This window comes from Pseudomonas sp. W2Oct36, assembly GCF_041060465.1.
GTDB lineage: Bacteria > Pseudomonadota > Gammaproteobacteria > Pseudomonadales > Pseudomonadaceae > Aquipseudomonas > Aquipseudomonas graminis_B.
The window spans coordinates 57672-519044 of sequence record NZ_JAUERW010000001.1 but is presented as its reverse complement, the minus strand read 5'-3'; the positions used below and the strand labels follow the sequence as shown (position 1 = coordinate 519044).

Sequence of the window (461373 nt, the reverse complement as noted above, 5' to 3'; positions counted from 1 at the left end):
GTGCATAACCAAATAAGGAAATTTGCCATGATGTCCACACTTGAACTCTGCCATATCGTCGAATCAGGCTTTCTGCCTGCCAAATGTAAATGCACCATCGATGCCCAGGATCAAATAATGGTGCAAATCTTTGATCGGGAAAGGGGCCACGCAGATTTGCTCGCGGCGGGTATCCCGGTCAGTTCGCTCAACTCCAGCCGTGCCATTGCCAACCTGATTGCCAGGTTGAAGGATGACTTGAAACTGCATTCGGCCGGCCGCCGCGCAACCGCCTATCAGGAACGCGCTTAGCTATTCGATTTCCTTTCTATCCTCCGATTCGGGGTGCAGGCCATCAGCACTGCAACGGTGATCGGAGGAGCGGGGCCATACCGGCCCATCCCTAGATTCCCTTGCTTTGCAGAGTTGACAAAATCCTAAACGATTCCCATAGTTTCGCTCACGCAAACGTTTGCGATTCCGTCGATCCTTCCCTTGACGCGTAAACGCTGCCGATAACAACAATCATAATGTCGGAGTGATTCCATGAAGCTGCCATTCGCTGCACGCCTTCTTGCTGTTGCCATGCTTACTGCTTGCGCTGCAACCCTGCCTCTCTCTTCCGCCTTTGCCGAAGACGCGAAAAAGCCCACCGTCGCGCTGGTGATGAAATCCCTCGCCAACGAATTCTTCCTGACCATGGAAGACGGCGCCAAGGTCTATCAGAAAGAGCATTCCGCTGACTTCGACCTGATTTCCAACGGGATCAAGAACGAGTCCGACACGGCGGCGCAGATCGACATCGTCAACCAGATGATCGTCAAGAAAGTCGACGCGCTGGTCATCGCCCCGGCCGATTCCAAGGCTTTGGCGTCGGTCCTGAAAAAGGCCATGGATGCGGGCATCAAAGTCGTCAACATCGACAACCAGCTCGACGCTGATGTGCTGAAAAGCAAGGGCATGGAAGTGCCTTTCGTAGGCCCGAACAACCGCAAGGGCGCCAAGCTGGTGGGTGACTACCTGGCCAAGCAGCTGGCAGCGGGTGATGAAGTCGGCATCATCGAAGGCGTGCCGACCACCACCAATGCGCAGCAACGCACCGCGGGCTTCAAGGACGCGATGGACGCTGCGCAGATGAAGATCGTCTCCACGCAGTCCGGTAACTGGGAAATCGACAAGGGCAACGCCGTCGCGTCCGCCATGCTCAACGAATACCCGAATCTGAAAGCGCTGCTGGCCGGTAACGACAGCATGGCGCTGGGCGCTGTCTCCGCCGTTCGTGCGGCAGGCAAGGCGGGCAAGGTTCAAGTCGTCGGCTACGACAACATCAACGCCATCAAGCCGATGCTGAAGGACGGCCGCATTCTGGCCACCGCTGACCAGTTCGCTGCGCGTCAGGCCGTGTTCGGTATCGATACCGCCCTGAAGATGGTCAAGGGCGAGAAGCTCGAGATCACCAACGGCGTGATCGAAACCCCGGTCGAGCTGGTCACCAAGCCGCAATAAGCCGCTCTGGTTTTCACCCGGCACTGTTCACCTCAGCAGTTTTCCAAATATGTACCGCCTGCCCGTGAGGGCAGGCGCGTGGAGATCGTTATGTCAGCGTCTGCTCAGGCCGCTGTTCTATCTGTCAGTGGTATTGGCAAAACCTACGCCCAACCCGTACTCGGCGACATCGACCTGACGCTGATGCGCGGGGAAGTGCTGGCTTTGACCGGCGAAAACGGCGCCGGCAAAAGCACCCTGTCGAAAATCATCGGCGGTCTGGTCACCCCGACCACCGGCCAGATGCAATTTCAGGGGCAGCCCTACCAGCCTGCCAGTCGCACCCAGGCCGAAAAGCTTGGCGTGCGCATGGTCATGCAAGAACTCAATCTGTTGCCGACGCTGTCGGTGGCGGAAAACCTGTTTCTCGACAATCTGCCTAGCCGCGCAGGATTCATCAATCGCCGCAAGCTGCGGGAGGACGCGATCAAGGCCATGGCCCAGGTCGGCCTCGAGGCCATCGACCCGGACACACTGGTCAGCGAACTGGGGATCGGCCATCAGCAGATGGTCGAAATCGCCCGCAACCTGATCGGCGACTGCCACGTGCTGATCCTCGACGAGCCGACGGCGATGCTCACGGCCCGCGAGGTGGAAATGCTCTTCGAGCAGATCACCCGCCTGCAGGACCGTGGCGTTTCCATCATCTACATCTCCCACCGCCTGGAAGAACTGGCCCGCGTCGCCCAGCGCATCGCTGTGCTGCGTGACGGCAAGCTGGTGTGCGTCGATGCCATGGCCAATTACAACAGCGAGCAGTTGGTCACGCTGATGGTCGGCCGCGAACTGGGCGAGCACATTGACCTGGGCGAGCGAAAAATCGGCGCGGTGGCGCTGTCGGTCAAAGGCTTGAATCGCTCCGACAAGGTCCGCGACGTGTCCTTTGATGTCCGGGCTGGGGAGATCTTCGGGATCTCCGGTCTGATCGGCGCCGGGCGTACCGAGTTGCTGCGGCTGATTTATGGCGCCGACGTGGCGGACAGCGGCAGCATCGAGGTCGGCAGTCCGTTGCGCAGTGTGCAGATCAAATCGCCGGTGGATGCCGTGGGTCATGGCATTGCCTTGATCACCGAAGACCGCAAAGGCGAGGGCCTGCTGCTGTCGCAATCGATCAGCGCCAACATCGCGCTGGGCAACATGGACGCCATTTCCAGTGCCGGCGTGGTCAACGGTAATTCGGAGATCGCTCTGGCTCAGCGCCAGGTGGGAGCCATGCGCATCCGCAGTTCCAGCCCCACGCAACTGGTGTCGGAGTTGTCGGGGGGCAATCAGCAGAAGGTGGTGATCGGCCGCTGGCTGGAGCGTAACTGCCAGGTGATGTTATTCGACGAGCCCACCCGCGGCATCGACGTCGGCGCCAAATTCGACATCTACGCGCTGCTGGGTGAACTGACCCGTCAGGGCAGGGCGCTGGTAGTGGTTTCCAGTGATCTGCGCGAGCTGATGCTGATCTGCGACCGCATCGGCGTGCTGTCCGCCGGGCGCCTGATCGACACCTTCGAGCGCGACACCTGGACCCAGGACGAACTGCTTGCCGCTGCCTTCGCGGGCTATCAAAAACGTGATGCGCTGCTGTCTGAAGCCGCGCCCAGGATCGACTGATGAAAACTTCTACTACTCCTGCCGCGCTGCCGTCTCCGGGCAAGCGCAGCGGCAACTACTTCGGCCTGGGCACTTACCTGGGGCTGGCAGGCGCCTTGCTGGCGATGATCGTGTTGTTCTCGTTGCTCAGCGATCATTTCCTGTCGTACGAAACCTTCAGCACCCTGGCCAACCAGATTCCCGACCTGATGGTGCTGGCAGTCGGCATGACGTTCATCCTGATCATCGGCGGCATCGACCTGTCGGTGGGTTCGGTGCTGGCGCTGGCGGCGTCGGCGGTCAGTGTCGCCATGCTCGGCTGGGGCTGGGGCGTGTTCCCATCGGCGTTGCTGGGCATCGCCTGCGCAACGGCGGCCGGTACGCTGACCGGCTCGATCACCGTGGCGTGGCGCATTCCCTCCTTCATCGTTTCCCTCGGCGTGCTGGAAATGGCACGGGGCGTCGCGTATCAGCTGACCGATTCACGCACTGCGTACATCGGTGATTCATTTGCATGGCTCTCCAACCCGTTCGCCTTCGGCATTTCGCCGTCGTTCGTCATCGCGCTGATCGTCATCTTCGCGGCCCAGGCGGTGCTGACGCGCACCGTGTTCGGCCGCTACCTGATCGGCATCGGCACCAACGAAGAAGCGGTGCGTCTCGCGGGCATCAACCCCAAGCCATACAAGATCCTGGTGTTCTCGCTGATGGGGCTGCTGGCGGGCGTCGCCGCGCTGTTCCAGATTTCACGCCTGGAAGCCGCCGATCCCAACGCCGGCTCAGGCCTTGAGCTGCAAGTGATTGCGGCGGTGGTCATCGGCGGTACCAGCCTGATGGGTGGGCGCGGCTCGGTGATCAGCACCTTCTTCGGCGTGCTGATCATTTCGGTACTGGCGGCAGGGCTGGCGCAGATCGGCGCGACCGAGCCAACCAAACGCATCATCACCGGCGCGGTCATCGTCGTCGCCGTGGTCCTCGACACCTACCGCAGCAATCGCGCGCGGCGGCGCGGCTGACATGGCAACCATCAAGGACGTAGCGGCGATTGCCGGGATTTCCTACACCACGGTGTCCCATGTCCTTAACCGCACCCGACCGGTCAGCGAAGCCGTGCGCAAGAAGGTCGAGGCCGCCATCGTGCAGCTCGACTACGTGCCCAGCGCCGTTGCGCGGTCGCTGAAGGCCAAGGCCACGGCGACCATCGGTCTGTTGATTCCCAACGGCATCAACCCGTATTTCGCCGAGCTGGCTCGGGGCATCGAGGATTACTGCGAGCGTAACGGCTTCTGCGTGATCCTCTGCAATTCCGATGACAACCCCGACAAGCAGCGCAGCTACCTGCGCGTGCTCCTGGAGAAACGTGTCGACGGCCTGATCGTGTCGTCGGTGGGCGGCGGTGACAGCGTCCTTGAGGGTTTGGCGGCGGTGCGCACACCGCTGGTCATCGTCGACCGCGACCTGGACGGCGTCACGGCTGATCTGGTGCGCATCGATCACGAGCTCGGCGCTTATCTGGCGACGTCCCATTTGCTGTCCCTCGGCCACCGGCACATCGCCTGTATTTGCGGCCCGGTCCAGACCAGCGTGGCGAAGATGCGGCTGGCGGGGTATTACCGTGCAATGCAGGAAGCCGCGGTCGACGTCCCGGAAAGCTGGGTGGTGGAAAGCGATTTCACTGGCCACAGTGGCTATTGCGCAGCGGTCAAACTGCTGGAGCAGGATCCGCCGACGGCGATTTTTGCGGCCAACGACATGGTCGGCATCGGTGTGTTGCGCGCCGCTGCCGAACGTAACGTACGGGTCCCGGTGGATCTGTCGGTCATTGGCTTCGACGACATCCAGATGAGCCAATACGTTTACCCGGCCCTGACCACCGTCGGCCAATCCATTCTGCAACTGGGCGAGCGCGCGGCCGAAGTGCTGCTGCGGCGGATCTCGGCGCGGGGCGAAACCCCTGTCGAACACCTGATCGTTGCACCGAGCATTGTGCTGCGCGAATCCACCGCGCCTCCACCTCGGGCATTCACCCAGCTTCGTTGAGCCGGGCGCGTTGCCCGGTCCAAAACAGTGTTCTGAAAGCGTTCTGAAGAGTAAACGTCATGCAAGCAAAAGTAGTGATAGTGGGCAGCCTGAACATGGACCTGGTGACGCGCGCGCCGCGTTTGCCGCGCGCCGGAGAAACCCTGGCGGGGCAGTCGTTCGTCACCGTGCCGGGCGGCAAGGGTGCCAATCAGGCCGTTGCGGCGGCGCGACTGGGCGCCAGTGTCGCCATGGTCGGCTGCGTCGGCGATGACGCTTACGGCGAACAACTTCGCTCCGCGCTGCTGGCCGAAGGCATCGACTGTCAGGCAGTGACCCGCATCGCCGGAGAGTCCACCGGCGTCGCGTTGATCGTCGTCGATGACAGCAGCCAGAATGCCATCGTCATCGTTGCCGGTGGCAATGGCCACGTCACCGCCTCCGTGGTGGACAGCTTCGATGCCTTGCTGTCCCAGGCCGAAGTCATCATCTGCCAGCTTGAAGTGCCGCTGGACACCGTCGGCCACGTCCTCAAGCGCGGCCACGAACTGGGCAAGACCGTCATCCTCAACCCCGCACCGGCCACGGGTCCGCTGCCGGCCGAATGGTTCGCCTGGATCGACTACCTGATCCCCAATGAAAGCGAAGCCAGCGCATTGACCGGTCTGCCCGTGGACAGCACCGCCAGCGCAGACGCCGCCGCCTCGGCGTTGCTCGCGGCGGGCGTCAGCAAAGTCATCGTCACGCTGGGCGAGCAGGGCGCCTTGTTTGCCGGCAAATCGCGCTCCGAGCACTTCCCGGCGCCCAAGGTCCAGCCCGTTGACACCACGGCGGCAGGCGATACCTTTGTCGGCGGTTTTGCAGCGGCGTTGGCCGATGGCAAGTCTGAATCTGAAGCCATTCGCTTCGGTCAGGTCGCGGCGGCGCTGTCTGTGACCCGGTCCGGCGCGCAGCCTTCCATTCCTACGTTTGCCGAGGTTCAGGCCTCTGCAGCACAAGGGCATTCATCATGAAAAAAACGCCACTGCTTAACATCGCCTTGTCCCGCGCCATCGCGTCCCTCGGGCACGGCGACATTCTGATGATCGTCGATGCGGGGATGCCTGTGCCCGCGGGCGTCGAACTCATTGATCTGGCGCTGACCCACGGTGTGCCTGACTTCGTCAGCGTGCTGAACGTGGTGCTGACTGAAATGCAGGTCGAGAGTCATGTCCTTGCCGAAGAGATGCTGTCGAAACAGCCGCCCGCCTTGGCCACCGTTACTGCATTGCACGCCTCGGGCGACCTGGGCGAGCAACGCCTGATGAGTCATGACGCGCTGAAACACCTCAGCCGTGGCGCCCGGGCTATCATCCGCACCGGCGAATGCCAGCCGTACACCAACATTGCGCTGGTAGCGGGTGTGGTTTTTTAACGCTCATCTTTCCGATTGAGCAGTCAGGAACAAGGAGTTCCCATGAAGACGCATCATCATTTTTTCACCGGACTGATCAGGAGTGCCGCGCTGTTGGCCATTTTATCCGCCACATCGGTGCATGCCGCCGAAAAGCGCGACGTGATCATCGACACTGACCCGGGCGCTGACGACGTTGTCGCCTTGCTGCTCGCGCTGGCGTCGCCGCAAGAACTCAATGTCATGGCGATCACCACAGTGGCGGGCAACGTGCGTATCGACAAGACCTCGCGCAATGCCCGGCTGGCACGGGAATGGGCCGGTCGCGAAGAGGTGCCGGTGTACGCCGGTGCAGGCCGGCCGCTGGTGCGCACGCCGATCTACGCCGAGAACATCCACGGCAAGGAAGGCCTGCCGGGCGTAGAAGTGCATGAGCCGAAGCAGCCGCTGGCTGAAGGCAATGCCGTGCAATACCTCGTCGACACCCTGAAGAAAGCTGCGCCCCACAGCATCACCATCGCCATGCTCGGGCCACAGACCAACCTGGCGCTCGCGCTGATTCAGGCGCCGGAGATCACCCAGGGCATCAAGGAAGTCGTGGTCATGGGCGGCGCCCATTTCAACGGCGGCAACATCACCCCGGTGGCCGAGTTCAATATCTACGCCGACCCCGATGCGGCGAAAGTGGTGCTGGCCAGCGGTGTGAAGCTGACTTACGTACCGCTGGACGTCACCCACAAGATCCTTACCAGCGAAACGCGGCTTAAGCAGATCGATGGCCTGAACAATAAGGCCGGCAAGCTGGTCAGCGACATTCTCAACGAGTACGTCAAGGCTGACATGGTCCATTACGGCCTGCCCGGCGGGCCGGTACATGATGCGAGCGTGATCGCCTGGCTGATCAAGCCGGAGCTGTTCAGCGGCCGGCAAGTCAATCTGGTGATCGACAACCGTGAAGGCGTCACCCACGGCCAGACCATTGCCGACTGGTACGACACCCTCGCGCAGAACAAAAATGTGTTCTGGGTGGAAAATGGCGATGCCCAGGGCTTTTTTGACCTGCTGACCCAGCGCCTCGGCCTTTTGAAGTAAATCAGCCGTGCTGCGCCCCGTGGCATCCCGCTACGTGGCGCAGAGCAACCAGAGTGCACACCGTGTCTATCGATCTCAATAACCCCGTTTCCTTTACCCACGACGCGGTCCGGCAAATGATCGCGGCGGCGCGGGATGGCGTGCACAATCAGTTGCGCGTCAGTCGCGACGGCCATGCCTGGATCTCCAGCGACGCGGTGGGCGGCGTGGACATCGGCGGACTGCTGTTTCGCCTGGAAACCTGGGCTGCCGGGTCAGGGTGCGTCGGCCCGGTAGCGGCCAGCGATGCGGTCTGGGTGACGCAGATCTACAACGCCCTTCGCGATAACTGGGCCAACCCCACCACGGACTACGTCGACGTCTATTGAGTCGCGCTCGTCCTGTGCAGCGCGTCCTGCGGGCACGGCTTTAACGTTTTGTCACGATTGATTGCGCCCGGCAGACGATGCCTGGGGCAGACTCCTGCGCTGCCTGCGACGGGGCGCGCTTGCGTGGCCTGGCCCGGACGCGGCGAAACGAAGCCGCTCGACCGCTGTCGCAGAGGTTCAGCTTTGAATAAATGTTAGGAGGTTGTATGCCCTGGAAATACGCATCATCGGGTCTGGTGCTCGCTGCAGCGCTGCTGGCCGGTTGCAGCAGCACGTCGGAGTCTTCGAGCCAGCCTGAGGACAGCGGCGCTGCCAGTTCCCCTGTCAGTTCCGCTGGTGGCTATGCCCGTTGTGATGCGGCAGCGGTGCAGTTCGCCGTCGGCAAGCCAGCTTCAGCGGCATTGCTGGATCAGGCGAAGGCCAAGGCTGGCGCGCAGACAGCCAGAGTGCTCGGGCCCAACGACATCGTGACACTGGAATACCGCTCGGACCGTCTGAACCTGAACACCGATGATTCCGGGAAGGTCAACCGCGTCAATTGCGGGTAACGTCACCGCAAGATGAAATCGCAGGCATAAAAAAACCCCGTCAGTGACGGGGTTTTTTCAGATCGCTGGGATTACTCCGCGCGAACCTGAGCAGCTTGCATGCCCTTTTGGCCTTTCTCAGCCACGAAGGAAACAGTCTGGCCTTCTTTCAAGCTTTTGAAACCGTCGGATTCAATGGCTTTGAAATGTACGAAAAGGTCGTCGCCGCCACCCTGTGGGGTGATGAAGCCGAAGCCTTTTTCATCGTTGAACCATTTTACGGTGCCGGATTGGCGATTAGACATGGTGTATCTCCAGGAACATAATTTTCAGTAGTGCTGTGTTGCTCAGGCCAACTGGGCACACGAGCGCTATCATAGTCGAATTGTGTGAATGCTGGACTTTTTCAATTAGAACTTTGCGTCAACATCTTCGATATAACGCCCCAAATGGGCACTTCGGGCCTTTTCAACCCCATTGGCACGTGTGGCCGTCAACCCTTCCATTGGCCCTGAAACCCGCTGAATTCGCGGTCTTCAGGGCATCGCCCCATGGGCATTCCTTTACGCCCCGGTCGGGGGCATCAAGGAAATGTAAATTTTTTATTTTTTGCCGCTCAGGCAGTTTTTACTCACTGCAGCCTGCAGGCGAGAGGTCATATCGGTACTGGGAGGCGTCGTTTTGTCATTCAGCGACGCGATCTCTTTGTCCGAGAAGTTCTGGTTGATCTGCTGAGCGCCGCACTCGCAGTGCGCTTTGACTGCACTGGCGTCCATGGACGGATTGCTCTGGGTGGCTGCGGTGGTGCATTCATTCATGTAGCTGGTCTTGGTCTTCGCGTCCATCGCGGCGTGAGCGCTGAGGGGCAGGGTCAGGGCCAGCGGGGCGAGGAGGGCGGCAACGCGTAGAAGCTTCATGGTGGATTCCTTTATGTCGGTTTTGTCGTTGGGCCGTTGAGGTTTCAGGCCTTGAACGTGTACTACCGATAATCTGAGGCCTTCAATGCGCACCAGTTCCGTGGACCTGGCAACGCCCGATGCGGTTGCCGTCAGGCATAAGCCGCCCTCTACCGTTTAGCTGACCCTGCCGTCACCCTGTGATAGCATGCGCGCCTGCAGATTAGCTCGCGTCTCGCGGGGCCCGGTTGCCCTGCTGCAAGTCTGTCGATTTCGTAAGTTCCAGTCACTCTGGTTCGGTCTTCAGGTTGGCCTTCGGGCTCCTGCCACTGTGAGGCAGGCATACCACCGAATCGCGTACTGGCTCTATCCCACCCACGTGACCTTTGGTAGGGGTCACCACTAGGAGAGGAGGCGCCATGCCAACTATTACTCTTCCCGACGGCAGTCAACGTTCTTTCGATCACCCGGTATCCGTTGCCGAGGTCGCAGCCTCCATTGGCGCAGGCCTGGCCAAAGCCACCGTGGCCGGCAAGGTCAATGGTCAACTGGTTGATGCCAGCGACATCATCGATACCGATGCGAGCCTGCAAATCATCACCCCCAAAGATCAGGAAGGCCTGGAGATCATTCGTCACTCCTGCGCGCACTTGGTGGGCCATGCCGTCAAGCAGCTCTATCCGACTGCCAGGATGGTCATCGGCCCGGTCATCGATGATGGCTTCTATTACGACATTGCCTACGAGCGTCCTTTCACCCCGGACGACATGGCGGCGATCGAGCAGCGCATGCAGCAGCTCATCGAAAAGGATTACGACGTCATCAAGAAGGTCACGCCGCGCGCGGAAGTGATCGAGGTGTTCACGTCCCGCGGCGAAGACTACAAGCTGCGTCTGGTCGAAGACATGCCGAACGAGCAGGCGATGGGCCTGTACTACCACGAAGAATACGTCGACATGTGCCGTGGTCCGCACGTGCCGAATACGCGTTTTCTGAAGTCGTTCAAGTTGACCAAGTTGTCCGGCGCCTACTGGCGTGGCGATGCCAAGAACGAGCAGCTGCAGCGCGTTTACGGCACGGCGTGGGCCGACAAGAAGCAGCTGGCTGCTTACATCCAGCGCATCGAAGAAGCCGAGAAACGCGATCACCGCAAGATCGGCAAGCGTTTGGGCCTGTTCCATACCCAGGAAGAAGCGCCGGGCATGGTCTTCTGGCACCCGAACGGCTGGACGCTTTACCAGGTTCTCGAGCAGTACATGCGCAAGACCCAGCGCGAGAACGGCTACCTCGAGATCAAGACGCCTCAGGTTGTCGACCGCTCGCTGTGGGAGAAGTCCGGCCACTGGGCCAACTACGCCGAGAACATGTTCACCACCGAGTCGGAAAACCGCGACTACGCCATCAAGCCGATGAACTGCCCGTGCCACGTACAGGTATTCAATCAGGGCCTGAAAAGCTACCGCGAGTTGCCGCTGCGTCTGGCCGAATTCGGCGCTTGCCACCGCAACGAGCCCTCGGGTGCGCTGCACGGCATCATGCGCGTGCGGGCGTTCACTCAGGACGACGCGCACATCTTCTGCACCGAAGAGCAGATGCAGGCTGAATCCGCTGCGTTCATCAAGCTGACCATGGCCGTTTATGCCGATTTCGGTTTCAAAGACATCGAAATGAAGCTCTCGACCCGTCCGGAGAAGCGTGTCGGTTCCGATGAATTGTGGGATCGCGCCGAGTCCGCACTGGCTGCAGCCCTTGACAGCGCTGGTCTGCCGTACGATCTGCAGCCGGGCGAGGGCGCGTTCTACGGTCCGAAGATTGAATTTTCTCTCAAGGATTGCTTGGGTCGCGTCTGGCAATGCGGTACTCTGCAGCTCGATTTCAACCTGCCGATCCGTCTGGGCGCCGAATTCGTGTCGGAAGACAACGGTCGCAAGCACCCGGTCATGTTGCACCGCGCAATCCTTGGATCCTTCGAGCGCTTCATCGGAATCCTGATCGAGCATTACGAAGGCGCTTTCCCGGCGTGGCTTGCTCCAACTCAAGCAGTGATCATGAATATCACTGATAGACAGGCTGATTTTGCCCTTGAGGTGGAAAAAACATTGGCGCAAAGCGGATTCCGTGCCAAGTCCGACTTGAGAAATGAAAAGATCGGCTTTAAAATCCGCGAGCATACGTTGCTCAAAATCCCGTATCTCCTGGTGATTGGGGATCGGGAGGTTGAAACACAAACTGTCGCTGTGCGTACACGTGAAGGCGCAGACCTTGGCTCGATGCCGGTCGCCCAGTTCTCGGAGTTCCTTGCACAAGCGGTTTCCCGGCGTGGTCGCCAAGATTCGGAGTAATTATTATTAAGCGTGAAATGAGACAAGATAAACGAGCTGCACCGAAAGCCCCGATCAACGAGAATATCTCGGCACGTGAGGTTCGTTTAATTGGGGCTGAGGGTGAGCAGCTTGGGATTGTGTCAATTGAAGACGCGCTTCTTAAGGCTGAAGAGGCCAAGCTGGATCTGGTGGAAATTTCCGCCGATGCAGTACCCCCTGTTTGCAAACTGATGGACTACGGCAAATCGATCTTCGAGAAGAAGAAGCAGGTTGCTGCCGCCAAGAAGAATCAGAAGCAGATCCAGGTTAAAGAAATCAAGTTTCGTCCAGGGACGGAGGAAGGGGATTACCAGGTAAAACTACGCAACCTGGTACGTTTCCTGAGTGACGGGGACAGGGCCAAGATTTCCTTGAGATTTCGCGGTCGTGAGATGGCCCACCAGGAGCTGGGGATGGAGCTGTTGAAGCGGGTTGAAGCTGACCTGCTCGAATACGGCTCGGTCGAACAGCATCCTAAGATGGAAGGACGCCAGCTGATCATGGTCATCGCCCCGAAAAAGAAGAAATAACCACCAGGGCACGGCAGGCCTTGCGGTTATGTTTATCAACTGAATGCGGAGTATCCGAACATGCCAAAGATGAAGACTAAAAGTGGTGCAGCTAAACGGTTTTTGAAAACCGCGAATGGCATCAAGCACAAGCACGCTTTCAAGAGCCACATCCTGACCAAAATGTCGACAAAGCGTAAGCGTCAATTGCGTGGAAGCAGCTTGCTGCATCCGTCCGACGTGGCAAAAGTCAAGCGCATGCTGCGCCTTTGCTAATTTTGATCAAGAATAGAGGAATTAACTCATGGCTCGTGTAAAGCGTGGCGTCATTGCCCGTAAGCGTCACAAAAAAATTCTGAAACTTGCTAAAGGCTACTACGGCGCGCGTTCACGCGTATTCCGTGTTGCCAAGCAAGCGGTAATCAAGGCTGGCCAATACGCCTACCGTGACCGTCGTCAGAAAAAACGTCAGTTCCGCGCTCTGTGGATCGCTCGTATCAACGCTGGTGCGCGTATCAACGGTCTGTCCTACAGCCGTTTCATCGCTGGCCTGAAAAAAGCGTCGATCGAGATCGACCGCAAGGTTCTGGCTGATCTGGCAGTGAACGAAAAAGCGGCGTTTGCTGCGATTGTCGAGAAAGCTAAAGCCACTTTGGCCTAAGTCCCCGGCAATCACCGGACCCCGTTCGGGGTCCGGTGTTAAACGTCATAAATAGGGGAAGAGCCTTGTAAGCTCTTCCCCTATTTTGTATCTGGAGTCTGTACATGGAAAACCTGGACGCGCTGGTCTCTCAAGCACTTGAGGCCGTGCAAAGCGCTGAAGATATCAATGCCCTGGAGCAAATCCGGGTTCTGTACCTTGGCAAGAAGGGCGAATTGACTCAGGTGATGAAGACCCTGGGGAATCTGCCTGCTGATGAGCGTCCAAAAGTCGGCGCGCTGATCAACGAAGCCAAAGAGCGTGTCACAGAGGTTCTCAATGCGCGCAAGGCGTCGTTCGAGGAGGCTGATCTTGCGGCCAAGCTCGCGGCCGAATCCATTGACGTGACCCTGCCTGGCCGTGGCCAGACCACTGGCGGTCTGCATCCGGTTACCCGCACTCTGGAACGAATCGAGCAGTTCTTCACCCACATTGGCTACGGCATTGCCGAAGGCCCTGAGGTCGAAGACGATTATCACAACTTCGAAGCGCTCAACATCCCAGGCCATCACCCGGCCCGGTCGATGCACGACACCTTCTATTTCAATGCGAACATGCTGCTGCGCACCCATACCTCGCCGGTTCAGGTCCGCACCATGGAATCGCAGAAGCCTCCGATCCGCATCGTCTGCCCCGGCCGTGTGTATCGCAGTGACTCCGATATCACCCATTCCCCGATGTTCCATCAGGTCGAAGGCCTGCTGGTCGACCGCGATATCAACTTCGCCGACCTGAAAGGCACCATCGAGGAATTCCTGCGCGTGTTCTTTGAAAAAGAGCTGGCAGTGCGTTTCCGTCCCTCGTATTTCCCGTTCACCGAGCCTTCGGCTGAAGTCGACATGGAATGCGTGATGTGCAGCGGCAAAGGCTGCCGCGTCTGCAAACAGACCGGCTGGCTTGAAGTCATGGGCTGCGGCATGGTCCACCCGAACGTGCTGCGCATGTCGGGCATCGATCCGGAAGAATTCCAGGGCTTCGCCTTCGGCATGGGCGTAGAGCGTCTGGCGATGCTGCGTTATGGCGTCAACGACTTGCGCCTGTTCTTCGACAACGACTTGCGGTTCCTCGCGCAATTTCGCTAGGTCGCCCGTAACGAATTCTTTAGGAGAGCAGGATGAAATTCAGTGAACAATGGCTGCGCGGCTGGGTTAGCCCGCAAGTATCCCGCGACGAGCTGGTTGCTCGTCTGTCCATGGCCGGCCTTGAAGTAGACAGCGTCACCCCGGCAGCGGGCGTTTTCAGCGGTGTTGTGGTGGGCGAGGTGCTGAGTACCGAGCAGCACCCGGACGCGGACAAGCTGCGCGTTTGCCAGGTGAGCAATGGTGCCGAGACTTTTCAGGTTGTGTGTGGCGCGCCAAACGTGCGCCCCGGTCTGAAGATCCCGTTTGCCATGATCGGCGCCGCATTGCCGGGCGACTTCAAAATCAAGAAAGCCAAGCTGCGGGGTGTCGAGTCCAACGGCATGTTGTGCTCACAAGCCGAGTTGCAGGTGGGCGAGGGCAATGACGGCCTCATGGAGCTGCCGGCCGATGCGCCGGTGGGCCAGGATGTGCGCGTTTATCTGGAGCTGGACGACGCGAGCATCGAAGTCGATCTGACGCCCAACCGTGGCGACTGCCTGTCGGTCGCGGGTCTGGCCCGTGAAGTGGGTGCGCTCTACGACGCAGTCGTCACGCGTCCGCAGGTTGCAGTGGTTCCCGCCGTGCACGATGAAGTGCGTCCGGTGGACGTGATCGCGTCTGCGGCATGCCCACGTTACCTGGGCCGTGTGATTCGTAATGTCGACCTGTCACGGCCTACGCCGTTGTGGATGGTTGAGCGCCTGCGTCGCTCGGATGTCCGCAGCATCGACGCAGTAGTCGACATCACCAACTATGTGATGCTTGAGCTGGGCCAGCCACTGCATGCGTTCGACCTTGCCGAAATCAATGGCGGCATTCGCGTGCGCATGGCGGAGGAGGGCGAGAAGCTCGTGCTTCTGGATGGTCAGGAAGTCAGCCTGCGCGCTGATACCCTGGTCATTGCCGACCACCAGCGTGCCCTGGCTATCGCCGGTGTCATGGGTGGCGAGCACAGCGGCGTGTCGGCGACGACCCGCGATATCTTCCTTGAAAGCGCCTTTTTCGATCAGATTGCCGTTGCCGGCAAGGCGCGTTCGTATGGTCTGCACACCGACGCGTCCCATCGCTATGAACGCGGCGTTGACTGGCAACTGGCCCGCGAAGCCATGGAGCGTGCCACTGGCCTGCTCCTGGAAATCACCGGTGGTGAAGCCGGTCCGGCCATCGAGACCGTCAGTGACCAGCACTTGCCTTCGGTTGAGCCGATCATTCTGCGTGCCGAGCGTATCGAGCAGATGCTGGGCATGAAGATGGACGCCGCGGAAATCGAGCGGCTGCTGACCGCGCTCGGTCTCACCGTCGCGCCTCACGCCAGCGAGCAATGGCGCGTCGAAGTGCCAAGTCATCGCTTTGATATCACCCTCGAAGTCGATCTGATCGAGGAACTGGCCCGCCTTCACGGTTACAACCGTCTGCCGGTTCGTTACCCGCAGGCGCGTCTGGCCCCGCAACCGCGTGCCGAAGCTCAGAGTGATCTGCCGGCCTTGCGTCGTCTGCTGGTCGCGCGTGGTTATCAGGAAGCAATTACTTACAGCTTCATCGATCAGAAATGGTTCGAGCTGTTCAGCCCGGGTGTTGAGCCGCTGCTGCTGGCCAATCCGATCTCGGCTGATATGTCGGCGATGCGTTCGTCCCTATGGCCGGGTCTGGTGAAGTCGCTGCAGCACAACCTCAATCGCCAGCAGGATCGCGTGCGCTTGTTCGAGAGCGGGCTGCGTTTCGTCGGTCAACTGGAAGGCCTGAAGCAAGAGCCCATGCTGGCCGGGGTGATCTGTGGCAGCCGTCTTCCGGAAGGCTGGGCGCAGGGCCGCGATGTCGTCGACTTCTTCGACGTCAAGGCTGACGTCGAGGCAGTGCTGGGCTTCGCCGGTGCGCAGGATGATTTCCGTTTCGTACCCGGAAGCCATCCCGCGTTGCACCCGGGTCAGACCGCGCGTATCGAGCGTGACGGGCGAGAAGTCGGCTACATCGGCGCGCTGCACCCGGAACTGTCGAAGACCCTGGGGCTTGATCGTCCGGTGTTCGTTTTCGAACTGGTGCTGGCTGAGGTTGCCGTTGGCCGCCTGCCAAAATTCCACGAGCTTTCACGCTTCCCGGAAGTGCGTCGCGACCTGGCGCTGCTGGCCGCCCGCGAAGTTTCGGCGACCGCCGTGCTGGACGTTATTCGTGAAAATGCAGGGGAATGGCTCACAGACCTCAGGCTGTTTGATGTTTACCAGGGTAAAGGCATTGATCCGCTTAGAAAAAGCCTTGCAGTCGGCTTGACCTGGCAACATCCATCGCGCACTCTTACCGACGATGAGGTAAACGCTTCGACGCAGCAAATTCTCACCTCGCTAGAGGCAAGGTTAAACGCCACGTTAAGGATGTAGCGTATGGGGGCTCTGACGAAAGCTGAGATGGCCGAACGTCTGTACGAAGAGCTAGGCCTGAACAAACGAGAAGCCAAGGAACTGGTCGAGCTGTTCTTTGAGGAAATCAGGCACGCTCTGGAAGATAACGAGCAGGTCAAGTTGTCCGGATTCGGCAATTTTGATCTGCGCGATAAACGCCAGCGACCGGGCCGGAACCCCAAGACAGGGGAAGAAATCCCGATTACCGCTCGCCGTGTGGTCACCTTTCGCCCAGGGCAGAAACTGAAGGCCCGAGTTGAGGCTTATGCTGGAACCAAGTCATAACGACGAGCTACCGCCTATCCCCGGCAAACGCTACTTCACCATTGGTGAAGTCAGCGAGCTCTGCGCGGTCAAACCGCACGTTCTGCGTTATTGGGAGCAGGAGTTTCCTCAACTCAACCCGGTCAAGCGCCGCGGAAACCGACGGTATTATCAGCGACAGGACGTGCTGATGATCCGTCAGATCCGTGCGTTGCTTTACGATCAGGGCTTCACCATTGGCGGCGCGCGTTTGCGCATGTCCAGCGATGAGGTCAAGGATGATTCGCTGCAGTACAAGCAGCTGATCAAACAGATGATTGTGGAGCTGGAGGATGTCTTGGTCGTGCTGCGTTAGCAATTTCGCGCGGTGAGCCGAAATACTTCCATCATTCAAAAGCTTAGGGTATATTCCTCGACGCTTTCGCAAGAACCCGCAACACAGAAGTAGCAGTGAGTAACGCCTAGTCGGGGCGTAGCGCAGTCCGGTAGCGCACTAGCATGGGGTGCTAGGGGTCGAGTGTTCGAATCACTCCGTCCCGACCATATTTTGTAAAGGGAATCAGCCACTTACCGGTTTGATTCCCTTTTTCATTTCTGGCTTGCGCAAAACACGCGCAAAACCGGCGCAAAACTATCCGGCGATTTCGCTGATATCGAGGTCTGGAATGGCCTCCGACCAGATCACCTCGGCGTGCTCCTTCTGGTAGTTTTTGGTCATCTCCTCGCTGGCGTGACCGACCATCGTCTGCCCATCCTCCATGGCTTTCTTGTACAAGTGCAGTGACAGCCACTGGTCAACAAACGGATTTGAGGTGATTGATGTTCGAGCGTTACGGTGAACAGGCTAGGGATCGAAAGTTTTCGGCGTTGGGCGCATTGTTTGCTTTAGTGCTCTGCGTCGGCTCTGTCTTCTATGGGGCCTGGTGGATTGGTTCCGTATTTGGGATTTTCGCGCTGGTCTTCGGCGTTCCTCCATTCGTCTTCGGGAAGGAGCGGTTTGCGACAACCATGCATGTTCTGAGCTGGATTGGCACTTTCGGTTGGCTTGGATAATTGAGCCAACCAATAGTGTTCGAGCATGGCGATACTCCGGTGACCCAATCAGGCGCCGTCCCAACCGCATGTCATTGGATGCAGTCCGATTTGCTGACCTGCACGTTGACTATCAGCGAGTTGCTTGATTCCTTGAATATATAGACCAGGACCAGCCCGGACTTCACAAAAAGTCCCAGACCTTCTCTTGCGCAGGATTGCTCGACCGCTACAGCTTTTGCTCGGGTCGTAAAATCTGCAACGTCAATATCGCCCATTGCTAGCTGTGTGAGTGTGTAGGACACCCGCATCGTGCCGTCTTTGTAGGTGACGGAGTTGAGACGACTCGTGTCATCAACCATCTTTGGCGTGCCGAGACCCATGATGAAGGCGATGCCTTCAAGCTTTCGCTCTCGTTCCTTCTTTTCCTCTTCCGGCGCAACCCTCGCATGCCAGACCTGAATCAGGATGAAGACTGCCGTGACTGCAGTGAAAAATATGATGATTCCGCGGTACTGCGGCACAATACGCCAAATTTTTGGGGGGGCACGGAGTTGACGATGTTAGCCAAGGATGCAGGTGTCCCGTCGTCTGACGACATCGTTTCAAAGAACCTGATACTGATCGTATGCCTTTCGCTGGCGATAGCCGTGCTCACAGTTATCGTGTGGTTTTTCGCCAATGGGTTGATAACGCTGCCGACGCCTGACCAGGTCCTGGTTCATGACCGACTTGGGAATCCCTATGTTGTCGCGCCTGAGCCTGTGGAACGCACCGTCTTCGTGACGCTGGCAGCGCTGGCGCCGATCATGCTGGTAGGTTGGTTCTGGGTCTGCGGCATGGGCCGCGTGAACAGGTCTGCACCGCGAAGAGTGCCATTGGCGATTGATGTGGTCCTGCCCTTTGTGGCTGCTTCCTTTCTTTGTCTGTTGTTCTGGTATTCGGATTTCCTCGACATATTTTTCTTTTCAACATCGTGGATGAAAAGCCACAAACGCGAGTTGATAGGTGCCGCTTTATGTCTGTCGCTCATCATCATGGTGTGGGAGAGGCCGTTGCCCGCTTCGTATGGTCGCTGGACGGGCGCAGGGTGGTGGCTGCTCGCGGCCAGCGCAATCGCGTTGCAGATCCTGCCTTACCGAATCGCGTCGGTTAATGCTGTTACTGTCTCCCCCGTATGGTCAGTCCATCTCGATGCGGTGATGTATCCCATCAACCAGGTTGTTCATGGCGCCACATTGATTGCTGACCTGCCGTCGCAATATGGATTTTATCCCGAGATCATTTCGCCGATATTCAAGCTTGTCGGCGTCTCCGTACTTTCGGTGACGGTTTTCTTCGCCATCCTGCATGCGATGGCACTGTTCGCCGTTGCAGCGATCGTCACGAAATACGTGAGATCCCGGCTGATAGCGCTGATGGCGTTTCTCACAATACTTATCGCAACCAGCCTGTTCATGTACCTGAACGGTATCGTTGAAGATATTTACGTTCAGTACTATCCGATCAGATTTTTCTGGCCAGCAGTGGCACTGCTGCTCTTCGCTTCCTATTCAGCGAATCCCGGCAGGGCTAAGTTGTGCGCACTGGGCGTCGTCGCAGGCTTGTCGATATTCTGGAACATCGACACCGGTATTCCCGTGATGATTTCCATCGGCGCCACTTTTTTTGTAAAGCCAATTATTGCGAGACGAGCGTTTGTGCAAGGCACACTCACGGCGGCCTTGTTCAGTGTCGTGGCCGTGTGCACTGTCCTTGCGTGTTTCGTGGTCATGCGTATCAAGGCAGGGGGCCCACTGGATCTCGGCGATGTGCTTGCCTATCAGAAAATCTTCTACATGACGGGCTTCGGCATGATACCGATGCCGCTCGTGCCCGATCCGTGGCAAGCGGTGTTGGCCATATACATAGCGGGGGTAGTGACAGCGCTTTCTGGATGGGCGCGAGGTCATGACCGCAGTGTTAATGATGTCCTGTTCTGTTCAGCGCTGCTTGGGCTTGGCCTGTTCACGTACTTCCAGGGCAGGTCGCACGTGTTTTGCCTGGTGCTGGTTGCATGGCCGGCTATCTTGATCAGCGCCATCCTGGCGGACCAGACGTTGCGCGCGGTATCGAAGCGCACCACCCGACTGTCTTCCGCAATATTGACGCTGCCGTTTCTGATGTTTTTCTCGCTGGGGACCCTTACATTCATTTCCGCGAGCCAGGGTCTATTCGCTTCATCCGAGCGAAATCTTTCCTCTTTGAAGACGGCGAAAGACGCGACGGTTGTTGATGAGCTGAGCTTCATGCGCAGTACTTATCGTGGCCGAAATTGCCTTATCCTTTCCCAGCGTCAGGCGATTTATTCTGCCGAGCTGGGTATACCTTCCCCGCTGAAAGGACCGGGGCTCGTCGAGACGATACTGCAGCAATACCTCGACAAGCTCGTCGACAGAGCGCTGCATGACACGGTGGAATGCGTTTACCTTGGGGTGAAGGAAGGCACCATCACCTACATCGACGTCGGTGACGCATTGTTGAAGGCTCGATTCCCGGTCATCTCGACGAACCCGCTTGGCACCATGATGCTGCTCGAACCGGCGCTTGGCACTCCGGACCAATCGTTTCCGAGCGGGCACTGACCCAAGGGGATCCAGCGCGGAGCTTCTACGTCTGGCCCTTCGCACTAAGTCCTGCTTGCGGGTGGGCCTGTGGCGGGACTGTTTACTTTGGGCCCCGCCGTGTGGGGCCAAGGAGAAAGAAGTGAAACGGGTTTTTTTCGCGGTGCTGCTCGCCCTGGCAGCGTTTGTTGCGGCAACTTCTCCAGTCGTCAAACGATGGGCAAGCAGCGCGCTGGCGCCTCCCAGTACCGCCAGGTCAGTCGCATCCGACGTTTCATCCACCACAACGGTTCAACTTGCCACCTTCAAGTGCGACGGCCGCAAGTATTGCTCCCAGATGACGTCTTGTGCCGAAGCCAACAGCTTTCTGCAAAATTGCCCGAATACTGAAATGGACGGTGACAGCGACGGCATTCCCTGCGAATCCCAATGGTGTCGGTGAGGCCGAGTCCTCCAACTGACCGCCATCATGGATGTCGCAGATAACGGCATAAGGAAGGTCTGAGCCGCGCTTGGAATTAGTTATGAGCGCTGCTCAGACGTACATCGGGGACGTGTGCCTTCAATAACATCCTGGCTGATTCGGCGGTGTGCCGTTGCAAGGAATGGTTCCGGCTCTGTGTATGCCCCGATAATCGCCCTGGCTAAAGTGGTTACACCCCGACAGCGTAGCGACTGCAATGACCAGTAAAGCCAGCATCCCAGATTTCATCGTGTTCTCCCTATAGGTGTAAGTTTGACTTGCATTTGCAACCCCTGATTCCTCACATTTCCCACTTCCGTCACACTTCGAACCCAGCGAACTGTTCCGCCGGCGTGCCGCACATCGTCATACCCTCAACACGAGCCGCCGGCGCAACGTCGTAAGCTTGAGCAGCCAAAACTCGTGTCCATTAACGACCAACTGCTCTGGCGCAAGCTCCTCGGGGTAGTGATCCATCATCTCGTCAATCGAGTAGCGTCCGCGCCTGCGGTCACCCGTCGAAATTCCCTGCGCAGAACATTGACCTCCGGCGGGCTAAAACGTTAACTGTATATACATACAGTTTTTCACGGCAAGGCTTGCATCATGAGCATCACTGTTCTCGGCCCACTCTCGGCCTGCGGCGAAAAGCTGCGTTTCAACGCCTATCACGTACCGGCCGAGCGGGTGATCTGGGCCGTGGCGAAATACAGCGTTCGCGATCATGACCAAGCCTGAGCCCGTCTTTGCGTTGATCGACTGCAACAGCTTTTATGCCAGTTGCGAGCGTGTCTTTCGGCCTGACCTCGCCAAAACGCCCATCGTGGTGCTATCGAATAACGACGGCTGCGTGATTGCCCGAAGTTATGACGCGAAGCCCTTCGTGAAAATGGGTGCGCCTTACTTTCAGATCAAGGACCAGTTGCGCCGAGACGGTGTGATCGCGTTCAGCAGCAATTACGCGCTGTATGGCGACATGAGCGAGCGGGTCATGAGCATCATCGAATCGATGGTCCCCGCGCTGGAGGTGTACAGCATCGACGAGGCCTTCGCTGACCTGTCTGGCATCCCCGGCGACCTGACGGCGTTCGGCAGGCAGATTCGGGCGACGATCTACAAGCGTACCGGCATTCCGGTGGGCGTGGGCATAGCCCGCACCAAAACACTGGCAAAGCTCGCCAATCACACGGCAAAACGCTTGCTGGCGAAGACCGGCGGGGTGGTCGATATCTGCGATCCGTTCAACCGTGACTGGACGTTGCGTAACACGGACGTCGGCGAGGTGTGGGGCGTGGGCAAGCGTATGAAGGCCCATCTTGACGTCATGGGAATCAAGACCGCGATGGATCTGGCGAAGGCCGATCTCTGGACGCTGCGGCAGAAATTCAGCGTTGTGTTCGAGAAGACTGCGCGCGAGTTGTCCGGCACTCCATGCCTGGAGTTGGGTGAGGCCGATCCGCCGAAGCAGGAGATCTGCTGCAGCCGAATGTTTGGCAGCCGTTTGACAACGATTGAGCCCATCAGAGAAGCCGTCGCCACCTACACCCAGCGCGCTGCGGAAAAGCTCCGGGCACAGAACTCGCTGTGCAAGAGAATCCGGGTCAGCATTCGTACGGGGATGTTCAATCCTGAGGAGGCCAAATACGCCAACGGGGCCATGGTCGAATTGCCGTATCCCACCAACGACGTGCGCTTGATGACGAAAGCGGCAACGGAAGCGGTCAACCGGCTATTCCGGGCAGGCTTCAAATACAGCAAGGCCGAAGTCCTTTTGATGGATCTGCGCAAGCCCGGCGAATTTACCGACGACCTGTTTGCCCATTCGCAGCCCGTGGAAGCCGAGAAGGTGATGAACGTGCTGGACGAGATCAATGCCAAGTGGGGGCGGGGAACGTTACGCGCGGCAAGTGTGCCATCTGCCCCTGAGTGGGCCATGCGGCGGGATCTGATGAGTCAGAGCTTCACGACGAAAATCGGCCAGCTGTGGATCGTGAGGTGCAATTAGGATCTACGCGGCCGAAGTCTGTCGCAACCGCAGACTTGCGTTGAATATATGGATATCCGTATATTCGGTTACTTGCATACGACAGTGTCCACGATGATCACTCCACCCGACGTATTTAAAAGCCTGGCCGATGAGACACGCGCCCGCGCCACCCTCCTGATCGCCAGCCAAGGCGAACTCTGCGTGTGCGAACTCATGTTCGCTCTTGAAGACAGCCAGCCGAAGATCAGCCGGCACCTTGCCCAGCTGCGCAGCAGCGGAGTATTGCTGGATCGCCGCCAAGGGCAGTGGGTTTATTACCGCCTGAATCCGCACCTTCCCGCGTGGGTGAGAGAGATGTTGCTGATAACACTGAATGCCAACACCGAGTGGCTGCGCCACAGCGCGCACCGCTTGCTGAGCATGGAGGAGCGGCCCATTCGGGATGTTTCCTGCTGCTGACGTTTCGCCGTTCACCCTCGGTGCCTGGGCATTACGCCGGCATCGGTTTATCGCTAACGCCGGAGGAAAAAATCCATGCGAGTACTCTTCATGTGCACGGCTAATAGCTGCCGTAGCATCCTCTCGGAAGCCATGTTCAATCACTTTGCGCCGCCAGGCTTTGAGGCAGTTAGTTCCGGAAGCTTTCCGAAAGGGCAGGTGTTGCCGCGCAGCCTCACCACGCTTCAGCAAGCTGGTATTGCCATAGACGGCTTGAGCAGCAAGGGCAACGAAGCCTTCGCGGACAACCTGCCAGATATCGTCATTACCGTCTGTGACAAAGCGGCGAACGAGAGCTGCCCGGTGTATTTTGGTCCGGCGCTCAAGTCCCACTGGGGCCTGGAAGATCCATCCGACGTGAAGGGGGATGACGCGACAGTTGAGGCGGCTTTCCGCGCAACGCTCGCCCGGATCGAGGAACGCTGCAGAGCGTTTATCACGCTTCCTTTCAGCACCCTCAGTCGCGATGAGCTCAAGCGCGAGCTTGATCGTATCGGCGGTCTTTGACAGGAGGACATATGCAAGAGCAAGTCCCCAACCTCGACCGCTCACTCTTCGACGGCATGCAGGCCGCGTCCCGCCTGAGTGATGACAAACCACGCATCCTCCTGCTTTACGGGTCGACCCGGGAGCGCTCGTTCAGCCGTCTGTTGACCGAGGAAGCTGCTCGTCTGCTGGAGTATCTCGGTGCAGAGACGCGCTTGTTCAATCCCTCTGGATTGCCTCTGCCGGATGACGCTACGGTGGATCATCCCAAGGTCGAGGAACTGCGCGAACTGGTGCTGTGGTCTGAGGGCCAGGTCTGGTGTTCACCCGAGCGGCACGGTGCGATGTCGGCTGTGTTCAAGGCTCAGATCGACTGGATTCCACTCGAACTCGGAGCCGTTCGCCCCACGCAGGGTAAAACCCTGGCGGTCATGCAGGTGTGTGGCGGCTCACAGTCCTTCAATGTGGTTAATCAGCTGCGCGTACTGGGGCGCTGGATGCGGATGTTCACCATCCCCAATCAGTCCTCGGTGCCGAAGGCCTACATGGAGTTCGACGAGGCCGGCCGGATGAAGCCTTCCGCGTATTACGACCGTGTCGTTGACGTGATGGAAGAGCTGGTCAAGTTCACCGTCCTTTTGCGTGACCGCCAGGTTGAGCTGGTGGACCGCTATTCTGAACGCAAGGAAACGGCGGAACAGCTCATGGCTCGCGTGAATCAGCGCTCGATTTGAGGTCCTGATGACGATTGAAACTGAAATTGAAATCCGAACGGCGCGACGGGAAGATGCGGCATCGATCCAGGCTATCTATGCACCGGTGGTAGCCGGGACTGCGATCTCGTTCGAAGATACGCCGCCCGGCGTCGAAGAGATGCAGCTGCGCATGGCCGCAACGTTGCAAACCTACCCCTATCTGGTTGCGGTTCGGGATGGCCGCGTGGTCGGGTACGCCTATGCCAGCCAGCACAGGGCCCGCGCAGCTTATCGTTGGGCGGTCGATGTTACGGTCTACATCGGCGAGCGCGAACGTAGAACCGGCGTGGGCCGTGCGCTGTATGAAGCGTTGCTGCCGATTCTGGCCCGCCAGGGCTTCCGTTCCGCCTATGCCGGCATATCTCAGCCTAATCCCGGCAGCGTTGCGCTGCATGAACTGCTCGGTTTCCGGCACATCGGCACTTACCCGAATGTCGGTTATAAACTCGGTCGATGGCACGACGTTGGCTATTGGCACCGTGAGCTGAGCACGAGCCCATCCCCGCCAGGCGAGATCAGCCCGTACCCTGAACTGAAGATCTGCTTGTCCGCTATGGGTCGCACCTGGATCGATAGATAAATTCGAACTCAATCATCAGTTTTAACGATGATCCTTTTGATTAACTTTTCAACTAAGGAGTCGATAACAGAGCATTACGAAAAAATCAAAGGTTAAAGGCGATGAAATCCAACTGGTTGGATAATTTGAAAGTAGGCAAGAAGCTCGGCTTGGGCTTCGGTGCCATTCTGCTGGGCGTTCTGGTGGTGACCGGGATTGGTTATGGCAGCGCGGACCTGCTGATCAAGCGACTGGAGAAAGCAGCCAGGGTCGCTGAAGTGAAAGCCGATATGCTCGACGTTAAAGTGGCGTCGCAAGCTTATGCCGCCAGCCCCAGTGCCAGCGCTGCAGAGGCTTATAGCGCAGCCCTTGCGTCATTGAACGGCACCATCGATAAAGGCTTGCAGATCCTGACCGTCGCCAAAAACGTGGAGATGCTCAAGGCGATCGATAATCAGGCAGCAGAACTCAAGAAAACCTTCGATCAGTTGGTCAGTAACAACCAGAAGATCGATGAGGCGATGAAGCCGTTGATCAAGGTCTCCGATGAAGTGAGCGCGACCTTCGAGAGCTTGCTGCAGAAGACGCTGGACGATGCTTCGAACTCGCCAGACCAGGCCGGTATCGACCATGTGAAAATTGCAGGCGACCTGCGCAATGGTATGACCAACTTCCGCCTGGTATTCCGTCGTTACTTGAGCATTCCTACCCCAGACAATCGCCAGGCCACTTTCGCGACAGCCGACGCGCTGCTTAGCCAGGTGGCTGCGGCCCGAAGCCAGCTCCCCGCGCAGTCAAATGCAGCAGTCGATACCTCGCTTGTTGCGCTTCGCCAGTACAAAGAGAACATGGCGACCATCTCGCAGATGCTGCAACAAAATGACCAGATACGCGACGCGTTACAAAAGCTGACAACCGACACCCTTAAGAGGGTCGATGACTTGATGGCCTCCCAGGTGGTTGCAGCAAACAATGAAAAGAGCAATGCGATCATCCAGTTGTTCAGTGTCGCGTTAGTGGTGCTGTTACTGGGTGTTCTCGCCGCGGCGCTGATCACTCGTCAGATCACTCGTCCACTGAATGACAGCGTCATCGCTGCCCGTCGCATCGCCGATGGCGACCTGACCTACGACATTGGCACAGACCGTAAGGACGAACTGGGCCTGCTGCAAAACACCATGCAGCACATGACGTCTTCCTTGCGTGAACTGATTGGCGGTATCGGAAAGGGTGTTACCCAGATCGCAACCGCTGCCGAAGAATTGTCGGCCGCGACCGAACAGACCAGCGCTGGCGTCACCCAGCAGAAACTGGAAGTGGATCAGGTGGCAACGGCCATGAATGAAATGGCTTCAACCGTGCAGGAGGTTGCGCAAAACACCGAGGACGCTTCGCGTGCAGCCCGGCAAGCCACCGAGCGCGCGGTCCATGGCAGCACCGTCGTGCAGCATGCAACGAGGGAAATCAGTCAGCTGTCTGGAGAAGTCGGGCAGTTGGGCGTGGCGATGCAGCGCTTGACCCATGACAGCGACAAGATCGGCAGTGTCATCGATGTGATCAAAGCCGTTGCCGAGCAGACCAATCTGCTCGCACTCAACGCCGCCATCGAAGCTGCACGTGCCGGCGAACAGGGTCGCGGTTTTGCGGTGGTGGCCGACGAGGTCCGGTCACTGGCCCAGCGCACACAAAGCTCGACCACTGAAATCGAAGCGCTGATCCAGGCCCTCCAGCACGGCACCGTGGAGGCGTCGAGCTTGATGGACGCCAGCATGCGGCGGACAGAGGGCACCGTCGAGCTGGCGCGTCAGGCCGAGCAAGCGCTCGTAGAGATTACGCATTCCATTGGCACGATTGAGCAGATGAGCCAGCAAATCTCGGCCGCGGCTGAGGAGCAGAGCGCGGTGACCGACGAAATCAATCGCAGCGTCATCAGTGTGCGTGACGTCGCCGACCAGTCCGCCACCGCGACGGAGCAGAGCGCTGCCTCGACATTGGAACTGGCACGCCTGGGCAACACCCTGCAGAACATGGTGGCTCGCTTCAAGGTCTGACACCACCGGTGTCGGCTGTACAAAAGAAACCGCTTCGGCGGTTTTTTTGTGCGCAGCATTCAGTGCATCGCTCAGTGTTCACGCGCCATTCATCTTCCACCGGGCACTAATCCTTCCTGATGCACCTCTGTCCTGTAAGCGCAGATTTCCTGCGACTCGTACTGGAGGTCATCATGGGTATCGAAGACAACGGGCCGGATAACGCGTATCAGGGTCCTGCCGAGCCGGGCAGCGAAGAAGAGATTTATCCCGACACCCACGCGGATACCGAGTCAGCCCGGCAGGGTGAAGACGCGGCAACCGAAGCCCGAAACAAGGGGCTGGATGACATGGAGATTCCTGACAATCCTCCCGTCGATGAAGACGAGGCGTCCTCTTCGGGCAACCGCTAAACCTGCCCGGTTTCATCAGACCCCACCATTGTGTGGGGTTTTTCTTACAGCTCGAACGGTTTATTACACAAAATAGCCACTCGTCGGAACGCGCGCACTATCAAGGGGTTGGGCACTCCATTCATTAATCAAAAAATAAGGTGCCCCGGATGAGACCTCAGATCCACGACATTCCCAACGCACTCGACCTGATCAGCGAGCTGGATCAGGCGACCGAGCAGATGATGTCTATCCCCGTCGAGCACATCGGCGGCGTGCAATGGGAAGAGGCTTTCGTCCGGCAGCAGAGCGCCTTTAGAAAATGGCGCGATTATTTGTACTGCAAAGCCGATGAACGCCCGGCGGTTCGGCTGTTGAACATCGCCTGATCTGTGAACACTTGATCTGCGAACAGTACCGCCCGCATCAGGCTCAGCATGGGCGCGCACCTCTGCACGCTGCGCTAACGACGCCCCGCAATTCGTTCCACCGCGGCCAGCACCCTGGGCCGCTGCGCCTGCCACTCACGTTTGGTGATACCCAGCAGCACCGCGCCGATCCGCTTGCCATCGCGCACGATGTGCTCCCGCCTTACTCCCTCAACCACGAAGCCGAATTTCTGATGCATCTTGATCACCGCCGGGTTGATCTCGAGCACTTCGCAGTTGAGTTTCTCCAGCCCTGCGGCACCGAACGCGTAATCGAGTAGCCATAACTCCACCTGACTGCCAAGGCCTTTGCCCTGCAGCGTGGTGTCGAGGTAGAAGGCCCACTCTGCCGTGCCGTGGGTACGGTTGATGGCACTCAGCGACACAACCCCCACCGGTGCGGCTTCAAGCACAACGACAAAGACCTGCTGCCGGGAGCTTGAGCGCAGTGCCTCAAGCCAGTTCAGGTGCTCGGCTTCGCTGATTTCATGGTCCGTGTACATGAACTTGCGCACGTCGGGCTGATTGCGCAGTTGCCGCACACGGGCTTGCTGCTCGACGGGCAGCTCAAGGATCGGCACTACTTTCATGGATTCCCTTTTGAACGCGTCATACGGCTGTTGAGTCCCTGTCCGGTCTGCGCGGCCAGCAGTGCTTGATCACGTGCCGCGCCGCATGGAGGGGTTTTTTCAAACTGTCTGGAACGAATCGATTGGCGTTTCAGTCAACCTTTCTCACACCCAGGAGGCAAAATATTATGGCAAGCGATATCACTGAAAAACTGCGTGACGATCTTTATCAGAAAACCCGTTCCGAGCTGAACACTTTTCTCGACGAGACCAATGCCTTGCTGGCGGCAGGGGATGCCTTGAATGAGGACCGCACTACTCAGGCCCGTGAGCGGCTGAAGGATTTTCTGGCCCGCGGCAACAGTGCGGTGACCGAGATCGAAATGGACGCCCAACCTGCGCTGACCCGTGCGGTGGGTAACGCGAAATCCTACGTCACCACCCATCCGTGGGCGGCCGTCGGTGTTGCAGCGGGCCTGGGCCTGGTGGCCAGCCTGTTGCTCAAACGCAACAGGGATTGAGGGGCCATCGTGGTTCGCCGTCGATTTCCGGTGGATCCGTTAAGTCCGACCAGCGGCCGGCTTGCGTTCGCCGGCGCGTGCACGCCCGTCATTTACCCTCGTTATCGGCTGGTACTGTTCATGGCGGGTACCGTAGCTGACGATGGATTCGGCACCGCTCTGGCGCCGGCCAATGTCTTGCGAAAGCATAAATGGGGGATACGCATGAATGTCGACGAAGAAACTGTTCGTCAGTTGGCCCAGTTGATCTGGGAGACCGAAGGCAAGCCTGAAGGGCAGGAGTCCCGTCATTGGGAAATGGCCACACGCCTGGCGGAGTCCGCTGCCATGGCCCCGGTCCGCACTTCAAGCAAGCACAAGGTCGATACGTTGTTTCCGTCGCCCGATGAGGCTGACCCCAACGCGTGACAGGTCGAGAGCTCGCCCAGGCGCAGTGCCGGGGCGAAGCTCGGATCAACCTCGTCTCAAACAGCTACCCGCTTCAGACCGAGCCTGAGGCTTGCCGTGCAAAACGGCGATCCGCCTGCCGCGCATCCATCAGCGCCCAATACCACATGCCCAGACCGCCCAGCGTCAATGCCGCTGCGGCATAGCCCGTGGCCGGCAGACCGTAGCCCGCCGCAATGACCACGCCGCCCACCAACGGGCCGATGGCGTTGGCGACGTTGAACGCGCTTTGCACCAGCGCACCCGCCAGGGATTGCGCATGGGGCGCAACGTCCATCAGGCGTGTTTGCAGGATCGCCGCCAGGCCGACGCCGCAACCAATGAAAAACACCAGCGGAATGAGCAGCCAGAGGTTGTCGGTCGCCGACGGGTACAACGCCAGCACCAGCGCAGTGAAGCCCAGCGAGACGCCAGCGGCGAGCATCGTGGCGCGGTCGGCGGCCCAGCCACAAACCAGGTTGCCCACCGTCGTGCCCAGACCGAACACCGCCATCACCACCGGAATCATGAAAGCCGAAGCGTGGGTGACCTCGATCAGCGTGGCCGCCAGATAGGTGTACACGCAGAAGATCCCGCCGAAGCCGATGCCGGCGATGCCCAGTGTCAGCCACACCTGCCGCGAGCGCAGTGCGTTAAGTTCACGCAACGGGCTGGCGTCGGTATCCGCAGGGGAAGCGGGCGCAAGGCAGCGAATCAGCACCGCGGTGATCGCGGCGAGGCCGGCGACGATGGCCATGCCCCAGCGCCAGCCGATGGTCTGGCCGATCCAGGTGGCGAACGGCACGCCGATGATGGTGGCGATGGTCAGCCCCATGAACACGCGGGAGACCGCTTGAGCACGGCGATTCTTCGGCACCAGGGACGCGGCCAGCAGCATGGCCACGCCAAAGTAGGCGCCATGGGGGAAACCGCTGAGAAAGCGGAAAAACACCAGCCATGGCAGCGAAGGGGCGACGGCGCTCAACGCGTTGGCGATTCCGATGAAAGCGGCGAGGGCCACCAGCAAGGCCCGGCGGGGCAGTCTGACGCCCAGGACCATGATCACTGGCGAGCCGATGACCACGCCCAGGGCGTAAGCACTGATGGCATGCCCGGCCAGCGGCTGGGTGACCTGAAAGTCACCGGCAATGAACGGCAGCAGGGTCATTGAGGCGAATTCGGTCGTGCCGATGGCGAAGGCGCCCATGGCGAGGGCGAACAGCAGCCAGCCCATGTTGAAATCATGCGGGGTGTGGGAGGTATTCATGGGGGATCGAGAAGGGTTTCCGGGAAGAAGCATGCTGTGATACTTGAAACCGATTTCAGTTCAACCCGGGAATGACTCAACCCTGAAGTGACGCCGGCTGACGCGGGTGGCGCATCAGTCGGCGGTTCAGTTCGATCAGTATTTGGGTTTGGTGTCGGGCAGGGCGGCGCCCTTGGGCCACAGCATCCAGATCTGGCCTTGCTGTTTCATGTTGCCGGCCAGTTCGCCCGCCGCGTCACCGGTACCCCAGAACATGTCGGCGCGGACTTCACCGGCAATGGCGCCGCCGGTGTCCTGCGCCGCCACCGGGCGCACCAGCGGCGTGCCGTCGGGACGGGTCGAGGACAGCCACAACAGGCTGCCGAGGGGGATCACCTTGCGATCGATCGCCACGCTGTAGCCGGCGGTCAGCGGCACATTCAGCGAGCCGCGCGGGCCTTCGGTGCTGTCCGGGCGCAGGGTGAAGAACACGTAGCTCGGGTTGCTGCCCAGCAGTTCATTGACGCGTTCGGGGTGCGCAATCGCCCAGTCGCGGATGCGGCCCATGGACACTTCGTCCTTGGTCAACTGGCCTTGCTCCACCAGCCAGCGGCCGATCGGCTTGTACGGGTAGCCGTTCTGATCGGCGTAGGCGATGCGCAGCTGGCGGCCGCTTTCCAGCTGAACCCGACCCGATCCCTGGATCTGCAGGAACTGCAGGTCGATGGGGTTTTCCAGCCATGCCAGCACGGGGGCACTGGCGCCTTTGGTGCCAATGGTGGCGGCGTCGTCATAGGGACGCAGCACTCGGCCATCCAGGCGCCCGCGCAGGCGCTTGCCCTTGAGCTCGGGATAGATGCTGTCGAGGTTGACGATGATCAGGTCATCGGGCACGCCATACACCGCCACCGGGTGCGCGTCATTGCGCTGCTCGCTGCCTTTATAGATCGGCTCGTAATAGCCGGTGATCAGGCCGTTGGCGCCATGCTCGGAGGAGCGCAGGCTGTAGACCTGCAGCTGATTCTTGAGAAAGTCGCGCACCGCCGCAGGATTCTGCGGCACTTGGGCGGCGAGGGCGCATGTGCCACCCCAGACCGGGTCCTTGGCCAGGCGTTTGCACGCCGAAAACCAACTGTTGTAACCCGCCATCAGGTCGGTGTCGTTCACCGCCGGCAGTTTGTCCCACTCGACGCTGACGTAGGTCGTCGCTTCGGAGGGCTTGGTCTTCGGCGCGCCGCCGTCGCAGGCAGCGAGCAGGGCGATCAGTGGGGCGAGGCAGAATACGAAACGGCGCCAGTGCAGGCTTGTGGTCATCACGCGGGGTGTTTCCTGAAAATCATGCGAAGGCGGCTAGCTTGGTGAAAGCGAAGGGCTGCGTCAAATGGATGAGGGAATCATTTGCATGAAAGCTCACATGGCGGCCCAATCGCCCTGGACGCGCTGCGAATTTGCCGCCGATATTGCACTTTTTCGCCGTGGGCCGTTCTGACCATGGCCAGGACGCGGCGATAGACGCGGCGTCCCGTTCGTTAAAGCTTGGGATTGATGCTCGCCGTGTTTTCTGTTTTATCCGTTTGCCGACGCCTGCGCCCGCTGTTTGCCCTGTGCATGCTTGGGCTCGGCGCTGCCGGGTGTACGCGCCAGGACGGCCAGGATGTCGCCACGCAGTTCAGCGAGACGCGGCCCCAGGAGTTCTTCCAGACCAGCGTAGACCGCATGGCGACGCTGGCGATGGCCGACAACCTCGACAGCCTCTACCTGCTGATGAACAAACTCTACCTGCGCAACCCTGGGGAGTGGCGCAAGTCCGGCTTCGTCGATGCCGCGGCGGCCGAACGCAACGTGCGGCAGGCCATCGAGCAGAAGAAGCCGTTGCCGCAGTTGGGCACGCGACGTGACCTGGCAGCGCTGAGCTACGCCCTGAGCCCTGAATTCCTTGGCGATCGCGTCGGCGCGTTCATTTATGCCATCGGCAGCATGCTGGTCACGGCCCACGGCGGGCGCCTCGAATTCTTCATGACCGACCAGATCAACCCGACGTTCGTCAACAATGCTGCGCGCAATATCGAGAAGGCCACCTGGCTGCTGAGCCAGCGGCAGAACGCCAATGGCGAGTTGCTGCTGTTCTCCAACGAGATTTCGGAGGAGGGCAGCAACCTCAGTTTTGCCACCGAGTTCGGCAAGATCGTGGCGCGCCTGGACCTGCTCACCCAGATGCTCGACGAGCGATATAGACGCATCGGTTTGAATTACGCCCAGAGCCTGCTGTTCCTGAATTTCCTTCCGGTGCAATGACAGCCCCGCTGTGCCGGAAAAAACCTTTGCGCTATCCCTCATCCTTGTCGGCTTGCGGTCGATAGCTCCTCAGGAGTCCGCAAAAAACAACTATAAAATTCATGGCATGGGGTCGACGATGTTCAAAACAGTGCAGGCGCGCTATACGGTCATATTTGTGACCTTGATTGTGGTCATCGCAGTGATCACCGAGCAGGGCATCGTGCATTTCGTCACGCCCAAGGTGCGAGAGACCCAGGAAAAAGTGGTGCTGAGCCAGGTGGACCAGATCGGCACGCGAATTCTGTCGGACCTGGCGCGCGTAGAGGCTCAGTCCCGGGCGATCACCCAGGCGGTTCCGCTGCTGGACAGCGAGGGCATCGACACTGTGCTGCCAGGCCTGGTCGATCAGTACGGCGATCAGAAAGTCTTCGGCGGCGGCGTCTGGCCGATGCCGGACAAGCGCACCCCGGGGCGCAACAAACACAGCTCGTTTTTCCACCGTGACGGCAGTGGCCAGTTGGTGGTGAGCACGTTCTGGAACTCCGACCCTGCGCCCAACTACTGGGAACAGCCATGGCACCGCGCCGGGCAGAACGCACCCAAGGGCAAATGCGCCTGGGCGGCGGCCTATCAGGACGAAGCCAGCCCGCAACCGCGCACCAACTGCGCGATGGGCATCTACAAAGATGGCGCGCTCTACGGCGTTTCGACCATCGACGTCACCCTGGGCTTCTTCAACGGCCTGATCCAGGACAAGGAAAAAGACATTCAGGGTCAGGTGATGATCGTCGAGCGCGACGGCAAGATCCTGACCAACCAGAGCCGCATTCCCGGCGAAATCATCCTCAAGAACGTCGCAGGCTTCAGCGGCCAGTCGATGTTCGCCAAGGCCATTCAGGACGGTCTGGGCAAGGTCTCTGGCGACGCTGTGTATTCACGGGAATACATCGACCCGCAACTGGGTGACCTGACCTTCTTCCTGCGCCCTGTGGTGGGCACGCCGTGGATGATCGCCACCTCGTTGCCAACCGCCATGCTCACCGCCAGCAGCACCGAAGTGCTGAAGACCCTGGGCTGGTTGCAGATTCCCCTGGTCATTCTGTTGCTGGTGGTGCTGGGCTTTGCCTTCCATCGCTTGCTGGCACGGCTGACCGTTCTGCGCACCAACATCGACGCGCTGTCTTCGGGTGAGGCCGACCTGACCCGTCGCATTCCGATCAAGGGCGAGGATGAACTGGACGCTGTCGGCCACTCGGTCAACAAGTTCATCGCCTTCCAGCAAGCGATGATTGTCGAGGTGCGCAGCGGCACCGAGCAGATCTCTGCCGGGCTGGTGCAATTGCAGGATCAGTCGCGCAACATCAACCAGATCCTCAACCGCCACGCCTCGGAAACCGATCAGGCGGTGACCGCGATCAACGAGATGAGCGCCACCGCCGACAGCGTCGCCGAGAACGCTACGCAGACGGCGAGCTTTACTCAATCGGCCAACGATGCCGCGCAGCGCTCCCGGGACGTCGTCGACGAAGCGTCGGTCAGCGTGCGGGCGCTGGTGGCCGAGGTCGAAGAAGCGACGAAGTACGTTCAGGAAATGCAGGTCGATGCCAAACGCATCACCGATGTGCTCGGTGTCATCGGCGGCATCGCCCAGCAAACCAACCTGCTGGCGCTGAACGCGGCCATCGAAGCGGCGCGGGCGGGTGAGCAGGGCCGAGGCTTTGCGGTGGTGGCCGACGAAGTGCGGGCGCTGGCCGGTCGTACCCAGCAGAGCACATCGGAGATCAACGAGATGCTCGCGCGGCTGGAACAGGGCGTGAGCACTGCGGTGGGCGCGATGGAGAAAACCAAGGTCAGTTGCCAGTCGACGGCCGACCGTACGTCCCGCGTCAACGAAGGCCTGGACGGGATGGCCGGTTCGGTGCTGCGCATCCATGACCTGAGCGCGCACATTGCAACGGCGGCAGAGGAGCAGAGCGCGGTCACCGAGGAGATCAACCAGAACATGATCGCCATTCGGCACATGGTCGGTGAACTGGTGGGCTGTGGTCAGCAGACCGACACCAGCGTCGAGGCGCTGATGGCGTCCAACGAGCGGCTGGTGGCGATGATCGATCGCTTCAAGGTTCGCTAACCGGCGATCCATTCACTCGCGTAAAGCAAAGCCGGAGCCCAAAAAGCGCCGGCTTTTTTGTGGGGCGCAGAAGGTGTCTGGGCTCAGTAACTTTCGCCGCGAATGTATTCCTGCATTTTCTCGATCAGCCTGGCCTGTTCGGCAATGGCCGCCTTGACCAGGTCGCCGATGGACAGCAAACCGATCAGTCGGCCTTCGTCCACCACTGGTAAATGGCGCAGCCGGCGGTCGGTCATGATGTTCATGCAGTGCTCGACCGTGTGCTGCGAGCCCACGGTCTGTACGTCGTGGGTCATGATGTCGCTGACCGGGGTTCCGGCCGAAGCACGGCCCTTGAGCTCCATCTTGCGGGCGTAATCCCGCTCGCTGACGATGCCGACCACCTTGCCATCGCGCACCACCGGGACAGCACCGATGTTCTTTTCGGACATCAGCTTGATCGCCTCGAGGACCATCTCCCCGGGCCCGACGGTGTGGACGTCAGCGTGGTGCGGGTCTTTCAACTTCAGTAGTTCGGCTACGGTCGTCATGCTGGCCTCTCCGGCGCGTTTCTTGTGAGCACGGCCCATCCGGCCGTGCATAGAGAATCGTCGAGAGATGGCATTCCGGCAAGTTTGAAAGCGCCATGCCCGGCCCTGAAAGCGTCACCGCCCCGATTTCCCGTGGCCGCGTCGGTGGGCTGGCGCGAGCTTAGCCGATCCGCCGCGACAGGCCGCCCTGTCCCTGCCCATGCATCGGTGCTTTTGCCGGCGATGCCGCGCGCTGCTGCAGCAGACCGGCAACGTCACGGGTCTGCAGCACGAACCCTTGCACCCAGTCCACGAAGGTCATCTCGTCCAGTGCCTTGAGCGGCAGTTGCGTGCACAGGCGAACCGCCTGTTGCTCATCCAGGGCCAGCCAGCAGCCACTCATGGCGCCGCTGTCGAAGTTGAGCCGCATCAGCCGCTCATACAGGCTCGGGTCGGGGCGCAGCGACAGTTTGCAATGCAGAATCGCGACGTCGCCCGCCGTCGGTACCTCGATGATTACCACTTCGCGGCCCTCATCGAACAGCGCGCACACGCCGTTTTCGAGTTGCAAGGCGGTGCCCAGTCGTTTGCCCAGTGCCTGAATGCAGGCGTCTGCGTGTGTCGTTGTGTTCATCATTTGCGGTGTCCTGTCCGGGGTTTCGATTCGATCAATAGAGGAGCGGGCGCGGCGGCCTAGCGCGGCCGGAAAGCGCCATTGCCGGCCTGGCCCAGCTCGTGGGCGGGCTGCGAGTCGCCACGGTCGGCGATGGCGCCGTCGGCGGTGGCCTTTTTCGGGTTCCTCTGGTCAGGGCCGTAGTCGAAGGTGACTTCGCCCATGAGGCGTTCGATGCTCAGCGCGCTGCCGCTCTTGAAGCTGACAAAGGGGAACGGCGTGCCGAACGCGTCTTCTTTCGCGGCGGTCCTGAAGACCGCGATGCTCTTGATGCGCAGATTGTTCTTGTCGCCGAGTATGTCCTTGAGCATCGCGTCGGTCAGCCGTCCACTCAATGCGCCATCCTCGATGCGTTCTTTGACGTCGTCACGGACCTCAAGCTTGATTTCGGCGCGAGTGGTGCCCTTGCTGTCCTTCATCGCATCGAGCAGGCCTTTGAGCTGCGGGTCGGCGCTCATCATTTCGTGAATCCGCTCGGCGTTGCCCGGGTTGCAGTCACGGCCGAGCATCTGTTTGACGCGGTCGATCTGCCGCTTGGAGGAGGCGGCCTGATCCAGCCGGTTGACGTTGTTGTGTTTGACCACCATGTCCATCAGCGACATCAGGCTGGAGCCCTGGCTGGCAGCGGTGTTCTGCCGGTCGAGCTGGCGCAGGCTCTGGCGCGCGGCGTATTGCGCGTCGTTCTCGTCTGACGTGGCCTTCAGGTATTTGTCCTTGAGGTCCTGCAGCACCTTCTCAGGAGCCTTGCCGGCGGGCGACGGATTCTTGCTCATGCCGGGGAAGGCCTTCTCCAGTGTGTCACCCAGGGTTTTGACGTCGGCGGTTAGCAGCGGGAGGGCGTTCTTGAAGCGCACGTCGTAGCTCTTGCCGGTCTTGTTGTCGAACGCCAGTGTCGCGCTGACCCCCAAGGGGGCGCCGCCGGCCACGAACAGGTTGTTGGGGCGCGACGTAAAGACGGTGCTGAACATCCGCGCGTAACCGGTCACCGAGCCTTTTTCGAGGAACCGCGCGCGGTTGCTGCTATAGACGTCGGCGTGCAGGCCGTCGCTGCCGTGGCCCTCGGTGCGTTCCCGTTCGGCGCTGAGCAATGACACGGTTCCCAGCAGGCCGGCGCCGAAGCGCATGAAGCCGGCAACGGGTTCGGCATCGGTGCGGCCCTTGTTGGTCCGGGATTCAAGGTTGACCCCGGCATCCAGGTCGAACGCGTGCTTGCCCGTGGTGCGCACTTCCTTCTCGACGCCGCGATCCATCAACGCCATGGGTTTGAGGCCTCCCTGCGCCGGGCGCTTGCTGCTGGCCAGTTGCGTCTGCATCAGGTCAATCATGAAATCATCGATTTCGTCGTCGCGAATGAAAAAGCTCAGCGCCGTGCTGTTGGCATACTTGTACTTGGCGTCCAGGCTGCCGCCGAACCAGCCGCCGTTGGTCTGGAGGTTGGCGTGGCTGTCGCCGGGCGTGGTTTTGGTGTCACTTTTGCCGCCACCAAAACCGAAGCTTCCTGTGCCGCTGATTGCGCCTTCGCGACTCATCGACACCTTCAGGCCGCGGTCGAATCGGGTGAAGGTCAGGCCGTAGGTCCGCTCTGGATCGATATTGCCGCGAAAACCCAGGAACGCCGGCTCGGCCGGCCCCGCGACGCCACCGGTTACGCCGCCGCCGTAATTGCGGTTCAGCTTGAGGCTTTCTCGAGGCTCCAGATTCTGGAGCGCCTCGGTCAGGGCGAGCATGACAGCGGCGTTATTCGGGCCGGCAGGGGTCTGCAGCCCTTGCAGTACGTTGCGCTTGAGCGGGTGGTTGTCCTTGCGCAAGTGCTTGAGCAGGTTCTTGGTGGCGTCGTAACTGGCTTCGAGAGAGGCATGGTCACGGAAGCCGGCATCGGTGTAGCGCTTCACCGGGCTGCCTTCGTAGGCTTCGTTGTGCAAGGTGGCCAGCGCTGTGGCGATGGTGTCGAAATCCTTCGCCCCCGGTTTCTTCACTTCATTGGCGAACCCGTCGAGGGCGGCGCTGATGTCGTTGAGCACCTTGACGTCCAGCGCCAGGCGAGCGCGCAGCAGGGCCTGGTTATCGCCTTGGGTGCGAGAGCCATCCAGCGGCGATTGGGTGTTGCGCCGCTCCAGCGTGAAATGCGCGGTCTTCAGCTTGGTGAGCAGTTGCCCCAGTTCGTGAGCGTCGTCGATGCCGCTGTCACGAAGGACGCTGGCCACTTGCGGCAGCATGTCATTGTTGCGCGGCTTGCCCTGGAAGGCCGGATTGATCGCGCCATTTTTCAGCAACGCGCCTTCGTCCTGGGCCAGTTCGCGCAGCGTCTTCTGCAGGTCTTCGGTGACGCTGGTCTGGAACCAGTTGAACAGCTCCGCCAGCTCGCTCGATTCAGGTGAAAGGCGAGGCGCCAGCTCATTGATACGCGCAGCCATGGGTCGCGGCGGTGTGCCGGTCGCCGCGCCAGTCGCCGCAGCCGCGCGGGTGCTCAGCTCGCGCAGCAGCGCGGTTTCTTCGGTGTAGATCGGCTTCAGACCTTCGCGGCCTTTCCAGGCGTGCTGGAGGCTGTCGGCAGGCACTTTTACCGCGCCGGTCAGCGAAAGATGGGAGGTAAGGTAATTCTGCCGGAGGGAGGCAGGGGCGTACTGTTTGGCCTTCATGCTCTCGATGTTGTTACTGCCCATCACGTTGACGGTGACCTTGGCCGAGCCTCTGCGCAGGGTTTCCGGCTCGGCCGCCGCCAGCCGATTGAAGGCCGCGTGATCATTGCTCGGGCGCGCCGGTGCGGGTGTGGCGGCTTCCCACCCGGTCGCGGTCTTGACGAATTCTCCGGCGCTGGTGGTGGCCAGCAAACGTCCGTCGTGATTGGGGCGCAGGTCCTGAAGAACGGTCCCCGGTGGGGTGGTCGGGCCCTGAACCGCTTGCCAGGTCCGCTGAGGATTGAGCCTTCGAGCGTTGGCCTCGTCGCCGCTCAGCTGGAACACTGCGCCGCCGCGCAGGGCGAACCAGTGCTTGCCGCCGGTGCTGATCGCCTGGATATCGCCCGTGCCGGGCGGCTGTGGCAGCACCGCGCGTTCACCGTTCTGGTCGTGGAGGCGCAGTTTGCCGCCGCTGAGGGTCATGAAATTCTGATCGTTCTGCACGGCCAGTTTGTCGGCGACCACACCCTCGGCGCCGCGCAGGGCGGTGCCCTTGGCTTCAGTCCCGCGACCTTGCAGGGCCAGGTCGGCGCCGCGCCCCATTTCATGGGCGGCGGCCTGGGGCGCCACTTTCAGCTGTTTGAGCTTGCCATCCTTGTCGATGAGGTAAGCGAAGCCGTCCTGGCCAGCCTGCAGCGCTTTGATGTCCTTTTCGCTGGTCTTCTTCCATTCGTCGGTGCGCGGGTCTTGCACCAACAGCGTCTTTTCGATGGTTTCTTTCAATTCTTCAACGGGCGGGTTGTGCACTAACCGCTTGTCGAGAGGACGGACGTATTCGCCGCGCGGTGCCTGGACCCGCGATGAGCGCTTCTGCTCGTAGAGGGCGATTTTGCCGCGCGGCAGCTGAATCTGCGTGGCGGCGTCAGGGGTCAGGACGGGCAAGCCGTGCTGACGATCCATGACCAGCGGCGCCATGACCCAGCCAGGCACGAAGTCCTGTTTTGCCTGATCCCACGATGCGCTGTGCTCTACGCCTCGCTGGTCCTTGACGGTGGCGTGCAGCACGTTTTTTTCGTCATGAAAAAAGCCGCTGACGGTGTGGTGCCCAAAGGCCGTCTGCAGGGCGGGCGAGGGGCGCACTTTCTGCAGTGTGAGCTCATTCACGAGGAGGTTGTTTTGTTGCGCTTCAGCGGTCGGCAAATGCGCCTCCAGGAGTTCGCCCGAGGCTGTCGTCGCCAGCAGACGATCACCGATGAGCGCCACGGATTTGGCTTTCATGGCCGCGTCGTTATCCGTGCCGGTGGGGGTAATGAGCGGGAACGCATCATGGCGGTCGGCGCCAAGCCCGTTGCGCAGTTGGAGTAACTGGTTGCCTGAGGCGTTTTCGCTGAGCGCCATCAGTGCACCGGCGGTGGAGCGTCCGAGGGCCGTGACCTTTTCTGTGAAATCCAGCGACTTGGTCAGATCACTCAGCTCGTACACCTTGCCTTCGTCGTTGAGCCCCAACAGGTTGCCGCCGCCAATGTTGTGCAAGGTTTTCAGCGTTGCTCCCTGGGTGTTCTCCTGCCATTGGCCCCCATGCAACGCGTACAACTTATTTTCGTGAATACGCCAGGCGGTGTTGTTCGCGTCCTTGTGCACGCCGGTGATCTGCGCGCGATGGGCATCGGTGGGCATCGCCATTTTCTTGCCGTCGCTGGCGGAGGCGACGCGGTTCTCACTGCTCTTGAACAGTGAAATGGCGATATCGCTGGCATGGGCGTGGAGCAGCCGGTTCTGGCTGTCGACCATCAGGTATTCGGCTTTCTGCGCGTCCTGATTGAGCGGCGCAAGGTCCTGATAACGCTGATCGTGTTTGCTCAGAATGCCTTCGAGCAACCGCTCGGTGGGGTTGGGCTGGTCGGTGCCGCCAAAGGTCAGTCGTTGATTGTGCAGCGCCATGCTCAGCCGGGGTGTCAGGGCGTTGGCTGGTGGCTGGGCTGCCGTCGGAGCGCTGGGTGTCGGGCCGGTTGGCGGCACGGGCGCGTTCGCTTGTGGCGTGGCTGATGCAGCTGCCGTTGTTGAAGCCGGCGCCGCATGGGGGGCGAGCCCGGTCTGCGGGGTGTTTGCAGCGGCCGTGCTGCGGGGAATTGACGAGGCATCCCCCGGTCGGGCCTTGAACAGACCGCCTGCGAAGTGGCGGCTTTTCTGCAGCGTTGACCGGCTGGCAGTGGCCATGCGCGCCAGCACGTTTTTGCGCTGCGTGGGGCCGGTTCCGGGTGCTGCAGCTGGGTTCAGGTGGGTGGTGCCGACACTGGTGGTATGACCACGGAACACTGGAGGTAAAGCCATGCTGACGCCGTCCATGCAAGTGAGTGCTTGGCGGGGTGAGTGGCGTCAGGGTGGAGGGTGGTTCCCGATTTTCTGAAAAGATCAGGCGGGCCCGTCAGAAGGCTTGCGCCGTGGGCGGGAGATGACCGATTCGATGTTCTTGCGGCCGATCAGCAACGGGCTCTTGGCTTTGCGCGAGGCCGGCATGTCGGCCAGCCATTTGTACATCACCAGGCAGTCCACCAGCCCGAGTCGGGCATGGCGGTAAGCGCGAGGCAGACGGCCGACGGTCTCAAACCCGAGTTTCTGCCAGAGCGCAACGGCGACTTCATTGGTGGCCACCACGGAGTTGAACTGCATGGCCGAGAAGCCGCTGTCCAGCGCCAGTTGCTGGGAGTGCTCGCACATCAGGCGCGCGACGCCACGACCCCGCGCGGCCGGGGTGACCATGTAGCCGCAGTTGCTGACATGGCTGCCGGGGCCTGCCGCGTTGGCCTTGAGGTAATAGCTGCCGAGCAGCACGCCGTCTTCTTCGGCGATCAGCGTGTGCATCGGGTATTCCAGCCACAGGTGCCGGGCCTGCTCGCAGGTCAGGTCGGGGGCGTAGGCGTAGGTTTCCTGGGCCCGGACCACGGCCTGAAAGGTGGGCCAGAAGACCTCGAAATCATCGGTGGTCATGGGGCGGATGTGGATCATGGGTCGGTTCCGGAATTCGGGGAGGGGCAGGTTTTGCGCGTGATGACTTACCTGTGGGAGGGACCGGGGTGGCGCTCCACCTTGCTCACGAAGAGGCCCGTTCGGCCTGCGCATCTCTGGCCGCAGTGATGCCGCCTTCGCGAGCAAGCTCGCTCCCACAATTGGGCTCCCACAAGGGTGATGCAGTGTCATGCCTGAAGGGTGGCCTCAGGCCAAGCTCCGTTAAGACACAACCCGATAACACGGCACATACGCCGCGCCGCCTGGCAGCTTCATCCGGTGCTGCTCGACGAAGGCCTGCAACAGCTTGTCCAGCGGCTGCATCACCTCGGCGTCACCGTGGATTTCATACGGGCCGTGTTCTTCGATCAGGCGAATGCCCTTGTCCTTGACGTTGCCCGCCACGATCCCGGAGAACGCCCGGCGCAGGTTCGCGGCCAGTTCGTGGGGCGGCAGGTCGCGGCGCAGCTGCAGGCTGGCCATGTTGGCGTGGGTCGGGTCGAATGGACGCTGGAAGCTCTCTTCGATCTTCAGCAGCCAGTTGAAGTGGAACGCGTCGGCACGGTCGCGGCGGAACTGGCGCACGGAAGCCAGGCCAAGGGTCATCTGCCGTGCCACTTCCGACGGGTTGTCGATGATGATCTGGTAATGCTTGTGCGCTTCTTCGCCCAGGGTGGCGCTGACGAACGCGTGCAGCTGCTCCAGGTACGGCGCGGTGCTTTTCGGGCCGGTCAGGATGACCGGGAACGGCAGGTCCTGGTTGTCCGGGTGCATGAGGATGCCGAGCAGGTAGAGGAATTCCTCCGCCGTGCCTGCGCCCCCCGGGAAAATGATGATGCCGTGACCAACCCGCACGAAGGCTTCCAGGCGCTTCTCGATGTCCGGCAGGATCACCAGCTCATTGACGATCGGGTTCGGCGCTTCGGCCGCGATAATGCCCGGTTCGGTCAGGCCCAGGTAACGGCCGCCGGTGATGCGCTGCTTGGCGTGGGCAATGGTCGCGCCTTTCATCGGGCCTTTCATCACGCCAGGGCCGCAACCGGTGCAGATGTCCAGTTTGCGCAGGCCCAGCTCGTGGCCGACTTTCTTGGTGTATTTGTATTCTTCTGTGTTGATCGAGTGGCCGCCCCAGCACACCACCATCTTCGGTTCGACGCCGGGGCGCAGGGTGCGGGCATTGCGCAGCAGGTGGAATACGTAATCGGTGATGCCCTGGGAGCTGCTCAGGTCGATGCGCTGGCTGTCGAGCTCGCTCTCGGTGTAGACGATGTCGCGCAGGGCGCTGAAGAGCATTTCCCGGGTGCTGGCAATCATCTCGCCGTCGACGAAGGCGTCGGCCGGGGCGTTCAGCAGTTCGAGGCGCACGCCACGGTCTTGCTGGTGGATGCGCACTTCGAAGTCCTGGTAAGCCTCCAGGATGGTCTTGGCGTTATCGACATGGGCGCCGGTGTTGAGGATGGCCAGGGCGCACTGGCGGAACAGGGTGTAAATGCTGCCGGAGCCTGCGGCGCTGAGCTGCTGGACTTCACGTTGGGACAGTGTTTCCAGGCTGCCCTTGGGGCTGACCGAAGCGTTGATGACGTGTCTTGGAGCCATTCTTGATTCCTTGAGAGCGGTGCCGGCCGCCGCGAGGGGGCAGGGCACGAATACAGTAAGCGTTCGAGACGCTCACCCATGGGGCCATTTTTTACATCGGTTGGTCAGGAAAGCAAACGTTGTGAGCGCGAATCTGGAAATTTCCCGTGACCCCGGTATGCTGCTCCTCGACGCCCAGACCCATCGGCCCTCCCGACGCTATGATCTTCAACTTCATCATTTTTCTCCTGACCCTTGTCGCCATGGAAGGGGTCGGCTTCCTCGCCCACAAGTACGTGATGCACGGCTGGGGCTGGTTCCTGCACAAGTCCCACCACGAAGAACAGCTCGGCGCGTTCGAAACCAACGACCTCTATCTGCTGGCCCTGGCCCTGGTGGCGATCGCGCTGATCGTTGCCGGCAACAGCGGCCATGACCCGCTGCAATGGGTGGGCGCCGGCGTCGCGGCGTTCGGTCTGCTCTACGTGTTTATTCACGATGGCATGGTCCATCGTCATTGGCCTGCGCGACCACGGCCGCGCAGCCGCTACCTCAAACGCCTCTACCACGCGCATCTCATGCATCACGCGGTGAAAGGCCGACGCAACAGCGTGTCCTTCGGCTTCCTTTATGCGCCCTCGGCGGCGACGCTGAAACACCAGCTGCGCGATCATCGTTCTGCCCCCCGTGACGAGCGTTGTCGAGACAGCGCCGGCGCGGCCATGGGCACGGATCTGCAGAACGGCTGAACGGACTCCACGCCGGACCGGTCATTAGTTTCACGTGCGTCACGCTGTTGCGCGTCGTGTTGCTGTCGTAGCACTGACGGTCAGTCGTCTCACGCTGTTAATCAACGCGAATTCCTTCTCCGGAGAACCCCATGACTCAAGCATCGACACAGGCAACGGGCAAGACCGTCACCTTCAAACGCCCCGACGGCAAAGAGTTGAGTGGCTACCTGGCCAGCCCGGCCAAGACCGACAGCGCACCGGCCGTGGTGGTGATTCAGGAATGGTGGGGCCTGAACGACCAGATCCGTGGCGTGGCCGATCGGCTTGCCGCCTCGGGCTATCTGGCGCTGGTGCCTGATCTGTACCGTGGCGAAATGACGGTCGAGGAAGAAGAAGCCCATCACCTGATGGACAAACTCGACTTCGCCGACGCCGCCACCCAGGACATCCGCGGCGCCGTGCAATACCTCAAGGGCCACAGCCAGAAAGTCGGCGTCACCGGCTTTTGCATGGGCGGCGCGCTGACCCTGTTGGCGCTGAACTTCATCCCCGAACTGTCTGCCGGCGTGGTGTTCTACGGCATGCCGCCGCTGGAATTCCTCGACCCTGCGGCGATCAAGGTGCCGGTACTGGCGCATTGGGGCACCCAGGATGAGTTCTTCCCGGCGGACGGCGTCGATCAGCTCGAAGCCAAACTCAGCGAAGGCGGCGTGGACCTGGAATTCCACCGCTACCTGGCCCACCACGCCTTTGCCAACGAAGAAGCCGTCGGCCCTGGCCGGATTCCGGGCACGCAATACGACCCGGTGTGGGCGCAGCTGGCCATGGACCGCACGCTGACGTTCTTCGGCCGCACGCTGTGGGGTTGAAGAGAGCGGCGCTTGAGTAGCTGCTAGCGTTACTGCACCCCGAACAGCGCCGTCCAGTAAATACCGGCGTCGCTTTTCGGGTCGGTGGCGTAGGCAGCGCCCAGGTCATGAAACTGCGGGTTCATGAGGTTGGCGCAATGGCCGGGGCTGGCAAGCCAGCCTTCGACCACCTTGCGCGCGTTGTCCTGGCCGGCGGCAATGTTCTCGCCGATCTGCTGGCCGATGTACCCGGCCAGCTCAGCACGGTCCCCCGGCGTCCCGCCATTGCGACCCTTGTGATCAAAATAATTGTTGTTGGCCATGGAACGCGAGTGGCTCTCGGCTGCGCTCATCAGAGTGTCGTTCCACACCAGCGGCGCGGCCGCAGGAAACGACTGGGCGCCACATTGCTGCGGCTGCTTGCGCGCTTCATTGATCAGCCCCAGCAGTTTCTGGCCCTCGGCCTGCGCATTTCCCAACCCGCCCGCCAGCAGCGGACGTGCCAGCACGATGCGCCAGTCGCGGTCGTTGCGGCTGACGCCGATGTCGACGAACTGCGGATTGAGCACCACCTGACAAAAACTTTCCTGAATGGCGGCCATCGCCGCTTGCGCGTCGCGCGGGCCCGAAAGCGTGATCGCCTGGACGCTGACCATCGGATACGACGCCCGGGCCAGCATCGGCTGCAGGTCCACCGTGCCACTGGCCGGCAGGTTCAGGCGCGGGTCGCTGTTGAGTGGCGGCAGCTCGGTCGACGCCACATTGGCGCAAGGCTGGGCCTGGCTGCGGTAGGTATTGATTGACTGGATCAGCTGCGTTTCTTCGCCGGCCACGGCCGTCCCTGCCATCAGCAGCGCCAGGGGCACAACAGCGAGACACTGGATGAATGATCTGAAACGCATGGAAATCTCCCTCGAACTGACGCGCCCACGGTGCGCGATTTTACCTGTCGCGATTAGTCTGAGCTGCACAAACCGTGGAGGTTGCAGCGATGAGCAGGGTTTTTGCAATAGCCGGCGTGAAAACCCGGTGTTTCGCCGCATGCTGCACGCCGATGCGTGACTGAACGGGCGCGAAGGAAGAGGGCGTTTGTTTATTCCGGGCCCGGGCGGTAGTCGTCACACCGGCTGAGCCACATAATCAGCGCTCGACCCTGCGGTGCGACCTCGATGACCACGACCATTCAGCGACTGACCCCGGAATATGCCTCGGCGTATCGAGCAATGATGCTTGAAGCGTACGCCCTCCATCCTGATGCGTTTACCTCCGACGTCGCCGAGCGCGAAGCCTTGCCGATCAGTTGGTGGGAAAAGCGGCTTGTGGTCGGGCCTGACGCGAAAGAGGTGGTGTTTGGCGCCGTTGAATCAGGCAGTTTGCTGGGGGTTGCCGGCCTGTCCCTGGAAACCAGAAGGAAAGCCCGCCACAAATCCACGCTGTTCGGGATGTACGTTCCCCACGCCCATCGCGGCAAAGGCATTGGCCACGACCTGATCAGCAGCGTGTTGGCCTACGCCCGTAGCCAGCCACCGCTGTTGCTGGTCCAGTTGACCGTCACCGACGGCAACCGCGGCGCGCAGGGCCTATACGAACGGATGGGCTTTGTCCCGTTTGGGGTGGAGCCGTATGCGGTGGCGGTGGGAGAGCAGTATGTGTCGAAGGTGCACATGTGGTGCGACTTGCGGCGTTCCGGGTCTGAGATCGGCTGAAGCCGGTCCTACTGTTGGATCGCGGTCGGTTAGTGGGACTGGCTTTAGCCGGGAAGAGGCCAGTGTGCATACCCACAATTTTGCAGTGCGCCTACCGACGCTTTCCCGGCTGAAGCTGGTCCCACTATTGGATCGCGGTCGGTTAGTGGGACTGGCTTTAGCCGGGAAGAGGCCAGTGTGTGCGCCACCATATTCGCGGTATGGCCTACCGACGCTTTCCCGGCTGAAGCCGGTCCCACTGTTGGATCGCGGTCGGTTAGTGGGACTGGCTTTAGCCGGGAATGGGCCAGTGCGTGCGACATCCAATTTGCGGTATGGCCTCCGACGTCTTCCCGGCTGAAGCCGGTCCCACTGTTGGATCGCGGTCGGTTAGTGGGACCGGCTACAGCCGGGAAGAGGCCGGTGTGCATACCCACAATTTTGCAGTGCGCCTACCGACGTCTTCCCGGCTGAAGCCGGTCCCTTTGTTGGATCGCGGTCGGTTAGTGGGACTTGCTTTAGCCGGGAAGAGGCCAGTGTGTGCGCCATCCAATTTGTGGCGTGGCCTCCGACGTCTTCCCGGCTGAAGCCGGTCCCACTGTTGGATCGCGGTCTGTCAGTAGGACTGGCTTTAGCCGGGAAGAGGCCAGTGCGTACGCCATCCAATTTGCGGCGCGGCCTCCGACGCCGTCCCGGCTGAAGCCGGTCCCACTGTTGGATCGCGGTTGATTAGTGGGACCGGCTTTAGCCGGGAATGGGCCAGTGTGTGCGCCATCCAGTTTGCGGTATGGCCTCCGACGCCTTCCCGGCTGAAGCCGGTCCCACTGTTGGATCGCGGTCTGTCAGTGGGACTGGCTTTAGCCGGGAAAAGGCCGGTGTGCATACCCACAAATTTTGCAGTGTGCCTACCGACGCTTTCCCGGCTGAAGCCGGTCCCACTGTTGGATCGCGGTCGGTGAGGGACTGGCTTTAGCCGGGAAGAGGCCAGTGCGTACGCCATCCAATTTGCGGTGTGGCCTCCGACGCTTTCCCGGCTGAAGCCGGTCCTACTGTTGGATCGCGGTCGGTTAGTGGGACTGGCTTTAGCCGGGAAGAGGCCAGTGTGTGCGCCACCCAATATGCGATATAGCCTCCAACGCTTTCACGGCTGAAACCGGTCCCACTGTTGGATCGCGGTCGATTAGCGGGACCGGCTTTAGCCGGGAAGAGGCCAGTGTGTGCGCCATCCATTTTGCGGTATGGCCTACCGACGCTTTCCCGGCTAAAGCCGGTCCTACATATGCATCGCGGTCCTGCTTTAACCACCTAGCGCTCGATCGTGCGGCTCCAGCGGGCGTTCCATTCCGGGCGGACCTGGTTGACCTGATCCCAGTCGATGGTCACGGCGGTTTCCAGGTATTTGTTCATGGCTTCGACCTGGCCACGGGTCTTGTCGGTGGTCGGGGTTTTCGGGTTGGACGGGATCTGGTCGCCCATTTCCAGGGCCGGCGCCTGGGCTTCCGGGGTCAGCAGGAAAGCCGCGAGTTTCTGCGCCAGTTCCGGCTGGTCGTTGTTGGCGATGGTGCATTCGGCCACGTTCAACACCACACCGCCTTCCTTCGGCGGCGCGTAATCCACCGGCACGCCCTTGAGCTTGAGCGCGGTGACCTGGGTCGGCGTCAGCGGGAACAGCGCCGCTTCCCCGGTCTGCACCATCTCCGAAATCTTCGCGGAACTGGCGATGTACTCCAGCACGTTCGGCCCCACCGTCTTCGGCCACGCCTTGAAACCCGGCTCGACGTTGGTTTCGTTGCCGCCCTGCAACCGGTTGAACATCAGAAACCCGTGCAGCCCAAAGGTGGAGGAGGCCAGCGACTGGAACACCAGCTTCTCTTTATATTTAGGGTCCGCCATGTCGGCCCAGGACGTCGGCGCGCTCCAGCCATTGTCCTTGAACATCTTGGTGTTGTACGCCAGCCCCGTGACACCGAGGCTGACGGCCACCGCTTCTTCCTTGATCTTGCCCTTGGCCGGGATGTCCGCCAGGCTCGCGCTCGGATTCAGCTTGCCGCACAGACCCATGGAGATGGCGCGGTACATGATCCCGTCGTCGAGGAACATCACGTGCATCTGCGGATTGTCCTTGCTGGCCTGAACCTTGGCGAGGATGTCCGAGGACGTGCCCGGCACGATCACCACCTTGACGTTGTTGGCCTTCTCGAACGCCGGCAGCACATGGTCGGCGTACAAGCGCTCCATGGTGCCGCCGTTCATGCCCAGGTACAGCGTCGGTTCGGCCTGTACGGGCATCGAAGCAACAAACACGGCAAACGGCAGGCAAGACAAGCCAGTCAGGGCAACACGTTTCATATGAGTCATGGGTTCGACCTTCCTCTGAGCAATGGAATGACGTGATCGGTGCCGGACGGCACGACGATGGCAGGCGATGAAATGTGCGGTTGCGATTGAAAGCGTGTGATCGAGAACGGCGTCAGGTCGATGTTCGACGCCCCGGCACAGACCATTTGCGCCAGCGCCTCGCCCGCCGCCGGACCGATCTGAAAGCCCGATCCCGCAAAGCCGAAGCCGTGCAGTAAACCGGGTTGCGTGGAACTGGCACCCAGGACCGGTTCGCGGTCGGGCAGATAACCTTCGGTGCCGCTCCAGGTGCGAATGGCCTGGGCACCGGCCAGCGGCGGGTACAGTTCAACGGCGTTGCGCAGGATCTCCAGAATCGCTGCCTGACCGGGGCGCGCGGTGGCCGGGTCCAGCGGGAAACCCTGACCGCCGCCCAGCACGCAATTGCCCCGCGCCACCTGACGGGCATAAATCCCGCCGCCCTCGACGCCGGTGCTGACGTCCATGAACATCGGCAGCGGTTCGGTCACCAGCATCGCCGGGTGGCCTGCACGCATCGGCACCGGTTCGCCGAACTGCTGGGCCAGTTGAGCCGCCCATGCGCCGGCGCAATTGAGCAGCCAAGGTCCACGAAAGCACTGATCATCGGCGGTCCGCACGACAAACGCCTGACCGTCATGGCTGACCTCGCTGACGTGGGCCTGCTCCAACGTCTGCGCACCGGCGCGGCGCGCAGCGAAGGCAAACGCCGGAGAAACGAGGCGCGGATTGGCATGGCCGTCCTCGGCACACAGCGAGGCGCCCACCGCCACGTCCCCGGCCCAGGGAAAGCGGGCGCGCAACTGGGCGTGATCGAGCAACTGCAGCTGCATCCCGAATCCCCGGGACGCCTCTTCATAGGCGACCAGCGCGGCCATGTCCTTGTCACTGCGGGCCAGCTTGAGATGGCCCGAGCGTACGTATTCGCCGTCGGTGCCGATGAACGCGCGCAGGTCACCCCAGATTTCATGGGCGCGCCGGGACAGCGGCAGTTGCGACAGCGGACGGCCCTGACGGCGCACGCCGCCGTAGTTCACACCGCTTGAGTGAGAGCCGAAAAAGTCCCTTTCCAGCAGCGCCACGCGTTTGCCGCTCAGCGCGAGAAACAGCGCCGCCGACGCCCCGACAATCCCTCCTCCAATCACCACCGCATCCACCTCGACGGGCTGGGTCATTGTTCTGCCTCCACGCCAAACGGCAGCGGTTTGATCGGTGCCTGCCCACGCAATCGACCAACGCAGGCAACCTCGCGGCCCGACGCATGAGCGACGATTTCCGCCGCGGCCAGTCCACACATGCGCCCCTGACAGCGGCCCATGCCGACCCGGCACATGGCCTTGACCCGGTTGATTTCCCAGTGACCCTCGGCCACGGTCTGGCGGATCTCGCCGGCGCTGACTTCCTCGCAACGGCAAACGATCAGGCTGTCCGGCGCCTTGGCCGCCCAGTCTTCGGGGAACGGGAACGCGGTTTCCAGCCCCTGGCGAAACCGCTGGATGGCTGCCAGTTGGCGCTGTAATTCGATGCTGCGGGCGCGGTCGATGCGGTAGCCGAGGTCGCCGAGCAAGGTCAGGGCCGCCAGTTCGCCGGCCATTTCTGCGGCGTCGGCACCCATGATGCCCGCGCCATCACCGGCCAGATAAACCCCCTCGACGCTGCTGCGTCCGGCGGCGTCGCGGGTCGGCAGCCAGGCACGGTTCAACGCGCTCCAGGCGAATTCGCAGCCGAGCAGATCGGCCAGCTGGGTTTCGCTGCGCAGGGCATGGGCGAACGCGACCGCATCACAGGCCAGGTCCTTGAGCTGCTTGCCCTGCTGCCAGCTGACCCCGCTGACCCGTCGCTCGCCCTGAATGTCATGCAGATGAACGCCTTGGTGCACCGGGACACCGTGGGCCGTCAGCCAGGCGCGGTAATAAAGCCCTTTGGCCAGCGTCGACGGTTGCCCGAGCAGCGCGGGCAGGGCGCGGGTCTGGGCGGAGAAGGGCGAGCTGTCGAGCACCGCCGCCACCGTCGCACCGGCCTTGGCGTATTGATACGCCACCAGATACAACAGCGGCCCGCTGCCGGCAAAGACCACGCGCTGACCGATGGCGCAGCCCTGAAACTTCAGCGCGATCTGCGCCGCCCCGAGGCTGTAGACGCCGGGCAATGTCCAGCCCGGTACCGGCAGGATGCGGTCAGTGGCCCCGGTGGCCACGATCAGATGCTTGAACGGCACCTGCGCCGCGCGGCCATTGTGCAGGGTATCGAGGGTGCGCGATTCGGCGTTCCACACCAACGTCTCGGGACGGTAGTCGATCTCAGCCTGCAACTGATCGATGGTGGTGTGAACCGACTCGGCCTTGCCCGCTTCGAAACCGTACAGCGCCTTCGCCGACCTTTTGAAATGCTCCGGCTGGCGTCGATAGACCTGACCGCCGCCGCGCAGACTTTCATCCAGCAGGCAAGGGCGCAGACCGTGGGCAAGCAGCGTCTGCGCCGCGCGAATTCCCGCCGGGCCGGCGCCGACGATGACCGTGCTCGCACCCGAGGTCGCTGGCGCGTTGACGGCTCCATTTTTCGCCTCGTTCATAGGCTGCGCCCCGGCTCGCGGGTCACGCCGACATTGGCTTCGAGCAGCGTTGAGCAGGCCCGCACCCGGCGGCCGTCGCCCAGTTTCACCCAGCAGTCCTGGCACGCGCCCATCAGGCAGAAACCGGCCCGGGGTTCGCCGCTGAAGTCGCTGCCGCGCAATGAGTCTTCTGCCGTCAGCACCGCCGTGAGCAAGGTATCGCCCTGCAAGCCGCTGGCCGGCTGACCGTCGAGGGTGAAGGGCAGCACGGCGCGGTCGCGTTCGGCCAGTCGTTTCAGCAAGGCCATGGCGTGCGCTCCATCGGGCAAAGGTGGGTAAACCGAACAGTCATCAATGCCTCCCTACCAGCACACGGTCCAGCCCATACACCCGGTCGAGAATGATCATGGTCGCCGCCGTCAGGGCGATCACCAGCGCAGACACCGCCGCCATCATCGGATCGATGGATTCGGTGGCGTACACGTACATGCGCACCGGCAGGGTCTGGGTCGAGGGCGAGGTGACGAAGATCGACAGCGTCACTTCGTCGAAGCTGTTGATGAACGCCAGCAGCCAGCCACCGGCCACGCCGGGCAGGATCATCGGCAGGGTGATCAGGCGGAACAGCGTGAAGCGGCTGGCACCCAGGGATTCAGCCGCCTGCTCAGCGCTGCGGTCCATGCCGATGGAGGCGGCAATCACCAGGCGCAGCACGTACGGCGTGATCACCACCACGTGGGCGAACATCAGCCAGACGAAACTGCCGTTCACGCCCATCAGCGCGAACAGGCGCAGCATCGCCACCCCCAGCACCAGATGGGGAATGATGATCGGCGACAGGAACAGGCCGTTGAGAAAACCCCGGCCAGGAAAGCGGTAGCGGGTGATCGCCAGTGCCGCCGGCACGGCGATAAACGTCGCCAGGGTGGCCGCGACCACCGCCAGGATCAGGCTGTTGTAGAAGGACTGAATGAAGTCGGCGCGCTCGAACACCGCCCTGAACCAGCGCAGGGAAAACCCGTGCCACGGCAGGCTCAATGTGTTTTCCGGGGTGAAGGCCACCAGGCACACCACCACCAGCGGCGCCAGCATGAACACCACCACCAGGGCATGAAACGACAGGGCCAGAGGACCGTTCTTGGACATCGCTCATTCCCCCAGGGATTTTTTATAGCGGCCTTCGACCAGCCGGTTCCACGACAGCATGACCAACAGGTTGATCAGCAGCAGTGCCACGGCGATCGCTGCACCCATCGGCCAGTTGAGTTCCGAGAGGTATTGGTCGTAGACGACAGTGGCGACCATCTTCAGCCGGCGGCCGCCGAGCAATCCGGGGATCGCGAAAGAACTGGCGGACAGGCCGAAGACGATCAACGTGCCTGACAGCACGCCCGGCATCACCTGGGGCAACACCACCATCCGCATGACGTGTGTCTGGGTGGCACCGAGGGACAGCGCGGCCTGTTCGGCGGAGGCGTCGAGTTTCTGCAGCGAGGTCCACACCGGGATGATCATGAACGGCAGCATCACGTGGACCAGCGCCAGAATCACCGCGAACGGCGTGTACAGTATTTTGATCGGACGCCCGCCGAGGGCCTGGATCGCCTGATTGATCAGACCGTCGGCGCCCAGCAGCAGGCTCCAGCCAAACGCCCGCACCACCACCGAAATCAGCAGCGGCGTGAGGATCAGGATCAGGAAAATCGACCGCCACGGGGTGCCCATGCGGCTGAGGATGTAGGCCTCGGGCACGCCGATCACCACGCACAGCAGGGTCACCAGCGCGCTGATCCAGAAGGTGCGCAGGAAGATCTCGTAGAAGTACGAATCGGTGAGCAGATTGGTGTACTGGGCCAGCGTCCACTCACCGCCCTTGACCCCGACTTCGTAGTCGAACACGTTGAACGACAGCACCAGCGTCAGCAGCAACGGCAGCACCAGCAGGCCGAAGAACAGCGCCAGTGCCGGCGCCGACAGCAGGTACCCGCGTCCGGTGTCGCGCAGCACACTCATGCCGGCACCTCGTCGACGCTCAACACCCGCAGCAGGTCCGACGGCCAGTCCAGGCCCACCGCGAAGCCTTCGTTCATCGGCGCGTCGCCATCGTTGCGGCGCACCACAGTGATTTCGCCGATGGGCGTTTCGATGCGGTACAGCCACTGGCTGCCGAGGAAGTAGCGCATGACCACACGGCCTTGCAGGCGACCGCTCCCCGCAGGCACCGGGTCGATCTTCTCCGGGCGCAGGCTCAGCACCAGCTCGCCGTCGCCAGGCTCATGGCGCACCTGGGCCGCGCCGCTGGCATCGCGATCGCCGCGCAGCAGATTGGCCTTGCCGACGAAGCCGGAGATGAAACGCGTACGGGGGTGTTCGTAGAGGTGGTAGGGCTCGTCGATCTGGGTGATGCGCCCGGCCTGCATCACCACGACGCGATCGCTGATGGACAGCGCTTCGGCCTGGTCGTGGGTGACCATCAGGGTGGTGATGCCGACTTCGCGCTGGATGCGGCGGATCTCGAACTGCATCTCTTCGCGCAGGTTGGCGTCGAGGTTGGACAGCGGTTCGTCCAGCAGCAACACCGGCGGCTCGATCACCAGCGCCCGGGCCAAAGCCACCCGCTGACGCTGGCCGCCGGACAGCTCGCGAGGGTAACGCTCGGCATGGGGCGTGAGGCGCACCAGTTCCAGCACCCGGGAGACGCGGCGCTCGATGTCGGCGGCGGAGACTTTGCGCATTTTCAGGCCGAAGGCGACGTTGTCGCGCACGGTCATGTGCGGGAACAGCGCATAGGACTGAAACACCACGCCCAGCCCGCGACTGGCCGGCTTGGCGTGGGTGATGTCGCGGCCGTCCAGCAGGATGCGGCCGGCGCTCACATCAACGAAGCCGGCGATCATTTGCAGGGTGGTGGTTTTGCCGCAGCCGGAGGGGCCGAGCAGGGAGACGAATTCGCCTTGCTCCACGGAAAGGTCAGTGGCCACGACGGCATCGATGGGGCCGTAGCGCTTGCACAGTGCCTGGAGTTGAAGAAAAGCCATGGCTGCGTTCCACCTTTTTTCGTGCACACCGAAGGCGTGCGTTTTTTATGGGCAGATGCGAAGAGAAGTGCTGCGTGTGGCCGTGGACGCTGGCGCTCGATCGGTGTCGGCTGCCGCTGTTATTCAAATCGCCCTGTGGACCGATCCTAGGCCCAAGACTAGGATGCGCTCAACGAGCAATTTCATTGAGTGAGTAGTTTTTGCGGATTCATTCATTCAGCGAGTAGAAATGAGGATCGTGGCGTAATGGATTCCACTGAGCGGAAGAGCGCTGAGAAAGAAAAAGGGGTTGGAGCGGTCTCTCGCCTGTTTGCCGTGCTGCGGGCGCTGGGCAATTGTCCCGATGGCAGTGAACGGGTCACACAACTGGCGCAGCAGGTGGGTCTGTCTCAACCGACCACCCACCGTTTGCTGCGCAGCCTGATGGACGAGGGCATGGTCGAGCAGGACCTGCGCAGCAAGCGTTACCGCCTGAGCCTGGAATTTTTCGCCCTTGCCGCGCGCGCCGGGCAGTCCGGCAACCTGCGCGACGTGGTGCGGCCGAGTTTGCTGCGCCTGTCGGCCTCGTTGGGGGACTCGTTGTTTCTGCTGGCCCGCAGTGGTTTCGATGCGGTGTGTCTGGACCGCAGCGAAGGGCCGTACCCGATCCGCACCTTCACCGGCGACATCGGCGGTCGGGTGGCACTGGGCGTGGGGCAGGGCAGTCTGGCGAGCTGGCGTTTCTGCCGGAAGAAGAACGCGAGACCGTCATCCGCTACAACTTGCCGCGCCTGCGGGATTTCCACCTCTACGACGAAGTGATGCTGCGCTCGGAAATCGACACAGTGCGGCGGACCGGCTACGCCGCGCGCAACACCGGCGTGCTGGAAGGCATGGCGGGTCTGGCGGTGCCGATTCTCGATCGTGATGGCCGGGCCGTTGCCGCTTTGAGCGTTGCGACCCTCAGCGACCGCCTCAGTGCAGACCGCATGCCCACGGTGGTGGACATGCTCAAGCGCGAGGCAACGGCGATCAGCCAGAAGATCAATCCCTTCGATCCGGTGCTGCGCCGCCCCTCTCAGGTGTTCGGTCAGCGAGAATGACTGCCGCTGCCGACACACTCATCTGAATGCCTTTCAGTACATTTAGATAACCGTTTGATTGGGCTGCAGGCCTTGCTCTTGGGGCTTCTCAGCCGTTCGTCGGATCTGCCGGGCCGGCCTTCAAGAAGCCCTGCGCAGGGTCGAAGCACTCTGTGCAGGCGCCTCGTTTTCGGACCGCTCCGACGCGATGGCACAGGGATGTGGCAAGCCGCAAAAACTCCGGGTGATCCTCGGAGCAGGTTGTCCTCCCTTTTGAGATCCTCCTATGTCGAAATCCCTGAGATTGCAGATCCTCGCGCTGCTCAGCGGCAGCCTCGTGCTGGTCGTGCTGATTGCCCTGGCGTGTTTCCAGTTCCTGTCCAGCAACGTCCACGCCTATCGCGGTCTGCTTGAGGGGCCGTTGCACGCCTCGCAACTGGTCGATCAGGCCAACCTGCAGTTCAAGGTTCAGGTGCAGGAATGGAAGAACGTGCTGCTGCGCGGCAAACAGCCGGCCGACCGCGACAAGTTCTGGGCGCAGTTCGAAGACCAGGAACGCCAGGTGCAGGACACCCTCGGCAGCCTGAGTGCAATGGACGGGCTGGACCCCGCGACCAAAACCCAGGTCGACGCGCTGCGCAACGAGCACCGCAACCTCGGCGTGGCCTACCGCAAAGGCCGTGACGCTTACATTGCCTCCGGTGGCGATCCGGTTGCCGGTGACATGGCCGTCAAAGGCGTTGACCGTGCCGCCAGTGAGCAGATGACCGGCCTGGTGGTTGGCCTGCGCAAGCAAAGTGACCAGCAGTCGACGATCCTCAGCAGCACCGCCGACCGCACCATCCTTATCGGCACGCTGGTCATGCTCGCCTCGGCGTTGCTGGTCGGCGTGCTCACCCTGTGGATGGTCAACCGCAACATCGTCGGCCCGATCCGCATGTTGATCGAATACGTCGCGCAACTGAGTCAGGGCAAGTTCAGCGACCGCGTCAGCATCACCCGTCAGGATGAGCTGGGACGTCTGGCCGTTGCGGCGAACACGCTGCGGGATTTCCTTGCCGACACATTTACCCGCCTCAAGCGCAGCACCACCGACCTGGACAGTGCCGGCGGCGAGCTGAAAGCCATTGCCGCGCTGATGGCCCAGGGCACCCACGAGCAGTTCGAGCGCACCGATCAGGTCGCGACGGCGATGACCGAAATGTCCGCCACCGCCCAGGAAGTCGCCCGCCACGCGGCTCAAGCCGCCCAGGCCGCTGACGAAGCGGATCGCAGTTCCCAGGAAGGCAGCAAGGTGATGGGCGCGACCATCACAGCGATCACCCAGATGCGCACCGAGATCAGCAACACCGCCAACGTCATTCGCCGTCTGGAAACCGACAGCGGGCGCATCGGCAAGGTGCTGGAAGTGATTCGCGGCATCGCCGAGCAGACCAACCTGCTGGCGCTCAACGCGGCCATCGAAGCGGCCCGTGCCGGCGATGCCGGGCGTGGTTTTGCGGTGGTTGCCGACGAAGTGCGCACGCTGGCCCAGCGCACCGCGGCCTCGACGGCGGAAATCAACCAGATCATCAGCTCGGTGCAGACCGGCGCCGTCGATGCTGCCCAGGCCATTGAAAGCGGGCAGGCCCGCAGCCAGGAAAGCGTCGATCAGGTAGCGCTGGCAGGCTCCTCGCTGGAACGCATTACCAGTGCCGTGGAAGCCATCCGTGACATGAACCGCCAGATTGCGACGGCTGCGGAAGAGCAGACGTCCGTGGCCGAAGACATCTCCCGCAACCTGACGGAAATCACCGCGATTGCCACCACCAACCAGGACAACGTCCAGCGCACGCAAACCGCGAGTCAGGATCTGCATGTGTTGTCGGTGGGGTTGAATGACGTGATCTCGCGGTTGAGTGCCTAGAACTCGGATGTTCATAAGCCGGTCCCACTGACGCACTGCGATCACTCAGTGATGATCGTTCCCACGCTCCGCGTGGGCATGCAGACCTAGACGCTCCGCGTCCTTGTCGGACCGGCTTTAGCCGGGAAGGCGTCGGGCGTCACATCGCAGAATTGGTGGTGTACAAACGGGCCTCTTCCCGGCTGAAGCCGGTCCCACTGACACAGCGCGGTCACTTGGTAGGACCGGCTTAAGCCGGGAAGACGTCTGAAGCCACACCGCAGATTGATGACGTACTCAAGGGCCCATTCCCGGCTAAAGCCGGTCCTACTGACGCACTGCGATCACTTAGTGGGACCGGCTTTAGCCGGGAAGGCGCCGGAAGCCACACCGCAGAATTGATGGTGTACTTAAGGGCCTCTTCCTGGCTGAAGCCAGCCCTACTGACGCACTGCAACCACTTAGTGGGACCGGCTTCAGCCGGGAATGCGTCGGGCGTCACATCGCAGAATTGATGGCGTACAAACGGGCCTCTTCCCGGCTGAAGCCAGTCCCACTAACACAGCGCGGTCACCCGGTAGGACCGGCTTTAGCCGGGAATGCGTCGGGCGTCACACCGCAGAATTGATGTCGCACTCAAGGGCCCATTTCCGGCTAAAGCCTGTCCTACCAAGCCGCGCGCGTTGCGGTTAGCCTTGGCGAAACACCAACGCTTTCAACCCACCCCCTTCCTCGGCATCGGCGAATTCAGGCGGGTTTTCCAACCGCTCGACAAACCGCAACCCCGGCGCTTCCCGGGTCACGCCTTCGATGAGAAAGTCCGCGCCCAGCAGCGGGTCGTTCATGCACGCCAGCACCGTGCCGTCCGGGGTCAACAGTTCCGGCAGTTTGCGCAGCACCCGCTGATAATCCTTGGTCAGCAAAAAGCTGCCTTTCTGAAACGACGGCGGGTCGATGATCACCAGATCATAGGGCCCCGTGCTTTTTACCTTGCCCCAGGACTTGAACAGCTCGTGGCCGAGAAAAGTGACCTTGCTCAGGTCATGGCCATTCAAGCGATGGTTGTCGCGGCCGCGACTCAGCGCAGCCCGGGACATGTCCAGATTGACCACACACTCCGCGCCACCCTCGATCGCTGCCACCGAAAACCCGCAGGTGTAGGCAAACAGATTCAGCACCCGCTTGCCCGCTGCATTGGCCCGCACCCAGTCGCGGCCGTAGCGCATGTCGAGGAACAGCCCGGTGTTCTGTTTTTTGCCGAAATCCACGAGATAACGCAGGCCGCCCTCGGTCAGCGTCCATTCCTCCAGCACCTCGCCCAACAGCGCCTCGGTGTGGCTGTCCGGCAGATAGCGGTGCTGCAACAACAGCGTATGGGCGCTGGATTGCTGCCACGTCGGTGACTCGATCAGCCTGGACAGCCGCTGCTTCAGGGCTTCCAGCTCATCGGCGCCTGGCGCCTTGAACAGCGACACCAGCACCACGCCCTGCATACAGTCGACGGTCAGTTGCTCGAGCCCCGGCCAGCGTCGGCCACGGCCGTGAAACAGGCGGCGAGTCTCGGCGGGCGGGGCGGCGAGGGCGGTCTGGAGGTGGGAGTCGAGCAGGTCGAGGGCGTCGGCATTCATCGGTGGGCGGCAGGTCGGAAGTGGGAAAGGGGCGGCATTCTAAACCCATTTCCCGGCGAACGACGGCGCCATGCCGTCGAACGTCGTTCCCCCGACCTTCAACTCCGTGGATCAGGTAGCCGGCGCGCCCTCCGGTTGATCATGAACCACGGCTTCGCCGGTTTCCGGCACCGCCAGCCACAGCAGCACGAACGCCACGGCCGCAATCGCCGCCAATGTCAGAAACGCCGCGCTGTAGCCCGCCTCGCGGACGACCAGCCCGGCCAGGCCGTTGCTCAGCGCCGCGCCCAGGCCAAACACTGTCGAGATCGCCCCCAGGCTGACGTTGAAGCGCCCGGTGCCGCGTGTCAGGTCCTTGACCACCAGCGGCAGCAGCGCGCCAAACGCCCCGGCGCCGATGCCGTCGAGCAACTGCACACCCACCAGCCAGTACGGGTTGTCCGACATCACATACAACACGCCCCGCAGCGGCAGAAAAATGAAGCCGGCAAGCAACAAGGGTTTGCGCCCCCAGACGTCGGCTTTCGCCCCCACCAGCCAGGCCACTGGCACCATCACCAACTGCGCGGCGACGATGCAGGCGGAGGTCAGCGGCGTGGCGAGGTTGACGTCGATCTGCGAAAGCTTCTGACTCACCAGCGGCAGCATCGCCGCATTGGCCAGGTGAAACAGCCCGCAGCAGATGGCGAACACCAGCAACGGTCGGTTGTGCAGCAATACCGCCCAGCCGCTGGGCTGGTCCTTACCCTGATCATGGTTGGGGTCAAAGCCGCGGGCGACGTCGTGGTCAATCGCCGAGGCATCGACAAATGAGACGGCGACGATGCTCGCCAGCGCCATGAACGCCATCAGGTAAAACACCGCAATCGGCCCGAACATCCATGAAAAAATGCCGGCCAGCAGGGCGGCGCAGGCGTTGCCGGCATGGTTCCAGGTTTCGTTGCGTCCGGTCCGGCGGGTGAAGGCTTTCGGCCCGGTGATGCCCAGGGAGATGGCGGCGATGGCGGGGGCGAACACCGAGCCTGCGATGGCGCTGATGCTCTGGGTGATCGCCACCCAAGTGAAGGAGTGAATGAACGGCAGCACCAGACACCCGGCGGTCACCAGCAAGGCCGCCACGATCACCACCATCCGCTTGCTGCGGGTGCGGTCAATCAGCGCACCCGCCGGGGTTTGTGTGACCAGCGCGGCGATGCCGGCGAGGGTCATGACCAGTCCGATACTTGCCGGATCCCACTTGTGCACGGCCAGCAGGTAGATCGCGAGGTAGGGCCCGAGCCCGTCGCGCACATCCGCCAGAAAGAAGTTAATACCGTCCAGAGAACGGTTGTTGCGCTGATCGGAAGGGTTGCTCAAGGTCGGCCTCATTCTGGCGATGCGCAGGCGGAACGGCTGCGGCATTGCTAAATGACCTGCCGCCGTTGCGTTGGTTCTCCACGCCGTTTCTGCACGCTGTTTCTGAACACTGTTGCGGCCGACGTAACGGACTTTCTTGTCACGGCGTTTGAATCAAAGGCGGCGCAGGCATAAGCTTCGCGCCATTGAAAGTGCCGGACCTTTCGGGCCCGGCAATCTTCCGGATATTTTTAGCTCAGGAACCGCCATGTCCAGTCTGTTTCCCGCTGCCCGTCCACGCCGTCTGCGCAGCAACGAAAGCTTCCGCTCGCTGTTTCAGGAGAACGAATTCACTCTGAACGATCTGGTGCTGCCGATCTTCGTCGAAGAAGAAATCGACGACTTCGTGCCGATCAACAGCATGCCTGGGGTGCAGCGCATTCCCGAGTCGAAGCTGGCGCAGGAAGTCGAGCGATACGCCCGTGCGGGCATCAAGTCGGTGATGACCTTCGGCGTGTCCCACCACCTGGACGCCACCGGCAGCGACACCTGGCAGGAAAACGGCCTGGTCTCGCGGATCTCGCGGACGATCAAGGCCGCCGTGCCGGAAATGATCGTGATGTCCGACACTTGCTTCTGCGAGTACACCGACCACGGCCACTGCGGCGTGATGCATGGCGGCCATGTCGATAACGACGCGACCATTGAAAACCTCGGCAAGCAAGCCGTCATGGCGGCGCGTGCCGGTGCTGACGTGATTGCCCCCTCGGCGGCCATGGACGGCCAGGTGAAAGCGATTCGTGCCGCCCTCGACGCCGCCGGTTTCACCCAGACGCCGATCATGGCGTACTCGACCAAGTTCGCCTCGGCGCTGTACGGCCCGTTCCGCGAAGCCGGCGGCTCGGCGCTCAAGGGCGACCGCAAAACCTATCAGATGAACCCGATGAACCGTCGTGAAGCCCTGCGCGAATCGCTGCTGGACGAGGCCGAAGGCGCCGATGCGCTGATGGTCAAGCCGGCCGGCGCGTACCTGGACATCATCCGCGACATCCGCGAAGCCTCGAACCTGCCCCTTGCGGCGTACCAGGTCAGCGGCGAGTACGCGATGATCAAGTTCGGCGCCCAGGCCGGCGCCATCGACGAACACCGCGTCGTGCGCGAAACCCTCGGCGCCATCAAGCGCGCGGGTGCGGATCTGATCTTCACGTACTTCGCGATGGACCTGGCGCTCAGCGGGATCTGATTTCCACTCACTTGAGGTTTTGGGGGCGCAGACCGCGGTTTCAAAAACATGCCGCAGACCTGTGGCAGTGGCCGGGGTGGCGCTCCACCTTACTCACGAAGTCGGACTGTCATTCCCCAGAGAAAGTGGCCGGCAGTCTTGGCCTCTTCGTGAGCAAGCTCACGCCCACAAGTCCCACGAACCGGCCGAAACCCGGGGCGATCCACGATTTTGTGGGCGTGAGCTTGTTCGCGAATGCCTACTGTTGTTTCAACGCCGATTGTCGTTGGGCGACGGCGTTTCATAGGCCGTGTCGATGGCAGCGATTGGCAGCGGTGATTTCAGTTAACAGGGCGTGCTCTCTAGAATCGACCCCTCAGCAATCAACAGACCTTAGGGAGCAACTCATGGCTATTGAAATCGGAATCAACGAGCAAGACCGTGCAGAGATCGTTGAAGGACTGTCCCGGCTGCTCTCCGACACCTACGTGCTGTACCTGAAAACCCACAACTTCCACTGGAACGTCACCGGCCCGATGTTCCGCACGCTGCACCTGCTGTTCGAGGAGCAGTACACCGAACTGGCGACCGCAGTGGACTCCATTGCCGAACGCATCAGAGCCTTGGGCTTCCCGGCACCGGGCACCTATTCCACCTACGCACGGCTGTCGTCGATCAAGGAAGAACCGGGCGTGCCCGCTGCGACCGACATGATCCAGCAACTGGTTGAAGGGCAGGAAGCGGTGGTACGCACCGCCCGCGACCTGTTCCCGTTGCTGGAGAAGGTCAGCGACGAACCCACTGCCGACCTGCTGACCCAGCGCATGCAGGTTCACGAAAAAGCCGCCTGGATGCTGCGCTCGCTGCTGGAAGGTGACGGTTTCGTTGCCTGACACCTTCATCTCGGCGTGAGACCTATTCCCGGCTAAAGCCGGTCCCACTAAGGCATCGCGGTCACTTGTAGGACCGGCTTCAGCCGGGAAGCTGTTGATTCATTCTTTTGATCTTCCTGCGCAGCAAGTCCAGCCACCGCCAATCGTGACTGGGGTGCAGGCGTGACCGGACGAACCCCGAGAAACGAGGGGCCACGCCAGGCGCAAGCAGATCATCATCGCCGGTAGGGTGACTGATGTTTGCGGCGCTCACCCTCCCGAAACAGCGGCAATCGTGACAAGATTGCTCGCGGTTACCGCTTATTTAGAGAGGGCGCGGTCCCGCCACGCGATCCAGCGCTGGCTGACCGGCCGCTGCCCGCATTTCTGGAGAACATCATGGCTCAAGCATCTGCATCCATTCGCATCCCGGTGTCGGCCGAAAAGGTCTGGGCACTCACCGGTGGCTTCCACTCGCTGCACGAGTGGCTGCCGTTCATCAAGAGCAGCGAAGCAAAGGAGGGCGGACGCGTCCGTCACCTGACCACCGACGATGGTGCTGAAATCACCGAGCGCCTGCAGACCTACGACAATTCGGCTCGCACGTACAGCTACTCCATCGACAAAGGACCGTTTCCGATCAAGGACTATCTGGCGACGTTCAAAGTCAAAGAGGATGGCGATGAGGGGGCGTGGGTGGAATGGTCAGGCGTGTTCACCGCCGACGGTGTGACCGATGCGGACGTCGAGGAATTATTCAAGGGGATTTACGTGGGTGGGCTTGAAGCGCTGCAGGCTAATTTCTAAGTCATTGAACAGGTCTGCCGCCGATAATCGCGGGACCGCCAGGCCATTGCGGCCTGGCATTTCGGTGCCTTGCTTGAATCGTCGTGCGTCGGGCTGTCAGGCCCTCAGTGATGCTCTGACACCGTCGCTGCATTGATCAGGTCGTACAAGGCGAACGCGCGGTTGACCAGGAAAACGGTCACGGCGGTGAGGGCAAGGGCATTGATGATGTGCAGGGTCATGGTGGCAAGTCCGTGTCGGGTCTGGGATGACGCGATGTTACGCGAGCCCTGCCGAAGCTGAAGACAATAGCCTTCATGGTCTACATCACCGGCAATGATGGGCAGCAGGTTGTGAAGGCCAGGTCGAGTGACGGGGTGAACTATTGCCGCGGGATCCGGGTCGGCTCTACACACTTATCAGCCTGGAGCCTGCCATGCAGCCTTATGTCATTTGCCACATGATGTCCTCCCTCGACGGCCACGCCCTCACCGATGGCTGGGATCGCACGTTCAAGAAAGACGCCGGAGATTTATACGAAAAGCTCGCCCAGACGTTCGAGTTTGACGCCTGGATCTGCGGGCGCGTGACGATGCAGGAAATCGCCCACGACGAGGGCTATCCAAAGGGCCTCGCCAAAGGCCCCATCGAGCGCAGTCATTACTTCGCTAATCGCAGCGCCAAGGCCTATGCCGTGTCCATCGACCCCCAGGGCAAGGTGGGCTGGAAGAAGAATCAGGCGCTGGATTCCCATGTCGTCGAAGTCCTGACCGAAGGGGTGTCGGATGACTACCTGGCGTACCTGCAGTCGATTCAGGTCTCTTACATTTTTGCCGGGAAGACCGAGATCGACCTGCAGCAGGTGGTGCAGATCCTGTCGAGCGAGCTGGGCTGCAAGCGCCTGATTGTCGAGGGCGGCCCCCATGTCAGTGGCTCGTTCGTCAACGCCGGGCTGGTCGATGAAGTCAGTGTGCTGATTCTGCCGCTGATCGACGGGCGAGGCGAGCATCCGGCGTCGTTCGAGGTGCCGACCGAGGCGTGGAAACAACCAACGCATTTGAAGTTGACGTCGGCGGATGTGCAGGACGGCGGCGCGGTGTGGCTGCGCTACACCAAGGCCTGACGATAAGGGCGCAGCGGGGCTGATGCAGTCCCGCTTCAGGCTGGGAGCGCCCGGGAAAAGCGATCGGAAACGAAAAAGGCCAGCTAAGCGCTGGCCTTTTCGTTTGCTTCTGTCTGGCTCCACGACCTGGACTCGAACCAGGGACCCAGTGATTAACAGTCACTTGCTCTACCAACTGAGCTATCGCGGAATGCGCGCTATCTTACTGATTGGAAAAGGGAAGTCAAGCGACCGTGATAAAAAATTTCGGGTTGGTCAGTACCGCCACGTCAACGATGCCGTCAGGTTGCGCGGCGCGCCGTAGTTGCTCGCCGTGCCGCTGTACAGCGAGGTCAGGTATTTGCGGTCGGTGACGTTGTTGAAGTTCAGCGCCGTGCTCCAGTTGCTGTCGATGTCGTAGCTGGTCATCAGGTCGACCAGCGCGTACGCGTTCTGGCGGATGACGCTGTAGTGGTCGTTCTGAATCCCGCTCTGCCAGCTCACCCGAGTGCCGATCCTGGCTTGGGGCAGGCTTGGCAACCGGTAGCTGGCCATGCCGCGAAAAGCATGGGTCGGCACATAACGGCGGGCCTTGTCGCCGTCATCGTTTTCGATGTGCACGTAGGTGTAACCCGCCAGCAGGTCGAGGCCCGGCAGCGCTTCACCCGACGCTTCCAGCTCGATGCCGTGGCTCTTGTAATCGTCGGTGAAATAGCGGAACTGCGAGCCCACTTCAATGAAGTCCGCCGACTGGACGTTGCTCTGTTTGGTCTTGAACACCGCAGCCGTCAGGTTCAGGCGATCGTCCATCACGCTGCCTTTGACGCCGGCTTCCAGGCTCTTGCCTTCCAGCGGCGCCAGCACTTTCCCGTCAACGCCGACCGTGCCGTACTGCGGGTTGAAGATTTGAGTCCAACTGGTGTAGACGCTCCACTGCGGAGTCAGGTCGTACACCAGACCGGTGTAGGGCGTGACTTTGCCGTGCTCGCGCTGGGAGTGATCGGTGCCATAGCTCTCCCCCGTGCCGTCGACGCTGAGCATGCGCGCACCGGCGATCCAGTGCAGGTCATCCGCCAGGCTGAAGCGCGCACCGGCGAACAGGCTCTTCTGGCGGTCCTCGAAGTTCTGCGTGTTGGTGATGTCACTGGTGTAGTCAAACTGCGGCGAAGGGGTATTGCCGGCGAGAATGCCGGCGAACGAGGTGTCGAAGTAGGTGCCCCCGCCAGCATCGTATTCACGGGCTTTCTGGTGCGTGCGGCCGTAGGCGGCGCCGAAGGTCAACTCATGGTCGCGGCCGAACAGGCTGAAGGGCCCGGAGACTTTGGCTTCCCCCAGCAGCTGATGCGCCTTGCTGGAGGTATCAGCGGCGAACACCGAGGCGTCGTCATCGGTTACGCTCGACACGTACAGCATGTTGGTGTCCTGGTATTCCGTAATACCGGTGCCGGTGACCGTGGCGTTCCAGCCGTTGCCGAAGTCATGCTTCCATTCTGCAAACGCGCGCTGGGTGTGCATGTTCCAGTAGGTCCACGGTTGGCCCACATTGGACGAGCGGCTGCTGTAGTGGATCGGGTTATTGTTGATGTCAACCAGCGGCAGGTTGCCCCAGGTGCTGCCGTTGGAATCGCTGTTGTGCTGGGTAAAACCCACGGTCAGGGTGTCGGCGTCGGACAGGTCGAATGCCAGCAGGCCGGCGGCGACGTTTTTCTCGTGGCTGTAGCGGTCCATCCACGAGTTGCCCTTGTCGTGGGCATAGATGAAGCGGCCGCGCACATTGCCGCTGTCGGTCAACGGCCCCGACACGTCGACGTCGATGCGTCGGTTGTCCCACGAGCCCACGCTGGTGTCGATCTGCGCCTGGAAATCACGGGTGGGCCGTTTGCGGATGAAGTTGACCGTGGCCGACGGATTGCCGGTGCCGCTCATCAACCCGTTGGCGCCGTGGAGCACGTCGATCTGCTCGAACTCGGCCATGTCCAGATCACCGATCATGATCGTCTGGGCGAAGGGCATGCCCATGCCGTCGTACTCGAAACTGCCGATGTCGAACCCGCGGGAGGTGAATTCGGTGCGATCGCTTTCGCTTTGCTCGACAGTCACCGACGGCGCCGAGCGCAGGGCATCCTTCACCCCGTTCATTTTGAAATCGTTCATCTGCGCGCGGGTGATGGTGGTGATCGCCTGTGGCGTCTGCTTGTTGGTCAGCCCCAGCTTGGTGGTGCTCGAAGACGGCTTGCCCTGATAGCCCACGCTTTGCCCGTCGTCCTGGGGAACGGTGTCCTGGATTTGCATCGCCGGCAAAGTGAGGTCGTCTGCTGCGTTGGCGGCAGACATGGCGGTGACGACACCAGCCAGAAGAAAGGAGGCGGGGAGGCGAGGGATCACAATGGGCGTTCCTGAGAGGGCGGTGAGGAGCGCGATTCTGAATCAAGATGCGAATCATTACCAGATGTGACTAATGTCATTTTCACATTTTTTTCACGGGATTGAAGGCTCTGGGACGAGCGTTTTGGGGGCGTGTGTTTCAGTCCCGGCTAAAGCCGGTCCTACTCGGGATCGCGTTCATTCAGGGAGGCGGTGATGGCCTCAAATGTAGGACCGGCTTTAGCCGGGAAAGCGTCGGATGTCGCGCTATAAGTCCATGCTGCTGCAACTTGACATTGCGTCCGTGGATGCAGATCGATTAAGGTTGCGTCTACAGAAAAGACATCTGCCGTGACCAAGAGGTAATTCCATGACCATCGCCATTCCAGCGCGGCAACTGTCGAAGTCCGAGTGCGTGGTGGGTTTGCGGGCGGCGTTGCGGGTTCTGGACAAATGGAAGGCCAACAGCGAGCAGGCCTGTCAGATTCTGCGCATTTCCCGAAGCACTTACACCCGCGCCCGCCAGGACGACGCACAGTGGTCGGTGGCGCTGGATCAGGACCAGATGCAGCGCGTCAGCTTCGTGCTGAACATCCACGCCGCCCTGCGAACCCTGTTCGACAACCCCGACAACGCCTACGGTTTCCCGTCGATGGAAAACCACAACGAGTTTTTCAACGGCAGAAAGCCACTGGACGTCATGGCCCAGGGCGACATGATCTCGCTCTACGAAACTTTCCGACGCATCGACACGCTCCGGGGCGCCCAATGGTGACGCCGGACGCGCTTCCCGCGCTCGCCGGTGAGGCGCAGCAGGGCTATCGCCTGGTCAATTCCAAATTCCCGCCGATCGATCTGTTCAGCGACGTCGCCGACGCCGCCGAGTTCGAGACCCTGTACCGGATTCAGGCGCTCACCAACCCGCGCCTGCAGAACGAAGTCGGCCGCATCGAGCTGATTCCCCTGGCCGAAATCCCTTTCGGCATTCCCGGTTGTTCCTACGCGGTCGCGCCGTTCACCCACGTCAATCCTGCGGGCTCGCGCTTCAGCAGCGGCGAGTTCGGCGCGCTGTACCTGGCCGATACGGTCGACACGGCCATCGCGGAGGTGCGTCATCATCAACAGCTGTACTGGTCACGGGTTGCGGCGCTGAAGTACGAGCGTTTTGTGTTCCGCTGCCTGAGTTGCAGTTTCACCGAGGCGGGCTGCGTTGACGCCACCGTCATCCCGTTCTCCGACCCCATTTACGCACCCGACGACTACGCGCAATCCCGTGTGCTGGGCAAGGCCGCGAGGCAGGCCGGGATTGCCGGGCTGCGGTACCAATCGGTGCGCTCGCCGGGCAATCATTGCTGGGCACTCCTGACTCCGCGGCACGTCACGTCCATCGTGCAGAGCGCCCATTACGAAATGATCTGGAGCGGTGAAGTCATAGGCATCAACCAGCTATCCAACGCCTGAGGGCTGTCGATCCAGACACCGCCCAAAAGATCGAACTCATCCGCCCCCTGAGAAGTCACTCCAGCAATGGGAATCGAGGAGCGACCATGGGCAAGCACATTACCGCGCAGGAACTGGGGATCGACCTTGTGCAGGGCGGTGAACTGGCGCTGTTCAAATGGTTGCTGGCCAGTTTCCTGATGGGCAAGCGGATTCGGGCGCAGGCGGCGGTGCAGACTTACCGCGTCATCGTCGACAGGCACGGGTGCGACACCCCGCGAAAGCTGGCAGCCTGCACGCACCGGGAACGGGTGAGGATGCTGGGCGAGGGCGGTTACGCGCGTTACGACGAATCCACCGCCGTGCGTCTGCTGGCACTGGCGAACAAGCTGACGGATGAATATGGCGGTGCGGTCAGTGCAATGGCCGCCGCCAGCGCTGACCGTCACGACTTCGAAGAGCGCCTGCTGGCGTTCGATGGCATCGGGCCCAAGACCGCATAGATCTTCATGGGCGAAGCCTTGGAGATGCTGTTTTGAACAATGCCGTTTTGGACGGCGCTCTTTCGAAGGAGCCTGGCAGAATCTTCGTAGGCTGCGCCGGCTGGAGTCTGGGCCGCGAGCATGGGCCGGCGTTTCCGGGGGACGGCACCCACTTGCAACGCTACGCCCGGCACTTCAATACCGCTGAAATCAACAGTTCCTTCTACCGGCCCCATCGTCCGCAGACCTATACGCACTGGGCTGAATCGGTACCGCCGGAGTTCCGCTTTTCGGTGAAAATCCCCAAGCTCATTTCCCATGAACACCGCTTGCAGGACTGCGCACCGGCACTGGATGAATTCCTCGGGCAATGCGGTGAACTGGGCGAGCGGTTGGGCTGCCTGCTGCTGCAACTGCCGCCGTCGCTAGCTTTCGAGCCAGGCGTGGCAGAGGTGTTTTTCACCGGGTTGCGCGAGCGCTTTGCGGGGCAGGTGGTCATTGAGCCGCGCCATGAAACCTGGGTGCAGGCCGAATCGCTGTTGACTCACTGGCGCATTACGCAAGCAACGGTCGACCCGTCGAGGCTCAGCAACGACAGCCAGCCGGCAGGTTGGCCGGGGTTGCGCTACTGGCGACTGCACGGGGCGCCGCGCCTCTATTACAGCGCCTATGAAGAAGACTATCTGGCGCGTCTGGCCGCCGCGCTGAAGGCCGAGGCCCAAGGCGGCGCGCCGACGTGGTGTATTTTTGACAACACCGCCAGTGGCGCCGCTACCGGCAACGCGCTGAGGCTGATCGAGCTGCTCGGTCCGCAGTCATGGCCCTCGCCCGAAAACCCCGTTTCAGAGGGGTTGGAGCCCTGACAGGCAACGATCGGCGACGCTGCTTTTCGTTAGGTGTGAGTTAATTGGCGCGCGAGTTGTTAAGCGTCATAGCACGATGCCACAATCGGCCCGTTTCCAGTGCCAGGGTCGGGCGAACTCGATGTACCTCCATGATGCTCAACCGGCGCGTGAGGCCCTGATACGGGCCCAAGTGCGCAACGATCGATTGCAGCTGCTCCTGCGCCAGAGTTTTTTCTCGGTGTTCGGCAGCGCGCTGGCGGCTGTGATCCTCTCGTGGATCTGCTGGGAGCGCCTGGAACACTCGCTGATTGTCTGGTGGCTAGGGCTGCTGGGCGCGTCGACCGTCTTGCGCCTGGTGATGTTGGCCATTTATTTTCGGATGCCGGAAACCGCCCGGACCCCCGAGCGCTGGGAAAGCACTTACTGGATCACGCTGGTGTTGTCGGCCGGTATCTGGGGCGGTGGCGCGCTGGCGCTGATGCAGGCCGGGGATCTTCTGATCCAGACGCTGGTGCTGCTGTTCGCCGTGGGCATGTCAGTGAGTGCGGTGTCTTGCTACTCGGCGTACCGCTCGATGACCCTGGTGTCGATTGCGCTGGTGCTGCTGCCGTGCACGATCTGGCTGTTGGTTCAGCCCCAGACCGCGCAGCAGGGGATGGCGGCTGCGTCGCTGATCTTTGCCGGCTTTGTGGTCAGCGCGACGCGCAAACTGTCTCAGGCCATGGAGAAGGCCTTTCGCCTGAGCCGTGAAATGGAACACGCCCATCGTATCGCCGCCCACGCCGCGCAGACAGACGAGCTGACTGGACTGCAAAACCGCCGTGCCTTCTTCCATCGGGCCGAAGCCGTGTACGAGACCTGCAAGCAGGCCGATCTGCCGCTCTGCGCCCTGATGCTGGACATCGACCATTTCAAACGCATAAACGACGGCCACGGCCATCAGGCAGGTGACGAGGTCTTGCGGCAGATCGGCAGGGTCATCCGCCAATCCGTGCGCGACGCAGATGTCAGCGGCCGCCTGGGCGGAGAGGAATTCGCGCTGCTGTTGGCCAACACGCCGATCGACGCGGCGCAGATCATTGCCGAGAGACTGCGCTCGGCCATCGCCGACATCATCTGCCAGCACGACGAAGGGGTGACCGCGAGTCTCGGCGTTGCCGAGTGGAACCACGACGATCAGGATTTGCATGGGCTACTGGCCCTCGCGGACAAGGCGCTGTTCCGGGCCAAGGCATCCGGTCGCAACCAGACCGCGGTGGCCTGAACGCCAACTCTGGCACGGGTGGCAGACGGTTTTCGTGTCACCCGGACGTGACATTTATCTCGACGCTTTTCATTCGGCGGCGGCTGTGGCGTAGTGTGTCCAGCCTGTTTGGCACGATGACCGACTGGAAGAGGTAAATGAGATGACCCTGCAAAACCGCCTGGACAACCTGTACCCGCGCGCCGACGAGATCCCTGAGCAGTTTCGCGCAGGCCCCGCCATCGAGCAGCGCGATTACTTGGTCAATGGCGAACTGCATCAATGGCACGGGCCGTTGGCGCCGGTGTTGAGCCCGGTCTCGCTGAAGACCGACGCGGGCCTGGAATCCGTGGTGCTGGGTAGCACGCCGCTGATGGATGCCGACACCGCAATGAGCGCGCTGGACGCCGCCGTCAACGCCTACGACCGTGGCCAGGGCGCCTGGCCCACCATGCGTGTCGCTGATCGTATTCATCACGTCGAGACCTTTCTCAAGCTGATGCGCGAGCAGCGCGACGCGGTGGTGACGCTGCTGATGTGGGAAATCGGCAAGAACCTCAAGGACTCGCAGAAAGAGTTCGACCGCACCTGCGATTACATCGTCGACACCATCAACGCCCTTAAGGAGCTCGACCGCCGCTCGAGCCGTTTCGAGCTGGAGCAGGACACCCTCGGCCAGATTCGCCGCGTCCCGCTGGGTGTGACCCTGTGCATGGGCCCTTACAACTACCCGTTGAACGAGACCTTCACCACGCTGATTCCGGCGCTGATCATGGGCAACACCGTGGTGTTCAAACCGGCCAAGTTCGGCGTGCTGCTGATTCGTCCGCTGCTCGAAGCGTTCCGCGACAGCTTCCCGGCCGGGGTCATCAACGTGATCTACGGCAGCGGCCGCGAGACCGTCAGTGCGCTGATGGCCAGCGGCAAGATCGACGTGTTCGCGTTCATCGGCACCAACAAGGCCGCCAGCGCCCTGAAAAAGCTCCACCCCAAGCCGCACCGTCTGCGCGCCGCACTGGGTCTGGATGCCAAGAACCCGGGAATCGTGCTGCCGGATGTCAACCTGGACAACGCCGTGACGGAAGCCATTACCGGCTCGCTGTCGTTCAACGGCCAGCGCTGCACGGCGTTGAAGATCCTGTTCGTGCATGAAAACGTAGTCGGCAGCTTCCTTGAAAAGTTCGAGGAGAAACTCGCCCAGCTCAAGCCGGGCATGCCGTGGGAACCGGGCGTCTCGCTGACGCCACTGCCGGAGCCGGGCAAGACCGATTACCTGCAAGGGCTGGTGGACGATGCCGTGAGCAAAGGCGCCAAAGTGGTGAACGAAGGTGGCGGCACGACCCACGGGCAGTTTTTCTACCCGGCCGTGCTGTACCCGGTCACCCCGGACATGCGCGTTTACCACGAAGAACAGTTCGGCCCCGTGGTACCGGTGGTGGCGTACCGCGATCTGGAAACGGTGATCGAGTACGTGCTGGATTCCGATTTCGGTCAGCAGCTGAGTATCTTCGGCAACGACTCCAAGCAGGTCGGGCGTCTGGTCGATGCGTTCGCCAATCAGGTGGGACGGATCAACATCAACGCGCAGTGCCAGCGCGGCCCGGACAGCTTCCCGTTCAACGGGCGCAAGAATTCGGCCGAGGGCACGCTGTCGGTGGACGATGCGCTGCGCGTGTTCTCGATCCGCACCCTGGTGGCGACCAAGTTCCAGGAGAGCAACAAGGCGCTGATCAGCGACATCATTCACAACCGTGAGTCGACGTTCCTGACCACGGATTATATTTTCTGATTCATTTGCTCCAACCGGCCGCAGGCGTGTTGCACAGCGGATGCTGTTCAACCGCCTGCGGTTTTTTTATAGCTGTACTTTAAAACCCGCCGCCACTGTATTGCGCTGGCTGTTTAATTCTGCAGCCCTTCCTCTGTCTGAGATTATTTTGTAGGAAGGATTCTAGACTTCCGTAGGACACCTCTCTTCCTCTCTTTGGTGGGTAGAGTTTTTATTCGTAGGGAATTAGCCTTGCCGCTTCCCGAACTCGATGAAAACTTCATCAGCCCATTCGCTGCTCACACTTGTTAAAACTTGACCGCTTGGGGTGCGGGCGTTCGGCTGATACAAAGGCCCTGCGATCCGGATATTCCCCTTTGTGATGTGTGGCATTTTCGACGGAGGAGTTATGGCTTCAAACAGCTTTCAAAATGAAGTGCCCAAGGCGCGGGTCAATATAAAACTCGATTTGCACACTGGCGGTGCGCAGAAAAAAGTCGAATTGCCGCTTAAATTAATGGTGCTCGGGGACTACAGCAATGGCCGGGAAGACCGGCCCTTGTCCGAGCGCACCAAGATTAATATCAATAAAAACAATGTCGACAGTGTGCTGGCAGAATTTTCCCCTGCCTTGAAACTCACCGTTGAGAACACCTTCGCCGACGACGGTTCCGACGCTTCAGTGGATTTGAATTTCGAAAGAATGAAAGACTTCGAGCCGGAACACGTGGCCAGACAAATACCCTCATTGCGCGCGCTGCTGGCGACTCGCAATCTGTTGCGTGACCTCAAATCAAACCTGCTCGACAACGCCACCTTCCGGCACGAACTTGAACGCATCGTCAAAGACGAAACGCTGAGCGATGAACTGCGCGCCGAACTGGCGATGCTCGCCGCACCCACAGAGCGTTAATCACTCGGGTCTCTGATAGCAGGTATCAAACATGTCCTCGAAACACTCTTCCGCAGTCTCAGGCGGTGGCACCGTTTTGTCCGAAGAAAGCACGGGCGTTTATAGCGCGCTGTTCTCCAAAATCAACCTCAACCCGGTGTCAGCCCTGGGCGACATCGAGGCGTTCCAGAACAACGAGGCGCTGTCGGAGATCTCCGCCGATGAGCGCGTGACCGCAGCCGTCAGCGTGTTCCTCAACCTGCTCAAGGGTTCGTCGCGCAAGGTTCAGCGACTCGACAAGACCCTGCTCGACGAACACATCGCCTCGCTGGACGCGCAGATCAGCCGTCAGCTTGATGCCGTCATGCATCACCCGGACTTCCAGCGGGTCGAGTCGACGTGGCGCGGAGTGAAGTCGCTGATCGATCAGACCGACTTCCGCCAGAACGTGCGCATCGAGTTGCTGGACATCAGCAAGGACCATCTGGTCCAGGATTTCGAAGACGCCCCCGAGATCGCCCAGAGCGGTCTGTATATGCACACCTATACCCAGGAATACGACACGCCCGGTGGTGAGCCCATTGCGGCGGCTGTTTCCAGTTACGAGTTTGATCGCAGTCCGCAAGATATCGCGCTGCTTCGCAATATATCGAAAGTCGCAGCGGCGGCGCATATGCCGTTCATTGGTTCAGTCGGCCCGGCCTTCTTCGGCAAGGAAACCATGGAGGAAGTGGCTGCCATCAAAGACATCGGCAATTACTTTGATCGCGCGGAGTACATCAAGTGGAAGTCATTCCGCGACACCGATGATTCCCGTTATATCGGGCTGACCATGCCCCGGGTATTGGGGCGGTTGCCCTATGGCCCGGACACCATTCCGGTGCGCAGTTTCAATTATGTGGAAAGTGTCAAAGGCACCGACCACAGCAAATACCTGTGGACCAATGCTTCTTTTGCCTTCGCTGCAAACATGGTGAAGAGTTTCGTCAATAACGGCTGGTGTGTGCAAATTCGCGGGCCACAGTCCGGTGGGGCAGTCACGGACCTGCCGATTCATTTATATGACCTGGGCACCGGCAGTCAGGTGAAGATCCCGTCGGAAGTGATGATTCCGGAAACCCGGGAGTTTGAATTCGCCAATCTGGGGTTTATTCCGCTCTCGTATTACAAGAATCGCGACTACGCCTGTTTCTTCTCCGCCAACTCGACGCAAAAGCCTGCGCTGTATGACACCGCCGATGCCACGGCCAACAGCCGGATCAATTCGCGGCTGCCTTATATCTTTCTGCTGTCGCGCATTGCGCATTATTTGAAATTGATTCAGCGCGAAAACATCGGCACCACCAAGGACCGGCGTTTGCTGGAACTGGAACTGAATAAGTGGATCAGCGGGCTGGTCACCGAAATGACCGACCCGGGGGACGATTTGCAGGCCTCCCATCCGCTGCGTGACGCGCGGGTGACGGTGGAGGACATCGACGACAACCCCGGTTTCTTCCGCGTGAAGTTGTACGCCGTGCCGCATTTCCAGGTGGAAGGCATGGACGTGAATCTGTCGCTGGTTTCCCAGATGCCCAAAGCCAAAACCTGACGTCGGCCATAGGTGAGCACAACATGAAAATCGACCGACCTCTCTGGGCTGCCGGGGCGCTGCTGTCCCAGCAGCAATTCCAGCAGCAAGCGCGCTGGGAAGCCTGGACCAACGAATGCATCGCCCATCTGTCGCGGGTCCATCCGTGGGGCGTGCAGACAGCGACGTTTGATCTTGAAGCGTTGCGGCTGGGCAAACTGAAGCCGTCCACGCTGCGCGTGCGGTTTCCGGATGGCACGCTGATCGACACCGACAGCGTTGATCGGCTGCCCGCCGCGCTGGCCCTGGAACACATCCTGATCGAACCGGGGCAGGGCGCGACAGTGATGTTGTGTTTGCCCCTGGAGCAGGCCAATGGCGGCAACTGCCTGTTCGAGGGGGGGCGCGCTGACCGACCGGTGCGCTATCGGCAGGAGTGGCGTGAGGTGCAGGATCTGTACGGCGACGATCAACAGTCGATCGGCGTGCTCGAGCACCTGCTCAGCCTGCGTCTGGCCAGCGATGACAATGCCGATTACCTGACCTGTCCGGTCGCCCGGCTGGTGCGGGACGGGCAAGGGCGCGCGTGCCTGGACGAGGCGTTCGTGCCACCGCTGTTGAGCTTTGCAGGGCACGCGGGTTTGCTGGTGCAACTGGACAATTTGCTGACCCAACTGGCGTCCAAGCGCCAGCGCTTGATGGGCATGCGCCGTGAGAGCAACCAGCGCATGGCCGACTTCGCAGTGGCCGATGTCTCGCTGTTCTGGCTGCTCAACGCGCTCAACACTTACCAGCCCGTGCTTGCCGATTTCAAGGCAAGCCCTGCGCGCCATCCCGAGCAGGTCTATCAGGAGTTGGTGAAGCTGGCGGGGGCGCTGCTGACGTTCTCCCTCGAACACGACGTTGAGGCGATTCCGGCCTACCGTCACGAAGCGCTTGAAACGGTGTTCCCGCCCTTGATGCAGATGATTTCGACGTTGCTCGAAGCCAGTCTGCCGTCGCGGGTGATCGCCCTGGCGCTGGAGCGGGTGCTCCCGGGGCGCTGGCAAGTGACGTTCAACGACCCACGGCTGCGCGAGGCCGACGCTGCTGACTTTTACCTGTCGGTGCGCTGCCGCGAGGCGCCGGCGCAACTGCAGGCGCAGTTCCCGCGGCTGTGCAAGGTCGGCACGCCGGACGACGTCGATCGGTTGATCAACGCAGCCTTGGACGGCGTTCCGCTGCAGCCCCTCAGTCACGTGCCGGCGGCGATCCCGCTGCGTCTTGAAAACCAGTATTTCGCTCTCGACTTTGCTCATCCAAGCGGTCAGGCCGTGCTCGCCGAAGGGGTTTGCGCGTTCTACGTCCCGGCGACGCTGCCGGACGTCAAGCTTGAGCTGTTTGCGGTATTGCGCTCATGAGCCGGCCGATGAAAAGCCAAACGGCTTTGCCGCCCGTCAATGTCGATCAAGTGCTGCAGGACAGTTACCTGCTGGTCGTCGAGTTGCGCCATGGCGCGGCCGCCCCGGACAGCGATGCGCTCTGGAACCTGTGCACCCGCCAGGTGGTAGAGGTTCGCGATGCCCTCAAGCAAGCCGGCGTCAGCCAGCGCAGTGTCGACTTCATCAGCCACGCTCAATGCGCGCTGCTGGATGAAACCGTGCTGGCCCACGCCGATCCCAGTGCCCGCGCCAAATGGACCCACGAACCGCTTCAGGCGCATTACTTCGGACGTCATCAGGCGGGGCAGTTTCTGTACGAAGAAATGCGTGAGGTGCTGCACGAGCCGTCTCCGGACCCGAGCGTGCTGAGGGTGTATCACCGCGTTCTGATGCTGGGGTTTCTCGGACGCTACAAGGAACCGAACCACCCCGAGCGGCAACAGTTGATGGCCGAGTTGACCGCCCGGGTAGCGCCGCTGACCCTGGATCAGCCGCTGTCCACCTGGATCGACGCCAGGGGACGCAAACCCTTGCCGGCCTGGTTGCGCGCACCGCTGTTGCATCTGCTGGCGGCCGGATTGTTGCTGGCGGGCATCTGGTGGTTGCTGGATTCGCACCTGGCGGCGCTGGTCGCTTCCCTTGTGACCGAGCGGGTGTGACGCGCCCATGACACTCAAGTTGATGCGCGCGCTTGCCCTGTGGTCGGGATGCTTGGCGCTGATGGTGATCAGCGTATTGCCGCTGAGCCTGGTCGCTCAAGCGGTCGCCGTCTTTGGCGCCGTAATTCTTGTGGTCGTTGGATGGCTGCTGGCGGGGCGGAGGTCGGCGCGTGTCGGTGGTTCGCTAAGTCTGGATGAGTTCAGAGCCCTTCCCGGCAGCGAACATCGGCTGCCAGTGGTGCTGGTGTGTGGCGAGGGGGCGGCGGGGCTTTTTGCTGTTGATCCCGATGCTGATGCCGATATCGCCGAGCAGGTCGTCGTGCGGACGACGGCGAGCGGTTGTTACGTCAGCGTGCCGAGCCTTGAACGATTGCCCGGTGTGGCCGCTGCGCTGCTGGCCGCCCGTCCGCAATGGCGTGGGCAGCTCAGCGTCATGTTCGTCATCAATCCAGCCCAACACGCGGACAGCGCGGTGCTGGCCGGCCAGCTTCGTGCGCTGATTCATCAGCTGTCGGTGATCCGCAGGTGTGCGCAGGCGTTGCCGTTGTGGGTCGTGAGTTATCAGCACATGTCCCAAGGGCCGGGGGATGTTCGTGGGACCGGCTTCAGCCGGGAAGAGGGCGTCTTGCGCACCGAACCCGTCTGGTTCAGTTGGGAAAATGGCGAGCCATCCGCCCGGGTGCGAAGCAACGGCACTTGCGTCAGCGTCGAGGAGTGGCAGAGGCAAGACGCCGCCGCGCTCACTGACCGTATGCAGCTCGCCGTGCAGATGAACGCCCACGCCGCCTTGCTGGTTCAGTACGTCGCGCCGCACTTCACTGGCATCGGCCGGCATCGCGCGCCGTCGCCAGTGGCCTATGCAATCTGCCAAGTGGCGTGTCTGCCTGATCCGATGCCTGGCAGCGTCTGGCAGCACTGGATACAGGTAAAAACTGCGCTGGTGCCGACCCGGTTGGCGATCGACACGGGCGGTGCTTTGCCCGCGCCGGATCCTTTGCTGGAATTGCTGCCCCGACACACCGGCAACAGCGCCGCGCGGCGCGCCACTGTCATCGGCATCTGGCTGACGGTCTTCGCTGCCGTCGTCGCGGTGTCGAGCTCGGCCCGGCAGAACACCTTGTTGATCCGCCAGGTCGGTGACGACCTGCGCCGCTACGCTTCGATCAACCAAACCGATCGCCAGGACCAGCAGGCGGTAGCCCGGCGCGAAGCGGCGTTGACCGTTCTGCACGACGACGCCCGGCGGCTGGATGACTACTACCGCTACGGCGAGCCCTGGCCGCTGGGCCTCGGCCTTTACCGCGCCGAACAGCTGCGCACCACGGTCTGGCACGCCATCGGCCGTTACCGGCCGCTAACCGACACGGCGCAGGCGCCCGGGCCGGTGCGCCTGGACACGCTGTCGCTGTTCAACACCGGCAGCGCCGAACTCAAGGCCGAGTCGACCCAGGTGCTGATCAACGCACTGGTCGGCATCAAGGCCCGACCCGGCTGGCTGATCGTCGTCACCGGGCATACCGACGCCACCGGCAGCGCCGAGCAGAACCTGCGCCTGTCCCGCGAACGCGCCGCTTCGGTGCGCGACTGGATGCAGCGCATGGGCGGCATTCCCGGCAGTTGCTTCGCTGTGCAGGGCTACGGCGCCAGTCAACCGATCGCCAGCAATGACACCGAACAAGGGCGCAGGGCCAACCGCCGCGTCGATATCCGTCTGGTGCCGGAAGAGGGGGCCTGCGGGTCGCTTTCTGCCGGGGCCGGGCCGGCTACCCCCGTCGCATTTCGCGGCACTCGATAACCCAAGCAAGGAGTTTCACATGGCAATTCCCGTTTACCTCTGGCTCAAAGATGACGGCGGCGCTGACATCAAAGGCTCGGTCAACGTGCAGTCCCGGGAAGGCAGCGTCGAAGTGGTCGCCCAGGACCACAGCGTCTACATCCCCACCGACAACAACACCGGCAAATTGACCGGCGCCCGGGTGCACACGCCGTTCCTGTTCACCAAGGAAATCGATGCCAGCAGCCCGTACCTGTACAAGGCCGTCGGCACCGGCCAGACCCTGAAAAGCGCCGAGTTCAAGTGGTACCGCATCGACGACGCGGGCCAGGAAGTCGAGTACTTCAACACCCTGCTGGAGAACGTCAAGGTCGTGCGCGTCGCGCCGAAAATGCACGACGTCAAGGACCCGGCCAAGGAGAAGCACAACCACCTGGAGATGGTCGAGCTGCGCTACGAGAAGGTCACCTGGACCTACAAGGACGGCAACATCATCCACTCCGATTCGTGGAACGAACGCCAGACCGCCTGACGCTGCAAGGCCGGCAGACAGGCAGCTTTTGCACGCCTGTCTGCCGGCTGCGGTGTGTTAGGTGGAGCGTCCGTTCGCGGTCGCTGCGCCAAGCACATCTACACGGCACGTTTCCCGAGAAAAAACAGCGAGGCGTCGATCGCTCAACGGTCTCGTCGCCGCTTATTACTCCTTCCGTTCAAGGACGATGACCCATGGCACAGAGCTCCTCCCGTTTGCTTCGCCGCCTCAATCCTTTCTGCGCCCAGGCCCTCAGTGCGGCGGCAACGCTGTGCCAGAGCCGCGGCCACGGCCACATCACCGTCGAGCACTGGCTGCTGAAACTGCTGGGGCAGGGCGACGGCGATCTGGTGCTGATCGGACGGCGTTATGAGTGGGACATCGAGGCGCTGTGGAGCGGCTTGCTCGACCACCTCGACCGCCTGCCGCGCAGTGTCCAGGCCAAGCCGCAGCTGTGTGACAACTTGCAGCGGCTGATCAAGAACGCCTGGGTGCGTGCTTCGATGGAAGAGGACAACGAGCAACTGCGCTCGGCCCACGTGCTGGGCGCGCTGCTCGAGTCTCCCGACCTCCTCGCATGCGTGGAGGCCTGGCCGTTGCTCAGCCTGAGCGAGGTGCAGTTGCGCCATTTGCTGCCGTTTCTTGACGAGCATTCCGATGAGCGCCCACAGCCTGGGCAGGGTCTGGACGTTGAACCGGAGATGGCTTCGGTAAAGATCTCGCCTGCGGATTCACCGGCGGAAAACCCTTCGCTGGCCAGGTTTACCCAGGACATCACCGAGAAAGCGCGCAAGGGCGAGATCGACCCTGTGCTGGGCCGTGACGACGAGATTCGTCAGGTCATCGACATTCTCAGCCGCCGGCGCAAGAACAACCCGATTCTGGTGGGCGAGCCCGGTGTCGGCAAAACCGCGCTGGTGGAAGGGCTGGCCCTGCGCATCGTCGAGGGCAACGTGCCCGCCAGCCTCAAACCGGTCAGCGTGCGCACGCTGGATCTGGGCCTGTTGCAAGCCGGCGCCGGGGTCAAGGGCGAATTCGAACAGCGCCTCAAAGACGTCATCGAGGCCGTGCAGCAGGCCGAGCATCCGGTGCTGCTGTTCATCGACGAAGCCCACACGCTGATCGGCGCGGGCAATCAGGCGGGGGGCGCCGACGGTGCCAATCTGCTCAAACCCGCCCTGGCCCGTGGCGAACTGCGCACCATCGCCGCAACCACCTGGAGCGAATACAAACAGTATTTCGAACGTGACCCGGCACTGGAGCGACGCTTCCAGATGGTCAAGGTCGACGAACCGGACGATGCCGCGGCGATGGTCATGCTGCGCGGTTTGAAGGCCCGCTACGCCAGCCACCACGGCGTGCACATCGAAGACGCGGCGATACAGGCGGCAGTGGTGCTGTCGCGCCGCTATCTGCCCGGTCGGCAGTTGCCGGACAAAGCCGTCGACCTGCTCGACACCGCCAGCGCCCGGGTGCGCATGAGCCTGGATTGCGAGCCCCAGGCGCGGATCGCGAGCAAGGCCCGGCAGTTTGCGCTGGAGCAGGAACGCCAGGCGCTGCAAGACGATCAGCGCGTCAACGGACGCAATGCCGATGAGCGTCTGACGGCCATCGCCGCGCAGCTGTTATCCCTGGGCGGTGAGCTGGCGCGACTGCAGGACCAGCACGCCCACGAACTCGATCTTGCGCAGACGTTGCTCGCTGCTCGTCATGCCGAAGTCTTTGACGCCGAGACCTGCACGGATTTGCAGGCCCAGCTCAAGGCGGTTCAGGGCGATGCACCGCTGCTGTCGCTGGATGTCGACGATCGCAGCGTCGCCCAAGTCATTGCCGACTGGACCGGCGTGCCCCTGAGCAGCTTGCTGAAAGATGAACAGGCCAGCCTGCTCACGCTGGAACAGTCCCTGGCCGCGCGGGTGATCGGACAGGACCGCGCGTTGACGGCAATGGCCCAGCGTCTGCGCGCCGCGAAAACCGGCCTGACCGAAGAAGACTCGCCGCTGGGCGTGTTCCTGCTGGTCGGCAGCAGCGGCATCGGCAAGACCGAAACCGCCCTGGCCCTGGCCGACACCCTGTTTGGCGGCGAGAAATCGCTGATCACTTTGAACTTGTCCGAGTACCAGGAAGCCCACACCGTCAGCCAGTTGAAAGGCGCACCGCCGGGTTACGTCGGCTACGGGCAGGGCGGCGTGCTCACCGAAGCGGTGCGCCAGCGCCCCTACAGCGTCGTCCTGCTGGACGAAGTGGAAAAGGCCCACCGCGATGTGCTCAACCTGTTTTATCAGGTCTTTGATCGAGGCTTCATGCGCGACGGCGAAGGGCGCGAAATCGACTTCCGCAATACCGTCATCGTCATGACGTCCAACCTGGGCAGCGACCTGTTGCAGGACTACCTGCTGGCGAACCCCGACGCGCTCGACGGGGAGGTCCACGAGCAACTGCGGCCGGTGCTGCGCGAGCATTTTCAGCCGGCGCTGCTGGCGCGTTTCCAGACGTTGATTTACCGACCGCTGCAGGCGCCGGCGCTCAAGCGCATCGTCGCAATCAAGCTGGGCAAAGTGGCAGAGCGGTTACGCCGGCATTACGGGCTGGACTGCCGGATCGACGAGCGCCTGCATGATGCGCTGGTGGAGGCGTGTCTGCTGCCCGACAGCGGCGCGCGCAACATCGACAGCCTGCTCAATCAGCAGATTTTGCCGGTGCTGAGTCAACAGCTTTTACAGCGCCAGGCGGCGCGATTGGCGACGCGGGGCGTGGTGCTGGGGCACTGCGAGGAGGACGGCATCACCCTTGAGTTTGTCGAGTCCCAGGCTTCGGTGGAGGGCGAATGATGAACGATGCCATCGGGGTATTTTTCGACCATAGCCGTCACAAACTCGTCGTTCATCACCTGCCTGTGACGCTCGACGTTTTAGCCTTTGAAGGTGAAGAACAGCTGAGCCAGCCGTTTCTTTATCGCGTGGAATTTACCTCGGTTGAGCGAGACATCGGCGCCGAGCGGATGCTGGGCCAGGATGCGCAGTTCAGTCTGCATGCGGCGGCCCACATGTTGCCTGTGGCGATTCCTGGGTTTCGGGTGCCTCGGGTTGAAGCGCTGCGTACGTTGCATGGGGTGGTTACCGGGTTCAAGCGGCTGTCCGGCTCGGCTGATGAAGCGCGCTATGAAGTGACGCTGGAACCGCGCCTGGCGTTGCTGGGTCGCGGGCGGCAGTTTCGGATTTATCAGCATCAGTCGGTGCCGCAGATTGTCGAGAGCATTCTGCGTACGCGCCATGACTTCCTGGGGCAGGACTTTCTGTTCACGCTGGTGCGGGAGTACCCGGCGCGCGAGCAGGTGATGCAGTTCGGCGAGAGCGATCTGGCGTTTATTTCCCGGCTGCTGGCCGAGGTGGGGATCTGGTACCGCTTTAGCAACAATGAGCGATTGGGTATTGAGGTCGTCGAGTTTCACGATGATCAGCGGCATTACGTTCGGCCGCGTGTGAGCTTGCCGTTTCGGCCGCAGTCGGGGTTGGGCAGCAGCGGCCAGGATGGGGTTTGGGGGCTGCAGGTCAGTCATGAGGTGGTGGAGCAGAGCGTTCACTTTCGTGCCTACCACCATCGTGACGCCGGTGCGTGGCTGGATGGGGATGTGGATCAGACTCGCGGTGATACCACGACTTATGGGGAGGCTTATCACTATGCCGAGCCGTACAAAGCGCTGGGTGACAAGCTCGATCAGGATGAAGATTTAGAGGGTGAAAGCGGGTTTTTCTTTGCCCGGTTGCGGCATGAACGGTATCTCAATAACCAGACTCGGCTGACCGGGATTAGCAGCAGTGCGTCTTTGGGACTGGCCCAGGTGCTGGCGATTTCCGATGGGGCGCCGCAGGCGTTTGAACCGGGTGCGGTGATCACTCGACTGCAGCTGCGGGCCGCACGGGATCGCAGCTTTGAGTTGAGCTTTGAAGCGATACCCTATTCCGAGAGCGTGTGTTTTCGGCCGCCGTTGCTGGCAAAACCGCAAATTGCCGGGACCGTCCCGGCGCGGGTCACCAGCTCGCTGGCCAACGATCCCTACAGCCACATCGACCGCGAAGGCCGCTACAAGGTCAGCTTTCTGTTTGACCGAGACAGCTGGGAAATCGGTCAGGAAAGCATGTGGCTCAGACTTGCCCGTCCCTATGCCGGGGATACCCACGGCCTGCACTTGCCACTGATCTGCGGCACCGAAGTAGCCATCGCGTTTGAGCAAGGCGATCCGGATCGACCCTACATCGCCCATGCGCTTCATGACAGTCGCCATCCCGATCATGTGACGTTGCTGCGCAGTGATTACAAACGCAACGTGCTGCGGACCCCGGCGAACAACAAGCTGCGCATGGAAGATGATCGCGGCAAAGAGCACATCAAACTCAGCACCGAACACAGCGGCAAGAGTCAGCTGAACCTTGGGCACCTGGTCGACAACGAGAAGGATAAGCGCGGCGAAGGATTTGAACTGCGCACGGACGGCTGGGGCGCGATTCGGGCCGGGCGCGGGGTGTTTATCAGTGCGGATGAACGGACCAGGGCCCACGGGCAGCAGCTCGACATGGACGCTGCAATCGAGCAGCTTGAAAGCGCGTTGTCGTTGGCCCGGTCCATGGCTCAAGCCGCGCGGAGTGCCCAGGCCATTGCCGCCGATACCAGCGGCCACGAACAACTCACCGCGGCCCTGACCAACCTGACCGAGCCCGGGCTTCTGCTGCATGCACCGGCCGGCATTGGCGTGGTCAGCCCCGAGGCTGTTTTGCTGTCCTCCGGCCGTGACAGCGTCGCCATCGCGTCGTCGCGCTCGACCAACATCAGCGCGGGACATGACATCACCGGCACCGCCGAGGGTGCGGTCAGCCTGTGCGCTGTGACCAAAGGCCTCGACCTAAAAGCCGTGGACGGGGATATGCAGCTCCACGCCTACGGCGGCGCGATGCACGCGCTGGCGAATGACCAGATAAAAATTGAAAGCCTGGCCGGCCGTGTCGAGATCAGTGCGCCCGAAGAAATCGTCTTCAGCTGCGGCGGCGCATTCATCCGCATTAAAGATGGCGATATCGAGCTGGGCGCGCCAGGGAACATCCATCACCGGGCCGCGTACGTGCTCAAGGGCGGTGCCACCACGCTGATCACCCCGGCGACACCGATACCGCCGGGCTATGCCGCGGGCTACACCCTCAGCGAACCCGATAAGGGTTACGCGCCCTACGCCCGTTACCTGATCACCACCCAGGAAGGCGAGCGGTTCCCCGGCGTGACCGATAAGGACGGCAAGACCATTCCGGTTCACACGCTATTGCCCGGGAAGGTAGTGATCGAGTTCCCCAATGACAAGCACGATGAGCAGTGACCACCGCTCAGGGGCCCCGTCGCCCAAATGGTTTGCGATCTGCATCGCAACGGCTACCGACACCGCGCCTGCCGCCAAGCAATCGGCCGCGACAATTTATCACCGCATCAAATCTTCAATCAGGAAGGACCCGGCATGAAAGACAGACAGCACCAGACGGACATTTTTTGCACCTACAAGCCTGTGGCCATCGGCCCCCAGAAAACCCATTGGGTTGAATTTCAACTGGTGGACGAGCGCGGCGAGCCGCTGGCTAATCTGCCGTGGCGGGCGACCAACCAGGCAGTGCGGGATGGCTGCGTTGCTGAGTACTCGGGGAGCACCGATGCCCAGGGTGTCATTCGGCTTGAGGATCTTTATCCGCTCGACGTAACACTGCTAATGCCAGCGGCGCCGTTGGCTGAAGTCCTGCAACAGCGGCGGTTGCGCGCGGTGCGTCCGGAGCCCGAGCGGCCGGGTGCAAGTGACAGCAAACCTCTGTACGGAAAGCAGCGTCCCGGGTTTTCGCCGGTGGAAAAGCAGGCACATGAGCAGGGGCATGCCTATCAGTATCTGCGAATAGGGCAGTTGTGTGATGAGCTGCCGAAGTTCAATCCGCCATGGCCAGAGCTGGATCCGCCACCGGCTTATCATTTCCCGGACGCTGAGTTTTCAGGGTTTACGGTGCAATACGAAGCGCTGAACTGCCGGCATGTCTTGGAAGTTTGCCCACTGCGGGCTTGGTCGTTGGTGTTGCATGATGAGCAGAAGTACAGCCTCGCGAATGCCTACAACCTGGGACTGATGAGCATCTTGTCGTACAGCAACCGCGCGGAGAATTTGTACGGGTCACCTGAGTATTTTTTTGCCGAGCAGTGCCTTGATCTGTCGAGAACTCCCAGGGTTTGGGACGGGGGGAAGAACTGGCCCTGTCTGGTCACCGACGTTTCATTCAATGACCGATACGCCTCCTGCGTAAAGATGAACACCGCGACGGCAGTGCCTCCCCATGGTGATACCCAACTTTTTTCAGTCGTAAACGCCACTCAAGTGCTGGTGGCATGGCGCGGCACCGACTTTGACCGCCTCCATGCACCTGATCTTGCTACAGACCTAACCTTCCGTCCTGTCCTGCCTGAGGTGAAAGCCGGCTGTGCGCCATCGATACCCTGCGTAGATATAGCGCTTGAAGGTCGGGTGCACTTAGGATTTCAGGAGGCTTTCAAGGCTGTGCAGGCCGTCTATGGTGGCCGGTTCGAGAAGGAACTCCCTTACAGCACCATTGGTAAGCAGCTTTTCATCTGTGGCCATAGTCTTGGCGGTGCGCTGGGGTTGATTCACGCAGCATCGCTCAGGGCTCACAACCCGCTTCTTTACACTTACGGCATGCCGCGCACCTTCACCCTGGCCGCGTTAAAGGCGTTGAGCGAGATTCGTCATTTTCGTCACGTCAATGACACCGACACTATACCCAGCGTGCCGCCAGAGGCAGATCTGGATAACCATCTCTATAGGCTTTACGGCCCTTTAGGCACGACATTAGGTTTCGCTTGGTCGATGGGTCAGGCCCTCGCAACTAATGTGATCGAATTCGGTGATTCATACGGCCATCATGGCGAACTTGCCATGTTTTATCGTGTAGAACAGCACATTCAGAGCCGTGGCTCTTCCTACCCTGCATATCGGAATAAGGATGGTCTCGGCGCGCCGTACTACAACACCATAAAGACCCGATTGCCCGTGCGGTCAAACCTGTACCTGGTGCCGAGTATTAATAAAACGTTAAGTGAGAAAAGCGGAAAACTACAACACCTGTTCATAAGCAGCCTTGACAAGAAAACGCTAGAGCGAATATTCCCACGCTACAAAAACCCCAAGCCGGGAGGGTTGCTAGGTATTGGGAATCACATGATGGGCGAATATATGGCACACATAACCCATCGACTCCTCACAGCCATCGAACCTGATCGGAAGCCGCCGCTTGATGCACAGGACGAGATCAAGCGCTTCGCGGAACAGATGACAAAGCATGGCGGCACCTCGCCGAAAGATGAATATGAGCGGAATGACCTGTTTCTTAAAATGCATAAGCAACTAGAAGCGGCATTGGAGGCAACAGTTCAGTCGGAGGGTGGGGCTGAAGCGCTGCAGCGGTTTGGCGCAGTTACAAAGTCGTCGGGTGTTTGAGATGAGCAAAGAAAGTTTGTGTATGAGAGCATTGCTGCTTTCCATTGCGACGGTCATCTCCACTAGTGGTTGCGCAAAAGACTACAGCATGGCTCCACGGCCAGATGGTGAAAAGGTTACTCTCACGATGAAGGTTTCTGATGAGCTGGAGCCGGATCCAGTAAGTGTGATTTACCGCTCAGCTCTCTGCCAAAGTGTGTTCCGTGACGGAGATGAGCGGCCTGAAACGCTAGATGGACACAAAGGATATGAGGTGAGACCCCTGCCACAGACAGATAGCGGTCTGTACAAAACTGAGCTCTATATAAATGGTGGTGGTCCATGCGACTGGCGTCTGAGCAGTGTGGTATTCGGCATCAATTATCGAGCACCAAATCGCTTTGGAAAAGACGTGGCATCAGGCACAGGCGGTACAGTTATTGTTCGGTTCGATGAAAACAACCCACCTCTCAGCGTCGGGCGGGCTAGGGATGTAACGGGCTCGAACCTAAGAATCGTTACAGATTACTATCCATGGGTGAACGAGAACTTTATAGGCGGGTACACGAAGCGGGCGAGTCTTTCGGGCGAAGGTCGCGGTTATCTAACATATAAAGCTCACCAGGCGCGGAATATATATTTTGAGCCGGTACTGCATTCAGACTTGGTAGTAACATCCGTGTCGCCAAAGAAACAAATAATCGGAGATTTCATAAGGTTTTACTACCCCGATGGAACAATAGAATCCAATGGGCAGTCGATGCCAGATTTTAAGAAAATGCAAAACATTCGCTTGTCGGCTGAAGCAAAAAAATGAAGTCGTTGGCTGCGCTGAAGAATGTGCACGGGAGCATTAGGTGATTGACGTGAAATCAAATCGAAAAATTCCATTTCTGTGCTTCGTATTGCTCACCTTCCTCAGTGGCTGCGCGAAAGACCGCAGTATGAATCCGTCGCCAGATGGTGAGAAAGTCAAAATCTATATAAAGATGCCCGAAGATCTTGAATTGAGATCCATGCGTGTCATGTACAGATCTGCCGTTTGTCAGCGTGTGACCTATGATGGGGACGGTCGGCCGGAGAGGGTGGACGGGCATAATGGTTTTGAAGTCCCACTACAGAGGCGCGAGGGGGATCTCTACGGAGCAAACCTGTTTGTCGACGGAGGCGGGCCGTGTGAATGGCGTTTAAGTAATGTGATGTTCGGAATGACCTACCGTGACCCCAGTCGCTTTGGCGAAAATGTTCTAGTTGGCGGGGGAGGCGGAGTAATAGTCGTATTCGATCATAACAATCCACAGCTTAGTGTGGGGAGGCGTGTGGCAGTTGAGGGTTCAGAGTTGAAAATCGTCAAGGATTACTATCTATGGCTAAACGAGAGATATACCGGAGGATATGTAAAGCGTGCCAGCTTGTCGGGATGCGGGAGCGGTTATATTACGTATGAAGCGAGGCAAGCAAGAAATGTTTATTTTGAACCGGTGTTTCATCCAGAGTTTGTGGTGACGTCTGTAGCGCCAAAAAAACACGCAGTCGGAGACTTCATTAAGTTTTTTTATCCGGATGGGACAGTCGAGTCCGATCCGGAAGGAAGGCCCAACTTTAAAAAAATGCAGGAAATCCGACTGAGAGCGGAAGCAAAAAAATGAAGTTACTCAATTTGGCGCAGAAAACCGCAAGGAGGGCTAAATGAAGAGTGCGAAGTTATTCGTAAAAAAATCAATTCTGTGTTTGGCGCTGCTCGGTTCCATCAGTGGATGCGCCAAAGACTACAGCATGGCGCCGTCACCGGGCGGCGAGCAAGTCAAGATTGCTATTAAGGTCCCCGAGGAATTAGAAGTAACACCCCTGAGGGTGATGTATCGATCAGCGATCTGCGAACGTGTCACCCATGACGGAGATGGACGACCCGAGAAGCTCGAAGGTTACAACTCGATTGATGTGAAATTGTCACACCAAAACAACGAAAGTTTCTATGAGGCAGATTTATTTGTAAGCGGCGGTGGGCTCTGTGAGTGGCGCTTAAGTAATGTTTTATTTGAGGTGAGCTATCGCGTGCCTAATCGTTTTGGAGAAAACGTGGGCTCAGGAGGGGGCGGTGGGGTAATTGTGATATTTGACCATAACGATCCACAGCTTCGGACATCTGGTTTGATGAAAGTTAAAGGGGCAGACCTTACTATCATCAAGGACTATTACCCTTGGGTGAAAGATAGTTACTCAGGCGGTTATATCAAGCGAGCGGGCCTGGCAGGCGAGGCGAGAAGTTATCTAACCTACGAGGCCCGTGAAGCCCGCAGCGTGTATTTCGAGGCGGTGTTGCATTCTGATTACGTGGTGTCATCGACAGCACCAAAAAAACACAAGGTTGGTGAATTCATTACGTTTAAATACCCTGACGGAACAGTAGAGTCTGATCGGCGGTCAGAGCCCAACTTTAAAAAAATGCAGGAAATCCGCTTGGCAGCTGAAGCAAACAAATGAAGTCGCTCGGTGTGCTGCACCCGTTTTTTAAGGAGCCTTATATGAGTAACGCGACGCTATACGCAAAAACTCCACTCTTATGCCTTGCGCTGCTCGCACTCTTAAGCGGTTGTGTAAAAGACTATAAAGTTCTGACTCCGCCGCCCGACAGCGAAAAGGTAAAAATTGTTATAAAAGTGCCTGCAGAGCTTGAGCCCAAAACTTTGGTTGCCAAGTACGAATCGGCCAGATGCCGAATGTTCGTCGACTTACCCACTGTGAGCCGTATGCAGTTTCCAGGATCAAACTTCCAGAATTCGAAGTTCACCAGGCAGGGAGAAACTGATTTCTACGAAGCAGAGGTATTCGTTGATGGCGGCGGTGAATGTGAATGGCAACTAGATAGCATCGAGTTTGGGGTCGTGTATCGTATTCCTAATCGTTTTGCAAAAAAAGTAACGGCTTATTATGGTGGGACAGTTATAGTTAGGTTTGACGGGCAGCACGCACCCTTTAATACGGTTGATCAGTTTATCGAAGGGCCGGACCTGACAATCGTAAAGGATTACTATCCATGGGTAAGGGAAGCCTATGAACTCGGTTACTACGATAAGAGCGTAAATCTGGCCAGAGAGTATGAAAGTTATCGTACCTACAGGGCTCGGGACGCAAGAAACATCTATTATGAACCGGTGCTGCATTCAGATCTTGTCGTGACGTCGACTTCCCCGAAGAAACGCGTCGCTGACGAAATCGTAACTACAACATTTCGCTACCCCGACGGAACGGAAGAATCCAATCGGGAACTTGAGCCAGACTTTAAGAAAATGCAGGAAATTCGCTTGAAGACGGAGGCGAAACAATGACGTTACTCAGTGGCGGGGAATGCCTCCAGGGCGATAAAACCACTCGGAAAGCATTAAGCATCTGGGCTTTACTCATGGGCATTACGTTATTGGCATCGCTCAGTGGTTGCGCACTTGACTATGAACTCCATCCCGACACGGAGGGGCATAAAGTCACGATGAAAATTAAAGTATCGGAAGGGTTAGTCCCGCCGCCCATGGCCGTGGGTTATCTGTCGACGATCTGCGAAAACGTTTATGAGGGGCCTGATGTATTCGGCAGTATCAGGGAGCAGCGTGTAGCGTTCAAACGGCGCGGGGCGGGCGATTTCTATGACGCCGATTTCGCTGTTGACGGTGGCGGGATGTGTAGGTGGCGCGTGGCTTACGTGAAGTTTGGGGTACGTCCTCAATGGCCTGAGCGCATTGGCGAAGGTGCGGTAGTGGGAACGGGAGGTGATGTCCTGGTCGTGTTTCAGCATAACAATCCGGATTTTCCGTCTGAAGGGGTTAAAAATGTGGTGGGCACCCATCTTGATATAAAAAATAATTACTACCCATGGTTAAAAGATGTCCTAAAGAAGGATTACGTCAAGAGGCTTAACCTGGTGGGTGAAGCGGTGCCTTACCAGACTTACCTGGCTCCCCAAGTGCGAAACATAAACGCTGAGGCAGTGCTTCACGCCAAGTATGTCGTGACATCAAAACAGCCAGAGTTCAAAGGCATCGGAATTCACCCTGCCTTTATTTATCCAGACGGGACTTCGGGCCCAGATGACAGCGATACGCCAGATTTTCCCACGCTTGAGGCCATTCGTTTAAAGGCTGAAGCCAGACGATGAGGACAAGTAATAACTTAACGTGTCACGCCTGATCTTTATATCGGTCATCAAGTCGGTGAGTACAGGCCCGCACCGTTAAAACCCGGCACGTATGACACGCACGCGCAACCCATGAGCTCGCCCAGGGATGCGCTCGCGCGGAATAAATACACGGCTTCATCAATTCATTAACAAAGGATCTTTCAATGTCACAAGGATTCGTATTGTTGGGTGACAAGACCACCCACGGAGGAGCGGTAATTTCCGCATCGTCTACTCATATCACCCAGGGCAAAGCAGTCGCTCTGGTGGGGGATAGGGTCATGTGTCCCATACCCGGACATGGCGTTAATCCCATTATTGAGGGTTGTGCCGACTGTTTAGAGGATGGCCGTGCGCTGGTGGTCGATGGTTGCCACTCGCTGTGCGGTTGCCAGGTCATTTCCAGCGCACCTGACTGGGCGGTGGATTGAAGATGGCGTGGCAACGTGAATACGTGCAAGCAGGGCTCGCACCCAAACCGCCTTCACCGGTTCGCTGGCTGCTGATCGTGGTTTTAGCGGGGGCAGCGGCTGTGCTGATGTTCCTGCTCTACGTCGTGGTGCCTGAATTGCAGGCGTTAAACGTATGGGCGCTCACCGCCTCGCCGTTGGTGGTGGCGATTCTCGCGCTGGCGGCGCGGGTGCACGCTTACGGTGGCGCTCTGGATGAGTACAGGCTGCTGCAGGAGCGGTCCCGGCTGGCACAGGTCGCCTGGGCGGAATGGGGTCAGCGTTACATGGCAGTCATGGGTGGGCTTGTTCTTTTGCCCGAGCATTTGTCTGCGGTGGCGATCATGGAACTGCCCCATACGCCTGTCCCACACTCAGGCAAAGCCCGCCGCATCGTTGGCCTGCCGAAGGGCCAAAAGGGCCGGGCCATGGCAGGTCTTGCCCAATTGATGGGTTCGCTGTCGACAATACTGGCGCCGCTGCCACCGAGTAAAAGTCTCAGGGTCACTGTCCTGACCGATGCGCCACAGGATGAGCATCCAGCATTGGCCGACGCCTGCCAGCAGCACCTGTCCGATCTCACCCCGTCATCCACCCTCACCGGCGTCCACGTAACAACCCAGTTTTCCTTCGCCTGGATGGAAGAAACACTTAAAACCCCACGCGACGCCGTCGACCTCATCCTCGTCGTCCAGGCCCACGGTAAAGAGGCTTACTCCGACGGACTCGCCGCGATCCTGCTGTGCGCCGACGCGGTCGCCAAAGCCCACAAGCTGCCCATCGCCGCGCGCCTGTTGCGCCCGATGCCCCTCGACGTCGATTCCCTGGAAACCGACTTCACCACTTTCCTCCAGATTCAGGCCAAAGCTCGCGATGCAACAGGCGTTTTGGCCGACGGCGCCGACTGGCACCCGGAAACCACCCTATTACTGGCGTCAGCCGCGCGAGAGGGTGCAGCGCTGTCGGTGGACCACCGCTGGATTCTGGAAGCCTTAAATGGCGTGCCGGGCCCCTGCGGTCGTTGGCTGCTGGCAGCCCTCGGCATCGAGATGACCAGGCTCGCGAAGCAACCCTTGTTGTTACTGAGCAGCGAAGACAAAGGCCGCTGGATCAACACCGTCACACCGGGAGACATCGCATGAAATCCATGATCGGCAATGGCTGGCGTCGCGCGGGTGGCGCGGTATGGCTTGTCGCCTTCGCAGCGGCGCTGGGCTGGCTTGTTTACACCTATGGCGCAACGGTCGGACTGACGGAGAGACATCAGCAAATCACGGTGTTCCTGTTGCTGATGGTGATCGCGCTGTTGGTGCAGACCCTTCCTCGTGCGCTGGCGCTGATGAAGGCCCGCCGCAGCGTCGAGCGGCAGAAGGGCGACGGCGTATTCCCACCGGAGGAGTCGTCATCCAACCCGGAAACCAAGAAACTCCCGGGCGTCGCGGAACTCCAGGAGCACCTCGACCACCAGTACAGCGCCTTCCAGCGCACCCGCACCCGCTTCATTCTGGTCGTCGGCGAGCCCGAACAGATCGAAGCCATCGCCCCAGGTCTTGCCGATGCCCAGTGGCTCGAAGGCCAGAACACCGTGCTGCTCTGGGGCGGCAGCCCGCAATCCCAGCTCTGCAAAACCGCCACCCGCTGGCACGCGGTAACCCAGCGGCGCGGTCTGGACGGCGTGGTCTGGGCCCTTGATAAGCAGCAAAGCGCCAACGCCGCGACCATGGGCAGTGGCGTCGCCGGTTTGCAGCAACTGGCGCGAACCCTGGGCTGGCAGTTGCCGCTGCACCTGTGGGAGGTCTGCGCGAGCCAATGGCCGCAGCACACCCGTCCGCGTGAGCCGGTTGGATCGTTGCTGGCCGCGCGCGTCACCGGGTCGCAGCTGGAAACGTCTCTTGCCCGTCTGGATGAGCCGCTGCGCAAACACGGCCTGGACCAGATGGAAGAAAGCGCGGACCACGACTTTCTCTTGCGCTTGTCCCAACAGCTGAAAGTGGAGGGCATCGCCCGCTGGCGTCAGGCGCTGACGCCGTTGCTGGGCAAGTTTGCGCGTGGAGTGCCATTGCGCGGGCTTTGGTTCAGCTTGCCGGCGCAACCCACCCACACCGCTGACCATTTGTGGCTGCCCGATCCAGCGTGGGGGGGCGTACTCCAAAACCAGTCACGCCAAACCCGCCGGCTAGGATGGCCCGTCACGCGCATCAGCTACGCACTGGCCTTGGGCACCGCGCTGATCTGGGCAGCAGGCCTGCTGCTGTCGTTCTCCACCCACCGCGCCCAGATCATCGACATTCAGTCGTCCCTCGCGGCCGTGCAGCCTTCGGGCAACGGCGATGAGCCGTTGCTCGCCCTCAACGCGCTGATCCTCGAAATGGGCAGGCTGAAGGACCGAGCCCGTCGTGGCGAGCCGTGGTACCAGCGCTTCGGGCTGAGCCAGAACGATGCACTGCTCGCGGCGATGTGGCCGCGCTATGTGGAGGCCAACAACCGGCTGATGCGCGACCCGGCGGCGGAGAATCTGAAGCGCCAACTGGCATCGCTGGTGGCGTCGCCCGCCGACAGTTCGCGGCGGGCGAAAGGCGCCCACAACGCTTACGTACAGCTCAAGGCCTACCTGATGATGGCCCGGCCGGAGAAAGTGGATGCGGCGTTTCTGGTGACCGCACTGGGCCATGCCGAGCCAACCCGAATGGGCGTGGCGCCGGGGTTGTGGAAAGGGCTGTCGCCCACGCTGTGGCAGTTTTACGCCGAACAGTTGGCGGCCAATCCGCAGTGGCGCATCGAGCCAGATAACGCACTGGTGGCCCAGGCGCGGCAGGTGTTGCTAGTGCAACTGGGCCAGCGCAATGGCGAAGCCAGCCTTTATCGGCAGGTGCTGGAGGCCGCCGCGACCCACGCTCCCGATCTCGGGGTTGAGCAGATGGTCGATGACAAGGAGGCGTGGCCGCTGTTTTTCACCGAGGCGAGTGTGCCGGGGGTATTTACGCGGCAGGCGTGGGACGGGCAGGTGCGCCAGGCGATCGATGACATCGTCGAAGCCCGCCGCGAGCAGATCGACTGGGTGCTCAGCGATCGGGAAAGCAGCGCCGTTGCCGACACCTCGCCCGAGCAGCTCAGGGCGCGCCTGACCGAGCGCTATTTCCATGATTACTCCGGTGCCTGGCTTGAGTTTCTCAACAGTGTACAGTGGCGACGGGCCGACAGCCTGGCCGACGTCATCGACCAACTGACGCTGATGAGCGACGTCCGTCAGTCACCGTTGATTGCCTTCATGAACACCCTGGCCTGGCAGGGGCAGGCCGGCAATCGCAGTCAGGGGCTCAAGGACTCGCTGGTGCAGTCGGCGCAGAAGCTGATGGGCAGCGAACGCTCGACCCGGGTGTCTGCCATCAGCCAGCAGCTCGACACGCCGGCCGGGCCGCTGGATCCGACCTTCGGCCCGCTGCTGGGGTTGTTGGGCAAGGACCCGGAAGGCAAGGGCGGCGATGACGACCTCAGCCTGCAAGCGTTCCTGACCCGCGTGACCCGGGTGCGCCTGAAGTTGCAGCAGGTCAGTCACGCCGCCGATCCCCAGGGGATGACCCAGGCCATGGCGCAGACCGTCTTCCAGGGCAAGAACATCGACCTCACCGACACCCGCGCCTACGGCGAGCTGCTCGCGGCCAGTCTCGGCGAGGAGTGGGACGGCGTGGCCCACGCGCTGTTTGTCCAGCCGCTGGATCAGGCCTGGCGCAAGGTGCTCGAGCCATCAACGGTGGCCCTCAACCGGCAATGGCAGCAAGGCGTTGTGGATGAATGGGACCAGGCATTCCTCGGTCGCTACCCTTTTGCCGCCACCGGCAGCGACGCCTCATTGCCGATGCTGGGCAAAATGATTCGGGCGGATTCAGGGCGTATCGAGCAGTTCCTCCAGCGCGAGCTGACCGGCGTGTTGCGCAAGGACGGCGGTCGCTGGGGGGTGGACCCGGCCCACGGCCAGGGCCTGCTGATCAACCCGAAATTTCTCGCGGCCGTCAATCAGCTCAGCCACCTGGCCGACGTGCTCTACACCGACGGGGGCATGGGCATCAGCTTCGAGCTGCAGGGCAAGGCGGTGCGCGACGTGGTGCAGACCACCTTCGTGCTCAACGGTGCGCGGCATCAGTACTTCAATCAGAAAGAGAGTTGGCAGCGATTTGCCTGGCCAGGCAGCAGCGATTACCCCGGCGCCAGCCTGACCTGGACCAGCGTGCGCAGCGGCGAGCGTTTGTATGGCGACTTTCAGGGCGCCTGGGGGCTGATCCGTTTGCTGGACACCGCCACCGTCAACGCACTGGACGACAGTGACAGCCGCTACCGCATCACGGTGCCGGCGCCGGATGGCCTGGACCTGACCTGGCACATGCGCACCGAGCTGGGCGCGGGGCCGATGAGCCTGCTGGCGCTGCGCAATTTCAAACTGCCGCGACAGATCTTCCTCAACGGGATCGCCAGCGCACCCACGTCATCGCGCGCCGAGGTGATGGAATGAGCCTGCAAACGTTGATCGCCACGACGCTGGGTGAGCGCGACGCGGTGGGCCTCGCCAGGGCCCAGGCTGAACACTGGACAGCGTGGCTGGCACCGATCAGTGCCGAGTCCGCCGTGGGTCACGACCCCGGCTGTGACGATGATTTCCAGAGCATGCGCGAGGAGGTCAACAAACTTTCCGGAGCGGACGCCGATCGGGTCGTCTCGCTGGCGGAAAAGCTGCTAAAAGGCGCGTGCAAGGACCTGCGCGTGCTCACCTATTACCTGTGGGCGCGCCTGCAGCGGGACGGCGAGTCCGGGCTGGCGGAAAGCCTGAACCTCCTGGCCGCGATCATCGAACGCTACAGCGCCGACGTGCTGCCGGCGCGTCCCAACAGTCGCAAGGTAGCGCTGGAGTGGCTGGCGAGCGCCAAGGTGCTGGACAGCCTCACGCTGTACCCGGAAGTGGTGAAAGCCGAGGCCGAGCGCACAGTCGCCGCGCTCGCCTGGCTGGATCAGGTGCTGCAAGGCTGGCCTGCGCAACAACGCCCGGAACTGGGCGCGCTGTACGCGGCGCTGTCGGCACGGCTGGCCCAGGCCGGCGGACTCGACGCCGTGGTGCCGCAGTTCAGCGTCAGCCATGACGCTGCGAATCCTCAGGCCACCCAACACGCCGCCACCCCTGGCGTCGGCCCCGCGCCAAATACCATCCGCTCGGGCCGTGACCTGCTGGACAACGGCCGCACGCTGGCCAGCTATCTGCGCGAACAACCCCAGGGCTGGCTGGCCGCCCATCGGCTGATGAAAAGCCTGCGCTGGGACACCGTGCACCAGTCGCCGCCCCACGACGCGAGTGGCCGAACACGATTGGCACCGCCCCGGGGCGAATACCGCGCGCAGCTCAAACGGCTGTACCTGCAACAGAGCTGGAACGAGTTGCTCGATCAGGTGGAGCGCATGTTCGCCGAGGGCGTAAACCATTTCTGGCTCGACCTGCAGTGGTTTCTGTATCAGGCGCTGAGTCGGCAACCTGCGCCATTCGAGGGCTGGGCACGCATCGTCAAGGAGGACCTGGGCCTGCTCCTCGAACGCCTGCCGGGCCTCGAAACATTGTGCTGGGACGACGGCTCGGCCTTTGCCGATGAGACCACCCGCGAGTGGATCGAACAGCACGTCAGCACCCAGGGCGCTGCTGCCTGGTTGCCCGCGCCGGCCGCGTCCAACCCAGACGACGCCGACATTCTGGCCCTCGAAAGCGAGGCGCTGGCCCAGGCCGACCGCGACGGCGTCGAGGTGGCGCTGGCCTGGCTCGACACGCGCCCCGACATTCACAGCGGCCGGCAGCGCTGGCTGCTGCGCCTGCTGATGGCGCGGGTCGCCGAGCAGTACGGCAAAAGCGAGCTGGCGTTGCACCTGCTCGGCGAACTGGACGCCAGGGCCCAGCGCCATGTCCTGGCCCAGTGGGAGCCGGCGCGGGTGTTCGAAGTCAAGGCGCGGCTGCTCAAGTTGTTGCGTATCAAAGCCCAGCGCAGCGACGCCGACAAGGTTGCGCTGGGCAAACGCATGGAGCCGCTGCTGGCGGCTCTGGTGGCCATGGACCCGGTCCGCGCAGCAGTGCTGTGCGGCTGACACTCACAACCAGGAGGTTTCTTTGAACACGGACAATCTGACCCTGCGCTATTTCGATGCCGAAATGCGCTACCTGCGCGAGGCCGGCAAGGAGTTCGCCCAGGCGTTTCCCGACCGCGCCGCCTCGCTGAATCTGGACAAACCCGGCGCCCACGATCCCTACGTCGAGCGGCTGTTCGAAGGCTTCGCGTTCCTGATGGGGCGCCTGCGGGAAAAGCTCGACGATGACTTGCCGGAGCTGACCGAAGGCCTGGTCAGCCTGCTGTGGCCCCACTACTTGCGCACCATTCCCTCGCTGTCCATCGTCGAGTTGCAACCCGACGTGCACCAGATGAAGCAAAGCGAGGAGGTCGCAACGGGCTTTGAAATTCAGTCGCAACCCATCGGCCCTCAGCGCACGCGCTGCAATTACACCACCACCCAGGCGTTGACCCTGCGTCCGCTGGCGTTGGATTCGGTGCGCCTGGCCCAGGAGCCGGACGGCCGCCCGCTGATCCGCCTGCGTTTTTCCTGTGGTGCGCTGAGCCATTGGGGCCAACTGGACTTGCGCCGCATCCCGCTGTACCTCAACGCCACGCCGGCGGTGGCCAACGCGCTGCACCACGCGCTGACCCTGGGCACCCAGGCGCTCTATGTCCGTCAGCCCGGAGACGCGCAACGTCAACCGCTGCAAGGGCGCTTTGCGCCCAAGGGCTTCAGCGATGAAGACCGGCTCTGGCCCAAGGGCGACAGCGCCTTCAGCGGCTATCAGTTGCTGCTGGAGTACTTCAGTTTTCGCGAGAAATTCATGTTCGTCACCTTGCACGGGCTCGAGAACATGAGCATCGCGCCGGACGCGCCGTGGTTCGAGCTCGAGGTCGTGCTGAGTCAGGCGTGGCCTCACGGGCTTGCCCTGAGCGCGGAACAGATTCGCCTGCACGCCGTGCCGGTGATCAACCTGTTCCCGCTGGAGGCTGACCCGCTGTCCCTGGACCCTTTGCAGACCGACTATCTATTGCGGCCGATGCGTCTGCAGGACGGCCACACCGAGATCTATTCGGTCGACCGGGTGACAGCGTCCCGGGGTTCCGGGCGGGAAGCGTACGTGCCGTTTTCCAGCTTCCGGCACAAGGGCGGCATGCTCCGCGACGAGGCGCCCGAGCGCTACTTCCACACCCGCCTCAAGCGCGCAGCGAACGGGCTGCATGACACGTGGCTGATATTGGGCGGAGAGGGCGCCGACGTCGATCGGCTCGCCGAGCGCGCGTGTCTGTCCCTGCGGCTCACTGGCACCAACGGCCAGTTGCCGCGAAAAGCGCTGCAAAGCACGATCCTCGACACGCCGTTGCACGCCACCCAGGCAGGCCTGCGGGTGCGCAATCTGTGTGCGCCGACCCTGCCGTGCTACCCGCCGAGTCGCGACCGTTTTCACTGGCGAGTATTGAGCCACCTGGGCTCGAACTTCCTGCCGATGCTCGACAGCGCCGAAGTGCTGCGCGGCACCCTGGCGCTGTACGACTGGACCGGCAGCGAGCTCAATCGCCGACGTCTGGAGGCCATCGTCGACGTCCGTCACCACCTCATTCAGCGCTTCGAAAAAGGCTTTCTCCTGCGCGGGGTGGACATCGAAGTCACCCTCGACGCCAACGGTTTTGCCGGCGAGGGCGACATCTGCCTGTTCGGCGAAATGCTCAACCGGTTCTTCGCGCTGTACGCCGACATCCACCTGTTCACCCAGATCACCCTGATCCTGCAACCGACCGGGAGGAGCCTGCGATGGAGCGAAAACCACAGCCAGCGGATTCCCGGCTAAGACTCGTCGAATGGCTCGATGCCGTGCAGGGGCGGGTGGCAGAGGCGAGCGTCTACCGTTTCTGCCAGTTGCTGGAAAGCGCTGCGCCCGGCCAGCCGTCGTTGGGCAGCACGGAAAACCCGAAGGATGATCTGGTGCGTTTCCGGCCTGACCCCGGCATGGGCTTTCCGGCCAGTGAGCTCAAAGCCGTGGAGTGGTCGTCTGAGGATCAGCCACTGCCCGCGACCGTGCGCACCCGCTTGCTCGGCCTCTATGGCGTGGATTCACCGCTGCCGACGCGCTACCTCGACGACATCGCGCAAAAGCGGGAAGGCCACGAGGCGCTGGAGGGGTTTCTCGACATCTTCAACCATCGGGTCTTCACCCAGTTTTACCGGATCTGGCGCAAGTACTCGTACCCGGCCTCATTTGCGCCCGCGGGTGCCGACCCGACCTCGCAATGCCTGTTCGGGCTGATCGGGCTGGGCATCCCCGGCACGGCAAAACGTATCGCCACGCCGCTGTCGCGCTTTCTGGCGCTGCTCGGGGTGATGCGTTTGCCGACCCGCAACGCCGAAGGCATTTCGGCGCTGGTGCATTTACTGGCGTCTCACACCCGGGTGTCGATCGCGCCGCACTGGCCGCGAAACATCGCCCTCGCCACGCCGGCCAGCCTGTCCTCCGCACGGCCGGTGAACCTGTCCCAGGGCACGCCGCTGGGCAGCGTCGGTCGCGACGTCAACAGCGAACTGTTGCTGACACTGTTCACCGCCGACCACGACGAGGCGCGGGAATGGCTGCCCGGCGGCGGCTTGCACAGCGACCTGCGGGTGCTGCTGCAGGTGTATCTGGGCTGGCGCTGTACGGCGCGGTTGCGCTTGTCGCTGCCGATTGAGTGCCTGCCGGTGTCAGCGCTGAGCGGACGCGGCGTGCTGCTGGGCATGACTGCAGGGCTCGAGTTGAAGGGCCGCGCTGCCGGGGAAAACGACACGATCACTATCCATTTGGGCCGTTATCAAGGGCTCCACCTCAACCCTCAGGAAAGAGAAACCACCCATGTCGCCTATGATTTTTAGAGCGTTGACCCTCTGCGCCTTCGGGCTCCTCGTCAGCGGCTGCGGGGTCACGCAGAGCGTGTCGGAATCCACCGCGTCCATGACCCGGGCGATCTTCTACAAACAGGTCAGAACACTGCGTCTGGACTTCGACGGCCGCCAGGCCCTGAACAACGACGGCACGGACATGCGCGCCTTGTCGGTGCCGGTGATGGTGCGGGTGTACCAGCTGCGCGACGGCAAATCGGCAAGCAAAGCCACCTACGACGACCTGCTGCGGGACGCCGACCGCCTGCTCGGCGCTGACCTGCTGGATCAGCGCTCACTGGTGATCAAGCCGGGGGAGGGTGCGCAGCTGGATGTGCCGCTGGACGAAAACGCCGGGGTGGTCGCCGTCGTCGGGTTGTTCCGCGAGCCCGATTCACAGGCCAACGACTGGCGCATGCTGCTCAACCGCGACGACCTCGACCCGGACCGGCCACGGGTTATCGAACTGGGAGAAAGCCGGCTGACGCTGCGCCCCCTGGCCGAGGGTTGAGCCATGACCGAGCTCAACCCGTCGCTCTACGAAACCCTGCTGCAGAATTTCACCGGTGAACTCGATCTGGCCCGGGTGGCGGAGGACGACCAGTACGTGCTCTCGGTGCTGGACAACCTGCAGCGCATTCTCAACAGCCGCGCGGGCACCCTCGCGCACCTGCCCGATTACGGCCTGCCGGACATGGGCGCCGTGCTCGAAGGATTGCCGTCTGCCGCCCATGGACTGATGCGGACCATCGCCGACACGCTGCTCAAATACGAGCCGCGCCTGCTGTCGCTGCACATTGAGCTGTTGCCGCAGACCGAACCGGGCCATCTGGTCTACGCGCTCGACGCTACGCTGGAAGGCGAGCGCATCGCGACGTTCGGCACGACGTTGAGCCCGGAGGGAAGGGCGGTGGTGCGTCATCTCAAGCGCCATGATGTGCGGGCCCTCCCATGAGGCTGACAGCGCGCGCGATGACCCAGGGCTTCGCCATGGGGATCAAGGCCGGCGGCGATCCGCGGGAATTGCCGGACTACCGGAGGTTGTGCATTGAAATGGCCCGAATGGGTCATCCGGCCTGCCCTGATGTGGACTGGCAATCCATCGAACAGTGCTGCCTGGCCTTGTTTGCCAGCCATGGCGCGGACCTGCAAACAGCGGCGGCTTATGCCCTGGCGCGCAGTCACCTGGCCGGAGTGGACGGGATGTTCGAAGGCGTGGCGGTGCTGGAGAGCCTTTTGCGGGCAGACGCCAAACCCTGGCCCCGAGGGGTATCGGCGCGGGCGGAAATCCTCGGCGGAGTGTTCGGCTCGTGGCAAGCGGTGCTGCGGGAACTGGACATCAACCCTTGCGATCGGGCAGGCCTTAACCTGCTGAGCACGCGGCTTGGGTCGCTGCGCCAGACGCTGGTTGAGCAACATCCGCAATCCCTCATCGCGCTGGATCGGTTGCACGAGCAGATCGGACAGCGGGTGTCACGTCTGGAGCGCGATGCCCAAGCCCTTGGCGTTGTCGGGCAGCAAACAGCGCGAGCTTCAACGCTGCCCACCTCAGCGGACTCCCCAGTGCAGCGCGCAGTGCCCGGCTCCACGCAGCGCAACCGGCCAGGCACGCGGAGGAAGGCCACGCCCCCCAATCCGCCCCTCCAGCAGCTTCGAGCGCTCCGTATCGGATGGCTCGCTGCCGCGCTGTTCGGCTGTCTCATCGTTCTGGCCGCAGGCTATTGAGGTGCGTTGACCCCACACTTTCCGCGGGGTCGGTCGCGCACGGAATGTACCGCCCGGCTGAACCTTGGCATTTACCCGTCGGCCATATTTACAGCCGGGCACTGACTCCATTAGTGTGCGCGCATCATCTGCCTCAACACCGCGGCTGCCGCATGTTCAGGCACGTCCGCTCAGACCGGACACTTTCGCCCTTGGTTGAAATCACCCCTGCGTTGCGCGACCCCTGCGTCCCGGCCCCCGTTGCCAGCGTCCTTCAGCAATTGCGAACGGCGACCGCTGTCCAGCACACGGCACTCGAAGCCCGATTGCCACTGACCCACCCACAGCTTGATCTCGACACCTACAAACGGATCATCGCTGCCTATTACGGTTTTCATCTGCCCCTGCAACAGTCGATTGAGCGTTTTCTGGCGCCCCAGGCCGTTGATCCTGCGCGGCAGAAAATCCCGGCGCTGATCAAGGATCTGCACGCCCTTGGCCTGAACGACCTGCAGATTGAGGCGCTGCCGCTGTGCACCGAGCTGCCCGCCATCGACAGCGTCGCGCAGTTACTCGGCGTGATGTACGTCATGGAAGGGGCGACCCTGGGGGGGCAGGTGTTGCGCCGCATCATCGCCGACAGACTGGGCGTGGACGCCGACAGCGGCGGCGAGTTTCTGGACGTCTACGGCCGCAACACCGGTCATCTGTGGAAAGCTTTCCTGAAACAACTGGCCGAGTTCGACACCCCGCTGTACAACACCGAGGTGGTGCAATCGGCCCGCCTCACCTTTGAATCCTTTCAAACCTGGCTGGAGCGAGCGGGAGTGCTGAACAATGCTTAACAACATGCAGACCATGGATGACCTGCTGGACACCTGCGCCAACGAACCGATTCGTATCCCGGGCGCCATTCAGCCCCACGGCGCTCTGCTGACGCTGCTCGAAGCCGACTGGTCCGTGCAACAGGCCAGTGCCAATGCCTGGCAGATGCTGGGCATTCCCGGCGACGTGCAGGCCGGCGACTCGCTGGCACGCTGGCTGGGCGAGGCGCAAGCCGACGCCTTACGCGACGCCGTTCGGGACGCGGATCTGCACAGCCTCGATCCGTTGCCGATGCAGTTTGCCGGGCAGGCATTCGATGGCCTGTTGCATCGCCATGACGGCCTGCTGTTTCTGGAGGTGGAGCCCGTCGCCACCCAGGCATCGATGCAGCACTTGGGCCCGCGCCTCACGCGCACCTTGCGTCGCCTGCAATCGGCCAAATCGCTGGACGATCTGTACGCCATCAGCGTCGCGGAAATCCGCGCACTGACCGGCTACGACCGGGTGATGATCTATCGCTTTGAAGAGGAGGGCCACGGGCAGGTCATTGCCGAGTCGGCAACGGCCGAACTGGACGCCTACCTGGGGCTGTTCTTCCCCGCCACCGACATTCCGCAACAGGCCCGCGAGCTGTATCGCCTGAACTGGCTGCGCATCATCCCCGACGCCGCGTATGTGCCGGCGCCTATGGTCCCGGCCCTGCGCCCGGATACCGGCGAACCGCTGGACATGAGCCACGCGGTGCTGCGCAGCGTGTCGCCGATCCATTGTCAGTACATGCATAACATGGGCGTGCGCTCATCGATGAGCATCTCCCTGCTCAAGGATGAACGCCTCTGGGGCCTGATCAGTTGCGGCAATCGCGAGCCGCTGCAGGTTCCCCACACCCTGCGCTCAGCCTGCCAGACCATCGGACAAGTGCTGTCGATGCAGATCAGCCTGCTGGAAGATCAGCACACTCAGCGCCAGCGACTGGCCAAACATCACATGCTGGACCGGCTGTCCAGGGCGATGAACGAGTCCGCGGCCGACGTCTACAACGGGCTGCTTGAACATTCCCAGGCGCTGCTGACACTGGTCGACGCCAACGGTGTGGCGGTGATCATCGACGGTCAGGTGCACCTGATCGGCCAGTGCCCGAGCACCGAGCAAGTGAGCGCGTTGCAGCAATGGCTGCAGAACCGGCCCGGAGCGGTGTTCGAGACGTCCAGCCTCGGCGCCGTGTTCCCCGACGCGCAAGGCTATCCAGACGTGGCCAGCGGACTGCTGGCGTTCAGCTTGCCCAAGCCGGTGGCCAACGCGGTGCTGTGGTTTCGCGCAGAGGTCAGGGGCAGCGTGGAGTGGAGCGGTAACCCACAGGAGGCCAAACGGGTCGTCAATGACCGCCTGCAGCCACGGGAATCCTTTGCCCTGTGGGAACAGCAGGTCGAGGGCAAGGCCAGGGCCTGGAGCGCCGGCGAGGTCTACGCGGTGTCCGACCTGCGTCGCTCGGCGCTGGAGGCGGACCTGTCACGGCAGGTGCTGCGCGAAAAAGAGGCCGTGCGTGCCCGCGATGAGCTGGTGGCCGTGGTGTCCCACGACCTGCGCAGCCCGCTGACCGTCATCGTCATGCAGTGCGCCATGATGCAGCGGGTGATCAACGCCGACGCCACGGCGTCTACCAAACGACTCAACTCGGCCATCGACATCCTGCAGCGCGCGTCCACGCGAATGACCAACCTGCTGGAGGATTTGCTCGATACCTCAAAGATCGAAGCCGGCCGCTACTTCATCGACGCCGAGCCGCTGGAAGTCAGTCAGTTGTTCGAAGACGCCTGGTCACTGCTCACGCCACTGGCGCTGAACAAATTCATCGACCTGACGTTCGACGCTGATCCCGACCTGACGATTTTCGCTGACCCGGAGCGCATGTTTCAGGTGCTCTCCAATCTGGTGGGCAATGCCATCAAATTCACGCCCAAGTCCGGCAGTGTGAAGGTGACGGCGTCAGCCGCGGGCGACAATGTGGTGTTCGCCGTGGTGGACAGCGGGGATGGCATTCGTGGCGATCAGTTGCCCCACGTGTTCGAGCGCTATTGGCGCAGGCGTGAAGGCAATCCGAGCGGCACGGGCCTGGGGCTTTACATCTCCCAGGGCATCGTCAGGGCTCACGGCGGCGAACTGACCGCCGCCAGTGAAGAGGGCGTCGGCAGCGAATTCCGCTTCACGGTGCCGCGCGCGTCCATGGCGTCCTGACCCGGACGCGAGCGCCCCAGTGGCCGGGGGTTATTCCTGACTGGAATCCCCCGCATGAAAAACATGAATTTTATTTATGCCTGTCAGCCCTCTACCGTGAGCGTGTTCCGTCCACGGTAGAGCCATCATGACCGCACACCCCCAATCCCAGGCTGAGCCCCTGCCATCCATCGTCGAAGAGCACTGGAAGCGCAATCTGGCGGTTTGTGTGTTCGGCGCGTTCACCACCATCGTCGCCATGACGCTGCTGCTGCCGTTTCTGCCGCTGTATGTCGAACACTTGGGCGTCAGCGATCAGGCCGGCATCGTGCAGTGGTCGGGGGTGGCGTTTGGCGCGACCTTTCTGTCTGCCGCGCTGACGGCACCGCTGTGGGGGCGGCTGGGCGACCGCTACGGGCGCAAGCTCATGCTGATTCGCGCCAGCCTGGGCATGGCGGTGGCGATGTCGCTGATCGGGCTGGCGGAGAACATTTACCAGTTGGTCGGGCTGCGTTTGCTGGCAGGGTTGCTCGGCGGCTATGCCTCCGGCGCGACCATTCTGGTGGCGACGCAGACGCCCAGGGCGCGCACCGGCTGGGCACTGGGGATGCTCTCTTCGGGGATCATGGCCGGTAATCTCGCCGGGCCGTTGATTGGCGGACTGTTGCCGCCGCTGATCGGCATCCGTCACACGTTCTTCCTGGCCGGGGGCGTGATCTTTCTGACCTTCCTTGCAACGCTGTTTCTGATGAAGGAAGCGCCTCGGCTTCGACGTCAGGCGGGTGCGGCGAAGGCGCCGGCTGTGCGGGCGTGGGACGTCATCGCGGACAAAGGGCCAGTGCTGACCATGCTGGTTGTGGCCTGTCTGGTGATGTTTTCGATCATGTCCATCGAGCCGATCATCACCGTGTACCTGACCCAGTTGCACAGTGAAAACGTCACGCTGATGGCCGGGCTGGTGATGTCGGCTACCGCCCTGGCCAGCGTGTTGTCGGCGTCCCGCATCGGCAAGCTGGCCGACCGCATCGGCCACTGGAAAGTGGTCATCGGCTGCCTGACGGCGGCCGCTCTGTTGCTCATCCCCCAGGCGTTCGTCAGCCATGCCTGGCAATTGGTGCTGCTGCGTTTTCTCATGGGCATTGCCCTGGGCGGCCTGTTGCCGTGCATTGCGGCGATCATCCGTCATTCGGTGCCCGACGCCGTGGCGGGGCGCATGCTGGGCTATTCCACGTCTTGCCAGTACATCGGCCAGGTGCTGGGGCCGCTGACCGGGGGGTACCTGGGCGGGCATTTCGGGATGCCGGTGGTCTTCATCGCCACCTGCCTGCTGATGGGCGGGTGCGCGGTCGGGATGTTGCTGATGCGGCCTCTGATGTCCAGCGGGACGGGCGCCAGCCGGGCGGAGCGCGGCATTTGACAAAACCATGACATCCCGCACCCGATAATCGCCGCAGGAGGGGCGACGCCCCGGATTCGAGTACCGCCATGCACGGACCTTCATGGACATCAAACACAGCCTCAAGCAACGGATTGTCATCGTATTCGCCTTGATGAGCACCCTGGTCGCCGGGGTATTCGCCGCCGGTATCATTGCCACCGTGCACGTGGTCGAAAAGCGCCTGTCGATCATGAGCCTGAAGGGCAACATGCACCGTCTGCTGGCGGTGGACAGCATCAACGACTGGCGCCACCGGCCTGAAAAAGACGAATTGTTCTACGCTGAAGAGGGCGTTGGCGACCTTGCCATGAGCGATGACCTCAAGGGCCTGCCCCTGGGATTTCAGGAGTTCTTTCGCGGCAAGAAAGCCTATTACGCCATGGTCTCGGAAGTGAACGGGCGCCATTACGTGTTGTTGCGGGATCAGCGCAAATTCCAGAAACGTGAACGAATTCTGTTCGGGGTCGTGCTGGTCGGCTTCGTCCTCAGCGTGCTGTTGGCGGTGTTGCTGGGGCGGCTGCTGGCGTCCCGGGTGATCACGCCGGTGTCGCGCCTGGCCGGTCAGGTGCGTCATCGCGATCAGTTGCTGGAACTGGCGCCGGTGCTCGCCAGCGATTACGCCAATGACGAAGTCGGCGCACTGGCCCGATCCTTCGACGAAACCCTGGGCCGGCTGCGGGCCGCGCTGAGTCGCGAAAAGCTGTTCACCAGCGACGTCAGCCATGAGCTGCGCACGCCGCTCATGGTGCTGGCGACGTCCTGCGAACTGCTGATGGAATACCCGGCGCTGGACGACCGTTCCCGCATGCAGGTCAAGCGGATCGGCAAGGCGACCGCGGGTATGAACCAACTGGTCGAAACCTTCCTGCTGCTGGCCCGTACCGAAGGCAAGAACACGCCTCATGGCCAGCGGTCGTCTCTGGTGCTGATCGCCGACGAGCTGGCTGACACCTGGCGCACGCCCATCGAAGCCAAAGGCTTGCGCTTCAGCTATCAGCGCCTGGAAGGCGACGACGAGGCCTACAACGCGCCCTTGCTGCGCTCGGTGATGGGCAATCTCTTGCGCAACGCCTGGCACTACACCGATCAGGGATTCATCCAGTTGACCCTGCGCAGCGACGGGTTCAGCGTCGAGGACAGCGGCATCGGCATTCCGCTGGAAAAACAGCAGGCCATGTTCCAGCCCTTCGTGCGCGGCGACGAACAGCGCGGGGAGGGGCTGGGCCTGGGGTTGTCGCTGGTCCAGCGCATCTGCGCCAACCAGCACTGGACAGTCAACCTGACCAGCCGTGATGACGGGGGATGCTGTTTTACCGTGTCGCTGAAGCCGACCCATGAGATGTTGGTGGCCACAAGCCCCAGCGCCGACATCAGCGATTAATCCGACGCTTTCCCGGCTGAAGCCGGTCCTGCAGTCGGTCCTTCAGTCGGTCCTTCAGTCGAGGTCAAACCAATCCAACCGCGCCCGCTCCACAGGGCGCAGGCGACACTGCGCACGCCACTGGTCCGGTGCACCGCACGAGGGCTCGACAGTGCGCTCCAAGGGTTGCCTCCCTTATGGACCTGCGACCATGCATCCTTCCAGCCCATCACTCATTTGCATGCCTGCCGACGATCGAGCGGCAGGTACGGATGACACCCCTGAATACCCCCTGTCTGCCCCCATCAAACCCGACGATCCCGAGCGGCGCAGCGAGCAGTCCCAGGCCGAGACCGATGGGTGCACCCCCGGAGCCGGTGCCGATCCGGCCGAGTGATTATCATTCGTTCGGATGGGTGAATCGCTGCGTCTGTCGGCAAATGCGTGTGCATCTGTCATTGAAATTGATGATTGCGCTTGGAAAGCTTCTTCAAAAACGGAAGAATGCGCGATTATTCGCGCACCTAACTCGCAATATTCACCACGCCAATACCGTGGCGGAGGAAGCAAATTTGAATCAGCTAAAACGCCTTCAGAGCGGAATTGAAGGGCTTGATGAGCTGCTAATGGGCGGCTTCGTTGCCGGGTCCTCGTACATCATTCAGGGTCGACCGGGCTCCGGAAAAACCATTCTGGCCAACCAGATCGGTTTCAATCACATCCGCAATGGCGGCCGCGTGCTGTTCGCGACCCTGCTCGCCGAGCCCCACGAACGGCTGTTTCAGTTCCTCTCCACCATGAGCTTCTTCGACAAAGACCGGGTCGGCGACCAGATCCAGTTCGTCAGCGCGTTCGACACCATGGAAAACGACGGCCTTGATGAAGTCGTCAAGCTGCTGCGCCGGGAGATCGTCCGCCAGAAGTCCACGGTGATGATCCTTGACGGGCTGCTCAATGCCCGCTCCAAAGCCGAATCCACCCTCAACACCAAACGCTTCATCTCCGAGCTGCAGGGCCACGCCGCGTTCGCCGGGTGCACGGTGTTCTTCCTCACCAGTTCCCAGCTGGACGACGGCAGCCCCGAACACACCATGGTCGACGGCGTGCTGGAAATGGGCGAAGAGCTGGTCGGCAACCGGTCCGTGCGCCGTATCAAGGCGCGCAAGACCCGTGGCAGTGGCGCCATCCCCGGCGCCCACGAATGCGAAATCACCGAAAACGGGCTGGTCGTCTACCCGCGCCTTGAAAGCACCATCACCCACTCGGCGCTGCGCGACAGTGCTGAGTTCAGTGTCGTCGCCAGCGGGATTGACACGCTGGACCCGCTGATCGGTGGTGGCCTGGTGGAATCGTCGGTGACCTTGCTCCTCGGCCCGTCGGGCACAGGCAAGACCACGTTCGGCCTTAACTTTCTCGCGCGCTCGACGCCCGATGAACCGGGGCTGCTGTTCGGCTTCTACGAGTCGCCACAGCGCCTTCGGGTGAAGGCGGCGGCGCTCGGGCTGGACTTTGAAGCGCTGGAACGCGCCGGTGCGCTGCACATCGCCTGGAAATCACCGACCGCCGAGTTGATCGACAAACTCGCCCTCGACCTGCTGCGGATCGTCGAGCAGCACGGCATCAAGCGCGTGTTCCTCGACAGTCTCGGCGGCATGGCCCGGGCGTCGTGCGACCAATCGCGGATTCTCGACCTCTTCAGCGCCCTGATGAGCGAGCTTCGCGCCCGTGGCGTCACGGTGGTCTCAAGCTGGGAAATCCGCGGCCTGATCGGCGGCAAGATCGACGCACCGGCCCCTGACATGTCGGGCATCGTCGACAACCTCATGCTGATCCGCTTCGCGCAATCGACGGCGGGGCTGACCCGGCAACTGTCGATCCTCAAAATCCGCGATAACCCCTACGACCCGGCCCTGCTGGACGTCTTGATCGGCGAGCAGGGTCTGACTGTGAAAAAGGCTGCGTTCCATGCCCTCGACGATTCAGGCAATGCAACGGCGTAGAAGTCGTCATCGAGCCGATGATCGCTCATTGGCGCGGAGGGCTGCATGACCACGATTCTGATTGTCGACGATGAATACCTCATCGCTGACATCCTCAGCTTTGCGCTGGAAGACGAAGGCTACCTGACGGTCACCGCCGGCAGCGGACTGAAGGCCCTCGGCATTCTCGAACGCGAGCGCCCGCAGCTGATCATTACGGATTACATGATGCCGGGGATGAACGGCATCGAGCTGGCGGAAGCGGTGCGCGTGAATCAGAGCCTGGGGCAGATCCCGATTGTGCTCATGAGCGGTGCGCAATCGCATCTGGGCATCGCCCGGCCAGACCTGTTCAGCAAAGTGTTCGACAAGCCGTTCGAGATCAGCGCAGTGCTGGAAGCGGTGCGCGCGTTGCTGGGTAAGTAGGAATGGCTTTAGCCGGGAAGAGGCCGGTGTCAACGCCAACAATTCTAAGGCGCGGCTGCCGGCGCATTCCCGGCTAAAGCCGGTCCTACGGTCGAGGTCACAGCTGCTGCCTAGCTCGAGGCGCAGTAAGTCTCACTGGACGCTTGGGATGCTTTTTGTGGGACCGGCTTCAGCCGGGAAGAGGCCGGTATGAACGCCAAAAATTTTGCGGCGCGGCTGCCGGCGCATTCCCGGCTAAAGCCGGTCCTACGGTCGAGGTCACAGCTGCTGCCTAGGTCGAGGCGCAGCAAGTCTCACTGGACGCTTGGGATGCTTTTTGTGGGACTGGCTTTAGCCGGGAAGAGGCCGGTGTCGACGCCAACAATTTTGCGGCGCGGCTGCCGGCGCATTCCCGGCTAAAGCCGGTCCCACGGTCGAGGTCACAGCTGCTGCCTAGGTCGAGGCGCAGCAGGTGTCACTGGACGCTTGGGATGCTTTTTGTGGGACCGGCTTCAGCCGGGAAGATGCCGGTGTGGACGCCAACAATTCTACGGCGCGTCTGCCGACGCATTCCCGGCTAAAGCCGGCCCTACGGTCGAGGTCATGACTGCTGGCGAAGTCCGGGGGCAGCAGGTGTCACTGGACGCTTGGGATGCTTTTTGTGGGACTGGCTTTAGCCGGGAAGAGGCCGATATGAACGCCAACAATTTTGCGGCGCGGCTGCCGACGCATTCCCGGCTAAAGCCGGTCCCACGGTCGAGGTCACAGCTGCTGCCTAGGTCGAGGCGCAGCAGGTCTCACTGGGCGCACGGGATGCTTTTTGTGGGACCGGCTTCAGCCGGGAAGAGGCCGGTGTGAACGCCAAAAATTCTACGGCGCGGCAGGTGATGCCGGGCGTGGATTGAAACTCGGGAAGGCAGGGCGGCCATGACGCCGCCCTGGGTGAATCAACGTCCGTCAGCCACCTTGCGTTCGATCTCAGCTGACTTTTTGTTCAGCTCCTCGGCGTCCTGTTCCTTTTCCCGAATGGAGGTCGGGGTGATGATTTCGTCCACCGCGCGGGTGTCGTTGTCAGGGTCATTGAGGTCTCGCTGTACCACGTTGACGGGTTTGCCAGCGCTGTCCAGGGTTGGCGCGTCCGGCTGGGTGACGTTGCGTGGGTCGACCGGGGTGTCGTTGCTCATGGGTTCATCCTCGCTGTGGGGTATGAGGGTTGGATGTGTCGATGGTCGCCGAGTTCGGGTTTTTTTCGGCCGCGTGCCAGGCGGGGCCGGAGCCGCTCAACGCTGCTCCACCAGATTAAGGAAGCGCCGCGTGCGCTCGTTGTCCGGGTCGACCAGCACCTCGGTCGGCGAGCCATCGGCGACGATGCGCCCGCCCTCCATGAACAGCACGCGGTCGGCGATGTCCTGGGCGAACTTCATTTCGTGGGTCACCAGCAGCATGGTCATCTGCTGCTCGTGGGCGATGGCGCGAATTACGGCCAGCACTTCACCGACCAGCTCGGGGTCCAGCGCAGAGGTGACCTCGTCGAACAGCATCACTTCGGGCCGCATGGCCAGCGCCCTGGCAATGGCCACGCGCTGTTGCTGGCCGCCGGACAGCTGCGCGGGATAGGCATCGGCCTTGTGGCTCAAACCGACCAGCCCGAGGTATTGATGGGCGCGCTCCAGAGCCTCTTCGCGGCTCAGCTTGAGCACCTGAAGCGGGGCTTCGGTGACGTTCTGTTGCACGGTCAGGTGCGGAAACAGGTTGAACTGCTGAAAGACCATGCCTACCCGATGCACCACCGGCGGCTTCTTCGCACCCGGCCAATGCCAGCCGCCGGATTTGGCCGGCACCGGCGAGCCGGCCACCTCGATACTGCCGTGCTGATAGGCCTCCAGGCCCTTGATCAGGCGCAGCACCGTGGATTTGCCCGAACCGCTGGGGCCGATCAGGGCGACTTTCTGGCCGGCGGGGATGCTCAGGTCGAGGTGATCGATGACCCGGGTCGCGCCAAAGTTTTTCACCACTTGCTTGAGGATGATCTGCGGCGATGCGCCGGGCAGAGCGTGTGCGAGATCAGACATGGCTGCGCCTCTCGAAGTATTTGAACAATAGGGAGGTCGGCACGCTGATCGCCAGAAACATCAGCGCCATCACCGTGTAGGGCTCGTTGTAGCGGTACGTCATGCCGGCGATCTGCTTGGCCGCCTGGAACAGCTCGGGAATCGTGATCACCGCCAGCAGCGGGGTTTCCTTGAACATGCCGATCAGGTAATTGCCCAGCACTGGCAGCATCGGTTTGAGGGCCTGGGGCAAGACGATCCGCCGCCACGTGGTGGCACCGTCGAAATCCAGCGCCTTGGCCGCTTCCCATTGTCCGGCCGGCACGCCTTCGATGGCCCCGCGAAAGGCTTCGGCAATGTAGGCCGCGTAATACAGGCCGAGCCCGATCACCCCGGTGGAAATCGCCGGCAGGGTCAGGCCGGCCAGGGGCAGGGCGAAGAACAGCACGTAGAGCTGCACCATCAGTGGGGTGTGCCGAAAGAAGCTCAGGTAGCCGGCGCTCAGCCGTTGCACCAGCGAATTGTTCGAGCGCTGAGCGATGGCCAGCAGCAGACCGAGCAGCGCCGCCAGCAGAAACCCCAGGATCACCACTTGCAGCGTCACCAGCAGCCCCTGAAACAGATCGGGGACGATGGACCAGGCGAAGGCGTAATCGAAGTTCATGGGGCCACCCCGCGACGCCAGTGGGTGACCCGCCGCTCATAGCGCTTGACCAGCCAACTGAGCGGCCAGGCCATGACGAAATAACACACCAGCACGATGCTCCAGATCAGCGTCTGCTGGCCCAGGGTGGTGATCAACTGACCGCCGGAAAACGTCAGGTCGCTGAGGGTGATCAGTGACACCAGCGACGTGGTCTTCAGCAGCTCGACCAGTTGATTGCCCATGGGCGGCAGCATGAAGGGCAGGGCCTGGGGCAGGATGATGCGGCGAAACGCCGTGATCGCGTCGAAGTCCAGGGCCTTGATCGCGTCCCGCTGGCCCCGGGCGACATTGCTCAGGGCCGAGCGGACGATTTCCGAACCATAGGCGGAGAAGGTCAGGCCCAGGCCGAGAATGCCGGTGGTCATCGGCGCCAGGGTGATGCCAAACAGCGGCAGGATGAAGAACAGGTAGAACAGCAGCACCAGGGCGGAGATGCCCCGCAGGATTTCGACGTAGACCGTCGCGATCCAGCGCAGCGCGCGCCATGGCGACAGGCGCATCAGCGCGATGACAAACGACATCACCACCACAACGACTTGGGCGAAGAAGGTGATTTTCAGGGTGACCAGTGCGCCGTTGGCCAACTGGCGAGCGATGAAGCGCGCGGTGTCCAGGGTGGAAGCATCAAAAAGCATGGGCCGTACTCGTATGGGCTGGGGCCGTCATGTCGCGGGTGAAGGATCGAGAAGCTTCCCGGCTGAAGCCGGTCCTACTGGATGCGCGCGGTCTGTAGGACCGGCTTCAGCCGGGAAGAGGCCCCTCTTGGCACGCTCGATTTCCAGTGTGCTCACCGACGCCTTCCCGGCTGAAGCCGGTCCCACTGAATGCACTCGATCCCACAGTAGGACTGGCTTTAGCCGGGAAGAGGCCCGTGCTGGCGCCCACCATTTTGCGGTGCGCCCACCGACGTCTTCCCGGCTGAAGCCGGTCCTACAATGGTGCCGGCGACAGCGCCGGCGTCATCAGGATCAGTCTCAGCGGTTGCAGCGTTGCTCGGCGGTGACGTCGGCGGGCGGCAGTTCGTTTTCGGTGTAGCCGTATTTCTGCAGGATCTTCAGCAGGTCACCGGACGCGCGCAGTTTCGCCAGTTGCTCGTTGAACGCCTGGGTGAACGCCGGATCGTTTTTCGGCAGGCCGTAGGCGTGGTAATTCCAGGTCGGTTTGCCATCGGCGTCCGGGATCTGCTCGAACGGCAGCGCCCGTTCAACCGGCGTGCCGTCGGCTTTTTTCAGCAGGCCGATGATTTCGGCATCGGGGAAGTACACCACGTCGACGCGATCGGCCTGCAGCGCGGCGAGGGCTTCGGTGTCTTTGTCGAAGAGCACCACGTTGCCATTGCTGATGCCGCTGTCCTTGGCTTCCTGCACCTGATTGCTGCCGGGCTGGGTCGCCAGCCGCGCCTTGCCGTTGGCCGCGACGTCCTTGAGGCTGTGCAGCTTCAGCGGGTTGCCGGCCTTGACCAGAAACGCGCCACCGGAGCGGGTGACCGGGTTGGAATAGCCAATCACTTTGCAGCGTGCCGGGTTGATGAACAGGCCGGCACCAATCAGATCGAAACGACCTGCCGCGAGGCCCGGCACCAGCGAGCCGAACTCGGTGATGGGCAGTTCAACCTTGCTGATGCCCAGCGGTTCGAGAATGGCCCGGAGGATCTCGACGTTGGCGCCGACGATGTTCCCGTCGGTGCCCACGTAGGCATAGGGCTGCTCGTTGGCGATGCCGGCGGTCAGGCCCTGAGTGCGGCCCTTTTCCAGCAGGTCGGCGACGGCGGAGAACGAAACCACGGCATTCAGCAGCAGGGCGGAGCCGAGTGCGGCTGACAATGACAGGGATTTTCCAGCGATTGTGCGAGGGAAGGGCATGGCGGACTCGTGGCGTGAGTGGGGGCAGGAAAGCGGAAGCCGCGAATCATAAGAGTCTAAAAAAGATTAGATAAATATCGTTTAGTTATTAGTTTATGCACTTGGGTCCGATGGATTCGGCCCGTGCCACGGCAACCGTATCCCCCTTGGACCGCTCTGGCAAGGCGGTCCGGGGGAACAGTCCGTGTCGATCAGGCCGTGGTTGAGGTTTCGCGGTGCGGCAGTTTCCAGCCAGCGCGAATAAAGTGGCAGGTGTAGCCGTTGGGAATGCGCTCCAGGTAGTCCTGATGCTCAGGCTCGGCTTCCCAGAACGGCCCGGCCGGGGCGATTTCGGTGACGACTTTGCCCGGCCACAGGCCCGACGCATCGACATCGGCCACGGTGTCCAGCGCCACGGCTTTTTGCTGGTCGTTGAGATAGAAAATCGCCGAGCGATAGCTCACGCCCCGGTCATTGCCCTGGCGGTTCGGGGTCGACGGGTCATGAATCTGGAAGAAGAATTCCAGGATCTGGCGGTAAGAAATCTGCTCGGGATCGAAGACGATTTCAATGGCTTCGGCGTGGGTGCCGTGGTTGCGATAGGTGGCGTTGTCGACGTCGCCACCGGAGTAGCCGACGCGGGTCGAGACGACGCCGGGGTAGCGGCGCAGCAAGTCCTGCATGCCCCAGAAGCAGCCTCCGGCAAGCAGCGCGGTTTCGGTGTGGGTGGTCATGGGCAAGTCCTTCCAGCTGTTGAGCGGTGTGTGTCAGACAAGCGCCGCAGTGTGCGTGTCTGCGAGCTTGTTGGCGAGTGGGCGGCGCAACGGCCGCCCTTGAAGATCAGAGGATGGAGACGCGCACTCGTTCACTCGCCGCCGAACTGCTGACGGTATTGGCCGGGCGTCACGCCGATGCGCTCATTGAATGCCTTGCGCATGTGCCGCGCGCTGCCGAAGCCGCAGCGACTGGCCACCACCTTGAGCGGCAGGTCACTGCCTTCGAGCAGTTTGCGTGAATGATCGATGCGCGCGTTGAGCAGGAATTGCATGGGCGTCAGGCTGGCTTCGCGCTGGAACGCCCGGGCGAAATTGCGCGGACTCATCGCTGCCAGGTCGGCCATGCGCTGCACGGTGTACGCCTCATTGATGTGATCGACGACGTAGGCCTGCACCCGGGCGATCGCGCTGTCATCCCGGGGCACCGCCGCCAGCAGCGGGCCGTAGGGCGTTTGCCCGCCCTGACGCTTCATCACCACCAGCAGCACTTTGGCGACTTCGAGGGCGATCTCCTTGCCGTGGTCTTCGGCGACGATGGCCAAGGCCATGTCGATCCCGGCGGTAATCCCACCGGAGGTGATCAGGTTGCGGTCGACGACGTAGATTTGCTCGGTTTCGACCCGGGTGGCGGGGAACCGCCGGGCGAGTCGCTCGACGTAGTTCCAGTGGGTGGTGCAGCGATAGCCGTCCAGCAGGCCAGCGTCCCCCAGCAGAAACGCACCGGTGCAGATCGCCCCGAAACGCCGGGCGCCCTGGACGGCGGCGGGTAGCCAGGCGGTGAGCTGAGGATGGCCGACGCCGTACGCGCCCGGCCCGCCGGGGACCAGCAGCAGATCGATGTCGGCCGGCAGATCGTCCAGCGCCACATCCGCCTGGACCTTGAGCCCGCAGGAGCTGCGGATGAGCAGCGGTCGCTCGGCCACCGTGATCAATCGGTACTGTTCTTCCGGTGCCAGCAGTCGATTGGAAATCGAAAAGACGTCCATGGGGCCGGTCACGTCGAGCATGAGCACGTCGGTGAACAGCACCACTGCCACTGTTCTTTGCCTGGAAATGTCGCGCATGCCTTGATCGCCTTTCTGTTACCGCCACTGCCAGCGCAGGGGGCACGAGCCTGAAACCAGGCGGCATTCTAGGGGATTGTGCGGAAGGATGTGAATGATGGGCGTTGGTTGACGTGCTGCCTGTTCAGCGCGGGCGATCGTCCCACTGAATGCGCGCGGTGTTTTTAGTGGGACTGGCTTGAGCCGGGAAGGGGCCGGTGCGAGCAGCCTCGATTTTGCGGTGTGGCTTCTGACGCTTTCCCGGCTGAAGCCGGTCCTACGGTCGATGTCAGCGCCGGTCCCACCGCGGATACGCAAAGCGCAAGATTCTGCGAGTCCGCCAGTCCGTAATCAATGTCCGGAATCATTGCGGATCTGACATTGCCGGCTCTGCGGGTGCGCTTTAGACTCCCGGCCATCCACTAGACGACTGGTCTACGCCATTCATTCTGGTCACACCTTTGAACGCCTTGAACGGAGTTTCACCCATGGCTACGCAACCCTTGCTCACTCACGTCAACCTCGGTCGGCACGTGCTGAAAAACCGCATTGCCTTCCCGCCCTTGACCCGCCAGAGAAGCCTGCAACCGGGCGATATCGCCTCGGACCTGATGGCGACGTACTACCAGCAGCGTGCGTCCGCCGGTTTCATGATCACCGAAGGCACCCAGATCGAGCCGCGCGGCCAAGGCTATGCATGGACCCCGGGCATGTATACCGCCGAGCAGGTCGAAGGCTGGCGCAAAGTGACTGACGCGGTGCACGCGAAAGAGGGCGTCATCTTCGCCCAGCTCTGGCATGTGGGGCGCGTGTCCGACCACGCCTTGCAGCCTAACGGCGAAGCGCCGGTTGCCCCATCGGCTATTCCGGCGGCCAACGCCAAGGCGTTCATCGAAACCGCGCCGGGCGCAGGGCAACTGGTGGTGCCGCCGACGCCTCGCGCACTGACCGTGGAAGAAATCCGCGAGTTGGTGAAGCTGTACGCCCAGGCGGCAAAAAACGCGATCGAAGCGGGTTTTGACGGCGTGGAAATCCACGCGGCGAACGGTTACCTGGTCAACCAGTTCATCTCCGAGCACGCCAACCACCGCGACGACGAATACGGCGGCTCGCTGGAGAACCGCCTGCGCTTCCTGCGCGAGATCGTCACTGCCGTCGCCGAAGCCGTTAGCGGGGATCGTCTGGGCGTGCGCTTCTCACCGCTGTTCGCCAGCACCGACGAAGAACGCGTCTACATCGGCCTGGTGGAAAGCGATCCGCATCACACCTACGTCGAAGCCGTCAAGGTTCTGGAAAACGCCGGCGTCGCCTACGTCTCTATCGCCGAAGCCGACTGGGACAACGCCCCTGAACTGCCGGAGACCTTCCGTAGAGCCATCCGTGAAGCCTTCAGCGGACGCATCATGTACGCCGGCCGCTACACCGCCGAACGCGGCAACCGCCTGATCGACGCCGGCCTCGCCGACCTCATCGCCTTCGGCCGCCCCTTCATCGCCAACCCCGACCTGCCCGCACGCATCGCCAACGGCTGGCCCCTCAACCCCGTTGACCCGACCACCTTGTATGGCGGGACTGAAGTGGGCTATATCGACTACCCGGTCTATAAAGCGGGTCAGTAAGGCCAAGAGACGCCAGTGCTGAATTGGGGGACAGGTTGGGTCGACGCGGAGCGTCAAAGGATGCATTCCCACGCAGAGCGTGGGAACGATCACCGCGTCGCGCCTGGAGTCGGTTTAAACGATCAAGCCCGGCGGTGCGTTCACTGGCCTCTTCCCGGCTAAAGCCAGTCCTACCAAGAACGCGTTTGCTCTGCTTTTGATCTTCATACGCAAAAGGGTCAGTCACCGCCAATCGCGACTTGGGTGCAGGCTGAACGCAGGTCTCGCTCCGTGGGCCGAGCCGCATGGATGCGGCGAGAGCGCCGTCAGGGCATGGATGCCCGTTCGGCGCGGGCCCACGGAGCGGGACCGGAGTGAAGGTATTCCGACGAAGGAGGAACCCAACCAGGAGCAAGCACCCTTGGTTACTTGGGGTGCTTTTCCAAGTAACTCGCCGAAGGCGAAATGTCTGCCGTTAGGCAGACTCTCTTGATTTGGCTATTCGCGCGTAGCGATCTCATCGAGGTGGTTCAGCAACGCCAGCGGATCCTCATACACCCGCAACGCCCCGGCGCGCTCCAGCTCGCTCACGTCATACCCGCCCGACAACAGCCCGATCCCCGTCGCCTTGCACCGCCGCGCCGCCAACATATCCCAGATCGCATCACCCACCACCAGACAGTCCTCGATCCTCGCCTCAATCTTCTTCGCCGCCGTCACAAACAAATCCGGGTCCGGCTTGCCATTCTTCACATCATCCCGCGTGATCAGATTGATCTGCTCCGGCTCCAGCCCCAATGCCTTCAGATTGATCCGCGCCGTCGACATCTCCCCACTGGTCGCGATGCACCAGGGAAAACCCTCATCGTCCAGCGTCTTCAACAACTCCACGGCCCCCGGCAGCGCAATGATCTGATCCTGAGTTCTCTCATACGCCTCAGCGTGCCTTTCACTCAACCGCTCAGCCTGCGCCTCAGTGATCACCATCCCGGTTTCACGGGACAACATCTTCAGCATCAAGCCGCCGCTCATGCCGATCTTGCGGTGGATGCGCCACATCGCGAGTGGAATGTTCTCTGAATCAAGGGCTTCCTTCCATGCCGTGACGTTTTGGTAAACGCTATCGGTCAAGGTGCCGTCGAGGTCGAAAAGGAAGGAGGTATTGGATCGCATGGTGAGGCTCCGTTGGTCAACAGGTCATCCGCTGACAATGACTAAAAATAAAAGGGGAAGCGCCCGGCGTTCAGGCCGGGGCATAAAAGCGGTTCAGGACAACCCGAGTGTCAGCCGCTTCAACCGGCATTCCACGACCTTGTCGTAGAACTCGGAAAGCGCGTCGGCCTGCTGCGCGTCAATGCCGCCGCAGCACCGCAGACCAAGCACGAAGCCGTTGGCCTGAGCGCCCTTCTTGACCGCGTCGATGGTCGAGCCCGACGCATGGATATCAGCCAGGATGCGCTCGCTTTGCGGTCGCAGTACGGGGGCCAGGTGGTCGAGGATGTCGGTCATGGGGAAGGCTGCCTTTCAGTTCTCTGTCCGGCTGTCTGTGTCTGCACAGCAGCGGTTGAATGCTCATGCAAGACCTGACCGGGAGAGGGGCGCAGCGGTTCCGACAAATTCTTCAAATGACCGCGAACGGCAGGGGTCGTGGGACTGGCTTTAGCCGGGAAGGGGTCGTGTGCTACACCACAACACTGATGGTGTACAAACCGGCCTCTTCCCGGCTGAAGCCGGTCCCACCAGAATCAATCTATACGCGGGTGCTGCTGAACCAGCGTCTCGCGCTTGGCTTGCAACTCGGCAATCTGCGTGTCGATGTCTTCAATCTTCTGCTCAATGTTGTCGTGATGCTCCTGCAGCAGCTCACGGGCTTCGTTGAGGTCCGACGCCGCCGGCGCGGCGCCACGCAAAGGCATGTTCGCGGTTTCTTTCATGGTCAGGCCGGTGATCAGGCCCACTACCGCCACCACCATCAGGTAGTACGCCGGCATGTACAGGTCTTGGGTGGTTTCAACCAGCCAGGCGACCACGGTCGGGGTCAGGCCGGCAATCAGCACCGAGACGTTGAAGGCACTGGCCAGCGCGCTGTAGCGGATGTGGGTGGGGAACATCGCCGGCAGCGTCGACGCCATGACACCGATGAAAAAGTTGAGGATCACCGCGATCAATAGCAGACCGGCGAAGATCAGGCCCAACTGGCCGCTGTTGATCAGCTTGAACGCCGGAATCGACAGCACCAGCAGCGCGATGCTGCCAGCGATGATGAAGGGGCGACGGCCGATCTTGTCGCTGAGGAAACCGATCAGCGGCTGCACGAACAGCATGCCGACCATGATCGCCACAATGATCAGGACGCCGCGGTTTTCGCTGTAATGCAGGTTGTGGGACAGGTAGCTCGGCATGTACGTGAGCAGCATGTAGTACGTGACGTTGGTCGCCGCGACCACGCCGATGCAGGTCAGCAGGCTGCGCCAATGCTTGGTCGCGACTTCCTTGAACGAGACTTTCGGGCCGTGTGCCAGGCCTTCGCGGTCACCCTGTTCGAGCTTTTCAACGTGCTGCTGGAATGCCGGGGTTTCTTCCAGCGCGTTACGCAGGTAGAGGCCGATCATGCCCAGGGGCAGGGCGAGGAAGAACGGCAGACGCCAGCCCCATTCGAGGAACTTCTCCTCGCCGACCACGGACGAGATGAGCACCACCACGCCGGCACCCAGCACAAAACCGGCGATCGAGCCGAAATCCAGCCAGCTGCCAAGGAACCCGCGTTTGCGGTCCGGCGCGTATTCAGCGACGAAGATCGAGGCGCCGGTGTATTCGCCTCCGACCGAAAAGCCCTGGGCCATCTTCGCCAGCAGCAAAAGGATCGGCGCCCAGATGCCAATCGATTCATACGAGGGAATCAGTCCGATGGCAAAGGTACTCAAGGACATGATGACGATGGTCGCGGCGAGGACTTTCTGTCGCCCGTACTTGTCACCGATGGCGCCGAAAAACACGCCGCCGATGGGGCGAATCAGGAAGGGCACGGAAAAGGTCGCGAGGGCCGCGATCATCTGCACGCTGGGGTCGGCGCCGGGGAAGAAGATCTTGCCCAGTGCGTAGGCCACGAAGCCGTAGACGCCGAAGTCGAACCATTCCATTGCGTTACCCAGCGCGGCGGCAGTGATGGCCTTCCGCATCTTGGCATCGTCGACAATAGTGATGTCTTGCAACCCGATCGGGTTGACGGTTTTCTTGCGTGATCTCATAAAAGTCCCGGCAGCTAGAAGTGTGACGTTGCGACGTTGTGGCGATCGGCATTGCGATCCACGGCAGCGCATACACTCGAAAGAGGTGGTGTGCTGTCGTAATAGTGGCAGGCCGATCTGCATCAGATAGGACCCTGACACAATTAATTCAGAAAAATCCCTGGTTTTTTGAAGTTTATTCAAATGAGTGATTAATCGAGCGGCTCTATCGACCGATAAAGTCAAACAGGTTGGATCCAATGAATTAAATGCATCAGAACAAGACAGGCGGTAGTCTTAGCCTATTGATTAAGTGATGGCTCAATGACATATTTGCTGCGCCTTCAACTCATGCCCACGGAAAAAAATGCGCCCCTTCAAGTCACTTGTTGCAGCCTCGGTGCTGATCAGCGGGTGCAACGGAATGCCCACCGCTTTCACCCAGGATCCTGTCTTTGACCAGGCCTTCGTCGTCCATTCCGGTGCGCCGCTGCCCTATCTGTTGATGGGCACCGCGATCCAGTGGAATGAAGATTACGCCGTCACCGTCAAGCACATCCCTTACATCTCCGGCGCGGTATTCCAGGGGCAAGGCGACGTACAGTTCTTCAAGCACAAGGCCGATTCCGTTCCGATGTGGCGCTCGTACCAGCCGGGTGAAGAACTCACCTCAGTGGGCTACAACTCCGCCTACATGTCGGTGAAAGGCACAGGCCGCGCGCTGCCGGCGATGATTCGCCTGGACGCCAAAGAAGGCAACGTGATGTACGGCACCCATGATGGCCCGGTGGCCAAGGGCATGTCGGGCGGCCCGGTGTTCGCGGCAGACGGCAAGGTGGTGGGGATCACCGTGGCATTGCTGACCTCCAGCGACCTGGCCAAGATCAAGCGCCCGGACCTGGCCAACCAGCCACAGATCAGTATTTTCATGCCGTACAACGAAATCAACCGCGAGTGGACCCGTTACATGGCTCAGGCCAAGCCGGCCACGCCAGCGCCGACCCACCTCGCGGTCAACTGATCAACGCTCACGCAAAGCTTCGCGGGCGCGGTTGAGGGGTTTGATGAGGTAATCCAGCACGGTTTTTTCACCGGTGCGGATGTCCACCGTGGCGATCATCCCGGGGACGATGGCAAAGCTCTTGCCGGCCTTGTTGCGCAGCACGTCCGAGTCCGTGCGGATGTACACGCGGTAGTAGAAGATTTCCGGCTTCACCTCATCCTGAATCGTATCCGGCGAGATGGTCACCACCTTGCCGTCGAGGCTGCCGTAGATCGAATAGTCATAGGCCGTGATTTTCACCTTGGCCTGCTGCTCGGGGTGGATGAACGCGATGTCCCGGGGCGAGATGCGCGTTTCGATCAGCAGTTGCTCATCCAGCGGGACGATCTGCATCAGCTGTCCGTTGGGCGGCACGACCCCGCCGATGGTGCTGACTTCGATGTCCTTGACGATGCCGCGCACCGGCGAGCGCAAGGTCAGGCGAGACAGCGAATCGCTGCGGCCGCGGATCACCGCTGACAGCATCTGCGCCTCGGCATTGGCTTTGGCCAGGTCCTCGCGGGCATGCACCATGTATTCAGAACGCGCCTCGGTGGCCTTGAGCTCAAGCTCGGAGCGCTGGCGGTTCAGGCGCAGCACTTCGACCCGGCTCGACGCTCCGATTTTCGCCAGATTCTCGGTGATCGCCAGTTCGCTGCGCACCAGCTTCAGCGAGCTCTCGATGCCGGTAAGGGTTTCGCCGAGGCCCCTGCGCCGGGCGTTGAACAAGTCGGTTTCGGCGCGACGCAGCTCCGGGTACTTGTCCAGCGACGCATCGAACTTCAGTGGCTTCTCGCTGACTTCGGCCTGCAGCCGGTTGACGCTGGCCAGCGCCGCCCGGTACTTCGCCTCGCTCTCGCCGACGTTCGACTCACTCTTCACCGCATCGAGCTGCGCCAGCACCTGGCCGCGCTCCACCAGCGTGCCTTCGCTGACGTTCAGCTCCTTGATGATCCCGCCCTCCATGGACTGAATCAGCTGCTCCCTGGAACTGGGCACCACCTTGCCGGTGCCGGTGGACACTTCCACCACCTGAAACCAGGCCGCCCAGGCAAGGAAACACGCGAGCATCAGCGCGCAGGTCCAGATCACCCGCACGCTCCCGGTGATGCTGCGTTCATCCTGGCCGTCGAGGTACGTGACTTGATCGCCAAGCCGTGGGGTTTGCTCCGTGGTCAATGCGTTCATGCCTGCGCTCCTTGCGGCTGTCTGAGTCGGGTGAGGGCGGCGTCGCGGTGGTCATCGATGACGATGCGGCCGTTGTCCAGCACGATGATCCGTTCCACCAGTTGCAGCAGGCTGACCCGGTGGGTGGCGACGATCAGGGTGCGGCCCTGACACCAGGTCGAGAGTTTTTCCAGCAGCTGGCGTTCGGTGATGTCGTCCAGCGAGGCGGTGGGTTCGTCCAGCAGCAGCACCTGGGGCTGACGAATCAACAGGCGTGAGAGCAGCAGGCTCTGACGCTGACCACCGGACAACCCCAGGCCGCCTTCAAGAATCAGGTGGTCCATGCCCTTGGGCAACTGCCGGACAAATTCCAGCGCGCCGGTCACCGACAGGGCGGCGATGATTTCCTGATCGCTGGCCTGGCCGGCGCCGAGGGTGAGGTTGTCCCGCAGCGTGCCGTGAAACAGCCGCGCCTGCTGGGACATCAGCCCGACGTCCCGGCGCAGGTCGGCCGGATCAAGGTGGGCCAGCGCAATGCCGTCCAGGGTGGTTTCGCCACTGGACAAATCCATCGAGCCTGCCAGCGCCTGCAGCAGCGTGGACTTGCCTGCGCCATTGCGCCCGAGAATGGCGACGCGCTCGCCCGGCCGAATGTTCAGGTTGATGCCGCTCAGGGCAGGCGCGGCCTCTTCGCTGTGCTTGAAGCCGGCCTGACGCAACACGTAGTCACCACGAATGGCGGGCACATGCACGCGCTGACTGCCTTCGGGGTGATCGACCGGCATCTGCATCAGCCGGTTGAGCCCTTGCAGCGCAACCTTCGCCTGCTGCCAGCGGGTCAGCACGTGGGTCAGCTGCGCCATTGGCGCCATCATCCGCGAGGCCAGCATCGAGGCGGCCACCAGGCTGCCGGTGGTGAGGTCGCCGGCAATCACCATGGGCGCACCGAACACGATGACCACGGCAAACACCGCGCCCTGCAAGTTCTGGGTCCAGGCCACCAGGCTGTTGGTCAGCGAGCGCAGTTTCAGGCTGCTGTCGGCCGACGCGGCGTTGTAGTGATTCCACTGCTGCTGGAAACGTTGCTCGGCCTGCAGCGCCTTGATGTCGTCCATGCCCTGCACGGTTTCCACCAGCATGGCGTTGCGCAGTGCGGCTTCGCGCATTGAGGCATTGGCCAGCCGCGCCAGCTTGCGTTGGGCGAGGACGCCGGGCAGCACCATCGCCACCAGCGCGACCAACGGGATCAACACCAGTGGCCCGCCGATCAGGTAGAACACCAGCAAAAACAGAAAGAAAAACGGCATGTCCGCCAGCGCCGTCGCAGTGCTGGAGGTGATCAGGTCGCGGATCTGCTCCAGCTCGCGCAGCTGCGAAATGAACGAGCCGGTGGATTTCGGCCGCGCCGAGTTACGCAAGCGCAGGGCGTGGCCGAAGATCAGGTCCGAGACCCGCAGATCCGCGCGCTTGCCCATCACGTCGGTGATGCGCAGACGCATGATGCGCATGACGAAGTCGAACACCAGCGCCAGCATCACGCCGCCAAACAGCACGTACAGGGTCGGCAGGGATTCGGCCGGAATCACCCGGTCGTAGACCTGCATGGAGAACAGCACGCCCGCCATGCCCAGCAGGTTGGCGACCAGCGACGCCAGCATGACCTGGCGGTAGGGGCGCAGGTCGCTGAGGACGATGCGCCGGAACCAATGCTCGTCGTAGGGCTTGATGTAGTCGTCGGTGCGCACGTCGCTGAGGGGCTGAATCGGCCGTAGGACCACCGTTCGCAGGACGTGCTCGGCGAGGACGGCCGGGTCGATGCGGCTCTGCAGGCCCTGGTCACCGCTGTAGGCGATGCCCAGTTCGCCTTGCTCGCTGACGCTTTCGATCACGCCGACCTGGCCGTCGCGCAGTTGCACCAGCAGCGGCGTGCGCCAGCGGGACAGGCTTTTGCGGTCGTAACTGGCGAACTTGACGCTCAAGCCCGCCTGACGCGCCATGTAACGAACCACTTCTTCGACACGGCCCTCGCTATTGGCCGAGGCCAGGCGGATGCTTTCCGGTGACACGTCGAGGCGGTAATGCCGGGCGACGGTGAGGATGGCCTCCAGCCACGGCGCGTAGTCCGGACGATCAGGGCCTGCCGCGGGGGCTTCGGGAATGACGACGGTCTCGGTCATGGCAGGATCTCCACGTGCTGGATGGTGCTGTGATCGATGCCGAACGCGCGGCGCAGCGCACCGCTGTTGTACAGGCAATCGATCTGCAGACGGCGCAGGTCAGCCTGGGTGTTGGCCAGGTCGAAGCGCGACTGGTGGATTTCCTGCTCGGCGTTGAGCAGGTCGAGCAGCGGCCGGGTGCCCAGTTCCAGGTACTGCCGCCCGTACAGCTCGCGGGCTTCGGTGATGCTGTTCTGCCGGGATTCCAGCGAGCTGAGCCGGCGCGTCAGGCCGGACGTCTGCGCCTGCGCCTCGCCCAGCCCTTGCCGCGCCTGCAGGCGTGCGGCGTCCTCGGCGGAATCGGCGGCGGTCAGGGCGTAGTTGGCGGCGCGGCTGCGGGCGCTGGTGGCGCCACCCTGATAGATCGGCACTTCCAGGTTGAGAAAGATCCCCGCCTGGGTGCGATTGATCGTCGAGTTCTGGTCGTCGTAATGATCGTCCAGAAACTGGTTGACCGAGGGCTGCAGTGACAGCGTCGGGTAGGCTTCCGCCTTGGCCTGGGCCAGTTCGGCCTGGGCCTGGGTGCGCTGGGCGGCGGCTTGCAGCACGGCGGGGAGGGCGTCTGTGCTGATGGGGGCGGTGCAGGCGTCGGTCATCGAGGCGCTGAAGGTGCTGCTGACCTGGGGCGGGGTCTGCCGACCGAGCAGGTTGGTCAGCGTCGACTGCCAGCGTGCATACAACGCTTTGTACTCTTGCAGCGTCGCCATGCCGCCCTCGGCGCGGGACTGCGCCTGAACCACGTCGGAACGGGTGCTCGCGCCCATGTCGCTGCGCTGCCTGGCCAGCTCGACGATATCGCCGATGCCGCGAATTTGCTCCCGGGCGATGTCCACCAGACGCTGATAGCGCTGGACTTCGATGTAGGCAAACGCGGTGTCGCGGCTGACCTGATCGATCGCCAGCAGAATGCTCGCCTGACTGCGGGCGGCCTTGGCACGGGCCGCCTCGACTGCGTTCGAGACCTTGCCGAAATCGTAGAGCATCTGTTTGAGGGAGATGCTCACCGACTGGCTGCCGTCGTCGCTGCCATAGCCGCTGGTGTAGCCGCCTTTTATCCCGCCGGAGATCTGCGGGTAGTAACCGGCTTCGGCCACGTTGATGCCCTCGGCCTGTTGATACAAGGTGCCGATCGCTTCGCTGATGCTGGGGTGCCAGTCAACGGCGAGCCGGACGGCCTGTTCGAGGCCCAGGGTCTGACTGTCTTCCTTGACCCCGACCGCTCCGGGCCCGGAACTGCCTTTGGCATTGCTTTTGTGACTGCCTTCACGACCATCGCCCTTGCTCCGCTGATCCGCGGGCTTCGCCTGCAGGCGGGAAGGGCTGATGCTGCGCAGGCCGGGATCGATTTGATCCTCTGCCAGCGCAACGGAAAAAATCGGGTGACACAGGCCGACGGTCAGGACGACCGCCGTCCATTTCTGCTTGCGAACGCGCTCCACATGGCTTCCTTACTGTACGAATACAGAGCTTCCCTTTTGTTGAATCAACCGGCCGAGCGCATTGATCGGCCGGTTGAACCCCGCCTCCGGCAGCGCCAGAGGGCGGGCTGATCAGACGACGTGAATACCGTTCTGCACCCACAGATGATGGGTTGGATCTTCTTGCGGCGTGTACTGGGTGTAATCGACGCCATCGGCCTGTTGCGCGCCGCCGGCGACCCAGGTGTTGGTCATGTGAACGCTGTCTCCGCTGCCTCCCTTGATGATCAATGTGTTGCTGTCGGCCGAGGTAATGGACACCAGGTCCGCCAGGCTGATGGTCAGCGCGACGGCACTGGTGTGGTTCAGGTCCAGCACCTCGATGTTGTGGATCCGGCTCTGCAGATCGCCCAGGTTGATGGTCGCGTCGCCCCCGGCCCACAGCAGGGTATCGGTGCCCGTGCCGCCATCGACCGAGGCGAAATGCTGGTCGGCGATGATCAGCGTGTCGTTGCCGGCGCCGCCCTGCAGGGTGACCGCCCCACCATGGGACCCGTCCAGCGTGTCATTGCCGGCGGTGCCCTGGATCAGCGCGGCACCGGTGGTGGCGATGGCCGTGGCGCTGTGATCATCGCCGCTCGCTACGGTGGACAGCGCGGCAAACGAGGTAGTGGCGACGGCACCGGCCTGTTCCAGATCAATGGTCAGCGTCGCCGTGTCGGTGGTGCCGTTGGGGTGCTTGAGTTGGTAGGTAAAGACCTCCTCACGGCCGATGACCGCATCGGTCTGGCCCGGCGTCAGGGTGTAGGTGTAGCGCCCGTCGGCCTGCACCAGCAGCGAACCGTAGGTGCCGACAATGGTGGTGCCGTTGTAGCCCGGCGTCACGTAACTGCCGGCCGCCAGCACGTTGAGCACGGTGTACGCCGAGCCCAGCACATCAGCGCCGCCGCCGGCTGTGTCGGTGAGCAGATTGCCCGCCACCGGGGTGTAGCTGCCCACCACGAACTGATTGGTGTAGGTGGCGTCGTTGGTCAGGCTGATGTTGACCGTACTGGCGATACCGACGCCCCCGGCGGCGAGTTTGACCTGATAGCTGCCAGGTCCCTGGTCATCGAAGCGCGCGGCGTAATTGCCGCCGCCCAGATTGGCGAGCGAAGCACCACTGTAGTTCTTGACCAGCACGTACTGGCCGGTGGCGGTGTTGAGCTTGTACAGGCCCAGGGTCAGGGACCCGAGCAGGCTGAGCAGGTTGGAGGAGTTGACCACTACCGTCAGGTCACTGATCGCACCGGCCGCCACGCTGGTGGTCCATGAACCACTGCCGCCCAGCACCGGCACGATGAACGGGCCCAGCGCCGTGGTAGTGATGACCTCCTTGTTGACCAGCGTGATGTCACTGACTGCGATGTCGTTGGTGGCATCGACCACCAGGGCCGGGCTGGCCAGGCTGGTATCGCTCCACACCTCGGTAGCCTGTGGGCTGTCGATGCGCACGTACAGATTGGCGGTGTCGCTGAGGCCATTGGGGTGCACCAGCTGATAGCTGAAGACATCCACTTTGCCGACGCTGGTGACCGCGCCGTCGGGCCGGTAGCTGTAGTTGCCGCTGGCGTCGATGGTCAACGTGCCGTACAGGCCTTGCACTGTGGTGCCCGCGCTGGCGGTGACGTAGCTGCCGTTTTTCAGCACCTGCAACACAGCGCCGTTGTCCGGGCCGGTCACGTCTGCCTGGCCATCAATGCCAGGGTTGGTGATGACGTTGCCGGTCACGGCGGCACCGGCCACCCCGTTGAACTGGGTCAGGCTGGTGACGTCCAGCTGCAGTTGCGTGGTGACGTTGGTCACCACGCCGATGCCGGCGCTCGACACCACCAACCGGTAATCGCCGCCCAGCAGATCGCCGATGTTCACCCGCACGCCCTGGCCGGTCAGCGCCACCAGATCGAGCAGGCCGCCGTTGCCATTGACGTCCAGGGTCACCCAGTTGCCGCTGGCGTTTTTCACCTGCAGCGTATAGACCACGCCGTCGAGCAAGGACACGGCACTACCGGTGGTCAGTGTCAGGGTCGGATCAAGGGTGGTGCCGCTGTTGACCGTAAACACGAACGCCTTGGAGAAACCGGCCAACAAGGTGGTGAAGGAGTCCGCAACGTTCTGCGTGGTCTTCACCGGCACGAGGCTGACGGTGGCGGTGGCCAGGTTATCGCTGGCGATCACCGGCGTGTTGACGTCGATGTCCGGCGCGGTGACGTTGGCCACCACCGACAGGTTGCCCTTGATGTCAGTGAGGCTGACCAGCAGGGTTTCGCCGTTGATTTGCGCGGGGGCGAGGGTGACGCTGAAGATTCCCGTGGCCCCGACGGTGCCCGTCCCGAGCACCGCGCCGCCGGTGGATTTGATTTGCACCGTCGAACCGATTTCGCCCGTGCCGCTGACGGTCAGGCCATCGACGCTGACCAGCAGCGCAGTGGGTGCCGCGGGGGGTGTCAGGTCAGGCGCAATGGCGCTCGCCGAAAGCGACACGTTCCCCGCGGCATCGGCCTGGGTGATGCTCAGCACCTGGTTGTTGATCTGCGCGGTGTTCAGCGCCACCGAGAAGCTGCCGTTGGCGGCGACTGTCGCGCTGCCGAGGACGACGCCGAGTGCGTTGCGCACGGTCACGGTCGACCCCGCGACGCCGGTGCCCGTGACCACCGAGCCGCTGGCGTTGATGCTCACCGCCGTCGGTACGACGGGGGCCGTGGTATCAGGTGCCACCAGGCTGCCGGCGGCCGACACGTTACCGGCAACGTCGACCTGACGCACCGTCAACGCCTGGCCATCCAGCTGAGCGGCATTGAGGGTGAGGCTGAACGTTCCGCCCGCGCCGACCGTGGTTGTGCCCAGCAGCGTGCCGCCGGCATTGACCACGTTGACCGTCGCGCCCACTTCACCGCTGCCGCTGAGGGTCAGTCCGTTGGCTGCCAGCACCAGGGCGGAAGGGGGATTAGGCGCCTGAATATCCGCAGCGGTGACCGTCGCCACGGCCGAGGCGTTGCCCGTCACGTCCGCTTGCTGGACGCTCAACACCTGACCGTTCAACTGGGCTGTGGAGAGCAAGACGACAAACCCGCCCGCAGCATTGACCACTGCGCTGCCGAGCACTGCGCCGGCCGCATTGGTGACACGTACGGTCGCGCCTGCCTCGCCGTTACCGCTGACTTGCAGGCCCGCGCCATTCAGGGCGACGTTGGTCAGCGCGGCGGGTGGCGTGGTGTCGACGGCGCTGAGGTTTGCCAGCAACGAGACGTTACCGGCGACGTCACGCTGACTCACCGTCAGCACCTGGCCATTGAGCTGCGCCGTCGAAAGGTTAGCCGTGAAGCTGCCGTCCAGTGCAACGGTTGCCGTGCCGAGTACGACGCCGAGGCTGCTGCGCACCGTGACCGTCGCGCCGGCTTCGCCAATCCCGGTCAGGACTGTGCCGGCGCCATTAAGCACCAGCGCTGCGGGTGCATTCGGCGCGGTGATGTCGGGGGCGGTGACCGGCAATATGCCGGACTGCAAACCCACGCTGTCGGTCTGATACGCGTTGAGCACCTGACCGTTGGCTTGCGCCGGGTTCAACAAGACGCCAAACGTACCGCCGGCATTGACCACGGCGGTGCCGAGCGTAACGCCCGCGGCGGTGGTAACGGTCACCGTCGCCCCGGCTTCGCCACGTCCCGTCACCAGCGTACCGGTGGCGCTGACCGCGAGGTCGCTGAGCGCAGCCGGTGGCGTTGTGTCAGCCGCCACCACCGCAGCCGGCAACGATGCGCCACCTGCTCCGGTACTTGCCGTCACGCCAAGGCTTTCGCCGTTGGTTTGTGCGGTGTTGAGGGTCACCGTGAACGTACCGCCAGCATTGGTGGCCGCCGTCCCGAGCACGGCGCCTGTTGCGCTGTACACCGTGATGGTGGTGCCCGTTGCGGCGCTGCCGGTCACGCTCAGACCGTCGGCGCTGACCTGCAGATTGGTCGGCGCATTCGGTGGCGGGGTCACGGGCACGGTGAGGTTGAGCGTCCCGGACACATTGTTGCTGGCGTCCACCTGACCGACCGTGAGCACGTTGTTAGCCGTGACGCCGGGGGCCAGGGTGACCACGAAGGTGCCGTTGGCCGCCACTTGCCCGGTGCCGAGCGTGACGCCGAGGGAGTCTTTGACGGTCACGATCGCGCCCGCTTCACCGCGGCCTGCCAACAGCAGGTAATCGGCGCTGATGGTCAGGTTGCTGACAGGATCAGGCGCCTGAGTGTCCGGCACTGTGTAAACCAGCGGCGCGGAAGCGTTGTTGGCCGCGTCCGTTGCAGTCACGGAAATGACTTGCCCGTTGGCCTGCGCAGGGTTCAGCCCGACTTCGTAACGTCCCCCGGCGTCGGTCCGCGTGGAGCCCAGCAACGTGCCGTCGGCGGACCTTACGGTCACCGTGCTGTTGGCTTCGGCAGTTCCTTGCAGAATCGTGCCATTGCCGGTCAGCGAGATGAACGTCGGAATCACTGGCGGCGTGATGTCCGGTGCGGTGACCGCCACCGGCGTCGAATCGTTAAGTGCTGCATCAACCTGCACCACCGACAGCGACTGGCCATCAAGCTGCGCGGGCGCCAGCGCAAAACTGAACGTGCCGTCCGCGCGCACGATGGCGGTGCCGGGCAACGGCGTGCCCGCCACCGACACCGTGACCGTGGCCCCGGGTTCCCCGCGGCCGCTGAGGGTCAGGCCGTCCTGGCTGACGGAGAGGTTGGTCACGGCGAGCGGATCGGTGACGTCGTCGGCCCGGTAAACCACCGTGCCGGACACGTTGTTGGCCGCATCGGTCTGGGTGACGTTGAGCGTCTCGCCGTTGAGCTGGGCAGATGACAGCGTGACGCTGAACGAGCCGTCGGCCAACACCGCGGTGGTGCCGAGGCTGGCGCCGGTGGCACTGGTCACTTTGACCGTGGCGCCTGCTTCACCGGTGCCGGTCAGGATCAGGCCGTCGCCACTCAGCGGCGCCAGGACCGGCAGCGCGGGCGGGGTGTTGTCGGGGGCGGTAACGGGCGCGCCAACGGACGGATTGCCCGCAGCATCACGTTGCACGATCGACAGCAGTTCGCCGTTGATTTGCGGCACCGACAGCGAAACCGCGAAATTGCCATCCACACCCACCACGCCGGTGCCGACGAGGTTACCTGCCCCATCGGTGATCAACAGGCTGGCACCTGCCTCACCGCGGCCGCTGACCACTGCGCCGGTGTCATCGATTTGCACGTTGGTGACGGGTGCGGGCGGCGTCAGGTCGGGTGAAGCCAGGGAGCCCGCAGCCGACACATTGTTGGCGGCGTCGGTGAGCACGACAAACACCGGCTGACCGGCGTTTTGCGTCTGTGACAGGTTGATCAGGAACGTGCCATCGACGCCCACGGTGCCGGTGCCGACTAGCGTGCCATCTGCCAAGGTGATGCGCACCCCCGCACCGACTTCGCCGCTCCCACTGAGCACGCTGCCGGAAGCATTGAACTGCAGATCGGTGGCGACGGCTGGCGGGGTCAAATCCGGCGCGGTGACCGTCGCTGGCACGCTGACATTCCCGGGTGGGTCGGCCTGCTGAACGCTCAGCACCTGGCTGTTGATCTGCGGGGTGGTGAGGGTGACGCTGAACGTGCCGTCGGCCAGAACCAGGGCGGTGCCGAGCAGCGTGCCGCCGGCGTCGCGGACGGTGACGGTGGCGCCGGCTTCACCGGTCCCGGTGACCACCGCACCGGCGGCGTTGATGCGCACGTTGTCCAGCGGGTCGGGGGGGGTGAAGTCCGGGGTGGTCAGGCTGGCTTGGGGTGACACGTTGCCGACGGCATCGCGTTGCACCAGCGTCAGCACTTCGGCGTTGGACAGCGCCGGGACCAGCACCAGGGTAAAGGCCCCGGTGCTGCCCACCGTTGCCGTGCCGAGCACGGTGCCGAGGTCGTTGGTCACTGTGACAATTGCCCCGGCTTCACCGCGGCCGGTCAGCGTTGCGCCATCGCTGGAAATGCTCAGCTGGGTCAGGGCCAACGGCGCCGTGGTGTCGACCGAGGTCAGGCTGGCAGGCAGGGAAATATTCCCGGCCGCGTCAGTCAGGGTCACCGCCAGCAGTTCGCCGTTGGCTTGCGGGGTGGTGAGGGCGAGCTGGAAGGTGCCGTCGATGCGCACGCTGCCGGAGCCCACCAGCGCGCCGCTGGCGTTGAACACATTGACCGTGGCGCCAGGCTCACCGGTGCCCGAGAGCATCGCGCCGTCTGCCGTCACCGACAGGGCGAGCGGCGCATTCGGGGCGATCAGGTCTCTGGCGGTCAGCGCGAGGCTGGCCGATTCATTACCGGCGAGGTCGGTCTGGCTGATGCTCAGGGACTGGCCGGCAATCTGCGGCGGGTTCAGCGTCAGCGAGAAGTTGCCGTCGAGGCCCACTTGCCCGGTACCCAGGATGACCCCGCCAGCGCCGAGCACCGTCACCGTTGCGCCCGCTTCGCCGTGGCCGGTCAGGGTGACACCGTTGGTATTGAGCACCAGCTCGGTGAGCTGCCCGGGCGCGGTGACATCCGCCGCCAGGTAACCGGTGGCCAGCGAGTTGATGCCGTCGCTGGACGTGGCGATGGCCGCAAGCGATTCACCGTTGAGCTGCGCGGCATTGAGGGGCGCGCTGAACGTGCCGTCGCCGTTGACCAGCGCCGTGCCCAGCAGCACACCCGAGGCGGTGCGGATGCTGACGGTGCTGCCGGCGTTGGCGGTACCGGTCAGCGTCAGGCCGTCTGCGCTGAGGGCCAGATTCACCGGCGCCGGTTCGGCGAGATTGCCGGGCGCAACCACCGTGCTGGCGTCGGAAGCATTGCCTGCGGCGTCGGTCTGGACCACGGTCAACGTGCCGCCGGCCACTGCCGCCGGGGTCAGGCCGAGGGTGAAGCTGCCATTGGCGGCTACGGTGGCGGTGCCCAGCGCGTTGCCGTTGGCATCGCGCACCACCACTGTCGCACCGGGTTCGCCGATACCGCCCAGGGTCAGGCCATCGGCGCTGACCGCGAGGTTGCTGACGGCGGCGGGCGCGACGGTGTCGGCGGCTTGGTAAGGCGCTGCCACCGAGACATTGCCGGCCGCATCAGTGGCCGTGACACTGAGGCTCTGGCCGTTGAGTTGGGGGCTGGACAGGGTGACCTGGAACACACCATTGGCGCCGGCGACGCCTGAACCCAGCACGTTGCCGGCCGCGTCGCGCACGGTGACGGTGCTGCCGGCTTCGGCGTTACCTGCCAGTTGCGCGCCGCTGCCGCTCAGCAGCAGAGCGGTCGGACTGTCCGGTGCCGTGAGGTCGACGGACGTCACGTTGACCGCCGTCGAGACGTTGCCGGGCGGGTCTTCCTGGGTGACGGTCAGCACTTCGGCATTGAGCTGCGCGGTCGTCAGGGTGACGCTGAACGCGCCATTCGCGGCCACCAGCGCGGTGCCCAACAGGGCACCGCCAGCCGTGCGCACCGATACCGTCGCGCCAGGTTCGCCCCGGCCGGTCACGGTCAGGCCGTCGGCGTTCACCGCCACTTGGGTGAGGGCGGCGGGCGGGCTGATGTCCGGCGCTGTGAGGTTGATCGACGGCGAGACATTGCCGCTCGGGTCGGTCTGGCTGATGTCCAGGGCCTGGCCGTTAGTCGGCGCAGGGGCGAGGGTCACGGTAAAGGTGCCGTCACTGGCCACAAGGGCGGTGCCAAGCAACGTGCCGGTGATGTCGAGGACGCTAACAGTCGCACCGGCCTCACCGGTGCCGGTCAGTGTGCTGCCGTTGGCGCTGATCAGCAGGTTCTGCAGCAGCGACGGCGGGGTGGTGTCCACCGTGGTCAGGCTTGCGACGCCCGAGACGTTGCCCGCCACGTCGGTCAGGGTGACGGACAGCGGTTCACCGGTGGTCACGGCGTTCGGCAGCGTGACCTGGAACTGGCCGCTCTGGTTGACGATGCCGGTGGCGAGAACGTTGCCGGCGGCATCACGAATGGTCACGGTCGCGCCGGCTTCACCAAGGCCGTTGACCACGGTGCCGACGTTGTTGATGGTCACACCGGTGGCGGCATCGGGCGCCTTCAGGTCCGGCGCAATGATGCTGCCCGATTGCGACACGTTGCCCGCCAGGTCGGTTTGCGTGGCGGTGAGCGGCTGGGCGTCCAGTTGGGGCGGCGTCAGTGCGATGACGAACGTGCCATTGGGCGCAACCGTGCCGGCGCCCAGCACGGCGCCGCCACTGTTTGTAATGGTCACCGTCGCGCCGGCTTCACCGCGCCCGGTGACGGCGCTGCCATCGCCATTGATGGTCAGACCTGCCGGCGCGTCGGGTGCCGTGAGGTCATTGGCGACCACCAGCGCGGTGACCGAGGTGTGGCCTGCGTCATCGGTCGAGACGACGTGCAAACTCTGCGCGTTCAATTGAGCGAAACGCATCAGGATGCTAAAGCGGCCAAAGCTGTTGACCCTGCCGCTGCCCAGGCTGACGCCGTTGCTGTCGAGGATGTTCACCGTGCTGCCTGGAGTTGCGGCGCCGGTGAGAATGAAGCCGTCGCTGCTGATCGCCATATCGCTGGGGGTCGCCAGCTGGGTGCCGTCCGGCCCTGGGAGGGTGACCGCGTTGGAGGCGTTGCCGATGGCGTCGGTGCTGATGACGTCGACGTTGGTGTTGTTTGCAGCAGGCGGAATAAGGCCGATAACAAACGTACCGTCCTGGCCAACCGTGCCTGTGCCGAGCACGACATTGCCCGGCCCGCGAACGGTGACGGTGGTGCCGGGTTCGCCGACCCCGGAAACGTTCGCGCCGTCCGGACTGATCGCCAGATTCGTCACATCGACCGGTGGTGTGGTGTCCGGTGCGAGCACCGGGGTCGCCAGCGAATCGTTGGCACCGTCGGTGGCGACCACTTGCACCGTCTCGCCGTTGCTCAGGATCGGCGCAACGTTAAAGATGAAAATCCCGTCCGCCCCGGCAACGGCAGTGCCGATCTCAACGCCAGCGGCATCGAGAATTCTCACCGAGCCACCGGGCACGGTGGTGCCGGTCAAAAGCCCGGCGGCATCCAGCGTCAGGCCGCTTGGCACGGGCGGCGCGGTGAGGTCGGGTGCCGTGACGGAACCGGCCAGCGAGGGCAGGGTGCTGGCGTCGGTCTGGGTCACGCTCAACACCTGACCGTCCAGCTGCGGCGGGCTCAGGGTCACCGCGAAAATGCCGTTGGTTCCCACGATGGCCGAGCCCAGCAGGGTCCCGCTGACATCCCGCACTTGAACGGTATCGCCCGCAACGCCTGTTCCGGAAACGGTCAGGCCGTCGTTGCTGATGGTAATCCCGGCGGGCGCGCCCGGCGCAGTGGTGTCTGGCGCGTTGAGCGAGGAGGCGGGGGAGATGTTGCCGGCGGCGTCGGTCTGCTTGACCAGCAGCACCTGGCCGTCGGCCTGGATCGCGTTGAGGAGGACGTCGAAGCGGCCGTTCAGCGGGTCGGCCGTGGCGGTGCCCAGCACGTTGCCATTGACGTCGAGCACGTTGACGGTGGCGCCGGGCTCGCCCTGGCCGCTGAGCGTCAGGCCATCGGTGCCAAGAATGAGGCCGGTGGGGGCGTCGGGGGCCTGGATGTCCGCCGCCAGCAATGGCGTGGCGGGAGAGGCCAGGGCCGAGCCGTCGACTTGCGTGACGCTCAGGGGCTGATTGTTGATCTGCGCGCTGGAAAGCGTCACTTCAAAGCGCCCGTCACTGCCGACCACCGCGCTGCCCAGCGTTGCGCCGAGGTCATCCTTGACGGTGACGGTGGCGCCGCTCTGGCCGTTACCGGTGACGATCAAACCGTTGGCCGACAGATTGAGGTTGGTCACAGCTCCCGGTGCGATGACGTCGGGCGCCGTGACCGGAGCGGCTACCGACTGGTTGCCTGCAGCGTCGATCTGGGTGACTTGCAACAACTGACCGTCGGTTTGAGCGGTCGTCAGGGTCAGGGAGAAGCTGCCGTCGGGGCCGGCCTGGCCGCTGCCAATGACGTTGCCGGCCGCATCTCGCACCGTGAGGCTTGCGCCGGCTTCACCGGTACCGGTGAGGACCAGACCCGTGCCGTCGAGGACAACGCCGGTCAGCGACGCAGGCGCCTGGGTGTCGGGGGTGATGAAGCTTACCGACGGTGCCAGGTTGCCGGTGCCGTCACTGGCGCCGATCAGCAGGGTCTGGCCGTTGTTCTGCGGGCTGTTCAGCGTCACGCTGAAGCGACCGTCGGCGGCAGCGATCGCCGTGCCGAGCACCGTACCGTTGAGGGTGGTGACCGTGATCGTTGCCCCGGCCTCGCCGGTGCCGGTCAGCGTTGTGCCGCTGGCGTCGATGCTGATCGCAGCGGGTTGCAGCGGGCCGTCGAGGTCTGGTGCGCTGACGGGGGTGGCAAGGGACGGATTTCCGGCAGCGTCGCTCAGCACCACCTGCAGTGCCTGGCCATTGGTTTGAGGAGAAGCGAGCGTGACGGTGAAGTTGCCGGTTGCGGACGTCACGCCGGTGCCGATGACAATGCCAAGGACGTCCCGTACCGAAACGGTCGCACCGGGTTCGCCACGGCCGGTCAGGGTCAGGCCGTTATTGGCGACGCTGAGATCGGTGGCAGCGGAAGGACCGGTGACGTCGGGCGCGGTGACGGGAACGGTGACCGAGCTTTCGCCCTGACCGTCGACCGCGACCACGTCGAGCACTTCGCCGTTGGCCAGGCCCGGGTTGAGCACCACGGTGAAGCTGCCATTGGCGCCCACGGTCGCACTGCCGAGCAGCACGCCGTCGGCATCGCGCACCTGGACCACCGAACCGGCGCTCGCGGTGCCGGTCAGCTGGGTGCCGTCACCACTGATGACCAGACCGGAAGGCGTGGTCGGGCCGATGGCGTCGGGCGCCGTGACCGCCAGCACGGTGGACGGCAGCCCTGCGCTGTCGGTCTGGATGACTTGCACCAGATCGCCGGGGTTGACCGGTGGAGTCAGGGTGGTGGCGAAGGTGCCATTGGCGCCGACGACCACCGTGGCGATTGGCGTGCCGTTGGCCACGAAGGTCACTGTCGCACCGGCTTCTCCTTTACCCGAGACCTGCGTGCCGTCCGCGCTGATCACCACATCGGTGACCTGGGCGGGTGGCGTGGTGTCGGCGACGGTCAGCTCGGCGGAGGCGGAGTTGCCCGCCGAGTCCGTGGCGCTGACGTTGAGTCTTTCGCCATTGAGTTGCGCGATGTCGAGGGTCACGCTGAAGGTGCCGTCGAGACCGGCGCGGGCGACGCCAATGACTGCCCCCGACGCAGTGCGCACAAGGATTCGAGCGCCCGCTTCGGCAACACCTGTAAGGATCAGGCCGTCGGCCGACAGGACGAAATTCGAAGGCGTCACCGGCGCGGTGGTGTCCGGTGCTTGCAGTGCCACGTTGGCGGAGATGTTGCCGGCGGCATCGGTCAGGGTGAGCTGCAGCAACTGACCGGCGATTTGTGACGCGTTCAGGGTGATGTTGAACAACCCGTCAGTGCCCACGACGGCCGTGCCGAGCACGTTGCCGATTGCATCGATGACGCTGGCGATACTGCCGACTTCGCCACGGCCACTGACGATCAAGCCATTGCCGCTGATCGCGATGCCGGTCGGCGCATCCGGCGGCGTCACGTCCCCGCTGGGGGGCGTGACGTCGATGTCCGGCGCCAGCGCCTGAGCCGTCGGGGAGACGTTGCCGGCGGCGTCGACCGCATTCACGGTCAGCGACTGGCCATCGGTTTGCGCGGGGCTGAGCCCGAGGCTGAAAGTGCCGTCTGCCGCAACGACGCCGCTGCCCAGCAGGGTGCCGTCGGCGGCGCGCACCTGAATGGTGGCGCCGACTTCGCCGGAGCCTGTGATGCGCGCGCCATCGGCGCTAATGGCGAGGTTGACCGGCGCATCGGGTGGCGTGGTGTCGCCGGGCGGGGTGATATCGATGTCCGGCGCCAGCGCTTGAGCCGGCGGGGAGACGTTGCCGGCGGCGTCGACCGCATTCACGGTCAGCGACTGGCCGTCGGTTTGCGGTGGGTTGAGCCCGAGGCTGAAAGTGCCGTCTGCCGCAACGACGCCGCTGCCCAGCAGGGTCCCGTCGGCGGCGCGCACCTGAATGGTCGCGCCGACTTCGCCGGAACCGGTAATGCGCGTGCCATCAGCGCTGACGGTAAGGTTGGCCGGCGCATCGGGTGGCGTGGTGTCGCCAGGCGGGGTGATATCGATGTCCGGCGCCAGCGCCTGAGCCGTCGGGGAGACGTTGCCGGCGGCGTCGACCGCACTCACGGTCAGCGACTGGCCGTCGGTTTGCGCGGGGTTGAGCCCGAGGTTAAAAGTGCCGTCTGCCGCAACGATGCCGCTGCCCAGCAGGGTGCCGTCGGCCGCGCGCACCTGAATGGTCGCGCCGACTTCGCCGGAACCGGTAATGCGCGTGCCATCAGCGCTGACGGCAAGGTTGGCCGGCGCATCGGGTGGCGTGGTGTCGCCAGGCGGGGCGATATCGATGTCCGGCGCCAGCGCTTGAGCCGGCGGGGAGACGTTTCCAGCCGCGTCGACCGCATCAACGGTCAGTGATTGGCCGTCGGTTTGCGGTGGGTTGAGCGACAGGCTGAATGTTCCGTCTGCCGCCGCGGTACCGCTGCCGAGCAAGGTGCCAGCGTTGTTGCGAACCCGAACGGTCGCGCCGGCTTCACTGATGCCGGTCAGGGACGTCCCGTCTGCACTGACCAGCAGATTGCTCGGGGCCACGGGAGCTGACGTGTCAGCGGCATTTCCACCGCCGCCACCACCACCGCCACCTGCGACCCCGCCCGCTGCCGCCGCCGCACCGCCCGCGCCCAACAGACCCAGCCCGGCAATCGCAAAGGTGGGGGTCGTGCCCCCCACCACGCCGGCTCCGGCGATGAGCTCATCCAGAGAGCTGACTTCGTCGAAGGTAAAGCCGGTGAAGGACTGAGTGCCGTACTGCGCCTGCCACAGGGTGCCGTCTTCGCCCTGAAACACCATGTCGCTGGTGGGGCCTTCCGGCGCGGTACTAAAGAAGTTGGCAACTTTGACCTGTTCGCCATTCTTCAAATTAACCACCAGGTCTTGCCCATTTCGGGAGACCGAAGCGACTTGGCTGGGTGGAACGGGCATTTGAACAACGGAGGGTGAATTGAGTGAAAGATCGCCCCACGTGTTGGCAGTAAGTTCGGAGGTTGCTTTATTGGCTACAACAATATTGTCCATTCTGACAGTCCTTTTCTTCGCTTTTAGCACTACAACAACGCGGGTAATGGCGTGTCATACCAGCCACCTGATTCATCGAGTCAGGCGCAGCTTTGTTTCTTGTTAGGCGTGACGCTGTTTGCCAATAATTTAGATCGGATCTATTCGAGATCAATGGAAAATACTTTGACGTTTAACGATATGACGAAGTGGATATGACGTAAGCCATTGACCCTTCGGCAGAAATTTGTAGTTAGATGTCGATCTACCGATCGTCGGCGGGTTTGCGCAAATGTGCTCGTACGAGTGGAAAACGTTTGCGCGTTACAGTCGATTAGTTGAAGCGCCACTGTGGCTGTCGGGACTGGGTGGATCTCGTTGCGCATATTCACCTGAATGTGCAAACGCTGAAGGACGTGCTGCGTTTTATATTTCACGACGGCGGGCAGGGGGGCAGGCTCAGTCTCGGTACCCGATGATCGAGGTGCCGGCCAAATACTTGTTCGCTGATGTTGCAAAGGCTGTAAGGTGGTGAGTTAACACCGTACGAGGCTATTTCGCTCATTCAGGAAGCTCGCACTCCAGCCCCCCATTGCACCCACCGCTCCCTCGCGTGGCGTGAATTCAGCAGGAGTTTGCTCATGGAAAAGCTTGGATCGCGTTTGAGAAAAGAACGCAAACGGTTGGGGCTGACGCAAATCGCGTTCGCCAGAATTGGCGGCGTCGAACCCAACGCCCAGGGTCACTACGAAAGTGGCCATCGCTCACCCAAGGCCGATTACCTTCAGCGCGTCTGTGATGCTGGCGTCGACATGCATTATCTGTTCTCCGGCAACACCCTGCTGGGCACTGCGGACAGACTGGATGCCGAGGATCAGACGTCTTCAGGCAGAACGCTCCCCAGCAATAACCGCGAAGTGATCATTTCAAATCGCAATGCGGTGGGCATTCTGGGCACGCTGCACCAGACCCTCAACGACACGACCCAGGTCATCGCCGACGTCGCCACCTCTTTCAGCACGCGCCACGTTGACACCCGCGAAGAGCAATTTGCCGCCCAGGTGCGGGACTTCCAGGAAGACTCACGCCGCTTCATTGGCTTGGCCATGATGAAAGTCCAGCAAAGCGCCTGATCGGCAACGCCCGGTGCCCTCCTGTCAGCAGCGATGAGCGCCGCTGTTGCCCTCCCAGGCCGATTTCACAGAACAACCGCCGCCACGGGCATGCTCGGCGTTGAGCCGATCCACTCCAGCGTCTGCTCAAGGGGCATCGGCCTGGAGAACAGGTAGCCCTGAACCAGCGTGCAGCCGAGGGTCCGCAACGCCTCCAGCTCCGCCTCGGTTTCAACACCTTCACTGACGCACTGCAATTCCATGTCCTGACTCAGGGCCAGCAATGATTTGACGATCTTGAAACTGGCGGCGTTCTGGTGAATGTCGGTGATGAACGAGCGATCGATCTTCAGCTTGGTCAGCGGCAAGGCGTGGAGCTGGCTCAGGCTTGAGTAGCCGGTGCCGAAGTCGTCCAGGGAAATGCCGCAACCCAGTTCACGAAAGGCATTGATCGCCCGTTGTGCCTGAACGAGGTCTTTGATGACGGCGGTTTCAGTGATTTCCAGGTCCAGCCGCGAGGCGTCGAATCCGCTCTGGCGGATCACCTTGATCAACTGTTCGACAGCGTCCATCGACGAGCAATCGTGGGCCGACAGGTTGAACGCCAGCCGGACATCTGCGGGCCATAACTGCGCCGCGTGCAGCGCTTTTTCAAGCAGCGGCGGCGTCAGTCGGTTGATCAGGCCAATTCGCTCGGCCACGCCGATGAAGTGCCCCGGCGCGACGCTGCCCAGCTTTGGACTCACCCACCGGGCCAGCGCTTCGAACGCCACCGTTTTGGAGGTGCGGATGTCGACGATCGGCTGAAACACCAGGGTGAATTCTTCCGCAACATTGGCCTGGCGCAGGCCCTGCTCGGTCAGCATGTCGCGCTTGAGGCGCTGATGCTGACTCGGCGAGAAAATGCACAGCTCGCCAGGTGTTTCGCGCTTGCTGGTATAGAGCGCGTAATCGGCGAATTCATACGCCTCGGTCGAGTTGCTCGCCAGGTCCGGAAACACCACCAGACCCATGGAGGCGCTGATGCTGACGTGAATATCGCCGATCACGAAGGGCTGACGCATGGCGCGGCACAGCGACTCACCCTGTTTGATCAACTCACTTTCGTCACCGGCCCTGACGATGATGAGCCCGAACTCATCGCCGCCCAGTCGGGCCACGTGCAGTTGCTCGCTGGCAAACGCCCGCAATCGCTGGCCGACCTGACGCAACAGCTTGTCGCCTATGCCGTGGCCATAAGAGTCGTTGATCGGCTTGAAACCGTCCAGATCGATCATCCCCACCGCCAGCCGCGTGTCGCCGTGCCGCGCCTGTTTGAGCGCGCGATCGAGCAAGGTGAAAAACTGCCGTCGGTTGGGCAGGCCGGTCAGGCTGTCTTCGTTAGCCAGCCGTTGATTGTCGTCGCTGAGCTTTTCCGTGCGGATCTGCATGTTCACCAGCCGGGTGAACTCGCCGTAGTGGTTCTGCAGCACCACGATCATCGCCAGCGAGACGAGGAAAACGTTGGCGGCCATGGCGGTGTAGGTAGCGTTGCCGGCATTGGCAAAAAACGCCACGAAGGCGATGTTGACCACCGCCGTGGTCATCATCGCCGAGGAGGGCAGGTGCATCAGGCAGAAGATGCAGACGATCACCGTGATCGCCATATAGAAGGCCACATGGGACTTGGTGTAGGTGTCACCGTAGGGAAACAGCAACAGCGCCCAGATCGTAAAGCCGAACGCAATGACCACAGTGACCTGATTGGTGCGGGTCAGTTTCTTGAAGATCTGCTCGGTGGTCAGGGTCTGACTGCGGCTCTGCCACCAGAGGACCGCGCGTACGGTACCCACCAGGGTCAGCAACAGCGGGATGTACACCGTCAGCCACAGCGGCGCGACGCCGTAATGGGTGGCGGCCAGAGCCAGGGTGTTGATCAGCAGAATGACGTACATCATCGGCAGCTGCCTGGACAGCGCGATGTATTGCGCTTCCATCAGTCGCGTATTGTCTCGCTGGACGCAGACCAGCGCTTTCAATCGATCTAAAGACGGGAATTTCATAAATAGGGACCCAACGCGCGCAATTTCAAAAGAACGACCACCCCACAACTTGCAGCGCTGCAAAACGTTATGACTGTCCCGGGCTATCGGCGGCGCGGTGAGATTCTGTAACAGCGTGGTGCTTGCCATCCGGGCGTTTTATCACCGTGGGCTCTTGGCTGCCGGGCCTGCGTTTAAGAGTGGGGCGTAGGGGGAGGCAACTTGCTACGGGGCGAGTTGCGTTGCTACGGCCTACCCATTGGAACGGATGTCCGCGTGGATGGGTTCAGCCTGACCATGGCTCGGCTGACGAACGGCGCAACTCACGAAGCGACGACAGGGCCCGTATCAACACGGCGCGCCGATCTGACGGGGTCGCTGAATCATTCGCTGCCGCCCCAGTCAATGCTATTGACCATCTTCTATAACGATCAGGAAAAGGGACACGTTCATGTTTGCGCGCGGCGATATTTATAACGAGTGGACGCAATCACCAGCGAGTGATGAGAACTATACCGAAGCGGCGGAGAATGGCTGTCAGCTGGAGGTCCGGGCGCGGGCCAATGGCGACACCCTTGACGTTATGGTTTGCGTTTATGCCGCTGATGGCGAAAGGGTGGTGGAACATCTGGAGAGTCTTCCGGCGTCCGGATGGACCGTCGAGCAAGGGCTTGTCAGGGGACGTGACCAAGCCGAGCGTATTGCCGCAGGTGACTCCGACGGCCTGCCGTTAATTGCTGATATCCGAAACTATTCGAATGAATGATTAGCGTCCGCCGACGCACTTAATACATCTTTTTGGTGGGTGCGCTAGATCAACTAACGCGTTGAAACAGCCATTAAACCGCTCGTCTCGAAATTTCAAATTCACGATGAACATCCTTCAGCCAACTACGGTCAACTTTTTAACGGGCCGTTGTATGGCCTGTTTTATTGGCATTGAATCAATGTTCTTAGCGTCCCGGTTATAACGCGGCCTGCAGCCGCCCTTGAAAGCCTGAGGCCTCGATAATGGAGACTTTCAATGCGGTCATCCCCTTAGAAGAAGCTGCCACAGACTGATGCCTGGTCTGCAGCTCCACCCTGCGCGGTGAGTCAGTCGTCCACCCAGATGGAACCCAAACAACGAAATCGACCCTGTGAACGAGATCAAGACCATGCAACATACCCAACACTACCGCATTGAATACCTTTTCCATGGCAAGCCACGATGGTTCTACGTGTGCGCCAGGCAAATGGATAACGCTGAGGCGTGGCACTGGGCTGCAGTGGACGCTGGAGTGGCCGACATCCCCAAGTACCGGAGTGACAGAGCCATCAAACTCTCCAAGCCCAAGGCCGAGCGATTGGGCATCGATGCGGTGAGCTGGAAGTCGGCTTGATTCAGATGTTTTCCCCATTGGCTACGTGTTGATTGAAGGGCGCGCGATCTAACTAAAGCCGCCCCTTGAACCTTGTTAGATCCCGTTGAAACTTGCCTGCCTGTTCCAGGCTAATAGGCGGTCCTCTGTGGAAAATTCCCGTGCAGGACCGGCGTTAGTCGGGAAGAGATGAGTGGTCTTAATCTTTCACCGCTTTAAGATCACCGCTGATCGTTCCGACATTTCCACAGCCAAAACTTCCGGCGTCCAATCGGGTCAGCCTTAGACTCAAGTCCCGAACCCCGCCACACCGCCGGAGCCAGCCCATGACATCGCAGCCGCCACAACCGAGCCCAGCACTGAAACGCGCGATTACCGGGCCGATGCTCTTGCTGTTCATCCTCGGCGACGTGCTGGGCGCCGGGGTGTACGCCCTGGCCGGGACCATCGCCGGTGAAGTGGGCGGGGCGATCTGGGTGCCGCTGCTCATCGCCCTGTGCTTCGCCATGCTCACCGCAGGCTCTTACGCCGAACTGGTCACCAAATACCCTCACGCCGGTGCTTCAGCCGTGTTTGCCGGCAAGGCGTTCAAATCGCCCTTGATCTCGTTTCTGGTGGGGTTCTGCATGCTGGCAGCGGGCGTGACCAGCGCCGCAGGGTTGTCGCTGGCGTTCGCTGGCGATTACATGGCGCCCTTCATCGACCTGCCACCCCATATTGTCGCGTTGATCTTCCTGGTGGTCATCGCCTTGCTCAACGCCCGCGGCATTAAAGAATCGCTGTCCGCCAACCTGGTGATGACGGTGATCGAAGTCTCGGGCCTGCTGTTGGTGATCATCGCGGCGGTCTGGTTCTTCCGCTCCGGCGACGGTGATTTGTCCCGCGCCGTGCAATTCAAGGAGGGCGTCAACCCGGCGTTTGCGGTGCTCGGCGCGGCGTTGCTGGCGTTTTATTCGTTCGTCGGCTTCGAGACCTCGGCCAATCTGGCGGAGGAAGTGCGCAACGTGCGCACGGTCTACCCCCGCGCGTTGTTCGGTGCGCTGCTGATCGCCGGCGCGATCTACATGGGCGTCGGTATCGCGGCGGCCACCGTCATGCCTATCGAGCAGTTGGTGCATTCCTCGGCACCGTTGCTGGAAGTGGTCAAAGCGTCGAACCTCGGCATTCCTCCGCGGCTGTTCGCCTTCATTGCGTTGGTGGCCGTGGCCAATGGCGCGTTGTTGACCATGATCATGTCCAGCCGCTTGGCATATGGCATGTCGCGCCAGGGTCTGCTGCCCAACGCGCTGTCGAATGTGCTGCCTGAGCGGCGGACGCCGTGGGTGGCCATCGTCGCGACGACAGTGGTCGCGATCATCCTCACCCTGACCGGCTCGCTGGCAACACTGGCGGAAACCGTGGTCCTGCTGCTGTTGTTCGTGTTCATCAGTACCAACCTGGCCGTGCTGGTCCTGCGCAAGGACACCGTCGAGGCTGACCACTTCCGCGTGCCGACCTGGGTGCCGGTTCTGGCGATCGTGTCATGCCTGATTTTGCTGACCCAGCAAAGCGCCGAAACCTGGCTGCGCGCCGGGGCACTGATGCTGGTGGGGGTGGCGCTGTATTTCCTTGCGCGAGTGGGCGGAACACGGCCTGCGTTCAATACCCATACGGTGGACGCCGACGCCGAGTACTGATCTGGCGCCATGGGGATCGGCGACGCAATGTTGCCGATCTCTGCCGCATCTACCAACACCCTTCCGCACCTTGAACTTCCCGGTCATTCCCCATCGCCATCATGCGCAAGAAGTTGCGCAGCGGGCCGCCCCTGACTGCCTGGTTAGCGCCCTGCACGGGGCGTCGTTTGTGGCGTGGGGAGGAATGCGCAAGAAGTTGCGCAGGGGTGCGCAACTTCTTGCGCACATTCCCCGGGACGTTTAACCCGACGTCACCCCAAGCCCGCAAAAATCCCCCGCAAACCCTTGTGGCACAAGGGCGGCGCTCCTTGTGGCACGGCCCTTGATATCTCCGTCGTCCTCTGGTTACGCGAACAACCCTGATTGATCGCGATTCCCAGACCGCGGAGAGCACCGCCGACCCCTGGCGGCTCGCTGTCCTTCCACGCATTCGCAGCCGCTGATCGCCTCCTTTGCATCGACGTCTGCCGCCTCAGCGCACAAGGAACAAGGGATGTTCGCACCGGCCAACCAAGCCCCATTCAGCCTGACCCTCAATGGGCAGGACACGCTGTTTCAAGTGCTGTCTTTCACCGGCCGGGAGCGCCTCAACCAACCGTTCGAATTCGAGCTGGAGCTGGTCAGCGAAAAGGCCGCGCTCGATCTTGAAAGCCTGCTGCACGGGCAGACGTTTCTGCAACTGGCCGAAGATGGCACCGGGGTCCACGGGCTGGCCTACAGCATCGCCCAGGGTGATGCCGGCAAGCGCCTGACCCGCTACCGGATTTCCCTGCGGCCGCAGCTGGCGTACCTGGCCCACCGGATCAACCAGCGCATTTTCCAGCAGATGACGGTGCAGCAGATCATCAGCCAGATTCTGGAAGAGCACGGCATCCTCTCCATCGACTACCGGTTCCAGCTCGGCGCGACCTATCCCGAGCGCGTCTATTGCGTGCAGTACGACGAATCCGACCTGCATTTCATCCAGCGTTTGTGCGAAGAGGAAGGCATTCACTTTCATTTCCAGCACAGCGCCAAGGGCCATCTGTTGGTGTTCGGCGATGACCAGACGGTATTCCCGAAACTGGCGCCGGTGCTCTATCAGCAGGACACCGGACTGGTCGCCGACGCCCAGGTGATCAAGCGCTTCGGTCTGCGCATGAACACCCGCACCAGCCGCACCACGCGGCGTGACTACGACTTCACCAAACCGAAGTTCCAGCTGGAAAGCAGCGCCAAAAGTGCGGCCATCCCGGACCTCGAAGATTACGACTACCCCGGCCGCTTCGCCGATCGCGAACGTGGCCGCCATCTGGCCCATCGCGCCCTGGAGCGCCACCGCAGCGACTATCGGGTGGCTGAGGGCAGCAGCGATCAGCCACGCCTGGTCAGCGGCCATTTTCTTGCCCTGACCGGGCACGCCAATCCGTTGTGGAATGACCTGTGGCTGCTCACCGAGATATTCCACGAGGGCAAACAGCCGCAGGTGCTGGAAGAAGTCATCACCAGCGACGTCACCGACCTGAAAAGTGACTTCCATCAGGGCTACCGCAACCGTTTCAGCGCGACGCCCTGGGACGTGCACTACCGGCCGCCGCTGGAGCACCCGAAACCGAAGGTGCTGGGCACCCAAAGCGCGGTGGTCACCGGCCCCGAAGGCGAAGAGATTTACTGCGATCAGCACGGCCGGGTGAAGGTGCAGTTTTTCTGGGACCGCGAAGGCCAGCACAACGACAAAACCAGCTGCTGGATGCGCGTGGCCTCGAACTGGGCCAGCCAGAACTTCGGTGCGATCAACCTGCCGCGGGTCGGCATGGAAGTCCTGATCACCTTCCTCGAAGGCGACCCCGACCAGCCCCTCATCACCGGTTGTCTGTACCACGGCGCTCACTTGCCGCCGTACAAGCTGCCCGATTTCAAGACCGTGACCACGGTCAAGAGCAAGGAATACAAGGGCAGCCGCGCCAACGAATTGCGCATCGACGACACCACCAGCGAGATCAGCATTGCCCTGCGCAGCGATCACGGCGCCAGTGCCATCAACCTCGGCTACCTGACCCATCCACGGCCCGCCGGCGGTCAGCCCAGAGGCGAAGGTTTCGAGCTGCGCACCGACCGCCATGGTGCGGTCCGGGCCGCTGCGGGCTTGTTGATCACCACCGAGCCGCGTCCCAACGAATCCAGGCACCACAAGGACTTGCCGGAAACCGCAGAACGCCTGGCCACTGCCGCCGATCAGCAGGACGGCTTCGCGCTGCAGGCCAAGGCGGTGCAGGCTCAGGAACCCGGCGACCAGGATGACGTCGCCAAAGCCCTGCACGCCCAGCACCAGGGCGTGCTCGGCAGCGGTCCGGCGAACACGAGTGCCAACGAGTTTCCCGAGTTCACCGAACCCCATCTGGTCCTCGCCAGCCCGGCCGGCATCGCCCTGACCACGCCGCGTTCAAGCCACATCGCCACTGGCGAACACCTGGCATTGAGCAGCACGGGGCACACCAGCTTTTCCGTGGGTAAACGCCTGCTGGCCAGCGCCAGCCAGGGCATGCGCCTGTTCGTGCAAAGCCTCGGCTGGCGTCTGGTGGCCGCCTCCGGTGACATCGACGTGCGCGCCCTGAAGGACAGCATCAACCTGCTGGCCAAACTCAACATCACCGCCAACGCCGAGCGCATCACCCTCACCGCCAAAACCGAGCTGGTGATTCAGGGCGGCGGCAGCGCCACCACTTACAATGCCGCCGGCATCACCCACGTCACCACCGGCCCGTACACCGCCCACGCCGCCAACTTTGCCTACACCGCGGCGAAAAACCTCGCTGGCGTGTTCCCCGAGCCACCGAAGCCGGGCGAGGGCGACCTTCAGTTGTTCAACCAGTACGCGGGTCAGCAAGGCATTCAGGGTGGCGGCTTCGAGGTGATCGATGCTCTGGGCCAGCGGCTCAAAGGCTCGCTTGATGCCAAGGGTTTCGCGGCGGTTCCCGGCGCTGCACCCGGGCCTGGAAGGGTGGCCTTCGGCAAGGACCCGGCCGACACCTGGGCAGACGGCAGTTTTATCGGCACTCCCGAATGGCCGGTCCTGCCGCCGAGTGCGGGCGAGGCTCCGGCGCCGTTAGACGCGGCGGTTGGTGAAGGGCTGCCGACCAAGAACTGGGATGTTGCGCACGTCATGACGGCTGCAGTTGACGCCGGGGCGGCGGGATTGGGCTTGCCGCCGCTTGCGACCGCGGCTCTGCCGATCGCTTCAGGCCTTCTGAGCGGGGTGATCAAAAGCGGGAAGCTTCCGAGCCTGCCAGTGCTGACGGTGGATGAGGACTTGCTTGAAGTGTCGGGCCTGCTGGCCGGCGAGAAGTTCTCATGAGTACGGGCATTGGGGAGCGCGATGCTCAGGTGGCGATCGTTCCGCTTGATCTGATTCAGCTTGAGGACGTTGGGGCTGGCGCGGCCAATGTCGATGCCTGGCTGCAGGACATCAGCGGCGGGGTTGTTTCGCTTGAGCGGATCAAGAGCGCTGCCGGTTTTCTACCGGTGGTGGGCAACATCATGGCGCTGGTTGATGCGCTGAATGACATCGTTCGGCTGGCGACGAGTGAGACGCGCGATCCGCTGGATTGGGTGAGTCTGGGCATCAATCTGATTGGCGTCTTGCCGACGCCGCCGACCATGGCGGCAGCGCGGATGAGCCTGCGACCGACGCTGTTTCTGGTGCGTCAGGAGATGCGTCAGGCGGGCAAGTTGATGCTTGGGGATTCGCTGATTGAGGTGCTGATTGGGCATCTCAATGCGGACATCGTTGGGACGCTTGATGACTTCGTGACCCAGGCGCAGGGCAAGCTTCCCGGGATTCTCGACGCTGCGGGGAAACTGGGCGAAGGCGTGTTGAACGAGATCGCCAAGGGTCTGGAGAGCGTGATCAATGGCGATCTCGATGCCGAGGGCAATCTGCTTGAGGCGGTGGAGCTGATCAGCGAGGGGCGCCAGCAGTGGGACTACGATCCCAAAGGCGCGATTTCCAATATCTTCATCGCGGTTGCCGACGTTTACATCGCTGCCGGCCAACACATCGTCAACGGCACCGTCGAACATCTTGTGCCTGAGGTGCTGAAAGACCCGGTACGCAGGCAGGCCAAAGCGCTGCGTGCCATGGGCTCGGAGCTTCGGACCCAGATTAATGGTCTGGCGGATCCTGGGGTCCAGAACTCGATTGGGGCGTTGCTGCAGACATTGGCGGGTGCGGTGGTCACCTGGCGGGCGCGCAACGGGCATGGGCAGTCTTTCAACATCAAGCCGGGGATGGTTAATCAGGCCAAGCGCCGGGCGGGTGAAGGCAAGCTCGAAGTTGTTCAGCACGAGAAACCTGCCAAGGCCCGGCCTAACGAGCGGAAGAATTGCGCCTGTGCGGCGACGGCGAAAAGCATCAGTTTTGCAACGGGCACGGAGTCGGCTAGTCATACGGACTTCAGCTTGCCGGGGCCTTTTCCGATTGAGTGGACGCGGACCTATTGCTCCAGTCTGGATGCCTTCGATGAGGGCGTTATCGGCCCACGCTGGATCACGCCGTTTACCACGCGGTTTGATTGTGTGGGTGATGGTTTGGTCTTCCACGATGCCGACGGTCGCAGCCATGAATTCCCTCTTCCCAAGGTCAAGCTGTTTCACTTCAACGCCATTGAAAACCTGACCGTTGTTCGCCTCAGCAAAGATCGGCTGTTGTTGATACGTGGGCTTGAGCACAGGGAAACCTATGTTCGGCGGGGTGGTCGTTTTGTTCTGATCAACAAGGTTTTGCCCAACGACGCTGGGGTGATGCTGCATTACGAGCATCGGCACGGTGGGGGATTGGTGCTTTCCGAGTTGGTGGCTTACTCGGAGAAAGATGTAAACAAAGTCCATCTTCGCCTTGGCACTTTGATTGATGATCAAGGGCGTCTGACGGGCCTTTGGGAAATACGTGATGGCGAAGTCAAACGTCAACTGTGCGCGTATCAATACGACGTTTCTGGCGATCTCACTTTAGCGCAGGACGAAAACGGTTCGGCCTGGCACTACCAGTATCAAAACCACCTGATTACTCGTTATACCGACCGCACCAATCGCGGTTTGAACTTGCAATGGCAAGGCACGGGGGCCGACGCCAAGGCCATTCGTGAATGGGCCGATGACGGCAGCTTTGATACTCGGCTGACGTGGGATGAAAACATCCGTCTGACCTACGTCACGGATGCTTTGGGCCACGAAACCCGGCACTACTACGACAGCCTTGGCTACACCTATCGCATTTGCCATGCGGACGGGCGTTCGGAATGGTTCTTCCGTGATGCTGCAAAAAACATCATTCGCCACGTCCATACCGATGGCAGTACAGACCGCTATCGCTACGACAAGCTGAGTAATCTGACCGAGCACACCCGCGCTGATCACAGCGTCATGAATTACGCGTACGACGATAAAAGCCACCTGATCAAGATCAGCGATGGCGAGGGCGGTTTGTGGACACGGGACTACGACTTTCGCGGGAATCTGGTTGAGGCGATCGACCCGCTAGAGAACACAACCGAATACACCTACAACTCGTTTGGTCTTCCTACTGCGATCAAGGACGCCAACGGCAATACAAAAGCGTTGGCCTATAACGACGCCGGACAACTCGTTAAGTACACCGACTGCTCGGGCAAGGTCAGTGTTTGGGAGTACGACGAACGCGGCCAAATGGTTCGCTTCACTGACCCGGCCGGGCACAGGACCACGTACGAATACAAAGCGGGTCAGCTTGTCCTGATCAAGCACCCGGACAAAACCGAAGAACGCTTTAGCCGCGACGCCGAAGGTCGGCTGCTCGCCCACTCCGACGGCCTGGAACGCTGCACCACCTGGCGTTACACCGCTGCAGGATTTATCGCCGAACGCGTCGACGCAGCCGAGCAAACCTTGCGTTACCGCTGGGACAAACTGGGGCGCCTCGTGGCGCTGGAAAACGAAAACGAACGCCGCGCTCACTTTCACTACGATCCAGTGGGCAGGCTGCTGGAAGAGAGCGGTTTCGACGGTCGCTCGACCCGCTATCAGTACGATCCCCAAACGGGGCGTCTGGCCGAAACCATCAATGGCCAGCGCTCGATCGCACTGACCTTCGACCCCATGGGCCGTTTGACAGAGCGCTGCGCCACGCTGGGAGAGCAATCCCAAAGCGAAACCTTCGCCTATGACGGCAATGGCCATCTGGTCATGGCGACCAACGCCATCAGCAAACTGCAATGGTTTCACGACCCGGCTGGCAACCTGCTGCGCGAGCATCAGCATTACTCGAATCTGGAAAAACCACTGGTTGCCGTCTGGCAGCACGAGTACGACGCGCTCAACAACCGCGTTGCCACCATTCGCCCGGACGGCAACCGCGTCAGTTGGCTCACCTATGGCAGCGGCCATCTGCTCGGCCTCAAGCTCGACGAGCACGAACTGCTCAGTTACGAGCGTGACGACCTGCATCGCGAAGTCGCCCGCCACCAGGACAACCAACTCCTGCAAACCCAAAGCTGGGGCCCGGCGGGACGCCTACAAGAACAATTACTGGGCCGAGCAGACGACAAATCCACCGTCATCAAACGCACCTACAGCTACGACGCTGCCGGGCAGCTCACCGACATCAACGACAGCCGCCGTGGCCCGCTTTCGTATCGTTACGACCCCGTCAATCGGCTGCTCAGCGCAACCAGCCGCTTGGGCGTGGAAACCTTCGCCTTCGACCCCGCGAGCAACCTGCTCGACGACAGCGCAGCACCCGTCCGCCGCCCGTTAGATCCGGAGCCTGTCCGCTACAAGCTGATCGACAACCTGCTGCGCGACTACGCCGGCAACCACTACGAATACGACGAACGTGGCAACCAGACCGAGCGCTGGACCAACGGCTTGCGCAGCGAACTGCACTGGGACCTCTTCGATCGCCTGGTGCACTTCTGCGATCCGCGCCTCACCGTAGACTTCGGCTACGACCCTCTCGGACGTCGCCTCTACAAATTCTCCAAAGCCCACTACCGACCGCGCCCCGAAGCCGGCACCGGCTGGAACGAAAACGAACACGCCAGTAAAGAGCGCGAGCTCGGCTGCGGCTTCACCCTGTACGGCTGGGACGGCGACACCCTCGCCTGGGAAAGCAGCCCGCCGCCATACGCCGGCGCCCTCGGCCGCACCGTCCACTACATCCATGAACCGGGCACTTTCGTCCCGGTGGCCCAGGCCATCCGCCACGAAACCATCCGCCTCGTAAGCCAACCCACTTACGAAGGGCGCTACAACTTCAAAGAAGACCCGCTCTGGAACTACAAACCGGTGGCGCTGCCGATTGATGCGTTGGCCTGGTACCAATGCGACCACCTCGGCACGCCCCAGGAAATCACCGACCAAAACGGCAATACCGCCTGGAGCGCCCAATACAAAGCGTGGGGCGAAGCACAGGAAAACCGTTCGGAGTTCGCCCAACAAGTCGGCCTGACCAACCCGATCAGGTTCCAGGGCCAATACCACGACCACGAAACCGGGCTGCACTACAACCGTCATCGGTACTATGATCCAAGGGTCGGGCGGTTTATCAGCAAGGACCCGATTGGCTACAGTGGTGGGCTAAACCTATACCAGTACGTGCCGAATCCTACGGCTTGGATCGATCCTCTAGGATTAGCTCGGATATTCAAGAATGCTCCTTATCACGGAACCTCAGACAATGCAGTTAAAAGCCGTGCGCCAACTAACGGCCAAGTAGCGCTGGATAACTCAGTTCAAGTTAAAGAAACATCCCATAGACGAGTCGGGGTAGATGTAGAGAATAAGGAGTTCGTCGTGCTGGATAGGACCGAAACTTACCCAAATGGAGACGAAGAATTTCATGGGCACGTACGTTGTTGGTGCGATTTGCACAACGAACAACAATCGGCATTCAGAAAAGCTGGCATGGTAACAGGCAAAGGGAAGATCAAAAAATGAGCGCAACCACCCCCCCATATAGCCAAGAGGAGCTCGATGTTATGTTGCGGTCGGAAGATGCGGCGGTAACTACGGATGCTCTTATGTATCTGTGTTTTAACATTGATGATCCGCAATGGATTCAGCTCAAGTGCATAGAAGCAATAAAGAATCATCGCGACGAGGGCGTCAGAGGACTGGCACTGACATGCATAGGTCATGTTGCCCGCATGCACAAAGTAATCGACAAATCTTTAGTCATGCCGGTGCTACTTGAAAAGCTTAATCACACGACCTTGGCTGGTAGAGCTCAGGATGCTCTTGACGACATTGAAATATTTATCAACCGATGACAATGTCTAAAGTGAGAGGGGCGACCCCATTTAGTTAAGGGAGACGGACCCCTTGAACTAGTACCATATTGGTATTCGGTACCCTAAAGATTTACTTATTGTCCGGGGGAGACCACACGGATTATGAGCTATGAATTCAGATTAGTATTCGAGGACTCGCTTTCAGCTCGCCATGTCCTTGACTCGGTGAAAACCAGTACGGCATATATTGGTGCGACTGGCGAATGTATTTACTTAAAAGAACTGAGTGTGAAAAGTGAAGCAGCTTATGATGTGAGACTAACGCTAGAGGACGCTAACTCACTCTGGCTCGAAGTAGGCTTTCGTTCCCCGAATTTATACGAGTTGCTGAGGGCTGCAATTGGCACCAAACAATACAGATGCTTAGAAGGTGGGGCGCAAGATGATGAAGTTCTAATACACGAGGCCTTTCGTCTTAAGCATACTCCAGCAGTACAGAGAGGCTAAAGGGGACGGACCCCTTTAACTCGCTCGCGGAGGCAGACGTGCTGAGTCAGATTGCATACCAACATAATGTGCGCTGCGTGGCTCAATTGAAAAAAATTACCGCTGGAGCAACGTTCACGGCTGTTAGAAACGATGGTAAGCCATTGCCATTTTGCGACTCCTGTTTACATGTTATGAATCGGCTTGGGGTGAGGGACGGGATCTTAGATGATTGAACATCAAGAAGTGCTCGAAATAGAGGAACTTGAAGCGCAACTAGTAGCTCGGGGGGTGTCGTTCGACCAGCTAAGGCGCCAGTACGCGAGATTCTTATTGGAACTGCTGAATGACGGAAGAATAAGGTCGATTTCTGAAGAAAGACGTTTAGAACTTGTTTTTTTTCTGAGGGATTCAGTCGGTCGTGTGAAGTTGGATGTGGACGATAGTATCGTGAAAGCTCAAGTCTCGAAGCTCTGCGCTATGGAGCGAACACGAGGCACGCAGGAATTAGAATTATCGATTTTTGCTCGCTGCGTGATCTTCTGTTTCAGGGACGGAAAACAATGGGCAGCTGAGGATTCCGGTGATCCGACACCTCTTTATTTATATTTCATAACTCTGAAGAGAGTTCTTCCAACGGTGAGGCAGGAGTTTGTGACGTTTATACGTGAGCTTTTGCACCCCGTTGGGGGGGTGATAGGTGAGTGCGCAAACCATAGATTACTCTCAGGTAGAAGCAAGTTGAAGGGGACGGACCCCTTTAACTCTCTGAATTCGCGGAAGAAGTCGGCTCGACCGAGCTAAAAGAGACGGATCCCTTGAATTCTCAGAAAACCGCACTTGCAAGATCGGTATGTGAAAGTTGATAACTTGGAAGTCCGAAGATGAGCTATAAGGTCGGGCTCAGTGCCCAAATGAAAAAGGGAAAGCTTTCTATGTTGAAGGATGCTGCCAATGAATATTGATCCTTATAAAAGAGAATTGCTGTACAGGAAGGCTCATGGCAACAGTCTGCGTGAAAGCTATAAAAAAAAGCTTAAATCTTTTCTCGGTATCGACCCGGAAGAAAGACATTTTTTGAGCTTGACTGAGACAGATAATATAATTAATAAGTTGGTAAAAAATGAAGAAATATCTTTGGAAAATGCTGAATTTTCCGTTCTGGATGAATATCTGAAGCATTTCTTATTAAAAGCAGTTGGTGACGATTATTATCTGCTGATTGACGAGGATTGGCGATATTGCGGTGCATATACTGTTCGTGGTCTTATTTTAAATATGGAATTCGAATTTAATAAATATCAAAGCGATGAAGTCAGACTAATAAGTGTTGACCTTAGTGCGGAAATCACTATCGACTACATTGAAAGTTACAATGAAAAACCTTTTGAGTTTCGTGTCAGAAAATACGAACTGACTTAAATAAAAGGATTAAAGGGGATAACCCCCTTCAACCTCGCCGCGCAGCATTCGGAACGCAAATGTCGACGGCCGCTTGGCCGTCGTCACAACACGTGAATACCTCTACACCGCAAACCCAGTCCCACGCGTATTCACAAACAGCGAATAAATCGAGTGACTGCTCGCCATAAACAACCGATTCCCTTCGCGTCCGCCGAAGCAAAGATTGGGGCAGCGCTCAGGCAACGAGATGTGCCCAATAGCCTTGCCCTGGGGATTGAATACCCGCACGCCGTCGAGTTTTTCCAGGTCGGCCTTCGGGTCGCCATTCCCACCCCAGCCGCACCACAGGTTTCCCGCTTCGTCGCACTTGATACCGTCGATGGCGGCGTAGTCCAGGCCTTCGATGTGTTTGCGGCGTTCGCCCAGTGTGCCGTCGTCCTTGATCGCGATTGCCCAAATCAGGCGGTTGGGTTTGGCGCGGCCTTCGACGACGTACAGGGTTTTTTCGTCAGGGGAGAAGCACAGGCCGTTGGGACCGGCGAGGTCGTCGATCACTCGTGTGACTTTCTTGCTCTCACCGTCGATGCGGTAGACGGCGTGGGGCTGGGTCGGGGTGATTTTGTGGCCTTCGTAGTTGTTGCTGGTCTGGAAGGGCGGGTCGCTGAACCAGATCGAGCCGTCGCTTTTGCAGGCGATGTCGTTGGGGGAGTTGAAAGGTTTGCCGTCGAAGCTGTCGGCCAGTATGGTGATGGTGCCGTTGTATTCCGTGCGGGTGATGCGCCGACCTTCGCTGGTGGTGGTGGAACCTTCGCAGACGATGAGACGGCCCTGGCGATCGCGGCACATGCCGTTTGAGAAGTTGGAATGCTCGCGGTACACCGTGAAGGTGTCGGTAATTTCATCCCAGCGCATGATGCGGTTGTTGGGGATGTCGCTGACCAGCAGATAGCGACCATCGCCGACCCAGACCGGGCCTTCGGCCCAACGCATGCCGGTGGCGAGTTTTTCCACGCTGGCGTTGAAGACGCGCAGGTCGAGAAAGCTGTCGTCGAGAATGTGAATGAGCGGGTCCGGGTAACGCTGGCTCAGGGGTTCTGCAGCAGACCCTAGGCGGGGTAGAGCGGCGCTGCCGACGGCGGCTAGTGTGGCGGAAACGGCGAGGGATTTTTTCAGGAAGCTGCGGCGCGTGTTGCCGCTTGAGCGTTCAGCGGTTTCAGCGTGTTCGGGCAAGGCGGACAGGGATGAGTCCATGTAGCGATCTCCGTTCTATTATTTTTTTACGGGGATCTAGTAATACCTCGTGATAAGACATCGTACAAGTGAATGATGGGTGGGTTATCCCGTTCACCCTTCGAAGACATCGCTGCCCAAACGGGCCTCTTCCCGGCTAAAGCCGGTCCCACTAAAAGCATCGCGTGCAGCCAGTGGGGTCGGCTTTAGCCGCGAAGCCTTTGATCTGCTTAAACGCGCTTTTGATATTCGTACACAGGAAGTCCAGACGACACGAATCGCGACTTGGGTGCAGGCTGAACGCAGGTTTCGCGGAGTGGGCCGAGCCGCTCGGCGCGGGCCCACGGAGCGGGACCGGAGTGAAGGAACCCGACGAAGTCGGGCCCAACCAGGAGCACAAGCCCTTGGTTACTTGGGGCTTTATCAAGTAACTCGCCGAAGGCGAAACGTCTGCCCTTAGGCAGACTTCTCAGCAACACCTAACACCCCGGGGACAGATTAATTTACGGTGAAGCGCTATAAATAAATCAGTCCCCTGACCGCCCTCTCAGCAACACCTAACACCCCGGGGACAGATTAATTTACGGTGAAGCGCTATAAATAAATCAGTCCCCTGACCGCCCTCTCAGCAACACCGAGCACCCCGGGGACAGATTAATTTACGGTGAAGCGCTGTAAATAAATCAGTCCCCTAAACGCCAGCCGCCCCCCGCCATGGATGGCGGATGGCGGCGGGCCCACGGAGCGAGACCGGAGTGAAGGAACCCCGACGAAGGAGGGGCCCAGCCGAGAGCAAGCACCCTTGGTTACTTGGGGTGCTTTTCCAAGTAACTCGCCGAAGGCGAAACGTCTGCCCCTAGGCAGACGCCCTTGATCTTGATCTCCAACGTAAGGCAAACGAAAAACCTACTTCGCCCTCAACCCCTCGCGCACATCCTTCACCTCCGAAGCCGAGACCGCCGGCGCCGCATTGCCCCACGTATTACGCACATACGTCAGCACATCCGCGACATTCTCATCCGACAGATTCCAGCCAAACGCCGGCATCGCCGGAGCCGTCGGCGCAGCATCCGTCGCACCCGCACGACTGCCCGCCAGCACCACACGAATCAACGACGACGGATCGTCGCTGTTCACCAACGGCGCCATCGCCAGTTTCGGGAACAGATTGGCCGCGCCTTCACCCGTCGGCGTATGACACGCCGAACAGCGATCCGCATAAATCGCCTTGCCCGCCACCATCGCCGCATCGCTTGCCGAAACCGGCGTGGCGGCCTCGACCGGCTTGGCGCCATCCTTCAAGTACACCGCCACCGCCAGCAAATCCTCATCCTTCCAGTGCTGCGAAGAATGCTCGACTTCCTCGGCCATCGGCCCGGACGCAATGTCGAAACGGTTTGCACCGGTTTTCAGGTACTTGACGATGTCCGCCTCGCTCCACGCACCAATGCCATCGTGGCCAGTGGAGGTGATGTTCGGCGCGACCCAGTTCTGCAAATTGGCGCCGGTGAGGAACTGAGCGTACTTGTCACCGCCAATCAGGTTCTTTGGCGTATGGCACGTGCCGCAGTGCCCAAGGCCTTCCACCAGATACGCGCCGCGGTTCCACTGCTCGGACTTCTGCGGATCGGCCTTGAATTCGCCTTCCTTGAAGTTGATCAGGTTCCAGCCGATCAGGCTGGTGCGCACGTTGAAAGGGAAGGGCAACTGGTTGGTTTCCACCTTGTTCTCCACCGGATCCACCGTCTTCAGGTACGCGAAGATCGCCAGGTTGTCCTCACGGAGCACCTTGGTGTACGCGGTGAACGGCATGGCGCCGTACAAGCGCTTGCCGTCCAGCCCGTGGCCCTTGGACATGGCGTTCTGGAAATCCTCGAAACTCCAGCGGCCGATGCCGGTGGCCGGGTCCGGGGTGATGTTGGCGCCGGCCAGCTTGCCAAACGGCGTATCAAGGATCACGCCACCGGAAAACAGCGGCTTGCCCGGGATGGTGTGGCACGCCGTGCAGTCGCCCAGAGTGGTCAGGTAGCGGCCCTTTTCCACGATGTTGTAGGAATCGGCGCCGGTTGCGGCATGGGCCAGGGAAACAGACAGGCCGATAACGCCTGCGCAGACCGTCAGAAGAGTTTTCATACGCTCATCATCTCCCCTGGACGCTTGAGGTAGCGGGTGCGGATGGCATCCGCCGCTTTGAAAGCCAGCGCCGCGACGGTGCCGGTCGGGTTGTAGCCCGGGTTCTGCGGGAAAGCGGAGGAGCCGACCACGAACAGGTTCGGCACGCCCCACACTTGCAGGTGTTTGTTCACCGAGCTGTTCTTCGGATCGGCGCCCATGATGAAACCGCCGACGATGTGCGACGACTGATACGGCGCGCTGTTCCAGTGCCCTTGCTGGGAGCTGGGCACCATCTGCCGCGGGTTCATGCTCTTGGCGATCTCGCCGACCTTGCCGGTGACGTACGCAGCCATCTTCCGGTCGTTCTCCGGGAAGTCGAAGGTGATGCGCAGCAGCGGGCGACCCAGCGGATCTTTGTAGGTCGGGTCCAGCGACAGGTAGTTGGTTCGCGTTGCGTAGCTGCTCGCTTCACAACCGATGGACATGGTCGCGGCGTAGTTCTTCACCGTGGCTTTCTTCCATTCCGAACCCCAGGCCGGGGTGCCGGGCGGCAGAGGGCGCGAGTCGATGGGCGCGGCGCCGATCGGGGTCACGCGGGTGCTGCCGCCGCCGACGAAGCCCAGACCCGAGTGGTCGAAGTTATCGTTGTTGAATTCGTCGATGCCCATGCCGATGGCGCCGCCACCGATAAACGGGTTGAAGTTCTTGTCATCGAAGAACATGCGCACGCTGTTGGCGGTCTGGTAGGCGTAGTTGCGGCCCGTGGTGCCGGTGTTGGTCACCGGGTCGTAGGGCTGGCCGACGCCGGAGAGCAGCATCAGGCGCACGTTTTCGAAGATGAAGGCGCTGATCACTACCAGTTCGGCAGGCTGCTCCCACTCTTCGCCGTTGGCATCCATGTAGACGATGCCGGTGGCGCGTTTGCCGCTGCTGTCCATGGTCACGCGCAGCACTTCACAGTTGGTCATCGCGGTGAAGTTCGGCTTGCGCACCAGGACCGGCAGTACGGTAGTGATGGCGCTGGCCTTGGAGTAGTTGGCGCAGCCGTAGTTGGTGCAGAAACCGCAGAAGGTGCAGGCACCCATCGCCACGCCGAGGGAGTTCACATAGGGCCGTGATTGCAAGGCGGACGGCACCGGAAAGGGCTTGTAGCCGAGGTTTCTCGCGGCTTCGGCGAACAGCGTCGGCGCGTAGGTCTGTGCCGTCGGCGGGTTCGGGTATTCCTCGGAGCGCGGCCCTTCGAAAGTATTGCCGCCTTCCTGGATTACACCTTTGATGTTGCCGGCCTTGCCGGAGATGCCCGCCAGGCGATCGAACTTGGCGTAGAAGGGCTCCATTTCGTCCCAGTCAGTGCCCCAATCCTGCAGGGTCAGTTCAGGCGACAACTCTTTGCCGTAACGCTCGCTCAGGTGGCTGTGCAGCCGGAATTCGTGGGGCTGGAAACGAAAGCTGATGCCGGCCCAGTGATTGCCGGCGCCGCCGGTGCCGTTGCCCGGGTGAAACGAGCCCCAACTGCGCATGGGTAGCGCTGTCTCGGTCACGCTGTTACGAATGGTCGTGGTGTTTTGCCGGGTCCTCACCATCAGGTCCTGACGGCGGTTATAGCGCAGTTCATCCGCCGCCGAGGCAACGTTGAAGTCCGCCGCAGTATCGCGCCATGGGCCGCGTTCGAAGCCGATGATCTTCAGGTTTTCATCGGCCAGTTCATTGGCGATGATGGATCCGGCCCAGCCGAGCCCGACTACCACGACGTCCGTGGAAGGTAGTTTTTTGGCCATGTCGAATTAACCCTTCTTGGTCCAGGCGGAACTGCCGATGATGGAGAGCGGCACCAGATTGAGCTTCTGGTTGTGCAGGCCGATGTACTCGCGGTAGTCGTAGCGGGCACCGGGGAAACCGATCATTTTCCACGACACCATGTCGCGGTTGCCGCCGTAGACCGGGTCGGCGAAGAAGCCTTCCATGGTGTTGCCGAGCACCTGCTGGAAGAACAATTTGGCGTCGATGCCGTCCAGCGTGATTTCGGCTTTGTCCAGACCGGTCAGGACCTTGTCCTGCTGTTCGGCGTTCAGCGCGCTGAAGCTTTTCTGAAACTGCTTCTGGCAGTAGCCTTCCAGGCCGGCGAGGCCGAGACGGTAGCGCTGGCGCGGCACCAGTTCCGACTGGTCACCTTGCATCGGCGTGCCCTGAACGAAGGGGCCCTGCATGTACAGACGGCTGAAGGTGCCGTACTCGCCGGCCAGTTGGCGGTCGATGAACACCGCGCAACCGGCGTCCTTGCCGCTGACGCTGAGGTCATCGGCGGGGATCAGTCGGGCGACAATGGCTTCCACCGCGAGGGCTTCGGCGTCGGTGAAGAATTGCCAGCCGGGGGTGTCGTAGTGCATCGGTCCGTTGTGGTCGAAGGGCACCCACTGCGGCACACCGACGACGGTGGCGGCCTGGGCCGTGGCAGCTGCACCGACGGCCAGCGTCGTGGCTGAACCTTTCAGCAACTGGCGGCGGGTGAGGCCTTTGGATTGTTCTGTCATTCAGGGCTCCTGCAAAACCACGCCCCCACAGGCCATTGGGGAATGGTCCGTGCCGGGGCTGTGCTCTGCGTTCTTTATCACGGGTATTGCCGCGCATACGATGTGCACGGCAAGTGGCTCTTGGCGGGGTGTGACATTGGGTCTCTGGCACGCCTGCGCGCGAATGGCGCACGCTAAGCGGGGAAATGCCGTAACTGATCCGCATCTTTTCACGCCAGCTGCCATGATAGATGTGTTACGCCGTGTTGCGGCTGATGAAATCGGTAAATGACTCTTACCGATTGCGTAACAGTCGATCTGCAATCGGGTAACAATGGGTCAGATCAGGCGGGGCGTGTCCTCCCGCCGAAGCAGCCCACGGGTACAGCCGTTCAGGGCTGACGTCGGCACCAACCTGACAGAATCTTCATCAAGCCAAGTCCTTTGCCAGGGCCACTTCTTGGTATCGTGCACGCCATTTGCGTCCCGCCTGTCCCTGCGGGTTGCTGACTGTGCCGTTTATATATTCACCGAGTAGCTGCAGAAATGCCCGATCCAATACCTTTAAAAGACCACGAGAAGGAAACCCGGCTGGTCAACAAACGCTTGATCGCCTGCGCCGTTTTCGTGGCCATGCTCAGCGTGGCGCTGGTGTGCCGCATGTACTTCCTGCAAGTCACCGAATTCGCCTACCACTCGACCATCTCCGAAAACAACCGCGTCCACGTGCTGCCGATTCCGCCGGAGCGCGGGCTGATCTTCGACCGTAACGGCGTGATCCTCGCCGACAACCGCCCCAGCTTCAACCTGACCATGACCCGCGAGCGCGCAGGGGACTGGCATGCGGTGATCGACGAACTGATGCTGATCCTCAACCTGCCCGACGAGGACCGGATCATCTTCGACAAGGCGATGAAAAACTCGCCCCACCGCTTCGTGCCGGTGACGCTGTTGTATGAGCTGACCGAAGAGCAGATCGCCCTGTTGGCCGTCAATCAGTTCCGCCTGCCGGGGCTGGACGTCGAGGCGCAGTTCGTTCGCCACTACCCGCTGGCGGAGCATTTCGCGCATTCCATCGGCTACGTCGGGCGGATCAACGAGAAAGAGGCGACCCAGCTCGATCAGGTCGAGTACCGGGGCACCCAGTCCATCGGCAAGACCGGCGTCGAGCGCTTCTACGAAAGCGAGCTGCACGGCCATGTCGGCTACGAAGAAGTGGAAACCAACGCCCAGGGTCGGGTGTTGCGCGTGCTAAAGCACACCGATCCAGTGGCCGGCAAAAACATCACCCTGAGCCTGGACATCAAGCTGCAGGAGGCGGCGGAACACGCGCTGGGGGATCGTCGCGGTTCGGTGGTGGCGATTGATCCGGCCACTGGCGAGGTGCTGGCGATGGTCAGCAAGCCGAGTTTCGACCCGAACCTGTTCGTCACCGGGATCAGCTTCAAGGAGTATTCGGCGCTGCGGGATTCGGTCGACCGGCCGCTGTTCAACCGCGTGCTGCGAGGCCTGTACGCCCCGGGTTCAACGATCAAACCGGAAGTAGCGATCGCCGGCCTGGACAGCGGGGTCATCACGCCATCGACCCGGGTCTTCGATCCGGGTTACTTCCAGCTGCCGGACTTCGATCACAAATACCGCAACTGGAACCACAGCGGCGATGGCTGGGTGGATTTGAACGCGGCAATCATGCGCTCCAACGACACCTATTTTTATGACCTGGCGCACAAGCTGGGCATCGACCGCATGCACGATTACCTGACCATGTTCGGCATCGGCCAGAAGGTTTCCCTCGACATGTTCGAAGAGTCGGCGGGCCTCATGCCCTCCAAAGAATGGAAGCGCATCACCCGGCGTCAGGCCTGGTTCCCGGGCGAAACCGTGATCCTCGGCATCGGCCAGGGCTACATGCAAGTGACGCCGCTGCAGCTGGCCCAGGCGACCACGCTGATCGCCAGCAAAGGTATCTGGCACCGTCCGCACCTGGCCAGGGAAATCGGCGGTTCGCCGCCGGTGGACGAGCACCCGATGCCGAACATCGTCCTGCGTGATCCCCACGAGTGGGATCAGGTCAACAATGGCATGCAAGCGGTCATGCACGACCCGCGCGGCATTGCCCGTGCGGCGGCGCAAGGTGCGCAATACCGCATCGCCGGCAAAAGCGGTACCGCGCAAGTGGTGGCGATCAAGCAGGGCGAACGCTACAACCGCAACAAGACCCTGGAACGGCACCGGGACAACGCGTTGTTCGTCGGTTTTGCGCCGGCCGCCAATCCGAAGATTGTCGTGGCGGTGATGATCGAGAACGGCGAGGCGGGCGGTCGTGTGGCCGGTCCCGTGGTGCGGGAAATTCTGGATGCCTGGTTGCTGGATCCGGACGGCCACCTGAAGCAGCAATACGCCACGCCAAGCGCAACGCCGGTCAATCCGAAAGTGCAGATCGCCGCGCCGAGCAAAGCGGCGGGCCAGCCGCCGGTGTGACATCCGGCGCTTGCGGACGGGTGCGTTTCCCCAAGATGCACTGAACTGTGCCCGGCGTGACAGGTCGATTTGAGACCACGCGTGAGGTCTGTTCCGGCCTCGCGCGCTCATTCGACTCGACAAGGAACTTGCCCCATGTCCAGCAGAACCATCGCCGACTACCTCGCCCAAACCCTCGCCGCAGCCGGCGTCTCGAAGATCTGGGGCGTCAGCGGCGACAGCCTGAACGGCCTGACCGACAGTCTCCAGCGCCTGGGCAAGATCAAGTGGATGCACACCCGTCACGAAGAAGTCGCGGCGTTCGCGGCAGGGGCGGAAGCAGCGTCCACCGGCAAGCTGGCGGTGTGTGCGGGCAGTTGCGGCCCGGGCAACCTGCACTTGATCAACGGCCTGTATGACTGCCACCGCAGCGGTGTGCCGGTCCTCGCCATTGCGGCGCAGATTCCGTCCTCCGAGATCGGCCTGAATTACTTCCAGGAAACCCACCCCACCGACCTGTTCAAGGAGTGCAGCCACTTCGTTGAAACCGTCAGCACCCCCGAGCAGTTCCCGCGGGTGCTGGAGCGGGCCATGCGCGCGGCCATCAGCCAGCGCGGCGTGGCGGTGATTGTCATCTCCGGCGACGTCGCCCTGAGCGCGGCCCCGGACATCAAACCTGTGTGGGTCGATCACGCGCCTGCGCGGCTCATCCCGGCAGAAGCTGATCTGCAACGCCTGGTGGACATGCTGGACACGTCCAAAGCCGTGACCATTCTCGCCGGCGCCGGCTGTGCCGAGGCCCACGATCAGGTGGTTGCGCTGGCCGAGAAACTCTCCGCGCCAGTGGTTCACGCCCTGCGCGGCAAGCAGTACATCGAATACGCCAACCCCTTCGACGTGGGCATGACCGGCTTGATCGGCTTCAGCTCCGGCTACCACGCGATGATGGCCTGCGACACGCTGGTGATCCTCGGCAGCAGCTTGCCGTACCGCAATTTCTACCCGGAAAAAGCCAAGGTCATTCAGATCGACATCGACCCGACCGCCATTGGCCGTCGCGTGCCGGTCGCCCTCGGCCTCGCGGGGGATATCGGTGAAACCCTCGATGCCGTGTTGCCCCGTCTCAAGGCCCACACGGACCGCAAGTTCCTCGACAAGGCACTGGATCACTACGCCAAGTCCCGCGAAGAACTCGACGAACTGGCCACGCCGTCGGGCCACGGCGAGCCGATTCACCCGCAATACCTCACACGCCTGGTTGACGCCTACGCCGACCCGGACGCGATCTTCACCGTCGATGTCGGCACGCCGACGCTGTGGGCCGCGCGCTACCTGACCATGAACGGCAAGCGCTCTCTGCTGGGTTCCTTCAACCACGGCTCCATGGCCAACGCGATGCCCCAGGCATTGGGTGCGAAAGCGGCATTCCCGCAGCGGCAAGTGGTGGCGCTCTGCGGCGATGGCGGCTTGTCGATGCTGATGGGTGACCTGCTGTCGATCCGCCAACTGAACCTGCCGATCAAGCTGGTGGTGTTCAACAACAGCTCGCTGGGCTTCGTGGCGATGGAAATGCAGGCGGGCGGCTATGTGCCCCATGACACTGATTTCGACAGCACCAATTTTGCCAACATCGCGATCGGCGCAGGGATTCTGGGGATTCGCGTGGAGGACTCGGCAGACTTGCCGGCCGCGCTGAAGAAAGCCTTTGAACATCCGGGGCCTGTGGTGGTGGATGTCGTGACCGCGAAACAGGAACTGGGCATGCCGCCAAAGATCAAGCTGGCCCAGGCGAAAGGCTTCAGCCTGTTCATGCTCAAGGCCGTGATGAACGGCAAGGCCGACATGGTGCTGGAACTGGCGAAGACCAATTTGCGCTGATAGGTTGTCAAGGGCTGTGTGCAATGCACAGCCCCTTTGATTTATAAGCAGGATAATAAATTAACCCATTCGCACTGTGTGGGAGCGAAAAGCATCTCGCCGGGAAGACCGAACCCTTCCGACATGGTGGTGGTTTAGATTGTTTGGAAATTGATTTGATAGCGAATGGTTTTGTCCTCTGCAACTGACTGTTTTTCTTGTTATTTAATGTCCTCCTGCGCGATTGCCTCCATGGCGTTATGCCGTTGAATAAAGGGTAAATGCCGAATAGGCTGAAGGTTGAGTTATTGTTAAATCAATTGAGCCATTAGGGACAATGATCATGCGCGAAGAACAAATCTCAGCAAGCGCCGATGCGCACGCTGCCGGGGATCGGGACATGGAGATTAATGGTGGACTTGGGGTGCTTAGATCGATGCCTACAACGTTTGCAGTCGATCTCATGGCAGGCTCAATTCAAAAATTTTACGCCACCACAACAATTCAGCCTTTCGGAGTGGCACCCTCCGAAATTCGCCGTTATTTTCCAACCGGATTCACTGACCAGAATTTCCGTGCAATTGATTTACCGCTGCTTGATGAGGCCAGGCAAGGTGTGATTGATATACAAGGTCTGATCTTCAGTAGAAACAGGGGCGGAGTCGAGACGGTCACAGGCGTTGGGGTTGCCAGGGCAGTCGTCACCGGCGAGGGCTCCGGTGTCTATTACTACCCGGCTGCCGTACGTGTTGTCGACTACTGGGAGAAGGACCCGGTCATTGACCCGATATTTGGCAAAAATGGGGGCATGATGTATGTATTCCGAAAACCAGCTGATGGACCACTGCCCGATCAGGACCTTGGCTGGCCTCATCTTCCATCCTCTCCCTTCAGTACTTACGTGAGCACTGTAAGGGATGACGCGCATGTTTTATTTTGCTGTGGTTTGTTAAAAATAGACTCCGGGAAATATACGTATGTTTTGGTCAAGATAAAACATACGGGAGAGCCATGTGAGGGATTCGGCGATAACGGTGTGCAAATAATCAGCGCCGCGTCTGATCAGGATGCACTGCAGTGGAATGATTATGCAATGCAGGCAGATGGCGGCATCACGTTAGTCGGCGTTACGGCTGCACAGGACGCCGGCGTTGTAATGAGGTATACGTCCGAGGGGGCGTCAGACTCAAGTTACGGGGAGGCGGGGAAAATAATCATCCGTGCCGAGCCCTTCGCCTGTCAACTGACTCACGTCTGTGTCTCTGTAACAGGGGAGGCTACAGTGCTGACCCTGGTGTCTGCACCAGAGCCCTATGCCGCCGTTATAAGGCTGTTGAATAACGGGGAGGCCGATAAAACCTTCAACGAAGGCGCCCCCTTTAAAGTGACCAGCCTGACAGCGAACAAGCCTTGTCTGGCGGTGGACAGTAAAGGGCGGGTTATCGTGGCCGGAGAAAGCGCAATGACGCCACAGGTCGCGTGTGCCGTCCGAATCACCCCCAGCGGCATTCTGGACGATGAATTTGGTGAGGGCGGCTCTAAGGAATACTCCACACTCAAACCCTTTCAAAAAGTTGTCATCATCAGTGGTGCAGACATACTCGCGACAACCGATGACCCTGCGATACCCGGATTTAGAGAAATCGCCAAATTGTTCGGCGAGGCGTCTGAAGATCCAAGCTCGTGAAATATGCCCAGGAGGCCCATTTCTGCATCTCCCAGTGCAGTCACTGCTGGAGCTGATCAAGATCAATCTGCACTGACTCCTAGCAACGACAGGCGCTGCGTGCAATGCGCAGCGCCTCTTTTGCAACACAGGTAAATGTTCGTTGCAGCACGGGGTCAGGTTTAATCCAGTCAGTACGTCGTTTTTATAGTTATTCGATATAACTCCACAGATTTTTTGGAGCCTATTGATTCTGCCACCTAACGAATCAGCCCCTTTCATTCGGGTCACGTCATGGCAAAGCGGGACTGAAGTGTTTACCAGCACTGGCCGCTATCGCGAATTGGCTTAAGGTGGCCGGCTTTTAGACTGTTAGCACCTTGCCTGTTAGAACAATTGGAAATTGACCTAATTTCCAATTCTATTTCCCGCCACTAACCTGCTGTTAATTCTGCAGAATTAACGCCGTGATGAATATCATGGACGACTAGCCGCGTGCTTGAAAATAGTGTTCACGCTCATTACTCTTGAGTTTCTCCGTTTACGCAATCAAGGATGAATATCATGAGCAACCCTCGCACAAATCAAGCCAGTCGCGCTCACCAAGCGGGCGATCTTGACACACACTTCGCCGGCGCCGGATATTTAATAGACGTGGCCCGTACGTTCGCACCGGATCCAACCCTGAGCGCTGATCAGAAATTTTATGCGACTGGATTTGGGGGCGTGCTAGGGACTACGGCAAGTACCATTTCCCGGTATACAGCGGATGGCGCGTTAGACACCGATACGACTGGCTCTGGACGAGCTACTTGGCAATGGCCGCTGCCATCGGTAGATGAAGCGAAACGAGCGGTCCTTGATGTTCAGGGACTGATCTTCGGTAAGAACGACGCTGGCGTTGACACCATAACGTGTGTGGGTGTGACGTGGGAAACAGTGTCTGCCAGAGCTTCCAGCTTTAACTATTTTCCCGCTGCCATCCGCCTTGAGGCGTCGGGAGAGCCTGACAAATCTTTTGGCGAAGGCGGGGTCAAGATTTACCCGTTCGTTCAAGACCCAATTGAAAACCCGGCCTGGGATCGTCGCTCTCCGGCCTATCGCTCTTATCGGGCGACCAGGCAAGCCCAAGGGGGATTTTTATTCAGCTGCCCACTGATCGCTGGTATTTCAAAAAAGGCAATGTACGTTGTGGTCAAAGTCAACTCGGATGGGAGTCCTGATAAGAGTTATGGGGACGACGGCGTGCTGGTTATTTCTCCACCCGCCGGTGTTGACGCTCCAACCTGGACTGATTACGGAATCGATAATGCCGGGGATATGACGCTCGTCGGCGCCGAACATGGCTACGGGAACGGCGTTTTAAGCCGATACGGCTCCGATGGGAAGTTGGATGGGGGCTATGGAACTGGCGGGACCCTTATCTACTCTGTCGCGACGGTGGACTCCTACATCACTCAAATCCACGTATCACCCGACGACGGAAGTACCACGTTGTTACTCTCCCTCGGCGAGCCACGGCAGTGTGCCGCCGTGGCCAGATTATTGAAGGATGGCTCCAGCGATCCTGATTTCAATCAGGGCATGCCGGTCGTTCTTACCGATGTGGTGGTGCCGCTGGCGAACCTTGCCGTGGACGTGAAGGGGCGCACGGTCGTTGCTGGCAGGAGCGTAATCGATCCCACCGTGCTGCGAGTAATCAGGTTGACTTCCGCAGGACAATTTGATGCAAGTTTTGGCGCGAACGGATCTCAGGGCTACCCGAAGCTTCTCGGCGTGGACGGAATGGCAATCCAGAATGGCGTAGACATCCTCCTGCGTACAAACGACACGGACGAGGTCGATATCAATACGGCGGAGATCGTCAGAATCTTCGGAGAAGACATGGCCTGAAGCAAATTGTGCGCACGTCCGTTCCTGCAATGACACTGAGAGTGAGCAACCACTCTTCAGCCATGATTCTGCTGGAGCGGACGGGTACGCGGAGATTGAACAACGGACCTTTTGAACGCCCTCCCTGCGTATAAATTTCCTCTTTCCATTCACCCAATCTTCCAACCATTTTTGCCCGGTAAAAGGGCATTTATGCGCGTGCCTGCACCACCCTGAGCCAGGTTTTTCTGCGGTTGAAATCTTCTTGAAATAATAGTTGTGGCCTCTCGAAAACCGATGTTATGTTGGTAACATCCTGTAGCGAACTGCTCGATCAATAACATTTTCCAGCACTCCGCTTCATTCGATTCAGGCTGCTAACCCATGCTGAAAACCACGTTCATCGACACCCTGGAACAGCGATTCAGCGATTTGACGCCGACGGGCAAGCGCATCGCCGGCTACCTGTTGGCCAACCCGCAGAAGCTGCCGTTCGAGACCGCTGACAGCATCGCCCAGCAGACCGGCACCACCGGTATTTCGGTGGGGCGGTTCCTGCGCTCCCTGGGCTACCGCAACATTGACGACGTCAAACAGAGCCTGCGCGGCGACACCGCCAGTCCTTGGGTGATCACTGATCGGCTCGGCGCGTTTCGTGAAGAAAACACCCAGGGTGATGCACTGGAACGTTCGATGAACCGTGAGCTGGAAGCGATCCAGCGGGTCTATGCCCTGGCCCGTGGCGAAACCTTCGCCCGGATCGTTGAACGGCTGCACAGCGCCGACGCGGTGTTCATCGTCGGCATTCAGACCACCCGCGGCATCCTCAACGCGTTTTTCAGTCACCTGGAGTACATCCGGCCCAAGGTGTATTACGTCGACGGTTTGTCCGGCACCTATGCCGAATCGCTGAACTCGCAATTCGAAAATCCCTACGCCGTGATTGCCGACTTCCGCACCTATTCCGCTGTTACGCGGACCTTCTGCGAAGTCGCCCACCAGCAGAACGTAGGCCTGGCGTTTATCACCGACTTTCACTGCCCGTGGGCCAGGGATTACCCGAGCGACCTGCTGCAGCTCGACGCCGACGTGGGGCAATTCTGGGATTCCCTGGCGCCGCTGACGTGCCTGTTCAATTTGATGGTGTCGGCGGTGGCCGAGCGCTATGGCGATCGCCTCGACCAGAGGCTGGCGAAGAATCGTGAGCTGCAACAACTGTTTGGCCAGTTTGAATAGCCAAAGCTTCCCGACTGAAGCCGGCTTCACAAGGGCAACAGCTTCCCGGCTGAGGCCGGTCCTACGGGTGGCAGCCGGGCCCGATGCATGACTCGCTTTTAGTAGGACCGGCTTCAGCCGGGAAGCTCTACCCCCTCAATACATGATGAATGAAGAAGCTGATCTGGAGTGTCGTTACGTGAATAGCCCCCTCGTCGAAGTCGACGCCCACGCGCTGCAGGTCGAGGTCGACTTGATCTACGCCGGCGTCGACAACCTCGCCGGCAAGCAGATTTACCAGGACCCGCGCTGCCTGCTGCACCGCGACGCCGAGCGTTGTCTGCGCAAGGCCAGCACCCTGGCGCGCCAGGCCGGTTTGCGCCTGCGCCTCTTCGATGCTTATCGCCCGGCTTACGCGCAATACCTGCTGTGGCAGGCGCTGCCCAACCCGGAATACGTCCGTGACCCTACGCTGGGTTCCCACCACACCCGTGGCGTGGCGGTGGACCTGACCCTGATCGACGCCAGCGGGCAGGCCCTCGACATGGGCACCGGTTTCGATGACATGCGCGAGCAGTCCCATCAGTTTTTCGCTGATCTGCCCGCCAACGTTCAGCGCAATCGTCTGCTCCTGCTGGGGATCATGCTGGCCGCAGGATTCACCTACATCGACAGCGAGTGGTGGCATTACGAACTGCCCGACGCCGAGGACTACCCGCTGATCGACGACGGCTCGATCCAGCCCGCTGACTGACCACGCAGCACGCAAAGCACGACAAGATATAAAACAAGACACACGAACACACGACCGGGACGACCACGAATCCCGGCTGAATCTGGCGCCACCCGACCTCGCAAGAGCAGGGCGTGCCATTTCCCAGGCCTGAGGCCTGTGAGCTTTAACTGCCCGGTATAGCTTCAATAACAACCCTGACGAACTTCCCTACATCGACGATCAAGGAACCGGCATGAAATCAATCTTCACCCCTCGCACCCTGGCGATGGCACTCCTCTGCACCGCCATGGGCCTCGGCGCCTGGCAATCGGCCAGCGCAGCCGTGCCCCAGGACACCCTGATGATCGGCAAACCGTCCGACCCGCAAACCCTCGACCCGGCCGTGACCATCGACAACAACGACTGGACCGTGACCTACCCGGCGTACCAGCGGCTGGTCACCTACAAGGTCGAAAACGGCAAGGGCAGCACCGAAGTGGCGGGGGAGCTGGCCAGCAGCTGGACCACCTCGGCGGACAACCTGACCTGGGAATTCAAGCTCAAGCCCGGCAACACATTCGATGACGGCGCCGAGGTCAACGCCGAAGCGGTGAAGTTCTCCTTCGACCGGGTGATGACGCTCAAGCAAGGCCCGTCCGGTGCGTTTCCCGATGACATGGCGGTGTCGGTGGTTGATCCGCTGACCGTGCGCTTCACCCTGAAAGCACCGTACGCGCCGTTCCTCTCGACGCTGGCCCACAACGGCGCGGCGATCATCAACCCGGACGTGGCGAAGAAAGCCGAAGGCGCCGACGCCTACCTGTCGAACCACACCGCAGGTTCCGGTGCGTTCAAGCTGGTCAACTGGCAGAAAGGCCAGGCCCTGACCATGGAGCAGAACAGCTACTACGCCGGCCCCAAGCCGACCCTGAAAAAGGTCGTGGTGAAGATCATCAGCGAGGCCTCGGTGCGTCGGCTGCAGCTGGAACACGGCGACCTGGACATCATTGAAGACATGCCCGAAGACCAGCTCGAAGCGCTGGCGAAGAAATCCGGCATTGTCGTCGGCGACTACCCGTCGCTGCGGGTGACGCTGCTGTACCTCAACACCCAGAAAGCGCCGATGAACAACCCCGATGCGCGGCGAGCGATCGTCGAATCCCTCGACTACGACGGCATCATCAACGGCATCCTGAAAGGCAAGGCCAAGCCGCTGAACGGGCCGATTCCCCAAGGCATGTGGGCCTACGACGAGAAGCTGCCGGCGTTCAAGCAGGACATGGAAAAAGCCAAGGCGGATCTGGCGAAAGTCTCGCCCAAGGTCAGCAACCTGACGTTCATGTATTCCGACAAGGACCCGAACTGGGAGCCCATTGGCCTGACCCTGCAAGCCGGCCTGCAACCCCTGGGCGTGAACCTCAAGCTGGAAAAGCTCGCCAACGCCAGCATGCGCGAGCGCCTGGGCACTGGGGACTTCGACATCGCCATCGGCTCCTGGAGCCCGGACTTCGCCGACCCTTACATGTTCATGAACTTCTTCTTCGACTCGAAGCTAAAAGGCCTGGCCGGCAACCGTTCGTTCTATGACAACCCGGCGGTGGACAAGCTTATTCGTGAATCGGCCACCACCAACGACATGGCCAAGCGCACCGAGCTGTATCAGCAGGCGCAGAAGATCGTGCTCAACGACAGCGTCTACGCCTACCTCTACCAGAAGGCCTACACCTTGCCGGTGAGCGAGAAGGTCAAGGGCTACGTGTTCAACCCGATGCTGGAACAGGTGTTCAACGTCGGCACGATCACCAAGTAAGCGCTGCATCCCGTCAATCGCTGTGACTCACAGGGCCCTGCAAGTGAGGCAGGGGCCTGTGAAGCAGCGCTGTGTCCGCGAGCTGTTTCGCGTTATTGATCGACTGCGTGACCGAGGTGCCCCATGGCCTTCCTGAATATGCTGCGCAAACGCCTGGGCGGCCTGCTGCTGGTGGTGTTCGGCGTTTCCCTGATTACCTTTTCCATCTCGCACCTGATTCCGGGCGACCCCGCGCGACTGATCGCCGGGGACCGCGCCACCGACGCCATCGTCGACAACATCCGCCACCAGTTGGGGCTGGACCTGCCGCTGTATCAACAATACGGCCGCTACATGCTCGACCTGCTGCACGGCGACCTGGGCACGTCGATTCGCACCCATCGCCCGGTGCTCGAAGACTTGCAGGCGTTCTTCCCGGCAACCCTGGAACTGGCGCTGGCGGCGCTGACCTTGTCGATTCTGGTGGGCGTGCCGTTGGGCGTGCTCTCGGCGGTGTACCACAACCGCTTTATCGATCAGGTCGCACGCACCCTGGCGGTGACCGGGATTTCGACCCCGGCGTTCTGGCTCGGGCTGGGCCTGATTGTGCTGTTTTACGGCCACCTCAACTGGCTGCCGGGCAGCGGGCGGCTTAACGAGGGGCTGGACCCGCCCCGAACCGTCACCGGTTTTTACCTGATCGATTCATTGCTGGCGGGCGACACCGGGCTGTTCTTCAACGCCCTGCAGCACCTGATTCTGCCCACCATCACCCTGGGCTTCGTCAACCTCGGCGTGGTGGCGCGGCAGATCCGCTCGGCGATGCTCGACCAGCTTGGCGAAGACTACATCCGTACCGCGCGCGCGTACGGCCTGTCGAAATGGGCGGTAATTCTGCGTCACGCCTTGCCCAACGCGCTGATTCCCTCGGTCACCGTTCTGGGCCTGACCCTGGGCGATCTGCTCTACGGCGCGGTGCTTACCGAAACCGTGTTCGCCTGGCCGGGCATGGGCGCTTACGTGGTCAAGTCGATCCAGTCGCTGGATTTCCCGGCGGTGATGGGTTTCGCGATCATGGTTTCCTTCATTTATGTGCTGCTGAACATGGCGATCGATCTGCTGTACCGCCTGATCGATCCGCGCATTGGCGAGGTCAACTGACATGACTACCCCGATCACCGCGCCCGCCGTGGCGCCACTGCCGGCCGCGTCGCGCTGGCAGGACAAATGGGCGTATCTGGCCCACCAGATCCGCCGCAGTCCGCTGACTATGGCCGGGCTGCTGATCACCGTGATGGTGCTGTTGGTGATGGCCTTTGCGCCGTGGCTCGCGTCCCATGATCCCAATGCCCTGAACCTGACCCAGCGCCTGGCCGCGCCGTCCGCCGCCCATTGGTTCGGCACCGACGAAGTGGGCCGGGATCTGTTCAGCCGCGTGCTGTACGGCAGCCGGCAATCCGTCGGCGTTGGCCTGTTCGTGGCCTTCGCGTCGTGCTTTGCCGGCGGCTTGCTGGGTTGCATGTCCGGGATCATTGGCGGGCGCTTTGACGGCCTGATCATGCGCCTGATGGACATCATGCTCTCGGTGCCGTCGCTGGTCCTGATCATGGCCCTGGCCGCCGCGCTGGGCCCGAGCCTGTTTAATGCCATGCTGGCGATCACACTGGTGCGGATTCCGTTCTACGTGCGCCTGGCCCGGGGGCAGGCCCTGAGCATTCGGCAGATGGGCTACGTCAAAGCCGCCGAAACCTTCGGCGCCGGGCGTTGGCACATGGTCATCTGGCACGTGGCGCGCAACGCCATGCCGCCGTTGCTGGTGCAGCTGAGCCTGGACATCGGCAGCGCCATCCTCATGGCCTCGGCCCTGGGCTTCATCGGCCTCGGCGCGCAACAGCCGACGGCGGAGTGGGGCGCGATGGTCGCGACCGGGCGCAACTACATCCTTGATCAATGGTGGTACTCGACCTTTCCCGGCGTGGCGATTCTGATCACCGCCACCGGTTTCAACCTTTTGGGCGACGGCGTGCGTGACTTGCTCGACCCACGGCAGCAGGGGAAATGACCATGCAGGCTTCCGCTCAACAACCTCTGGCCGAGCAGGCCCCGGTGCTGGTCATCGACGACCTGCGCATCGAATTCCCGGCGTACAAGAGCACCGTCAAAGCGCTCAACGGCGTCTCGCTGCACGTCAATCCCGGTGAGATCGTCGGGGTCATTGGCGAGTCCGGCTCGGGCAAGTCGGTCACCGCGATGCTCAGCCTGCGCCTGCTGCCGGAGCGTTCTTACGACGTGAAAGCCGGCAGCCTGAGCATTTTGGGCCGCGACATGCTCACTGCCAAAGAGAAAGACCTGCTGAGTGTCCGTGGCCGCGACGCCGCGATGATCTTTCAGGAGCCCATGACCGCGCTCAATCCGACCCGCCGCATCGGCCGGCAGATGCTCGACGTGATCATCCATCACCAGCGCCTGAGCAAGGCCGACGCCAAGGCCAAAGCCATCGCGTTGCTGCGGGACATGCACATCGCCGACCCCGAGCAGGTGATGAACAGCTACCCCTTCGAGCTCTCCGGCGGCATGCGTCAGCGGGTGATGATCGCTCTGGCGTTTTCCTGCGACCCGCAATTGCTGATCGCCGACGAACCGACCACCGCGCTGGACGTCACCGTGCAGCGGCAAGTGCTGTTGCTGCTGCGTGAAAAGGCCCGCGCGCGGGGCACGGCGATTTTGCTGATCACCCACGACATGGCGCTGGTGTCGCAGTTCTGCGACCGGGTGTACGTGATGTACACCGGCGCGGTGGTGGAGCAGGGCGTCACCGCTCAGGTGATGGCCGACCCCCGGCATCCTTACACCCAGGGCTTGCTCAGCGGATTGCCGGAGATGGTCGAACCGGGTCAGGACCTGATGACCATACCCGGGCAGGTGCCCAACCTTTCGGCGTTGCCGGAGGGCTGCACCTTCCTGGATCGCTGCGCCTTCGGCACGGCTCAATGCCTGCAGCGCCCGCCAATGCAGACCATCGACGCCGCCGCAGACCGCAAGAGCGCCTGCTGGTTGAGCGCGCCTTCACACGCCACCCCACAGGAGTCGCGGCCATGAACCGTTCAGCGCTGCAGACATTGCCCGGCGAGAGCCCGACCATCCTCGGCCTGCAGGACGTACGCGTGCATTACCCGATGGGCAAGGACTGGCTCGGTCGCCCGAAAGCCCTGGCCCACGCCTTGAACGGCATCGATCTGCAGGTCCGCGCCGGCGAAACCCTCGGCGTGGTCGGGGAATCCGGCTGCGGCAAAAGCACCCTGGCACAGTTGCTGATGGGCCTGATCAAGCCAACGGCCGGGCGACTCGACTGGATCTACAACAGCGAGAAGGAACGCAGCAGCAACGTGCAGATTGTGTTTCAGGACCCGCAGTCGTCCCTCGACCCGAGGCTGCCTGTTTGGAAGATCATCACCGAGCCGCTGTTCGTGCAGCGATCAGCGCCGCACCACGAGATGCGTGCCATTGCCGCGAAGGTGGCGGCTCAGGTGGGCATTCGCACGGAATACCTGGACCGTTTTCCCCACCAGTTTTCCGGGGGGCAGCGTCAGCGGATCGCCATCGCCCGCGGATTGTCGTCGAACCCGGACATCATCGTGCTGGACGAGCCGACTTCGGCGCTGGATATTTCGGTGCAGGCGCAGATTCTCAATCTGCTGGCCGAGCTGCAGCGCAGCCGCGACCTGACCTACATCCTGATCTCCCACAACGTCTCGGTGGTGCGACACATGGCCGACCGGGTGGCGGTGATGTACCTGGGGCAGATTGTGGAGTTGGGCACGGCGGCGGAGGTGCTTGAGCGGCCGCGTCATCCGTATACGCAGCTGTTGCTGGAGGCAGTGCCGAGGCTGGGGGTGGCGGTGGACGATGGGCAAGTGTCGGCGCCGACCGAGCTGCCGGGCAATCGAACGTTGCCGACGGGGTGTTTTTTCCGGGATCGCTGCCCGAAAGCCACCCACGGCTGCGAAAAGCCCCAGGCGTTACTACCGGCAAAAGGCGGTGAGGCGTCCGTGCGCTGTCATCTCGAGTCGTAAGTGAGGAGGGAACTAGTGGGAAGGGTAGTGGGGAGGGGACTGATTTATTTACGACTGGGAAGGGGACTGATTTATTTACAGCGCTTCACCGTAAATTAATCTGTCTCCCGGCTCGCTTCTGCCATCGGGGACAGATTGATTTATCAAAAAAGCGCGATAAATAAATCAGTCCCCTATAAACATTACACGGTCGACTCGCTGGCTTGCCGTTCAGTGGGGAGGGGACTGATTTATTTACAGCGCTTCACCGTAAATTAATCTGTCTCCCGGTTAGCTTATTCCATCGGGGACAGATTGATTTATCAAAGGAGCGCGATAAATAAATCAGTCCCCTATAAACGAGTCCCCTATAAACGCTCTATAAACGCTGGAGGCAGTGCCGAGGCTGGGCGTGGCGGTGGACGATGGGCAGGTCTCGGCGCCGACCGAGCTGCCGCAGTGCGGAGGGGACTGATTTATTTACAGCGCTTCACCGTAAATTAATCTGTCTCCCGGCTCGCTTATGCCATCGGGGACAGATTGATTTATCAAAGAAGCGCGATAAATAAATCAGTCCCCTATAAACACCCTAAAGATCAATGGCTGATCATCCACGGTCGGCCCGCTGGCTTGCCTTTCAGGGCGTGGGGATTGGCTTTGGTGGGTTCGAGCCGTTTCGTCGGGCCGCAGCAACTGCAACCGCTGGGGTGGCCCCGGCTTTCCTTGTACTGGTCCAGGGTTTTTGGCGCGTGGGCGCTTTGCTCGTTGCGGGCGATGGCGCTGCGGGTGTTGCCGGCCATGGTGCTCAGCCCCGGCGCGGAGAGAATCACCCGCAGGCTCGATGCGCCGCACGCCGGGCACTCGCACGGCAGCGCGCTCTCGGCCATGGGTCGCAGCGATGTGAAATCCCCGCATTCAGGGCAGTCGTATTCGTACATGGGCATGGCTCAAATCCTTTAGTCGGCGTGGGTTCTGCAGGCGCGAACTCCTTCGCGACTGCAGGTCAGGCGTCAGCCCAGCGTTACTTATCCTGCGCGATCGGCAAGTCCACGGTGCCGTCGATGAATTTCGTCGGGCCATTGGCGTTGGGGTTGATGTCGAATTTGAAGATCTCGGTCGGCAGCCACAAGGTGGCGCACGCGTTGGGGATGTCGACCACGCCGCTGATGTGACCCTGCACCGGTGCCGAGCCCAACAGCGAATAACCCTGGGCCGGGGAGTAACCGAACTTGGTCATGTAGTTGATCGCGTTCAGGCACGCCTGGCGGTAGGCGACGTTGACGTCCAGGTAGTGCTGCTGGCCGGCTTCGTCGACCGAGATGCCTTCGAAGATCAGGTAGTTGTTGTAGTTCGGCACGATAGGACTTGGCTTGAAGACCGGGTTTTTGATCCCGTACTTGGCCATGCCGTCCTTGATCAGCTCGACGCGCATGTGCACCCAGCCGGCCATTTCGATGGCGCCGCAGAAGGTGATTTCGCCGTCGCCCTGGCTGAAGTGCAAGTCGCCCACGGACAAACCCGCGCCGTCGACGTAGACCGGGAAGAACACTTTCGAGCCCCGAGACAGGTCCTTGATGTCGCAGTTGCCACCGTGCTCACGGGGCGGCACGGTGCGGGCGCCCGTGGCGGCGGCGAGGTCCCGGGCCGGGCCTTTGAGTTTGCCCAGGTGCGCCGTGCTGGCGCAGGGCGGACAGGCCAGGGCCGGGACGCGGTCCGGGTCGGTGTCGATCAGTTCCTGTTCGCGGCGGTTCCATTCGGCAAGCATCTTGTGGTCCGGCAGGCAGCCGATCAGGCCGGGGTGAATCAAACCTGCAAACTCGACGCCGGGAATGTGCCGGGAGCTGGTCATCATGCCTTTGAAATCCCAGATGGATTTCTGCGCCAGGGGGAAATGCTCAGTGAGGAAGCCGCCGCCGTTCTGCTTGGAGAAGAAGCCGTTGAAGCCCCATTGCGAATCGGCCCGGGCGCCGATGTCCAACAGCTCCACCACCAGCAGGTCGCCGGGCTGGGCGCCGTGCACACCCACCGGCCCGGAGAGGTAATGCACGGTGGTCAGGTCGACGTCGCGCACGTCGCTGGCATCGTCGTTGTTCTTGATCGCGCCAGCGGTCCAGTCGTAGGTTTCGAGGATGAAATCATCCCCCGGCTTGACCCAGCAGGCCATCGGGATGTCCGGGTGCCAGCGGTTGTGGATCTGCTCGTTTTCGGTGACAGGCTGGTTGAGGTCGACTTTGATCAAGGTATCGGTCATGGGGGGTTCTCCTTGGGTTTCGGGTCAATCAAATAGGGCGTGGAGGTCCACGCTGACGCCATCGCGAGCAAGCTCACTCCTACAAGAGCGCACCCCAACTGTAGGAGTGAGCTTGCTCGCGATTACGTCCGATCTGACGCTGCATATCTCCGGGCCTTGCTACACCGACAAATACCGACTGATCGTCGCTTCATCGACGTTGCCCCGGGTTTCTTCGATGACGAAGCGGCCTTTCTCGATCACCAGCAACCGGTCGGCGATTTCCAGGGTGAACGACAGCACCTGCTCGGAGACGATGATCGTCAGGTTGCGGAGGGTGCGGATCTCTTTGAGGGTGCGGGCGATGTCCTTGATGATCGACGGCTGGATGCCTTCGGTGGGCTCGTCGAGCAATAACACCTTGGGATTGGTCGCCAGGGCCCGGGCGATGGCCAGCTGCTGTTGCTGGCCGCCGGACAGGTTGCCGCCGCGTCGGCTGCGCATGTCGAACAGCACCGGGAACAGCGCGTACAGGTCTTCCGGCACCTGGCCGCCCGCTGAGGCGGGGAGGCCGGTCTGGATGTTTTCCAGCACGCTCATCGACGGAAAAATCATCCGGCCCTGGGGCACGTAGGCCATCCCTTGGGCAACTCGGTTGTGGGTTTCCATCGCGGACACGTCCACGCCGTCCAGCTGAACCTGGCCGCTCCATTGCGGCAGGATGCCCATCAGGCTTTTGAACAGGGTGGTCTTGCCCATGCCATTGCGGCCCATCACCGCGACGATTTCCTGTTTCTGCACCGAGAGGCTAAGGTCGTGGAGGACCTGACTCTGGCCATAGCCACACGCCAGCTGCTGAATGTTGAACATGCTGCGCTCCTTAATGGCCCAGATAGACTTCGATGACTTTCGGGTTGCTCTGCACCGACTCCATGCTGCCTTCGGCCAGCACCTTGCCTTGATGCAGCACCGTGACCTTGTGCGCGATGCTCTTGACGAACTCCATGTCGTGCTCGATCACCAGCACCGAGCGGCCCTGGCTGATGCGATTCAACAGGTCGGCGGTTTGCGCCCGCTCGCTGACACTCATGCCCGCCACCGGCTCGTCGAGCATCAGCAGTTCCGGGTCCTGCATCAGCAACATGCCAATCTCCAGCCACTGCTTCTGGCCGTGGGATAACAGGCCCGCCTGCTGCTGCAGCCAGTCACCGAGGAAGATGTCCGCAGCCACTTGATTGACCCGGTCCAGCACCTCCGGGGTGCGCTTGAAAAACAGCGCGCCGAACACTGACCGGCCCGCCGGAAACGACATCTCCAGGTTCTCGAACACGCTCAGGTTGTCGTAGATCGACGGCGTCTGGAACTTACGCCCGACCCCGGCGCGGACGATGTCGTACTCGTTCATTTTGGTCAGCTCGCGGTCCTTGAACTGGATGCTGCCGCCCGTGGCCCGGGTCTTGCCGCAGATCAGGTCGAGGACCGTGGTCTTGCCCGCACCGTTGGGGCCGATGACCACCCGCACTTCGTTGCGGTCGATGTACAGGTTGAGGTCGTCCACCGCCTTGAAGCCGTCGAACGAAACGGTCAGCCCTTCAATGGCCAGGACCGGTTTATTCATCTGAAAGCCTGTGGCGCGGGTCATGGCTGAATCTCCATCGGGCTGGCGGCTTGCTTGTCAGCGGAGGCGGGGGTTGGCGTGACCACCGGGGCAGGGGAGGCAATCACCGGTGCCGGCTTGCGCGTCACGCCCGACAACCATTTGCGCCCGTGGCTTTCCCACAAACCGGCCAGGCCGTTGGGGAAATACATGACCACGGCGATGAACAGCCCGCCCATGAGGTACAGCCACAATTCGGGGAACGACTCAGAGAAATAGGTCTTGCCGTAGTTCACCAGCAGCGAGCCGTACACCGCGCCCAGCAGCGACATGCGCCCGCCGACGGCGGCGAAAATCACCATCTCGATGGACGGCACGATGCCCACGAACGAGGGCGACATGAACCCCACCTGCAAGGCGAACATCGCCCCGCCGATGGCCGAGAAACACGCCGCGACGCAGTACACGAAAACCTTGAACGCCGCCACGTCGTAACCGGAAAACCGTACCCGCTCTTCCTTGTCGCGCATGGCCATCAGCAGCCGGCCCAGCTTGGAGGCGAGGATGAACTTGCCAAACAGGATGCAGGCGAACAGCAGCCCTGCATTGACGAAGTACAACAGCAGCCTGGCGCTGTCGCTGCGGATGTCCCAGCCTAGCAGTGTCTTGAGGTCTGTGATGCCGTTGATCCCGCCGGTCAAGCCTTGCTGGCCGATGATCAGCACCGTGAGGATCAACGCGATGGCCTGGGTGACGATGGAAAAATACACATCGCCCACCCGGCGTCTGAACAGCGCGACGCCAATGATCAAGGCCAGCAGCACCGGCAACACGATGATCGCGATCAAGGTGAACGTGAAGCTGTGAAACGGCGCCCACAGCCCGGGCAGTTCGGTGATCTGGTTCCAGTCCATGAAGTCCGGAATCCCGGGCGTGGACTGGATCTTTGTGCTTTCCGGATCGGAGGCTTCGAGCTTGAGGAACATCGCCATGCAATACCCGCCCAGGCCGAAGAACACCCCTTGGCCCAGGCTGAGAATGCCGCCGTACCCCCAGCACAACACCAGGCCCACGGCGACGAACGCGTAGGTCAGGTATTTGCCCACCATGTTCAGGCGAAAGGCGTCCAGGGTCAGGGGGAAGACCACCAGAATCAGGGCCGCGAGTATCAGCAGGCCGACCACGCCCTGGCGTCCGCCGAGCATTTTGTTTAGCGCGTTCATGGGGCTACCTCTCTGGCGCACACTTATTTACGGACCTTGCTGGCAAACAACCCCTGGGGGCGCATCAGCAGGATCAGGATCACCGCGGACAGGGTCAGGACCTTGGCCATCGAGCCACTCATGAAGAACTCCGACAGGGACTGGGTCTGGGCAATGGCGAACGCCGAGGCAATGGTGCCGAACAGGCTGGCCGCGCCGCCGAAAACCACCACCAGAAAGGTGTCGACGATGTACAGGGAGCCTGCGGTGGGGCCGGTGGAACCGATGGTGGTAAACGCCGCGCCCGCGACCCCGGCAACGCCGCAGCCCAGGGCGAAAGTCATGCGGTCAACCTTGCGGGTGTTGATGCCCACCGCCCGGCTCATGATGCGGTTCTGCACCGTGGCGCGGACATGCAACCCCCAGCGGGTGCGGTACAGCATCAGAAAAATCCCGCCGGTCATCAGCACGGTCAGGCCCATGACGAACAGGCCGTTGCGCGGGATCTCGATGGCGTCGGTGAGGTTGACCGCGCCCATCAGCCATTCCGGCGGGTTGGCGCTGACTTCACGGGCGCCGAAGATGGAACGGAACGCTTGCTGCATGACCAGGGACAGGCCCCAGGTCGCCAGCAGGGTGTCGAGCGGCCGGTGGTAGAGGCGACTGATCATCAGCCACTCCACCACCCAACCCACGGCACCGGCCACCACGAACGACAACGCGATGGCGAAGAAGAAATAGTACGGCTGCATCCACGGGCACCAGGTCTGCACCAGGGTCGACAGCAGGTACGTCGTGTAGGCGCCGATGGTGAGGAATTCACCGTGGGCCATGTTGATCACGCCCATCTGACCAAAGATGATCGCCAGCCCCAGGGCCATCAACAACAGCACGCAGAACACGGAAAGCCCGTTGAACCCCTGCATGGCTGCGATGGCACCAAATTCCGATAGCCATTCCATGGTGGTCCCTCCTCGGGAAGCTGTGTGGGTTTAGGATTGGGGGTCGGGACCAGCTGCAAGCTGTAAGCTTCAAGCGGCAAGTAAAAGCGAGAGCAACTGCAACGCACACCGCTTCCACTTGCCGCTTGCAGCTAACCGCTTACAGCTACCGCGCAGCGGCCTACTGATAGCCCTTCGGAAACGGATTCGGCTCAATCAGCTCCGACTCGTAAACCACTTTGAACTGGCCGTCCGCCTGGACTTCACCGATGCGGGTCTTGCTCCACAGGTGATGGTTTTCATGAATCTTCACGTAGCCTTCAGGCGCGGTGTTCAGCTCGATGCCTGGGGACGCCGCCACCACTTTGTCGACGTCAAAGCTGCCGGCTTTCTCGACCGCCGCTTTCCACAACCACGGGCCGAGGTAGGCGGCCTGGGTCACGTCGCCCATCACCGAATCCTTGCCGTACTTGGCCTTGAACGCCTCAACGAACGCCTTGTTGTTGGGGTTATCCAGGCTCTGGAAATACTTCATCGACGCGAAGAAGCCCTTCATGTTCTCGCCGCCAATGCCCAGCAGTTCGTCTTCGGTGACCGACAGGGTCAACAGCGTCTGCTTGGTGGAATCGACGCCTGCGGCTTTGAGCTGCTTGTAGAACGCCACGTTGGAGCCGCCCACGACCGCGGCGAAGACCACGTCGGGTTTCTTCAATTTGACTTTGTTGATCAGCGAGCCGAACTGGGTATTGCCCAGCGGGTAGTAGTCTTCGCCGACCACGGTGCCGTGGAGCACGTTTTCGATGTGCTTGCGGGCGATCTTCATCGAGGTGCGCGGCCAGATGTAATCCGAGCCGATCAGGTAAAAGGTCTTGGCGCCCTTGGTCTTGGCGATCCAGTCCAGGCTGGCCAGGATCTGCTGGGTGGCTTCCTGCCCTGTGTAGATCACGTTTTTCGACTGTTCCAGGCCTTCGTAGAAGGTCGGGTAGTACAACAGGCCGTTTTCTTTCTCGAACACCGGCAACACCGCTTTACGCGAGGCCGAGGTCCAGCAGCCGAACACCGTGGCCACCTTGTCGTTGACCAGCAGCTTGCGGGCTTTCTCGGCGAAGGTCGGCCAGTCGGACGCGCCGTCTTCCTGAATGATTTTGATCTGGCGGCCAAGAATGCCGCCCGACGCGTTGATCTGGTCGATGGCCAGGCGTTCGGCCTGGATCGAACCGGTCTCGGAGATCGCCATGGTGCCGGTGGCCGAGTGCAGCTGGCCGACGGTCACTTCGGTCGGCGTGACCGCCAGACCGGTGCTGTTGGCGTCGTCGGCCAGGGTCATCTGGCTGAACACGCTGGCGGCGATCAGCGAGAGGGCGGCCGCCCCCAATGCCAGGCGTCGGGGGAAAAAGCGCGTGGGGCCTGTCAGTCGTGAATCCATGTTCCCGCTCCTGTGCTGGTGATTCGCGGCGCCGGGTGAGGGGCCGTCGCGAGCTGCGAGCAAGGATGAGGCGGGCGCGGGAATCGGGGTATACGCAGCGTGACGTATGCGCGTACGTCATTTGACGTAGGGCCGGAAGCGCCGGACCGGGGCATGATTGCGCCCGCGGCACAGAAGTTGCTCCTGGAATGGTTGAGGTCTCGATTCGACCTCGTTGGAGCGCCGCCCGCTCGCTCCAACACAGGTGAGTGGCGAATTCGCTCTCTCTCATCAGGAACCCTTCAGTGCGCCCCTCCGGCTCTCAACGCATCATCAAGGTGCGCCGCGATTACAATCGTCTGGTCGCCGACGAGACCATGGAAGACTACGCGTTGCGTTTTACGCCCAAGTCCTTTCGCAAATGGTCGGAATTCCGCATCGCCAACACCGCTGTCGGGGCCGTGTCGTTCCTGGCACTGGAAGCCATCGGCGGCGCGCTGGTGATGAGCTACGGCTTCACCAACACCTTATGGGCCATCATCGCCATGACGGTTGTGATCTTCCTCACCGGGCTGCCCATCAGCTACTACGCCGCGCGCTATGGCGTGGACATGGACCTGCTGACGCGAGGCGCCGGCTTCGGCTACATCGGCTCGACCATCACCTCGCTGATATACGCCAGTTTCACCTTCCTGTTCTTCGCCCTGGAAGCGGCGATCATGGCCCTGGCGCTGGAGCTGTACACCCACATTCCGCTGGCGCTGGCGTACGTGATCTGCTCGATCATCGTCATCCCGCTGGTGGCCTACGGCATCACCCTGATCAGCCGCCTGCAGATGTGGTCGCAACCCTTGTGGCTGACGTTGCTGATCGTGCCGTACGTGTTCGTGATCTGGAAAAACCCCGACGCGCTGGCCGACCTCACCACCTTTGCCGGCCGGGAGGGCGAGGGCGGCACGTTCAATCTGCTGCTGTTCGGCGCCGCGTTCAGCGTGGCGTTGTCCCTGGTGACGCAGATCGGCGAGCAGGTGGACTACCTGCGCTTTCTGCCGGAAAAAACCCGCCGCAACCGCAAGCGCTGGTGGGCCGCGCTGCTGATGGCCGGGCCCGGCTGGGTCATCCCCGGCGGCCTGAAAATCATGGCCGGCGCCTTTCTTGCCTTTCTCGCCCTGCAACACCAAGTGCCCATCGAACGCGCGGCCGAGCCGACGCAGATGTACCTGGTGGCGTTCAACTACGGGTTTGCTTCCCCGGAATGGGCGCTGGCGGCCATGGTGCTGTTCGTGATCATTTCCCAGATCAAGATCAACATGACCAACGCCTACGCCGGGTCTCTGGCATGGTCGAACTTCTTCGCCCGGGTCACCCACAGCCATCCGGGCCGGGTGGTCTGGCTGGTGTTCAACGTCGCTATCGCCTTGATCCTCATGGAACTGGGTGTGTTCGACGCCATCGAGGAAGTGCTCGGCCTGTATGCCAACGTCGCCATCGCCTGGATCGGCGCGCTGGTGGCCGACCTGGTGATCAACAAGCCCCTGGGGCTGTCGCCCAAACACATCGAATTCAAGCGCGCGCACCTGTACGACATCAACCCGGTGGGCGTCGGTGCGATGTTTATTGCGTCACTGCTGTCGATGTGCGCCCATTTCGGTGCGCTGGGGGAGGTGGCCCGGGCTGCGCCGCCGCTGATTTCCCTGACCAGCGCCCTGATCGCGGCGCCGTTGATCGCCTGGCTGACCCAAGGCCGTTACTACATCGCCCGGGACAGCGACCCCGGTTTGCTGTTCCCCCTCGGCCGCCAGACCAGCCTGCGCTGTGGCGTGTGCAGCAACCGTTTCGAAACCCCGGACATGGCCTGGTGCCCGGCCTACGGTTCGCCCATCTGCTCGTTGTGCTGTTCCCTGGACGCCCGCTGCGGCGATCAATGCAAAACCCGCTCGCGGCTGTCGACCCAGTTCGAGGACCTGATCGCCCGCCTGCTGCCCCGCTTGCCACGCCAATACCTGCACACCCGGCTGGCGCAATACCTGGGCCTGCTCACCGTGTTGGTGCTGACCCTGACCGGGGCGCTGACGATGATTTACAGCCAGGTCTCACACGGCTTGATCGATCAATCGCCGCAGGTGCATCACACCCTGATGCTTGCGTTTCTCAAGGCGTTCCTGACCTTTTGCGTGTTCGCCGGCGTACTGGCCTGGTGGGTGGTGCTGACCCGGGAGAGCCGGCGCGTGGCCCTGGAAGAATCCGAGCGGCAGACGGCGCTGCTGATGCAGGAAATCGAGGCGCATCACAAAACCGATCAGGCGTTGCAGGAAGCCAAGGAAGCCTCGGAGGCCGCCAACGCCGCCAAGAGCCGCTATGTCACCGGGCTTTCCCACGAGCTGCGCACGCCGCTCAACAGCATTCTTGGTTTCACCCAGATCCTGCAACGGGACGTCGCCACCCCGAGCAAGCATCTGGATTCCCTGGCGACCATCATGCGCAGCAGTTCGCATTTGTTGTCGCTGATCGACGGCCTGCTGGACGTGGCCAAGATCGAAGCCGGCAAACTGCGGCTGGAGCCGACGGAAATCCTGCTCCAGGAGTTTCTCGACGACCTGGAGAAAATGTTCGCCAGCACGGCCCGGGAGAAAGGCCTGCACTTTCGTCTGGAGCTGATCGGGCGCATGCCGGAAGTGGTGCGCGGCGACGAGAAGCGGGTGCGGCAGATTCTGATCAACCTGCTGGGCAACGCGATCAACTTCACTGACAGCGGGGAAGTCTGCCTGCGGGTCAGTTACCGGCGCGAGACCGCGACCTTCGACATCATCGACACCGGAATCGGCATCGCGCCGGATCAGATCGAACGGATTTTTCAGCCGTTCGAACGGGGCGGGCTGGTGCGCCAGGACAACGGCGTGGGCCTGGGGCTGACCATCACGCGGATGCTCACGGCGCTGATGGGCGGCGCCTTGTCCGTCAGCAGTCAGCCGGAGGAAGGCACGCGGTTTCAGGTGCGGCTGTTCCTGTCCGAAGTGCGGGTGCCCAAGGCGATCATCGACGTCAACCACGACGTCATCGGTTACGACGGTCAGCGGCGGCTGATTCTGGTGGTGGACGATCACATCGAGCACCGCAAGGTCATCAGCGGCATGCTCATGCCCCTGGGTTTTGACGTCGTGCAGGCGGCCAACGGGCAAGAGGCGGTCAGGCAGGTGTCGCTGTTGCACCCGGACCTGATCCTGATGGACCTGTCCATGCCGGACATGGACGGTTGGGCGACCAGCCGCATGATTCGCCGCAACGCGCTGTCCCTGGCGCCGATCATCGTGCTGTCGGCCAACGCCAATGCCTTCGCCGATGACAAGGAACGCAGCCTGCAGGTGTGCAATGACTACCTGGCCAAACCCCTGCATTTGCCGCAACTGCTGGACCGGATTCAGCACCATCTGCAACTGACCTGGCAGCGGCGTTTGCGCAGCGCCCCGTTGCTCGTGCAAACGCCGGTGGTGTTGCCGTCGCGCGAAGATCTGGAAGAGCTGTATGAGCTGTGCGGCCTGGGCTATATCCGCGGCATCGAACAAAAACTCGACGCCATCGAGCGCGAGAACACCCACAGCACCGGTTTTGTCACCCGCCTGCGAACCCTGGCGTCAGGTTTTCGCCTGGATGAACTCAGTCTTCAATTGAAGGAGGCCCTTAATGGACGCCATGACCCGAGCCGCTGAAAACGGCGTCATTCTGATCGTCGATGACGTACCCGATAACCTGGCGCTGCTGTCCGATGCCCTGGACGAGGCGGGGTACATGGTGCTGGTGGCGCTGGACGGGCACAGCGCGTTGACCCGCATCCAGCGTCGGCGTCCGGACCTGATTCTGCTGGACGCGATGATGCCCGGCCTGAACGGCTTCGACACCTGCCGCCAGATCAAGGCACAACCGGACACCGCCAACATCCCCGTGCTGTTCATGACCGCGCTGACCGACAGTGAGCACGTGGTGCAGGGTTTCGAGGCTGGTGCCATCGACTACGTCACCAAGCCGATCGAGTGCGCTGAAATGCTGGCCCGGGTCGCGTCGCATTTGCGCACCGCGCGCATCCTGCACACCGCCCGCACGGCGTCGCAGCCGGTGACGTTCGAAGACAAATCCGCCTACGGCAAACTGTCCCGCCGCTTCCAGCTCACCGACCGGGAAATCGAAGTGCTGCGCTGGGTGTCCTTCGGCAAAACCAACAAAGACATCGCCGACATCCTGCAACTGAGCCCGCGAACGGTGAACAAACACCTGGAACACATCTACATCAAACTGGGCGTCGAAACCCGCACCGCCGCCACCTCCGTGGCCATGGCGGCAATGACCGAGCGGGTGTGATCCCCGGGATACGAAGATCAAAAGCAGATCAAGAGCTTCCCGGCTGAAGCCGGTCCTACAGTCAGAGCCAATCCCACTGGCTGCACCCGGTCTCCTTGTGGGACCGGCTTTAGCCGGGAAGAGGCCGGTTTGAGCGCTGCCAATTCTGCGGTATTGATTAATGCGGGATTAATGGGGACTGATTTATTTACAGCGCTTCACCGTAAATTAATCTGTCCCCGTGTCCCCGCGCGTCACAGGTCTCCCTGACGGGATGAGGTGCTTGTGCAGGACCGGCTTCAGCCGGGAGGGCGCCAGGCTGCACACCCTCAATCTTTGGATCCAGCCACCCCATAAACGCCCCGCGTTTGGATAGAAGCTGAATCGTTTAACCCCTCAAATAACCACTCCCGATCTTCATTACTCACCGGCCCTAAATTCCCCGTCTTCCCAGCCGAAACATGTTCAGGCCGTGCCTTCTCGTTCTTGCAGCCCTCGTGCAAAGCGCAGCGCACCTATCGGCATCGCACTCTCGTCGCTGTCATCTCTGGTTATGGACACACGCATATGATCAAACGTCTGGGTTTCAGCAAAAAGATCCTGCTGGCCGCTGCACTCATCGTGGTAGTTGCTTTCTCGTGTTTTATTCTGGTGAACGACTTTCGCCAGCGCGAAACCCTGAAGAACAGCGTCGCCTCCGAACTTCAACAGATGGGCAGCCTGACCACGCAAAACATCCAAACCTGGCTCGACAGCCGCACGCAGTTGCTCAACTCCATGGCCCAGCAGATCGCGGTTGACGGTCCGGCGGTGAGCAGCCTGCAACGGGCGATCGGTCTGCCGGTTTACCCGGACAACTTCCAGCTCAGTTATTTCGGCAGCAAGGACGGCGTGATGTTTTCCGTGCCCACGGGCAACCGCCCGGCTGACTATGACCCGAGGGCCCGTGGCTGGTACAAGGCGGCCGACGCGGCGCAAGGCATTATCGTCACCGAACCGTACATCGCCGCGTCGTCGGGCAAGCTGGTGGTGACCCTGGCCACGCCGGTGCGCCAGCAAGGGCAGATGATCGGCGTCGCGGGCGCGGACATTTCCCTGGACGCCATCAGCAAGACCATCAACTCGCTGAACTTCGGCGGGCATGGTTATGCGTACATCGTCAGTGCCGACGGCAAGATTCTGATCCACCCGGACACCAAGCTGATCCTGAAGAATGTCAGCGAGGCCTACCCGAGCGGCGCACCGACCATCGCGCCGGGCGTGGCGGAAATCGAGTCCGGCGGCAAGGCGCAGATCATCTCGTTCACCAAGGTGGAAGGGCTCTCGTCGGCCAATTGGTACGTGGCGTTGGTGCTGGACCGCGACGCGGCCTACTCGATGCTCAGCGAATTCCGCTCGTCGGCGATTCTCGCCATGGTCATTGCCGTGGCGATCATCATGGTGCTGCTGGGGCTGTTAATCCGCGTGCTGATGCAGCCGTTGCACCAGATGGGCCGGGCGATGCAGGACATTGCCGACGGCGAGGGTGACCTGACCATGCGTCTGGCCATCGTGTCCCAGGATGAGTTCGGCGCGCTGGCGCAGTCGTTCAACCGTTTCGTGGAGCGTATTCACAGCTCGATCCGCGAAGTGGCGTCGACCGCCGGGCAACTGGGGGAAGTCGCGGCGCGCGTGGTCGGGGCCTCGAACTCGTCGATGGGCAATTCCGATCAGCAGACCAGCCGCACCAGCAGTGTGGCCGCGGCGATCAATCAGCTCGGCGCCGCCGCCCAGGAAATCGCCCAGAACGCCGCGCTGGCGTCGCAGCATTCCAGCGACGCCACGCAACTGGCCAGCGAAGGCCAGGGCGTTGTCAGTCAGACGATCAAGGCGATGAACCAGCTGTCCGAGAAGATCAGCGAGTCGTGTGCCAACATCGAGACGCTGAACAACAAGACCGCGAACATCGGGCAGATTCTGGAAGTGATCACCGGTATCTCTCAGCAGACCAACTTGCTGGCGCTCAACGCCGCCATCGAAGCGGCGCGGGCAGGGGAAGCGGGGCGTGGCTTTGCGGTGGTGGCGGACGAGGTGAGGAACCTGGCGCACCGCACCCAGGATTCGGCGCAGCAGGTGCAGGGGATGATCGAGGAGTTGCAGGTGGGCGCGCGGGACGCGGTGATCAACATGACCGAGAGCCAGCGTCAGAGCGAGAACAGTGTGACGATCGCCAATCAGGCGGGCGAACGGCTCAATAGCGTGACCCGCCGGATCAGTGAGATCGATGGGATGAATCAGTCGGTGGCGACGGCGACCGAGGAGCAGACGGCGGTGGTTGAGGCGATCAACGTGGACATTACCGAGATCAATACGCTGAATCAGGAGGGGGTCGATAATCTGAAGTCCACTCTTGATGCTTGTGCGCACTTGGAGCATCAGACGGCGCGGTTGCAGCATTTGGTGGGGACTTTCAGGATCTAGACGCAAGATCAAGATCAAGATCAAGATCAAGATCAAGATCAAGATCAAGATCAAGATCTAGAGCGTCGGCCTAACGGCCTCTGTTTCGCCTTCGGCGAGTTACTTGGAAAAGCACCCCAAGTAACCAAGGGTGCTTGCTCCTGGCTTGGTTCCTCCTTCGTCGGAATACCCTCACTCCGACGACGCTCCGTGGGCCCGCGCCGAACGGACATCCATGTCCTGACGGCGCTCTCGCCGCATCCCTGCGGCTCGGCCCACTACGCGTCGTCTACGTTCAGCCTGCACCCAAGTCGCGATGGGCGTCGTCTGAACTATTTGTGTTTCAAGATCAAAAGCAGATCAAAGCACGCGTAGTAGGACCGGCTTTAGCCGGGAAGAGGTTAGCTCAGACGCCAACATTGGATCGTTCCCTACGCTCCGCGTGGGAATGCATCCCCTGACGCTCCGCGTCACCGGTCTTACTGACGGGATGCGGTACTTTTGTGGGACCGGCTTCAGCCGGGAAGGGGCCAGTCTCCACACCCTGGATCTTGAGGCGTGACACCCGACGTCTTCCCGGCTAAAGCCAGTCCTACGGTCGAAATGCATTTCCATAGTGGGACCGGCTTCAGCCGGGAAGGGGCCAGCCTTTACACCCTGGATCTTGCGGCGTGACACCCGACGTCTTCCCGGCTAAAGCCAGTCCTACGGTCGAAGTGCATTTCCATAGTGGGACCGGCTTCAGCCGGGAAGAGGCCAGCCTTTACACCCTCAATCCCGCAGCGCGCCATCCGACGCCTTGCCCGCTAACGCTGGTACTGCTAACCCCATAGCGTTGTGCCAACGGACCAACGGCACGAATTATTTGTTTCAGTCTTGGCATTGACCCCGCTGTCCTGCCTTCAACATCCGCGCAACTTGTCTAGCCCGCACAGCGGCTAGATCGCCCTTGGGCGCCAACCTGTCCAGAAAAACCCCGAAAAGTCCCGTAGCAAACCGTCTCCGAAGTGCAATCCCACAGTCATCGTCGGTTCATGGAACTGCCACAGGCTGCCCCTAATGTCACTCGCACCGAACGCGGCCATGGACGGTCGTGCGGCTGATCATTCACTCCCGGCAGGACGCTGGAATCACAAAACCAGAGAAGCCCATGACCGCAGCCATCCACGTCGACCGCCTGAACAAGACCTTCGCCCGAAAGACCGCTTTGGTTGACCTTGCATTGTCTATACAACACGGGGAGATGGTCGCGCTGATCGGCGCGTCCGGGTCCGGTAAATCCACGCTGTTGCGTCACCTGGCCGGGCTGGCCTGTTGCGACCGCAGCAATGGCGGCAGCGTCCAGGTGCTGGGCCGTGAAGTGCAGGCCTCGGGACGGCTCAACGGCAAGGTGCGTCGCCTGCGCGCGGACATCGGCTACATCTTTCAGCAATTCAATCTGGTCAATCGCCTCAGCGTACTCGACAACGTCCTGCTCGGCTGCCTGGGTCGCATGCCGCGCTGGCGTGGAAGCCTCGGCCTGTTCAACGCCGAGGAGAAAGCCCGCGCCATGGCCAATCTTGACCGCGTCGGCCTTGCCGATCTGGCGCCGCAGCGGGCTTCGACCCTCTCCGGCGGCCAGCAGCAGCGGGTGGCCATTGCCCGCGCGCTGACCCAGCAGGCCGAAGTGATTCTTGCCGACGAACCCATTGCCTCCCTCGACCCCGAGTCCGCGCGCAAGGTCATGGAAATCCTCGCCGACATCAATCGCCGGGACGGCAAGACCGTCGTCGTCACCCTGCATCAGGTGGATTACGCCGTGCGCTATTGCCCGCGTGCCGTGGCACTCAAGGGCGGGCGCATTCACTTCGACGGCAACGGCGCCGAGCTCAACAGCCAGTTCCTCAACGACTTGTATGGCGCCGACGCCGACACCAGCCTGATGTTCGACGGCAGCGCACGGGACACCGAACGACCCTCGCGACTGCTGATGGCCCGTGCCTGACTCAGTGGCGGCACCGGTAACCGAAACACTCAACCCACACCCAAAACCCAGCTCAGGGAGTTCCCCATGTTGAACCGTATCGGGCGCGTCTTCGCGTCTGCCGCTGTCGTCGCCGGTTGCCTGATGGGCACTGCGCAGGCCGATGACAACGTCATCAACTTCGGCATCATGTCCACTGAGTCGTCGCAGAACCTGAAGAGCGTCTGGCAGCCGTTCCTCGACGACATGACGAAAAAGACCGGGCTTAAAGTCAACGCCACCTTCGCCTCCGACTACGCCGGCCTGATCCAGGGCATGCGCTTCAACAAGGTCGATGTGGCCTGGCTCGGCAACAAGGCGGCCATGGAAGCGGTGGACCGTTCCGGCGGCGAGATCTTTGCCCAGACCGCTGCTGCCAACGGTGCGCCCGGGTACTGGAGCGTGATCATTGCGCGCAAGGACAGCCCGATCAATTCGGTCGAGGACATGCTCAAGCACGCCAAGGAACTGACCTTCGGCAACGGTGACCCGAACTCCACCTCGGGCTATCTGGTGCCGGGCTACTACGTCTTCGCGCAGAACCACGTCGACGCCGCCACCGCCTTCAAACGCACGCTGAACTCCAGCCATGAAGTCAATGCCCTGAGCGTGGCCAAAGGGCAACTGGACGTCGCGACCTTCAACACCGAAAGCTGGGACCGTCTGGCAGTCACCCAGCCGGACAAGGCCGCCATGCTCAAGGTCATCTGGAAATCGCCGCTGATCCCCGCCGACCCGATGGTCTGGCGCAAGGGCCTGTCGGACGCGGACAAGAACAAGATCCGCGACTTCTTCGCCAACTACGGCGACACCGACGAGGAAAAGGCCGTGCTGAAGAACATGCAGATGGGCAAGTTCCTCAAGTCCTCGGACGACCAGTTGCTGACCATCCGCCAGCTCGAGCTGTTCAAGCAGAAGACCGAAACCACGGCCAGCACCACCCTCAGCGCCGAAGAGAAGGCCACTCGCCTGAAAGACATCGACGCCGGGCTGACCAAGCTGCAGGACCGTATTTCCGAGCTGGAAAAACAAGGCACCGCCAAGGCGGGTTGATGCACGGGGCGCGCCTGCCTGTGGGGACCAACCCCTTGCAGGCACGGCGCGCCAGTCATGACGCTTCATCCGTTCGCAACCGGACTTTTTATGACCACTCACGCTGCTTACATCGAAGCCGCCGGCAAGCGCAGCTGGCCGCAATACCTGGGCTGGGGCTTGTTCCTGGCGATGATGGCCTGGGCCTGGCACGGCGCGGAAATGAACCCGCTGGCGCTGTACCGCGACTCCGGCAACATGGCGACCTTCGCCGCCGACTTCTTCCCGCCTGACTTCCACGAATGGCGCGCGTACCTCAAGGAAATGATCGTCACCGTGCAGATCGCCCTGTGGGGCACGCTGCTGGCGATCGTCTGCTCGGTACCGCTGGGCATTCTCTGCGCCGACAACATCACGCCGTGGTGGATTCATCAACCGTTGCGCCGGGTCATGGATGCGTTCCGCTCGATCAACGAAATGGTCTTCGCCATGCTCTTCGTGGTCGCTGTCGGCCTGGGCCCGTTTGCCGGTGTCCTGGCGTTGTGGATCAGCACCACCGGCGTGCTCGCCAAGCTGTTCGCCGAAGCGGTGGAAGCGATCGATCCCGGTCCCGTCGAAGGCGTGCGTGCCACCGGCGCCAGTGCCTTGCAGGAAGTGATCTTCGGGGTCATCCCCCAAGTCATGCCGCTGTGGATTTCCTACGCGCTGTACCGCTTCGAATCCAACGTGCGCTCGGCGACGGTGGTGGGGATGGTCGGTGCCGGCGGGATCGGCGTGATCCTCTGGGAAAACATCCGCGCCTTCCAGTTCACCCAGACCTGCTCGGTGCTGCTGGTGATCATCGTGGTGGTGAGCGTCATCGACATTTTCTCCCAGCGCCTGCGCAAGCAGTTCATCTAACGACCACGACAGGAGAGGGTGCGAACCCTTTTTTTAGCCATGCAGTTGTCTAGACAAACCGAAACGATGAACCGCGGGGCTTTGCCCCGTGAACCCCTGCACCGTGAACCCAGATACCGCGAACTGGCGCAGACCTTGCGCAGTGAACTCGACCGCTACACCGCCGGCGAATACTTGCCCGCCGAAGTCCAGCTGGCCGCGCGCTTCGAGGTCAACCGCCACACCGTGCGCCGGGCCATCGACGAACTGGTGCGCGAAGGCAGCCTGCTGCGCCGACAGGGCAAAGGCACCCAAGTGCTGGGCCGTCCGCTGGTGTACCCGGTCGCCGCCGGCAGTGCCTACAGCGAATCCCTCGCCGCGCTCGGCCACGGCGTCGAAGCGGTGCTGCTGCAACGCCGGCACTGCACGGCGACGGTGGAGGAGGCCGCGCATCTGGGCCTCGAACCCCACGCGCCGCTGATCGAACTGCAAACCCTGCGCCGCCTCGACGGCCAGCCGGTCTGCCTGATTCGCCACCGTTACTGCGCCACCCGCGCGTCGTTGATCGCCGACTACGTCAGCGGCTCGGTGCGCCAGTTCCTCACCGAAAGGCAGTTGCCGTTGACCCGGACCTTCAGCCTGATCGGCGCGCGCCTGCCCAGTCGCGAAGAGGCCAGCGTGCTGCTGATGCCGCGCCACTTGCCGGCGCTGACGGTGCTGACCCTTTCCCACGATGCGCACGGAAACCCGGTGGAGATTGCCCACTCCACCAGCCGCTCCGACCGCTTCCAGTATCAGATCGTCACCTGATGGAGATGCCCTCGATGACTGCCACACCCGTTTCCTCCAACGCGGCCGACGCCCCGGCAACCGGCCATGCCGCTCGCCAGCACTGGATCGGCGTGCTGTCGCGCAGCCGCCGCGCCGAACTGCAGGCCCACGAAGCCGCCCTGCGTGACGCGGACTACCAACTGATCCGCGCGCCGGAAATCGGCATGACCCTCGTGCGGGGCCGCATGGGCGGCAGCGGCGCGCCGTTCAACGTCGGCGAGATGACCGTGACCCGCTGTGTGGTGCGCCTGGCCGACGGCCGCACCGGCTTCAGCTACCTGGCGGGGCGCGACAAGGCCCACGCCGAGCTCGCCGCCCTGGCCGACGCCCATTTGCAGGGCGCGCAACAGGCCCACTGGATCAGCGACCTGATCGACCCGCTGGCCCGCGCGCAAGACCTGCGCCGGGCCCAACAACAAGCCGAAACCGCCGCGACCAAAGTGGACTTCTTCACCCTGGTCAGAGGAGAAAACTGATGAGCACCTCTCTCGCCACTCAATCCTTGCCCGCCTCGCTGTTGCAGCCGGCATTCACCGATCCGGTGCTGGATGCCCAGCGCAGTTTTCGCGCCGCGCTCAAGGCCCTGGCCGGCCCCGGTGTCGCCCAAAGCCTGCTCGCTACGCAAACCCCGCCGCACCTCGAAGGCCTCGCCGCGGCCAGCCACGCCCTGTGCCTGGCCTTGCTGGACATCGACACGCCGCTGTGGCTCGCGCCCACGTTCGACACCCAGGCCATCCGCGCCAACCTGACCTTCCATTGTGGCTGCCCCATCGTCAGCGACCGGCAGAATGCCCGCTTCGCGCTGCTCGACGACAGCCAGTTGCACGACCTCAGCGGTTTCGACCTGGGCAACGATCGCTATCCCGACCAGTCCTGCACGCTGCTGGTCCAGTTGCCGAGTCTGCAGGGCGGCCCGCAACTGGCCTGGCGCGGGCCGGGGATCGAAAGCAAAAACCACGTCAGCCTGCCGTTGCAGGAGGCGTTCTGGCAGGAGCGCGAAGCGCGCAATGACTTCCCCCGCGGGATCGACGTGTTCTTCGTCGCCGGCAGCGAATTGCTCGGTTTGCCGCGCAGCACCCAAGTGCTGTTCAAGCCGCAGCCGTCCAGTCTGCAACCGTCCAGCCCTCAACCGTCGACAGGAGCCGTCTGATGTACGTTGCCGTCAAGGGTGGCGAACAGGCCATCGACAATGCCCACAAACTGCTGGCGAAACGACGCCGGGGCGACACGTCCGTCGCCGAACTGGGCGTGGAACAAATCCGCCAGCAATTGCCTTTGGCCGTCGCCCGGGTGATGACCGAAGGCTCGCTGTACGACGCCGAACTCGCCGCGCTGGCGATCAAGCAATCGGCCGGCGATCTGGTCGAAGCGATCTTCCTGCTGCGCGCCTACCGCACCACGCTGACCCGCTTCAGCGCCAGTCTGCCCATCGACACCTCGGCCATGCAGCTCAACCGGCGTCTGTCGGCCACGTTCAAGGACGTCCCCGGCGGGCAACTACTGGGCCCGACCTTCGACTACACCCACCGCTTGCTGGATTTCACCTTGCTGGCCGAGGGCGAATTCCCTGGCCCTGAAGGGCAGGCCGACGCGGCCGTTCAGGATTGTCCGCGGGTGCTGGGGCTGCTCGCCAAAGAAGGCCTGATCAAGGAAGAACAGGACACCGGCGCGCCGGTCGCTGACATCACCCGCGAGCCTCTGGAGTACCCGGCCAGCCGTGCCGAACGCCTGCAAGCGCTGGCCCGCGGCGATGAAGGCTTTCTCTTGGCCCTGGGCTATTCGACCCAGCGCGGCTACGGCCGCAACCACCCGTTTGCCGGCGAGATTCGCGTCGGTGACGTGGAGGTGTGGATCGAGCCGGAAGAGCTGGGCTTCCCGATCTCCATTGGCGCCATCGAGGTGACCGAGTGCGAAATGGTCAACCAGTTCGTCGGTTCCGCCACCGAGCTGCCGCAATTCACTCGCGGCTATGGCCTGGCCTTCGGGCACGCTGAACGCAAAGCCATGGGCATGGCGCTGGTGGACCGCTCGTTGCGCGCCGGGGAATACAGCGAGGAAGTCGTCTCGCCGGCCCAGCAGGAAGAATTCGTGCTTGCCCACTGCGACAACGTCGAAGCCGCCGGTTTCGTTTCGCACTTGAAACTGCCGCACTACGTGGACTTCCAGTCGGAACTGGAACTGATCCGCACACTGCGCACGCCCTCCAAGGAGCAGGCCCAATGAACGCCGCCACGCCGCCACGTCTTCAGCCACAGGCCCCCCGAGACGAGGCCTACAACTTCGCGTATCTGGATGAACAGACCAAACGCATGATCCGTCGCGGCCTGCTCAAAGCCGTGGCCATTCCCGGCTATCAAGTGCCCTTCGGTGGCCGTGAAATGCCGCTGCCTTACGGCTGGGGCACCGGCGGCATGCAGCTGACCGCCGCGATCCTCGGCGCCGAGGACGTGCTCAAAGTCATCGATCAGGGCGCCGACGACACCACCAACGCCGTGTCGATTCGCCGCTTTTTCGCCCGCACCGCCGGCGTCGCCACCACCGAGCGCACACCCGAGGCGACGATCATCCAGACCCGTCACCGCATCCCGGAAACGCCGCTGCACGCCGACCAGATCATGGTCTATCAGGTGCCGATTCCGGAGCCGTTGCGCTTTATCGAGCCGTCGGAGACCGAGACCCGCACCATGCACGCGCTGAACGACTACGGCGTCATGCACGTCAAGCTCTACGAAGACATCGCCACCTTCGGCCACATCGCCACGGCCTACGCCTACCCGGTGACCGTCGACGAGCGCTACGTCATGGACCCGTCGCCGATCCCCAAATTCGACAACCCGAAACTCGACATGAGCCCGGCATTGATGCTGTTCGGCGCCGGTCGCGAGAAGCGTCTGTATGCGGTGCCGCCGTTCACTCGCGTCACCAGCCTGGACTTCGAGGATCACCCCTTCGAGGTGCAGAAATGGGCGCACAACTGCGCCATCTGCGGCAGCCACGAGTCGTTCCTCGACGAGCTGATCCTCGACGACCAGGGCACCCAGAGCTTCGTCTGCTCGGACACCGACTACTGCGCGCAACGGGTCAGTCAGGGGAGGGCCGCGCAATGAATGCTGCTCAACAGATCGACCGTGATGCCGTCAGCGACCGCACCCAGCCACTGCTGAAAGTGCGCGGCCTGACCAAGTTGTACGGTCCGGAGAAAGGCTGCCAGGACGTCAGTTTCGAGCTGTACCCCGGCGAAGTGCTGGGCATCGTCGGCGAATCCGGCTCCGGCAAGTCGACGCTGCTGTCGCTGCTCAGCGGCCGTTGCCCGCCCGACCGGGGCGTCATCGATTACCGCCTCGCCGACACCCATAAAAATGCCGGCCAATGGCTGGACCTGTACAGCGCCAGCGAGGCCGAGCGCCGCACCTTGCTGCGCACCGAGTGGGGCTTCGTCGAGCAGAACCCTCGGGACGGCCTGCGCATGGGCGTTTCAGCCGGTGCCAATATCGGCGAGCGGCTGATGGCCCAGGGCGTGCGCAATTATCAGGCGCTGCGGGCGGCGGGGCTGGACTGGCTCAACCAGGTCGAGATCGACCCGGCGCGCATCGACGACTTGCCACGGACCTTTTCCGGCGGCATGCAGCAGCGCCTGCAAATCGCCCGAAATCTGGTGTCCGGCCCACGGCTGGTATTCATGGACGAGCCCACCGGCGGCCTTGACGTGTCGGTGCAGGCGCGTTTGCTCGACCTGATGCGCGGGCTGGTGCGCGAGCTGGACCTGGCGGTGGTGATCGTCACCCACGACCTGGCCGTGGCCCGTTTGCTCGCCGATCGGCTGATGGTCATGCGCCGTTCCCACGTGGTGGAAACCGGCCTGACCGACCAGATCCTCGACGACCCGCAACATCCGTATTCGCAGCTGCTGGTGTCTTCGGTGCTGCAGCCATGATCCGACTTTCGGGATGCCTTCAATGAACACGCTGATCGAGGTCCGTGACCTCTCGAAAACCTTCACCCTGCACCAGCAGAACGGCGTGGTGCTCAACGTGCTGCGCGGCCTGAATTTCTCCGTCAGCGGCGGCGAGTGCCTGGTGCTCCACGGCCATTCCGGCGCGGGCAAAAGCACGCTGCTGCGCACCCTCTACGGCAACTACTTGCCGGCCGGTGGGAGCATTCGCGTGCAGCATCAGGGCGAGTGGCTGGAACTGGTCGGGGCTGCGCCCCGGGAGGTGCTGCAAGTGCGCCAGCAAACCCTCGGCTACGTCAGCCAGTTTCTGCGGGTGATTCCCCGCGTCGCCACCGTCGAGGTGGTCATGGAACCGGCGCTGGCCCGTGGCTGGAAACGCGAAGATGCCCAGGCCCGCGCCGAGCATCTGCTCGCCCGGCTGAACATTCCCCAGCGCCTGTGGCAACTGGCGCCGGGGACGTTTTCCGGCGGCGAACAGCAGCGCGTCAACATCGCCCGCGGCTTCATGGTGCCGTGGCCGGTGATGCTGCTGGACGAGCCGACCGCGTCGCTGGACGACGGCAACCGTCAGGTGGTCCTCGAATTGATCAATGAAGCGAAGAGCGCCGGTGCTGCGGTGATCGGCATCTTCCACGACCGTCTGGCCCGGGAAGCGGTGTCCGACCGTCATCTGGACATGACCCCGCCCGATCTTGACCCGCAAGCCTCAATGGCATCGATGGCATCGAGCCCGAAGGAGACCGAACAATGCTGAACGAACAGATCCTGACCCACGCCAAGATCGTCACCGCCGAGCGCGTCTTCAGCGGCACCGTGGTGCTGCGTGACGGGTTGATCAGCGAAATCGACGAGGGCATCAGCCAGTTGTCCCAGGCGCAGAACCTCAATGGCGATTACCTGCTGCCGGGGCTGGTCGAGCTGCACACCGACAACCTGGAAAAACACCTGAGCCCGCGCCCCGGTGTGGACTGGCCGTCAGCTTCGGCGGTCATGAGCCACGACGCGCAAATCATCGCGGCGGGCATCACCACGGTGTTCGACGCGCTGTCCATCGGCGACGTCAACCCCAAGGGCAAGCGCATGCAGCAACTGCCGGGCATGGTCGAGGCGATCGCCAAGGCCAACGCCGCCGACATGACCCGCGCCGAGCACCGCCTGCACCTGCGCTGCGAGGTCTGTCACCCGGACACCCTCAGCGTGTTCCGCGACCTGGTCGAGCAGCCCCTGGTGCAGCTGGTGTCGGTCATGGACCATTCGCCGGGCCAGCGCCAGTTCGCCCTGGAATCCAAGTACCGTGAGTACTACATGGGCAAATACCACCTGAGCAGCGAGCAGATGGACGCCTTCATCGTCGAGCAGGTCGCCAACTCGAAGACCTACAGCGACCGTTATCGCCGGGCGATTGTCGATATCTGCCTGGCACGCGGGCTGTCGGTGGCCAGTCACGACGACGCGACACTGGCCCACGTCGAGGAATCGGCGGCCTACGGCATGAGCATCGCTGAGTTCCCGACCACCCTTGAAGCGGCGCAGGGCTGCCGGCGTCTGGGCATGAGCGTGTTGATGGGCGCGCCGAACATCGTCCGTGGCGGCTCGCACTCGGGCAACATCGCGGCGGCGGCATTGGCCGAAGAAGGGCTACTGGATATTCTCTCCAGCGATTACTATCCGGCCAGCCTGTTGCAGGCGGCGTTCACCCTGGGCGTCCAGTTGGATGAGTCGCAGGTGTCAGCGGACGACTCGACAGGCGCCGGGCTGGCGCGTGCGGTGACCACGGTCAGCCTGGCGCCGGCCCGTTCGGCGGGCTTGCAGGATCGCGGCGAGATCCGCGTCGGCCTGCGCGCCGACCTGATCCACGCCCGGGCTGTGGGCACACTGCCGATCATTCAACAAGTCTGGCGACAAGCGAAGAGGGTGTTCTGATGGCAGGCAGGTTGATCTATCTCATCGGGCCGTCGGGTTCGGGCAAGGACAGCCTGCTGGACGCGGCCCGGGAGGCATTGGCCGCGCGGGACTGCCGGATCGTGCGGCGGGTCATTACCCGCTCGGCAGAAGCCAAGGGCGAAGCGGCCCAGGCCGTCAGCGTCGAGCGTTTCGAGGCCCTGCAGGCCCAGGGCGCGTTTGCCTTGAGCTGGTTCGCCAACGGCCTGCATTACGGCATCCCCAACGAGATCGACCAATGGCTGGCCGACGGGCACGACGTCCTGGTCAACGGCTCGCGCGGCCATCTGCCCCACGCGCGGGCGCGTTATCCGTCGCTGTGGGTGGTGTTGCTGACCGTGGATCAATCGGTGTTGCGGGATCGATTGCTCAGTCGGGCGCGGGAATCGGCCGAAGACATCGAAACCCGGCTGGCACGCAACGCGCAGTTCGCTGACGACGTGCAGGTGAGCGATCCGTCGTTGATCGTGCTGGATAACTCCGGCGCCCTGGAGCAAACGGTCGCCCGACTGTTGCAGCGACTGGAGCGAACCCCCGCATGCGCCTGACCCTGCTCGGCACGGGGGATGCGCGGCAAGTGCCGGTCTACGGCTGCGAATGCCCGGCCTGTCGCGCCGCCCACGCCGACCACCGCCTGCGCCGCCGGCCCTGTTGCGCGCTGGTGGCACTGGGCGACCAACGCTGGCTGATCGACAGCGGTTTGCCCGACCTGACCGAACGCTTCCCGCCCCGCAGCCTCAGCGGCATCCTGCAAACCCACTTCCACGCAGATCATGCTCAAGGCCTGCTGCACCTGCGCTGGGGTCAGGGTTTGGTGATCCCGGTGCACGGCCCGGTGGACCCGGAAGGACTGTCGGACCTGTACAAACACCCCGGCATCCTCGATTTCAGCCAGCCGTTCATGCCCTTCGAAAGCCGCGCCCTGGGCGAACTGCAAGTCACCGCGCTGCCGCTGCTGCACTCCAAACCGACGCTGGGTTATTTGCTGGAAGGCGGGGGACGGCGCATCGCGTACCTCACTGACACCGTCGGCTTGCCCCATGACACCCAGGCTTTTCTGCAGCGCGAGGCGCTCGACGTGCTGGTCCTCGACTGCTCCATGCCGCCCCAGGCGCAAACGCCGCGCAACCACAATGATGTGAATGTGGCGCTGCAGATCATTGAAGCGCTCAAGCCCGCGCAAGCGGTGCTGACCCATGTCGGGCATACGCTGGATGCGTGGCTGATGGAACATGCCGCAGAACTGCCTGACCACGTTCGGGTGGCGCGGGACGCCATGGAAGTCTGACCGGGGCGGGGGGGGCTGACGGTTGGCGAGTCATCCTATGACCTCCTGTCGCTCAGGTCGCTTAAACACCTGTCCCGCCTCAACTTTTGCCTGTCACGGCCGTTGCAAATGTAGTCCTACATTTTCTTCGGAGCTTGACCATGTCGTTGATTCCTCGCCGCATCGCTGGACGAATGACCCTGGCGATCCTGACATTGCTGGTGCTGACGGCGGTGGCGATTTACGCGGTCATGACCCTGGGGGGCAAACCCCAGCTGGTGGCTGCCGGCACCGAGTCGGCGGAGCAGTCAGCCAGCGCCATCACCCGTCAGCTGGCGTTACCGTTGAGCCGCATCGAAGGGACGGCGGCGGCCATGGCGCTGCTGGCAGAGACGTTGCCCCACGACGAAACCCTGTACATGAGCAATTTCCCCGGCCTGATCGACAGCCAGGGGGATTCCGCCATTGCCGGTGGCGGCGTGTGGCCGGAGCCCAACGCCTTTGCGGCAGGCACTGAGCGTCGCAGTTTTTTCTGGGCCCGCGACCCTGCCAACCGACTGGATTTCTCGGACGAATACAACCAGGCCAAAACGCCGCCTTATCAGGCTGAGTCCTGGTACACCGGCGCCAAGTCCGCACCGGCAGGGCGTTGCGTCTGGTCCGATGCGTATCAGGACCCGGTCAGCGGCGTGGCAATGACCACCTGCAGCGTGCCTTACCGGGCCCAGGGCGCGTTCGCCGGTGTCGCGACCATCGATCTGAAACTGGACGGTCTGGCGGCGTTCCTCAAAGACAAAGGCGGCGTCACCGACGGGTATGCCTTTGCGGTCGATCCGTCAGGGAATCTGCTGTATTTCCCCGATGCGAAGGGGACCAAGGGCCTGTTGACCATTACCGGATTGAGCCAGGAGCAAACCTGGTTCAAGCCGGTGGCTGATCAGCTGGCGAGCAACACCTCAGCCCTCTCGACCCTGCGGATCGAGCACGACGGTCGGCTCAACGGCCCGGCCTACGTCACCCTGGCGACCATGGCCGGCACGGGCTGGCGCATTGGGCTTGTGACCCCGGAAGCCCGGGTTGTCGGCCTGGCCAACCGCCTCACCGGACAGATTCTGTTGTTCCTGTTGCCGCTTTTGGGCGTGCTGCTGGGTCTGGCCTGGCTGGCCGGCAAGCGGCTGCTGGCGCAACTGGAGGAAACCACTGCTCAGATCTCAAGCCTGGGCCAAGGCGGTCAGACTGACACTCAACTGGCGATTTTGCGCGCCGACGAGATCGGCGCGTTGCGTGAGTCGGTCAACCGCTATGCCGGTTCCCTGCGCGACATGCTGCACCGCATCGCCGAGGAATCGGTGTCTCTGGAGCACCAGGCCAACGAGCTGGCGCAGTTGTCCCAAGGCGTCGCCGAACGGGCCGAATCCCAGCGTCAGGACAATACGCTGCTGGCCACCGCGATCACCGAGATGTCGGCCAGTGCCAATGAAGTCGCCCAGAACACCACAGACTGCTCCGACACCGCACGCCGTTCCCTGGGCGATGCGCAGAAGAGCCAGGATCAGGTCAACAGCAACAGCCAGTCCATCGAAGTCCTGGCGACGGACATTGCCGGGGCGGCGGGCGCCATTACCCAGCTGGGCGATGACATCGAGCGCGTGGGCAGTGTGCTGGAGGTGATCAAGTCGATCTCCCAGCAGACCAACCTGCTGGCCCTGAACGCCGCCATTGAAGCGGCGCGGGCAGGGGAGCAGGGGCGTGGTTTTGCGGTGGTGGCTGATGAGGTGCGCACCCTCGCCGGGCGAACCCAGGCGTCGGCGAACGAGATTCAGGAGATGATCTCGCAACTGCGTCAGGCCTCCAGTGCGGCGGTCTCGACGATGCAAAACGGTGCCACGCGCACCCGTGAGTCGGTGCAGCAGGCGGTCAACGTCGCCGCCACACTGGGCACGACCGTCTTCAGCTTCGACGACATCGTTCAGCGCGCCCATCAGATCGCCGTGGCCGCCCAGGAGCAAAGCCACGTCACCCACGAAATCAACGAACTGGCCGTGCGCATTCACGCCTCCAGCGAACAAGGCGCGCGGGACGCCGGCACCCTGCGCGAACTGGGCAAAGGCATGCAGTCGATCTCCGGTCGCCTGGGTGCACTGAGCCGAGGTGGCCGAGAGGGGTAAGGCACTGTGCGCGCTGTCCAGGCGGGGTGTGAGCACGATCAAAGCTTCGGCGTCTGAAACGCCGTCTTCGTGAGCAAGCTCACTCCCACATGGACTGTGTTGCCAGGAAATTGAGGGTGGTCAAGCCGGCCTCTTCCCGGCTGAAGCCGGTCCTACTAAAGACATCGCATGCCTGTAGGACCAGCTGAAGCCGGTCCCACTAAAAAAACCGCGTGCCGTAGGACCGGCTTCAGCCGCCGGTCATGTTCATGAAGCGCACCACCTGGACGTCATCGTTGAGCTCGAAGTTGTGCTTCCACGGCTTCAACTGCATGGCGTTGACGATGGCTTTTTCGAGCTTGTCCGGTTGACCCGGATTGGCCCGGAGCACGGCTTTCAGGTCGGCGGAATGCTCGTTACCCAGGCACAGCAACAGACGTCCTTCCACCGTGACTCGAACCCGGTTGCAGGTCGCGCAGAAGTTATGGCTGTGGGGCGAGATGAAGCCGATGCGGATGTGCGGCGCTTCAGCTACCCGCCAGTAGCGCGAAGGCCCGGACGTGGACTCGGTGGAATGCACCAGGGTGTAGCGCTCGGCGATGCGTTCGCGCACCTGCTCGCTGGAGTAGAACGACTCGGCGCGGCTGTGCTCGCTGATGGTCCCGAGGGGCATCTCTTCGATAAACGTGATGTCGACGCCACGATCAATGGCGAAGGCCACCAGATCATTGATCTCGTGGTCGTTGCGGCCCTGCATCACCACGCAGTTGAGCTTGGTGCGCTCGAAACCGGCCGCGTTGGCGGCGTCGATCCCGGCGATGACCTTGCTCAGGTCACCGGTGCGGGTCAGTTCCTTGAAGCGCGCCGGGTCAAGGCTGTCGAGGCTGATGTTGAGGCGCTTGAGGCCGGCTTCGAACAGCGGCACGGCGAGTTTGTCGAGCTGCGAGCCGTTGGTGGTCATGCACAGTTCGCGCAGGCCGGGCAGGGCGGCGATGCTGCGAACCAGCCCAACGATGCCGGAGCGCACCAGTGGCTCACCGCCGGTCAGACGAATCTTCTTTGTGCCCAGCGCGACGAAGCGCTCGGCCAGTTGATGGATTTCTTCGAGGGAGAGAATCTGCTGACGGGGGAGGAACGTCATGTCCTCGGCCATGCAATACACGCAGCGGAAATCGCAGCGATCCGTCACCGACATGCGGACGTAATCGACCTTGCGTGAATAGCTGTCCATCAGGACTCGATCTGACATTGATTACTCTCGACAACGTGACGCGTGGCAGAAACAGGGTGCGCGCCTCGGGAAACGAGGCGCGCGGCTGCAGCGTTAAATCTGGCTACCGGTCTGCTGCTCGATGGACGCAGCAGTGACGCCGGTTGCCGAAGCCTGAATGGCTTTCGAATAGGACACGTAATACGCGAGCCCGACGAAAATTGCACCTCCCACGGCATTGCCCAGGAACACCGCAACGAAGTTTTCAACGAATTCGGTCCAGCTCAATGCGTCGGCAAAGATCGCTGCCGGAATCACGAACATGTTGGCGACCACGTGCTGGAAGCCGATGGCGACGAAGCCCATGATCGGGAACCACATACCGAGGATCTTGCCGGTCACGTCTTTACTCGCATACGACAACCAGACCGCCAGGCACACCAGCCAGTTGCAACCGATGCCGGAAATAAACGCCTGGGCAAAATCCGCGCTGGCCTTGGCCTTGGCGATGGCCAGGGTTTTGGCCAGATACGCGCCTTCGGTCAGCCCCAGCACATGGCCGAAGAAGTAGGCCACGAACAGCGCGCCCAGCAGGTTGGCCAGGGTCACCAGCGCCCAGTTGCGCGCCACCGCCGACAGCGGAATGCGCCTGGCGAACATGGCAGTGGGCAGGCTCATCATGTTGCCGGTCAGCAACTCACCGCCGGCCAGTATCACCAGAATCAGCCCGATCGGGAACACCGCAGCGCCCATCAGATTGCCCAGTGACGCCCAGGGCGCCGGGATCATCGTGCTGACATGGATGTCCAGCAAAAAGCCCAGGGCGATGAACGCGCCGGCGAGAAAGCCCAGCACCAGAATTGCCGCGGTCGGCATATGGGACTTTTTCACGCCGGCTTCAATGGTGATCTCGGCGATCTGCTGCGGTGTATTGATGGACATAGGCTTTCAGGCTCACAAGCAATGGACCGCACCGCGGCTGAACCCGCCGGCGGCACGAAAACGAAAGAGGGGTTCAAGCATCCAGTCTTGGTGCGCGGGGGTGTCAGCCGACACGGCGCCGATCCCTGTTGGGCGCTGCTGCGACGTTAAACCGCATTGCAGAGAACGCTCAAAAGACCTGATCAATTAGTGAGCACGCTACCGATCGCACCCTTGAGCGTCCAATCGCTTGTTCCGATAGGCTCATCGACGCTGTCTATCATGAGGCTTTTGATCGTGCAGCCGCTTCCATAAAGGGAAGCGGACGCGGTTTTGAGGTCAGTCTTTGGCGGCCCGGGTGATGCTGCGCTCGTAGCGCTCCAGCAGAGGCTGAATGCTGATGCCATGCAGCAGAATGCTCAGCGCCACCACGGACAATGTGAGGCTGATGGTGGTGTGGACTGATTCAGCCGGCAGGCCGTGGGTCAGCGCATAGCAGAGGTAATACAGCGTGCCGATGCCGCGAATGCCGAACCAGCCCACCAGGGCTTTTTGCGGGCGGGTCAGCAGTTTGCCACTGATTAACAGCCAGACGCTCAACGGCCGGATCACGCAGAACAGCGCCAGCCCCAGGCCGACGGCGCGCCAGTCCCAGTAACTGGCGAGGGCGGCGCCGAGGAGGGTGATCAGCAGCACCTCCATCGCGCGCTCCACCAGGCTGCCGAAGACCATCATGTCGCCCATCATCACGCCGGCTGCGAGCTGACTGTCTGAGAGCGCATCGCGATTGCCCATGATCGCCGACTCCGGATCGCTGTGGGTGTGCCCCACCATCGGGATGGCCACGTGTTCCGACGGCACCTCCGACTGGGTGGCGTTGGACTCGGCGTGACGCACGCCAATGCCCGCCGCGAACACCGCCAGGAATCCATAGGCGCCGAGGCCTTCGGCGCTGACGTAGGCAATGGCAATCAGCGCCAGGGCGAGGAAGTCGTTGGGCGACAGGGTGCTGTCGGCGTTCTTGATGCGCAGGTAGATCATCAGATGACCGACGCCACGGCCCAAGCCGTAACCCAGCATCAGCCCGACAGGTACGCCCCAGACGATGTTTTTCAGCAGCCAGCCCTGGGTCCAGTCGAAATCCGAAAAACCGTGGGTGATGAACATCAGGGCGAAAATCACGAAGGGGAACGCAGTGCCGTCGTTGAGCCCGGCCTCACCGGACAGGCCGAAGCGCACCCGATCCAGGTCCTGGGCGCTGTTGACCTGCACCAGACCGGCCAGCACCGGGTCGGTGGGCGAGAGCATGGCACCGAGCAGCAAGGAGATGGGCCATGACAGGCCGAACAGGTAATGGGCGACCAGGCTGACGCCGGCAATGGTCGCCAGCATCACTGGCCCTGCCAGCAGGTACGCCGAATACCAGCCGCTGCGGTGCAGGGGCAGGCGCAGCTTGATACCGGTATTGAACAGCGAGAACAACACGGCGATTTCAGTCAGCCGTTCCAGCCAGTGGCGCGCATCGCGAATGTCGAGCTGCGCGATGTCCAGGCCCCAGGGCCCGATCGCGGCGCCAAACGCCAGGCACACCGCCGACGTCGTGACCGGCAGCCAGCGCAGATAGGAAGAAGTCAGTGCCAGCAGCATCAGCAGGACACCGAAGACGGTCATGCAAAGAATGAAACTCATGCGGAAACATCATCAGTCAATGGGCGGGAATGACTGTGTGACTGTAGGAGGGGGGGATAGTTGAAACTAATGTGGAATGGATCCCGCGACCGGTGAAGCGCGACAGCGCGTGTTTGCCGACTAGACTGTGCGCGACCCCCTCACCTGGATTGAGCCCCATGGCATTTGACTGGCACAGCGAATCGCTTTCCCGAGACACCCCGGTCACTCACGATTACCGAAACACCCAGAACGTGCGTCGTTTCATGACCGCGCAGTGCGGGCCGGCCTTCAAGTTCGACCGTGACTTCATGGCCTGGATACGCAACGACAGCGCCAAGACCCTGGGCGATGTGGTCGATGAGTGGCAACGACGCCACGGCAATAACGCCTGATGAAAACCGGAGACAGCATGTTCACATTATTCGGGGCCGACAGATCCGGCTCGGCCGCCATCGAGATGGCGCTGACCCTGTGCGGCGCTGATTACCGCCTGGTGGGCGCCAGTTACGAGGCGGCCGGCGCTGGGCGCGATGAGCTCAAACGCCTGAACCCGTTGATGCAGGTGCCGACGCTGGTCATCCCCGGCGGCGGCGTGCTGACGGAGAGCGCGGCCATCCTCACCCACCTGGGCCTGGCCTTTCCGCTGTCCGGCCTCTTGTCTCACGACGTCCACGAACGTGCCCAGCAACTCCGGGCCCTGGCGTACCTCACCACCAACTGCTATTCGTCGATCGGCCTGATCGACTACCCGGAACGGTGGCTGCCGGACGGCGAGCCTGACCTTTTAGACCGCTTGGTCGCGGGGGCGACGCGCAAGCTGCACAGTCAGTGGGAGGTGTTCAGCGATGTGTTTGACAACCCGGTTGCCTGGCATCCCCATGCGCCCGGCGCCGTTGAGGTCCTCGCCTGCGTGGTCAGCCACTGGAGTGGGGCGCGGGAGCATCTGGGAAGGTCGCGCCCCGAGTTTTACGCCGCCCTCGGGGTCATTGATCTACATCCCGTCATCCACGCGGTGCTGCAGCGGCACGGTTGGTGAACGCGAGGTCAGTCACGGAGACAACTGACTGCGCAGCTTCGCCGGGCCGATGCCCATGCGCTGGCGAAAGGCCGTCGCCATATGCGCCTGGGAGCTGAAGCCACAGCCGTGGGCGATCTCGGCCAGTCTCGCCGTTGAGTCACGCATCAGGGCTCTGGCCTTGGCCAGGCGTCGGTCGATCAGATAACTGTGGGGGCTTTTGCCGGTGGTGTGCTTGAAGGCCCGCATGAAATAGCCCTCGGACAACCCCAGCACCTGCGCCATCGCCTGCACCCCGAGCGGGCCGTCGAGACCGGCGTCGATGAACTCATCGAGTCTGCGCATCCGGCTGGCGTTTATCGAACCTTGCAGCGGCGCGTCGACAGCGCTTTTGTCGTCGATCCGGTCAGCCAGGGCCAGCGCCCAGCCCTCCCAATCGTCCGCCGCCGACGTCTGCAACAGCGCTGCGCGCATCTTCATGGCGAGGGCGATCGCCTGGGGGTCAATGCGGTTATTGAAGGCGTGGTCGCCCGCGAGCGCCAGCCCGTCAGTGCGCAGCAGCCGCAGGTATTCACCGCCCGTGGGCGACGCCGACAACACGTCGCAACCGGCAGGCACGAACGCCAATCCATTGGGCACCGCGTCGAAGGGGTGCACCCGGTCGCTGCCGATGGCGTGCAGGCCGCGCTGACTTTCGAAGGCAAAGCCGACCGCCGCCTGGGTCGCCACATAGCGCGTGGCATAAGCGGCGGCAGGGAGCAATTCGATCATCCACGGCCCTGCCTCGACACGGCGAACCGGTTCAGACGGGAGCGGGTCAGAGGCGAGTTTTGTCGGGTTCATGGCCTTGATAGTAATCAAGTGATTCGGCAAAAGTCAGGTCAGTTTTCTGAAAGCCGGCGCGGCGCGGGTCTGCCTAGACTGGGCCATCTTTTGGAGGACACGATTTTGAGGAGTAGTCGCCCCATGCACGGACTGACCCGCAACGATATCGAACAGGCCGCTCGCCAGGTGTACGAGGTCATGCCGCCGACCGCTCAATATGCCTGGCCGTTACTGGCTGAGCGGCTGAACAGCACGGTGTGGGTCAAACACGAAAACCACACGCCCACCGGCGCCTTCAAAGTGCGCGGCGGGATTACCTTCATGCACTGGCTCAAGCGTACCTACCCGAGCGTCAGGGGCATCGTCACGGCGACGCGCGGCAACCACGGTCAGAGCCTGGCGCTGGCCGCCACTGCGCTGGGCTTGAATGCGTTGATCGTGGTGCCGGAAGGCAACTCCCCGGAAAAGAACAACGCCATGCGCGCGCTCGGCGCCAACGTGATCGAATGCGGCCGGGATTTCGACGAAGCCCGGGAGGAAGCCGCGCGGCTGGCGGACGTGCATGGGCACTATTTGGTCCCGCCTTTCCACATCGAGCTGCTCAAGGGTGTGGCCACGTATGCGCTGGAATTGTTCCTGGGAGCGCCGGATCTGCACACGGTTTACGTGCCTGTCGGTTGTGGGTCAGGGATTTGCGGGGTGATTGCCGCCCGCGACGCGCTGGGCCTGAAAACCCGGGTGGTCGGTGTGGTGTCCACCGAGGCGGCGGCCGCCAAGTGGTCCTTCGAGGAAGGCACCATATTGCAAACCCCGTCGGCGAACACCTTTGCCGACGGCCTCGCTGTGCGCCGACCCGTTCCGGCGGCCTTCGCCATTTACCGCGCAGGGGCGGAGCGCATTGTCGCCGTCAGCGAAGACGAGATTGCCGAGGCCATGCGCGTGTACTACACCGACACCCACAACCTCGCCGAAGGCGCAGGGGCCGCTGCACTGGCGGCGCTCATTCAGGAACGCCGGTCCATGGCAGGGAAAACGGTCGGGGTGATTCTGTCCGGCGGGAATGTGGACCGGTCGGTGTATGCGCGGGTAATTGCCTGAAGCTGCAAGCGGCATGCCGACCGCTTCAAGCGGCTCAGCAGGGGCCGGTCAGCGGGGGATCGCATGGAAGATGTAATTGTCGCTGTGTGAGTCGGCCATGGGCACGGACTGAGCGTTGAGATACGCCCTCAACGGCGGGTCTTCTGCCTTGATCTGCCAGGGTTGATCTGTAGGGTTGGCATCGACCTCGGCGCTTTCGCAGGCGGCGAGCAGCGTTTCGACCGAGGGCTGGTGAATCACCAGACCGTTGCCTTTCCAGCCGGCGACGGTCAGGCCCAGGGATTCGCACACCGCCACTTTACGCCGGGCATCATCGCGGTCGGTCTGGCGTGATTGCTGGACCAGCATCGCCAGCCCCTGATCCGATGCCAAGAGGCTGCCCTGCTGCCAGCTTTCCGGCGGGCAGTCCTTGGCTTGAGGTTTCAGCTCAATGAAAGGACTGATCTCCATCGGGTAGATCCGACACACCATCGGGCGCTCCAGGTACACCGAGCAGAGACCGTCTTTTTGCAGGTTCGGGCATTCAGGGATCGCATTGGCGGCCAGAATCACCGTCACCCGCAGCGTGCCCGAACCGCCAATGACCGGCGCAGACCGCCCGGCGTTGTAGGCATACTCGGGCGAATCGACGGGCCAGAGAGAATCGTCGAACGCCTCCAGCAACACCCCTACGGGGTGGCCGCGTTTGAGCCAGGTCACGGCTTCGGCCAGGGTCAAAGGTACGAAACGGCCACGGCAGCACGCGCCACACCCGACGCATTCGAATTGCACGTCGGGATCCACGGCGAGGCCATGGGCGGTGGAGGGCGCTTCTGATTCGTTGATGTCCATGTGACCTGCATCCCTGTTCGTTGATCGCTGAATCATAACTGGATGTATGCGATCAGTCAGTGGGATCGGCTTCAGCCGGGAAGAGGCACGTTTCCGCACCTCAATGCCAGGGGTCGCGTAGGGTCCTATGCAAAAAAAACGCCCCGATGTCCTGCAGGTCACGCCTGGGTCTCAACTCATCCAGTTGCCGCCATCGACGTTGTAGGTCTGGGCGACGACATAATCGCTTTCCGCTGACGCGAGAAAGATCGCCATGCCGGTGAGGTCTTCGGCGGTGCCCATGCGGCCGTAGGGCACTTCCTCGCCGACGAGCCTTTTCTTCTCGCCCAACGGCCGGTTCTCGTGTTTGGCGAACAACGCATCCACGCCATCCCAGTGCTCGCCGTCGACGACCCCCGGTGCGATCGCATTGACGTTGATCCTGTGCTTGATCAGGTTCAGTCCGGCGGATTGGGTCAGGCTGATGACGGCGGCCTTGGTCGCGCAGTAGACGCCCACCAGTGCCTCGCCGCGACGCCCGGCCTGGCTCGCCATGTTGATGATCTTGCCGCCATGGCCCTGGGCAACCATCTGCTTTGCCGCCGCTTGAAGGGTGAACAACGTGCCGGCGACATTGATCGAGAACAGCCGCTGGTAGCTCTCGCGGGTGATGTCGGTGATCGGTGCCAGATCAAACAGTGCGGCGTTGTTGATCAGGATATCCAGCTTGCCGGTGGTGGCGACGACGGCCGCAATCGCCGCGTCGATGGACGATTGATCCGTAACGTCCATCTTCACCGCGTAGGCGCTGGCGCCCAGTTCGTTGGCGGTCTGGGTCGCGCGCTGCAGATTGATGTCGGCGATGGCCACTGTCGCGCCTTCGCGGATATAGGCCTCGGCGTAGGCCCGCCCGATACCCCGGGCCGCGCCTGTGATCAGGGCGCTTTTACCTTCGAGTCGTTTCATTGAAAGAGTCATCCGTCATGGGGTGAGGTCCGGCCGACTTCCGTCGGCGGGGCGTTTATTGCTTCGGGTAACCGGCGCGCTTCATTTCCCGCTCCGTCGTCGACTGCGCGGCCGCCAGTGCCTGCTCGACGGAGGTCTGGCCGGTGAGCGCGGCCGAGAGGAGCTTGCCCACGGACGTGCCGATGGCCTGGAACTCCGGGATGGTCACGTACTGGATGCCGACATAGGGCACCGGCTTGGCCGAGGGGTGCGCCGGATCGGCGTGTTTCATCATTTCCAGTGTCACCCTGGCGAACGGCGCGGCCTTGAGATAGGCGTCGCTGTAGGTAGATGTGCGGGTGCCAGGCGGCACGTTGGTGATGCCATCCTTCTGCGCAACCAACTGGATGTATTCCTTGGACGTGGCCCAGGTGGTGAAGGTCTTGGCGGCGTCCTTGTGTTTAGAGGTCGCCGGAATCGCCAGGGACCAGGCGTACAGCCAGGACGACCCCTTGTCGGTCACTTCAACGGGCGCCGGGGCGAATCCCACGCTGTCCACGACCCTGCTTTGTTCTTTGTCGGTGGTGAACGAGCCTGCCACGCTGGCATCGACCCAGACCGCGCATTTGCCGCTGTTGAACAACGCGAGGGTTTCGTTGAAACCGTTGCTGGAAACACCCGGTGGCCCATAGTTTTTAAGGGTATTGACGTAGAAGTTGGCAGCGGCCGTCCACTCGGGGCTGGTCAGCTCGGGTCGCCATTGCTCGTCGAACCAGCGGGCGCCAAAGGCGTTGGCCATGGTCGTCAGCAAGGCCATGTTCTCGCCCCAGCCGGCCTTGCCCCGCAGGCACATGCCGTACTGGCCCTGGTCCGGGTGGTGCAGCTTGGCGGCAAACTCGCCGAGCTGGGTCCAGGTCGGGTGCTCGGGCATGCTCAGCCCGGCTTGTTTGAACAGGTCGGTGCGGTAGTAGGTCACCGTGCTCTCGCCATAGAAGGGCAACGCGTACAGGGTGTCCTTGACCGACAGGCCCTGGCGCACGGACGGGATGATGTCTTCGAGGTCGTAGCTGGCCGGCAGGTCCTTCATCGGCTCAAGCCAGCCTTTTGCGCCCCACAACGGCGTTTCATAGGTGCCGACGGTCAGCACATCAAACTGACCGCCCTGGGTGGCGATGTCGGTGGTCAGCCGCTGGCGCAGGACGTTTTCTTCAAGCACCACCCAGTTGAGCGTGATGTCGGGGTGCTGCTCTTCGAATACCTTGGACAGCCGCTGCATGCGGATCATGTCGTTGTTATTGACCGTAGCGATGGTGATCGTCTCGGCAGCCTGACTGATGCCCGCCAGTGACAGACCGGCAGACAGCAGCAGCGCGTGATGGGTGATCTTCATGGTGATCTCCAGTCCGCGCTGGCAGCGCGGAATCGTTATTGTTGTTTTGAGCCCTGCCGATCAATCTGACGTGTCACCTCGGGGCAGTGGCGTGTCGATTACAGCAGCTTGGACGGCCTGCAACAAACACGCTGAGGATGTGCCGCTGATGCTTTTTAACCGCACAGCCCAGCCGTGCGCCAGGCTAAAAAAGTATCAGCGCGCAGTGACAGCCGAGGTGGAGCAGGGCGATGCAATGGGCGTATGGTGCTTCGATGCGTGCGCCAACAACGAAAAAAAAGGGGCAGACCATGCCTGCGAGCCGAACCGCCTTATTCGAGCAGTTGCCTGCCGAGCTGGAAATCATCCTGCCGGCGCCCCAGCAGAGTTTTCGCTGGTACGAGCACGACTATCCCTATGCGCTCGCGCGCTGGAATCACCATCCCGAGTACGAGATTCATCTGATCCGCAAAGGCAGCGGCAGACTGGTGGCGGGCGATTACATTGGCGCGTTCGGTCCTGGCCATGTCGCGCTGATCGGTCCCGATCTGCCCCATGACTGGATGGGCGATCTGGCACCGGGGGAATACCTGCAAGGCCGGGACGTCGTGCTTCAGTTTGACGGCGCGACGTTGCTGGCACTGCGCGAGTCGATGCCTGAGCTGGGTGAATTGCAGGGATTGTTCGACCGCGCCCGTCGCGGGCTGGAATTTACCGGCGAGACCGCCCTGCGGGCCGCCGACCTGCTCGAGCGCATAGGCTCGGCGAGCGGGTTACAGCGCTTGCTGCTGTTTCTTGAGCTGCTCAATACGCTGAGCGGAGCGTCTGACAGAGAAGCCCGTACGTTGGCGAGTGCGTGTTATGCGCCGACACTGGATGCCAAAAGCGCCGAGCGTGTACACCGGGCGTTCGACTACCTGCAGCGGGAGCTCACGGGGGATATCAGGCTGTCAGTGATCGCCGAGCGGCTGCACATGAGCGAGCCGGGGTTTTCACGGTTCTTCAAGCGCGCCACAGGCCACGGGTTCATCGACCTGATGCGCAAGCTGCGCATTCAGAAAGCCTGTCGGCTGTTGCTGCAGACACAGATGTCCATTGCCGATGTCTGTTTTGAGGTGGGTTACATTAACCTGTCGAATTTCAATCGACATTTTCGCTACGAGATGAAGCAGACGCCATCGGATTACCGAAGAGCCACGGCGGCGGCTTTATTCAGCTTGAACACGTTCAAGGCGTCGTAGGCGATCTTTACCGTGTTGAGATGAACCCATGCCACGTCCAAACGATGGCTGGGCGCCGATAGGGCGGCAGCTGACGGTCAGTCAGCGCCGCCCCCCGGTGATCTCACACTCAGGCCAGTGCCTGACTCACGCCTGTTCGTCGTGCTCGGTCGCATCATCGTCGTGCTTGAGCGCCGGCTTCATGCCTGGCTGCGGCGCGTGCACGGCATCCGGCGCGACTTCTTCGCCGTGGTTCTTCTTCTCTTGCTGGACTTTTTTGTCGTGGGCGACGTTACGTGGATCGGTCATGGGAATTCCTTGATCTGGCAGATGATTCGAATGCCCGCCGACGCAACACGTTAGCCGTGAGTGTCGGGGCAAGGTTTGGAGTCAGTGCCGGCTTCAGCGTTCAGTGCATTTCAAACCGCGATCACTGAGCTGAAATACCTGACGCGAAATAGCTGATCAGCGGTGGCCGACCCACCATGACCCGGTAACCGCGCGCCGGAGAAGATTGTCAGCGCAAATGCCCGCGAACCGTCAACACGCCTGCTGCGCAAACGAAGAATGGCTGTAGCAGAACAGGCTGGAAGCCGGCTTCGGACGGCCATACAGATAGCCTTGGGCGTAATTGCATCCGCTGTCGGCCAGCCACGACGGCAGGTGAGGCAGGTGAAACTCCTCCACGCCTTCAGCCGTGACTTGCATTTTGAGGCTGCGCGCCATGCCCAGAATCGCTTCGACCATGGGCAGGTGATCGGTCTGCCCGGGCTCAAAGAACGACCGGTCTATTTTGATCTTGTCGATGGACAGGCGGGTCAGGTGATACAGGCTTGAATAACCAATGCCGAAGTCATCGAGCGCTACGGTAACGCCGTGGTCGTGCAATTTGCTCAGGTTCTGCCGCGCAACGTCCAGGTTGCCGACCAGGGCCTCCTCGGTGATTTCGACTTCGAAGCGATGAAACGCAAACTGCTCTTGCCTAAGCTGCTCCAGCAACTGATCGGGAAACAGCGCGTCGGTCACCATGCCGGCGCTGACGTTCATTGATAAGCGCAAGCGGTCATCCCAACGATTGGCCGCGCGACAGGCTTGCTTGATCAACGAGTGCGTCATGGCCGGGATCAACCCCAGGCGGTCAAGCACCGGAATGAAGTCGGAAGGTACGGCGGTGCTGCCGTCGGGCTTGAGCCAGCGCGCGAGAACTTCAAAGCCCACTACCTCTTGAGAAGGGAGCGCGACGATCGGTTGAAAGTACGGCACGATTTCGTCTGCTTCCACCGCCCGTCTCAGTGCCAGTTCCAGATCGGCCTGGGCCCGGCGCTGCTTTTCATATTGGCTGTCATAAAAGTTATAGGTTGAACGCCCGTCTTCCTTGCCCCGATACATTGCGGTGTCGGCACAGTGCAGCAATGCCGAAGCGTCCTGCGCGTCTGTCCACGACCGTGCAATGCCAATGGTGGCGCCCAACGCCGAAGGTTCGACGGCGCCGGACAATGGCGCGCCGAGCCGGGACACAGCCGCCTCGGCGATCTGGCACAGCTCGGACTGGTGTTTGAACGTGAGAAACAGCAGGCAGAACTCATCGCCGCCCAATCGCACCGCCACGCCGCCGTTATCGTCAGCGATGGCTTCGAGCCTGCGCGCGATTTCCACCAGCACAATGTCGCCGGCGGCGTGACCATGCTGATCGTTGACCGCCTTGAAGTGGTCCAGATCGATGAGCATGACCGCCGCGGGCCGTTTCAAACCGAGCTGATTTCGCACCATGTCCATGAAGATGCGACGGTTGATCAGCCCGCTCAGCGAGTCATAAGTGGCCAGGGTTTCAGTCTGGGCCTGTGCCTGTTTCAGCCTGAGGTAGCTGGACCGGGTATTGGCGATCAGGCGTCTGAGCAGAATGGTCGGGATGATCAGTGAAATCAGAGAAAACCCTGTGACGGTCAGGACGAATCGCCATCTTTCGGCATCCTCAAAGTCAGCGTCATAGGGCAGGGCGAGCCAATGCATCACCCAGGCTTCGAGCTCGAATTCCCACACAATGGAAAGTCCGACCAGTGTGGACAGCGTGATCAGCAGCAGTACTGGCAGGCGACAGGGGTTGCGGCGGTGCAGGTCATTCATGTCAGGCCTCACTGGGCCGGAAGGATAATCGTGATGTCAGACTGCCATCTTCTCACATAGGTTCATACCGTTGATCGCAGAGTTCCTGAATAGCTGATCAGCCGACAGACGCTCTGGGCCCCGATCTGTGCAGTAGCAGCAAGGAGGCGAGAACGCCTGCGAGCCCTACGCTTGCGAGCGCTAACCAGGTCTCGACTGGGCTTCGGTTCAATATGAGCCAGCTTCCCACGTAATAACCCCCGGTGCCGCTGAGTGCCCCTATCGCACTCATCAGGCCAAAGAACGTTCCCTGGCTGCCATCCGGTGCCAGCGATGCGGTCATGCTTTCAAGCGTGGGCAACAGGATGGTCTCGACAACGGTGTAGGCCACGATAAACAGCAGAAACCATTCGATGCCGCGCAGCATGGCGACACTGGCGAACGTGACTGCCGCTCCCAGATACGCCCAGGTTGTCAGTGATGCCGGATTCACTTTCGTCAGCCAGCGCTTCGCCAAAAGGATGAACGCCAGACCGACGACCCCGTTTACGACGTAAATGGCGGAAGCTGCATGGGGGCCGGCTAATTGCTCCGCGTACATCGGGAATGCGACGTAGAGCTGCGGGAACAGGAAAAACCATGGCAATGAAACAACGATCAATCGCCACAGCCCGCCGTCTGTAGTCGCAGTTTTCAGGCTTTTAAGGACGGGCTGCCTGCTCAACCTCACTGATGATCCATACGTTGACCGGCAGGCAACGGCGCTGAGACTGATGAACACTACTGCGCTGATGCCGAAGGCCACGCGGATGTCAGCCAGGCCGGCAAGCCCACCGATAATGGGCCCCACCGCCGCTCCGGCGTTCAACATCTGGTTGTTGGAAGCGAAGAGGCCCGAGTGGCATTCTCTGGGTTGCCGGCCGAACACCCCATAAACGCCACCCTCGTAGCAGGCGACACCGGAACCTGCGATCACCGCACAGCCAATCCATGCGCTCACTCCATCGAACGCGCTGAACCCGAGAAATCCCAAGCCCCTCAGCAGCAGGCCCAGGGTAATGACCCAGTGCGAGCCGAACCGATCAGCGATCGCGCCCGCGGCAAGTGGCAGCACTTGTGCGCAAAGCAGATTGGCGGACATCACCGACGCCAGTGCAGCTGCGCCGAACTGGAGGTTGGCTGACATGTACAGCGCCAACAGCGGTATCGTCATAAAATGGGAGGCGTTCATCAGCCCCTGCATCCACAGCAATCTGCGGATATCCGGGGGCCAGGACGGTTGTTCGGCTGGGTCTTCCTTGATCATATTGAGGACTCGTAACCATCAATGATAGTTTGATGGTTACTTACATCGACGGTCTTTGCAACAGGAGCGGGCATGCAGACTCAGAATCAAGCAGCACCGGGCGATCTCGAATGCGTTCGGCGCTTTATCAATACCTGGTCGATTCCCAACCAGACGCGTGTGGAGACGGACGAGCTGCCGCAGCTATGCCATAACGCCGGGCGATGGCGCGACGAGCTTTCGCTTCGTCCCCCGGCCGCCAGCGATACGCTGGACAGACTGCTGACGTTGCGCTCGGACCTGCGCAAGTCCTGCGAGGGTCTGGATGACGGGGGGCATTTGCTTAACGCCTGGTTCTCGCGCGTTGCTCTGTCAGTGCAGGTCAAGTCGGTGAAGGGCGTGCCCCGGATAGTGGTGATGCCGGCCGACGACAGCTGCAGCGCCCACCTATTGGCGGCGGTCGCCAATGCCCTTTCATCAGGGACATGGTCTCGACTCAAGACCTGTGGCGATTGCCGTTGGGCTTTCTATGACAACACTCGCAACGTCAGTAAACGCTGGTGTGGGATGACCAAGGGCGGCGCGGAGGGCAGGGCGTGCGGGACGATTGCCAAGGTCAGCGCCTTCAGAGCGCGCGCTGCAGCGAAAAAGAGCCCGGTAGCGGACAGAGGCTAGCGGCCAGCCTGGCCTGGATGAGAACGCTTGAACTGCAGGACCTGGCTCTTTCAGAGTGGGCAGACGATCGACCAACGCCTCGCAAAACATGACCGAATCATCGGCCGCATGCTTTAAGGTGTCCCTGAAGGCCGACCGATGAGGGTTGGCCCCAGACACGTCAAACCAACAAACAGGAGCCATCCATGACCGATTCTCTGTACGACATTCCCCTCAAGCAAATCGATGGCACGCCAGCCAATCTGGGCCAGTACAAGGGCAAAGTGCTGCTGGTGGTGAACGTGGCCTCCAAATGCGGGCTGACGCCGCAATACGAAGGGCTGGAAAGCCTTTACCAGGGCAAGAAGGACGCCGGACTTGAAGTGTTGGGCTTTCCGGCCAACAACTTCAAGGAGCAGGAGCCTGGCAGTGACAGCGACATTCAGTCCTTTTGCTCCACCACTTATGACGTGCACTTCCCGCTGTTCTCGAAGATCTCCGTCGCCGGCGACGACACCCATCCGCTCTACCGCGAACTGACCGCCGCCCAGCCCGCAGCCACCGGCGACGGACCGTTCCGTGAACGCCTCAAGGGCTACGGCATCGAAAGCGGCGCGGGCACCGACGTGCTGTGGAATTTCGAGAAATTCCTGATCGGGCGAGACGGCAAGGTGATTGGCCGCTTTGCGCCGGATGTGACCGCAGATGATCCACGGCTGACCGCGGCCATTGACGAAGCCCTTGCTGTTTGAAGCATGAATCGTCCGCTGTTCGTTTCGCTGGATGGGCCAAAGGGTGTCGGTAAAACCACTCTGCTGGAAGCCATCACCCAATCACTGAGGGCTGATAAGCACAAAGTGATCCGGCTGAGCGAAAGCAAAAGTGACCCTCACCGGCGTGAAACCATGGCCCTGGTTAACCAACTGGTCAGAGGGCCGGACCGGGATCTGGAGTGGGAGGTGTGCAAGCGTCTGGCCGCCAGCCGTGGCTGGATTTCACGGCACGTGCTGACCAGGCAGCCACCTGACAGCATCATCCTGATCGACCGCTGGTACCCGTCCGATGCCGCGTTTCGCCGGACCGTGCCGTTTGCGGACATCCTGCAGTTGAACATCGACCAGGTGGTGCAGGTGCCGGATTTGCACGTCGGGGTCGTGACGGCGGCCGAGGTTTCATGGGCGAGGGCAGCCGCACGACGGCGTGGGTTGAGCAGCACGGTGATTCACAGGCTGGAGGAGCACGCGGCTTGCACTGAGGCGTTTGAGCGGGCGGTCTCTGATAACGGCTGGGTTTTGTGTCGAAACGAAGGGCGGATCGAAGACGCGACGATGCAGGTGGTCGCCGAGATACGTGAGGTGCTGTGATTTGCTTTGCCGTGGAAGGAACCGGGCTAAATGCCTCACATACGGCACGTTCCGGGCCTGTAAACGCAGTTCGGGACCGAAGGAGAAAATCCCCTCCGGTCCCGATCGCCTGTCAACGCGTGACGTCGACCTATTACCCGGCAGCGTTATGCCGAAGGCTTGAGCACCACTTTGGTCCAGCCGTCGTCGCGCTGATCAAAGTGCTTGTAGGCGTCCGGACCTTCGGACAGCTTCAGGCTATGGGAGATGATCTGCGACGGCTTGGCACGGTCGTGGTGAATCAGCTCGGCGAGGCGACGGTTGTACGCCTTGACGTTGGCCTGGCCGGTACGGATCTGCTGACCCTTGAACCAGAAGGAGCCGAAGTCGAAGGCCATTTTGCCTTCCTTCGCCAGATCGCTCGCAGCGTTCGGGTCCTGCGGCACGAAGACACCCACGACACCGATACCGCCGGTGGGCTTGGTGGAGGCCACCAGGTTGTTCATGGTTTCGTGATTGGCTTCATGGCCGTGCTTGTCGCAGCACTGATAACCCACGCATTCGCAGCCACGGTCCGTGCCTTTGCCGTTGGTCAGGTTCATGATCTGCTCAACCGCCTGGGTCTGTGCCGTGTTGATCGGCGTGGCGCCCAGTTTGGCTGCCAGGGCCAGACGGTCTGGGTGGTTGTCGACCACAAAGACTTGTGAGGCACCTTTGATCATCGCGGCATGGGCCGCCATCAGGCCGACCGGGCCTGCGCCGTAAATGGCGATGCTTTCACCTGGCAACAGGCCGGACAATTCGGTCGCGTGCCAGCCGGTAGGCAGGATGTCCGACAGCATGACGTAATCGTCTTCTTTCTCCTTGGCATCTTCAGGCAGCACCAGGCAGTTGAAGTCGCCATACGGCACGCGCAGCAGTTCGGCCTGGCCGCCCTCGTAAGGCCCCATCTCGGCAAAACCATACGCGCCGCCAGCACTGCCGGGGTTAACGGTCAGGCAGTAGCCGGTGAGACCACGCTCGCAGTTTTCGCAGAAACCACAGCCGATGTTGAACGGCAGGCAGACCATATCGCCCACTTTCACGCGATCGACCGCGGCGCCCACTTCGATGACTTCACCCAGGTTCTCGTGACCCAGAATCCGGCCCGTCTCGAAGCTGGTGCGGCCTTCGTACATGTGCAGGTCGGAACCGCAGATATTGGTCGTGGTAATGCGGACCAGGACATCGGTCGCTTTTTCGATTTTGGCATCGGGAACGTTCTGAACGCTGACGTCGTAAGGACCGTTGTAAATAATGGCTTTCATGGGTTCTCCAGAAGAATGAGGTGCAGATACGGACATATATGCGCCAGATTTAGTACGACCGTGCCGGCCTGTCGTTCAAAGAGATTGGCCGGGAGTGACGAACGGTAAATGCTGGCAAAAGGCTCTGGAACGAGGCTTGTGGCCTTTAACGGGTCGTCTGGAGTACGCCGTTCTGCCGGGCGGCGTGGGTGGCCAAGGCATCCATCAAGGCTGGAGACAGGCAGTCGTAGGGCGGCAGGCCGATTTCGTTCAAGCGCGCCCGGATGCCTTCCATCTCGGTTGGCGGAGTGCCCGTTTCGATGACTGATGAGACGAAGGCAGCGAAGCCGGGAGCAGCCCAACCGGTCTGAGGCGACAGCTCGGTGTGCACGAAGTCCAGACCGTGGAACGCATGGCCTGTGTTTTCGATACGGCCATACAGGTGCGCGCCGCATGCCTTGCAGGCGTGACGCTGAATGGTCGCGCTTCCATCGACGATCCCCAGTTTTTCCGCGTTGGCGGTGACGGTCACCGCATCGCGTGGAACGACAGCGATGACGGCAAACCTGGCGCCTGAGGGTTTCCAGCACTTGCTGCAGCCACAGGCGTGGTTGTGCAGGGTTTGAGCGTCAATCTTGACCTCTACCTTACCGGTCGCGCACAAGCACTGCAGGGTCCCGCCAGTAAAGTCGGCGGCGGCTGGCTGGATACCGTTATCCAGCGAAGGGTGCAGTTTTACGTTGCTCACTGTGTATCTCCAAAGTTGCCAAAGGGTGCTAGGAAAAGCTTCCCGGGCTGGAGCCCCGGGCGCCTTGTCAGTATTTGATAACCGTGCGAATCGACTTGCCTTCGTGCATCAGGTCGAACGCTTCGTTGATGCGTTCCAGCGGCAGGGTGTGGGTCACGAACGGGGCGAGTTCGATTTCGCCTTTCATCGAGTCTTCAACCATCTTCGGCAGCTGGCTACGGCCTTTTACGCCGCCGAATGCCGAGCCTTTCCAGGTACGACCGGTGACCAGCTGGAAGGGACGGGTGGAGATTTCCTGACCGGCACCGGCAACGCCGATGACAATCGACTGGCCCCAACCGCGGTGGGCGCACTCAAGGGCTGCGCGCATCACATGAACGTTACCGATGCACTCGAAGGAGTGATCCACGCCCCAGCCGGTCATCTCGATGATCACGTGCTGGATAGGCTGCTCGTGATCCTTTGGGTTCACGCAATCGGTGGCGCCGAACGAGCGGGCCAATTCGAATTTCGATGGGTTGGTGTCAATGGCGATGATACGACTGGCTTTTGCCTGACGCGCACCCTGAATGGCTGCCAGCCCGATGCCGCCCAGACCGAAGATGGCAACGGTGTCACCGGGCTGGACTTTGGCGGTGTTGTGCACCGCGCCAATGCCGGTGGTTACGCCACAACCCAGCAGGCAGACGTGTTCAGGGTTGGCGTCCGGGTGGATCTTGGCGACCGAGACTTCGGCAACCACCGTGTATTCGCTGAACGTCGAGCAACCCATGTAGTGATACAGCGGCTGACCGTTATAAAAGAAGCGCGAGGTGCCGTCTGGCATCACGCCTTTACCCTGGGTCGCGCGCACGGCGGTACACAGGTTGGTTTTGCCGGACTTGCAGAACAGGCACTCGCCACATTCGGCGGTGTACAGGGGGATGACGTGGTCGCCCGGCTGGAGGCTGGTGACGCCTTCGCCGACTTCAACCACGATGCCTGCGCCTTCGTGGCCCAGGACCACGGGGAACAGACCTTCCGGGTCATCGCCGGACAGGGTGAACGCGTCGGTGTGGCAAACGCCGGTGTCGGTAATCTTGATCAGCACTTCACCCTTGCGAGGTGGCGCGACATCGATTTCAACAACCTGAAGCGGTTTGCCCGCTTCGAATGCAACGGCTGCACGAGATTTCACAGAAATTTCTCCAGATGATGATGGATGGACCCGCGGTAAGAACGGGCCCGCATTCGGCCCCTCTAGTGACCGTCCTCTATGCTTTGGACGGTTTGGCAGAAAGCGCGCCCTCTCCCAGCAGCGCAACAACGAGGGCCGTCACCGACAGGTAGATCGGGTATTCCCAGCCGCCGTTTGCGTTGGTAAAGCTCCAGCCGTTGCCGAAATGCACAGTCGCTGCGACAAACAGCTGGACCACGGCGAGTGCAGCGATCCAGCGGGTATAAACGCCCAGAACCAGCATCACACCGCCGATCACTTCGAAAGCCATTACGGGATAGGCGAGAACGCCTGGAAAACCGATGGATTCGAAGAAGCCAGCCGTACCCGCCGGAGTGAATACCAGCACTTTGGTGAGCCCGTGGGCGATGAACATGAGTCCTAACGCCACGCGCATAATCAGCGCTGCGTAGGGGGCGGTGCGTGAATCAATCATGGTGAGTTCGCCTTGTTGCAATGAGTAGGTTTCAGTTGGAAAGTGAAAGTGTCGTTGTCAGCCATCGAGAAAAATCCGCCAGCTCCTGCGGGACGATCTCATGGGCCATGTCGTAGAAGTGGGTCTGGTGCTCGACGCCGATTCGGCTCAGCCATGCATCAGCCTCGTGTGCCCAGTCAATGGGCAGGACGGTGTCGTGATGCCCGTGGGCGATGAAGGCCGAGACGTTCTTCAGCCGCTCCTGCCCGGCGATCAGCGGTTCGATTTCCCGCAGCATCCGCCCGCTCAGCAGCGCGAACCCTGCAACCCGTTCCGGCTGGGTAACCCCAACGCTGGCACTCATGATTCCACCCTGACTGAAACCGGCAATCACGGTGGGCAGCGGTGGCAGCGCCTCGATGAACTGGATCAACAGCTCTCGGCTCGCTTCGGCCTGTTGCTGGTTGAACGACGGACCGTTGCTGGTGAAGTTGACCTGGTACCACGCAAATCCCTGGTGGCCTACCTGCAAAGGTCCGCGTAACAACAGGATTTCGATGTCATCCGGAAGCGAAGTCGCCAGACTGGCCAGATTGGCTTCGTTCGAGCCCACTCCATGCAGCAGCAACAAACGCCCTTTCGGGGTTGAGTGGGTGCAGGCTTTGCGGAAGAAAATACCCGACTCAGGCTCGCGTGCCGGATCTGAAAAATTGAGGGTCTGCATCATGTCAAGCCACGCCTTTTACGGGTTGAACGGAGGTGAACGGCGCTTCATGGGCGAAGGGAACAGCGGGTGAAGTGAACAGGTAGCTGTCCATCGCCAGTACCCCGTGGGTGATGCCTCCTTCCAGCACCTGTGTCTGGTAATTTTCACCCGCTGCGCCGAGCGCAATAAACAGCGGCAAGAAATGCTCATCGGTCGGGTGCGCTCGCTCGGCCGAGGGCGCGTAGCGCTTGTAGTCCAGCAACTGATCAATGTTTGCGGAGTGCAAGGTCTCGGCGGTCCAGGCTGCAAACTGTTTGACGTAGTCGGCGCCGTGGCTTGTCGAACCACGAAATTCATACAGGTTATGGGTCAGGCTTCCCGAGGCCACGATCAGCACATTCATCTCGCGCAGCGGCTTGAGTGCTAGGCCCAGTTCCCACGCGCTGCGCGTATCGAGGATTGCCGGCATGGAGACCTGAACCACCGGTATGCCTGCATCGGGTGCCAGATAACGCAGCGGTACCCATGCTCCGTGATCAAGACCACGGACCGGGTCCAGCCGCGAGTCCCAGCCCGCGGTCTGCAGCAGCTCCACGATATGGCTTGCCAATTCCGGCGCGCCCGGTGCCGGGTAGGAGAGCTCATACAGCGCGTCAGGGAAGCCGCCAAAGTCGTGAATGGTCTTTGGGTACATGCTTGCGGTCACGCTGACGTGGTCGCGGGTGATCCAGTGCGGAGACAGGATCACGATGGCGTCAGGCTGCGGCAATTGGCGACCCAGTGCGGCCAGTTTTTCACCTGCCAGACCGGGCTCGATGGCGAAAGACGGAGCGCCATGTGACACGAAGAGCAGGGGGAATGAAGTGTTCATGACGACTCCTGTTGGGCGGCCCGGGGGTTACTTGCTCAGCCAGACCGGGGCGACGGTCGTGCCCAGACCTGCGCCGTAACCGAGGTAGATGTTGAAACCTGCCAGCGGCTCCAGATAACGCGCGTTGACCAGCCCTCCCGCATCCACGGTGTTCCAGCCCAGGCTGCGAGACAGTGCCACAGCGGTCTGCTTGGCGCGCTCGCTGTCACTGGCGACAAACACACTGCCTGTCTGGTCGTTGGCGAACGTCGGGCCGTCGGCCAGTACCTGAGCAAACAGGGTGTTGAACGCTTTGACGATCAGGGCATGCGGCACAGCCTTGGCGATTTCCTCCGAAGCACTGGTGACGTGCCCAAGGGTCAACGACATGTAGTCGGCACTCAGCGGGTTCGTGATATCGATGACCACTTTGCCAGTCAGATCGCCGAGGCTTTGCAGCGCTTCAACCGCATCGTCATAAGCGGTGGCGATGACGACCACGTCGCTGTCACCCAAGGCTTCGGATACCACATAGGCGCTGACATTTGCGTACTGGTCAGCCAGCGCCTGAGCCTTGTCGATTTTGCGACCGGTAATGCGAACGGTGTGGCCTGCGGCTGAAAGCTGTTTCGCAAAGGCGGAGCCCATGTTGCCGGTACCCATTACAGTAATTTTCATCACGACCTCTTCTGGCGTTGAGTTGAATTGCGTTTCGATGAGCTCAGTCTTATGGATTGCCATACTGAGATAAACCCGGCTAAATGTGATGAATAGTTCCACCAGATGAGACAATCATGGATCGTGCCTTGGAAATGCAGGTCTTCTGCGCCGTTGTCGATAAAGGCAGTTTTGTGGGCGCGGCCGAGCCGCTAAACATGTCGAAAGCGGCGATTTCGCGGTACGTGAGTGGACTGGAAGAGCGGTTGGGTGCGCGGCTGTTGCATCGCACCACGCGCCGGCTGGCATTAACCGACGAGGGGCGTCAGTTTTACCATCAGGCCCGGGAGGTGCTGGCGATGATGGACGAGGCCGAGAAAGCCGTATCGTCTGCTTCGCCAGAGGCCAGCGGAGTCCTTCGCGTCAACGCACCCGTCAGCTTCGGCGTGCTGCATCTGGCCCCGGTCTGGGCTGACTTCATGAACGCCCACCCCAAGGTCGAGTTGGAGATCAGTCTGAGCGACCGACTGGTGGACTTGGTTGATGAGGGAATTGATGCCGCCATACGCATTGCCCGCATGGAGAACTCCTCGCTGGTGGGGCGACGCCTTGCCAGCACACGCATGTGCCTTTGCGCATCGCCTGCGTATCTCGCCAGCCATCCGCCCCTCCGCGAGCTGGCGGATGTCGAGCAGCATGGGGTGGTCGCCTACAGCAACTTTGCCAGCGGCAATGAATGGCATTTCGAAGGGCCGCAAGGCCACGAGAGCGTGAACACCCGGGCGGTGGTTCGGTGCAATAACGGCGATACCTGCCGGGCCATTACCCTGGCGGGCGGCGGCATTTCCCTGCAGCCCAGCTTCATGGTGGCGCAGGATCTGCGCCGCGGTGATCTGGTCGAAATTCTTCCCGATTACCGCTCGATCGAACTGGGCATCTACGTGGTTTACCCCACCCGTAAACATCTGCCTGCGAAGGTGAGGGCACTGGTCAAATTCCTGATGGAGCGATTTGCCCATCCGGTTTGGGAGCAGTGATCGGCCGTGGACGAAAAACATGATTGCGTCTATGCAAGCCGTGGCAGCTCCAATAGGGTGAGTTCAGTCCTACCCCCCAACCCAATGTGACGGAGTGGAAATGAACATTCAGTTGAACAGCAAACGCGCACTGGTCACCGCTTCGACCGGTGGCATTGGCTTCGCGATCGCCAAAGGTCTGGCCGAGGCGGGTGCCGAGGTGGTCATCAATGGCCGGAGTGAAGGCTCGGTCAGGGAAGCAATCGCCCGACTGGAGAGCGCTGTGCCGGGTGCCACCATTACCGGTGTGGCCGCAGATCTGAGCGATGCCAGTGGTGTTGAAACCCTGCTGCAGGGTGCCGGTCGTATCGACGTGCTGGTCAACAACGCTGGGATCTATGGCCCCCAGGATTTCTTCGAAACGGAAGATGAGGTCTGGGACAGCTACTGGCAGACCAACGTCATGTCAGGGGTACGCCTGAGCCGCGCACTGCTCCCGGCAATGGTGGCCGGGAAATGGGGCAGGGTGGTGTTCGTGGCGTCTGAGTCTGCGCGCAACATCCCGGCCGACATGATTCACTACGGCGTGTCGAAGACGGCCCAGCTGGCATTGGCCAGGGGCCTGGCGAAGCGCGTCGCGGGCAGCGGCGTGACCGTCAACAGCGTTCTGCCGGGGCCGACCTTGTCCGATGGCGTGGCTGCCATGATGCAAAGTGAAGTGGAGCGCACGGGCAAATCCCTGGAGGAAGTGACCCGGGCATTTGTGGCCGAGCATCGTCCCAGCTCGATCATTCAGCGTGCAGCCACCGTCGAAGAAGTCGCCAACATGATCGTCTACGTGTGCTCGCCCCAGGCCTCCGCCACCACGGGTGCAGCGCTGCGGGTCGACGGCGGTGTGGTCGACGACATCCTTTGAGCTGCGCGGGCGATATCGACAGAGGTTGCAAGGACTGACTCACATCGTTGGCTGTCGATGGTCGACAGCCAGCGGTGATTCCGCTCCTGAGTCCGACTGAGTGGGCGCCATGCCAGGCCAGCCTTTCCGGCGAGAGCGGCTCTGGACAGTAGCGTGTGGATCTACTCAGAGTAGCGCGCTGCCCCCCTTCAACTTCCCCACCCAGGCCGTAAAATGAGCGGCCACGTCAATCGCGCCACTGTGCTCGCGGCGCTCCATTTGTCGGACTCAATCTTCATGAAACTCTTCGTCTACGATCATTGCCCGTTCTGCGTGAAGGCGCGCACGATTTTCGGCTTGAAAGGCATCGCCTTTGACCTCGTCATCCTCCTGAATGATGACGAAGCCACTCCCGTCAGCATGATTGGCAAGAAAATGACGCCCATCCTCAATGATGGCGAGCGCTGCATTGCCGAGAGCATGGACATCGTCGCGCATATCGACGGCCTGCCGGGCGCGAAAATGATCACCGGCCCAGACAACCCGTCAGTGGCGCAGTGGATCAGCGAGGCGTGCGGTCCGCTTTTCTCGCTGGCGCTTCCACGGTGGGCAGCGTCAGATTTCAAAGAGTTCTCTACGCCGGCTGCGCGCGCCTATTTCACACGCAACAAAGAGCGCATGCTCGGCAATTTCGAGGAGCACATGGCGGCCACCCCGGACTATGTCACCACGCTGAACCGTCATCTATTGGCGCTTGGCCCGCTGATCAAGTCGCCCGAGGCAGTGAACGGTGAGCTGTCGGAGGATGACATCCACTTGTTCGCAACCCTGCGCAGTCTGTCGATCGTGCGGGGGATCGAGTACCCGCCCGCCGTTGATGCCTACCGGATACGGATGGCGCAACGTGCCGGCGTCGACCTTCATGACGCGATAGCGATTTAGGGCAGGTCCCCGCGCGTGAACGGGGGTATTCCAAAACACGGCGGTTTGACGCCATGCCCGGTACCCCATTGAACATCCCTATGACTTCAAGGCAGCGCCCAATGGCTAACTCAACCGATCCCGATTACCTGATCCGCTCGACCGTCGACATCGATTACCCCGACTTTTCAACGCTGCCAGAACCGGTGCGTGAAAAGTTTGAAAAGCTGCCAACGAAAGTTAACTTTTTCCGCATGCTGGGTTATAGCCCGGGCGCCTTTATTCCGGTGATTGATCTGACCCAGGCGATATTCAGGGACCTGACCCTTTCCGACTATCACAAGGAGTTGATGGTGTTGCTGTTGGCGGCCCATGAAAACGTTGCCTACGAATGGGAGCAGCACGTTTCGATCGCCCAGGCTGCGGGTGTGCGAAAGGATCAATTCGTCGCGATTGCAGAAGGCCGACTGGGTGATCCCCAGGCGTTCAAGGAAGATGAGCGTGTTCTGCTCACCTTCGGTCAGACCCTTATCAATAGAGGCAAGGTGCCGGGTGTGGTCTTCAAACACGCTTTGGCGTACTTCTCGCTTCAGGAATTGAGTGACGCGATCATCGTGGTCGGCTACTACCGGATGTTGTCCGGCTATCTCCAGACCTTCAATGTTGAGATTGATGCACAGACGGACGGGAACTGGATCAAGGGCTGAGCTTTAACGACGCGTCATGGAGCAATGGATGACGTAACGCTTTCCGTGCAGCCCGCGGTTAACAAGCGCAGCCCCACCGTTGCAGTGGGGCCTGCGTGGGGTTGTGGCAATTAGCGGCTGAAGCCGTCGAACGGCGCCATGTAGAGGGCACCAAACGGGTCCAGACGTTTACGGATTTCGGCATCCGGTGTGCCATACACCACCAGGCGGGTGATGGTGCACAGTTCGAGAAAGCGTTCGCCGAACGGCGCGAAGGTGGTGTCCACATGGCTGACCACGGATTCAACAGCGTAGCGCTCGAGGATATGCGCAACGCTTTGATCTTCATTGACGCTGTACTCGTACACCAGTGTGCCCGGCTCCTGCTTTGTGGCGGCAACGATCTGAGCGACCAGCGCTTTGAACGCCGGAAAATCGCCCGGTTTGATGGCAAGTGTGAACAGGCAGGAAATGTGCGGATGCATGGAAATCTCTTTCAGGGTTGGCGCCGTGGGACGCCGGGGTGAGGATGCACCGCTGGCCAGGCCGATGCCTTCGACGCGGTGATCAGGCTTGTGGTTTTTCGGGGGCTTCTCCAAACAACTTGCCGGACCCCGCCCAGTCCGAAGGCGCGATGTCTTCGAAAATGACGTAGATATACTCCGCTGGCGTACCGGTGTTTTTGACGATGCTTTCAGTGATCTCGGCAGCAACGGTGGCTTTCTGGGCGTGCTCTTTACCTTCGAACCAGCTAACGCGTACGACGGGCATGACGTATTCCTCGTGGGATCAAAATAAGGGCAGAAGGGCTCAGCCCGGGACGTACGGCAATGTAGGGTAGAAGCGTCTGGCGATAAACCGGCTAAAACTCTAAAGTGGGTAGACCTAATGTCTACTCCTCAAGGTCCTTATGGTTCCCATTGACTCGTTCCAGGGTGTCATCACTTTTGTCGTGGCTGCGCGCTCGAACAGCTTTACCGAAGCGGCCGGGCGACTCGGGATTTCGAAGTCCGCCGTGGGCAAATCTATTGCTCGCCTTGAAGAGCGGCTGGGCGTGCAGCTGTTTCACCGGTCCACCCGGCGTATCTCCCTGACTGCGGACGGGGATGCTTACTTCACCGCCTGCTCCAGTGCCCTTGAAGAAATCGGCGCTGCGGAAAGCGGGTTTGGCCCGGGAACCCGCGAGCCGTCCGGCCGATTGCGGGTAGACATGCCCGTAGCGTTCGGGCGGCGTGTTGTCGCGCCGCTGCTGTTCGAGATCGCGGACAAGTTTCCCGCGCTGCAGTTGAACATGACGTTTTCCGACCACCTCGTGGATCCGATAGAGGAGGGCATTGATCTGCTGGTTCGCTTTGGGGAGCTCAAGGACACCGGCGGGCTGGTGGCCCGCCGGCTGGCGCGGCAGCACTGGGCTATCTGCGCAGCGCCGAGCTATCTGGAGCGGTTCGGCGTGCCTGACACACTGGAAGATTTGACCCGCCATCAGTGCATTGTCGGGCATCGGCGGGGTCAGCCCCTGTCATGGCGCGTTCGGCAAGGGCAGGAAACCGTTCGCTACGCGCCCCCCTCAGCCCATCAGATCGGCGACGGCGAGGCGATGATTCTTGCGACTGTGGCCGGGATCGGCCTGTGCCAGATGCCGCGCTGCCTGTTCAGAGAGGACATTGAAGCAGGCAGGCTGGTTGAAGTACTGGTGGACTACACGCCCGAGCCGGTTGAAGTCCATGCTGTATGGCCCAGGGTTTCACACCTGCGCCCCAAAGTCAGGTACGTGGTGGATGAGTTGGTGCGATTGTGCGAGCACTGGGAGTAAGGCGCCTGGTCATCGCCTGCTCGCAACCAGCAATGCCAGAACTTCCTCGGGAAGCACCGGTGGGCTGAGCAGAAAACCCTGAGCATAAGGGCAGTCCAGCTCCCTGAGCTGGTCGAGTTGGCCGAGGGTTTCGACGCCCTCGGCAACAATCGCCAGGTCCAGCGCCTCGCCCAGAGACAGGATACTTTTGACGATGGCGACGCTGCGCTCATGTTTCATCATGCGCGTGACGAATGACCGATCGATCTTGATGGCGTCGATGGGGTAGCGGTCGATGTAGCCCAGGGAGCTGTAGCCGGTGCCGAAATCGTCCAGCGCAATCCGGATGCCCTGGGCGCGAAGGTCTTCGAGGGTTTTGGCGACCATCTCCGGTTCATGCAGGAACACTGACTCGGTGATCTCGATCTGCAAGGCACGGGCATCGAACCCGGTCTCTGCGATGATCTCGGCGACCTGAAGGGCGAAGTCTTTGCGGTTGAGCTCGACCCCTGACACGTTGACGTTCAGCTTGATGCCGCCCGAACCGGTCGCGGCAGCCCACTTCTTGACCTCGCGACAGGCGTTGCGCATGACCCACTGACCCAGATTGCAAATGACGCCAATGTCTTCGGCGACGCTGATGAACACATCAGGGGCGACAATCCCCAGGGTCGGGTGGCGCCACCTGACCAATGCTTCAACGCCCACTATCGTTTCAGTGGTAATGGAGAAGATCGGCTGGTAGACCAGATAGAACTCGTCCCGGGTTATCGCGTGCTTGAGCGCATTCTGCATCACCAGCAGGTCAATCGAGGCCTGGCGCATCGAGAGGTCGAAGACGGCCCAGCTGCCACGGCCTTTCTTCTTGGCGGCGTACATGGCCACGTCCGCGTCACGGATCAAGTCTTCGGCGGTGGTGTGCTGAACGTCCAGCGTCGCAATGCCGATGCTGCAGGAGATAAACAGCTGTTGCCCGTCGATGGCGGTCGGCAGGCTCAGGGCATGGGTCACGCGCTTGGCCGTCTCGATGGCCTGTTCCTGATGGCCTTCGTCGGTCAGCAGGATCGCGAACTCGTCGCCACCGATGCGGGCGATCACCGCCGAGGGATCAATGCACTCGCTCAGGCGTTCTGCAACGCTCTTGAGCAAGATGTCGCCCGCATGATGGCCCATGCCGTCGTTGACGTATTTGAATCGGTCCAGATCCAGGTACACCACCGTGGCCGCGCCGGGTTGATCGGCGCTCCCCTTGCTCAAGGCCGAATGGATGCGGGCCATGAAATAGCCGCGGTTCTTGAGCCTCGTCAACTCGTCGTGGAACGCTGCGTAGGACAGTTCGTCCTGAATGCGCTCCCGCTCGATCAGCCGTGACTCGAGCGCCACGCGCTCCTCACGATCAAGCTGGGCCTGGCGAAAGTTCTGCTCTGCGTCTTTACGTTCTGTGATGTCGCGCTGCACGGAAACCCAATGGGTGAACCAGCCTTTCTCGTTGGCGACCGGTACGATACTGAGCTGCACCCAGAACTTGGTGCCGTCACGACGGGTGTTGATCAGCTCGACCTCGACGGGATCCCAGCGCTGCAGCGCGTCCCTGATCTGCTGAAGCGTGGCGCGGTCAGTCTCGGCGCACTGCAGAATCCGGGGCGTCTTCCCCATGACTTCTTCCAGGCTGAACCCGGTGGTGGTGAGGAACGCCGGATTGCAATACACGATGCGCGGGCCGGGCAGATCGATGGGTTCGGCTTCGGTAATCAGGATGGCGTCCTTCGCGTTGACCACCACAGACTCCAGCAAGCGCAGGCGCTCGATGACCGCTGATCCGCCAGCCGCCTGTGTCGGGGTCAACTTGAGGGAGTCGTAGAGATCGGCCGCATGGGTCTGCACGCCATAGATGTGCGCGGCGCTGAGACGTTTGTGGGGAAGGGGGATCGTCATCAAGACCGCGCCGGTCAGGGCGGCGTTGCCATCGCGAATGGCCACGCAGACCAGCGACTCGTTGACCACGCGATCCAGCCCGGCAGGCAGCGCGGCATCAGCGGGCATGGCCTCGCCAACGTCGACAACGTCGCCGTAGGACAACACCATCTTCAGCCAGCCACCGGTGATTTCGTCTGCGCGCACCTCCGGTGCCGTGCCGTAGGTCGCCACGGTGCGCCACTGCTCTTGGTCTCGCACGATCAGGATGGCGCCGGTCGCCCCGGTCAGGTGGGAAGCCGCGTCCAGGAAATGACCCAACACTTCATGATTCTTCAAACCGAGATGAGCCTTGCCGGCCATATGCATTACCTGAAAGAGGGACGATGTACCAGGTGGACATTCGACACGCGTAGAGATCGGGAACCATTAGCAGCCGCGCAGTAGCGCGTGTGCACCTGGCGCCGGTTAGCACTTTCGGTATCGGCGTGGCGACGAAGTTCAACAGGACCCTGTGGCAAACAATCTGCGCGAAATGAGGAAGTGACCAAGGGGTGGCCACTCCGCGATTTCACTATGACATCATCGAAGGTGGGCTCGATGGAAAATATCGCTCCATGCGTGGTTGCAGCGAAGACACTACCACGCGCTGGACAGCTAAACGCTCCGTCTTTGGGACGGTCTCGTCATCCGCGACGGAGGTTCAAACCTATACAGCATTAAATAAATGTACAACCCTGGCTAAAGTTCATGGCATCCACTGCCGATCGAATATCTGAAACGTTTAATCCAAGACGAGCACCCGTGAGTCCGGCCTGAGCGCGCCTCGTCCGAGGCGTTTCACGGACAACAAACAGCGGTCGCCTAACGCTTTTCAGGGAAGGAGCCCCGCCCACTCAACATCATTTAGCTAGCGGACCTGCGCCATGAACAATAAATCCAATGCCACTGCAGAACTCGCCCAAACCGGCGCCGACCTGAATTCTCTGCTGAGCGCGATTGACCGCTCCCAAGCCGTCATCGAATTCGATCTGCAGGGCAATGTGCTGTACGCCAACCAGAATTTTCTCGACTGCATGGGCTACGACCTCGATGAAATTCGCGGGCGCCATCACCGGCTGTTTTGCATGCCCGACTATGCGACCAGCAAGGAATACCTGATGTTCTGGGAGAAGCTGGGCACCGGCAAATTTGACGCCGGCCAGTACCAGCGTCAGGCCAAGGACGGGCGCCAGATCTGGCTGCAGGCCACTTACAATCCGGTGATGGACAACAACGGCAAGCCATTCAAGATCGTCAAATTCGCCAGCGACGTCACTGAAGTGCGCAATCGCAATGCCGAGTGGGAAAGCAAAATCGAGGCGATCGAGCGCTCCCAGGCGTTGATCGAGTTCTCCCCCGACGGCTATGTATTGACCGCCAACAGCAAGTTTCTCTCGGCCATGGGCTACACGCTGGATGAAGTCGTGGGCCAGCACCACCGCATGTTTTGTGAGCCGGAATACTCGGCTTCCCTGGTGTACCGCGAATTTTGGGAGAAGCTGGGCAAGGGCGAGTACGACTCCAACGAGTACAAGCGGCTGAGCAAAGACGGTCGGGATGTCTGGATTCAGGCGTCCTATAACCCGATTCTCGATGCCCAGGGCCAGACCTACAAGATCGTCAAGTTCGCCACCGATGTGACCGAGACCAAACTTCGCACGATGGAGCACGAAGGCAAGGTCAACGCCATTAACCGCGCCCAGGGCGTGATCGAGTTCGACCTGAGCGGCAATATCCTCTCGGCTAACGCTAACTTTCTGGATCTGGTGGGGTACCGGATGGAGGAATTAAAGAACCTCCACCATTCGCTGTTTTGCGAACCCGAGTACGTCAAAACCACGCCTTACCGGGAATTCTGGGGCGCACTCAGCAGCGGCAAATTCTTCACCGGGCGCTTCATGCGCATCAGCAAGTACGGCCAGAAAATCTGGATTCAAGCGACCTATAACCCGGTGTTCAACGCGACGGGGCAACCCTACAAGGTGGTCAAGTTCGCCACCGACATTACCGCTCAGGTCGAGCTGGAAGAAGCCATTGAAGCCAAGACCCAGGCCATGGATGAGTCAGTCACCCGTCTGATGGACGCCATTGCCGAGGTGGTCAAAACCACCGGCGACGCCAACGATCAGGCACGCATTACCCAGGATGAAGCTCAGCGTGGTTCCCAGACCCTCAACGAGGCGTCCGCAGCGATGGACACCATCGGCAAATCGGCTGAGGACATCCAGGAAATCATTGAGGTGATCAGTACCATCGCCGGTCAGACCAACATGCTGGCGTTCAACGCCGCGATTGAGGCGGCACGGGCGGGTGAGCACGGTCTGGGCTTTTCAGTGGTGGCCGATGAGGTGCGCAAGCTGGCTGAAAAGTCTTCCCACGCCACCACAAAAATCAACAAATTGATCCAGGAGACGGTTCGCCGCATCAATTCCGGCAGCGAGATCTCCCGCAGCGCGGGCAGTGCGTTCGAGCGGATCGTGGCCGGGGTCGAAAAGACCAATGGTGCGATGAGTACCATCGGTGCCGCCACGCAGGAACAGCATCACCTGGCTGAGCGGGTATCGGAACTGATCGGCGAGCTCAACCGTATCAAGCTGGCGACCGGGTTGGGCAAGGGTTTGAGCGCCCCGGGCCAGGTTGAAAGCCTATGAGCGAGGCCCTTGCGTTTGGGGTAGTCAGGCTGGGCGGGCTGGAAGTCGCGATTGACGCCCAGGCACTGGAGCAGGTGATCAACTGGCCCGCGCGGCTGCAGGCTCATCCGCTGCAGGGCGGCGCCTTGCTTGGCATGTTCAGCCTGCGCGGCAAGGCCCTGCCACTGATTGAGCTGCGGTCGTTGCTGGGGGAGCATGACGTCTCCCGCCATGACCCGCTGGAGATGGTTGCCATCGTCAACCATCAAGGCCGGCGCCTGGGCATTGCGGTCAGCGGCGTCAGTGACGTGATGAAAGTCGAAGCGCGAAACCTGTGCCGTCTCGGCGGCGAGGGCACCGCGGTCGCGCTGCTGCCAGAACTCGTGCTGGTGGAAAATGAGCGAATGATTTACCGGCTCGACCTGGACGCGCTGTGCGGTTTGCCCCAGGTGTTGACTGCGCAGTCCAGGGACGTCGGCGACACGGTGGAGGTTCAGGACCCGTCCCGGGAGCTGCATCACTTGCTGTTGTTTGAGTGCGAAGGAAAGCGCTATGCGCTGGACGCGAGGGCGATTACCGAGTTGGTGGACCGCCCGGACATGCTGCCAAGCAAATTGGGTGGGGATTATTGCCTGGGCGTCGTCAATCGCCGTGGCGTTGATGTGCCTGCCTTGAGCCTGAACCGGGTACTGGGCATTGATTCCCCGGCGACGGCGACGGCGCAGGCCCAGAACCAGAACCAGCTGCTGGTGTTGACTTCGCGAGAAGGCTATCGCATCGGGCTGGTGTACGACCGGATGATTTCGATTGTGCGCAAGCGTGCTCACGAAATCCTGCCGTTGCCCCGCTATGGGTTACGGGAGCCGGGCCTGTTTGCCGGCGTTGTCGGGCTGGAGAACGGAGAGCAGGCGTTGTTGCTTGAGTACCGCGAGTTGCTCGAGCGCAAGGAGACGCTCAGTTTCGCCAGGATCTATCAGACCAGCCCGCCCAGCCAGGACGCGCCGGGTTCTCGTCTCATGCAGATGAACCAGACCTGCCTGGTGTTCCAGGCGGCCCAGCCGTTCGTGGTGCCCCTTGATCAAGTGCTGGAAATCCTCGACATGCCCGAGCACTTCGTGCGGTTTGCGCAAGAAGAGACGCATCTGCTGGGCAGTTTCAATTTGCGGGGCGAGCAGATCCCGCTGGTTTGCCTGAGCAGCTTGATTGAAGGCACAACACCTCCCGGCAATACGCTGGAGCGGGTGCTGCTGGTCAAGGGCGAACGTCATAGCTTCGGGCTGGTGGTCAACCGGACCGACTCCATCGAAACCTTCACCCATCCGGCCTCCGAGCACCCCGAGGGTTGGGAGCACGGCGCAATCGTCCGGGGCTCAGTCAATGACCGCATGCGCAGCCTGGTGAGCATCGGCAAGGGTGATCAGGTGCGCTGGATGACGCTGATCAATCTGAGCAACATCGTCAGAGGGTTGGAGATGACCGGGACTGAGGTGCAGACCCAGCGCCTCGCGGGGTAAGCCAGGGGCATTTGCCTCGCTGACGCTTTACGCATCAGTGAGCTGAAACCGGTAGCCCACGCCATACAACGATTCAATGGGCGTCTCACCACTGCAGGCCTGCTCCAGCTTGCGCCGCAGGTTGCGTATATGGCTGTCCACCGTACGGTCAGTCACCACGCGGTGGTCGGAGTAGAGCTTGTCGAGCAGTTGATCTCGGGAAAAGACCCGGCCGGCCGAACGCGCAAACGTGCTGAGCAACCGCAGTTCAAGGCGTGTCAGGTCCAGCTCGACACCATTGAGTGACGCGCGGTGTTGTGCGTCATCAATGATCAGCCGCGGCGCAGCGCCGGTCAGCAGTTGCGGGCCGCGGCGCAGGATGGCTTTGACCCGGGCCACCACCTCGCGGGGGCTGAATGGCTTGCAGATATAGTCGTCCGCGCCCAGGTCAAGGCCCCGGAGGCGGTCCACTTCTTCGACGCGAGCGGTGATCATGATGATCGGCACGGCGCTGAAACCGCGCAGGTCCTGGCAGACCTGCATACCGTCGCGCCCGGGCAGCATCAGGTCGAGCAGAATCAAGCGCGGTGTCTGGGCGCGCACGGTCGGCACCACTTGCAAGCCGTTATCCAGGCATCGAGTCGGGTAGCCCGCGGCGATCAGATAATCCTGCAGCAATGCGGCCAGCTTCGGTTCGTCTTCAACGATCAGGATCGGGCAGTCGTCGGTCATGGTTCAGATATTCCGTGGCAGATGCAGGGTCAGCCAAAGCCCACCAAGGGGCGAGTGAGCGGCGCTGAGGCTGCCGCCGTGGGCGAGGGCGATGCTGTGACAGATCGCCAGCCCCAGGCCGGCCCCGCCACTTGTACGGGCGCGGGACGATTCGCCCCGATAGAAACGTTCGAACAGGCGCGGCAGCTGCTCGTCCGACACCCCGGGACCGGAGTTCAGGAATTCGATGCATACGTTGTCGCGATCAAGGACGGCCCGGATGTGGATCAGCCCGTTCGGGTCGGTGTAGCGCACGGTGTTTTCCAGCAGGTTGGAAAACAGTTGCTGCAGGCGATTGGCATCGGCGGACAGTTCCAGGGGCTGGGACGGCAGGTCCAGTTCGACGCGCAACTGCCGGTCGGTCAAGCGCTCCTGGAACATCGACACGCTGTCCTGCAGCAGTTGATCAAGTGCGCAGGGCTGTTTTCGGTAGGTCAGCGCGCCGACATCCGCCAGGGACAGCTCGTATAAGTCATCCACCAGTTTGCTGAGCATGCTGACCTCACCTTGCAATGACTTCATCGACCCCTGGTTGAGGGTGCGTACGCCATCTTCGATGGCCTCCAGCTCTCCCCGCAATACCGACAGCGGGGTGCGCAACTCGTGGGACACATCCGCCATGAACTCGCGGCGCATCTGTTCGTTGCGTTCCAGGGTGTAGGCGAGCTGATTGAAGTCACGGGCCAGTTGGCCAACCTCGTCATTGGACGCCACCGCCACCCGCCCGCTGTAATCGCCGCTGGCCAGGCGATGCGTGGCGGCGGCCACCCGCTTGACCGGCTCCAGCAATGTGCGCGCGATCCACCAGGCAATCAGCATCGCCAGCAGCAGCGAAAAGGCCCCCATGACCAGGCTGGTGCGCAACTGGTATTGCTGGAACCGTTCGCCGCCGGCTTCCGTCACGCTCTGGAACGGGGTAACGGCCAGCCAGCCGACGGTTTCATCCGCCACCACAATCGGGCGTAACAGGGCGTCGTTGCCGATGTCCGGGTAGCCGTTCACGCGTTTTTTGTGTTGATCCAGCAACGCGATGCGAAACAGCGCGCCCGTCAGGTCCGACGCCAGGGGTGTGCGCAAGTCGTTCTTCGACGGATCCTCGCCGAGTTCGGGCCGCATGATGTCAAACCAGCGGTCCGGCTGGTTGCGCAGGAATTCCCAGTTCCCCTCACGGGCGTAGGCACTGGCCAGGCGCGGTAACACCGGCGCCATGCGGTCCAGCGCCTGCTCATTGAGATAGCCCAGAAAGCCCCGCCCGAAACTCCAGCTCGTCGCCAGTCCCATGCTCAGGATGACCAGCAGCACGCCGGCCAGTACGGCGACAAACAACTTGGTGGAGATGCTCAACTTCATGGAGGCCGGCCGGTAAGAAGGGATGGGGCATTTAGGCCCTCACGAAAGAAAGATTCAAGCCGGCCGGGCAATCTTCAATTTTCCTGCACATTTGCCTTGCACGATGGCGCCGACTCAAGCCATTCCGTCTTGCAGAGGCAGCTATGTCGACGAAAATACTCGCCAAATTCCTGGTAACCGCCGCGGTTCTCCTGGCCCTGATCATTCTGGTTATTCTGGGCGGTTGCTCCGGCGGCGAGCCTGCCCCTGAAGCGGTGATCCCGAAAGTCTCGGTGATCACCATCCAACCCCAGAGCCAGGTGCTGACCACCGAGCTGGCGGGGCGCACCCAGGCCTTCATGGTGGCGCAGATTCGTCCGCAGGTCGGTGGCATCGTCCAGCGGCGTCTGTTTGTCGAGGGCGCGGATGTGAAGGCCGGACAACCGCTGTACCAACTGGATCCGGCAACCTATACCGCCGCGCTGGCCCAGGCTCAGGCAAGTCTGGCCAAGTACCGGGCCACGCTCAACTCAGCCCAGGCCACGGCCAGGCGCAACGCCGGGCTGGTCAAAATCAACGCCATCAGCCAGCAAGACAACGAAGACGCTCAGGCGACCTTGCTGACGGCGGCCGCCGACGTAAAAGTCGCCGAGGCCGAAGTCCAGACCGCCCGGATTAATCTGGCTTACACCCGTATCACCTCGCCGGTCAGCGGCCGGATTGAAACCTCCACCGTGACCCCGGGGGCGTTGGTGGTGGCCAATCAGGACAGCGCATTGACCACGGTGCAGCAACTCGATCCGATCTATGTGGATGTGACTCAGTCGACCACCGAACTGCTGCGGCTCAAGCGTGACCTGGCCAGCGGCGCCTTACAGTCCACTGGCGAGGGCGAGGCACGCATCAGCCTGACACTCGACGATGGCAGCACCTACACCCACGAGGGGCGGCTCAAGGTCAGCGGCGTCAGTGTCAACGAGGGCACGGGCACCGTCACCCTTCGGGCTGAATTCGCCAACCCGGATCACCTGCTGTTGCCGGGCATGTATGTCCGTGGGGTGCTGGAACAGGCGCGCGATGACCAGGCCATTCTGGTGCCGCAAAAAGCCGTGAACCGCAGCGCCAGCGGCCTGACCACGGCGTTGCTGGTGGTGGACGGCAAGGTGCAACAGCGCGAGCTGACCATCGATCGGGCCGTGGGTAATCAGTGGTGGGTCACGGGCGGCTTGAAGGCGGGTGATCAGTTGATCGTCGAAGGCGGACAAAAGGTGCGTGCCGGTGCGGCCGTCCAGGTGCAGGACGCGAGTGATCAGGCAGCCACACCGTCCACCCCCGTGAAGGAGGGTTGAACGTGGCGCACTTTTTCATTGATCGACCGATTTTCGCCTGGGTCATCGCCATCGTGATCATGCTCGGCGGCGGCCTGTCCATCAGCCAGTTGCCCCTTGAGCAATACCCGGATATCGCGCCGCCCACCGTCAAGATTTCCGCCACGTACACCGGGGCCTCGGCCAAAACCGTGGAAGACTCGGTGACCCAGGTCATCGAGCAGCAAATGAAGGGGCTGGATAACCTGACCTACATGTCGGCCACCAGCAGTTCGGCTGGCAGCGCCAGCATCAGTTTGACCTTTACCGCCGGCACCGACCCGGATGTCGCCCAGATGCAGGTGCAGAACAAGCTGCAACAAGCCGAATCAAGACTGCCGCAAACGGTGCAAAGCGAAGGGCTGACGGTGACCAAGGGCGGCTCGGACTTTTTGATGATTGTCGCGCTGGCGTCGGCCGACCCCAGTGTCACGGGCACCCAGATCGGTGATTACATCTCCACCACCTTGCTGGACTCGATCAGCCGGATAGACGGTGTCGGCGACGTGCAGACGCTGGGATCAGGCTACGCCATGCGTATCTGGCTGGACCCTGCGCTGCTGGAAAAATACGCGCTGATGCCTTCGGACGTCAGCAGTGCCCTGGAGGCGCAGAATACCGAAGTCTCTGCCGGCCAGCTCGGTGCCTTGCCGGCCGTCAAGGGGCAGCAGTTGAACGCCACCATCAGCGCCCGCAGCAAACTGCAAACCGTCGACGAGTTTCGCAACGTGGTGGTCAAGTCCGACAGCGATGGGGCCGTGGTTCTGCTGGGCGACGTCGCGACCCTGGAGTTGGGCAGTGAAAGCTACGACATCAGTACAGCGCTCAATGGCAAGCCCGCTGCGGCCATGGGCGTGCAACTGGCGGCAGGCGCCAATGCGCTGAGCGTCGGCGACGCGGTCAAGGCCAAGCTTCAGGAAATGGAGCCGTTCTACCCCACAGAAATGCAGTTGAAGAACGTGATTGCCTACGACACCACGCCCTTTGTGAGCCTGTCCATCGAGGAGGTGGTCAAGGCCCTGGGCGAGGCGATCGTGCTGGTGGTGTTGATCATGTTTCTGTTCCTGCAGAACCTGCGCGCCACGCTGATCCCGGCGATCACCGTGCCGGTGGTGCTGTTGGGCACGTTCGGCGTGTTGTCGCTGTTCGGCTACTCGATCAACACCCTGACCATGTTCGCCATGGTCCTGGCGATCGGCTTGCTGGTGGACGACGCCATCGTGGTGGTGGAAAACGTCGAGCGGTTGATGGGCGAGGGGATGTCGCCCATGGCGGCCACGCGACAATCGATGAGTGAAATCAGCAGCGCACTGGTCGGCATTACCCTGGTGCTGAGTGCGGTGTTCATCCCCATGGCGTTTTTCGGCGGCTCCACCGGGATTATCTATCGGCAGTTTTCCGTGACCATTGTCTCGGCCATGGTCCTCTCGGTACTGGTCGCCATGACCCTGACACCCGCGTTGTGCGCTTCGCTGCTCAAAGCGCCCGACGGTAAGACGCCGGGTGCTCAGGGCGGGTTCTTCGGCTGGTTCAACCGCACCTTTGAACGGGCCAGTGCCGGTTATGAGCGCTGGGTCGGTGTGGTGTTGCGGCGGTGGGGGCGCAGCTTGTTGCTCTATGGGCTGGTGCTGGGGGTCATGGCGGTGGGCTACATGAATCTGGCCACCTCGTTCCTGCCGGACGAAGACCAGGGAATTCTGCTGGCACAGATCCAGTTGCCGGTAGGCGCGACGGACAGCCGCACACAGGCCGTGATCAAGCAGTTCGAGGAGTACATTCTCAAACAGCCCGAAGTCGAATCGATGATCAGCATCAGCGGGCTGGGCATGGGCGGTAACAGCCAGAATACCGCGCGGGCCTTTATCCGCCTCAAGGACTGGGCCGAGCGTGGCAGCTCCGGCCAGGATGCGGCCTCGATTGCCCAGCGGGCGACCATGGCGCTGTCCAGCATCGGTGATGCCGACGCATTCGTCATGCAGCCTCCAACGGTGCGCGGCCTGGGCCAGAGCTCGGGCTTCGACCTGCAACTCAAGGACCTTGGCGGTCTCGGCCATGATGCGTTAGTGGCGGCTCGGGAAAAGTTGCTTGAACTGGCCCGAAAGGACCCGCGCCTGCAGGGGGTTCGCAGCAATGGCCTGGACGATGCGCCGCAGCTGAAGATCAGCATCGACGACCGCAAGGCTGGCGCCATGAGCCTGAGCACCAGCGACATCAACGCCACCTTGTCGACGGCGTTGGGCGGTACGTATGTGAACGACTTTCTCAACCAGGGCCGAGTGAAAAAAGTCTATGTGCAGGGGCAGGCCTCCTCACGCATGCAGGCGGCGGACCTTGATCATTGGTTTGTCCGCAACAGCAACGGCGACATGGTGCCGTTCTCATCGTTTGCCAGCAGCGCGTGGAGTTACGGCTCGCCGTTGCTGGAGCGCTACAACGGTAATGCGTCCCTGGAAATCGTCGGCGATCCCGCGCCAGGGGTCAGTTCCGGGGACGCGATGAACGCGGTGCAAGCCATCGTCGGGCAATTGCCCCAAGGCATCGGCTACGAGTGGACCGGGCAGTCCTATCAACTGCGGCTGTCCGGCTCCCAGGCACCGCTGCTCTACGGGATATCGGTGTTGTTTGTGTTCCTGTGCCTGGCCGCGCTGTACGAGAGCTGGTCGGTGCCGTTTTCGGTGATTCTGGTGGTGCCCCTGGGGGTGATCGGTGCAGTGCTGGCGACCCGCGTCGCCGGGTTGAGCAACGACGTGTATTTCCAGGTGGGTCTCTTGACCACCGTGGGGCTGGCCGCGAAAAACGCGATCCTCATCGTTGAGTTCGCCAAGCACCTGCAAGAGCAGGGCAACAGCGTCATCGACGCCACGCTGATCGCGGTGCGGCAACGCCTGCGGCCGATCCTGATGACGTCCCTGGCGTTCATGTTCGGCGTGTTGCCACTGGCCTTGAGTACCGGCGCAGGCTCCGCCGGGCGTCAGGCCATCGGCACGGGCGTGCTGGGCGGCATGTTCAGCGCCACGGCGTTGGGCATCTTCTTTGTACCGCTGTTCTTTTTGCTGATTCGCCGCCGTTTTGGCCGCGTACGCAACGCTAACCAATCTGCCCCGACAGGTGATGCATGATCAAATCACACTGGCCTCTGCTGGCCGCCCTGGCCCTGGGCGGCTGCGTGAATCTGGCGCCGCAGTATGAGCGGCCTGAAGCGCCCGTCTCCGAGCAATGGCTGCCAGCCGCCAGCCTGCCAAAAGGGCAGGTGAGCGCAGACATCAAATGGCAGCAGTTTTTCACTGACCGTCGCCTGGCACAGGTGCAGAGCCTGGCGCTGGCCAATAATCGCGACTTGCGCCTGGCCAGCCTGAACGTCGAAAAGGCCCGGGCGCAATACCGCATCAAGCGCGCGGACCTGTTTCCTGCCATTGACGCAAGCGTCAGCGGCACCCACAGCCGCACGCCGGGTGGGCTGTCCAATTCCGGCTCAGCGGTCACCACCCACGATTACAGCGCCGAACTGGGGCTGAGCAGTTATGAGCTGGACGTGTTTGGCCGGGTCCGCAACCTGCGTGACGAAGCGCTGGAAGACTACCTGGCGCTGACGGAGACCCGGCGCAGCACGCAAATCAGCCTGGTGGCCGAGGTCGCCACGGCCTGGCTGACATTGGCCGCCGACAACGAACGGTTGCTGTTGGCCCGGGAAACCCTCACCAGCCAGTTGGCCACCTACGACCTGACCCAGCGCAGCTATGCCTTGGGCGGGTCTGCGGAGTTGGCCGTGGCACAGGCCCAGACCACGGTCGAAACGGCACGGGGCGATGTGGCCTTCTATGAGAGCGAGATTCTGCAGGACCGCAACGCCTTGCGCCTGCTGGTGGGCAGTGATGTGCCTGACGCGCTCCTGCCGGGTACGCACATGGAGTCGGCGGCGGTGTTGGTGGACATTCCGCCGGGCTTGCCCTCCAGCCTGTTGCAACAACGCCCGGATGTGTTGTCGGCGGAGCACACGCTCAGGTCCGCCAACATCGACATTGGCGCGGCCCGTGCGGCGTTCTACCCCAGCATCACCCTGACCGCCAGCGCCGGCTCATCCAGCGCTGCGCTGGCCGGCCTGTTCAAAGCCGGCAGCGGGGCCTGGACCTTTGCGCCGAGCATCAGCGTGCCCATTTTCAACGGGGGAAGTCACCGCGCGACCCTGGATTCGGCCAAGGTCGAACGTGACATTCAGGTGCAGACCTATCAGCAAACCCTGCAGACCGCGTTCCGTGAAGTGGCTGACGCGCTGGCCGTGCGCAGTACCCTGGATCGCCGTATCGCCGCGCAACAGGCGCTGACCGACGCCAGCCGCAAAAGCTTCGAACTCTCGGATGCGCTGTATCGCGGTGGCTCGAAAAGCTACCTCGAAGCCCTGGATGCACAACGCTCGCTCTACAGCGCCCAGCAAGACCTGATCACGCTGCGCCTGACCGAGCAGAGCAACCGCATCACCTTGTACAAAGTGCTGGGGGGCGGCTGGTACTGAGGGTGACGGCGAAACGCCGCTGCCACGTGCACACACACAACAAACGCAGCGATGGAACGGCGTGCGCACCACAAATCGGGTTACTTCACTCACTGGGGAATAAATATGTGCGCTTTTCGTTCCGCACTCAGCCGTCGCCTTCAAGGGCTCACCTGCGCCTGCCTGATCACCGTTTCACCGCTTTGCCATGCGGATCCGGAAACGGACCCATGGGAAGGTTTCAACCGGCCTGTGTTTTCGTTCAACGACACCCTGGACACGTATGCGCTCAAACCCCTGGCTCAAGCGTACCAATTCGTCACCCCGCACCTTGTCCAGGATGGGATTCACAACGTGTTGAACAATCTGGGTGAGGTGAAAAATCTGGCCAACAATCTGCTGCAAGCCCGGTTTCACAGCGCCGGCGTTGATACGAGTCGATTTTTGTTCAACAGCACGATTGGCCTGGCGGGCTTGATCGACGTTGCAACGCCGATGGGCTTGCCCCGCAGTGACGAGGACTTTGGCCAAACCCTCGGTCGCTGGGGTGTCGCGAGCGGCCCGTACCTGGTGCTGCCGTTGCTGGGGCCGAGCACACTGCGCGATGCACCGGCGATCCTCCCCGATGCCTACGCCAACCCGATTCGCTACATCGGCGACGTCCCAACGCGTAATAGCCTGTATGGCGCGGGCATCATCGACGGACGGGCTCAATACCTGAAGTCTGAAAAGCTCATCACCGGCGACAAGTACAACTTCATCCGAAGCGTCTATCTGCAAACCCGAGCGTTCAAGATCAACGGGGCAGAGGTGCAGGATGACTTTTGATCCGCTGGACGACCCGCAAAACGGCGCTGCCACGATGAGCCACCGCGACGGGCTTGCCAGATTTAAGGCCAGGGATCGAAATCCCTGGCTGGGCACAACCCTTTCAACTGGCCTTGGGCTCTCCCTGACCGATTTGCCAGACATAGGGTGGCTCGGTGCCGTTGATACTCCAGTCACCGACGATCTTGGCCTTGTAAATAAGCGGGTTATGGGACGCGACGGTCCGCGCATTACGCCAGTGTCGATCCAGGGCTTTATTGACGCTGATGCCTGAGGCGCCAAGCGCATTGAACAGGTCGGTAGCGGCTCGCAGAATCAGGTCAGAGACGACGACCTGTGCTTTTGCCGTTTCGATTTCCGCTGCAATGTTCGCCGTCCGCTCCGCCTCGGCATTCCCCGAAAAGCGAGCCTCGTAGGCTTGCTGCAACGGCCTTGCAGAGCGAAGGGTGGTCGCCTGTGCAGCGTAGACCTGCGCGGAAATCTGACCGACCACCTGTTGGATCTGAACATCGGCGCTCACGCGGCTGGCATTGCCGTGGCTGTAAACACGTGTGCGCTCGCGGATCTGCTGGGTAATGTCGCGTTCTATCGCCCGGCCTGTGCCCGCCAATACGGCGAGCAACACCAGTTGGTAGAACGCGGTTTGATAGTTGAAACGGTTTTCAAAGGGGATGATGTGTGTAGCCGGAACCGGCACGTTATTGAACACTGTGGTCCCGCTGCCGGTAGTGCGTTGTCCGAAACCGTCCCAATCATCACTTTGTTGTACGCCGGCATGACGGGCATCCACGACCGCAATCACGTCCGCCCCAGTGTCGGAACGCTGCGCGTACACATCGATCCAGTCAGAAAACAGACTGCCGGTGCTGTAGTATTTTTTGCCGCTCAAAAGAAACTGCGCTCCGTCCGGAGTCGCTTTGGTGATGACTTCACCGAGCTTTACATCGCCTGTTTCTGTCCAGGCGTTGCCCACTAAATCGCCTTCAACGAAGCGCCGGAACCATGTGTCGCGTTCGGCCGTCGGGGGCGAATTCAGTTGATCATCGACGAAGGCAAAATGGCCGCGCAGGGACTGCGGAATATTGGAGTCGGCTTCGGCCAGTTCGATCAGCAACTGGAACAGCGCTCAACAGAAGCGCCGGCGCCGCCATATTCCCTCGGCACGCGCACAGCACCGAACCCGGCCTGTTTGAGCCACTTGATGGGCTCGTTTGGGAGAGTACGAGCGTTTTCTCGCTCAACGGTGCCCGCTGCAATATGCTGGAACAAAGGCCGAAAACGATTGGCGAGTGCTTCGTAGTCGGTGCCCAGAGAAAGCGGATTGTTTGGCGTGTCAGGCATGGGGAACTCCCGTGATGATGAAAGCCGCTGGTGGTAACGGCGTTAAATACATCCGATGTGCATGCACCATGCCGAAACATAAATGGCCGAGTCATCGCGGTGAATCTGTTGAGTCCACGGACGCTGCTGTTGATGCATCAACAGTTGTGCTGTTTCGCTGGCTGCCCCGCGACACCTTTTCACGGCGTGCGGTAAAGACAACTGTTTGCCTGGAAACACCTGTTCAGCAAAACGTTGTTTGCCAGACGTCGAATAAAGACATGGCCCGGTCATAACCTATTGAAAAGGCAGGGTATAAACAGCTGGCACAGTTGCTGCTATTTCCTCATCAGGCAGGTAGACACACCGTACTTGGCGACCACGCCGGGCGGCTTCCTTGCTCTATTCGGAGATAGGCAGATGAGTCAGAACGCAATTAAATTCGCTTACTGGGTACCTAACGTCAGCGGCGGTTTGATCGTCAGTAAAATCGAGCAGCGCACTGACTGGGGCATCGAGTACAACCGCAAGCTGGCGCAGATTGCTGAAAAGTCGGGCTTTGAGTACGGGCTCACGCAAATCCGCTTCACGGCCGGCTACGGCGCCGACAACCAGCATGAGTCCGTTGCGTTCAGCCATGCGTTGTTGGCGGCGACCGAGAAACTCAAGGTGATCGCCGCCATCCTCCCCGGGCCCTGGACGCCCGCCGTCGTTGCCAAGCAACTGGCGACGATCGATCAACTCACGGCCGGCCGTGTGGCGATCAACATTGTCAGTGGCTGGTTCAAAGGTGAATTCCAAGCCATTGGTGAGCCATGGCTCGAGCATGACGAGCGCTACCGTCGTTCGGAGGAGTTCATCCAGGCGTTGAAAGGCATCTGGACAACCGACAATTTCACCTTCAAAGGCGATTTCTATCGCTTCCACAATTACACGCTGCGTCCGAAACCCATTCAGCAACCCCACCCTGAAATCTTTCAGGGCGGCAGCTCCCGCGCCGCCCGCGACATGGCTGCACGCGTCTCCGACTGGTACTTCACCAATGGCAACACGGTAGAAGGCATCAAGGCGCAGGTGGATGATATTCGCGCGAAGGCAGCGGCCAACGGGCATTCGGTCAAGATCGGCGTGAACGCTTTCATCATCGCTCGCGAAACCGAAGAGCAAGCGCGCGCGGTGCTTCAGGAAATCATCGATCAGGCTGATCCTGAAGCGGTGAATGCGTTCGGCGATGCGGCAAAACAGGCCGGCAAGGCCAGCCCTGAAGGCGAGGGTAATTGGGCCAAGTCCACGTTTGAAGACCTGGTCCAATACAACGACGGGTTTAAAACGAATCTGATTGGGACGCCGAAACAGATTGCCGAGCGCATTGTGGCGTTGAAAGCCGTGGGCGTGGACCTGGTGCTCTCTGCCTTTCTGCACTTTCAGGAGGAAGTGGCGTATTTCGGTGAACACGTACTGCCACTTGTACGGGAGCTGGAAGCGTCAGATCACACGGTCTCTGTGGCTCAAAGCGCTTGAGGTACGGTTCACAAACCACAGAATCAACGCAGCGGCGCTGATGCAGGCGCCCAGCAGGCTCACGGCAGACCATCCCCAGCGCGCATAAGCCTGGGTTGCAGCCACCGCGCCTGATGCGCTGCCTATCGAGTAGAAACACATGTACGCCCCGACCACTCGACTTTGAGCATCGGGGCGCGCCGCGAAGATCAGGTTCTGACTGGTGACATGGACTGCCTGGACGGCGAAGTCGAGCAGGATCACGCCGCAGACGAAGGCCAGCAGTGACGTCTGCGCAAAGCTGATGGGTAGCCAGGAAAACGTCAGCACGCCCAGCGCAACGCCGGTGACTCGTTGCCCCAGCCCCTGATCGGCCCAGCGTCCTGCTCGTCTGGCGGCCAGCGCACCTGCCACTCCGGCCAGACCGAACAGGCCAATGAGCGTGTGCGAAAGCGAGAGCGGCGGGGCGCTCAAGGGCAGCACCATCGCCGTCCACAACACAGAAAACGCCGCGAAGATGAGCAGCGCCAGCACCCCGCGTATCCTCAACGCAGGCTCACTGATCACCAGCTTGAAAACCGACCCGATCAGGTTCAGGTAGGTGCCTGAGCCGCGGGGCGATGGGCAGTCAGGCAAGCCTTGCCACAGCACTGCGCAGAGCGTGAGCATCAAGCCCGAGGACACGAAATACACCGCACGCCAGCCCGCCAGGTCCGCAACGAGGCCTGAGGCAAAACGCGCCATAAGAATCCCCAGCACAATGCCGCTGGTGACCGTGCCAACGATCTGCCCCCGTTGTGACGGCGCGGCAAGGACGGCGGCATAGGCAACCAGCACCTGAACCACCACGGCCATCAAACCCACGACGATCAAGGCCCCCAGTAGCGCCAGCCACGACGGCGCCGCGCCGACTGCTGCAAGCGCAATGGCCGATATGGCTGTCTGACCCAGCACCAGTCTTTTGCGGTTGACCCGATCACCCAATGGGACGATGAGCAGCAAACCCAGTGCATAACCGGCCTGAGTCGCCGTGACGACGACGCCGATCAGTCCTGCGTCAACGGCCAGACTGTAGGCCATGGCGTCGAGCAGGGGCTGGGCGAAATAAACATTGGCAACCGCCAGCGCACAGGTGACCGATAACAAAAGCGTGAGCCACGGCGACAGCGCCGGTTCTTGGGGGATGACGTCCGGACTTCTGTGCGGCCTGGATGGCGGTGGACAAGATGGGGACAGTCGTCCCAGTCTCGAATCAGTACCCTCTGTCATAACCCGCTCCTTGCCGGTAGACTGGTTGCAATCTGCAACCTGCTTGGATTCTGGCTTAATCCTGTTTTAGTTTGCAACCTCATTTTTCAGGTGTTGCGCAGGGCTCCACCTGACTCACGGCTCGGAAGGTTAAAAATGCTCGACCACGATTCCTCACACCGTCACGAGTGCCCGGTTGCCAGAGCATCGGAGGTCATCGGTGACCGATGGTCGTTGCTCATCGTCCGCGACGCGTTCGACGATATTCGTCGATTCAGCGAGTTTCAAAAGAGCCTGGGCGTGGCCAAGAATATTCTGGCTGCGCGCTTGAAGGCGTTGGTCGAGGTCGGGGTGTTCGAGATTTGCCCGGCGTCCGATGGCAGCGCCTACAAGGAATACGTCCTCACCGAAAAAGGACGTGAACTATTTCCGATCGTGGTCAGCCTGCGTCAGTGGGGCGAACGTTTTCAGTTTGCACCCCATGAAACCCGCTCAGTGCTGATGGACAACGCAACCGGTCAGCCGGTGATGAGGATGGCGGTTCAATCTGCGAGTGGCGAGACGCTTGGGCCAGCGGATTGCTATCGGATCAGAGTCACAGCTGACGACGTTTGAATGTGCACGTTAGCGGAGGGGAAAGGGCCTGCTCGATAATGAAGCCGGGGGCACATGCTCATTCCAGTGGAACAACGCAAACGATCAATCGAGGATGCTATATGTACGATTTTATAGGCGACACCCACGGTCAGAGCGAACGTCTCGAAGCGCTGTTGGTGCTGATGGGTTACACCCGGCGCGCGGGTATTTACAGCCATCCAACGCGCAAGGCGTTCTTCATGGGTGACCTGATCGACCGAGGTCCTCGACAAGTGGAAACGCTGGAGATCGCAAGGCGGATGGTAGAAAGCGGACACGCCCGGATCGTTCTTGGAAATCACGAATACAACGCCTGCGCCTGGGCAACCCCTGACCCGGAACATGCGGGTGAATTCCTGCGCGAACATACTGAAAAGAATCGCCATCAACACCGCGCTTTTTTAGACCAGGTTGGGGAAAACAGCGCGCTGCACCGTGACCTGATCGCGTGGTTCAAGACCCTGCCAGTGTATGTGGAGACACCTGAATTCAGGGCCATTCACGCCTGCTGGCATGCAACGCTCATTGAACGGTCCAAGCCTTATCTGGACGCAAACAATGCCATTCTTCCTGAGTCGTGGGCCCCCATGAGTCGCAAGGACAGTGAGCCTCACCTCATTATCGAAACGTTACTGAAGGGCACGGAAATCGATCTTCCGTCCGGCTTGAGCTACTGCGACGCTGATGGCACCGAGAGGGTTCGCACCCGTACCCGCTGGTGGGATGAATCAGCAAAAACATACCGCTCGGCCGGCATGCTCAAAAGTAGCTTGGTTCATCAGCTTCCCGAAGATCCGATTCCCGAGAAAAACCTGCTTGTTTATGACCAGGCCGCGCCTCTGTTCATCGGCCATTACTGGCAAACCGGCCGCCCCACCATCCTGAACCCGCACATGGTTTGCCTTGACTACAGCATCGGTAAAGGGACCAAGGGAACCAAGCTGTGTGCTTATCGGTGGAAGGGCGAAAAGGTGCTGACGAACGATGGGTTCGTATGGGTTGAAGCACGTGAAAGCGCGCAATCTCAGGAGGTTGTCGGTGAGCGCTAAGGCGCGGATCTGCCGCCTGGCAATCAGTTCAGATGAACCGCTGACAAATACCGCCCGAATCGGGCGGTTTTAATAGGACTCCGTCGAGCTACCTGTCACAGCGCCCCATTCGTATGTTGCCCATCCACCAGCCGCTGAATCCCCAACGGGTTAGCGTCTTGCAGAGCAGGGGGCAGCAAAGCGTCAGGGTAATTCTGGAAGCACACCGGGCGCAGGAAGCGGTCAATGGCCAATGTCCCCACCGACGTCCCGCGCGCGTCTGACGTCGCCGGGTACGGGCCACCATGCACCATGGTCTCGGTGACTTCCACCCCCGTCGGATAGCCATTCAACAGAATCCGGCCGACTTTTTCCTGCAAGAACTCGGTCAGCCAGCGGTATTCCAGCAGCTCACCCGCTTCGCCGAGGACGGTGGCCGTCAACTGCCCGCGCAGGCCATTGAGTGCTGCGGCCAGTTGCGCCTGGTCGGCAACTTCAATAACAATCGTGGCCGGCCCGAATACCTCTTCCTGGAGCAATTCGTCACCCTTGAGCAGCAAGCTGACGTCGGCTTTGAACAACTGCGGTTGGGCTTGTTTACCCTGTTGCGGACGTCCCGCCAGATGCTGCACGCCCGGGTGCGCGAGCAAGTGTTGCAGCCCCTTGCTGTAGCTGGCGAGGGCGCCGACATTGAGCATGGTCTGCGCCGGTTGATCGTTCATCTGTGCAGTGAAGCGCTCCAGGAACGCCGTGAAATCGGCCGACTGCACGCCGATGATCAGCCCGGGGTTGGTGCAAAACTGCCCGCAACCCAGGGTCACCGAAGCGGCAAGTTCATTGGCGAGGGTGTCGCCACGCACCTTTAGGGCCTGGGGGAGAATGATCACCGGGTTGATGCTCGACATCTCGGCGAATACCGGAATCGGCTGGGCACGCTCCGCCGCCATCTTGCACAAGGCGTTGCCGCCTTTGAGAGAACCGGTGAACCCCACGGCTTGAATTGCTGGATGCTTGATCAGCCACTCGCCGACGCCCCCGCCATAGATCATGTTGAACACACCGTCGGGCATACCGGTGCGCGCCGCGGCACGCATGATCGCGTCCGCCACCCATTCGGCGGTGGCCATGTGGCCGCTGTGGGCTTTGAACACCACCGGGCAGCCCGCCGCCAAGGCAGAGGCGGTATCGCCACCGGCAGTGGAAAACGCCAGCGGGAAGTTGCTGGCGCCGAACACGGCCACCGGACCCAGCGCGATTCGGAACTGACGCAAATCGGGGCGGGGCAGGGGTCTACGATCCGGCAGGGCGCGATCAATGCGTGCCCCGTAAAAGTCACCGCGCCGCAGCACGTTGGCGAACAGGCGCATTTGCCCGCTGGTGCGACCACGCTCGCCCTGGATACGCCCGGCAGGCAACGCCGTCTCACGGCAGACAGTGCTGACAAAATCGTCGCCCAAGGCATCCAGCTCGTCGGCGATAGTGTCGAGAAATTCGGCGCGGCACGAGGCGGGCAGATTGCGGTAAATCGGGTAGGCACTAGCGGCCGCCTTGGCTGCCGCGTCGACTTCGTCTTGCGTCGCCTGGGTGAAATGGCCTGGGAGTGCCTCTTCTGTGGTCGCATCGAAGCTTTGCAACTGCACACTGCCGGCGCCGAGTCGCTGTCCGCCGATGTAGTTCAGACCGAGAATCTGAGTCATGTCAGGGCTCCTGATTGAATAAGTAAATGTCGGGACACCCGCTGAGCCAAGCGGCTCCCCATCGTGTCGGACGACGGAAGCCGGAGTGCCGAAGTGAATGAAAGGTCTTACGTGATCGCACCGATCTGCCACGGCACGAACTCGTTCTGGCCGTAGCCATGCTGTTCGCTTTTGCTTTTGTCACCCGAGGCGATGCACAGCATCATGCGGAAGATGTATTCGCCACGTTCCTCGATGGTCATGGTGCCGTCGGCAATCCCGCCGCAATTGACGTCCATGTCCTCTTCCTGGGTTTCCCACAGACGGTTGTTGGTGGCGAGCTTGATGGACGGCGAGGGCGCACAGCCATACGCCGAACCGCGCCCCGTGGTGAAGGCAATCAGATTGGCTCCGCCAGCGACCTGGCCGGTGGCGGAGATCGGGTCATATCCGGGGGTGTCCATGAACACCAGGCCATGTGCCCTGATGGTTTCAGCGTATTCGTAGACATCCACCAGATCGGTGGAGCCCGCTTTGGCGACGGCACCCAGGGATTTTTCCAGAATGGTGGTCAAGCCTCCGGCCTTGTTGCCCGCTGAAGGGTTATTGTTCAGCTCGGCGTCCATCCGCTTGCAATAGGCTTCCCACCAGTGGATACGGGCGATGAGTTTTTCACCGACTGTCTGGCTAACGGCGCGGCGGGTCAGCAAGTGTTCGGCGCCGTAGACCTCCGGTGTTTCCGACAGAATGGCGGTGCCGCCGGCCGCCACCAGGCGGTCGACTGCGTTGCCCAATGCAGGGTTGGCCGTGATGCCCGAGTAGCCGTCCGATCCACCACATTGCAGGCCGATGATCAGGTGTTTGGCGCTGACGGGTTCGCGTTTGACGTGGTTTGCCTCTGCCAGCAGGGACTTCACTTGCGCGATGCCGCTGGCAATGGTTTTCGACGTGCCGCCCGTGCCCTGGATGGTGAAGGTGCGCAGCGAATGGCTGCTGGTCAGGCCCTGGGCCACCAGCAGATCGGGGATCTGATTGGTCTCGCAACCCAGGCCGATCATCAGGACCGAGGCAAAGTTCGGGTGAACGGCATAGCCCCCCAGGGTCCTGCGCAACATGGCCAGCGCCTCACCCCCCGGATCGACGGCGCAGCCCACGCCGTGGGTGAGGGCAACGACACCGTCGACATTGGGGTATTCAATCAGCGCCTCAGGGTGAATGTCGCGGCGAAAGTAGTCGGCAATCGCCCGCGCCACCGTGGCCGAGCAATTGACCGACGTCAGAATGCCGATGTAATTGCGGGTCGCCACGCGGCCATCGGCGCGCACGATGCCCATGAACGTCTCTGCGGTGGGGGCAGGGCTGCCTTTGGCGTCGACACCGAACGCGTAGTCCCGAGAGAAATCCCCCATGGCAACGTTGTGGACATGCACGTGCTGCCCCGCTTCGATGGGCTGGCTGGCGAAGCCGATGATCTGACCGTAGCGGCGCACGGGCTGGCCCACGTCGATATGACGGGCCGCGACTTTGTGACCGGAAGGCACAGGCTCAAGCACCTCGATACCTTCGGCTTTAAGCACCAGACCTTTGACCAGCGGTTGCCGTGCGATCAACACATCGTCCAGCGCGTTGAGTCTGATCACGGCATGGGCAGCGGTATCGCTGCCTGTTGTTGTTATGAGCTGCATGACGATTGCCTCGGTTATTCAGTGAGCGCAATGGGAATGGGGAGAGCAGGGCAGGTCAGGCCAATCCACGCTCGCGGTAATCAATCAGGCTGGAGAACAGCATCAAACCGGACGCCATGACGACGAAGAAGATCAGCGCCAGGAAGTACGAGCCGGTGTACTGCACGATCAGGCCAATCAGGATGGGCACAATCACACCGACCATGTTCCCGCAGAAGTTCATGCTGCCGCCCAACACACCGGCTTTGGACTGGCCGCCGAGGATCGCGGGCAGGCACCAGTACATGCCGCACCAGCGAATGAAAAACAGCGCGACACACAGCAGCGAGATCACAACGACGGCGTTACGGGTATAAGCCACAGCGAGAATGCAAATGGCGGCAATGGCCGCGGAGCCTGCGAACATGCTGCGCATGACGGTGTTGGGTTGGCCGCCGGCGGCTTTCCATTTGTCGGCCACCCAGCCGCCAAACAATTCGCCGATGAACCCGCACATGAAGATCAGAAAGGTCGCGCCGCCCATGGCCTTGATGTCCAGGTTATGGGCCTGGTGCAAGTAGCTCGGCATCCAGGTCAGCAGGCCGTAAAACACACTGTTGTAGCAAGCAAAGCCCGCGAACATCGCCAGCACGGAACGGCTCTTGAGCAATTCCTTGAGGATCGCCTTGCTCCCGCCCGTGGCTTTTCTGGCGGCCTCATTGGCGTCAGTGATGTACGCCAGCTCTGCCGCATTGACCCTGGGGTGTTCACTGGGGTGGTTTCTGATGTACCACCACGCCCAGACGCCTACGACCATGGTGCCCACGCCGGCGATGACGAAGGCGATCCGCCAGGAGTCAAACCAGGTGATCAGTCCCGCAATGAGGATGGCCCCCAGTGCAGTGCCCAGCGGTGCGCCGCCATCGACGAGGGTTGCGCCGCGACCGCGCTCATTGGGCGTCAGCCAGGCACCGTTGAGCTTGGCCCCGGCCGGCATGATCGGCGACTCTGCGACGCCCAGCCCGATGCGCGTGATCAGCAGGGTGATCCAGTTGTGCGCGCCGCCCGCCAGCGCCTGAAACAGGCCCCAACCAATGGTGGCAATGCCGACGATATTGCGGGTCTGAAAACGGTCGAGCAGCATGCCGCCAGGAATCTGCATGAGCGCATACGACCAGAAGAACGCGCTGAGCATCAAACCTTCCAGCGCCGGCGTCATGTTGAAGTCAGCCGAGATCAGCGGCAGCGCAACGGACAAGGAAGCCCGGTCGATGTAGTTGATGGCGGAGAGCAGCAGCAGGAGCAGGAAGATCCTCCACCGCACCGTGGTGGGGCGGGCGCTCGCGGCACTCGTGGAAGCAGCAGGCGTGACGACCTGTACATTGCCAGTGGTCATGTTCATCTCACTCTTATGTTTATTATGAAATGCATCCGTTGCTAAGGGCCCGGTGCAGGGCCTCACCCGTCAGAGCGATCTTGTTTCTCCAACATTGAACGCTGAGTCGACGACTTCGAAGGAGTTGCACAGGGGTTTTCCGAACTCCTCCATGCTGATCTCGAACCGATCACCCGGCTGAGTTTTGACGTTGTCTGCAACCGAAAGGGTGGCCGTGCCGAAGAAGTGCACATGCACATCGCCCGGGCGCAGGAACTGGGTGTACTTGAAGTGGTGATACTCCAGGTTCTCCAGGCTGTGGCACATGTTGTCCTCGCCGCTGAGAAACTCTTTCTCCCATAACAGGTTGCCGTCGCGCCAGATCCGGCTGGTGCCCGCCAGGTGCCGTGGCAATTCACCGACGCGCAGCTCTGGCCCGTAGGCGCAGTTGCGCAGCTTGGAGTGGGCCAGATACAGGTAATTGCGCCGTTCCATGACATGGTCGGAGAACTCGTTGCCCAAGGCGAAGCCCAGGCGGTAGGGCGTGCCGTCATGGCCGATGACGTAGAGGCCGGTCAGCTCGGGCTCTTCGCCCGCATCTTCAGCGAAGCCCGGCGACTGGAACGGCTGGTTCGGGCGTACCACAATCGAACCGTCGCCCTTGTAGAACCACTCTGGCTGAGCGCCCACGGTGCCGGCCGCCGGACGGCCGCCATCGATCCCCCACTGGAACATCCGCGCGGTGTCCGTCAGCGCATCCTGACTGTCGACGTTTTTCTGGTGCATCTTGTCGCGGGTCGAAGCACTTCCCAGGTGAGTCAGGCCGGTGCCGCTGATCAGGCAGTGAGCGGGGTCTTCATGGTCAAGTGGCGGCAGGACGCGGCCGGTGTCCAGCAGATGGGTATAACTGTCAGCACTTAGTACCGTGCCCACGCTTCGTACTTCCTGCTGCAGGCTGTGGCCATTGGCAATGGCGGCGAGGGCCAGGGTGCGGGTGCTGGCTGTACCGTTGACCACCTGAATCGAGTCGCCCTCGACCACGCCGACACGGCGCTGACCCGTGGCATCTTCAAACTGGATTAAACGCATGGTGAGGCCTCGACGTGTTGTTATCGTTGAGGTCACTTTAAATTTCCAGCCTGCTGCTGCCTAATGAGAGTTACGACCCAAGCGATAACCTTTAGGTATACCCATGCTGCCGTCCCTCTCATCCATGGTGTCTCGTCTGCGACTCAAGCAGCTGCGGCTATTGATAGCGCTCGACGAGCATGGCTCGGTGCGCAAGGCGTCCGAGATCATGGCGTTGTCGCAACCGGGCGCCACCAAGGCATTGCAGGAAATCGAGACCGTGTTCGGTTCAAGCCTTTTCGAGCGCACCAGCAAGGGTCTGGAGGCCAACGATCTTGGCCGCTGCGTGATTCGTTATGCCCGCCTGATTCACACCGACCTTGAGCACCTTCGCGAAGAAATGGTCGGCATCCTCAAAGGCCAAGGCGGGCGCCTGGCCATCGGCACCATCATGGGCGCCGTGCCGACGCTGGTGGACAGCCTGGCGCGACTGCGCGACAAACAGCCGGAGTTGTCGATCTCCATCGTCGAAGACACCAGTTCGCGGTTGTTGAGCTTGCTGGATCAGGGACGGGTGGATGTCGCGATCTGCCGAACCAGCGTGAGCCCACGTCCGGGCGCTTATCAAACCCGCTTCCGGGCACAGGAACCGCTGGTGGTGGTGGCCAATCCTGCGCATCGCCTGGCCCATGCGCCGACGCTGCAACTGGACGACTTGATGGACAGCCGCTGGGTGGTGTTCCCGGTCAACATGCCCATGCGCTTGACGCTGGAGCGCGAGTTTCGCCAGGTGGGGTTGAGCTTTCCGCTTTATGCGATCGAAACCTCGTCGACGTTTACGACGTTGTCGTTGTTGCTGAAGGATCCGAATCTGGTGGCGGTGATGCCGAACGACGTCGCGCAGATGGCGCTGGACCACGGCATGTTGGTCAAACTGCCGCTGACGATTCAGTCCACCAGCGAGCCTTATGAAATCGTGACTCGATCGAATGTGGAGTACACGGCGTCGATGGTGTTGCTGATTGAGGAGATGACGGGGGTGGGTTTGGATTCAACAAGGGATGAGTAGGCTTGCCATCCATAAAGCATCAGCCTGGAAGGATGGCGTTTGGTCGGTCGCAACAGCTTGCAAGCTGAGCGGTGTCATCTGTGCGGTACAGGGTAGGCCTAAAGCCGGCGCTGCATCAGCGAATGCTCTTTGCCCCAAGCTTGAAATGACTCTAGATACTCCCATCCTCGCTTTGCGTAATAGTCACGTCGGTCATGTGTGTGCAAATAAAGTTTCTGATGTCCGACTTCTTTCGCGTTAGAGCAGACCTCTGTAATGAGTTGTTCGGCCAAGCCACGCCGCCTTGCCGACGGAGCAACAAGGACACACGCAAGCCACGGCCCGAGTTCTGGGTAATCAGGCGAATCGTGCTTGGCCAGGGCGGCCCCTCCGAGGAGCTGACCATTTTCCAGAGCGATCACAGTTCGCCAGTTCCCGTCATTCTGGCCATCTTTGAATTCTCGCTGCCAATCATGGAGCGCCTGTGCAGCGAACTCATACGCGAACTGTTCATGCAGCCACGATGCGAATGTGTCGCTATAGTCCATGTGATGGCACAGCAAGGCCGTCTGGAACATATGATTAATTCTCGAGATGAGCAGGTTGTTAGTGTCTGCAGGTGAGGTCGTAGAAACCAAGCGCGGCAACCATAAGCGTTTGAAAGCCGGGAATCGCGCTGACGTGATCAGTGGAGGCTTGGAGACGCTTTTCAGGGCAGGACCTACCAAGCCTGCGTGTTTACCACTCAGCCCGCGAACTTGTAATCACCGCCTTTTTTGATCGCATTGATATAGGCCGGCCGCGCCTGGAACCGGTCGATCCAGGCGGCTAGGCTAGGGTAGTCGTTCAGCATGCCTTGGGATTTTGCAAACTCGCCAATAAAGCTCATTTGGATATCCGCGCCGCTGATTTCTTCACCCAACAAATACGGGGTAAGTTTCAACGCGGTTTCCAGATAACCTAGATAGTTGGCCAGTTCAGATTCAATTCGCGGCTGCAGCGGCTTGCCAGCGTCCCCAAGACGCCCGACATAAAGGCTGAGCATCAGCGGCAGCATGGCCGACCCTTCTGCGAAATGCAGCCATTGCACGTATTCGTCATAGGTCGCGGTGGCCGGGTCAGGCTGCAAGCGACCATCGCCGTGGCGGCGGATCAGATAATCGACGATAGCACCGGACTCGATCAGCACATGAGGTCCGTCCTGAATAACCGGTGACTTGCCCAGCGGGTTAATGGCTTTCAGTTCAGGGGGCGCCAGGTTGGTCTTGGCGTCTCTTTGGTAGTGCTTGATCTCGTAGGGCAGGGCGAGCTCTTCGAGTAGCCAGAGGATGCGCTGCGAGCGGGAATTATTGAGATGGTGAACGATGATCATGAAGCTACCTATGAGATGTAAAGGTGTGTAAGGACAGACTGTCGTGGCCCACTGTGGTTCTAAATGGTTGCGAAATCAGCAGTCAGTAGCACCGTCCCGAAGGCGGCGCCTCGGGCATGATGCAAAACCTAATTCGCGAGGAATCCATCGGCTCATCCTCGCTGAACTAATCACCGCGCCCGTCCCCTAATTCTGCGCACGTTGCGCCAATCCCAGGCTGATCCTGGGTCACTCACACACGAAGGTTTGGTGAATCATGAAGAGCGAACAGGTAGAAGGCGTTGTAGAGCAGGTTGCCGGCAAAGCACAGAGCGCAGTTGGGAAACTGTTTGGTGATTCGAAGCTGGAGGCGGAAGGTACCGGTCGCCAGGCTTCTGGTCAGTTGACCCAGGCCTACGGCGATGCCATGGAGAGCGTATCTGCGTTTGTTAAAGAAAAACCAGTCGCTGCGGTTGCCATTGGTGGAATTGCGTTGCTGATTCTGGACCGTCTCTTCCGCCGCTGAGTGAGGAGCAAGGGAAGCTCCGCCTGGGGCGTCCCGCTTTGAGTTTACATTTCCCCGCCTCCTTAAGGACTGTCTACCAGCAGCTTGAAGGAGGCGAGGTTAGGTACCTTCTGTTGATTCGCTGTCTCTTTTGAGCGCGTTGAGTGTTACCCCCGGCAGCAATAAGCAAATTATTCCCTTGCCCGTTCGATCAAGCCAGTTAGCGAAAGCTAGTGTGAAGGCCTGGATCGATCGCGTTCGGCCTTGCGCGCCGCTTTGACGATCAGCCAATAGAAAACCAAGAGCAAGGGCAGCGGAAGGATCAGCGTCAGCAGGGCGCGGATGCCCTCGGGCATGTCACCGGTATCGAGATCTCCGAACACCTGGATTATCAAGATACATGTAACGAACCACGAGAAAAGGTTGCTCGCCAAGACGGCCATGACCCTGAAGAACACTCGCCAGAATCTTGATGGGTGGTCCACGTTCTTTGATGCTGGCGGCATTGCGGTGTTAGGGACCAGCACAAGTGCACCGACAATCCCCAAGCCCCATTGGAAGACCGTGATCCAGGCTGTGAGCGTCATGAGAGAGTAACCAAGCGGGCGAAGTCGCGTCGAAACGATTTAAAGACGCGGCCAAGACTGTATTTAGCTTTTGGCAATGGCGCTGTGGCAGCGCTGTGCAGTGACATGATTCATGCTCCATCCGTGAATACGTGCCCGGTCCTTGCGAAAGACGTTATGAGCTGATCGACATTTTGCTTATGAGCACGTTGGTATGACAAGGGTGAGGCTGTACGCGTTACCCATAGATGCTGTTAATAAAACGGCAAATTTTTCAACTGGTTACTGGCAGAGTGAGCGATAAATGATAGAAAGTTTTCAAGTCGAGACGATTTTATCATTTATGCATAGCAAAAATCTGTAAAGCGCTGTTATTGATATTCCTATCGTCTCGAATCCTTGAGTGACGAGTCAAAAATTCGCAGCGCGCGACATAAATTTTTTAAGAAAGCCATGCCGTCTTTTTTGGTGAGCTTTTGCGCCTTTTCTTCGTGTTAAGCGTGGATTAGCCCATCCCATCAGATGTTTCGATCCATCAATATGTTTGACAGCGCGAACAACGTAGTCAGCGGAGCCGTGCTTTAGATCTTGATCACCCGAAATGAATGCTAAGCCTTGTTTCCAGCAGGTAAGTTTCCGCCATCAGCCTTAGCGCAGAACGTCTGGATCAACAGCGGCAAGCGACTCCACGGCATCACCTGACCCAGCACAGAGAGGGATCGTTCGCAGTGGGTCTGCTCACGCTTGACCGCATATTCGAAGTAGGAAGCTCATTTGGATCATGTCTAGCTCAGATCAGGCGATAAGCGGGTACTCCAGCATATCTGAGGACCTACTTGGAGTTTTCTAAGTCCGCCCGCACGATGCAGGGGCACGTTGCAAAGACTATGAAAAACCATTGTTCGACCTGTGGCGTGTAACGGATACACGAAGTATAAAATATTTTCGAATTAATAAAATCATAAAAATTATTTGAAATTCAATGAGTTGTGCAGTTTTTCTCAGTGATCTGATGCACGCTGATCAAAATAATGCGTCGGGCCTCGTATTTTTTGGCTATACAGGACTTTATCGGTTGAGGAGGTCGATTATGCATGTTCAGCTCGAGAGAGGTTTGCAGGTTGTTGCACGGGGAAAACTCTCATTAATATTAAGAGCTGTGGACGAAACGTCCGTGGAAGTAATTGTAATTTCAACAAGAGAAAAGCTGATCGTTGGTTTGGATGAAGTAGAATTCATCGCGAAAAGTGAAAAGAATGATGCAGCTCCAGATATTCTTCTCATGATAACGCTCGATGCGCAAGCTACTGAACAGGAGCGAAATCAGGCAGTTAAGCGCTTCGCTGTGATAACAAAACTGGTCCAAGGCAAAATTACTGTCGAGCAGGCGGCAGGGGAACTCAGTGTTGCACCTGCGCATATCTATAAGCTAAGGAGCAAATATGATGAGGGTTTGGGCTATTGTTCCTTGATTGTGCAGCGCCGTGGTAATAAAAAAGGTTCAAGACATTTAGTTGACAACATCGAAGTAGCAATAAGCGAGGCTATAACAAAATTTAAGCGCAAGGAAGGAGTCTCGTTTGCGCAAGTCTGGCGTGAAGTGCAATCAAATTGCGATCTACTCAGGCTGAAATGCCCGGCGCGCAAAACGGTCCAGGCTCGAATAGAGGCTTCTCTTTCAACGAAACAAATTACTCGTATGAAATCGGGGCGAGATATCGCATCCCAAACGCATGATGGTCGCCCTGGCAAGTACAATGCCAAAAGGCCCTTAGAGTTGGTGCAGTCGGATCATACATTAGTAGATGTGGAAGTACTTTCAGACGATCGTAAAGAGGTGATTGGACGTCCTTGGTTAACATTATTTATCGATGTATATAGTCGTGTGATACTTGGCTACTACCTCAGCCTTCATGCGCCCAGCTCTTTATCGGTTGCATGTGCCTTGACACATTCAGTGATGCGAAAAGAAGATTTTTTTCGTAGGTTAGGTTTGTCAGAGTACAGCTACCCGATATTCGGACCGCCCGAAATGGTGTACATGGATAATGCAAAGGAGTATTGCAGCCCAAAATACCTCAGGGCACTGGAGCGTTCACACATTACCTACGGTCATCGTCCGCTAGGAAAGAAGCATTATGGAGGCCATGTCGAACGGCTGATTGGAACAATGATGAACAAGGTTCATTTATTGAGTGGGAGCACAATGTCTAACACTGTTGCGCGCAAACGACTGGCAAAGTCAAAAAAACCCACCCAAACATTTACAGAGTTTTCCAAATGGTTCGCTTTGCAGGTGATAGAGTATCATTCGACTGTACACAGCGAAATAGCGAAGTCTCCACTGCAAGCCTGGAATGAATATTATAATCCCCATAGTATAACCCCATACCCACCGCAAATTTCTGACGAGCACCAATTCCGCCTTCGGTTCATGCCTGAGGAATATAGGTGCATACGATCACGCGGCATAGAATTCAAGGGTAGATTCTATTGGGATCCGGTCTTATACTCTTATGTGGGGGAAAAGAAAGTTGTTGTGAAATACGACCCGTTTTCGCTCAAACAATTATGGGTTCAACTTAATGGGCAGTTTGTTGCAATCCCTTTCGCCGATATGACGCTACCTGATATTTCTTATGAAGAACATAGGGCATCCCTTTTCTTTTCTGAAAGATTGCAGCCTGGAACGTTTGCGGAGCCGCAAGCGGCACAGGCATATCGGGAAGCAGCAAATATTGAGGAGATCAGCATAAAGCTAACTAAAAAAGCAAGAAAAAGAACCGCTGCGCTCCTAGAATATGAAAAAGCGTATCCATTCTCAGATACTGCACTCGAAGCCCCCAAAGACCTTCCGGACTATTCATCCTCGCCAAAACCATTTCGGAGAGGAGATTGAGCATGGAGTACGACCATATCAGGTCAGATCGGAGAGGATCTGCAAATCTAGATATCAGTACGCGAATTTCCTTAATGCTAGAGGACGTGTGGGTAGATCACTCGCCAAGCGAGAGCATTTTTCATCTTATGAATAATATCGCTGATGCGCCCAGGCGGATCACGGCTCCCGCTCTGCTAGTGACAGGCAACGGCGGATCTGGTAAAACTGCCATAGTAAATCAGATCAAGTTCCGCGTCAAACGTAGCGACGGCCTCCTATTTGTAAATATGGCAGCAGATCCTGATCTACTGAAGCAGAAAGAGTTTAGATCGGAGATTTATAAGTCACTAGAATTACCTTGCCCGCCGACGCAAGATAGGACCCGTCCCAACGGTTTCATTCCTCGGGAATTGTCGGAAATACTAAAGCTACGGAATGTCTGGGGAATTGTTATTGATGAAATACACGATCTATTATTGTGTGGAAAAGTTGAGCAGCGTATAAATAGTTCAATGTTGAAGACGTTTCTTGGTGAAAGGTACGGAATTTGTTTATTTGCCTTTGGTACGCTTAAGTCTAGTAGCTTTATTTCGGCGACGCTCGAAACTCAGCGCAGGTTTACGGAAGTAAGACTGAAAGACTGGAGCGAGGATGAGCACTTTCGGACATTTCTTTTAGGTGTCGAGGAGTTAATGCCATTAAAGGAGCCTTCGAGGTTGTATGATCGAGATATGGTTTCCGCTATTCTTACCTCAACTGGAGGCCGAATGGATAAGGTTATAGAGCTCATCCGTCATGCTGGCTGCTATGCGCTCAAGAGTGGGTCGGAACGAATTCAAGCTGTTCACTTATCCTCAGCGTCAGCGAATCCTTGGGGGTATTGATGAAGTTTATAAGTGGGATGACCCAAATTTTTTATGACGAAACACTTTCATCATGGATATTCAGATCTTCATTAAAAACGCGGTCTCGACCATGGGTCAACGATAAGCTTATACCTTTAGCACCAACTGTATTTGGCGGAGGCGCTCTCATTGAAAGTGAGGACTGGGATTTTGATCCCAATGTGGTTTTGCTTCACAAAACCATCCCTGAGTTTGCCTATAAATTCGAGTACCTAAGCTGTATTTTTTTTAGGAGTTCTGGCCGCGTCGTAGGGTGGCGTAGGCGCTGGTGGTTTTGTGTACAGTGTATGAGGGCAGATATTTCCGCAGGGCAAGCGCCAGGCTGGCGTAAAAGTTGGTGTTATAAAGATTCGGTAGTATGCATGGTTCACTGTGTTGACTTGCAAAGACTTATTGTTGCTCCACAGTTTACTCGCTCTTGGGATGCTTTCGTGCAAAGTTCACATCCAATCAATTACGACGCCGATTGGTCGAATGAAAGCTTCCAGCGATTTCGAGTTGTCCTCATTCGCAGAATTCACTCCTGGAAAAAAACAAACTGCGAACGCCTGCAAAGTCTTTTTGATCATTTATATGATATATTTCTGCTTGCACCAGTTTACAATGGGAACCATGGTCAAGCACATGAACTATTTAGCGGCCATCGACCCGCTCTTCGGCATACTCTGCCCAACTATGTGGAGGGGGTTAGGTACGGTTCTGAGCTTAGTAATATCAAGGCGAAATTTGGTAGTCTTGTTCTCGTGGGATACCTATTAGAGGTGCTTAATGAGCGGGATATCCATTTTATGATGTCAAAAAGCGCTAGGTTTAGAGATTGGTGTACTTATAATCCTGATATTTTTCAGGCTATTCAGTTTGGTTGTGCAAGTGTAGAAGACTGCTACACGCTTAGGTCCCTTTTGGGAGGTCTGGAATTACTGCCGGCAGGCAACCTCGAGCAGGCAGTTCGGGCCTACCTCGTAAGGTTTGAAAGGGTCAGGCCCGGAATCTCATTTGAATTTTTTCACGGGTTAGGTGCCGTAACTCCGACATTGTGAATTGCCGCCAGTCCCTAGGAAATAATCATCCACAGGCTGAAATTTCGACGCTTTCGCTAAATTAACTTTGTTTAGCATCCTAAGATTCGCTGCATTTCGGGCCTCAGGAACAAGCAATAGTCAGTCGCACGGCAATTGTGCAAGGCGCCCACTTGAAAGTAATCCATGACAGTGTTTTGATGCTGCAGTGTTCGGTCACAGCCATGACTTCGTCTAGCAATACGCCCTGACGGCCGGCTTTCGTCACTAATGTCGAACGCGGGTTGTGCGCTGCCCGAGTGCCCACTAGCCGGCCAGTTTCGCCCCATGCTGAACAGTGCGCGCTATGTAGTCGCTTGACAGCACGTCAGCGCTAACCTTATTACGCGCAATGTATTTGATTCCGAGCCTAAAAACTGACATCGGATAACACTGCTCTATCAGACCTAACATCAACGCAACCGTTAAGGTGAGCCTTTTCTGGTCCCCATAACGTGCTCAAGTTTTCTGCGCAGCCAGCGCTCAGCCGGATCACTGTCCATAACGCTTAACCAGGACATGGACAATTCCAGTGTCGGCGTGACGAAGGGCAGGGGTTCAGCGTGCAACGCACCTGTCTGACTCAACGCCAGCGCGAGGTAGTCCGGCATATTGCACAGCATGTTGCCGACGGCCATGAGCGCGGGGAGGGTTGTGTACTGGGGAATTGAGAGCACAGCCTTACGCGTGCGCCCGACGGCCTCCAGCCACTCGTCGGCGAAGCTGGAAATGTTCGCAACATGGGACACGACCACATGGGGGCGTGAGCAGTACTCATCCAGGGTCAGCGGGGTGTCGGATACATCGATGCGCAGCACCATGGGCACGACGTTTCTCAGCAGCTTTCGCTTGGCGTTGGCAGGCAGGTCTTTAGTAATGCAGACCCCCACGGTGATCTCGCCCGAGGCCAGCAGCTCGGAAATATTCCACGCGTTGACCTGCTTGATGACAATCACCACGTTCGGCGCTTCCTCGTGCAGCGCTTGCAGCAACGCGGGCATCAGGCTGTATTCGACGTCATCGGACAGGCCGATTCGAAACGTCATGGTGCTGCTGCCAGGATCGAAATCCCGGGTCAGGCTCAAGGCGACGGACATCGCGTCGAGCGCCGGAGACAGATGATGAATGATCTCGCTGGCCCGTGCCGTAGGCTCCATCCGGTTGCCCACACGGATGAACAGCGGGTCATTGAAGAGGCCGCGCAGCCGGTTCAGCGCCGAGCTGATGGTGGGCTGGCTGAGGAACAGTTTTTCTGCCGCCCGGGTGACATTGCGCTCCAGCATCAAGGTTTCGAACACAACCATCAGATTTATGTCAGCCCTGCGCAGCTCATTGCGATTCATAAGCTTTATCCGCCACGACCGACATAGTGGGTGCCCTTGATGATTTGAAGGTGCCTAGTCTAGGGAGGGCGGCATCCATGCGCCAGCGCGTATGCGGACAACCGGCATGTCCACGTCGCGAAGGTGGGGGCGCAATCAGAGCGCTGCCGTGCACGGCGCGCAGTGAGCTCCCGGCCATCGATGCCATTTGCATCGTGCTTGCCGGCATGCCTTGCATGCATTGCCGGCAAGTGTTCGACCCGCCCGAGCCCATCGGGAAGAGGGATAACGGTTATCGACGTTGCCAATGAGTACGGAAAAAAAATGCTGATAGCATCCTTTGCCATTGGCGGCACTTGCTGCTTTGCACTCAATCCACCCTGGTGACGCGGCAGTGAGTCCATCGCTGACGTCGATACCGCTATTCATTTCAGACCATGATGAGCGCCCCAATGATGCCCCCCGCTTATGCCGACATTTACCGATCGGTGGGTAAGATTCATCGCTTGCTCGAACACACGATCAAATCAGCGATCTCCCGTTTCGACCTGACCGTGGCGCAGTTTCAGGTGCTGGAAACAGTCGCTTCCGGCAGAGCCAGTTCCCCGGCCGAATGCGGGCGTAAGATCAATCTGACGTCTTCAGGCATGACCAATGTGCTGGACAGTCTGGAACATCGCGGACTGGTGAGCAGAGGACGGGAAGGCGCTGACCGACGATTTATTACCATCCGCCTGTCGCCTGACGGCGCTGTGCTCTACCAGCACGCGGCAAAGGCCGTTTCAGCGTCCTGGGACAAGGCGGTCGAGGCTTTGTCTGCCGAACAACCCTTGCTGTCGGCCCTGTGCGCCGGCCGGCCATCGTCCGCCGCAGGTTAGCGAGGTTGGGCAGCACGGGTCATCACTGCTTAACGCCAATGCCTGAACGCAACCCCTTAACGAATTCTCGTTGGAGCCACACGATTGATCACCGAACATCCCGTCCGCCTGTTTCTGACCGCACTGGTCGCCGTCGCCCTCAGTGGATGTTCCTACAGTGATCTGAAACCCCAGTCTTCGGTGTGGCAGGGCCTGAAGGTCAGCAGTAAAAAGACCCTGGATGAGGCACCGGTATCTGACGCCCATTAGCCCGAGCAAACCTGGTGGACGGCGTTTGGCGATCGGCAGCTCAATGACATGGTCCGCGAGGCGCTTGCAGGTAATCCCGGGGTGGCCAGCGCTGCCGCCCGGGTCCGCCAGGCCCAGGCCCTGACAGGCCTGAACCAGGTAGCGCTTGCGCCTCGGGTAGACGCCAGTTTTTCCGATACACGACAGCGATACAGTGCCAACGGAACAGCGGGCGGCGTTTCAGGCACCTGGCAGACGCTCTACCAGACCTCGCTGGGCGTGGGTTACGAGCTGGATTTCTGGGGCAAGAATCGTGCTGCGCTGGAAGGCTCCATTGGCCGTCAGCGGGCGGCCGACGTTGACCGGTACGCGACGACGCTGATGATTTCCTCGGCGATGGTGCAGGCGTATATCGAATTGCAGAAAAACTACGATCAGATTGTCCTGGCCGAGCAGGTGCTCGCCCAGCAACAGTCGATCCTCGATCTCACGCACCGGCGCTTCGCCGCCGAGCTGGATTCCCAGGTTGATATCAAACAGGCTCAAGCGAGTATTCCGGCCAGCAAAGCCACCCTCTCCGCGCTCAGAGAGGCCGTGGAGCTGGACCAGAACCGGCTGGCGGCGTTGATGGGCGAAGGCCCGGACCGTGGTCGTTCCATCCGCAGGCCGGCCATCGGCGAGGTCGAGCCTTTTTCGATACCCAGCCGTCTTCCCGCAGAGCTTCTTGGCCGGCGCCCCGACGTGGTTGCCCAGCGCTGGAGAGTCGAAGCAGCCGGGCATGAAATTGACGTGGCAAAGGCCGGTTTTTATCCCAACGTCAACCTGGCGGCCTCCCTGGGCTTGCAGAGCTTTGGCTTTGGCGACTTCAAGGACAGCAGCAGCCGGATGCTCGGGATCGGGCCGGCGATCAGCCTGCCGATTTTCGACGGAGGTCGTCTACGGGCCAATCTGGCCAGCCAGGATGCGGCTTACGACGTTGCGGTCGAAGGCTACAACCAGACGTTGATCGACGCGCTCCACGATATAGCCGATCAACTGACCTCTCTGCGCTGGCTGAAAGAACGCGTGGACCAGCAACAACAGGCCGTTCAGACCGCCAATGATGCCTACGACCTGATCAATCGCCGCTACGGTGCCGGGCTTGCCACCTATATCCAGGTACTGATCACGCAAAACGCTGCATTGGCCGAGCAACGCCAACTCGTTGACTTGCGCGCCCGAGGCCTTTCACTCCAGGCCAGCCTGAGCCGGGCGCTGGGGGGCGGCTTCAGTCCCGATGCCATTGCGTCGAACGCAGCTCTGACACCTGATCTTTCGAGTAAATGATGAGCACTCAATCTCCCGCGTCCGGCGTCCCTGTCGCCGCATCTCGCCACTCCGGCCCCGTTGTCTTTATCGGCGCCGGTCTGATCCTCATTGCGCTGTTGGCCCTGTGGTACGGGTATCAAGTTGGCAATGAACGCACCGAAGACGCTTATGTGGACGGCAACGCCGTTCAAGTGACCTCGCAGATCACTGGCACCGTCACGGGGATTGGCGCGGACAACACTGACTACGTCTGCGCTGGAGACCCGGTGGTGCGGCTCAATCCGGTGGACGCCGAAATCCAGTTCGAGCGCAGCAAAGCTGCGTTGGCGAGGGCCACCCGCATGGCGCGCACTCAGTACTCCCAGGTGGAGCAACTGCAGGCGGAAGTCGATCAGCGCAGCAACGATGTCGGCAAGGCCAGGGCGGATGTGCAGCGGCGCGCGCAACTGGCGTCCAGCGGGGCCGTGTCCCGTGAAGAGATCAGCCACGCCGAAGATATTCTGAAAAACGCCGTTGCCGGGTTGGCGTCGACCCGCCAGCCCCTGGCCCAGCGCAGGGCAATGGTGGATGGCACCACGCTGCGGTCGCACCCGGACGTACTGACCGCCGCTGCCAATCTGCGCGATGCCTTTGTCGCCCGGGACCGCACCGTGGTGCTGGCGCCCGTGACAGGCGTCGTCACCAGGCGCAGCGTGCAAGTGGGCCAGCGCATCAGCCCGGGCGTGGCCCTGATGACGGTGGTGCCGCTGGATCACTTGTGGGTCAACGCGAACTTCAAGGAATCGCAGCTTGAACATATCCGCATCGGGCAGCCGGTCACGCTGACAGCCGACTCCTATGGCACTGATGTCGTTTTTCACGGAACAGTCGCCGGTCTTGATGCAGGAAGCGGCAGCGCTTTTGCCCTGCTGCCGGCGCAAAACGCGACGGGAAACTGGATCAAGGTCACTCAGCGTGTGCCAGTGAAAATCGCGCTCGACCCGCAGGAGATCGCCCGGAATCCGTTGCGCCTGGGGATCTCCATGCGGGTAAAGGTGGACACCCGCGCGCAAGACGGCGATGTATTGCGTGCGGACGTACCCCGCGAGGACCTTTACAGCACGGCAGTGTTTGATAACGAACTGAAAAACGCCGACGCGCTGGTCGAAAGCGTCATCACTGAAAATGAGGGAGCCCAACGGGCGCCTGCGCTCAGCAGTGCCAGGCGTTAGGAGGCTGCGATGTTCAGGAAGTACTGGCTGCTGCTGACTACCATCACGCTGTTGTGCAGTCTGGAGTTTCTGCAAACCGGCATGATCGCGTTTGCCTCGGCGCCGATACGCGGTGAAATCGAAGCCAGTCCTGAAGAGTTCAGCCTGGTGGCAGCCCTTTATGCCTGTCTGGCCGTGATCTCGATCTCCAAGCAACGCTGGCTGACCGAGCGCTTTGGCTGGCGCAACTACCTGCTGACGTCCATCGGCATTTATATCGTTGGCGCGGTGATCTGCAGCGTCAGCGCCGATCTGGTCACGTTCACCGCTGGCCGGGTGGTGATGGCGCTGGGCGGCGGAGGGTTCATGACCTCGGCTCGGGTCATGGTGCAGATGATTTCGCCAGGACCTTACCGGTTTACCGGCATCAAGGCCTTTGCCATCGGTCTAGCGTGCGGCACCTCGGCCGCACCGGTGCTTTCCTCACTGGCAGTTGCGTACTCCACCTGGCAGGCTATTTTCTGGATTCTGATTGTCGTGGCGATGCTGGTCGCAATGCTGGCGCTGAGATTTCTGCCGACAGACCGGCATCCGGTCGAGTCCCGTAGTCAGAGTCGACTCGGTCAGGTGCTGCTGCTGGCTGTCAGTTCGTTCTCGATCCTGTACGTGCTTCAACGCTCTTATTACGACTTCTACAACGAAACCACCATCATTCTGGTGTTCGTCGGGCTGGCTGCGTTCGCGCTGCTGGCCTACCTGCGAAACGAGAATAAACACCCACGGCCCTTGTTGAAAGTGCATCACGTGATCAACCGGCGCTACGTCTACGGTATCGCGCTGTTCTGCTTCAGCTATCTGATGCTGGGCGCCAACAACTACGTGCTGCCGTCTTTCCTGCAGTCCGCGCTGGGCTATTCGTGGGAGACCGTCGGGCATTTCCAGTCGCTCGGGCTGCTGGGTACGTTGGCGGCATGGCTGCTGATGTCGTGGCTGTTGCCAAAATCGCCGTCACCCAAAAAGTTCTTCACCCTGGGATTTTTGTCCTTGATCGCCTTCAGCTACCTGCTCGCGGGCATTACCCCTGGCGCAGAAATGTGGACCAATATCCTTCCGGCAGCGATCGACCACAGACCAAGCGTGGGACGATGAGCCATTTACCCACCACATCCAGCTTGTCCAGGTAATCTTTTGCTAGGCGCTCTCCCAGCTGGAGGGTGGCAAATTCAAACGCCGCAGCTTCCAAGGCCATCGCAGAGAAGACGATGGTTTTTATGCCAGCCACTTGTTTTCTGGCTTTCTGATCGTCGTAGTCTGTCGATTCGCTAAGCCATTGCGGTTTGGGAACCGGGTTGCCCTTCTCGAAGAGAAAGCAGCCGAACGCCTCTTCCGCAATCTCACAATAGGTGTCGACCATAGAATCGACCAAGACCCAGCTATCGCGAACCCTAAACGGTTTAGTCGTCTCCATGCTGCCCCCCCCTTTAAAACTAACGATAACGTATTTCTTGCCTATAAAAAGTGTAGATACGCAGCGCAAAACGGGACAGACGTTGGATCTGACCCATATTTTTCTTGAATCATTCTCATTGATGTAGAGCCGAGGTATGCTTTAAGCAACCAAGCTGCTGCAAGACTTAGCTGCTCGCACTGGTAGTACTCGCGGACAAAATATGAGCAATGCTGAGGCCGGGCACTGGGCTGTAGTGCATTCGTGGGTTGCGCAGATGCCGAAACATCGCAGAGACAGGGTCCAGATCGTTAGCAAGCCACTCGCCGAGCGGCACGGTATTGTCCAGGTGCAGTGGTCGCACGCTTAGTAAGTCAGCTCAGTCTCGCAGGGTGTATCAATGCACCATTAGATTAAGCTGGCAGGCTTTCACGACTGCACCGAACAAGAAAGGACAATCAGCTCACCCCGTTGGGTCCCTCCAGCACCTGCCGTACCTTCTTCGCCAGATCGGTGGGCACGTAGGGTTTGGATATCACATCAAACTCGTTGCCCCCCGCATCCGTACGTTCTAGCGAGTTCTCGGAATAACCAGTTGTCAGCAACACCTTTAAGGTGGGGTAAAAGCGCTTGGCTTCCCGGGCCAGCATCACGCCGTTCATTCCACCAGGCATGATCAGGTCGGTAAAAAGCAGATCAAATTGTTCTCCTTTGAGAATGGCAAGTGCCTCCTGGCCGCTGTAGGCCAGTCCGCACGTATAGCCATATTCTTCCAAAACCATTCTGGCCAGTTCCGCGACGTCCGGACGGTCTTCCACAATCAAAACCCGTTCTCGGCCTGATGGCTCGACGATCGCCTCCATGACGGGCAGGGTGTTGAGCTGGCTGTCATCCGCGGGGAAATACATCCGAATCGTTGTGCCGATGCCCTCTTCGGAATAAATCCGGGCCGTTCCTCCGGATTGCTTCATAAATCCGTACACCATGGAAAGCCCTAATCCGGATCCCTTTCCTTCATCTTTTGTGGTGAAGAAGGGGTCCATCACCCGGCTGACGATGGAGGCCGGCATACCAGCGCCGTTGTCAGTAATAGCCACGCTGACATAACGTCCAGGCATCAACCCGTCATATGACATTGAGGCGAGGTTCTGAGTTTGTACGTTCTTGGTCTCCATGGTCAGTAGTCGCTGCTGTCGTGATTCCATGGCATCACGGGCATTGATGAATATGTTCAGCAAAGCGACCTCTGTCTGGGTCGTGTCCACCCTGCAATTCCATAGATCGCTTGCCAGAGCCAGCCTGATGTCGGTACCTATCAACGTGCGCTCGGCCATCTCCTGAGATGAGGTGATGATGGCATTCAGGTTCACCACACGGCCCTGAAGCTTCTGCTTACGCGAAAAGGCCAGCAGCTGTTGAGTGAGCGTTTTCGCCCGTTCAGCAGCGTCTCGTGCGTTACCTGCGCTGCGCAGAATCCGCTGCTGATCGTAATGCGGTTTATCGGCGGTACGCTGGATCATGTCCAGATAGCCAATCATCACCTGCAGGAGATTATTGAAGTCGTGTGCAATACCGCCCGTGAGCTGGCCCAGCGCTTCCATTTTCTGAGCCTGGCGCAACCCGTCCTCGGCATCACGCCGGCGGCTGACATCCAGCTGCGAGGCAAAGAAATAGATCAGCTCACCGGACTCGTTGTACACCGGCGAAATAAAAAGCGCGTTCCAGAAGGCCGAACCGTCTTTTTTGTAATTCACCAGCTCAACAGCCACTTCCCTATTGGCAGCGATGGCCTCACGGACCTGCTTGACGGCAGCTGGATCGGTTTCGGGCCCCTGCAGAAATCGACAGTTGGAGCCCACGATTTCATCGCGGCTGTAACCGGTCATGTCGATGAATGCGTTGTTCGCGAAGATTATCGGGTTATCAGGCCGTTTGGGGTCTGTGACGATCATCGGCATGCGCGTGGTCTCCACGGCAGCGAAGAAGATGTTGTGATCTGATCCGCTGATGTCTCCGGTGGAGCTATCGTTTACACGTGTTGGGTGACTCGCCATCGCTGCTCCGGCGTGTATCAAACAGTACGCTATCTGTGAATAGTCTGTATATATGAACAGTCTTTAATGCTGTGGTGCAAGTTTTTGACAGATCGCGTGCAACTGATCGATTTCAAACGGTTTGGGTAACCAGTGCACGCGATGATCAGCCAGTGATTCAGCAGTGGAGTGGTAGCCGGAAGCGACGACGACGGGCGTCGAAGGCTGAAGCCGACGGACGCGCCTAACCAACTCAATGCCATCAATCTCTCCTGGCATCTGCAGGTCCGTAATCAGTAGCCGCGGAGGATAGCCGCAGTTTTCGATAAATCTCCAGGCAGCATCGGCATTGCTGAAAGGCGTAGCCGTGTAGCCATACATTTCCAAAACGTCGATTACCAGATTCAGGATCAGACGCTCGTCTTCAACAACCAGGATGGAGTCCATTCGCAGTAGCTCTACAGAAGAGTGTTTCTGCTCCGACAGAATCTTCAGTGGTTGATTCCTAATAATCGAGTGGAATTTGCCGGCCGGTCAGTCCAGTGCTGCGGTTAAACTCATGGAGTTCCGACAGTCCGGATGCCTGTATAGAAAAAACGGTTACCGACTTATGCACGGCGGGTCAGTCAGTTAGGCTAAGGCATTTTCCGTTCAGTCTCTTTGCTATAGAGAGAAGCGCTATGGCCAACCGTCTGCTCAACTCAGCCTCCGATCCGCAGCGTCTCATTCGTGCTTTGAGGCTGGCTATGGATGCTGATAATCAGACGAGCCACATCTTAGCTGAGCTAAGCCGCAGTCTTGCCCTGCGCAATCAACGAGAGTCGAACATGTCCTACCAGATCAAACAGCCCATGGGCTTTCCAAGTCTCCCACCCAGCCACATCAACGCTCTGGAGCTCGCCCCGGAGCTGCACAGCATGGCAGATACTCTGCTTTACAAAATCCAGATGGCAGACTCGCTCGAGCAACTGAAGTGGACGCACGGTCGAGCGGATGGCTTTGCTTTGGGACTAAATGTGGCCGGGCGGTTAACCCTTTGGCAAGCCGACTATCTAGTAGCGTGTTATGCCGCTGCACGTGAAAAATGCGAGGTTCAGTTCAAAGCTAAAGCCGATGCTAACCAGCGTCAGGCTGCAGTTTTTTCTGGAGAGGCCGTGCCTAACGCCGCTATCTGAGAGGTGTAAGCCTCAAGCCCTCCACGGCCGTCTCCAACTTGGCTAGGGCTTCTTCGCATTCGTGAGCGCATCAGTACTTCTTACGAGCTTGAGGCCACTTCCTGGCTCAGAGATCCTTCTTGGCTTCCTTGTCTAAATGCTTGTCGGCCTTATGGCGTTTGTCATTGTCATGTTTCACGCCTTTATCAACCTCACTGGCGTCGTTCTTGACGCCTTTATCGACTTCCCCAGCGTCGTGGTCGACGCCTTTGTCCAGCTCTCGGTTGTCATGGCGAATACCTTTGGTCACATCGTCTTCGGCAGATGCAAATGGGATAAGAGAGCCGGTTAGTAGAAAGCCGATCATGGCAGATGAAACGAGCTTGCGCATGGTGGAACTCCTGAGTGAAAGGCGAGGTTTCCAAAACCTCATCGCTTTGAGGCTAGACGATTGTGCTAAAACGAAAGGTCTCTAGTTCGTCAGGCACTTCAACCCGTTGGCACTGATCACGACAAACTGCTCAGTCCCAGCGGGAAAGCTGTCCATGTTGTGAATCTCTTAAAAATGGCTGTTTGGCACTGCCGGTGAAGGGGATTTTGAAATAAAGTCTGGATAAGAGGCCAAGGCTATACGCGAAAACGACGGGTTTGTTCGTTGAGTCCGAACGCCAGTTCCGACAATTGCTGGCTGGCCGCTCGCGTCTGTTTAGCCCCGGCTGCCGCCTGGACCGAGAGACCACGAATTCTAACCAGGTTGCGGTCAACCTCGCGGGCCACCTGAGCCTGCTTTTCGGCCGCGCTGGCGATCACCAGGTTTCGGTCGTCAATACCTGACAAAGACTGGGCAATGGCGGCCAGAGCAAGGCGTTTGTGCAAGTAGAGAGATGCAGCGCGAGGGTTGTACGATAGATGGAGATCAGCCGTCGTAAGGATCCCCTTTGTTGGATCAGGCTAATGGGCCCAACAGACCGAGGGCAACAGCAACTCCACCGAGGTGCTCAAGTAACCGTCGCATTTTCGCGAATGTCCACACCTAGACGACAAGCTGATCCACGAAATCGTCTAGAGGGTTAGCTTCCACCAGCAAACCTCGAGAAATCACCGCTGGGCAGATTCTGGTGGCTCAACGTTCGCGGCAAGGTAGAATGGTGGCTTATAGCCATCACCAAGGCTTCACTAGTGCAAGCTGTGGAATCCCTATGTTAGACGCTAGCCAGATTGACCGAGAACTCGAGAAAAAACCCAGCGCTGTACGCTTCTCCGATCAATTGGAACTACGTTATCAGAGCGATATCCATGCTACCCGCCGGCGCCACCTGATCTTATGCTTGATCTTGGGAGGATTCACATTCAGTAGTTTTTCACTATGGACAGCTGTCATAAATCCAAAGGAACTGGTATCAGCAATTTTGCAGATGGTCGGAACATGTGTACCTAGCACTCTAATGGGGGTGTTGCTTCTAAAGAAATTATCTGAGCGCTGGAGAGAGTACGCCTCCATGTTGCCGTCATACACAGGATTTATAGTTGCCTACAACGTAGTGGTAAATGGTGAACAGCCTGCTTCGGGCGAGCAGTCACTGTTTATGTTCTGCTGGCCGCTGATGCTTATGTATGTTAATACGTGCATGAAAAGCCCTTTCAATGTGGCCTTAGTCTATAACATATTTTGCTTGATCATCACGGCTTGGGGGGTGCATAAAGCCCCGATTTCCCTGAGTGCCGGGGGCCTGATAATGACCGCTATAGGCTCTTCATCTTTTTTCTCATTGCTTGGTAACTACTGGTCCAACGCCGAAGCCAGACGACGTTATCTTTATTGGCTCCGTGAGGAAACCAGAGCGTCTAGTCTCACCGATGCCAACAGTGACTTGCAACGTCTTTCAGAGACCGACTCGCTGACAGGACTGGCTAACCGTAGGCACATACAACCGCAACTGGACGCAATTACGACAAACCATTTGAATCGACAGTCCGAGGGTGCAGTATTATTGATCGATATAGACCATTTTAAACGCTATAACGATCATTATGGACATCTCCTTGGCGATGAGTGCCTGAGAGTTGTTGCCACTGCTCTAGGCAGTTGCTTCATATCGCCCTGTACCGTAGCACGATTCGGCGGAGAAGAGTTTATTGCCGTTTTGCCAGATACCTCTCATGATGAGGCCCGTAGGATCGCTCACCATGTACTGCAGACCATACGTGAACTAAACATCGCCCACCTCGGACGTACAGACGGCATCTCCATTATCACTGTCAGCATCGGATTAGCGCACAGTGCGAGTATCGAGCTAACCGATAGCTCCTCACTCCTGGATCAGGCTGACAAAGCGCTGTATCGAGCTAAAAGAGGTGGCCGTAACCGTTTGGAGGACACGGGATTTATATTTTCACAGAACGATGAATCGCTTCTGACCCCGGAGGATATCCGAGAGGCTTTAGCAACAGACCAATTCTGTTTGTACTTCCAACCGCTGTATCAGCTCGAACCTTATCAGCTCACTGGATACGAAAGCCTTATTCGCTGGCAGCATCCCAAGCTCGGAAATGTTCCGCCTGATCTATTCATCGCAATGGCAGAGCGTAGCGGATTGATTCATGCTGTAGGTGACTGGGTTCTGGATAAAGCCTGTGAGCACGCCAGCCGGTGGCACGACGCTGTGAGCATATCGGTAAACCTTTCACCTATACAGCTTGCCAACCCTGATTTTCCAATGAAAGTGGCGGGTGCATTACTCAAGCAGGGTCTTGCAGGGCATCGCCTCATATTGGAAATAACCGAAGGAGTGCCTTTGCGCATAGATGATCAACTATTGAAAACAGTTTCAGGCCTCAGCAACTTGGGCGTGCGACTGGCTCTGGATGACTTCGGTCAAGGTCATGCCAACCTGGCTTATCTCCTGAAGCTTCCATTCCATTCTTTGAAGGTTGACCGTCAGGTATTGAGAATCGAAGAAAAATCCCAGCGCGAGCAGGTGTTGATGGCTCTTTTGAAATTAGGGAATGCTTTTAGTCTCAAGGTGCTGGCTGAAGGCGTTGAGACCGCCCAGGATCTCGAATTACTGCGTGATATAGGCTATGACCACGCTCAAGGCTATTATCTTGGACGTCCTCAACCCAATACATTTTCATGTAACACGTTGCCGCCCACCCAAACCCTGGACCCTTACTGTCATCTTCATATAGTTTCGGGCAACTGACTGGACTTGCTCTTACAAAACCGGAAACCAACTACCCATTAACTTGAATGGTCCTAGACGCTTCTTCGCAGCGCAGCCCGTAATAAAGATGTACAGCTAATATCGCCCGACTCGCGCAGTGTTGGATTCAGCTTCCTGCCGCTGATCCGGATGACTGCTGCTTGCTTTGAACACTACGTGTTTTCCTCGGACAAAGCGTAGGAGCGGCTTGTGCAGCGCCTGCCACCACATTCGTCGAGATAGCTGCACCCATCGAGGATTCACCATGCGTTCGTCCCACCCAATACGTTGTGCATTGGTTGCTACCGTAACTGCCGTCAGCTTGGCAACCTTGGCCGGTTGCGCTCGCGATCCGGAAAAACCTACCTTGTCGGAATTAGCTGTCAGCTCGACCAAAAGCATGTTCCGCACTGACAGCGACATGCAGAAAGTGCTTAACGCCCAAGCGGCGTTCGATCCTAAAGCTATTGAAAAAACCACGCCGGAGGAGGCCCGTAAACAGCCTACTGTGGCTGATGGCGTAAAGCGGGTACTGGCCGACCAGAAGCGTGACAGCAGCCCCACAGCACTGGTCCCGGGCGTGGCAACCCATGAGATCACGGTAGCCGGTGCTGCAGGGAACTTGCCAGCAACCGTCTATACCCCTGCTGGTAACGGACCATTCCCGGTAGTGCTGTATTTCCACGGCGGCGGTTGGGTGATCGCGGACCGCACCGTGTATGACGGTGGCGCCCGCGGCCTGGCCAAGCAGGCCAATGCTATCGTGGTGTCAGTGGACTACCGTCGCGCGCCTGAATATAAATTCCCGGCAGCGCATCTAGACGCTGTTGCTGCCTACCGCTGGCTCACTACCAACGCTGCTAGCATTGGCGGAGACCCTAAACGCCTAGCGTTGGCCGGCGAAAGCGCCGGCGGCAATCTGGCGCTCGCCACTGCTGTGGCAGCACGCGATCAGGGCCTGACCTCGCCTAAGAGTGTGATTGCTGTGTACCCAGTGGGGCAGACCACGACCAACACCGAGTCGTACTTGAAGTACGCTGACGCCAAGCCACTCAATCGCCCCATGATGCTTTGGTTCGTGGCCAATGTGACCAAAAGCTCTGCCGATCTGAAGGATCCACGTCTGGATCTTGTGCACGCCAACCTTCACGGTCTGCCGCCAGTGACTCTGATCAATGCCGAGATCGACCCGCTGCGTGATGACGGTGCGCAACTGGAGCAGGCGTTGCGAAACCAGGGCGTAAGCGTGGAGCGCAAGCTGTATGACGGCGTGACCCACGAGTTTTTCGGCACCGCTGCGGTGGTGGAAAAGGCTCAGGAAGCACAGGCCTATGCCGGCGCTCGCCTGAAGGCAGCATTCTAACCAGCCCTCTGGCTGCTGCGATGTCAAACCGTAGCAGTCAGCACCTTGGCTTACAGCTGGGTAAGATCGTAGCTACCGTATGAGTCGCCTCCGGTTTCATAGACACCTCCAAGCCTCATCATGAGGCCCAAACAGGAGGTGCGATGAACTGGCGCTCGAAGGCTACCTGACGGGGCAGTTGAACAGCCCCAACCTGGTGTTCACGGCCCCCACCGTCGAAGGAACGGCCGGCAGGGACGTGATCATAGGGACCGCTACGTCGGAAGTCATTTACGGCTTGGCCGGCAAGGACCATATCGACGGCGGCATAGGCTCGGATCTGATCATCGGAGGCACAGGTGCTCACCTGTTGATCGCCGGCGGCGACCCCAATCTCTCGGTCTATCGCCGCAATGGCACCAACGACGCTGACGTGTTCCGCTACACGGCGGCGACTGACAGCTACCGGAGAGCCAGAGCTTTGTGGATCTGATTGCCCGGTTCGCCGACAACGATGACAAGGCCGAAGCTGGCAATCACTCTTGCGGGATTGTGGGAGGCCGGGGAGGGGTACCCAAGGTGTCGCTCCTCTTGCTGGCCGCTGTAATCCAGGGCTCAAGTCTCCTTGGATTACAGCGATTACTCGGACATGGGAAAATGCTGGGGTCAGACGCGTTCAGTAGCAAATGTCTACTTTTTCTTTTTGTCTGGGGTTTGAGTCAGTGCCGAACCAGCGACTGATTTTTCTGCAGCAGAAGATTTATCGTCCTTCAATTGCTTACCTGCTTTTGACGCTACGCCTTTGCTGGTTTTTTCATTGCTAGCCATATTGAGCCTCCAGTAGGTGTGCCGGTGATGGCACTGTTTCTCTTCTAATGTATAGCTGAGCGGCTGGCTTTGGGCGAATCATAAACAGGACTTTTTGGAAACTGCTTACATCAGCAGGTGCTGGCACCACTGTTTTCCTCTATTAGTAGTTAGCCTTTTAGAGTCGGTAATCCGGTCATTCCTGCGTCGGTTCTACCGGCAATCGTAGATTCGCGCCGTGGTGATATTGGCAAGGGGCAAACTGCGTAGCAAATGCACAAGGATACTGATGCACCTACGATCATCCTTGGCTTGATATCGTGCAGCAGCCCCGGCTGGTGGCTGCTTACGGTCGATAGCGGTCGGTCATGGGTGACCGCTTTCGCCCCACAGCTGCCGTTCAGCACGCACACCGTAGCGGTTGCGTAAGCTAAAGTTGCGTGCTGATAGCTCAGTTGCTCAGGCAGCGTTAGCCCACGTGGTCAATGTCAATAGTGGCGTGGCCAATGAGGACCACCTCTGCCTTATCAGCAACCACCAAATCGGCATTGGTGATCAACTGCGTGTAGTCGAATCCGGCTAGCGTGACCTGGAAAGCGTGCCCATCGGCCCCCGCTTCGCTGCTGCGCAGGTAGGTACGATCAGTGTTTTCATCGTAGGTCATGCGCAAGGTACCGTCACGGCCGTCTCCCAAACCGGTCACGCCGAGCGCGGCGACGTCGAGCTTGTCCTGGCCCCAGATGAAGTCAGTGATCAGGTCGCTGCTACCGGCATAGCTGTCGGCGCTGCTCGTGAACACGAACCGGTCGTTGCCTGTACCGCCAGTGAGCTTGTCCGCGCCTAACCCACCGGTCAGCACATCGTCGCCGGCGTTACCCTCCAGCGTGTCGTTTCCGGCGCCGCCGGCCAGCGTGTCGTTTCCCCAGTAGCCATACAGGATGTTCGCCTTGTCGTCGCCGGCCAGATTCACGGGTGTGATCGGCTGCGGGGTGGTCACGGTGGTCGCGTCACTGGGCGGGGCGAACAGCACGGTGCTGGCATTGAGCTCACTGACGTGGTTCCCGCTGAGCAGAACTTCGAAGCGGTTGCCGTTGGCATCGGGCTCCAGCGATTTAAGCGCGGTGGTATCGCCGGCCAAGTTGAGGACCACCTTCAGCGTACCATTGTAGCCGTTGCCCAGCCCGGTGAAGCTCAACGCTGACACGTCGATCATGTCATGGCCGCTGCCACTGAAGTCGGTGATTAGGTCGCGGCTGCTGTAGCTACCACTGGCATCATTACGGTAGCTGTCGCTGAGCCGGGTATACACGAAATTGTCGGCACCTGCTCCGCCGCTCAGGGTATCGCCGCCGGCGCCGCCGAATAGCCGGTCATTGCCCGCACCTGCTTCGACGGTATCGCGGCCAGTGCCGGCCTTCAGGGATTCGCTGGCGTGTGTGCCTTCGAGCAGATCGTTGTGCGAAGTGCCGTTGATCAGCGGCTGGAAGTTGGCATCGGTAATAAGGCCGCTATTGGCCAGAAACTGCACGGCAAAATGTTTGCCATTACCGTCTCGCTCGTAGCTTTCCAAAATGTAAATGCCGCGCAGAGGCTCGCTACGGATGTGCAAGGTATCGCCATAACCATTGCCTAAATGGCTATAGCCCAGAGCCGACACGTCGAGGATATCGTGGGCGGGATCGAAATAGTTGATGGTGTCGGTATACTCGCCTCCGTCCTTGATATAGCTGTCGCCGAGGCGGTCGAAGCGGAATACATCATTACCGGCGCCGCCGTCCATACCGTCGTATCCGGCACTGGAGACCATCACATCGTTGCCCCCCCCGCTGACTAGTTGGTCGTTGCCGCCCCCACCCATTAGCAGTTCATTGGCCAGCCCACCACGTATGTAGTCATTGCCAGGAGTACCCTGCACGATGAGTTCGATCGCGTTCTTGCTGACCTGGCTACTGGCACTTGTGACCTGTAAATCCGTATAGCTGGTGACTTCCTTGATGCCGGAAATTTGGGTCATACCTGTTCCTTATCTGCGGTTGGTCCACAGCACGTGTGGTGTAACGCTATTAACGCCGTTTCGTTGCGGGCAATGGGCCGGTATCGACGAAGCGGCGATAAGAAACGGGTCAATACACATCGTTACGCGGTAGCCTTTAGGTGTTTGACATTCGATGCCAATGGCCGCTTTGGGTCGATAGCGGCCCCCCAAAGACCTTGGGTTTTGTCAGATTTCGGTACTAGATGCCGTCAACGTAACGCCTCTTAATTCGTATCGGGAAGGCTTGCCAGCTGATCGAGCAGTTGGGCACCTACAGCGTCGAATCGCAGACGCGCTTTATCCCAGAAGCCGCATGACAGCTCGTACTCGTACAGTGGCACGATCGGCAGTCGATGGATCTGCCAAAGGTGCCAGAGCAATCCCTGGCCCACCCCCTGACGCTGATGCACAACCTTGATCTTGTTGATGTACATTCGGATACAACGATGACGGTTCGACGATATTGCTTGCTACCTGGCCGCACTGATACCGCTGTAATTGACCCTTGTTCTAAATTTATGTTTTTCATTGCCGATGGCTTCCGTACAGAACGCAGAAAGTTTCTGCGTTTGCCCTTCGGAGTTGCACCGTGAACCTACGTTCTTTAAATATTGCGCCCCGTGCCGCCTTGTGTTTCGGTTTAATCACGCTGCTGGTCATTGCCCTCGGCGGCTTCGCATACGTGCAGCTAGGGAAGCTGCGTGGCACCGAGCAGGACATCGAAAAGAACTGGCTGATCAGCGTGCAGACCGCCGACGACATCCAGATCGCCCTGCTCGGCGCGCGCCTAGAGAGCATCCGTCTTCTGGCGACTTCGAATCCCCAAGAGCAAGCGACCGCCGTGCAGCACCTGGAAGACGCTAAGCGCATGCTCAACGAGCGCACCGACTTCTACCGCAATAACCTCATTTCCGACCCAGAAGAAGGGGCCAAATTCGAGGCCGCAGCGGCGCTGATGAAGAACTATCTTGATGGACTGCAACGCGTCGTCGATCTTGACGCTACCCAGCATGAGCAGGCCGTGACATTCGCCAACACTGAACAACGCGACCGTGCCGCAGCGTACCAGGTCAAACTCAATGAGTTGCGCCAGCACAATACCGACGGCGCTGCAGCAGCAGGCGTGACCGCCACTGAGGTGTATGCCCACAGCATCACCATCGTCGATAGTGTGGTACTCGCCGCGCTGGTGCTGACGCTGGTGCTCGCCACCCTGCTGACTCGCAGCATTGTCCAGCCTATGAGCGCCTCGCTGAAAATGGCCGAGGAAATCGCCGACGGCGACCTGCGTCTTATCCTGGAGGTTAAGGGTAATGACGAATCTGCGCGGTTGATGCGCGCGCTAAACACCATGCAAGGCAACCTGCGAAGCACCATAGAGCAGATCTCCGATGCTTCCGCACAGCTCAGTTCCGCCGCAGTAGAGATGACTTCCATCACCGAGAGCGCCAGCCTCACCCTGCAGCAGCAGAACAGTGAGATCGAGCAGGCCGCCACGGCGGTAAACCAGATGAGCGCCGCCGTCGATGAGGTCGCGCTTAACGCTAACTCCACCTCCGAAGCGGCCAAGGACTCCACACGCGCTGCCGCCACCGGTAACCAGAAAGTCGGCGAAACCCTACATGCCATGCGCAGCCTAACGGACCGCGTGGAAATGACCTCTGAACAGGTACAGGGCCTCGCTGGTCAAGCGCAGGACATCAGCAAGGTGCTGAGCGTGATCCGTGCCATTGCAGAACAGACCAACCTGCTGGCCTTGAACGCCGCGATCGAAGCGGCCCGCGCTGGTGAGCAAGGCCGAGGCTTCGCCGTGGTGGCTGATGAGGTTCGGGCACTGGCTCATCGCACACAAACCTCAACTCTGGAAATCGAACAGATGATTTCAAGTATCCAAGCAGGCACGTCACTGGTTGTGGATTCGATGAGCAGCAGCACCATCGAGGCACACAACACGCAGCGCACTGCCGACGAAGCCGGGATGTCACTGAAAGTCATCGCCGACTCGGTGCAACTGATCAATGACCGCAATCAGCAGATCGCCACTGCCGCGGAAGAGCAGGCTCATGTAGCTCGCGAAGTAGACCGCGCGCTCGTGAGCATTCGCAACTTGGCGCTGCAGAGCAGCGAAGGCACGCAGCAAACCCTGGCCGCCAGCAATGAGCTTTCGCAGTTAGCGGTGAACTTGAATCAGATGGTAGCGCGCTTCAAGACCTGAAATTAGCGTTTAATCTAGTATGGAAAATTGACCGATCAACGATCGGAACTTCATTCCTAGAGGCGCTGACAATGTGGTCGCTTTTCGAGTTAGCTCCGATCTTTCGCCAAGGCCAGAGGCTCCAAAGAAACCCAAGTTGACGATCGTCCGGCAGTCGCCGAGCATGAAAGAATGTGCGTGCTGGGCTTATAGACAGGGAAGTATCGAATCGCGAAATGCCACGCCTCAATCGGCCTCAAGCATCGTCACAGACGGCTGCGGGTCGAAAGCAGTGATCCACGGCCGACCGCTATCGATCCAAAGCGTCGCTCAGCCCTTCGGCATCTTGCTGCGTCTTGACTGCGTGTAACGGGATATCCGTTAAATAGGCCCCCTGACTTTCCGACAGTTCGAGGGCCTTTTCATAGTAAGTCAGTTGCAGCGGCATTTGCTCCACCGGCAACCTGGATATAGAGTAAGCGTCTGGCGAAGTCACCTACGACATTTAGAGCCGATAGATAAAGCATGATACGAATCGTCGAGAAGCAGTATTTGGCCAGAACCTATGATTTTCGACGGGCAGTGTCTAACTATAGCGGCTATTCGGAGGCTTTCAGAAACCGCGACAGCGATTGCGCCAAGACATCGAACACCAATGCGATACGTCTTACTCGCCGGAGGTCGTGGTGCATTGCAATCCATACACCTACTTTAAAATCGACCAGTTTCGGTAGCACTCGCACCAGCCCATGCCGACTCGCTAACTGGCTAGAGCACATCCCAATTCCCAGTCCCGCCCTCAGCGCTGCAAATTGGGCCAGATGATCGTCAGTACGAATGACCGCGCGTTCCGCCGTGCACAAATAGCCCTGTTGCTCCAAGAATGCTACCTCCGTCAGGTTGCGATCCGGGCCAATCAGCGGATACTTGTCTAATTCGCTTTCATAGCGAGGAGTGCCATTCAGCGCTACCAGCTCTTCGGTTGCGTACAGCCCTAACCGAAGATCCCCGACATGGCGGGTCACCACCGCAGACTCGGTGGGGCGATGAATACGCACCGCGACATCGGCCTCTTGCAGCGCTAGATCCTCTTGGCGATTGCAGACGCTCAGTTCCAGCCTCAACTCCGGATGCGCATTACGAACATCTCGCAATAGAAGAGGCAGTACTTCAACACTCATTAAACGACTGCTTGTTACGCGCACGGTGCCCCCTGGCACGCTGGCTTCGGCGGAAGCGGCACGGGTGAATGCCTCGGCGGCCAAGGCCATGGACTCGGCATGGCCAACCAGCTCTCTCGCAGTGTCAGTGGGCATCAACCCCTTTGGCGAGCGTACAAACAGGCTCATCCCGACGCTTCGCTCCAGTTCGTCTATACGGCGTCGTGCAGTGGCTTGCGCCACGCCCAGTGCTCTTGCAGCGGCGGAAAGGCTGCCGGTTCTCAGGACTGCCAGGAAAACGCGCTGAGTTTCCCAATGAAGCTGCGGTGTATTCATACATTTCCTGTGAGCTGCTAGGTAAGTTTGATTAGTTTCAATCATACCCAGACTCGCGCATGCTTTCCCTAACCCTACTTTGGCCATCCAGCGCCCATCCGCGCACCACGAGATAAAATTCATGATATTTTCGGGAACCTGCCGTTGCGGACACGTCACTTTTGAGACCGATTGCCCACCTGTCATGACTACTGCTTGTCATTGCGTCGGATGTCAAAAAATGTCCGCTAGCGCATTTTCTCTGACGGCACTTTTTCCTGCGGCAGGCTTCGCAGTGACCCAAGGCGAAACTGTTATCGGTGGTCTACATGGCTCGACTCGCCACTATTTCTGCGCACACTGTCTAACTTGGCTATTCACCCGGCCCGCCGGAGTCGACGAGTACGTAGGTGTGCGAAGTAGCCTGTTGGAAAACCCGCAGCAGTACCTGCCGTTCATGGAAACCTGGACGAGAGAGAAATTACCTTGGGTGACGACCGGAGCTTCGGTCAGTTATGAAGCATTCCCGGATCCGCAGGATTATCCAGCACTGATGTCTAAATTTAGATCCGGGGATAAGTAAGCGCAGCTGCGTTGCCGTTTTGAAACCCTATCCAGTGGACTCCTTGTGAATGTTGTCCCAAGCAAACAATATTCGTGTCCGGTGAACCTGCCTTGCGCAGTTAAACGGGCGCCCACTCATGCGGTAGCAGCTCCATAATCTCACTCGCCCGCTGCGTCGGTAGGCGCGTGAGAACGTCTTTCAGATAGGCGTACGGATCATGCCCATTCAGTCGCAGATTGGATCAAGCTCATGATCGCCGCCGCCCGTCTCCCGCTGCGCAACGACCCTGCGAAGAGCCAGTTCTTGCGTCCAAGCGCCCATGGCCTGATTTGGTTTTCGGCCCAATTGTTGTCTATGGGTACGGCCCCGTCATCAAGGTAGCGCGACAGCGCTGCCCAGCGTTTCAGGCTGTAATCGAGTACTCTGCTGATGGCCGAGCCTTCGGGCACGAGATCGCGCTGGGCGAGCATCCAAGCATGCAGCATGTCCATCACCGGGACAGCTTTTTCTTGCCGTATTCGGCGCCGTAAATCCGGCTCCAGATCGCGGACTTCACTTTCGATTTCGTACAACAACTGGATATAGCGCAGGGCTTGCTCAGCAAGCGTGCTTTTATTCGTAGCGTGCAGTTCGAAGAACTTACGCCGTGCATGGGCCATGCACCCGATTTCGGTAACGCCAAGTTCGAAGCTGGCTTTGTAGCCGCCAAAATCATCACAGACCAACTTGCCCCTCCAGTCTTGCAGGAAGTTGCGCGCATGCTCTCCGGCGCGGCTAGGGCTGAAGTCGTAAACCACCGCTGCCACATCCGAGAACTGGCTGGTGGCGTAGGCCCAAACATAGGAACGGTGAGTTTTCTTTGTTCCCGGCATGAGCATCTGCACCGGTGTTTCATCGGCGTGGATAACCTGCTGCCCAAGCACTACGTCGCACAACGCATCGACCAGAGGCTGCAACTGTACGCCCGTCATGCCCACCCATTGAGCCAAGGTTGAGCGTGGAATCGCAAGGCCCGCTCTACCGAAGATCGATTCCTGACGGTAAAGCGGCAGATGGTCGGCAAACTTGGCGATCATGACGTGGGCAAGTAGGCCCGCAGTCGGGATGCCCTTATCAATAACCTGCGCCGGAACGGGTGCCTGAATGAGGGTTTGGCAGTCATCGCAGACCCATTTACCACGCACATGGCGTTCAACTGTAAACACGCCGGGCGTGTAATCCAGCTTCTCGCTGACGTCCTCGCCGATGCGCTTGAGGGCGCAACCGCACGGGCAGTGAGTGTTGTCCGGTTCGTGATGGATCAGTGTGCGCGGAAACTCAGCCGGTAGTGCAGTGCGCTTGGGCTTCTGCTTTTTCTTGGTCGCCGCTGGTACTGTTTGCAAGGCTTGAAGCTCGGCTTCAATCGCGGCGATATCGGTGTCGATCAAGTCATCGAGCAAACTGGCCTGCTCAGGATTCATCTGCTCGCTGCGCTTGGCAAACTTCAAACGCTTGAGCTGAGCGATCTCGTGAGTCAGTTTCTCAATGACTGTTTGATCACGGTTGATCTTCTTGCTCATCGTCTCAACGGTTTTACCCATCGTTTCGACCTGGTGGTTGAGCGTCTCGACACGCCGCATCAACTGCGCCGCCAAGGCGCGCAGTTGTTCAGGGGGCAGGTGATCGAGATTGGGTAGCGAAGTCATGCTCAGTGGGCCAGTTCACTCTGACGGTGCCACGCGGGTGCTGGATCTCAACGCAAAAATTCGATGGTGCAGCTTGCGAATTTGCTCCGGTCGGCGGCATGGGCATCGGAATAAATGCAGGTTGCAGCGCTGTGCTTTTCTGCGCTTGCACCCGAATCCATTTGTGGACGAGGTTTGCGTTGAGGCTATGGCTCAGCGCGACGCTGGCAATCGAGGCACCAGGCTGGGCGCACTCTTGAATGACTTGGACTTTGAAGGATTTGGAGTAGGAACGGCGTGTCGGCTGCATAAAATACCCGCTTAAAAGGCTAGAACTGGTGCCCACTTAAAATTAAGTGCACACCATGTCTTGGCTTTGCGGAGTCCGGTAGATGACTTGGCCGGACGGATACCCTGGATTGTCTTCATCCAAGGGTATGTTTTCGAGCGTATCAATCCGGTTCCACTGGAGGTACTGTCGGCTCTGACAAATGCAGGCCAAGGAATAGGATCATGGAGATCGAATGGAGTATTGAAAAATGGAACGCCCGATGGATGACCGTCTCCGGTCGGGCGGTGTGCACCAGCTGCATGGAAAGCCAAGCGTTGGAAGATTGCGAAGAAGCCTTCTGTCATGCCGACGCATGCGCTGTCAGCGATCAGGAAAGCAAACATCCATGGGGTGCATTCCACCATATTCTCGACACTGCTCGAGGGTGAGCTGTCGCTTAGGTCTCAATACCTTATGCTTGACCTTAGAATTTTTGGCGTTTATGGCCTGGCGAGCCCGCTGTAAGGGACCGGAAGCCTAGCCACCCAGCGACGATTACTAACCCCTTGCCCAGGACGGGCGTATACGGGCCCCGCTCAGGCGGGATTTCTTTGCGCGGAATTAAACGGCATGCACAAAAAAACCGCCCGAGATGGCGGTTTTTCTGTCGCAGGCTTCGGTGAGGCCGATTCCTGCACATCCTCAGTGGATGCATTCGCAATGGGTACATCTTACTGCTGGTTGACGTTGATAACAACTATGTCATTGCATTCCCTTGTAGTAGCCCGGGGGTAACCTGGGTTTTAGGTAAAGGGTAGCGGTTTTAAGCCGGGGGCTGGCAGGGGGGGAAGCCCAAGGGGCACAACGCCTCTGGCGTGCTTAAACCCCCGGTTTCGCATCTTCAGCAGGCGGGGCTGCGGCTGCAGTAAATTTTCGTGTTACAGCGCTGCGAGCTATTAAAAATCGAGTACCATGCCAGTCGACGGGTTCCCTGCAAAGTGAGTCGTCCACGAGGTCTGGCCTGGGAAATAACGGTTTCATACTCTTCAAACGGGGTGAGATCCGGGCCGGTGCTGTGAAGGGTTCACCCCCGGCCGCCTCAGTGGATGCATTCGCAATGTATTCCCGAAGGTGGGTGGTAAGCCGGACAAGCCCACCGGAGGATTGGCCTCACTGTAGGAGGCCAAAGTATGTATAAGAAATTTAAGCGTATGTGGGACCTCGTTAGAAACGGATTAGGGGCTTATCACCTCTATGAGTTTTTGCGAGCCCATTGGAACGATCTGTTGTAAAGGATTGAACTGAGGGAAAAGCCGCCCTAGCTTCGGTTGGGGCGGCTTTTTTTCGCCCAAAGGGGATTAGGCGCCTCTCAATTGACAGCAAGGCTATCAACACCTGCGCCGGTACTCGGCAAAGCCGGCCTTTTTCAAGCCCCAAAACCCGACGATCTATTGGTCACTGAGGGGGCTCTTCGCGTGCCCTGGCCCTTGTAGCGCCTCTGCTGCCACTGCGCCCCATGATCCTCTGCTTTGCCCAGAACTCGTCGTAGGATTCTAAACGCGGTCCCGTGACACCAGTCACGGCAGTCGGAGTGTTCTCAAGCGACTTCAACCTAAGGCGTCGCATAACGGGATATCCGTTAAATAGTCCCCCGGACTTTGCGTGAAGTCTGGGGGCCTTCTGTGGAAGGCCACAACTGACTCACGAGAAAGCAGCTGCAGAAGGACGGGGATCCCAATTTTCCGAGAATTTCTGCCGCGGGGTGCAGTTGGTGTGGTGAGCCAGAGCCTAAAAAGTTCGCATTAATAGATCCTACCAAGGTCAGATTCAACGGACCCGTCCAAGCTTTTTCCCAATCCATCGGGTTCCATGCCAAAAGGACAATGTCATGGCTTCAACAGACAGCAAGCCCACCATCGATTACACCGTACGAAGCGGTCCGGGCACCGTGCAGGTCGACCCCTCCACGGGGGGCGATCAAACCTGGAGCGTCATTCTTCAGCCTGACGGCAAGATTATCGTCGGTGGCGAAAGCTTCCAGACCGCCATTGGTTACCCCGGCTCGCCGGGCGATGAAAGCTATGGCACACGCGGCAGCTTCACGGCGGTGCGCCTCAATAGTGACGGCAGTCTGGACAGCAGTTTCAGCCAGGACGGAATTGCCCTCGTGCCCGGCAACCTGGATCCGGAAGCCTATGCTGACTACGTCATGGCGGTGCAGGCTGACGGCAAAGTGCTCGCCGCGCAGCCGGGGCTTGGCGGTTTGAAGGTCGAACGCTTCAATGTAGACGGCACCCTGGACACCACCTTCGGCCACGACGGCGCCGCAGCAATGGTCCCGCCCTTCAACTACGACGGCCTGGTGATGTACGCGACGGCGGATGGCTCGGTGTATGTCAGCCTTCGCGGCACCGCCCAAGCAGTGGTGTTCAAGCTGGACAGCAGCGGGGCTCCGGCGGAGGATTTCGGTACCGACGGCGCACTTGTCCTCAACCCGACCGGGCATTACGGCACCGGCAATATCGCCACAGTTGTGCAGCCAGACGGCAGCGTATTGCTCGGCAGTTGGCTGTACGTGGGCTCCGACGGTCCCCACGACCCGGGCGATCCGGTTTACGCCGTTCAGCGACTAGCAGCCGACGGCAACCTGGATACCGCGTTTGGCGTGGACGGCGTGGTGTACTTCGATACCGCGCTGGGGCTGGACTACCGCGCTGCGATGACCGTGCAAGCCGATGGCAAGATCATCATTGCCGGCGAGAGCAATGACAATACCGCCTTCAACGTACTGCGGCTGAATGCGGACGGCTCCTTCGATACCTCCTTTAGCGGTGATGGCAAGCTCACCGTCCAGGTGCCTCACGGCGATAAGAACTATGCCCACTCGGTAGTCGTTCAGCCCGATGGCAAAATCCTGATCGCCGGCGACGTGATCACCCGATTGAACGCCGATGGCAGCCTGGACACCACCTTTGGCAGCCAGGACGGCCAATACCATGTGGATGGCTCCAGTGAGGCCAATCACCTGATTGGCAACGACACGGCCGAGATCATCCACGGCCTGGGCGGTGACGACGTGCTGCAAGGCGCGGGTGGCCGTGACGTGCTGACAGGCGGGACGGGCGCAGACATTTTCCGCTTCACTCAGATCAGCGACAGCTACCGTACCGCTACGGAAACCGGCAGCGACCGGATTCTGGACTTCGACGCCTCCCAAGACCGTGTAGATCTGATTGCGTTGGGCTTCACCGGCATTGGCGACGGCCACAATGGCACGCTGGCCATCCAGGCCAACGCTGACGGCACCCGCACTTACCTGAAAAGTTTCGATGCCAACGCCGACGGGCAGCGCTTTGAACTGGCGCTCGAAGGCAACCTGACGGGGCAGTTGAACAGCACCAACCTGGTGTTCACGGCCCCCACCGTCGAAGGAACGGCTGCCAAGGACGTGATCACAGGGACCGCGATGTCGGAAGTCATTTACGGCTTGGCTGGCAACGACCGTATCGACGGCGGCAGAGGCTCGGATGTGATCATCGGGGGCGCGGGTGCCGACCATCTGAGCGGCGGCGACGATCCGAACCTTTCGGTGTACGGCCGTAACGGCATCAATGACGCTGACGTGTTCCGCTACACCTCGGCCACTGACAGCTACCGCACCGACACCCAGAGCTTCGTGGACCTGATTGACCGGTTCGCCAACAACAACGACAAAATCGACGTGTCGGCATTGGGCTACACGGGTTTCGGAGACGGCACAGGGACGACGCTGAAGATGGTCTATAACCACGATCTGGACCGCACCTACCTGAAGGATGTGGAAGCGGACGCTCAAGGCCATCGGTTCGAAATCGCCCTCACCGGCGACTGGACCCAGGACCTGGGCAATACCGACATGATCTTCGCTTCCACGGTGCAAGTGTCTTTGGTGGGCGTAATTAGCGCGTCCATCGACTCAACTGAAATGCTGTAGTTAGAAATAACTCTAGCGGGATTTTGGGAGCTGGGGGTGGTGACCAGCGTGCCTTTCCGCTGGCTGGCCGATGTAATCCAAGGCGAAAGGAGTCCTTGGATTACAGCGACTCCACGAAAATGAAAAAGGGTGGCGGCGCAGTAACAGTAGCCTCGCTGTTTTTTCTGAATGAATACCTTACGTGGCATGTCTCATGCGCTGACGGCTCCATTCCGGCGCCGGCATTCCCAGGACTCCCCACATGACTTCACCTCTTAACGTCGTCGCGATCATGAAAGCCAAGCCAGGCAAGGAAGCGCAATTGAAAAACCTGCTGCAATCCGCCCTGCCGCAATTCCAGCACGAGCCTGGGTGCCAGGCCTATGCGCTGTTGACGGATCTCGAAGACCCCACCCGCTTTGTTTCCTACGAAAGCTGGGACGATGAAGCGGCACTGCAAGCGCACATGAAGGCCCCGACCCTGACAAACGCTATGCCGGTTCTGGAAAATATCCTAGCCGAGCCCATGCAGCAGATTCGCCTTAATCAATTGCCGGGCAGCATCGTCTAGGTCGTGGTGTGCCATGCACGCGTGATTGACATCCGATCAAAGGGAATGAGTCATGAAACATATTTTCTTCACTTCGTTGTTTGTTTTTAGCCTGACCGCTACAGCTGCACAGCAAAGCCTCAATCTTCCAAGCTGTGACATCTAAAACCAACAAGAAACAGCCGGCGAGACTGGCGGGCAGATCAGCGATCCAGGACAAGCACATATCTCAGTAAGAGCGAATGTTCTAAGTGCCGATATCAGTACCTCAAGAAAAAAGGCCGTGGTATTACCGAGGTTGAAGCACAGCGCATGGTGAAGCGTGTAGAGAACGTCCGGCATGAAACTAATCGGTTCGTCGAGCAGCAGGGTTTCTTGAGCGCGGCAGAGAAAGTTAGCTTTGACCGTGAGTTCGATGCCATTGCGATGCAGCTGTGTAGGTAAGAAAAATTGAGCAACGCCCAATTCCCGTCACGAGTGGGGCTGTGGCCGTAGAGGAATACCGTGATCGTACCGTGATCGAGCAGGAAAAGCGGCTATCGCGCCTGAGGGCTTGATGGCTGATGGTAACCACGGCGACAATTCACCCAGTCCACCACCAACACAAATAACGGACATGTCGCTGCATCCACCACAAGTCCTCCCCGTGCGGGCTTTGTCAGTAGTAACAGGGCATCATCGGACCTCAGATCGTCCAGGAAAATCAGCCGTGACCAATCTTAGTGAAACGCTTCGTGCAACTGCCAGAAAATGGCGAAATGCTAACCAGGATCATCGTGGCGGCGTCGTGCTGATCTGGCAAGGCGCAGTGTACGGCTGGAAGGATTCCTTGCGTGACGCGAGCGATGAGAGTCCAGGCGTATACGCTGTGAATGAAACAGATCACATTTTCATTGCCGAAGGCGGTGATGAATACAACGGTGCAAAAGGCTGGGTAGCGGCTTTTTTTGAAAGTTAGTAGGAAAAGTCGATGAGTACGAAAAAGCAATCTGCCCCGTATCCATTCCGACTGCCGACAGAGTTGCGCGAACGGCTGGAACACTGCGCGGTGGTGAATAACCGCAGCCTCAACGCAGAAATGATCGCACGTTTGGCGACAAGCTTACGTGAGGTTGAGAAAATCGATTTAGTGGTTGAAAACAACGTCATGCTAAAAGCGCTGTGCGCCAAGTTGGAAGTTCAGGCAGAAAGTTAGAGAAAAGTCTGCTGTGCACCACATGTCTTTGGCAGTAGCAGGGCGCGTCTTTCGCGTCCGAGAGTTCAACGGGAAGATCGCTTCCAGAATGTTGCCGATGTGCAAAAAGAGATCATAGATAGGTCATGGATGAAAGCAGAACTCAGTGATGCCCCGGAACGAATTACCCGAAGAGGCCACAGGCCCTGCGTGCAAAGTCTTGTCGCGTGCCTAGCAATAGGCAGTGTTATTGGAGTCAGCGCTTTGCTGTGGTCAACCCGATCGGAGCCCCACCGAGGAGTCGCGTCGATGGAATCCAAAGCTCAGGTGTTGAACGCAGAAGTGGACAGGGGCTCTGTCATACGCTCGAGTCCAACATCGTTGGACACGGGTCCTAACCCCGGGCCTCGGCAAACCAGCTTCAATAACCAGAACTTTGTTCCCACGGGCGCTCACAACATCGTCACCTTTCATCACAGCCCCTCTATCCCTCCTCGGGCTGAGTCTCCGCAGAAGGTCAAGCTGACGATCGTCGGGCAAACTCCCAGCATGAAAGATCGGGCGTGCTGGCCTTTCAGGCAGGGGAGTATTGAGTCCCGCAACTGTCGGCTTTCAGTGGGCCTCAAGCATCGCGACTAAGGAAAAAGAGTTAGCCGCGCACCGTACCGGCCGGCGATAACATCGACATCTTATAAGTGGATGAAGGCAGCTATAAGTTCTTCGAAGTGCCGGTTACCTATACCTCCGAAGTTGCGGTGAATTTTAGCGATGAATCCTGCACACTTCCCGTTTGATGGCTTTAAGCACACGTCTACGAATCAGCCCGCTGAAGGGGCGTATCAGGTACCAATACGGGCGAAATTGGCGCAGGGCAACGGCATCAAGGCACTGCACGCGTGTTTCCGTAACAAGGCGGGTGAGACCGTCACCAAGTTCATTGGCGCTGAATCCGAGCACTAGCCGCGCCGCGCCAGGCTGTTCGAAATGCTTAAAACTTTCAGCATCCGGGACGATTTCTTGGCCGTAGTCTAGCTTCCAAAAGCGCCCCGCCAGACCTAATGCGAGAGCTTTATCAGGAATGGTTCCAAGGTTGGTAAAGTTTTCAAGACTGAATGGCGGACGATTGCTAGCGGGAGCATTACCTAGCCTCCAAATTAACCGCTGCGGCATCTCGCGCAACGCGGTCATCGCCCGAACGAGTCGATCCTCGGTACTATCGTAGCTTTCGACAGCCCCCATTACTTGGGCAGCGGTAGCGCGAATATCGAGGGCGTGACGCTCACGAAAATGGTAATGAGGGAGGTAAATATCAAGCAGTTCCATTGCGTTACCTGCGGTTTTCGGTGCCCAACTCTAGCCATCAAGGCGATCGACACGCAAGGGGTATTTCGGCACTAGGGTATGCCTCCCCTCTCTCTCTTCTCTTAACAGGCGACACGATCAGCCCGGCAAGTAAACGCAATGACATAATAAGCGATCGCACTTTATTGACAGCATGTAAGCCCTCTAAGAACACAGGAAAAGACGCAAGAGCGCGTGGGGTAGCGCGTGATCAAACCGATGTATGAGGCTTGTGCATGGCACGATTAAAATTTTCTGCTAGTCGATATGGTTCCGTCCTCCTATCGCCGGATGCTTAAACGTGGCGAAGGCGGCGGCACCCCAGGCGTTGCTCAGGCAAATTAATTACGCAAGATGCAGACCGGCTCAACCAGAGGTGCCCATCGTTTATGTCAAGCTGCCTTTTGGCATGATTTTACAAGTAGAGCGTCAACATGGAGGATATAAACACCCAACTGGTGATTCTGCTGGTGATAAGGCTTTCGCCGCTCTAGCACTTGGTACGCCTTCTAGCGGGCGTTCATGGCAGAGTCCAAGGCGTGGAACGACCAACTCCTGTTGTGGTGTCTGAAATTATCGTCAAGCGATAGCGAATCTCGGTATCGCCGCCAATCTGGGCGGTCTTTTTCTGTCCTGCCAATGACTTTTATTGCGAGAGCAGATTGGGTTTGACAGAATTGAGAACCATTTCCATTAGTGATGCTCTCGATGGCAGTCAATTCCAGTGTCGCCAGCGTCAAGTTGACCGCCCGCCAAAGCCTGCTCCATCAGCTGTTCGGCGATCACCATGGGTGGTTGTTCGACCGGTTGCGGGCGCGATTGGGTTGCCCCAGCGATGCCGCAGACATGGCGTCGGAAACCTTTGCTCACGTGGTAGCACTGGATGATCCACATTCGATTCGCGAGCCTAGGGCACTGTTAACGACCATTGCCAAGCGCTTGGTGTACGCCAGTTGGCGCCGCCGCGATCTGGAGCGTGCCTATCTGGAGACGTTGGCCGGCGAGCCTGAGCAGTTTGCCCCGTCAGCAGAGCAACAAGCGCTCGCGGTCGAAGCCCTGGTCGAGATTGATCGTATGCTTGAGGGACTGTCGTCCCGGGCCCGGGCGGCGTTTTTGTACAGCCAGCTCGATGGCATGACTTACCTTGAAATCGGCCGCGAGCTGGGCGTGTCCGTGCCGCGTGTTCATCAGTACGTGGTCCAGGGGCTGCGTGCCTGTTTCGAAGCGCGGCTATGACTGCTGTACTGCCTGCTGCTGTGGATGAAGCCATTGCCTGGATGGCCTATCAGCGTTCCGGGTTTTTCGATGCGCAGCAGCAACTGTCTTTCGAGCAGTGGCTTGCGGCCGACCGACACCATCAGGAGGCCTGGCAACAGTTGCAGCTTCGGTTGCAGGCAGCGTTTGCCAGCGTTGACGGTGTGTCGGGCCGAATGTTGGCCAAGGACCGACTGGTTCGTCGTCGTGCCTTTCTGCGAGGGGCGTTGGGGCTATGCGGGTTGGCAGCTGGCAGTTATTGTCTGACCGGCCCGGGGAGGGGGCTGGCGGGACTGCGCTCAGATTTGAGTACCGGCACCGCCCAGCGTGAACGCATCGCTCTGCCAGACGGTTCGTCTCTGCTGCTCAACGCGCAAAGTGCAGTGAACCTGCGTTTCGGGGCACATAAGCGTGATGTTGAATTGCTTGATGGCGGTGTGATTGCCGACGTTCGGGCCAGCGAGCGGGATGCCCTGCGGCTGTGTTCTCGCCTAGGTACTGCGAGCATGGCCGAAGGACGCTGCATGATGATGCTCTTGCCGGAGGAGTCCCGTATCTGGGCGTTGAAGAAAAGCCTGCGGGTAACGCACATCAACGGCTCGGGTGCGACGTTGGCAGAGGGGCAGGGTGTACGGCTGACCGGCAGAGGTATCGAGCCGATCGGCAGGTCCGCGAACAGTGCTTCAGCGTGGTCGCAGGGCATGCTGGAGTCTCACGACCAGACGCTGGCAACGGTCATCGAGGCGTTGCGACCTTATCACCGAGGCGTGTTGACCCTCAGCCCCAAAGCTGCGCGACTGAAAATCTCCGGCGTGTTCAGCCTCGATCAAAGTGAACAGGTGCTGGCTGCAATGGCTGATGTGTTGCCGCTGCGGGTCGAGCATTTCCTGGGGTTCTGGACCCGTGTGTCCCTGAGCTGAGGTCCGCAAGAAAAAATTTTTCAATAGGCTCTTAATATTTCGCTGGCTCATCGCACAAGCAAGACAGTGCTGCGCCGTTTGCAGCTGTTCTGTCCTGACACCGGAGAGTCATTCACCCATGCGTCCTCAGTTCCTTTGCCCTTTGGCCATTGCTGTCAGCATTGTCGTTACGCCTGTAAACATCATTTTTGCTGCAGAGCCGGTCAGCGCGGCGGGGCGCCAGATGTACGCCTGGCTCGCAGGTCCTCTGGAGGCGACGCTTATCGCGATCGGTCAGCGCAGTGGTCGCCAGGTGGTGTTCCTGCCGGATGACGTCAGAGGGCGACAGGCCCATGGAGTTTCCGGCCAACTGACAGCAGAGCAGGCCGTCGAGCAGGCACTGCAGGGCAGCGGACTGTCGCTTTTGATTAGTGGCAGCGGCGCGCTGAGCGTGCAGCCGGAAACCGGTGCGCTGATGTTGGGTGTGTCGAACATCGATGCAGTGTCCGATCAGGAGTCGGCCTACGGTCCGGTCTATGGCTATGTGGCCAAACGTGCCGCCAGTGCGACCAAGACCGACACGCCACTGATTGAGACGCCGCAATCGATTTCCGTAGTTACCCGCGCCGAAATGGACGACCGCAAGAGTGACACCTTGGCAGATGCCTTGGGCTACACGCCAGGGTTTGTAAGCCAGCCCAATGGTTTCAGCCGGGTGGCGGACGATTACACCTTGCGCGGTTTCAACGTTGGCTCCGGGACTGGCAGTATTCTGCTCGACGGCATGAAATTGCAGTCCAGCGTCTACGACGGCGGCATTGAGCCGTTTGGTTTGGAGCGCGCCGAAGTGCTCAAGGGCGCTTCGTCTGTGCTGTACGGGCAGCTGTCGCCGGGAGGCATGATCAACGCCGTGAGCAAGCGGCCCACCGACACCCCGTTGCATCGGGTCGGCGTCGAATACGGTAGCCATGATCGCAAGCAGTACACCTTCGACCTGGCCGGCCCGCTGGATGAACAGGGTGAATTCTCCTATCGGCTCGACGGCCTGTGGCGCGACGCTGACACGCAGGTAGACCACATTCGCGACGACAAGCGCTACATCGCACCCTCTTTCACCTGGAAGCCGAACGACGATACCTCTCTCACTGTGCTCGCCAGCCACACCGAAGCACTCACCGGGCTGACGCCGCCGCTAACTTACGCCATGACCACCTACAGTCCAAACCCTGGACGCAAGATCGGGCGCGACGATTTTGTGGGCGAGCCCGGTTACGATCATTTCAACAGCCGCATCGATACATTGGGCTACGTGTTCGAACACAGCTTTAGCGACACGCTCAAAGTACGTCACGCCCTGCGCTACTACCAATCCAGGGTTTCCTGGAACTACCTGTTGCCGTTCAGCATTTCCGGTAACACGTTGAACCGCCGTTACAGCGAACGTGAAGAAACCTCCACCGGCTGGACCAGCGACAACAACGTTGAATGGAAGATCGACGCGGGCCGCTGGCGCCACACACTACTGGCGGGTGTGGACTACTACCACAAGACCTACGACACCCATCGCCACATCAGCGCCACAGTGGCGCAACTTGCTCCCCGCCTGAACCTCTCGACCTTTGCCTACACCGGGGTAGGGGCGAACACCGCACCCGAATCCGGGTGGGATATCCACAGCCGTCAGGTGGGTCTCTACCTTCAAGACCAGATCACCTTTGACGATCATTGGGTGTTTCTGTTGGGTGGTCGCCAGGACTGGGCAGAAAGCCGTAATTATTCCTTCGTCAATGGCGACCGTACGCCACGCAGTGACCAGAAACCTACCGGCCGTATCGCGCTGTTGTACCTGTTCGATAACGGCGTAGCGCCCTATGTCAGCTATAGCCAGTCGTTCCAGCCGGCCGATGTTGCCAACCCTGGCGTCGCGGGGACGTTCGACCCGATCGAAGGCGAGCAATACGAGGTCGGCATTCGCTACCAGCCACCGGGCAGCAACACGGTGCTCAGCGCGGCGGTCTACGAGCTGACACAGACCAACGCGATCACCTACAACGCCCTGAACGCGCAGTACGAGCAGTATGGCAAAAGCCGCTCCAAGGGGCTGGAACTCGAAGCCAAGACCGACCTGACTGACACCGTGAGCATGACGGCCAGCTACAGCTATACCGACGCGCATGTCTTGGAAGATAACGTCGTCACCAACATTGGCAAACGCCTTGAAGGGGTGCCTTACCACAACGCCTCGCTCTGGACGGACTATCGTCTGGCTGCGTTCGGTCTGCCGCAGGTCAAGATCGGCGTGGGCGCATTGTACACCGGTACCACCCGCACCACACCGACCGTCACTGATCGCAAGATCCCGGCCTACACCCGCTTTGATGCACGGGTCAGCTATGACATCGACGACCATTGGCAGTTGACTGCCAAGGCCCAGAACCTGACCAATGAGTCGTACCTGTCGTGCAATACCTCGTGCCGCTACGGCGACGAGCGCAGTGTCATCGGCTCTGTGAGCTACCAGTGGTGAGGCATGGCAGGCCCCAGCTGTCCGTTCGCTATAGGTTAGGGGTATTCTCAAGAATCCTCGCAGCGGTGATAGGCGGGTACGCCGTCACCGCGCTGTTCACCGCCTGCCTGGCCATCGGGTTGCCCCTTGTCGTGTTACAGCCTCGCGCCGAGACCGTGTTGGCAGCGACGTTGCCTGCCTTCCTGATTCTGTGCCTTGCAGCCATATGGGTTTTCGCGGCACGCTCGGCCAGGCGCGCCTGGCTGGGGCTGCTTGCCGCGATGTTGCTGCTCGGGGGCGTCTATGGGTGGTTGTCCGCCGTCTCCCTGCCCGGTGATGCGTGATGAAAGAAGGATTGCGTCAAAGCATGGCTTGGCTGCACACCTGGTCGGGGCTGGTTGTCGGCTGGCTGTTGCTGGCTATTTTCATGACCGGCACTGCCAGCTATTACCGCAGTGAAATCACCGCCTGGATGCACCCGGAAATTCGCCCCTCGGCGCCGATCAGCGAGGCCGCTTCACTCAAACAAGCGATGGACTGGTTGGAGCAGTGTGCGCCGGATGCTGCTTCCTGGCTGATTGATCTGCCCACGACGCGTCTGCCTGTGACTCAGGTCATGTGGCAAGGTGCAGGGGAGCGGCGTTACAACAGCGAGTGGCTTGATCCAGCCTCCACGCAGACGCTAACCCCGCGCAAAACCTTTGGCGGAGACTTCTTTTACGGGTTTCATTTTCAGCTCAGCCTGCCGTCGCAGATCGGCCGCTGGATCGTTGGCGTTGCCAGCATGGCCATGCTCATCGCCATCGTCAGTGGCGTGATTATCCATCGGCGCATCTTCAAGGACTTCTTCACCTTCAGGCCAGGCAAGGGCCAGCGCTCTTGGCTCGATGCGCACAATACTTTGAGTGTGTTAGCGCTGCCGTTCCATGCAGTGATCACCTACACCGGGCTGATCACCTTAATGTTCATGTACATCCCGTGGGGCGTCGATCTGGTCTATGGCCCCGATCGCGCAGCGTTCTTTCGTGACATTCGCGACTTCAGTGCCCCGCAGGTGCCGGCGCTCGGGAGGGCCGTTTTGGCCTCGCCCGAAACCCTCATTCAGCAAGCCCGGCAGCATTGGGGTCAAGAGCATATTGCTCGTGTGTCGATCACTGCGCCTGGAGCCGTCAATGCCCGCGTCGAGCTGTTCAGGGACACCCTGGATCACGTCTCATCGCAGCCGCAACGGCTGGTGCTGGACGGCGTGGGTGGTGAGTGGGTCGGCACGAACCCGTCAACGGGGCCCGTCAAGGCTTTCTACGGTGTGATGTACGGGCTGCACTTGGCGCATTTCGCCGATCCGCTGTTGCGTGTGTTGTTATTTCTCAGTGGGCTGGGCGGCTGCGCGATGATTGCCACAGGGCTGCAGCTGTGGGTGGTCAAACGCAGAGGCAATTCAAGGCGTGGGGTCTATCGGCATATTGAAGGCCTGAACATCGCGGCAATGCTCGGACTGCCCACGGCGATGGCTGCGTTTCTCTGGGCCAACCGGCTACTGCCCGGCGATATGCCCGCTCGGGATATTCGTGAAATACAGGCCTTTTTCTGCACCTGGCTGCTAACGCTACTGCACGCTCAAATGCGGTTGACCCAACATGCCTGGCGAGAGCAGGCAATGCTGTGTGCGTTGACGTGTGGTGGTTTACCTGTGCTCGATATCCTCACAGGTCCCAATCCAATAAACGGGCTGAACCTGGTCTGCGGACTGCTGGGAATGAGTTTTGCGGTTGTGGCCTGGCGGCTCTACCAACCTGCGCAGCAGTGCATACCACAAACTCGTGCGCCGGGTTCAAGGCCCCCCCGACGCGAGAGGCATTCATGAGCCTGCTGACATGGAGCGCTTTGCTATACGCGGCCCTGACGGCCTTGTGCCTGTCGCTAAACAGACACTACCGTGACGTCTTTAACAACCGACCGATATGGCCCAGCCAGCGGGCGTTGCGTTGGTTGGGGTTCACTGGCATTGCGGGATCGTTACTCTTTTGTATAGCGAGTGCGCCAGATGGCCGATCATGGGTCATGTGGTTCTGCACATTCGCGGTGTTGAGCTGCACTATTAGCGTGGGATTGGCTTATTTCCCGCGTCTCATTACGCTGGCCGGGAAGACAGCGGTGACGGTGTTCTTAACGGCTGTGACCATCGAGTTTTCTTTTTGAGAGGTTTGACGCTGCACTGACCGTCCGCTATCGACCGATTCTGTTGAAACAGTAGCTCTCCTGCTTGGCCTGAGGCAAAATCTGCTCATCGGCCAGCGGGAGAGTACGCAGCATGATGGGACAGTTATCGAGTGGGCAGGATCGGCTGTTTTACTCGTTCAACCTTGAAGACCACATCCCAACAAATCACCTGCTGCGCAGCATTGATCGGTGTCTCGATCTGAGCGACCTGCGCCACTATCTCGCCGATTTCTATAGCCCGATTGGGCGTCCTTCGATTGATCCTGAGTTGATGATCCGCATGCTGGTCGTGGGCTATTGCTATGGCATTCGCTCCGAACGGCGCTTGTGTGAAGAGGCCCATTTGAACTTGGCTTATCGCTGGTTCTGCCGGTTAAGCCTTGAGGATGAAGTTCGCAATCGCTGGACGTTTTCCAAGAATCGACACGGCCGTTTCCGGGACAGTGATCTGTTTCGCTGGCTGTTTAATGAGGTGCTGCGTCGCTGCATGGACGCGGGTCTGGTAAAGGGCGAAGGCTTTGCCGTGGACGCCAGCATCATCAAGGCGGACGCGAGTCGGCAACGTGGCGTGCCTGGCGATGAAGAGATCAACTGGCGCGACCCGTCTCTGAGCACTCGTGCTGTCCGTGAGTACCTCGAAGCACTCGATGAAGAGGCGCTGGCTTAAGCACTTCCCAAGCGCTTTTCGCTGACTGATCCCCTATCCCGTTGGACGGCGGCCCCGGGTGGCCCAGCGTTTTTCGCCTACTCCACGAACTACCTGATTGATGTCGAGCATGGCGTGATCATGGACGTAGAGCCGACACCAGCTCATCGAACCGCCGAGGTTGAGAGCACCAAGACCATGATTGACCGAGTCGAAGAGTTGTTCGACATCAAACCGGATCGCTTAATCGGCGTTACCGCTTACGGCACAGCACCGATGTTGGCCTGGATGGTGGAAGAGAAAGATATCGAGCCGCATGTGCCGGTGTGGGATAAAACCGAGCGTAAGGGCGACAGTTTTTCGATCAGCGACTTCCACTGGAACAAAGACGCTGAGGAGTATCGCTGTCCTGCTAAGGCATTACGTAGCGAATGGCGAGCTTTCAAGAACCTGCGCTCACACGTGACGAAAGCCAACACCATCAACTTCCGATCCAGCCAAACCGACTGCGCGACATGTCCGATGAAAGCCAAGTGCTGCCCCAACACTGCGGTTCGTAAGATCGCCCGCAGTGTTCATGAAGCGGCTCGCGATGTGGCTCGGCAAATCGCGAAGACGCCGGAATATGTGCGCTCTCGTCACGAACGTAAGAAAGTAGAAATGTTATTTGCCCACCTCAAGCGCATCTTGAAACTGGATCGCTTGCGACTACGCGGCATGAGTGGCGCGACTGATGAGTTCACATTAGCTGCTGCGGTACAGAACCTGCGCCGACTGGCCAAACTCATCTCTCACGGGCCGCCAACCACAGGATGGGTGCGCCCGAAATCAGCAAAAACCCTCAAATTAACCCACTGACAAAGCAGCAACGGTCAACGAAGTACCGAAAAACCACTTAACAGTGGTGAATAGGTTCTTTGATGAGGCCAAGCTCAGCGTCACGTTTCCTGAAAAAACGACTTTTTCAACAGAATTGGCCAAAAGCTGCCGGTAACACGCCGACCAACACGCGTTGCTTTATTGGTTGTTGCGCATGGCTTACCCCCAAACAAGGGCATGGTTTTGGGCGTATCAAACAGGCCCGCACAGGGCTACCTTCAGCATCTATCAAATGTACGCTGAGGAGTCGGAGAAGTGGAGACTGAACGAGGTATTGAAGAATGGAACGGTCGATGGTCGATCGTTGCAGGACGTGCTGTATGCACTGGCTGCATGGAAAGCCAAGCACTGGAAGACTGCGAAATCCCATTTCTACACACCGATACCTGCGGAGGCAGTGATGTGGAAGGTCATCATCCTTGGGTAGCGTTACACCACATTCTCGACAATGCGCGTGGGTGAGTTGTTGCTCAGTCCTCAACTCCTTCTATTAATACTTCACCTTATAGGTCGGAGAATCCTCTGGCCGGTTCTCTCTCCGGTCATAGATCTTGGTCGTGCTGATATTGGCGTGACCCAGCCAGGCCTGGACCTTGGCAATATCGGCTTCATGCTCCAAGGCGTTGGTGGCTGCGGTTGCTCTGAGTCCATGGACGCCTAGGCCGTCGACCTCAATACCGGCCTTTTTCGCGTAGGCTGCGACCACCGTATAGATGCCGTTGGCTGTGATACCGGCGCCGGTCAACTTGCCCCGCAACGGGATGAATAGCGGCACCTTCCTGTCCGCCAAATGATGCCCTGAGCTTTCCAGGTACTGATGAATGCGTCCAGCCGCCACCGGGTGCAGTGGCAGGTACCGAACCTTGCCGCCTTTGCCGTGCACCTTTAGATGCTGGATCCCGCGGCGCTCCTGAATGTCGCTCACCTGCAGCAGCGCTGCTTCTTCACGGCGTAGTCCGTGATAGAGAAGAACAGCCAATAGCGCCCGGTCGCGCTGCCCTTTAAGTGTTGCTTCATCCGGCGCCTCGAGCAGCGCTTTGGCCTGGTGATCACCCAGTGCCGGCGTCTTACCTTCGTTGCTTTCTATCCTGGGTCGTTTCACCCCGTGGACGGGATTGCCGCCGGCGATCGCATTGCTCTCCAGGAGGTGATCAAAGAGGCTGGCCAGCGCGGCCAATTTGCGGCGGATCGTGGCGCCGGCCAAACCGCGATGCTCGAGCTGGGCGCGCCAGGCCAGAACGTGCGATCGGGTCACCACACGAAACTCATCGGCCGAAGCCAAACCGACAAAACCGCAGAAGTCTTCCAGGTCATTTTGGTAGGCGCGTCGTGTTCGAGGGTTGTCGAGGTTGGCAAACCACTCGACTGCAGCGGGTACCCGAGCCAAATCCTGAAATTCGACCGCCGTCAGCCTACGCTGATCGTTCTGGGCGGTTTTCGTCAGTTCCTGCATATCTATCTCTCTGTTGGCACCGCTACGATCACTAATGGTCATCCCAGTCACAAAAACACCGCGCTAAGATTTCGGCGTACGAAGATCGGATAAACGGTAATAATCGGTGATAACGTATTTCTTACACCGGCAAGTAAGGCCAGCCTAGCCAGCTAGCCTGATTGATTGCGGGCAAACCTGCTCTGTCTCAGATGACCGCGTCGACCTCTGGAAGAACGTCTCTCGGCATGAACAGCGAAAAAGTTGTGCCGTGGCCTTCCTGGCTCTCAACCGTAAGGCATCCTCCCGCCTGGATGACATACCCGTAGACCATCGTCAGGCCGAGACCTGTGCCTTTTCCCTCTTCTTTGGTTGTAAAGAAGGGTTCGAAGATCCGCTCGATAAGCGCCACAGGCATTCCGGTGCCCGTGTCAGACACCTGAATTCGCACACACGATTGACCGGTTACCAGTAGGGAGCCCTTGGCAGCCATCTGTTCACTGACATCTACATTGGAGGTGCGAATCGAAATGGTGCCCCCTGCTGGCATCGCATCCCGGGCGTTGACCATCAGATTGAATACGGCGCTTTCCAGTTGGTGTGGATCGACCTTCGTCAGCCAAAGGTTGGACGCCAACTCAGTCTCATATAAGACCTTTGATCCCAAGCTTCCACGACCAAGCTCAATTAGCGAAGTGATTAACGGATTCACATTGATCACTTCTGAACCCAGCTTGTGCCGTCTGGAAAAAGCCATAAGCCGGGCTGTCATCGCACTCGCGGTCTGGGACGCGCGCAGTGCATTGGCCAGATGCTTCTTTGCATGGTCGGGCTTATCGTTTTTAAGGTAATGCTCAGCGAGACTTGCCGAGCCCGTTACGGCCGTCAGCATGTTGTTGAAGTCATGCGCGATGCCCGTGGTGAGCTGGCCTACGATTTCCATCTTCTGAGCCTGAAACCGATCGCTGATCATCTGGACCCTCTCTTCCTCACGCTGCCTAAGGAAGGTGACGTCCTGCACGCAATTAACGAAGCCGATCTGGTCTCCACCTTCGTCAAAAAGAGGCGTGACGTTTGCAATAACGTTGCGACGGCTACCGTCACGCCGCTCAACGATCACATCGACATTCAGTGCGGGCTCACCTGTGGCCAGAACCTGCACCATTGGCGTCTGGTCATGGGGCAGGTAGGTGCCGTCACCTGCATAAAGTCTGTGAGCGCCGCAGAACTTCACCTCGGGATCACCCTTGACTGGGGTCTCTCCCCAGATCTCTGCTGCTTTGAGGTTGTAAGCAACAACGACGGCATTTCGATCGCAGATATAGAGCCCGACGGGAAGGTGTTCAATCAGATCCTGGCTGTAACGAGCGTTCCAAGGACCTTGTGTAATCCGGCGATCAGAATTAAGCGCCATGGTGTACCTGTGCGTTGAGAAGCATGCAGCCGGATGGCCGACCTGCATTGTCTCAATTTCCTGCAGGAATCAGGAAGCAGGAATTCTCTAAACTTTGCGATAGCCATTAGCCCGTGCGTACAATCCACCTGGGTGCGTAAAGCGATGTGCTGATCCGCAGGTTAAATTCCAATATCGGTCGGGCCGCCGGTGAGGAATACCCGTGCCTGCGCCAAATACGCCCGCATCGACTGTTATCCCCCGGCCGCAAATCCTCACCAGCCGAGCATTGGCTGCGGTCGAGCGATTCAGTCATATCGAAGCCCTCAGTGGCGTCGTTCTTGTACTCGCCGCTATCGCTGCACTGCTCTGGGCCAACAGCTCGCCCAGCCTTTCCTATGAAACCTTCTGGCACACCACAGTCGCCATCACCATCGGATCCTTCAGCGTGGGTCAGTCGCTGCACTTCTTGGTCAATGACGGCTTAATGACCATCTTCTTTCTCGTGGTCGGAATGGAGATTCGTCAAGAGATCCAAGGCGGCGCTCTGTCGAACGCAAAGCTGGCAACGCTCCCGTTAGGTGCGGCACTGGGTGGTGTGCTAGTCCCTGCAGGAGTCTACCTTGCTTACAACATGGGTACGGCGTCTGCACACGGTTGGGCAGTCCCGACCGCAACCGATATCGCATTCGCCGTGGGAGTTCTTGCTCTGCTGGGCAAATCAATTCCAGCCAACTTGCGAGTCTTTCTGCTGGCTCTTGCAATCATCGACGACATTGCTGCAATCCTCATCATCGCGCTGTTCTACACCGCAAGCCTGCATCTTGTGGGGCTGGCGATCGCAGGCACAGGTCTCGCGCTTGTCTTTGTGATGCAAAGGATGGGAATCGGCTCGGCCTGGCTCTACTTGCTGCCGGGCTCGATTGTCTGGGGAGGCCTTCTCAAGCTCGGTGTGCATCCAACACTGGCCGGCGTGATCCTTGGGCTTGTAACACCTGTATGGTCGGCACCGTCTCGGGAGCGGCCACTCGAAATCATGTCTCAGGCATTCCGAGATCTCACGCACCGGGTAGACCAGGGCGAGAAGAAGGTCTCAGCACCACTCAAGCAAATCCGGCTTGCCGAGCGTGAAGTGATGCCCCCTGTGCAACGAGTTCAGGAGGCTCTCCATCCGTGGGTCGCTTTCGTGATCATGCCGCTTTTCGCACTGGCGAATGCTGGGGTCAATGTCCATGGTGCTCAGCTAAGCGATGCAGCTGTGGTTCCGGTCGTCTATGGCGTCGTAATGGCGTTGGTATTTGGTAAGCCCATCGGCGTGGTGCTCGCTACTTGCCTCTTGGTTCGCACGGGGCTTTGCAAACTGCCTGAACAGGTGACTTGGCGCGGGGTGATACTGGTAGGCCTGCTCGCCGGCATTGGCTTCACGATGTCGATTTTCATCGCGGGCCTTGCCTATGACGACGACCGTTTATTGGCAGCAGCGAAGCTGAGCGTGCTATGCGCTTCCTCTGCGTCTGCAGTGGTGGGTTTGCTGTGGGGCTTGTTCAACTTCAGAAAGCCGGCCAGTCGTTAGTTGGTACAGATATCATCCAACTCACCCTTACGTAACAGCGGAGTTTCGCAATGGTTGCTCGGTGGCAATGGCTGTTGATTCGCACGACCAGACGTCTGTGGTTCAGAGCGGGACTGTTTTCCCTACTGGGCGTTGTGACGGCGTTGCTGGCTGTGGTTCTCAGAGACCACATTCCTATAGACCTGCCTGGCAAGATAGGCGCTGATGCCGTCGACAAGATTCTGGGCATCATCGCGTCCAGCATGCTGGCGGTCACGACGTTTTCTCTAAGTACCATGGTCACGGCCTATGGAGCAGCCAGCACGGGCACCACCCCGCGCGCCACAACACTGGTCATGGAGGACTCGACCACTCAGAACGCGCTGTCGACCTTCATTGGCTCCTTTCTGTTTAGCCTGGTCGGCATCATCGCTCTAAGCACAGGTGCGTATGGTGCTCAGGGCCGGGTCATCTTGTTCGCGGTCACACTCGCCGTGGTGGTACTGATCGTCTACACCTTGCTGCGATGGATCGACCATCTGTCCAGGCTTGGCCGGGTAGGTGAGACGATCGACCGAGTCGAGGCCGCCACCATCAGTGCGCTCACTGAACGCTGCCAACTGCCTTACCTGGGCGGTTGCGCCTACCCGGAGCGACTTGTGCAGGTGCTGGGAGTGCTATCGATCAACAGTCGGGAAGTGGGCTACGTGCAGCACATCGACGTGCCTGCGCTGGACGCCTTCGCACAGAAACATGCTGCGTTGATTTATCTTGAGATACTGCCTGGCAGTTTTGTAAACGAAGGCGAACTGCTGGCACGGGTAATGAGATCGAACACCGAGCCGCTGGATGAACCTCAGGTGAGACAAATCCTATCCGCGATCACCCTTGGCGTTAGTAGAACGTACGAGCACGACCCCCGCTTCGGTTTGTCCGTATTGTCGGAGATCGCATCGAGGGCGCTTTCGCCGGCCGTAAATGACCCAGGCACAGCAATCGATGTAATAGGCAGGGGAATTCGCGCGTTCAATGCACAGGCGAGGTCTGGGACGCTTGAAAAGCCTGAAGCACAGTGCAGTTGCGTGCATGTGCGTGGGCTCTCCGTGGAAGAAATGTTTGACGACTTCTTTTCGCCGATTGCGCGTGACGGCGCAGCACTTATCGAGGTCAACATCCGTCTTGTCAAAGCGCTTGCAAGCCTTGCGCATTGCTGCCCGGCTTTGTACGCCGACTTGAGCGCCCGTCACATCGGCGTCGTCCTCGAACGGGCGGAGGCGGCGATGACTCTTGACGGTGACAAGGCGCGGTTGAGAGCGTGCATTGCCGCCTCGCTCCGGTGAACCGGCCCTCAGCCCTGGCGATCCGTGCTCATTTCCTGCAAGGAATAACGCGCTTCACCAGCGTTCCGATGCTCATGCCCTGAACCAAAATCGAGAACACGACGACCATGTAGGTCAGCGATACCACCACGTCCCGGGCATGCCCCGCTGGAAGTGACAGTGCCAGTGCTACTGATATCCCTCCCCGTAATCCGCCCCACGTCATAACGCTCCAGGCGCCGGCAGGCAGCCGAAAGCGTTTGCCCAGCACTGCGACGGGAGCGCCAACTGTCAGCAACCTGGCCAGCAATGTCAGCACGATAACGGCCAGTCCTGTGACAGCAAGCGTACCTGAGAAGTGAATCAGCACCACTTCCAGGCCAATGAGCACAAAAAGAACCGCGTTGAGGATCTCGTCAATCAACTCCCAGAACATATCAAGGTTCCTCTCGGTTTCTTCCGACATGGCGTAGGAGCGGCCTTGATTGCCAACGATGAGGCCCATTACCACCATCGCAAGCGGACCTGAGACGTGCAGATGAGTCGCCAAGGCATAGCCGCCAAGTACCGCAGCCAATGTGATGAGCACTTCTTCCTGATAGCTGTCGATGCTCTTGAGCATTCGATAGGTGATGTAGCCCAACACCGCGCCAACCAATGCGCCGCCGCCTGCCTCCTCGACCAACAGTTGTGAAGCACCAAGCACTGAGGGCGCGTCACCACTGACAATCATCGCCAGAATGAGCGAAAACAGCACGACGCTGACTCCATCGTTGAACAGCGATTCGCCCGATATCACCAGCTCGACGCTTGCGGGTGCACCTGCTGACTTCAAAATGCCCATTACCGCGATGGGGTCCGTTGGAGAGATGAGCGCACCGAATACCAGGCAGTACGAAAGGGGCAGAGCCAGGTCAGTAAGCGAGAGCAGCGCCCAAAGCGCAAAACCAATGAACAGCGTCGAAACCGTCGTTCCAATGACCGCCAGTGATGCAACTTGCCATCGGTAGGCACGTAGCTGCGACAAGTCTACGTGTAGTGCGCCAGCGAACAGCAGCAGCGATAACATGCCTTGCATCAACAGCTCTGAAAAGTCGATGGACTCCACCAGTGAGGTTTCGAATGTATGCAACGCTTCAAAACCCAGTCCACTGAGCGCCATGTTGACGAGCGAAAGCGCTAGCGCAATGCTCATCACGCCAATGGCGGGCGGCAAACCCACATACCGTCTGTTGAGAAACGCTAGCACCGCGGTGATGCTGAGAAAGACTGCGACGGTGTCCAACATCGGTCTACAACCTCCATGGATTAAGGGGGTGAGGGCGTTGCGTTGAAGTGCAACCCACCTGCTGTGGGCTCGGATTTGACATCGTATCTGTTAAAAACGCGAAATTTCAGTCGATGATCTGCTGACAATTACGAGGCGGTGCTGCACGTTGTTTTTCGGTTTGATCCTACCTCCTGAGCACGTTCACAAAGACAGCACCAGGACGCTAGTGGGGGTGGATGTCACAAGGGAGCCGTCGCTGGGGACGTGGTATCAACGAGCCGACGGGCAGCCATTATCCTTCAGGATTTCTAGCCGATAGCTTCAAGACCGGGCCTCTGGCCATCTTGCAGTGAGAAGTCCAATGCGGCTCAGAAATATAAACCTTGCTCCACGCGCCACCCTGTTTTTTTCGGCCATCATTATGCTGGTCGTGGTATTGGGCGTCATCGCCATACTGCAGATGGACAAGCTTCGCGATACGGAAAAGGATGTCGAACTCAACTGGATGCCCAGTATCCGGCAAACCGCGCTGATGAACTCGACCATTCTTCGCATACGCCTCGAGACGCAGCGGGCACTCGCGGACCCCCAAACCATTCAACAAACAGTCGACAAATTTCCCGGCTACCGCAAAGCCTCGAAAGATGCGGTATACAACTATGAGCCGCTCATTGCGAGTGATCGTGAGCGGCAATTGTTCTTGGCTGTAAAAAAGTCTTATGACGACTACGCCGGTCAGCTAGACCTACTGGAGCCTTTGCTGAAATCAGGCGATACAAGCGCCATTGTTAAGCTCGACGCTACCAGTATCCGTCCTCTGATAAATCAGATGGAGGATCAGATCGAGGAGCTGACTCAATTTAACAACGAAGGCGCCACCCTTGCCGGCGCTCAAGCGACGCAAGTTTATGACTCAGGCTTTTACCTCGTCGTCGGCTTGATTATCTTCGTCGCGCTCCTGACCCTTTGTTTGGCAACTCTACTGACTAAAACGATCACGTCGCCCCTAGGAAACGCTCTCGGTGTCGCTGAACGCATTGCCTCTAGCGACCTGACAAAAGAGGTTGAAGTCAGCGGAACGGATGAAGCAGGTAGGCTTTTGAGTGCATTGGCCAAAATGCAGCAGAACCTTCGAAGCACGATCATGCAGATCGGGGACTCCTCATCCCAGTTGGCTGCGGCATCGGAACAAATGACTGCGGTGACTGAGCAATCTAGTCTTGGCCTGGTGTCGCAGAACGATGAAGTGAATCAGGCCGCAACTGCCGTCACCGAGATGAGCGCTGCGGTAGACGAAGTGGCACGCAATGCCGAATCGGCTTCTGAAGAGTCCAGACGAGGCCAGGGCTACACGGAGGTTGGCCTGGAGCGCGTATCGCAGACCCTAAAGGCCATAGAGAAGTTGTCGAGCAATGTGCAGGACACCAGCGAGCAAATCACTGGCTTGTCCAATCGTGCACAGAATATTTCAACAGTGGTTGAAGTGATCAGAGCCATTGCGGAGCAGACCAATCTTCTTGCGCTCAATGCAGCGATCGAGGCCGCTCGGGCGGGTGAACAAGGCCGAGGCTTCGCAGTCGTCGCCGATGAAGTTCGAGCCCTCGCTCACCGCACGCAAGTGTCGACGCAAGAAATCGAACAGATGATCCAGGCTATTCAAAACGATTCCGACCAGGCCGTAAAAGCGATGGCCACCAGCAGAGAATTGGCTGCTGAATCCCTGAGTGTCGCTGGCGATGCCAGCAGTTCTTTTGACCAGATCGCCACCGCCATTACGAGCATCAACGAGCGCAACATCCTGATCGCCACCGCTTCGGAAGAACAGGCGCATGTCGCCCGGGAAGTTGATCGCAACCTGGTCAGCATTCGAGAGCTTGCCTCCCAAAGCTCGGCAGGCGCCAGCCAGACCGCAAGTGCGTGTAACGAAATGTCGAAGCTTGCGGTTAACCTGAATCAGCTGGTCAATCGTTTCAAGGTCTAAGGCATTCATACCTGATGGCGAGTTCGTCCGATATCTCTGGATGTCGGACGCTCAAACGGAGTGCAGTCTAAGCGCGAAGATACATGGCGGATCGAGTTTTTAGGCGTCAAACTGCGCTGAACTGGAGGCTGATCGTCCAGCAGTTCCAGTTGGCAAAATGCGAGCAGTGATGAACTATTACGCCTAAAAATAGAGTTTCAAATCAGGAGAAGGCCTCGTGAGCTATCGCCTGCTCAACTCAAGTCTTGATCCGCATCGTATGATTAGCATGTCGGGGGTACCACGCGATCTGCAGCAGTGCCTACGTACATGTATTGAGCGAATTAGCAGCGCGGAGAGCATTATGGAGCTGTGCCATGCCCATGGCCGCGCTTTAGGGTTCAGCACGGGTCTGGGCGTGGCTGAAGCAATCTCCGGTGCGCAGTTCAATGCGCTGGGTGTAGCCTTTGAAAGGGCTTTTGAAGACCGTCTTGTATCTTTAAAGGAGCAGCTGCCGCCGGTGATAAACTCAAACCAGTTAGATTCATAACGTCTGATGCTTGCGAGTCACCCGCCAGGCGCAATTTCGCTGGGCAGAATGCCGTCGGACTTTTTTAGGTTTTCTTTGCTGCGCCGCCTAACCTCCAAATCAAGCGTGCTACCCCTAGGCGGACTGGACCATAAAGCCCGGGCAGCTATCTGCAAGACATGGACTCGAAGCGCACACCCATCCGTACACCCATCCCGTTGCAATGTCTGGTCGCAACAACCTCAGCTTTTCAGACTTGTTACTGATGTGGCTATGCGCACTGCTTCGGTGGGTAATCCTCAAGGTTTCCCTCGACCCGTCGATAGTATTTTATGTCAATGCGGGTCACTGTCATGTTCAACAACCGGTTAAAAAACAGAATCCAGCAATTGGAAACACGGCTGGGGGCTCTTGAGCAGGTCAAGGCGACTCTGGATCTCGAAACCGTGGCGGTCACCCTGGATGCGGCAGGTGTCATCCTGGAGGTGAATGCTCTGTTTGAAACAGAGCTGGGATTCACCCGGGCGGAATTGTCAGGCCGCGCCCTGCGTGAGTTCAGTCCCTCTGAACTGAGCGGTGACGTACATCAGCGTCGGGCTCTTGATGCAGTGGCCCAGGGCAAGCATTACAGCGGCACATTGCGTCTGTGCAGCCGTGAAGGTCGGCACGTCTGGCTACGGGCAATGGTTATACCTTTCGCGGGTGAGAGCGGACGTGTAGAACGAATCGTTGTGTATTCCAGCGTGCTGACAAGGACAATCGAGGCCTCCAGAGAGAACGAAGCGCTGGTGGGGGCACTGATGCGGTCCACTGCCGTTATCGAATTTTCGCTGGACGGAATAGTCCTGGCAGCCAATCATAATTTTCTGAATGCTATGGGCTATACGCTTCCCCAAATCCAGGGCCAGCATCACCGGATCTTTTGCCTGCCGTCTGACGCTCAGTCACAAGACTATGAACAGTTCTGGCACACCCTGCGAAAGGGATCGTACGTTGCTGGAAGGTTTTGCCGCTCGGATAAACACGGCAAGGAAGTGTGGCTGGAAGCTTCATACAATCCAATAGTGGATGCCAATGGCAAGCTGTACAAGATTGCCAAGTTGGCCACCGTTATCACCGACCAGGTCACCCGAGAGCGCGCTGTTTCCGAAGCAGCTGGCATGGCGCACGGCACCTCAGTTCGAACCAACGCCAGTGCACAGCAAGGTCGCGAGGTCATTCAGAACACCGTCACCACTCTCAATACGCTTTCGGCCTTGATGGAAGATGCTGCCCATGGCATTGAAGCGCTGGATGCCCAGAGCCAGGAAATCGGTACCATCGTGAAAACCATCGGCAGCATCGCAGACCAGACTAATTTGTTGGCTTTGAACGCAGCAATCGAAGCGGCACGTGCCGGGGAGCAGGGCCGGGGTTTTGCTGTGGTCGCTGACGAGGTCAGAAATCTGGCCATGCGAACCACTAAAGCAACTGCAGAGATCGTCGAGGTGGTAAAAAAGAACCAGGTACTGGCCTCGACTGCGGTGAGCATTATTGGAAAAAGCAGGCAGCAGGCCGGGGAAGCGCTTGATTTGGCCAGTGAGGCAGACGAGGTGATCAAGGACATTCAGCAAGGTGCCAACAGTGTTGTGACTGCTGTAGAGCAGTTCTCAGGTCAAGCCGGGTATTGATGGATTTGTAGTCTTCCGTGTTCAGCAGCTTTGCTGCTACAAGGTAATGCGTGATATTCAGGGGATCCCATGCTCGATGCTCTCAAGCAATCCATTCGTAATCTGCATACAGCCCATTGGGCCAAGCTGGAAGATGACTGTAATGGGTTATTCATTCGGATCGAGCAGGCACGAAGAGAGGGGCTTGTGACTGGAGAGCAGGCCATGCAGCTGATCTATGATGTTCGCAACGAGCGTTCACGATGCTTTCGCAGCGTGAACCGCTGTTTTGTGCGGCGCTCCGCTGCCGAGTGAACAACTGCTACAGAACAAGCATCGCTGTCATGGTAACTGATACTGGGATAAATATTTTTTGGGTACCGCTAAGAAATGGCTTAACAGCGTGTGGTATGCCCACTGGCTTAGGGCATGAAAAGAGCATCTACGAATCCGGTGACAGTCCAATCTTGTCACTGCACTGGCGTACAGTCAGCATTACTCAGCGATTGAACGGGCACTTTCTTAAGCGTGTCATGATGCTGGCTTACCGAGGAAAATTAACAACGGCCGTTGGGTGTGGATTGCTTACACAGGTTATCAATCGACCTTCAACGCTGTTACGGCCTTTATTTTTAGCGCAATAGAGAAGTCGATCTGCCTCTTCCAGGGCCGCTCGATAGCCTTCCTTCAAGGGTGAACTGATCGCCACCACGCCTGAGCTGATCGTTACAATTCCCAACGGGCTACCTGAGTGATCTATGAGTGCATTGGCGATGGACAACCTGACATTGGCTGCGACGTTTAAAGCCCCAGCGAGATTAGTTTCAGGCAGCAGGATCACAAACTCCTCGCCACCATAGCGGGCCGCAAGATCGCCCGGCCGATTGACGCAGGTGCCGATGATTTCCGCAACTTGCCTCAGGCAGTCGTCACCCCCCAGATGGCCGTAAAGATCGTTGTATTGCTTGAACCAGTCGATATCTAGCAAGATAACGGCTATGGTTGATCTGTTCCGGCTTGCCCGTCCCCATTCTTGCTGCAAGGTAGCATCGAAACATCGCCTGTTAGCCATATGTGTCAAACTATCGGTCCGGGCGATGATCTCAAGTTCGGTTCTAGCGATGTTCAGCTCAGTTTCCGCAGTGATTAACTGCTGGATCTGCCGGTACAGCAGGGCGCCCAACAAAACCAAGGCCAAAGTGATTATACCGATGAGCGCCATGGACCTATACGCGTAAGCCCACCAGGGTGCGAAGATATGTTGGCTGGATACACCAGCAGCGGCAACGATGGGCAATCCAGATACCCGCCGGTAGGCATAAATCCTTTCTACGCCATCCACCACTGACTTAATCACGGCGTTGCCATGATCGCTCTGTGGCAGATAGAGGGTAAATATATCGCCCTTTGCCACATTGGTGGTCATCAACGCTGTCAACGTAGGCCGCCGGGCCAGTAGATCACCGTTGTTGAGCGCAAGGAAAATAACGCCCTTGTCGTCTACATCCATGCGCTGGAAGAACGTTTGGAAATATGTGACAGGCACGGTTGCCAGAGCAACACCTGCGAACGATCCGTCAGCAGCATTGATACGCCTGCTGACCGGTATGACCATGTCGCCCGTAGTGCGGCTCTTTACAATGGAGTCGACGTGAATGGATTCATCGGTGTGGTCGCGGTGATAAACGAAGTATGCGCGGTCGACGTTGTTCAGCGTCTGCGCACCACTTGAAAAGGAGTTAGCGACCCAATTACCTTGAGCATCGTAGATAAATAACCCTTGGATCCCTTCTACGTTCACCACGTCTTGAGCCATTTGCTTCTCCAGCCGAGATAGCTGATCTTCCGCTACACCATCGTGTTCCACGCGTTCGACAAGATCTCGCAGTGTATTATCAGCTTGGCGAATGGTGTCCTGAGCTTGTTGTTCAGCGGCTCGAACGATATTCGAAACTGCAACTTTAGCGTTAGCAATGCGTTCGTGCCTAGACTGATTTATCTGCCACGCTGTAGCCAGGATCAGCGATATACACACTAATGCAATGAAGCCGATCAGCGCTCTAGTAAGCGCTGAGGGAGAGAGCCTTGTTGATACAAGGTAGAAAGACTTCATAGATTCGTCATCAGATTGACTGTAAGACAACGACGCATGCAGTTTCCGTACCCTGAATGCTGTCTGTTTTGCGCAGAACGTCTACCGCTGATCTGGCCACGCGAAAGACGTAGGACGGCCATTGCGTCATTACCGCAAGGCGCGCCGGCCTGCAGGGCACATTGCACCAGATCGATTAAAAGGGGACTTGGCGCAAACTATTCGACTTAGAAATCGATGGTGCCCGAGACTTTGACCAGACGCGGGTCGCCCTGGCTGAGATAGCCGCCGTTGGCGGAGGCCCAGTAGTTCTTGTCGGTGATGTTCTCCACATTGACGCGCAACGTCAGGTCCTTTTGATCCACCTTGAAGGTGTAGCGCGCGCCGGCATCGAACCGATTCCAGGTGGAAAGGCTCAGGTTATTGGCCTGGTCCGCATACTGGCCTCCAGTACGAAGCATACGGGCGCTAAGGGCAGCTCCCTCCAGGCCAGGAACGTCCCAGTCGACGCTCGCATTTAGCTGGAAGGTGGGCACCCCGATGGCATGGTTGCCATCAGTGAGCCCGCCCGCGGTGTTCTTCAGCTCCGAGGTCAAGCGCGTGCCGCCTGCCATCAGGCGAAGGCCTTCGATGGGCTCACCAAACACGCTCAGCTCAACGCCCTTGTTCACCTGCTCGCCGTCGCGAATATAGAGGCGCTGGGTCGCATCGACGTAGCCATCGCTGGGCTTCTCGATCCGGAACACGCCAAGATTTGCGCCGAACGATTGCATGTCCAGCTTGATACCCGCTTCCAGTTGCTTGGTGCGGCCAGGCGGGAAGGCTTCCCCAAGGTTGGTGACGTTGGCACCGGATGCGACCGGCCCTTTGGCCAAGCCTTCAATGCGGTTTGCGTACAGGGAAACGGTGTCAGTCGGTTTATAGACGATGCCATACACCGGAGTAGTGATGGATTCGTCGTAAAGCGAAGTACGGCTGCCGTCATTGGCCGGATTAGATACGCCGTTGGAGGTGGTGCCGTCGTACGAGTAGTTCTCTACGCGCAGCTGCTGACGGCGTACGCCATAGGTAAGGAGCAAACTATCGTCCAACAAGCCAACAGTGTCGGAAACGGCCAGGCTTCGGTTGCGGGTTTTGCCGGTGACACCCGGATCGCCCATATCGCCGCCGGTGAGGGAAACCGCCGTGGGCTTGGGCAGGTCAGGTGTGGTGTAGATATTGGTATTCCCGGTGACCGATCGGTAGAAGGTGTAGGCGTTCTCTTGCTGGGTCCAGAGGGTAGAGGCGCCGATCGCGATCTGATGACTGACCGGCCCGGTTTGAACATGACCGTTAAGCCCCGCTGCAAAGCTGGTGTTGTCCTCATTGTGCGGGATCTCAGAGCCGCCGACAGTTGCAACTCCGTTATTACCTACGAGGGTTGGCGTGCCGTATACACCCGTTTCACGCGTATGCTTGGCGCCCCCGGCAAGGTAGGCAGTCCAGTTTTCATTCAGGTCCCAGTCGCCACGCATCATGCCGAACGTGTCTTCGGTTTCGGCATTCGTCCAGTCCTGGCCGTAGTTGTGGCTGGCGTCCGGGGCGGTCGGGATTTTGGTCGCATTACCCAATTGCACGGTGTTGCGTAAACCGTTGATGCGCTGTTTTTGGTAGCCAAAGTCGGTAGAGACGCGAAAGGTGTCACCACGATAATCGAGTCCCGCGACGAACAACTTGGTGCGCTGGTTTTCGTCATCAATCGCAGTGTCGCCTTCACGTTGGCTAAGGTTGACCCGCCCTCCGAATCGATTGCCCTCGCCGAAGCGTTGGCCAAGGTCCAGGTGCTCACCAACGCGGCCGTCAGAACTGATGTCTTGGGTGTAACGGCGAGTCGGCACGTCTTCAGCACGCTTGGGCTGCAAATTCACGCTGCCACCCAAGCCCGTACCGGTGGGGCTCACGCCGTTGATAAAAGCGTTGGGACCTTTGAATACTTCCACCCGCTCAATCGCGTCCGTGGAAAGAATTTGCCGAGGAAGGACGCCGTACAAACCGCCGTAGGAGATATCGTCACCTGCCAATGGCAAACCGCGGATCACGAATATCTGCGACTGATTACCGAAGCCGTAAGACTGGCGCACCGACGGGTCGTTGAGGAGTACATCTCCCACATCTTCAGCCTGCTGATCCTCGATAAGCTGGGAGGTATAGCTGGTCATGGTGAAAGGCACGTTCATGTTGTCCTGATTACCCAGAACACCCATCTGCCCGCCACGAGCGACCTGACCACCCGCATAGACCTCAGGCAGCGTGTTGGAATTGGCCTTGACGGCATCCGCGTTTATGTCAGTAGCACCGAGCTCAACCGCAGAGTCGGCAGCATTGGCGATGAAGCTCGCAGAGCAGCAAAGCGCAAGCAGGGTGGGGCGAAACGGATGCGAAAGGAACATTACGGGCTACCCAGCAAGGTGATCAGAACGGGTTGAAGCCTCCTTGGCAATGCGAACTATTCTCATGTGAGAATGATATCAGAAAGCTTCAGGAGATAGTCAGTTGAAATCACAAGTTTTTCACATCGCATATTCTGCCAATGCCCTTGAGGAGCAGACCTAGACCTGCTCGCCACACGCGCTGCTTCTGAGGGTGATACTCAAGGTTTCCCTCGTCCCGTCGATAGCATTTCATGACAATGCGAGTGTCTGGGATGTCCATCTGCCGGTTACAAACCAGAATCCAGCAAGGGGAAAAGCCGCTTAGGACTCCTGAGCAAGTCGAGAGTGAATCTGGATCTAAACCCCATGGCGGTCACTTGGACGCAGCAGCGCTGCTCAATGTGTGGAACGCTGGGTCGGGCGCTGGCTGATACTTAATGAAGAGCGGGTCGGTTGCGTGGTTTGCCCACAAGGCGCAATTTCCCAGGGCAAACTACTAGAGCGTCGCTTTTTGGTGATAGCCCCAACCTTCGTTGGTAGGCCCATAACAATGAAGCTCCCCAGAAAAAGACATTCTTCTTTATTGGAGGAATAAACAGGTTCTATAAACCGACACCATGGCTTTATGGGATGATGGCCATATGATATTACACACTGTTAGCTTGGCCTGTGAGGCTGCCCATGACCTATTTACGCTTACCCAGTCCATGCCGTCTGATACAGCTGCTTTTTCTCATTCTGCTTACCGTCATGGGTCTTTCCATTCTTTGGGAGTTCGAGCTGGAGGCATGGGTGATGCGGGGGCTTGGCCTTCCCTATGACGGCATTTTTGAGGACGGGGAAAGGTTACGTTTCGTACTGACATCTACGGGCTTTTCACTGATCGCCATGATCGGGCCGGGAGTGATGCTTATAAAAATGATCAGTAATGCCAGACGCAACTACCTTCAACTGGAAGGGTTGCAGTCCCATACTGAGAAGCTGGCAAGGTACGACTCACTCAGCGGCCTGCTCAATCGGCGTGCCTTTATGGAGCTTGTAAACGAGCAACTCGCTCAGTTGGAACCTGTGATTGTGATGCTGATCGACCTTGACTATTTCAAGGCGGTTAACGATCAGCGCGGGCATGCAACGGGTGACGCAGTGCTCATTGAGGTAGCAAAACGACTGGAAGAGATTGCAATCAAGTACGGCGGCATCGCTTCGCGTCTAGGAGGCGATGAATTCTGCGTCGTATTTACCAGCCGTAGAGAGGAACGCGAGCTGGGCCTCATTGCCGCAGATGTGATTTCGCGAATAGGGGCGCCGATGCTCGAGAAGCTTCGACCCTTCCGGCAGGGGGCTACAGTTGGCATCTCTCGTTCGTGGGTCGACGCTACCGAAACCTCAGCGCTATTGCACTGCGCAGATGTAGCAATGTACAGGGGTAAGGTTACGGGTCGTTCAACCTACCATTTTTACGAAACAGAGCATGGGCTCCAATATCAGGCTCAAATCGATGAAGACGCTGCGCTTAAACAGGCAGTGGAACTGAATGAGATCGTTCCATTCTATCAGCCTATTGTTGCACTGCCTTCTCAGGAAGTCGTCGGATTTGAGATCTTGGCCAGATGGCTCAAGCCAGATGGGAGCACTGGGATGCCTGCTGATTTTATTCCAGCGCTTGAACGCCTAGGGTTGATCCCCATGATGACTCAATCTCTCGTTAAGCAAGCTTGTAACGCTGCCAGGGATTGGGACGATCACCTTCATCTTTCGCTGAACGTCAGTGCAGCAATGATCACCGATGAGCTTTTTCCTGATCGGTTCCTGGAGCAGTTGCGCCATGAGCAGTTTCCATTTGACCGCTTTGAGGTCGAAATAACCGAAGAGGCCTTGGTCGGCAATATCGAAGCGGCCGAGCGCAACCTGAACAGACTTCACGCACATGGCATCACAGTGGCACTTGATGACTTCGGCACTGGCTACTCAGGTCTTTATCATTTGACACGTTTGTCCATTGATAAAATCAAGATAGACCGATCTTTTTTTGAGATCGGTAAGACTGATCATCGTCCAATGGTAGAAGCCATTTTAGGGATGGCACGTAGCCTGAATATGAAAGTAACCGCGGAAGGCATCGAGGATTTTCACTCACCCTCCCTTCCATCTTGGCTGGCCAGCAATGGGTGTAATTATGCTCAGGGGTATCACTACGGTCGGCCCCAGGCTCACGTTTCACGCTCCGTCGCTGGAGTTCCTGATTCAACAGTTCTATCGCGGGTGTAGTTGGTCAAGCAGCAAAACTGCTGACATTTCACCTTGACTCAGCTGCAAGCCATCTGCCACAAGCTGACCGCGCACTGATCAACTGGATTTGCCCGGAACTTGGGAGTTTCCTCCAGATACCGCAGCAGGTGAATGCAGACTGTCGTGGTCTCAACCACGTCCGACCAGATGCGCACCTGACCGCCCGATTGCTAGACAAAGCCATCAAGCTCAAGATATCTCTCCGGTCAGAGACTACCAAAGGGCCCCGCTATCTACCCTTGCGGATGCTTGTGCAAGACAATTTCATTTGCATCTTTGCAACTCCAATCGTCGCTTCAGTAACCCTCTTTGACGTCTTTCCAGCTCCTTGGCAAGCGCTGCAAGCTTGGCTTCACCGAACGCAATGGCCCTGGCTTTCGTAAGAAAAAGTTCGTCAACGTGGTAATTGCGGCCCTTGTCAGTGCGGTCATATGCGCTGTTAGCGAATCCCTGGTCCACGAGTTCGACCTCCAGCAACTGAAAATTCCGTGTCAGCAGCCATGCGGTGTAGGGGTAGGTTCTGTCGCTCATCGAAGTCTTGGTCACCACAATTGATCGCTATATAGATAAAAGCATAGCGAGATGTGTTGCTACAACAACCTCATGCACGTAGGGCAGGGCAGGCAGGCGACATGTCTGGATCTGTAGGCAAGAAACATCAAGGAAGGAGCACGCCAGGGGAGGCAGGAAGGCCTGGCGGGCTAGGTCTCGTACTGCTAAGGCCCGATAACGCTATAGATCACTCTAGGGTAGTGAGGCGTTATGGCGGAGAGCTGCCCTCCCTTAGGTCGTTTCGGGTCGTGGTGAGCTCGCATCTCCAGGGCACACTACCAACACTGAAGCATTCCGTTTAGCTTACTCCGTTGGGAGCCTGCATGACTTGCGGGACTTTCCTGGCCAGATCTGTCGGAATGTTAGGCTTGGAGATGACGTCATAATCAATACCCCCAGCGTCAGTTGCAGACTCTTGCCTTCAATGAATGAATGCATTTTGAAATCGCATCCCGACAGGAACGACAGCATCATTGGTAGCGTCGTGGCAGTCTGCCTGCAGGCGATTGCAGCTGCTGTCCAGCACTGTCCCAAGGTTCCTATAGTTGACGCCAGGTCGCACTCTGGAATAGAGCCCCAAAAGGTCAATCTTTCTGAAGCCAGCGCCGCACTCGGTATGGGTCGGTCAGTGAAACGTTAGACTTGCCCGAAAAATGACCCATCAAAGGAGTCAAACGTGTTTGTGATCCCGCTGGACCTCGGCGCAAGTGAAGCGATGCAAGCCATGATGGTCTATTCCAATGTGCTGTACCCACAGCGTGTTCGGTACTTTTTCTACATCTGCAAAGAACAGCTTCAAGGTCGCTGCAGAAAGGATCTGGTCATGCGCCTCGACAAGGTCATGGACGTGGCCCTAGTGCAGAGCGGGGAATGGCACAGCCGACTGACGATGGTGTTGCGCGAAGCGCTCGAGCCGGGCGCCCTGCACAGGGCCGACCACGATTTCTTCTTGGCGCAATTGGGCCACTGCACCCCTAGGAGGCACGAAAACCCCCCGATTCGGGGGTTGCAGCGAACCGGCAATTGATCACCAGGCGTCTCATGACATCTGTCATGTGGGACGTACCTACTCTCGACTAAACATGAATCGCTCACGACGGTTACAGTAATAGCCAAACCGCGATGTTTGAGCTGGACGCGCCCAGCGAGCACGTGCGTTCGGGTCACCGCACGAAACTCATCGGTCAAAGCCAGATCGACAAACTCTCAAAAGCCTTCCAGGTCATTTTGATAGGCACGGCTTGTCCGGGGATTGTCCAGCTCGAATTAGTCACGATCATTGGCGGTGTCTTCAGTCAGTTTCGCGAAATGTGCACCCGGACGGTCAGTTGATCGACGAGATCTCAACTAGGCTCGTTTTCACAGGAGATGAATCGGGAGATCACCGCCGGGCAGATTCCAGTGGCTCGACACCCGCAGCAAGGTAGAATGGTGGCTTATAGCCATGACAAGGCCTCATTAGTGCATGCTGTGGAATTTTCTATGTTAGACGCTAGCCAGATTGAACGAGAACTCGAGAAAACAACTAGCGCTGCACGCTTCTCTGAGCAATTGGAGCTACGTTATCAGAGCGATATCCATACTACCCGCCGGCACCACCTGATTCTGTGCTTGATCTTGGGAGGTTTCACATTCGGTAGTTTTTCACTATGGATGGTCATCATAAATCCGAAGGATTTGGTATCAGCAATTTTGCAGATGGTCGGAACATGTGTACCAAGCACTCTACTGGGTGTGTTGCTTCTAAAGAAGTTATCGGAGCACTGGAGAGAATACGTTTCCATGTTGCCCTCATACACCGGATTTATAGCCGCTTACAACGTAGTAATTAACGGTGAACAACCTGTTTCGGGTGAGCAGTCACTGTTCATGTTTTGTTGGCCGCTGATGCTTATTTATGTCAATACGTGCATGAAAAGCCCTTTTAATATTGCTTTGATATACAACATATTTTGCTTAACCATCACAGCTTGGGGTGTGCATACAGCCCCGATTTCCCTGAGTGCTGGCGGCTTGATAATGACCGCTATAGGATCCTCATCTTTTTTCTCATTGCTCGGCAACTACTGGTCCAACGCCGAAGCCAGACGAAGTTACCTGTATTGGCTACGTGAGGAAACCAGAGCCTCTAGTCTCACAGATGCCAATAGTGACTTGCAACGCCTTTCAGAGACCGACTCGCTGACCGGTCTGGCTAACCGTAGGCACATACAACCGCAACTGGATGCGCTTACGGCAAAGCATTTGGATGGACAGTCCGAGGGCGCATTATTTTTGATCGATATAGACCATTTCAAACGCTTTAACGACCATTATGGACATCTTATGGGCGATGAGTGCTTGAGAGCTGTTGCCACGGCTCTGGGCAGTTGCTTCATTTCGCCTTGCGCCGTAGCACGATTCGGCGGTGAAGAGTTCATTGCCGTTTTGCCAGATACCTCTCATGATGAGGCCCGCAGGATCGCTCACCACGTATTGCAAACCATACGTGAACTAAACATCGCCCATCTGGGACGTACAGACGGCATCTCGGTCATCACTGTCAGCATCGGATTAGCGCACAGTGCGAGTAGTGCGCTAACCGATAGCACCTCACTTCTGGATCAGGCTGACAAAGCTCTGTATCGAGCTAAAAGAGGTGGCCGCAATCGTCTAGAGGATACGGGATTTATTTTTTCTCAAAACGATGAGTCGCTTCTAACCCCGGAGGATATCCGAGAGGCGTTAGCAACAGACCAATTCGACCTGCACTTCCAACCGCTGTATCAACTCGAACCTTATCAGCTCACTGGATACGAAAGCCTTATTCGCTGGCTGCATCCCAAGCTCGGAAATGTGCCACCTGATTTATTCATCGCAATGGCAGAACGCAGCGGGCTGATTAATGCTGTAGGTGACTGGGTTTTGGATAAATCCTGTGAAGCGGCCAGCCGCTGGCATGACGCTGTCAACATATCAGTGAACCTTTCACCTATACAGCTTGCCAACACAGATTTTCCGATGAAAGTGGCGGGTGCATTACTTAAACATGGTCTCGCGAGCCATCGGCTAATATTGGAAGTAACCGAAGGCGTGCCTCTGCGTATAAATGATCAACTATTGAGTACAGTTTCCGGTCTCTGCAACTTGGGCGTACGACTGGCTCTGGACGATTTCGGTCAAGGTCATGCCAACTTGGCTTATTTACTGAAGCTTCCATTCCATTGTTTGAAGGTTGACCGTCAGGTACTCAGAATTGAAAACAAAGCCCAACGCGAGGAGGTGTTGACGGCCCTTTTGAAACTGGGGCATGCATTTGATCTCAAAGTGTTAGCGGAAGGCGTTGAGACTGCTCAGGATCTCGAGTTGTTGCGTACTCTAGGCTATGACCATGCGCAAGGGTATTATCTTGGACGTCCTCAACCGAATACATTTTCTTGTGACTCGTTACCCCCCACGCAGTCGCTGGCGCCCCATTGTCATCTTCATATAGTGTTAGGTAACTGACTGAACTTACTGCTAAGATTATTAGTCAACGTTCTCGATAATCTAAAGCCCGCTCCTTTTGCTACCCCACATACTGTTGTATCGGATGCCAAATAGAGAGTGCAACCGCCGGATCACTTAGGAAGTGGTTCTTGTGTTCAGCCGCCTCAGCCTACTCGCTAGGCACTTTGCCGTGGATTTGCGGTGTGCGAATGGACCACGTGGTAGCGTATCGGGCCTGATCTGAACGTTTGGCACTACGAGTACTCCGTTCATCAGGTAAAGCGTATGTTGAACTAAGATTGTGCCATGCAGATCAATAGGTTATTGATAACCTAGAGGGCATTTCCATGATCAAGGCACTTCCCTTACCTTTACTCTTCGCATTAGCGCTTGGCTTGCCTGGCTGTGAAAAATCGTCCGAAGACCACACGCAAGATGCCAACAAGCATTAACAAGCGTCTGATCAAAAACAGGTTGAGGGTAATCCCGGGCAGGCCGCTGATGAGAAGGCTCAGGCTGATAAGGACTATGCTGAGGCTCATGAAGCCCGAGCTTCTGAAGATCGCCATCAGGCCCCATCCTTAGCTGTGCCTGGGTATATCAAAGCTCTAGAAAAAAACTGATCGCGAGGATAATGCTCACCTCCCACGCGCGGGCGTGAGATTAATTTTCCTTGCCGCCGACGCGCCCGATAATTTCTGGAACAGGTGCATCTCAGCGCTGCATCCCTGCGCAGGATGGCGGAGCTGAATGCAGCAAAGTCGCCGAGATGGCGGTGTGTTCGAGACGGTGTGCAGATAAAGCGCATCCCCTCGGGCAGACCCGATCCCCTTTAATGCTAGAGTTCGGTAGGTGTGTTCGCCATCCGCTTACGCCATGGCTGCACCTTGGCGATATCCGCCTCGTGTTCCAGGGCATTGGTGGCTGCCGTTGCGCGCAGCCCGTGTACGAGTCCCGCAACCTCTACCCCTGCAGCTCTGGCGTAGTGCCCTACCACCGCATAGAGGCCGTCGGCGCTGATCCCTGCACCCGTTGCGCGGCCGCGCAGCGGGTGGAAGAGGGGAGCCGTGCTGTCCTGCTGATCATGGCCGCAAACGCATACCGGATCTTGTTGCCATCTGAGCCACCTCGATTGCCTGCTTTCTGTACTGATTCATACGGCAGGAAGTGTCACAGCGGGCTTTAACAGACTGGCGAGCGTTATATGAATGCGGGCCTGCTGGAACCTACCGCAGCGTTCCAGCTCGGCGGCCATCTCCAGATGCCAGTCCCTCATTTATAGTGACCACAGGCTACGAAGCCGAAGTGAGTCATGATCTGCCTGCCGGAGTCGCGTTCCTGCAAAAGCCTTGGAGTTTGGACCAGCTGGTTCAGACAGCTAGGCACATGCTCAAAACGGCCACTGATCGCGGTTAGATATGTCGGGTACTATGTTTAGTTGGTCCCACATCAGGACCCGCCTAGGCGGTTTTTTTGCTGCTTGCTAGACGTAACAAGCCTTGGGATTGACGTACCATAAGCCCGCCCTGTTGCTGCGCCCTGGTCCCTTTCCTCCTAGGAGCTGGTTATGCCACCTGCCGATCTCGATTTTCTGGACACCTCGGATCTGCCGCGTGGTTTGAGTGAGCAGGCCTATGCCACCTGGCGCGTGGCCCTGCGCGACCTGTATAGCAGCCAGACCGAGGTTCAGGTCGAATATGGCTATCAGTTCTGTCGCGGTTTTATCCAGGCCCTGCAGGACATGCAGGCAATCGAACCCGATGTGTACCTATTTCTCGAGGCTCAGGTGCATGGCGTATGGATCGAGCGCATTTCTGCCCTTAAGGCACGAGGTCACTGACGCGCTTTGGAGCTGGCATTGTAGATACTATGTTTATACAAAAAGCTTGCGGTTAGTGTTTTTGGTATCTACAATGTGTATACTTTTTAGGAGGCTGTTATGGAAGTCAAAGTGCAGCAGTGGGGCAATAGCGCGGCGATACGCTTGCCTGCAACCGTGCTTAAGCTGATGAATCTGGTTAGTGGCGATGTGTTGAAACTCGATGTATCCGCCGAGGTTATGACGCTCAAGCCTGCGAAGGCCAAGCCGCATTACGCGCTGGCCGAGCTCATGGCGCAGTGTGACTTGAGCGCGCCGGATCCTGCCGACATGGCAGCGTGGAATGCGATGTCAGCCGTTGGGCGTGAAGCGTGAAGCGAGCCAAATTAAACCGTGGCGATATTGTGCGCTTGAACATGAATCCCACCGCTGGCCGTGAGCAGCAAGGCGATTTTCGTCCGGCGCTGATCATTTCGCCTGCGGCGTTCAACGTGTCGGGCTTGGTCCTGATCGCGCCCATCACCCAAGACGGGGATTTTGCCCGATATGCCGGCTTTGCCGTGCCACTGAGCGGTTCCGGCACCGAGACGCAAGGTGTGGTGTTGTGTAATCAAATCCGCACCGTTGACCTTGAGGCCCGTGGGGGTAAGCGCGTAGAGGCGGTCCCCGAGGTGGTGATGGACGATGTACTGGCCCGCATTCAAGTGCTGATTGAGTAAAGAAAAAATGATCAAACGCCTGACCAAAATTGCATTTCTATCTTGCCTTGTAACAAGGGATCAATGTCATGCCGATGATCGACCCCGACGAAATCAAGCCTACGATCGACTCAGTGCAGGCTGCTTTTGCGGCTTACAGTGATGCTGGCCAAGCCTATGCACGGGAGCGCAATCATCACCCCCATGACGCAGGTGGGCTACAGCGCACTTACGAAGCCATAAGCCAAACCGGGCAGGCGTACGAAGATGCCCAATCTGCCTTGATTCCTATTGTCCACCACGTTATTGGCAAGGCCGAGCGCAGCGCGGCTTCTTCAATGCAAGACGCGGATTGGCCGATGAAAAGACACTTTGCTGCACCCCAAGCCCCGGGTACTGGCAATCCTTGTAACCAAGGGCAGGGCACACATAACTTGTTAAGGAATGCCTCATGAATGGATACGAAAGCCCCAGCATTGAGTCTGCACATGCAGGGTATCGACTGTCCTGGTTGGCCTATGTCAGCACCGTCTTGACGATAATTTTTTTCATTGCTGTTTCAATTAGCATTGGCGGGTGGACGTTACACAACGCGCAAACGGATGCTGCTTTTCGGCTCGGCATGGCAGTGAGCGTGTTTGTTCTGGTAGTTTCGCTGCCTCTCTGTATCTACAAAATCCTCTTTCTCAGAAGCGTGCGGGTTTACACGGATGACGTTGGAGTTTGGCTGTACCGGGGGATTTTGCCTTGGAGCAAAGGAGTTCGTGGCGTGAAGTGGCGGGACATTGAAGATGCTATGTATTACACAGGTTTTCTCAGCTGGATGTTCCGCTCCTATACCGTGCGTATTGGCCACCGTTTTACCAAGACAAGCGAAATCTACGTGCACCATCTGGCACAAGGTCAGAACGCGGTCGAGCACATCAATCAGCTTCATCAAAGCATTCTCAGAGGCGAGCTAAGCTCGGTGGCTGAGCTTGAAGTCAGATAAATGTGTCCTAGGATTTGCGGGCTGATGCCTTTTAGGGCGAAAAGTCACCTTGCCCACTACCAGCTCCGCGACAATGGAAACATCTTGAATGCAATCAGAACAGAGCTTGATAGAGTGGCCGTCGCGTGCGGACCATTTTACATGCTGAGCTCAGGTCGCCGATACGTGGTATCGGCGGTTGGGTGAAAGCAGGTTAGAAGTTTGTTCGCAAACCAACTTCGACACTTCTTCCCTGAGCAGGCGCAATATCGCGAAGAATTGAGCTGGCGTACCTCACAGTCTGATTCGTCAAGTTTTCACCATTAACGAATGCCAGCCATTGGCTACCGCCCAGGTCAAATTTGTACCCTGCACTCGCGCCTAAAGTCGTATAGCCGTCAGTTCCGGATTCATTATCCGGCACGTTGTGCTGCGAGCTCGCATGCTCGACGTCGACCCTGGCCTGCCATTTGTCCAGCTCCCACAGCAGCCCACTGTTCAGTCGCAGGGGGGCGATACGCGGCAAAGCCTCGCCAGTGTCCAGATTCTTAGCGCGGGTATAGTCACCGGAAAGCTCCAGCGCAATGTTACCGTAGCGAGTCTCAGCCAGCTTCCAATGATCCTGTGCTTCGAAACCGGCAAATCGAGCACGTACGCCTGAGTAGGTGAATTCAGGGATGCCGTCGGCGTCCTCTTCACCCTCGTCGTTGAGCGATCGGCCGCTACTCAATAGCCCAATGTAATTCGAAAAATGGCTATAAAATACGCCTACGCTGCCCTTATGGGCGCCATTGTCAAACCGTAGCGCCAAGTCGCTGGACACTGCTTTTTCCTTGGATAAGTCAACGTCACCTACCTCGTAAGTGCCTGTAGCAACGTGTGCACCGTTGGCGTACAGCTCGTAAAACGTTGGCGCACGTTCGGTATAGCCCAGAGTTGCTGCCAATGACCAGACCGGCGTAAGCGTATACACCGCGCCTGACGACAAGCTACCAGTAGTAAAACTGCTAGAGCGATCAGCGCTATTAAACCGCATGTTGCCCTTAGCATCCGGATCGACTGTCGTGTGCTCCAGGCGACCGCCCAAGCTCAGCATGAGTCGGTCACTGGATTGCAGTTCTTCGAGAATGAACAGAGCTCCAGCATTGGTATCGGTCTGCGGCACAAATGCTTCGTCACCAAGCGCGGAAAACTCACCGCGCGTCAACTGCGCACCCACCACACCATTAAGCGGTCCTATCGGCTGATGGCGGGCCTCCACCCGAGTCTCATAACCCTTGTTTTTGAAGGTGGTGCCTATCTCGCCGTCTTCAATCTCCATGTGTTTGTAGTCTGTGTACCCTGCGTCTAATTTCACAGATGTGAAGGGACCGGACAGATTGCGGACCTCAGAAGCAAACGCGTAGTGATCTTGCTCCATGCGGATGCGTACGTCCTGCTCGGCAGGCGATCCGTAGTTAGAGTCGTAATTGCTGTAGGACACTCCGGCATAACCGTCATCCCATATGTAGGAGCCACCTACGGCACCACCTTCTTGGCGCCCGTCGCTGTTGCCGAGGCGATGTTTTTCATCGTCTCTCTCTTCGCGGGTCCGTTGATCAGAGGTGCGAGCGTAGCCCGGGATACGCAGGTCATTAAAATTACGAGCATTGGCATCGATGTGCAGCGCAAATTGACCGTTGCCGGCTTCCAGCTTTCCGGCGCTACTACGCGTGGTGTCGGCACCGCCATATCGCAATTCACCGGAACCGTGTATGCCTTCGATGGATTCAACAGGAATGCGGTTGTCCAATGTATTTACCACGCCGCCAATGGCACTGCCTCCATATAACAATGCAGCGGGGCCACGCACGATTTCGATGCGATCAACATTGACAGGATCCAGCGGCACCGCATGGTCGTAAGAAAGCGACGACGCATCCAGTGCGCCAACGCCATTACGCAAGATCCTGATTCGATCGCCGTCCAACCCGCGGATGATTGGCCGACTGGCGCCTGGTCCGAAATAAGACGACGACACGGCTGGTTGATTGTTCAAGGTTTCGCCCAAACTGCCCCTCTGCGCAAGGGTCAGTTTATCTCCGGTGAGGACAGTGCTCGGCAAAGCCAGCTGCTCGCTACCTAGTGGATTCGCGGTAATCACTTGTGGATCTACTTCTATGGCGTAGGCCGGCGATGCAATCATTAAAGCTGTTGCAATGGGCGGGAGGCGCCAGAATTGCAATTTGGGGCAGCGAGACATGCAGGTTTCCTTGGGGACAATGAAAAATATCGGACATGTTATAACATAACTTTTAAGGTGCAATTGTTTGGATTGCCGACTGATTGAGGAAGTCATAACCGAGCGCGAGGCTGGCTTATCTCAGCCCACCTGAATCGGTCCGCAATCGGTGATCATTACCGGGCGTGCGGTATGCCCTGGCTGTATGGAAAGCCTGGCATTGGAAGATTAGAAAACGGCAACTAGTGGCCGACCGCGTAGTGGGAAAAGTCGGCCAGCAGCGTTGGATTTAGCTCCCTACCGCTGATCCGTATAAACGCTGTCTGCCTTGAACACTACTTGTTTTCCTCGGACAAAGCGTAGGCGCGGCTTCTGCAGCGCCCGCCGCCACTTCGTGGCCATAGCTGCACCCATCGAGGATTCACCATGCGTTCTTCCCATCCAATACGTTGTGCCCTGGTTGCTGCAGTAACCGCCGTCAGCTTGGCAACCTTGGCCGGTTGCGCTCGCGATCCGGAAAAACCTACTTTGTCGGAATTAGCTGTCAGCTCGACCAAGAGCTTGTTCCGCACTGACAGCGACATGCAGAAAGTGCTCAACGCCCAAGCGGCCTTCGATCCTAAAGCCATTGAAAAAACCACGCCGGACGAAGCCCGTAAGCAGCCTACTGTGGCAGATGGTGTAAAGCAGGTACTGGCCGACCAGAAGCGTGACAGCAGCCCCACAGCACTGGTCCCGGGCGTGACAACCCGTGAGATCACCGTAGCCGGTGCTACAGGGAACTTGCCAGCAACCGTCTATACCCCTGCTGGTAACGGACCATTCCCGGTAGTACTGTATTTCCACGGCGGCGGTTGGGTGATCGCGGACCGCACCGTGTATGACGGTGGCGCCCGCGGCCTGGCCAAGCAGGCCAATGCTATCGTGGTGTCAGTGGACTACCGTCGCGCGCCTGAATATAAATTCCCGGCAGCCCATCTAGACGCTGTTGCTGCCTACCGCTGGCTCACTACCAACGCGGCTAGCATTGGCGGAGACTCTAAGCGCCTAGCGTTGGCCGGCGAAAGCGCCGGGGGCAATCTGGCGCTCGCCACTGCTGTGGCTGCACGCGACCAGGGCTTGACCTCGCCCAAGAGTGTGATTGCTGTATACCCAGTGGGACAGACCACGACCAACACTGAGTCGTACTTGAAGTACGCTGACGCCAAGCCACTCAATCGCCCCATGATGCTTTGGTTCGTGGCCAATGTGACCAAGAGCTCTGCCGATCTGAAGGATCCACGTTTGGATCTTGTGCACGCCAACCTTCACGGTCTGCCGCCAGTGACTCTGATCAACGCCGAGATCGACCCGCTGCGTGATGACGGTGCGCAACTGGAGCAGGCGTTGCGAAACCAGGGCGTAAGCGTGGAGCGCAAGCTGTATGACGGCGTGACCCACGAGTTTTTCGGTACCGCTGCGGTGGTGGAAAAGGCTCAGGAAGCACAGGCCTACGCCGGCGCTCGCCTGAAGGCAGCATTCTAACCAGCCCTCTGGCTGCTGCGATGTCAAACCGTAGCAGCCAGTACCTTGGCTTACAGCTGGGTCAAATCGTAGCTCATCCAAGAGCAGCGTCAGCAAGACGATGACCAGCAAGCCTAGATGCGTCAACTTCGCTCTGAACTCAAGCGTGTGAATGAAGAGCGAGACATCTAAAAAAAGCCGCCGCCTACTATGCAAAAGAGTGCGGCCGAAGTACGCGTTCATCAAGAAGCACCCAACTGATTACCCGGTACGGCGCCTTTGCCAAACTCTCAGGGTGCACCCCAGCGGCTGCTACGCCTGGCTGGGCGAGCCTCAATCTGCCCGACAAAAACGTATCTCTTATGATCGTAAGCTTTTATGTCGCGTTCCATAACGGGGTTTACGTTAAATGCCTATTTTCATCCGGCTGGTGAGATTGCAGCAGGCTGAGGGTTGTTAGTGGCCGGCAACCCGGGCTCCGTTGACCAGTCATAGTCCAACTAACCGGCTGCTTTCGACCCAAAGCAGCCCTTCGTCGTCGGCAGCAGTCGGGCACCCCGCCCATCATCCCTACTGCGTATTACCTGCCTTTTTCTTTGCCCACTCTAAATGAAATCTCTAAATGCATCGCCTGGCTTGCGCAGGGGGCGGAGGGGCGGCTCACGTGTTCCACGCAGCCTTACCTCTCGACGGCCGCCAAGCCCTCCAAGCACTCGTGGCTGTTACTGAATGTGGCCTGCATCAGGCGGCAACTCCAACCATGAGTCTGTCACTCGCCCCCTCTCATGCGTCGAGCGATCAGATATACCGCCAGTCCTGCAAGTGCGGTCGCAGCGCCGATGTAGCCAGTGCTCGTCCAGCCAAAGCCAGCTGTGATCGCCATTCCCCCTAACCACGGGCCTAACGCATTTGCAAGATTGAATGCAGCATGGTTAGACGCTGCCGCCAAGCTAGGCGCTTCGTGGGCTATGTCCATTAACCGAATCTGAAGCGGAGCGGCTAAAGCAATCATTGTCCCGACTAGACCAACACCCAGCATCACCCCCCAGGTCGATTCTGCGGCTAAAGGGAAGAACATCAATACGGCTATAGACCATACGAGAACAACCCCTACCGCACGGAATTGCAAACGGTCAAACAATTTGCCGCCAACGATATTGCCGATGATACCGCCCAAGCCGAATGCTGCGAGCCCAAATGGAATCATCTCTGGGGACGTCCGGGTTACTTCAAGCATCGTCGGCGCTAGGTAGCTGAAAACCGAGAACATACCTGAAAAGCCGATTGCAGCGATGGACAGAGCCATCCAAACCTGAGGTTTCTTGAACGCCTGTAACTCCTTACGTGGATCACTACGGACTTCGTCTCGACGATCAGGAACAAAGAGCCACACCAAGGCAATGGTAGCAACTGCAATGACGCCTACGAGCGCGAACGCCGAACGCCAGCCGAAGAACTGCCCCAGAAATGTAGCTACAGGGTTACCAAGTAGCATCGCTAGGGTTAACCCCATCATCACGCGCGCTACAGCTCCAGCACGCTTATTCGCCGGCACCATACTTGAAGCCACCACTGCTGCAATACCGAAATACGCTCCGTGTGGTAATCCGCTGATGAATCGAAATGCAACCAAGCTACCAAACGTCGGCGTATACGCAGTGGCAAGGTTGCCCACCGCGTAGAGAACCATTAGCAGGATTAAAAGATGCTTACGCAACATCTTGGCACCAAGGATCGCCAACAACGGTGCCCCTACCATTACGCCCAACGCGTAGGCACTGATGGCATGCCCCACTTGAGGCTCACTGAGATGCAAATTGCTGGCGATGTCTGGCATCAACCCCATAATGGCGAACTCACCCGTACCAATGGCGAAACTGCCCAACGCCATGGCAGCCTCCATCTTGACCGCGGCACGCACAGGCAAAACATAAGCGGGTGTTTGCTGGATAGACATATGAAGTGCTCTGATCTTGAAGAAAGAATAGGAAAAATGAGCGCGGATCCACGGTCCGGAAGAGCCTTGAAACCCTCTCCCCGCACCGGTGATGCTTTTACTCAATGAATCGATTACGGCCCGCCATTACGGCAAAGAAGATTTGTAGAACTGCCGCCACCAAAAGCATCCAAAGCGATTCCTGCCAGGTGCCGAAAACGCTGTGAAGCCAGCCTGCCAAGAATGGGCCCGCGGCCCCCAAACCGTAGCCTACGCACTGTGCCATAGCCGAAAGCGAACTTGCCTGGTGGTGATCACGAACGCGCAGACCAAATAAAGTCAGGCATGTGACCATAGACGCACCTGCCCCGACGCCTGCAAACAACAGCCATACCAAAGACATTGAAGGAGCCCACACAAGCCCTGCCATACCGATCGCCACCGCCAGCGAGCATAGAAATCCCATTAGGCGTTGATCTTTCATTCGCTTGATTGCGACGGAAGTGGAAAGGTTAGCCACGACAGCGACCGCTTGATAAGCAAAGAGGTGCAAGCCCGACTGTGATGCCCCTATTCCTATTGAATTTGCCATCGCGGGGTACCAGTCAATCACGGTGTAGAAAGTCACAGTCTGTAAAGCCATAAACATCGAGACTTGCCATGCGATCGTGCTTCCCCAGACTGACTTTGCGGCGTGTGGCGCTGGTATCGCCACACGCCCGCGGGCCTGCCGGAGATGAGGTAACCAGCAAACGATAGCTACGAGGGCGAGGACAAACCACACTCCCAAGGATACCTTCCACGTGTAGCCTGATAACGAGGACAGAGGCGCTGACAGTCCACTCGCAAGCGCAGCCATCAACGCCATAATTGCAGCATAAAGACCGATACACAGCGCTGCGTGAGTTGGGAAGTCCCGTTTCACAAGGGGCACAATGAGCACGTTGGCTGTAGCGATACCTCCGCCGATGAGAAGCGTACCGACCCATAGTCCGGTAGCTGTACCGCTAGACCGGATTAGGCAGCCCATAGCAATGAGACACAGCGCACCAAACAAAGCCTGTTCAAGGCCGAAGCGTCTCGTGAGCCATGGAGCCAGTGGCGACGCAGAAGCGAACATCAGAAGTGGAAGCGCGTTCAGGAAACCCGCGGCAGCCGCACTCAAAGAAAAATAATGTTGCACCTGATCCAATACTGGGCCAAGCGACGTAATAGGCGCTCGCAAATTGGCAGCGATCAGCAGAATGCCGAGCAGCAAGGATGATGCTAATACAGATGTACCGGCCCGAACGGCCGACGAGGAAGACGTCATAGAGACCACTCACAACTTAAGGACGGATTTGCCCTATGGTTGCGTTGGTTGACGTTAACGCTTACGCAAAGCGCTGTAGAGCACAATGTCTACTGGGGAATATACCCAAACGACATCATCTGCTTCAAGCCATGGAACAATTTGCCGCAGGACTTGGCGTCAAGCCCCCTATTCTCCAACCTGTGTACGGATTGTATTCAAGGAGACCTCTAGGCTCGGTCACTACGGCGCATTGATTATCTCTGAACCTTGACATTGAATGTGTGATTCGGGAATTCATAACGGCTGCGACAAATGGAAATATAGCAACTCACCTCATCTGTTCGACCAGCGTAGGGGGTTGCCAAATCAGATAACAGCTGGCACTGAGTGCCGCGCCATTGGCCGTAAGTGGAATATCCGGATGGCTTCGCCCTGCCTAGCTTGCGAAGTCGCATTCTGTTTACGCCCGATTACTGTGATCGGTGACAGCTACACAGTCCATTTCGGCGGCCATGTACTTAAGTAGCCATTTTTCAGGGGGGCAGCTTGTTAGGGGGCTAATCGCAGCTTGCCAAGCACTCGTATCCCTAGATGCTGGGGTATGCGTATGAAAATCGAATTTCTACCAGCGGGCGCCGGCGTATGGCCAAGGCTGACTCATGTTCTCTCCTTGTTGGCCATGCTTAACGGCTTCTTGCCGATAGTGCTCGTGTCCAGTTACAGATAGCACTATGCCGTAATCGTATCGCTCAATCGCCCGATGCGGCTAGATGATTGTCCTAAGCGACGGCGCGCCATGACCTAGTGGGGTTTAAGTGAAACCCTAACTAGGTGGTTTTGTTCTCAATGCATGTCGTGTTTGGGAAGTGTCCAGATCACTCGACCGCGCCCGGTACTTTGCCCAATTATCTCATGCACATTGCCAGCTTAAACCACGTCATCAACCATTCATGAACGGTGCTCATGGGCCTATACGCGGTTACGGCATAGTCGCTAGCCACACAAGACGCTAAGTTCGGTAGATATACGCACCTATGAAACCGATGCAATGGCGAGCGATTTTACGCGTGCCCCTCTGTTCATGAACAGGCCATACAGCTTTCCTGAGGAATACTGACCGTGGATACGATCGACAGGATGCCGTTGACCCGGCGCGAATTCCTTATCGTAGGGGTAGTCACCTCTGCGACCATTACTCTGCCCCCATTTATCACTGCAAAGGCCAGTGCCGCCAACGCCGCGCAACCAAACAAATCGCAGCTCGTTATCAATATCAACGGCACGACACAGGCGCTTGTACTTGATACCCGAACGACGTTGCTGGATGCATTGCGCGATCATTTGCACCTGACCGGCACCAAGAAAGGGTGCGACCACGGTCAATGCGGCGCTTGCACCGTCATCGCCAACGGCACCAGGATCAATTCATGTCTGACGCTGGCCGTTATGCATCAAGGTTCCAGGATTACCACCATTGAGGGCTTGGGCAGTACCGAGAAACTACACCCCATGCAGGCAGCTTTCATCAAACATGATGGCTATCAATGCGGTTATTGCACGCCAGGGCAAATTTGCTCAGCGGTAGCGGTTCTTGAAGAGATTCGCGCCGGCATTCCCAGCCATGTCAGTGAAAACCTCACCGAAGCGCCGCGACTTGTCGCCCGGGAGATTCAGGAGCGCATGAGCGGCAACATCTGCCGTTGCGGCGCCTATTCGAACATTATCGAGGCGATTACCGAAGTCGCGCAGGAGACCGTATGAGGCCGTTCAATTATCTGCGCCCCGGATCTCCGGCAGAAGCGGCTACCCAGGCCGCCCAATTTGAAGGCGCACGCTTCATTGCCGGGGGTACCAATTTAGTGGATCTGATGAAGCTCGAGATCGAAGCCCCCACGCATTTGATTGACGTGAACGGACTGGGGATGGACACCATTGAGCCCACGTCCGAAGGCGGGCTGCGTATTGGGGCCTTGGTACGCAACACCGATCTGGCTGCCGACGCTCGCGTAAGAAAAGATTACGCGGTGCTCTCTAGAGCCCTGCTAGCAGGTGCCTCGGGACAACTTCGCAACGTCGCGACGACGGCAGGCAATTTACTGCAACGCACACGCTGCCCCTATTTCTACGATACCAACATGGCGTGCAACAAACGCAAGCCCGGCACTGGCTGCGCAGCCATTGGGGGGGTTAGCCGCCAACTCGCTATCATCGGCACGAGCAGTAACTGCATTGCCACCCATCCAAGCGACATGGCGGTAGCGATGCGTTTGCTGGATGCCACGGTTGAGACTGTTCGGGCTCACGGTCGTGTCCGCTCCATTCCAATAGCCGACTTCCATCGGCTGCCCGCCAACACGCCGAATATCGAAACAGCCCTTTTCCCAGATGAGCTGGTGACCGCTGTTACGCTGCCCAAGCCGCTAGGTGGCGCGCATCTGTATCACAAGGTGCGCGACCGCGCATCGTACGCGTTTGCCCTGATCTCGGTGGCGACCATCGTTCAGCCCGACGGAACCGGCCGGGTAGCGCTGGGCGGTGTCGCTCATAAGCCATGGCGCATGGAAGCTGCTGACGCGCTGATGCCAAAAGGTGCCAAGGCGGTCATGGACAGACTGCTCGCCGGTGCCGCTCCTGCTCATGACAATGCCTTCAAGATTGTCTTGGCGGAACGAACACTGGCGTCGGTACTATCCCAAGCGAGGGCTCAGTCATGAAGTTCGATTCGCCGACGGGTGACAATCCGATAGACCAGTTGAAAGTCATTGGCCAGCCCCTTGATCGAATCGAAGGACCGTTGAAGGTTACGGGCGCTGCTCGCTATGCCTACGAGAATCATGAGCCGGTCCCGGACGCTGTGTACGGTTATATCGTAGGTGCTGGTATTGGCAAAGGTCGTATAGCCCGAATACAGACAGACGCTGCGCAGGAAGCATCGGGCGTGCTGGTTGTCATTACCGCAGCAAATGCCGGCCCCCTCGGGAAAAGTGAGTTCAATGCTGCCAGGGCGCTTGGTGGCCCGGACATCGACCATTACCATCAGGCAATTGCGATGGTGGTCGCACAGACTTTCGAGGAGGCGCGCTCGGCCGCGCAGTTGATCGAAGTGGAATATGCACCAGGCCAAGGCCGATTTGACCTGGAGGCTGAACGCCCTAATGCCCAGATTCCTAAAAGCGGGCCCGATACGGACATCGGCCAGTTCGATCAGGCCTTCAACCAGGCGACCGTGCAAGTCGACGTGACGTACACCACGCCTGACCAAGCCCACGCGATGATGGAGCCTCATGCATCCGTTGCGCGATGGCAGGGGGACCAGTTGACGTTATGGTGCTCGATTCAGCTGCTGTCGTGGAGCAAGCGCGACCTTTCGAAGATCCTCGGCGTGCCACCACAAAACATCCGCCTGCTTTCGCCTTACATCGGTGGCGGTTTCGGGGGAAAGGCATCGGTGCTGGCAGACGCGGTCTTGGCATCGGTTGCGGCACGTCAGCTCGGCAAGCCGGTTAAGGTTGCGCTCACCAGGCCCATGATGTTCAACAACACCACTCACCGGCCTGCCACGATCCAGCGCGTGCGCTTGGGTGCCGATAGCTCAGGACTTATCACAGCGATCGGCCACGAAACCCTGTCCGGCAATCTCCCAGGCGGACCGTACGAAAAGGCGGTCACTCAGACCCAAGTCCTATACGCCGGTGCCAACCGCATGACCCGCGCTCGCTTGGCCGTGCTGGACCTCCCTGAAGGCAATGCGATGCGTGCACCAGGAGAGGCATCTGGAATGATGGCCCTCGAGGGCGCCATGGATGAATTAGCAGTGGCCCTGAATATTGACCCAGTCAAACTGCGCATTTTGAACGACACGCAGGTGGTGCCGGGAGAACCTTCCCGGCAATTCTCGACACGCGAGCTGATCAAGTGTCTGGAGATAGGCGCGCAGCATTTCGGCTGGGATCAGCGTTCGTCCGCTCCAGGCAGCCAGCGCGATGGTCGCTGGCTGATAGGCATGGGCATGGCCTCGGCGATTCGCGGTAATCCCATCCGCGATTCCGCGGCGCGCGTGCATTTGGATGCTCATGGCCTCATCACAGTCGAAACCGACATGACCGACATCGGTACTGGCAGCTACACCATCCTCGGGCAGACAGCCGCCGAGACTCTGGGTGTTAGCCTGGACAAGGTGGTGGTTCGCCTGGGTGATTCTAACTTCCCTACGTCGGCAGGCTCCGCTGGCCAGCGAGGTGCTAACTCATCCACCTCCGGAGTGTATGCCGCCAGCATGAAGCTGCGCACGCTTATTGCCGAAACGATCGGTATCGACCCCGCCACTGCGCAGTTCACGGATGGCCAGGTGCGAGGCGGCGGCAAAAGCATGTCTCTTGCAGAAGTCGCTCGCCACGGCACGTTGATGGCCGAAGATATCCTGGAGTTCGGCAAGGCCCGTGAAGAGCGCGAGCACCAGACCTTTGGCGCGCATTTCGTTCAAGTCCGAGTCGATGCTGCAACCGGGGAGGTGCGTATTGACCGCATGCTGGCCGTCTGCGCTGCCGGTCGCATACTCAATCCCAAGACCGCGCGCAGCCAGATCATTGGCGCCATGACCATGGGTGCCGGCGCGGCGCTGATGGAGGAATTAGTGGTCGACAAGCGTCACGGTTTCTTCGTTAACCACGATCTTGCCGGGTATGAAGTACCGGTGCACGCCGACATTCCGCATCAGGAAGTCATTTTCATCGACGAAGTAGATGCTTACTCATCACCGATGAAAGCCAAGGGCGTAGGGGAGCTTGGCATCTCAGGTGTCGCTGCGGCCATTGCAAACGCTGTCTATAACGCCACTGGAGTTCGGGTTCGGGAATATCCAATCACCTTGGACAAATTCCTTGATCACCTGCCACCGATTGCTATCACCTGAGAGGCACCATGAGACTGATTGCACCCGTATTCGCGACGTTGTGTCTTGCTGCCGTGACCGAGGCTGGAGCTAGCTCAGCCAAGCCGGACCCCAAGCCTGCGCCCCATGTGCAGGAGGTCACGCCAAAGCTCTATGACTACACCACGCAGCTGCTGTTTGGGGAAGTCTGGAAGCGTCCGCAATTGGCGAGCCGCGACCGGAGTCTGATCACCCTCTCTGCCCTTATTGCAAACGGCCAGAGTGCACAGCTGACTGGCCATATCAAGCTAGGCTTGGACAACGGTCTAAAGCCGAGCGAGATCAGCGCCCTCATTACCCATCTTGCTTTTTACGCAGGCTGGCCGAACGCGATGTCAGCAGCGGGGGTGGCCCATCAGGTATTTACCGAGCGCAACATTGCCCATGACCAAATCGTGCCGGCAATCACCGAGCCCCTAAGTCTGGACGCAGATAGCGAAGCCAAACGGCGTGCCGCTGTGCGATCGGCGACCGAGGAAGTAGCACCGAAGCTGGGCGATTACACCAACGATGTCTTGTTCGCAGACCTTTGGCGTGATCCGAGCCTGACGGCTAGAGACCGTAGCTTGGTCACCGTCGCCGCCCTTGTCGCACAGGGCCAGACCGCACAGTTGCCGTTCCACTTGAACCGCGCGATGGACAATGGCCTGAGCAAGACCGAGGCTTCTGAAGTGGTGACACACCTGGCGTTCTACGTCGGCTGGCCAAAAGCAATGTCGGCAGTGCCGGTATTCAAGGAAGTCTTCGAGTTCCGGGCAAAGAGCTGAGCATACGGCTATAAGCTATCCGCGCTCCTGAACAACTGCAGCGCTTGCAGGGGTTTGTCGCACGATGAGAGCAAGCACCACGATCAACGCCAATACCAGCAAGACAGCGCTCCAAACGAAGGCCATGGAAATACCCGCCGTTACCGCTTCGATTGAGTCCGAGGAACGCGCTCCATAGCTGTAGGCAACGGTTAGCACGCTGAGCCCTAAGGTGCCACCGAGTTGATGGCTGACGTTGACTAAACCTGATGCTGCGCCAGTGTCGGCCGATTGCACATCGGTCATCGCTGCAGTGGTCAACGGACTGAGGCAGGCACCTTGACTCAGGCCGATCAGTAGCAGCGGTACCACGACGCTAAGGTAATGGTTGTCGGCGCGTATTCCAGACAGCCACACCATGCCGACACATCCCATAGCCACTGCGCCTGCCAATAACGCTCCGTTTCCAAACAGGCGGGTTAGCCGCGGTATGGCCAAGGCGGCGGAGAAGTTTGCCAAGGTAGTCGGTAGAAAGGCCAACCCTGCCTCGCTGGCGTTGAAGCCAAGCACCTCCTGCAGGTACTGAGTTGTGAAGAAGTAAAAGCTCATCATCGCACCCAGGAACAACAGTCGAGCGCTGTACGCACCGGCGCGTACCCGGTGCTGGAACAGACGCAGCGGCAATATCGGCTCTTGGGTTCGCGCTTCATGAAAGCTAAAAATCGACAGTAGAACGAGGCCAACGATCAGCCCTATTACTGTGTGCTTATCGCTCCACCCTGCATGGGCGGCAGTGACGATGCCGAAGACCAGGCTGGTCATGCCCACCGTCGACAGCAACGCACCCGCCAAATCGAATGTGCTTGGTTGCACAGGCGTTTCGCGGACGACGCGCAGCGTTACCCATATCAGTACCAAGCCAAGCGGAAGGTTGATCAGGAAGCCCACACGCCATGATGCCCATTGGGTCAGAACGCCACCGATAAGCAGGCCGACACTTGAGCCGACGCCGGCGGTAGCGCCATACCAGGCGATCGCACGGGTACGTTGCTGCCCTTCAAAATTGACCAGCAACAACGCCAAAGAGGACGGCGCAAGAATCGCTGCACCCGCGCCCTGTAGAGCCCGCGCAGAAACCAGCAACCACTGACTTTGCGCCATTGCCACCAGCAGCGAGGCGAGCATGAACACGCCCAGGCCCGTGACGAACATGCGGCGGCGACCGAGTATGTCCCCGGCACGTGCGCCGAGCAACAATAAGCCGCCAAAGGCCAGGGTGTAGGCATTCTGCACCCATGACAGGCCTGTGGTGCTCATCGCGAACGTTTGGCGAATTTGCGGCAACGCGGTAATGACCACGGAGGTATCCAGTACGATCATCAGATAGCTGCACAAGATGACCAGCAGGATTCTCCACTGGCTGCGAGACAGTGGAATCATTGCGCCTGACCATAATCCGCATCGCTGACCTGTTCGAGCCAGTCGACGGTCTTGCCGTCCAATGCCTCGGCAATCGCGATATGGCTCAACCCGGTATCCGGCCCTGCACCATGCCAATGCTTAACATGCGGGGGTATCCAGACAGTGTCGCCCGGACGGATCCGCTGTGGCGCCTGCCCTTGCTGCTGCACATACCCCGCTCCTGCAGTCACAATCAGCGTCTGACCCAACGGATGGGTGTGCCAGGCAGTTCGAGCACCCGGCTCGAACGTCACGGTTGCGCCACCTACACGTGCGCCGCCGGTGCCTTTGAAAGGCGTATCAACGCGGACCTTCCCGGTAAAATATTCCGCCGGTCCTACGACCGACGGCTGAGAACCTGCGGGTGTCACGACAACGTTTATGGGCTGGGCACCTTCGCTTTCAGCGGTAAGCAGAGACAGTGAGAGCGCTGCTGCGGCAAGTGTCTTCATCACGAATCTCCGAGGCTTTTGCAAAGATTTGTAATCTATCAGTTACATGTAAATTCTATTAGTCACTAGAATCCACATAAATCAATGAGTGAGATTCATTAATGCTTCGCGAAAATGCTAGTGATCTGCTCGCCTTTCTGGCGGTAGCGAGGGAACGCAGTTTCACGAAGGCCGCCGGCAAGCTAGGCGTGTCCCAGTCGGCCCTCAGTCATACGATTCGCGGCTTGGAGGCGAGATTAGGTTTGAGGCTGTTGACCCGGACCACGCGAAGCGTGTCACCGACTGAGGCAGGAGAGCGACTCATCAGTACGGTAGGGCCTAGCTTTGAGGAGATTGAGTTTGCCTTGGCAGCGCTTAGCGATCTGCGTGACAGACCTGCGGGTAACATTCGTATCAACGCCATGGACCATGCATTGGAGCTGGTCATTCGCCCTGTTCTGAAAAACTTTCTGCCCAAATATCCCGATATTTCGGTCGAGGTTTGCTGCGACTACAGCTTTGTCGACATTGCTGCGCAGGGCTTCGATGCAGGCGTACGACTCGGCGAGGCGGTTGCCGACGGCATGATTGCGACGCGCATCGGCCCCGATCTGCGCATGCTGGTCTTAGGCTCACCAGCCTATTTCGCTGATCGGGAAAAACCCATCACACCTCGCTGTCTGCCCAAGCATCTTTGCAACAACCTGCGCCTGCCGACTAACGGGGGAGTGTATGCATGGGAGTTCGAGAAGGATGAGGAAACACTGAATGTGCGTGTAGCCGGACAGATCACGTATAACGGCGTTTATCAACTGCTGGATGCCGCGTTGGATGGCTTCGGTCTGAGCTACATCCCTGAGGACATAGCAGCGCCATATATCGCCAGTGGGCAACTGCAGGTAGTGCTTGAAGATTGGAGCCCTTGGTATTCAGGATTTCATCTGTACTACCCAAGTAGACGGCAAGCGTCGCCCGCTTTTGCTTTACTAGTCGAAGCGTTGCGCTATCGACCTACTTTGGTTGATTAATGATGTCGACTCATAACTCCTAGCGCAGCGCAGCGGCTAATCAAACGATGCTACTGGCCCTAGTATGCCGTAGGGTTCCTGCACAGGTACCAGAGGTACTAGGAAATCGTTATTTCGCGGAGAGTCCACATGCACTATCCAACCCGCTTTAGTTGTGTCGGTTGCGGAGCATGCTGCAAAGGACGCTTCATTCCTCTCACGCTGGGGGAGACCAGGCAATGGCTTGAGCGTGGCGATGATGTGGCAATCCTGCTTGAGGCCTTTAGCCGTCCGCATTGGCCGGTTTCAGAACAGGAATACCAGCACAGTCTGCTGCGATCGGCACAGGTGTCATGTGGCGCTACGCAGGTGCAGGTCACAGCCATTTTCGCTGCCCACGCTCTTACCCAGTGCCCCAATCTACAACGTGATGACCTTTGCGGTATTTACGAAAATCGCCCGCTCGTGTGCCGTATTTACCCGATGGAGATCAATCCTTTCATCGAGCTTGAGCCGCAAGCCAAAGATTGCCCGCCCGAAGCGTGGGAACCGAACACAATCATTATCAGCGATGCATCCGCAGATCCTGCGCTGAGCTCGCTGATCCAGGCATCTCGGCTGGCAGACCAGAATGACGCAGGCCTGAAGATATCGATCTGTAATCAGATGGGCATCAATGTCGCTGCATGGAAGGCCGAAGCCTTCGTCATCCACTTTCCCGAACGTGATCAGTTCCTCGAAGCCGTTAATGGCCAAACGTCTAGTTTTCAAGGCGACCAGAGCGACCTAGGGGCATGGATGCTCCGGGTAGCGAGCCCCGCGCTTTGCAATGAGCTGAAGAATGGGCAACTTGCGTTGGATGAGGCCGAACATCCCAACTATATCTTTCATGCCCTGAAATGACTTCAATCCTGCATACTTGAAAAGGAGAAAGTGTATATGAGCAAACTTTTTCGACATACTGCGCTTGCAGCGCTGGTGGGTGTAGCAAGTGGAGATCTGCTTGCGGCCGACTACAAGAAGAACCCATTCACGTTAGCCTACGACGGTGCGATTACTAAAAACGAACCGGGTAAAGTCAATATCCGCCCTGTCAGCTATAAACTTAATGGATTAGATATAGCAGCGAACGTCTACATTCCGGCTAACTATGACCCTAAAGGTCATTATCCAACTATTGTAGTGGCGCACCCAAACGGCGGCGTCAAGGAACAGGTTGCAGGTCTGTACGCGCAACGTCTAGCTGAAGTGGGTTACCTCACCATCACCGCCGATGCAGCTTACCAGGGTGCTAGCGGCGGTGAGCCGCGAAGCGTTGACAAGCCTGCCTACCGAATCGAAGACATTCATGGCATGGCCGACTTCATCACTCGGTATGATGGCGCCGATAGCACGCGCCTGGGCCTGCTAGGCATCTGCGGTGGTGGCGGATACTCGTTGGCCGCCGCCGAAACGGACAAACGATTCAAAGCGGTTGCCACGGTGAGCATGTTCAATTCGGGACGTGTGCGCCGCAATGGCTATGTCGACTCACAGCTTGACTCGGTACAAGTACGGCTGCAGCAAGCTTCTGCGGCCAGGGCCCAAGAGGCGGCAGGCGGGGCTGTTATGTATTCAGGGGATGCCAATCTCAGCGATGAACAAATCGCTAAACTACCCTTCGACTTGTATCGTCAGGGCTACGAGTACTACTGGAAGACCCATGCCCACCCAAACTCAACATTCAAGTACACGACGAGCAGCCTGATTGACTTGATGCGCTTCGACGCCACGGACCAGATAGCGCTAATTCAGCAACCTCTGCTAATGATTGCGGGCACGAAGGCTGACAGTCTTTACATGACTGAGGATGCGTTTACCAAAGCGACTGGTACTAAGGATAAGGAGTTGTTCAAACTCGACGGCGCAACTCACATCGAAACCTACTGGGTTCCCAAATACGTGAGTGCCGCCATCGATAAACTCAACACCTTCTATACGCGTACCCTCTAAGGTCCCGGAGTTAAGTAACCCCCCGTCCGCTTCGTTCGTTGAAGCGGACTATTTGACAGGTGCCTCCACTCCAGAGAATGCCAGTACTGCATCGGGTAACCGTGAACCTTTGACCTCAATCGCTCGCACGGATCGATCCAGCTCGGCGATCTCCGCCGGCGTGAATTGCACACTGACCGCACCCACGTTATCCAGCATATGAGCCATCTGTGTCGTGCCCGGAATCGGTACGATCCAAGGCTTCTGGGCGAGTAGCCACGCCAGCGAAATCTGCCCGGGGCTGGCGTGCTTGCGCTGCGCCCAGGCGTTCAGCAAGTCTACCAAAGCCATGTTGTGTGCCAAATTTGCGGTGGAAAACCGTCCTTCGATGCCGCGAATGTCACCCTCAGCGAACCGGGTTTTTGCATCGATTGCACCTGTCAAAAAGCCTACCCCCAGAGGGCTCCACGGTACGAAGCCAATCCCCAGCTTTTCACAGGTCGATAAAACATCTTGCTCAGGGCCCCGCCAAAGCATCGAGTATTCGCTTTGAACGGCGCTCACCGGCTGCTCTGCATGTGCTCGACGTAGCGTGTCGAGCCCCATTTCGCACAGTCCCCAGTGAAGGACCTTGCCTTGTGCCATCAGGTTCTTGATAGCCCCTGCGACATCTTCGATCGGGACCTGAGGGTCCACTCGATGCTGGTAAAGCAAATCGATTCGGTCGGTACGCAGCCGCTTTAACATACCCTCAACGGCGCTCTGGATGTGCTCGGGGCGACTATTCAGACCAGGACGACGCTCCCCGGTTATGGGGTCGATGTTCCAGCCGAACTTGGAGGCAATGACGCATTGGTCTCGAATAGGGGATAACCCCTCGCCTAAAATGCGTTCCACTTCGAGCGGACCATACGCTTCTGCCGCATCGAAGAAGGTCACGTCATGGTCATGAGCCGTGCGAATGATGTTGATCATCTCGGGACGGTTAGGGATGGTCGTCTGGTAGGTACGACTCATGTTTTGTACGCCCAATCCAATACTGGAGACCTCCAAAGAGCCCAGCTTTCGTCTTCCAAGGGTAGGCTGGCTGCTAGGCACGGTATCCCCGCTCGCGGAAGTCATCGCGCCAAGCACCGTCGCTGCGCTCGCGAAGGCCGGCGCTATGGCAACGCCGCCCATTGCACCCAGCAATAAGCGACGACTCAGTTCAACCTTAGAAACCATTCGGGTAATCCTCAAAAATCCTGCGAGCAAGCCGTGCTCAGCGAGCGGTCCCTTGGGAGATAAAGAAGTTTGAATACGATCAGTGCGCGAACCGGGTCTTGATATCCGCAAGCGCCTGCAGCACCGAATCCGGCTCTTTAGCCGCAGGAAGACTGTCCCGGTCGCCTATGGCGTCCTGCCCACTTGAAAGGTCTGCTGGTACGGTCGAAAATAACGGCTCCAGATCCGTCTGAGCCAGGCCCGGATCAGCTACGAGCTCAAACGTTTTGCGTGTTGCCGCTTGAGAGGTCAACGAAGCAACCAACACCTGAGCAATTTGTTTACGTGAAACAACGCCGTCGGCGGGCGATCCAGTCCAATGCGTATCCCCCTGACGCATCACCAGTTTCTGCTGATTGGGCGAGTTGTAGTCGAACCAGCCTGGTCGCACGATGGTGTAGGGCAGTCCACTGGCGCGGACGAGCCGCTCACCTCGTCGTTTCCAGTCGTGACCTACTGACGGCTTTGTCACACCTACAGTGGTCATCAAGGCGATGCGAGTCGGCGCTTTGAGCACAGTAAGCACGTTAAGTATGGCCCCGTAGTTCACCGACTCTGCGCCTTTTGCATCATTACCACTGATGCCGTGGGTGAAGATGACGCCTGTTACCCCGGCAACAGCCTCAGCCAGGGTCTCAGCACGCGTCAAATCGCCCACCACAACGGCCACCTCTTCGGCGAACAGCTCGGCCTGAGAGGGATCACGGACCAGTGCTCGAGTTTGGTAGCCTCTGCGCAGCGACTCGGCGACAGTCGGCTGACCGATGCTACCGCTTGCTCCAACGACCAGCACGATAGGATTATCGGTATTCATAGCTGTATCACCTTCGAGATCAGCGTTTGCTGGGGTAGAGCGAAAGCAGCAGCGGGCAGGCTGACCCGGGACGGTTGCTCAATGCCCAACCATTTTCATTGCAGCTTCAGGCAAACGGTCGCCTAGGATCTCGATTTTCGATATAGCCGAATTGATTACCGCCAATTCCTCATGAGTTAAACGCAACTCTGCGGCACCCAGATTTTCTTCCAGTCGGTGAAGCTTAGTGGTGCCTGGAATCGGTACGATCCATGGCTGCTGTGCTAATAGCCAACCCAGAGCCACCTGAGCCGGGGTTGCTTGTTTGCGCTCTGCCAACTCCGTAAGGAGTCTTACCAGAACGCTGTTAGCTTTACGCGCTTCGACGGAGAACCTCGGTACGTGATTACGAAAATCGTTGGGTGCGAAAACCGTATGTTCGTCAATCTGCCCGGTTAGAAAACCTGCTCCAAGTGGGCTGAAGGGCACGAAGCCAACATTGAGCTCTCCAAGCAACGGCAACAAATCAAGCTCCGGTCCCCGCCAGAACAGTGAATATTCGCTCTGTACGGCGGTGAGGGGCTGAACTGCGTGAGCCCGACGGATAGTCTGAATCCCAGCTTCCGAGAGCCCGAAGTGCTTGACCTTGCCTTGCCCAATAAGCTCCTTGACAGTGCCAGCGACATCTTCGATTGGCACTTCCGGGTCGACCCGGTGTTGGTACAGCAGATCGATGTGATCGGTGCCCAAGCGCTTAAGGCTTGCCTCAACCGCAGCCTTGATATGTTCCGGCTTGCTGTTGGTGCCCGCGCCGCGTGCGCCTGTCTGCGGATCAATGTTGAAGCCAAATTTTGTCGCAATGACGACTTGGTCCCGGATGGGCGCGAGGGCTTTACCTAACAGCGTTTCGTTGGTGAGCGGACCATAGGCTTCTGCTGTGTCGAAAAGGGTGACGCCGCGCTCGTGAGCACTGCGTATCAGTTCGATCATGTCCTTGCTGTTGGCAGCCGGACCATAGACCTCGGTCATACTCATGCAGCCAAGGCCAATGGCTGAGACTTCCAGGCCGTTACCGAGCATGCGGGTTTTCATAATGACTCCTCGAATCAAAGCTCTCTGAGCTTGGGTAGCAGACACAGCTTTGCAGCTCGCACTGCCATTGCCTTGCTCAAGCGGGTAGTTGTATATCTTCAAGCCAGCCGTTGACTTGGTCCATGGTCCTGCGCTCTTGATCAGCCTGCATCTCAAATCCTTTTTGCAGCAGCGCTCCAGGGGCATGACGCGTGAGTACGTGGTAACTGCTACCTAAGCCGTAGCCACCGTGAGTAATAAATGGCACAAGAACCTTGCCATTCAGATCATGGCTGGACAAAAACGATCTGATGACGGGAGGCGTGGTTTCGCCCCAAATGGGGAAACCCAGAAAAATCAGGTCGTAATTGGCCATGTTCGACACATGGGCGGCGAGCAAAGGCTCGAAATTGCTGTCACGCTCCCGGCGTGCTTGCTCTACTGTGCCCAAGTAATCTTCGGGATAAGCATCTGCAGGAGCGATCTCGAAGAGGTCAGCCTGCTGAGCGCGCTGAAGCAGACCAGCGACAACCTTGGTATTACCTGAGCGGGTGAAATAAGCGACCAGAACTTTAGAGCCTCCAGGAGCCCCACCCTTGCCTTGGGACGTTAGCGAGGCGCCAAGCAAAGGCAAGCTTGCCAATGCCGCTACCACCTTGCGGCGCTTGGGGTTGTGGATTGCGGTCATCTGTTCCTCGCTGGTTGCTCGAGTATTTTTCAAGCACATTAGCGATGCGGATGTGTGAAGACTAGTCAGCTGATCGTTCTAAGGTTTATGAGCGTTGCTCATTAATTGGTAGAACAAACTAAACGCCTCATCATTGAAGCTGTCACTGTATTAAGGCTCGCACCGAGCTGGCTCTACGTGGTGGACAAGGCCGGACCGGTCTTCAAGGCCGAAGGTGGCGACGACTACAGCGGGGCGAAAGCGTAGGTCGCTGTTGACCCCGATCAGGAACAGGAAAAAAGATCTTATGAGCAATGAGTTTGTAAGCGTTGACGGCACAACCGTAAGAGCCCCGGAAGCGGCGCCGATAGAAAATTTCGAAGGTTTAACAGAAAAGCTCTGCACAGCTTGGCGTGAGCTGATGGATGAGATCATGGCAATAGAGCAACGCGACGACATTCGTGTTTGCCTTGCTCGTGCTGAGAGCTACGCCTTGGCCCTGCTCGACGCTGATCTTATCACTGAGAGTCAAAATACCATGATGGGAGTTGAGCTGGCTGAACGCTCAACGCTGCGTGATTGGGAGCTTCAAAGCCGGGACGGAAGGCGCGGATAGGAAAAAGCTCGATAACTCGATCATCAGCTTCTTGTGTGGGCATGAAGCCAAAGTGGCGCTCATAGAACACGCTCGCGGCCTGGACGTTTCTAACGTAGAGCATCAGGCGATTTAATGATGACTGCATAATCTTTCTTTGATTTGATTTCTACTGAATATTTTCGGCCTCAAATCAACCAATGTCGAGCTTCCGCCTTCAGCAGTAGACGTCGCACCAAGGATATGGATTCTAGGGTGAGAATCCTCAAGCGGTGATCACTATGCCGTGGCTTCTGTAGGTGGTTTGCCCGAACGGTTACGACCTAATTGCAGTAAAAGGATTTTGTGCCATAGTCAAATGGTTAGCAGCTGCTATCGACCAACAAGGAATGATGATGGCAATTTACGTAGCCCCAGGTAACAAGATTGAGAGGGACGGTGGTTCGTTTCAGGAAGTCACCATGAATACCTCCAACCATTCAGTAACGCAACGCTTCGGACGATACTGCACCATTCGAGATCACGAACAGGCACCCGCGACCAGTAAGCCTGGCCGGCATTGGTTACAGATCTATCGCACTCCTGACAATACAGAGTAAAGAAAATCCATGTGTCCCAAGCCCTTGGCTCACGCTGAGGGTTTCTGTCTTATTACACGATCCGCCCTGCTAGAAAAATAATTTGTAGTCTGTTGAATACAGCGATGTAAGCGGATGAGGCGCCACAGGCTGTCCATTTTTGCTAACTCTACAAACCGAGAGCTCATCGCTATACGAATTTGCCAAGCATCTGTTGTCCGCTACCTGAGCAGTTAGTGACTGTCGCAAGCACCGCAACGGAAATAGCACTGACTCGATCAAGTACGAAAGCGCGCAACCATCTGATCCAAATTTGCCGCGAGTTGAGACAGGTCGTTGCTGGCGATGAGAGTCTGACGAGTGCCTTCACTGCTTTGCAGCGCTAAATCACGAATACTGGTCAGCGCCCGATCGACTTCGCGGGCCACGTACGCCTGTTCTTCCGAAGCAGTGGCAATCTGTGTATTTCGGTCGTTGATCATTTGAGCAGAATCGGTGATCAATTCTAGCGACTGGCCCGCTTCGTTGGCCATACTGTGCGTGCTATGAACCTCACGTGTGCTCTCAGCCATAGAATTAACGACCTGGGCGCTTCGGACCTGCATTGAAGAGATCATGTTTTCGATTTCGCCTGTCGAAGTTTGAGTTCGGTGAGCTAGCGCCCTGACTTCGTCGGCGACAACAGCAAAACCGCGACCTTGCTCACCGGCCCGGGCAGCTTCTATAGCGGCGTTAAGGGCTAACAGATTGGTTTGCTCGGCGATTGCTCCGATTACACCCAGTACCTTACTTATATCCTGAGTTTGCCCAGCTAGCTGCTGAACCTGTTCGGACGTCACATCCACACGATCCTTAAGACTCACCATAGCTTTCAAGGTCTCACCAACTTTCATGTTGCCAGCCTGGGCGGCGTGCGTTGACTCCTTGGCCGCCTGCGAGGTTGAGGTTGCGTTGCGCGCGACCTCTTCGACCGCCGCACTCATCTGATTTACCGCAGTGGCGGCTTGTTCGATTTCACTGTTCTGCTGTTGCAATGTGCGGTTTGCGCTCTCGGTGACTGCAGTCATTTCAGTCGATGCAGAGCTGAGTTGTTTAGAGGCATCGGAGATCTCGGTGATGGTATTGCGCAAATTGGCCTGCATGGTGTTCAGAGCCGTCATCAGGCGCGCTGATTCATCGTTACCTGTCACTGTCAGTGAGCTGCGTAGGTCACCCTTTGCGATTTGCTCAGCCAAGGCTAGTGATGCATTGACTGGTCTGACGATGCTATGAGTCAAAGTGATTGCCAACACAATCGTCAGAAAGATTGCAGCGGCGACGACTACTCCTATGACATAGGTACTACGCGTGTATACATCAGATGCCGTTATCCCGGCTTGCGCAGCGCCTTCGGCGTCGTGTTGGCGTAGCAGTGTCAACTGAGCCTGGTAGGCCGATGCGCGTGCGTATTGCTCAGTATTGGCATAGGCAACGGCCTGTTCGTGGCTGACGCTATCCAGCTCCAAAATGCGAGCCAGACCGTCAATAAATTCAGCCATCAATGTGGCTGCGTGTTCAAATGCCGCACGCTGCTGATCATCCTTGATCAGGTTCTGACGGTAGAAATTCGTATGTTCATTGAGGGTGTCACGTGCTTGGGAGATTTGAGCAATGGACGCTTTACGATCTTCAGCATTCGTATCTGCCAACAATCGGATGCTCGCTAAGCGCGCGCTCAGAACGGCTATCTGAATGTCGTCTGTGGTCTGAATACTCTTCAGCCAGTGGGTTTCTATCGCTTGCTCTGCAGCGCGAAGCTTGCCCAATTGGAGGTATGCGAATCCCCCCAAAATCACCACCAGTAGGGTAATCAAGCCGAAACATAGCGACGCTCTTGGGGCGATATTTAGTGATCGAAAATTCATGATAGTGACGCTTCTGGGTTGCCACGGTTGATGGAGGCGTTCTGATATGGGATCGGCCGCTCTTCTGAAACCTTAAGTAAAGTAATCAAGGCAGGCTGTCCTGATTGATCTCTATGCATGAGAGCAACAACAAAGGCAGGTGTCATACAGGCAGGCGGCAGAAGCTGAATCTTGTGGTTGGCTGGGCAAGGAGCCTCGTACAATCGAGAAAAAATGCATTCAGCCGTGACTCAAGCGCTTTCCCAGATTGGGTCTCGTACAAGCTGCTCGATGAGCTGCGGCGGAAAGCTCGGGAATCAAGCATCCGCGATCAGTGTGGTGAAGGTGGGAATTCTCGTTGAGAGGCGCTTTCTGCTAGTTCGCTGATCCACATCAGGTCTCGCTATGGAAAATCGTCGTGCTGACTAGCGGTCGAGCAATCCGGAGCGTGGGTAAATGGCACCCGTGCTTGATGTGGCCATTGGCCCCAGCCGCAGCTTCGAGCCTTGAGGCACCCGGTATAGGGCCCAGCGATGCGTCCAGTTTTCCGAGTTCCCATTCCCTGGAACGACCGAATTTGTACATGCTCATTAGACACGTTCCTCGGCAAACAAGCTGAACGAGCCAGCTTGTCGTGGCGAGTCCCTATTCCTCGTTTCTCTTTCAGCCAGCCAAACATCCGCTCAATGATGTTCCGCTGTGAATACTTTGGGCGATCAAAGAGTCGGGGAAAGCCAGGTGGGTGTCTGCCTGGCATGGCGCGCAGCGGGATCACCGTGTGCAGTTGGTAACGGTCGCAGTAGTGACGCAGGTGTTCTGCGTCATAGCCCTTTTCAGCCGGTAACCAGCGACTACGCTTGCGTGGTCGCCTCGGCTTACCGGGAGTTCGACCTGATCCAACAGCGATTAGGCTTGTGCGATATCGCTGGCTTGCCTCGACGAAAGGATGAAGCGTAAGGAAATGCCATTGGCGTCGCAGACCATGTGGATCTTAGCAGTAAGGCCGCCTCGACTGTGTCTCATGCGCCAATACTTTACTTTTCGTACAAAACCTAATCAAAGTGATGACGCAAGTGATGGGTTGGCATCATAAGAGCCCACAACTAATTCAATAGCTCAGTATCGCGCTAAGCTTTCGAGACCGCCCTTACGTTAAGTCATTGACGATGGCTGAAATTCGACTGGAAAGGCTTGTAAAGGCCCAATTTCAAAGCTGGTACGGGTTCCCGAATAGGGCTCGTAATGCAGCCTCTCGCCTCTTACAATATGGAGATGGCAATTTGCCCCAAAAAATTCTTGCCATGTTGCTACAAGGCTGCCAAGCTGTTAGCTGAAAACGGGATTTAAAGTAAATACTCAGAGCATTTAAATCCGAACTGCGTTTTCTTAGCTACCCTACACACGGAGAAGTCGACATGAACGAAGAGGTTTTGACTAATGATTTTGTAAGATGGAACTGGGAAAGCTCTAACTTTATAACCTCCCAGATTATTCCTGGGTTGAATGACTTCGACAAGTCGACTGGCAATTTCTTTCACCCGCTTATAGATAGCTTTTCCAGTCTGTTCTCTACTATAAACGTGCAGCAATCCAATTTGGTTGCATTTGCTTCAGATTCGGTCGACGTCATCAACCACACGAAATCCATCGTGGACGCGCTCAGCGATGGCGTCATCGACACGGATGAAAATACGCTTATCATTCAATCTCTGGACAGCCTGGGTAAGACATCTGATCACATGAACGGGCTGGTGGCCAGTAGTGCTATTGCTTCCGTAAACTACATTGATGGAACGTTCATTCCCGTACTAGACCATTTGGCAGTTGTGTCTGCGCTGATTGGGGACGAAGTGGGCCTGGGAATAAACGCGTTCATCAGATCATCCGCCACCTACGTATCAAGTGTGACGAAAAACGCTATAGAATCTACTCATGACATTACGAATCTCAGCGCCCTAGTCAAAGAGCTTGGCTCCAGTTATGATGAAAAGACTGGAACGCTTGATATTTTTAGGCTAACCGAGAACATTACAAAGCTGACCGATACCGTAAATACCACTATCGATCATTTTGGCAAATTATTTACGGCTACCCATGCAGTGAGTGGCGATTATACAAAAGACCAAGCTGCATCGGCACACGAGTTAACCCCTATAGCTGTGGTAGGTATTCCGGATCACACTGACATGCTTCCTCACGCGCATGTTTCATAGCACATCTAGGGAAGGTCTGAAGTAGGCGTCTATTCCTGACGCCCTCTTGGCTTGAGGCTCAAAAAACGCTCGCCCAGTCAGAAAACCAGACCTTTTCCGCCGCCCCGCTATGTTTTGCTGGCTGCCTTAATGTAACGTTACCTAAACCTTAACTTTTGCGCGCTGAATACACACCTCAATACTTCACCGTGTAGGTCGGTGAATCCTCCGGCCGGTTCTCCCGGCGATCATAGATCTTGGTCGTGCTGATATTGGCATGTCCGAGCCAGGCCTGGACCTTGGCGATATCCGCTTCATGCTCCAGGGCATTGGTGGCCGCGGTGGCCCTGAGTCCGTGCACCCCCCAGACCGTCTACCTCGATTCCGGCCTTTTTCGCGTAGGCCGTGACGACGGCATAGATGCCGTTGGCCGTGATCCCGGCGCCGGTCAATTTACCTCGCAGCGGCATGAACAGTGGCACCTTCCGCTCGGCCAGATGATGCCCTGAGCTTTCCAGGTACTGATGAATGCGCCCAGCTGCCACAGGGTGCAACGGCAGGTAGCGCACCTTGCCGCCCTTGCCATGCACCTTCAGGTGCTGGATCCCGCGGCGTTCCTGGATGTCGCTGACCTGCAGCAGCGCCGCTTCTTCACGGCGCAGCCCGTGATAGAGAAGAACAGCCAATACCGCCCGGTCGCGCTGCCCCTTAAGTGTTATCTCATCCGGCGCCTCGAGCAGCGCCTTCGCCTGGTGATCACCCAATGCCGGCGTCTTGCCTTCGTTGCTTTCAATCTTCGGTCGCTTTACCCCGTGCACGGGATTGCCGCCGGCGATCGCGTTGCTCTCCAGGAGGTGATCAAAAAGGCTGGCCAGCGCTGCCAATTTGCGCCGGATCGTGGCTCCGGCCAAACCGCGATGCTCGAGCTGGGCGCGCCAGGCTAAAACATGCGATCGGGTCACCACCCGAAATTCATCGGCCGAACCCAAACCGACAAAACCGCAGAAGTCTTCCAGGTCATTCTGGTAGGCGCGTCGTGTTCGAGGGTTGTCCAGGTTGGCAAACCACTCGACTGCAGCGGGTACCTGGGCCAAATCCTGAAATTCGACCGCCGTCAGCCTGCGTTGATCGTTCTGGGCGGTTTTCGTCAGTTCCTGCATATCTATCTCTCTGTTGGCACCGCTACGATCACTAATGGACATTTCAGTCACAAAAAAACCGCGCCAAGCTTTCGGCGTATGCAGATCGGATAAACGGTAATAATTGGTGATAACCTATTTTATCGCCAGAAGAGGAGGGGCTTTCTGCCAAGCGCTGGTGATCAGCCCGGCAAGGGTCCGCTTTAGGCGAACAGCCATCCTTGATTGTTTGTGGGCACCGGATGCAGAGGAGGGGTCATTGGAAGACTTCAATGATTTCCTAAGTTTTCACAGTGGATGCGACGTCCGTGTCAATCTGGGTTAACAGCTCCGTCGCTTTACTGCTAAGCAAAGACCCGGCTTGAAAATACCCCATCACGGTGCCGACGCTGCGGTGCTCCGTCATCGCCATGACTTCGCCGAGTGGTACTCCCTGACGCCCAGCTTCGGTGACGAAACCCGAGCGCAAACTATGCGCGGCCCAGTCGCCAGCCAGCCCTGCTAACGCCGCCCTGCGCTGGACGATGCGCGCGATTTGGTCTGCGGATAACGCGGTCGTCCCGACTTTATTCCCCTTATACATTCGCCGAAAGAGCGGGCCGTGATCCGCAGGCGCAACGGCCAGCCAGGCAGCTAGTGCTTGTGCCGCAGCCCCTCGCAAGGGCTTTTCCCGCCGAATTCCCCCCGTGTCTGTCTTTGTCGTGCCCAAAGCGTACAGCCAAGTGCCCTCATCAAGTTGGCGCACATCTGCGATCTGTATCCCCACCACTTCCGAACGTCGACGGCCGCCGCCGCTCCAGGCGAGCAGCAATAGCGCGCGATCACGGATGCCGCGCACGCCATCCGTGCAGGTCGCTAACAGGGCCTGCAATGGCTCAAGTACCACTGCGGTTTTTTTTCTAACCTGAACACCTTGACGGCTCTGCGCTTTTCTCGCCTCACGTAGCAACGTCCTCGCCGCTATGGACTCGGTGGGGCTGGCCCACTGATTGATGCGATGCCACTTGCTCAAGACCGCTAAACGGTGACTGACCGTATTGAAAGCCAGAACTCCAAGTTTGCTTTTGACCTTAGCTTCAACCAATGCGGCGTCAATCGGCAGTGGGAGGAGGTGAGCCCAGCCACCTTCCGCCAGCGGACGAGCCAGATGATCGAGAATGAACTGGATCACGACGGTTTCCGGCAACGCACCGTCTCCCAGCGCGATGCCGAACCGTAGGCGCAGCCAGGCTGACCAATAGGCGAGGGCGCTGCGATAGCTGCGCACTGTATTGGCCGCAGTGCCTGCCGCCATGAATGCTTCCGCTGCGGTCTGAGCGCTTTGCGTCAGAGAATGCACCTCTAAATGCGTTTCGCTGACCACCCGAACTTGATCTGTATCATTTAATACGTTCAACGTACTATATTCTCAGTAATTAATTTATAAGGTCGGATAAACTACGATTATCAGACCTAATATATCTGGAGGTAGCGCATGGCGGTAGGAGTACCGGAACATGAGGTATTTGCGGCTGCGGACGCGGTTTTAGCCCGTGGCGAAAGGCCAACCGTGGAACGAGTCCGCTTGGAACTGGGTCGCGGCAGTCCAGCACGTGTTGGTAGCCTGCTCGATCAGTGGTGGGAAACTCTGGCCGCGCGCTTGCGCGGTGAAACTCGGTTGCCGGGATTGCCGACAGATGTAGCCCAGGCCTTTATTACCCTCTGGCAGCAGGCGACTAACCTGGCGCAGGGCGTAGTCGAGGTCTCTTTGGCGGATCAGCGGCAAGTGTTGATAAACGAGCGCGAGCATCTGGCAGCAAGCGAAGCTAAGGTACGGTTGGAGCAGGCGCAGGCACGTCGGCAGACGGCCGAGGCACTGGCGGCCCGTGACGTTGCCGAAATCCGCCTCGCCGACTTGGAGCAACTACTGACCCAGCGTCAGGCGCAGATTGACGACCTCCTACGCCAACGCGATGCGTTCCATGCCGAACGTGACAGCGCGCGCCGGCAAGCCGACGAGATGGTGCAACAGAATAGGGCCTTACAGGAAAAGGTCGAGCAACAGCGCGCTGAGCAGCAGGAGTACCTTCGGGGCATTGAAGACCGCGCGCACCGCGAGGTGGATCGTGCTCGGGAGGAGAGCAGGGCGGCTGCCATACAACTCAAACAGTTGGGCAGGCAAGCGGAGATCCTTGAGAAAAGGCTGACCTCCGCGCTAACCGAGCTCGCCGATGCCCGGCGAGAAGTGGCGATTCATAAAGAAAGAGCAGAACAAAACACCTGCAGCGTCCAGCAATTGCAGGCAAGCCTGGCAGCTCAGTTAGCCGCACTTAATGGAGCCCAACAGCAGTCGGCCTCGCACGCGGCGCGCGCCGAGGCGCTAGGCGAGCAGGTGCTCCAGCTTCAATCACTACTTAAACCCAACCGCAAGAAAGGCGTCTCAACAAGCAGCGAGGATAACCGCTCTTGATATGTGGTAGTCGGGCGGCAAGCTACAATGGAGCTGAAGATATTAGTGGCGGAGCATCCCGACAAGCGCAGAAAGCTGGGCCATTTACCGAAAACCTGCCTCTTCCTGGCAGTTGAGATACTTCAGCAAGGAGCGCAGGGATTGCAGAGGGGGAATTCATCGTCGACTTTACTTTCGACCTCGGAGAAAGCATGCATCTCAATGTTGCTGACTTGCTAAGTATCGAGTTGGCTGACGGAGGCGCAGCACTCAAGCCGAGGTGAGATGCAGGTGCTAGGTGCTGAATAAGGCGCCGGGGCAGAGAACCGAGGCCAGGTATCCATCGACAGCGGAATGCGTTGACATCCCAACTGCAAAGGCTAACGTTACTCGCAGCGAACCGATCCTGGAGGACGGGCATGAAAACCAAAGAAAGTGAAGACGTGAAGGCCGCGGCGCGTGCGAAGCTAAAGAAGATCCAACAATCGGCAGGGTACAAAAGCTTTTTTAATGACTCGGCAGTTGAGGCATTTGGTCGCGTTGGGGGCACCGCGTTTGCTGGCAGGCCTTTGAGCGACAAAGCTTAGGCTGCCCCGGCCCGAGTTTTCCCACGGCTTGCGCGACCAGACGATAATCCACTCCGTAGGAGGTGTGGGGCCGCCTTACGACCCGCGGCTGCCAATCCGAAGGACGTCGATTCAGTAGACGAGTGTAAGTTGCAACGCGTCGTCTTAGGTTCGCAAACTGTGACGCCGGTGCATTGTCGCTATAGCTGAATACAGTCCGTTGGAGATAGCGATTATTTGTAGACAAAAAAGCCGCCTTTAGTAGGGCGGCTTGTAGTGGCAAAACGGTCGGGGAGCGTTCTGCCAAATATCACAGTGATCATCTGACGGGGCCCATTTTCCTAAAAACTGCCAGGCAGGGCAACCGCTTTGCGGAGCGCGGAGCCCGTCTAGCTACCACCCAGCGTTGAGTGAGATCCATCACTGTCTGGGGAGATCGAACCGTGGAGTGGCTTGTTCTGGCCGAAAGCAGCCGGTCGTGGGTTACTGCTTTCGACCCATACGACTCTCGGCCGTAATCACGGCTGCATGCATCAGACGACGCGCCGGATATGAACGAGCTGGACGCGCGTTTCATTCCGCGGCGGCCGAGTTAGCGAGTTGGGTTGACGCCGAGATTAATTTTCAGCTGGAACTACTCGCCGGGCGAAAATTGCCAGCACCATGCGTTTCGCCAAGCCCGGGATGCATTCATTGCGTTGGACATGAGCGTGATGTGTGACAGCTTGACGGATACATCTATTACACCGCTGGTGGATGTCGCAAGAGTGACCCTTTTAGCCGACTGGAGGGGGTATACGGCCTGGTCATCCTGCGCTTTGCGGCACTGGCGCTACCGAGTCTGGTCACCTGTGCTTGCGGTGCTGAGCTGTATGCCCACTAAGAAATCGGTGGGGCCATGCTTGACTGGCTGCGAGTCGAGTTCCACCACTGCGCTGCCGACAGCCGGCTGTCTGAAGCGTTTTCACCTTTGCACTGAGCATCGGCCACAGATAAATTTCTGTTTCGGGTTTTCTTGTGTTTATAAAAAATGGGTAGTGGCGAGCGCCAAATTGGCGGGCATTTTAACCTTCATGACCGCCGCTGTTGGCGCTGATAGGGCAATATCTGCTCAGCTTGCATTGACCGACTTCTGACGACGACAACAGAACCCAATTAAAAAGGACTGATATGGATATTTGGGCAGCCAACAAGCTTTTCTATTTCATCGCTTTCGTCGTTCCCGGATTCATCAGCCTGAAGATGTACGCGCTTCTTCAGCCGACGCAAGTCAAAGACTCAGCGCAACAATTAATAGACGCCGTCGCCTATAGCTCCATCAACTACGCGCTGCTATTGGGGCCGATTTACGCAGTAGAGAACTTCAACCTCAGAGCATCCTATCCAACGCTTTATGTGTTTTTTTACATCCTTGTAGTGCTGGTTGCTCCGATTGCTTGGGCATGGGCCTTTCTATGGCTTCGCAAAACCCAGCTGCTGCAACGATCGCTTGCGCCCCCCACGGGAAAACCTTGGGATTTTGTGTTCAGCCAGCGAGGTCGCTATTGGGTGATAGTGACCTTGGTTGACGGACGTCAAATCGCGGGCCGCTTCGACACAAAGTCTTTTGCTTCGAGCAGTCCGGCACCGGAGCAGATATACCTCGAAGAGGCATGGGTTTTGAGCGAGGGAGGGGGATTCGAACGAAAGAGAAGTGACTCCGCCGGTATCATCATACTTGCCAAAGAAATAGCTACACTTGAGCTCTTCAACCTAAAAGACGCTGAGGAAAATGAAAATGTCGAACAAGAAAAATGACTCATCTGAAAGAGTTGCCCCTCCTTCCAAAAAGCGCGATAAAGGTCGCGTAAGTAACGGTTATATGCCTATTCCAACAAGCGAGCGTGCGCCAGCACCACCACCTAAAAATCCATAAAGGGTTGTTGAGTAAATTCCAGATAATCTTTAGACAGCGGAGCGACTATTAATGTCAGACAAGCAAAAGAACGGCGGTACAAGCGGATCAGGTGATGGCGGACGGCAAGAGTTTAGGGATGGATACTCTCCAAAACCCACCAGCGAAAGTAAATCGGTAGCTCCTCCACCAAAAAATCCTTGAGGAAGGTATAGGAAATGACTGACAAAAATGAAAATGGTAAGCCAGCTCCCGTGCAGGATGGTTTGCAAACTAACGGCTATGTTCCCCAAAGACCGACTTCCCAAGCAGTGGCCAAGCCTGTCGCGCCCCCTCCGAAGCAACCTTAAAGCTTTCTCGACTTGCTGATGTTGTGGTTATGAGAGTTTCCCAGGATCCAGAGTGGTACTGGCAGCGGGCAGTACCTTTTATCCGCAGATTACCGTTCACGATGATCTGCGGTCGGTCCTTGGTTCTCAGAAGGACGGTTGGGGTATGGCATTTTGGTTTGGGTCGAGTAACGGCTGCCTGGGAGGTCGTCAGCCGAAAAGTGTTTTAACAGAAGATCCACGCGCTGTGCTGGATGCGGAGTTGGAAGTTGCGGAACTATGCACGGCTGAGATTGGCTTCGTCTAAAGATGCTCATCTGGTTCGGCCGGCCGGCTGCTTTGCTCCGAATGAAGGGCCGCGGGAGAACTGATCGACGTGGATGCGCGGATAATAGCGTCGACGGAACGGCAAAATCTGCATTGGTTGTGGACCGGGTGGTCCCGGGGTCTGGCAGGTCAGGCAGGTCAGGCCCCGAGCACGTCTCGATCATCATTCTCACTGTGCGTGAGTTACAAGCGTCAGTAGTCAATTTATGTCGTTAAAATTCATTAAAATCATGTGGTTGCGTAATTCCGACAGACTTTATTTAGTAGGTCACACGGTAAGGCCTCAAAAAATGCGGAATGCGACAGACTTTATTTCTGATTAGCCCGTCGGCTAATCCCAGTAATTGCTGGGCTCGATCCGACAGACTTTATTCCGTAGGATCACAGCAAGGAATTCAAAAAACTGGAAAGCGACATCCTCACACAAGTGCAGAATGGCTGGACAGAATTGTCGCGGGAGGCGATGCACTCTTTAGTCAAAGAGGCCTTGGCAAAGGGCGAAATTACGCCGGAGGAATGTGACCAGCTCATCAAACTGATCGACGATGCGAACACGCCTCCACCGCCCCCGCCGCCCAGTGAGGAACCAAAGCCCAAGAAAAGAAAAACGCTGGGTCCTAAGTGAATTTGCCATGAAACATTTGATTGCGCTGACCGCCGTCGTAATCCTCATAGCAGGCTGTGCAAGCCAGGAACAAAAGGCCGCCCAACAAGCGGCCGCCGAGGATGCCCAGTGCCAATCCTACGGAGCCAGGCCGGGGACCGATGCTTACATTCAGTGCCGGCTATCGTTGAGCCAGCAACACGCACAGGAGACCAGGCTCGGAAGCAGCGCGCGATACAGGCCCTGCAGAACTACCATGCCCCGCAATCAGTACAGCCAATGCCAGTGAACACGTACCAGTTGCCCACTACGGTGAACTGCACGTCAACCTCCTTCGGCGGGACGACCAACACCAGCTGCCGTTGACGCTGATCGTTTCTGCAGTCTAGCTCTCGGCCAGCGGGAAGACCGAGAGCGATCGGCGCTGGTCGACGCGTTTCCCTCTCAACAGACTGATGGTCGAAGTTAAATAGGTAACGTTACCAAAATGGATTATAGTAACGTTACCTCACCTCAATTGCGTCAGATCCCAGATCATGGCCGACATCCCCGAAGCACCTCCAGCATCATTGACCCAGGCTGCCCCTGCAAAGCGCAAGCCAGGCCGGCCATCGACCGGCAAAGCGCTACCCCGGGCGACCATTCAACGTCAGTACCGTTAGCGCATTAATAGTAACGTTACCAAAAATACCGTCGAGGCCTTGGACGAGAACATGGCCTTGCGCGCACAGGTGCTCCAGCTGATGAACGAGCTGGAAGATGCGCAGATGAAAGCCCGGGTAGAATTCGAGCTTGGCGAAAAAGCTCGAGCACGTGTCCGTGAGCTTGAACGGTTTTTAGCCGCTGCTCAGCCGTCTGGCTCTAAAAAAGCTGCAGCGCAGGCGCGCTATGAACTTCAGGGTCGAAGTGGCTTTGACGGCGAATGGTTTCGAATGGGATCAGAGTGGACTTACAAGACGAAGTCCGCCGCTCTGGCAGATCTCACGCGGACTACAGAGGGGAAGGACGATTCGCCATATCGAATACTGGACCGCAAAACCGGCAAGATCCTTACGGCGTGAGCGGAGCCCCGGGTTGATTTCACCCGCACCCCGCTTTGCCTTGTTGCCCGCCTATTAATGGTAACGTTACCTAAAACCTTCACTTTTCCGCGTTGCACACACACAACTCAATACTTCACCCTGAACGTGGGTGAGTCCTCTGGCCGGTTCTGCCGGCGATCGTAGATCCGCGTCGTGCTGATATTGGCGTGGCCCAGCCAGGCCTGCACCTTGGCGATATCCGCCTCGTGCTCCAGGGCATATGCGAGCAGGCTGCGCTCGATAATTACATGATTTCTTTGCTGAAGAATTACTGCTAACACCATCGCGCGATTTTTTGAAAATCGTGAACCATTGTTTGATGTTTCGGCATAGAAAGTCTGAGGCAATCCGGCAGAACCTCGGAATAATCAAGCAGAGAATTCCAGAGTAAAGCGTGAGCCAGGAAGAGCATTTTCCCATTGAGGTTCACCTCCCAGCTGCCTGCTCAAGCGAGAGATGAGTTTCATGCCTAGGCTAGCGGGTTTTCTTTGCTGCCAATCCTCAGGTAGCCCCGGGCCATGATCGCGTACTTCCAATCGGAGACGGTCGCCGGTGGGCTTGATGCTGATGCTTACATCGCCTGGTTTCTGTGGAGAGGCGTATTTCACTGCGTTGGTGACCAGCTCGTTCACTAGCAAGCCTAGAGGAATTGCGTCATCTGTGGGAATCATTACCGGAGGAGCTTCGTACGTCAGGATTTTGGTTGACGCAGAGCTGCTGAATTTCTCGCAAAGTTCCCTCAGGAAATCCTCCAGATTCAGGCTTCGCACTTCGCCCGTTTGCCACAAACGGCCATGCAGTTGCGCAATGGTCAATACGCGCGTTTCTGCATCGCCGAGTGCTTGGCGAAGTTCTGCGGACGGAGAGTTGTTGCTCTGCACGCGCAGCAACCCCGCCACAATCGCCAAGCTGTTCTTGACCCTATGGCTTACCTCCTGCATCAACACATGCTGGTGTTCAAGGGCGTGCCGTAATTGCTCTTCGTTAGCCCGCAGTGCGTCTTCATAGCTCTGACGTTCCAACGCAACGCCTAGGAGATTGGCAAAGCCCTGCATAAATGCCAGATCAGCGTCGGTGAATCGGCCATCGAGCGGACTGTCCACTTCGAGTACGCCATAGGGCTCATCCGCGACTAGTAAAACCACGTTGATCGCCCGCTTCACGTTGTGGTCAGCCAGGATTCGTGGTGTGGGGAAACGGGCTTCTGCCTGCAGGTGGTTTGAAATGACCGCTCGTCTTGTCTGAAAAGCGAAACCCGCAGGGCTTTCCAGATCGGCTCCAGCGCGTGCATGCCCAACGTATCCAGGTTCCCAGCCCACACCGGCGATCATTAGAAAGTCGCCCTGTTGCGGCTGAAAGGCCATGACCTTGCAGAGCAGGGTGGACATGCCCTCTGCACACAGACGGGTAGCCTCCTGAAGCAATAGCGCTGCATCGTGGTTTTTCAAGGCGAGCAGTCCAAAATCTGCCGTCAGCTGCTGTTGACGGAGTCGGTAAGCCAACTCTTCGGCGTTGGCCGCTCCTTGCTCTGGGGGGACGGGCGCAGCATTGTAATGATCAGCGGACATCAATGACCTCTATGACGTGGGTTCCCTTCGTGAGCAGAGCCCCGGGTTGACGTCACCCGCAGCCTGCTTGGCTTTGCTGCCTGCCTATTAATGGTAACGTTACCTAAACCTTTCACTTTTTCCGCGCTGCACACACACCTCAATACTTCACCCTGAACGTGGGTGAGTCCTCTGGCCGGTTCTGCCGGCGATCGTAGATCCGCGTCGTGCTGATATTGGCGTGGCCCAGCCAGACCTGCACCTTGGCGATATCCGCCTCGTGCTCCAGGGCATTCGTTGCCGCTGTAGCACGCAACCCGTGCACCCCCAGCCCCGCAACCTCTATCCCCGCAGCTTTGGCGTAATGCCCTACCACTGCGTAGATGCCATCGGCGCTGATTCCTCCGCCCGTGGTGCGGCCGCGCAGCGGGTGGAAGAGGGGAGTCTTGCCGTCCTGCTGATCAAGGCTGGATGCTTCTAGGTAGATGTAGATGCGTTCAGCGGCCACCGGATGCAACGGCAGAAAGCGCAGCTTGCCGCCCTTGCCGTGGATGCGCAGGTGCTTGATGCCTCGACGCTCCTGCAGGTCGGCGAGCATCAGCTGCGCGGCCTCTTCGCGGCGTAGCCCGTGGTACAGCAGCACCGCTAGAAGCGCCCGATCGCGCTTGCCTTTGAGCGTGTCCGGATCTGGCGCATCGAGCAGGGCTTTAGCCTGGTGATCACCGAGCGCCGGCGTTTTACCTTCATTGGTTTCGATTCGGGGTCGCTTGACGCCATGCACCGGATTGCCGCCGGTGACCGCATTGCTGTTGAGCAGGTGGTCATAGAGGCTGGCCAGCGCCGCCAGTTTGCGGCGAATGGTTGCGCCGGCCAGGCCCCGGCGCTCCAGATCGGCGCGCCAGGCGAGCACGTGCGCTCGGGTCACCGAACGGAATTCGTCTGCAGTCGCTAAGCCTACGAAATGACAGAAGTCCTCCAGGTCGCCCTGGTACGCACGCCGCGTGCGCGGGTTGTCGATATTGGCAAACCACTCGACGGCGGCCGGCACGGCGGCCAAGTGCTGAAATTCCGCAGCGGTTAGCCGGCGTCCCTGCTGGGTAACAATTTCAGTCACGTCACAGCCCTCGCCAGTTATCGCGATGAACCTCGCGACAGCGGTGGATCACTTGCGCTACGAGCGGATCGCATGGGGTAGGGTGTATCCAACTATCCTCAAAGGATGGGAGAGGACCGTCGGCTTGTAGCACCGCATTCAATTCCAGCGAAAGCAGGATCAGCGTTTTAAACGCGATGGGAACCTGGACATTTTCAAACTGCGCTCGCTGCTCTTTTATCGCATTCAGCGTATCGCTGGCTTTGATCCTACTGTCCCATTCTTTGGACTTGTGATGGACCAACGCATTGCGTGACTTTATCAATGCTTTAAGTCCATTGATGGCTGGGCCATCCTCTCGAAGGGATCGGCCACAAACCAATCGCGGAATGATTAGCCATTTGCCCACTACATCCAGCTTGTCCAGGTACTTTTTTGCAAAGTGCTCGCCTAGCTGGAGGGTCGCAAATTCATACGCCGCAGCTTCAAGGGTCATGGCGGAGAAAACGATGGTTTTAATTCCCATCATTTTCTTTCTTTTTTCGTGCTCATGGTAAGCAGCAGCGTCATGTTCCAGCTCTGGGCGAATCACAGGGCTGGCTTTTTCCGATAAGAACTGAGCAAACGCCTCCTCGGCAATTTCTGCGTAGGTGTCCACCATGGTGTCCTCGAGGATCCAACCATCGCGCATTTGAAACGGTTCAGTGGTACCCATCAAGAATTCTCAGCTAATTAACGATAACGAATTTGAAGGGGAGACTCAGTTGTTTGTCCACGAGGCCGACACGCTCAGTTCCCTGCAGGCAGAAATGGACCCCACAAAAGCCGCACGAAAGAAATTCAGATACGTGGACTTGGTCTCAGTGATACCAGTGGCTTAGCTGATTGAACTGCAGGAAGCATGACGAATATTTGATGAAGCCCAATCAGGCATATGCAGCGGCGATCTGATTTCTGCCCTGACCCTTGGCCTCATAAAGCGCCAGATCCGCCGCCCTCAACCAATTCTCAGCGCTATCATCATGGACGCTGAACTCGGCAAACCCAATGCTGAGCGACACGGCTGGGACGTCGAGCCGCTCACTAAAAGTCTGCTGGAGACGTTGCTGCAGTCTCGCGAGAGTGGCTCGAATCTGTTGAATGTTCGATCCGCGGATAATCAGTCCAAACTCGTCTCCGCCAATCCGCCCGGCAGTATCGGTTGGACCCTTTACCTTGGCCAGTACCTCGCTGAAAAGTTTGATGACGGCGTCACCTGCCAGATGGCCATACCCATCATTGATCGCTTTGAAATGATCCAGATCGATTAGTGCCACTGCAGAGCGGGCAAGGCCTCGCTTGGCTAATTCGTATTCTTCGTCAAGGATGCTGCGCCAAGCGCTCTGGTTGAGTAAGCCAGTCTGCATATCCGTTCGGCTGTGCTCACGAAATGCACGTTTATGCGCCGCTAGTTTTGCGCTTAAGTGGTAGGCAGCGCCTCCGACCGCCAGTGGGTACACGGCGAGCATTGGTATACAGGCGTAAACCTGTAGAGGGGTCGTCTCCGGCGCAAATCCCGGGTTTAAGAGGCCAGTGAAGGCCAACACAGCAGTCGTCAGCGACGCGAGCGATAAACGAAGTAATAGAGGCCCCCCTACCGCAATACTGTTCATGCACAGCATGGAAATTAGCAAGGTTGTGGGAAGCAGATTGAAGTGCATAGCAGCCACCCACAACCCGCCAAAGGCCGATTCGACAAGCAAATTACGGCGTTCAACGATATAGGGTATCGCGCTCCTGCGAGCCAGCAAGAACGCTAGATGAGGCCAGACAAAGCCTTGGAAGGCCAGAAGGCCCCATATCCAGGCTGGGGTAGGGAGGGTGTACAGCACTGCGGCAACTGCCCAGAACCCAACAGCAGAACCTAGCGCCCGCGGCAAGTACAAGCGTTTGGCAAAAGATCCTGTTTTTGAGGTCATGAATTTATCGTCTGCAGGTGATCGGCGGGCATGGTAGCTCGTATTTGGTAGCCTTGCGCCACCATCCGACCGAGGGTGTAATGCTAAGTTCAATTCAAACGATCAGTTAATCCTCTCTAAACCTGTGCTTACTCATTGTTTCGACGCTGCGCATCCATCATAAATTGCAGATTGACGTGCCGCGTCTATTCGCCCGCATCACCATAAATACACGCCTGATTTACGGTCATTCCCGCAGGCCAACTAATCATGGCTCAGCGTTGCCAACCCAGCAGAACCAATCGGTGACGAGTGGCACTCTGCCATCTTCTTCGTTGTGGCTTAATATCGTATCGAGCAAAACCGCTTTGGATATAGCCCAGACAGGAGTTTGGCATGACGCCTAAAAAAGCAATGGAACACGCCCGCCAGGACATCGCGGAGTTACACACCTCTCCGACTTACGATTGCTGCGAAAAAATGCATGCGGCCATTCGCGGCTACAGTCAGGCTCTGCTGGACGGCGGCCGGATCAGCGCAGCACAGCAGAAAGTGCTGATGGCCGAGGCCGACGCGGAATTAAGAGGCTGGGAATTGCCATCCGTACCCTACGCCTAGCGTCTGCCACAGCAAGTGGACCAGGTATGAATCGAAGTAAGCGTCCATTCCATGCCCAGGACACACGAACGCATCACCGAGCAAGTAGGGTGGTCTAGTGGAATCGATCCGCCTCGCCTGAGTGCTGCATTTGCAAAGCACAACGCGGCGATCACGATCGATTATATTCGTCAGGTGCGTGAGTTAGGCATTTAGGTTGTAGCTAATGCTGTTACAGCATAGTAACCGCTTGTCTGGCTGACCCTAGGGAGTTGGTCGGGGCAATGATCTATGCTGCCTGTGAGCTGCGTAGAACGGGATATCCGTTAAATAGTCCCCCGGACTTTGCGTGAAGTCTGGGGCCTTCTGTGGAAGGCCACAACTGACTCACGAGAAAGCGGCTGCAGAAGGACGGGAAATCCCAATTTTCCGTGAACACCAGGTAGGGCCTGCTGATACCCTTGTTAGGAGGCCCTGGCCTGACTCTCTCCAGATCCAGCACGATTCCCGTGCAATCCTGACAGAGAGGCCGCATGACCACCCGCCGCGCTACTTCGCTTCGATCTGGACAATTCAAGCACCTGATCCGCGTTGCATCCGTCACTGACCGTTTGCCAGAGCGCGATGTGATGTTGTTCCATTAGCAACTTGGATCAGAGAGTCGCGTCACCTAGAAGCCGCAATAGCTGGGATTGTTCCCGTGATCATCGATCTTGAATGGTACGGAGGGGAGGCGGATACACCAGTAATCCACAGAGCATTGGAGCGGTCGAGTTTCCTGGTCTATTGGGGTTCGGCGTGATGGTATTTTTCAAGCTCGCCTTACCGAGGCCATGTGCAAAGGAAAACCTCGCTCGACTCGGCAGCCCACATAGTGCGGGCTAAGCTCAATGGTCGTCGGTAGCCTCGACTACGACAGAGTTCTGAGCCATTCGAATTTTTGAGCTCAAAGATTTTTCGCACAGATTGGCTGTGATCGGGCATCAAGCAGCGGTTCGCTACGGAGTTGTCCATCAGGTGCAACACCTTGGTAACGGGCGCAGCCCTTGGGGTCGTACTCAATGCGCGCTTTCTGATACTTGAGTCGCGCATCAGCCGCCTGAAAGGCGGTGACCTCGGCGCTCGGTAAGCCGTCATTGCCATAAGAATGAAGGACTGTAGTAGCTGGCTTAGATTGCGCACAGCCTGCGATCAAAGCTGAAGAGAGAATAAATAACAGTGCTTTCATCAGGGCTTCCCATGGTTAAGGATGTTGCTGAACAATTTACTAGTCTAATCGATCTTGGAAGAGTCAGGCCTTGGCCTTCGTCAAGGCTACCGGAAACTGCGCTGCCACGCCGCAGCTGGGATGCTTGATTAGGGTCAGATTTACCGCTTTCCGCCTATACCCGCTTGCCAAGCAAATCCAAATAGGAAAACGCGACCATGGATACTCCGCAAGTCATTTTTTTTATGGTCATGGCAACCGGCATCAAACATGGCCAGAGCCCGTTCCACTTCGTGCGTTCCCTAGTCGTGCCCAGGCGGAAGAATGGCAGGGCAATTTGCTGGATTACCACATCAGCCCGCCGGATCTTCCTGCCGGGGGTGATGATGCCGATTGGAAAGAGCACGACGCTCAGTTAAAAGCATGGCGCGATGCCCATCCAGCCGGAGTTGCCGTACAAAGCGGAGATCCTTTTTCAGCTGCTGTCTCTGCTACTCGCATGCCCATGCTGATGACCGACCCTCGCCTGAAGCGAATCCCAGACGAAACCACCATTCTCAACTTCCGTCGCCTGCGGGAAAAACACGAGTTGGCCACTGGCATTCTCGGCGTGATCAATGACTAACTGGGCCAGCATGGCCTGTCACTGCAACAAGGCACCTCGTCGATGCCACGCTGATTCATGCGCCACTTCGACCAAGAATAAGGACAGTAAACGCGACCCGGAAATGCACCAAACGAAGAAGGGCAACCAGTATTACTTCGGTGCCAAAGCGCACATTGGTGTCGACGATGACTCGAGGCTGGTGCACAGCGTGGTGGTCACTGCGGCCAACGTGGCGGACGTGACCAAGTCGACAAACTGCTACACGGTGCTGAGAACGTGGTCTGCACCGATGCAGGCTATACCGGTGTCGCGAAGCGCAAAGAGCATGCTGGACGCCAAGTCATATGGCAGGTTGCAGCCCGGCGCAGCACCTACAAGAAACACGGAAAACGCAGCGTGTTGTACAAAGCAATACGCAAGATCGAGAGAGCCAAAGCTCAGGTTCGCTCCAGGTTGAGCATCCATTTCGGGTGATCAAACGCCAGTTTGGTTACGTCAATGTACGCTATCGCGGCCTGGCGAAGAACACGGCACAGGTACTGACGCTGTTTGCGCTGTCGAACCTGTGCATGAAGCGAAAGCAATTGCTGCTTGTCGTGTCCGAGATGTGCCTGTGATCGGGGAAATTGCGCGAAAAAGCGCCGAAAACGATGGAGATTCCAACGTCTGAGCGCAGCTCAGCGTGCCGATGTAACATGTCTCGTCATTTGGTAGTGTTGATCAGACCATCCTTAACGCCCGGAGCGCTTGAGGAAGGTGCCCTGGCGCAGCGAGGTTTCGATTTCTTCCAACGATCGGCCTGCGGTTTCCGGTACGAAGAAGAAGATGAAGAGCACGCCCAGGACGTTGAGCAGACCATAGAACGCCATGGCGCCTCCTACCCCCAGAATACTGACCAACGATAGCGCGGTCCCGGTTAGCAGCAGATTGGAGCCCCAGAGCATAGCGGCGTGGGCGCCAGTCGCCTGATCACGGATCGACAGCGGATAGATTTCCGAGCCCACTAGCCAGCCGATGATCTGGATACCCGCCGAGTTGAAGACCATGAACAGCAGCAGCAATGTCACCACCAAGCCGCCATGGTGTTCGCCACCCAGTTGCCAGCGGAAGACGGCAGCCAGGGTCAGCAGCACGATGGCCGCCAGGGGCATAGTCACTAGCGTCAACCGCCGGCGACCAACATGGTCCACCACAAGCTTGCCGACAAAGGTCATGACTAGATAGGTTATGGCCACGCCCAATGCCGCCAACAGCGCCGAGGAATGGCCAAAGCCAGCCTCGGCAAGGAAGGTCGGCGTGTAGTAGATCATCATCTCGATGCCCGACAGCTGGGTGAACGCCGCGACGCCGAGTCCGGCGATCAGGGCGGGCCGCAACCATGGCTGCCGCAGCGCCGCCCAACCCGTGGGGGCGTCTTCGAGTCGCTCTTGGACCGCCCGGATCTCGGCGATCTCCCTGCGCACCTCGCGGGATGTCTCCCGTACCTGTTCGAGGGTTTCGCGCGCCTCGGCCACTTGGTCGGTCTCCACCAGCCAGCGCGGGCTGTCAGGCAGCCAGAGCATGCCCAGGAGCAGTATCAACGCCGGCACGGCGGCCGCACCGATCATCCAGCGCCAGGTCCAGGATTCCTGCAGCACGTAACCGACCACGGCCGCCAGGAGGATGCCGATGCCGATGGACACGTTGAAATAGGCCACTAGCCGTCCGCGCTTGTCCGGCGGTGCCAGTTCGGCGATGTACATGGGCACGATCTGCGTCGAGGCGCCCACCGCCAGCCCCAGCATGAAGCGAAAGGCCCCTAGCCAAAAAGCGGTGGGCGCAAAGGCGCAGGCCAGCACTCCGACGATGTATAGCAACGCGACCAGCATGATGGTGCGGCGTCTGCCTAGGCGCGTAGACAGGCGAGTGCTGCCCACGGCGCCCAGCACGGCACCGGCGAGGATGGACGCGGTAACCAGTTCCTGAGCCTGGTGATCGAGGCCGAAGTCACGGCTGATCTGCAGCAGGGCCCCTGAAATGATGCCGGTGTCGTAGCCGTAGAGCCCGCCGGCGATGGCAGCCACGAAGGCAACGAAGATCATGTAATTGGAGGGGGAAAGATTGCCCTGAGGTTGGGGCTGTTGTCCGGAAAGGGATTGCGGTGGAGTAGACACAGATGCTCCTCTGTCAAGACACTTGCGCCACTGGAATAAGTGCACCAGATCGAGCGCATTAAGGGTGCGGCAGCAATAAAGGACGTCAGCTCATCGAAGGGTCAGGAATTTGATCTGAGAACGAAGGCATAATGCTCAGTAGCACTGAGCATCAATCGGCCATTGTAAACAATCGGCAGCGGCTTTCCCAGTGCATTATCTCCCTTGGATACTCGACAGGCCCACTTCAGCGAAAAGCGCCAGAAGTTTCGAATAGACTTGAGCCAAATCGTCGGTGTCGAGTCGACGGGCTCACTAGACGTTCGATAAAAAGCACGGCGCATGTTAGATGTAAGTAGGTCCTTCACCCTCACGATGGATAGCAGAAAGTGGAGAAAAGCCGAAATTGGCCCTGCCTTGAAGCGAACGATACCCATCTCGGGGGGGGATTCAGAGGCTCTACTGCCTACAATGCATCATGACAGGAAAATTATTCGCTCATTGAGTGCCATCAAGAGCTTCTAGAATTTCCAAGATCCAGAAAATCCATTTCCTCGTTATTAAAAAAGCATCACCGCTGCTCGCTCGCTTCTTACATGGAAATCCTCGTGTGAAAAATAACCCGAATGGGAAACGTACTAAAGAGGCGCAGGGAACAGGTGGTACCGCCCCAGTGAATATTTTGAATGGGTAGTTTCCAACATGAAGAACGACGGCTGCAAAAACTGAGTGCAACACCTCGACCTCAGGTAAAGTGCGGCGATGTCTTATACCGAACTCAGTATTGAGGAACGCGTATTCATTCAAATCGGGCAATATCGGAGCATCAGCCAGCGCGAAATCGCCCGTCAGTTGGGGCGCAGTCCGTCCACCATCAGCCGCGAGATGAGAAGAAATAAGGTTATCAACGCGAGCTATGCGGCCTGCCAAGCCCAGGCTTTTACTCGTGAACGTCGAAAAGTCTGCTGTCCCGCCAGACAGCTGGTGCCCGGCAATGAGCGATTCGAGCTGATTGTCTGCTTGCTTCGAGAAGGCTTTTCTCCCGAGCAAATCGCGGGCAAGCTGCGTCGCATGAAAATCAATTTTGAAGAAGCTTACGTCTGCCCTGAAACCATCTACAATGCCATTTACGCACTGCCTATGGGCGAGTTGCGCAAGGAGCTGATCCTGTGTCTGCGCCAAGGAAAAAGCACCCGCAGACCGCGCAGTGGCGGCGTTGACCGGCGCGGCCAGATTCCGGACATGGAGAGCATTCACGTGCGTCCGCCCGAGATCGAAGACCGGCAAATGCCCGGCCACTGGGAGGGCGATCTGATCAAGGGCAAGGACAATGCCTCGGCGGTGGGCACGCTTGTTGAGCGCTCCAGTGGTTATTTGATCCTGGTCAAAACGCGCGATGCTACCGCAACCTCGGCGGTGGAGGGGTTCAGCGCGGCGTTGAACAGCATGCCGCTGGAAGTCCGTAAAAGCATGACCTATGACCTATGACCTATGACCTATGACCTATGACCTATGACCAAGGCCGTGAAATGGCCAAACATGCTGAACTGACCCAGAAAACGGGGGTGGCGATTTATTTTTGCGATCCACATAGCCCGTGGCAGCGCGGCAGTAACGAGAACGTCAACGGTTTGATTCGCCAGTACCTGCCCAAAGGTACGTAAGCGCTCCATAAACCCCACCGAAATCAAAATTGGTAGAGCGCTCAGCTAGGCGTTGCGGGTGAGCAGTTCCACGGCAGCAAGGCTTCGTAATCCTCAACCGAAGTCGCCTTTGGCAGGCGTTCGAGTGCGTGGCGCAGCCACGCATAGGGCTCTTGGCCGTTGGCTTTGGCAGTCTCGACCAAGCTATAAAGTTGAGCACTGGCCGTTGCGCCCTTGGGCGTGTCGCTAAACATCCAGTTCTTTCTCCCGATCACAAAGGGGCGGATAGCGCGTTCAGCGGCATTGTTGTCGAGCGGCAGAGAGCCTTCCTCGACGTATCGCTCCAGCTTGCTCCAGTTATTTGCAAGGTAACTGATCGCTTTCCCAGGGCATTCTGAGCGGTGACCTGTGGCTGCGTCTTTTCGATCCAACTTTTCAACTGAGCCAGTATCGGCAGACTATGTTCGTGACGACCGATCTTGCGTTCATCCTCACTGCAAGCTTTTAGGTCGCGTTCGATGCCATAAAGCTTGTTGATCAGATTCAGCGCAATATCCGCGCGCCCCGTTTTACCTTTGGGCTGCACTTTCTGTGCTTCAACGAATTTTCGACGTGCATGAGTCCAGCATCCTAAACGCTCAACGCAAGCTTGAGCGCCCAGTGCGTTGTAACCGGCATAATCATCGGTCATGACGTAACCGCGATAGCCTTCGAGCAGGCGCGTCGGTACCTCCTACGCTCGACTGGTAGAGTAGTCGAAAAGTATTACTGGTCTGTCCGGCGGGCCGCCGGTTTGCACCCACATCCATGACTGGCTGCTCGGCTCACGGCCAGGCTCTTTTAACACCTTCACCCGGGTTTCATCGCAGTGGATGATGTGGCTGGCCAACAGGCTATCGCGCATTAAATTCAATAGCGGCTGGAAATGCTCGCCGCACTGGATAACCCAGCGAGCCAAGGTTTGGCGCGGGATATCGATGCCGTGGCGACCCAATACTTTTTCAAATCGATGAAGCGGCAAGCCGTCCACATATTTAGTGGTCAGCAACATCCCCAGAACGCTCGGGCTGGCCATGCTTTTTTCAATCAACTGAGCTGGCTTTTCCGCAGTGATCGGAGGGGCTTCGCAGTCGCGGCAACCATGAACTTTGCGGACGTGTTTGATGACGCGGATCTTCAGCGGGACGATTTCAAGCTGCTCGCTGATCTTCTCGCCGATGGCGTGCTTGCGGCAGGACAATCGCTTCATCCGTAACGTCAGGCGATGTTTTAAAACGCTCGGACTCCAGGCGCTTGAGCCAAAGGCAGAAGCCGTTGCGTTCCCAGTACAAGATCTTCACGCGGTTGCGCGGCTTGTTGAGGAAGACAAAAAGCACTGGGTCAAAGACCGCGACCTTGATATCCAACTCGACCAACGCAGCGAGGCCGTCAATGGATTTTCGGAAGTCGGCGGGCTTGGGATAGAGATAGACTTTTTCGACTTTTACATCGGGTCGCATCATGGCAAAAGGGGCCCTGACAGAATCGGGAGCACAGCATCAAGCATCAGATAAGCGCTTGGAATATGAGATTCATGGAGCGCTTACACACTTTTTGCCCTGTCGAACCTCTGGATAGCTCGAAAGCGGTTGCTGACGATGGGAGAAGTGCCCCTGTAATGCGGTAGACCGCCTTGAGAAGGACACAATTGAAGATAAAGCGATGAGTTAACAGCGGAAAAGGTCTGGTTTTCTGACTGCGCGAACGTTTTTTGAGCCTCAAGCCAAGAGGACGTCAGGAATAGACGCCTACTTCAGACCTTCCCTAGATGTGCTATGAAACATGCGCGTGAGGAAACATGTCAGTGTGATCCGAAATACCTACCACAGCTATAGGGGTTAAATTGTGTGCCGATGCAGCCTGGTCTATTGTATAATCGCCACTCACTGCATGGGTAGCCGTAAATAATTTACCAAAATGATCGATAGAGGTATTTACGGTATCGCTCAGCTTTGTAATGTTCTCGGTTAGCCTAAGAATATCAAGGGTTCCAGTCTGCTCATCATAACTGGAGCCAAGCTCTTTGACTACGGCGCTGAGATTCGTAATGTCTTGAGTAGATTCTATAGCGTTTTTCGTCACACTTGATACGTAGGTGGCGGATGATTTGATGAACGCGTTTATTCCCAGACCCACTTCGTCCCCAATCAGCGCAGACACAACTGCCAAATGGTCTAGTACGGGAATTAGCGTTCCATCAATGTAGTTTACGGAAGCAATGGCACTACTGGCCACCAGCCCGTTCATGTGATCAGATGTCTTACCTAGGCTGTCCAGAGACTGAATGATAAGCGTATTTTCATCCGTGTCGACGACGCCATCGCTGAGCGCGTCCACGATGGATTTCGTGTGGTTGATGACGTCGACCGAATCTGAAGCAAATGCTACCAAATTGGATTGTTGTACGTTTATAGTAGAGAACAGACTGGAAAAGCTATTTATAAGCGGGTGAAAGAAATTGCCAGTCGACTTGTCGAAGTCATTCAACCCTGGAATAATCTGGGAGGTTATAAAGTTAGAGCTTTCCCAGTTCCATCTTACAAAATCATTAGTCAAAACCTCTTGGTTCATGTCGACTTCTCCGTTTTTAGGGTAGCTAAGAAACATATTTCGGATTTAGATGCCCTGAGAATTTACTTTAATTCCCGTTCTCACCTAACAGCTTGGCAGCCTTGTAGCAACATGGCAAGCTTTTTTGGGGCAAATTGCCATCTCCATATTGTAAGAGGCGAGAGGCTGCATTACGAGCCCTATTCGGGAACCCGTACCAGCTTTGAAATTGGGCCTTGACCAGCTTTCCAGTCGAATTTCAGCCATCGTCAATGACTTAACGTAAGGGCGGTCTCGAAAGCTTAGCGCGAGACTGAGCTATTGAATTAGTTGTGGGCATCTTATGATGCCAACCCATCACTTGCGTCATCACTTTGATTAGGTTTTGTACGAACGTATTGGCGTATGGGACACAGTCGGGGCGGCCTTACTGCTAAGATCCACATGGTCTGCGACGCCAATGGCATGTCCTTACGCTTCATCCTTTCGTCGAGGCAAGTCAGCGATATCGCACACGCCCAATCGCTGTTGGATCAGGTCGAACTCCCGGTAAGCCGAGGCGACCACGCAAGCGTAGTCGCTGGTTACCGGCTGAAAAGGGCTATGACGCAGAACACCTGCGTCATTACTGCGACTGTTACCAAGTGCACACGGTGATCCCGCTGCGCGCCATGCCAGGCAAACACCCACCTGGCTTTCCCCGACTCTTTGATCGCTGTATAAACCGGCGACATAGGTGACAGCTGTGCTAAGACATGGTGGACACTCTCCGGCAGCACAGACTGCCGGAGCCATGACCATGCCTTGGGATGAGAAAGACATCATGACGTTACGCGAGGAGTTTGTTGCTTTAGCGCTGCAAGATGGCGCCAACCGTCGAGAGCTTTGCCGACGATTTAAAATCAGCCCTCAGACAGCGTACAAATGGCTGTCCCGCTTCAAATCAGATGGTTTAGAAGGCCTGGAGGATCGTTCACGACGCCCAAAAACGAGCCCCAACCAATCTGCGATGAGCGTTGAAAAGCAGGTCGTGGAGCTGCGCGTCCAGCATCCTGCTTGGGGAGGTCGGAAAATTAGCCGGCGACTACAAGATCTCGGTGGCCCCCAAGTCGCACCGAGCACCGTGACTTCGATACTGCACAGATACCAATTGATATCGCCTGAAGCCTCTGACGCTGGCAAAGCATGGCGCCGGTTTGTTCACGACGCTCCTAATGACCTATGGCAAATGGACTTCAAAGGATATTTCCCTACATCTCAAGGGCAGTGCCATCCCTTGACGGTGTTCGATGATCACTCACGGTTTAATTTGGCGATTCAAGCGTGCGGCAACGAACGGTATGCCACGGTCAAAGAGCGCTTGATGGATGTATTTCGACTTTATGGTATGCCCGTTCAGGTCAATACCGACAACGGCGGGCCATGGGGGTCCCCCCGAGTGCCAGGAGAGCTATCTCAGCTCGGAGTCTGGCTGGTTCGTCTTGGAAAAGGCTCACGTTCAGCCGCCCGTGGCATCCACAAACTAACGGTAAAGATGAGCGCTTTCATCGCTCACCGAAGGCAGAGGTTCTCCGAGAAAGAGCGTTTCGGTCACTCAGCGAAGCCCAGCTTGCCTTCGACGATTGGCGGAACATCTATAACCACCAAAGGCCACACCAGGCTCTCCAGATGACAACGCCAGCGACCCACTACCGAATGAGTCCAAGGCCGTATCCGGAAACACTTCCAGAGCTTGAGTACGGTCCAGAAGACACGGTTGTCAAAGTGCACTTTCATGGTAACGCTCGTTTTCGAGGCGAGTTGATTCCCGTCTCGAAAGCGCTTAGAGTGCTGCCCATCGCTGTAAGGCCTAAGGGGGCTGCGGACGGGTGCTTTGACGTCTACTTCAGCCACCACAAGCTCTGCGAGATACATCTGCGCGGGCGCAAGCCAAAGCCTTGAAACCGTCCACCATGTCTTGGCACAACTATCACCTTTGTATCTGGTCCATACAATCGCCCAAAGTATTCACAGCGGAACATCATTGAGCGGATGTTTGGCTGGCTGAAAGAGAACCGAAGAATAGGGACTCGCCACGACAAGCTGGCTCGTTCAGCTTGTTTGCCGAGGAACGTGTCTAATGAGCATGTACAAATTCGGTCGCCCCAGGGAATGGGAACTTGAAAAACTGGACGCATCGCTGGGCCCTATACCGGGTGCCTCAAGTCTCGAAGCTGCGGCTGGGCCCAATGGCCACATCGAGCACGAGTGCCATTTACCCACGCTCCGGATTGCTCGACCGCTAGCAAAGGGCACATCAGTGCTCAGGCCTGGCATTTATTGAAGAGACGAGGTTGCCGCGGGTTTCAAGAGATTCGCCCGGATCAAGTGAACGCGGGCATGATCGAACTTGCCGGCGCGTTCCAGCTCAGTGGCCATGTCCAGATGCCAGTCCATCATCGATCGAAGTTTGGCGACCTGGCCAGGGCTTCGTCCTTTTACTGTGGGCATCCTGCCCTTCTTTAGATTGTGGCTTACACTGCCACAGCATAGTGCCCACGTGCCGGGGCCCACATACGACTTCGGTATGACGTCCAACGAGGAATGCCCGCCATGCCCATGACCAATGCCGACGCCGTGGCCCGCGCGCAGGACATGATCGACACAATTGGCACGCTGTCCGACGGACTGGCACAGTGCAACGCCGCCCAGGCGCGCTACTACATTGCCTCGCTGTACGAGCTGGGCCTGCTGGAGCAATCCCAGTTTAACGAGCTGATGGCGGCCAACGTGCAGGCGCTCAATGACTGGGAAACGCACCACGCCGGCATGAATGCCGATGGCCTCTTGAATGATTGATTGCACTTACAAAATGAAGAAGACCCCGGAGCGCGTCGCTGAGCGCGTCGAGCTGCTGATCGAGGCGATCCGTGGCGGGATGAGCGACGCGTTCGCCGAGCACAATGCCGCGTTGACCATCGACTACATCAAGCAGGTGCATGAGATGGGCATCATCAATGCCGAGCAGTTAGAGGCATTGGTGATCGCACTGAATGACGCAGCGGACAGTTGGTATCCAAAGGTGGACAAAGAAGGCCTGCCTCTGGAGGGCTGACGCGCGTTACCGATACCGGATTTTATGGTAAGCCAGGCCAGCTCAAGGTTTGCCTGACAGCCGTTTGGGCCTGTCGCAGGCAGCCACTGCCTATGGAGTCTGCTGGTAGCCATACACTGTTCACGCACCTTCACTGAAAGCCAGCAAAGCCCCTATTTTCGCCCTCCCATAGCGCACTCCGCGAGCATTTTTCGCATGTCCGCACCACTACGATCCATTATGGCTGTGAACGCTGACAGCCAGGCCCGCCGGTGGGTTCAAGGCTGTCCGTGTCAACCATTCGGTTGTCCGCCAGAGCCAAGCGCCGCACCTCCCCACGCCCTAAATTCCTCCTCGACAAGCGTCCGAACTTAACGCGACCGAGGAGGCCATGCCATGCCGACACACACTCTGCCGTATCGCTTCGATTCAGCCTCGTTAATGCGCCAGCGCGACTTGGCGCCAGAAGAGTACGCGGTCTATTTCATCGAAGTCATCGGCTCGGCGCTCAGTGCGCGCTGGCTTGCTTTGAGACGTGGACGATCACACCAATCCTGATGCACCCCTCTGCCAGAACAACAACCTCTCTGCGCCCTATTGGCCAACACTGTAGCAACAGGAGTTCATATGGAATCCGCGATCGACAAGCACCTTCAATGCCCTCGGACGTTATCCAGCCGCGTGCCTGACGACTACCAGCCGCCGTTTCCGATGTGGACAGGCCGCGCCGATGCCAGCCTGCAACAGGTCGTGATGGGCTACCTGGGCGTGCAGTACCGAGGCGACGAGCAACGCGCCGCCGCCTTGCAGGCCATGCGTGGCATCGTTGCCAGCTTCGCGCTCGCCGATGGCCCGCTCAGCCATGATCTGACGCACCACACCGATAACAGCGGTTACGACAACCTCATCGTGGTCGGCTACTGGAGAGATCCAGGCGCGCACTGCCGCTGGTTGCGCTCGCCCGAAGTCAGCGCCTGGTGGGAGTCGGACGCACGCTTGAGCGACGGCTTGGGCTATTTCCGCGAGATGGTCGCGCCGCGTGCCGAGCAACTCGAGACCCTGTACGCCTTCAAGGATCAGTTGCCCGGCGTCGGCGCACTGCTGGACAACATCAGCGGTGACATCAAGGAGCACGGCTATTGGGGCTCGATGCGCGATCGCTTCCCGGCCTCGCAAACCGACTGGATGCAACCCACCGGCGAGCTACAAGTGGTGGCTGGAAACCCGGACAAGGGGGGCCGCGTGGTGGTGCTGGGTCACGACAACGTGGCGCTGATCCGCTCGGGCCAGGATTGGGTAGAGGCCGAAGCCGAAGAGCGCGCGCTGTACCTCAATGAGATGTTGCCAAGCCTGCAGGACGGCATGGACTTTCTACGCGACCAAGGCAAGGAGCTGGGCTGCTACAGCAACCGCTTCGTACGCAACATCGATCTGGACGGCAACCTGCTCGATATCGCTTACAACATCGGTCATTGGCGCTCGGTGGAAAAACTCGAGCGCTGGGCCGAATCGCATCCCACTCATCTGCGCATCTTCGTGACCTTTTTCCGCGTGGCGGCAGGTCTGACGAAACTGCGGCTCTACCACGAAGTGTCGGTGTCGGACGCCAGCAATCAGGTCTTCGAATACATCAACTGCCACCCCCAGACCGGCATGTTGCGCGACGCGAAGCGTTGATTCGTTCGCCCGCCTAGCACCTCCATAGACGCCACTGCGCGCCCTCGCGAACGGCGACGCGGATGATTCCCGTAAGGAAGTAAATCCATGAGCAAGCTACGCCCGTTGCTGCTGACCGCCATGCTGCCTGCCATTCAAGCCAATGCCGTGGAAGTGACGCCCGGCGACTACGAGCAGTACCCGATCGGGGCAACCATCGGCGCGATCTACTACCAGCACGCCAGCACCGATTCGCTGTATTCCCACGGCCATAAAGCCAGCGACAACTTCAACTTGACCTCCGATGTCAGCATCCTGCGGCTGCTGCATGTCTACCCATTGACCGACACCTTGACGATCGACCCACAGTTCCTGTTGCCCTTCGGCCACATCAAGGGCGGCGGCGATGCCTCCGCGCTGGACAGCACCACTGGCATCGGCGACCTGATCCTTACCGCGCCGCTCAAGTGGCGCCTCAATGAGGCGCGCGACACCTTGAGCGTGGGTCCCTATGTCTATGTACCTACCGGCAACTACGACAAGAACGACGCGCTCAACCTGGGCGAAAACCGCTGGAAGTTCGACCTGCAAGGCGCCTACGTCAAACACTTCACTGACAAATGGGCGATGGACCTGGTGGCGGACGCCATCTGGTATGGCGACAACACCGACTACGGCGCCAACTCCACGCGCCTTGAACAGGACGTCTCTTACGCCGCGCAGATCATGGGCCGCTACATGCCGGACAGCACCACTACCTTCGGTCTTGGCTTCGGCCATAGCTGGGGCGGCGAGACGCAGGTCGCGGGTGCCAATCAGGACGACCGCGCGGACATTACCAACGTCCGTTTGACGGCTACCAAGTTCGTCACCGCCAAGGACCAATTGCAATTGCAACTGGGCCGAGACCTCAGAGTGGAAAACGGCGCCCGGGAAGACTTTCGGATGAATCTGCGCTACGCCCACATCTTTTGATTCACCCACGCCTGGCGGGCGCAGCTGCAAGCCAGGCCGACGAGCTTTAACGTAAAGCTTGCAACTTGAAACGTGCGGCTTCCTTTTTAAACTTTGTACAGGAACACTCTTATGGCCATCGTGCGTCCCACGCCGGAGCAACTTCAGGATATTGCCAGACGGCTGCACATGCAGCTCACTCCCGAGCAAGCTAGCGAGTATCTGACCCTCATGCAGGGCAGTTTCGACGCTTACGATTTGGTAGACGAGCTGCCGGATAACGTCCCGCCGGTTCGCTACCCCCGCACTCAGAGCTATCGCCCCAGCGCAGAGCAGAACCCCTACAACGCCTGGTACTACAGGACCGAGATCAAGGGGGCCGCCGAGGGTAAATTATCCGGTCATACCGTGGCCCTCAAAGACAATGTGGCGCTGGCCGGCGTACCGATGATGAATGGCGCGGCCTCGCTGGAAGGCTTCGTGCCCAGCTTTGACGCCACCGTGGTGAGCCGCCTGCTGGACGCCGGCGCGACCATCCTCGGCAAGGCAACCTGCGAGCATTTCTGCCTGTCGGGCGGCAGCCATACCTCCGACCCTGGCCCGGTGCACAATCCGCGTCGCCATGGCTACTCGGCCGGCGGCTCCTCGTCAGGCAGCGCCGCACTGGTTGCGGCCGGCGAGGTGAGTATGGCCATCGCCTGCGACCAGGGTGGGTCGATCCGCATTCCGTCGGCCTTCTGTGGCACCTACGGCATGAAACCGACCCACGGGCTGGTGCCTTATACCGGCATCATGCCGATCGAAGCCACGGTCGACCACGCTGGGCCGATCACCGCCAATGTGTGCGATAACGCGCTGATGCTGGAGGTGCTGGCCGGCCCGGATGGCCTCGACCCACGCCAGTATTTCCCACGTGCCCAGGCCTACAGCAAAACCCTGGACCGTGGCATCAAGGGCCTGCGCATCGGCATTCTCGTCGAAGGCTTCGGGTTACCGAACCTCGACCCGAGAGTGGGTGACTGCGTACGTCAGGCGATCGCCGACTTCGAGCGTCTGGGCGGGCACGTGGCCGAGGTCTCGGTCCCGGAGCATCAACTGGCGGGCGCCCTGTGGAACCCCATCGGCTGCGAAGGCCTGACCGTTCAGATGATGCATGGCAACGGCATGGGCTTTAACTGGAAGGGCCTCTATGACGTCGAATTGCTGAAGAAGCATGTCGGCTGGCGAGACAGCGCTGACAACCTGTCCGCCTCGCTGAAAATGTGCATGTTCGTGGGCCAGTATGGACTGGAACGGTACAACGGCCGCTATTACGCCAAGGCGCAGAACCTCGCTCGCCTTGCCCGGGCCGGGTACGACCATGCGCTGGAAGATTTCGACCTGCTGGTCATGCCCACCGTGCCGATCACCGCGCAGCGCCTGCCCGAGCCCGGCTGCTCGATCGTCGAATACGTGTCCCGCGCACTGGAGATGATCGGCAATACCGCCGGCTTCGATGTCACCGGCCATCCGGCGATGTCGATCCCCTGTGGTCGAGTGGACGGGCTGCCGGTGGGCCTGATGTTGGTAGGTCGTCACTTCGACGAGAGCACCCTCTACCAGGCTGCGGCAGCCTTCGAGGCGGACACCGACTGGCAGGCGCTGTAACGCCGGAATTGGCCGCGTAGCCACGTCTTCGGCTGCCCGGACTCACATAGCTTGCAGGAATCCTGATTATGAAACACACCCCTACCGATCACCACGATCACGAACACACCGAACCGCCTAGCGACATCGAACTGCGGGTCAAGGCGTTGGAATCCATCCTCCAGGAAAAGCAGCTGATCGACCCCGCCGCGCTGGACGCCTTGATCGACATCTACGAACACAAGGTCGGGCCGCGCAATGGCGCCCAAGTGGTGGCCAAGGCCTGGAGCGACCCGCAGTACAAGCAACGGCTGCTGCAAGATGCCACAGCGGCGATCGCCGAGCTGGGTTTCGGCGGTGTACAGGGTGAAGACATGCTGGTGGTGGAGAACACCGCGGCCGTGCATAACGTGGTGGTCTGCACATTGTGCTCCTGTTACCCGTGGCCCACCTTGGGCCTGCCGCCTATCTGGTACAAGTCGGCGCCCTATCGCTCGCGCATCGTTATCGAACCGCGCAGCGTGCTGGCCGAATTTGGCGTCACCCTGGCGCCGAGCAAGGAAGTCAGGGTGTGGGACAGCAACGCCGAGTTGCGCTACCTGGTGCTGCCTGAACGCCCCGTCGACACCGAGGGCTGGAGCGAGGCGCAACTCATGAAACTGGTGACCCGTAATGCCATGATCGGCACCGGCCTGGCCCTGCCGGCTGGCGACATTCGTTGATGCCCTGGAGCGATCGCCATGAATTCGATACATGACCTCGGCGGCATGCATGGGCTCGGCCCGGTGCTGCAAGACCCGAACGAAGTACTGTTTCGCCACGACTGGGAGCGGCGTATTTTCGGTTTGTTCTTTGCGGCCTTCGGTGGCGGCCATTTCAACATCGACGAATTTCGCCATGCTGTCGAACGCATGGAGCCCGTGCACTACCTGACGTCTAGCTACTACGAGCATTGGGTGCACGGTATAGAAAGCCTGCTGATCGCCAAAGGCGTGATCGGCCAGGATGAACTGGCAGCCAGAATGCTCAGCCTCAAAGGAGCCGCGTGATGCCTGTACTGACCGAAGAATTCGTACCCATACTGGTCAAGACCGGCGCTTCGGCGCGGGTCGACGTGGTGCGCACCGCACGCTTTCGCGTTGGCGACTGGGTACGCGTGAAAAATATCAACCCCACCACTCACACGCGCATGCCCCGTTATGTGCGCGGCAAGCTGGGCTGCATAAAGCGCGACCACGGCGTGTTCATCACCCCCGATGCGGTCGCACACGGCCTGGGGGAGCACCCTCAGCACCTGTACAGCGTCAGCTTCAGTGCCACCGAGCTATGGGGTGATGTCGCACTCGCCCAGGACAGCCTGCGCATTGATCTTTGGGATGACTATATGGAGCTCGCCGAGCATGAATGATATCGACGCTATGACAGCTGCACGGGTTCCCTTGGACGAGGAAGGCCCGGTGTTCGATGCGCCCTGGCAAGCCAACGTGTTCGCGCTCACCGTACAGCTGTTCAAGAGCGGTGCCTTTGACTGGTCGCAGTGGGTCCAGGTGATCGGCGAAGAGATAAAGGCCGCGCCCGCACGCCCCGGTGAGCGGGTCAACGACGCCTACTACCGGCAATGGACGAGCGCCTTCGAAAGGCTGATCGCGCAGCTCGGCATCGCCGACGGGCCGACCCTCTCGCGACGCGCCGAACAATGGCGTCAGGCCTATCTGCATACTCCCCATGGCGCCACCGTGGCGCTGGGCAATGCCGATTGCCCACCCGCCCATGGGCACCCGCGCCGCCATGGGGCGGTCGCGATCAGCCCGGCCACTAGCGGCTGTCGAGAAAATCATCGCTCATGAGATCGCCGCGCGTGAGTTAGCCCAGGAGGCGTTGTCGCTACAAAATCAGCGTTGGAATCGCTTCACTCAAAACCCCGGGGAGGCATTTTGGGAGCTGCGTATCGACGCCTCCACGCTTTCTTCACACAGTGAGATCTGGTGGTCCAACGCACTCGATGGGCAAGTGCTGCCATCGCGATTCGGGCATCTGCTGGAGGCGATTCATCCCACTGATCGCGACGTCTTCCACCGGGCACTGGCCAGGCATCTCAACGACCGCAATGCGCGCGGGACGCTTTGCCACGAGTACCGTCTGGACATCGGTCAGGGCGAGTACCGCTGGACCCGGATGAGCGCGCGGCTGTGGCGCGGCGATCACGACCAATCGCAAATGGCAGCGGGTACCTTGCACGATATTCATCAGCAACGAATGCAGGAACAGGAACTGACACTGGCCGCCACGCGCTTCGAGATTTCCCGTGAAATGCTCCATGACGGGTTATGGGATATCGAGGTCATCGCGGGCGATCCAGCCAATCCGAAAAATGCCATCTGGTGGTCTTCGCAAATGCGTCGCTTGCTGGGGCATACCACCCTCGAGGAATTTCCCAACACGCTGGAGGCCTAGTCGTCGCGCCTGCATCCCGAAGACAGCCAGTTCGCTATTAATGCCTTCGTCGCCCACGTCAACGATCACAGCGGCCAGACGCCTTTCGATGTAGCTTATCGCTTGCGCCACAAGACGGGCGAGTACCGCTGGTTTCGTGGCCGTGGTCAGACCAGGCGCGCCGCCGATGGCTCGCCCCTGCGCGTGGTCGGCGCGATCACCGACATTCATGCCAGCCACGAAGAGCGTCAGTTGCACGAGGCCCAGGCGCTCCAACACACCGCCATGCAGGAGAACCTCAGCCAACTGACCCATATCGTCACCACCATCCAGGGCATCGCCAACCAGACCAACCTGCTCGCCCTCAACGCGGCGATAGAAGCCGCCCGAGCGGGTGAGGCCGGTCGGGGCTTTGCAGTGGTCGCGGATGAAGTACGCAAACTGGCCATTCGCACCACCGAGGCCACTCAACAGGCCGCTAATATGATTGCTCGTTGAGTGCCAGGGTGGGCGGTATCAGCCAATCCCACGCCCCGCCGATTCACGCCACTCGCTGGGCGAGTAGCCATGGGTTTCGCGAAAAGCACGGCCGAAATGGGAGAGGTCGTTGAATCCCCAGGCGAAGGCGATATCCGAGATTCTTCGGGCCGCCTGGCTTGGGCTCACAAGGTCCATCGCACAGCGCTCCAGGCGTCGACGCAGCACATAGCGCATCAGCGACAGCCCTTCCGCTTCGAACAACCGGTTGACGTAGCGGCTGGAAAGCCCCAGCGCGCAGGTCACCTGACTGACACCCAGTGTCGGGTCGCGAAGGTGATCGTTGACGAACATCTTCACCCGCATCAGGGTCAGGGTCTTGCATTTGGAGTGCTCGGCGTCCAACGGGTGAAGGTCGCCCATGGCCAAGGTGATGATGTTGGTCGCGGCCTCCGACAAGCTACTCATCTCCGCCGCCGTGAACTGCCCGATCTGCCCGGCGATGCTCTGCAAAAACATGCGCATGACCCGACCGGTCGGGGTGTCAGTCGAGACCCGCGTAGCGATCCGCCGCTCCATGTTCATGACGCGTTGATCCAGGCTCGCGCGCGGCACGCTGACGATGATCTGCCGCCAATCTTCGGTGAAGCTCAACTGATGCGGACGCGTGGCATCGTACACGGCAAAATCGCCGGGCCCGATGATAGTCCGGTTGCCATCCTGTTCCAGCGACTCCGTGCCTTGGAGCATCAGTACCGCAAAGTACTTGTCCTCGTCATGACTGCGCGGTTGCAGATGGCGTCGGTTGACCGCCTGAGCAGCGGCGCTGACGTCGCTGATCCGCAACAGGTCGCACTTCTGCGATTTTACCTTTCCAAAAAAATCGGGGTTGCCGACAGCGCCGATTTCAACATCGGCGAACAAACGCAGAATTATTTCGCGCCAGAAATCAACGCAGTCGCCCGCTCCATAGCTGGGGGTGGCGACATCTATGCTTTCGCTGGTCCAGTCGTGATTCGAGAGTTTCGCGCGCGGGTCCTTTGTAGCGCTACGCGGAGAGCGGTGCTTGGGCCCGCCGTACAGGTGCATAACCATTCACATCCCCCCATCAGGAAATGTCTTTTCAGGATGAACAAAAGCTTCACAACGCCAAAACGACTAACAGTCGAATTTGACCTTATGAAAAGCCAAATCCAGGCAGGCCGATCACAAACTATAACTGCCGTCGGCAAGACCAACGATCGAGGCGCCCGTCTGGGCGCTTAGCACTCTGGTTTGGCGCTTTATCTGTGTATTTTTACCGTGAATATCCGCTGTCTTCCACTCGCGCAGATCAAAGGGCCGTTTCAGCAGAGTTTTAATTCCTGCTGAGTCATGTCGTGCCACATATAGCTGCACCAAAGCCCATGCGCCCCCCAATCCAGCGACCTCGGTGCCTGCCTGCCTGCTTAGCATAGGCCGCTACGCCGGTATAAATGCGCTTGTGAGCGTAGTCCGACCCCGAAGCGGCGCGAACAGCGGCATCTTGGATTCTTCACGGTGATGCCCTGAGCGCTCTAGGGTTTGTCCGAAAAGTCAGCCCGCAAGCATCTTTCGATGCAGGCCAGTGTGACCATGGCTTTAAAGCTGCTGGCCAGTTTGTCGTAACGCGTACAGATCCGACGTTTTTCCTTAAGCCAGCTGAACACCCGCTCAATAACGTTGCGTTTTTTGTACTGAGGCCTGTCAAACAGTCGAGGCAGGCCGGGTCGAGGCTTGCGATGCATCTTGCGCAGCGGAATCGAGCATGAGCAAACGCAGAGCGTTTAGTGCTTTCGTCCAGGTGCAGGACGATGACGGGGAAACCCCGTATTTGGTGAAGCTGATCCCAGCAGAGGACGGCGCGGAACCGGACGACTGCATGTACGAATGCGGTGATCCTGACTGCCGTGAATGGCGGATTGCGGAAGTCCTCGATGACCAGGCTCAGCCGACCGGGGAACAAATCTATCACGTCACTGAGTGCAACATCAGTGACCCGGCCAGTAAAGGGAAAACGGCAACGCCCAGCCATGTGCTGGGCCGAGGCCGTAGCAGAGGGAGCTTTCGCTTCCTAAGATGGGACAGGGAGTATCGAATGCAGATCGTGAAAACCAAAGGGCACCTAATCTACAGCGGTAACCGGGGAACGGCTAGCCACGCATGCTAAGGGAGTTGTCGAAAGGTCTGGTGGCCGGATGACGTCCCACCAGACGTGGCAATCCTGGCGAATCCAGCATGCCCACAGTGTGGCGGGTCGCTCACGATGGATATCCCATTAGGGCATTACAGTGTGATTTCTGATAATGCAGGAATGCTGAGAAAAAGGGTTGCGGTGCAGTAACTGTAGCCTCCCTGTTTTGTCTGAATGAATAGCTTACGTGGCATGTCTCATGCGCTGACGGCTCCATTCCGGCGCCGGCATTGCCAGGACTCCCCACATGACTTCACCTCTTAACGTCGTCGCGATCATGAAAGCCAAGCCAGGCAAGGAAGCGCAATTGAAAAACCTGCTGCAATCCTCCCTGCCGCAATTCCAGCACGAGCCTGGGTGCCAGGCCTATGCGCTGTTGACGGATCTCGAAGACCCCACCCGCTTTGTTTCCTACGAAAGCTGGGACGATGAAGCGGCACTGCAAGCGCACATGAAGGCCCCGACCCTGACAAACGCTATGCCGATTCTGGAAAATATCCTCGCCGAGCCCACGCAGCAGATTCGCCTTAATCAATTGCCGGGCAGCACCGTCTAGGCCGTGGTATGCCATGTACGCGGGATTGACATCCGATCAAAGGGACTGAGTCATGAAACATATTTTCTTCACTTCGTTGTTTGCTTTTAGCCTGACCGCTACAGCTGCACAGCAAAGCCTCAATCTTCCAAGCTGCGACATCCAAAACCAACAAGAAATAGCCGGCGAGACCGGCGGGCAGATCAGCGATCCAGGACAAGCACATATCTCAGTAAGAGCGAATGTTCTAAATGCCGATATCAGTACCTCAAGAAAAGGCCGTCGTATTACCGAGGTTGAAGCACAGCGCATGGTGAAACGTGTAGAGAACGTCCGGAATGAAACTAATCGGTTCGTCGAGCAGCAGGGTTTCTTGAGCGCGGCAGAGAAAGCTAGCTTTGACCGTGAGTTCGATGCCATTGCGATGCAGCTGTGTAGGTAAGAAAAATTGAGCAACGCCCAATTCCCGTCACGAGTTGGGGCTGTGGCCGTAGAGGAATACCGTGATCGTACCCTGATCGAGCAGGAAAAGCGGCTATCGCGCCTGAGGGCTTGCTGGCTGCTGCCTCCCAGCGCGACAGGCCAATCCGTCCTCCACTAGCTCTACGGACAGCGGAAAACGCTGACACACCGTTGACCAGGGCGCTAAGCCTTCCGGCCACTCCAGGCTGCGCCCGAGCACAGGATCCAGAAGATTCCTTGGAACACCAGACGATCATGATTGCGTAAGGCGACCCATTTTCTGTTCTGGGAAACCAGAGCCCTGATAAATTAAAGCGATGCGTCGGAGAGTTCGTAACACTCTGCCATGCTGGCTTTCAGCTAATCATGGCAGCAATTTTACCGGCACTGATTTATCTTACAAAACCTAGCTCAAAGAAACGTTTTGTTTTGCTGACCGTGATTGAACCAGCCCCATGAAACACTGCATGCTGTTATCAAGACAACGTAGGGACTGGCTGTATCAGCTCATCATATTACCCGTGCAGTGATAGGTGATGCGCATTAAAAGGGGTAATCTATGTATCAGGCGCTGCATGATGGCAACAAGGTTAAATAGTCATCACTACGCATACCGATAACATCCCTTACCCGCCAATTCGCCTGGTACAAGGCAATGTCGGCGCGATGAAGTAAAGTCTCAGGTGTGTCCGTGCCGGCTGAATCACTCAGAGATATGCCTACGCTGACACCCAGCCCATGAAATGCGTCGTAGGTTCGGCGATACTCCCCAATGGATTTAATGATGCGTTCAGTGATCAATGTAGCATGCTCTTCTAAGTCTGTTCGTAGCACTACAATGAATTCATCGCCGCCTAAGCGAGCAGCGAAATCGTTTGTCCTTATATTGCTGTTTAACAAGGTTGAAAACATGGTTAATGCTTTGTCACCTGCAGCGTGACCATAGCTGTCGTTAATGCTTTTGAATCCATCCAAGTCAAAATATAGGAGGGCGAGATGCTCAGGATTTTGGGAAGAGGGTTTCAACAGGCCTCTGAGCATCGAAAAAATTCCGGCGCGATTGAGAAGGCCGGTGAGAGAATCATGATTGGCTAGATATGAGCTGTGCGCTTCAGCATGATAGGCTTTGGCAAGATTACTGTTGAAGTGCTTGAGTAATATCCACAGTCCTCCTAAGTACATCGGAGCTTGAAGTATTAAAATCATCAGCATAGGTTCTGATTGGAACAAGGTCGAAAACTTCAAAGGAATATCGGTCAAGAGGATCTGGGCGAACGCATAATGAGGTATGCCCTGATTTCTCATAGCAATCGCACCATTCAGGCTAACGGCCAAGGTGCTCGATAACACCTGCAGTACAGGGTCGCCGCTGATGATGCACGCAGCCGTGCCCGCACCTATCTCAGCGGCCCAGACCAGGCCAAGCAGTAGCGATAGATCTGTGGCGTATTTAAGCGGAGGCTTGGTTGGAGCATTGCAGCGACGAAAGAGCAACAAGCGTACATTCCATATAATGGTATCGACACACAGCCATATCATAAAAATCTTAATTGGATGACGGTAGAGCGCTACACTGCAGATTAGTAATGTGCTGAAACCGGCTGCGATCAATGTCATGCCGGATGAAAAGGGCCCGGCCAGCAATTTCAAACGCGTAGCAGCATCCAATTGGTCATTTCCGCGGACGAACCAAGCAATGAAGGTTGTACGGGGGAAGAAATATCGTTCGCTGACAGCCATTAGGAAATCTTCCGGAAAAGGATGATGGCATTTTAACATCTTGTCAGACGCTATCATCATCAATCCGACATACTGTAAAGATTCGGTCTCAATGCCTGTTACAGGTTGATTAGGAGTTCCGACCGCCATCAGGAAGGGATAAAATTCAAGTCATATGCTTTTAGCTAAGCTTGATTTTGGCGGAATTCCGACAAGCGGCAAAGATAGCCCACAAAAGTGAACACCTCCGAAAAATGCGGAGCTTGAGCAAGAGCAATGGTTTTACTGACGACACCGCAGTGCCCATGTCTGAGCCCATTCCCCCGCTGCAAAGATTTCCATGGCCTAAATTTTTTCCTAAAACAGTCGATAAGCATCTATAAATCTCACGCCTCAAGGTATTCCTATGTTCTATAGTCGGCTAAAGAAAAAAATTTTGGAGCAGCAGACAGAGTTAGACGCGTTACGGAGCTTCAAAGCTGAAATCAACGATGCGATGATTTCAGTCACACTAGATCGAAAATTATGCGTTACCCATAGCAACGCCAACTTCCTGAAGTTTCTAAATGTAAAGGAGGGCAATGTCACCGGGCGTCCGCTAGGGGATTTCACGCCTGAATATGTTAGCGAGCTGCCCTGTTACAAGAGATTCATGATCGCGATGTAGAATGGCTCTAGTGTTAATGACGATTATAGGTTGCTCCGGACTGATCAAGCCCTCGTCTGGTGAAGGGGGACTTGGATACCAGTTAAAGACCATAGCGCTCTGGTCACACATATGACTTGTTGTGGTTTAGAAGCGACCGAAGTTACAAACTACGCCGAGAAAAATTCTGCGCTGGTGCAGGCGTTATTCCGATCAACGGCAGTTATTGAATTTGATCTGGACGGTAAGAGCATAACTGCGAATCAACATTTTTTAGATGCAGTTGATTACTCGCTCCAGCAGGTAGTTGGCAAGCATCATAGTATGTTTTGCGATCCAGGCTATGTGGCTTCTCCTGCGTATAAAGAGTTCTGGAATACACTGGAAGCAGGTCGATTCATTGCCGACCGCTTCAAGAGAATCGATTCTCGAGGTCACGAAGTATGGCTTGAAGCGACCTACAATCCCGTTTTTGACGTGCATGGCAAACTAAGCAAGGTGGTAAAATTTGCAACTGCTGGAACTGATCAAGTCAATAGTGAACAAGAATTAAGTTCTGCTGCATCACTCCACCGCACCCGACACTTTGCCCCATCACCTTGTGCCTAATCTGCGTCTTTACCCACTCATGAATTGTTCTCATGGGGCTATACGTGGTTACGGCATAGTCGCTAGCTACACAAGACGCTAAGTTCGGTAGATACATGCACCTATGAAACCGATGCAATGGCGAGCGGTTTTACGCGTGCTCCTCTGTTCGTGAACAGGCCATTCAGCTTTCCTGAGGAACACCGATCTTGGATACGACCAACATGATGCTTTTGACCCGGCGTGAATTCATTATCGTAGGGGTCGTCACCTCCGCAGCCATTGCTCTTCCTCCGTTTATCACATCGAAGGCCAGTGCCGCCAATGCAGCGCCAACGAACAAAGCGCAGTTCGATATCAATATTAATGGCACCACACAGACGGTTTTAATGGATACCCGGACAACGTTGCTGGATGCATTGCGTGATCATCTGCACCTGACCGGTACCAAAAAAGGATGCGACCACGGCCAATGCGGCGCTTGCACCGTCATTGCCAACGGCACCAGGATCAATTCATGCCTGACGCTGGCTGTTATGCATCAAAATTCCAGGATTACCACCATTGAGGGCTTGGGCAGTACCGAAAAACTACACCCCATGCAGGCAGCTTTCATCAAGCATGATGGCTATCAATGCGGTTACCAATCTGCTGGATTTGATGAAGCTCGAGATCGAAGCCCCCACATATTTGATCGACGTGAACGGACTGGGGATGGACACCATTGAGCCCACGTCCGAAGGCGGGCTGCGTATTGGGGCCTTGGTACGCAACACCGATCTGGCTGCCGACGCTCGCGTAAGAAAAGATTACGCGGTGCTCTCTAGAGCCCTGCTAGCAGGTGCCTCGGGACAACTTCGCAACGTCGCGACGACGGCAGGCAATTTACTGCAACGCACACGCTGCCCCTATTTCTACGATACCAACATGGCGTGCAACAAACGCAAGCCCGGCACCGGCTGCGCAGCCATTGGAGGGGTCAGTGCATATGATCGGCGACTCGATTCGATGTGATCGTGCTGGCCCACGAGCAGTGAGCATCATGGGGCGTCACCTTGATCGGAAGGGAGGCGGGCGGATTGTAAGCGGATGGCGAACACACCTTCGGAACTCACACATTCATGAATGAAAATGTGCCCACGTTTAAGCGGACACAATACAAACTTTTATTGTGCTGACTTACAATCGGAATTGCCCTACCAATGTATTAAACGAAATTGCTAACTGCGATAGCTCGTGACTAGAAGCGCTGGTTTGGTTGGCACCCGCCGCCGTCTGCGTCGATAGGTCCTGAATGTTAACCAGGTTGCGATCCACCTCTCGCGCTACTTGAGCCTGCTCCTCTGCTGCGCTTGCTATCACCAGGTTTTGCTCATTAATCTGGCTGACGCCTTTACTGATCCGCTCTAGTGCCAGGCCGGCTTCAGTGGCAAGTAATTGAGTGCTGCGCACGAGGTTTTGACTTTTCCCCATCGCCTGCACCGCATCATCAGCCCCGCCACGAACCCTGCTGATCATAGCCTCGATCTCGCCAGTGGATGTCTGGGTACGGTGTGCCAAAGCACGTACTTCGTCGGCCACTACAGCAAAACCACGACCTTGCTCACCAGCACGTGCGGCCTCAATCGCAGCATTAAGAGCAAGCAGGTTGGTCTGCTCAGCAATACCACGGATGACGTCCAATACCTTGGTAATGTCGTAGATCTGTCCGGCCAATGCCTCGACTCGCTTTGTGGAATCAGTAATTTCCTCCGTCACAGTATTGATAGCCGTCACAGCCTGCTGTACCTGCTTCTGCCCTTTTAATGCGTCTTCAGCGGTCTGGCTGGAGATCTGAGAGGTGCTGGCTGCGTTGCGCGCCACTTCTTCCACTGCAGCCGTCATCTCGTTGACCGCAGTAGCAGCTTGTTGGATTTCGTCGTTTTGTCGCACCAGTCCACGCGTGCTGTCCTCTGTAACCGCAGTCAATTCTTCAGCTGCGGAAGCCAGTTGGTTCGAGGCGTCGGCAATTTGCTGCACGGTGTCTTTGAGGTTGCTTTGCATAACGGACAGAGACTGCAACAACTGGCCAGTTTCATCGGTGCCCCGAACCTCGATGGCCTGAGTCAGATCGCCTTTAGCTACGCGGTCTGCACCTTCGACCGATAGGTAAATCGGACGGGTAATCATGCGAGTGACGATCATTCCAAGTACGCCGGCACACAGCATGGCGATCAGGCAGCCCACGATCAGCACCCAAGTCACTTGGTTGTTAGTGCTTTCGCCTGCTTTCGCGACATCGAGAGCTTGGCGAGTGTTGGACTCGATCATGATCTCGATCTCAGCAACGAGTTTGAGGTAAGCCGGTGTAACGCTGTTTATAGCGAGCCTTCGAGCCTGTTCCATATCGCCACTTTTTAGCGCAGCGAAACCCAAATCCACAGCAGCAATGTAGGCCGGCCAGTCACGTTCGAAATCGTCCCCCGCAGCCCGTTCGTCTGCGTCTAGCGGGGTGGCACGGTAAGTTTTGAATGCAGCTTGAGCCTGGGACTGATTATCGCGGTACGACTGGATAACGGCGTTGATATCGTCAGCGCTGGCGTTCGTAGCTGTCAGCACAATGGCCTTGAAAAAGTCACGGTTGGTGCCAATGGCGTGTGCCTTGATTGCGTCGGTTTTCTGGATCGATACCAGGTTGTTGGTCACAGTATCTTGCAGTTGGCCATACAGCTTGGCGATGCCGGACTGACCCAGTACTGCCACAACAACCGTGATCAACGCGCATAGACCAAATGCAGTTAGCAGCTTGGACTTCAGCTTCAGGCTTCTCAGCCAAGACATAAGGATTACTCATTAGGAGGTAAAAAGGGTTAGGGGCGTCGTTTCCTTGAACAGAATAGCGGCAGGGGCGAAGTAAACTTTAATACTCACAAAGTCATGCACCTTGCTACGATGCACGACGAGGCTTACGTTAAGCGGTGAGGAAAATCCCTCGCGATAGTCAGGCACCTATCCACTTATGCGGTCGCAACAGCCCAATTTTGCTGGTTTGATGTGTCGGTAACCGCGTCAGCACATCTTTCAAATAGGCGTATGGGTCATGCCACTCACGCGCGCTGACTGAATCAAACTCATGATTGTCGCCGCCCGTTTGCCGCTGAGCGGCGACCCAGCGAACAACCAGCTCTACCCCCCATTGCACGCGGCCGGATCAAATTCTCGATCTGAGGTGCTTGTACTTTGGTGGAGCTTTACCGCTGGCACTGATTGAAAACTGACCCAGGGGTAAGCGGCCAGCAAACAAACCTTGCACAGATCAGGCAGGCATCCACTGATGCGGCAGCAGCTGCTCGATCTCGCTGGCCCGCTGCGTCGGCAGCCGCGTCAGCACATCCTTGAGATAAGCATACGGATCATGCCCATTGATGCGCGCCGACTGGATCAGGCTCATGATCGCTGCCGCCCGCTCGCCGCTGCGCAGCGACCCAGCAAACAACCAGTTCGACCGCCCGAGCGCCCATGGCCGGATCAAGTTCTCGATCTGGTTGTTGTCGATGGGCACAGCACCATCTTCCAGGTAGCGCGTCATCGCTACCCAGCGTTTAAGGCTGTAATCCAAGGCCTTTGCCGTAGCCGAGCCCTCGGGCACAAGCTCGCGGTGGGCCAGCATCCACTCATGCAGTTTTTCAGCGATGGGCACGGCTGCTTCCTGGCGTAATCGCCAACGGTCTTCGTCGCTCATGTCCTTGGCGTGTCGCTCGACTTCGTAAAGCCCGCCAATCGAGTGAAGCGCCTGCTCCACCAACGGGCTTTTATTGGCTACATGCAGGTCGAAGAACTTGCGGCGCGCATGCGCCATGCAGCCGATCTCGGTGATGCCCAGCTCAAAGCTGGCCTTGTAGCCGGCAAAGTCATCACAGACCAGCTTGCCGTTCCAGGTGCCCAGGAAGTTACGCGCATGTTCGCCAGCACGGCTGGGGCTGAAGTCGTAGACCACGGCCTTGAGGGCCGAGAATGGCGTAGTGCTGTAGGCCCAGACATAAGCACGGTGGGTTTTTTTCTCGCCGGGCGCCAGCATTTGTACCGGCGTTTCATCGGCGTGAACCACGCGCTGGGCCAGCACCTCTTCGCGCAGCGCATCAACCAGCGGCTGAAGCTGCACGCCGGTTTGGCCCACCCACTGCGCCAGTGTCGAGCGCGGGATGGACAGACCGGCACGGCCGAAGATCTTTTCCTGCCGATACAGCGGCAGGTGGTCGGCGAACTTCGCCACCATCACATGCGCCAGCAGGCCGGCAGTGGGGATGCCCTTGTCGATCACCTGCGCCGGCACCGGGGCCTGGATCAGTGTTTCGCACTGCCGGCAGGCCCATTTTCCACGCACGCGCAGCCGTCCGGATCCGAGGCTGGCCATTTAACTGTGATGGACTTATCACCCAAAGGCAGCGAGATGATCACCATCTCTTCTGATGCTCGCCTTGGTAACGTTTTTACCGGAACGAAAGCCGGCAGGGTTGCAGACGATTGATCCCGGTAAGTCGATAGCCACTTGCGGATCACGTTGGCGTTTATACCGTGATGGATGGCTACGCTGGAAATCGTCGCTCCGGGTTGCAGGCATTCCTGGACGACCTGAGCTTTGAATGGTTTGGGGTAAGAGCTTCGTTGGCGCATGGAAATCCTGGCGATAAGGGCGATCGCGTCCGCTTAAAATACGCGGACACCATCGCCCTTAATGCTGGAGTTCGGTAGGTGACATCACCGGACGGTTACGGCGGATTACGTATCTATTGCAGTTCGCCAAGCTGATTGCCGATGCCAACCGCCGTTGACTGTCAGGGCACCCGATCTCAGCGGTACTTGGGGTTTCAGGATCTGTGGCGGGCTGACGCCAGAAATAGCGATCTTATGAAGCAACAGTGTCAGATGACGAGTTCGGCAGGGTGCGCGCTGACCTGAAGCTCAACGACATATACCAGCCTATCGTTTTGCTTCGGGTCAACGTCCATCTGCCAAGTCAGCGGTCAAGAACAGATGTCCCCAGTCAAGCCATGGCCTCCGTCCAGAGGGGAAAGCGTAGCCCATCCGCTTGATTGTCTGGCACGATAAAGCCAAGGCTGTACCTTGCACGCGTGATGGCCACGTAAAGCTTATTCTGGGCCGTCTCCGCCTTCTTGGGGAAGGGCTTCGCTCCGCTCAATACGAAGTCGATTTGACTTTCCGTGGGAAGGATCAGTGTACGATCAAAACCTAAGCCCTTGCTGGCGCCGAAGTTATAGCACCGGGCATAAGAAGGAATGAAGCTTCTTCCCGACGTCACGCTCCATCTCAGCACCATAGGGTCGTACCTTGTAACGTAATCGGTGACGTCCGATTGCTTGACGATGAAGGCTCCCAGGTGGTGTATGAACGCTGGCGGGACATCAACAACAGCCGACTTGGTTGCCTTGTAGGCTCCCCTGTGCACTTCATCAGCGATATCGCAGATGGATTGCAGGCTTCGCCAGTTTAGGACAAGGGCTTCCTCGGTAAAGCCCATGGCTTTGAATGCAGCGATTTTTTCGTCTGATGTCTGAGGTGCCTTGTGACCGAACGTGGTCTCGTAGACTGTCTGACGAAAATCTCCGACGCAGGTGATTGGAGACTTCATGGCCTTGTCGAGGCCCTTCAACACGTCGTAATCCCATCCAACCAAATCCTGAACCTCGTCGAAGTAGACCTGGCTGTAGATTTCCCCGAGACGAATTGCGGCAGCATGCTTAGTAGTTGTCATCAACCTAGCGGATAATTTCGCGAGAAACCCTGTGTGCGCCTTGGTGTGGCACTGCGTTAGGAAGTGGTTTGGATTGAAGCTCTTGTCATCCAGCTGCTCTTTCCTGCCAGGCAAGGTGAACTTCGTCTTCGGCTTTAGATGAGGATTGCTGGCATTGAAAAAGAATGCCTCGATCCGTTTTTGAAAATAGGCCTGCTGATAGGGCCTTATCATGTCTTCGAGGTAGAAGGTGAACAGTCCCTTCACCACGAATCCACTGCTGTGTTGGCCAAATTCAGCCAGAAACCGACGCCGCAGCTCTTGCTGATTGCTGGTCGTGTAGGTCACCACTAGCACCTTCCCACCGCGTCTGATCTCGGCGATTGCTTCGGTGATGATTTTATGGGTTTTACCCGACCCAGCACCCGCCATGCACAGTATGTTAGACAAAGTGAAGCACCTCATCCAGGAAGGTGGGGTATTTGAACGCCTCTGTTGTTTCGAACAGTCTTATTGCGGAGTCCACCTTCTTTTTCCCCTTGCCATCGCCGTCTGCGCTTTTGAACCACTTAATGATAAATTCCAACTTGGCGGCAAACGTAGGCTCGGCTTTCAGTAGGTTAAACGTCTGGGGAGAAAGTACGATTTTTGCAAATGCCAGCAATTCCTTTTCTGACGTGGAATTGATCGAAATCATGGCAGGCTCCAACGAGAACTCCTCATCTACTTTGGATGAGATCAGCTGGATGTTAGGATATTTTTCATAGTCCTTACGCGCCGTGACGACGTTCTTCTCATAGTCACCATCGTTGTCACGCAGAACATTGACCCTTGTACCAATTTCCTTTCCGATTTCGATGAACGTTTTGAAGCCCACGCCGCGCACTACGATGATGTCGATGCCATCCTGCTCAGGGAGCCGATCATGGTTTTTGTCTTTATATATACGTTTGAGTACCAGTTCATCAGATGGCCCCTCAACCAGCACTACCTTCTTGGAGAGGGCTACGCGTAAGGTATCATAGCCGGGGAGGCGTTTGAGCGTCTTGACGACATCCTTATCCAGAAGATGCAGGCGTTTGTACGAATCATGAAGCAGGCATATCTTGTTGATGCTGAGTTTATTAAGCACGTAGGAACTGTGGGTGGTCAGAAACAGTTGCTTGCCATCGCGCTGATCCTCAATATCCTGGACGAGTCGGCTCAACTCTACGTGCGACAGGTGATTCTCAGGCTCCTCCATCATCACCAGATCGATGTCTTTCGATTTGTTGTGGAGGGCCAGTTTTATCTGCACCTCTCTCTGTTCGCCCTTGCCAATCATGTGGAAAGGCACGGTATCCACTTCGAGCTGCAGTCCATTCTGGAGGGCGCCCGACGGCATGGTGTTCGCCGCGATCGTGAGCGTCTTGTCCGTGATCTTGTTGTCGGAATCCAGATCTTTGTTGACCGTCTTTACTTCATCGGTTTCATTAAATTTTTGGAGGGTTTCGCGGTAGTTGAGGCTCAGCCGGTATTCTTCGTCCTTCTTAAGGGCGGTGCTCAGGACATTGGAAATGTACTGATTTTTCCCGAAGGTTGGATGGATACGCGTTGGATCAATGTAGAGGGCCCTGAACTGTTTGCTCATTGGCTTGATGACGTTCCAGGCGAAGTCCATCCACTCAAGCTTGTAAAACTCTACCGGGATGCTGGTCATCGGGGCACCAGCGGCCATATAGTCACTATAGGCGTCCGTAAAATCCGGGTCGAATCTTGCAACGACCTGCACGCCCTGAGCATCTTTGTGCAGGCTGTTGTTGGTGCCCCTGTAGTCAGGCACATTCTTCATATACGCCTCGATTACGAGGACAGGCAGGTCTGCCGGAGTCATGTTCGAACGCAGGAAAGCCGCGACGGCATCACTGTTAAACAGGTCAGGAGAAAATTCGTTGGCGAATGGTCGGCTGCGGTACTGAAAGTTTAAGACAATCTCCATGGCTTCCAAGATTGTGCTCTTGCCAGCGTTGTTGTCTCCAACAAAAATATTGACATCATCATTGAAGTCAAACGTCTGATCTTTGAATTTTTTGAAGCTTACGAGACGAAGTGATTCCACAAGCACTTTTCAATTCCTTCTGAGTGACGCCGACGAGGTGGCATTAGGGCTATTCTGCCGGAACGCTACCCCGAGGTTCAGATCTTGTCCAGAGCGCAGGTGCTGATAGCGATGCTTGCGTGGTGACGCCCGAAAAAGCAGCTCCCCCGATCAGTTGTATTGGTTCAGCTGTCATCTTGATGCATGGGCGTTTCACTAATAATCGACGGCTGAGGCGACGCAGGTTTTATCGCCAGGGGCAGAGCGCCCAGCCATTGAGCTTCGCGACCGCATTGGCAACGCCCTCAAGGCAAGTGTTGAGAGCCTGGTAGATCAGGTTATGGAGGAGGGCAACGAAACATTATCTGCCGCCCAAGCCCAGTTCGATGAACAGATACGAGCTTTGGAGGCAAGTAATCAGCGGCTGGAGGCCGAGCTCACCACACTCAGGCGCCAGTTCGAGGCTCAGCACTCTGCTCTGGAGGTCCAAACTGCTGAGCTGAAGATCAGTGAAGCATCTCTGCGCCAGGAACTGGGTCGCAACGCTCGATTGAGCCAGACGTGCGAAGAACTTGAGCGCCGGATCCTGGAGAGAGATGAGCAGATCCAGTCCTTAGAAGAAAAACATGGGCATGCGCGTAACGCCTTGGAGCATTACCGCGAGGCGATCAAGGAGCAGCGCGAGCAAGACCAACGTCGACATGAAAGCCAGCTCCAGGCCCGCCAGGGAGAGCTGCGTCAGATTCGAGAGAGCCTGGTGGTCAAACAGGATGAGCTGACACGGCTGAACAGAGACAACGAGCGGCTCATCGGCGAGGCTCGTCAGCAAGCTAAAGCGCTGCACACGCAAGGAGATCAGATGCAATCACTTACCGCTCAGGTTCAGGCGTTAACACTCTCCGAGGCGAAATCGGGCGCAATCATCGAGCATCACCAAGGCCAAGTGCTGGAGCTCCGTGAAGAGGTCAAGGGTTTGAACATTGCTGCCGCGATGGCGACTGGTCGTGAAGCTGATCTAAGCAGGCAGATCGTCGACTTGCTGGCACAGCTTACAGGCTCTAAGAGCGATGGGGCTGACCCAGCCTTATCGCCTACCGAACCCATTGCTGCACTTAAGAACGTTCCAACACCGGAAGCGCCGCCCAACAATCGAAAAGGGAAAAAGCCATGAAAGCTGCTTGCCAAGAATCAGTGAAAGGTCGTCAGAGGGTTGTCGGAATGCAGTGGGCGCACGAGCAGGGACATCGACTGGCTAGTCGCGGACTCCTTGATGACGCCTTGGGGCTTAAGGTGCTCCGAGCGCAAAGTCGTTCGCCAAAGCGCTAGGCGCTCAAGAGCAGGCAAGCACGCGGGCGGCGTGCAATTAGGACAGGTTTGGTAGGCGTCGCGCCCGAGCCAGGCCCGGGTTCTGTAGTGTCCCCAGGGCTGATTCTCCTGGAGCTTGAATTTATTTCCCCTGCTTTCTGCGAGCCCACTCTTCATCGCTCACCACATTCATGATCGTGGTCACTGAGCAATAGATGTGAAACTCGAGAAGATGGCTCACGATATGGTCGTCCTTGAAACGGTGGTGAGCGATCGACGGAAACTACTCTTCTGGCACCGGGTGTAGGGCATTCGGGTTATGAAACATGCTCATGCCCTCGGCCCACGTTTCTGTACAGTCCTCGTTGACCTCATAGCTGAACATCTTTGGCAATGAAGCATCGGGGTCGTGGTCGTGGTAAGCCCCCATCCTGAAGAGCTTTACGTTGTCCTCCCCAAAACCTGCTTGCTTGCCCATGCGGTTGAAGTTGGAGACCGTGCCGCTTACGGAGAACATGACTGCACTGATGTTCTCGGCGCCAGGCTGGAAGAATAACCCTAACGGAATTTCTTTTTCGCCTACGACGTGTTTATCGATTTTCTGAGGAGTGATTACCAGCTTCCCCGACTCATTATAGTGATGATAGTGATGCACCCCGTATAGCTAATTGATGAGGGCTGTTGACGTCCAAAGCATCGACTGGTTTTCGTGAAAGTCGGCGATCGCGATGACCAGAGGTATGCCAGCAACGTGTTCAAGTTCCCAATATTTCTTCTGCAGCTTGGAGAAGATCGGGCTGCCGATTTGATTTGTTCCACTCACTTAGGACGCATCAGCCTGTGCCAAGCATCGTTCTAAGGTGCCACCCATCAACCCGAGGCATGAGCCGTTTTGGTAAAACTCGGCCATCTTCACTCCAAAAGGTTGCGCCCGACAACCCTGTCAACCTAGATAAGAGTCGGTAGCGGCAGTGTCGCTAGGCTCATCGGTTGGAGGCGGGGGTATGAGCATAGGGCGGCTAGTCCTGTGGGCATAAACCACTCCCCGACAAGCTCCCAGTACATGCTTGAGAGATTTGCCAGTCTTCGCCACACGTGCATGTCGCACTACGAGCGGCAGTCACGGCTTTGATGGCGCGGTTTCAGCGTATCGTCTGGAAGCTTTATCGGCTGGGGCGCAAACGAACGGGGTGTGATAGCTGCTATCGATTGCGGAGCTGAAGACTGGGCCCATCGGGGACACGTCAGTATCTGATGCTTCTTCAATCCGTCCTGCCAGCAGCACCTGAAACTGAGATGGATAGTGACGCAGGAGAAATTTGGCTTCACGGCGTACCCGTTCTGGCAGCGATAAGTCTCGAGAGAGCTCGAGCAGAAACTCCCCCGCCTGGATCACTGCCCGGCTACGTTCAATCGGCATGGTCATGTTTAGGCCCTCAGAGTCATCGTGCTGCCGTAATTTGGTGCTCACGCCTGGTGAGTTTTTAGTTTAGCTCTCTCGAGCTGACCCATGGTGTCTTGAGCTACAGTGGTCAACGTGCCCTACCGACCACCCAGAGAACAGGCTACTCGGTCACTTAGGCTAAGGACCCTTCCATGCGTGAGTGCTTGGACGAAAGCAATCCAGCCTTATGCTACGCAACGGATTTCTATCCAGAACCCGTTACCCTTGCCCAAAGGAATGCGACCAAAACCGACAAATGGCCAACACCGCCCACCATCAGCGGTCCTCGGCAGCGTGTTTAAAAAACCCATTGACTTGGTGAGTGTCAAAAGATCCATGGTCTTTCTTACTGAAGCGTGATCCTGGATGCGTGGGTCAACCAGCAAGCCTTCCAACCGGTTCTAGTTCGCATCCGTCTACCAGGGCGCGGTCCAGAAACCTGTTCTGTTTATCAGATCTGTTCCGAAGCAAGGCCTGAGCATGCTCTTCAAAATCGGCTTTCATTTTCCACTTGAGTGTCCTTACTTTTCGTCGCCCCTTCATCCTCCCCCCTTTTGAGCTTCAAAAGTCATTGTAGTACTAGGTGCATCATGCACTTCTGGAGACGATCTCCCACGCAGACAGCGAGTAACTCGTCTTGATTTGCCTAACCCGCAGTGCGAGGCAGGCTTGGTGGGGTGGAGAAATTTTCCTCGCTCTGGAAGCGCTGTGGTCCAATTTGATGCAGATACGTGCTTGAATCGCATACGACCGCCTGGCGAAGTCTGAAGCGAACGAGTGCTCTTTAAGGCCGCATCTACCCCATGTTTGGTATCCATGCGGTTATTCCGCCAGCGCCGTCTAGTCAACGCGGTAGCCGAGCAGCCCATTCAGGTCGGAGTCATTGCACCAACAGTGATGACGACGGTCTAGCAAGCTCACCTATCTTGGCTGACCTGTAACGGCCAGCAGCTCTGAACATGCGAAGTACAGCGGTTGGTGGAGGCTCCTATCTTTTACTGTCTCCCTAACGGTCCAAAAAGCTGGGTATCGGATGTTGCCGAATAGTTCTCTGATAGCTGAAAGCTCTGTTGTTGAAGGTGCCTGGGGCAATACAACACCCGTGATTTCTTTTTCCGACGAAGATCCAGGTCACCCAGTTTGTAACTGGCCGAAGCGGTTCGGTAAACGACCGCGCTTTGGTCAGTAGAGACGCCGTTGAAGAGGGTAACGCTCTCCAACTCCTCTAAAGTCCAGTGAGTACGACCGCTGACGGACGGGGGGCACATCATGTGAACATGTCTCACCTCTACGTCCGTGACTGCAGCTAGGTAGTACTGTAATTCGTAAGCACAGTTGAGTATGGCTGCACGATTGGTTTGCCCCGTGTGCAGGGAGATGATAGTGGCAACAAAGCAGAGTCCTTCCATTTCGCCGTGAGTCCAATTCCGTACCTCACGCTGAGCGGGGTCATAAACAAAAATCAATTAGGGCACCCTGACTGGTAGAAGGCTTCGGTTTTGGAAATTGCACTGCTAGCGATGGATAGAAAAAAAGCCCGCGGCAGCTTCAAGGAATGTCCCTTGCAGGTTGGCGTCGACTCACCGCAATTCTACCGAAATGAACACTATAGATTGTAGCCCTATAGTGAGCAAAAAGGCTTTATCGTTCCTTTTGCGAGGAACGGTCATGGAAGTGAAGCAGGCGTTCGGGATTGCGCTCCGAAATGCCCGGGTTCGTCGGGGCTTAACGCAGGAGGATTTCCACGACATCAGCAGTAGGACCTATATCAGCACGCTAGAGCGCGGGCTGAAAAACGTCACCATTGACAAAGCAGCAGCATTGGCCGAGCGCACTGGCGTTCATCCTCTCACTCTGATGATCGAGACTTTCCTGATCCTCGACCCAACCGTTGATCTAGCCTCCCTGATCCGACAGGTGCAGGAAGAAATGAAGGCGTGAGGCTTCTAAGTGAGTTGCGGCACGGTGGGGTCATGACAGAGGGGAGGCAGAGGATTGGAGCCACATAGCAGCCCAAGGCATCGAGCTGCTGGAAGTCGCATGCATCAGCGCCAGCACGGACAATCTTAAAGACTTCAAGGGTACTCAGTGGACGTTGGCAAAGTGGCTAGCCAACGAGCGTGAGCAGGAGGTCATCAGGGCTGCCCCGTATTGCCCCATTCTGATGGAGTACACGGCTGCCGGACGGTTATTCATCCATGAGAGCCGGAGCTCATAGTCGCCAATGGTGCTGGCAACCCCGATCAGACTTGGGCGGCCGGCGTGCGCGGTGCGAAGCTGCCCGTCCGGCGGCTCCCCGATCAGCCCTTCGTACCTGTAAAACTACGTGAGGAGCTGGACGCCCTGCGAAGTGTGAACCTGATGGCTCGCAAAATCACGGTGGTGGTTTCGCTCCAACAGCCCGCGCCTCAACGGTCTTCATCGGCAAGACAGGTTGCAAAATCGCGGGTCAGAAGCTGTGCAGCTCGCCTATGTGGCGAGTTCCAGGCCACAGCACATACTGATTTCGTCGGTGAAAAAGTTCGAATGCAAGGATCGGACTGTGCTGATGCACTTGGGCTCAAGGTGCTTAGATCACCTATATCTAAGACGCTTCGCGACCCAAGTCTTCCAGCCGAAGGGAGCGCGCGCAAGCTCTCGAATTTCCGCCAATCCTCAAAGGCAGAAATCACGCCAAGCGAGGACAATCAGGGAGGAGGGTGCACTTCAGCAAACGTGGCATAGCATATGTTATACATCCAGCATTTCGATCTTTCATAATTAGCCTGCACGCCTATAAATCTAAAATTGTTAGCTCATTTACCTAAACGGATTTTGTGATGCCGACGCGCAGCGCTTCTGGAGCGCATTTAAAGACTCGTAGCCAAGCCGACTACGTGTATTGTCGAGTCCAAAATCCTGAAGCGAAACTATAATGGCTGCTGCGCGGATAGTATCGAGCCTCGCAGCAGCGACTAACGCGATGTCCTGTTCCGTAAAGCCATCCTGGGTCATCATGCTTACAGCTACTTGACTAATGTCTTTAATCACGTTACGTACCTGTCTCGACGTTATGCCGGGGCGACCTCCTAAAGTAGTGAAAACAGCCAAGTCTGGTGAAGCTCGATCGGAAATCGCGATAGCTCTCGTTCTTAAATACCGCTCAAAATAGCGTGAGAAAACGTCCGGTGCTTGCAAACGAAAAACGCGTCCTGCGTCAACGACAGAGTAGATTACTACGGTGTTCTCCTGAAAGTCACCTAATGTTGGACGCCAGGATTTGCTGCCTGAGATAAGTCTCACTGGAACAAGCATGAATATAATCATAGCTAAAATAAAAAGTGACCGTTCATGAGCGCCGTCGTGCTCACACATTTTCTCCGCCGCCTTTAATAAACAATCCAAATGGATTCGCTCCAGTCGTCCAATAAGCGAAACACTTCGTTCAGTAAGACTATCAATAAAAGATTCTTCGATATGCCTAGCAGGATTCATAATTGCGAGTTGACGCTTTTCCAAATAGTGAAAAAATTGCGTACATACTGATCGAATACCCCTGAGCGCCTTGGCTTTTGCCACTGGGTTATCGACAGCATTTGAAAAAGGGCGCCACCTACGATTGATGATGTAGTAGCCTTCACTGTTTCTTTTGAATCGGCGCATTGCGCTGCGACCAACCCAGTTTTCTGGTGGGGAAGCACAGAATCTTAGGAATTTTTTAAAGTCATCTATTCCAACTTTAGAAACGGGGGTTTTATTGATGATCCACGCCCACAGCAATAATCGCTCAGTAACGCCCCGATAATAATAAAAAGTGGTACTAACGTCTGCCGCTTGATCGTAGTTAACATAGCCCTGGAGGAAATCTTTCGCCGAGTCGAATATTAATACGGGATCTAATTCAACGCTGAAGCTCGCGAGGTAATCGGCAAGTTCAGGGTGCAATGTGAAATATACGTCCGACAAAAGCGCTGTGGCGTCCTGATCAGAGAACATGGGACGAGGTTCAGTCATAACGATTCTCGGATGAAATATCTGACCATAGCTCATGAAGGCCGATATGCCAGCTCCGGTGACGCATTCGATCTAACATTTATGGATACTAGCTGCAGACGGAATTAGCCTATATGACATTGAACCTAACATTCTAAAGTGTTGAAATTAGGGCGCTTTCAGACATTAGGCATTCTACTCCTTGCATCTATGAATACCCTGAGATTATCCACGTATTGATAAGGTTTCGCGGAATTGACGGGCGCCTGTGTTGGAGAATACTCATAAATTGCCGGTTAGCGATTGAATAGCAAGTATTTTTTTTGACGTTCAGGGTTAGCATTAATGGCTAACAGTCACAGAGGCCGATGTTAAAGGCCAGCTGTCAATAAGCGGCTGGGCGGATGCATGAGGTAAAGTGTTTCATAATTTAACATAATATACATTATGCGTAACAAGGCATTACGCCGCTGGGCGTGGTGTCAGAGAATCGAGCGTGGCGATTCTCCTTTTCCTGCTCCAGGTTCCAAGGCACCCAGTCTGATCCCGATACCAACGCTTGCCCTCGACGTTAACCACTCATCATCAGTTACCGCTCGCCACCCACGGCTGATAGCTTGCCGTTCACCCAAGCCCGACGATTCAACAATCGCGATCACCGCTTAACCCCAACGCAGCGCCCAACCCACTGCAGCGTTCAGCGGATCAATCACACAGACATCCAGCAAACCAATCGCTTTCAGGCTTCACACCGAGCGCACGTCAGCATCTGGCCGGCACCAGCAACAAGCGCCGTCGATCAAGCACCACAGGCGCAGCGCCCAAGACGTCGCAAAACCTATGACGACGCCGTCCACCGACATCTGCCTGACCACCCGCAGTGTGAACAGCGACTGCTTAATGCCAAGCTTCGAACTCGCCCCCCAGATTAACCCGTGCCGATCCGATACCCGTGCAAGCCTTGTGGACAGTCAGCCAAACTGCGTATCAGCCAGCTCACCAACGGGGATTGTTAAGGTCCGCAAACGCCTGACCCGCCTCGAAAGCCCATAAAACAAGGCCTGCAGAGCAGCAATGCACCCGCAGTAGCGCCTGATCAGCCCGCGAAATCACCACTCTTGGAGCCCAAAACTCACCCAAAAAGCGCAAAACCACCGATCAACATACGAATACACCACCAGATTGCGCTAAGACGGCGTAAATCAGCCCCCAATGAGCCATGTCGCTCCAGGCAACCCCGCTAACACACCCCAACCCACAAATGCAATATCCGATAACTGTCAGACCCGGATATTGCATCTGTACCCATCCTGCTGGATTATGCCGCCATCTTCCGCATTCCCAGTCAGCGAATTCAAATGCCCGCGCCCTCGTCACCCCATCCGCTGTTCGAAACCTACGCGAAGTTCGGCGAGCTTAATTTCAGCTCCTTAAAGGAAGAGCTTCCGGCGATCCGGGATTATCTCGAGCAGTTCCCCGCAGAAACCCAGGCCATCGAAGGCTACCGCGCCGTGCGCAGCTTTCTCAAGTCTTACGCCGGCAACGAATCCACGTTCAATTCCTACCGGACCCACGTCGAACGACTGCTGCTCTGGACGATGCTCAAATCCAGAACGCCCCTCCTCGCCATGCGCCGCACCCAGGCCGAAAGCTTCATGGAGTTCTGCCTGGCGCCTGACCCCGCCTGGGTCGGTCCGGTGGTGAAATCCCGCTTCACTCGCCTGGGTGCGCGCAAGAAAACCGCGACGGACACCTACGTGCTCAACCCCGATTGGCGGCCATTCAGCCAGACCGTCGCCAAGGAAGAACGTAAGCGCGCTGAAGAAGAAAACCGTCCCGCCCTTCAGGACACGTACCGGCTGGCCCAAGGCTCTATCGCGCAGATCTTCGCGGTGTGCGGCAGCTTTTTTCAGCACGCGATCGATGAGGGTTTTTGCGAGCAGAACCCGTTTCGCGCGGTAAAACAAAAGAGCAAATACAAAGAGCGCAACACCGATAACCAGGACACGCGCATCCTGACCTCGCTGCAGTGGGATTTCGTGCTGGAGACCGCTGAGCTTATGGCCGCGGAGGACGCCAGGTTCGAGCGCACGCTGTTTATCGTGGCGACGATTTTTGCCATGTACCTGCGGGTGTCCGATCTGGTGGGCCGTGACAACTGGAAACCGACCATGGGCGATCTGCGCAAGGACAGCGCCGGCAACTGGTGGTACCACGTGGTGGGCAAAGGCAATAAAGCCGGCAAGATCAGCGTGCGGGACGACTACGTCGAGAACTACCTCAAGCGCTGGCGACTGCACCAAGGTCTGTCCCCCCTGCCCGGCTTCCGTGAAAGCACGCCGCTGATTGCCACCCAACGCGGTCGCGCCGGTTTGTCGGACCGGCATATCCGCGTGTTGCTGCAGGAGGTGTTTGATCGCGCGCTGCAGCGCATGCAGGCCGAGCACTGGCCGGATGAAGACGTCGGCCGCCTGCGCGCGGCGTCCTTGCACTGGCTGCGCCACACCTCGGCGACCTTCGATGCGCCGCACCGCGACATGAAGGATCTGCAGGTCGATCTGCGTCACAACAGCCTCAGCACGACACAGAACGTCTACTACAACTCCGAGGATGAAAAACGGGCTTACTCGGTCAAGCGTTTGCCCATGAAAGAGCGATCGTGATCGGTCATTCCCCGTTCAGATTCTGAAGCTCGGCGGCCAGGCTAACCGTTGAGGATCGCCTGATGAATATGCTCCAGCGGCATGATCCGCTGGGCAGCGTTGAGCTTGATGGCCTCTTTGGGCATGCCGAACACCACGCAGCTCGCCTCATCCTGGGCAACCGTGGCAGCGCCGGCGTCGAGCATCTCCTTGAGGCCGCGCGCGCCGTCGTCGCCCATCCCGGTCATGATGATGCCGGTGGCGTTCTTGCCGGCGAACTTCGCCACCGAACGAAACAGCACATCCACAGACGGCCGATGCCGGTTGACCTGGGGCCCGTCGATCACCTGGGCGTGATAATAGGCGCCACTGCGCGTGACTATCAGATGCTTGCCACCGGGGGCGATCAAGGCCAGACCTGGGAGAATGCGGTCGTTGTTACGCGCTTCGCGGACCTCGATCGCACAGATGCTGTTGAGCCGTTCGGCAAAGGAGGCCGTGAACTTCTCAGGCATGTGCTGCACGATCACAATGCCCGGGGAGACCCTCGGCAAAGCCTTGAGCACTGCTTCCAGCGCCTGGGTTCCGCCCGTGGAAGTGCCGATCGCGACGATGCGTTCAGTGGTCTGTGCCATGGCGTGGCCAGTGGCGGCCGGGAGGATGGCGTCGGCAGTGAGCTTGCCGGCCGGCGCTACCGGAACCGGGCTGGCGGTGCGCTTTCCCAGGTTCCTGACGTTGGAGTTGGCGGCAGCGCGTATCGCGGCCACCAGCTCGGCCGCCGATTCGAGCAGGAAATTCTTCAATCCGGTCGTGGGTTTGGTGATGATTTCCACAGCGCCTGCCGACAGGGCCTGCAAGGAGGTTTCGGCGCCTTTCTGGGTCAGCGAGGAACAGATCACCACCGGCGTAGGTCGCTCGCTCATGATTTTCTTGAGAAAGGTGATCCCGTCCATCCGTGGCATTTCCACGTCCAGCACGATCACGTCGGGCCATTCCCGGGCGAGCTTGTCCATGGCGAAAATCGGGTCGGACGCGGCGCCCATGACGTGGATATCCGGCGTGTCGCTGAGAATGGCCATCAGCACCTGACGCACCACGGCCGAGTCATCGACCAGCAGTACGCTGATTTTTTTGGTAGGCATCGTGTTGAAGTGTTCCCATTGGTTGGTGCCGAACCCAGACGTTGCCGTTCCACACGTCGAACATGATCGTGCGGTGACCGGTGCTGCCCATGTCCTGAGCTGTCAGGTGCAGGTGGTAGCGCTCGGCCAAGGCCAGCGCCGCGCGAATATTCAGGCTGGCCACGTCCTCCGTGCGCAGGTCGCGCGGGTGGTCGGGAAACATCCTGCCGCCGCCGAACAGCTTGATCTGGTAATCCTGCACCTGAGTCCCGTTGATAAGGACGTGTCGAAGCAGCAATTCCATTGCCTCATCGCCATATCGGCCGTCCAGCGGCTGATCGTGACGCAGGCGTCCTGGCAGCATGAAGTGACACATGCCGCCGATCAGCTGTTGCGGGTGCCAGAACGTGATCGCCACGCAGGAACCGAGCAGTGTGCGCAAGCGCGTCGGCCGCGTCGCGAAACTGACCTGTCCCGGGGACAACACCACTTCGGCCGCGCCGACGGGCATTTTCATGGCTTGCGATAAATCGACGGCGCCACCAGCTTCAGGGTGTCGTTTACACCGTTGAGGCTTTCCGAGTGACTGATGATCAAGTAGCCGCCCGGTTTAAGCAGCGGCAGCATGCGTGCGACGACCTGGGTCTTGGTCGGCTGATCGAAATAAATCATCACATTGCGCAAGAAGATCACCTGGAACTCACCCAGGGCGGGCAGCGCTTCGTTGAGGTTGACCTGGACGAAGTTGACGCGGTTGCGCAACGCCTTGTCGATCAGAAAGGTGCCCTCCTGGCGCCCGATGCCTTTGAGGCAGTACTTGACCAGCAACGGCTGAGGCAAGGTCTCGGCACGGCCCATGGCGTAATGGCCGCTGCGCGCTTTGGCCAGCACTTGGGTACTGATGTCCGAGCCGACGACTTCCCAGGGCGTGGTTCCAAGTCCCTCGGCCAGGGTCATCGCCAGGCTGTAGGGTTCTTCGCCCGAGGAACTGGCCGCGCTCCATACCCGAAACACCTTGCCCGGCGCAGCCTTGGGCAGCACCTGCTGACGCAGGAAGTCGAAGTGCTTGGGCTCGCGAAAGAAATAGGTCTCGTTGGTGGTCAGCAAATCCAGGGCGACCTGCAGCTCGCCCTTGCGCTCGTCCTTCATGATCAGCTTGAAGTACTCGCCATAGCTCTGCAGCTCGTAATGCTTGAGGCGCTTGAACAGGCGCCCGGCCACCAGCGCTTTCTTGGCGGGTGACAGGTTGATGCCGGCCGCGCGGTACAGCCAGCTCTGGAACTGACCGAACTCACGATCATCGATGGTCGCGTTGTCTGGCATAGGTTCGGGCCTCAACGCGGATCGAGATCAAGGGCCGGCGCTTGACCGGCTTCGGCAAGGCTGGACATCTCGTCGATGGACAGCACGTTGTCCACGTCCAGCACGATCACGAACTTGCCATCGACCTTGGCCATGCCGCTGATGAAATCGGACCGAATCCGCGCGCCGAAGCTGGGCGGCGGCTCGATCTGTGAGGACGGAATCTCTTGCACCGCAGACACGGTGTCGACCAGCAAACCGATGTCCTGCGCCTGCCCCTCCTCGGTGCTCGCCTCAATGATGATGACGCAGGAGCGCCGGGTGATCGCCGAGTTGGCCCGCCCAAAGCGCGCCGAGAGGTCGACCACCGGCACCACCGCGCCGCGCAGGTTGATCACCCCGCGCACAAACGCGGGCATCATGGGCACCACGGTCAGGCTGCCGTATTCGATAATTTCCTTGATCCCCAGAATGCCGATGGCAAACATTTCGCCGCCGAGCGTGAAGGTCAGGTACTGCGCGTCCTCATCCACCGCAACTGCGGTCTGCCGAGTGGTCGTCACTGCGCCCATGTCGTTCTCCCTGTAGTCCCGCATCGATGCGTGTGATCAGAAGCGGGTGAATTCCGATTCGTCCGGGGCACTGGCCATGCTGTACGCGAACGCTTTGCGCGGCGGCTGCGGTTTCACCCGTGGCGGCTGATGGCCTGGCTTGCTGCCGGCGTTGTCCGCGCTGCTGCCTTGAGTGGCGGGCCGTGGCGTTGAATCCAGCACGAAGAAGCTCATGGCCTGTTGCAGCTGTTCGGCCTGGCTGCTCATTTCTTCGGCGGTGGCGGCCAGCTCCTCGCTGCTCGACGCATTCTGCTGGGTCACCTGGTTGAGCTGGGTCATCGCCGTGTTGATCTGCGCGACGCCGGCGGCCTGCTCTTCGGATGCCGCGCTGATTTCCTGCACCAGATCGCTGGTCTTGTTGATGGACGGCACCATTTCGCCGAGCAACTTGCCGGCCTTCTCCGCCATGTCCACGCTGCTGGAAGACAGCTCGCCGATTTCCTGGGCGGCGACCTGGCTGCGTTCGGCCAGTTTGCGCACTTCGGCTGCGACCACCGCGAACCCCTTGCCATGCTCCCCGGCCCGAGCGGCCTCGATGGCGGCGTTGAGGGCCAGCAGGTTGGTCTGGTAAGCGATGTCATCAATGATGCTGATGCGCTGGGCGATTTTCTTCATCGCCACGACGGTTTGCTGGACCGAGTCGCCGCCCTCGGTGGCTTCCTTGGCGGCTTTGCTGGCCATGCCATCGGTGACTTTGGCGTTCTCGGTGTTCTGGTTGATGCTGGCGCTCATCTGCTCGATCGAGGCACTGGTTTCCTCGACGCTGGCGGCCTGTTCACTGGTGGCCTGGCTCATCGATTGCGCGGTGGCGCTGACCTGCTCGGAGGCGCTGGCCAGGTTGTCAGCGGCGTTGCGCACCTCGCCGATGATGTGTCCCAGCTTGCCGACCATGTTGCGCATGGCGTTGAGCACCATGCCGGTTTCATCTTTCGTGCCCGGTGCGATAGGTGCACTCAGGTTGCCTTCGGCCAATTGCTCGGCGGCGCTGGCGGCTTGTCTCAGCGGACGCGAAATGATCCGCGCGATGAACACGGCCAGGCCCAGGCCGATCAACAGGGCAGCGACCAGCGCCGCGATGATCGCCAGGCGGGCGCTTTCGTACAGCGCCGATCCCTTGTCACCGGCCGCCGTTGCGCCAGCGTCGTTGAGCTCGACCATTTTCTGCAAGCGGTTGGTCAAGTCTTCGAAACGCACCTTCGACTCACCCCTGAGCAGGCTGCGGGCCTGGTCCTCTTGGTTCTGCCGGGAGAGATCGAGCACCTGATTGCTGCTGGTCAGGTAGGAAGCCCATGCGCTTTTCGCCGCTGCCAGAAGCTGACGATCTTCGTCGTTCGACAGCAAGTTCTCATAGGTGCCCATGCGGGTTTCGAACTGCTGGCGGGCCTCGGTGGCTTCCCGCTCGGCCTGGGCCTTCTCTTCAGCGACATCGGTGCTGATGTGGCGGTTTTCTTTCAAGCGATAGTTGGCGGCAAAAAAACGCATGCCGGCCGCTGCGCGCATGGAGGGCATCCAGTTGCCACGGATGTCCTGAGCAGCCTGGTTCACGGCTCCTAGCTGGTGGATGGCGAAGACGCCCATCGCCGCAGTGAGGGCCAGAACCACCAGGAATGAGCTGATCAGCTTGGTGGAAATTTTAAGATCGTAGAACCATTTCATCGTGGAACCTCCAGGGTGTTGCAAATACGTCAGCGGGCGACGACGGTTGGCGAATAAGGCGCCTGGGTCGTGCGGGCTTCCAGTTGTACGATTTGATTGAGCAATGCCGGTACGTCGAGGATCAGGGCCACCGCGCCACTGCCCAATATGGTGGAGCCGCTGATGCCGCGCAGTGCGCCAAACAACTTGCCCAACGGTTTGATCACGGTCTGGAACTCACCCAGCAGGTCGTCGACGACCAGCCCGGCCTTGTGCTCGGCATAGCGCACCACCACCACATTCTGGCGTCGGCCGGCGCTGCCTTCGTGGCTGAAATGCTCGCGCAGGTCCACCAGCGGCAACACCTCGCCACGCAGGTCCAGGTAGCCCTTGTCACGGCTTGACTGTCGCTGGTGTTCGTCCAGTTCGATGCATTCCTGAACCATGTCCAGCGGAATCACGTAGGTGGAGGCATCGATGCCGACCAGAAAACCGTTGATGATCGCCAGGGTCAGCGGCAAACGAATGCGCACCACGGTGCCCTGGCCCGGACGACTGTCCAGATCAACGGTGCCGCGCAGCAGCGTGATGTTGCGCTTGACCACGTCCATGCCGACGCCACGGCCCGACAGGTTGGTCACCGCCTCAGCGGTAGAGAAACCCGGTTCGAAGATCAGGTTGTAGATCTCCTGATCGGAGAGCACCGCACCGCTCGCCACCAGGCCGCGCTCTTGAGCCTTCTCCAGGATCCGTTCGCGGTTGAGTCCGTTGCCGTCGTCGGCGATTTCGATGACGATGCTGCCCGAGTCGTGGTAGGCGTTGAGGCTCAGATGACCCTTCCCCGCCTTGCCTGCAGCGCGCCGCGCATCGGCGCTTTCGATGCCGTGGTCCATGGCGTTGCGCAGCAGGTGCATCAACGGGTCGCCGATTTTCTCGACGACGGTCTTGTCCAGTTCGGTTTCTGCACCGCTAATGGTCAGCTCGATGTCCTTGCCCAGCTCCTGGCTGATGTCCCGCACCACGCGGCGGAAGCGGTTAAACGTGTCGCCGATGGGAATCATGCGCAGGTGCAGTGCGCCGTCGAGGATCTCCTCCACCAGTCCCGACACCGTCGACGTCGCTTCCTGCAGCGGGTCGTTGTTGCAGGAACGGGCCAACAAGCTGGCGCCGGCGCTCGCTATCACCAGTTCGCCAACCAGGTTGATCAGTTCGTCAAGCTTGTCCGCGTTGACGCGCACGTAATTGCCGTCACGGGTTTTCGGCTCACTGGCCGCCGGCAGCCGCTGCACCGACGCCGTCAATGGCCCCTGCTCTGCCTGGGCCACCAGCTCGCTGCCAATGTACACAGCACTGTCGGACGCTTCGTCGATGGCATCGATGTGCACGTCACAGTCGTCGCGCACGAAGTCGAAGACTTCATTGAGGGTGGCATGGCTGGCCGTCGAGCGCAGCTCGATCTCGAAACCCAGGTAGCAGCTTTCCGGGTCCCAGCTGTCCAGTGCCGGAATGCTGTCAGTGAGGGTCGTGACCTGGGTTATCTGACCCAGGGTTTCCAGGTAGCGCAGGAACGAGAGCGGGTCCATGCCATTGCGAAATACGTCCACACCGAAGCGCAGGGAGATATGCCAGAGCACCTCGGCCGGTGCGTTTGCACGGTCAGCAGCGCCGGCTTCTGTGTGTTGCGCGCCGGTGTCGGGGGTATGGTGCGACGCCTGATAGGTGCTCAACGCCTCGCGCAACGCCGCTTCACGCTCCAGGGCTGCCGGCTGGAGCGTCTCGCCACGACTGGCGACGACGTTGATCAGCTCCAGCATATGGTCGCCGCACTTGAGCAGCACCGCGATCAGCCGGGAGTCGACTGCCACACTGCCGTCGCGCAGTCGGTCGAGTACGTCCTCGACAATGTGCGTGAAGCTGACGACCGGGTTCAGGCCGAACAGGCCGGCGGACCCCTTGATGGTGTGGGCGGCACGAAAAATCGCGCCGATGGCATCCTGGTCGGCGGGCTCGGTTTCCAGTTGCAGGAGGGATTGCTCCATGACCTGCAACAGTTCGTGGGCCTCGACGATGAATGTCTGCAATGCCTGGTCGAGATTGATGCTCACCTGGACCTTCCTTGTCTATCAATGAACGTGCAATGAACGTGGCTGGGAGTGGCTGGGAGTGGCGTGGCGGGTACGGGTTATGAGGCCGCTTTGCGACACAGCTCAAGGGCCTGCGTGACCGCCACGCTCTGGCCGGTGACGCTCAACGCGGTGCCAGCGCTGTCGGCTTCACGCTGGATGACCGCGAGCAACTGCAGCCCCGCGCCATCCATTTCGGTGACCTGCGAGAGGTCCAGCATCAGGCGTGGCGCGCCGCTCATCCGGGGCAACAGCTCGCCCGCCAGCTCGGCAACGGTGTAGATCGTCAGCTCGCCGTCAATGCTGACGCAGGTGCTGTCGTCGAGTGTTTCGATGGTGATCGGCATCGCAGCCTCCCTCGCGCAAGGATTCAGGGCAGGATCAGTTTCGACACCGCTGCCAGCATCTGTGCGGGCTGGAACGGCTTGACCACCCACGCCTTGGCACCCGCCGCCTGCCCCTCGGCCTTTTTCGACTCCTGGGACTCGGTGGTCAGCATGATGATCGGGGTGAACTTGTAGCTGGCCAGTTTCTTGACCTCCTTGACGAAGGTGATGCCGTCCATGTTGGGCATGTTCACGTCGCTGATGATCAGGTGCACTTTCTGCCCGGTGAGCTTGCCCAGTGCATCCTTGCCGTCGCACGCTTCGATCACGTCGTAACCGGCGCTTTTCAAGGCAATGCCTACCACTTGCCGCACGCTGCTGGAGTCGTCGACCACTAATACATTCTTCGCCATGATGAGCTCCTAAAAGAAGGTGATGTCTTGAGAGTTCTGCTGCACAGGCGTCTCGCCACGATGGGTTCGCCGCTGCTCGTCGGTGGCGTAGGTAGCGTCCATTCGCGCCAGCCACTGGCGGGCGTCGATGGACGTTGCCTGGTCCGGGGCCTCGTTTGCCTGCCGTAGGTGGCCATGCAAATCTTCCATGTTGTCTCGCACATGGCTGAGGATCTGGCTCACACGGTCCTGGAATTGCAGGTCGACCAGCACCTCCGTCATCTCATCACCAATGCCGCGGCTTTCCTGCTTGAGCAGGTCCGCGGATTCGGCCAGCCGGCCAGTGATGTTATGGAAGCGTTCGAGCACGACTTGAATGCTGTATTCTGACGCGGCCACCGATTGGCTGTCCTGATCGGCGCTGCTGGAGGCGGCGTGCACCAATTGGGTGATGCCGTTATTGATGATGTCGACCTTGGCCGACATCTGCTGGCCGGTTTCACTGGATTTGCTCGACAGGCTGCGCACCGCGTCGGCCACCACGGCAAAGCCGCGACCGGCTTCACCTGCACGGGCCGCTTCAATGGCCGCGTTCAGCGCCAGCAGGTTGGTCTGCGCGGCAATGGCTGCTACGTCGGCGGCCATGGTGCGCAGTTCGCCGGTATAAGCGGTGAGGCCGCGCACCTGGGCCAGGGTCTGGTCACGGCTGGTCTGAGCGGCCTTGAGCGAGTTGATCACCTGGCTCAAATCGCTTTCGCTGAGGGACAGCACTTCAAGCGCCCCGTCCGCCGTTTGCCCGTCGAGTTCGCCGGCAGCGCGCTGGGACGCCTGAACTGTTTCCTGCAATCGCGCGGCAATCCCGATGAATCGATTGGTCAGATTCACAATCGCTTCTTCGGTCTGATGCCGTGAACTCTCCACCTGCCGGGCCCAGATCGGCATGGCGCCCAGCAGCACCTCATCGAGTTGTTCCCGCGAGTTAACGCTGTGGTTCGCCGCGTCTGCCGCCGACTGATCCGCTTGAGCCCGGGCAGTGGCTCGCAGCACCACGTGACGCTGGGAAGCAGCACTCCAGGCACCTGCGCCGAGGCCGATCAAAACCAGCGCTGCGCACGCGATGAGGTTGGGGAGAGAGGTTGACTGGGCGAGTATCCATGCAACGGCAGGCACGACCGGAATCAAAGCGAACCAGAGAACACGCGAATGAAGATGAGGGGCAATGCGAATGGATTGACGCTGGGTCATGGGTTCGATCCTTGAACAAACTTGCGTATGTAACTGACATCACGGTTATCTGCCCAGTGCGTCACAACTTGAGTCATCCCCCTCTGCCTTCCGTCTGGTTTATGACTGTCGCGTGACGCTGAAGAGGCCTGCGCTCCTTGTAACCGCCGGCCACGATGACCCGATTGAGAGTCATTCCAACGTGCCAAATCGTAAACTTTTTTGTTGCGGCACGATGCGCAAAGTGTCCGAACCCCCTGCTAACGCATTGGCAGGATGATCGGATCAGGACTGGGCGAAGATCGACCATCGTCAACATCCTGATTAAGACTTATATAAGTGTCTGGCGATTGAAACGCGCTTCCCCGGGCAACTGGCGCGCTCTGCCCTGCAACTTTCCGGCATTGGTGAAGTTTGTTCATAAAAGCATTCTGGAGAGCCGTATGGTTCAGGCCAATACCCCGACGTAGAGTGTTGTGACAGCAGGTATCCGATGGGGATTGGACGCGAAAGCAATGAGATCGCTGACCACTTACTCCATCACGGCTGATTAACTTTCTCCGAATAACCCCACTGCATAAGGTGCCCACAGGATGCGCGAGAAACGATTCGCCCTATTCACCCAAGCTCATGTCGGGGGCGCAAGGGGACTGACGCGAGCCTTCGGACTTCTGTTGGGCCTGACAGCGTTGAGCGAAAGCAATGCCTCGCCTGCGACCCCCGTGGGCCCTGCCCCCGCGGCCACGTCAGCCACCGCGCAGCTTCCGGAATCCCGTATCTGGATGACGGTTCGCGACACGCGCTTCGCGATCACCCTGGCGGATACACAAGCGGCACGGGCATTTGCCGCCCTGCTCCCACTCTCCATCGACATGCCTGACCTGAACAACAACGAGAAGCACGCCGAACTGCCGACATCGCTACCAACAAGTACGATTCGGCCCGGCACGATCCACAGCGGCGATCTGATGCTGTACGGGTCACGCACGCTGGTCGCGTTCTACGCTACTTTCTCATCGCCCTATTCCTACACTCGTTTGGGCCGCATCGACAATGCCGCCGAACTGGCCCGCGTCTTTGGCTGCGATGCAGTACGCATCGCTTTTTCAAAACAATAACGTCAGACGATTTTTCTCAAAGGGCTGCGCTTTTTAACGGCCCGTTGGTGGACATCGTTTTTATAACGAAAGCACTCACGTTGCGATTCTTGAGTGACGGCGCCTGCCGTCGTGTCGAGCGCCGCGGGCGAAGCGTGGTGCGCGTTAAATATTTAAAGACATTAACCAATTAACGAACGGGCATCCCATGAAATTACGTACTTTTGCGACAACCTTAGTGTCTGTCGCGGTCATAGCCGGCTGTACCACTGGAACACCGCGCCCTGAACCTGGAAAGTCCATCGTCGACATTAAGGCCCACGCAGGAGATGACGTGATCGCGAGACGTCTCGACGGAAATCAGGCCAACAGTTTGAATCGCTTCATTGTTTCGCCAGGCAGGCATTCGATGGAACTGGGGATTGTGATGATCGGGTATCAGAACAGTCATCGTCGCTGCACGGCAACGCTGGACTACGACGGATTTGCGGCCGATGAGCGCTACACATTGGTACAGAGCCGAGCGGATGCAGAGGTCAAGGTGTCGCTGCTGGACAGTCGAGGCGTTGCGGTGGCTCAAGCCGGCAAGGTGCCTTGCCTTTAATGAGCCCATTGGCCCGGCAGGCACTGGGAACTGAAACGAGCGTAGCATCCAGCAAATGTGTGGATGCCACGCTGGCGTTTCAGGGTTTGGACGCCGGCAACGCGAACGCCACGATCTTGTTGTTCAAGCGTGTTTTGAGCGCCTTCTTGCCCCCTGCCGCAATGACCACGAACTGCCTGCCGCTGTGGGGACCGATATAGGTCACGGGGCTGGCATTGCCGCCCCCTGGCAAACGCGCCGACCAGAGTTCTTCACCGCTGTGCACATCCAGTGCCCGAATCGTGCGCTCGGCGGTCGCCGCAATGAAGATCAGACCACTGCGGGTGCTGACCGAGCCGCCGGTCATTGGCGTCCCCACCGTCACGGGCAACATCGACGGGATGCCCAGCGGGCCGGTGTCTCTTGCCGTCCCCAGCGGTCTGGACCAGAGCAGTTTACCGCTGGCCAGATCCACCGCCGAAATCAGGCCCCATGGCGGCGCATTGCAGGGCGTGCCAAGCACCGATAAGAAGGTTGTGCCGTAAGCGCCATAAGGCGTGTTGAGCATGGGCCGCTGCGCATCACCCCCCGGGCTCTGACCGTCCGACAGCCTGAACTTGCGTTCAACCGCCTCCTCCCGGCTGACCAGTTCGACGCGGTCCACCATCCGCAGCCAGTTGACGACCATCACGCCATGGTCGAGGTCCACCGACACACCGCCCCAATTGATCCCTCCGGCCGAACCCGGCGCGATCAGCACGGGCTTGCCCAGGGTAATCGGCGTCATGTGCCCCTCGTAGCGTGACTGGCGAAACTGAATGCGGCACAGCATCTGGTCCAATGGGGTGATGCCCCACATGTCACGTTCCTGCAGCGTCGGCTGGCGAAACGCGGGCAAGCCGATCGACGCAGGCTGAGTCGCCGACAGCCGCTCGCCCTCCGCGATTCCGCCCTGAGGCACCGCCTGCTCTTGAACGGGCGCAATCGGTGTGCCCGTCTCCCGATCCAGGACGAAGACCTCGCCGCGCTTGGTCGCCTGAATCAGCGCATGGCGGATGACGCCGTCGACGGGCAGATCAACCAGCGTCGGCTGAGCCGGCACGTCGTAATCCCAGATGTCGTGATGGGTGGTCTGAAAATACCAGCGCAACCGACCGGTTTCAGCGTCCAGCGCAATGACCGAGCTGGAGACCTCGTCGTCCCCCGGCCGGCGCAAACCACCGAAGTTGTCAGGGGTTGCATTGCCCATGGGCAGATAGACCAGGCCGAGGGTTTCATCGGCGCTGATGGGTGCCCAGCTGTTGGGTGAGGACGGTGAGTAAACCTCCCCACTGGGCGGAGCACCGGCACGATCAGGCTGCTCGGAGTCATAGGCCCAGGCCAGTTGGCCGGTCGCGGCGTCGAAGGCGCGGATGACCCCGGACGGGCCGCCCCAGTACTGACCATCCGGAATACCGCCGCCGACGACCACCTTGCCGCGAATGATCTGCGGCGCCGAGCTGACGTAATACAGACCGTGCGGGTAGGCCTTGATGCCCTCTCGCAGGTCGACGAAACCCTTGTCGCCGAATTGCTCGCAGAACTCGCCTGTGCGGGCATCAAGGGCCACCAGCCCGGGCATCTGATTGGGTGCGATGATCCGTTGGGCGCAGGGCCCCTCGGCATTGGGGACCTGGTAGAAGGCGACGCCTCGGCAGGGTTTGCCGGATGCCGCCGTGCCGCCTGAAATGTCCTGATGCCAGCGCTCTTTGCCGGTTTCCGCATTAAGGGCGGTGACGCGATTCTGATCGTTACAGGCATAAAGCGTGTCGCCGACCATGATCGGCACGACTTCAAGGCCACCCTCCGGTCTCGGCCCCATAGGGCCTGTCTCAGCTTCCCAGGCGACTTGCAATTGCTGGACGTTGTCGGGCGTGATCTGCGTCAGCGGGCTGAAACGTGTGCCGCCCTGATCATTGCCGAAAGCGGGCCAATCCTGTCGAGCGGCCGCCTCGGTCATGCCGTTTGCCGGGGGATAACTGTTCGATACGCCTGCGCGCAGCAGCGGATCAGAGCCCTCGCCCGACTGGCCATGCAGCACCGCGCCCACCCCAACGCTCACCGTCAACACCGCCAGCGAGCCGAGCCATGCCGATCGGCGCGGAGCTCGAAGCCCCACGGTGCTGGCCACCAGCAGAACGGCCAGCAGCACAGGCAGTCCGAGCCGTGGCAGTAACTGCCAGCCCTCGAACCCGACCTCCCAGACACTCCATGCCACCGTCGCGGCAAGCAACATTCCGTAGAGCGGGATAACGCGAGGGTCGCGCCGGAACACGCCGACGGCGCAGATGACCCAGACGATGCCGGCCACCCCGTACCAGGCAGATCCGCCGTCACTGAGCAATACCGCGCCGCCCAGAGTCATGGCAATACCGAAAAGGGCCAATACCCCGCCAACGCAACGTCTGAAGAGTCGGACTGTTCTGTTTTCCATGCGCATGATGTGCCTGTCTGTGAAGGTCTGTTGTGCTGCGGTCGGGCTGGGCTTCGAAGCCGGATTCAGCCGCGCAAGCGACTGCCGTTCCCGACGATCAACGCACCGAGCACCAGCAATGCGGCGGCGCCCATGAACGTCGCGGCAATAGAGAGGTGATCCAGCAGCAGGCCACCCAGGGCGCCACCGACCATGATCGACAGCTGGATCGCCGCAACCAGCAAGCCGCCTCCGCTCTCCGGGTCATCACTGACGCTTTTGCTGAGCCAGGTCGACCAGGCCACCGGAATGGCGGCGTTCAGCCCGCCCCAGCAGATCATCGCCACGGCGACGCCAGGCTTCAGGTGGCCGAACAGCAGCATCAACAGCGTCACCGTCGCCAGCAGCCATGGCAGCCAGCGCAACAGCGCATACATCCGGTCACTCACCAGCGCCGTCCCCGCATAGGTGCCGGCAAAACCCGCTACACCGAGCCCCAGCAGGAACAGCGACAGCTGCGGGGTGGTCGCGTGCGTGTAGGTTTCAAGGAACGGCCGAAAGTAGGTGAAGGCCGAGAACGCACCGGCGAAGGTCAACATCACCGCGATCATGCCGAACGCCACGTGGCGACGACGCAGCAGCGCGAACAATTGACGGACCGAGCCCGCCGACTTGGGCGGCATGGACGGAAGGCTGATCCACTGCCACAGCAGGTTGATCAGCACCAGCGGAACCAGTCCCCAGAACACGCCTCTCCACCCGATGATGCCGCCCAGGTAGCTGCCGATGGGTGCCGCAAATGCCGTGGCGATGGCATTGCCGGTGAAAATGATGCCGAGGGCTTTGGGCACGGTGTCGGATGGCACGAGCCGCATGACGGTCGCCGTGGACAGTGCCCAGAACCCGCCGATGGCGATCCCCAGCACGGCGCGCGCAATCATGAGGACCAGGAAGCTCGGCGCCTCGGCAATCAGGATCAGCGAGGCCAGCATCAGACTGGTCAAGCCGATCAACACGTATCGACGATCAATGCGCCCGGCGATGACCGACATGAACAGGCTGGTGAAGACGGCAAACAGTCCCGAAATCGAGATCGCCTGGCCGGCCATTCCCTGGGTCGCGCCGAGGTCGGAGGCAATCGGTGTCAGCAGGCTGACCGGCATGAATTCGGATGAAATGAGCATGGCCACGCACATGGCCATGGCACCCACGGCGCTCCATACACCTCGATCAGGCCTGGCTATTTCAGGCTCGACTCTTTGTAGCTCAGCAGTACGCATTGACGCCCTCGACACGTGTCCGGCCCGTGCAATCGCCTCACGCCAGGGTGATGTGCGACGAGCGCCGGTTTTGATGGATTGAGTGGCGTCACGGTACAGGCGCGGTCCGCCCTCGCCTATCGGGGGTACGTGTGATGCGGTGATGAGCAATGCTCACTAATGACGGGAAGCGGGAGCACTCTGTGGGACCGGCTTTAGCCGGGAAAGCGTCAGGCGTCCCGGTTTGAGCCGTTGCGGATCACCCCAGCGGCGCGATATCCCGGATCATGTCGATCAGCAGACGCAGCCCCAGCGGTTGCTGGCGATAGCTGGAGTAGTAGATGTGGAACCCCGGGCTCACGCACGCCCAATCCTCAAGGACGAGCTTAAGGGAACCGCTCTTCACATAAGGTGCGAGGATCGGTTCAGCGGCGTAAATCAGTCCGCTCCCTTCACAGGCCAATGCAATCGCGATTCGGGTCTCGTCGAGAATCACGCCACCGAACACCGGGACCGCCAGCTGCACGCCTTCTTTCTCGAATTCCCAGTCGTAAAGTTTGCCGGTGCCGACCTTGAACTTGAGGCAGCGATGCTGCTTCAGGTCTTCAGGGTGAACGGGAGTGCCCCACTTGCGCAGATAGTCGGGCGTGCCGGCGACCAGCCAGCGCACATCCGGCGACAGCCGATGGGCAATCATCCCTTCCGGCACGGTCGCGCCAAAGCGCATGCCGGCGTCAAAGCCCCCCTCCACGACATCGACCATGCTGTTGGAGATCGAAATATCCACTTCGATGTCGGGGTAACGCTCACCGAACAGCGGCAGTACGGGCGCCAGCAGCAACAGGGCGGCGTCGCTGAACACATTCAGCCTGATCCTCCCCGTGGGCTCGTCCCGGTAACGGTTAAGCACCTCCATCGCCTGGTCGATGCGGTCGATGGGCTCACGAATCGACGCCAGCAACTCCTGACCGGCAGCGGTCAACGTGACATTGCGGGTGGTCCGGTTCAGCAAGCGCACGCCAAGCCTGGCTTCCAGCGCCTTGATGGCATGGCTGAGGGCCGACGGGCTGATGCCGACTTCCAATCCCGCACGGCTGAAACTAAAATGCCGGGCGACGGCCAGGAAGTACATGAAATCGGCGAGGTTGGCACGGGTGAGCTGCATCATCTACCTACGCTAGGTGTGAATCGGACCGGCAATGAACGGGTCGATCAACCCGAATGCGTGCGTTGCGCGGAGTATATCCGGGTTGACCGGCCGCTTTAGACGAGCTTGGCTCATTACTGCGCTGAGGGTCACTCAGCAGTCAACGCGTGTCGGGCAAGGATCATCGGGAGGCCTCGTACTGGGCATTGGAAACGGGCTCCATCCACTCCACATTCTGGCCATTGAGGGATTCCTGGATCGCCATGTGGGTCATGCCCGTGCGGGCCGTGGCCCCGTGCCAATGCTTGACGCCGGGCGGCGTCCAGATCACGTCTCCCGGACGAATCACCTGTTTCTCCCCGCCTTGTTGCTGCACCCACCCCGTGCCTGCGGTCACCACCAGCGTTTGCCCCAACGGATGCGTGTGCCAGGCGGAACGCGCCCCCGGCTCGAACGTGACATAGGCCGCCGTGACCCGGGACGGCTCATGGGCGGATACCAAGGGATCGATGCGCACCGTGCCGACGAACATCGCCGGGCTCCCGAGAATCGAGGATTGGGAGCCGTTCGGGACGACGGTCATGGCGGGCGTGCTGTCGTCCGCCTGAACCTTGGCGAGCATCAGCATCATCCCCAGCGTGGTGATTGCTGCGACTGTGTGCATGGGCGAGCTCCTGGGTAAATGAGATGTCCTCATCAACCTAATTCACGCGGCAGCGATGTACTACAGGGCCCTGTGACAAACAGCAGTGAGCGATGCTCATGAATTCAGGCTGATCACCCCTCTCCTGAAACGCACAACACTGCGAAGGTGTTCAACGCCACCACGGCGCCGTTAGCCCTGCTCAGGGGTGAATAAATCAGACCGTTTCAAGTAATCGGCAATCGCCGCCAATGCCTGCGCCGGGGAATTGAGCGCGGTATCTACGGTGAAGGGTTCTGTGTCCCAAGATTCATACTCATGATTCAGCACGGATTGCCAGGTAGGAGGCGTCAGCCCCGGGATATCGACCTGCCTGGTCTCCACCCTGCGTCGATGCTCCATCCTGTCGGAACAGATGACCTGAAGATTCACCAATGGAGCACCGGATCGAGAGGATATGGCGCTCCATTCTCTTCGGCTTTCAAGCACGGGATTCACACAATCGACAACCACCGTGCCGCCCAAATCAAGGTTGCTGGCCGCCAACCCGTAGGCAATCAGATACCCCGTGCGGCCCACATCCCGCGCAAAATCCGGCGAATCACGAAGGGCTTGTTCAATCGTATCGATGCGCACATAAACAGCACCCAGCGTTGCGGCCAGACCCTTGGCGATGGTGGTCTTACCGGTACCGGGCAGACCACTGAAGACGATGAGCATTTGAGGCCCCCATAGGATGTGCTGTTCAAGCAGGCTAATTTACTCCTGTGAGGGATGCCAACGCCGCCGGTGGTGTTCAAGATCAAATAAATCAGACCCTTTGAATATTCCCGCTGCTCGAGTTGTTTCGCAAAAAGGCGCAGAGCTATCAGGCACGCTGGAACCGGTTGCGCGTTGTTGAGCGCGAGCCCGATTGCGGTCTCCAGGAAAGTTTCAAAAACCCCACGCCAGCGCGCTTAAGTGACGTCAGACTTAAGTGAACCGGCCCGTATTAAAAAACGTGACGTCAATTTACCGACTGCAAATTTACGCTCTAATCCCTCGAAAACCCAAAACCGTCACATTCCCGACGAAACGCACTTTCACCGCATTGCCTTCTGCCATCACCTCCCCTCAGAATCGCCACACACCCGCTGTCCCGCGCCGTGATTTGCCAAAAAGGAATGAGAGCAATGAAGAGCATCTTTGTGGTTGTAATGAGTATGTGTTCCGGTGCGGAAGGATGTGTGGACGAGAACCAGCCGACGGCGTATTCGACCCGCGCAGAATGCATGGAGAGCGTCGCGCTGATGCCGACGAGGAAAGGCATCAAATACCACTGTTCTTCGGTGCCTCAGGTGCTGATCACGCAGCAGCGTCGCACCACCAAAAACCACCTCGTGACCAACTCCGCCGAAGCGTCTGTCCGCCCTTGAGCGGCAACGCCGGGTCGGGATAAACCCGGCCCGGCGCAGTTCATTCCTGCAGCAGCTGATTCAGCCCGCGGCCACCACGGTGATTTCCACCAGCAAATCCGGCGCGGCCAGACGTGATTCCACGGTGGCCCGCGCGGGTGCGTGCCCTTCCGGTGCCCAGGCGTCCCAGACTTCATTCATGCCGGCGAAATTCGCCGCGATGTCCGAGAGCCAGACCTGTGCGGTGAGAATCCGCGTCTTGTCCAGGCCGGCCTTGGCCAGGTAGTTGTCGATCTTCTCCAGCACTTGCGCGGTCTGCCCTTTGATGTCGAGGGTGCGATCCGTCGCGGTCTGGCCGCCGAGGAAGGTAAAGCCGTTGCACTGCACGACGCGGCTCATGCGTTGGTTGGTTTCGATACGGTTGATTTCCAGCATGTGAACTCCTGATGGGTCGGTAGGGTGTACGGAATCAACGGGCCACTGACGGTACGTTGATCGGGATGTGGGCGTCGTTGAGGCGGGTCTTATCAAAGCAGGCGGTATCAAAGCGTCCTATGTCGAATGCCTCCAGCGAAATGTCCGAATGCTCGCCAAGGATCTGCTGGGCCAGGCGCTTGCCGGTGCCGGGGCCCATCTGGAAACCGCTGCCGCAGAATCCGAACGAGTAACTGAGGTTACTGGCCTTGCGGCTGGCCCCTATCACCGGCAAGTCATCAGCGGTAAACGCTTCGACGCCGGCCCAGACCCGATTGACGCCCAAGTGCTTGAGGTGGGGAAACAGGTCGGTGACGGTCCTCGCGCTGATGCCCAGGCGCGCCAGATCCACTTCGCCGTGGCGCGCCGGGAAATCCACGCTGCCAATCAGCTTGCCGCCAATCACCACGGTGCCGTTGGCGAACTGCTTGAACGACAGCGAGCGACCCGTTGCGCCCAGCACCGGCGCGCAAAACGGCGCGACGCGGTGGGTCACCATCAGCATCAGGCCCTCGGGATGAGCCGGCACCGATTCGCCGACCTGTTCTGCCAGCTCCCGCGCCCAGGCACCGGCGGTGATGACCAGATGCCCGGCGCTGAACACCCCGGCGGGCGTGGTGACCTGCCATCCACTGCCCCGTTGCTCTATGCGCTGCGCCGGCGTCGTTTCAAGCACTTTCACGCCGAGCTTTTCGGCCGCCAGCCGAAAGCTCGTCACCGTCTTGTAGGGAATGGCGTAGCCGTCGTCCTTGACCCAGATGCCGCCGACCACATGCCGGGCGACAGTCGGAATGATCTCGAACACCTGTTGAGCGTCGATCAGCACTTCGTGGGTGAAGCCGAGGCGCTGCAGATGTTCGACGCGCTGTCGGCATTCGTAAAGTTCTGCAGCGGTTTCCGCGAGTTTGAGTTGGCCGCTGGGGACGAAACCGCCGTCATCGCTCAGCGTCTGGACAAGGTCGTGCCAGAGTTCGCGGGACGACAGCGCCAGCGGGATTTCCGCCTCGTGACGGCCCAGGGTTCGAACCCCGCCTGCGTTGACCCCGGAGGCATGACGGCCGCAGTAATCAGCCTCCAGCACCGTGACCTCAACGCCGCGCTGGGCCAGATGCAGTGCGGTGCTCAGTCCATGAATGCCGCCGCCTATCACCAACACGTCGCTGTGCCTTGCCCGCGCCTCACTCACCGGCCAGTTCCCCCAGGGTGATGGGCTTGATCGGCGGGCGAATGCGGTAGTAGCCGACTTCCGCCGCCGACACGCCGCGGGCCTTGGCGATCACTTCGGTCACCGTCAGGCCGCACATCCGCCCCTGACAAGGGCCCATGCCGCAGCGGCCGAAGGATTTGGCCTGATTGGGGCCGGCGCAGCCCAAGGCGACGAACTTGCGCAGGTCCCCCGCCGTGACTTCCTCGCAGCGGCACACGATGACTTCGTCGGCGGGAATGCGGTTCGCTTCCTTCGGCTGATAAAGCGCATCGAGAAACGGCCGAATGCGCAGGTTCAACGCCAGCTTTTCACGCAGCGGCGCGGCGCGTTGATCACGCTGAACAGCATCGAACGTTCCCAGCCGTTGTCCAATGCCCAGCGCCGCCAACTCCCCCTGCAACGCCGCGGCCTGGGCACCGCCAATGCCGGCACCGTCACCGGCGACGAACATCCCCGGCACGTCCAGCTCACCCCACGGGTCGATCACCGGGCTGAAGCACAGCTGGTCGACGTCCCAGTGATGGCGTGCGCGCAACGACTGACTGAATTGAATGTTCGGGACCACGCCCTGATGCAGCAGCACGCAGCGCGCGGCAATACGCTGAGCCTTGCCGCCGACGGTGAAGGTCAGCGCGGTGGCGGCTTGGTCCCCTTCTATCGCCAGATGCTCGGCGCCGGTGTGGTGCGCGATGCGGGCGCTGCGCAGGCTGCGCATCAACTCCAGGCCCTTGCGCAAATACGGCCAGGCGCGCAACGCCGCGAACAGATGACGCCGGGCCCGCCAGTAATCTTCGGGGCGCGTGGTGTCGACCAAGGCCTTGATCGGCACGCCGGCGCGCAGGTATTGCCAGCCCAGCAGATACAGCAGCGGGCCGCAGCCGGCCAGGACCACCGGCTCGGTCGGGGCCAGGCCTGCGCTTTTCAGCAGAATCTGCGCAGCGCCTGCGCTCATGACGCCGGGCAAGGTCCAGCCCGGGATCGGAAACGGCCGTTCCATGGCGCCAGTGGCGAGCAACACGGCCTTGGCCTGCAGGGTGCGCAGACGCCCGTCGCGCAGGTAGCTGACCTGATGATCCCGGGTCACTTGCCAGACCGCCGCGCCGTGTTCATAGCGCACGGACGAAGACGCCAGGGCCTGGGCGAGCACGTTGCCATGGGCGTAGTCCGCGCCAAGAAGGTTCCGCCGCGACAGGGGCGCGAGGGTGATGCCGCGATAAATCTGCCCGCCCGGGCTGCCCTGCTCGTCCAGTAACACCACCTGCAGGCCGAACCCGGCCAAGGCCACCGCGCCTGCCATACCGGCGGCACCTGCGCCCACGACGACCACGTCCACCGCTTCCACGACACCGCCAAAATGATCATTCATGACTGCACCTCGACGGTCTGCACGCTGGCGGTCTGCGCACTGGCGGTCTGCACATCGCCGGGTTGGAAAATCAGATCCCGGGCGCCTTCCTGGGAACGGATGCGCATGCCGTCCGCCACTTCGATCAGGCAGCTCTGGCGATTGGGCACGCCGTCGATGTCCACCAGGCACTCGAAGCACACGCCCATCATGCAATACGGCGCCCGGGGCGATTCGCTCACCGGCGTCGCGCGAAAGCGGTTGATGCCAGACATCAGCAGTGCTGCTGCCACGCTAATACCCGCCGGCACCTCAAGGGATTGGTCGTTGAAGCTGAGGCTGACAGTCCGCGTCGACCTGACTTCACTCGTGACCGGTTGAAACAGCGAATCAGTGCGCATGGGAAAACACCTTGTCAGTCAGGAAACGCTCGCCGGCAAATACGCCGAGCTCGTCGGGCATGGCGCCGCCCATCACCCAGGGCGCGATGCGCAGGGCATGGGCAGCGGCCAGGGTCACGCCACTGTGGCAGGTGACCACGAAGGCGCCCGGGTGGCTGGCCGATTGCTGATAGATGGGGAAGCCATCAGGGCTAAGGACCCGCAGCGCCGCCCAGGCACGAATCAGCCGCACCTCCCGCAGTAGCGGAAAGGTCGCCACGCCGCGCCGGGCAATGGCTTCCAGCACCTGGGTGGAGGTGCTGTCGTCGTACCCCACCTCCTCCATCGAATCGCCCAGCTGAACGGTGCCTTCGTCGGTCTGCCGAACATGGACCGTCGGGTGATCGAGAAACGGCCGCACCCGCTCGCTGACCAGCACTTGGCCGCGATTCGGCGCCACCGGCGCATGCAGGCCCACCTGCCGGGCCAGCCCCGGATTGCCCAGGCCGGCAGCGAGTACCACCCGTGGCGCGATGAAGCGTTGAGTGCCGGCGGTGACGCAAAACTCACCTGTCGCGCCGTCGATGCGATCCACCTGAATGCCGCCGTGAAACCGCGCGCCTTTGGCCTGGGCCGAGGTGTGCAGCGCGCGCAGCAGTTTCAGCGGATTAACGTGACCGTCCTGGGGCGTGTAGCTGGCGCCCACCACGGAGGGGCCGATCAACGGCAGGCGCGCTTTGAGTTCAGCGGCGTCGAGCATCTGGAACGGGTAATCGCCGAGGGCGTCCTGCAGGGTTTGCAGGCGTGACTGTCTCTCGATCAGCTCCTCGTCGCTGAAGCACATATGGAAGCCACCGGGCTGGTGGAGCTGCACGTCCACGCCGCTGTCGGCCATCAGCGCCCGAGCGAAGTCCGGCCAGCGGGTCGCTGACGACTGCGTCCAGCGCGAATAGTCCGGCAGGTCGTGGCCCTTGCCCTGGACCCAGACCAGGCCGAAATTGCCCCGCGAGGCGCGAAACGCATCGTCGCCCTGGTCCAGCACCACGGTGTCAGCGCCGCTGCGGGCCAGGCCGTAAGCGACTGCCGTCCCCACCAACCCGCCACCGATGACGATCACGTCCGACTGAATGTCCCTCTGTGTGCCCTGGCTCATTTGCCTTCTCCAATCAACACCCGGTCCAATCCGACCATTCGGTCCAATATCAGCATCAGCAGCAACGTGCCGACGATCAGCACCGTTGAAACCGCCGTGATCAGCGGGTCGATGGTCTGGGAAATCTGGTTGTACATCGCCACCGGCAGCGTAGTGGTGCCGGGGGTGGCGACGAACACGGTCATGGTCAGTTCGTCGAAGCTCTGAATGAACGCAAGCATCCAGCCGCCGACCACCCCGGTGCGAATCCGCGGCAGCACCACCCGGTAGAACGCCGTCCAGCGACTGGCACCGAGTGACAGCGCGGCGTGCTCGATGTCCCGCTCAAGGCCGATGGTCGAGGCCAGCGTCAGGCGCAACGCATAGGGCAGCACGACAATCACGTGGGTCAGGGTCAGCGCCCAGAACGAGCCGCCGATCTGCGCCAGGGAAAAGAAGCGCAGGAACGCGATGCCGAGGACCACCGACGGAATCATCAGCGGCGACAGCAAAAAGCCGGTGACCGCGCCCCGGCCAGGAAAGTCATAACGGCTGATGGCCAGTGCCGCCGGAATCGCCAGCAACGCGGCGATGGTCGCCGACGCCAGGCCGAGCTTGATCGACAAGGCAAAGGCATCCAGCATTTCCTGATTGTCCGCCAGCGCCCGGAACCAGCGCAGCGACAGGCCGTCGGTGGGCAACGACAGGTAGCCCTTGCTGGTGAACGCCATGGCCATCACCACCACCAGCGGCGCGACGATGAATGTGACGAACAGGGCATGGAACAGCAGCGAGAAAAATCCGTTCTTGTGCATGGTCGGCTACTCGAAGACTTGCTTGAACCGGCGCTCGGCCAGTTTGCTGCAACCCAGAATGATGATCAGATTCGCCAGCAGCAGAAGCATCGCGATGGCCGCACCGAGGGGCCAGTTGAGGGTGCCGAGGAACTCGTCGTACGCCGCCGTCGCCACCACTTTCAGGCGCCGCCCGCCGATGATCGCCGGGGTGGCGAAGGCCGAGGCAGCCAGGGCAAAGACGATGATCGAGCCGGACAGCACGCCGGGCATGATCTGCGGCAGGATGATCCGGCGGAACACCGTCAACCGCGACGCGCCAAGGGAAAGGCCCGCCCACTCCACTTGAAGGTCCAGCCGTTGCAGTGTGGCCCAGACGGCAATGACCATGAACGGCACCAGCACGTGGGTCAGGGCGATGACCACGCCCACCAGGGTAAACAGCATTTTCACCGGTTGGTCGGTGATGCCCACGGCTTGCAGGGCATCGTTGATCAGGCCGTTGTTGCCCAGCAGAATCGCCCAGCCCAGGGTCCGCACCACCACGGAAATCAGCAGCGGCCCCAACACCACCAGCAGGAACAGCGAACGCCAGCGCGGCGCCATGCGCGCAATGATGATGGTTTCCGGGATGCCCAGCAGCACGCACAGCACCGTGACTGCGAGGGCCATGCCGCCGGTGCGCAGGAATATCTCGTGGAAGTAGTCGTCCTTGAACACCTCCAGGTAATTGCCAAGGCTGTAGCTCGGCACCACGCCGTCGGTGTCGCTGAACAGGTTCAACGACAGCACGGCGGTCAGCAACAAGGGCGCCAGCAACAGCGCGATGAACACCAGCAATGCCGGGCCGCTCAGCAGCCACGGCGCCACGCCCACCCGTTCGGCGTCATACCTGGCCATGGGCGACCTCCCGGTCCAGCAGGCGCAGGTCGTCGTCGGACCAGTCCAGCCCGACCTCGCTGCCCTCCTCCGGCGGCGGTGTGCCGAGGTTGGGCAGGGTCATGTGCACCAGCCCCAGGCGACTTTCCACCGCCATCAACCACAGGTTGCCGAGAAACACCCGCAGCCTGACGCGTCCGGAAAACCGTCCGCTGCCCAGCGCCACCAAACGGATTTTTTCCGGACGGATGTAGACGTTGACGTCATTGCCCAGCGTGCGGTCTTCGTGGGGCACGTGCATCAGCGTGTCGTGGACCTGCACGTGGCAGCAGCGGTCGTTACGCAATTGCACCGCGCCAGCAAAGGCGTTGGTTTTGCCGAGGAACGCCGAAGCGAAGGGCGAATGCGGCCGCTCGTAGGCTTCGAACGGCGTGTCGATCTGCACGATGCGGCCCTTCTGCATCACCGCGATGCGGTCGCTCATGTTCATGGCTTCGACCTGATCGTGGGTGACCAGAATGGTGGTGATGCCCAGCTCGCGCTGAATCGCCCGCAATTCGATGTGCATCTCTTCGCGCAGCTTGGCGTCCAGGTTGGACATCGGCTCGTCGAGCAACAGCAGGTTCGGGCGGATCGCCAACGCGCGGGCGATCGCCACCCGCTGGCGCTGCCCGCCTGACAGGGCTTTCGGGTAACGCTCACCGAGGCCGGCGAGGCGTACCAGATCCAGCGCTTCATCGACGCGCTTGCCGCGCTCGGCCCTGGGCACGCCGCGCATCTCCAGGCCGAAGCTGATGTTCTGCGCCACGGTCATGTGCGGAAACAGCGCATAGCTCTGAAAGACGATGCCCAGCCCGCGCTGTTCGGGGCGCACGTGGGTAATGTCGCGGCCGTCCAGAACGATACGACCTTCCGTGGGCTGCACGAATCCGGCGATGGATTGCAGGGTGGTGGTCTTGCCGCACCCGGACGGGCCGAGCAAGGCGATGAACTCGCCGTGCCGGACTTCCAGGTTCAAACCGTCAATGGCCCTGAACGTGCCGTAGGTCTTGACGATGCCTTCGAGGGTGAGAAATGCCATGGGCGTGCCACGCAGGCGGACCTGCGTCTCCAGAAGGGTGCTGGGGAAGATCGGCGTGTACGTCGATCAGCGACTGTCGATCAGCGAGAGCAATCGGTGACGCTAGCGCTCGACGGTGCGGTTCCAGCGCGTGGTCCACTCGCTGCGCTGCGGGTTGATGGTTTCCCAATCGACCTTGATCAGCGCGTTGACCTTCTCCGGCCCGTACGGCATGCGCGCGGCGACATCATCCGGCAGCTTGACCGTCTGGTTCACCGGCGCGAAGCCGTTCTCCCGCGCCTGGATTTCCTGCACTTCAGGGGACAGCACGTACTGAATGAACGCCTGGGCGAGTTCGGATTGCGCGTTGGGGGTCACGCTGCACGCGGCGACCTGCAAGGCGATGCCGCCTTCCTTCGGGTAGATGAATTTGAGCGGAAAGCCGGTGCCCTGCAACGCCACGGCGCGACCGCTGCCGTACACCGCCATGACGATGTCGCCGTTCTGCATCATCCCGTCCATCTCGCCCGGCGCCGACACCCAAGCGAGCACGTTAGGACCGATTTCGTCCTTCAGCGCCTTGAAGCCGGGGTCGATGTTTTTCTCGCCGCCACCCCTCAGCCGGGCCATTTCCACCAGCGTGTGCAGGCCATAGGTGTTGGTCACCGGCGGCATGCCGAGCAGTTGTTTGAAGCGTGGGTCGGTGAGGTTTTCCCAAGAATCCGGTGCCGCCCAGCCGCGCTTCTTGAACGCCTCTTCGTTGTAGCCGATGCCGGTGGCCACCACGCCGATCCCCGTGGCTTCAGGGCTCAGCCGTGCCAGCGGATAGAGGTCCTTGTAGATCGGCGCATCGCTGAGCTTTTCGCACAGGCCCATCTGCAACGCCTGGTACATCGGGCCGTCGTCCATCATCGCGACGTTGATCTGCTGACGGCCTTTCTGCGCCTGGAGCTTGGCCAGGGTTTCCGTGGAGTTGCCGGCGACGTAGACGACTTTGACGTTGTGTTGTTTTTCGAAGGCGGGAATGACGCGGTTCTTGTACATCTGCTCGGTGGAGCCGCCGACGCCGGCCACGTACAGCGTGGTCTCGGCGAAGACGGGTGTGCTGCCAACGGCGGCAAGCGTCAGGGCAACGGCCATGGCACTGCGGTGGAAGGGACGAAACGGTCGTGCTGCTGAGGAAAGGTCGAGGCTATTCACAGACTATCTCCGAAGTGCATGGGGGCAGATCGAACAATGCGTCAGTCGCTTCGGTGTGAACCGAAGCCATGCATGCAGCGTGCATGCTCCCGGCGAATCCATCGCGGGGTGGCGCATCTTCATGTGCGCTATGGGTGGCTGGTTCGAGTATTGCGACGGGGCGTCCATATGGTCAAATACGGATATAGGCCTTAGTTATTCATATTTGATATGGAGCGCGACATGAACCTGAGACAGATCGAAGCCTTCCGCAGCGTCATGCGCCTGGGTTCCATGACCGCTGCCGCCGAGGTGCTGTTTACCTCGCAGCCCAACATCAGCCGGCTGATTGCCCAACTGGAACTCAGCACCGGGTTGACCCTGTTCAAGCGCGCCGGCGTCAGGCTGATGCCGACTCAGGAGGGTCAGGCCTTCTTTCAGGAAGTCGAGCGCGCCTACGTCGGGCTGGACAGCCTCAAGCTGTCGGCGAAGAACATCCGCAATCTGGGCACGGGCCGCTTGCGGGTGGCGGCAGTACCTTCCACCGGCATGAGCATGATGCCCCGGGTGCTCAAGGCGTTTACCGAGACGCGACCGGAGCTGACGGTGTCTCTGCACGTGAACTCCTCGCCCACCGTCGAGCAGTGGGTAAAGTCGCAGTTCTGTGATGTGGGGATTGTGGTGCACCCCGGCGATGTCGACAGTCAGCAGATCGAGTTGCTCAGCGAAGTGGCAGCGGTGTGCGTGTTGCCGGCGTCCCATCCCTTGGCAAGCCGAACGCAGATCACCTTCACCGATCTGGAGGGAGAGACCTTTGTGTCGCTGTGCCACGGCGACGGCACCCGGGCGCTGGTGGACGGTCTGTTCGAGCAGGCCGGCGTGGAGCGGGTCATGACCGTGGAGGCGCAGTACAGCGCCATCAATTGCGAGATGGTGGCGCTGGGCATGGGCATCACCCTCGCCCACCCGCTGGTGGCCCGGGATTATCGCCACCGCGATATCGTCATCCGCCCGTTTGTGCCGCAGATCCTCTTCCCCACCTACGTCATGTGGGCACCGGCCCAAGTGCGGACGAAATTGTCCGAAGAGTTCGTTGACACGCTGAAAGCGTTCTACCGGGACATCGTTTTTTAGGGCTGAAGGCGGCTGCATTGCGCGAGCGCCACTGCTCGGTGATGCGACACATGCAGCATGGTAGGACCGCATACCCCTAGTAGGACCGGCTTCAGCCGGGAAAAGGCCAGTGTGACCGACACATATTCAGCGGTGTGACATCCGCCGCCTTCCCGGCTAAAGCCAGTCCTACAGCACGACTGCATATCCCCAGTAGGACCGGCTTCAGCCGGGAAAAGGCCAATGTGAGCGGCACATATTCAGCGGTGTGACATCCGCCGCCTTCCCGGCTAAAGCCAGTCCTACAGGGTGACCGCATACCGATAGTGGGACCGGCTTCAGCCGGGAAGACGCCGGTGTGAGCACCCTCGAATGTGCGGGATGCCATCACAAAAAAGGCCGTGACGCACAACGGCGTCACGGCCTTTTCCACACGTCAATCAATCAATCCAGACGGAACGCGATCACGCTGTCGCCCAACGTGGTGCCGAGCGAGCCGTGCCCGCCGGCGGAGATGACGACGTACTGCTTGCCGTCGCTGCCCATGTAGGTCGAAGGCGTCGCCTGACCGCCCGCCGGCAGCTCCTTCTCCCAGAGCACGTCACCGGTGTTGATGTCGTACGCGCGGATGAAGTTGTCCGCCGTGGCGCCATGGAACACCACGCCCCCCGCCGTCACCAGCGGACCGCCGTGGGCGACCATGCCCATCGGGAGACCGATCGGGAAGCGGCCCGGCAGGAAGCTGGTTTTGAGGTTCTGGGTGGTGCCGGTGCGGCGCATCCACGCGGTTTTGCCGGTGGTCAGGTCCACCCCGACCATGCGGCCCCACGGCGGCGCAATGCACGGCACGCCCAGCGCCGAAGCGAACTGCTTGATCCGAATCGCGTAGTCGCCGTTGAAGTTCTCGTTCCAGTACGGCGTACCGTCCTGGGTGAACAGCCGCTTCTCGGCGGTTTCCGGGGTGCGCTTGATCAGGTGATAGGTGTAGGCCAGGCGTACTGGTGCGGCGATCAGAATCTGGCGATCCGGATCCACCGCCACCGAGCCCCAGTTGAACGCCCCGATGTTGCCGGGGAAGATCAACGAACCCTGCTCGGTGCTCGGCGTCCACGGGTTGCCGTCGTAGCGCAGCGTGTTGTAGGTCGTGCGGCAGGCCATCTGATCGAAGGGCGTCAGGCCCCACATCGATTTCTCGCTCAGGGGTTCCGGGATGAAGTTGATCTTCGACACCGGCTGGGTCGGCGCGAAATGCTCGCCTGGCACGCCGCCCTGGGTCGACACATTGACCTGATCGACCGGGACAATCGGTTCCCCGGTCAGGCGGTTGAGCACGAAAATATTGCCCACTTTGGTTGGCAACAGCAGCGCCGGTTGCTGGCTGCCCTCTTTGCCCACGTCCATCAGGGTCGGCTGCGACGGGTTATCGCGGTCCCACAGGTCGTTGTTCGAGGACTGGAATTTCCACTTGAACGCACCGGTGTTCAGGTCCAGCGCCACCAGCGTGTCTCGGAATTTTTCCGTGTTGCTGTTCGGGTCGCGGTTAATGCCCAGCTCGTCTGGCGAGGCATTGCCGAACGGCACGAACACCAAGCCGTTTTTCATGTCGGCGCTCAACGTGCCCCACGCCACGGGTGTGTCCTGCGGGTAGGTCTGTTCGGCGGCAATGGGCTGGGTCAAGTCCGGGTTGGCCGGGTCGAAGTTCCACACCAGCGTGCCGGTCACAGCGTTGTAGGCGCGGATCACACCCGACGGGTTGCCATCGTTGTAGCCGTTGTCCATCACCGAACCACCGACGATGATCAGATCACCGGCGATCAGCGGCGCAGCGGTCTGCATCAGCGCATGGGGACGGATCTCGCCCATGTTGGTGCTGAGATCGATCACCCCGTTGTCGCCGAAATCGCTGCACAGCGTGCCGGTGTCAGCGTCCAGCGCCACCAGTTTTGCGTCCGCGGTGGCCGTGATGATGCGCTTGGCGCACTGGCTCGATGGGGTGGCTGCAGCGGTTGCCGCCGGCGCGTAGTAGCTGACGCCACGGCAGGTCTGGTGCTGCTGCAGGTACGAACGGTTTTTCTCCGGCGCCCACTTCCAGCCCGGCTTGCCGGTTTCGGGGTTCAGCGCGTGCACTTCGTTGTGCGCCGTGCAGACGTACACCCGGTTGTTGACCTTCAACGGCGTGGCTTCGAAGGTGTACTCGCCGGCGTCTTTGGCGGCATCGCGCAGATCGCCGGTGTGGTATTCCCACGCCACGGTCAGCTTCTTCACGTTGCCGACATTGATCTGGTCAAGGCTGGAGAAACGCTGACCGCTGTTGGTGCCGCCATAGGCCACCCAGTCATTACCGGCTTCACCCGTGCTGCGGGTCGCCAGCGGGGTGTCGATCTTGCCGGCCACCGGGTAAGGGTCGTAGAACATCACCGCCAGCACGATCAGCATCATCACGCCGACGGTGCCGCCCAGAAACGGATGGAAGCGGCGGGTATCGCCCGGGTTCTGCGCCTTGTACAGCGGGCGCACCACCCACGGCAGCGCCAGCCACAGACCCAGCAGCGCGAACAGGTCGCCGCGCGGAATCCACTGCCATTTGTCGAAGCCGACCTCGTAGACGATCCAGATCAGAATCGCCCACATCAGCAGCGCATACACCGTCAGCGCCGACTGCTTTTTCAGGATCAGCAGCACCGCCGAGGCCAATACCGCGAGGGCGATCATCGAGTACGCCGCCGAGCCGCCGGCGGCCACCAGTTGCGCACCCATGTACAGCAGGGCAATGGCGAAAATCGCCATCACCGCCCCAGTCACTCTCAAGATCATTGTTGGTTTTCCGTGTTGGGGCCGGTGATGGCTCCCGAGTGGGAAGTGGGCGAAAGCGGGAGGTCCGAGCCGCCCGTTCGCAAGCGTTCCCGACCATACTAGCGCCCACACCCTGCGCCACAAAAACCTTTGTGCCCCCTTTCCGAATGTCTGACGCAGGGCTTTTAGCGTTAGGGGTGGTTGTGGGTGTTAAGGGATGACGGCGCTGGCGTGCTTATTAACTCATGAGAGAGGCGCACTTTTACAGCGCCCACGGTTCAGCGGTCGCCAGTATTTCTCCAGAGACTCCTGATCAGTTCACATTAAACTTTGGGCGCAGTCACTCACATAATGAGCGACACAGAAGTGCTATTAACCGCCAAAGATGACGGATATGTATCCGCAACTAAGGCGGCTATGCAGTCGTCTGAATGGTCGAGGATTCCTCAGCGCGGAGAGAGCTTACCAGCAACCTAAACCTAATAGCAATTAGGTTTTCGATAGGGCAATTAAAGCTATGGATTGCCTAGTTAATTGGCAATAATCATCTCGTTAATTCGTCTATAGGGTGATTTATTGCTGTAAATCAAGATTTTTGGTCTTCAGCTCAGCACTGCACCCTCTTCGGAAACCTTCCTGAACCAGCCTTTTCGATCACCGCTCGTCTAATTAAAAATTAATCTTGCAAACGCTGAACTAATCAGTAGATTCCGCAGACTTAACGTTCGCCCTGTTCTCACAGGGCGGGTTTGCGCGTTCATTTAATTTCCACACCCCATCAATCGAGAAACAATCGATGAATAGAACCATGCTGTCTGTGTGCAGCGTCGTGCTTTTCGGCGCCTGCAGTTTTGCTGCTGTTGCGGCGGACTCCACGTCCACTCAAAACGCAACTTCTGCAGAAACAATTCGCGCCCAAGTTGAGAAACAGCGCGACCAGCTTTCCGGCGTTGACAAGGTCGCCGTGCCAGCTACCCAGACTTCGTCCGCCGTGCTCGATGCGCCGGTCGACACCGGTGACGCGCCGGTACTGGTGCAAAAGCCATGACCGAACCACGCACCCCGCCGTCCGGCCACCGTCAGCAACCCGTGAGCGCATTCCCGATGTCAGCTTTAAAACACACCCTGGCCTTGAGCCTGTTGTCCCTTGGCGTGCTGCAAGCCAACCTGGCCCTGGCGGAGGTCACGCCGGCCACCGGCAACGCCGTCGAAGCCCGAGTCAGTTCGATCCTCGACAACATGAGCCAGTCCGAGAAGATCAACTTCACCCGCGTCAACGACGGCCACATGATCCCGTCTTTGCTCAAATGGGGCATCAAGGGCACCGTGGCCTACGACTCCTCCATGGGCGTGCACGTCAACAACGCCACATTCGGCGCGCAGTACCCGTCACAGTCCGCTCTCGCGGCGACCTGGAGCATCAACCGCGCCAAGGAATTCGGCCTGGCAATCGCCTACGAGACGCGGATCTCCGGTGGTCAGCAAATGCTCTCCCCGGGCGTTAACCTGTACCGCACGCCGTACAACGGGCGCTCGGCGGAATACGCCAGCGGCGAAGACCCGTTCATCGGCGCCGTACTGGCGCCGGCCGTGGTCAACGGCATTCAGGCACAGGGCATTCAGGCGAGCGGCAAGCACTACCTGGCCAACGAACAGGAAGCCAACCGTCAGGCGCTGAATGTCGTGGTGGACGAGCGCACCCTGCGTGAGCTGTATCTGCCGGGCTTTGAGTCGATGGTGAAGAACGCCAACGTCGCCTCGATCATGTGCGGTTTCAACAAGATCAATGGCGATTACGCCTGCGAAAACCATCACCTGATTACTGAAGTGCTCAAGGGTGAATGGGGCTATCAGGGCACCGTGATCAGCGACTTCAACGCGATCCATGACGCGTTCAAAGGCGCGTGGGCCGGCACCGACATCGACATGCCGTCGGGCCTGCAATTCACTGAAGCCAACCTGATGCCCTATGTCTGGAGCGGCCAGCTGAGCCAGAACGTCATCGACGACAAGGTCAAACGCAACCTGCGCGCCATTGTCAGCTATGACTTCCAGGAAAACCTCAACACCGCCAAGACCCTGGACCACCCCGAGTACGGCCAGCGCGCTTCGCTGAACACGGCGCGTGAGTCGATCGTGCTCCTGCGCAACGAGAACACCGCAGCGGGCAAACCGCTGCTGCCGCTGGCCCGAGACGCGAAGATCGCGGTCATCGGTGACTGGGCCTATCAGGCGCCGGCCTCGCCGTTTGGCACCGCGAACTCGCCGCCCAACAGCTACGTCACCGAGCTGAGCGGCCTGCAGCAATTGGCATCCAGCAGCGCCAACGTCACCTACCTGCCCGAGCTGAGCCTGAACCCCAAAGCCTCGGCCTGGTTTCAGCCCGCGGTGGGCAGTAATAACGTCAACAATGCCGGCGTAAAGGCGGAATACTTCGCCAACACCAGCTTCTCCGGCAGCCCGGCCGTGACCCGCGTCGAACCTGGCGTGAACCTCAACTGGACCACCGGCACCAACGAAACCAACGCCGGCACCACCGCGGTGTCCGGTTTCAGCCCGACCCCAGGCGCATTCTCGGCACGCTACACCGCCACCATCAAGCCGAGCGTTTCCGGCGCCCAGGTGTTCAAGGTGCGTGCGGACGGCCCGTACAAATTGTGGGTCAACGACGAGCTGGTGCTGCAGAGCGACGGCGCGCCGTACTCCGGCGACGTGGTCAACGCGCTGACAACGTCAGGCAAAACCGCCGCGCTGGTGGCCGGCAAGTCGTACTCGGTGAGGCTTGAGTACCAACGCATTCAGGGCAACTTCATCCCTGCGCTGGGTGGCGTGACCGGCGTGCAGATGAGCTGGGCCGCGCTGCGTCCGCCGAAGGACCTGTCCAAGTACGACGCGGTCGTAATCGCGACAGGCTCCAACTACGAGCACGAAGGCGAAGGCTCCGACCACGGTTTCGAACTGCCTGATCAGCAAGCAGAGTTGATCAGCTTCGTCACCAAGGCCAACCCCAACACCATCGTGGTCATGCACGGCGGCGGTTCGGCGGACATGCAGCCGTGGGCGAGCAAGGTCGGCGCATCGCTGCAAGCCTGGTTCCCGGGTCAGCAAGGCGGCCAGGCCCTGGCCGAGATTCTGTTCGGCAAGGTCAACCCGTCGGGCAAGCTGCCGATCACCATCGACAAGAAGATCGAGGACAACCCGAGCTACGCGTCGTACCCGGATCCGGCTGCCTACCGTGGCGACAACGCGCTGACCGAAATGACCTACAGCGAAGGCCTGTACATGGGTTATCGCGGTTATGACAAGAAGCACGCCAAGCCGCTGTATCCGTTCGGTTACGGCCTGTCCTACACCACGTTTGGTTACAGCGACCTGAAGCTGTCGACCAACGTCATGGCGCCGGGCAGCACGGTCGATGTCACCTTCAAAGTGACCAACACCGGTGACAAAGCGGGCTTCGAAGTGGCGCAGTTGTACGTTCACCCGAACAACCCGGCGGTCGACCGTCCCGAGAAAGAGCTGAAGGGCTTCACCAAGGTTTACCTGCAACCGGGTGAAAGCAAGACCGTGAGCATCCCGATCGATTCGCGCTCCCTGGCGTACTACGTCGAGAAGACCGACAGCTGGGATGTGGACGCCGGCAAGTTCAAGATCCTCGTAGGGCCTGATTCCGAAGACCTGCCGCTGGATCGCACCTTGATCACGCTGTTCCCGGAACACCTGACCACCCGCGACAGCAACCCGCTGCCGCTGCCGCTGCGCAAGGCAGTGCAGGTCAGCGCTTCGCAAACCTACTAAGTGGGTAAGCCGGTCGGATTTCTGATCGCGTCTTAAATCTTGGCTAAAACGGCCACTTCAAGCTCAGGGACGAGCTCGAAGGTCGGCTTTCAAACGGCGCAGGTAGCCCTCGAACACCGCCATCACGTCGACATCTTCCGGGGCCCTGAGCCACTGGATCTGCACACCGTCCATGACCGAGAAGATCTCCTGAGCGAGTGCCTTCACGTCGATGTCCGGCCGCACCTCCCCCGCCTCGATCAACGCCTGTAGATGCCCGCGCGCATGCTCGTGGGTGATGTGAAAGCGCGTCTTGTACCAGTCGAAGGCCGGATGCGCCTCTGACAGGCTTTCCGTATTGAGCACCATCGCCGCCTGACACTCGGCAGCGTCCTGGACGCTGAAACTCATGCTCATCCGCACGAATTTGATGAACCCCTCCAGCGTCATCTCCATGGTCAGTTCACTGAACCGCGACACCACTCGCTGATCTCGCCGCTCCAGCAGCGCATTGAGCAGCGCCTCCTTGTTCGGAAAATGATGCAGCAGGCCGACGGTGGTGATGCCGGCGAGCTGCGCGACATCTTTCATCGACGCACTGGAATAACCATTGCGGGCGAAGATCAGCGTCGCCGCGTCGAGCAAGGCGGCACGACGCATTTCACCCTTGGGTGCACGCCGCCGCTTCGGCGAGGCCATCTCGGGCGAGTCATTCCCTGATTCGTCGTCTGTCATAAGCCCTTGTCTCGCAGATTCAAATAAAGCCCGACCGAGCACGGCAACTGCCTGCTCACGCCACGGCCTGCGCGGCGCCCCGGCGCTGAAAAAACCGCCTGGCCGTCAGGGACGCGATTGTAATCGAAGTCACGGCAATCAATGCGTTACCGGTGAGCATGGCCGGGAACGCACCGGCCGCACCGAACAGGTGAATCCCGCCCAGCACGAACGGCACGGTCCCCAGCGTTGCCCGCAGCCAGGCGAACAGCGCCACCAGCCACGGCCGGCCCAGGGTCACAAACATCGCGATGGCGACGAAATCCAGCCCGATCAGCGCCCACAGCCCGCCGCCGATGTGGCAGAACGCTAAAAAGATCGCCCGCCCGGCGCCTTCCAGTTCGTAGGTGTCAGCCAGCGGAGTGGCCACCAGCAGCAGCACGGCCCAGACCAGCAGGCCATAGACGATCACCAGCCTGCGGCTGAACACGATGGCTGAGGCGACGCGAGCATCGCGATGGGCGCCGATGTTCTGCCCCAGCACCGGCGCCAGCGCGCTGGGCAGGGAGAAGAACACGCAGTAGGCAAACTGCATCACGCGGTCCATCACCGCCATGGCCGCCAGCGCCGAGGTGCCATAGGCGCCGATCGACGAGACCAGATAGGTGAGGCCCACGGGCGTCGCCAGGTTGCCGACCATGGCGGGCAAGCCGACCTGCATGACCTTGCGCGTGTGCAGGCGCAGCAGGCGCCAGCGGAGGGTAAACGGCATCCCCAGCCGCGCCCGCAGCCAGTAAATGCCCAGGCCCAGGGACACCAGCGCCGACAGCGCATAGGAAATCCCCGCGCCTTCGAGCCCGAGGCCAAAGCCGAAAATGAACAAGGGGTCGGCCAGCGCCAGGGTCGCCGCACCTGACAGTACGACCCACAGGGCGCGGCGGCTGTCGCCGGCGGTTCGCAGGATTTGCGCCGACATCTGCATGGCCGACTGCAACACGCTGAACGGCAGGGTCAGCCAGATGAAGACCCGCGCGGCGTCGTAGGTGCTGGCGTCCACGCCGAGCCAACGGGTCAGCGGAACCAGCAGCGCCAGTTGCAACGCCGCCGCTGCGCCCGACGCGATCACCACCATCACCATCAAGTGGGTGACCAGACGCGATGACGCCTTCGCGGCACGATGGCCGATCCGCTCCGACAGCACCGTTGCGGCGGCAATGATCAGCCCGCTGGACACTGCACTGTTGAGGAAGATCAACACCTTCGCCACCCCCGTCGCGGCGAGCAGCAACGGGTCGTGAAGCATCGAGACGTAGAGCAGCGTGAAGATGTCCACCAGGAACGCCGCGAGCAGGCTCAAGGCGCTGGTGCTCGACATCACCAACACGTGCCGGGCCACCGAGCCTTCGGTGAAAACAGCGCGCGGGTGAGTCATGAACACTCCAGAACTAAACAGTGGCCAGATGCGGCAGCGGATGTGATGGATGGAAGCGGCGCTGCCGGGACAGCGCGCGCACTTTATACGTTTGTGCCCAGCGCCGCCGTATTTCTCGACTCCAGCAGCGCGTGAAAGTCCGAGGTGGTCAGCGGGAGGCTGAGGAAATAGCCCTGCCCCTCCTCGCACTGCACTGACTTGAGCAATTGCAGATCCTCGGCGGTTTCGATGCCCTCGGCCGTAACCGTGAGTGACAGCGCCCGGCCCAGCCCGACGATGGCCTGCACGATGGAGCGATCGCCCTCGCTTTCGCTGAGGCGGGTCAGGAAGCTGCGGTCGATCTTCAGCCCGTCGAAGGGGAAGGTGCGCAAGTAACTCAACGACGAATACCCGGTGCCGAAGTCGTCCATGGCGATGCGCACCCCCAGCTGCTTGAGCGTCTGCATGACATCGAGCGCCCCGACGGCGTCATCGATCATCACCCCTTCGGTGATCTCCAGTTCGACCCGCGACGGCTCGATCCCGGTGGCCGTGAGGGCGGCCTGAATACGCGCCGGCAGGTTGCCGCGCTTGAATTCGGCCGGCGACAGGTTGATGGAAATGAACAGGTGCTTCGGCCAGCCCGCGGCTTCACTGCAGGCCTGGGCCATGACCCAGTCGCCGAGGGGGATGATCAGCCCGCTTTCCTCGGCGATGGGGATGAAGGTGTCCGGGGGAATCAGGCCGCGCTGGGGATGCTGCCAACGCACCAGCGCTTCGGCGCCGACCATTTCGCCGTCGGAAATACGGAAACGCGGCTGGAAATGCAGGCGCAGTTCATCGTGTTTGATGGCATAGCGCAGGTCACTCTCCAGCCGACGGCGCTCGATGATCTTCGCGTTCATGTCGCCTGCGTAAAACCGCCAGGTGCCTCGACCGCTGGCCTTGGCCTCGTACAGTGCGATGTCGGCGTACCGCAGCAGCTCGGCGGCCTCGCGCGCATCGGTGGGCGCCATGGCGACGCCGATGCTGGCGCTGACGAATATTTCCTGGTCGTCGATCTCCACCGGGCGTTCGATCGACTCGATCAGCCGTCGGCACAACGCCTCGACTTCGTCCTGGGTCTGGGGGTCGCTCAGGATCAGCACGAATTCGTCGCCGCCCACCCGCGCGACCAGATCGCCGTGGCGCACGCAATCGGACAGCCGACTGGACACGTCGTTGAGCACGCGGTCGCCGGCGGCGTGGCCGAGCAGGTCATTGACCGGTTTGAAGCGGTCCAGGTCAATGCTCAGCATCACCAGTGGCTGATCGAGGGTCGGCAACGCTTTCAGCTTGCCGTCCAGAAACTCCTGCAAGCGGACCCGATTGGGCAGCCCGGTCAGGGCGTCATGCTGGGAGAGAAACTCAATGCGCCGACGGGCTTCCACTTCTTCGGTGACATCGGTGGCCGTACCGCGGAATCCACCGACCGCCATCGACCGCGCTGACAGGCGACTGATGCGCTCGCGCCCGCAGGTCTCCAGGTAGCGGCACTGAATGGTGATGTCGGGGCGACGGTTGGGGATCGCCAGCCACTGCGACACCTGGCCGAGCTCGGTTTGCAGCAGATCGTCCATCGAGGCGCCGACCCACTGGGCGCGGTTCAGTCCGGTCACGATTTCAAAGCGGTCCGAAAGGTAAGTGAACCGCCCTGCGCTGTCGATTTCCCAGACCCAGTCCGAGCTGGCTTCCACCACATCGCGAAAGCGCGCTTCACTGGTGGCCAATGCGCTTTCACTTTTTTGCAGGGACGCGTAGCTGTCATCCAGGGAGCGCGCGGCGGCGGTCGCGCGACGCAGGATAGCCCAGGTCATCAGGCACACCAGCGCGGCGGCCAGACCGATCAGCGGCAGGCCGAGGGTCAGCAGGCGCAGGCCTGGCTTGGGGGGCGTCCAGTGCAGGGCGCCGGCAGTACCGCCTTCGCCCAGTGGAAAGATCGAGACTTGGTTGAGCTCGTCGGGCGTTGCAATGTGCAGGCCGTCTACGCCGTATTCCTTGCCCAGAACGGCCAGCTTGGCGTCGTCCAGCACGTCGACGAAGATCAGCACCGAAGGCGCCCGGCCATCGGCGGTCACACCCGGGTCGGTGCCAGGGGTGATAGCGGCTGCGGCAACCAGCGCGGGTGTGCCGTTCAGGTCGACGAAGGCGGTGACCGGCGTGCCTGTCTCGGCCCCTTCCCTGGCCTTGGCCAGCAGCCGGTCCTTGGCCTGTCCCAGCCACGGATCGGCATCGACCTTTTGCAGCTGTCCTGCGATCACCGCATACACCGTACGACCGGCGTCATTGATGACGAACAAACCCTTAAACCCGAAATCGCTGTACAGCGTAGGTCCGATGTTCTGGCGGACGAACGCCCACTCCGTGTCCACCTGCAAATGCAGGTAGCGGTAGGCATCGCCCCAGTAGGCGTAGTCCCTGACCGTGACGGACAGCGATTTTTGAAGAGAGCGCATTGCCTTCTCGGTGTAGAACGCGCTTTCGATCTCCTCGTTGTGATCGAGGTCATGGGCGAGGAAGGCCAGCAGATAGGCGGCCAGCAGAAAGACGCCTGCCAGCAGGAACACGAACTTGAACAACGAACCCCGCGCCAGGGCGACGGTCGAGGGGCTGGCGGGTTTGATGACATTGGGGATGGGCTGGTTTGACATGGCTTTCCGCAAGCTGAAGACCGGTGGGTCGCTTAGGTCTGTATCGGCGGCGCCGTGGCAATAATGAGCTGGACCTCAGCGCGCAGGCTGTCGTTGTCTTCGCTCAACACGGCCACACGCTGATTGGCCTGCGCCAGTTGCTCGTTGGCCTGTGACACCGCTTTCGCCAGGGATTTACTGTCCGCTTTTATAGCCACCAGTTGCTCTTGAAGCTGCTCACGGGCGCCGTCGGCTTTGGCGGTGGCCATCTGCGCGCTGCGAAGTTCTGTGGCGAGGCGCTGCGCCTGGTCTTGCTGATCGGACAACGCCCGGGCCTGTTGACGCATCTCCCCGAGCAAACGCTCGTTGTCGCGATTCAGGCGCGTGGATTCATCCTGCTTGACCACCAGCGTCTCCTGAAGCTTTCGCTGCTCCAGCTGGATCTGCTGAAGCTGCGCTTCGTGGCGACGCTGATCCTGCTCGCGCTGCTCCTTGATGGCCTCGCGGTAATGCTCCAGCGCGGCGCGGGCGTGCACATGCTTTTCTTCGAGGGACTGAATTTGCACGTCCTTGTCCTGCACGCGCCTTTCAAGGTCTTGGCACTGCTGGCTCAGACCGGCGTTGCGCGTCAGTTCCGACTGCCAGGAGGAGTGGGTGGTGTGCAACTGGGCGCCCTGTTCGGTCAGCGCGGCGTGTTGCGATTCGCACTGGTGCCGGGCTGACTTCAGCTCCAGCTCAAGGGCTTCCAGCCGGGTTTCCCATGCTGATCGTTGTTGATCGAACGCCGCCTGCGCCTGGGCAACGACCTGCGCACCCTCCTCCGTCAGCCGATCAAGCAGGCTTTCAACCAGCGCCTTCAGCTCCTCACTCATACGCTCCCGCGACGACACCTCGGCCGGCGCCTGGGCGTCCAGTTCCTTTAAGTACCGCGCAATCGTGGTTTTCGACCCGGTGTTACCCAGTTCCACCCGTACCGCGTCGATGCTGGGGTAGGCGCCCTTGCTCAGCAACGCCTGTCGTGCGCGCTCTACCACCGCCTTGTTAATGCCTCCGCGTGCCATGTCCGCTCCTACTATTTCGTACCGTGTTACGTAACACGTTATTACAGGCTACATTAGCAGCTAAAACCTTGTGTGGAAATGTTTCTGCCAGCAGCCGATAATAGTGCTTTATCGCTTTTCAGACGGGTGAAAGGCGATCCCAGCCAGCAAAGCGCCCGTGTCACGCCGCCGAGGGACGTATGGAAAAGGCAGATCGATACCTGTCAGCAGGCACCCGCGCCAATACGCGGCGGAGCTATCGCGCCGCGATCGAGCATTTCGAAGTGGTCTGGGGCGGTTACTTGCCCACCACAGGCGACGGCATCGTCCGCTACCTCGCCGAGTACGCTGACAAGCACGCCATCAGTACGCTGAAGCAGCGGCTGGCGGCGCTGGCCCAGTGGCACGTCACCCAGGGGTTTCCGGACCCGACCAAAACACCCACCGTGCGGCAACTGCTCAAGGGCATTCGCGTCGTCCACCCGGCGCAGGCCAAACAGGCGGCGCCGTTGCTGTTGCGTCACCTCGAGCAAGCGGTGGCATGGCTGGAGAATGAGGCGAACGCCGCCTGGGCACGGGGCGACCACAAGACACTGATGCGTCATCGTCGCTCCATCGCGCTGGTGCTGATCGGCTTCTGGCGAGGGTTTCGCGGCGACGAACTGGCCCGGCTGGACATCGGCAACACCCAGGCCCAGGCCGGCGAAGGCATCAGCTTTTATCTGCCGTACACCAAAGGCGACCGCCAGCATGAGGGCACCACCTTTCGCACCCCGGCGCTGAAGACCCTCTGCCCGGTCAATGCGTACATCAACTGGATCACCGTGGCCGGGCTGACCCAGGGGCCGGTGTTCCGCCGGATCGACCGCTGGGGCAACCTGTCCATGGACGCCATCAACGCCCACAGCCTGGTGCCGATGTTGCGGCGCATCTTTAAAGACGCCGGGCTGCCCGACGACCTCTACAGCAGTCACTCGATGCGCCGAGGATTTGCAACGTGGGCGTCAGGCAACGGCTGGGATATTAAAAGCCTGATGAATTACGTCGGCTGGAAGGACATTAAATCAGCGCTGCGTTATGTAGACCCGACCACCTCGTTTGGCGGCCTGGCATTGAAACCCGCTTTGAACACAGCGTTGCAACCTGCAGCGCTCGACAACAGCTGACAGGCGTGCATGTTTTAAACCTCACCACAGCGCGTGAACTGGCAACCTTGCAGTCAAGGCAGAAAAGTTTGCTGTTAGTACTGGCATCCATGCACCCACTCGCACTACAGTGTCCACGGTTACACCAGTAATCACCGTGCGCTCCAATGTTCGCCAGTGCTAACGCCGCACGTCAGTATCAACAAACCGAAACATGGAGTTCCAATGTCTAAACTTGCTGAATACCGCCAACTCGAACGTCACCTTGCCGATCAGCTCGCTGCCCTCGAGGCCATGAAAGGCGATAAAGGCCTGGAACAGGAAATCGAATTCGAAGGCAAATTGCGTACGCTGCTCGGCGAATACAATAAGAGCCTTAAAGATATTATTTCGATTCTGGATCACCCGACCGGATCCAAACAGGGCAAGAACGCCAGCGCCCCCGAGAAAACCACTCGCAAAGCCCGCGCCGTTAAAGTGTATAAAAACCCGCACACCGGTGAAGTCGTTGAAACCAAAGGTGGCAACCACAAAACCTTGAAAGAATGGAAAGCCGAACACGGTTCCGACACGGTCGAATCCTGGGTTTCCTGATCGGCCTGTCTAGGGAGCTGGCTCACTGACCACTGCCCCATTGCCGATCTCCCGATGCATGCGCCCACGGCGCTGCATCGGTGATTCAAACGCTGCTCCCGTATTGATTTGCGCTTCGCCGTCGCACACGCTCATCAGCTAGATCCCCCCTTATTTCAGCCCGGCATGTCCTCAGGGCTTCGCTACTACCTTTCTGTCGGAGCCATCCCGTGAAGAATATCGTTGCCGGCGTGCTGAATGTTTCATACCGCGACGTGGGACCCAGCGACGGCCCTGTTGTCATAGCGCTCCACGGATTTCCCTATGACATCCACGCCTATGACGAGGTGTCGGCGCGACTGGTTCAGGCTGGCTGCCGCTGCATCGTGCCTTATCTGAGGGGATACGGTCCCACCCGATTTGTCGATGCCGCCACACCCCGCTCGGGCGAGCAGGCGGCACTGGGCGCCGACCTCCTCGCACTTATGGACGCGCTGAACATTCCTGACGCCATTCTCGCCGGTTACGACTGGGGCGGACGCGCCGCATGTGTGGTCGCTGCGCTGTGGCCGGAACGGGTAACGGGACTGGTCAGTTGCGACCCCGGCTACAACATTCAGGACATCGCTGCTGCAAACACACCCGCCTCCCCCGAAACGGAACGGCGCCTGTGGTACCAGTATTACCTTCACGGCGAGCGCGGACGGGCAGGCCTTGCGGCCAATCGAACGGAGTTCTGCCGTTTGCTGTGGACGCTCTGGTCACCGACATGGGGATTCTCCGAATCCACGTTCACTGACACCGCTCAGTCGTTTGAAAACCCGGACTTTGTCGAGGTCGTGGCGCATTCCTACCGTCATCGTTACGGATTGGTTCCGGGCAATCCCGCCTATGCCTTTATTCAGGAGAAGCTCGCGCAAACGCCACCGATCAGCGTTCCGGCGGTGATCCTGACTGGGGCAGACGATGGCGTGTCTTCAAAACGTGAGGGCGTTGCGGCGGTGCGGGGATTTGCAGGGCAAGTGCGGCGGCAGGTGATAGAGGGCGTGGGCCACAATGTGCCGCAAGAAGCACCGGCAGAGTTTACCGATGCAATACTGAGCCTGCTGGACGATCATTGAGTGCATATAACCCGAGCCTCTAACGACTCAGGACTGCTCGGCATTGCTTAGCTCGACGGCCGACTTGGCCGCTTCAACTTCATCTTCAAAGTACAGTTCGGCGCCCTCCTCATCCTTGACGCGGAAGACCGCAGTTGCACCGGACTGCCGGTGTTCAAGTGGGATGTCTTCACCTTCCAGTCTGACGACGGCCACGGCCATTATGATTCTCCTGCGGGCAACACCGACAATCAACCGAGCTGTTCACACTGGAACCTGCTCACATTGATGATCAGTTTGAACATTCAAAGGCATGGTCATTACGCACGATAATCAGCGTAGAACCGAGTGTTGTGTGTGGGTACGTGGGGTGCTGAAGATTTGTGCACTTTGCAGCGTGACAGGCAGCGGGCTGTATTCAAGGTTGATCAGGCGGACCCCGTTGATGTGAGGCTGCCCACAAGGAAGTGCACCAAAGGCAGTGGCCAGCACCATCTGGTCGTGCTCAAACAAAACGATGGTTTCCGCGGTCACGGCGTCCATGTAAAGCGAATAAGGGCACGACGCATCGGGACAAATCTGATGGCGAAGTTCGTTTAACACGCGCAGGCGGCGGTAGACAACGGTGCCTTCACCCAACGATTTGCTGTACCAGGTATTCATTGCACTGCCCATCTTGTAAGCGTTATCAGTATCGACCCTGCCCTGATCCGATTCGTTCAACGGTAATAACGATCGAGGGAGGCCAACTTATGAACGGGCTTACAGGCGGGCTTGAAACAGAGCGTGGATCTTGCCGATGACCTGATCGATGTCGAACGGCTTTTCAATCACCTCATCAAACAAATCCGGCCGCTCGGTCCCCATATAGGCCTGCGCGCCACTCATGAGCATGATCGGCGTCGCCATGTGCACCTGACGGGACTTGATTGTCTGGGCAAGTTCCAGACCGGTCATGCCCGGCATCATGAAATCGGTGATGATCAGGTCGGGGCGCTCGCGGTCAAGAATGGCCAGCGCTTTGCTTCCGCTGCCGGCGACGACCGTATGAAAGCCTTCGTCCTCCAGCGCAAAGCTAAGGATGTCGGCAATCAGGTATTCGTCGTCGATGATCAGAATGGTCGGCATCAGAGGGTCACTTCCCACGACGTCGCGAGGGTCTGGCGCCTGGTCAGGCAACTCAATGGCTCTGGCCACCCCCACGTTGCGAATCGCATATCTCAGACCTTCTTCATGGTGATTCCAGCGTTGCTCATCACGACTTCAAGTGGCGAGGGATCGTAGGCATTGTCTCTGATCTTCAGAATAGAAACCTGCCGCTGAAGTTCAGTCCGATGCTGCACGAATTGGACGAGCAGCAGGTTATCCACCACGCCGGAGACATCCGGTGTCGGGAGGTTTGCACGCTCGTCGAACAACCGATGGGCTTCCCATGCCGCCATCACCGTAACGCCCCGGCCGCGAAGTTCGCTGAGCAAGGTGTCCAGGACATCCAGCACCCGACTCTGATCGGCGGCCGTGCGGCTCAGGGCATTCAGGCTGTCGATGAACACACGCTTGATCTGCAGCCGCTCTACCCGGTCGAGCAAGTCGTAACAGACCCGATCAATCAGACCCGCCGAGGCCGGCGTCCAGACGATGTGCAGCGCCCCCGACGCTTCCAGCGCGGCGAAGTCCTTTCCGAGAGAACGCGCTTTGCTCATGGCCCGCTGCGGCGACTCGTGAAAGCCGAAGTACAGCCCGGGCTCCTGTGCCGAGCAGCCGCCCAGAAACTGAATGCCCAGGGACGTCTTTCCCGCGCCAGAAGGGCCCATGATCAGGGTCACCGAAGAGCGGACCAGACCGCCTCCGATGTGGGCGTCCAGCCCGTCGATGCCGCTGCTCAGTAGGGAATGGGGATGTTCGGGCATGGCGCCGGTGCGGGTGAGCATGCATTCCAGGCGCGGGTAAATGGAAATGCCCTGCTCGTTGATCTCGAATTCATGGGCGCCAGGGATCGCGCCACTGCCCCGGGTTTTGCGCATCTTGATCCGCCGCACCGTGCGCGAGCCGACCATGTCTTCGCCCATCTCGATCACGCCGTCGACCATGGTGTGCTCGGGACTGCCATCGTCGAGTTGCGAACTAGTGAGGAACAGCACCGTGCAACCGGCGAATGCGGCATGCCCCTGCAGCTCGGAGATGAACTGCTTGGTGTCCAGCGGCGTTTCTGCCCTGGAGCGCGCGTTGAGCAGCCCGTCCAGTATCAGTAGGCTGGAATGCTGGCGGCTGATCTCGCGGCGCAGCAACTTGACCACTTCGTGCAGCCCGTCGTTCTCGAGGGTGTCGAACGCGCTGACGAACTGGATACTCTGGCCTACCGCGCCGCGATCAAAGAAGCTCAGGGTCGAGAGGAAATGAAACAGCCGGTCGTGGGGTTCGGCGAGCAATGTTGCGAACAGCACGCGGCCGTCTTGGCGGACGTGGTTGAACCCCACCTGGTTGGCGAGAATCGTCTTGCCCGACCCCGGCCGTCCTTGAATGATGTATGACGCGCCCGCAACAAGGCCTCCTTTGAGCACTGCGTCGAAGCCCTTGATCCCGCTTTCAAGGCGTTTTAGCTGATTCAAATCTGCTCCCTCTCCTGATGTGCATCAGGCCTGAAAATACGCATTGCTCACGCGCGAAGGCCAATACAGTGGCGGGTAATCGCGGATCAGTCCAGCCCGTCGCAACGTTGCGGATTGCGCGGCGTGCAGTGGCTGAGCAGGTATCTCATTCGGTCCCCTCGGCAGCGACCAAAAAAAGCCCGCCTTCGCGGGCAAAATCGATGCAGTTATAGCGAGATGGAACCGTCCAGCCAGCGGATGGTTCTGCGAAACCACCCACAGAAACCCCGAGCGTTAATGGAGTCTCTCAACCCCTTTGACGGATTTGGGCAGCAGTCCCGCCTTGAATTGCTGAACAAACAACGCCGTTCTGAACCCGCGCCCCAGCGTTGCCGCTTCTGCTTCAAAACGGGTTACACATGACGTGAAGTCGAGCTTGGCGTTGTCGCTGAACAACTCGCTGACTTCGTTGAGGGTTGAATCTTCCAATGGCTTGTTCATCAGAGACCTCCATGCTGTACCTGGCATTGATGACACTGTCGGGCGGGGCCGCTACGTACCGGCCCAGCCCGTCTCGGTTTACTCGGCTTTGCCCTGAGCCAGGCCCGACCCGAGGTCAGCACCGGTCATAGGGTCGGCTTCCAGATCGGACTTCAGCCGCTCTTTCATCATGGTCAGCGTCACCGAATCGTCCTCGCTCAACGTGACAGAAGCGGTACCGTCGCCTCCATCGACTGCCGGCTTTGGATTCTCGACGTATTCGAAATCTGCGTCGCTGTTCCACGGCCCACGCACGTTCGGCTCGCCGTTGGACATGCTGAAGTAAGTCCGGGAGAACTCTGGCATGCCTGGCAGCTTGCCTTGGGGGAAGTTCGGCTGAATCGAATGCAACGCTTTCTCGAAGGAAATCTGATGCGCGATTTCACGGGTCATCAGGAAGCCCAGGGCGTCCTTGATGCCTGGATCGGTGGTCACGTTCATCAGGCGTTCGTAGACGATCTTCGCACGTGCTTCGGCGGCGATGTTCGAACGGAAGTCCGCCGTCGGTTCACCGATGGTATCGATGTAGGCGGCTGTCCATGGCACGCCCGCGGAGTTGACCAGCGGAGCACCACCGCCGTACAGCAGGCTGGTGATGTGCGAATCATTGCCGGCACCGTTGATGTCACGGTACAGCTCGCCTTCGGCTTGCACGCCCTCGGCCAGTTTGCCTTTGGCGCCTTTGTTGAGCATCACGATGATCGAGCCAATGATCTCAAGGTGGCTCAATTCCTCGGTAGCGATGTCCAGCAACAGGTCCTTGCGACCTGGATCCTCTTCAGCCAACGCTTGAGTGAAGTAACGAGTGGCCGCGGCCAGCTCGCCCTGGGCGCCACCAAACTGCTCCAGAAGCAGATTGGCCAGACCCGGATTAGGCTCGGCGACGCGAACCGTGTATTGGAGACGTTTATTGTGCAGGAACATAGTGTTACTCCCTTCTCAGGCTATTTGATATCAGGATGTTTAACGACAAGTTCAGCTTTTTTAGTACGGCGATCGGTCAACTAAGCAGAACGCACAGATATAAAGAGAGATCGGGGGTGGTGTAATTCAGGAAAGCGAAAATAGGCCCGACCAATGGTGTG

At 59.5% G+C, this 461373-nt stretch carries 382 protein-coding genes, 2 tRNA genes and 29 pseudogenes (1 of these 413 cut by a window edge); 237 read left to right on the top strand and 176 right to left on the bottom strand.

The genetic code is table 11. The annotated features are described in order from the left end of the window. The 11 genes from QWI18_RS02260 to QWI18_RS02210 all read left to right on the top strand — a co-directional run. A protein-coding gene (locus QWI18_RS02260; protein WP_369318097.1) for a hypothetical protein crosses the window boundary here: on the top strand, nt 1-8 show its 3' portion. The gene continues 229 nt to the left of window position 1, outside the view; the window shows 8 of its 237 coding nt (coding positions 230-237); the start codon falls outside the window, past its left edge; its stop codon occupies nt 6-8. Nucleotides 9-27: 19 nt separating this feature from the next. Then, on the top strand, nt 28-291 hold the full coding sequence (locus QWI18_RS02255; protein WP_369318096.1) for a DUF1652 domain-containing protein: 264 nt from the start codon (nt 28-30) through the stop codon (nt 289-291). A 234-nt stretch (nt 292-525) separates the two neighbouring features. Further along, on the top strand, nt 526-1485 hold the full coding sequence (locus tag QWI18_RS02250) for a sugar ABC transporter substrate-binding protein (RefSeq protein WP_369318095.1): 960 nt from the start codon (nt 526-528) through the stop codon (nt 1483-1485). 90 nt (nt 1486-1575) lie between these two features. Next, nucleotides 1576-3126, top strand: coding sequence for a sugar ABC transporter ATP-binding protein (locus tag QWI18_RS02245; RefSeq protein ID WP_369318094.1), 1551 nt, complete (start codon nt 1576-1578; stop codon nt 3124-3126). Beyond that, complete coding sequence (locus tag QWI18_RS02240; RefSeq protein ID WP_192131963.1) at nt 3123-4121, top strand: ABC transporter permease; 999 nt, start codon at nt 3123-3125, stop codon at nt 4119-4121. The genes QWI18_RS02245 and QWI18_RS02240 overlap by 4 nt, the downstream gene beginning before the upstream one ends. 1 nt (nt 4122) lies before the next feature. Then, nucleotides 4123-5145 (top strand): LacI family DNA-binding transcriptional regulator, encoded by a 1023-nt coding sequence (locus QWI18_RS02235; protein ID WP_192131278.1) that lies wholly within the window; start codon nt 4123-4125, stop codon nt 5143-5145. A 59-nt stretch (nt 5146-5204) separates the two neighbouring features. After that, nucleotides 5205-6137 (top strand): ribokinase, encoded by a 933-nt coding sequence (gene rbsK / locus QWI18_RS02230; RefSeq protein WP_296307736.1) that lies wholly within the window; start codon nt 5205-5207, stop codon nt 6135-6137. Further along, complete coding sequence (rbsD, locus tag QWI18_RS02225) at nt 6134-6538, top strand: D-ribose pyranase (protein WP_369318093.1); 405 nt, start codon at nt 6134-6136, stop codon at nt 6536-6538. The genes rbsK and rbsD overlap by 4 nt, the downstream gene beginning before the upstream one ends. Nucleotides 6539-6580: 42 nt before the next feature. Beyond that, nucleotides 6581-7609: a nucleoside hydrolase gene (locus tag QWI18_RS02220; protein WP_369318092.1), complete on the top strand. Its 1029-nt coding sequence runs from the start codon at nt 6581-6583 to the stop codon at nt 7607-7609. A 62-nt stretch (nt 7610-7671) separates the two neighbouring features. Further along, nucleotides 7672-7977, top strand: a complete 306-nt coding sequence (locus QWI18_RS02215) for a hypothetical protein (protein WP_065991527.1) — start codon at nt 7672-7674, stop codon at nt 7975-7977. A gap of 206 nt (nt 7978-8183) precedes the next feature. After that, nucleotides 8184-8525, top strand: a complete 342-nt coding sequence (locus QWI18_RS02210; protein ID WP_369318091.1) for an I78 family peptidase inhibitor — start codon at nt 8184-8186, stop codon at nt 8523-8525. 71 nt (nt 8526-8596) lie between these two features. Here the strand turns inward: QWI18_RS02210 and QWI18_RS02205 are convergent, their stop codons facing one another. Both QWI18_RS02205 and QWI18_RS02200 read right to left on the bottom strand, forming a co-directional pair. Beyond that, nucleotides 8597-8809 (bottom strand): cold-shock protein, encoded by a 213-nt coding sequence (locus QWI18_RS02205; RefSeq protein WP_065991529.1) that lies wholly within the window; start codon nt 8807-8809, stop codon nt 8597-8599. Nucleotides 8810-9106: 297 nt separating this feature from the next. Next, on the bottom strand, nt 9107-9421 hold the full coding sequence (locus QWI18_RS02200; RefSeq protein ID WP_065991530.1) for a hypothetical protein: 315 nt from the start codon (nt 9419-9421) through the stop codon (nt 9107-9109). Between the two features lie 398 nt (nt 9422-9819). Between QWI18_RS02200 and thrS the strand changes: the two genes are divergently transcribed. The 9 genes from thrS to QWI18_RS02155 all read left to right on the top strand — a co-directional run bounded on the left by thrS (nt 9820) and on the right by QWI18_RS02155 (nt 17293). Next, a complete protein-coding gene (gene thrS / locus QWI18_RS02195; protein ID WP_369318090.1) occupies nt 9820-11742 on the top strand; it encodes a threonine--tRNA ligase in 1923 nt (640 codons plus the stop codon). Next, the gene (gene infC, locus QWI18_RS02190; protein WP_172613086.1) at nt 11742-12293 is read left to right on the top strand and encodes a translation initiation factor IF-3; all 552 of its coding nucleotides are present in this window, start codon (nt 11742-11744) and stop codon (nt 12291-12293) included. The genes thrS and infC overlap by 1 nt, the downstream gene beginning before the upstream one ends. A gap of 60 nt (nt 12294-12353) precedes the next feature. Then, entirely contained in the window at nt 12354-12548 is a 195-nt protein-coding gene (rpmI, locus tag QWI18_RS02185; protein WP_003442181.1) for a 50S ribosomal protein L35, read from the top strand. Between the two features lie 28 nt (nt 12549-12576). Next, a complete protein-coding gene (rplT, locus tag QWI18_RS02180) occupies nt 12577-12933 on the top strand; it encodes a 50S ribosomal protein L20 (protein ID WP_007905879.1) in 357 nt (118 codons plus the stop codon). A 104-nt stretch (nt 12934-13037) separates the two neighbouring features. Then, nucleotides 13038-14054: a phenylalanine--tRNA ligase subunit alpha gene (pheS, locus tag QWI18_RS02175; protein WP_065991532.1), complete on the top strand. Its 1017-nt coding sequence runs from the start codon at nt 13038-13040 to the stop codon at nt 14052-14054. Between the two features lie 32 nt (nt 14055-14086). Next, on the top strand, nt 14087-16465 hold the full coding sequence (pheT, locus tag QWI18_RS02170) for a phenylalanine--tRNA ligase subunit beta (RefSeq protein ID WP_369318089.1): 2379 nt from the start codon (nt 14087-14089) through the stop codon (nt 16463-16465). A gap of 3 nt (nt 16466-16468) precedes the next feature. Beyond that, the gene (gene ihfA / locus QWI18_RS02165) at nt 16469-16771 is read left to right on the top strand and encodes an integration host factor subunit alpha (protein WP_002553164.1); all 303 of its coding nucleotides are present in this window, start codon (nt 16469-16471) and stop codon (nt 16769-16771) included. After that, nucleotides 16752-17105, top strand: a complete 354-nt coding sequence (locus QWI18_RS02160) for a MerR family transcriptional regulator (RefSeq protein ID WP_065991534.1) — start codon at nt 16752-16754, stop codon at nt 17103-17105. Before ihfA ends, QWI18_RS02160 begins: the two co-directional genes overlap by 20 nt. A 111-nt stretch (nt 17106-17216) precedes the next feature. Further along, nucleotides 17217-17293 (top strand) — tRNA-Pro (locus QWI18_RS02155). An 88-nt stretch (nt 17294-17381) separates the two neighbouring features. Here QWI18_RS02155 and QWI18_RS02150 read toward each other — a convergent pair. Continuing rightward, nucleotides 17382-17537, bottom strand: a pseudogene (locus QWI18_RS02150) (integrase); the annotation flags it as partial. 32 nt (nt 17538-17569) lie between these two features. Here QWI18_RS02150 and QWI18_RS02145 point away from each other — a divergent pair. Then, a complete protein-coding gene (locus QWI18_RS02145) occupies nt 17570-17803 on the top strand; it encodes a hypothetical protein (RefSeq protein ID WP_369318088.1) in 234 nt (77 codons plus the stop codon). A gap of 71 nt (nt 17804-17874) precedes the next feature. Here the strand turns inward: QWI18_RS02145 and QWI18_RS02140 are convergent, their stop codons facing one another. After that, a complete protein-coding gene (locus tag QWI18_RS02140) occupies nt 17875-18306 on the bottom strand; it encodes a hypothetical protein (protein WP_369318087.1) in 432 nt (143 codons plus the stop codon). A gap of 36 nt (nt 18307-18342) precedes the next feature. Between QWI18_RS02140 and QWI18_RS02135 the strand changes: the two genes are divergently transcribed. The 11 genes from QWI18_RS02135 to QWI18_RS02085 all read left to right on the top strand — a co-directional run bounded on the left by QWI18_RS02135 (nt 18343) and on the right by QWI18_RS02085 (nt 27944). Beyond that, on the top strand, nt 18343-20406 hold the full coding sequence (locus QWI18_RS02135) for a hypothetical protein (protein ID WP_369318086.1): 2064 nt from the start codon (nt 18343-18345) through the stop codon (nt 20404-20406). 121 nt (nt 20407-20527) lie between these two features. After that, nucleotides 20528-20827 carry an excalibur calcium-binding domain-containing protein gene (locus QWI18_RS02130; RefSeq protein ID WP_369318085.1) on the top strand — a complete coding sequence of 100 codons (300 nt, stop codon included), beginning with the start codon at nt 20528-20530 and terminating at the stop codon, nt 20825-20827. Between the two features lie 627 nt (nt 20828-21454). Continuing rightward, nucleotides 21455-21586: a hypothetical protein gene (locus tag QWI18_RS02125; RefSeq protein ID WP_369318084.1), complete on the top strand. Its 132-nt coding sequence runs from the start codon at nt 21455-21457 to the stop codon at nt 21584-21586. Next, on the top strand, nt 21573-22853 hold the full coding sequence (gene umuC / locus QWI18_RS02120; RefSeq protein WP_369318083.1) for a translesion error-prone DNA polymerase V subunit UmuC: 1281 nt from the start codon (nt 21573-21575) through the stop codon (nt 22851-22853). Before QWI18_RS02125 ends, umuC begins: the two co-directional genes overlap by 14 nt. A gap of 93 nt (nt 22854-22946) precedes the next feature. Further along, a complete protein-coding gene (locus QWI18_RS02115) occupies nt 22947-23294 on the top strand; it encodes a metalloregulator ArsR/SmtB family transcription factor (protein ID WP_369318082.1) in 348 nt (115 codons plus the stop codon). A gap of 75 nt (nt 23295-23369) precedes the next feature. Then, nucleotides 23370-23840: an arsenate reductase ArsC gene (locus tag QWI18_RS02110; protein WP_369318081.1), complete on the top strand. Its 471-nt coding sequence runs from the start codon at nt 23370-23372 to the stop codon at nt 23838-23840. Nucleotides 23841-23851: 11 nt separating this feature from the next. After that, the gene (arsH, locus tag QWI18_RS02105) at nt 23852-24553 is read left to right on the top strand and encodes an arsenical resistance protein ArsH (RefSeq protein WP_369318080.1); all 702 of its coding nucleotides are present in this window, start codon (nt 23852-23854) and stop codon (nt 24551-24553) included. Nucleotides 24554-24560: 7 nt separating this feature from the next. After that, entirely contained in the window at nt 24561-25154 is a 594-nt protein-coding gene (locus QWI18_RS02100) for an arsinothricin resistance N-acetyltransferase ArsN1 family B (protein WP_369318079.1), read from the top strand. A 101-nt stretch (nt 25155-25255) separates the two neighbouring features. Further along, on the top strand, nt 25256-27184 hold the full coding sequence (locus QWI18_RS02095) for a methyl-accepting chemotaxis protein (protein ID WP_369318078.1): 1929 nt from the start codon (nt 25256-25258) through the stop codon (nt 27182-27184). Nucleotides 27185-27357: 173 nt separating this feature from the next. Further along, on the top strand, nt 27358-27576 hold the full coding sequence (locus tag QWI18_RS02090) for a hypothetical protein (RefSeq protein ID WP_065991541.1): 219 nt from the start codon (nt 27358-27360) through the stop codon (nt 27574-27576). 149 nt (nt 27577-27725) lie between these two features. Further along, complete coding sequence (locus QWI18_RS02085) at nt 27726-27944, top strand: hypothetical protein (RefSeq protein ID WP_065991542.1); 219 nt, start codon at nt 27726-27728, stop codon at nt 27942-27944. Nucleotides 27945-28018: 74 nt separating this feature from the next. Here QWI18_RS02085 and pseH read toward each other — a convergent pair whose 3' ends face one another. Further along, complete coding sequence (pseH, locus tag QWI18_RS02080; RefSeq protein WP_296311577.1) at nt 28019-28573, bottom strand: UDP-4-amino-4,6-dideoxy-N-acetyl-beta-L-altrosamine N-acetyltransferase; 555 nt, start codon at nt 28571-28573, stop codon at nt 28019-28021. A gap of 167 nt (nt 28574-28740) precedes the next feature. On the opposite strand from pseH, the gene QWI18_RS02075 reads away from it, so the two are divergent. After that, nucleotides 28741-29073: a YqjD family protein gene (locus tag QWI18_RS02075; RefSeq protein ID WP_369318077.1), complete on the top strand. Its 333-nt coding sequence runs from the start codon at nt 28741-28743 to the stop codon at nt 29071-29073. Between the two features lie 204 nt (nt 29074-29277). Further along, a complete protein-coding gene (locus tag QWI18_RS02070; RefSeq protein ID WP_065991738.1) occupies nt 29278-29481 on the top strand; it encodes a DUF2934 domain-containing protein in 204 nt (67 codons plus the stop codon). Between the two features lie 73 nt (nt 29482-29554). Here QWI18_RS02070 and QWI18_RS02065 read toward each other — a convergent pair whose 3' ends face one another. Beyond that, nucleotides 29555-30766: an MFS transporter gene (locus QWI18_RS02065; protein WP_369318076.1), complete on the bottom strand. Its 1212-nt coding sequence runs from the start codon at nt 30764-30766 to the stop codon at nt 29555-29557. Nucleotides 30767-30901: 135 nt separating this feature from the next. Next, nucleotides 30902-32059: a murein transglycosylase A gene (locus tag QWI18_RS02060; protein ID WP_369318075.1), complete on the bottom strand. Its 1158-nt coding sequence runs from the start codon at nt 32057-32059 to the stop codon at nt 30902-30904. Nucleotides 32060-32353: 294 nt separating this feature from the next. Here QWI18_RS02060 and QWI18_RS02055 point away from each other — a divergent pair, with 294 nt between their 5' ends. Both QWI18_RS02055 and QWI18_RS02050 read left to right on the top strand, forming a co-directional pair. Then, a complete protein-coding gene (locus tag QWI18_RS02055) occupies nt 32354-33040 on the top strand; it encodes a hypothetical protein (protein WP_296309265.1) in 687 nt (228 codons plus the stop codon). 118 nt (nt 33041-33158) lie between these two features. Then, nucleotides 33159-35153: a methyl-accepting chemotaxis protein gene (locus tag QWI18_RS02050; RefSeq protein WP_369318074.1), complete on the top strand. Its 1995-nt coding sequence runs from the start codon at nt 33159-33161 to the stop codon at nt 35151-35153. Between the two features lie 83 nt (nt 35154-35236). Here QWI18_RS02050 and QWI18_RS02045 read toward each other — a convergent pair whose 3' ends face one another. From QWI18_RS02045 to ppnN, 5 genes are all read right to left on the bottom strand, one after another. Beyond that, a complete protein-coding gene (locus QWI18_RS02045; protein ID WP_065991548.1) occupies nt 35237-35683 on the bottom strand; it encodes a CBS domain-containing protein in 447 nt (148 codons plus the stop codon). Nucleotides 35684-35843: 160 nt separating this feature from the next. Then, the gene (locus QWI18_RS02040) at nt 35844-36299 is read right to left on the bottom strand and encodes a type III secretion system chaperone (RefSeq protein ID WP_369318073.1); all 456 of its coding nucleotides are present in this window, start codon (nt 36297-36299) and stop codon (nt 35844-35846) included. Nucleotides 36300-36355: 56 nt separating this feature from the next. After that, complete coding sequence (locus tag QWI18_RS02035) at nt 36356-41284, bottom strand: AvrE-family type 3 secretion system effector (protein WP_369318072.1); 4929 nt, start codon at nt 41282-41284, stop codon at nt 36356-36358. Nucleotides 41285-41365: 81 nt separating this feature from the next. Further along, entirely contained in the window at nt 41366-41959 is a 594-nt protein-coding gene (locus QWI18_RS02030; RefSeq protein WP_065991551.1) for a GNAT family N-acetyltransferase, read from the bottom strand. A gap of 222 nt (nt 41960-42181) precedes the next feature. After that, nucleotides 42182-43555 (bottom strand): nucleotide 5'-monophosphate nucleosidase PpnN, encoded by a 1374-nt coding sequence (gene ppnN, locus QWI18_RS02025; protein WP_065991552.1) that lies wholly within the window; start codon nt 43553-43555, stop codon nt 42182-42184. Nucleotides 43556-43755: 200 nt separating this feature from the next. On the opposite strand from ppnN, the gene QWI18_RS02020 reads away from it, so the two are divergent. Together QWI18_RS02020 and QWI18_RS02015 are read left to right on the top strand one after the other, a co-directional pair. Further along, nucleotides 43756-44283: a sterol desaturase family protein gene (locus QWI18_RS02020; protein ID WP_192131967.1), complete on the top strand. Its 528-nt coding sequence runs from the start codon at nt 43756-43758 to the stop codon at nt 44281-44283. 131 nt (nt 44284-44414) lie between these two features. Then, the gene (locus tag QWI18_RS02015; protein ID WP_369318071.1) at nt 44415-45134 is read left to right on the top strand and encodes a dienelactone hydrolase family protein; all 720 of its coding nucleotides are present in this window, start codon (nt 44415-44417) and stop codon (nt 45132-45134) included. A gap of 29 nt (nt 45135-45163) precedes the next feature. Here the strand turns inward: QWI18_RS02015 and QWI18_RS02010 are convergent, their stop codons facing one another. Continuing rightward, complete coding sequence (locus tag QWI18_RS02010; protein WP_296313490.1) at nt 45164-46015, bottom strand: CAP domain-containing protein; 852 nt, start codon at nt 46013-46015, stop codon at nt 45164-45166. 267 nt (nt 46016-46282) lie between these two features. Between QWI18_RS02010 and QWI18_RS02005 the strand changes: the two genes are divergently transcribed. After that, on the top strand, nt 46283-46819 hold the full coding sequence (locus QWI18_RS02005) for an N-acetyltransferase family protein (RefSeq protein ID WP_369318070.1): 537 nt from the start codon (nt 46283-46285) through the stop codon (nt 46817-46819). 1284 nt (nt 46820-48103) lie between these two features. Here the strand turns inward: QWI18_RS02005 and QWI18_RS02000 are convergent. The 7 genes from QWI18_RS02000 to QWI18_RS01970 are packed head-to-tail and all read right to left on the bottom strand — an operon-like array spanning nt 48104 to nt 54763. Beyond that, complete coding sequence (locus QWI18_RS02000; RefSeq protein ID WP_369318069.1) at nt 48104-49156, bottom strand: ABC transporter substrate-binding protein; 1053 nt, start codon at nt 49154-49156, stop codon at nt 48104-48106. Further along, entirely contained in the window at nt 49153-50349 is a 1197-nt protein-coding gene (locus tag QWI18_RS01995) for an NAD(P)/FAD-dependent oxidoreductase (protein WP_369318068.1), read from the bottom strand. The genes QWI18_RS02000 and QWI18_RS01995 overlap by 4 nt, the downstream gene beginning before the upstream one ends. Beyond that, entirely contained in the window at nt 50346-51746 is a 1401-nt protein-coding gene (locus QWI18_RS01990; RefSeq protein ID WP_369318067.1) for an FAD-dependent oxidoreductase, read from the bottom strand. Before QWI18_RS01990 ends, QWI18_RS01995 begins: the two co-directional genes overlap by 4 nt. After that, entirely contained in the window at nt 51743-52033 is a 291-nt protein-coding gene (locus tag QWI18_RS01985; RefSeq protein WP_192131334.1) for a (2Fe-2S)-binding protein, read from the bottom strand. The genes QWI18_RS01990 and QWI18_RS01985 overlap by 4 nt, the downstream gene beginning before the upstream one ends. Nucleotides 52034-52076: 43 nt before the next feature. Beyond that, complete coding sequence (locus QWI18_RS01980) at nt 52077-52871, bottom strand: ABC transporter permease (RefSeq protein WP_369318066.1); 795 nt, start codon at nt 52869-52871, stop codon at nt 52077-52079. Nucleotides 52872-52874: 3 nt separating this feature from the next. Continuing rightward, nucleotides 52875-53738 carry an ABC transporter permease gene (locus QWI18_RS01975; protein WP_369318065.1) on the bottom strand — a complete coding sequence of 288 codons (864 nt, stop codon included), beginning with the start codon at nt 53736-53738 and terminating at the stop codon, nt 52875-52877. After that, nucleotides 53735-54763, bottom strand: a complete 1029-nt coding sequence (locus tag QWI18_RS01970; protein ID WP_192131339.1) for an ABC transporter ATP-binding protein — start codon at nt 54761-54763, stop codon at nt 53735-53737. Before QWI18_RS01970 ends, QWI18_RS01975 begins: the two co-directional genes overlap by 4 nt. Nucleotides 54764-55009: 246 nt before the next feature. On the opposite strand from QWI18_RS01970, the pseudogene QWI18_RS01965 reads away from it, so the two are divergent. Both QWI18_RS01965 and QWI18_RS01960 read left to right on the top strand, forming a co-directional pair. Beyond that, nucleotides 55010-55845, top strand: a pseudogene (locus QWI18_RS01965) (IclR family transcriptional regulator). Nucleotides 55846-56110: 265 nt separating this feature from the next. Beyond that, nucleotides 56111-57730 carry a methyl-accepting chemotaxis protein gene (locus QWI18_RS01960; RefSeq protein ID WP_369318064.1) on the top strand — a complete coding sequence of 540 codons (1620 nt, stop codon included), beginning with the start codon at nt 56111-56113 and terminating at the stop codon, nt 57728-57730. Between the two features lie 668 nt (nt 57731-58398). On the opposite strand, the gene QWI18_RS01955 is transcribed toward QWI18_RS01960, so the two are convergent. Both QWI18_RS01955 and QWI18_RS01950 read right to left on the bottom strand, forming a co-directional pair. Next, nucleotides 58399-59337, bottom strand: a complete 939-nt coding sequence (locus tag QWI18_RS01955) for a class I SAM-dependent methyltransferase (protein WP_192131346.1) — start codon at nt 59335-59337, stop codon at nt 58399-58401. Between the two features lie 111 nt (nt 59338-59448). Further along, nucleotides 59449-60693 carry an MFS transporter gene (locus QWI18_RS01950; RefSeq protein WP_192131969.1) on the bottom strand — a complete coding sequence of 415 codons (1245 nt, stop codon included), beginning with the start codon at nt 60691-60693 and terminating at the stop codon, nt 59449-59451. A gap of 247 nt (nt 60694-60940) precedes the next feature. Here QWI18_RS01950 and hemB point away from each other — a divergent pair, with 247 nt between their 5' ends. The 4 genes from hemB to QWI18_RS01930 all read left to right on the top strand — a co-directional run bounded on the left by hemB (nt 60941) and on the right by QWI18_RS01930 (nt 64675). Continuing rightward, complete coding sequence (gene hemB, locus QWI18_RS01945; RefSeq protein ID WP_065991565.1) at nt 60941-61915, top strand: porphobilinogen synthase; 975 nt, start codon at nt 60941-60943, stop codon at nt 61913-61915. A 386-nt stretch (nt 61916-62301) separates the two neighbouring features. Then, nucleotides 62302-62787, top strand: coding sequence for a Dps family protein (locus QWI18_RS01940; protein ID WP_065991566.1), 486 nt, complete (start codon nt 62302-62304; stop codon nt 62785-62787). A 378-nt stretch (nt 62788-63165) separates the two neighbouring features. Continuing rightward, the gene (locus QWI18_RS01935; protein ID WP_065991567.1) at nt 63166-63573 is read left to right on the top strand and encodes an SRPBCC family protein; all 408 of its coding nucleotides are present in this window, start codon (nt 63166-63168) and stop codon (nt 63571-63573) included. Between the two features lie 415 nt (nt 63574-63988). Continuing rightward, nucleotides 63989-64675: a RibD family protein gene (locus QWI18_RS01930; protein ID WP_369318063.1), complete on the top strand. Its 687-nt coding sequence runs from the start codon at nt 63989-63991 to the stop codon at nt 64673-64675. Between the two features lie 114 nt (nt 64676-64789). Here the strand turns inward: QWI18_RS01930 and QWI18_RS01925 are convergent. Both QWI18_RS01925 and QWI18_RS01920 read right to left on the bottom strand, forming a co-directional pair. Beyond that, nucleotides 64790-64865: transfer RNA gene (locus QWI18_RS01925), tRNA-Asn, on the bottom strand. 65 nt (nt 64866-64930) lie between these two features. Next, entirely contained in the window at nt 64931-66988 is a 2058-nt protein-coding gene (locus QWI18_RS01920; RefSeq protein WP_369318062.1) for a TonB-dependent siderophore receptor, read from the bottom strand. 400 nt (nt 66989-67388) lie between these two features. On the opposite strand from QWI18_RS01920, the gene QWI18_RS01915 reads away from it, so the two are divergent. The 36 genes from QWI18_RS01915 to QWI18_RS01740 all read left to right on the top strand — a co-directional run bounded on the left by QWI18_RS01915 (nt 67389) and on the right by QWI18_RS01740 (nt 110687). Beyond that, the gene (locus QWI18_RS01915) at nt 67389-67793 is read left to right on the top strand and encodes an antitoxin Xre-like helix-turn-helix domain-containing protein (RefSeq protein WP_065991569.1); all 405 of its coding nucleotides are present in this window, start codon (nt 67389-67391) and stop codon (nt 67791-67793) included. Next, nucleotides 67787-68479, top strand: coding sequence for an RES family NAD+ phosphorylase (locus tag QWI18_RS01910; protein ID WP_192131356.1), 693 nt, complete (start codon nt 67787-67789; stop codon nt 68477-68479). Before QWI18_RS01915 ends, QWI18_RS01910 begins: the two co-directional genes overlap by 7 nt. Before the next feature lie 86 nt (nt 68480-68565). Then, nucleotides 68566-68961: a DNA methylase gene (locus tag QWI18_RS01905; RefSeq protein ID WP_369318061.1), complete on the top strand. Its 396-nt coding sequence runs from the start codon at nt 68566-68568 to the stop codon at nt 68959-68961. Nucleotides 68962-68993: 32 nt separating this feature from the next. Further along, nucleotides 68994-69803, top strand: coding sequence for a DUF72 domain-containing protein (locus QWI18_RS01900; RefSeq protein ID WP_369318060.1), 810 nt, complete (start codon nt 68994-68996; stop codon nt 69801-69803). A 121-nt stretch (nt 69804-69924) separates the two neighbouring features. Further along, nucleotides 69925-71049 (top strand): diguanylate cyclase, encoded by a 1125-nt coding sequence (locus tag QWI18_RS01895; RefSeq protein WP_369318059.1) that lies wholly within the window; start codon nt 69925-69927, stop codon nt 71047-71049. Nucleotides 71050-71191: 142 nt separating this feature from the next. Further along, the gene (locus QWI18_RS01890) at nt 71192-72817 is read left to right on the top strand and encodes an NADP-dependent glyceraldehyde-3-phosphate dehydrogenase (RefSeq protein ID WP_369318058.1); all 1626 of its coding nucleotides are present in this window, start codon (nt 71192-71194) and stop codon (nt 72815-72817) included. A 388-nt stretch (nt 72818-73205) separates the two neighbouring features. Continuing rightward, on the top strand, nt 73206-73709 hold the full coding sequence (gene tssB, locus QWI18_RS01885; RefSeq protein WP_065991574.1) for a type VI secretion system contractile sheath small subunit: 504 nt from the start codon (nt 73206-73208) through the stop codon (nt 73707-73709). Nucleotides 73710-73740: 31 nt separating this feature from the next. Further along, entirely contained in the window at nt 73741-75279 is a 1539-nt protein-coding gene (gene tssC, locus QWI18_RS01880; RefSeq protein WP_065991575.1) for a type VI secretion system contractile sheath large subunit, read from the top strand. A 23-nt stretch (nt 75280-75302) separates the two neighbouring features. After that, the gene (tssK, locus tag QWI18_RS01875; protein ID WP_369318057.1) at nt 75303-76658 is read left to right on the top strand and encodes a type VI secretion system baseplate subunit TssK; all 1356 of its coding nucleotides are present in this window, start codon (nt 75303-75305) and stop codon (nt 76656-76658) included. Between the two features lie 8 nt (nt 76659-76666). Continuing rightward, the gene (gene tssL, locus QWI18_RS01870; RefSeq protein WP_369318056.1) at nt 76667-77338 is read left to right on the top strand and encodes a type VI secretion system protein TssL, short form; all 672 of its coding nucleotides are present in this window, start codon (nt 76667-76669) and stop codon (nt 77336-77338) included. Nucleotides 77339-77345: 7 nt separating this feature from the next. Next, complete coding sequence (locus tag QWI18_RS01865; protein ID WP_369318055.1) at nt 77346-79133, top strand: OmpA family protein; 1788 nt, start codon at nt 77346-77348, stop codon at nt 79131-79133. A 19-nt stretch (nt 79134-79152) separates the two neighbouring features. Beyond that, nucleotides 79153-79644: an Hcp family type VI secretion system effector gene (locus tag QWI18_RS01860; protein WP_065991578.1), complete on the top strand. Its 492-nt coding sequence runs from the start codon at nt 79153-79155 to the stop codon at nt 79642-79644. Nucleotides 79645-79838: 194 nt separating this feature from the next. Then, nucleotides 79839-82475, top strand: coding sequence for a type VI secretion system ATPase TssH (tssH, locus tag QWI18_RS01855; RefSeq protein ID WP_369318054.1), 2637 nt, complete (start codon nt 79839-79841; stop codon nt 82473-82475). After that, on the top strand, nt 82475-85009 hold the full coding sequence (locus QWI18_RS01850) for a type VI secretion system Vgr family protein (RefSeq protein ID WP_369318053.1): 2535 nt from the start codon (nt 82475-82477) through the stop codon (nt 85007-85009). Before tssH ends, QWI18_RS01850 begins: the two co-directional genes overlap by 1 nt. A gap of 135 nt (nt 85010-85144) precedes the next feature. Further along, on the top strand, nt 85145-87175 hold the full coding sequence (locus QWI18_RS01845; RefSeq protein WP_369318052.1) for a lipase family protein: 2031 nt from the start codon (nt 85145-85147) through the stop codon (nt 87173-87175). A gap of 1 nt (nt 87176) precedes the next feature. Next, entirely contained in the window at nt 87177-87971 is a 795-nt protein-coding gene (locus QWI18_RS01840; protein ID WP_369318051.1) for a hypothetical protein, read from the top strand. A 40-nt stretch (nt 87972-88011) separates the two neighbouring features. Continuing rightward, nucleotides 88012-88803 carry a hypothetical protein gene (locus QWI18_RS01835; protein WP_369318050.1) on the top strand — a complete coding sequence of 264 codons (792 nt, stop codon included), beginning with the start codon at nt 88012-88014 and terminating at the stop codon, nt 88801-88803. A gap of 40 nt (nt 88804-88843) precedes the next feature. Further along, on the top strand, nt 88844-89638 hold the full coding sequence (locus QWI18_RS01830) for a hypothetical protein (RefSeq protein ID WP_369318049.1): 795 nt from the start codon (nt 88844-88846) through the stop codon (nt 89636-89638). 41 nt (nt 89639-89679) lie between these two features. After that, nucleotides 89680-90483, top strand: coding sequence for a hypothetical protein (locus QWI18_RS01825; protein WP_369318048.1), 804 nt, complete (start codon nt 89680-89682; stop codon nt 90481-90483). Next, on the top strand, nt 90480-91304 hold the full coding sequence (locus tag QWI18_RS01820; protein WP_369318047.1) for a hypothetical protein: 825 nt from the start codon (nt 90480-90482) through the stop codon (nt 91302-91304). Before QWI18_RS01825 ends, QWI18_RS01820 begins: the two co-directional genes overlap by 4 nt. A gap of 185 nt (nt 91305-91489) precedes the next feature. After that, nucleotides 91490-91756, top strand: coding sequence for a PAAR domain-containing protein (locus QWI18_RS01815; protein ID WP_369318046.1), 267 nt, complete (start codon nt 91490-91492; stop codon nt 91754-91756). Nucleotides 91757-91758: 2 nt separating this feature from the next. Then, nucleotides 91759-92916 (top strand): hypothetical protein, encoded by a 1158-nt coding sequence (locus tag QWI18_RS01810; RefSeq protein ID WP_369318045.1) that lies wholly within the window; start codon nt 91759-91761, stop codon nt 92914-92916. Next, entirely contained in the window at nt 92913-96281 is a 3369-nt protein-coding gene (locus QWI18_RS01805; RefSeq protein WP_369318044.1) for an ImcF-related family protein, read from the top strand. Before QWI18_RS01810 ends, QWI18_RS01805 begins: the two co-directional genes overlap by 4 nt. Beyond that, nucleotides 96278-97888, top strand: coding sequence for a type VI secretion system protein TssA (tssA, locus tag QWI18_RS01800; RefSeq protein WP_369318043.1), 1611 nt, complete (start codon nt 96278-96280; stop codon nt 97886-97888). The genes QWI18_RS01805 and tssA overlap by 4 nt, the downstream gene beginning before the upstream one ends. Nucleotides 97889-97910: 22 nt before the next feature. Next, nucleotides 97911-99680: a type VI secretion system baseplate subunit TssF gene (tssF, locus tag QWI18_RS01795; protein WP_369318042.1), complete on the top strand. Its 1770-nt coding sequence runs from the start codon at nt 97911-97913 to the stop codon at nt 99678-99680. Beyond that, nucleotides 99644-100735, top strand: coding sequence for a type VI secretion system baseplate subunit TssG (gene tssG / locus QWI18_RS01790; protein WP_369318041.1), 1092 nt, complete (start codon nt 99644-99646; stop codon nt 100733-100735). Before tssF ends, tssG begins: the two co-directional genes overlap by 37 nt. Further along, entirely contained in the window at nt 100716-101252 is a 537-nt protein-coding gene (gene tssJ / locus QWI18_RS01785) for a type VI secretion system lipoprotein TssJ (RefSeq protein ID WP_369318040.1), read from the top strand. Before tssG ends, tssJ begins: the two co-directional genes overlap by 20 nt. A 3-nt stretch (nt 101253-101255) precedes the next feature. Further along, the gene (gene tssE, locus QWI18_RS01780) at nt 101256-101696 is read left to right on the top strand and encodes a type VI secretion system baseplate subunit TssE (protein WP_369318039.1); all 441 of its coding nucleotides are present in this window, start codon (nt 101256-101258) and stop codon (nt 101694-101696) included. Next, nucleotides 101693-102466 carry a type VI secretion system ImpA family N-terminal domain-containing protein gene (locus QWI18_RS01775; RefSeq protein ID WP_369318038.1) on the top strand — a complete coding sequence of 258 codons (774 nt, stop codon included), beginning with the start codon at nt 101693-101695 and terminating at the stop codon, nt 102464-102466. Before tssE ends, QWI18_RS01775 begins: the two co-directional genes overlap by 4 nt. Nucleotides 102467-102657: 191 nt before the next feature. Further along, entirely contained in the window at nt 102658-103290 is a 633-nt protein-coding gene (locus QWI18_RS01770; RefSeq protein WP_369318037.1) for a biliverdin-producing heme oxygenase, read from the top strand. Further along, nucleotides 103283-105505: an ATP-binding protein gene (locus QWI18_RS01765; protein ID WP_065991590.1), complete on the top strand. Its 2223-nt coding sequence runs from the start codon at nt 103283-103285 to the stop codon at nt 105503-105505. Before QWI18_RS01770 ends, QWI18_RS01765 begins: the two co-directional genes overlap by 8 nt. Before the next feature lie 127 nt (nt 105506-105632). Beyond that, nucleotides 105633-106901 (top strand): MFS transporter, encoded by a 1269-nt coding sequence (locus QWI18_RS01760; RefSeq protein WP_369318036.1) that lies wholly within the window; start codon nt 105633-105635, stop codon nt 106899-106901. Between the two features lie 82 nt (nt 106902-106983). Continuing rightward, nucleotides 106984-108303 (top strand): HAMP domain-containing sensor histidine kinase, encoded by a 1320-nt coding sequence (locus QWI18_RS01755; protein ID WP_296309936.1) that lies wholly within the window; start codon nt 106984-106986, stop codon nt 108301-108303. 190 nt (nt 108304-108493) lie between these two features. Continuing rightward, complete coding sequence (locus QWI18_RS01750; RefSeq protein WP_369318035.1) at nt 108494-108679, top strand: hypothetical protein; 186 nt, start codon at nt 108494-108496, stop codon at nt 108677-108679. A gap of 175 nt (nt 108680-108854) precedes the next feature. Next, the gene (locus QWI18_RS01745; RefSeq protein ID WP_083233208.1) at nt 108855-110282 is read left to right on the top strand and encodes an ATPase domain-containing protein; all 1428 of its coding nucleotides are present in this window, start codon (nt 108855-108857) and stop codon (nt 110280-110282) included. Nucleotides 110283-110327: 45 nt separating this feature from the next. Then, nucleotides 110328-110687: a response regulator gene (locus QWI18_RS01740; protein ID WP_369318034.1), complete on the top strand. Its 360-nt coding sequence runs from the start codon at nt 110328-110330 to the stop codon at nt 110685-110687. 926 nt (nt 110688-111613) lie between these two features. On the opposite strand, the gene QWI18_RS01735 is transcribed toward QWI18_RS01740, so the two are convergent. The 7 genes from QWI18_RS01735 to QWI18_RS01705 form a co-directional block, all read right to left on the bottom strand. Then, on the bottom strand, nt 111614-111850 hold the full coding sequence (locus QWI18_RS01735) for a hypothetical protein (protein WP_065991596.1): 237 nt from the start codon (nt 111848-111850) through the stop codon (nt 111614-111616). Nucleotides 111851-111946: 96 nt separating this feature from the next. After that, nucleotides 111947-112738: an amino acid ABC transporter ATP-binding protein gene (locus QWI18_RS01730; protein WP_369318033.1), complete on the bottom strand. Its 792-nt coding sequence runs from the start codon at nt 112736-112738 to the stop codon at nt 111947-111949. After that, a complete protein-coding gene (gene ehuD / locus QWI18_RS01725; protein WP_369318032.1) occupies nt 112731-113381 on the bottom strand; it encodes an ectoine/hydroxyectoine ABC transporter permease subunit EhuD in 651 nt (216 codons plus the stop codon). Before ehuD ends, QWI18_RS01730 begins: the two co-directional genes overlap by 8 nt. After that, nucleotides 113378-114058, bottom strand: a complete 681-nt coding sequence (gene ehuC, locus QWI18_RS01720) for an ectoine/hydroxyectoine ABC transporter permease subunit EhuC (RefSeq protein ID WP_369318031.1) — start codon at nt 114056-114058, stop codon at nt 113378-113380. The genes ehuD and ehuC overlap by 4 nt, the downstream gene beginning before the upstream one ends. Before the next feature lie 339 nt (nt 114059-114397). Next, nucleotides 114398-115285, bottom strand: a complete 888-nt coding sequence (gene ehuB / locus QWI18_RS01715; protein WP_192131430.1) for an ectoine/hydroxyectoine ABC transporter substrate-binding protein EhuB — start codon at nt 115283-115285, stop codon at nt 114398-114400. A 191-nt stretch (nt 115286-115476) separates the two neighbouring features. Further along, nucleotides 115477-115998 (bottom strand): peptide-methionine (S)-S-oxide reductase MsrA, encoded by a 522-nt coding sequence (msrA, locus tag QWI18_RS01710; protein WP_065991601.1) that lies wholly within the window; start codon nt 115996-115998, stop codon nt 115477-115479. Nucleotides 115999-116129: 131 nt separating this feature from the next. Beyond that, on the bottom strand, nt 116130-117104 hold the full coding sequence (locus QWI18_RS01705) for a GlxA family transcriptional regulator (protein ID WP_192131435.1): 975 nt from the start codon (nt 117102-117104) through the stop codon (nt 116130-116132). Nucleotides 117105-117571: 467 nt separating this feature from the next. Between QWI18_RS01705 and QWI18_RS01700 the strand changes: the two genes are divergently transcribed. Next, nucleotides 117572-118702, top strand: coding sequence for an alkene reductase (locus QWI18_RS01700; protein WP_369318030.1), 1131 nt, complete (start codon nt 117572-117574; stop codon nt 118700-118702). Nucleotides 118703-119179: 477 nt separating this feature from the next. Here QWI18_RS01700 and QWI18_RS01695 read toward each other — a convergent pair whose 3' ends face one another. The 3 genes from QWI18_RS01695 to proP all read right to left on the bottom strand — a co-directional run bounded on the left by QWI18_RS01695 (nt 119180) and on the right by proP (nt 121929). After that, nucleotides 119180-119854, bottom strand: coding sequence for an HAD family hydrolase (locus QWI18_RS01695; protein WP_369318029.1), 675 nt, complete (start codon nt 119852-119854; stop codon nt 119180-119182). Between the two features lie 93 nt (nt 119855-119947). Next, complete coding sequence (locus QWI18_RS01690; protein ID WP_369318028.1) at nt 119948-120190, bottom strand: hypothetical protein; 243 nt, start codon at nt 120188-120190, stop codon at nt 119948-119950. A 236-nt stretch (nt 120191-120426) separates the two neighbouring features. After that, nucleotides 120427-121929 carry a glycine betaine/L-proline transporter ProP gene (gene proP, locus QWI18_RS01685; RefSeq protein ID WP_369318027.1) on the bottom strand — a complete coding sequence of 501 codons (1503 nt, stop codon included), beginning with the start codon at nt 121927-121929 and terminating at the stop codon, nt 120427-120429. Nucleotides 121930-122332: 403 nt separating this feature from the next. On the opposite strand from proP, the gene QWI18_RS01680 reads away from it, so the two are divergent. Continuing rightward, nucleotides 122333-122929, top strand: a complete 597-nt coding sequence (locus QWI18_RS01680; RefSeq protein ID WP_369318026.1) for a serine protease — start codon at nt 122333-122335, stop codon at nt 122927-122929. Here QWI18_RS01680 and QWI18_RS01675 read toward each other — a convergent pair whose 3' ends face one another. From QWI18_RS01675 to QWI18_RS01660, 4 genes are all read right to left on the bottom strand, one after another. Continuing rightward, nucleotides 122930-124138: an HlyD family efflux transporter periplasmic adaptor subunit gene (locus QWI18_RS01675; RefSeq protein WP_369318025.1), complete on the bottom strand. Its 1209-nt coding sequence runs from the start codon at nt 124136-124138 to the stop codon at nt 122930-122932. It lies immediately after the preceding gene. Continuing rightward, nucleotides 124135-126294 (bottom strand): type I secretion system permease/ATPase, encoded by a 2160-nt coding sequence (locus QWI18_RS01670; protein ID WP_369318024.1) that lies wholly within the window; start codon nt 126292-126294, stop codon nt 124135-124137. Before QWI18_RS01670 ends, QWI18_RS01675 begins: the two co-directional genes overlap by 4 nt. Beyond that, the gene (locus QWI18_RS01665; protein WP_369318166.1) at nt 126291-127733 is read right to left on the bottom strand and encodes a TolC family outer membrane protein; all 1443 of its coding nucleotides are present in this window, start codon (nt 127731-127733) and stop codon (nt 126291-126293) included. Before QWI18_RS01665 ends, QWI18_RS01670 begins: the two co-directional genes overlap by 4 nt. 150 nt (nt 127734-127883) lie before the next feature. Continuing rightward, on the bottom strand, nt 127884-141002 hold the full coding sequence (locus tag QWI18_RS01660; protein WP_369318023.1) for a BapA/Bap/LapF family large adhesin: 13119 nt from the start codon (nt 141000-141002) through the stop codon (nt 127884-127886). Between the two features lie 620 nt (nt 141003-141622). Between QWI18_RS01660 and QWI18_RS01655 the strand changes: the two are divergent. Continuing rightward, nucleotides 141623-141814, top strand: a pseudogene (locus QWI18_RS01655) (helix-turn-helix domain-containing protein); the annotation flags it as partial. Nucleotides 141815-142179: 365 nt separating this feature from the next. Here the strand turns inward: QWI18_RS01655 and QWI18_RS01650 are convergent. Further along, nucleotides 142180-144135: a putative bifunctional diguanylate cyclase/phosphodiesterase gene (locus tag QWI18_RS01650; protein WP_369318022.1), complete on the bottom strand. Its 1956-nt coding sequence runs from the start codon at nt 144133-144135 to the stop codon at nt 142180-142182. 430 nt (nt 144136-144565) lie between these two features. Between QWI18_RS01650 and QWI18_RS01645 the strand changes: the two genes are divergently transcribed. From QWI18_RS01645 to QWI18_RS01615, 7 genes are all read left to right on the top strand, one after another. Next, nucleotides 144566-144880 carry a hypothetical protein gene (locus tag QWI18_RS01645; protein WP_369318021.1) on the top strand — a complete coding sequence of 105 codons (315 nt, stop codon included), beginning with the start codon at nt 144566-144568 and terminating at the stop codon, nt 144878-144880. Nucleotides 144881-145271: 391 nt separating this feature from the next. Further along, the gene (locus QWI18_RS01640; protein ID WP_192131449.1) at nt 145272-145496 is read left to right on the top strand and encodes a DUF6555 family protein; all 225 of its coding nucleotides are present in this window, start codon (nt 145272-145274) and stop codon (nt 145494-145496) included. Between the two features lie 305 nt (nt 145497-145801). Then, entirely contained in the window at nt 145802-147151 is a 1350-nt protein-coding gene (locus QWI18_RS01635; protein ID WP_369318020.1) for an APC family permease, read from the top strand. Nucleotides 147152-147644: 493 nt separating this feature from the next. Further along, nucleotides 147645-150485 carry a type VI secretion system tip protein VgrG gene (locus QWI18_RS01630; protein ID WP_369318019.1) on the top strand — a complete coding sequence of 947 codons (2841 nt, stop codon included), beginning with the start codon at nt 147645-147647 and terminating at the stop codon, nt 150483-150485. Further along, entirely contained in the window at nt 150482-155101 is a 4620-nt protein-coding gene (locus QWI18_RS01625) for an RHS repeat-associated core domain-containing protein (protein WP_369318018.1), read from the top strand. Before QWI18_RS01630 ends, QWI18_RS01625 begins: the two co-directional genes overlap by 4 nt. Next, a complete protein-coding gene (locus tag QWI18_RS01620; protein WP_369318017.1) occupies nt 155098-155433 on the top strand; it encodes a hypothetical protein in 336 nt (111 codons plus the stop codon). Before QWI18_RS01625 ends, QWI18_RS01620 begins: the two co-directional genes overlap by 4 nt. Nucleotides 155434-156834: 1401 nt before the next feature. After that, nucleotides 156835-157302: a hypothetical protein gene (locus QWI18_RS01615; RefSeq protein WP_369318016.1), complete on the top strand. Its 468-nt coding sequence runs from the start codon at nt 156835-156837 to the stop codon at nt 157300-157302. A 102-nt stretch (nt 157303-157404) separates the two neighbouring features. Here the strand turns inward: QWI18_RS01615 and QWI18_RS01610 are convergent, their stop codons facing one another. The 4 genes from QWI18_RS01610 to QWI18_RS01595 all read right to left on the bottom strand — a co-directional run bounded on the left by QWI18_RS01610 (nt 157405) and on the right by QWI18_RS01595 (nt 163160). Continuing rightward, the gene (locus QWI18_RS01610) at nt 157405-158535 is read right to left on the bottom strand and encodes an SMP-30/gluconolactonase/LRE family protein (protein ID WP_369318015.1); all 1131 of its coding nucleotides are present in this window, start codon (nt 158533-158535) and stop codon (nt 157405-157407) included. Between the two features lie 885 nt (nt 158536-159420). After that, the gene (locus QWI18_RS01605; protein ID WP_369318014.1) at nt 159421-160647 is read right to left on the bottom strand and encodes a cytochrome c; all 1227 of its coding nucleotides are present in this window, start codon (nt 160645-160647) and stop codon (nt 159421-159423) included. Next, complete coding sequence (locus tag QWI18_RS01600; protein WP_369318013.1) at nt 160644-162407, bottom strand: GMC family oxidoreductase; 1764 nt, start codon at nt 162405-162407, stop codon at nt 160644-160646. Before QWI18_RS01600 ends, QWI18_RS01605 begins: the two co-directional genes overlap by 4 nt. A 6-nt stretch (nt 162408-162413) precedes the next feature. Beyond that, on the bottom strand, nt 162414-163160 hold the full coding sequence (locus QWI18_RS01595; protein ID WP_065991626.1) for a gluconate 2-dehydrogenase subunit 3 family protein: 747 nt from the start codon (nt 163158-163160) through the stop codon (nt 162414-162416). 525 nt (nt 163161-163685) lie between these two features. On the opposite strand from QWI18_RS01595, the gene mrdA reads away from it, so the two are divergent. The 11 genes from mrdA to QWI18_RS01540 all read left to right on the top strand — a co-directional run bounded on the left by mrdA (nt 163686) and on the right by QWI18_RS01540 (nt 178786). Continuing rightward, nucleotides 163686-165620 carry a penicillin-binding protein 2 gene (gene mrdA / locus QWI18_RS01590; protein WP_369318012.1) on the top strand — a complete coding sequence of 645 codons (1935 nt, stop codon included), beginning with the start codon at nt 163686-163688 and terminating at the stop codon, nt 165618-165620. A 135-nt stretch (nt 165621-165755) separates the two neighbouring features. Continuing rightward, the gene (gene poxB, locus QWI18_RS01585; protein WP_369318011.1) at nt 165756-167477 is read left to right on the top strand and encodes a ubiquinone-dependent pyruvate dehydrogenase; all 1722 of its coding nucleotides are present in this window, start codon (nt 165756-165758) and stop codon (nt 167475-167477) included. A gap of 322 nt (nt 167478-167799) precedes the next feature. Continuing rightward, on the top strand, nt 167800-169143 hold the full coding sequence (locus QWI18_RS01580; protein ID WP_296308935.1) for a hypothetical protein: 1344 nt from the start codon (nt 167800-167802) through the stop codon (nt 169141-169143). Between the two features lie 543 nt (nt 169144-169686). Then, the gene (locus QWI18_RS01575; RefSeq protein ID WP_369318010.1) at nt 169687-171015 is read left to right on the top strand and encodes a hypothetical protein; all 1329 of its coding nucleotides are present in this window, start codon (nt 169687-169689) and stop codon (nt 171013-171015) included. Between the two features lie 363 nt (nt 171016-171378). After that, nucleotides 171379-172230, top strand: coding sequence for a MurR/RpiR family transcriptional regulator (locus QWI18_RS01570; protein ID WP_369318009.1), 852 nt, complete (start codon nt 171379-171381; stop codon nt 172228-172230). A 178-nt stretch (nt 172231-172408) separates the two neighbouring features. Beyond that, the gene (ddpX, locus tag QWI18_RS01565) at nt 172409-172963 is read left to right on the top strand and encodes a D-alanyl-D-alanine dipeptidase (protein ID WP_244160409.1); all 555 of its coding nucleotides are present in this window, start codon (nt 172409-172411) and stop codon (nt 172961-172963) included. A 214-nt stretch (nt 172964-173177) separates the two neighbouring features. Further along, nucleotides 173178-174734 carry an ABC transporter substrate-binding protein gene (locus QWI18_RS01560; RefSeq protein WP_369318008.1) on the top strand — a complete coding sequence of 519 codons (1557 nt, stop codon included), beginning with the start codon at nt 173178-173180 and terminating at the stop codon, nt 174732-174734. Between the two features lie 123 nt (nt 174735-174857). After that, nucleotides 174858-175874 carry an ABC transporter permease gene (locus tag QWI18_RS01555; RefSeq protein ID WP_369318007.1) on the top strand — a complete coding sequence of 339 codons (1017 nt, stop codon included), beginning with the start codon at nt 174858-174860 and terminating at the stop codon, nt 175872-175874. A 1-nt stretch (nt 175875) separates the two neighbouring features. After that, the gene (gene ddpC / locus QWI18_RS01550; RefSeq protein ID WP_192172213.1) at nt 175876-176775 is read left to right on the top strand and encodes a D,D-dipeptide ABC transporter permease; all 900 of its coding nucleotides are present in this window, start codon (nt 175876-175878) and stop codon (nt 176773-176775) included. Nucleotides 176776-176777: 2 nt separating this feature from the next. Beyond that, nucleotides 176778-177812: an ABC transporter ATP-binding protein gene (locus tag QWI18_RS01545; protein WP_296311341.1), complete on the top strand. Its 1035-nt coding sequence runs from the start codon at nt 176778-176780 to the stop codon at nt 177810-177812. Next, entirely contained in the window at nt 177809-178786 is a 978-nt protein-coding gene (locus QWI18_RS01540) for an oligopeptide/dipeptide ABC transporter ATP-binding protein (protein ID WP_369318006.1), read from the top strand. Before QWI18_RS01545 ends, QWI18_RS01540 begins: the two co-directional genes overlap by 4 nt. Nucleotides 178787-179361: 575 nt before the next feature. Here QWI18_RS01540 and QWI18_RS01535 read toward each other — a convergent pair. The 7 genes from QWI18_RS01535 to urtA form a co-directional block, all read right to left on the bottom strand. Further along, complete coding sequence (locus QWI18_RS01535) at nt 179362-179709, bottom strand: zinc ribbon domain-containing protein (protein ID WP_296311336.1); 348 nt, start codon at nt 179707-179709, stop codon at nt 179362-179364. Between the two features lie 77 nt (nt 179710-179786). Beyond that, on the bottom strand, nt 179787-181016 hold the full coding sequence (gene fmdA, locus QWI18_RS01530) for a formamidase (protein ID WP_074887566.1): 1230 nt from the start codon (nt 181014-181016) through the stop codon (nt 179787-179789). Between the two features lie 159 nt (nt 181017-181175). After that, nucleotides 181176-181865: an urea ABC transporter ATP-binding subunit UrtE gene (urtE, locus tag QWI18_RS01525; RefSeq protein WP_369318005.1), complete on the bottom strand. Its 690-nt coding sequence runs from the start codon at nt 181863-181865 to the stop codon at nt 181176-181178. A 10-nt stretch (nt 181866-181875) separates the two neighbouring features. Next, the gene (gene urtD / locus QWI18_RS01520) at nt 181876-182637 is read right to left on the bottom strand and encodes an urea ABC transporter ATP-binding protein UrtD (RefSeq protein ID WP_369318004.1); all 762 of its coding nucleotides are present in this window, start codon (nt 182635-182637) and stop codon (nt 181876-181878) included. Further along, nucleotides 182634-183815, bottom strand: a complete 1182-nt coding sequence (urtC, locus tag QWI18_RS01515) for an urea ABC transporter permease subunit UrtC (RefSeq protein ID WP_369318003.1) — start codon at nt 183813-183815, stop codon at nt 182634-182636. The genes urtD and urtC overlap by 4 nt, the downstream gene beginning before the upstream one ends. 23 nt (nt 183816-183838) lie before the next feature. Then, nucleotides 183839-184756, bottom strand: coding sequence for an urea ABC transporter permease subunit UrtB (urtB, locus tag QWI18_RS01510; protein WP_369318002.1), 918 nt, complete (start codon nt 184754-184756; stop codon nt 183839-183841). Nucleotides 184757-184916: 160 nt separating this feature from the next. Next, a complete protein-coding gene (urtA, locus tag QWI18_RS01505; RefSeq protein ID WP_369318001.1) occupies nt 184917-186161 on the bottom strand; it encodes an urea ABC transporter substrate-binding protein in 1245 nt (414 codons plus the stop codon). A 284-nt stretch (nt 186162-186445) separates the two neighbouring features. Here urtA and QWI18_RS01500 point away from each other — a divergent pair, with 284 nt between their 5' ends. The 17 genes from QWI18_RS01500 (at nt 186446) to QWI18_RS01420 (ending at nt 206983) form a co-directional block, all read left to right on the top strand. Beyond that, complete coding sequence (locus QWI18_RS01500) at nt 186446-189847, top strand: ATP-binding protein (protein ID WP_369318000.1); 3402 nt, start codon at nt 186446-186448, stop codon at nt 189845-189847. Next, nucleotides 189822-190493, top strand: a complete 672-nt coding sequence (locus QWI18_RS01495) for a response regulator (protein ID WP_065991644.1) — start codon at nt 189822-189824, stop codon at nt 190491-190493. The genes QWI18_RS01500 and QWI18_RS01495 overlap by 26 nt, the downstream gene beginning before the upstream one ends. Before the next feature lie 546 nt (nt 190494-191039). Then, on the top strand, nt 191040-192932 hold the full coding sequence (locus tag QWI18_RS01490) for a methyl-accepting chemotaxis protein (RefSeq protein WP_192131507.1): 1893 nt from the start codon (nt 191040-191042) through the stop codon (nt 192930-192932). Nucleotides 192933-194061: 1129 nt separating this feature from the next. Continuing rightward, nucleotides 194062-194895 (top strand): phosphonate ABC transporter ATP-binding protein, encoded by an 834-nt coding sequence (gene phnC / locus QWI18_RS01485; protein ID WP_065991645.1) that lies wholly within the window; start codon nt 194062-194064, stop codon nt 194893-194895. A gap of 66 nt (nt 194896-194961) precedes the next feature. Next, nucleotides 194962-195966 (top strand): phosphonate ABC transporter substrate-binding protein, encoded by a 1005-nt coding sequence (gene phnD / locus QWI18_RS01480; RefSeq protein ID WP_192131511.1) that lies wholly within the window; start codon nt 194962-194964, stop codon nt 195964-195966. A gap of 90 nt (nt 195967-196056) precedes the next feature. Beyond that, complete coding sequence (gene phnE, locus QWI18_RS01475) at nt 196057-196845, top strand: phosphonate ABC transporter, permease protein PhnE (RefSeq protein ID WP_074887601.1); 789 nt, start codon at nt 196057-196059, stop codon at nt 196843-196845. 66 nt (nt 196846-196911) lie between these two features. Further along, nucleotides 196912-197634: a phosphonate metabolism transcriptional regulator PhnF gene (phnF, locus tag QWI18_RS01470; RefSeq protein WP_369317999.1), complete on the top strand. Its 723-nt coding sequence runs from the start codon at nt 196912-196914 to the stop codon at nt 197632-197634. A 14-nt stretch (nt 197635-197648) separates the two neighbouring features. Further along, on the top strand, nt 197649-198131 hold the full coding sequence (phnG, locus tag QWI18_RS01465; protein WP_369317998.1) for a phosphonate C-P lyase system protein PhnG: 483 nt from the start codon (nt 197649-197651) through the stop codon (nt 198129-198131). 26 nt (nt 198132-198157) lie between these two features. Continuing rightward, a complete protein-coding gene (phnH, locus tag QWI18_RS01460; protein WP_369318165.1) occupies nt 198158-198805 on the top strand; it encodes a phosphonate C-P lyase system protein PhnH in 648 nt (215 codons plus the stop codon). Continuing rightward, the gene (locus QWI18_RS01455) at nt 198805-199878 is read left to right on the top strand and encodes a carbon-phosphorus lyase complex subunit PhnI (protein ID WP_369317997.1); all 1074 of its coding nucleotides are present in this window, start codon (nt 198805-198807) and stop codon (nt 199876-199878) included. Before phnH ends, QWI18_RS01455 begins: the two co-directional genes overlap by 1 nt. Then, nucleotides 199875-200762 carry an alpha-D-ribose 1-methylphosphonate 5-phosphate C-P-lyase PhnJ gene (locus tag QWI18_RS01450; RefSeq protein WP_192131519.1) on the top strand — a complete coding sequence of 296 codons (888 nt, stop codon included), beginning with the start codon at nt 199875-199877 and terminating at the stop codon, nt 200760-200762. The genes QWI18_RS01455 and QWI18_RS01450 overlap by 4 nt, the downstream gene beginning before the upstream one ends. Then, nucleotides 200759-201589: a phosphonate C-P lyase system protein PhnK gene (gene phnK, locus QWI18_RS01445; protein WP_065991652.1), complete on the top strand. Its 831-nt coding sequence runs from the start codon at nt 200759-200761 to the stop codon at nt 201587-201589. The genes QWI18_RS01450 and phnK overlap by 4 nt, the downstream gene beginning before the upstream one ends. Before the next feature lie 22 nt (nt 201590-201611). Next, complete coding sequence (gene phnL, locus QWI18_RS01440) at nt 201612-202361, top strand: phosphonate C-P lyase system protein PhnL (RefSeq protein ID WP_369317996.1); 750 nt, start codon at nt 201612-201614, stop codon at nt 202359-202361. After that, nucleotides 202355-203530, top strand: a complete 1176-nt coding sequence (locus tag QWI18_RS01435; RefSeq protein WP_369317995.1) for an alpha-D-ribose 1-methylphosphonate 5-triphosphate diphosphatase — start codon at nt 202355-202357, stop codon at nt 203528-203530. The genes phnL and QWI18_RS01435 overlap by 7 nt, the downstream gene beginning before the upstream one ends. Further along, on the top strand, nt 203530-204096 hold the full coding sequence (gene phnN / locus QWI18_RS01430; protein WP_369317994.1) for a phosphonate metabolism protein/1,5-bisphosphokinase (PRPP-forming) PhnN: 567 nt from the start codon (nt 203530-203532) through the stop codon (nt 204094-204096). The genes QWI18_RS01435 and phnN overlap by 1 nt, the downstream gene beginning before the upstream one ends. Continuing rightward, the gene (gene phnP / locus QWI18_RS01425) at nt 204087-204836 is read left to right on the top strand and encodes a phosphonate metabolism protein PhnP (protein WP_369317993.1); all 750 of its coding nucleotides are present in this window, start codon (nt 204087-204089) and stop codon (nt 204834-204836) included. The genes phnN and phnP overlap by 10 nt, the downstream gene beginning before the upstream one ends. Nucleotides 204837-204976: 140 nt before the next feature. After that, nucleotides 204977-206983 (top strand): methyl-accepting chemotaxis protein, encoded by a 2007-nt coding sequence (locus tag QWI18_RS01420; RefSeq protein WP_369317992.1) that lies wholly within the window; start codon nt 204977-204979, stop codon nt 206981-206983. 229 nt (nt 206984-207212) lie between these two features. Here the strand turns inward: QWI18_RS01420 and moaA are convergent, their stop codons facing one another. The 3 genes from moaA to QWI18_RS01405 all read right to left on the bottom strand — a co-directional run bounded on the left by moaA (nt 207213) and on the right by QWI18_RS01405 (nt 210782). After that, on the bottom strand, nt 207213-208211 hold the full coding sequence (gene moaA / locus QWI18_RS01415; RefSeq protein WP_065991658.1) for a GTP 3',8-cyclase MoaA: 999 nt from the start codon (nt 208209-208211) through the stop codon (nt 207213-207215). A 75-nt stretch (nt 208212-208286) separates the two neighbouring features. After that, nucleotides 208287-209114 carry a formate/nitrite transporter family protein gene (locus tag QWI18_RS01410; RefSeq protein WP_369317991.1) on the bottom strand — a complete coding sequence of 276 codons (828 nt, stop codon included), beginning with the start codon at nt 209112-209114 and terminating at the stop codon, nt 208287-208289. 318 nt (nt 209115-209432) lie between these two features. Beyond that, entirely contained in the window at nt 209433-210782 is a 1350-nt protein-coding gene (locus QWI18_RS01405) for a cation:proton antiporter (protein WP_369317990.1), read from the bottom strand. Nucleotides 210783-210940: 158 nt separating this feature from the next. On the opposite strand from QWI18_RS01405, the gene QWI18_RS01400 reads away from it, so the two are divergent. Next, nucleotides 210941-211156, top strand: a complete 216-nt coding sequence (locus QWI18_RS01400) for a DUF6434 domain-containing protein (RefSeq protein ID WP_296310846.1) — start codon at nt 210941-210943, stop codon at nt 211154-211156. Nucleotides 211157-211173: 17 nt separating this feature from the next. Then, nucleotides 211174-211800, top strand: coding sequence for a glutathione S-transferase (locus tag QWI18_RS01395; RefSeq protein ID WP_369317989.1), 627 nt, complete (start codon nt 211174-211176; stop codon nt 211798-211800). A 12-nt stretch (nt 211801-211812) separates the two neighbouring features. Here the strand turns inward: QWI18_RS01395 and QWI18_RS01390 are convergent, their stop codons facing one another. Continuing rightward, entirely contained in the window at nt 211813-212550 is a 738-nt protein-coding gene (locus QWI18_RS01390; protein ID WP_369317988.1) for a helix-turn-helix transcriptional regulator, read from the bottom strand. A 195-nt stretch (nt 212551-212745) separates the two neighbouring features. Here QWI18_RS01390 and QWI18_RS01385 point away from each other — a divergent pair, with 195 nt between their 5' ends. Continuing rightward, on the top strand, nt 212746-213702 hold the full coding sequence (locus QWI18_RS01385; RefSeq protein WP_369317987.1) for a threonine dehydratase: 957 nt from the start codon (nt 212746-212748) through the stop codon (nt 213700-213702). Between the two features lie 48 nt (nt 213703-213750). Here the strand turns inward: QWI18_RS01385 and QWI18_RS01380 are convergent, their stop codons facing one another. The 3 genes from QWI18_RS01380 to QWI18_RS01370 all read right to left on the bottom strand — a co-directional run bounded on the left by QWI18_RS01380 (nt 213751) and on the right by QWI18_RS01370 (nt 216847). After that, nucleotides 213751-214533: a YkgJ family cysteine cluster protein gene (locus QWI18_RS01380; protein WP_369317986.1), complete on the bottom strand. Its 783-nt coding sequence runs from the start codon at nt 214531-214533 to the stop codon at nt 213751-213753. Nucleotides 214534-214704: 171 nt separating this feature from the next. Continuing rightward, a complete protein-coding gene (locus QWI18_RS01375) occupies nt 214705-215478 on the bottom strand; it encodes an L-iditol 2-dehydrogenase (RefSeq protein ID WP_369317985.1) in 774 nt (257 codons plus the stop codon). Between the two features lie 55 nt (nt 215479-215533). Further along, on the bottom strand, nt 215534-216847 hold the full coding sequence (locus tag QWI18_RS01370) for a sugar ABC transporter substrate-binding protein (protein WP_192131540.1): 1314 nt from the start codon (nt 216845-216847) through the stop codon (nt 215534-215536). Nucleotides 216848-217137: 290 nt separating this feature from the next. On the opposite strand from QWI18_RS01370, the gene QWI18_RS01365 reads away from it, so the two are divergent. Next, a complete protein-coding gene (locus QWI18_RS01365) occupies nt 217138-218067 on the top strand; it encodes an AraC family transcriptional regulator (protein ID WP_192131543.1) in 930 nt (309 codons plus the stop codon). A 126-nt stretch (nt 218068-218193) separates the two neighbouring features. Here QWI18_RS01365 and QWI18_RS01360 read toward each other — a convergent pair whose 3' ends face one another. The 3 genes from QWI18_RS01360 to QWI18_RS01350 all read right to left on the bottom strand — a co-directional run bounded on the left by QWI18_RS01360 (nt 218194) and on the right by QWI18_RS01350 (nt 221455). Next, nucleotides 218194-218355 (bottom strand): hypothetical protein, encoded by a 162-nt coding sequence (locus QWI18_RS01360; protein ID WP_141695236.1) that lies wholly within the window; start codon nt 218353-218355, stop codon nt 218194-218196. A gap of 231 nt (nt 218356-218586) precedes the next feature. Next, nucleotides 218587-220170 carry a putative bifunctional diguanylate cyclase/phosphodiesterase gene (locus tag QWI18_RS01355; RefSeq protein WP_369317984.1) on the bottom strand — a complete coding sequence of 528 codons (1584 nt, stop codon included), beginning with the start codon at nt 220168-220170 and terminating at the stop codon, nt 218587-218589. Between the two features lie 97 nt (nt 220171-220267). Next, entirely contained in the window at nt 220268-221455 is a 1188-nt protein-coding gene (locus tag QWI18_RS01350) for an MFS transporter (protein ID WP_369317983.1), read from the bottom strand. A gap of 72 nt (nt 221456-221527) precedes the next feature. Between QWI18_RS01350 and QWI18_RS01345 the strand changes: the two genes are divergently transcribed. The 3 genes from QWI18_RS01345 to QWI18_RS01335 all read left to right on the top strand — a co-directional run bounded on the left by QWI18_RS01345 (nt 221528) and on the right by QWI18_RS01335 (nt 223452). Continuing rightward, a complete protein-coding gene (locus QWI18_RS01345; protein WP_369317982.1) occupies nt 221528-222109 on the top strand; it encodes a CGNR zinc finger domain-containing protein in 582 nt (193 codons plus the stop codon). Between the two features lie 185 nt (nt 222110-222294). Next, complete coding sequence (locus tag QWI18_RS01340; protein ID WP_192131551.1) at nt 222295-222840, top strand: glutathione peroxidase; 546 nt, start codon at nt 222295-222297, stop codon at nt 222838-222840. Between the two features lie 3 nt (nt 222841-222843). Beyond that, nucleotides 222844-223452, top strand: a complete 609-nt coding sequence (locus QWI18_RS01335; RefSeq protein ID WP_369317981.1) for a dTMP kinase — start codon at nt 222844-222846, stop codon at nt 223450-223452. Nucleotides 223453-223598: 146 nt separating this feature from the next. Here the strand turns inward: QWI18_RS01335 and QWI18_RS01330 are convergent, their stop codons facing one another. The 7 genes from QWI18_RS01330 to QWI18_RS01300 all read right to left on the bottom strand — a co-directional run bounded on the left by QWI18_RS01330 (nt 223599) and on the right by QWI18_RS01300 (nt 229330). Next, complete coding sequence (locus QWI18_RS01330) at nt 223599-224738, bottom strand: glutathione-independent formaldehyde dehydrogenase (RefSeq protein WP_192174678.1); 1140 nt, start codon at nt 224736-224738, stop codon at nt 223599-223601. A 145-nt stretch (nt 224739-224883) separates the two neighbouring features. Continuing rightward, on the bottom strand, nt 224884-225465 hold the full coding sequence (gene gfa, locus QWI18_RS01325; protein WP_369317980.1) for an S-(hydroxymethyl)glutathione synthase: 582 nt from the start codon (nt 225463-225465) through the stop codon (nt 224884-224886). A gap of 67 nt (nt 225466-225532) precedes the next feature. Further along, nucleotides 225533-226642: an S-(hydroxymethyl)glutathione dehydrogenase/class III alcohol dehydrogenase gene (locus QWI18_RS01320; RefSeq protein ID WP_369317979.1), complete on the bottom strand. Its 1110-nt coding sequence runs from the start codon at nt 226640-226642 to the stop codon at nt 225533-225535. A 76-nt stretch (nt 226643-226718) separates the two neighbouring features. Next, a complete protein-coding gene (locus tag QWI18_RS01315) occupies nt 226719-227117 on the bottom strand; it encodes a DoxX family protein (protein ID WP_369317978.1) in 399 nt (132 codons plus the stop codon). 31 nt (nt 227118-227148) lie between these two features. Then, entirely contained in the window at nt 227149-227820 is a 672-nt protein-coding gene (locus tag QWI18_RS01310) for an alpha/beta hydrolase (RefSeq protein WP_296309933.1), read from the bottom strand. A gap of 4 nt (nt 227821-227824) precedes the next feature. Further along, nucleotides 227825-228673 (bottom strand): class III extradiol ring-cleavage dioxygenase, encoded by an 849-nt coding sequence (locus tag QWI18_RS01305; protein ID WP_369317977.1) that lies wholly within the window; start codon nt 228671-228673, stop codon nt 227825-227827. Between the two features lie 27 nt (nt 228674-228700). Then, nucleotides 228701-229330: an NADPH-dependent F420 reductase gene (locus QWI18_RS01300; protein ID WP_369317976.1), complete on the bottom strand. Its 630-nt coding sequence runs from the start codon at nt 229328-229330 to the stop codon at nt 228701-228703. A gap of 116 nt (nt 229331-229446) precedes the next feature. On the opposite strand from QWI18_RS01300, the gene QWI18_RS01295 reads away from it, so the two are divergent. The 4 genes from QWI18_RS01295 (at nt 229447) to QWI18_RS01280 (ending at nt 232848) form a co-directional block, all read left to right on the top strand. After that, on the top strand, nt 229447-230346 hold the full coding sequence (locus QWI18_RS01295; protein ID WP_296309925.1) for a LysR family transcriptional regulator: 900 nt from the start codon (nt 229447-229449) through the stop codon (nt 230344-230346). A 100-nt stretch (nt 230347-230446) separates the two neighbouring features. After that, nucleotides 230447-231241, top strand: a complete 795-nt coding sequence (locus QWI18_RS01290) for an SDR family NAD(P)-dependent oxidoreductase (RefSeq protein WP_369317975.1) — start codon at nt 230447-230449, stop codon at nt 231239-231241. 213 nt (nt 231242-231454) lie between these two features. Next, the gene (grxB, locus tag QWI18_RS01285; RefSeq protein ID WP_369317974.1) at nt 231455-232162 is read left to right on the top strand and encodes a glutaredoxin 2; all 708 of its coding nucleotides are present in this window, start codon (nt 231455-231457) and stop codon (nt 232160-232162) included. An 80-nt stretch (nt 232163-232242) separates the two neighbouring features. Further along, a complete protein-coding gene (locus QWI18_RS01280; protein WP_369317973.1) occupies nt 232243-232848 on the top strand; it encodes a carboxymuconolactone decarboxylase family protein in 606 nt (201 codons plus the stop codon). Between the two features lie 110 nt (nt 232849-232958). Here QWI18_RS01280 and QWI18_RS01275 read toward each other — a convergent pair whose 3' ends face one another. Together QWI18_RS01275 and QWI18_RS01270 are read right to left on the bottom strand one after the other, a co-directional pair. After that, a complete protein-coding gene (locus tag QWI18_RS01275; RefSeq protein ID WP_296309919.1) occupies nt 232959-233312 on the bottom strand; it encodes a putative quinol monooxygenase in 354 nt (117 codons plus the stop codon). Nucleotides 233313-233394: 82 nt separating this feature from the next. Beyond that, a complete protein-coding gene (locus QWI18_RS01270) occupies nt 233395-233598 on the bottom strand; it encodes a 4-oxalocrotonate tautomerase family protein (RefSeq protein WP_296309917.1) in 204 nt (67 codons plus the stop codon). Between the two features lie 139 nt (nt 233599-233737). On the opposite strand from QWI18_RS01270, the gene QWI18_RS01265 reads away from it, so the two are divergent. Then, on the top strand, nt 233738-234640 hold the full coding sequence (locus QWI18_RS01265) for a LysR family transcriptional regulator (RefSeq protein WP_369317972.1): 903 nt from the start codon (nt 233738-233740) through the stop codon (nt 234638-234640). A gap of 9 nt (nt 234641-234649) precedes the next feature. Here QWI18_RS01265 and QWI18_RS01260 read toward each other — a convergent pair whose 3' ends face one another. Next, nucleotides 234650-236896: a putative bifunctional diguanylate cyclase/phosphodiesterase gene (locus QWI18_RS01260; protein ID WP_369317971.1), complete on the bottom strand. Its 2247-nt coding sequence runs from the start codon at nt 236894-236896 to the stop codon at nt 234650-234652. A 563-nt stretch (nt 236897-237459) separates the two neighbouring features. Between QWI18_RS01260 and QWI18_RS01255 the strand changes: the two genes are divergently transcribed. Beyond that, nucleotides 237460-239226 carry a PAS domain-containing protein gene (locus QWI18_RS01255; RefSeq protein ID WP_369317970.1) on the top strand — a complete coding sequence of 589 codons (1767 nt, stop codon included), beginning with the start codon at nt 237460-237462 and terminating at the stop codon, nt 239224-239226. Beyond that, nucleotides 239223-240719, top strand: coding sequence for a chemotaxis protein CheW (locus tag QWI18_RS01250; RefSeq protein WP_369317969.1), 1497 nt, complete (start codon nt 239223-239225; stop codon nt 240717-240719). The genes QWI18_RS01255 and QWI18_RS01250 overlap by 4 nt, the downstream gene beginning before the upstream one ends. 27 nt (nt 240720-240746) lie before the next feature. Here the strand turns inward: QWI18_RS01250 and QWI18_RS01245 are convergent, their stop codons facing one another. After that, nucleotides 240747-241430 (bottom strand): response regulator, encoded by a 684-nt coding sequence (locus tag QWI18_RS01245; protein ID WP_369317968.1) that lies wholly within the window; start codon nt 241428-241430, stop codon nt 240747-240749. Nucleotides 241431-241433: 3 nt separating this feature from the next. Further along, on the bottom strand, nt 241434-242819 hold the full coding sequence (baeS, locus tag QWI18_RS01240) for a sensor histidine kinase efflux regulator BaeS (protein WP_369317967.1): 1386 nt from the start codon (nt 242817-242819) through the stop codon (nt 241434-241436). A gap of 143 nt (nt 242820-242962) precedes the next feature. Between baeS and QWI18_RS01235 the strand changes: the two genes are divergently transcribed. The 4 genes from QWI18_RS01235 to QWI18_RS01220 are packed head-to-tail and all read left to right on the top strand — an operon-like array spanning nt 242963 to nt 249482. Next, nucleotides 242963-244147, top strand: coding sequence for an efflux RND transporter periplasmic adaptor subunit (locus QWI18_RS01235; protein WP_369317966.1), 1185 nt, complete (start codon nt 242963-242965; stop codon nt 244145-244147). 2 nt (nt 244148-244149) lie between these two features. Further along, complete coding sequence (locus QWI18_RS01230; RefSeq protein WP_369317965.1) at nt 244150-247284, top strand: efflux RND transporter permease subunit; 3135 nt, start codon at nt 244150-244152, stop codon at nt 247282-247284. Beyond that, nucleotides 247281-248675, top strand: a complete 1395-nt coding sequence (locus tag QWI18_RS01225) for an efflux transporter outer membrane subunit (protein ID WP_296308413.1) — start codon at nt 247281-247283, stop codon at nt 248673-248675. The genes QWI18_RS01230 and QWI18_RS01225 overlap by 4 nt, the downstream gene beginning before the upstream one ends. A 51-nt stretch (nt 248676-248726) precedes the next feature. Then, entirely contained in the window at nt 248727-249482 is a 756-nt protein-coding gene (locus tag QWI18_RS01220) for a VacJ family lipoprotein (protein WP_369317964.1), read from the top strand. Between the two features lie 103 nt (nt 249483-249585). Here QWI18_RS01220 and QWI18_RS01215 read toward each other — a convergent pair. Beyond that, nucleotides 249586-250823 (bottom strand): annotated as a pseudogene (locus QWI18_RS01215) (acyl-CoA dehydrogenase family protein). A 14-nt stretch (nt 250824-250837) separates the two neighbouring features. Here QWI18_RS01215 and QWI18_RS01210 point away from each other — a divergent pair. Beyond that, on the top strand, nt 250838-251098 hold the full coding sequence (locus QWI18_RS01210) for a hypothetical protein (RefSeq protein ID WP_192131574.1): 261 nt from the start codon (nt 250838-250840) through the stop codon (nt 251096-251098). A gap of 124 nt (nt 251099-251222) precedes the next feature. Continuing rightward, nucleotides 251223-252323: a dimethylsulfone monooxygenase SfnG gene (gene sfnG / locus QWI18_RS01205; RefSeq protein WP_192131576.1), complete on the top strand. Its 1101-nt coding sequence runs from the start codon at nt 251223-251225 to the stop codon at nt 252321-252323. On the opposite strand, the gene QWI18_RS01200 is transcribed toward sfnG, so the two are convergent. After that, nucleotides 252288-253487, bottom strand: coding sequence for an MFS transporter (locus QWI18_RS01200; protein ID WP_369318164.1), 1200 nt, complete (start codon nt 253485-253487; stop codon nt 252288-252290). The two genes, sfnG and QWI18_RS01200, sit on opposite strands and share 36 nt — an antisense overlap. 219 nt (nt 253488-253706) lie before the next feature. Between QWI18_RS01200 and QWI18_RS01195 the strand changes: the two genes are divergently transcribed. Both QWI18_RS01195 and QWI18_RS01190 read left to right on the top strand, forming a co-directional pair. Next, complete coding sequence (locus QWI18_RS01195; protein WP_369317963.1) at nt 253707-254165, top strand: winged helix-turn-helix transcriptional regulator; 459 nt, start codon at nt 253707-253709, stop codon at nt 254163-254165. Between the two features lie 101 nt (nt 254166-254266). Beyond that, entirely contained in the window at nt 254267-255235 is a 969-nt protein-coding gene (locus QWI18_RS01190) for a metallophosphoesterase (RefSeq protein ID WP_369317962.1), read from the top strand. A gap of 95 nt (nt 255236-255330) precedes the next feature. On the opposite strand, the gene QWI18_RS01185 is transcribed toward QWI18_RS01190, so the two are convergent. The 4 genes from QWI18_RS01185 to araD1 all read right to left on the bottom strand — a co-directional run bounded on the left by QWI18_RS01185 (nt 255331) and on the right by araD1 (nt 261018). After that, the gene (locus tag QWI18_RS01185) at nt 255331-256911 is read right to left on the bottom strand and encodes an aldehyde dehydrogenase (NADP(+)) (RefSeq protein ID WP_369317961.1); all 1581 of its coding nucleotides are present in this window, start codon (nt 256909-256911) and stop codon (nt 255331-255333) included. A gap of 107 nt (nt 256912-257018) precedes the next feature. Further along, entirely contained in the window at nt 257019-258575 is a 1557-nt protein-coding gene (locus tag QWI18_RS01180; protein ID WP_369317960.1) for a UxaA family hydrolase, read from the bottom strand. A gap of 55 nt (nt 258576-258630) precedes the next feature. Then, on the bottom strand, nt 258631-259950 hold the full coding sequence (locus QWI18_RS01175; RefSeq protein ID WP_369317959.1) for an MFS transporter: 1320 nt from the start codon (nt 259948-259950) through the stop codon (nt 258631-258633). A gap of 69 nt (nt 259951-260019) precedes the next feature. After that, nucleotides 260020-261018, bottom strand: coding sequence for an AraD1 family protein (gene araD1 / locus QWI18_RS01170; protein WP_369317958.1), 999 nt, complete (start codon nt 261016-261018; stop codon nt 260020-260022). Nucleotides 261019-261121: 103 nt separating this feature from the next. On the opposite strand from araD1, the gene QWI18_RS01165 reads away from it, so the two are divergent. Further along, nucleotides 261122-262066 (top strand): LysR family transcriptional regulator, encoded by a 945-nt coding sequence (locus QWI18_RS01165; protein WP_065991691.1) that lies wholly within the window; start codon nt 261122-261124, stop codon nt 262064-262066. Nucleotides 262067-262164: 98 nt separating this feature from the next. On the opposite strand, the gene QWI18_RS01160 is transcribed toward QWI18_RS01165, so the two are convergent. Together QWI18_RS01160 and QWI18_RS01155 are read right to left on the bottom strand one after the other, a co-directional pair. Further along, on the bottom strand, nt 262165-262623 hold the full coding sequence (locus tag QWI18_RS01160) for a GNAT family N-acetyltransferase (protein WP_192131590.1): 459 nt from the start codon (nt 262621-262623) through the stop codon (nt 262165-262167). 167 nt (nt 262624-262790) lie between these two features. Beyond that, entirely contained in the window at nt 262791-263417 is a 627-nt protein-coding gene (locus QWI18_RS01155) for a glutathione S-transferase family protein (RefSeq protein ID WP_369317957.1), read from the bottom strand. Between the two features lie 256 nt (nt 263418-263673). Between QWI18_RS01155 and QWI18_RS01150 the strand changes: the two genes are divergently transcribed. Beyond that, the gene (locus QWI18_RS01150; RefSeq protein ID WP_065991693.1) at nt 263674-263922 is read left to right on the top strand and encodes a CsbD family protein; all 249 of its coding nucleotides are present in this window, start codon (nt 263674-263676) and stop codon (nt 263920-263922) included. A gap of 209 nt (nt 263923-264131) precedes the next feature. On the opposite strand, the gene QWI18_RS01145 is transcribed toward QWI18_RS01150, so the two are convergent. Then, entirely contained in the window at nt 264132-264488 is a 357-nt protein-coding gene (locus tag QWI18_RS01145; protein WP_369317956.1) for a hypothetical protein, read from the bottom strand. A 1069-nt stretch (nt 264489-265557) separates the two neighbouring features. Between QWI18_RS01145 and QWI18_RS01140 the strand changes: the two genes are divergently transcribed. Genes QWI18_RS01140 through QWI18_RS01130 form a run of 3 tightly spaced genes read left to right on the top strand, consistent with a single transcriptional unit; the run spans nt 265558 to nt 269293 of the window. Beyond that, nucleotides 265558-267366, top strand: coding sequence for a Mu transposase C-terminal domain-containing protein (locus QWI18_RS01140; RefSeq protein WP_369317955.1), 1809 nt, complete (start codon nt 265558-265560; stop codon nt 267364-267366). 2 nt (nt 267367-267368) lie between these two features. Next, nucleotides 267369-268232: a TniB family NTP-binding protein gene (locus QWI18_RS01135; protein ID WP_369317954.1), complete on the top strand. Its 864-nt coding sequence runs from the start codon at nt 267369-267371 to the stop codon at nt 268230-268232. Nucleotides 268233-268249: 17 nt separating this feature from the next. Further along, complete coding sequence (locus tag QWI18_RS01130; RefSeq protein ID WP_369317953.1) at nt 268250-269293, top strand: hypothetical protein; 1044 nt, start codon at nt 268250-268252, stop codon at nt 269291-269293. A 443-nt stretch (nt 269294-269736) separates the two neighbouring features. Here QWI18_RS01130 and QWI18_RS01125 read toward each other — a convergent pair whose 3' ends face one another. Next, nucleotides 269737-270654, bottom strand: a complete 918-nt coding sequence (locus tag QWI18_RS01125) for a LysR substrate-binding domain-containing protein (protein ID WP_369317952.1) — start codon at nt 270652-270654, stop codon at nt 269737-269739. A gap of 431 nt (nt 270655-271085) precedes the next feature. Between QWI18_RS01125 and QWI18_RS01120 the strand changes: the two genes are divergently transcribed. From QWI18_RS01120 to QWI18_RS01100, 5 genes and pseudogenes are all read left to right on the top strand, one after another. Continuing rightward, nucleotides 271086-271511, top strand: a complete 426-nt coding sequence (locus tag QWI18_RS01120; protein WP_369317951.1) for a MarR family winged helix-turn-helix transcriptional regulator — start codon at nt 271086-271088, stop codon at nt 271509-271511. 84 nt (nt 271512-271595) lie between these two features. Further along, the gene (locus tag QWI18_RS01115; RefSeq protein WP_369317950.1) at nt 271596-271760 is read left to right on the top strand and encodes a hypothetical protein; all 165 of its coding nucleotides are present in this window, start codon (nt 271596-271598) and stop codon (nt 271758-271760) included. 12 nt (nt 271761-271772) lie between these two features. Further along, nucleotides 271773-273065 (top strand): annotated as a pseudogene (locus QWI18_RS01110) (efflux transporter outer membrane subunit); the annotation flags it as partial. Further along, the gene (locus tag QWI18_RS01105; protein ID WP_369317949.1) at nt 273065-274258 is read left to right on the top strand and encodes an HlyD family efflux transporter periplasmic adaptor subunit; all 1194 of its coding nucleotides are present in this window, start codon (nt 273065-273067) and stop codon (nt 274256-274258) included. The pseudogene QWI18_RS01110 and the gene QWI18_RS01105, both read left to right, overlap by 1 nt. A 9-nt stretch (nt 274259-274267) precedes the next feature. Then, entirely contained in the window at nt 274268-275386 is a 1119-nt protein-coding gene (locus QWI18_RS01100; protein WP_369305657.1) for an MFS transporter, read from the top strand. Here the strand turns inward: QWI18_RS01100 and QWI18_RS01095 are convergent. Further along, nucleotides 275313-275705, bottom strand: coding sequence for a hypothetical protein (locus QWI18_RS01095; RefSeq protein WP_369305658.1), 393 nt, complete (start codon nt 275703-275705; stop codon nt 275313-275315). The two genes, QWI18_RS01100 and QWI18_RS01095, sit on opposite strands and share 74 nt — an antisense overlap. A gap of 154 nt (nt 275706-275859) precedes the next feature. On the opposite strand from QWI18_RS01095, the gene QWI18_RS01090 reads away from it, so the two are divergent. Then, nucleotides 275860-276054: a DUF6555 family protein gene (locus tag QWI18_RS01090; RefSeq protein WP_369318163.1), complete on the top strand. Its 195-nt coding sequence runs from the start codon at nt 275860-275862 to the stop codon at nt 276052-276054. Between the two features lie 88 nt (nt 276055-276142). Here QWI18_RS01090 and QWI18_RS01085 read toward each other — a convergent pair whose 3' ends face one another. Continuing rightward, entirely contained in the window at nt 276143-277738 is a 1596-nt protein-coding gene (locus QWI18_RS01085) for a histidine kinase famiy protein (protein ID WP_369317948.1), read from the bottom strand. Nucleotides 277739-277801: 63 nt separating this feature from the next. Further along, a complete protein-coding gene (locus QWI18_RS01080; protein WP_133777124.1) occupies nt 277802-278164 on the bottom strand; it encodes a response regulator in 363 nt (120 codons plus the stop codon). 233 nt (nt 278165-278397) lie between these two features. Between QWI18_RS01080 and QWI18_RS01075 the strand changes: the two genes are divergently transcribed. Next, the gene (locus tag QWI18_RS01075) at nt 278398-278892 is read left to right on the top strand and encodes a hypothetical protein (protein WP_369305659.1); all 495 of its coding nucleotides are present in this window, start codon (nt 278398-278400) and stop codon (nt 278890-278892) included. Between the two features lie 106 nt (nt 278893-278998). Here QWI18_RS01075 and QWI18_RS01070 read toward each other — a convergent pair whose 3' ends face one another. Beyond that, nucleotides 278999-279262 carry a hypothetical protein gene (locus QWI18_RS01070; RefSeq protein ID WP_369305660.1) on the bottom strand — a complete coding sequence of 88 codons (264 nt, stop codon included), beginning with the start codon at nt 279260-279262 and terminating at the stop codon, nt 278999-279001. Nucleotides 279263-279498: 236 nt separating this feature from the next. Then, a pseudogene (locus tag QWI18_RS01065) lies at nt 279499-279732 on the bottom strand (methyl-accepting chemotaxis protein); the annotation flags it as partial. A gap of 338 nt (nt 279733-280070) precedes the next feature. Between QWI18_RS01065 and QWI18_RS01060 the strand changes: the two are divergent. The 3 genes from QWI18_RS01060 to QWI18_RS01050 all read left to right on the top strand — a co-directional run bounded on the left by QWI18_RS01060 (nt 280071) and on the right by QWI18_RS01050 (nt 283909). Further along, on the top strand, nt 280071-282074 hold the full coding sequence (locus QWI18_RS01060; RefSeq protein WP_369317947.1) for a putative bifunctional diguanylate cyclase/phosphodiesterase: 2004 nt from the start codon (nt 280071-280073) through the stop codon (nt 282072-282074). 367 nt (nt 282075-282441) lie between these two features. Beyond that, a complete protein-coding gene (locus tag QWI18_RS01055; protein ID WP_369305662.1) occupies nt 282442-283437 on the top strand; it encodes an alpha/beta hydrolase in 996 nt (331 codons plus the stop codon). Nucleotides 283438-283615: 178 nt separating this feature from the next. Beyond that, nucleotides 283616-283909, top strand: coding sequence for a hypothetical protein (locus QWI18_RS01050; RefSeq protein ID WP_244656991.1), 294 nt, complete (start codon nt 283616-283618; stop codon nt 283907-283909). Between the two features lie 197 nt (nt 283910-284106). Here the strand turns inward: QWI18_RS01050 and QWI18_RS01045 are convergent, their stop codons facing one another. The 3 genes from QWI18_RS01045 to QWI18_RS01035 form a co-directional block, all read right to left on the bottom strand. Then, entirely contained in the window at nt 284107-284244 is a 138-nt protein-coding gene (locus QWI18_RS01045) for a hypothetical protein (RefSeq protein WP_166650636.1), read from the bottom strand. A 448-nt stretch (nt 284245-284692) separates the two neighbouring features. Continuing rightward, nucleotides 284693-286237, bottom strand: coding sequence for a M10 family metallopeptidase C-terminal domain-containing protein (locus QWI18_RS01040; RefSeq protein WP_369317946.1), 1545 nt, complete (start codon nt 286235-286237; stop codon nt 284693-284695). Between the two features lie 245 nt (nt 286238-286482). Continuing rightward, a complete protein-coding gene (locus tag QWI18_RS01035) occupies nt 286483-286692 on the bottom strand; it encodes a hypothetical protein (RefSeq protein WP_192133378.1) in 210 nt (69 codons plus the stop codon). Between the two features lie 155 nt (nt 286693-286847). On the opposite strand from QWI18_RS01035, the gene QWI18_RS01030 reads away from it, so the two are divergent. Then, nucleotides 286848-288473 carry a methyl-accepting chemotaxis protein gene (locus QWI18_RS01030; protein WP_369317945.1) on the top strand — a complete coding sequence of 542 codons (1626 nt, stop codon included), beginning with the start codon at nt 286848-286850 and terminating at the stop codon, nt 288471-288473. Between the two features lie 289 nt (nt 288474-288762). On the opposite strand, the gene QWI18_RS01025 is transcribed toward QWI18_RS01030, so the two are convergent. Then, a complete protein-coding gene (locus QWI18_RS01025) occupies nt 288763-288900 on the bottom strand; it encodes a hypothetical protein (RefSeq protein WP_369305666.1) in 138 nt (45 codons plus the stop codon). A 151-nt stretch (nt 288901-289051) separates the two neighbouring features. Then, entirely contained in the window at nt 289052-289948 is an 897-nt protein-coding gene (locus QWI18_RS01020; RefSeq protein ID WP_369305667.1) for a LysR family transcriptional regulator, read from the bottom strand. Between the two features lie 121 nt (nt 289949-290069). Between QWI18_RS01020 and QWI18_RS01015 the strand changes: the two genes are divergently transcribed. Continuing rightward, nucleotides 290070-290510: a GFA family protein gene (locus tag QWI18_RS01015; protein WP_369305668.1), complete on the top strand. Its 441-nt coding sequence runs from the start codon at nt 290070-290072 to the stop codon at nt 290508-290510. Nucleotides 290511-290610: 100 nt separating this feature from the next. On the opposite strand, the pseudogene QWI18_RS01010 reads toward QWI18_RS01015, so the two are convergent. Continuing rightward, nucleotides 290611-292177 (bottom strand): annotated as a pseudogene (locus tag QWI18_RS01010) (IS66 family transposase). Continuing rightward, the gene (locus QWI18_RS01005; RefSeq protein ID WP_369305669.1) at nt 292140-292466 is read right to left on the bottom strand and encodes a transposase; all 327 of its coding nucleotides are present in this window, start codon (nt 292464-292466) and stop codon (nt 292140-292142) included. Before QWI18_RS01005 ends, QWI18_RS01010 begins: the two are co-directional and overlap by 38 nt. Nucleotides 292467-292669: 203 nt before the next feature. Here QWI18_RS01005 and QWI18_RS01000 point away from each other — a divergent pair, with 203 nt between their 5' ends. From QWI18_RS01000 to QWI18_RS00980, 5 genes are all read left to right on the top strand, one after another. Continuing rightward, nucleotides 292670-292876, top strand: coding sequence for a hypothetical protein (locus QWI18_RS01000; RefSeq protein WP_369305670.1), 207 nt, complete (start codon nt 292670-292672; stop codon nt 292874-292876). 1439 nt (nt 292877-294315) lie between these two features. Next, on the top strand, nt 294316-296400 hold the full coding sequence (locus QWI18_RS00995) for a calcium-binding protein (RefSeq protein WP_369305671.1): 2085 nt from the start codon (nt 294316-294318) through the stop codon (nt 296398-296400). Between the two features lie 241 nt (nt 296401-296641). Continuing rightward, entirely contained in the window at nt 296642-296950 is a 309-nt protein-coding gene (locus tag QWI18_RS00990; RefSeq protein ID WP_369305672.1) for a putative quinol monooxygenase, read from the top strand. 688 nt (nt 296951-297638) lie between these two features. Beyond that, nucleotides 297639-297887, top strand: a complete 249-nt coding sequence (locus QWI18_RS00985; RefSeq protein WP_369305673.1) for a hypothetical protein — start codon at nt 297639-297641, stop codon at nt 297885-297887. A gap of 12 nt (nt 297888-297899) precedes the next feature. Continuing rightward, nucleotides 297900-298124, top strand: a complete 225-nt coding sequence (locus tag QWI18_RS00980) for an Arc family DNA-binding protein (protein WP_369305674.1) — start codon at nt 297900-297902, stop codon at nt 298122-298124. A gap of 741 nt (nt 298125-298865) precedes the next feature. On the opposite strand, the gene QWI18_RS00975 is transcribed toward QWI18_RS00980, so the two are convergent. Further along, the gene (locus QWI18_RS00975) at nt 298866-299426 is read right to left on the bottom strand and encodes a hypothetical protein (protein ID WP_192173822.1); all 561 of its coding nucleotides are present in this window, start codon (nt 299424-299426) and stop codon (nt 298866-298868) included. A gap of 726 nt (nt 299427-300152) precedes the next feature. Between QWI18_RS00975 and QWI18_RS00970 the strand changes: the two genes are divergently transcribed. From QWI18_RS00970 to QWI18_RS00940, 7 genes and pseudogenes are all read left to right on the top strand, one after another. After that, entirely contained in the window at nt 300153-300680 is a 528-nt protein-coding gene (locus tag QWI18_RS00970) for a sigma-70 family RNA polymerase sigma factor (protein ID WP_369305675.1), read from the top strand. Beyond that, nucleotides 300677-301618: a FecR domain-containing protein gene (locus tag QWI18_RS00965; RefSeq protein WP_369317944.1), complete on the top strand. Its 942-nt coding sequence runs from the start codon at nt 300677-300679 to the stop codon at nt 301616-301618. Before QWI18_RS00970 ends, QWI18_RS00965 begins: the two co-directional genes overlap by 4 nt. A 118-nt stretch (nt 301619-301736) precedes the next feature. Continuing rightward, nucleotides 301737-304124 carry a TonB-dependent siderophore receptor gene (locus QWI18_RS00960; protein WP_369305676.1) on the top strand — a complete coding sequence of 796 codons (2388 nt, stop codon included), beginning with the start codon at nt 301737-301739 and terminating at the stop codon, nt 304122-304124. Continuing rightward, nucleotides 304058-304447, top strand: coding sequence for a DUF3649 domain-containing protein (locus tag QWI18_RS00955; protein ID WP_347876454.1), 390 nt, complete (start codon nt 304058-304060; stop codon nt 304445-304447). Before QWI18_RS00960 ends, QWI18_RS00955 begins: the two co-directional genes overlap by 67 nt. Further along, entirely contained in the window at nt 304447-305967 is a 1521-nt protein-coding gene (locus QWI18_RS00950; protein ID WP_369317943.1) for a PepSY-associated TM helix domain-containing protein, read from the top strand. Before QWI18_RS00955 ends, QWI18_RS00950 begins: the two co-directional genes overlap by 1 nt. Further along, nucleotides 305964-306302 carry a DUF3325 family protein gene (locus QWI18_RS00945; RefSeq protein ID WP_369305678.1) on the top strand — a complete coding sequence of 113 codons (339 nt, stop codon included), beginning with the start codon at nt 305964-305966 and terminating at the stop codon, nt 306300-306302. The genes QWI18_RS00950 and QWI18_RS00945 overlap by 4 nt, the downstream gene beginning before the upstream one ends. A 112-nt stretch (nt 306303-306414) precedes the next feature. Beyond that, nucleotides 306415-307827, top strand: a pseudogene (locus QWI18_RS00940) (transposase). A 511-nt stretch (nt 307828-308338) separates the two neighbouring features. On the opposite strand, the gene QWI18_RS00935 reads toward QWI18_RS00940, so the two are convergent. Continuing rightward, on the bottom strand, nt 308339-309301 hold the full coding sequence (locus QWI18_RS00935; RefSeq protein ID WP_369305679.1) for a tyrosine-type recombinase/integrase: 963 nt from the start codon (nt 309299-309301) through the stop codon (nt 308339-308341). A gap of 187 nt (nt 309302-309488) precedes the next feature. Then, nucleotides 309489-310742, bottom strand: a complete 1254-nt coding sequence (locus QWI18_RS00930) for an ATP-binding protein (RefSeq protein ID WP_369305680.1) — start codon at nt 310740-310742, stop codon at nt 309489-309491. A 154-nt stretch (nt 310743-310896) separates the two neighbouring features. Between QWI18_RS00930 and nhaA the strand changes: the two genes are divergently transcribed. Both nhaA and QWI18_RS00920 read left to right on the top strand, forming a co-directional pair. Next, nucleotides 310897-312246 carry a Na+/H+ antiporter NhaA gene (gene nhaA, locus QWI18_RS00925; RefSeq protein WP_369317942.1) on the top strand — a complete coding sequence of 450 codons (1350 nt, stop codon included), beginning with the start codon at nt 310897-310899 and terminating at the stop codon, nt 312244-312246. 50 nt (nt 312247-312296) lie between these two features. Continuing rightward, on the top strand, nt 312297-313565 hold the full coding sequence (locus QWI18_RS00920) for a DUF2254 domain-containing protein (RefSeq protein ID WP_369305682.1): 1269 nt from the start codon (nt 312297-312299) through the stop codon (nt 313563-313565). 28 nt (nt 313566-313593) lie between these two features. Here the strand turns inward: QWI18_RS00920 and QWI18_RS00915 are convergent, their stop codons facing one another. Beyond that, the gene (locus tag QWI18_RS00915; protein WP_369305683.1) at nt 313594-314832 is read right to left on the bottom strand and encodes a cation:proton antiporter; all 1239 of its coding nucleotides are present in this window, start codon (nt 314830-314832) and stop codon (nt 313594-313596) included. Between the two features lie 343 nt (nt 314833-315175). Between QWI18_RS00915 and QWI18_RS00910 the strand changes: the two genes are divergently transcribed. The 4 genes from QWI18_RS00910 to QWI18_RS00895 all read left to right on the top strand — a co-directional run bounded on the left by QWI18_RS00910 (nt 315176) and on the right by QWI18_RS00895 (nt 319267). Further along, nucleotides 315176-316795, top strand: coding sequence for a methyl-accepting chemotaxis protein (locus QWI18_RS00910; protein WP_369305684.1), 1620 nt, complete (start codon nt 315176-315178; stop codon nt 316793-316795). A gap of 217 nt (nt 316796-317012) precedes the next feature. After that, nucleotides 317013-317324, top strand: coding sequence for a hypothetical protein (locus tag QWI18_RS00905; RefSeq protein WP_369305685.1), 312 nt, complete (start codon nt 317013-317015; stop codon nt 317322-317324). 332 nt (nt 317325-317656) lie between these two features. Continuing rightward, entirely contained in the window at nt 317657-318973 is a 1317-nt protein-coding gene (locus tag QWI18_RS00900) for a methyl-accepting chemotaxis protein (RefSeq protein ID WP_369317941.1), read from the top strand. 69 nt (nt 318974-319042) lie between these two features. Beyond that, nucleotides 319043-319267: a hypothetical protein gene (locus tag QWI18_RS00895; RefSeq protein WP_122396755.1), complete on the top strand. Its 225-nt coding sequence runs from the start codon at nt 319043-319045 to the stop codon at nt 319265-319267. Between the two features lie 229 nt (nt 319268-319496). Here QWI18_RS00895 and QWI18_RS00890 read toward each other — a convergent pair whose 3' ends face one another. After that, entirely contained in the window at nt 319497-321065 is a 1569-nt protein-coding gene (locus QWI18_RS00890) for a diguanylate cyclase (protein WP_369317940.1), read from the bottom strand. A gap of 206 nt (nt 321066-321271) precedes the next feature. After that, complete coding sequence (locus tag QWI18_RS00885; protein WP_369317939.1) at nt 321272-323473, bottom strand: TonB-dependent receptor; 2202 nt, start codon at nt 323471-323473, stop codon at nt 321272-321274. A gap of 663 nt (nt 323474-324136) precedes the next feature. On the opposite strand from QWI18_RS00885, the gene QWI18_RS00880 reads away from it, so the two are divergent. After that, nucleotides 324137-325723 carry a putative bifunctional diguanylate cyclase/phosphodiesterase gene (locus QWI18_RS00880; protein WP_369317938.1) on the top strand — a complete coding sequence of 529 codons (1587 nt, stop codon included), beginning with the start codon at nt 324137-324139 and terminating at the stop codon, nt 325721-325723. Between the two features lie 285 nt (nt 325724-326008). Here the strand turns inward: QWI18_RS00880 and QWI18_RS00875 are convergent, their stop codons facing one another. Next, nucleotides 326009-326275, bottom strand: coding sequence for a hypothetical protein (locus QWI18_RS00875; RefSeq protein ID WP_065986121.1), 267 nt, complete (start codon nt 326273-326275; stop codon nt 326009-326011). 697 nt (nt 326276-326972) lie between these two features. Between QWI18_RS00875 and QWI18_RS00870 the strand changes: the two genes are divergently transcribed. Further along, nucleotides 326973-327323 carry a hypothetical protein gene (locus QWI18_RS00870; protein ID WP_369317937.1) on the top strand — a complete coding sequence of 117 codons (351 nt, stop codon included), beginning with the start codon at nt 326973-326975 and terminating at the stop codon, nt 327321-327323. A gap of 83 nt (nt 327324-327406) precedes the next feature. On the opposite strand, the pseudogene QWI18_RS00865 reads toward QWI18_RS00870, so the two are convergent. Continuing rightward, nucleotides 327407-327556: pseudogene (locus QWI18_RS00865) on the bottom strand (integrase); the annotation flags it as partial. A gap of 108 nt (nt 327557-327664) precedes the next feature. Between QWI18_RS00865 and QWI18_RS00860 the strand changes: the two are divergent. Beyond that, nucleotides 327665-329782 (top strand): bifunctional diguanylate cyclase/phosphodiesterase, encoded by a 2118-nt coding sequence (locus tag QWI18_RS00860; RefSeq protein ID WP_065986124.1) that lies wholly within the window; start codon nt 327665-327667, stop codon nt 329780-329782. A gap of 365 nt (nt 329783-330147) precedes the next feature. Here QWI18_RS00860 and QWI18_RS00855 read toward each other — a convergent pair whose 3' ends face one another. Together QWI18_RS00855 and QWI18_RS00850 are read right to left on the bottom strand one after the other, a co-directional pair. Further along, nucleotides 330148-330333 carry a hypothetical protein gene (locus tag QWI18_RS00855; RefSeq protein ID WP_065986125.1) on the bottom strand — a complete coding sequence of 62 codons (186 nt, stop codon included), beginning with the start codon at nt 330331-330333 and terminating at the stop codon, nt 330148-330150. 311 nt (nt 330334-330644) lie between these two features. Then, nucleotides 330645-330827, bottom strand: a pseudogene (locus QWI18_RS00850) (integrase); the annotation flags it as partial. 215 nt (nt 330828-331042) lie between these two features. On the opposite strand from QWI18_RS00850, the pseudogene QWI18_RS00845 reads away from it, so the two are divergent. From QWI18_RS00845 to QWI18_RS00820, 6 genes and pseudogenes are all read left to right on the top strand, one after another. Next, nucleotides 331043-331180, top strand: a pseudogene (locus QWI18_RS00845) (response regulator); the annotation flags it as partial. Nucleotides 331181-331331: 151 nt separating this feature from the next. After that, a complete protein-coding gene (locus QWI18_RS00840; protein WP_346631566.1) occupies nt 331332-331604 on the top strand; it encodes a hypothetical protein in 273 nt (90 codons plus the stop codon). A 99-nt stretch (nt 331605-331703) separates the two neighbouring features. Next, on the top strand, nt 331704-331958 hold the full coding sequence (locus QWI18_RS00835) for an AbrB/MazE/SpoVT family DNA-binding domain-containing protein (protein ID WP_369317936.1): 255 nt from the start codon (nt 331704-331706) through the stop codon (nt 331956-331958). After that, on the top strand, nt 331955-332302 hold the full coding sequence (locus tag QWI18_RS00830; protein WP_369317935.1) for a type II toxin-antitoxin system ChpB family toxin: 348 nt from the start codon (nt 331955-331957) through the stop codon (nt 332300-332302). The genes QWI18_RS00835 and QWI18_RS00830 overlap by 4 nt, the downstream gene beginning before the upstream one ends. A 68-nt stretch (nt 332303-332370) precedes the next feature. Further along, complete coding sequence (locus tag QWI18_RS00825; RefSeq protein ID WP_346631558.1) at nt 332371-332736, top strand: hypothetical protein; 366 nt, start codon at nt 332371-332373, stop codon at nt 332734-332736. Further along, entirely contained in the window at nt 332733-333272 is a 540-nt protein-coding gene (locus tag QWI18_RS00820; RefSeq protein ID WP_065986131.1) for a hypothetical protein, read from the top strand. The genes QWI18_RS00825 and QWI18_RS00820 overlap by 4 nt, the downstream gene beginning before the upstream one ends. 193 nt (nt 333273-333465) lie before the next feature. Here QWI18_RS00820 and QWI18_RS00815 read toward each other — a convergent pair whose 3' ends face one another. Next, nucleotides 333466-335493: a TonB-dependent receptor gene (locus tag QWI18_RS00815; protein ID WP_369317934.1), complete on the bottom strand. Its 2028-nt coding sequence runs from the start codon at nt 335491-335493 to the stop codon at nt 333466-333468. 405 nt (nt 335494-335898) lie between these two features. On the opposite strand from QWI18_RS00815, the gene QWI18_RS00810 reads away from it, so the two are divergent. After that, entirely contained in the window at nt 335899-336996 is a 1098-nt protein-coding gene (locus tag QWI18_RS00810) for an alpha/beta hydrolase (RefSeq protein WP_346631559.1), read from the top strand. Nucleotides 336997-337026: 30 nt separating this feature from the next. Further along, nucleotides 337027-337354: pseudogene (locus QWI18_RS00805) on the top strand (IS3 family transposase); the annotation flags it as partial. 390 nt (nt 337355-337744) lie between these two features. On the opposite strand, the gene QWI18_RS00800 reads toward QWI18_RS00805, so the two are convergent. The 3 genes and pseudogenes from QWI18_RS00800 to QWI18_RS00790 form a co-directional block, all read right to left on the bottom strand. Continuing rightward, nucleotides 337745-338932 (bottom strand): MFS transporter, encoded by a 1188-nt coding sequence (locus tag QWI18_RS00800; protein ID WP_369317933.1) that lies wholly within the window; start codon nt 338930-338932, stop codon nt 337745-337747. 97 nt (nt 338933-339029) lie between these two features. Then, nucleotides 339030-340223 (bottom strand): MFS transporter, encoded by a 1194-nt coding sequence (locus QWI18_RS00795; RefSeq protein ID WP_369317932.1) that lies wholly within the window; start codon nt 340221-340223, stop codon nt 339030-339032. 451 nt (nt 340224-340674) lie between these two features. Further along, nucleotides 340675-340866, bottom strand: a pseudogene (locus QWI18_RS00790) (hypothetical protein); the annotation flags it as partial. A gap of 476 nt (nt 340867-341342) precedes the next feature. Here QWI18_RS00790 and paoA point away from each other — a divergent pair. Genes paoA through QWI18_RS00770 form a run of 4 tightly spaced genes read left to right on the top strand, consistent with a single transcriptional unit; the run spans nt 341343 to nt 345902 of the window. Then, nucleotides 341343-341966: an aldehyde dehydrogenase iron-sulfur subunit PaoA gene (paoA, locus tag QWI18_RS00785; RefSeq protein WP_369318162.1), complete on the top strand. Its 624-nt coding sequence runs from the start codon at nt 341343-341345 to the stop codon at nt 341964-341966. Continuing rightward, nucleotides 341963-342919, top strand: coding sequence for a xanthine dehydrogenase family protein subunit M (locus QWI18_RS00780; protein WP_369317931.1), 957 nt, complete (start codon nt 341963-341965; stop codon nt 342917-342919). Before paoA ends, QWI18_RS00780 begins: the two co-directional genes overlap by 4 nt. Continuing rightward, nucleotides 342916-345117, top strand: a complete 2202-nt coding sequence (gene paoC / locus QWI18_RS00775) for an aldehyde oxidoreductase molybdenum-binding subunit PaoC (RefSeq protein ID WP_369317930.1) — start codon at nt 342916-342918, stop codon at nt 345115-345117. Before QWI18_RS00780 ends, paoC begins: the two co-directional genes overlap by 4 nt. An 8-nt stretch (nt 345118-345125) precedes the next feature. Further along, on the top strand, nt 345126-345902 hold the full coding sequence (locus tag QWI18_RS00770; RefSeq protein ID WP_369317929.1) for a carboxymuconolactone decarboxylase family protein: 777 nt from the start codon (nt 345126-345128) through the stop codon (nt 345900-345902). Nucleotides 345903-345917: 15 nt separating this feature from the next. Here the strand turns inward: QWI18_RS00770 and QWI18_RS00765 are convergent, their stop codons facing one another. Next, nucleotides 345918-347321 carry an MFS transporter gene (locus QWI18_RS00765; protein WP_369317928.1) on the bottom strand — a complete coding sequence of 468 codons (1404 nt, stop codon included), beginning with the start codon at nt 347319-347321 and terminating at the stop codon, nt 345918-345920. Beyond that, nucleotides 347318-347794 carry a cupin domain-containing protein gene (locus QWI18_RS00760; RefSeq protein ID WP_369317927.1) on the bottom strand — a complete coding sequence of 159 codons (477 nt, stop codon included), beginning with the start codon at nt 347792-347794 and terminating at the stop codon, nt 347318-347320. Before QWI18_RS00760 ends, QWI18_RS00765 begins: the two co-directional genes overlap by 4 nt. A 101-nt stretch (nt 347795-347895) precedes the next feature. Between QWI18_RS00760 and QWI18_RS00755 the strand changes: the two genes are divergently transcribed. From QWI18_RS00755 to QWI18_RS00745, 3 genes are all read left to right on the top strand, one after another. After that, nucleotides 347896-348801 carry a LysR family transcriptional regulator gene (locus QWI18_RS00755; RefSeq protein ID WP_369317926.1) on the top strand — a complete coding sequence of 302 codons (906 nt, stop codon included), beginning with the start codon at nt 347896-347898 and terminating at the stop codon, nt 348799-348801. 129 nt (nt 348802-348930) lie between these two features. Further along, on the top strand, nt 348931-349683 hold the full coding sequence (locus tag QWI18_RS00750) for a YkgJ family cysteine cluster protein (RefSeq protein ID WP_369317925.1): 753 nt from the start codon (nt 348931-348933) through the stop codon (nt 349681-349683). 36 nt (nt 349684-349719) lie between these two features. Continuing rightward, nucleotides 349720-350772 carry an alpha/beta hydrolase gene (locus tag QWI18_RS00745; protein WP_369317924.1) on the top strand — a complete coding sequence of 351 codons (1053 nt, stop codon included), beginning with the start codon at nt 349720-349722 and terminating at the stop codon, nt 350770-350772. Between the two features lie 48 nt (nt 350773-350820). On the opposite strand, the gene QWI18_RS00740 is transcribed toward QWI18_RS00745, so the two are convergent. The 4 genes from QWI18_RS00740 to QWI18_RS00725 all read right to left on the bottom strand — a co-directional run bounded on the left by QWI18_RS00740 (nt 350821) and on the right by QWI18_RS00725 (nt 354566). Then, nucleotides 350821-351873 carry an aldo/keto reductase gene (locus QWI18_RS00740; RefSeq protein WP_369318161.1) on the bottom strand — a complete coding sequence of 351 codons (1053 nt, stop codon included), beginning with the start codon at nt 351871-351873 and terminating at the stop codon, nt 350821-350823. Nucleotides 351874-352054: 181 nt separating this feature from the next. After that, the gene (locus QWI18_RS00735) at nt 352055-352828 is read right to left on the bottom strand and encodes an SDR family oxidoreductase (RefSeq protein WP_369317923.1); all 774 of its coding nucleotides are present in this window, start codon (nt 352826-352828) and stop codon (nt 352055-352057) included. Between the two features lie 78 nt (nt 352829-352906). Next, nucleotides 352907-353899 (bottom strand): aldo/keto reductase, encoded by a 993-nt coding sequence (locus QWI18_RS00730; RefSeq protein WP_369317922.1) that lies wholly within the window; start codon nt 353897-353899, stop codon nt 352907-352909. Nucleotides 353900-353975: 76 nt separating this feature from the next. Continuing rightward, nucleotides 353976-354566 carry a flavodoxin gene (locus tag QWI18_RS00725; RefSeq protein ID WP_369317921.1) on the bottom strand — a complete coding sequence of 197 codons (591 nt, stop codon included), beginning with the start codon at nt 354564-354566 and terminating at the stop codon, nt 353976-353978. Between the two features lie 286 nt (nt 354567-354852). Here QWI18_RS00725 and QWI18_RS00720 point away from each other — a divergent pair, with 286 nt between their 5' ends. Further along, nucleotides 354853-355161, top strand: coding sequence for a hypothetical protein (locus QWI18_RS00720; protein ID WP_369318168.1), 309 nt, complete (start codon nt 354853-354855; stop codon nt 355159-355161). On the opposite strand, the gene QWI18_RS00715 is transcribed toward QWI18_RS00720, so the two are convergent. From QWI18_RS00715 to QWI18_RS00705, 3 genes and pseudogenes are all read right to left on the bottom strand, one after another. Then, entirely contained in the window at nt 355064-355264 is a 201-nt protein-coding gene (locus tag QWI18_RS00715) for a hypothetical protein (RefSeq protein WP_369318160.1), read from the bottom strand. The genes QWI18_RS00720 and QWI18_RS00715 overlap by 98 nt on opposite strands. Before the next feature lie 732 nt (nt 355265-355996). After that, nucleotides 355997-357622 (bottom strand): methyl-accepting chemotaxis protein, encoded by a 1626-nt coding sequence (locus QWI18_RS00710; RefSeq protein WP_369317920.1) that lies wholly within the window; start codon nt 357620-357622, stop codon nt 355997-355999. A 595-nt stretch (nt 357623-358217) separates the two neighbouring features. After that, nucleotides 358218-358615, bottom strand: a pseudogene (locus tag QWI18_RS00705) (transposase); the annotation flags it as partial. A 401-nt stretch (nt 358616-359016) separates the two neighbouring features. Between QWI18_RS00705 and QWI18_RS00700 the strand changes: the two are divergent. After that, nucleotides 359017-359814, top strand: coding sequence for a hypothetical protein (locus QWI18_RS00700; protein ID WP_369317919.1), 798 nt, complete (start codon nt 359017-359019; stop codon nt 359812-359814). Between the two features lie 175 nt (nt 359815-359989). On the opposite strand, the pseudogene QWI18_RS00695 reads toward QWI18_RS00700, so the two are convergent. Then, nucleotides 359990-360953 (bottom strand): annotated as a pseudogene (locus QWI18_RS00695) (tyrosine-type recombinase/integrase). A gap of 259 nt (nt 360954-361212) precedes the next feature. Then, the gene (locus QWI18_RS00690) at nt 361213-362328 is read right to left on the bottom strand and encodes a site-specific integrase (protein WP_369305690.1); all 1116 of its coding nucleotides are present in this window, start codon (nt 362326-362328) and stop codon (nt 361213-361215) included. A gap of 78 nt (nt 362329-362406) precedes the next feature. Between QWI18_RS00690 and QWI18_RS00685 the strand changes: the two genes are divergently transcribed. From QWI18_RS00685 to QWI18_RS00670, 4 genes are all read left to right on the top strand, one after another. Continuing rightward, nucleotides 362407-363381, top strand: a complete 975-nt coding sequence (locus QWI18_RS00685) for a DNA-binding protein (protein ID WP_369305691.1) — start codon at nt 362407-362409, stop codon at nt 363379-363381. A gap of 398 nt (nt 363382-363779) precedes the next feature. Beyond that, nucleotides 363780-363947: a hypothetical protein gene (locus QWI18_RS00680; RefSeq protein ID WP_369305692.1), complete on the top strand. Its 168-nt coding sequence runs from the start codon at nt 363780-363782 to the stop codon at nt 363945-363947. Nucleotides 363948-365096: 1149 nt separating this feature from the next. Continuing rightward, the gene (locus QWI18_RS00675; protein WP_369317918.1) at nt 365097-365723 is read left to right on the top strand and encodes a DUF6338 family protein; all 627 of its coding nucleotides are present in this window, start codon (nt 365097-365099) and stop codon (nt 365721-365723) included. 2100 nt (nt 365724-367823) lie between these two features. After that, on the top strand, nt 367824-368141 hold the full coding sequence (locus QWI18_RS00670; protein ID WP_369317917.1) for a hypothetical protein: 318 nt from the start codon (nt 367824-367826) through the stop codon (nt 368139-368141). 107 nt (nt 368142-368248) lie between these two features. On the opposite strand, the pseudogene QWI18_RS00665 reads toward QWI18_RS00670, so the two are convergent. The 5 genes and pseudogenes from QWI18_RS00665 to QWI18_RS00645 all read right to left on the bottom strand — a co-directional run. Continuing rightward, nucleotides 368249-368380: pseudogene (locus QWI18_RS00665) on the bottom strand (integrase); the annotation flags it as partial. Between the two features lie 150 nt (nt 368381-368530). After that, nucleotides 368531-369730 carry a sensor histidine kinase gene (locus QWI18_RS00660; RefSeq protein ID WP_369317916.1) on the bottom strand — a complete coding sequence of 400 codons (1200 nt, stop codon included), beginning with the start codon at nt 369728-369730 and terminating at the stop codon, nt 368531-368533. 139 nt (nt 369731-369869) lie between these two features. Further along, nucleotides 369870-370823: a tyrosine-type recombinase/integrase gene (locus tag QWI18_RS00655; protein WP_369317915.1), complete on the bottom strand. Its 954-nt coding sequence runs from the start codon at nt 370821-370823 to the stop codon at nt 369870-369872. A gap of 1 nt (nt 370824) precedes the next feature. Further along, nucleotides 370825-371517 carry a hypothetical protein gene (locus tag QWI18_RS00650; protein WP_369317914.1) on the bottom strand — a complete coding sequence of 231 codons (693 nt, stop codon included), beginning with the start codon at nt 371515-371517 and terminating at the stop codon, nt 370825-370827. Between the two features lie 211 nt (nt 371518-371728). After that, on the bottom strand, nt 371729-372760 hold the full coding sequence (locus tag QWI18_RS00645; RefSeq protein ID WP_369317913.1) for a diguanylate cyclase: 1032 nt from the start codon (nt 372758-372760) through the stop codon (nt 371729-371731). A gap of 375 nt (nt 372761-373135) precedes the next feature. Here QWI18_RS00645 and QWI18_RS00640 point away from each other — a divergent pair, with 375 nt between their 5' ends. Then, complete coding sequence (locus QWI18_RS00640; RefSeq protein ID WP_369317912.1) at nt 373136-373357, top strand: hypothetical protein; 222 nt, start codon at nt 373136-373138, stop codon at nt 373355-373357. Between the two features lie 925 nt (nt 373358-374282). Here the strand turns inward: QWI18_RS00640 and QWI18_RS00635 are convergent. Beyond that, nucleotides 374283-374564: a hypothetical protein gene (locus QWI18_RS00635; RefSeq protein ID WP_148279879.1), complete on the bottom strand. Its 282-nt coding sequence runs from the start codon at nt 374562-374564 to the stop codon at nt 374283-374285. Between the two features lie 70 nt (nt 374565-374634). On the opposite strand from QWI18_RS00635, the gene QWI18_RS00630 reads away from it, so the two are divergent. The 3 genes and pseudogenes from QWI18_RS00630 to QWI18_RS00620 all read left to right on the top strand — a co-directional run bounded on the left by QWI18_RS00630 (nt 374635) and on the right by QWI18_RS00620 (nt 375767). Beyond that, nucleotides 374635-375168 carry a hypothetical protein gene (locus QWI18_RS00630; RefSeq protein WP_369317911.1) on the top strand — a complete coding sequence of 178 codons (534 nt, stop codon included), beginning with the start codon at nt 374635-374637 and terminating at the stop codon, nt 375166-375168. Continuing rightward, nucleotides 375161-375537, top strand: a pseudogene (locus tag QWI18_RS00625) (transposase); the annotation flags it as partial. The gene QWI18_RS00630 and the pseudogene QWI18_RS00625, both read left to right, overlap by 8 nt. Beyond that, nucleotides 375495-375767: a transposase gene (locus tag QWI18_RS00620; RefSeq protein ID WP_369317910.1), complete on the top strand. Its 273-nt coding sequence runs from the start codon at nt 375495-375497 to the stop codon at nt 375765-375767. The pseudogene QWI18_RS00625 and the gene QWI18_RS00620, both read left to right, overlap by 43 nt. Nucleotides 375768-375881: 114 nt before the next feature. Here the strand turns inward: QWI18_RS00620 and QWI18_RS00615 are convergent, their stop codons facing one another. Beyond that, nucleotides 375882-377303 (bottom strand): sugar porter family MFS transporter, encoded by a 1422-nt coding sequence (locus QWI18_RS00615; protein WP_369317909.1) that lies wholly within the window; start codon nt 377301-377303, stop codon nt 375882-375884. A 741-nt stretch (nt 377304-378044) separates the two neighbouring features. Between QWI18_RS00615 and QWI18_RS00610 the strand changes: the two are divergent. Further along, nucleotides 378045-378943: pseudogene (locus tag QWI18_RS00610) on the top strand (IS30 family transposase); the annotation flags it as partial. A 44-nt stretch (nt 378944-378987) separates the two neighbouring features. Here the strand turns inward: QWI18_RS00610 and QWI18_RS00605 are convergent. The 3 genes and pseudogenes from QWI18_RS00605 to QWI18_RS00595 all read right to left on the bottom strand — a co-directional run. Beyond that, nucleotides 378988-380159 (bottom strand): annotated as a pseudogene (locus QWI18_RS00605) (IS66 family transposase); the annotation flags it as partial. Next, nucleotides 380116-380427: an IS66 family insertion sequence element accessory protein TnpB gene (tnpB, locus tag QWI18_RS00600; protein ID WP_369317908.1), complete on the bottom strand. Its 312-nt coding sequence runs from the start codon at nt 380425-380427 to the stop codon at nt 380116-380118. The pseudogene QWI18_RS00605 and the gene tnpB, both read right to left, overlap by 44 nt. Nucleotides 380428-380737: 310 nt before the next feature. Next, nucleotides 380738-381535, bottom strand: coding sequence for a hypothetical protein (locus QWI18_RS00595; RefSeq protein WP_369317907.1), 798 nt, complete (start codon nt 381533-381535; stop codon nt 380738-380740). Between the two features lie 384 nt (nt 381536-381919). Between QWI18_RS00595 and QWI18_RS00590 the strand changes: the two are divergent. From QWI18_RS00590 to QWI18_RS00525, 14 genes and pseudogenes are all read left to right on the top strand, one after another. Beyond that, a pseudogene (locus QWI18_RS00590) lies at nt 381920-382230 on the top strand (transposase); the annotation flags it as partial. Nucleotides 382231-382313: 83 nt separating this feature from the next. Then, nucleotides 382314-383455: pseudogene (locus tag QWI18_RS00585) on the top strand (IS481 family transposase). A 48-nt stretch (nt 383456-383503) separates the two neighbouring features. After that, nucleotides 383504-383608: pseudogene (locus QWI18_RS00580) on the top strand (transposase); the annotation flags it as partial. A gap of 498 nt (nt 383609-384106) precedes the next feature. After that, nucleotides 384107-384352, top strand: a complete 246-nt coding sequence (locus QWI18_RS00575) for a hypothetical protein (RefSeq protein WP_369317906.1) — start codon at nt 384107-384109, stop codon at nt 384350-384352. Further along, a complete protein-coding gene (locus QWI18_RS00570) occupies nt 384345-384608 on the top strand; it encodes a hypothetical protein (RefSeq protein ID WP_369317905.1) in 264 nt (87 codons plus the stop codon). The genes QWI18_RS00575 and QWI18_RS00570 overlap by 8 nt, the downstream gene beginning before the upstream one ends. Nucleotides 384609-384983: 375 nt before the next feature. Continuing rightward, a complete protein-coding gene (locus QWI18_RS00565) occupies nt 384984-385145 on the top strand; it encodes a hypothetical protein (RefSeq protein WP_369317904.1) in 162 nt (53 codons plus the stop codon). A 69-nt stretch (nt 385146-385214) separates the two neighbouring features. Continuing rightward, complete coding sequence (locus QWI18_RS00560; RefSeq protein WP_133777133.1) at nt 385215-386264, top strand: phenylacetaldoxime dehydratase family protein; 1050 nt, start codon at nt 385215-385217, stop codon at nt 386262-386264. 87 nt (nt 386265-386351) lie between these two features. Then, complete coding sequence (locus QWI18_RS00555) at nt 386352-387218, top strand: transporter (RefSeq protein WP_369317903.1); 867 nt, start codon at nt 386352-386354, stop codon at nt 387216-387218. Between the two features lie 111 nt (nt 387219-387329). Beyond that, entirely contained in the window at nt 387330-388844 is a 1515-nt protein-coding gene (locus QWI18_RS00550) for an amidase (protein WP_369317902.1), read from the top strand. 68 nt (nt 388845-388912) lie between these two features. Continuing rightward, the gene (gene nthA, locus QWI18_RS00545) at nt 388913-389545 is read left to right on the top strand and encodes a nitrile hydratase subunit alpha (protein ID WP_369317901.1); all 633 of its coding nucleotides are present in this window, start codon (nt 388913-388915) and stop codon (nt 389543-389545) included. Between the two features lie 18 nt (nt 389546-389563). After that, nucleotides 389564-389872 (top strand): hypothetical protein, encoded by a 309-nt coding sequence (locus QWI18_RS00540; protein ID WP_347876992.1) that lies wholly within the window; start codon nt 389564-389566, stop codon nt 389870-389872. Continuing rightward, the gene (locus QWI18_RS00535; RefSeq protein ID WP_369317900.1) at nt 389872-390231 is read left to right on the top strand and encodes an SH3-like domain-containing protein; all 360 of its coding nucleotides are present in this window, start codon (nt 389872-389874) and stop codon (nt 390229-390231) included. Before QWI18_RS00540 ends, QWI18_RS00535 begins: the two co-directional genes overlap by 1 nt. Next, entirely contained in the window at nt 390224-390670 is a 447-nt protein-coding gene (locus QWI18_RS00530; protein WP_369317899.1) for a nitrile hydratase accessory protein, read from the top strand. Before QWI18_RS00535 ends, QWI18_RS00530 begins: the two co-directional genes overlap by 8 nt. Nucleotides 390671-390746: 76 nt before the next feature. After that, a pseudogene (locus tag QWI18_RS00525) lies at nt 390747-391754 on the top strand (methyl-accepting chemotaxis protein); the annotation flags it as partial. 18 nt (nt 391755-391772) lie between these two features. On the opposite strand, the gene QWI18_RS00520 reads toward QWI18_RS00525, so the two are convergent. Both QWI18_RS00520 and QWI18_RS00515 read right to left on the bottom strand, forming a co-directional pair. After that, the gene (locus tag QWI18_RS00520; protein WP_369317898.1) at nt 391773-392828 is read right to left on the bottom strand and encodes a helix-turn-helix domain-containing protein; all 1056 of its coding nucleotides are present in this window, start codon (nt 392826-392828) and stop codon (nt 391773-391775) included. 461 nt (nt 392829-393289) lie between these two features. Next, nucleotides 393290-393514, bottom strand: a pseudogene (locus tag QWI18_RS00515) (transposase); the annotation flags it as partial. A 5-nt stretch (nt 393515-393519) separates the two neighbouring features. Between QWI18_RS00515 and QWI18_RS00510 the strand changes: the two are divergent. The 3 genes from QWI18_RS00510 to QWI18_RS00500 all read left to right on the top strand — a co-directional run bounded on the left by QWI18_RS00510 (nt 393520) and on the right by QWI18_RS00500 (nt 394922). Next, nucleotides 393520-393921, top strand: coding sequence for a hypothetical protein (locus QWI18_RS00510; protein WP_369317897.1), 402 nt, complete (start codon nt 393520-393522; stop codon nt 393919-393921). Between the two features lie 271 nt (nt 393922-394192). Further along, nucleotides 394193-394501: a putative quinol monooxygenase gene (locus tag QWI18_RS00505; protein WP_369317896.1), complete on the top strand. Its 309-nt coding sequence runs from the start codon at nt 394193-394195 to the stop codon at nt 394499-394501. Nucleotides 394502-394553: 52 nt separating this feature from the next. Continuing rightward, nucleotides 394554-394922 (top strand): hypothetical protein, encoded by a 369-nt coding sequence (locus QWI18_RS00500; RefSeq protein ID WP_369317895.1) that lies wholly within the window; start codon nt 394554-394556, stop codon nt 394920-394922. A 174-nt stretch (nt 394923-395096) separates the two neighbouring features. Here the strand turns inward: QWI18_RS00500 and QWI18_RS00495 are convergent. Both QWI18_RS00495 and QWI18_RS00490 read right to left on the bottom strand, forming a co-directional pair. Next, nucleotides 395097-395248: pseudogene (locus tag QWI18_RS00495) on the bottom strand (transposase); the annotation flags it as partial. A 258-nt stretch (nt 395249-395506) separates the two neighbouring features. Continuing rightward, on the bottom strand, nt 395507-396682 hold the full coding sequence (locus QWI18_RS00490; RefSeq protein WP_369317894.1) for a GGDEF domain-containing protein: 1176 nt from the start codon (nt 396680-396682) through the stop codon (nt 395507-395509). A 757-nt stretch (nt 396683-397439) separates the two neighbouring features. Between QWI18_RS00490 and QWI18_RS00485 the strand changes: the two genes are divergently transcribed. From QWI18_RS00485 to QWI18_RS00475, 3 genes and pseudogenes are all read left to right on the top strand, one after another. Next, nucleotides 397440-397916, top strand: coding sequence for a PAS domain-containing protein (locus QWI18_RS00485; RefSeq protein WP_369317893.1), 477 nt, complete (start codon nt 397440-397442; stop codon nt 397914-397916). A gap of 206 nt (nt 397917-398122) precedes the next feature. Further along, a pseudogene (locus tag QWI18_RS00480) lies at nt 398123-398551 on the top strand (2Fe-2S iron-sulfur cluster-binding protein); the annotation flags it as partial. Then, nucleotides 398538-398867: pseudogene (locus QWI18_RS00475) on the top strand (xanthine dehydrogenase family protein subunit M); the annotation flags it as partial. The pseudogenes QWI18_RS00480 and QWI18_RS00475, both read left to right, overlap by 14 nt. 207 nt (nt 398868-399074) lie before the next feature. On the opposite strand, the gene QWI18_RS00470 reads toward QWI18_RS00475, so the two are convergent. From QWI18_RS00470 to QWI18_RS00445, 6 genes and pseudogenes are all read right to left on the bottom strand, one after another. Then, a complete protein-coding gene (locus QWI18_RS00470; protein ID WP_192175095.1) occupies nt 399075-400715 on the bottom strand; it encodes a methyl-accepting chemotaxis protein in 1641 nt (546 codons plus the stop codon). A 160-nt stretch (nt 400716-400875) separates the two neighbouring features. Beyond that, nucleotides 400876-401098, bottom strand: a pseudogene (locus QWI18_RS00465) (transposase domain-containing protein); the annotation flags it as partial. Nucleotides 401099-401190: 92 nt separating this feature from the next. After that, nucleotides 401191-402258 (bottom strand): annotated as a pseudogene (locus QWI18_RS00460) (IS66 family transposase); the annotation flags it as partial. Continuing rightward, entirely contained in the window at nt 402219-402548 is a 330-nt protein-coding gene (locus QWI18_RS00455; RefSeq protein ID WP_369317892.1) for a transposase, read from the bottom strand. The gene QWI18_RS00455 and the pseudogene QWI18_RS00460, both read right to left, overlap by 40 nt. A 370-nt stretch (nt 402549-402918) precedes the next feature. Continuing rightward, on the bottom strand, nt 402919-404076 hold the full coding sequence (locus QWI18_RS00450) for a UvrD-helicase domain-containing protein (protein ID WP_369317891.1): 1158 nt from the start codon (nt 404074-404076) through the stop codon (nt 402919-402921). Next, entirely contained in the window at nt 404069-405730 is a 1662-nt protein-coding gene (locus tag QWI18_RS00445; protein ID WP_369317890.1) for an ATP-dependent endonuclease, read from the bottom strand. The genes QWI18_RS00450 and QWI18_RS00445 overlap by 8 nt, the downstream gene beginning before the upstream one ends. Before the next feature lie 313 nt (nt 405731-406043). Between QWI18_RS00445 and QWI18_RS00440 the strand changes: the two genes are divergently transcribed. Then, nucleotides 406044-406874: an integrase gene (locus QWI18_RS00440; protein ID WP_369317889.1), complete on the top strand. Its 831-nt coding sequence runs from the start codon at nt 406044-406046 to the stop codon at nt 406872-406874. Between the two features lie 417 nt (nt 406875-407291). Here the strand turns inward: QWI18_RS00440 and QWI18_RS00435 are convergent, their stop codons facing one another. Beyond that, nucleotides 407292-407663, bottom strand: a complete 372-nt coding sequence (locus tag QWI18_RS00435) for a hypothetical protein (protein WP_369317888.1) — start codon at nt 407661-407663, stop codon at nt 407292-407294. A gap of 465 nt (nt 407664-408128) precedes the next feature. Then, nucleotides 408129-408434 (bottom strand): BPSL0761 family protein, encoded by a 306-nt coding sequence (locus tag QWI18_RS00430; RefSeq protein ID WP_369317887.1) that lies wholly within the window; start codon nt 408432-408434, stop codon nt 408129-408131. A 1686-nt stretch (nt 408435-410120) separates the two neighbouring features. Between QWI18_RS00430 and QWI18_RS00425 the strand changes: the two genes are divergently transcribed. After that, entirely contained in the window at nt 410121-410393 is a 273-nt protein-coding gene (locus QWI18_RS00425) for a helix-turn-helix domain-containing protein (RefSeq protein WP_024671615.1), read from the top strand. 858 nt (nt 410394-411251) lie between these two features. On the opposite strand, the gene QWI18_RS00420 is transcribed toward QWI18_RS00425, so the two are convergent. Then, nucleotides 411252-412445 carry a hypothetical protein gene (locus tag QWI18_RS00420; protein WP_369317886.1) on the bottom strand — a complete coding sequence of 398 codons (1194 nt, stop codon included), beginning with the start codon at nt 412443-412445 and terminating at the stop codon, nt 411252-411254. A gap of 1337 nt (nt 412446-413782) precedes the next feature. Between QWI18_RS00420 and QWI18_RS00415 the strand changes: the two genes are divergently transcribed. Next, a complete protein-coding gene (locus tag QWI18_RS00415; RefSeq protein WP_369317885.1) occupies nt 413783-415087 on the top strand; it encodes a tyrosine-type recombinase/integrase in 1305 nt (434 codons plus the stop codon). A gap of 41 nt (nt 415088-415128) precedes the next feature. On the opposite strand, the gene QWI18_RS00410 is transcribed toward QWI18_RS00415, so the two are convergent. The 9 genes from QWI18_RS00410 to QWI18_RS00370 all read right to left on the bottom strand — a co-directional run bounded on the left by QWI18_RS00410 (nt 415129) and on the right by QWI18_RS00370 (nt 423821). Next, nucleotides 415129-416208 carry a chemotaxis response regulator protein-glutamate methylesterase gene (locus QWI18_RS00410; protein WP_369317884.1) on the bottom strand — a complete coding sequence of 360 codons (1080 nt, stop codon included), beginning with the start codon at nt 416206-416208 and terminating at the stop codon, nt 415129-415131. After that, on the bottom strand, nt 416171-416704 hold the full coding sequence (gene cheD / locus QWI18_RS00405) for a chemoreceptor glutamine deamidase CheD (protein ID WP_369317883.1): 534 nt from the start codon (nt 416702-416704) through the stop codon (nt 416171-416173). Before cheD ends, QWI18_RS00410 begins: the two co-directional genes overlap by 38 nt. Continuing rightward, a complete protein-coding gene (locus tag QWI18_RS00400) occupies nt 416701-417510 on the bottom strand; it encodes a protein-glutamate O-methyltransferase CheR (RefSeq protein ID WP_369317882.1) in 810 nt (269 codons plus the stop codon). The genes cheD and QWI18_RS00400 overlap by 4 nt, the downstream gene beginning before the upstream one ends. 11 nt (nt 417511-417521) lie before the next feature. Then, on the bottom strand, nt 417522-418061 hold the full coding sequence (locus QWI18_RS00395; protein ID WP_369317881.1) for a chemotaxis protein CheW: 540 nt from the start codon (nt 418059-418061) through the stop codon (nt 417522-417524). Nucleotides 418062-418097: 36 nt separating this feature from the next. After that, nucleotides 418098-419756 carry a methyl-accepting chemotaxis protein gene (locus QWI18_RS00390; protein ID WP_369317880.1) on the bottom strand — a complete coding sequence of 553 codons (1659 nt, stop codon included), beginning with the start codon at nt 419754-419756 and terminating at the stop codon, nt 418098-418100. Nucleotides 419757-419785: 29 nt separating this feature from the next. Next, the gene (locus QWI18_RS00385; RefSeq protein ID WP_369317879.1) at nt 419786-421840 is read right to left on the bottom strand and encodes a chemotaxis protein CheA; all 2055 of its coding nucleotides are present in this window, start codon (nt 421838-421840) and stop codon (nt 419786-419788) included. A gap of 77 nt (nt 421841-421917) precedes the next feature. Further along, complete coding sequence (locus QWI18_RS00380; protein ID WP_065990831.1) at nt 421918-422205, bottom strand: lipid asymmetry maintenance protein MlaB; 288 nt, start codon at nt 422203-422205, stop codon at nt 421918-421920. Between the two features lie 23 nt (nt 422206-422228). Then, nucleotides 422229-422597, bottom strand: a complete 369-nt coding sequence (locus QWI18_RS00375; protein ID WP_065990830.1) for a response regulator — start codon at nt 422595-422597, stop codon at nt 422229-422231. Nucleotides 422598-422606: 9 nt separating this feature from the next. Continuing rightward, nucleotides 422607-423821 (bottom strand): methyl-accepting chemotaxis protein, encoded by a 1215-nt coding sequence (locus tag QWI18_RS00370; RefSeq protein WP_369317878.1) that lies wholly within the window; start codon nt 423819-423821, stop codon nt 422607-422609. A 761-nt stretch (nt 423822-424582) separates the two neighbouring features. On the opposite strand from QWI18_RS00370, the gene QWI18_RS00365 reads away from it, so the two are divergent. Next, nucleotides 424583-424918: a cyclophilin-like fold protein gene (locus QWI18_RS00365; RefSeq protein WP_369317877.1), complete on the top strand. Its 336-nt coding sequence runs from the start codon at nt 424583-424585 to the stop codon at nt 424916-424918. 187 nt (nt 424919-425105) lie between these two features. Further along, the gene (locus QWI18_RS00360; RefSeq protein WP_244656934.1) at nt 425106-425501 is read left to right on the top strand and encodes a hypothetical protein; all 396 of its coding nucleotides are present in this window, start codon (nt 425106-425108) and stop codon (nt 425499-425501) included. 79 nt (nt 425502-425580) lie between these two features. On the opposite strand, the gene QWI18_RS00355 is transcribed toward QWI18_RS00360, so the two are convergent. The 5 genes from QWI18_RS00355 to QWI18_RS00335 all read right to left on the bottom strand — a co-directional run bounded on the left by QWI18_RS00355 (nt 425581) and on the right by QWI18_RS00335 (nt 431701). Continuing rightward, nucleotides 425581-427953 (bottom strand): pyrroloquinoline quinone-dependent dehydrogenase, encoded by a 2373-nt coding sequence (locus QWI18_RS00355; protein WP_369317876.1) that lies wholly within the window; start codon nt 427951-427953, stop codon nt 425581-425583. Nucleotides 427954-428018: 65 nt separating this feature from the next. Beyond that, nucleotides 428019-429128 carry an MFS transporter gene (locus QWI18_RS00350; protein WP_369318159.1) on the bottom strand — a complete coding sequence of 370 codons (1110 nt, stop codon included), beginning with the start codon at nt 429126-429128 and terminating at the stop codon, nt 428019-428021. Nucleotides 429129-429450: 322 nt separating this feature from the next. Then, entirely contained in the window at nt 429451-430356 is a 906-nt protein-coding gene (locus tag QWI18_RS00345) for a LysR family transcriptional regulator (protein ID WP_369317875.1), read from the bottom strand. A 163-nt stretch (nt 430357-430519) separates the two neighbouring features. Beyond that, on the bottom strand, nt 430520-430966 hold the full coding sequence (locus QWI18_RS00340; RefSeq protein WP_244656952.1) for a cupin domain-containing protein: 447 nt from the start codon (nt 430964-430966) through the stop codon (nt 430520-430522). 207 nt (nt 430967-431173) lie between these two features. Next, nucleotides 431174-431701, bottom strand: coding sequence for an AAA family ATPase (locus QWI18_RS00335; RefSeq protein ID WP_369317874.1), 528 nt, complete (start codon nt 431699-431701; stop codon nt 431174-431176). A 452-nt stretch (nt 431702-432153) separates the two neighbouring features. Here QWI18_RS00335 and QWI18_RS00330 point away from each other — a divergent pair, with 452 nt between their 5' ends. Further along, a complete protein-coding gene (locus tag QWI18_RS00330) occupies nt 432154-432396 on the top strand; it encodes a hypothetical protein (protein WP_065990812.1) in 243 nt (80 codons plus the stop codon). A 60-nt stretch (nt 432397-432456) separates the two neighbouring features. Here QWI18_RS00330 and QWI18_RS00325 read toward each other — a convergent pair whose 3' ends face one another. The 9 genes from QWI18_RS00325 to QWI18_RS00285 all read right to left on the bottom strand — a co-directional run bounded on the left by QWI18_RS00325 (nt 432457) and on the right by QWI18_RS00285 (nt 440846). After that, nucleotides 432457-432810, bottom strand: a complete 354-nt coding sequence (locus QWI18_RS00325) for a RidA family protein (protein WP_065990810.1) — start codon at nt 432808-432810, stop codon at nt 432457-432459. Between the two features lie 34 nt (nt 432811-432844). Continuing rightward, nucleotides 432845-434005, bottom strand: a complete 1161-nt coding sequence (locus QWI18_RS00320; RefSeq protein WP_369317873.1) for an NAD(P)/FAD-dependent oxidoreductase — start codon at nt 434003-434005, stop codon at nt 432845-432847. A 22-nt stretch (nt 434006-434027) separates the two neighbouring features. Further along, nucleotides 434028-435422 carry an NAD(P)/FAD-dependent oxidoreductase gene (locus tag QWI18_RS00315; protein ID WP_369317872.1) on the bottom strand — a complete coding sequence of 465 codons (1395 nt, stop codon included), beginning with the start codon at nt 435420-435422 and terminating at the stop codon, nt 434028-434030. Next, nucleotides 435419-435802 carry a (2Fe-2S)-binding protein gene (locus tag QWI18_RS00310; RefSeq protein ID WP_369317871.1) on the bottom strand — a complete coding sequence of 128 codons (384 nt, stop codon included), beginning with the start codon at nt 435800-435802 and terminating at the stop codon, nt 435419-435421. The genes QWI18_RS00315 and QWI18_RS00310 overlap by 4 nt, the downstream gene beginning before the upstream one ends. After that, nucleotides 435792-436934 carry an NAD(P)/FAD-dependent oxidoreductase gene (locus tag QWI18_RS00305; protein ID WP_369317870.1) on the bottom strand — a complete coding sequence of 381 codons (1143 nt, stop codon included), beginning with the start codon at nt 436932-436934 and terminating at the stop codon, nt 435792-435794. The genes QWI18_RS00310 and QWI18_RS00305 overlap by 11 nt, the downstream gene beginning before the upstream one ends. After that, nucleotides 436931-437728, bottom strand: coding sequence for an ABC transporter permease (locus QWI18_RS00300; protein ID WP_192131696.1), 798 nt, complete (start codon nt 437726-437728; stop codon nt 436931-436933). The genes QWI18_RS00305 and QWI18_RS00300 overlap by 4 nt, the downstream gene beginning before the upstream one ends. Nucleotides 437729-437734: 6 nt before the next feature. After that, complete coding sequence (locus tag QWI18_RS00295) at nt 437735-438607, bottom strand: ABC transporter permease (protein WP_369317869.1); 873 nt, start codon at nt 438605-438607, stop codon at nt 437735-437737. Beyond that, entirely contained in the window at nt 438594-439667 is a 1074-nt protein-coding gene (locus QWI18_RS00290) for an ABC transporter ATP-binding protein (protein WP_369317868.1), read from the bottom strand. The genes QWI18_RS00295 and QWI18_RS00290 overlap by 14 nt, the downstream gene beginning before the upstream one ends. A 102-nt stretch (nt 439668-439769) precedes the next feature. After that, the gene (locus tag QWI18_RS00285) at nt 439770-440846 is read right to left on the bottom strand and encodes an ABC transporter substrate-binding protein (protein WP_342214613.1); all 1077 of its coding nucleotides are present in this window, start codon (nt 440844-440846) and stop codon (nt 439770-439772) included. Nucleotides 440847-441068: 222 nt separating this feature from the next. Here QWI18_RS00285 and QWI18_RS00280 point away from each other — a divergent pair, with 222 nt between their 5' ends. Further along, nucleotides 441069-441959, top strand: coding sequence for a LysR substrate-binding domain-containing protein (locus QWI18_RS00280; protein ID WP_065990796.1), 891 nt, complete (start codon nt 441069-441071; stop codon nt 441957-441959). A 423-nt stretch (nt 441960-442382) separates the two neighbouring features. Here the strand turns inward: QWI18_RS00280 and QWI18_RS00275 are convergent, their stop codons facing one another. After that, nucleotides 442383-444752 (bottom strand): membrane-bound PQQ-dependent dehydrogenase, glucose/quinate/shikimate family, encoded by a 2370-nt coding sequence (locus QWI18_RS00275; RefSeq protein ID WP_369317867.1) that lies wholly within the window; start codon nt 444750-444752, stop codon nt 442383-442385. 787 nt (nt 444753-445539) lie between these two features. Here QWI18_RS00275 and QWI18_RS00270 point away from each other — a divergent pair. Together QWI18_RS00270 and QWI18_RS00265 are read left to right on the top strand one after the other, a co-directional pair. Continuing rightward, nucleotides 445540-445779, top strand: a complete 240-nt coding sequence (locus tag QWI18_RS00270) for a hypothetical protein (RefSeq protein WP_065990791.1) — start codon at nt 445540-445542, stop codon at nt 445777-445779. 56 nt (nt 445780-445835) lie between these two features. Beyond that, entirely contained in the window at nt 445836-448529 is a 2694-nt protein-coding gene (locus QWI18_RS00265; protein WP_369318158.1) for a glycoside hydrolase family 3 C-terminal domain-containing protein, read from the top strand. 63 nt (nt 448530-448592) lie between these two features. Here the strand turns inward: QWI18_RS00265 and QWI18_RS00260 are convergent, their stop codons facing one another. The 4 genes from QWI18_RS00260 to QWI18_RS00245 form a co-directional block, all read right to left on the bottom strand. Beyond that, entirely contained in the window at nt 448593-449243 is a 651-nt protein-coding gene (locus QWI18_RS00260) for a TetR/AcrR family transcriptional regulator (protein WP_369317866.1), read from the bottom strand. A 55-nt stretch (nt 449244-449298) separates the two neighbouring features. Beyond that, a complete protein-coding gene (locus QWI18_RS00255) occupies nt 449299-450654 on the bottom strand; it encodes an MATE family efflux transporter (RefSeq protein ID WP_369317865.1) in 1356 nt (451 codons plus the stop codon). An 83-nt stretch (nt 450655-450737) separates the two neighbouring features. Then, nucleotides 450738-453323, bottom strand: coding sequence for an EAL domain-containing protein (locus QWI18_RS00250; RefSeq protein WP_369317864.1), 2586 nt, complete (start codon nt 453321-453323; stop codon nt 450738-450740). Nucleotides 453324-453355: 32 nt separating this feature from the next. Next, nucleotides 453356-454363 (bottom strand): DNA-binding protein, encoded by a 1008-nt coding sequence (locus QWI18_RS00245; RefSeq protein ID WP_369317863.1) that lies wholly within the window; start codon nt 454361-454363, stop codon nt 453356-453358. Between the two features lie 179 nt (nt 454364-454542). Here QWI18_RS00245 and QWI18_RS00240 point away from each other — a divergent pair, with 179 nt between their 5' ends. The 3 genes from QWI18_RS00240 (at nt 454543) to QWI18_RS00230 (ending at nt 457181) form a co-directional block, all read left to right on the top strand. Further along, entirely contained in the window at nt 454543-455508 is a 966-nt protein-coding gene (locus QWI18_RS00240) for a tyrosine-type recombinase/integrase (RefSeq protein ID WP_369317862.1), read from the top strand. Nucleotides 455509-455712: 204 nt separating this feature from the next. After that, nucleotides 455713-456081 carry a histone-like nucleoid-structuring protein, MvaT/MvaU family gene (locus QWI18_RS00235; RefSeq protein WP_065990779.1) on the top strand — a complete coding sequence of 123 codons (369 nt, stop codon included), beginning with the start codon at nt 455713-455715 and terminating at the stop codon, nt 456079-456081. A gap of 209 nt (nt 456082-456290) precedes the next feature. After that, complete coding sequence (locus tag QWI18_RS00230; RefSeq protein ID WP_369317861.1) at nt 456291-457181, top strand: alpha/beta fold hydrolase; 891 nt, start codon at nt 456291-456293, stop codon at nt 457179-457181. Between the two features lie 27 nt (nt 457182-457208). Here QWI18_RS00230 and QWI18_RS00225 read toward each other — a convergent pair whose 3' ends face one another. The 6 genes from QWI18_RS00225 to QWI18_RS00200 all read right to left on the bottom strand — a co-directional run bounded on the left by QWI18_RS00225 (nt 457209) and on the right by QWI18_RS00200 (nt 461212). Continuing rightward, a complete protein-coding gene (locus tag QWI18_RS00225; RefSeq protein WP_167355811.1) occupies nt 457209-457382 on the bottom strand; it encodes a hypothetical protein in 174 nt (57 codons plus the stop codon). 111 nt (nt 457383-457493) lie between these two features. Further along, nucleotides 457494-457823 carry a hypothetical protein gene (locus QWI18_RS00220; protein WP_369317860.1) on the bottom strand — a complete coding sequence of 110 codons (330 nt, stop codon included), beginning with the start codon at nt 457821-457823 and terminating at the stop codon, nt 457494-457496. A gap of 99 nt (nt 457824-457922) precedes the next feature. After that, complete coding sequence (locus tag QWI18_RS00215; RefSeq protein WP_065990774.1) at nt 457923-458288, bottom strand: response regulator transcription factor; 366 nt, start codon at nt 458286-458288, stop codon at nt 457923-457925. 92 nt (nt 458289-458380) lie between these two features. Continuing rightward, the gene (locus tag QWI18_RS00210) at nt 458381-459769 is read right to left on the bottom strand and encodes an RAD55 family ATPase (RefSeq protein WP_369317859.1); all 1389 of its coding nucleotides are present in this window, start codon (nt 459767-459769) and stop codon (nt 458381-458383) included. A gap of 273 nt (nt 459770-460042) precedes the next feature. Continuing rightward, nucleotides 460043-460249: a hypothetical protein gene (locus tag QWI18_RS00205; RefSeq protein WP_065990770.1), complete on the bottom strand. Its 207-nt coding sequence runs from the start codon at nt 460247-460249 to the stop codon at nt 460043-460045. A gap of 78 nt (nt 460250-460327) precedes the next feature. Beyond that, on the bottom strand, nt 460328-461212 hold the full coding sequence (locus tag QWI18_RS00200; RefSeq protein WP_192131726.1) for a manganese catalase family protein: 885 nt from the start codon (nt 461210-461212) through the stop codon (nt 460328-460330). Between the last annotated feature and the right edge of the window lie 161 nt (nt 461213-461373).

Coding starts and splice junctions, on each gene's coding strand:
- QWI18_RS00950 (WP_369317943.1), top strand. CDS start 304,447: ATGAAAGAAGGATTGCGTCAAAGCATGGCTTGGCTGCACACCTGGTCG.
- QWI18_RS01730 (WP_369318033.1), bottom strand. CDS start 112,738: ATGTCTGATCTCGCACACGCTCTGCCCGGCGCATCGCCGCAGATCATC.
- phnN (WP_369317994.1), top strand. CDS start 203,530: ATGGCAGGCAGGTTGATCTATCTCATCGGGCCGTCGGGTTCGGGCAAG.
- QWI18_RS00535 (WP_369317900.1), top strand. CDS start 389,872: ATGCCTGTACTGACCGAAGAATTCGTACCCATACTGGTCAAGACCGGC.
- poxB (WP_369318011.1), top strand. CDS start 165,756: ATGTCCAGCAGAACCATCGCCGACTACCTCGCCCAAACCCTCGCCGCA.
- QWI18_RS00800 (WP_369317933.1), bottom strand. CDS start 338,932: ATGTCTATCCAGCAAACACCCGCTTATGTTTTGCCTGTGCGTGCCGCG.
- QWI18_RS01060 (WP_369317947.1), top strand. CDS start 280,071: ATGTTAGACGCTAGCCAGATTGACCGAGAACTCGAGAAAAAACCCAGC.
- QWI18_RS00885 (WP_369317939.1), bottom strand. CDS start 323,473: ATGTTCCTTTCGCATCCGTTTCGCCCCACCCTGCTTGCGCTTTGCTGC.
- rpmI (WP_003442181.1), top strand. CDS start 12,354: ATGCCAAAGATGAAGACTAAAAGTGGTGCAGCTAAACGGTTTTTGAAA.
- QWI18_RS01490 (WP_192131507.1), top strand. CDS start 191,040: ATGATCAAACGTCTGGGTTTCAGCAAAAAGATCCTGCTGGCCGCTGCA.
- urtE (WP_369318005.1), bottom strand. CDS start 181,865: ATGTTCAACATTCAGCAGCTGGCGTGTGGCTATGGCCAGAGTCAGGTC.
- ppnN (WP_065991552.1), bottom strand. CDS start 43,555: ATGGCTCCAAGACACGTCATCAACGCTTCGGTCAGCCCCAAGGGCAGC.
- QWI18_RS01575 (WP_369318010.1), top strand. CDS start 169,687: ATGAGCAACCCTCGCACAAATCAAGCCAGTCGCGCTCACCAAGCGGGC.
- QWI18_RS01605 (WP_369318014.1), bottom strand. CDS start 160,647: ATGAAAACTCTTCTGACGGTCTGCGCAGGCGTTATCGGCCTGTCTGTT.
- QWI18_RS02005 (WP_369318070.1), top strand. CDS start 46,283: ATGACCACGACCATTCAGCGACTGACCCCGGAATATGCCTCGGCGTAT.
- pseH (WP_296311577.1), bottom strand. CDS start 28,573: ATGAAAGTAGTGCCGATCCTTGAGCTGCCCGTCGAGCAGCAAGCCCGT.
- QWI18_RS00365 (WP_369317877.1), top strand. CDS start 424,583: ATGACGGTTCGCGACACGCGCTTCGCGATCACCCTGGCGGATACACAA.
- QWI18_RS01150 (WP_065991693.1), top strand. CDS start 263,674: ATGAAGAGCGAACAGGTAGAAGGCGTTGTAGAGCAGGTTGCCGGCAAA.
- QWI18_RS01705 (WP_192131435.1), bottom strand. CDS start 117,104: ATGCGCGACATTTCCAGGCAAAGAACAGTGGCAGTGGTGCTGTTCACC.
- QWI18_RS00200 (WP_192131726.1), bottom strand. CDS start 461,212: ATGTTCCTGCACAATAAACGTCTCCAATACACGGTTCGCGTCGCCGAG.
- QWI18_RS02095 (WP_369318078.1), top strand. CDS start 25,256: ATGAAATCCAACTGGTTGGATAATTTGAAAGTAGGCAAGAAGCTCGGC.
- QWI18_RS01760 (WP_369318036.1), top strand. CDS start 105,633: ATGACCGCACACCCCCAATCCCAGGCTGAGCCCCTGCCATCCATCGTC.
- QWI18_RS01670 (WP_369318024.1), bottom strand. CDS start 126,294: ATGACCGAGACCGTCGTCATTCCCGAAGCCCCCGCGGCAGGCCCTGAT.
- QWI18_RS01420 (WP_369317992.1), top strand. CDS start 204,977: ATGTCGTTGATTCCTCGCCGCATCGCTGGACGAATGACCCTGGCGATC.
- QWI18_RS00730 (WP_369317922.1), bottom strand. CDS start 353,899: ATGAAAACCCGCATGCTCGGTAACGGCCTGGAAGTCTCAGCCATTGGC.
- QWI18_RS00965 (WP_369317944.1), top strand. CDS start 300,677: ATGACTGCTGTACTGCCTGCTGCTGTGGATGAAGCCATTGCCTGGATG.
- QWI18_RS00680 (WP_369305692.1), top strand. CDS start 363,780: ATGAAAACCAAAGAAAGTGAAGACGTGAAGGCCGCGGCGCGTGCGAAG.
- QWI18_RS00980 (WP_369305674.1), top strand. CDS start 297,900: ATGAGTACGAAAAAGCAATCTGCCCCGTATCCATTCCGACTGCCGACA.
- msrA (WP_065991601.1), bottom strand. CDS start 115,998: ATGACCACCCACACCGAAACCGCGCTGCTTGCCGGAGGCTGCTTCTGG.
- QWI18_RS00395 (WP_369317881.1), bottom strand. CDS start 418,061: ATGGGCGCAGTGACGACCACTCGGCAGACCGCAGTTGCGGTGGATGAG.
- QWI18_RS01735 (WP_065991596.1), bottom strand. CDS start 111,850: ATGAGCAACGACACCCCGGTCGACCCACGCAACGTCACCCAGCCGGAC.
- mrdA (WP_369318012.1), top strand. CDS start 163,686: ATGCCCGATCCAATACCTTTAAAAGACCACGAGAAGGAAACCCGGCTG.
- QWI18_RS01105 (WP_369317949.1), top strand. CDS start 273,065: ATGAGCACTCAATCTCCCGCGTCCGGCGTCCCTGTCGCCGCATCTCGC.
- QWI18_RS00455 (WP_369317892.1), bottom strand. CDS start 402,548: ATGCGCCAACGAAGCTCTTACCCCAAACCATTCAAAGCTCAGGTCGTC.
- ihfA (WP_002553164.1), top strand. CDS start 16,469: ATGGGGGCTCTGACGAAAGCTGAGATGGCCGAACGTCTGTACGAAGAG.
- tssC (WP_065991575.1), top strand. CDS start 73,741: ATGTCCTCGAAACACTCTTCCGCAGTCTCAGGCGGTGGCACCGTTTTG.
- paoC (WP_369317930.1), top strand. CDS start 342,916: ATGAAGTTCGATTCGCCGACGGGTGACAATCCGATAGACCAGTTGAAA.
- QWI18_RS00560 (WP_133777133.1), top strand. CDS start 385,215: ATGGAATCCGCGATCGACAAGCACCTTCAATGCCCTCGGACGTTATCC.
- nthA (WP_369317901.1), top strand. CDS start 388,913: ATGAAACACACCCCTACCGATCACCACGATCACGAACACACCGAACCG.
- QWI18_RS00530 (WP_369317899.1), top strand. CDS start 390,224: ATGAATGATATCGACGCTATGACAGCTGCACGGGTTCCCTTGGACGAG.
- QWI18_RS00390 (WP_369317880.1), bottom strand. CDS start 419,756: ATGAAATGGTTCTACGATCTTAAAATTTCCACCAAGCTGATCAGCTCA.
- QWI18_RS00305 (WP_369317870.1), bottom strand. CDS start 436,934: ATGAGCCAGGGCACACAGAGGGACATTCAGTCGGACGTGATCGTCATC.
- QWI18_RS00370 (WP_369317878.1), bottom strand. CDS start 423,821: ATGACCCAGCGTCAATCCATTCGCATTGCCCCTCATCTTCATTCGCGT.
- QWI18_RS01850 (WP_369318053.1), top strand. CDS start 82,475: ATGAACGATGCCATCGGGGTATTTTTCGACCATAGCCGTCACAAACTC.
- QWI18_RS01275 (WP_296309919.1), bottom strand. CDS start 233,312: ATGCATCCGCACATTTCCTGCCTGTTCACACTTGCCATCAAACCGGGC.
- QWI18_RS02065 (WP_369318076.1), bottom strand. CDS start 30,766: ATGAATACCTCCCACACCCCGCATGATTTCAACATGGGCTGGCTGCTG.
- QWI18_RS01690 (WP_369318028.1), bottom strand. CDS start 120,190: ATGACCGACATCCTCGACCACCTGGCCCCCGTACTGCGACCGCAAAGC.
- tssL (WP_369318056.1), top strand. CDS start 76,667: ATGAAAAGCCAAACGGCTTTGCCGCCCGTCAATGTCGATCAAGTGCTG.
- QWI18_RS00945 (WP_369305678.1), top strand. CDS start 305,964: ATGAGCCTGCTGACATGGAGCGCTTTGCTATACGCGGCCCTGACGGCC.
- QWI18_RS01265 (WP_369317972.1), top strand. CDS start 233,738: ATGGTTCCCATTGACTCGTTCCAGGGTGTCATCACTTTTGTCGTGGCT.
- QWI18_RS01555 (WP_369318007.1), top strand. CDS start 174,858: ATGGCCTTCCTGAATATGCTGCGCAAACGCCTGGGCGGCCTGCTGCTG.
- QWI18_RS01775 (WP_369318038.1), top strand. CDS start 101,693: ATGAGGCTGACAGCGCGCGCGATGACCCAGGGCTTCGCCATGGGGATC.
- QWI18_RS01905 (WP_369318061.1), top strand. CDS start 68,566: ATGGGCAAGCACATTACCGCGCAGGAACTGGGGATCGACCTTGTGCAG.
- QWI18_RS01075 (WP_369305659.1), top strand. CDS start 278,398: ATGGCCAACCGTCTGCTCAACTCAGCCTCCGATCCGCAGCGTCTCATT.
- QWI18_RS01225 (WP_296308413.1), top strand. CDS start 247,281: ATGATCAAATCACACTGGCCTCTGCTGGCCGCCCTGGCCCTGGGCGGC.
- QWI18_RS00240 (WP_369317862.1), top strand. CDS start 454,543: ATGGAAAAGGCAGATCGATACCTGTCAGCAGGCACCCGCGCCAATACG.
- QWI18_RS00860 (WP_065986124.1), top strand. CDS start 327,665: ATGAATCGGGAGATCACCGCCGGGCAGATTCCAGTGGCTCGACACCCG.
- QWI18_RS01085 (WP_369317948.1), bottom strand. CDS start 277,738: ATGGCGAGTCACCCAACACGTGTAAACGATAGCTCCACCGGAGACATC.
- QWI18_RS01635 (WP_369318020.1), top strand. CDS start 145,802: ATGACATCGCAGCCGCCACAACCGAGCCCAGCACTGAAACGCGCGATT.
- tssB (WP_065991574.1), top strand. CDS start 73,206: ATGGCTTCAAACAGCTTTCAAAATGAAGTGCCCAAGGCGCGGGTCAAT.
- urtA (WP_369318001.1), bottom strand. CDS start 186,161: ATGGATTCACGACTGACAGGCCCCACGCGCTTTTTCCCCCGACGCCTG.
- QWI18_RS01820 (WP_369318047.1), top strand. CDS start 90,480: ATGACGTTACTCAGTGGCGGGGAATGCCTCCAGGGCGATAAAACCACT.
- QWI18_RS00645 (WP_369317913.1), bottom strand. CDS start 372,760: ATGACCTCAAAAACAGGATCTTTTGCCAAACGCTTGTACTTGCCGCGG.
- QWI18_RS00685 (WP_369305691.1), top strand. CDS start 362,407: ATGGCGGTAGGAGTACCGGAACATGAGGTATTTGCGGCTGCGGACGCG.
- QWI18_RS01255 (WP_369317970.1), top strand. CDS start 237,460: ATGAACAATAAATCCAATGCCACTGCAGAACTCGCCCAAACCGGCGCC.
- QWI18_RS01980 (WP_369318066.1), bottom strand. CDS start 52,871: ATGTCCAAGAACGGTCCTCTGGCCCTGTCGTTTCATGCCCTGGTGGTG.
- QWI18_RS00300 (WP_192131696.1), bottom strand. CDS start 437,728: ATGCACAAGAACGGATTTTTCTCGCTGCTGTTCCATGCCCTGTTCGTC.
- QWI18_RS02205 (WP_065991529.1), bottom strand. CDS start 8,809: ATGTCTAATCGCCAATCCGGCACCGTAAAATGGTTCAACGATGAAAAA.
- QWI18_RS01100 (WP_369305657.1), top strand. CDS start 274,268: ATGTTCAGGAAGTACTGGCTGCTGCTGACTACCATCACGCTGTTGTGC.
- QWI18_RS00570 (WP_369317905.1), top strand. CDS start 384,345: ATGATTGATTGCACTTACAAAATGAAGAAGACCCCGGAGCGCGTCGCT.
- pheS (WP_065991532.1), top strand. CDS start 13,038: ATGGAAAACCTGGACGCGCTGGTCTCTCAAGCACTTGAGGCCGTGCAA.
- sfnG (WP_192131576.1), top strand. CDS start 251,223: ATGAGTCAGAACGCAATTAAATTCGCTTACTGGGTACCTAACGTCAGC.
- QWI18_RS01315 (WP_369317978.1), bottom strand. CDS start 227,117: ATGATTGATTCACGCACCGCCCCCTACGCAGCGCTGATTATGCGCGTG.
- QWI18_RS00910 (WP_369305684.1), top strand. CDS start 315,176: ATGCGGCTCAGAAATATAAACCTTGCTCCACGCGCCACCCTGTTTTTT.
- QWI18_RS00325 (WP_065990810.1), bottom strand. CDS start 432,810: ATGCTGGAAATCAACCGTATCGAAACCAACCAACGCATGAGCCGCGTC.
- QWI18_RS00340 (WP_244656952.1), bottom strand. CDS start 430,966: ATGCTGATGCTCGCCAAGGTTCAGGCGGACGACAGCACGCCCGCCATG.
- QWI18_RS00550 (WP_369317902.1), top strand. CDS start 387,330: ATGGCCATCGTGCGTCCCACGCCGGAGCAACTTCAGGATATTGCCAGA.
- QWI18_RS02220 (WP_369318092.1), top strand. CDS start 6,581: ATGAAGACGCATCATCATTTTTTCACCGGACTGATCAGGAGTGCCGCG.
- QWI18_RS01380 (WP_369317986.1), bottom strand. CDS start 214,533: ATGGACATCAACGAATCAGAAGCGCCCTCCACCGCCCATGGCCTCGCC.
- QWI18_RS00265 (WP_369318158.1), top strand. CDS start 445,836: ATGTCAGCTTTAAAACACACCCTGGCCTTGAGCCTGTTGTCCCTTGGC.
- QWI18_RS01120 (WP_369317951.1), top strand. CDS start 271,086: ATGATGCCCCCCGCTTATGCCGACATTTACCGATCGGTGGGTAAGATT.
- QWI18_RS01185 (WP_369317961.1), bottom strand. CDS start 256,911: ATGACTCAGATTCTCGGTCTGAACTACATCGGCGGACAGCGACTCGGC.
- QWI18_RS00505 (WP_369317896.1), top strand. CDS start 394,193: ATGACTTCACCTCTTAACGTCGTCGCGATCATGAAAGCCAAGCCAGGC.
- QWI18_RS00750 (WP_369317925.1), top strand. CDS start 348,931: ATGCACTATCCAACCCGCTTTAGTTGTGTCGGTTGCGGAGCATGCTGC.
- QWI18_RS00400 (WP_369317882.1), bottom strand. CDS start 417,510: ATGCCAGACAACGCGACCATCGATGATCGTGAGTTCGGTCAGTTCCAG.
- QWI18_RS00995 (WP_369305671.1), top strand. CDS start 294,316: ATGGCTTCAACAGACAGCAAGCCCACCATCGATTACACCGTACGAAGC.
- QWI18_RS02110 (WP_369318081.1), top strand. CDS start 23,370: ATGCGAGTACTCTTCATGTGCACGGCTAATAGCTGCCGTAGCATCCTC.
- QWI18_RS01750 (WP_369318035.1), top strand. CDS start 108,494: ATGCATCCTTCCAGCCCATCACTCATTTGCATGCCTGCCGACGATCGA.
- QWI18_RS00735 (WP_369317923.1), bottom strand. CDS start 352,828: ATGAATACCGATAATCCTATCGTGCTGGTCGTTGGAGCAAGCGGTAGC.
- QWI18_RS01335 (WP_369317981.1), top strand. CDS start 222,844: ATGAATCGTCCGCTGTTCGTTTCGCTGGATGGGCCAAAGGGTGTCGGT.
- QWI18_RS01890 (WP_369318058.1), top strand. CDS start 71,192: ATGACCCTGCAAAACCGCCTGGACAACCTGTACCCGCGCGCCGACGAG.
- phnP (WP_369317993.1), top strand. CDS start 204,087: ATGCGCCTGACCCTGCTCGGCACGGGGGATGCGCGGCAAGTGCCGGTC.
- QWI18_RS00740 (WP_369318161.1), bottom strand. CDS start 351,873: ATGACTTCCGCGAGCGGGGATACCGTGCCTAGCAGCCAGCCTACCCTT.
- QWI18_RS00840 (WP_346631566.1), top strand. CDS start 331,332: ATGCCACCTGCCGATCTCGATTTTCTGGACACCTCGGATCTGCCGCGT.
- QWI18_RS00815 (WP_369317934.1), bottom strand. CDS start 335,493: ATGTCTCGCTGCCCCAAATTGCAATTCTGGCGCCTCCCGCCCATTGCA.
- QWI18_RS02040 (WP_369318073.1), bottom strand. CDS start 36,299: ATGATGAACACAACGACACACGCAGACGCCTGCATTCAGGCACTGGGC.
- QWI18_RS01815 (WP_369318046.1), top strand. CDS start 91,490: ATGTCACAAGGATTCGTATTGTTGGGTGACAAGACCACCCACGGAGGA.
- QWI18_RS01155 (WP_369317957.1), bottom strand. CDS start 263,417: ATGATCATCGTTCACCATCTCAATAATTCCCGCTCGCAGCGCATCCTC.
- QWI18_RS01695 (WP_369318029.1), bottom strand. CDS start 119,854: ATGCGATCCAATACCTCCTTCCTTTTCGACCTCGACGGCACCTTGACC.
- QWI18_RS01625 (WP_369318018.1), top strand. CDS start 150,482: ATGAGTACGGGCATTGGGGAGCGCGATGCTCAGGTGGCGATCGTTCCG.
- QWI18_RS01540 (WP_369318006.1), top strand. CDS start 177,809: ATGAACCGTTCAGCGCTGCAGACATTGCCCGGCGAGAGCCCGACCATC.
- QWI18_RS01280 (WP_369317973.1), top strand. CDS start 232,243: ATGACTTCAAGGCAGCGCCCAATGGCTAACTCAACCGATCCCGATTAC.
- QWI18_RS01915 (WP_065991569.1), top strand. CDS start 67,389: ATGACCATCGCCATTCCAGCGCGGCAACTGTCGAAGTCCGAGTGCGTG.
- QWI18_RS00555 (WP_369317903.1), top strand. CDS start 386,352: ATGAGCAAGCTACGCCCGTTGCTGCTGACCGCCATGCTGCCTGCCATT.
- QWI18_RS00415 (WP_369317885.1), top strand. CDS start 413,783: ATGCCCGCGCCCTCGTCACCCCATCCGCTGTTCGAAACCTACGCGAAG.
- moaA (WP_065991658.1), bottom strand. CDS start 208,211: ATGTCAGATCGAGTCCTGATGGACAGCTATTCACGCAAGGTCGATTAC.
- QWI18_RS00900 (WP_369317941.1), top strand. CDS start 317,657: ATGTTCAACAACCGGTTAAAAAACAGAATCCAGCAATTGGAAACACGG.
- QWI18_RS01755 (WP_296309936.1), top strand. CDS start 106,984: ATGGACATCAAACACAGCCTCAAGCAACGGATTGTCATCGTATTCGCC.
- QWI18_RS00810 (WP_346631559.1), top strand. CDS start 335,899: ATGCGTTCTTCCCATCCAATACGTTGTGCCCTGGTTGCTGCAGTAACC.
- QWI18_RS01580 (WP_296308935.1), top strand. CDS start 167,800: ATGCGCGAAGAACAAATCTCAGCAAGCGCCGATGCGCACGCTGCCGGG.
- QWI18_RS01355 (WP_369317984.1), bottom strand. CDS start 220,170: ATGAATGACCTGCACCGCCGCAACCCCTGTCGCCTGCCAGTACTGCTG.
- QWI18_RS00760 (WP_369317927.1), bottom strand. CDS start 347,794: ATGAAGACACTTGCCGCAGCAGCGCTCTCACTGTCTCTGCTTACCGCT.
- QWI18_RS00835 (WP_369317936.1), top strand. CDS start 331,704: ATGGAAGTCAAAGTGCAGCAGTGGGGCAATAGCGCGGCGATACGCTTG.
- tssE (WP_369318039.1), top strand. CDS start 101,256: ATGACCGAGCTCAACCCGTCGCTCTACGAAACCCTGCTGCAGAATTTC.
- QWI18_RS01270 (WP_296309917.1), bottom strand. CDS start 233,598: ATGCCCGTCGTACGCGTTAGCTGGTTCGAAGGTAAAGAGCACGCCCAG.
- QWI18_RS01250 (WP_369317969.1), top strand. CDS start 239,223: ATGAGCGAGGCCCTTGCGTTTGGGGTAGTCAGGCTGGGCGGGCTGGAA.
- QWI18_RS00895 (WP_122396755.1), top strand. CDS start 319,043: ATGCTCGATGCTCTCAAGCAATCCATTCGTAATCTGCATACAGCCCAT.
- rbsK (WP_296307736.1), top strand. CDS start 5,205: ATGCAAGCAAAAGTAGTGATAGTGGGCAGCCTGAACATGGACCTGGTG.
- QWI18_RS00490 (WP_369317894.1), bottom strand. CDS start 396,682: ATGGCTGTCAGCGAACGATATTTCTTCCCCCGTACAACCTTCATTGCT.
- QWI18_RS01495 (WP_065991644.1), top strand. CDS start 189,822: ATGGACGCCATGACCCGAGCCGCTGAAAACGGCGTCATTCTGATCGTC.
- QWI18_RS02060 (WP_369318075.1), bottom strand. CDS start 32,059: ATGACCACAAGCCTGCACTGGCGCCGTTTCGTATTCTGCCTCGCCCCA.
- QWI18_RS01660 (WP_369318023.1), bottom strand. CDS start 141,002: ATGGACAATATTGTTGTAGCCAATAAAGCAACCTCCGAACTTACTGCC.
- QWI18_RS00650 (WP_369317914.1), bottom strand. CDS start 371,517: ATGGGTACCACTGAACCGTTTCAAATGCGCGATGGTTGGATCCTCGAG.
- QWI18_RS01345 (WP_369317982.1), top strand. CDS start 221,528: ATGCAGACTCAGAATCAAGCAGCACCGGGCGATCTCGAATGCGTTCGG.
- proP (WP_369318027.1), bottom strand. CDS start 121,929: ATGAGATCACGCAAGAAAACCGTCAACCCGATCGGGTTGCAAGACATC.
- QWI18_RS01630 (WP_369318019.1), top strand. CDS start 147,645: ATGTTCGCACCGGCCAACCAAGCCCCATTCAGCCTGACCCTCAATGGG.
- QWI18_RS02015 (WP_369318071.1), top strand. CDS start 44,415: ATGACTCAAGCATCGACACAGGCAACGGGCAAGACCGTCACCTTCAAA.
- QWI18_RS01840 (WP_369318051.1), top strand. CDS start 87,177: ATGAGCAAAGAAAGTTTGTGTATGAGAGCATTGCTGCTTTCCATTGCG.
- QWI18_RS01305 (WP_369317977.1), bottom strand. CDS start 228,673: ATGAACACTTCATTCCCCCTGCTCTTCGTGTCACATGGCGCTCCGTCT.
- QWI18_RS00765 (WP_369317928.1), bottom strand. CDS start 347,321: ATGATTCCACTGTCTCGCAGCCAGTGGAGAATCCTGCTGGTCATCTTG.
- QWI18_RS01410 (WP_369317991.1), bottom strand. CDS start 209,114: ATGTCCATCAATACACCGCAGCAGATCGCCGAGATCACCATTGAAGCC.
- QWI18_RS02090 (WP_065991541.1), top strand. CDS start 27,358: ATGGGTATCGAAGACAACGGGCCGGATAACGCGTATCAGGGTCCTGCC.
- QWI18_RS00725 (WP_369317921.1), bottom strand. CDS start 354,566: ATGACCGCAATCCACAACCCCAAGCGCCGCAAGGTGGTAGCGGCATTG.
- cheD (WP_369317883.1), bottom strand. CDS start 416,704: ATGAAAATGCCCGTCGGCGCGGCCGAAGTGGTGTTGTCCCCGGGACAG.
- QWI18_RS01095 (WP_369305658.1), bottom strand. CDS start 275,705: ATGGAGACGACTAAACCGTTTAGGGTTCGCGATAGCTGGGTCTTGGTC.
- QWI18_RS00970 (WP_369305675.1), top strand. CDS start 300,153: ATGGCAGTCAATTCCAGTGTCGCCAGCGTCAAGTTGACCGCCCGCCAA.
- QWI18_RS00350 (WP_369318159.1), bottom strand. CDS start 429,128: ATGTGCGTGGCCATGCTCATTTCATCCGAATTCATGCCGGTCAGCCTG.
- QWI18_RS02070 (WP_065991738.1), top strand. CDS start 29,278: ATGAATGTCGACGAAGAAACTGTTCGTCAGTTGGCCCAGTTGATCTGG.
- QWI18_RS01895 (WP_369318059.1), top strand. CDS start 69,925: ATGTACCTCCATGATGCTCAACCGGCGCGTGAGGCCCTGATACGGGCC.
- QWI18_RS00410 (WP_369317884.1), bottom strand. CDS start 416,208: ATGCCTACCAAAAAAATCAGCGTACTGCTGGTCGATGACTCGGCCGTG.
- QWI18_RS02035 (WP_369318072.1), bottom strand. CDS start 41,284: ATGGCTTTACCTCCAGTGTTCCGTGGTCATACCACCAGTGTCGGCACC.
- QWI18_RS01680 (WP_369318026.1), top strand. CDS start 122,333: ATGCCCACCGCTTTCACCCAGGATCCTGTCTTTGACCAGGCCTTCGTC.
- QWI18_RS00250 (WP_369317864.1), bottom strand. CDS start 453,323: ATGTCAAACCAGCCCATCCCCAATGTCATCAAACCCGCCAGCCCCTCG.
- ehuD (WP_369318032.1), bottom strand. CDS start 113,381: ATGAACTTCGATTACGCCTTCGCCTGGTCCATCGTCCCCGATCTGTTT.
- QWI18_RS00360 (WP_244656934.1), top strand. CDS start 425,106: ATGAAATTACGTACTTTTGCGACAACCTTAGTGTCTGTCGCGGTCATA.
- QWI18_RS01145 (WP_369317956.1), bottom strand. CDS start 264,488: ATGACGCTCACAGCCTGGATCACGGTCTTCCAATGGGGCTTGGGGATT.
- QWI18_RS01535 (WP_296311336.1), bottom strand. CDS start 179,709: ATGCCCATGTACGAATACGACTGCCCTGAATGCGGGGATTTCACATCG.
- QWI18_RS02250 (WP_369318095.1), top strand. CDS start 526: ATGAAGCTGCCATTCGCTGCACGCCTTCTTGCTGTTGCCATGCTTACT.
- phnE (WP_074887601.1), top strand. CDS start 196,057: ATGACCACTCACGCTGCTTACATCGAAGCCGCCGGCAAGCGCAGCTGG.
- phnK (WP_065991652.1), top strand. CDS start 200,759: ATGAATGCTGCTCAACAGATCGACCGTGATGCCGTCAGCGACCGCACC.
- QWI18_RS00425 (WP_024671615.1), top strand. CDS start 410,121: ATGGAAGTGAAGCAGGCGTTCGGGATTGCGCTCCGAAATGCCCGGGTT.
- urtB (WP_369318002.1), bottom strand. CDS start 184,756: ATGGAATGGCTATCGGAATTTGGTGCCATCGCAGCCATGCAGGGGTTC.
- QWI18_RS00440 (WP_369317889.1), top strand. CDS start 406,044: ATGGAGGAGGGCAACGAAACATTATCTGCCGCCCAAGCCCAGTTCGAT.
- QWI18_RS02160 (WP_065991534.1), top strand. CDS start 16,752: ATGCTGGAACCAAGTCATAACGACGAGCTACCGCCTATCCCCGGCAAA.
- QWI18_RS02020 (WP_192131967.1), top strand. CDS start 43,756: ATGATCTTCAACTTCATCATTTTTCTCCTGACCCTTGTCGCCATGGAA.
- QWI18_RS00295 (WP_369317869.1), bottom strand. CDS start 438,607: ATGGCCAGGTATGACGCCGAACGGGTGGGCGTGGCGCCGTGGCTGCTG.
- QWI18_RS00920 (WP_369305682.1), top strand. CDS start 312,297: ATGGTTGCTCGGTGGCAATGGCTGTTGATTCGCACGACCAGACGTCTG.
- QWI18_RS00935 (WP_369305679.1), bottom strand. CDS start 309,301: ATGCAGGAACTGACGAAAACCGCCCAGAACGATCAGCGTAGGCTGACG.
- QWI18_RS01740 (WP_369318034.1), top strand. CDS start 110,328: ATGACCACGATTCTGATTGTCGACGATGAATACCTCATCGCTGACATC.
- QWI18_RS01910 (WP_192131356.1), top strand. CDS start 67,787: ATGGTGACGCCGGACGCGCTTCCCGCGCTCGCCGGTGAGGCGCAGCAG.
- QWI18_RS01805 (WP_369318044.1), top strand. CDS start 92,913: ATGAAATCCATGATCGGCAATGGCTGGCGTCGCGCGGGTGGCGCGGTA.
- QWI18_RS00335 (WP_369317874.1), bottom strand. CDS start 431,701: ATGCTCATCGTCTTCAGTGGTCTGCCCGGTACCGGTAAGACCACCATC.
- QWI18_RS00795 (WP_369317932.1), bottom strand. CDS start 340,223: ATGACGTCTTCCTCGTCGGCCGTTCGGGCCGGTACATCTGTATTAGCA.
- QWI18_RS00270 (WP_065990791.1), top strand. CDS start 445,540: ATGCTGTCTGTGTGCAGCGTCGTGCTTTTCGGCGCCTGCAGTTTTGCT.
- QWI18_RS01405 (WP_369317990.1), bottom strand. CDS start 210,782: ATGAGTTTCATTCTTTGCATGACCGTCTTCGGTGTCCTGCTGATGCTG.
- QWI18_RS01365 (WP_192131543.1), top strand. CDS start 217,138: ATGCCTGCGAGCCGAACCGCCTTATTCGAGCAGTTGCCTGCCGAGCTG.
- QWI18_RS02100 (WP_369318079.1), top strand. CDS start 24,561: ATGACGATTGAAACTGAAATTGAAATCCGAACGGCGCGACGGGAAGAT.
- QWI18_RS00420 (WP_369317886.1), bottom strand. CDS start 412,445: ATGACTGAACCTCGTCCCATGTTCTCTGATCAGGACGCCACAGCGCTT.
- QWI18_RS00825 (WP_346631558.1), top strand. CDS start 332,371: ATGCCGATGATCGACCCCGACGAAATCAAGCCTACGATCGACTCAGTG.
- QWI18_RS01015 (WP_369305668.1), top strand. CDS start 290,070: ATGATATTTTCGGGAACCTGCCGTTGCGGACACGTCACTTTTGAGACC.
- QWI18_RS00345 (WP_369317875.1), bottom strand. CDS start 430,356: ATGCAGCTCACCCGTGCCAACCTCGCCGATTTCATGTACTTCCTGGCC.
- QWI18_RS00315 (WP_369317872.1), bottom strand. CDS start 435,422: ATGAATGATCATTTTGGCGGTGTCGTGGAAGCGGTGGACGTGGTCGTC.
- QWI18_RS00275 (WP_369317867.1), bottom strand. CDS start 444,752: ATGATCTTGAGAGTGACTGGGGCGGTGATGGCGATTTTCGCCATTGCC.
- QWI18_RS02000 (WP_369318069.1), bottom strand. CDS start 49,156: ATGACTCATATGAAACGTGTTGCCCTGACTGGCTTGTCTTGCCTGCCG.
- QWI18_RS00960 (WP_369305676.1), top strand. CDS start 301,737: ATGCGTCCTCAGTTCCTTTGCCCTTTGGCCATTGCTGTCAGCATTGTC.
- QWI18_RS00500 (WP_369317895.1), top strand. CDS start 394,554: ATGAAACATATTTTCTTCACTTCGTTGTTTGCTTTTAGCCTGACCGCT.
- QWI18_RS01340 (WP_192131551.1), top strand. CDS start 222,295: ATGACCGATTCTCTGTACGACATTCCCCTCAAGCAAATCGATGGCACG.
- QWI18_RS01765 (WP_065991590.1), top strand. CDS start 103,283: ATGCTTAACAACATGCAGACCATGGATGACCTGCTGGACACCTGCGCC.
- QWI18_RS01845 (WP_369318052.1), top strand. CDS start 85,145: ATGAAAGACAGACAGCACCAGACGGACATTTTTTGCACCTACAAGCCT.
- QWI18_RS01400 (WP_296310846.1), top strand. CDS start 210,941: ATGGCATTTGACTGGCACAGCGAATCGCTTTCCCGAGACACCCCGGTC.
- QWI18_RS00565 (WP_369317904.1), top strand. CDS start 384,984: ATGCCGACACACACTCTGCCGTATCGCTTCGATTCAGCCTCGTTAATG.
- QWI18_RS02010 (WP_296313490.1), bottom strand. CDS start 46,015: ATGCGTTTCAGATCATTCATCCAGTGTCTCGCTGTTGTGCCCCTGGCG.
- rplT (WP_007905879.1), top strand. CDS start 12,577: ATGGCTCGTGTAAAGCGTGGCGTCATTGCCCGTAAGCGTCACAAAAAA.
- QWI18_RS00720 (WP_369318168.1), top strand. CDS start 354,853: ATGAGCAATGAGTTTGTAAGCGTTGACGGCACAACCGTAAGAGCCCCG.
- QWI18_RS01005 (WP_369305669.1), bottom strand. CDS start 292,466: ATGCAGCCGACACGCCGTTCCTACTCCAAATCCTTCAAAGTCCAAGTC.
- QWI18_RS00620 (WP_369317910.1), top strand. CDS start 375,495: ATGGCAGGTTGCAGCCCGGCGCAGCACCTACAAGAAACACGGAAAACG.
- QWI18_RS00485 (WP_369317893.1), top strand. CDS start 397,440: ATGACTTGTTGTGGTTTAGAAGCGACCGAAGTTACAAACTACGCCGAG.
- QWI18_RS01860 (WP_065991578.1), top strand. CDS start 79,153: ATGGCAATTCCCGTTTACCTCTGGCTCAAAGATGACGGCGGCGCTGAC.
- QWI18_RS01165 (WP_065991691.1), top strand. CDS start 261,122: ATGCTGCCGTCCCTCTCATCCATGGTGTCTCGTCTGCGACTCAAGCAG.
- QWI18_RS02055 (WP_296309265.1), top strand. CDS start 32,354: ATGCTTGGGCTCGGCGCTGCCGGGTGTACGCGCCAGGACGGCCAGGAT.
- QWI18_RS01455 (WP_369317997.1), top strand. CDS start 198,805: ATGTACGTTGCCGTCAAGGGTGGCGAACAGGCCATCGACAATGCCCAC.
- QWI18_RS01940 (WP_065991566.1), top strand. CDS start 62,302: ATGGCTATTGAAATCGGAATCAACGAGCAAGACCGTGCAGAGATCGTT.
- QWI18_RS01650 (WP_369318022.1), bottom strand. CDS start 144,135: ATGAAATTCCCGTCTTTAGATCGATTGAAAGCGCTGGTCTGCGTCCAG.
- QWI18_RS01985 (WP_192131334.1), bottom strand. CDS start 52,033: ATGGCCTTGCTGAAACGACTGGCCGAACGCGACCGCGCCGTGCTGCCC.
- ehuC (WP_369318031.1), bottom strand. CDS start 114,058: ATGCTTTTTGATGCTTCCACCCTGGACACCGCGCGCTTCATCGCTCGC.
- QWI18_RS00745 (WP_369317924.1), top strand. CDS start 349,720: ATGAGCAAACTTTTTCGACATACTGCGCTTGCAGCGCTGGTGGGTGTA.
- QWI18_RS02075 (WP_369318077.1), top strand. CDS start 28,741: ATGGCAAGCGATATCACTGAAAAACTGCGTGACGATCTTTATCAGAAA.
- QWI18_RS00520 (WP_369317898.1), bottom strand. CDS start 392,828: ATGGTTATGCACCTGTACGGCGGGCCCAAGCACCGCTCTCCGCGTAGC.
- QWI18_RS01955 (WP_192131346.1), bottom strand. CDS start 59,337: ATGAATGCCGACGCCCTCGACCTGCTCGACTCCCACCTCCAGACCGCC.
- QWI18_RS00380 (WP_065990831.1), bottom strand. CDS start 422,205: ATGCCGATCACCATCGAAACACTCGACGACAGCACCTGCGTCAGCATT.
- QWI18_RS02245 (WP_369318094.1), top strand. CDS start 1,576: ATGTCAGCGTCTGCTCAGGCCGCTGTTCTATCTGTCAGTGGTATTGGC.
- QWI18_RS01040 (WP_369317946.1), bottom strand. CDS start 286,237: ATGACCCAAATTTCCGGCATCAAGGAAGTCACCAGCTATACGGATTTA.
- QWI18_RS00915 (WP_369305683.1), bottom strand. CDS start 314,832: ATGTTGGACACCGTCGCAGTCTTTCTCAGCATCACCGCGGTGCTAGCG.
- QWI18_RS00235 (WP_065990779.1), top strand. CDS start 455,713: ATGTCTAAACTTGCTGAATACCGCCAACTCGAACGTCACCTTGCCGAT.
- QWI18_RS01615 (WP_369318016.1), top strand. CDS start 156,835: ATGAATATTGATCCTTATAAAAGAGAATTGCTGTACAGGAAGGCTCAT.
- fmdA (WP_074887566.1), bottom strand. CDS start 181,016: ATGACCGATACCTTGATCAAAGTCGACCTCAACCAGCCTGTCACCGAA.
- QWI18_RS01370 (WP_192131540.1), bottom strand. CDS start 216,847: ATGAAGATCACCCATCACGCGCTGCTGCTGTCTGCCGGTCTGTCACTG.
- tnpB (WP_369317908.1), bottom strand. CDS start 380,427: ATGATGCGACCCGATGTAAAAGTCGAAAAAGTCTATCTCTATCCCAAG.
- QWI18_RS01130 (WP_369317953.1), top strand. CDS start 268,250: ATGACCCAAATTTTTTATGACGAAACACTTTCATCATGGATATTCAGA.
- phnF (WP_369317999.1), top strand. CDS start 196,912: ATGAACCGCGGGGCTTTGCCCCGTGAACCCCTGCACCGTGAACCCAGA.
- QWI18_RS01175 (WP_369317959.1), bottom strand. CDS start 259,950: ATGACCACTGGCAATGTACAGGTCGTCACGCCTGCTGCTTCCACGAGT.
- QWI18_RS02125 (WP_369318084.1), top strand. CDS start 21,455: ATGAGCATCACTGTTCTCGGCCCACTCTCGGCCTGCGGCGAAAAGCTG.
- QWI18_RS01385 (WP_369317987.1), top strand. CDS start 212,746: ATGCACGGACTGACCCGCAACGATATCGAACAGGCCGCTCGCCAGGTG.
- QWI18_RS02045 (WP_065991548.1), bottom strand. CDS start 35,683: ATGACGACCGTAGCCGAACTACTGAAGTTGAAAGACCCGCACCACGCT.
- QWI18_RS00255 (WP_369317865.1), bottom strand. CDS start 450,654: ATGACTCACCCGCGCGCTGTTTTCACCGAAGGCTCGGTGGCCCGGCAC.
- QWI18_RS01975 (WP_369318065.1), bottom strand. CDS start 53,738: ATGAGTGTGCTGCGCGACACCGGACGCGGGTACCTGCTGTCGGCGCCG.
- QWI18_RS02210 (WP_369318091.1), top strand. CDS start 8,184: ATGCCCTGGAAATACGCATCATCGGGTCTGGTGCTCGCTGCAGCGCTG.
- QWI18_RS02085 (WP_065991542.1), top strand. CDS start 27,726: ATGAGACCTCAGATCCACGACATTCCCAACGCACTCGACCTGATCAGC.
- urtD (WP_369318004.1), bottom strand. CDS start 182,637: ATGACCCGCGCCACAGGCTTTCAGATGAATAAACCGGTCCTGGCCATT.
- QWI18_RS02135 (WP_369318086.1), top strand. CDS start 18,343: ATGTTAGCCAAGGATGCAGGTGTCCCGTCGTCTGACGACATCGTTTCA.
- QWI18_RS01570 (WP_369318009.1), top strand. CDS start 171,379: ATGCTGAAAACCACGTTCATCGACACCCTGGAACAGCGATTCAGCGAT.
- QWI18_RS00430 (WP_369317887.1), bottom strand. CDS start 408,434: ATGACCATGCCGATTGAACGTAGCCGGGCAGTGATCCAGGCGGGGGAG.
- QWI18_RS01190 (WP_369317962.1), top strand. CDS start 254,267: ATGTACGATTTTATAGGCGACACCCACGGTCAGAGCGAACGTCTCGAA.
- QWI18_RS01600 (WP_369318013.1), bottom strand. CDS start 162,407: ATGGCCAAAAAACTACCTTCCACGGACGTCGTGGTAGTCGGGCTCGGC.
- phnC (WP_065991645.1), top strand. CDS start 194,062: ATGACCGCAGCCATCCACGTCGACCGCCTGAACAAGACCTTCGCCCGA.
- QWI18_RS02255 (WP_369318096.1), top strand. CDS start 28: ATGATGTCCACACTTGAACTCTGCCATATCGTCGAATCAGGCTTTCTG.
- QWI18_RS00205 (WP_065990770.1), bottom strand. CDS start 460,249: ATGAACAAGCCATTGGAAGATTCAACCCTCAACGAAGTCAGCGAGTTG.
- QWI18_RS00310 (WP_369317871.1), bottom strand. CDS start 435,802: ATGCGCACTGATTCGCTGTTTCAACCGGTCACGAGTGAAGTCAGGTCG.
- ddpC (WP_192172213.1), top strand. CDS start 175,876: ATGACTACCCCGATCACCGCGCCCGCCGTGGCGCCACTGCCGGCCGCG.
- pheT (WP_369318089.1), top strand. CDS start 14,087: ATGAAATTCAGTGAACAATGGCTGCGCGGCTGGGTTAGCCCGCAAGTA.
- QWI18_RS01935 (WP_065991567.1), top strand. CDS start 63,166: ATGGCTCAAGCATCTGCATCCATTCGCATCCCGGTGTCGGCCGAAAAG.
- QWI18_RS00595 (WP_369317907.1), bottom strand. CDS start 381,535: ATGAACCAAGAGGTTTTGACTAATGATTTTGTAAGATGGAACTGGGAA.
- arsH (WP_369318080.1), top strand. CDS start 23,852: ATGCAAGAGCAAGTCCCCAACCTCGACCGCTCACTCTTCGACGGCATG.
- QWI18_RS00890 (WP_369317940.1), bottom strand. CDS start 321,065: ATGAAGTCTTTCTACCTTGTATCAACAAGGCTCTCTCCCTCAGCGCTT.
- tssK (WP_369318057.1), top strand. CDS start 75,303: ATGAAAATCGACCGACCTCTCTGGGCTGCCGGGGCGCTGCTGTCCCAG.
- QWI18_RS01045 (WP_166650636.1), bottom strand. CDS start 284,244: ATGGCTAGCAATGAAAAAACCAGCAAAGGCGTAGCGTCAAAAGCAGGT.
- QWI18_RS00880 (WP_369317938.1), top strand. CDS start 324,137: ATGACCTATTTACGCTTACCCAGTCCATGCCGTCTGATACAGCTGCTT.
- baeS (WP_369317967.1), bottom strand. CDS start 242,819: ATGAAGTTGAGCATCTCCACCAAGTTGTTTGTCGCCGTACTGGCCGGC.
- QWI18_RS01920 (WP_369318062.1), bottom strand. CDS start 66,988: ATGTCTGCCGCCAACGCAGCAGACGACCTCACTTTGCCGGCGATGCAA.
- QWI18_RS01960 (WP_369318064.1), top strand. CDS start 56,111: ATGTCGAAATCCCTGAGATTGCAGATCCTCGCGCTGCTCAGCGGCAGC.
- grxB (WP_369317974.1), top strand. CDS start 231,455: ATGAGCGGCCACGTCAATCGCGCCACTGTGCTCGCGGCGCTCCATTTG.
- QWI18_RS00635 (WP_148279879.1), bottom strand. CDS start 374,564: ATGAAAGCACTGTTATTTATTCTCTCTTCAGCTTTGATCGCAGGCTGT.
- QWI18_RS00875 (WP_065986121.1), bottom strand. CDS start 326,275: ATGAGCGACAGAACCTACCCCTACACCGCATGGCTGCTGACACGGAAT.
- QWI18_RS01990 (WP_369318067.1), bottom strand. CDS start 51,746: ATGAACGAGGCGAAAAATGGAGCCGTCAACGCGCCAGCGACCTCGGGT.
- QWI18_RS02235 (WP_192131278.1), top strand. CDS start 4,123: ATGGCAACCATCAAGGACGTAGCGGCGATTGCCGGGATTTCCTACACC.
- QWI18_RS02200 (WP_065991530.1), bottom strand. CDS start 9,421: ATGAAGCTTCTACGCGTTGCCGCCCTCCTCGCCCCGCTGGCCCTGACC.
- QWI18_RS01865 (WP_369318055.1), top strand. CDS start 77,346: ATGACACTCAAGTTGATGCGCGCGCTTGCCCTGTGGTCGGGATGCTTG.
- tssJ (WP_369318040.1), top strand. CDS start 100,716: ATGTCGCCTATGATTTTTAGAGCGTTGACCCTCTGCGCCTTCGGGCTC.
- QWI18_RS01825 (WP_369318048.1), top strand. CDS start 89,680: ATGAGTAACGCGACGCTATACGCAAAAACTCCACTCTTATGCCTTGCG.
- QWI18_RS01360 (WP_141695236.1), bottom strand. CDS start 218,355: ATGACCGATCCACGTAACGTCGCCCACGACAAAAAAGTCCAGCAAGAG.
- QWI18_RS00990 (WP_369305672.1), top strand. CDS start 296,642: ATGACTTCACCTCTTAACGTCGTCGCGATCATGAAAGCCAAGCCAGGC.
- QWI18_RS01560 (WP_369318008.1), top strand. CDS start 173,178: ATGAAATCAATCTTCACCCCTCGCACCCTGGCGATGGCACTCCTCTGC.
- QWI18_RS00675 (WP_369317918.1), top strand. CDS start 365,097: ATGGATATTTGGGCAGCCAACAAGCTTTTCTATTTCATCGCTTTCGTC.
- QWI18_RS00225 (WP_167355811.1), bottom strand. CDS start 457,382: ATGGCCGTGGCCGTCGTCAGACTGGAAGGTGAAGACATCCCACTTGAA.
- QWI18_RS01260 (WP_369317971.1), bottom strand. CDS start 236,896: ATGGCCGGCAAGGCTCATCTCGGTTTGAAGAATCATGAAGTGTTGGGT.
- QWI18_RS01930 (WP_369318063.1), top strand. CDS start 63,989: ATGCAGCCTTATGTCATTTGCCACATGATGTCCTCCCTCGACGGCCAC.
- QWI18_RS01810 (WP_369318045.1), top strand. CDS start 91,759: ATGGCGTGGCAACGTGAATACGTGCAAGCAGGGCTCGCACCCAAACCG.
- QWI18_RS00330 (WP_065990812.1), top strand. CDS start 432,154: ATGAAGAGCATCTTTGTGGTTGTAATGAGTATGTGTTCCGGTGCGGAA.
- QWI18_RS00855 (WP_065986125.1), bottom strand. CDS start 330,333: ATGGCGATCTTCAGAAGCTCGGGCTTCATGAGCCTCAGCATAGTCCTT.
- QWI18_RS02050 (WP_369318074.1), top strand. CDS start 33,159: ATGTTCAAAACAGTGCAGGCGCGCTATACGGTCATATTTGTGACCTTG.
- QWI18_RS01245 (WP_369317968.1), bottom strand. CDS start 241,430: ATGACCGACGACTGCCCGATCCTGATCGTTGAAGACGAACCGAAGCTG.
- QWI18_RS01450 (WP_192131519.1), top strand. CDS start 199,875: ATGAACGCCGCCACGCCGCCACGTCTTCAGCCACAGGCCCCCCGAGAC.
- QWI18_RS01700 (WP_369318030.1), top strand. CDS start 117,572: ATGGCTACGCAACCCTTGCTCACTCACGTCAACCTCGGTCGGCACGTG.
- QWI18_RS01035 (WP_192133378.1), bottom strand. CDS start 286,692: ATGTACATCAACAAGATCAAGGTTGTGCATCAGCGTCAGGGGGTGGGC.
- QWI18_RS01135 (WP_369317954.1), top strand. CDS start 267,369: ATGGAGTACGACCATATCAGGTCAGATCGGAGAGGATCTGCAAATCTA.
- QWI18_RS00820 (WP_065986131.1), top strand. CDS start 332,733: ATGAATGGATACGAAAGCCCCAGCATTGAGTCTGCACATGCAGGGTAT.
- QWI18_RS01195 (WP_369317963.1), top strand. CDS start 253,707: ATGCTCGACCACGATTCCTCACACCGTCACGAGTGCCCGGTTGCCAGA.
- QWI18_RS01300 (WP_369317976.1), bottom strand. CDS start 229,330: ATGAAAATTACTGTAATGGGTACCGGCAACATGGGCTCCGCCTTTGCG.
- QWI18_RS00715 (WP_369318160.1), bottom strand. CDS start 355,264: ATGCTCTACGTTAGAAACGTCCAGGCCGCGAGCGTGTTCTATGAGCGC.
- QWI18_RS01645 (WP_369318021.1), top strand. CDS start 144,566: ATGTTTGCGCGCGGCGATATTTATAACGAGTGGACGCAATCACCAGCG.
- QWI18_RS00510 (WP_369317897.1), top strand. CDS start 393,520: ATGAGCAAACGCAGAGCGTTTAGTGCTTTCGTCCAGGTGCAGGACGAT.
- QWI18_RS01160 (WP_192131590.1), bottom strand. CDS start 262,623: ATGTTCCAGACGGCCTTGCTGTGCCATCACATGGACTATAGCGACACA.
- QWI18_RS00260 (WP_369317866.1), bottom strand. CDS start 449,243: ATGACAGACGACGAATCAGGGAATGACTCGCCCGAGATGGCCTCGCCG.
- QWI18_RS00215 (WP_065990774.1), bottom strand. CDS start 458,288: ATGCCGACCATTCTGATCATCGACGACGAATACCTGATTGCCGACATC.
- QWI18_RS00640 (WP_369317912.1), top strand. CDS start 373,136: ATGACGCCTAAAAAAGCAATGGAACACGCCCGCCAGGACATCGCGGAG.
- rbsD (WP_369318093.1), top strand. CDS start 6,134: ATGAAAAAAACGCCACTGCTTAACATCGCCTTGTCCCGCGCCATCGCG.
- QWI18_RS00660 (WP_369317916.1), bottom strand. CDS start 369,730: ATGTCCGCTGATCATTACAATGCTGCGCCCGTCCCCCCAGAGCAAGGA.
- QWI18_RS01125 (WP_369317952.1), bottom strand. CDS start 270,654: ATGAATCGCAATGAGCTGCGCAGGGCTGACATAAATCTGATGGTTGTG.
- QWI18_RS01070 (WP_369305660.1), bottom strand. CDS start 279,262: ATGCGCAAGCTCGTTTCATCTGCCATGATCGGCTTTCTACTAACCGGC.
- QWI18_RS00670 (WP_369317917.1), top strand. CDS start 367,824: ATGAACGAGCTGGAAGATGCGCAGATGAAAGCCCGGGTAGAATTCGAG.
- QWI18_RS01310 (WP_296309933.1), bottom strand. CDS start 227,820: ATGCAGACCCTCAATTTTTCAGATCCGGCACGCGAGCCTGAGTCGGGT.
- QWI18_RS01295 (WP_296309925.1), top strand. CDS start 229,447: ATGGATCGTGCCTTGGAAATGCAGGTCTTCTGCGCCGTTGTCGATAAA.
- QWI18_RS01220 (WP_369317964.1), top strand. CDS start 248,727: ATGGAACGGCGTGCGCACCACAAATCGGGTTACTTCACTCACTGGGGA.
- ehuB (WP_192131430.1), bottom strand. CDS start 115,285: ATGCCCTTCCCTCGCACAATCGCTGGAAAATCCCTGTCATTGTCAGCC.
- thrS (WP_369318090.1), top strand. CDS start 9,820: ATGCCAACTATTACTCTTCCCGACGGCAGTCAACGTTCTTTCGATCAC.
- QWI18_RS00780 (WP_369317931.1), top strand. CDS start 341,963: ATGAGGCCGTTCAATTATCTGCGCCCCGGATCTCCGGCAGAAGCGGCT.
- QWI18_RS01140 (WP_369317955.1), top strand. CDS start 265,558: ATGCATGTTCAGCTCGAGAGAGGTTTGCAGGTTGTTGCACGGGGAAAA.
- QWI18_RS00710 (WP_369317920.1), bottom strand. CDS start 357,622: ATGAATTTTCGATCACTAAATATCGCCCCAAGAGCGTCGCTATGTTTC.
- QWI18_RS01675 (WP_369318025.1), bottom strand. CDS start 124,138: ATGAACGCATTGACCACGGAGCAAACCCCACGGCTTGGCGATCAAGTC.
- phnL (WP_369317996.1), top strand. CDS start 201,612: ATGAACACGCTGATCGAGGTCCGTGACCTCTCGAAAACCTTCACCCTG.
- QWI18_RS00375 (WP_065990830.1), bottom strand. CDS start 422,597: ATGGCGAAGAATGTATTAGTGGTCGACGACTCCAGCAGCGTGCGGCAA.
- QWI18_RS01350 (WP_369317983.1), bottom strand. CDS start 221,455: ATGATCAAGGAAGACCCAGCCGAACAACCGTCCTGGCCCCCGGATATC.
- QWI18_RS01180 (WP_369317960.1), bottom strand. CDS start 258,575: ATGCAGCTCATAACAACAACAGGCAGCGATACCGCTGCCCATGCCGTG.
- QWI18_RS01210 (WP_192131574.1), top strand. CDS start 250,838: ATGATGAAAGCCGCTGGTGGTAACGGCGTTAAATACATCCGATGTGCA.
- araD1 (WP_369317958.1), bottom strand. CDS start 261,018: ATGCGTTTAATCCAGTTTGAAGATGCCACGGGTCAGCGCCGTGTCGGC.
- QWI18_RS01435 (WP_369317995.1), top strand. CDS start 202,355: ATGCTGAACGAACAGATCCTGACCCACGCCAAGATCGTCACCGCCGAG.
- umuC (WP_369318083.1), top strand. CDS start 21,573: ATGACCAAGCCTGAGCCCGTCTTTGCGTTGATCGACTGCAACAGCTTT.
- QWI18_RS01235 (WP_369317966.1), top strand. CDS start 242,963: ATGTCGACGAAAATACTCGCCAAATTCCTGGTAACCGCCGCGGTTCTC.
- QWI18_RS01545 (WP_296311341.1), top strand. CDS start 176,778: ATGCAGGCTTCCGCTCAACAACCTCTGGCCGAGCAGGCCCCGGTGCTG.
- QWI18_RS01830 (WP_369318049.1), top strand. CDS start 88,844: ATGAAGAGTGCGAAGTTATTCGTAAAAAAATCAATTCTGTGTTTGGCG.
- QWI18_RS01395 (WP_369317989.1), top strand. CDS start 211,174: ATGTTCACATTATTCGGGGCCGACAGATCCGGCTCGGCCGCCATCGAG.
- QWI18_RS00220 (WP_369317860.1), bottom strand. CDS start 457,823: ATGAATACCTGGTACAGCAAATCGTTGGGTGAAGGCACCGTTGTCTAC.
- QWI18_RS02115 (WP_369318082.1), top strand. CDS start 22,947: ATGATCACTCCACCCGACGTATTTAAAAGCCTGGCCGATGAGACACGC.
- QWI18_RS01970 (WP_192131339.1), bottom strand. CDS start 54,763: ATGGCTTTTCTTCAACTCCAGGCACTGTGCAAGCGCTACGGCCCCATC.
- QWI18_RS01595 (WP_065991626.1), bottom strand. CDS start 163,160: ATGACAGAACAATCCAAAGGCCTCACCCGCCGCCAGTTGCTGAAAGGT.
- phnD (WP_192131511.1), top strand. CDS start 194,962: ATGTTGAACCGTATCGGGCGCGTCTTCGCGTCTGCCGCTGTCGTCGCC.
- QWI18_RS01000 (WP_369305670.1), top strand. CDS start 292,670: ATGGAGATCGAATGGAGTATTGAAAAATGGAACGCCCGATGGATGACC.
- QWI18_RS00770 (WP_369317929.1), top strand. CDS start 345,126: ATGAGACTGATTGCACCCGTATTCGCGACGTTGTGTCTTGCTGCCGTG.
- QWI18_RS01375 (WP_369317985.1), bottom strand. CDS start 215,478: ATGAAACGACTCGAAGGTAAAAGCGCCCTGATCACAGGCGCGGCCCGG.
- QWI18_RS01020 (WP_369305667.1), bottom strand. CDS start 289,948: ATGAATACACCGCAGCTTCATTGGGAAACTCAGCGCGTTTTCCTGGCA.
- tssA (WP_369318043.1), top strand. CDS start 96,278: ATGAGCCTGCAAACGTTGATCGCCACGACGCTGGGTGAGCGCGACGCG.
- QWI18_RS00355 (WP_369317876.1), bottom strand. CDS start 427,953: ATGGAAAACAGAACAGTCCGACTCTTCAGACGTTGCGTTGGCGGGGTA.
- urtC (WP_369318003.1), bottom strand. CDS start 183,815: ATGAACGCGCTAAACAAAATGCTCGGCGGACGCCAGGGCGTGGTCGGC.
- QWI18_RS02145 (WP_369318088.1), top strand. CDS start 17,570: ATGTTCGAGCGTTACGGTGAACAGGCTAGGGATCGAAAGTTTTCGGCG.
- QWI18_RS00975 (WP_192173822.1), bottom strand. CDS start 299,426: ATGGAACTGCTTGATATTTACCTCCCTCATTACCATTTTCGTGAGCGT.
- QWI18_RS01290 (WP_369317975.1), top strand. CDS start 230,447: ATGAACATTCAGTTGAACAGCAAACGCGCACTGGTCACCGCTTCGACC.
- tssG (WP_369318041.1), top strand. CDS start 99,644: ATGGAGCGAAAACCACAGCCAGCGGATTCCCGGCTAAGACTCGTCGAA.
- phnG (WP_369317998.1), top strand. CDS start 197,649: ATGACTGCCACACCCGTTTCCTCCAACGCGGCCGACGCCCCGGCAACC.
- QWI18_RS00700 (WP_369317919.1), top strand. CDS start 359,017: ATGAACGAAGAGGTTTTGACTAATGATTTTGTAAGATGGAACTGGGAA.
- hemB (WP_065991565.1), top strand. CDS start 60,941: ATGTCCAGTCTGTTTCCCGCTGCCCGTCCACGCCGTCTGCGCAGCAAC.
- QWI18_RS01390 (WP_369317988.1), bottom strand. CDS start 212,550: ATGATCGAATTGCTCCCTGCCGCCGCTTATGCCACGCGCTATGTGGCG.
- QWI18_RS01080 (WP_133777124.1), bottom strand. CDS start 278,164: ATGGACTCCATCCTGGTTGTTGAAGACGAGCGTCTGATCCTGAATCTG.
- QWI18_RS00755 (WP_369317926.1), top strand. CDS start 347,896: ATGCTTCGCGAAAATGCTAGTGATCTGCTCGCCTTTCTGGCGGTAGCG.
- QWI18_RS00290 (WP_369317868.1), bottom strand. CDS start 439,667: ATGGCATTTCTCACCCTCGAAGGCATCGTCAAGACCTACGGCACGTTC.
- QWI18_RS01330 (WP_192174678.1), bottom strand. CDS start 224,738: ATGAAAGCCATTATTTACAACGGTCCTTACGACGTCAGCGTTCAGAAC.
- QWI18_RS00470 (WP_192175095.1), bottom strand. CDS start 400,715: ATGTCTTGGCTGAGAAGCCTGAAGCTGAAGTCCAAGCTGCTAACTGCA.
- QWI18_RS00245 (WP_369317863.1), bottom strand. CDS start 454,363: ATGGCACGCGGAGGCATTAACAAGGCGGTGGTAGAGCGCGCACGACAG.
- QWI18_RS01620 (WP_369318017.1), top strand. CDS start 155,098: ATGAGCGCAACCACCCCCCCATATAGCCAAGAGGAGCTCGATGTTATG.
- QWI18_RS01640 (WP_192131449.1), top strand. CDS start 145,272: ATGCAACATACCCAACACTACCGCATTGAATACCTTTTCCATGGCAAG.
- QWI18_RS00540 (WP_347876992.1), top strand. CDS start 389,564: ATGAATTCGATACATGACCTCGGCGGCATGCATGGGCTCGGCCCGGTG.
- QWI18_RS01610 (WP_369318015.1), bottom strand. CDS start 158,535: ATGGACTCATCCCTGTCCGCCTTGCCCGAACACGCTGAAACCGCTGAA.
- QWI18_RS00280 (WP_065990796.1), top strand. CDS start 441,069: ATGAACCTGAGACAGATCGAAGCCTTCCGCAGCGTCATGCGCCTGGGT.
- paoA (WP_369318162.1), top strand. CDS start 341,343: ATGCCGTTGACCCGGCGCGAATTCCTTATCGTAGGGGTAGTCACCTCT.
- QWI18_RS01995 (WP_369318068.1), bottom strand. CDS start 50,349: ATGACCCAGCCCGTCGAGGTGGATGCGGTGGTGATTGGAGGAGGGATT.
- QWI18_RS01025 (WP_369305666.1), bottom strand. CDS start 288,900: ATGCCGCTGCAACTGACTTACTATGAAAAGGCCCTCGAACTGTCGGAA.
- tssH (WP_369318054.1), top strand. CDS start 79,839: ATGGCACAGAGCTCCTCCCGTTTGCTTCGCCGCCTCAATCCTTTCTGC.
- QWI18_RS00930 (WP_369305680.1), bottom strand. CDS start 310,742: ATGCAGGTCGGCCATCCGGCTGCATGCTTCTCAACGCACAGGTACACC.
- QWI18_RS02030 (WP_065991551.1), bottom strand. CDS start 41,959: ATGATCCACATCCGCCCCATGACCACCGATGATTTCGAGGTCTTCTGG.
- QWI18_RS00575 (WP_369317906.1), top strand. CDS start 384,107: ATGCCCATGACCAATGCCGACGCCGTGGCCCGCGCGCAGGACATGATC.